Raw genomic sequence first — 455,576 nt, 5'->3', positions numbered from 1 at the left:
TCAACGGCGCCGGCAAGACCACCACCATCGGCAAGCTGGCCAAGCACATGCAGGCCAACGGCCAGTCGGTGCTGCTGGCCGCCGGCGACACCTTCCGCGCCGCCGCCCGCGAGCAGCTGATGGTCTGGGGCCAGCGCAACAACATCACCGTCATCTCGCAGGAGTCCGGCGACCCGGCCGCCGTCTCGTTCGACGCCGTGCAGTCCGGCAAGGCCAAGGGCCTGGACGTGGTCATGATCGACACCGCCGGCCGCCTGCCGACCCAGCTGCACCTGATGGAAGAGCTGAAAAAGATCAAGCGCGTCATCGGCAAGGGCCTTGAAGGCGCACCGCACGAAACGCTGCTGGTGATCGACGGCAATACCGGGCAAAATGCGCTGGCGCAAGTCAAAGCCTTCGACGACGCCCTGCGGCTGACCGGCCTGGTGATCACCAAGCTCGACGGCACGGCCAAGGGCGGCGTGCTGGCGGCGATCGCCCGCGTGCGTCCGGTGCCCGTGTATTTCATCGGCATCGGCGAAAAGATTGAAGACCTGCAGCCGTTCGTGGCTGCCGAATTTGTCGAAGCCCTGCTTGGATAACCCTTCGGATCCTTACATGATCGAATTCCGGAACGTCTCGAAACAATATTCCCCCGATGCGACGGCGCTGCGCGACGTCACGCTCACGGTAGAAAAAGGCGAACTGGTCTTTCTCGCCGGCCCGTCCGGCGCCGGCAAATCCACGCTGCTGAAGATGATCGCGGCCATGGAGCGTCCCAGCGCCGGCCAGGTCATCGTCAACGGCCAGGACATCGCCCGCATCAAGCCGGCCGCCGTGCCTTTCCTGCGGCGCAACCTGGGCCTGATTTTCCAGCAGCAGCGCCTGCTGACCGACCGCTCCATCCTGGCCAACGTCATGCTGCCGCTGCTGGTCACCGGCGCCTCGCGCGGCCAGGCCGAGCAGCGCGCCCGCGCCGCGCTCGACAAGGTCGGCCTGCTCGAACGCGCCCATGCCCAGCCGCTGGCCCTGTCCGGCGGCGAGCAGCAGCGGGTATCGATCGCGCGCGCCATCGTCAACCGGCCGCAAGTGATCCTGGCCGACGAGCCGACCGCCAACCTGGACCGCGCCAGCGCCAACAAGGTGCTCGATGCGCTCAAGGCCTTCCACTCGGTCGGCGTGACCTGCGTGATCTCCAGCCACGACGAGCAAATGCTCGACTCGGCCGCGCGCGTCATCCACCTCAATCAAGGTCAGCTGGAGGTGGCGGCATGACGCACTGGTTCCGCCAACACCGCTACGCGCTGGCCGCCGCGCTGGTCCACCTGCGCCGTTCGCCGGGCGGCTTCCTGTTCAATATATTAGTGGTGGCGATCGCGCTGGCGCTGCCGTTCACCGGCGTCACCCTGCTCGACAATGTGCGGCCGATGTCCGAGCAGCTGTCGGTCGATCCGGAAATCAGCGTGTTCCTCAAGCAGGACACGCCGCGCGAGCAGGCCGAGGCGCTGGCCGTGCCGCTGCGCCAGACGGTCAAGGACAAGCAGGCCAAGATCATCTTCACGCCGCGCGAAAAGGCGCTGGACAACCTGAAGGACAAGAGCGGCCTGGCCGACGTGCTGACCACGCTGGGCGAGAACCCGCTGCCCGACAGCTACGTGCTCAAGCTCGACGCCTTCCGCAACGCCCAGGCCGGCGGCGACGTCGACCAGCTGGCCGAACAGATCCGCGCGCTGCCCGGCGTCGACACGGTGCAGGTGGACTCGGCCTGGGTCAAGCGCCTGGCCGCGCTGCTCAACGTGCTGCGCCTGGCCCTGCTGCTGCTGGCCGCGACCCTGGGCACGGTGGTGGTGGCGGTGATCTTCAACACCATCCGCCTGCAGGTGATGACGCAACGCGAGGAAATCCTGGTGTCCAAGCTGATCGGCGCCACCGACAGCTTCATCCACCGCCCCTTCTATTACACCGGCGCCCTGCTGGGCCTGTGCGCCGGCGGCCTGGCGCTGGGCGCGGTGTCGCTGGCGCTGCGCCCGCTGAACATCGCGATTGCCGAATTTGCAAGATTGTACGCGTCTGAGTTCCAGCTGGCGCCGCTGCCGCCGCTGGCCATGGCCGCCCTGCTGGCGCTGTCCGCCGGCCTCGGCCTGATCGGCGCGCTGCTGTCCGTGCAGCGCCATTTGTCCAAGCTCAACTGACCCCTCAACCTTTCCGTGCGTCCGCGCACGGAAACGGCTCCCGCCCCGCCCTATCATTAAGCTTGGCCTAAGCTCCAACGCGCATGCTTGATTTATCAGAAGCCATGATGCTTAAAAACGTCATAGTATTTTTACTATCAGGGCGATAAATATCTGGTGATTGGCACTCAACGAAGGAGAGTGCTAATATATGTGAACTGAAGAGCAAATGAGTTCTCTGCAGCAACAGTCACACCATCGAGCAAAGGAATGAAAATGAATATGATGTCCGCACCGACTGCATTGGTCCCCGCCACCAATAGCGCACTGGGACTCGGGTTCACTGGCAACCTGGGGAACCTGGACGCCTATATTTCGGCCGTCAACCGCCTGCCGATGCTGACCCACGCTGATGAAATCTCGCTGGCCAAGCGGCTCAAGGAAAAGAACGACCTCGGCGCCGCCCAGGAACTGGTGCTGTCGCACCTGCGCCTGGTGGTGTCGATCGCGCGCGGCTATCTGGGTTACGGCCTGCCGCACGCCGACCTGATCCAGGAAGGCAATATCGGCCTGATGAAGGCCGTCAAGCGCTTCGACCCCGACCAGGGCGTGCGCCTGGTGTCGTACGCGATGCACTGGATCAAGGCCGAGATGCACGAGTACATCCTGAAAAACTGGCGCCTGGTCAAAGTGGCGACGACGAAGGCACAGCGCAAGCTGTTCTTCAACCTGCGCAGCCACAAGACCGGCCTGGACGCGATGACGCCGGCGCAGATCGACAGCCTGGCCAAGCTGCTGGACGTCAAGCGCGAAGAAGTGATCGAGATGGAAACCCGCTTGAGCGGCCGCGACATCGCGCTGGAATCGCCGAACGACGACGAGGACGACAAATTCGCCCCGATCGCCTACCTGTCGTCCGAGGCCAGCGAGCCGACCCGCGTGCTGGAAGCCGAACAGGTGACCCGTTTGCAGTCGGAAGGCCTGGAAGAAGCGCTGGGCAAGCTGGACGCCCGTTCGCGCCGCATCGTCGAAGCCCGCTGGCTGGCCAATGACGACGGCTCCGGCGCCACGCTGCACACGCTGGCCGACGAATTCGGCGTATCGGCCGAGCGCATCCGCCAGATCGAATCGGCCGCGCTGAAGAAAATGAAGGGCTCGCTGGCCGCTTTTGTTTAAGCCAGCCGGGTAAAAAATCCCCTCCGGCCCGAACGCATGCAAGATCGCGTTCGGTGCCGCAGGGGATTTTTTTGCTTTACGCTGCCAGGCCCTTGGCCAGCAGCTCGGCGACCAGCTGGTTCATCTCCAGCTCGCGCGCCTTGGCCTGGGCATGCAGCTGCTGCACCAGGTCGCCGTTGAGCTTGACCGCGAACGGCACCAGCCCCAGTTCCTGGTCGCGCTTGCGCTGCTCGCGCTTGTCGACGACGTCGGCCACCTTGCCGAAACCGGCCGCTCCTGGGGCCGCCATCTTGCCCATCAGTTTTTTGGCGTCACTTTTCGCCATGCCGGTTTTTTTCATGAGGGATATCCTGATTGATTCAAAGCAGACATTCTACGCAGCTTGTGCCGGCCGCGCCGACTTAGTTTGAGCCAGCGCTGTCGGCGTGCAGTTCGTGCGCCGCCGGTATGATCTTTTTGTTAAGCTTGCTTCCACTTGGATGGAGGTCCACAATGAAAACCACGAATTTGCGTGCCATATTGCGTCCGATGCTGCGCCAGCTGATCGTCCTGCCCGTGCTGGTCGCCGTCATGGGCATGCTGCACGCCTGCGGCTCCGCGTCCGGCATGGGCAAGGCGGCCGCTCCCGCGGCGCAACGCTTCACCGCCACCTACGTGCTGCAGCAAGGCGGCAGCGTGACCATCGCGCAGGCCGCCACGCCAGGCCTGGCCGGCGCCACCGCCAGCGCCCCCGTCGTCAAGCTGGAACGCGTCAACGACAGCCGCTGCCGTGTCGGCGCGGTCTGCGTCTGGGCCGGCTACATCAGCTACAGCTTCACGCTGACCGGCACCGACGGCAGCACCAGCAGCTTCGTGCTGTCCGACAGCATGCCGAACGGCAAGCCCAGCGTCACGCAAAACGGCCTGACGTTCACGCTGGCCGGCGTCGAGCCGCAAGCGGTCCCGGCCAAGAATGAAGCGACGCCGGATTATCGGGTAAGCTTGAGGGTAAGCAACGCTCCCTCATCCTAACCCGACCCAGCGACCACATGACAACGATACGCCGTCCCGCCCGCACCGTCCTCGTTTCTTCCATCATCCTCACGCTGGTCCTGCCGCCGGCCGCCTTCGCCAAGACGCCGGTGGCCACCGGCACCGGCGGCGCCGTCGCCACCATCAGCGAACCGGCGTCGAAAGCCGCGCTGGCCATTCTCAACAAGGGCGGCAACGCCATCGACGCGGCGGTTGCGGCGGCGGCCACGCTGGGCGTGACCGATCCGTTCAGCTGCGGCATCGGCGGCGGCGGCTTCATGGTCATCTACCTGGCCAAGGACAAGCGCGTCATCACCATCGACCACCGCGAAACGGCGCCGGCCAGCTTCACGCCGACGGTGTTCCAGGAAAACGGCAAGGAGATGAACTTCGAGCAGGTGGTCGCCAGCGGCATGTCGGTCGGCGTGCCCGGCGCGGTGCGCGGCTGGCACGAGGCGCTGGACCGCTACGGCTCGATGTCGTTCAAGCAGGTGCTGGCGCCGGCGATCGCCGTCGCCACCGACGGCTTCAAGGTCAACGAGAATTTCTCCCACCTGGTGGAGATGAGCCGCGACAAATTCAGCATGTTCCCCGATACCGCCGCGCTGTACCTGAAGGACGGCAAAGCCATCGCGCCCGGCGCCACGCTGCGCAATCCCGGCATGGCCAAGGCCTACCGCGAAATCGCGGCCGGCGGCGTCAAGGTCTTCTACGAAGGCAAGATCGGTCGCGCGGTGGTCGATACCGTCAACCAGCCGAAAGTGGCGGCCGGCGTGCGCGTACGCTCCGGCAGCATGACGATGGCCGACCTGGCCAACTACGAAGTGCGCCTGCGCCAGCCTGTGCACAGCACCTATCGCGGCTACGACTTGTACGGCATGCCGTTGCCGAGCAGCGGCGGCGTTGCCGTGGCCGAAGCGCTGAACATCCTCGAGGGCTACGACCTCAAGTCCATGCCGCGCGAAAAAGCCGAGCACCTGTACATGGAAGCGAGCCGACTGGCCTTCGCCGACCGCAACGCCTACCTGGCCGACCCGGAATACGTCGAGGCGCCGGTGGCCGGTCTGCTGAACAAGGATTACGCCGCGCGCCGCCGTGAACTGATCAATCCGGCCCAGGCCAGCGTGCAGGCCCCGGCCGGCGACCCGTATCCATTCCAGAACGACGTCAGCGTGCCGCTGCGTCCCAACGCCAACAAGCTGCTGGCCGAAGGCGCGCACACCACCCACCTGACGGTGTCGGACAAGGACGGCAATATCGTCTCCTATACCTACACCATCGAATCGTGGGGCGGCAGCGGCATCACCGTGCCGGGCTATGGCTTCCTGCTGAATAACGAGATGACGGACTTCGATTTCTCCGGCCCGCATCCGAACGTGCCGGAAGCGGGCAAGCGCCCGCGCAGCAGCATGTCGCCGACCTTGGCATTCAAGGACGGCAAGCCGGCGTTCTCGGTCGGCAGCCCTGGCGGCGCCACCATCATCACCACCGTGCTGCAGACGATCTTCAACTACGTCGACCTCGGCATGTCGATGCCGGACGCCGTCAACGCGCCGCGCCTGTCCGAACGCAACGGCATGGCGACCGATGTGGAACCGGGCTTCGCCGGCACCCCGCAAGCGCTGGCGCTGGAGAAGAGCGGCCAGCACTGGAGCAAGACGCCGGAGGAAATCGGCGCCGCCAACGCGCTGGTGTTCAACCCCGACGGCACCGTCACCGCCGTCAGCGAAGGCCACCGCCATGGCGTCGGCAGCGCGCTGGTGCAGAAGTCAGCGCACTAGGCTGAATAACGGTATGCGGGCGTTGGGCGAGCGGCGGTAAGTCCAGTTCAACGCCTTCAGCATCGCCGCCCCAGGGTCGACGGCGATCGCCGACATCAGCGACTCCATGGCGCCGGTGGCGATCGCACAGGCCAGCGCATTGCCAGGGCAGGCGTGGATGCCATGGCCGAAACCGAACTCGCGGCCCTTGCCCAGCGGATCGCGGCTGGCGGCGGCCAGCACCAGCAGGATTGTTTGGCCGGCCTTCAACTGCGCGCCGCCGATCTCGCAATCCCGCGCGACGAAGCGGCGCGTGTTCTGCACCGGCGGATCGAAACGGCTCACCACCCGCACCAGCGCTGCGGCGTCTTCCGGACCGCTGCGTTCTTCCTCCGGCTGGCGCGCCAGCGCCAGCACGCTGTTGCCGACCAGGCCAGCCGTGGCTTCATACGTCTGCGACAGCAGGCCGACCAGATTGGCCAGCAAGGCGTGCGATTCGTTCCACCCCACCGCCTCTGCCTCCGCAATCACCAGCGACAGCAAGCTGCCCTCCGAGGCAGCCGTTGCGCCGCGCATCAGCGTCTTGAAGCTCTCCAGCAGCGCCTGCGCCGCCATGTGGGCGCGCTCGATTTGCGAAGCGTCGCTGAACGGTGACAGGCAGGCCACAAACTCGCCCATCCATGCCGCCACCGCAGGCAGCTGGCTGTCCGCAAAGCCGATCAGGCTGGCCATGGCCAACACCGGCACCTCGAACATCCACGACGCCAGGCCATCATCACGCCACAGCTCAGCGCCTATCCGCGCCGCGCGCCGCCGGGCCTCATCGGTGCCGACACCGGCCAGCGCCCGCTGCAATGCCAGCTTGGGCTGCGTGTGCCGCTCGCCATCATTCATGCGCACCAGCGCGCCGAACACCTGGCCCGCCGCGCCGCCAGCAATCGCCGCCGGCACCGGCTCGGCCAGCGGCCGCACGCGGCAATCCGGGTGCTGCATCACCGCTGTCACGCCGGCGGCGCTGGCGGCGATCCACAAGCCGAGGCCGTCGTCGAAATGCAGCCCTTGCCGCGCGGCGAGGCTGTCGTAATATGGATAGGGATCGGGATGCGTGACCGCGTCCAGCGCGTTTCGGGGAGGAGTGTGAGAGGTCATCATGTGGATAGAATGCCAGCAATTTCACCGCGATAGTTAGGCCGGCGCCGAAGCAAGGCCGTTGCTAAGCTATGTTTAAGGATACAACGTCAACATGCCGCTACGGTATCGCTCACAAGGGAGATGAAATGAAAAACTGGATGCGCGCCAACAAGGGCTTCTTGCTGTTCCTGATGCTGTTCGGGATCTTCCGCACCGCTGTCGCCGACTGGAATCCTATCCCGTCCGCCTCGATGCACCCCAACCTGCTTGAAGGCGACGTGGTCTTCGTCAACCGCCTGGCCTACAACGTCAAGGTGCCGCTGACCGACATCGTCATCGGCACCACCGGCGAGCCGCAGCGCGGCGACATCGTCACCTTCTCGTCGCCCACCACCGGCATCCGCCTGATCAAGCGCGTGATCGCCTTGCCGGGCGACCGCGTCGAGATGCGCAACGAGCAGCTGATCATCAACGGCGAGCAGGCCGGCTACGCGGCGCTGGGCCACGGCACCGAAACCATCAAGGGCGTGGGCGACCTGGCCGCCGTGCGCGTGCGCGAATCGCTGGGCCAGGCCCAAGGCACCGGGCATCCTATCCAGCTGCTGCCGCAGTTGCAGGCGCGCCGCAATTTCGAGCCGGTCACCGTGCCGCCCGGCCAGTACATGATGTTGGGCGATAACCGCGACAACAGCGAAGACTCGCGCTACATCGGCCTGGTGCCGCGCGCGCTGCTGATCGGCCGCGCCGAGCGCGTGCTGGCCTCGGCCGACATCACCGGCAACTGGCATCCGCGCACCGAACGCTTCGGAATGAGCCTGTATCCCTCCCCGTGATGCAGCCCTTCGCGCCATGGCGATGTTATGATAGCTAGATAATTTCATAACATTGCCGAGGCCGTCATGGTGGCGGCGCGAGGGTTAACATGATCGAATTCCAGGGACTGTCCAAGATCTATGGCGGCTTCAGCGCCGTCAAACCGCTGACGCTGACCGTCAAACGCGGCGAAGTGTTCGGCTTCCTCGGCCCCAACGGCGCCGGCAAAACCACCACCATCCGCATGATGATGGGCATCCTGGTGCCCAGCGCCGGCCACGTGCTGATCGACGGCCTCGATTGCCACGCCGAGCCGGCGGAGGTCAAGCGCCGCGTGGGCTACCTGCCCGACACGCCGATCTTCTACGACTACCTGCGCGGCCGCGAGATCCTGCAATTCGTCGCCGAGATGCACGGCTTCGAGCGCGCCGAGGCGGCCCGCCGCGGCGCCAGCCTGCTGGCCGAGTTCGGCCTCGAGGAAGCGGCCGAGGACTACGCCGTCAACTACTCGCTGGGCATGAAGAAGCGCCTCGGCCTGGCCTGCGCGCTGATCCACGACCCGGCGGTGCTGATCCTCGATGAACCGATCAACGGCCTCGATCCGCGCGCCTCGCGCGACGTGCAGGAGCGCCTGCTGGCGGCGGCCGCGCGCGGGGTCACCATCTTCGTCTCCACCCACCTGCTGGACATGGCGGAAAAGCTGTGCGACCGCGTCGGCATCATCCACCACGGCCAGCTGGCGGCCACCGGCACGCTCGACGAAATCCGCGCAGAGGCTTCGGCCAGCGGCTCGCTGGAAGACGTGTTCCTGAAGATCACCGACGAAGCGGCGGCGGAGAGCGCCGAATGACGCAGCAAACAGCACAGCCGCCGACGCAGGCACGCGCCATCTGGCTGATGACAAAAATGCGCCTGACCCGCCAGCGCAATACGGTGGCCAATAACCTGTTCCGCAAATTCCGCAAGAAGAAGGCGCGCGACGGCATCGCCGGCAAAAAGAGTGGTCTGTGGGTGCTGACCTTGCTGATGGTGCTGTTCATGTCGTTCTCCTTCCTCAGCCTGTCGCGCAACGTGGTGCTCAACATGCAGTGCCACCTGGTGGCCGACAGCGCCTGCAACCAGGTCGACCAGCACGGCGCCCGCCAGGGCAATCTTGAAGCGTCCGCCGTCGAACTGCACAAGGCCCCGTTCGAGCCCGAGCTGGCCGGCGGCCTGACGATGGTGGTCACGCTGCTGTTCGGCATCGCCGTCCTGCTCCCGCTGGGCAGCAAGGAGCTGGCGCAACCCGACTGGGACATGGAATGGCTGGTGACCATGCCGGTCGAACGCTCGACGCTGTTGTGGGGACGGCTGCTGGAGCGCAGCGCCGCCAACTTCAGCGGCATGTTCGCGCTGTTGCCGCCACTGGCCATGATCGCCTGGTATTCGAACCTGGCCTGGTTCGCGCCGCTGGCGGCGCTGCTGGCGGCGCTCATGCTGCTGCCGCTGGCCGCCTTGCTGCATACGCTGGCCGACACCGGATTGCGTATGTGGCTGCCGGCCTCGCAGCTGCGCAACCTGCAGGCCGTCACCGGTTTGTTCAGCATGCCGCTGATCTACTTCGTCATGGCGCTCGGCATGCCCGGCGCCAGCGGCTTTGTGATGGACTGGGCGCGCGCCTTCCCGGCATGGGCCGGCTGGACGCCGCCGGGGCTGGTGCTGCAAGCGATGCAGGCGCCCGACTGGGGCCGGGCCGTGCACATCATCGCGATGCTGCTGGCGCAGACCGCGGTGCTGCTGTGGGCCGGGGTAGCGCTGATGCGCTACCAGCTGCGCAATGGCGTCGTCAATTCAGGTTCAAGGGAGAGCGTGCGGCGCAAGCTGCCGGCTGCCTCCAGCGGCAACCTGCGCAGCCGGCTGTCCAACGCGCTGTCGCCGATCAAGCGCCGCGAGCTGCGGCTGCTGAGCCGCGACCGCAACTTCCTGGTGCAAACGCTGCTGCTGCCGGTGGTGATCGTCGTCAGCCAGATGGTCTTCAACGGCAAGCTCAATAGCCTGGCGGAGCTGGGCCAGCACCACACCACCGCCGCCGCCATCGCCTTCGGCATCGGCGTCTACGTGCTGATGCTGTCGGCCTTCCAGACGCTGAACAACGAAGGCCAGGTACTGTGGCTGCTGTACACCGTGCCGCGCTCGATCGAGAGCGTGTTGAAGGAAAAAGCCCAGCTGTGGGGCGTGCTGACCATGGTCTATCCACTGGTCGTCATCGGCATCAGCGCCTGGTACACCACGCAGTTCGACTGGACCATGCTGGTGCTGCTGCTGATCGTCTTCGCCGGCATTCCGATCTACTCGATGATCGCCGTCTCGCTGGGCGTGTTCGCCTGCGATCCGCAGGCGGTCGACGTCCGTTCCCGCGTGCGGCCGACCTACATCTATCTCTACATGCTGCTGGCCAGCTTCTACACCTGGTCGATCTACAGCAGCGTGTGGTCGCAAAAGCTGGTGGTGATGGTGCTGATCGCATCGATGGCGCTGGCCTTGTGGCAGAAGGCGCGCGACGCCCTGCCCTATCTGCTCGATCCGGCCGCAGCTCCGCCGCCGCGCGTATCGACCTCCGACGGGCTGATCGCCGCCACCGCCTTCTTCATCCTGCAGGGCATCGTCGTGCTGGTGATCGCGCGGGACCCGAAGGCCATCGATCCGAAATCCATGACCATCGCCTTCGCCGCGGCCGGCGCGCTGGTATATGCGCTGATGCGCTTCAGCTACTGGCGCAGCAAGGCGGCCGGCGTGCCGGCCATCCTGCGCGGCGGCGATGTCGCGCAATCGCTGCGCCATGGCGCGCTGGCGGCCGGCGTGGCGTGTATCGCCGGCGTGGGCTACCTGGCCGCGCTGCACCACTCGGCGCTGTGGGCGGACGTCGCCCGGCAGACCGCGGCATCGACAGGCGGCCGTGGCTGGATCATGCTGCTGGCCGTGGTGGTCGCGCCGTTGTGCGAGGAATTCATCTTTCGTGGCCTGATCTACGGCGGCCTGCGGCGCTCGATATCCGCGCCGCGCGCCATGATGATGAGCGCAGCGGTCTTCGCCGTGGTCCATCCGCCGCTGTCGATGCTGCCGGTATTCGTTCTGGGCCTGTGCACCGCGTGGACCTACGAGCGCAGCAAAAGCCTGCTGGCGCCCATGCTGGTCCACGCCTCATACAACGCGGTCATTCTCGGTTCGCAGCTCTGGCTATTACCTTGATCTCGAAATCGAAACCGTACAACCAGGTGACGCCGACAGCGGTAACGGTAGGATGCGGCGCATCGCCCCAGAACTCGCCGACGACGGACCAGATGCGCTCGAACCTCGTCGCCGGATCGACCATGAACACGGTGACGTCGACGACATCCTCGAAACTGCCGCCCGCCGCAGCCAGGATCGCGTTCAGATTCTCGAATGCCTGGCGCACCTGGGCTTCCAGCTCTGGCTCCGGCGAGCCGTCGGGCAGGCTGCCGACCTGCCCCGACACGAACAGAAAGCCATTGGACCGGATCGCCGGCGAATAACGGTTGCGTTCATACAGCGCCTGGCGGCCGGCGGGAAAAACTACGTCGCGTACAGACATGACTAACTCCTACAGTGATGGGATACCGAGACTGTAGAAAAATCCCGCCGAACGATAAACAGGCAAGACGTACAATGACTGTTTGGCGATCCCAAACAATCGAACCCGAAAACCCATGGACAGATTCGACACGCTGCAGGCGTTTGCCCGTGTAGTGGAAGCAGGCAGCTTCACCAAGGCGGCGCAAACGCTCAATATGAGCAAGACCACGGTGTCGCAGCTGGTGCAGCAACTGGAGGCGCGCCTGCGCGTCAAACTGCTGAACCGCACCACGCGGCAGGTCAAGCTTACGCCGGAAGGCGCGGCCTACTACGAGCGCGTGGTGCGCCTGCTGGGCGACCTGGAAGATGCGGACCATGCGCTGGCCGGCGATCTCGCCGCACCGCGCGGACGCCTGCGCATCGATGTTCCCAGCCCGTTCGCGCGACTGATACTGATGCCGGCGCTGCCGGAGTTCCACCGGCGCTATCCGGAGATCCAGGTCATCATGGGCGTGAGCGACCGCAATGTCGATGTCATTGGCGAGAACGTCGACTGCGTGCTGCGCGGCGGGGAAATCACCGTGCCGTCGCTGGTGGCGCGCCGCGTCGCGAACTTGCGGCTAGGCGCATACGCCGCGCCGGCCTACCTGCGCGGCGCGGGAACGCCGGCGCATCCCCGCGACCTGGAGCAGGCGCCGCATCACATCGTCGGCTTCCTGCGTTCCAGCAGCGGCACCATCGCGACCGCACGCATCAGGCGCCACCGCAACGGCGCGGAAGAATCGCTGGAATTGAAAGGCCGCTATGTGGTCGCGGCCGACGACGGCAACGCCTGCCTGGCGGCGGGACTGGCCGGCATGGGCGTGCTCTGGCTGCCGCGCTACATGGCGGCGCCGCACGTGGCGGCAGGCGAACTGGCCACCCTGTTCGAGGACTGGCGGCTCGATCCCATGCCTTTATACCTCGCCTATCCGCAGAACCGCCACCTCAGCGCCAAGCTGCGCGTGTTCATCGGGTGGATAGACGAGCTGGTGGCCGCCACTCAGTCCTTGTAGCGCATTTCCGCCAGCGCGAAGCCGCCACCGTGATAGGTGACGGCGGCGTTCGGCCCGGGATAGGCGCCGGTGGCCGGGAATTTGGCCGCGAACTGCGCCGAGCTGTCCTTCGCGTTGAAGCCCAGATGCGAGGCCTTGCTGTTGTCCCACCACTTGGACTGGTTGTCCGAGACGCCGAACAGGATCGTAAAGCCCACGCGCGGGGCAAACAGCGAGCAGCGCAGCGCCTCGACCAGATCGTCGTAGCTGAGCCACGTCACCATCATGCGCGGATCGACCGGCTCCGGGAACGACGAGCCGATGCGCAGGCAAACCGTCTCCAGACCGGTGCGGTCGAAGTAGTAGCTCGCCAGCTGCTCGCCGAAGCATTTGCTGACGCCGTAGAAGCTGTCCGGGCGCGTGCGGGCGTCCGCGTCGATGTAGTCGGTGTTGCGGTAGAAGCCGACGGTGTGGTTCGAGCTGGCGAAGATGATGCGCTTGACGCCGTGCTTGTGCGCGGCCTCATACAGGTTGGCCGTGCCGACGATATTGGCCGAGACGATATTCTCGAACACGTTCTCGGTCGAGATGCCGCCGAAATGCAGCACCGCATCCACGTCTTCGAGCAACTTCATCACGGCCGGCTTGTCGGCCAGGTCGCACTGGATGATTTCCTCGCCTTCGCGGGCCTCGCCCATGTCGGCGATATCGGACAACACCACCACATCCGCCCAGGGCTTGATGCGGTCGCGCAGGATTTTACCCAGGCCGCCGGCGGCGCCGGTCAGCAGCAATCGTTTGAATGGTTTGGTCATTTTCAGGTCTCGTGTCTATTCTCGTGTTTTCAGGTCACCGGGGCCGGGTTGAACAGCACCAGTGCGTTATGCAGCTTCCATTTTTCCGCCCAGGTACGGCGTCCGCTGGCGACATCCAGCAACAGCTGGAACATCTCCCAGCCGACGTCCGCGATGGTGGCCTCGCCGCTGGCGATGCGGCCGGCGTTGATGTCCATCAGATCGTGCCAGCGGGCGGCCAGCTCGTTGCGGGTGGCGACTTTAATCACCGGCACTTCGGCCAGGCCGTACGGCGTGCCACGGCCGGTGGTAAAGACGTGCAGGTTCATGCCGGCAGCCACCTGCAGCGTGCCGCAAATGAAATCGCTGGCGGGCGTGGCGGCGTAGATCAAACCCTTTTGCGTCAGCTTCTCGCCCGGCGACAGCACGCCCGAGATCGCACTGCTGCCTGACTTGACGATGGAGCCCATCGCCTTCTCCACGATGTTGGACAGGCCGCCCTTCTTGTTGCCGGGCGTGGTGTTGGCGCTGCGGTCGACGCCGCCGCGCTTCAGGTAATTGTCGTACCACTCCATCTCGCGGATCATCGCTTCGGCCACTTCCGGTGTGGCGGCGCGCGAGGTCAGCTGGTCGATGCCGTCGCGGACTTCGGTCACCTCGGAAAACAACACGGTGGCCCCCGCGCGCACCAGCAGGTCGGTGGCAAAGCCCACGGCCGGGTTGGCGGTCACGCCGGAGAAGGCGTCGCTGCCGCCGCACTGCACGCCGACCACCAGCTCGGACGCCGGCACGGTCTCGCGCCGGCGCTTGTCCAGCGCGGCCAGGTTGATCTCGGCCTGCTTCACGATCGAATCGATCATCGACATGAAGCCGACATGCTGCGCATCCTGCAGGCAGACCAGCGCCGGATCGGCGCCGCCGCCGTTCTGGATCGGGATCGAACCCTTGGGGAACAAACGCGTCGGCTGCAGCTTTTCGCAACCGAGGCTGACCACCATGGCCTGGCCGCCGAAGTTCGGGTTCAGGCTGATATTGCGCAGCGTGCGGATCGGCACCATCGCGCCCGGCGCGTCGATCGCCACGCCGCAGCCGTAGGTGTGCTCCAGGCCGACGACGTCGTCGACGTTCGGATACTTCGGCAGCAGTTCGTCCTTGATGCGCTTGACCGCGACTTCCACCACGCCCGCCACGCACTGCACGGTGGTGGTGATGGCCAGGATGTTGCGCGTGCCGACGCTGCCGTCCGGATTGCGGAAGCCCTCGAAGGTGTAGCCCTCCAGCGGCTCGGCCGGCGGCGGCTTGACCGTGGCGATCGGCAGGTTGACCAGTTCGCGCGCGGCGGGCATGTCCACATTCTGTTCGTTGACCCAGCTGCCGGCGGCGATGTCGCGCGCCGCGTAGCCGATGGTGACGTTATAGCGCTTGATCGGGTCGCCCTTGGCCAGGCTGCTCAGCGCGACCTTGTGTCCCTGCGGGATCGCCTCCAGCAGCGCCAGGCCGCTGGCGAAGACGGCGCCGGCGGACAGGCCGCCGTCGTTGACGACAATCGCGACGTTATCGTTGTCGTGCATGAGGATGTAGCGCGGCGTACCTGCGCTCGTCGGTGTCGTCATCTGAATTCCTTTTCCGGGCCCAGGTCCCGGCGAACGTTGTTTTTGCGTTGTTTTTTAGTGCTGCAAAGTGGTCAGGCCAGTTGGTTCGTGGCCGGCCGGCCGCTGGTTGTGGCCTTGACGCCACAGCCTGAGAACCGCATTATTCCGGGGCTTCTCCCCTGAAAAAACCGGTCGTCATACGGCTGCTTGATGATTTTAGTATGACAGCTAAAAATTAATTTGGCTAGTCCACATTGCATATTTGGTCTGACCACCTTAGAATGGCCTGACCAGATGGCAAGACAATGCCACTAACGAGATGAGACAAATGTTGAAAAAATCTTCCGCTCCAGCCGACGGCAACACCCACGAACCGCGCTTGTACCGCGTGGTGGCCGACCGCATCCAGGAGCTGATCCAGAACGAAAACATCGCCGCCGGCGAACGCCTGCCGTCCGAGCGCGACCTGGCCGCCAAGCTCAGTGTCAGCCGCGCCTCGCTGCGCGAAGCGCTGATCGCGCTGGAACTGGGCGGCGTGATCGAAGTACGCGGCGGCTCCGGCGTCTATGTCAGCGACGTGCCCGAGCCGGTCGCCGCCGACCTGCCGGAAGCGGGTGCCGGGCCGTTTGAAGTGCTGTCCGCGCGCCGCCTGATCGAATCCGAAATCGCCGCCATCGCCGCGCGCGTCGCCACCGACAGCGCCATCGACGCCATCCTCAAGGCGGTGGTCGAGATGGAACAGAACCACGCCAACTATTCAAGCAACGAACAGGCCGACCGCAACTTCCACATCGCCATCGCGCGCGCCACCGGCAACAGCGCGCTGGTCGGGTCGCTGAACTACCTGTGGGACCAGCGCGGCCGCCTGTGGCACAAGCTCAAGGAGCACTTCCAGACCGAGGAGCTGCGCCAGGAGACACTGAAGGATCACCGCCGCATCCTGGAGGCCATTGCCGCCCACGATCCGGCCGCGGCGCGCAAAGCCATGCGCGCCCACCTCGAACGCGTGACCCGCACCTTCTCGCGCGGATGAAGCATCGGCAGTAGCCGCAGCAATAGCAGTAACAGCAGCAATACCGCAGGACCGGCCTCGATGCCGGTCCGCGAACAAAGTAATCAAGTTATCGACCGGTTTGCGACCTCGGCCTGCCATCGCGCAGCAGCCCTCGTCTCAACGGCACGGAGTACGCGAGGTGCTCCAATCACGTCCAGTGCACATTCAGCACGACGCATAACTTTATTCAAAAAACGAAGGAGACAAGCATGAACAAGTCCGATCACTCGGTCCAAAAACGTTCCGCCCAACCCCGGCTGCTGTTGTCGGCCATTACCGTGGCTGTGCTGACGCTGGCCAACCAGGCTGCCGCACAGCAGTCCGGCGAGGCGATGACCCGCGTCGAGGTGACCGGTTCGAGCATCAAGCGCCTGGCGACCGAGGCATCGCTGCCGGTCAGCACCGTCAAGGCCGAAGACTTCATCAAACAAGGTATCACCACGCTGGCCGACGTCATGATGTCGCTGCCGCAATCGGCATCGCTGGCGCCGTCGAACGCCGGCTCCGGCACCAACATCAACCTGCGCGGCCTGGGCGTCAACCGCACGCTGGTGCTGCTGAACGGCCGCCGCATGGCCAACGAGGCGATCGCCGACGGCTATGCCAACCTGGACGTGATTCCAATGAGCGCCCTGTCCCGCGTTGAGATCCTGCGCGACGGTGCTTCGTCGATCTACGGTTCCGACGCGATCGGCGGCGTGGTCAACTTCATCACCAAGACTTCGTACGAAGGCCTGTCGTTGACCGGCCAAGAAGTGCAGCCTGAAAAGAACGGCGGCGGCGACGAGCAGCGCGCCAGCATCACCTGGGGCAAGGGCAACCTGGAACGCGACGGCTGGAGCGTCTACGGCACCATCGACGCCCACCAGCGCACCCGCCTGGCCGCCAGGGACCGCGCCGACCTGAGCTCCGCCGCCCTGCTGACCAGCATCGGCCGTCCGCCTACGCTGGGCACCGGCGGCAACGCGACGCCTGCAAACTTCACCACCTCCACCAACAAGACCGCGCAGAACCCGTACGCCGCAAGCGGCTGCCTGGCTCCTTATTCGATCGTCGGCCAGAAGGGCACTTGCGTCCTTGATGCCAACGAATACGGCACCGCGCTGTACGCCAACCAGCAAGTGACGTTCTACGCCCGCGCCGCCAAGAAGCTGAGTGAAGACCACGTCGTCACCGTCGACTACTCGCGCGGCGAGGAATTCATCCTCGGCACCAAGAACCCGACCAATGCGCTGGCCGTCAGCGGCGTCAGCGCCACGCTGCCATCGACCAGCAAATGGTATCCGGGCAAAGCCGGCGGCGTGCCTGCCGTGGCTGGCCTGAACAACGCACCGCTGACCCTGACCTGGGCCGTGGCCGACCTCGGCCTGGCCACCACCAAGGACGTCCAGCTGAACCAGCGCTTCTCGGTCAGCGACGAGGGCACGCTGGCGGGCTGGGACTACAAGGCCGGCCTGGTGGTCGGCATCTCGAACCGCGACAACTACTACTACTCCGGCTACGTCAAGGGCCAGGGCCTGCTGGACGGCCTGAAGAGCGGCGCCCTGAATCCGTTCGGCCTGCAGGACGCAGACGGCAAGGCCTACCTGGACACCATCAAGGTGGACGGCGCCAAGAACCGCACCTCGAAGAGCACCTTCACCGGCGTCGACCTGACCGCCAGCCGCTCGCTGATGGAACTGGAAGGCGGCTCGCTGGCGCTGGCGCTGGGTGCAGACTTCCACCGCGACACCACCGAAGACACCAAGCTGCCGATCAGCGGCGAAGTCACCTACGCCAGCGCCGTGCCGTCGCACGGTGAAGGCAACCGCAACGTCGCCGCGCTGTTCGCCGAGCTGAATGTGCCGATCACCAAAACGCTGGAGCTGAACGCCGCCGTGCGCGACGACCATTTCAGCGACTTCGGCAACACCATCAATCCCAAGGTCAGCTTCCGCTACGAACCGACCAAGCAGCTGATGTTCCGCGGTTCGGCCAACACCGGCTTCCGCGCACCGACGCTGTTCGACCGCTACGGCTACCGCCTGCCGGGCGCCACCGGCCTGACCGCCGCCAAGTGGGACGATCCGGTCCTGTGCCCGGGCGGCACCCCAGGAGTGGCCGGCACCGGCAAGGCGCTGCCGGGCTATGTCGCTTCGACAGTCTGCAACACCACGCTGCCCAAGCAGACCGGCTCCAACCCCGACCTGGTGCCGGAAAAATCGAAGGGCTTCACGCTGGGTACCGTGTTCGAGCCGACCAAGTCGTCGATGGTGTCGATCGACTACTGGAACATCAAGATGACCGACATGCTGGCGAACTTGCCGGAGCAGGTCTACTTCCTCGATCCGGTGAAGTATGCGTCGTACTTCGTGCGCAACGCCGACGGGACGATCAACTACATCAAGAACACCACGATGAACCTGGGCGGCCAGAAAGCGGCCGGTGTCGACGTCTCGGCTTCGTACGCCTTCCCGCGCACCGACTACGGCGACTTCAAGGCATCGATCGACGGCACCTACCTGACCCAGTTCGACAATCAGCTGGACAAGGGCAGCCCGTACGTATCGAACGTCGGCCAGTTCGGCTTGGCCAGCAACGGCACCACCAGCAGCCTGCCTATCATCACCTTCCGCTGGAAGCACACGCTGAAGCTGAACTGGGCCAAGGGCAACTGGAACATGCAGATGACCCAGAACTACAACTCCAAGTACACCGACCAGAACCTGGTGGCGCAGCAGTACTGGCGCAACATCAACTCGTACAAGGTATGGAACTGGACCACGACTTACAACGGCTTCAAGAACATCCAGATCACCGGCGGCATCACCAATCTGTTCAACGTGAATCCTCCAGTGACCAACAGCAGCCTGTATAGCTTCGGTTACCTGAGCAGCGCCGCCAGCCCGATCGGCCGCGCCTACAACGTCCGTGCAACCTACACCTTCTATTGAGAGAGCAGATGCATAACGACGAACAGAAACGCGAAGGCCTCGGCCGCCGCCGCTTCCTGCAGGCCCTGTCGGCTGCGGGCCTGACCGGCGCCGCCGGCCCGGCGGCGATGGCGGCCACGGCGAAAGCATCCGATCCGTGGAAGGAGGCGCAGGCGATCATCGACCGCGTCAGCAAGCCGCTGAAGTTCCGCGACGAGGATTTCACCATCACCGCTTTCGGCGCGGCTCCCTGCCAGACCAAAGCGGTGACGGCATGGACTTCGTTCACCGAGTCGGACACGCTGCAAACCCCGGTCTCCGGCTCGCATGACTGCTACCCTGCCATCGCCGCGGCCATCGCCGCCTGCCACAAGGCCGGCGGCGGCCGCGTGGTGATCCCTGCCGGCAGCTGGTACTGCGCCGGCCCGGTGGTGCTGCTGTCGAACGTGAACGTGCACCTGAAGGCGGGTGCCCACGTCTACTTCAGCAACAACCCGGCCGACTACGCAAAGTACGGCGCCTACGACTGCGGTAAGAACGGCAAGCTGTCGATCACGCGCTGGGAGGGCAACGACTGCCTGAACTTCTCATCGATGATCTACGCCCACGGCCAGGACAACATCGCCCTGACCGGCGAGGACAACAGCGCCATCCTGGACGGCCAGGCCGGCGTCGCCTTCGACGGCGATCCGGATTGCTGGTGGTCGTACAAGGGCCGAGAGAAACCGAATTGGGCCGGCGACATCGCCGCCGGCGCCGGCAACTACGTCAAGCACACCAAGGGCAAGACCGAAGTGCACGTCAATCCGGCCAATCCGACCTCGCTGCGCGAAGTCGCGCCGCACCTGAGCGAAGCGGAAGCCCTGTTCATCCAGGGCCCGAACGACAAGTGGCGCACCGACTCCTACTATCTGCGTTCGCTGGCGGAAGCCCGGGTGCCGGTGGAGAAGCGCATCTTCGGCCTCGGTCACTACCTGCGTCCGCACATGGTGCAGTTCATCAGCTGCACCAACGTGCTGTTCGAAGGCTACCAGACCACCAACACGCCGTTCTGGCAGCACAACCCGGTCAACTGCCACAATATGCACGTGAAGAAGATCTATGCCAACAGCATGGGTCCGAACAGCGACGGCTTCGACCCGGAGTCGTGTACCAACGTGCTGATCGAGGACTGCCACTTCAACACCGGCGACGACTGCATCGCGATCGACTCGGGCAAGGGCCCGGACATCCAGTTCGGACCCGCCAAGAACATCGTGATCCAGAACTGCAAGATGCAGAGCGGCCACGGGGCTTTGACGCTGGGCAGCATCATGTCCGGCGGGATCGAGAACATCTACGCGCAGAACCTGGTGTTCGAGAACAGCAACTGGAAGACCGATCCGCTGAACATCGCGATCCGCCTGAAGACCAACATGAGCCGCGGCGGCTATCTGCGCAATATGCATGTGCGGAACGTGCACATCCCGAACGGTATCCGCACCACGCCGGCGTTCTACTCGTCGCTGCCAGGCTCGCTGATACCGAACAAGTCGGTGGCGACATCGGCGGGCGGCATCATCACCATCGATTGCGGCTACGATCCGATCAACGACAACGTGCGGATACGTCCGCCCAGTGTCAGCCATGTACGGATCTCGAACGTGACCTGTGCCAATGTCGAGACCAAGGATGGCAAGTTCTCCTGCTACCAGGCGATCGTGATCCTGGGGCCGGTGGCGTCGGACTACAACGGCCCGGGCAAGCCGGTGGTGCTGCCGGTGTCCGACATCGAAGTCAGCGACTGCGACCTGGGCACGCCGGTCAACGCCGACAAACCGCTGTATCTCTATAACGTCAAGGGTCTGAAGCTGAAGAACGTCAAGATAGCCGGCAAGGCTGTCAACAAGAGTTTCTCCGCCTGAGTCCAGGCGCCGGACCGCGACGCGGCCGGCGCCTTTTTTTTATCCCGGATATCATCATGAACTTCCAGAGCCTCACCATTGCCGCCGCCTTGACACTGGCCGGCGCGGCCGGTCGCGCCGCCGACATGCCTGCACCCGCGCCGGCCAAGCCGATCCGCGTGATCCTCGTCGGCGATTCGACGATGGCCAACACCAGCGGCTACGGCGACGCCTTCTGCGGCCGCATCAACCGCGCCAATACCTGCATCAACCTCGCCAAGGGCGGCCGCAGTTCCGGCAGCTTCCGCGCCGAAGGCCGCTGGGATGAAGTCGAGGGCCTGCTGCGCGGCGCCGCCGCCTATCGCGCCACCTACGTGCTGATCCAGTTCGGCCATAACGACCAGCCGGGAAAACCGGGCCGCTCGACCGACCTGAAAACAGAATTCCCCGTCAACATGACCCGCTACGTGCAGGAAGTGAAGGCTCTCGGCGGCGTACCGGTACTGGTCACGCCGCTGACCCGCCGCAGCTTCACCAACAAGGTCCTGGAAAACAATCTGTTGCCGTGGGTGGAAGTTATCCGCGCCACCGCCGCCGCGCAGCACGTCGCGCTGCTGGACCTGAACGCCGAAAGCTACGCCGCCGTGCAAGCCATGGGCGAGGATGAAGCCGATACGCTGGCCATGGCGCCGCGTCCCGACAAGGCCACCGAAGCGTCGCTGGTGGCAGGCAAGGTGGAAGTCGCCGGCGCCGCCAAATCCGCCTTCGACCGCACGCACCTGGGCACCAAAGGCGCCGCCTACTTCTCGCGCATGGTGATGGAAGAGATGAAGCGCACCTTGCCGGAAACGGCCGGCCAGTTCAAACCGGAAAGCGAGCAATAATGCGTGGCCTGCGCTTGGTAGCCACGGCCGCCACCATGCTCACAGCGGCGGCCATGGCACCTGTGCGCGCGCAGGACACGCGCACCGTCGCGGAACCAGTCGCCCCGCCATCATGCGCAGTGCTGACTGCCACTACCGACACTCCCGGCAAAGACGACACCGCCCGCATTCAATCTGCCATCGACAAATGTGCCATCGGTCAGGCCGTACGGCTATCGGCCAACAACGAGAAACAGAATTTCGTCGCCGGCCCGCTGACGCTGCGCAGCGGCGTCAGCCTGCTGGTCGACGCCGGTGTGACGCTGTACGCCAGCACCAATCCAAAGCTGTTCGATCGCGGCGCAGGCACCTGCGGCACCGTCGACAAGCTGGGCAAAGGCTGCAAGCCCTTCATCACCGCCGAGCAGACCAAGGGCAGCGGCATCTTTGGCGCGGGCGTGATCGATGGCCAGGGCGGCCATGTGGTCGACGGCGTCACGGAATCGTGGTGGCAGCTGGCTCGCCGCGCGCAGAAGGAAGACGCACGCCAGAACGTGCCGCGCCTGATCGAAGTCACCAGTTCGCAGGACTTCACGCTGCACAAGATCACGCTGCGCAATTCGCCCAACTTCCATGTCACGCTGAACAAGGTGGATGGCTTTACCGCCTGGGACATGCGCATCGACACGCCGGCCACCGCGCGCAACACCGACGGCATCGATCCTATCTCGTCGCGCAACATCACCATCGCCCACAGCCATATCCGGACAGGGGACGACAACGTCGCCATCAAGGCCGGCAACAACGGACCGACGGAGAACATCTCCATCCTGCACAACCACTTCTACAGCGGCCACGGCATGTCGATCGGCAGCGAGACGAATGGCGGCGTGCGCCGCGTGCTGGTGGATGACCTGAGCATGGACGGCACCACGTCCGGCCTGCGCATCAAGAGCGACGTCTCGCGCGGCGGCGTGGTCGACCAGACCATCTATCGCAATGTCTGCCTGCGGGATGTCAAGGCTCCGATCGACATCAGCACCCGCTACAACCCGCGCGCGGAAGGCAACCAGGTTCCGGTCTATGGCAACATCGAGTTCGACCGCGTGCACGCCATCACGCCGGGCCGCATCATCATGCAAGGTTACGACGAACAGCATCCGCTGCAGGCGACGCTGCGTGACGTCGGCATCGCCGGCAAAGCCGACCGCAAGATCGAATTCGCCCGGCTGACCGGCGACGCGACGGCGACTTCGCAAGCTTTCTGCGATGGCCGTTTCCCCGTCTACCCTGTGCAGGCCACCAATCGCCCACAGCTCAGCATCGAGCAAGCCAGGCAATTCTCTTACGCCGAAGTGCTGAAATACGTCGGCGCCGCCGGTAGTGAGACCACCGATCCGTGGGATCCGCTGTCCGATCCGCTGGCAAAAGGCGCGGCCTTCACGCCTGACTACATCGTCGACAAGTCTGCCGCCGCCGACGGCATCAAGCTGTTCAACACCGTACAGGAAGCCGTCAACCGCGCGCTCGCCGACAGCAAGGATCATCCTGCCAAACGCCTGTACATGCTGCTGAAGCCGGGAACTTATCAGGAGCTGGTCTACATCCCGGCATCGGCGCCGCCGATCACCATGTACGGAGAAGGCAAGGACTCTGCCGTCACCAGGATCACCGCGAAGCTGGACGCCTCCAACACCGGCGCCGCCTATGCCGCCCAATACGGCGCGCAGTTCGCCAAGGCGCCCGTTGACGTGCAGGCGATGTACGCAAGCATCAAGGACCGCGCGCAGATCGGCACCTTCGGCACCGCCACTGTCTGGGTGCGGAACGACGGCTTCCAGGCGCGCAACCTGACTTTCGAAAACGGCTACAACAAGGACAGCGGCAATGCCCGCGCCGAGGAACTCCCCAACATCAACAACGTGCACCATCAAGCGCTCGCCCTGCAAGTGGACGGCGCCGACAAGTCGCAGTTCGAAAATATCCGCCTGATCGGTTTCCAGGACACGCTGTACCTCAAATCGCCGCAGACCGGCAGCACCTCGCGCAGCTTCTTCAATAGGTCCTACATCGAAGGCGACGTCGATTTCATCTTCGGCGACAGCACCGCCTACTTCCACCAGACCGAAATCAAATCGCTGGGTGACCGCGGCCTGTCCTACGCCGCCGCGCCGGATACCCATGTCAGGACGCGCTACGGCTTCGTCTTCGACAACTGCCGCTTCACGCACGACGGTTCCGCCAACGCCAAGGCCGGAACCTTCTATCTGCTGCGCCAGTGGTTCCACAGTTCCCGGTGCACGCCATACAGCAAGGTGCCTGTGGACGGCTACTCCTGCACATACGGCCCGGCCAATGGCTATCAGGCACCGAAGGGGACGATCGCCAAGGTCTCGCTGGAAGCAGTCGGCAAAATGGTTGTGCTCAATTCCCGCATCGGCTCACACATCAATCGCACGCGCCCCTGGTCCGACTGGAACAAGGAAGGCACGCTGGCCTTTCGTCCGGCCCAATACAACTCCGACGACCACTGGAACAATCTGATCAAGGCCGGCATCGATCCCGTCAAGGATCTCGGCTACACAAGCAAACCCTCGCCAGCGGATATCTACCTCGGTGAATTCAACAATTCGGACGAATAAGGAAACCAGCATGACTATCAACACCCAGCGCCGCAACCTGATGAAGGCCTTGCCGGCCGCGGGCCTGTCGTTCGGCATCCCCGCCGTAGCCGCCACCGCGCCCGATCCATGGCTGCAGGCGCAAGCCATCATCGACCATGTCTCCCGGCCGACGAACTTCCGCAAGCAGGATTTCGTCATCACCGCATACGGCGCGCAGACCTGCAAGCTGTCCAAGGTCAAGGCCTGGATCTCGTTCGAAGAACAGGACACGGTGGATACGCCTGCCGCCGGTTCGCCGGATTGCTACCCGGCCTTCGCCGCCGCCATCAAGGCCTGCAGCGAAGCGGGCGGCGGCCGCGTGCTGGTCCCCTCCGGGAACTGGTACTGCGCCGGTCCCATCGTCATGCTGTCGAACGTGAACCTGCACCTGAGCGCGGGCGCGCAGATCTACTTCAGCAACAACCCGCTGGACTACGCCAAGTATGGCGACATCGATTGCGGGAAGAACGGCAAACTCTCGATCTCGCGCTGGCAGAGCAACGACTGCCTGAATTTCTCGTCGATGATCTACGCCTACGGCCAGGACAACATCGCGCTGACCGGCGACGACTGGACCAGCATCCTGAACGGCCAGGGCGGCGTGCCCTTCAACGAAGCCGGCGACTGCTGGTGGACCTGGAAAGGCAAGTTGAAGACCCTGAACGCCGTGGCGCAAGGCTCCACGCCGAACTACAAGGCCGGCAAAATGTCGGAGAACACCGAGAACCCGTTGAACGCCGCGTCGCTGTCCACCGTCGCGCCGCTGCTGACCGAGGCGGAACGCCTGCTGATACAAGGCGAAGGCCAGCGCTGGCGCGCGGACGGCCAGTATCTGCCGGCGCTGTCTGAAGCGGGCGTGCCGCTGTCCAGGCGTGTGTTCGGCATCGGCCACTACCTGCGTCCGCCGATGATCCAGCTGATCGGCTGCACCAACGTGCTGCTGCAGGGCTACCACGTCACGCACACGCCATTCTGGCAGCACCACCCTGTCCACTGCCGCAACATCGTCATCCGAAAGGTCCATTGCGAAAGCCTTGGACCGAACAGCGACGGCTTCGACCCGGAAGCCTGCGACCACGTGCTGATCGACGGCTGCACCTTTGACACCGGCGACGACTGCATCGCCATCAAGGCCGGCAAGGATCTGGACACGCAATACGGTCCTTCGCAAAACATCGTGATCCAGAACTGCACCATGCAGAGCGGCCATGGCGCCGTCACGCTGGGCAGCGAGATGGCCGGCGGCATCCAGAACGTGTTTGCGCAGAAGCTGGTTTTCCAGAACATCAACTGGGCCACCAACCCGCTGAACACCGCCATCCGCTTGAAGACCAACATGAATCGCGGCGGCTACCTGCGCAATTTCTACGTGCGCGACATCTCGATTCCCAACGGCGTGCAGACCAGCCCTTCGTTCTATGCGTCGCTGCCTGGATCGCCGATCCAGTCGAAGACCGTGGCCACGGCGGCCGGCGCCATCGTCACCTTCGATTGCGACTACACGCCGATCAGCGACAACGTCCGCACGCGGCCGCCGGTGGTGAGCAACGTGCATATCTCGAACGTCAAGGTGGGCAATGTGAAGACCAAGGATGGCAAGTCCGCGTCGTGCTATCAGGCGATAGTGATACTCGGCCCGGTGGCGTCCGACTACAACGGCCCGCAACCCACGCCCGCCGTTGTGCCGGTGACGGACGTGACCATCACCGATTGCGATTTCGGCACGCCTGTCAACACCGCGCAGCCCTGGTTCCTGTACAACGTCAAGGGACTGATGCTGAAGAACGTCACCATCGGTGGCAAAGTGCACAACGCCACGCTGTCGGTGTAAACTGCCCGAATTATTCCAAGAGGCCCGCCATGCGTCCATTGCTCATACTGTTGCTGTTGTCCGCCGCCGCCGTGCAGGCCGCGCCTGTCGAAGCTTTGAAGCCGATGGCTTTCCTGGCCGGGCATTGCTGGAAGGGTGATCTGATCGAAGGCAAGCAAAGCGATGAGCATTGCTTCCAGTGGATTTACGATAGCCAGGCGCTGCGCGACGTGCATACCGTGCGCACTCCGGGTAAGCCTGACTACGTGGGCGAGACGACCTACTATTACGACTCACAGGCGAAGGAAGTGGCGTTCCTCTACATCGAAAACCTCGGCGGCTACAGCCGGGGCACGGTGGTGCCAACCGCCACCGGCTTCGAATTCCCCGCCACGCAATACGTCGGCGGCGGGCAAGCCCTGACCTACCGCGTCCGCTGGACGCTTAAAGGTCCCGACGCTTACGAAGCCTTCAGCGAGATGATCATCAAGGATAAATGGATCACCCAGTTCAAAGTAGTCTTGAAGAAGCAGTGATCACTTTTTGGTGCCGTTAGAAAAGTAAAACGAGATCACCAGCGTCGCCATCGGCAGCGCGCCGATTTTGATGATTTCGGTCAGTGCGGCTAACGCCTTATTGTCCGGGTAGCAGTACCGTTCGTTTGACGCAGACCAAACGAACAGGCCTTCGCTCGGGCGTTACGCGGAAGTAGTCGCCGACGCGGATCACGTCGGGATCGGTAGCCAGCAAAGCCGCAAACAAAAAGGGCAGACACCGTTGCAGCATCTGCCCCCGCATTACGCAGCGAACGGCGTTTCCGCCACGCCTTTGACGCCAGGCCGCAGCAGCACGACCGAACCGCCCCACTCCGCATCCTCCGGCTTGCCGGAGACGATGGACGTGACCATCAGCGTGTCGAGATCCTTGCCGCCGAAGGCGCACATGGCGGGCTTCAGCATCGGTACCTCGACGCGGCGATCCAGCTTGCCGTCCGGCGTGAAGCGCAGCACGACGCCGCCGTCGTTACCGCAGATCCAATAGCAGCCGTCGCTGTCAATCGCGGCGCCGTCGGGACGGCCCACATAGGTCGACAGATCGGCAAACACCCGCTTGTGCGACGGCACGCCGTCGTCGATGTCGTAGTCGAACTCCCACACCATGCGGCGCGCCGGATGCGAATCCGACAGGTACATGGTGCGGCCGTCCGGCGAAAACGCCAAGCCGTTCTGGGTGATCAGCTCCGACACCACCGGCGCAGAAATGCCGCGCGCATCATAGCGATACAACTCGCCGACCGCGCGCGCGGCCGACATGTCCATGAACATGGTGCCGCTCCAGAAGCGGCCCTGGCGATCGCAGCGGCCGTCGTTGAAGCGCATGCCCGCGCCCAGGCCGGCCACCGGCGCCGCCAGCCTGGTCTGGACGGCGGCTTCCGCCTCGCCCAGCTCCAGGCTGAAGATGCCGGTCTCCATGCCCGCGATCAAACCGCCGTTCGACTTGGCAGCGACGCACGCGACCATCTCGGTGGTGGTCCAGAAGCGCGCCGCGCCGGTGGCGCCGTCCAGCCGCCACACGCGCTTGGCGGGAATATCGACCCAGTACCAGGCCGATTCCGCCGCGCTCCAGGTCGGGCTTTCTCCCACCGTGCAAGCAACGCCGCTTACGCGTTCCACGCCAGATCCCCGTTGACGACGCGCGGGATGTTTTGCGGGTTCTCGTCGGTCAGCGATTCAGGCAGCAGGTACGAAGGCACGTCCTGGTAGCAGACAGGGCGCAGGAAGCGGTCGATGGCCGAAGCGCCGACCGACGTCGAACGGCTGTCCGAGGTCGATGGGTACGGGCCGCCGTGCACCATCGCGTGCGACACTTCCACGCCGGTACCGAAACCGTTGAACAGGATGCGGCCGACTTTACGTTCCAGCACAGGCATCAGGCGCGCGGCCAGTTCGCGGTCGGCGGCGGTGGCGTGTACGGCTGCGGTCAGCTGGCCTTCGACGTGTTCGGCCACGGCCAGCATTTGCGCTTCATCGTCGCACACCACCAGCAGCGAGGTAGGTCCGAAGATCTCGCCTTCCAGCGCAGGATCGGTCAGGAAGGTGTGCGCGTCGACCTGGTACAGGAAGGCTTGCGCGCCGCATGGCAGCGCGTCGGAAGCCTGGCCGGCGGCGGCCTGCTTGACACCGCTGACGCCTGCCAGCGTTTGCACGCCGGTGACGTAGGCCTTGTGTATGCCCGGGGTCAGCATGGTGGCTGCGCCCTTTGCGCCCAAGGTGCCGGCGGCGGCGTCGACGAAGGCTTGCAGCTTGTCGCTTTTGAGGCCGATCAGCAGGCCCGGGTTGGTGCAGAACTGGCCGGCGCCCAGGGTCAGCGAATCGGCGAACGCCTGCGGCAGCCTGGCGTTGTCCAGCGCGCCCGGCAGCAGGAACACGGGATTGATCGAGCTCATTTCGGCGTACACAGGGATAGGCTCCTTGCGTGCGGCCGCGGTTTTCATCAGCGCCACGCCACCGTTGCGCGAACCGGTGAAGCCCACAGCCTTGATGGCCGGATGGCTGACCAGGTTCTGGCCGATGGTCTGGCCGGAGCCGATCAGCATCGAGAACACGCCTTCAGGCATATTGCACTCGGCGGCGGCCTTGGCCACGGCCTTGCCCACCAGTTCCGAGGTGCCCAGGTGAGCCGAGTGGGCTTTCACCACGACCGGGCAACCGGCGGCCAGCGCCGACGCGGTATCGCCGCCGGCCACCGAGAACGCCAGCGGGAAGTTCGATGCGCCGAACACGGCGACCGGACCCAGGCCGATCTTGCGCAGGCGCAGATCGCTGCGCGGTGGGGTGCGTTCCGGCAGCGCGCTGTCCAGCGTGGCCGACTGGAAGCGGCCGTCGCGCACGACTTTGGCGAACAAGCGCAGTTGATTGCAGGTGCGGCCGCGCTCACCTTCGAGGCGGGCTTGCGGCAGGCCGGTTTCCTGCATCGCGCGCTCGATCAGCGCCGGACCCAGGTCCATGATGCGGTCGGCGATGGTTTCCAGGAACTTGGCGCGCACTTCCAGGCTGGTGGCGCGGTAGGCGTCGAAGGCAGCGTCGGCCAGTTCGCAGGCGCGCTGCAGGTCGGCGGCGCCGGCCAGGCCGAAGGCCGGCTCGATTTCCACGTTGCGCGACGGGTCGATCGCCTTCATCGAACCCTCTTTGCCCAGAACCGCGCTGCGGCCAATAATCATTTCGCCAGTAATTTGCATAACCACTCCTTAGATGTGTGAAAAGCGCGGACGAGCCGCGCTTGTTTTAAAGCTGAAAAACCTTTGCTGATTACTGAGCGCCCTGCTTGAGCATCAGCTTATGCAGCATGTCGCATTCTTCCGCGGTCAGATCGGTCAGCGGTGCGCGCACCGGACCCGCATCGTGGCCCGCCAGGCGCGCGCCGGCCTTGACGATGCTGACTGCGTAACCTGCCTTGCGGTTGCGGATCTCCAGGTAAGGAAGGAAGAATTCATCCAGCATGCGGTTTTGTTCGGCGTGATTATCCGAGGCCACCGCGCGATAGAAGTCCATCGCCAGCTTAGGCATGAAGTTAAACACCGCCGACGAGTATACCGGGGTTCCCAAAGCCTTGTAAGCGGCCGCATAAACTTCCGCAGTGGGCAGGCCGCCCAGGTAGCTGAAGCGGTCGCCCATCTTGCGCCAGATCGAGACCATCAGCTCGATATCGCCGACGCCGTCCTTGAAACCGATCAGGTTAGGGCAACGGTCGGCCAGCTTGGCCAGCGAGTCAGGCGTCAGGCGGCAGTTGGCGCGATTGTAGACCACTACGCCCAGCTTGGTCGCCTTGCAGACCTCGGCCACGTGTTCGATCAGGCCGTCCTGGCTTGCTTCGGTCAGGTAGTGCGGCAGCAGCAGCAGGCCCTGGGCGCCAACGCGCTCGGCTTCCTTGGCGTAGGCGGCGGCCACGCGGGTCGGACCGCCGACGCCGGCCAGGATAGGCACCTGACCGGCGCAGGTGTCGACCGCGGTCTTGATGATGTCGGTGTATTCGTTGGCCGTCAGCGAGAAGAACTCACCCGTGCCGCCGGCGGCGAACAGCGCGCTGGCGCCGTACGGTGCCAGCCATTCCAGGCGCTCGATATAGGTCGACTTGCGGAAGTTGCCTTCTGCGTCGAAGTCGGTTACCGGGAACGACAGCAGGCCAGAGGACAGGATTTTTTTGAGTTCATTCGGTTGCATAAGGTCTCCAAGTATCGACGTCTGAGCTATGTGGATGGGAACTTCGGCGGCATACTCGCCACCTGTTGTATGACATCGTACAACCATATCCGTTTGTGAGCAAGCAATTTAGCAAAAACTGCCGAATCGCCCGCCAGTCGTTGCTTTTTTTACGCCGGCTCGCCGGCGGCGATGCCCTCTTGCGCGCGGCGCAGGCGCTCGCGGCTGTTGCTCAGATGGGTGCGCATGGCGGCACGGGCCGCCTCCGCATCCTTGCGCAGGATGGCGTTGTAGATATCGTCGTGCTCGCGGTTGACGCGCTCCAGGTACACGGCCGGGTCGTCATGCGCCAGCTGTGCCGAGTTGACGCGGGCGCGCGGGATGATGGCGTTGCCCAGGTCGCTGAGGATGTCGACGAAATAACGGTTGCCGGTGGCCTGCGCGATCAGCAGGTGGAAGGCCACGTCCGACTCGACCGATCCCGGACGGTTCTGCGAATTCTGGATGCGCCGCAATACCGCGCCCATTTCCTGCACCTGCTCTTCGCTGCGGCGGGTGGCCGCCAGCCAGGCCGCCTCGGTCTCCAGGCTGATGCGCAGTTCCAGGATCGCCAGCACGTCGCCGATGGTGCGGATGGTGTCGGACGAAATCCGCAGGTTGGCCGGCTGCGGCTCCAGCACGAAGGTGCCGATGCCGTGGCGGGTCTGCACCAGCCCGGCCGCCTGCAGGTGGGAGATCGCCTCGCGCACCACCGTGCGGCTGACGCCGTGCATCTCCATGATCACCGATTCGGTCGGCAGCTTTTCGCCCGGCTTCAGCGTGCCGGCCTGGATGCTGTTGGTGAAGGCCTCAACCACGCCCTGGGCGAGATTGCGGTGCTTCTTCTTCGGCACGAGGACGGTGGGAGCGGACATGGCGGCTGCGGTCTGGTTCATGGTTATTCACTGTTGTATGACGACTATAAGCATACACGCTTCCTGCGTGTCGCACGAAGCGCATATTGCCAGAGTTTTGACGAAAATTGTGCCTTAGACACTATTTTGACCACAATTAGTGGGTATGGACTAGTTCTACCGGCGCTCAGGCCAGCAGCGCGGCGCTCATCGATGCGGCCTCGTCGGCCGACTCGAGCACGATCTGCTGCAGCGCGGCGTTGTCGCTGAAGAAGCCGGCCAGGCTGGCGTGCTCCGTTGTCGGCGCCAACGGCGAGGCGACCGGCGCCAGCCGCTTGGCGATCAGCAGCGTGTCGCGCAGACCCAGCGGCGGCGGCGTCAGCGTGGCGCCGCGCAGCGACACGATGGCCTGGCTGACCGGATCGGGGATGGCCATCTTGCGCATCACCTCGCGACAGATGATTTCCTGCGCGGCGCCGGCCCAGTCGTCGGGATCGTCCAGCAAGCCCGGGATCTCGTCGGCGCGCGACAGCAGGTAAAAGCCCCCTGCCTCGTGCACGATGCCGGCGAACATCGCGGTATCGGGATCGGTGTTGGTCAGCCTGCGGGCGATCACATGGGCCAGCGCGGCCACATGGGCCGAATGGCGCCACAGCTGCTCGGCCTGGGCGCGCAGCGCGGCGTCGCGGATGGGGCTGCCGAACTGGCGCACCACCATCGCCGCCGCCATCGTGTACAGGTTGCGGAAGCCGACCCGCTGCACCGCCGAGCGCACGCTGGTCACCGGCGCGCCGCTGCGGTTGAACACCACGGCATTGGCCAGCGCCACGGTGCGCGCCGCCAGCAGCGGCTCGCCCAGCACCTTGCGGATCACGTCTTCGGTTTCGCAATCGGGATCGGACACCGCCATCTGCAGCCGCAATGCGGCATTGACGCTGGTTGGAAAGACCAGTTCCCCGCGCGAAGCTTGGGCAACGATATCGGCATAGTCTCTTAGTTTTTCCATAGCAACATTATAGCGCCATATACCGCTAACCAGCGCTTCCCTTCGCAACATGGGCGCCGGCGGCCGGCGCCAGCCGCAAAGCGTCGGCCAGACCCAACAGGCTGACCAGCGCCACCAGCAGGAAAGCGAGCCGGTAGTCGATGGCCGGCCAGTCGGCGATGCCGAACGCCTGCGCGCTCCAGTGGCCCAGCCGCACGCCGGTCGCCCCCAGCGCGATGCCCAGCCCCAGCGCGACCTGGAAGGCGGTGCTGAACAAGGTGTTGGCCGCCGCCATGCGCTGCTGCGGCACGTCGGCGAAGGCGATGGTGTTGAGGGCGCTGAACTGCATCGAGCGCGTCAGGCCGCCAGCGTACAGCACGGCGCCGATGATCCACACCGGCGTGGACGGCGTCAGCAAGGCGCACGCGGCCAGCGTGGCGACGTTGGCCAGGCCGTTCACCAGGATCACCGGCTTGAAGCCGAAGCGGCGCAGGATGGGCGTGGTGGCGGGCTTCATCATCAGGTTGCCGGCAAAGACGGCGATCACCAGCAGGCCGGAATGGAAGGCGTCCAGCCCGAAGCCCAGCTGGAACATCAGCGGCAGCAGGAACGGCACCGCGCCGATCGCCATACGGAACAGCGAGCCGCCGACGATGGTGATGGCGAACGTGGGAATCGCGAACGAACCGAGGTCGATCAGCGGATGCGCGGCCCGGCGCAAATGCCAGCCCAGCGCGGCCAGCAGCGCGGCGCCGGCGGCGATGCAGGCGCCCGCCTCCAGCCAGTCCGGCCGCAGGCTGCCCGCCACCTCCGCGCCCCAGGTCAGCAGCAGCAGCGCGCTGGCGCTGAGCAGGAAGCCGGGCCAGTCGAACGGCCGCCGCGCCGCCGCGCGCTGGTCGGGCACCAGCCACCAGGCCAGCGCCAGCGCGATCACGCCCAGCGGCAGGTTCAGGTAAAAAATCCAGCGCCACGAGGCATAGCTGGTGATGAAGCCGCCCACCGGCGGGCCGAGCACCGGCGCCACCAGCGCCGGCCAGGTCAGCGTGGCGATGACGGCGATCAGGCGTTCCTTGGGCGTGTTGTTGAGCACCACGAGGCGCCCGACCGGCACCATCATCGCGCCGCCCGCGCCTTGCAGCACGCGCAGCCAGACGAACTCGCTCAGGCCGTCGGCCATGCCGCACAAAACGGAGGCCAGCGTGAAGATCGCCAGCGCTGCGGCAAACACGCGCCGCGCGCCGAAGCGTTCGGCCACCCAGCCGCTGATCGGGATGAACACGCCCAGCGTCAGCAGGTAGGCGCTGACGCCGATGTTCAGCGCCAGAGGCGCCACGCCGAATGTCCTGGCGATGTCCGGCACGGCCGTGGTGATCACGGTGCCGTCCAGGTTCTCCATAAAGAAGGCGCCGGCCACCAGCAAGGCTATCCATTTGCTGGCGGTCGGCGCCGGGGTGTTGCTTGTCATGTCCGGCCCTGGCTGCGTTCGCGTCGATGCGCTATTGTAGCGCCGGAGCGAACGACGTTGGCGGACAGCGGTCGGCCGGACGGCGGTTACAGGTGCGCTGCGATCTGCGGCAGCAGCTCGTCGAAAGTGCGGCCCTTGCCGTTTTCGCCGAGGGCGTGCATCTTCCATTCGCCGTTGTGGCGATACAGCTTGGCCATGATCTGCGCCGAGTGCGGCCCCTGCACCGACAGGTTGAAGCGCGCCACTTCCTTGCCGTTGACCGCGTCGACCAGGCGGCAATAGGCGTTCTCCACTTGCGCGAAAGTCTGGCCGGTGAAGCTGTTCACCGTGAACACCAGGCTCTTGATCGACGACGGCACGGCGCCCAGGTCGACGTTGATCTGTTCATCGTCGCCGTCGCCGGCGCCGGTGCGGTTGTCGCCGGTGTGCTGGATGCTGCCATCCTTGCTCTTCAACTGGCGGAACCAGATCACGTCGACCGGCGCGCCGGACTCGTTGAACATCACGCACGAGGCGTCCAGGTCGACCGCCTCGGTCTTGGCGCCGAAGCCCAGGAAGCCCTTGCTCTTGATGGCGTCCCAACCGAGGCCCATCGTCACGCGGCCCAACGCGCCGCCGGCTTCCTTTTCCAGAGATATCTTCTGGCCCTTGCTTAAACTGACTGTCATGGTTGACTCCTATGTTGATTTACTGCGTGCCGCCGCGCTGCGCCCAGGCCTGGAACGCCGCGCCGTTGCGCGAACAGATCAGGATTTTTCCTTGTCCGGAAAAGCGCAGCACCATGCCTTCGCCGCTGGTCTGGCTATTGACCAGATTGCTCAGAAAGCCGCTGCTGCCGCCCGTGGTGACCGAGATTTCATAGCGCAGCGCGCTGTCCCATGCCACCACGTGCGAGTTATCGATGATCACGTCGCGCCCCGGCGTCACGTCCAGTTGCGACATCGAGCCGAAGCCCGACACCGCCACCTGGCCGACGCCGGCCGTCTCGGTGATGAAAAAGCCGCCGCTCTGCGCGAACAGCGCATTGCCCAGGCTTTGGGTACGCACCTTCAGCTCGACGCTGGAGGTGGCTGCGACGAAGGCGCCGTCGCTCAGCATGTACTGCTGCTGGCCGACGTCCAATATCTGCATCGCTCCGGGCAGGCGCGGCGCCAGCAGGCAATCGCCTTCGCCGCGCACCGCCTCGATATGCTGCTGGAAGAAGGACTCGCCGTTGGCGAAGCGGCGCATGATGGCCGCGCCGATGCCGCCGGTGACCTTGCCCTTCAAATCGAGCGCCGCTTCCATCATCACCATCGCATCGGACTCGCAGTAGATTTTTTCACCGTGAGCCAGCGAGACGTGCAGGAATGGGTCGATATCGCCGGTGATCGAAAACTTGGGCATGATTGAGTCCTTTCTTCTGACTTTAAATTAAACGCTTACGCCGAACGACGAAGCCAGTGGGCCCAGGCCGCCCTTGAAACCCTGGCCGACGGCCTTGAACTTCCAATCGCCGCCGTTGCGGTACACCTCGCCGAACACCATCGCCGATTCGGTCGAACCGTCTTCCGACAGGTCGTAGCGGGCGATCTCGCCGTTGCCGGCGGCGTTGACGCAGCGGATGAAAGCCTTCTGCACCATGCCGAAGTTCTGGCGGCGTTCGTCGCCTTCGTGGATCGTCGCGCAGATGGCGATGCGCTCCACGTTGGCCGGCACCTTGGTCAGGTCGATGGTGACGGTTTCGTCGTCGCCGTCGCCGGCGCCGGTGCGGTTGTCGCCGGAGTGCGTGACCGACTGGTCCGACGATTTCAGGTTGTTGTAGAAGATGAAGTCATTGTCGGCGCGAACCTTGCCGTCCACTTTCAGCAGGAAGGCCGAGCCGTCCAGGTCGAAGTCCTTGCCGTCGGTGCTGCGTACGTCCCAGCCCAGGCCGACCACGATTTTCGACAGGCCGGGAGCTTCCTTGCTCAGATTGACGTTGCCGCCTTTTTGCAGACTGATTGCCATGATGTGATACTCCTAAAAAGAGAACCGGACCTTATTTACACTTGGTACTGCAGGCGGCGGGCCGTGTCCGTAATTGACGGCCCGCCGGATTCTTGAAAACGTTATGCTGCGATGGCGACGGCGGCTTCCTGCTTGCGGCGGTGGCGTACCGAAGACCACAGCGAGGCGCCGATGAAGGCCACACCAATCAGGCCGGTGAACAGTTCCGGGATGTGGTACTTCATACTTGCCAGCATGATCGCGGCCAGGATACCGATCGCATAGTGCGCGCCGTGCTCCAGGAAGACGAATTCATCGAGCGTGCCCTTCTTCACCAGGTACACCGTCAGCGAGCGGACGAACATCGCGCCGATGGCCAGGCCCAGCATGATGATCACGACGTCGGTGGTGATGGCGAACGCGCCGATCACGCCGTCGAAGCTGAACGAAGCATCCAGCACTTCCAGGTACAGGAAGCCGCCGATACCGCCCTTCTTGACCAGGTCACCGACGTTGCTGCCCTCTTCTTCCTTCTCCAGCAGGTTGCTGATCGCATCGACGCCGACGTAGATCAGGATGCCCCACAGGCCGGACACCAGCACCACCAGCTTGTGCGCTTCGCCTACCAGGCCCATGGAGCCCAGCAGGACGCCCAGCGCAATCATTACCGAGATCGAGGACACCTTGCCCAGCGAGCCGAGTTTCTTCTCGACGTTGCCCAGCCAGTGCACTTCTTTCTCGTCATCGAGCAGGAAGTTCAGGAACACCAGCAGCAGGAACATGCCGCCGAATGCCGCCACTTCCGAATGGTGATTCGTCAGGTGCATCGAATACGTCTTGGGATCGTTCAGCGCCAGGTGCCACACGTCCATGATGCCGATGTCCGCGGCCACCGCCACGATCACCAGCGGGAACAGCAAGCGCATGCCGAACACCGCGATGATGATGCCGACGCCGAGGAACAGTTTCTGCCAGTAGTCGTCCCAGGTCTTCAGCACGGAAGCGTTGACCACCGCGTTGTCGAACGACAGCGATACCTCCATCGCGGCCAGGATCGCGGCGATGCCCACGGCGGACAAGGCGCCGCCCCATCCCGATAGTTCGTAGCCCCACCAGCCCGCTGCGGCCAGGCACAGGAACGTGACGAGGAATGACACTTTGAAGTGTTTCATTCTTTTCTCTCTTGGTTATGAATCGATGGGATGCAGTGTAGAGAACAAACGACTTTTTAAAAATAGAAGATAATTGAAGTATTCCTTCGTAAAAATAGAAGATCATGAAAACCAGCGGATTGAATTTCCGCCACCTGTATTTTTTCTGGATGGTGGCCAAGGAGGGCGGCGTGACGCGCGCGGCCGAGCGGCTGGGGCTGGCCGTGCAGACCATCAGCATGCAGCTGGCGTCGCTGGAGCAATCGATAGGCAAGCAGCTGCTGGAGCCGCAGGGACGGCGGTTGGTGCCGACCGAGGCCGGCAAGCTGGCGCTCATCTATTGCGACCAGATCTTCCTGCTGGGCGACCAGTTGCAGGATGCGCTGGACGAGGCGGAGGCGGGCAAGATGCGGCTGACGGTCGGCATTTCCGATTCGCTGCCCAAGCTGATCGCCTTCCGCCTGCTGCAAGCGACGCAGCAGATGGACCAGCAGGTGCGGCTGGTGTGCATGGAGGATGAATTTGAAAACCTGCTGGCCGACTTGGCGCTGGGCAAGCTCGACGTGGTGCTGACCGACCGCGCCGTGCGCGCCGGCGGCAGCCTGAAGGTGTTCAGCCACCTGCTGGGCGAGAGCGACATGAAGCTGTTCGGCGTTCCCAGGCTGGCGCGCAAATACCGGCGCAACTTCCCGGCCAGCCTGCATGGCGCGCCGCTGCTGCTGCCGACCCGCAACAACGCGCTGCGCGGCCGCATCGACGCCTGGTTCGTGCAGCACGAGGTGCGGCCGGACATCGTCGGCGAGTTTGAAGACAATGCGATGCTGAACACCTTCGGCCGCAACGGGCTGGGCCTGTTCTTCGCGCCGTCGGCGCTGGCGCAGGACATCGAGGATCAGTTCGGCGCGGTGTTGGTGGGCGACGCCCCGGAACTACGGGAACAGTTCTTCGCCATCTCCAGCGCCCGCAAGATCACCCACCCGGCGATCGAGGCCATCCTCAGCGCGGTGCACAGCGGCCCGTTCGCCATCGCCGAATAAGGCAGTCACAGGCTGGCCAGCAGCCGGGTCATGTCTTCCTTGCAGATTGCCAGCAGCTTCTTGGCGGCGGCGAGTTGGTCCAGGTGCGGTTGCATGGCATCGGCCTGCGCCGGGTCGAACGAGGGCAGGAACTGCTCTTCGATGGTGGCCAGCAGGGTGAATTTGTCGACCAGCGCGTTGAAGTTGGCCAGCACGGCGTCTTCCACCTGCAGCGCGGCCAGCCTGGCCTGGGCGGCGGCGGCCAGTTTGCGGTAGCTGTCCGGCGTTTCCGGCCAGCGCAAGGCCTGGCCGCCTATCTGCGCCAGCAACCACGAATATTCGGTCTGCGCCCGGCTGAATCCATAGATGAACTGCCCGACGCTCTCGTAATATCCCTCGCTCATTTGGTGGCCTTTTTTGTCTTTTTAACCATGCCGCCAACTATACTGGAATCCCAGGCCCCAATTTACGCACATTCTTGCGTCGGCGGCGTTTTTTGCGCTGCGCTGCCGCACAGTCGTTTAAGATGCATGTTTTAACTACCCGAATCGCCGCTCGGCCCCTATGCAAAACCTCATGCTTGTCGTGCTCGCCGTCTTCCTGGTCGCGCTCAATGGATTCTTCGTGGCGGCCGAATTCGGCATCGTCACGCTGCGCAAGACGCGCGTACGCGCCATTGCCAAGACGCAGGGACTCAAGGGCCGCATCCTGGGCAAGGTGCACGGCGAGCTGGACGCCTACCTGTCCGCCTGCCAGCTGGGCATCACGCTGGCCTCGCTGGGCCTGGGCTGGGTCGGCGAACCGGCCTTCGCCAGCCTGCTGGAACCGCTGCTGACGGCCATCGGCGTCACCGCGCCGGAAATCGTCCACGGCATCGCCTTCGTGTTCGCCTTCTGCGTGATCTCCTTCCTCCACATCGTGGTCGGCGAGCTGGCGCCGAAGTCGCTTGCAATCCGCATGCCGGAGGTGATCGGCCTGTGGAGCGCGCTGCCGCTGTACGGCTTTTACTGGACCATGTACCCCTTCATCTGGGTGCTGAACGAGAGCGCCAACATGGTGCTCAAGCTGGCCGGCCTGTCCGGCAAGGGCAGCCACGACAGCCACTATTCGGTCGACGAACTGAAGCTGATCCTGCGCACCAGCCAGCCGGGCGAAAAGTTCAACAAGGATGAGCGCAACATCCTGGCCCACTCGCTCGATTTCAGCGACCTGGCCGTATCCGACCTGATGCGTCCGATTAACGAGGTGATCGGCCTGTACGCCAACCGCCCGCTGAACGACAACCTGCAAACCATGCTGCGCAACCGCTTCAGCCGCTATCCCTACTACGACAAGGATGGCGAGACGGTGCTCGGCGTGGTGCACCTGAAGGACCTGTTCTTCGCCCAGCAGTCGGGCAAGCCGGTGACCGACCTGGTGCCCTTCCTGCGGCCGGTGGAGACGATCTCGGCCCGCACGCCGGCGCTGGAGCAGTTCCGCCGCTTCCGCGACGGCGCACCGCATTTCGCGCTGATCGGCGAGAAGGGCAAGCGTCCGCTGGGCTTCATCACGCTGGACAACCTGCTGGGCGCGATGGTCGGCGAGATCCACGACGAGTTCCGCCTCAACGAGAACGACTGGCTCAAGCAGCCCGACGGCACGCTGGTCGGCAAGGCCAGCCTGCCGATCTTCTCGCTCGAGCGCACACTGGGCATCGACATCGAAAACGAGGAGCTCGGGCTGGAAGAGGTAGAATCGGTGGGCGGCCTGATTATGCTGAAACTGGGCGATATCCCGAAACAGGGCCAGCGCATCAGTTTCCGCGGTTTCGACATCGTCGCCAAGAAAATGAACGGCCCGCGTATCCTGCTGGTCAAGGTCATCCCGAAGGATGACACCGAGGACAACGCCGACCTGGATTAACCCGGTAGGAGGCACTGTGCTGAGGCGTTCGATCCTGTGCTGTACCCTGCTCTGCCTTGCCGGCGCGCCAGGCGCGGCGCCGGCCGGCGAATGCGGGCATCTGCGTGTCTCCTTCTACGAGGACGGCGCATTGTTCTACCGGGCTCCCGACGGCAGCTGGACCGGCATCGACAAGGACGTGGTCGACGAACTGGCGCGCCGGCTGGGTTGCACGATCGAAGCCAGCGTCGATTCGCGCGTGCGCATCTGGGCCGGCTTTAACGCCGGCACCATCGATATGTCGGTGTCCGCCATCCCGCTGCCCGAGCGGGAAAAAATCGGCCCCATCATCCCCTACATGATCGGACGCAATTACGTCCTGCTGCACAAGGACCTGAGCGCGCGCGTCACCAGCATGGAAAGCTTCCTCGCCGATCCACATTACAAGATCGCGGTGGTCAAGAGCTACAAGCACGGCAAGGCTTACGAGGCGTGGCTGGCGCAGCTGCGCGCCCAGGGCCGCGTGTTCGAGACGGCCGATCATCTTTCCATGCTGCGCCTGTTCAAGCTGGGGCGCGTGCAGGCCGTCATGGCGACGCCGACCACCTGGTATCCGCTGGTGAAACAGGAGCAGCTGGCCGGCACCTACAGCGTCATGGACTGGCGGCCCAAGGACAACATCGTCTCCGGACTGATCCTGTCGCGTCGGCGCATCGACGAAGCCACGGCGGCCCGCTTCAGCCAGGCGGTGCGGGCAATGCGCGACGACGGCACGCTGAGACGCATCTTCACCCGCCACACCGACGCCGAGCGTGCCGCGCAGATGGTCAATTTCTAGGTGCCCTTGGTCCAGTTTTGCAGCAGGCCCAGGCCCACCGCCAGCAAGGTCGGGCCGATGAACAGACCGACAAAGCCGAACGCCAGCACGCCGCCCATCACGCCCAGCAAGACCAGGATGAACGGCAGACTGCTGCCGCGGCTGATCAGCATGGGCTTGACCACGTTGTCGACGCCGCTGATCAGGAACATGCCCCACACCAGCATGAAGATGCCCCAGCCGGTACGGCCTTCGTTGAACAGCCAGATCGCCGCGCCGCCCCAGATCAGCGGCGGTCCGACCGGCACCAGCGAGAACAGGAAGGTCGCCACCGACATCAGCGCGACGGCCGGCACGCCGGCGATCAGGAAGCCGATGGCGGCCACGCCGGCCTGCGCCAGCGCGGTGCCGAGCAGGCCGTACATCACGCCGCGCACGGTGCGGCTGACGGTATCGGCCACGGCCACGCTTTGCGCGCCGATCAGTTTATCCATGCCGGTGGCCAGCGCCGCCAGCATGGCGTGGCCGTCGCGGTACAGGAAGAAGCTGACGAACACCGCCAGGCTGACCTGCGCCACGCCGCTGCCCAGCACCATGCCGCCGCCCAGCAGGAAGCGGCGCGCCGGCTCCAGCAGGTTCTTGGCGACGTTCAGCAATTCCTCGCGGCTGCCCAGCAACTTGCGCAGATAGGTGTCGGCAGCTTCGCCGAGCACCGGAATATCCTTCAGCCACGACGGCGGCACCAAGGTGCCACTATCGATGCCGGCCTTGATCTGGTCGTAGAAATCGGAGGCGTTGTCGGCCACGTTCCAGGTCACCAGCGCCAGCGGCAGGATGATCAGCAGGGTCAGGCCCAGGCTCATGGTGGCGGCGGCCAGCGCGCGGCGCTGCTTGCATCTGGCCAGCAGGCGCTCGTACAAGGGCCAGCTGGAGATGGTGATGGCGGTGGCGAACAGGATCGCGGCCAGGAACGGCCGCAGCACGGTCAGGCAGCCGATCACCAGCAGGACGACGGCCGCGAGGCGGGTATAGGGTTGGAAGCGCTGTCGCATGCGCCCCGCCTCAGGAGGACAGGGACAACAACTGCTTCACGTCATGCACCAGCGGCGCCGGGCCCTGCCCGCTGCGCACCAGCAGGCGGATCTTGCCCTGCTTGTCGAACACATAGCTGGCGGCGGTGTGGTCCATCGAATAGCTGCCCGGCGTCTTGCCCTCCACCTTGGCGTAGAACACCTTGAAATCCTTGCCGACGGCGGCGGTCTGCTCGGGCGTGCCGTACAGGCCGAGGAAACGCTTGTCGAAGGCCGGCACGTATTGCGCCAGCAGTTCGCGCGTGTCGCGCTCCGGGTCGACGGTGACGAACAGCACCTGCACCTGTTCGGCCTGCGGGCCCAGCTCCTTCATCACGGCCGACATCTCGGCCATCGTGGTCGGGCAAACGTCCGGGCACTGGGTATAGCCGAAGAACATGATGACGACCTTGCCCCTGAAATCGGCCATGGTGCGCGGCTTGCCGTGATGGTCGGTCAGCGCGAAGTCCTTGGCGAAGGCGGCGCCGGTCAGGTCGGTGTTCTTGAATTCCAGCCGGGGCGCTGGCTTCTCGCCGCAGGCGGCCAGCAATACGGACAGGGCCACCAGGGCCAGGGCGAGGAGTTTTTTCATCAGATCTTGAAGTAGTGGTCCACCAGCAGCGCTGCGAACAGCAGCGACAGGTAGATGATCGACCAGGTGAAGGCCTTGCGGGCCACCAAGTCGGTGTAGTGGCGGTAGATTTTCCACGCGTGGCGCAGGAACACGGCGTTCAGCACGATGGCGCAGGCCAGGTAAATCAGGCCGCTCATGTGCACCACGTACGGCAGCAAGGTGGTGGCGGCCAGCGCGATCGAATACAGCCAGACGTGGAACTGCGTGAACTGCATGCCGTGCGTGACGGGCAGCATCGGCAGGCCGGATTTGGCGTAGTCGTCGCGGCGATACAGGGCCAGCGCCCAGAAGTGCGGCGGGGTCCAGACGAAGATGATCATCACCAGCAGCCAGGCCTGCATCGGCACGTCGTTGGCGACGGCGGCCCAGCCCAGTGCCGGCGGCATCGCGCCGGACAGGCCGCCGATGACGATGTTCTGCGGCGTGGCCGGCTTCAATATCATGGTGTAGATGATGGCGTAGCCGACGAAGGTGACGAAGGTCAGCCACATCGTCAACGGGTTCACCAGCGAGTACAGGATCCACATGCCGGCGCCGCCGATGACGGCGGCGAAGACCACGGTCTGCGTGACGGTGATGTCGCCCAGCGCCATCGGGCGGCGGGCGGTGCGCGCCATGCGGGCGTCGATTTCGCGCTCGGCCAGGCAGTTGACGGCAAACGCGGCGCCGGCCAGCAGCCAGATGCCCGCCGTGGCGGCGATCAGCACGTGCCAGTCCGGCATGCCGTCGGTGGCCAGGAACATGCCGATCACGGCACAGAATACGGCCAGCTGCGTCACGCGGGGCTTGGTCAGCGCCCAGTACTGTGAAGCGCGGCTGGCGGGTTTGGAGATGGTTTGAGTGGTCATTGGCGTTGCTTGGTGAACTGGGCTTGCCCGAAACCGGCGCCTGAGGCTGCCTTTTTGGCAAGGTCGTACTGGTACTTAGCCTTGTAGTTTAACATGGTAAGCAGCAGGACCAGCATCGCCGCCCCGGCGTTGTGCAGCACCGCGATGGCCAGCGGGAAGCTGAGGAAGATGGTGGCGATGCCGCTGGCGATCTGCACCGCCAGCGTGATGGCGATATTGCGCGCGGTGCGGTGCAGCGCCGCGTGCTCCCACGCGCGCCAGGCCGTGTAGCCGGCCACCAGCGCGACGATGAAGCCGAAATTGCGGTGCACCCAGTGGATCGCCGTCAGCGCGGCAAACGGCAGGTAGTGGCCGGCCGCGGTCTTGCCCAGCTCGCGCCACAGGGTGAAGCCGTGTTCGAAGTCCATGTCCGGCACCAGCTTGCCGCCGCACAGAGGGAAATCGGTGCAGGCCAGCGTGGCGTAGTTGGTGCTGGTCCAGCCACCCAGCGCCAGCTGCACCAGCAGCAGCGCGGCCGAGGCGCCGGCCAGCAGGCGGATGTTGCGCATCGCCGGCGGCGAGGCCGTCACCGTGCGCACCGGCGAGATCAGCTGGTTCTGGCGGCCGCCGTACCAGGCCAGCAGCGCCAGCAGGCCCATGCCCAGCAGCAGGTGGGTGGTGACGATCACCGGCTGCAGCTTCAGCGTGACGGTCCAGGCGCCGAACGCGCCCTGCAGGCAGACAAAGCCGAACAGCAGCGCCGGCAGCCACGGCGCATATTCCGGCCGTGTGCCTTTCGACTTGCGCCACTGATAAATGGATTGCGCCAGCATCGCCACGATCAGCACACCGATCGTCATCGCCAGGTAGCGGTGGATCATCTCGATCCAGGCCTTGACCACGGTCACCGGGCCGGTCGGCAGCAGCGCTTCGGCCGCCGTGATCTGCTCATGCGCGAGGAAGGGATTGGCGGCGCCGTAGCAGCCCGGCCAGTCCGGGCAGCCGAGGCCGGAATCGGTCAGCCGCGTGAAGGCGCCGAACACGATCAGGTCGAAGGTCAGGAACACGCTGACCCAGACCAGCTTGCGGTATTTGTTGGCGTCGGACGAGGTCCACACCAGCGACAGCGGCAGCAGCGCGACCAGCAGCGCGGTCACGGCCATTTGGGCGATGGTGGTCGAGTGCATAGCCGGTCAGCCTATCGCCGAAGCCTTCAGCAGCTTGCTGATGTCCTTGTGGACCTTCTTCACCTTCTCGGTGTCGCTGGAGACGGCCCCTTTCGGGAAGCGCATCATCAGGTTGCCCAGCGGGTCGATCAGGTAGACGTGGTCGGACGCGCGGTCGCCGGCGCCTGGCTCCAGCGGCAGCCACTTGTCGATCACGGCGGCCGGCGCGCGCAGCATGCGGGTGCCGTCGTTGACGCGCATCAGCAGCGTGTCGAGCGGCTGGTCGTCGGTGATCATCCACACCCGCTCGATGCGCTCCATCTCCTTGCCCTGCATGGTGCGCAGCTGGCGCATCGCGAACAGCTGGTCCTGGCAATCCTGCTGGCAGTCGGACGGGCCGACCTTCAGCATGATCCATTTGCCCTTGTAGTTCTCCAGCGTGGCGGGCTTGCCGTCCAGCGTGGTGCTGGCCATGGCCGGGATCGGATGCTCGCGCGGGTCGATCAGCGCGCCGAAGTTGGTCACCCCGCCCTTGGGCTTGATGACGTAATAAGTAAGGTAGGAGCCGACCAGCGGCGCGGCGCAGACGGCCAGCACCAGCAACAGCTTCCAACGCCCACGGCTTTGATTACTTTTGTTTTCCACGTCTGAATCCGTTCACTACAAAGAAGATAACCGCCATCGCCGACAGTGCGTACCACTGGAAGGCGTAGCCCTGATGTTTTTCCACGCCCAGCGACGGCGCCGGCCAGCCGCGCACCATCCGCACATCGTCGCCGGCCGGCTTGGCCGGGCTCGTCTGCAGGACCACGAAAGGCTGCATGGTCAGGCCACTGTCCTTGGCCACCTGCAGCGGATCGGCGTTCTGCACGATGGCTTTCGGCGTCAATACCGGTGTCTTGCCCAACTCCATCACGTGACCGGCATCCAGCCGCGCCGTGCCTTCCAGCGTGACGGTGCCGGCCGGCGTGGCGTAGACCGGTAGTTTGGCGCGGTCGGCCGCGTCGCGCGGCAGCCAGCCGCGCGCCACCAGCACGTGCATGTTCGATCCCGCAATTTTAAACGGCATCAGCAGATAAAAACCCGAGCGGCCGTCCGACGGACGGTTGTCCAGGTACAGCGGCCAGTCGGCGACAAATTCGCCGGTGACGGACACGCGGCGGAACTCCACCGCCTCGGCCGCCAGCGGCGCGCCGTCGAGCAACATCGGCGCGCTGGCGTTGCCCTGCGCCAGCTTGGCCTGCAGCACGATCTTTTGCGCCGCGCGGCGCTGCTGCCAGTTGCCCAGCTGTATGCCGAGCGTGACCACCAGCACGGTCGCCACGAAAGGGATCAGTTTAAAACGGAACGCAATACCCATTACAATGGAACCCCAATCAAACCATCTACCGGTCCTGCCATGAAAATTGCTGTCGCCATCGCGTTTATCCTGATCATCGGCAGCCTGGCTTCCGCCTTCTTCTTCCTGATGCGCGACAAGGGCAAAAGCAACAACACCGTGCGCGCGCTGGCGGTGCGGGTCGGATTGTCGATCGCCCTGTTCGCCGCGCTGCTGATCGCGCACAAGCTCGGTTACATCCAGCCGACCGGCATCCGCGGCTAACTCAGTTGCTAAAAAAAATAGCCGCATCCGGGACGGTCCCGCATGCGGCTTTTTCTTCAGCGCCGCAGCAACATCGCTGCGGCATTATATCGTTGTTACAGCCAGTAGACGACGACGTACAGGCCGAGCCAGACGACGTCGACAAAGTGCCAGTACCAGGCCGCGCCTTCGAAGGCGAAGTGATGGTCCGCCGTAAAGTGGCCGCGCAGCACGCGCACCAGCACCACCGACAACATGATCGCGCCCATCGTCACGTGGAAGCCGTGGAAACCGGTCAGCATGAAGAAGGTCGAGCCGTAGATGCCCGAGGTCAGCTTCAGGTTCAGTTCGGTGTAAGCGTGGTGATACTCAAAGGCCTGGAAGCCCATGAAGATCGCGCCCAGGGCGATGGTGGCGAATAGCCAGAACGCCGTCTGCGCACGGTGGCCGGCGCGCAGCGCGTGGTGCGAGATGGTCAGCGTCAGGCCCGAGGTCAGCAGCAACGCGGTGTTGATGGTCGGGATAGGGAACGGACCCATGGTCTTGAATTCCTGCACGGTGCCGGCAGGACCGACGTTACCCCAGTGCGCGGCGAAGTCAGGCCAGATGAACTTGTGGTCCAGGTCGCCCAGCCAAGGCATGGTGATCGTGCGGGCATAGAACAGCGCGCCGAAGAAGGCGCCGAAGAACATCACCTCCGAGAAGATGAACCAGGCCATCGACCAGCGGTAGGAGTGGTCGACGCGCTGGCCGTACTGGCCGCTCTCGGATTCCTTGATGGCCTCGCCGAACCAGAAATACAGCACGGCGATAATCGATGCCAGGCCAATATAGTTCACGACTGGGCCCCACGAAGCATCATTGACCCAGGCCGAAGCGCCGATCATGGTGGTCAGCAGGGACATGCCTGCCAGCAGCGGCCATTTGGATGGACCAGGCACGAAATAGTACGGTGCCGCGGCGTTATGTGAACTCATCTTCATCTCCCTAAATCAACTTTATTCGAGAATGCTACGTTTTACTTTAAAACTACAAACTTGACGATCGTGATCAGCAGTCCGATAAAGCAGGCCACGCCGATCAATGCCGCGATGATGATGTGCACCGGATTCAATTTCGCCGAATCGGTGTCGAAATCGCTCTTGCGGCGCAGGCCGAAAAACGACCAGAACACCGCCTTCATCGAATACATGAACGACGCCTGTTTCTTTTCCTCTTGCATGGCGCTCACCTTTACTTGGATGCGGTCTTGTCCAGACCGCCCACCTCAAAGAAGGTGTACGACAGCGTAATCGTCTTCACGTCCCTCGGCAGCGCCGGATCGATGAAGAACACCACCGGCATCTGCCGCGCCTCGTGGGGTTTCAAGCTCTGCTGCTTGAAGCAGAAGCACTCGACCTTCTTGAAGTGCGGCATCGCGCTTTGCGGTGCGTAGCTCGGTATCGCCTGCGCGCTGACTTCGCGGTTCTGGGTGTTGACCACCTCGTACATCACCGTCGCCAGCTCGCCCGGATGCACGGTCATGCTGTGCGTCACCGGACGGAAACGCCACGGACCTTGCGCATTGCCGTCAAACTCGATCGTCACGTCGCGCGTCTTGTCGACCTGCGTGTTCGTGTCGGCGCTGACCGTGCCGTCCTTCTGCGTCAGCACGTTGATGCCCAGCGCTTCGCAGATCTGGCGGTAGAACGGGTTCAGCGCGTACGCAAACCCGAACATCAGCACCGCCACCACGATCAGCTTGCCCAGCAGCGTGCGGTTCAGCCCGCCGGTTTCCTTGTCCGACTGTTGGTCATCTTTCACGTCGTCAGCTCAGCCACATCCGTTTTACGAACACGGACAGGAAAAAGAACAGTGCCACGCCGGCCAACAGCAGGCCGGTCCTTGCGTTATTCGGCTTCTTCTGTTCGCCCATGATTACTTGAACTGCGGTGGCGTTTCAAAGGTGTGGAACGGTGCTGGCGAAGGCACAGTCCATTCCAGGCCTTCGGCGCCGTCCCATGGCTTCGCCTCGGCTTTCTTGCCGCCGCGGATGGTCGGCAGGATCACGAAGAACAGGAAGAAGACTTGCGACAGGCCGAAACCGAAGGCGCCGATGGAGGCGATCATGTTGAAGTCCGTGAACTGCGCCGAGTAGTCGGCGTAGCGGCGCGGCATCCCTGCCAGACCCAGGAAGTGCATCGGGAAGAAGGTGACGTTGAACGTGATCAGCGACAGCCAGAAGTGGGTCTTGCCCATGGTTTCGTTGTACATGTGGCCGGTCCATTTCGGCGACCAGTAGTAGAAGCCTGCGAACAGCGCGAACAGCGAACCGGCCACCAGCACGTAGTGGAAGTGCGCCACCACGTAGTAGGTGTCCTGCAGCTGGATGTCGATCGGGGTCACGGCCAGGATCAGGCCGGTGAAGCCGCCGATGGTGAACACGAAGATGAAGCCCACGGCGAACAGCATCGGGGTTTCGAAGGTCATCGAACCCTTCCACATCGTGGCGATCCAGTTGAACACTTTAACGCCGGTCGGCACCGCGATCAGCATGGTCGCGTACATGAAGAACAGCTGCGAGGTCACCGGCATGCCGGTGGTGAACATGTGGTGGGCCCAGACGATGAACGACAGGATGGCGATCGACGCGGTGGCGTACACCATCGAAGCGTAGCCGAACAGCTGTTTGCGGGCGAAGGCCGGCAGGATCTGCGAGACGATGCCGAACGCCGGCAGAATCATGATGTAGACCTCCGGGTGGCCGAAGAACCAGAAGATGTGCTGGTACATGACCGGGTCGCCGCCGCCGGCGGCGTTAAAGAACGAGGTGCCGAAGTGGCGGTCGGTCAGCGTCATGGTGATCGCGCCTGCCAGGACCGGCATCACGGCGATCAGCAGGTAGGCGGTGATCAGCCAGGTCCAGCAGAACATCGGCATTTTCATCAGCGTCATGCCGGGAGCGCGCATGTTCAGGATGGTGACGATGATGTTGATCGAACCCATGATCGACGAGGCGCCCATCAGGTGCATCGCGAAAATCGCCATGTCCATGCCCGGGCCCATCTGGGTCGACAGCGGGGCGTACAGCGTCCAGCCGGCCGCGGTGGCGCCGCCAGGGACCAGGAACGAGGTCGCCAGCAGGATCGCCGCAGGTGGCAGCAGCCAGAACGAGAAGTTGTTCATGCGGGCGAAGGCCATGTCCGACGCGCCGATCTGCAGCGGGATCATCCAGTTGGCGAAGCCGACGAAGGCCGGCATGATCGCGCCGAACACCATCACCAGGCCGTGCATGGTGGTCAGCTGGTTGAAGAACTCAGGCTGGAAGAACTGCAGGCCCGGCTTGAACAGCTCGGTGCGGATCATCAGTGCCAGCACGCCGCCCGAGAGCAGCATGATGAACGAGAACCACAGGTACAGCGTACCGATGTCTTTGTGATTGGTGGCAAACAACCAGCGCGACAAACCATGGGGATGGTCGTGAGCGTGATCGTGATCGTGTGCGTGATCCAAGGTGCTAGTGCTCATTTGTAACGCTCCTGATTACTTACGTGCAGCCACAACTTCGGCTGGTTGAACGATGTTTTCGGCGGCCTTGTTCGACCAGCTATTACGGGTGTAGGTGATGACAGCCGCGATATCCGTATCCGACAGTTGCTTCCAAGCCGGCATTTCGGCGGAGAATTTGCCGCTCTTCTTGCCGTGCAGCAGAACGTTGATCTGTTCAGCCTTGGGACCGTTGACCACTTCCGAGCCGTCCAGCGGTGCGAACGCGCCAGGCACGCCCTTGCCGTTGGCCTGGTGGCAGACCACGCAGTTGGCGCCGTAGACTTTTTCGCCCTTGGTTTTCAGCTCGTCGATGGTCCAGGTCTTGTTTGGATCGTCGGCCAGCGCGGCCATTTCTTTTTTCTTGCCATCGACCCAGGTCTTGTACTCGGCGTCGGTGACGACCTTGACCACGATAGGCATGAAGGCGTGTTCCTTGCCGCACAGCTCGGAGCAGTAGCCGCGATAGGTGCCGGTGTGTTCCGCCTTGAACCAGGTGTCGCGCACGAAACCGGGAATCGCATCCTGCTTGACGCCGAAGGCCGGGATCGACCACGAGTGGATCACGTCGTTGGCGGTGGTGACCATGCGGATTTTCTTGTTGACCGGAACCACGACTTCGTTGTCGACTTCCATCAGGTAGTTGTCGCCGCGCTTCTCGGTCGGCTCGAAGCCGGGCGAGCCCACTTGCGCGCGCGGGGTCGACAGGTTGGACAGGAAGGAGATGCCTTCGCCGTCGCCTTTCAGGTAGTCGTAACCCCATTTCCACTGCATGCCGGTCACTTTGATGGTGATGTCGGCGTTGGAGGTGTCTTTCATGCCGACCACGGTGCGGGTCGCAGGCAATGCCATGCCGATAACGATCAGGAACGGCACCACGGTCCAGGCGATCTCGACCGCGGTGGATTCATGGAAGGTGGCTGGCTTGTGACCCAGCGACTTGCGGTGCTTGAAGATGGAGTAGAACATCACGCCGAACACGCCGACGAAGATGACCAGGCAGACCAGCATCATCCAGGTGTGCAGGCTGTAGATTTCGGACGCGATCTGGGTCGCTGGAGGCTGCAGGTTCAGTTCCCCTGCCACCGGGCCGCCGGTACCGCCGGTTGCCGCAGCGTAGGTACCCGTCGCGGTCGCCGCCGTGTCAGCCGCCCACGCTGGGATACTTGCCGCCATTACCGACAGCCCGAGCATCAACGATTGAAGTCGCTTCGCATGTTTCATGTTTTCCCCAACCACCCAAGAAATTAAAATATTTTTTTAACGACTCCGGATTTCGGTGAACTGAACCGGCGCCGCTCCTTAAACAACTTCAGGCCCCATGCCAGTCCCGTCTGAAAAAATCTTCATGACGCGACCCCGGCGGGACCTTGCGGCCTTTCACCTCGTCCCCAGATACTGCCCTGTGACAACGCAAAAGCCTGATTCTGCTTAATTCAAATGCTCGTTCGTGCTCGTTTCTGCCCGCATGCACCTCAGGTCGCTGGTTTATAGCTGGCGACGTGACATGCTGGCAAAATTAGTCAATGATTATATATAACAACAACGTCCCACATCAAGAAATAATCCAATCCGCAACTATGGCATAGCCCGGGGAACCACACTGTAACCGCAAACCCGCTACTGGCGCGGCTTTCGTGGTAAGTCAAAGCGGATGATCGCCTCGCCTTTGGACGTCATCCGGGGCGCCGGACGGAAGGCGTGGCCATAAATCACCTCGAAAGTCAGGCCCAGCTTGCCATCCGGCCGGCGGCCGCGCTCCAGCGCGTCCAGCATGCGGCGCCATGCCTGCCGGCCCATCAAGCCCCGCCGCAGCGTGCCCAGCGGATTGCCGCCCAGCGCGCGCACGTCGGCCAGCAGGGCTTGCGGCGTGTCGTAGGTGACGGTGATCACTTCCATGTCCAGCACCGGTGTCGAAAAGCCAACTTCCACCAACTGGTCGCCAAAATCGTGCATATCCACGAAAGGCAGCGTGTGCTGGGCCAGGTCGGCCTCGGCAAAGGCAGCCCTCAGCTCGCGGAAAGTGTCCGGCCCGAAGCAGGAAAACATCAGCAGGCTGTTCACCCGCAGCACGCGGCGCCACTCGGCGAACACGCGGTCCGGCTGCGGATGCCAGTGCAGGGCCAGGTTGGACCAGACCAGGTCGACCGAGTTCGGCCCCAGCGGCAGATCGGCGAAATCGCCGCAGACCAGGTCCACGCCTGTCTTGGCCGGCAACAATTTGCTCAACAACTGGTTCAGCGAGGATTGTTTCGCAACCGGCCCCTGCGCCGCAAGCACCATCGCCTCGGCGGCGTCGATACCGAGTATTTGCGCTGCGGGATAAGATTTCTGCAACAGTGGCAGATCGGCACCGGCGCCGCAGCCGGCGTCGAGCACGCGCTGCGGTGCAATTTTGATCAGTTCCAGGCGGTCGAACATGCGCGACGATATTTCCCGGCGCAGGAAATCGGAGGACTGGATGCGTTCGGGACGGCCGAACAGGGCGCGCACGCGCTCCTGGTCGATCGGCGCGCTTAATTTGGGGGGATTTGCGGGGACTTGCATGGTCGATAAGCGTGTAATGCGATAATGCGGCAGTGTACATGGTTGAAGGCAAAAGCGTGATCGAGCTCCCGACTCACCATACGATACGCCGGCTGCTGGGCCGCGCCAGCGGCGGCTTGCTGCGCGCGCTGCTGCCGCTGTCCTGTTCGCTGTGCGCCGCCGACAGCGACGACCTGCTCTGCCCCGGATGCGCTGCCCAATTTTTCGGCAGCGATGCCGCCGTCCCGCGCTGCCCGTGCTGTGCCAATCCGCTGCCGGCGGGCGCGGACAAGCAGCTGTGCGGCGCCTGCCGCAGCCACCGGCCGGCCTTCGACGTCACGCTGGTCGCGGCCGATTACGCGATGCCGATCGACCAGTTGGTGCTGCAGCTGAAATTCGGCCACCGCCTCGCGTTGGCGACGCTGTTCGCCCGCCTGCTGCGCGACGCCGTCCTGCAGCAACCCGGCTTTGCGCTGCCCGCGCTGCTGTGCCCGGTCCCACTCGGCCCCCGCCGGCTGGCCGAACGCGGCTACAATCAGGCCTTGGAAATCGCCAGGCCGCTGGCGCGCAGCCTGGGCGTCGTGCTGCACCCGCGCCTGGCCGTGCGCATGCGCGACACGACGGCCCAGAGCAGTGTCGCCCCCGACCAGCGCCAGCAGAATATCGCCGGCGCCTTCGCCATACCGGACGCGGCCCTGGTGGCGGGCCGCCACATCGGCCTCGTCGACGACGTCATGACCAGCGGCCGCACCTTGAACGAACTGGCGGCAACATTGAAGCGCCACGGCGCCGCGCGCGTGAGCAACCTGGTGTTTGCCCGCACGCCGCCCCATTGAACCGATAGAGGAGAATCACCTTGTTTCACGTCGTACTAGTCCAGCCGGAAATTCCGCCCAACACCGGCAACGTCATCCGCCTGTGCGCCAACACCGGCGCCCAGCTGCACCTGATCGAGCCGCTGGGCTTCCCGCTGGAGGACTCCAAGCTCAAGCGTGCTGGACTGGATTACCACGAGTACGCCCAGATGAAAGTGCACAAGGATTGGCCAGCCTTCCTGGCCGAGGTGCAGCCCGATCCGGCCCGCATGTACGCGATGACCACGCACGGGTCCTCGCCGTTCGCCAACGCCAGCTTCCAGCCCGGCGACGTGTTCGTGTTCGGCTCCGAAACGCGCGGCCTCGACCCGGCCTTCCGCGAAACCTTCCCGCCAGCCCAGCGCATCCGCCTGCCGATGCGCCCCGACAACCGCAGCCTGAACCTGTCGAACACGGTTGCCGTGGTGGTGTTCGAAGCCTGGCGCCAGAACGGCTACGCCGGCGGCGCCTGATACGCCGCAGCGGGCCGCCGCTCGGCGTGCAGCCATACCGACCATGCAACACCGGCCACCAGCAGCACGATCGCCAGCCATTCCAGCGGATGCGGCGCCCGGCGCTGGTAGAGATAACCGTACAGCAGCCCGAACAGCACCTCGAACAGCAGCAGCTGGCCGGACAAGGTCACCGGCACGCGGCGGCTGGCGATGTTCCACAACTGGTTGCCGATCACCGACGCCGCCGTCGCCACCAGGGTAATCACCAGCCAGAAATGCAGCCAGTCGCGCGGCGGGGCGTCGGCCTTGGACGTCATCAGCCAGAGCACCGGCGCCAGCAAAAGTGCGACGAGCCCGCTGCTGATGCCGTACAGCCCCGACCACTCGGCGCTGCTGAAGCGAGGGTTGCGCTTCAGGAAGCGTGCGTTGTCGACCGCATACCAGGTCCAGCAGACCAGCGCGCCGAACGCGCACAGCATGCCCGCGGCCAGCGTGGGCCATGCGGCGACGCCCTCGCCCCGCGAAAGCACTTCGACGTTGATGCACACCATGCCGGCCACCACCAGCAGCAGCGGCCACGCCAGCACGCGCAAAGACACCGCGCCATGATCGCGCCGCCCGAGCAAGGTGACGCTCAGCGGCAGCAAGCCGATCACCAGCGAAGCACCGGCGACGCCGGCCAGCTGTACGCCGCAAGAGAGCAGCAGGTAATAGACGATATTGCCGGCCAGCGCGTGGCGCAGCAGGACCAGATAGTCGGACGGCATCAGCCGCCGCAGCAGTCCCGCCAGGCGCGGCGCCAGCAGTACCAGCATGATCAGCCCGTAGGCCAGGTAGCGCCCCAGCGCCAGTTCCAGCGGCGAAAAGTCCGCCAGCCACTTCGGCAGCACGAAGATCGTGCCCCACATCGCCCCGGCCGCCAGGCCGCACAACACGCCATACCACATACCGCCTCCTGTCATCGAAGCGGTGATTGTCGGCGCGGACTGCCGGGAAGGATTGTGCAGGGCTAGCGGATTTTTGTCTGATCCTGCCGTTCGCGCTTGCGATAGGCCAGCGGCGTGACATCCAGTGCGCGGCGCATCGCATGGGTCAGCGCGCTCTGGTCGGCGTAGCCGGCCGCCATCGCCAACTGGGCGATAGGCAGATCGGTTTCCGCCAACTGGCGACACACCCAGCGCAGGCGCATGTCGGTCAGCCAGGCCAGCGGCGTGGTCTGCAGCTCATCGCGGAACACGCGGTGCAGGCTGCTGACGCTCATATGCGCGGCCCCGGCCATCGTCTCGGTGCTCCACGGCTGGCCGGGATGTGCCTCGATGCGGCTCAACGCGGCCAGCAGGCGTGAAGCCGGCCGGATCTCCTGTTGCGCCAGCGACTCCAGCAGCAGCGGTGTCCAGTTGGCCAGCAAGGCCGGGCTGGCGCCGGATTGCGCGCGCATCAGCGCGATGAAGTCGATCAGCTTGGCCGCCGGCGCGCTGATTGGCGCATACGGCCGCTCGGCCAGCCGTCCGGCGGTTTCCTCGGGCACGGCCGCCAGGTCGAAGTCCAGTATCAGCGATTGATTCGGTTCGCGGGAGAATTGCGTATGGACCAGGCCCGGCTCGATGAACGCCGCGCGCAGCGGATGCGCGATGCCGCCGGCGCCGTCGATGTCCAGGGTCAGCTTGCCCTTCAGCGGCAGCACCAGCTGGGCGAAGCTGTGCACGCCCGCCGACGGTACGGCATCGTAGCTGCGGAGATCGATTTCGGTAGGCATGGTGCCGTCAGTTTAGCACCTCCGCTGTCAACGGAAATACAGCATGCGGGTGAAGAAGGTGTAGCCGGACTCCAGCCACATCAGCCAGGCCAGCACCAGCAGGCAGGCGGGCGGCGCCAGGATGGCGTACATCAGCGCCGCGCGCTCCCAGCGCAGGTGCATGAACACCGCCACGATCAGCCCGGCCTTGGCTATCATCAGCAGCAGGATCAGCGTCCAGCGCAGATAGCTTTCGACGTGGAAGAAATCGACCAGGTAGGAAAACGTGCTGAGCACGAACAGCAGCAGCCACACCTTTAGGTACAGGCCGATCGGATGCGTGGTCGATTCCATGGCGCCCCCTACCAAAGATAAAACAGCGCAAAGATGAACACCCAGACCAGGTCGACGAAGTGCCAGTACAGGCCGGCGATTTCGACGATCTCGTATTTTTCATAATGGCCGCGCCGCACCCGCGCCGCGATGATGCTCAGGTAAATCACGCCGGCCGTCACGTGCAGGCCGTGGAAGCCGGTGATCATGAAGAAGCAGGCGCCGAACTGCGCCGCGCCGTCCGGATTGGCCCAGGGCCGCACGCCCTCGCCGATCAGCTTGCTCCACTCAAACGCCTGCATGCAGACAAAGGTCGCGCCCAGCGCGGCGGTCAGCAGCATCAGCCGGGAGCACATCGCCCGCTCGCCCCGGTAGGCGTAGTTGACCGCCATCGCCATCGTGCCGCTGCTGGTGATCAGCACGAACGTCATGATGGCGATCAGTATCAGCGGCAGCTGTGTGCCGCCTATCGTCAGCGAAAACACCTCGCTGGGATTGGGCCAGGCCGCCGTGGTCGAGATGCGCACCGACATATAGCCGGTCAGGAAACTGCCGAAGATGAAGGTGTCGCTGAGCAGGAAGATCCACATCATCGCCTTGCCCCACGGCACACGAAACGCCTCCCGATCACCCGACCAGTCCGCCACCATGCCTTGCCAGCCTGCCGTCTTGTCGCTCATGGCGCGCCTCCGCAAATCTGCTGCACCAGTTCCGGCGTCAGCCAGAACAACAGCGCGAACATGACCAGCCACAATCCCAGCAGGAAATGCCAGTAGCGCGCGCACAGCTGTATCGTCGCCACCCTGCCCGCCGCCCACGTGGCGGCAACCAGGCCGCCGATCACGTGCAGGCCGTGCAGTCCGGTGATCAGGTAAAAGAAACTGTTGGCCGGATTGCCGTCCAACGCGAAGTTGGCCGCCATCATGGCTTGCCACGCCCATAGCTGCGAGGCCAGGAAGGCCAGTGAACACAGACACGCCAAGCCATAGGCACGCCACGACACCGCCGTCTTGCCGCCGTCCGCCGCGCGCCACGCGCGCTGCCACGCGGCGCTGGCCAGCGCCAGCAATGCCGTGCTGAGCCACAGTTGCCACGGCACGAACGGCAGCGGCCGCCAATCCGGCAGCCCCATGCGCATCACATAGGCCGCGCTGAACAGGAAGAACAGCATGGCGATCACGCCCATCAGCAGCCACAGGCCGGTGCGCCGGGCGGCGGTGCCGGCATGCCCGGTCACCAGGTAAAGACTGGAATTCATGGCGTGCTTTCCTCCTCGGACAGCTTGGCCGCGGCGCCCGCCGGCCGCCGCCGTGCCTCTTCGTCAGGCCCCTGGTTTTGCGGCAGGTAGTCGCTGTCGCCGTCCTGCCGGCCGTAGTCGTACGCGCCGCGATACACGACCGGCAGCTGCTCGCCCCAGTTACCGTGCACCGGCGGCGTTTGCGGGGTTTGCCACTCGAGGCTGGCGGCGCGCCACGGATTGCCGCCGGCCGCACGCCCGTGCACCGCGCTCCAGCACAGGTTCAGCAGGAACAACAGCTGCGTCGCACCGACCACCAGCGCGACGATGGTGATGAACGCGTTCAGCGTCTGCGCAGATTCCGGAATGAACGAATAATTTTCATACGCGTAGTAGCGGCGCGGCATGCCGAGCAAGCCCAGGTAGTGCATCGGGAAGAAGATCAGGTAGGCGCCGATGAAGGTCACCCAGAAATGCACGCGGCCCAGCATGACGTCGTACATGCGCCCGCTGACCTTGGGAAACCAGTGATACAAACCGCCGAACACCGCCAGCACCGGCGACACACCCATCACCATGTGGAAGTGCGCGACCACGAAGTAGGTGTTGGACAGCGGGATATCCACGCTCACGTTGCCAAGGAACAGCCCGGTCAGCCCGCCGATGACAAAGGTGCTGATGAAGCCAACGGCAAACAGCATCGGCACCGTCAGGTGTATGTCGCCGCGCCACAAGGTCAACGTCCAGTTGTAGACCTTGAGCGCGGTCGGCACCGCGATGATCAGCGTGGTGGTGGCGAAGAAGAAGCCGAACAGCGGATGCATGCCGCTCACATACATGTGGTGCGCCCACACCACGAAGCTGAGTCCGCCGATGACGATGATCGCCCACACCATCATCTTGTAGCCGAAGATCTGCTTGCGCGCATGCACGCTGATCAGATCGGAAATAATGCCGAACACCGGCAGCGCCACGATGTACACCTCGGGATGGCCGAAGAACCAGAACAGGTGCTGGAACAGCAACGGACTGCCGCCCTGGTGCGGCAGGTGCTGGCCCATCGACACCACGGCCGGCATGAAGAAACTGGTGCCCAGCGCCTTGTCGAACAGCATCATCACGCCGCTGACGAACAGCGCGGGAAAGGCGAACAGCGCCAGGATGGTGGCGGTAAAGATGCCCCATACCGTCAGCGGCATGCGCATCAGGGTCATGCCCTGGGTGCGCGCCTGCAGCACCGTGGTGACGTAGTTCAGCCCGCCCATCGTGGCCGCCGCGATGAACACCAGCAGCGACACCAGCATGACGACGATGCCCCACTCCGTGCCCGGCGTGCCCGGCAGGATGGCTTGCGGCGGATACAGCGTCCAGCCGGCGCCGGTGGGACCGCCCGGCACAAAAAAGCTGCTCGCCAGTATCAGCACCGCCAGCAGGTAGAACCAGTAGCTCAGCATGTTCAGGAAGGGAAACACCATGTCGCGCGCGCCGACCATCAGCGGGATCAGGTAGTTGCCGAAGCCGCCCAGGAACAGCGCCGTCAGCAGGTACACCACCATGATCATGCCGTGCATGGTCATGAACTGGTAGTAGCGGCTGGCGTCGATGAAGGCGAACTTGCCGGGAAAGCCCAGCTGCAGCCGCATCAGGTCGGACAGCACCAGCCCCACCATGCCGATCGCCAGCGCCGTGATGGTGTACTGGATCGCGATCACCTTGTGGTCCTGGCTCCACACATAGCGCGTCCAGAAACTCTGGGGATGCCCGCCGCCGTAGCTCATCGTCGCCTCCTACTGCTTGATGGTCTTGATGTAGTCGACCAGTTGCCCAACCTCGGCCGGACTCAGCTGCTGAGCCGGCATGATGGGCTGATAGCCCTTGACGACGCGCGCGGCCGGATTGGTGATCGATTCCCGCAGATACGTCTCGTCCACGTGCACAGAGGCGCCGTCGTTCATGGTTTCGTTTTTGCCGAACAGGCCCTTCCACGTCGGCCCCACGCCGGGATTGCCGTCCACGCTGTGGCAGGCCGCGCAGCCGCGCGACTGCGCCAGCAGCCGGCCCTGTTTGCCGGGCTCGTCGCCGCCGGCCGACACCGCCGACATCCGCGCGGTAAACGTCGGCTGCGCCTCCAGCCAGGCCTGGTAGGCCGGGCCGTCGTCGACCACCACGTAGCTGCGCATGTTGAAATGGCCGATGCCGCACAGCTGCGCGCACATCACCTCGAACTTGCCGGTCCGCGAAGGCGTGAACCAGAACGACGTCACCATGCCCGGCACCATGTTCATGCGGGTGCGGAATTCCGGCACATAGAAATCGTGCAGCACATCCTGCGCGCGCAGCAGCACGCGCACCGGCCGGCCGACAGGAATATGCACTTCCTGTCCCTCGACCAGCAGGTCGTCCTGGCCGCTGGGATCGGCCGGATTCAGGCCATAGGGATTGCTGTTGTTGATGAAGCGCACGTCGGTACTGCCCAGCTTGCCGTCCTTGCCGGGCAGGCGGTAGTGCCACTGCCACTGCTGGCCCAGCACTTCAAACACCATCGCATGGGCCGGCGGATCGATCAGCTTGGCGTACACCGACAAGCCCGGCGCCAGCATCGCGATGATGCCCACCGTGGTGGCGCCGACCAGCCACCACTCCAGTTTTGTACTGCCATGCGCGGCGGCCGCGCGCACGCCGTCCTGATGCTTGAACGTCACCAGCGCATACGCCACGAACAGGTGGATGACGACGAACAGCAGGCCGGTGATGGCGAAGGTCAGCAGCAGCGCGTCATCCATCTGCTGCCAGTTCGACGCGATCGGCGTCAGCCACCACGGACTCATGTAATGAAATTCCAGGGCGCCAACTACGATCAGTATCAATACGAGAGCTAACGCCATGGCCTCTTCCTGAAGCTAGCGCGGCCGGCTCGGCCGTTCCAGCTTGAGATAAATGAAGGCTGCGGCCATGCCGAAAATGACATGGGCAATGGCCGTCGGCCACCCTCGCAGCGCTACGAACCATGTATAGACCGCGGCCATGCCATAAAAGTTCAGCGCGTAGAGCAGCAATCCGAACACGGCGCCGGCGGCCAGCGCCAGGCCCATGCTGGAATCAAGACGGAACGGCGCGATGATGGCGGCCAGCACGACGCCGAACGCCACGCCCAGCGAGTAGTGCACCAGCAGCGCGGCGACGGTGACGCCGAGACTGTAGCCGCTGCCTTGCAGCGCGTCCCAGCCCATCACCAGCGCGGCGATCATGTGGGTCGCCAGCCAGGGATCGTCGCGGCCGGTCGCGGCCAGCCAGATCGGCTCGAGCAGCATCAGCACGCCGCCGGCGCCGAAGCCCGCCACCGCAGCGGCGGCCCAGTCCGGCAGGCGCGCCTGCCAATGATGTGATTGCAGATGCAGTTCCATGATGTCTCCTCTCCGGATACCTGTGCGGCATTCAGTCTAGGAGTTTTTTCAGGACCTGTCAGCCCGCGCACGACTCGAAAACGACAGCCATAAAGCGAGCGCGCCGGCGCCAAGCAGACTCGTGCAGACGGTGCTGGCGGCCACCAGCGCGGCCGGGTTGCGCAAGCCCAGCAGGTCGGCCGCGAACGCCAGCGACACTGTCGCGATCAGCTGGGCCGGGCAGAGGAAGCGCAGCTGGCGAAAGGCGCGCGCGTCGCCGCGCCGCCAGAACTTGAGCGCGACGGCAAACGCGGGCCCCCACAGCACGCCGAGAAAAACCAGCGCGGCAAAGGCGGAGAGCAGGATGCGCATGAAGAACTTAAGGACGCTGGGCGCGCACCTTGGTCAGCAGCTTGGTGGTCGAGCGGTCATGCTCGAAATCGATGGCGATGGCCTGGCCGCCGTAGGCCAGCACGGCCTGGCCTTCCGGGATCGCGTCCATCTGGTAGTCGCCGCCCTTGGCGTAGATTTCCGGACGCGCCTGCTGCACCACTTCCAGCGCGGTGTCCTCGTCGAAATCGACCACCAGGCTGACCGACTCCAGCGCGGCCAGCACCGCCATGCGGTCGGCGCAGGTGTTGAGCGGACGATCGTCGCCCTTGCCCAGCCGCTTGACGGAGGCGTCGGTGTTGGCCGCCACCACCAGCGAGGCGCCCAGCGCGCGCGCCTGCGCCAGGTAGGTCACATGGCCGCGGTGCAGGATATCGAACACGCCGTTGGTCAGCACCACCGGCTTGGGCAGCGCGGCCACGCGGGCGGCCAGTTGTTCACGGGTGCAGAGCTTGGTTTCAAATTGAGGCATCAGGTTTCTTTTCTACTTGGATTCTTCTTCGTCCGGCTCTTCGTCGATCTGCATGCTGAGCGAGTCGGCGCCGGCGGACGGACTGTTGTCGCCGGGTTCCTTGCGGTCGCCGCGCAGCTTGATCTGCAGGCGCAGGCCGTTGGCCGAGTCGGCGTTGCGGATCGCCTCTTCGTAAGCGATGTAGCCCTTATTATAAAGTTCGTACAGCGCCTGGTCGAAGGTGCACATGCCCAGCTCGCGCGACTTGTGCATGATTTCCTTGATCGCCTGGAAGTTCCCCTTGAAGATCATCTCGGCGATGGTCGGCGTGTTGAGCAGGATTTCAATGGCGGCCTTGCGGCCCTTGCCGTCCTCGGTGCGCACCAGCCGCTGCGACACGATGGCGCGCAGGTTGGACGACAGGTCCATCAGCAGCTGGTTGCGCCGCTCTTCCGGGAAGAAGTTGATGATGCGGTCCATGGTCTGGTTGGAGTTGTTCGCATGCAGCGTGCCCAGGCACAGGTGGCCGGTCTCGGCAAACGCGATCGCGTGCTCCATGGTCTCGGTGTCGCGAATCTCGCCGATCAGGATCACGTCCGGCGCCTGGCGCAGCGTGTTCTTCAGCGCGTTGTGCCACGACAGCGTGTCGACGCCCACCTCGCGGTGCGTGATCAGGCAGCCCTTGTTCTTGTGCACGTACTCGACCGGATCCTCCACCGTGATGATGTGGCCGGCCGAATTGGCGTTGCGGTAGTCGATCATCGCCGCCAGCGTGGTGGACTTGCCGGAGCCGGTGCCGCCGACCACCAGCACCAGCCCGCGCTTGGTCATGATGACTTCCTTCAGCACCTCGGGCAGGTCCAGCTTTTCGAAATTCGGTATTTCCGATGCGATGGTCCGTATCACCATCGCCACGTTCTGCTGCTGCACGAAGACGTTGACGCGGAAGCGGCAGACGTCCGGCAGCGAAATGGCAAAGTTGCATTCCAGCTCAGCCTCGAACTCGCGCTTCTGCTTGTCGTTCATGATCGACAGGGCCAGCGCGCGGGTCACGGAGCCGGTCAGCTTCTGCTGGCTCAGCGGCTTCATCGCCCCCTGCGACTTCATGCTGGGAGGGAAATCCGCAGAAATGAACAAATCCGAACCGCCGGTGTGGTGCATCACCTTCAGCAGCTTGTGCAGGTAGGCCTGCGCCTCTTCAGGACCAAATGTGGAGGACATACTTGCCTTTCGATGGTTACGCCGCATTATATCGGCAGCATTCCGCTACAATAGCTTTTCTAATTATTGCATCCCAGCATCGCCTGTGTTCAAATACATTTCATGACACTGACCGAACTGAAATACATCGTTGCTGTTGCACGAGCGAAACACTTCGGACACGCGGCCGAAGCTTGCTATGTTGCACAGCCTACGCTTTCGGTCGCCATCAAGAAACTGGAAGATGAACTGGGCGTGGTCCTGTTTGAACGGGGCGGCGCCGAAATCTCCGTCACCCCGCTGGGCGCGCAAATCGTCGCCCAGGCCGAGCGCGTGCTGGAACAGACCGCCGCCATCAAGGAACTCGCCAAGCAGAACAAGGATCCGCTGGCCGGACCGCTGCGCCTGGGCGTGATCTACACCATCGGCCCCTACCTGCTGCCGCCGCTGGTCAAGGGCATGATAGACAAAGTGCCGCAGATGCCGCTGATCCTGCAGGAGAACTTCACCGTGCGCCTGCTGGAAATGCTGCGCCAGGGCGAACTGGACGCGGCCATCATGGCGCTGCCGCTGCCGGAGCACGGCATGGCGCTGCAGGCGCTGTACGACGAGCCGTTCGTGGTCGCGATGCCGGCCCAGCATCCGTGGACCAAGCGCAAGAGCATCCCCGCCGACGACCTCAAGACCGAAAACATGCTGCTGCTTGGTAACGGACACTGCTTCCGCGACCAGGTACTGGAAGTATGTCCCGAGATGGCCCGTTTCTCTGCGCCCGGCAACGGCATGCAGCGCACCTTCGAGGGCTCCTCGCTGGAAACCATCCGTCACATGGTCGCCAGCGGCATCGGCCTGACCGTGCTGCCGCGCGCCTCGGTGCCGGACATGGACAGCGACGACGGCATGCTGCGCTTCCGTCCCTTCGACCTGCCGGAGCCGTCGCGCCGGGTGGTCATCGTGTGGCGCAAAAGCTTCACCCGCAAGTCCGCCATCGACGCCGTGTGCGAAGTGGTCGCCGCCTGCAACCTGCCCGGCGTCACCCCGCTCAGCGCCGGATGACGGCGCCGCCGCACCGGCGGGCGCGGGATTTGCGATAATCCCATCTTTCCCTACGAACGACGTCATCCATGAACAAGCTGGAGCTGTATTTCCGCCTCGTGCGGCTGGACAAACCTATCGGCACGCTGCTGCTGCTGTGGCCGACGCTGTGCGCGCTGTGGCTGGCCTCCAACGGTAAGCCGGACTGGACCGTCGTCGGCATCTTCGCGCTCGGCACGCTGCTGATGCGCTCGGCCGGCTGCGCGATGAACGACTACGCCGACCAGGATATCGACAAGTTCGTCAAGCGCACCGCGCAGCGGCCGATCACCAGCGGTCGCGTCAGCGGCAAGGAAGCGCTGGCGATCGCCGCCACGCTGGCCCTGCTGTCGTTCTGCCTGATCCTGGCGCTGAACGCGCTGACCAAGCAGTTGTCGGTGGCCGCCGTCATCATCGCCGGCACCTATCCTTACTTCAAGCGTTTCTTCGCCATCCCGCAAGCCTACCTGGGCATCGCCTTCGGCTTCGGCATCCCGATGGCGTTTGCCGCGCTGCAGGGCACGGTGCCGGTGGTGGCCTGGGTGCTGTTGCTGGGCAACGTGTTCTGGGCCGTGGCCTACGACACCGAGTACGCGATGGTCGACCGCGACGACGACCTGAAGATCGGCATCAAGACCTCGGCCATCACCTTCGGCCGCTACGACGTGGCGGCGGTGATGCTGTGCTACGCCGTGCATCTGGGCTTGCTGCTGGCGTGCGGCTGGCAGTTGGGTATGGGCGTTTGGTTTGCCGGCGGCGTGGCGGTGGCGGCCGGCATCGCCTGCTATCACTACACGCTGATACGCGGCCGCGAACGAGATCGCTGCTTCTACGCCTTCCGCCACAACAACTGGCTGGGCGCGGCGGTGTTCGCCGGCGTGGCGCTCGACTACGCGCTGCGATAGCACGATGGCAGGCTTGCACGATTGAGCCACCGCAAGACGGCGCGGGCCCCGCTGTCTACACTGATTATCCCCAGCCACCAGCCACCTAGACGAGGTCATCATGGATCAGACTCAACAGAACGGTAAAGCCATCTCCGACAGCCAGGCCGCCAGCAACACAGCGCGCGACAAGCTGATGGACGAATTGAAAAGCACCATCGGCGAAGCGGAGAAATGGCTGCAGGACACCGCCGGCCAGGCAAGCGCCGTCGCCTCCGAAGCCCGCGCCCGTTTCGACGACTCGCTGCGCACCGCCAGGGCCGACCTGCGCAAGCTGGAGGACAGCGTCATCGCCCGCGGCCGCGGCGCGGCCGAATCGGCCAACGTCTACGTGCATGACAACCCATGGAAAGCCGTCACCCTCGGCGCCACGATAGGCGTCATCTTCGGGCTGCTGATCGCCAGGAAGTAAATCGCGCTAAATCATGATCCTGGTTGATTCCAGACAGTCAGCTGAAGCGGCGGGTTATTGGCACTCTCGCAATGGCCACTGCATACCAGCCTCCACACGGGCACCATGCAGCTTAAGCACCGACTTCGGCGCCGCCATCAGCCATGCTTTCGCCAGCAGCACCGCCACACCGTCGCGGTGCGCCTGCGGCAGGCGCAGCAGGACCCACGGATGTTCGCGGTAATGGTCTGTGCTGTAGTAGGTTTCCGGCGCTATCGTCAGCAGGCGTTCGCGCTCTTCCCACGTGGCGCGCACCGCGACCGACTCGCCATCCTCCTTCAGCCGCGCCATCAGCTTGCCTTTGACCTTCAGCGCCGGCGTGCCATACGAAGTCGACTCTTCCACCGCGGGAAGCGCCAGGCCGACAGCTTTGAAAGCAGCGTAATCCATGTCACCCGAACGAGCTGCACCAGCCGCCGGCCGCCACCAGCTTGCCGGCGAAGATGGGACAGCCGCCCATGCCGTTCGGGCCATCCTCGTAGATCTGGCATTTGCTGCATTGGTCGCCGGGTTTGAATTCCGGGAATTTGTGCCGGTCCACCTTGCCGGCGTCAATCAAGTAGTTGAACTCTTTCGCCTGCGGCTCGTCCTCCTTGAGCGCCACGCGGTCGTCGGCCCACGCCATGCAGCCCAGCGTCGCGGCGGCCAGGCCGGCGCAGGTGTTGAGAATAAATATTCGGCGATTCGTCATCTTTTTCCTTTCCGTCGCTGCCGCGCCACATGGCGCGACAAGGGCCATGATACGCCGTTGCGGCCGAAAACATGCTGCTATACTCAACGTTGCCAGGCACGCTACATTGACCAATAAAAAAATCAGGGGACAACATGTACAAGGCTATACGCGCAGTCGCACTTTGCGGTTCCATCGGCGTGTTGTTGGGCGCCTGCAGCAAGTCCGAAGCACCGGTGTCCGCCGAAACGGCCAGCGCTGACGCGGCCTTCCAGAAAAAACTGCAAGAGCAATTGCTGGACGCCAAGCCCGGCAGCGTGGTCGAGATCCCCGCCGGCACCTACCGACTGACCAGCGGCCTGACCCTGCGCGGCAACGGCGTGACGATACGCGGCGCCGGCATGGACAAGACCATCCTCTCGTTCAAGGGCCAGATCACCGGGCCGGAAGGCATGCTGGTCTACGCCAGCAACTTCACCATCGAAGGCCTGACCATCGAGGATTCCAAGGGCGACGGCCTGAAGATCAATGACGGCGACAACATCACCATCCGCAAGGTCAAGGTGCAATGGACCGGCGGCTCCAAGGTCAGCAACGGCGCCTACGGCATCTACCCGGTCAAGACCAGAAACGTGCTGATCGAGGACTGCGTGGCGATCGCCGCGTCCGACGCCGGCATCTACGTCGGCCAGTCCAACGGCGTGGTCGTGCGCCGTTCGCGCGCCGAGCAGAACGTGGCCGGCATCGAGATCGAGAACACCATCAACGCCGACGTCTACGACAACGTCGCCACCAACAACACCGGCGGCATCCTGGTGTTCAACATGCCCAACCTGTCGCAGCCGGGCCATAGCACCCGCGTGTACAAGAACAAGGTCGAGAAGAACAACCTGGGCAACTTCGCCGCGCGCGGCACGGCGGTGGCCAGCGTGCCGGCCGGTTCCGGCATCGTCATCAACTCCAATTCGAAAGTGGAAATCTTCGACAACGACGTCACCGACAACCAGACCGCCAACGTCATCATCTCCAGCTACCACTCGACCGGCTACTACACTGAAAAAGGCGTGGCCGCCGGCTACGACCCGTATCCCAAGGCGATCTACGTGTACGGCAACCGCTTCAAGGGCGGCGGCGACTCGCCCGACGGCCTCGACCTGAAGGCGCTGAAGATCGCCATGTACGGCTTGAGCGGCCACCTGCCCGACGTGCTGTGGGACGGCTACGTGGACACCAAGCTGATGGTCAAGGGCGTGCTGCCGGCCGACCAGCGCATCTGCATCCAGGACGGCGTGGACGTGCTCAACGCCGACGGCCCGAACAAGTACAAAAACCCGAGCAAGGACACCGCGCCGTACCGCTGCGAACTGGCCAAGCTGCCGCCGGTGACCATTACCCAGCTCGCCGCGCAATCATGATGGGAGCAAGCGTAGTGCGCCCGCTGCTGCTGGCGATGGCGGCGTGCGCACTGTCGGCATGCACGCAGAACCAGCAGCCGGTCAGCTTCATCGCCGAAGGCAATCCGGCCAAACTGAGCGACTGGCATCTGATGGCCGTCGCCGGCGGCCGCCTGAACCTGAACACCGGCGTCGTGCCCTACGACCTGAACACGCCGCTGTTCACCGACTATGCGCAAAAGCTGCGCACCGTGTGGATGCCGAAGGGACTGAGCGCCGTCTACAACGCCGACACCACGTTCGAGTTCCCGGTCGGCACCATCATCAGCAAGACCTTTTATTATCCGAAGGCGTCCGGCCCGGCCAAGGCGGTGCTGGCGACCTACGACACCAGCAAGAACGGCGGCGACAAGCTGGACCTGGCCAATGTGCGCCTGATCGAAACCCGGCTGCTGGTGCGCCGCGCCGACGGCTGGATCGCCCTGCCCTACGTGTGGAATCCCGAGCAGACCGAGGCCGTGCTGTCGCGCACCGGCGACCAGGTGCCGCTGGAAGTGGTGCACGAGGACCGGAGCCGCAAGCGGCTGACCTATGTGGTGCCGAACGTGAACCAGTGCGCGTCCTGCCACGTGGCGGACGTCAAGTCGCGCCAGTTCCAACCCATCGGACCGAAGGCGCGGCACATGAACCGCAGCTACAGTCACGACGGCGTGAGCGTCAACCAGCTCGACTACCTGGCGCGCATCGGCTACCTGAGCGGCGTGCCGGCCAACGCGGCGACGGCCGCGCCGCACAACGCCAACTGGCGCGATCCGGCGCAAACGCTGGACGCGCGCGCCCGCGCCTACCTGGACATCAACTGCGCCCACTGCCACAACGACAAGGGCGCGGCCAACACCACGGCGCTGCATCTGAACATCGGCGCACCGGCCGACCTGCACCTGGGATTGTGCAAGCCGCCGGTGGCGGCGGGCGCCGGCACCGGCGGCCACGGCTACGGCATCGCGCCCGGCAAGCCGGACGAGTCGATCATGGTCTACCGGCTCAGTTCCGCCGAAACCGGCATCATGATGCCGGAGCTGGGACGCGGCTCGGTCCACAAGGAAGGCGTGGCGCTGATACGCGCATGGATCGCGGCGATGAAGCAGGGCTGCGACAGCAAGAACTAGCTGGCCGCGCCCAGTTCGTCGCCCATCTCCTTGCCGCGGTGGGCCGCGGCCTTCATGGCCTTGATGATGGCGGCCTTGACGCCGCTCTCCTCCATGCTGGTCAGCGCCGCATAGGTGGTGCCGCCCTTCGAGGTGACCCGTTCGCGCAGCAGCGACACCGGCTCGCTCGAGCGGATCGCCAATTGCGAGGCGCCGCCGAAGGTGGCCAGCGCCAGCTGCTTGCCCTGCTCCTCGCTCAAGCCCATTTCCACCGCGGCCTGCTGCATCGCCTCGATAAAGTAGAACACATAGGCCGGGCCGCTGCCGGAAACCGCCGTCACCGCATCGATCTGCGCCTCGTCGTCCAGCCACACGGTGGGGCCGACGGCGCGCAGGATGTCGTCCGCCATCTTCTTCTGTTCCGCGCTGACCCCGGCCGTCGCCGCCATGCCGGTGATGCCCATGCCGATCAGCGCCGGCGTGTTCGGCATGCAGCGCACGATGGCGCCGTAGCCGCCCAGCCAGCGCGACAGGTCGGCGCCGCGGATGCCGGCCGCGATCGACACGATCAGCGGCTGCCTGGCCGGCGAGATCAGCGGCGCCAATTGCGCCGCCACTTCGCGCATGCTTTGCGGCTTCACCGCCAGCACGATCACGTCGGCCGCCGACACGGCGCCGTCCGCGCCGGCGGCGGTGGTCACGCCGAACTGCGCGTGCAGCCGCGCCAGCGCTTCCGCGTTCGGGTCGGCCACGTGGATGTTGGCGCCGGCCGTCAGTTTGTTCGCCAGTCCGGCGATCAGGGCGGAGGCCATGTTGCCGCCGCCGATAAATGCTATTTTCATCGTCATGCCTTGTTGTATTGTCGTGATCCAAAAATGGCGCTGCCGACGCGCACGATGGTGGCGCCCTCGACGATCGCCGCGCGCATGTCGGCCGACATGCCCATCGACAGCGTATCGAGCGCCAGGCCGTCGGCGCGCAACTGCTCGTACAGCGCCCGCAGCTGCGCGAACGCCGCGCGCTGCTGTTCAAAGTCCTCGGCCGGCTCGGGGATCGCCATCAGGCCGCGTAACGTCAGATTCGGCAGCGCCGCGACCTTGTGGGCCAGCGCCGCCAGTTCGTCCGGGGCGACGCCGCTCTTGCTGGCCTCGCCGCTGATATTCACCTGCAGGCAGATCTGCAGCGGCGCCATGCCGGCCGGCCGCTGCTCGGACAGCCTCTGCGCGATCTTCTCGCGTTCGACCGTGTGCACCCAGGCGAAGTTCTCGGCGATGGGGCGGGTCTTGTTGCTCTGGATCGGTCCGATGAAATGCCATTCCAGCGCCGGCGCGCCGGCCGCCTGCAGCGCCTTGATCTTGTCCAGTCCCTCCTGCAGGTAATTCTCGCCGAACGCGCGCTGGCCCGCGCCCACCGCCTCCAGCACCGCCTCCGGGCCGAAGGTCTTGGACACGGCCAGCAGGCGCACCGACTGAGGCGGCCGGCCAACATCTTGGGCTGTGGCAACAATAGTCGAGGTGATTGCTTGCAAGTTCTGGGGGATCAGGGACATAATCATCGGGTAAAAAATCGTTATTAAGCTGTACATCAGACTGCACATCACCAACGTCAGGCACAGGGATTATAAATGGACATCTCCGAACTTCTCGCATTCTCCGTCAAGAACAAGGCTTCGGACTTGCACCTGTCAGCCGGCCTGCCGCCGATGATACGGGTACACGGCGACGTGCGCCGCATCAACCTGCCGCCGCTGGAGCACAAGGACGTGCACGGCATGATTTATGACATCATGAACGACGGCCAGCGCAAGGCCTACGAAGAAATGCTGGAATGCGACTTTTCGTTCGCGATTCCGGGGCTGGCGCGCTTCCGCGTCAACGCCTACAACCAGGAACGGGGCGCGTCGGCGGTGCTGCGGACGATTCCGTCGAAGATCCTGAGCCTGGAGGAACTGAACGCGCCGAAGATCTTCGCCGATTTCGCCCTGAAACCGCGCGGCCTGGTGCTGGTGACGGGACCGACCGGCTCCGGCAAGTCGACCACCCTGGCGGCGATGGTCAACCACCTCAACGAAAACGAATACGGCCACATTCTGACGATCGAAGACCCGATCGAGTTCGTGCACGAATCGAAGAAATGCCTGATCAACCAGCGCGAGGTGGGGCCGCACACGCTGTCGTTCAACAACGCGCTGCGCTCGGCGCTGCGGGAAGACCCGGACGCGATCCTGGTGGGCGAGCTGCGCGACCTGGAAACCATCCGCCTGGCGCTATCGGCGGCGGAGACGGGCCACCTGGTGTTCGGCACCCTGCACACCTCGTCGGCCGCCAAGACCATCGACCGTATCGTCGACGTGTTCCCGGCCGATGAAAAGGAAATGGTGAGGGCGATGCTGTCCGAATCGCTGCAGGCGGTGATCTCGCAGACGCTGCTGAAGACCAAGGACGGCAGCGGCCGTGTGGCGGCGCACGAGATCATGGTGGCCACGCCGGCGATCCGCAACCTGATCCGCGAAGCGAAGATCGCGCAGATGTACTCGGCGATCCAGACCGGCAGCAACGTCGGCATGCAGACCCTGGACCAGAACCTGACGGACCTGGTGCGCCGCAACGTCATCAGCGCCGCCGCCGCCCGCAATGCCGCCAAGACGCCGGACAACTTCCCCGGCTAAAACCTGGGGTCAGATCCGACATTTGGACACGAGCTCTGCCGTAGCGGCCGCTACGGCAGAGCGCGTGTCCAAATGTCGGATCTGACCCCGACTTAAAGGACACATCATGGAACGCGACCAGGCATCCAAATTCATGTTCGACTTGCTGCGCTTGATGACCAGCAAGAAGGGCTCGGACCTCTTCATCACCGCCGGCTTCCCGCCGGCCATCAAGATCGACGGCAAGATGACGCCGGTGTCGTCGCAGGTCCTGACCTCCGCCCACACCATGGACCTGGCCCGCTCCATCATGAACGACAAGCAGACCGCCTCGTTCGAGCTGACCAAGGAGGCCAACTTCGCCATCAGCCCCGGCGACCTGGGCCGCTTCCGCGTGTCGGCGTTTGTGCAGATGAGCTCGGTCGGCATGGTGTTGCGGACCATCACCAGCGAAATCCCCAAGCTCGAGGACCTCGGCCTGCCCGACGTGCTCAAGGACGTCGTCATGTCCAAGCGCGGCCTGGTGGTCATGGTCGGCGCCACCGGCTCCGGCAAGTCGACCACCTTGGCGGCCATGGTCGGCTACCGCAACGAGAACAGCTACGGCCACATCATCACCATCGAGGATCCGGTCGAGTACGTCCACCCGCACAAGAACTGCATCATGACCCAGCGCGAGGTCGGCGTCGACACCGACGACTGGGAAATCGCGCTGAAGAACACGCTGCGCCAGGCGCCGGACGTGATCCAGATCGGCGAGATCCGCGACCGCCAGACCATGGACCACGCGATCGCCTTCGCCGAAACCGGCCACCTGTGCCTGGCCACCCTGCACGCCAACAGCGCCAACCAGGCGCTGGACCGCATCATCAACTTCTTCCCCGAGGAGCGCCGCCAGCAGCTGCTGATGGACCTGTCGCTGAACCTGAAGGGCATGATTTCCCAGCGCCTGATCCCGAAGAAGGAAGCCAAGGGCCGCGCCGTGGCGATCGAGATCCTGCTCAATTCGCCGCTGATCTCGGACCTGATCTTCAAGGGCGAAGTCCACGAAATCAAGGAGCTGATGAAGAAGTCGCGCGAACTGGGCATGCAGACCTTCGACCAGTCGCTGTTCGACCTGCACGAGGCGGACCTGATCACCTACGAGGACGCGCTGCGCAACGCCGACTCCGTCAACGACCTGCGACTGGCTATCAAGCTGGAAGGCAAGGCCGCCAAGAACCGCGACCTGTCGGCCGGCACCGAACATCTGGGACTCGTCTAAGGAAGCACCGTGAGCACACTCTACGACATCACCGCCGACAGCCTGGCCGGCACCCCGGTCGACCTGGGCCGGTACAAGGGCCAGGTCCTGCTGATCGTCAACACCGCCAGCAACTGCGGCTTCACGCCGCAATACAAGGGGCTGGAGGCGGTCTACCAGCAGTTCAAGGACAAGGGCGTGACGGTGCTGGGCTTCCCCTGCAACCAGTTCGGCGCCCAGGAGCCGGGCCAGGCCGACGAGATCGGCGCCTTCTGCGAAAAGAACTACGGCGTCACCTTCCCGCTGTTCGCCAAGATCGACGTCAACGGCGACCACGCCCACCCGCTGTTCCAGAAGCTCAAGAAGGACGCGCCCGGCATCCTCGGTACCGAGGCGATCAAATGGAACTTCACCAAGTTCCTGATCCGCAAGGACGGCACCGTCTACGACCGCTACGCTCCGTCCACCAAGCCGGAAGACCTGATTGCCGACATCGAAAAGCTGTTGGCCGAATAAGCTTGGTCAGGAAAGTTGTAAAATACTGAAAACGTTTTCCAAAAAACGTGCTTTGGGTTAACTTTTCGGTAATAATGGCTGTTGGTCATTTCCAATCGAATCAGTCGCCTATGTCGTTGTTTGGAAAAATACTTTCGCAATGGATGCGGATGGGGATGTATTCCCGTTTGTTCCTGCCCATCTTCGTCATCATTGCCGTGGTGGTGGGCCTGCGATACACCTTGCTGTTCCAGTCGGAAACGGAATACGCCAATGCCCGCTATCAAAAAGACGCGGGAGAACTGGGCGTTTACCTGCACAAGGCCCTGCTGCCGGCGCTGACCACGCCGGACCGCGCCGCCCTCGACAACATCCTGTCCGGCGCCCTGCTGCTGGAGGCCGACCTGGTCTCGGCGCGGCTGGACTACGCCGGCGGCCATCTCGAGGCGCTGCGCAGCGCGCGGCCGGCGCCGTCGTTCCCCAGCTGGTTCCACGACCTGCACGGGCTGGCGCCGATCGACCGCACCATCTACATCGGCAACGCCATGCTGGTGCTGGCCTTCGAACCGACGCTGCCGCTGGAACAGGTCTGGCGCACGCTGCGCCAGCAGGCCGTCATCTCCACGGTCAACATCGCCATCATCTACACGCTGCTGGGCATCATCTTGTTCGCCAACAAGCGCATGCTCAAGCGTGTGACCGACACCACCACCCGCTTCCAGCACGGCGACCACAGCGTGCGCCTGCCGGTCAGCGGCACGCTCGAGGCGCGCACGGTGGCCATCACCTTCAACAACATGGCGCAGCGCGTGCAGGCGCTGGTGTACAAGCTGCAGCAAAGCCAGTCCGAGCTGAGCCGGCAATTGGAACAGACGCTGCGGGCGCAGGCGCAGCTGCAGGCAGAGAAGGACCGCATCGAAGTGACGCTGGCGTCGATCGGCGACGCCGTCATCACCACCGACCTGATGGGCAAGGTCGCCACCATCAACGACGTGGCGCAGCAGCTGACCGGCTGGTCCGAGTCGCGCGCGCGCGGCATGGAGCTGCATCAGGTGTTCGTCTTGGAGAACAACTTCGGCCAGCACTCGCTGCTCAAATCGATGGCGGCGATCTACGCCGGCGGCGAAGTCGTCAAGGTCGGCAACCAGAGCCTGCGCAACCGCCTCGGCCAGAGTTTCACCGTCGAATACACGGCCAACGCGATCCGCGCCGCGCTTGGCGAGGTGCAGGGTTCGGTGCTGGTGTTCCGCGACGTGACGGAGCGCCGCCAGCTGATGCAGCAGATCTCCTGGCAAAGCAATCACGACATCCTGACCGGACTGCCGAACCGCGCCGCGCTGGCGGCCCGCTTCGAGCAGGAAGTGGCCCGCGCGCGCGACCAGGACTACCTGCTGGCCGTGTGCCTGTTCGACCTCGATCACTTCCAGCACGTGAACCAGACGCTGGGCCAAACCGTCGGCGACGAGATCCTCAAGCAGGCCGCCAGCCGCCTGCACGACTTTGCCGGCCAGCGTCATTACGTGGCGCGCCTGGGCGGCGATGAATTCGTGCTGCTGCTGCCCGAACTGGAAGACCGCGCCGGCGTCGAGCGGGCGATGGAGCGGCTGATGGCGGCGCTGTCGCGCGACTATGTGTGCGAAGGCCAGGCGGTCAGCATGTCGGCCAGCGCCGGCATCGCCGTCTACACCGGCAACGAGATCAGCGCAGACAGCCTGCTGCGCCATGCCGACCAGGCGCTGTACCAGGCCAAGATCACGGGCCGCAACCGCTATCATTTCTTCGACGCCGACCTGGACGAACAGGTCCGCACCCATCACAACCGCCGCACCGAGGTCCGCGCCGCGCTGCGCGCCGGCGAACTGCGGCTGTACTACCAACCCAAGCTGGACATGCGCAAGGGCCGCATCGTCGGCATGGAGGCGCTGCTGCGCTGGCAGCATCCGCAGCGCGGCATCGTCGGCCCGATGGACTTCCTGCCCATCGTCGAGCACAGCGACGTGATCGTCGACATCGGCGAATGGGTGCTGCGCGAAGCCCTGCGCCAGCTGCTGGTCTGGCGCGAGTCCAACCCCGACTGGGTCATCAGCGTCAACATCGCCGCGCGCCATTTCCAGCGTTCCGACTTCGTGGGGCAGCTGACGGCGATCCTGGCCGAGTTCCCGCAAGTGCCGCCGCACATGCTGGAGCTGGAGATACTTGAGTCGTCGGCGCTGAGCGACATCAGCCACGTGCGCCGCATCATGCTCGAGTGCCAGACGCTGGGCATCAGCTTCGCGCTGGACGATTTCGGCACCGGTTACTCGTCGATGTCCTACCTGAAGCGCCTGCCGGCGGACGTGCTGAAGATCGACCAGAGCTTCGTGCGCAACATGCTGGTGGACCGCGACGATCTGCACCTGGTCAGCGCCGTCATCGGCCTGGCCAGGTCCTTCGGCCTGGGCGTGATCGCCGAGGGGGTCGAGACCATCGAGCACGGCGCCATGCTGATGCGGCTGGGCTGCGACCTGGTGCAGGGCTACGGCATCGCCCGGCCGATGCCGGCGGACGATGTGCTGCCCTGGGTCGCCAGCTTCGACCAGGCCAAGGTGTGGCAGGCGGCAGCCCAGCTGCCGCCTATCCTCAACCTGCACAGCGAACCGGCCGCCAGCACGTCGCAGATGCCCTTGTTCGTGCAGGGTTAGGCTATAGGCTAGACGGCGGCGCGCCGTTCGCTCATGCGCCGCTCGCTGAGCGAGCTGGGGCCGATCGCCTCGCCTATCCCTTCGGCCGTCTGCACGCCGCGCACCGTCCGGCGCTTGGCATACCAGTCGCGGATGATCTGGCCGGCCGTCTCGCGCGCGCCCAGCCCGAACGCCAGGCCCGCCGCCAGCGCCACCGCGCCGACCAGCGCCACAAACAGCGCGTCGACAAACATGGTCGCGATGCCGAGCTGGCCGATCGCCACGATCACGCCGAAGCCGAGCACCAGGCCACTGGCCACCTTGCCCAGCAGGTCGGCGTTGCGCAAATCGCTTTCCGTGGCGGCGCCGCGCACCAGCTTGCCCAGCGAGTTGGCCGCCAGCCCGGCGATTACCAGGATCACCACCGCCACCACCACGTTCGGCAGCCACAGCAGCACCTGCCGCAGCACTTCCGACACCGCCGGCAGTCCCAGCGCATCGAAAGCGACCACCAGCGCGATCAGCCGCACGAACCACTTGACCACGGCACCCACCACGCCGGCCGAATCCATCGGCATGCCCATGTTGTGGAAGAAGCCGGCCAGGCCGGCACGCTGTGCCAGGTCATTGAATTTAACGGAGCGCAGCAGGACCATTATGGCTTTCGCCAGCGCGGCCGCGATCAGCCAGCCGACGATGAGTATGACCGCAAATCCGATCAGTTTCGGGATTGCCTGAAACAGCATGGCCATGGCGGCGGACAGCGATGTCATCAAGGCCGTTCCCCACTCGGTGATTTGATTTTGCATGATTCCTCCAGTTGGTTCGATTGATCGCATGGAGGCAGGCCGCACCGCCGCCGTTGCCTCCCCACCCCTGTGAGGCAATCGGCGACGGTCAAAGTTCCTGATTTACGCTGCGCCTTTGACGGGCGCCAAAAAACTAAGTCAGCGCGCGGTCGATCAGCTCGATCCAGTGCGTCACCGGCGTCTGCGTGCCCGACTGCAGGTGCGCGCTACAGCCGACGTTGGCCGAGACGATGGTGGCGGCGCCGGTATCGGCCAGGTTGGCCAGCTTGCGGTCGCGCAGCTGCAGCGACAGCTCCGGCTGCAGCAGCGAATAGGTGCCGGCCGAGCCGCAGCACAGATGGCTGTCGGCACACAATACGACGTCGACGCCGACCGCGCGCAGCACGCCCTCGACCTTGCCGCGTATCTGCTGGCCATGCTGCAGCGTGCACGGCGGATGGTAGGCGACGCGTCCGCCGGCGCCGTTGCCGTTACTGTTGCCGGTGCCTGCGCGGCGCTTCAATTCCTCTTCGAATTCGGGCATGACCTCGCTCAGGTCGCGCGTCAACGCGGCAATGCGCTGCGCCTTGTCGGCGTAGGCGCTGTCGTGCGCCAGCAGGTGGCCGTATTCCTTGACCGTGACGCCGCAGCCGGAGGCCGTCATCACAATCGCCTCGACCGCGCCGTCCCGCACATACGGCCACCAGGCATCGACGTTGCGTCGCATGTCGTCCAGCGCCGCTTGCTGGTCATTCAGGTGATGGCGCAGCGCGCCGCAGCAGCCGGCCTTGGGCGCCACCATCAGTTGCACGCCCAGCGCATCCAGTACACGCGCGGTGGCGGCGTTGATGTTGGGCGCCATCGCCGGCTGCGCGCAGCCTTCCAGCACCAGCATCTTGCGCGCGTGTTCGCGCGTCGGCCAGGCGCCGGCGCCCTGCATCGTCGGAATCTTGTCCTGCAGCGCAGGCGACAGCAGCGGACGGAAAATCTGTCCCGCGCGCAGGGCCGCCGTGAACACCGCCTTGCGCGGCAAGGCTTGCTTCAGCACCAGCCGCTTCATGCGCTCGATGAACGGGCGCTCGACGCGCTCCTCCACCACCTTGCGCCCGATGTCGATCAGGCGCCCGTACTTGACGCCGGACGGACAGGTGGTTTCGCAGTTGCGGCAGGTCAGGCAGCGGTCCAGGTGGGTTTGGGTCTTGACCGTGACCGGCGCGCCTTCCAGCACCTGCTTGATCAGGTAGATGCGTCCGCGCGGACCGTCCAGCTCATCGCCCAGCAGCTGGTAGGTCGGGCAGGTGGCGGTGCAGAAGCCGCAGTGGACGCAGGCGCGCAGGATGGCGTCGGCCTCTTCGCCTTCGCGGGTGTTCTTGATGAAATCGGCGAGATTGGTTTGCATAGGCGTGGTCAGTACATGCGGCCGGGGTTGAAGATCCCTGCAGGATCGAAGGATTGCTTCAGCCGTTCGTGGATTTTCGCCACGGCCGGCGCCAGCGGATGGAATACGCCGACGCTCTTGTCCGCGCCGTGGAACAGCGTGGCATGGCCGCCGGCGGCCGCCACGGCGCCGCGGATGCCGGCCGCCTGTGCGGCGTCGCATTCGTCCATCCTCAGCCAGCGCTGCGCCCCGCCCCACTCGATCAGCTGTTCGCCGCGCAGGATGATGGCGCTGGCCGCCGATGGCAGCGACAGGCGCCACAATGCGCCGTCGCTGGCGCCGCTGCTAAAATATGCATGCGATTGATCGCGCAGCGCGGCCCAGAACGCCGGGCCGTCGTCAAGCGCCTGGCCGCCAAGCTTGCGCAGCGCCGCGTCCACCGCCGCCTCCGCGCCGGACAGGCGCAGCGACAGCACGTCCCGGTGCCAGCAGCTCGCGGATATCGGCAGCGGCTGGCCGGCCCATTCGTTCAGCCGGCGCAGCGCGTCGATCTCGCTCATCTCGAAGCACAGGCTGGCCTCGCGCACCGGCACCGGCAGCACCTTGAGCGACACCTCCAGTATCAGGCCCAGCGTGCCCAGCGACCCTGCCAGCAAACGCGAGACATCGTAGCCGGCCACGTTCTTCATCACCTGGCCGCCGAAGCGCAGCGCCTCACCGTGGCCGTCCATCAGCACCGCGCCCAGCACGAAGTCGCGCACCGCTCCGGCGCTGGCGCGGCGCGGGCCTGACAGCGCGCTGGCCACCACGCCGCCGATGGTCGATTCCGCGCCGAGACGCGGCGGCTCGAAGGCCAGCATCTGGTTGTGCTGCGCCAGCAGCGCCTCGATTTCCGCCAGCGGCGTGCCGCAGCGCGCGGTGATCACCAGTTCCGTCGGCTCGTAGGCGACGATGCCGGCGTACGCGCGCGTATCGAATACTTCGCCTTGCAGCGACTGGCCGTACCAGTCCTTGGTGCCGCCGCCGCGCAGGCGCAATGGTTGGCCGGCCGCCGTCGCGGCGCGTATGCGCACGCTGAAGTCTTGGGCGATGGAGTGCATATCGGTGGTCAGGTTGTTCGTCATGCTGCTCCGTTCAGTAACGCGGCAAATGGGAGAACGGCAGCATGCCGCCGCTGACGCGCATCTTGCCGAATTCGGCACAGCGGTTCAGCGTGGGAATGGCCTTGTCGGGATTGAGCAGCCCCGCCGTATCGAAGGCGCGCTTCACCGAGAAGAACGCTTCCAGCTCGGCCGGCGCAAACTGCGCGCACATGGAATTGATCTTCTCGATGCCCACGCCATGCTCGCCGGTGATGGTGCCGCCCACTTCCACGCACAGCGCCAGGATCTCGGCGCCGAACGCCTCGGCGCGCTCGAACTCGTCGGGAATGTTCGCGTTGAACAGTATCAGCGGATGCAGGTTGCCGTCCCCCGCGTGGAACACGTTGGCGCAGCGCAGGCCGTATTTGGTCTCCATCTGCGCGATCCCCTCCAGCACCTGGCCCAGGCGCTTGCGCGGGATGGTGCCGTCCATGCAGTAGTAGTCGGGCGAGATGCGGCCGGCCGCCGGGAAGGCGTTCTTGCGGCCCGACCAGAACTTCAAGCGCTCCGCCTCCGATTGCGACACCGCGATCGCGCTGGCGCCGGCCGTGTTGAGCACCGCCGACATGCGGGCGATTTCCTCTTCCACCTCCTCGACGGTGCCATCGGCCTCGCACAGCAGGATGGCGGCGGCGTCGGTATCGTAGCCGGCCTTGACGAACGGTTCGACCATGCGCGACGAGGTCTGGTCCATCATCTCCAGCCCGGCCGGGATGATGCCGGCGGCGATCAGCGCGGCCACCGCGTGGCAGCCCGCCACCACTTCGTCGAACGACGCCATGATCACGCGCGCGGTGGCCGGCTTGGGCACCAGCTTGACCGTCACTTCGGTGACGATGCCCAGCATGCCCTCGGAGCCGATGAACACCGACAGCAGGTCCAGTCCCGGCGCGTCGAGCGCCTCGCTGCCCAGCTCCACCACGTCGCCGTCGATGGTGACCACGCGCACGCGCAGCACGTTGTGCACGGTCAGCCCGTATTTGAGGCAATGTACGCCGCCCGAGTTCTCCGCCACGTTGCCGCCGATGGTGCAGGCGATCTGCGACGACGGATCGGGCGCGTAGTACAGGCCGTGCTGTGCCGCCGCTTCCGAGATCGCCAGGTTGCGCACGCCGGGTTGCACCACGGCGCTGCGGGAGTAGGCGTCCATGCGCACGATGCGGTTCAGGCGCGCGGTCGACAGCACCACGCCGTCGGCGATCGGCATCGCGCCGCCGGACAGGCCGGTGCCGGCGCCGCGCGGCACGATGGGCACGTTCAGCTCGCGGCACACCTTCAGCACCGCGACGATCTGCGCCTCGGTATCGGGCAGCACCACGATCATCGGCAGCTGGCGGTAGGCGGCCAGGCCATCGCATTCGTAGGGGCGGGTATCCTCGGGATCGGACAGCACGCAGCGCTCCGGCAGCGCCTCGCGCAGGGCCTCGGCAACCTGTAGTCGGCGCGCGGTGACGGTGGCGGGAGCGGCGGGGGCAGTGTTCATGGAGGGCGTTTTTGGGCGGCGTATGGTCGAGAGTCGATTGTAAGCACAAAACCCGGCGCCGCCTAATACAGGCTGTTGTGCATAGCACCACAGCGCCTGCGGCGACGGCTCTTACGTTAAAATGTCGTTAATACAAGAATTTTTTGAGGCTGTACAATAATTTTTTACCGTAGAAAAATAAAACCCATGCTGTTCTCCACTCCCGGTCACAACCACATCCGCTACCTGTGCATCGTGCTGCAGATCGTGCTGCAGGTCTTCCTGGTGGTCCAGGTATCGTTCTTCATTCTCGCCTGGATGGTCCCCATGCCGTTCGAGCTGCTGTGGTGGGTGATGCAGGTTCTGCCAGACGGCATGAGCGTGGCCGACATGCAGCGGCTGTCTTCGCTGTATCGGCTGCTGGGCGTACTCATCGGCCTGCTGCCGCTGAGCTTTCTGGTGTTCGGCGTGATCCGGCTGCGGCAGACGCTGCGCGAATTGCAGCGCGGCGCCATCTTCGCCACCCGCACCATCGGCTACATGCGGGCGTTTGCCGGCGCAGTGTTCGCGTCGGTCACGCTGTCGAGTCTGGAACCGGCGCTGCGCGCCATCGTGTTCAACCTGGTTTCCAACACCCGCGCCTTCCGCATCGGCTTCGACGTCACCTCCAACGAGGTGCTGTTGCTGCTGGTGTGCGGGCTGTTCTACCTGATCGCCGCCATCATGCACGAAGGCCGCCGCCTGGGCGAAGAAAACGAAGGCTTCATCTGATGACCATCATCGTCAACCTGGATGTGATGCTGGCCAAGCGCAAGATCAAGTCGAAGGAGCTGGCGGCCTTCATCGGCATCACCGAACAGAACCTGTCGCTGCTCAAGTCCGGCAAGGTGCGCGGCATCCGTTTCACCACGCTCAACAAGATCTGCGAGCGGCTGGCCTGCCAGCCGTCCGACATCCTCGAATGGCGCCCGGACGAAGGCGCCCCAGCCGACGACGCCGGCGGCGACGACTTCTAAACTTCCCCTTCCACCTGGCCTGCACGCCGCCGATGCGCTCTTGCGCAGGCGGCGGCGCGCCCCTCGCATTCGATATAACAAAAAAACAACGCTTAAAAATATCGTAAAACAATAACAAATTACTGATTGACACAAAAATATGATCGATTTACTATTTATTCCAGCTGAACCGGGAACTATGCTGCAGTGTCGATCTCACAGCTACCTTGATAACCACCCACATGGAGTTTTAAATGGAAAACATCGAAATCACCCAAGTAGAATTCGTCGTCGAAGAACTGGAAGCCCGCTTCGAAATGGAAGCCGTGCCTAGCGTTCCAGCACCGGACTGGACCTACACCTGCTCGGTGTCCGACAAGTAATACCGAGCTGGAAACGGGAGTCGCACGCCTCGCTCCCGTTTCTCTTCCCGCATCGTCCATCCCTCCCCATTCCGCACTCCCCCATGGCCGCCATACCCACGCTCAAAGAAGGCATCCGGATCTCGCCGTACCGCGAAGCGGGCGCCGCACAACGCTTCCTGCTGGAGCTGGACAACCGCCATTTCCTGATTACCGCCAAGTCGCGCGCACTGATCGAAGCGCTGCTGACGGCGCCGGCCACGCCCGACCAGCTGGAGCGCCAATACCTGCAACGCAGCGGCGCCGCGCTGCCGGCCGACGAACTGATCGCGCTGGCCGCCGCCACGCTGCCCGCCGCGCTGTTCAGCGACGCCGCCCCGGCCGCGCGCGGCAATCCCTTCACCATCAGCATCGACTTGCTGTCGCCGTGGTACGCCGGCCTGCTGACCGGCCGCCTGGCGTGGCTGTTCAAGCCGTCGCTGGCATGGAGCCTGGTGGCCATCTTCGCCGTGCTGCACGGCTGCGTGCTGCCGGCCGCCATGCACGCCGCCCACGAGGGCTGGAGCGGCAGCGGCGGCACGCGCCTGGTGGCCCTGCTGCTGCTGAGCGGACTGATCCACGAGCTGGGCCACACGACGGCCTGCCGCTATTTCAATTGCCCGCACGGCGCCATCGGCTTCGGCCTGTACGTGATCTTTCCCGCCTGGTACGCCGACGTCAGCAAGGCCTGGCGCCTGCAGCGCCGGCAACGCGCGGTGGTCGATCTGGGCGGCGTGTATTTCCAGGCGCTGATGCTGATCGGCGTCGACCTGTATGCGCTGGCCAGCGGCAGCCCCGACGCGCTCAAGCTGATCTGGCTGGTCACCTTCACCATGCTGTTCACGCTCAACCCCGTGTTCAAGTTCGACGGCTATTGGCTGCTGTCCGACCTCAGCGGCCTGCACAACCTGCACCGCCAGGTGCGCCAGGCCAGCGCCGAAATGCTGATGCCGCTGTTCGGCCGCGCCAGGCCCGGCGCGCGTTCGCCGGTGCTGTACGCCTACGGCCTGCTGAGCGGCGCCTACATGCTGTATTTCGCCAGCTTCCTGGTGACCGAAGTGCGGCGGCTGGCCCGGACGCTGCCGGACGCGCTGGCCGACAGCCTGCAACAGCTGGGCGCGGCCGCCGGCGCGGCCCGGCTGGCGGACGCCGGCTGGTCCGCGTGGCGCCTGCTGGGCGATCTGCTGTGGCCACTGGTGATCGTCTCGGCCTGCGTCATGCTCGCCATGAAAACGCTGCGCGCGCTGGCGGGGCTGCGCAGCGCCGTCGTGCACGCCCGATTCGCCGCCTGACACCGCCACGGAGACGCCGCCATGTTCCTTCGCTTCCCCCACCTCGCCGCCCTGTTGCGCCGGCCGCCGGCAGCCTCCTATGCGGCGCGCCTGCAGCACCAGCGCGCCGAGGCCAACACCACCCGCCTCGCCGCCAAGGGCTTGCAACATGCGCTGGCCCTGGGCAACGACGAGGCGATGCGCGTCGCCGGCGCCGCGCAGGCGGCCTACCGCCAGCTGTGCGCGCAGAGCTCGCCCGGCAGCGCGCCGCAGGCGCTGCTGCGCACGCTGAGCGACCGCCTGGCACAACACTCCTGCCTGCTGGCCCTGCCGTACAGCCTGCCCGGACTGCGGCTGCTGCGCCAGCTGGCCGCGTCCGGCCTGCGCATCGTCGTCGTCACCACGCCGGTGGTGGAGCAGGTGCTGGCCGAGATCGGACTGCCCGCCGACAGGCTGGCCAGCGTCGGCACCAACCATGTGGTGCGGATGATCAAGGCCGGCACGCCGCAGCCGACGCTGTACATCTCCTTCCCGGAGCTGCACGCCGGCAGCGACGGCACCCGCACCTGGGTCAGCTTTAACGGCATGCGCCACGCCGTGTCGCTGCTGGAACCCTTGCTGTGTTGCCTGGGGCTGGAGGCGCTGTACACGCTGACTCCGGCCGAAGAGCCCGAACTGACGATATTGCGGCTGACGCCGCTGAAGCCGCGCGACGCCAGCCTGACCATCAGCTCCGTCACCAGCTGGCTGACGCTGCATCTGCAAGCGGCCGCCAGCGCGCTGCCGGCGCAGACGCTGTCCTGGTCCCAGTTGTACCGCGCCAGCGCGCCCTACCTGCAAGTCGAACGCGACGACCAGCTCAAGCAGCTGAACGCCTACATCGACGCCTGGCACCGCCACGGCAACGGCCTGGACGGCGGCGCCTGCGCGGCGGCGCGCGCACGCCTGGCCGCCTGGGCCGCCCAACCTGTCGCGCCCGCGCACCACGGCGCCGGCCTGCCGTCGCGAGGATAACCATGCCGTCAATGACCGAACTGCTGCTGCACCTGCGCCTGCGCCTGGCGCGCGCGCAATTGGAACTGTCCAGCCTGGTCGAGCGCGACGGCCGCCGCCAGTTCGCGCAGGCCGTCGGCATCGCGCTACCCGAACTGTCCGCAGCCGAGCTGGACCGCCTATACTTGCGCTACCGCCTGTCGATGCGCAATTTCCACCTGATCAAAACCCACCTGGCCGGGCTGGATGCGGCGCGGCTTGAATCGTTCGTCGCGCGCCATGTGCGCATCGAGGGTGGCGTCTGCCTCGATCAGCTCAAGCGGGACGACAAGCCGGTCATCTTCGTCACGCCGCACTACGGCACCTTCCAGCTCGGCTGCCTGAAGCTGATCCAGGAAATCGGCCGCCACAAGACCGTCAACGCGTTCTACAACCCGCCGTCGGTCAGCAGCAGTTCCAGCGGTTTCGAGGAACTGTTCCAGCGCCTGGGCTATGGCTTCAACGCGCTGTTCAACGACGACAGCGCCGTGCTCAAGGCCTTGCGCGTGCTGCGCCGGGGCGAAGCGCTGACCATGATGCCGGACGTGTTCGACATCAGCGGCCATTCGCTGTACGTGCCGTTCTTTAACAGGCTGGTACCGGCGATGGCCGGCACCAGCCTGTTCGCGCTGAAGAGCAACGCCACCGTCATCGTCGGCCACAGCTGCCCCGGCGATGGGCTGGACACGACGGTACGGCTGGGTACGCCGTTGGCGGTGCAGCGCAGCGGCGACCTCGATGCCGACATCGCCGCGTTGACCGCCGCCATTTTCCGCGAGATCGAGGCGCAGATACGGCGCGCGCCGCAGCACTGGGTGTATTTGCCGGGCAGCGGCGAACTGCTGCAGCGGCGGCTGCGCGTGGACAACGGCTCGCCGCAGCAATGGCTGGAGCAACTGCGGTCGGCCGCGCCGGCCTTCAGCAATGCGATCCCTGAATTCCCCCAACTGTTGCAGGACCTGGCGCCACCGGCCCTGGCCGCAATGCAATGATCAACCGGAGAAGCCTGATGATCCACCCGATCCCGGCCGCGCTGTTGGCCTGCCTGTGCCTGAGCGCGGGCGCCGCCGAACGCGAACTGGCCGACTACCAGACACTGCTGAAAATCACCCACCTGGACAAGGTGTACGAGTTTCCCGCCGAGCAGCGCGACAAGCTGGTCATCCGCGGCAACATGAAGCCGCGCAACGCCACCATCCGGCCCGAGGAAGTGCGCCTGTTCCTCGTCGACGGCGGCGAGACCACGCGCCTGCCCGTCAGCGCCGACGGCGGCTTCGACCTGAAGTCCGATCCGCGCTGGCTCAAGGCCAACCCGATGATCTACACCAGCCTGGCGGCCGACGAGAAGTCGGCGTTTTCCTTCAGCGCCCGGCCGACGCTGCCCGACGGACTGCGCTTCAGCTACGCCAGCCTGATGACCAGCGTGCGCCAGATGAACGCCATGATGCGCGCCGGCGCCGGACCGATGCGCTTCTTCATGCCGACCTTCAGCGGCGTCGAGCTGCAGTTCCCCGCCACCGCCGCGCCGACGCTGGAGCTGCAGACCCGCGACGGCGTGCGCCAGTTGCGCGCCGACGCGCAATCGCGCATCCGGCTCAAGCTGGACGAAGCGCTGCTGGCCGCCAATGCGCAAATCCTGCTGTCGGCACGTCCGCTGGCGGCCGACTTCCTGACCGACTGAGGCCGCGCACGCCATGCAACGGTCGACCGCCACGGCAGGGATCAGACACTGGCTCAAACACCGCGGCCTGCGGGCGCTGCGCTCGCCGCTGGCGCGCATCGCGCTGGCCTGGTGCGTCGTGAGCCTGCCCGCGTTCGGGCTGGCCTCCCTGCTGAGACAGGATGCGTCACCGTTGTCCCAGCTGCTGCGTCCGCTACTGGTGACGGCGCTGTCGCTGGCCGCCTACTGCGGCTATGTACGCCTAGTCGAACGGCGCCGTCCGGGCGAGCTGGCGGTGGCGGGCGCCTGGACCGAAAGCGGCGCCGGACTGCTGATCGGTGCGCTGGCGTTCGGCCTGGTGATGACGATACTGGCCGCCTCCGGCGCCTACCAGGTCGAAGGCCACAACCGCTGGGCCGAGCTGGCGCTGAACGTGCCGCGCTTCGTACAGGGCGCGGTGACCGAGGAGATTTTGTTTCGCGCCATCCTGTTCCGCATCCTGGAGCAGCGCTTCGGCAGCAGCGCCGCGCTGCTGGCGTCGGCGCTGCTGTTCGGCGCGCTCCATCTGAGCAATCCGGCCGCCACCCTGTTCAACGCTGCCGCGATTGCCATCGAAGCGGGTTTGATGCTGGCGGCCGCCTACATGCTGACCGGCCGGCTGTGGCTGTGCATCGCCATCCATTTCGCCTGGAATTTCGTGCAGGGACCGGTGTGCTCGGTGGCCGTGTCCGGCTATGCCCAGCAGGGCTTCCTGATCGGCAGGCTGGATGGGCCGGACTGGCTGACGGGCGGCAGCTTCGGCGCCGAAGCCTCGCTGGCCGCCGTGGCGGTGTGCACCGTGTCGGGACTGGTGTTGCTGACACTAGCGCGCGACGCCGGCCGCTTCGTGCCCGCCGGCAGGCGATAAGAAACACCGCAGCCGTCCGGGCTGCTCAGGGCCGCCGAAAACTGATCTAGAGTAGGCATAGCAACAATGAAGGAAATCGCATGGACCTCGCACTTTACGGCGTACCGACAATGACCGACCACATCGAGCAGAAACTGGCCCAGGTCAAGGAAGTCATTTTCGAGCAGATCGAAGCGCTGCCGGTGGCAATTGAATGGAGTTGCCCGACGCAGGAAGACTACTAAGCAGCACTTTTCGTTTAACTCCCGATGCTTTGCAAAGGCGCCCAAACGCCTTTGCTTTTTTTATGCAAAAATCCCGCACGATCATGGCATTGGCCAACATGCTGCGGCTGGGCATTCCGCGCCCCGCCGCCTATGCCCACATCCGCAAATGGCGCCGCTACCAGCAAAGCCTGCTGGCCAACGAACGCATGGACGCGCGCTACCGCCACCGAGGTCGAGTTCCGGACGCCAGCGTCTCGACGCTGTATATGTCCTGCCACTACGGCAGCTACCCGGTCCTGGTCAAGGCGCTGGCCGACGCATCGCCGGCGCGCAAGGTCTATTGCTGCATGAGCACGCAAAGCGACGAGCATGCGCAGATGTTGAACCGGCTGGCGCACCGGCACGGCTTCAGTATCCAGTTCATCCTCGGCGGCTTTCCACTGATTAAAGGCATACGCCGCGCGCAAGCCGAGCGGGCGCCGATTTTCGTGCTGATCGACCGTCCTTGGGGGAGCGGCTCGCCGGCAGACACCAGCCACGCCTTCCTCGATGGGAACATCCTGGCCAAACCCGCGCTGTTCACGCTGGCCGAGCGCATGCAACTGCCGCATCGCCTGCTGTTCGCCGATCCCGCGCCGGATGGCTGCGTGATCACCGATCTCGGCCCGTTGTCCCAGCGGGACTGCCTGCGCGCGCTGGAGCAGCGCGTGGCCGCACATCCCTACTACTTCGACCGCATGTTCGACCTGCACAAGTTTTTCTGGAACGAACGACGGCACGACGCCTATCTGTTGTTCAAGGTGGAGGCCGGCCGCTACATCCTCGACGTCGACCGCCAGCGCAGTTTCGAGTTACCGGAACCGCTATACCGGCAGCTGGCGCAGGCCCGGCGCCGGCACGGCAATTTCGACGGAGTCGACGAACTGGCGCTCACCGGCCAGAGCGCAATATTCGGCCTGCGCCACCCGCGGCACGCCTGGTAGCGCAAAAACTGCTGACACGGCGGGCCGCCTTGGCGTATGCTTCGAACCCATCAGACAATCAGCTTATTCGGAGCGGCAGATGGCATACAATTTTGAGCAGGCTTGGCTACTGGCGCTGGAAGAGCGTCTTGGCGTGACGGCGCAGATCGCCGAAGTGGCGCTGGCAAACCGTCCGCGCATGCTGGTCTATTATTTCCCGGATTTCCCGGCGCAGGGCATGCTGACGGCGGTGACGGCCGGGCTGTCCAACGCCAACCACCCGAGCTGGGTCAACGGCCGGCCGGAACTGAGCTTCACGCTGAAAACCACCGACAGCGGCTGGGGCAGCGCGGCCGCCTATATCGCGCAGTCATTCTACGGCGACAGCCCGTTCCACTACCAGGCTTCGTTCAAGCTCGACGCGCCGATGTCCAAGGACAGCGCGATGAACGCCTGCTTCGTCTACAAGCCGCAGTTCATGAGCGACGAGCAGATCACCTTCGAGCTGCCCGACCGCACCATCCACCTGGCCGGCCTGTTTCCGATGTACGATGAGGAAGTCAGCATGTACGAAACCGTCGGCCTGCTGGAGTTCTGGAACACCCCGGGCTTCGATTGCTACGACCCGCGCCGCGCCAGCCTGGCGGCCAAATAACTACTGAGGAATCAAACATGGGCAACCGACTCTCCAAAATCGCCACCCGCACCGGCGACGGCGGCACCACCGGTCTGGGCGACGGCAGCCGCACCGACAAGGACAGCGTGCGTATCCACTCGATCGGCGAGGTGGACGAACTCAATTCGCACATCGGCCTGCTGCTGTGCGACGACATGCCGGCCGACCTGCGCGAAGAGCTGGTGACGATCCAGCACGACCTGTTCGACCTGGGCGGCGAGTTGTGCATCCCCGGCTACCAGATGATCACCGAGGCGCACGTCGAGCGCCTGGACACGCTGCTGGCCAAGTACAACGCCACCTTGCCGGCGCTGACGGAGTTCATCCTGCCGGCCGGCTCGCGCGCGGCCTCGCAGGCGCACATATGCCGCACCGTGTGCCGCCGCGCCGAACGCGCCATCGTCACGCTGGGCAAGACCGAGACCATCCACGAGCATCCGCGCCAGTATGTGAATCGCCTGTCGGATCTGATGTTTGTGCTGTCGCGCGTGTTGAACCGCTACGCCGGCGGCAGCGACGTGCTGTGGCAGCACGAGCGCAAGCGCGGCTAAGACACTACGGTTTGAACAACTGCTCCATCCCCTTCGCCATGCTGAGGCGCGAGGCGCTGGCCGGATAAGCGCCGGCCACCAGCGCCGCCTGGTCGCCCATGGCCAGCTTGCGATAGAAGCTGACCATCTCGCCGGCCGGCCAGCCGGCGCGATGCGCCAGCACCATGCCCAGTTGATCGGCCTCGGATTCCTGCAGGCTTGAAAGTTTGGACAGCCGTATCTGCAGCGACAGGTCGCTGTCCAGGCGCTCCATCACCACCTCCAGCGGCGGCATCGGCTGACGGTTCAGGAATAGCGCTTCCGACAAGGTTTCTCGATGATGCTCGGCCACCGCGTGGGCGACTTCGTGTCCCAGTAACGTGGCCAGCTCGCCGTCGCTCAGCGCCAGCTGGCGCACGAAGGCGCTGCCGACCAGGATCTTGCCGCCCGCCATGCAGATGGCGTCGACTTCCGGATCGCTGGTGGTATGGAACTCCCACTGCCATGCCGCCGCTTCCGGCTTGAGCGCCACGGCGGCCCGTATCAAGCCGGCGCCTATGGTCTGCAAGCGCGCCAGCAAGGCGCGGTCGTCGTCCAGGCGCCCGGAAGCCGCCAGTTCGACCACGCGATCGATATAACGGTCCTCCACCTTGCTGGCCACCTCCTCGGCGCTGAAAATCAGCTCCTGCGCCCGGCCTGATTCCGGCACCTGCGCACCGGCGCCGGCGTGCGCCAAACATGCGGCCATCAAGCCGACGACGATCAGTTTCATCATGCCTCCCCGGCGCGATCTGATATAAACGGTTTATATCAATATACGCCATGCTCCGCCGGGGACAAGGACTTACGTCAATTGTGTTGCGTAACCGGGAAGGTGAGCGATCTCAGCCGCAAGATGGTCGAGCAGCAGGCGCGCGCGCAGCGGCTGGTAGCGGCGCGACGGCGACAGCAGATGCAGCGGCTGAGGCCGCCCTTGCCATTCCGGCAGCACGCGCACCAGCGTGCCGCTGCCGAGCAGGTCTTGCACCAGCCACAGCGGGCACAAGCCGATGCCGCCGCCGGCCACCAGGCTTTCGCGGATCGCCAGTGCGCTGTTGACGCGGTAACGGCCGTGCGTGTGGACGGTTTCCACTTGTTCGCCGCGCTGCAGCGTGAGCAGATCGCCGTCGGCCAGCCAGGCGAAACGGATGTAGTCGAAGCGCGCCAGATCCCGCGGCTGCAGCGGTTCGCCATGCGCGCGCAGGTACTCTGGCGCCGCCACCAGTTGCCGCGGCGACACCCCGGCCAGCCGCGCCACCGCGTCGGGCGGCAGCTCATGCCCTTGGCGCACGGCAATGTCGACGCCATCCTTGACCAGGTCGACCATCCGGTCGTCGAGTATCAGCTCGATCTCGACCTGCGGGTAGCGCGCCATGAACGGCGCCAGCAAGGCGTTCAGGCGGAACTGCCCGAACGCGGAGGGCGCGTTGACCCGCACCAGCCCTGCCGGCGTGTCGGTCTGGCCGCGCGCATCGGCCACCGCTTCCTGATACGCGGCCAGCACGCCCAGCGCGCGCTGGTAGAAGCGGCTGCCTTGCGGCGTCGGCTGCAGGCTGGTGGTGCTGCGTTCCAGCAGGCGCACGCCCAGTTCGCGTTCCAGCGCGGCCATCAGCTTGCTGACGGTGGGCTGGCTCGTGCCCTCCTCGCGCGCCACGGCGGACAAACTGCCCAGCTCGACGGCCCGCACAAAACAACGCAGTGAACGGATGGTATCCATGGCACCCTCATTCCATATTTGAATAAAGTATAGTCAGTTTTGCCGCCTTCCGCGCAATTCAGGAATAACCTATCGTGAGCTTCTCACTTTTCAGGAGCGCATCATGAACAAATTCCTCGCCGCTGCCGTGCTGGCGGCATCACTCACCGCGCCGCTGCATGCGGCGGAAAACTGGGTCGCCAGCTGGCAGGCCAGCCCGCACGCCGCCTGGCGCAGCGGTGATTTTGTGCTGCCGACCGGCATCCCCGACAGCCTGGCGCAGCAAACCGTGCGCGAAACGGCGCGCATCAGCGTGGGCGGCCGGCGCGTGCGCATCGTGCTGTCCAACCGCTACGGCAGCCAGCCGCTGGTGGTCGGCGAGGCGCATGTGGCGCGCGCCGCCGGGGCGGGCGGCGGCATCGCGCCGGGTACCGATCAGGTGCTGACCTTCGGCGGCCAGCGCGGCACCGTCATTCCCGCCGGCGCGCCCGCAGTCAGCGACGCGCTGGAGATGCCATTGGCGGCATTGGAAAAACTGGCCGTCAGCGTCTACCTGCCGCAGAAAACGCCGCTGGCCACCTTCCATTGGGGCGCGCAGCAGACCGGCCATATCGCCGCCGGCAACGTCGCCTCAGCCGCCGCACTGCCCGGTGCGACGCCGCTGCACGGCCGCGCCCTGCTGGCGGGGATCTGGGTCGATGCGGAGATGCCTGCGCGCGCGGTGGTCGCATTCGGCGACTCCATCACCGACGGCAATGGCTCGACGCCCGACAGCGACCGGCGCTGGCCCGACCAACTTGCGGGACGCCTCGGCGCCGGCGGCGTGGCGGTGGTCAATGCAGGCATCTCCGGCGCGCGCCTGCTGGGCGACCGCATGGGCGCCAATGCCGCCGCGCGCTTCGAGCAGGACGTGCTGGCGCAGCCGGGCGTGCATACGGCGGTGGTGCTAATGGGGATTAACGATATCGGCTGGCCGCAAAGCGCGTTCGCGCCGCAGGAGGCGCCGATGACGGCGGCGCGCATGATCGCCGCGTACCGGCAGCTGATCGCGCAGGCGCACGCGCGCGGCGTGCGCATCGTCGGCGGCACGCTGCTGCCGTTCGAAGGCGCGCTGCAAGACACGCCCTTCAACGCCTACTACACGCCCGCCAAGGACGCGGTGCGCGGCGAGGTCAATCGGTGGATCAGGGAAAGCGGGGAGTTTGACGAGGTGGCCGATTTCGACGCGCTGCTGCGCGACCCGGACCACCCGTCGCGCATGCAGCCGCGCTACGACAGCGGCGACCACCTGCATCCCGGCGATGCCGGATATGCGGCGATCGCCCGCAGCATCAGCCGTTATTGACGACCAGGCGCGGCTCGCCGCCTGCAAAGCGCTGTTTGATCGAGGCGGTGATGCCGGCTGCGTCCAGGCCCACGCTGCTCAGCAGCTTGGCCGGGTCGCCGTGGTCGATGAACTTGTCCGGCAGGCCCAGCATCAGCAGCGGCTTGACGATGCCTTCGGCGGCCATCGCCTCGGCAACCGCCGAACCGGCGCCGCCCATGATGGATCCCTCTTCCACCGTCACCAGGTAATCATGGTCGGCCGCCAGCTTCTTGACCAGCTCGACATCCAGCGGCTTGACGAAGCGCATGTTGGCGACCGTGGCGTCCAGCGCATCGCCGGCGGCGACCGACGGTGCGACCATCGAGCCGAACGCCAGGATCGCGATCTTCTGGCCCTTGCGCTTGATTTCGCCCTTGCCGATTTCCAGCGTGGTCAACTCCGGCTTGATCGCCGCGCCGATGCCGGCACCGCGCGGATAGCGGATCGCCGCCGGACCGTTGTACTGGTAGCCGGTGGTCAGCATCTGGCGGCATTCGTTTTCGTCCGACGCCGCCATCACCACCATGTTCGGGATGCAGCGCAGGTAGGCCATGTCGTAGTTGCCGGCGTGGGTGGCGCCGTCGGCGCCGACCAGGCCCGCGCGGTCCAGCGCGAACGTCACGTCCAGGTTTTGCAGCGCCACGTCGTGGATCAGCTGGTCGTAGCCGCGCTGCAGGAAGGTGGAGTAGATCGCCACCACCGGCTTCAGGTTCTCGCAGGCCAGGCCGGCGCCGAAGGTCACCGCGTGCTGCTCGGCGATGCCGACGTCGAAGTAGCGGTCCGGATATTCCTGCTCGAAGCGCACCATGCCCGAACCTTCGCGCATCGCCGGCGTGATGCCGACCAGCTTCTTGTCGGCGGCGGCCATGTCGCACAGCCAGTTGCCGAATACTTCGGTGTAGGTGATCTTGCCCGGCGCGGCGGCCGGCTTGATGCCCTCGGCCGGATTGAATTTCGGCGTGCCGTGGTACAGGATAGGCTCGGCCTCGGCCAGCTTGTAGCCCTGGCCCTTTTTGGTCACCACGTGCAGGAACTGCGGCCCCTTGAGCTGCTTGATGTTCTGCAGCGTGGGGATCAGCGATTCCAGGTCGTGGCCGTCGATGGGGCCGATGTAGTTGAAGCCGAACTCCTCGAACATCGTGGCCGGAACCACCATGCCCTTCGCGTGTTCTTCCAGCCGCTTGGCCAGTTCCAGCACGGGGCCGGGCAGCACCGACTTGCCGACGTTCTTGGCGGCGGCGTAGAACTGTCCCGACATCAGGCGCGCCAGATAGCGGTTCAAGGCGCCGACCGGCGGCGAGATCGACATGTCGTTGTCGTTCAGGATCACCAGCAGGTTCAGATCTTCCTGCACGCCGGCGTTGTTCAGCGCCTCAAACGCCATGCCGGCGGTCATCGAGCCGTCGCCGATGACGGCGATGGCGTGGCGGTGCTCGCCCTTGATCTTGGCCGCCTGCGCCATGCCCAGCGCAGCCGAGATCGAGGTCGACGAGTGGGCCGTGCCGAAGGTGTCGTATTCGCTTTCGTCGCGCTTGGGGAAGCCGGAGATGCCGTTCAGCTGGCGCAAGGTGTGCATGCGGTCGCGGCGGCCGGTCAGGATCTTGTGCGAATAGGTCTGGTGGCCGACGTCCCAGACGATGCGGTCGTGCGGCGTGTTGAACACGTAGTGCAGCGCCACCGTCAGCTCGACGGTGCCGAGGTTGGACGACAGGTGGCCGCCGGTCTTCGACACGGAATCGAGCAGGTAGCTGCGCAGTTCGTGCGCCAGCGGCGTCAGCTGGGTGCGCGTCAGCTTGCGCACGTCGGCTGGGGTATGTATGTTTTCGAGCAAGTTCATTTATGCCTTCCGCTGCACGATCAAATCCGCGAGTTCGCGTAACCGCAGAGCTTTTTCTCCAAACGGCGCGAGCGCTGCGTGCGCGTCGAGCCGCAATTTTTCCGCCAGCGCGCGCGACGGCTCCAGACCCAGGATCGAGACGTAGGTCGGCTTGTTGTCGGCGGCGTCCTTGCCGGCGGTCTTGCCCAATGTGGCCGAATCGGCCGTCGCGTCGAGCACGTCGTCCACCACCTGGAACGCCAGGCCGATGGCGCGCGCATACACGTTCAGCGCGGCGAGTTCATTGTCGTCCAAATCCTTGCCGGCCAGCGCGCCCAATACCACCGAGGCGCGCAGCAAGGCGCCCGTCTTCAGTTGGTGCATCTGCTCCAGCTGCTCCAATGTCAGGCTGAGGCCGACGCTGTCCAGGTCGATCGCCTGGCCGCCGCACATGCCGGCCGAGCCGGAGGCGTGCGCCAGCAGGCGCAGCATCGCCACCTGGCGCGCGGCGGGAATGCTGGCCGCTTCCGACAGCACCAGGAAGGCCTGCGACTGCAGCGCGTCGCCGACCAGCAGCGCGGCCGCCTCGTCGTAAGCCACGTGCACCGTCGGCTTGCCGCGGCGCAGTTCGTCGTCGTCCATGCAAGGCATGTCGTCGTGCACCAGCGAGTAGGCGTGGATCATTTCGACCGCCGCCGCCGCGCGGCTCAGCGTGGCCGCGTCGGCGCCGAACAGCGCGCCGGCCGCATACACCAGCAGCGGACGCACGCGCTTGCCGCCGCCCAACAGCGCATAGCGCATGGCCGCGTGCAGCTTGGTCGGCACCGCCGTGGCGGCGGGAAGAAAACCGGATAAATCGTTTTCGGATGCCGCCTGGACGGTCTTCATCCAATCGTCGAAGGCGCCGCTCATTGTTCGGCCTCGCCGGCTTCCGCGAACGGCTTGAGCATGTCGCCGTCCAGCACCTTGACCTGGGATTCCACTTTTTCCAGCTGGGCGGCGCAGAACTTCACCAGCTCGGAACCGCGCGCATAGGCGGCCACCGAGGCTTCCAGCGGCAGCTGTCCTGCCTCCATTTGCGCAACCAGCTGGGCCAGCTCCGCCATCGCTTCTTCGAACGAGACGGGGACGGCGGCGGTCGCGTCGGCAGTTAATTTCTTAGACATAGTCACTCAGGTTTCAAGGCAAAAACACGTGCCAGCGCAGTGTAGCCCGTTATTTTAGAACAAACCACCTCATCCGGTGGAACTATAGCCTCCCGCTGGCGGGGCAATCCATGGATTTTATCGCAATCGTCGCCATATGCCGTACCAGCATGCAATTTTCACAAGATTTTGCACGAAAAACGAGCACAGCAGTCCGCTGGAGAGGGGTAAAAGGCGGTATAATCTCCGGTTCTGTCCGAAATACCATTTTCAACAACTTTGAATTCAGGTCTTTACGGATTCTGTCTCTTCTTGGTTTGATGTATATATTAAGGGGGGTTGGGATGTCCGATCTGGGTACCCACGCCAAGCTGGCGCGTCCACACGCGCAACTTCCGGTTGACGTCTACTTTGACGAAGCGCTACTGCAGCGTGAAATGCAGCAATTATTCCAGTCCGGTCCGCGCTACGTCGGGCACGAACTGATGGTGCCGAACGTCGGCGACTTCGCGACCCTCGTTTCCGAAAACGAAGGGCGTATGCTGGTGCGCAACGCAAACGGGCTGGAGCTGCTATCCAACGTCTGCCGCCACCGCCAGGCGCTGATGTTCAACGGCCGTGGCAACGCCAACAACATCGTCTGCCCGCTGCACCGCTGGACCTACGACCTCAAGGGCGAACTGATCGGCGCACCGCACTTCCCGGAAACGCCCTGCCTGAACCTGCCGAAGACCAGGCTGCAAAGCTGGAACGGCCTGCTGTTCGAGCAGAACGGCTACAACGTCATGGAAAAGCTCAATGAGCTGTCGGTGACCAGGGACCTGGATTTCTCCGGCTATATGTTCGACCACGTCGAAGTGCAGACCTGCAATTACAACTGGAAGACCTTCATTGAAGTCTACCTGGAGGACTACCACGTCGAGCCCTTCCATCCGGGCCTCGGCGGCTTCGTCAGCTGCGACGACTTGCGCTGGGAATTCGGCCAGGACTACAGCGTGCAGACGGTGGGCGTCAACCGCGGCCTGCAGAAATCCGGCTCGGAGATCTACAAGCGCTGGCAGGAGCAGGTGCTCAAGTTCCGTGGCGGCGAACCGCCGCCGTACGGCGCGATCTGGCTGACCTTGTATCCGAACATCATGGTCGAATGGTATCCGCACGTGCTGATCGTCTCGACCCTGTGGCCGGACGGCCCGCAGCGCACCAAGAACGTGGTCGAGTTCTACTACCCCGAGGAGATCGTGCTGTTCGAGCGCGAGTTCATCGAGGCCGAGCGCGCGGCCTACATGGAAACCTGCGCCGAGGACGACGAGATCGCCCTGCGCATGGATGCCGGCCGCAAGATCCTGATGCAGCGCGGCACCAGCGACGCCGGCCCCTACCAGTCGCCGATGGAAGACGGCATGCAGCACTTCCACGAGTGGTATCGAGCCAATATCGACTTATAGGATTTTCGATGCAATCACTTTGGATGTTGTTTGCCAGTTTCATGTTCGCCGCGATGGGGGTGTGCGTGAAGCTGGCCTCGCAAGAGTTTTCAACCTCCGAACTGGTTGTGTATCGCGGAATAGTCGGCATCATCGTGCTGGCCGTCGCGATCCGCGCCCAAGGCGGATCGTTCCGCACCACCATGCCGTATGCCCACCTGTGGCGCGGCGTGGTCGGCGTGGTGTCGCTGTGGCTGTGGTTCTATTCGATCGGCAAGCTGCCGCTGGCCACCGCCATGACGCTCAACTACATGGCGCCGATCTGGATCGCCGTCTGGCTGTTCGCGATGGGTTGGTGGCATGCCAAGAACCAGGTCAGGTGGCCGCTGCTGGCGGCGGTGGCGATGAGCTTTGTCGGCGTCACCCTGCTGCTGCAGCCGGCCTTCCAGGCCAACTTGCTGGCTCCCGCCCTGCTCGCGCTGTCTTCCAGCGTGCTGTCGGCGATGGCCTATCTGCAGGTGCGCAAGTTGGGCCTGGCCGGCGAGCCGGAGAACCGCGTGGTGTTCTATTTCGCCATCATGAACCTGGTCGCCGGTGTCGCCGGCAATTACGTGTTCGCCGGCGCCGGCGGCGCCGTGTGGCACTCGATCGCCAGCGTGCACGGCGCCTTGCTGATGCTGGGCATCGGCATTTGCGCCACCAGCGCGCAGATCGCGATGACGCGCGCCTATCGCCTCGGCAACACGCTGGTGGTGGCCAACCTGCAATACACCGGCATCGTGTTTTCCAGCGTCTGGGGCGTGCTGGTGTTCGGCGACGTGTTCAGCTGGCACAGCTGGCTGGGCATCTCCATCATCCTGCTGTCCGGCGTGGCCGCAACGTTCTACAATACGCGCAACACCGAACGCGGTAAGGCGATAGCCAGTACCGACCCGATAGCCAGCGAAGTATAAGGAGCACGCATGCACACCACCCTGATCAGCGCCGCCGACCTGTCCCAGCATCTGACCGATGACAACTGGGTGATCCTCGATTGCCGCCACGACTTGATGAATCCGAACGCGGGCCGCGACGGCTTTGCCATCGGCCACATCCAGGGTGCGCAGTTCGCCAACCTCGATACCGACCTGGCGGGCGCCAAGACCGGCCCGGACGGCAAGTTCCGCGGCCGCCATCCGCTGCCGGCGCGCTCCGCGCTGATCGAGACGCTGCGCGGCTGGGGCATCAGCGACGATACGCAAGTGGTGGCCTACGACGCGCACGGCGGCATGTTCGCCGCGCGCCTGTGGTGGCTGTTGCGCTGGGTCGGCCATCCGGCGGTGGCGGTGCTGGACGGCGGCCTGGCCGCGTGGCAGTCGCAGGGGCTGGGCATGGTGACGCTGGCCCAGCGCCGCACGCCGGGCACCATCAGCGACAAGCCGTCGCTGGTGAAGACGGTGTCGGTGGACGAGGTGGTGGCCAATCTGGCCACGCAGGAACGTACGGTGGTCGACGCGCGCGCGGCCGACCGCTATCGCGGCGAGAACGAGACCATCGATCCGGTCGGCGGCCATATTCCGGGCGCCAAGAACCGCTTCTTCAAGGATAACCTGGGCGCCGACGGCCGCTTCAAGGACGCCGCGCAGCTGAAAGAGGAATTCGCCCCGCTGTTCGCCAGCGCGCCGCAAGCGATCATGCAATGCGGCTCGGGCGCGACGGCCTGCCACAACCTGCTGGCCCTGGAAGTAGCCGGCCTGCCCGGCGCCGCGCTGTATCCCGGCTCCTGGAGCGAATGGTGCGCCGATCCCGCCCGCCCGGTGGCGACCGGAGCCTAAAGTACTTTTACGCGGACCTGCCGAACCCACCGCGTCACGGTTATACCGCCCTTTCCCAAGCGGTATTCAATCGCGTGACCAGTCTTGGGAATAGGAAATCGGCGCCAACCGGCAGTCTACCCGGCGCGCCGCTTCCGCTTTGCATGACGGTCCAATAAACTTCTTATATGCGCCATTACTTCTTCGTTAGGAAGGGTCATGCCCGCTGCGATTTCGGCCTCCGCCTCCAGATCTGCCTGAATACCCTCTTCGACGTCATCGAAGCCGTAGAGCCAGACATCAGGCCACAGGTACTCGGCGGTCACTTCGGCCAACTCCGCCAAGCGTTCAAGACGGGCACGGTCGGCGGTGGAGAGGGCCGCTAGCGCTTCAGCTTGCTTTTTTTGTCTGGAGTTCATCCAGCTATGATACTCCCGGCCGCGCCCGCGGCAAGCGCGGGGGATTGAGCGGCCACAAGCCTTAGTGGCCGTGCGTCAGGAACAGGACGATGGCGACACCGGCGGCGATCAGCAGCACTTGCGGCACTGATTCGCGCATCGTCGCGCGGCGCTGCATTTGCGGCATCAGGTCGCTGACGGCGATGTAGATGAAACCCGACGACGCGAACACCAGCACGTACGGTATCAGGCTGCTGGCGCGGTCCAGCGTGTAGTAGCCGAGCAGCCCGCCGACGATCGCCATCAGGCTGCACAGCAGGTTGTAGACATAGGCGCGCGTGCGCGAAAAGCCGGCGTTCAGCAGCACGATGAAGTCGCCGATCTCCTGCGGAATCTCGTGGGCGATGATGGCCAGCCCCGTCACCAGGCCCAGCTCCGGATTGGCCAGGAAGGCCGCCGCGATCAGGATGCCGTCGGTGAAGTTGTGCATGCCGTCGCCGACCAGAATCATCCAGCCGGCCTTGCCCGCCTCGTGCTTGTCGTGGCCGTGATGGTGGTGGTGGCCGTCGCCCTCGTGATGGTGCGAATGGCGCAGGATCGCCAGCTTCTCCAGCAGGAAGAACGCCAGCAGCCCGCCCAGCAGCGTGGCGAACAGGCTGCGCGCGCTGGCCTGCGACTCGAACGCCTCCGGCAAGGCGTGCAGCAGCGACGTCGACAACATGATGCCCACCGACAGGCTGACCATACGCTCCACCACCTTCGACAGCAGCGTAAACGAGAACACGGCGGCAGCACTGATGCTGACGACGCCGGCGACCGTGGTGGCCAGTAATATGGAGATAAGGACAGGATCGATGTTATAGCCTCTGGTAGCAGGAGCCGTGCCGCTGCGAGCGGGCCGGGGGCGTTATTTTACCGCCCAGCCCGGTTTTATGCTTACTTTGGCTAAAATTTGATCAGGACACGCCGTTTTGCTTGAACCAGGCCAGCGTGCGGCCCCAGCCATCCTTGGCGTCCGCCTCGACGTAGCTCGGACGATAATCCGCATTGAACGCATGGCCGGAGTTCGGATAGATGACGAAGGTCGACTTGTTCGGTCCCTTGGCCAGCGCGGCCTTCATCACCGTGATCGATTCCTGCGTGATGCCGGTGTCCTTCAGGCCGTACAGGCCCAGCACCGGCACCGTCAGAGTGCCAGCGATATCGACCGGATGCCTGGGAAAGTTGGCGTTGGTCTCCCCGATCAGCCGGCCGTACCAGGCCACGCCGGCCTTCAGCGACGGATTGTGCGCGGCGTACAGCCAGGTGATGCGGCCGCCCCAGCAGAAGCCGGTGATGGCGATCTTGTCCGGATTGCCGCCGTTGGCCTTGGCCCAGGCCACCACCGCGTCGAGGTCGGTCATCACTTGCGCGTCCGGCGTCTTGGAGATGATGTCGCGCTGCAGGTCGGCGATCGAGGCCACCTTCTGCGGATCGCCCTGGCGCACGAACAGGTCCGGCGCCAGCGCCAGGTAGCCCAGCTTGGCAAAGCGGCGTGCGACGTCGGCGATGTGCTCGTGCACGCCGAAGATTTCCGAGACCACCAGCACCACCGGCAGATTGCTCTTGCCTTCCGGCTGGGCGCGGTACACCGGCACGGTCTGGCCGTTGACGGTGATGGTGATGGTGCCGGCGGTCAGGCCGACGGTATCGATGTGGATGACGTTCTGCGCCACCACCGGCATCGCGGCGGCGGCGAAGCCGGTGCCCAGCGCCACCTTCAGGAAGTCGCGGCGGTCGACGCCGTCCGACAGGCTGGTTTTGGCCAGCAAACTCTCTGCATCACGTTTCAAATCATCCATGCGATTCCTCCTTGATTAGTGTGCGGAAGCACAACTTAATGTGCTTCATCCCAGTTCTTACCAACGCCAACCTCTGCGATCAGCGGCACCTTCAATTCAGCCACGCCGGCCATCAGTTCCGGCAGCTTCTGCTTGACCAGTTCCAGCTCGGCATCCGGCACTTCAAGCACCAGTTCATCGTGCACCTGCATGATCATCTTGGTCTGCAGCTTGTCTTTTTCCAGCCAGTCCTGCACCGCCACCATGGCCAGCTTGATCAGGTCGGCCGCCGTGCCCTGCATCGGCGCGTTGATCGCCGCGCGTTCGGCGCCCTGGCGGCGCGGGCCGTTCGGCGAATTGATCTCCGGCAGCCACAGGCGGCGGCCGAACACCGTCTCCACGTAGCCGCGCGCCTTCGCCTGCAGGCGCGTGTCGTCCATGTACTGCTTGACGCCCGAGAAGCGCGCGAAATAGCGGTCGATATAGCTTTGCGCGGCGCCGCGCTCGATGCCCAGGTTGCCGGCCAGGCCGAACGCGCTCATGCCGTAGATCAGGCCGAAGTTGATCACCTTGGCGTAGCGGCGCTGCTCGCTGGTCACCTCTTCCGGCCCCACGCCGAAGATCTCGGCGGCGGTGGCGCGGTGGATGTCCACGCCTTCGGCGAAGGCGCGCAGCATGTTCTCGTCCTCCGAGATGTGCGCCATGATGCGCAGCTCGATCTGCGAATAGTCGGCCGACACGATATGGCTGCCCGGCGGCGCGATGAACGCCTCGCGGATGCGGCGGCCTTCCTTGGTGCGGATCGGGATGTTCTGCAGGTTCGGGTCGTTGGATGCCAGGCGTCCCGTCACCGCCACCGCCTGCGCGTAGTTGGTGTGCACGCGGCCGGTGTCCTGGTTGATGCCCTTCGGCAGCTTGTCGGTGTAGGTCGACTTCAGCTTGGACAGGCTGCGGTATTCCAGCAGCACTTTCGGCAGCGGGTAATCCTCGGCCAGCTTTTGCAGCACTTCCTCGTCGGTGGACGGCGCGCCGCTCGGGGTCTTCTTCACCACCGGCAGCTTCAGCTTCTCGAAGAAGATCTCGCCGATCTGCTTCGGCGAGCCGAGGTTGAACGGCTGCTCGGCCAGCTCATGCGCCTTGGCTTCCAGCTCGACGATGCGCGCACCCAGCTCGGCCGATTGAATGTTCAGCAGCTCGGCGTCGATGTGCACGCCGTTGCGTTCTATCTTCTGCAGCACCACGGCGGTCGGCAGTTCGATATTGCGGTAGATGAAGGCCAGCTTGGCGTCGTTTTCCACCTCGCCTATCATCGCCAGGTGCAGGCGCAGCGTGATGTCGGCGTCTTCCGCCGCGTAGTCGGTGGCGCGGCCGATTTCCACCTTGTCGAAGGTGATCATGCTGGCGCCCTTGCCGCACACGTCAGAGAACGGGATCGTCGTGTGGTTCAGGTGGCGCAGCGCCAGGCTGTCCATGTCGTGCGTGCGGTGCGATTCGAACACATAGGATTCGAGCAGCGTGTCGTGATGGATGCCCTGCAGCTTGACGCCGTGATTGGCGAAGATGTGGCTGTCGTATTTCAGGTTCTGGCCGACCTTGAGCTTGCTCTCGTCTTCCAGCCACGGCTTGAGTTTTTCCAGCACATGCTCGCGCGACAGCTGCTCCGGCACGCCCTGGTAGGTGTGCGCCACCGGAATGTAGCAGGCCACGCCCGGCTCCACCGACAGCGAAATGCCGACCATCTGCGCCGTCATCGGCTCCAGCGACGTGGTCTCGGTATCGACGGCGGTCAGCTTGGCCGCGCCGATCAGGGCGATCCACTTGTCGAGCTGCTCGTCGGTCAGCACGGTTTCGTAGTTGGTGGCGACTTTCGGCGCCTCGCCAAACATGTCCAGGTTGGCGGAAACGGCGCCGCCGGCCGCAGGTTCGGCACCGGCTGCGGCCTTGCCTACCGGCGCCTGCGGCGTCGTCGCGCCCAGCTCGCGCAGCAGCGTCTTGAAACCGTACTTGCTGAAGAAGGCCAGCAGCGTTTCCTGGTCCTCGCCGCGCGCCACCAGCGATTCGCTGATCGACATCATGTGGCCCGACAGGTCGCAGTCCAGCTTGACGGTGATCAGCTCGCGGCCCTTGGGCAGCCATTCCAGCGCGCTGCGCAAGTTCTCGCCGACCGCGCCGCTGATCTTTTCCGCGTTGGCGATCACGCCGTCCAGCGAGTCATAGGCGGTCAGCCACTTGAGCGCCGTCTTCGGCCCGCACTTGGACACGCCCGGCACGTTGTCGACGGTATCGCCGATCAGGGTCAGGTAATCGATGATGCGGTTGGGCGGCACGCCGAACTTGGCCAGCACGCCCGCCTCGTCCATCTTCTCGTTGGTCATGGTGTTGATCAGCATGACTTGCGGATTGACCAGCTGCGCCAGGTCCTTGTCGCCGGTCGACACCACCACGTTCATGCCGGCCTTGGCGGCCTGCACCGACAAGGTGCCGATGACGTCGTCCGCCTCCACGCCGTCGACCATCAGGACGGGCCAGCCCATGGCCTTGACCGCCTCGTGGATGGGCTCGATCTGCAGGCGCAGGTCGTCCGGCATCGAGGCGCGGGTGGCCTTGTATTCCGGATACATATCGTCGCGGAAGGTCTTGCCCTTGGCGTCGAACACGCAGGCGATGTAGGCGGCGGGATAGTCGGCGCGCAGGCGGCGCAGCATGTTGACCATGCCGTGCATGGCGCCGGTCGGATGGCCGTCGGGGCTGCGCAGGTCGGGCAGCGCATGGAAGGCACGGTACAGGTAGCTGGAACCGTCAACTAACAACAGGGTATTTTGCATAGGGACTAGATAAGGGTGAGGTGCGCCGTCAACAATGGCGGCTTTGCCACGAATGGCGCATTATCGCAGGTTTTCGGCGCCGTCCGGCAGGCGCCAGAGTTTCAATAATGACAATTTCGTGTTGCGCAAACCAGGAGCTTGCGCCTTTTAAAACAGCGAAGCGTGTCAGTTTGTTACAATGGATCATACATAAAAATTCCATGGCTATTCACACCCTCTAAGGCGATCCATCATGATGCGCACCTCCACCCTCCTGCCGGCCCTGCTGCTGACTCTGGTCACCCACGCGGCGTTGGCGCAGTCCACTCCCAGCCAGGCGCCGCCGAAACTGGAAAAGATAGAGGAAGTGGCGGACGACCCGATCACGGTCACGGCCAAGCAGACCCAGGAACACCAGATCTCCGAGAAGCGCGACAACAGCGGCAACGTCGTCGAAGCCACCGTCAAAAGCGGTCCGAGCACGTATAAACTGAAGCCGAACCACCCCGCCGGCACGGCCCTGCCCGGCGACGCCTTGGGCGGCGCCAACCGCGGCGCGCAATGGACGGTGATGGAGTTCGACATCGGCAAGAAGAAGAAAAAGACCACGGAAGAAGACGGTTCGGCGGACACCGCCGCGCCGCCAGCCGTGAAATAAAACAATAACGCAGGCGCCCGCCATGGCGGGCATCCTCAGCTAACCTCATCAGATTTTCACATGGCAGTGTTTACCCCGGTCTCCCTGGACGATATCGCCCAGTGGATCAAGCAATTCCCCCTCGGCTCGGCGTTGGCGCTCAAAGGCATCAGCTCCGGCATCGAAAACAGCAATTTCTTCCTGACGACGGAGCGCGGCGAGTTCGTGCTGACGATCTTCGAGAACCTGTCCTTCGAACAATTGCCGTTCTATCTCAAGCTGATGCACCACCTGGCCGACCGCGGCGTGCTGGTGCCGGCGCCGGTCGCCAACGACCAGGGCGAGCTGATCGTCGCCCTGCACGGCAAGCCGGCGTCCATCGTCAGCAAGCTCGAGGGCAGTTCGCAAATGGATCCGAAACCGGTGCATTGCGCCGCCGTCGGCGCCATGCTGGCGCGCATGCATATCGCCGGCCTGGACTACGAACTGCAGCAACCCAACCTGCGCGGCCTGGACTGGTGGAACGAAACCACGCCGCAAGTGCTGCCCTTCCTGTCGGACAGCAATGCCCACCTGCTGAAGGCTGAGATGCATTTCCAGGAAGCCTTTGCCGGCTGCCACACCTACCGCCAGTTGCAGGTGGGTCCGGTGCACGCCGACCTGTTCCGCAACAACGTCATGTTCGACGGCGAACGCCTGACCGGCTTCTTTGATTTCTATTTCGCCGGCTGCGACACCTGGCTGTTCGACGTCGCCGTCACCGTCAACGACTGGTGCATAGCCCTCGACACCGGCGTGCTCGACACGGCCCGCGTGCGCGCCCTGCTGGACGCCTACCACGCCGTGCGGCCGTTCACCGACGCCGAGCAAACCGCGTGGCAGCCGATGCTGCGCGCGGCGGCGCTGCGCTTCTGGCTGTCGCGCCTGTACGACTTCCACCTGCCGCGCGAGGCCGAGATGCTGACGCCGCACGATCCGACCCACTTCGAGCGCATCCTGCGCGAACGCATCGCCACGCCGGCGCCGGGGCTGCGCGGATGAGCAAGCTTCCCGCACGCGCAGGCTGGCACTGGGTCAAACAAGGCATGCAGGTATTCCGCAGGCAGCCGGGCGCGCTGATGGCGCTGTTCTTCTGCTGCATGTTCCTGTCGCTGTTTTCGCTGCTGATCCCGCTGATCGGCGGCATGGCGCCCATCCTGCTGGCGCCGATGTTCAGCGTGGCGCTGCTGCAGGCCTGCGCCGACATCGACGACGGCAAGCGCGCCATGCCCAACCTGGTGCTCAGCGGTTTCCGCAAGCCGGCGCGCCGGCCGCTGCTGGGCCTGGGGGTGCTGTACCTGCTGGTGATGCTGCTGTCGCTGACGGTGCTGAGCCTGATGGACGGCGGCGTGCTGGTGCAGATGGCCACCCGCCAGATCGAGATGGACCAGAAGCTGCTGGAGGATTCGCGCAGCGCGCTGTTCGTCTCGTCCGGCGTCTACATGGCCGGCTGGATGCTGACCTGCCTGGCCGCGCCGCTGATCTACTGGCAGAAAATGACGCTGGCCAAGGCGCTGTTCTTCAGCGTGGTCACCGTATGCCGCGACATCAAGGCCTTCCTCGCGGTGGCGATCGTGCTGTTCCTGATGTTCCAGGTCTGCACCGCGATCCCGGTGCTGCTGTTCGACTCGCCGCAGCTGGAAGTGGCCTCCATCTTCACCATCTTCCTGATGATGATCGTGCTGATGCACTGCACGCTGTATGCCAGCTACCGCCAGATCTTCGGTGCGCCGCCGCAGGCCGAAGCCGCGGCGGTCAAGCTGGACCAGCAAGATTAAGCTTTAACGCCCCATCCGTTCCAGCTTGGCGATGCTCAGGTCCAGCACCTTCATGCCGTGGCTGCCGAAGTTGATCTGGGCGCGCGCATTGCTGCCGCTGCCCTCGATGTTGACGATCACGCCTTCGCCAAACTTGCCGTGGGCGACCGATTCGCCGATGCGCCAGCCGGCGCCGGGCGCCTTCTGCGCGATCTTCTGCGCGATGGCATTGTCTGAACCGACCAGCGGCGTTTCGTCCCAGGCCGACTTCTTGTTGGCGAACCAGTGCGACTGCACTTTCGGCGACAGCCACTTCAACGACTCTTCCGGCAACTCGTCGAAGAAGCGCGACTTCATGTTGTAGCGGGTCTGTCCATGCAGCATGCGCGTCTGCGCAAAGCACATGTACAGGCGCTGGCGCGCGCGCGTGATCGCCACGTACATCAGGCGGCGCTCTTCCTCCACGCCGTCATGCTCGCGCGAGCTGCTCTCGTGCGGGAACAGGCCCTCTTCCAGTCCGGTGATGAAGACGTTGTTGAACTCCAGTCCCTTGGCCGAGTGCACCGTCATCATCTGCACGGCTTCCTGGCCGGCGGTGGCCTGGTTGTCGCCCGCCTCCAGCGACGCGTGCGACAGGAAGGCCGACAACGGCGACATCACGGTCGCCAGCGGCGCATCGGCGTCGAGGATCTCGAAGCCATCCTCGTTGACGATCGGCGCGCCGGACTGGGCTTGCGCCTGCGGGCCCAGGTGCGCGGGCGCGCCCTGGCCGAAGCCTTCTTCCGAGACGAACTGCGTGGCCGCGCTGACCATCTGCTCCAGGTTCTCTATGCGGTCGGCCCCTTCTTTTTCAGTCTGGTAGTGGGCCAGCAGGCCGGAAGCCTCCAGCACCACGCGCACCAGTTCCGGCAAGGCCATCTGCTGCGTCTCGAAGCGCGCGCCCTCGATCAGCTTGACGAAGCCGCCCAGCGACGAGCCGGCCTTGCCCGCCACATAAGGCACGGCGGCGTACAGCGAAATGCGGTGCTGGTCGGCGGCCGCCTGCAGCGCTTCGATCGAGCGCAGGCCGATGCCGCGCGTCGGGAAATTCACCACCCGCAGGAAGGCCGAATCGTTGTGCGGGTTGTCCATCAGCTGCAGGTAGGCGATCGCATGCTTGACCTCGGCGCGCTGGAAGTAGCGCAGGCCGCCATAGACGTGGTACGGAATGCCGGCCGAGAACAGCGCATGCTCGATCACGCGCGACTGCGCGTTGGAGCGGTACAGCACGGCGATCTCGCTGCGGGCGGCGCCGTCGGCGATCAGGTTCTTGGTTTCCTCGATGATCCACTGCGCCTCGGCCAGGTCCGAGCTGGCCTCGTAGACGCGCACCGGCTCGCCGTGGCCGGCGTCGGTGCGCAGGTTCTTGCCCAGGCGCTTGCTGTTGTTGGCGATCAGCACGTTGGCGGCATCGAGGATGTGGCCGTGCGAGCGGTAATTCTGCTCCAGCTTGATCAGGTTCTTGACGTGGAACTCGCGTTCGAACGCGCTCATGTTGCCCACGTTGGCGCCGCGGAAGGCGTAGATGCTCTGGTCGTCGTCGCCGACGGCAAACAGCGCGCCGCCGCCGTCGCGCTCGCCGTGGCCGGCCAGCAGCTTGAGCCACTTGTATTGCAGGTCGTTGGTGTCCTGGAACTCGTCGACCAGGATGTGCTTGAAGCGCTGCTGGTAGTGTTCGCGCAGCGGCTGGTTGCGGCTGAGCAGCTCGTAGGTGCGCAGCAGCAGCTCGGCGAAATCGACCACGCCTTCGCGCTGGCATTGATCGTCGTACATCTGGTACAGCTCGACCTTCTTGCGCTCGTCGGCGTTGTAGGGATCGATCTTGTCGGCGCGCAGGCCCTGGTCCTTGGCGTTGTTGATGAAGTACATCACCTCTTTCGGCGGAAACTTCTCATCGTCGACGTTGTTGGCCTTGATCAGGCGCTTGATGGCGGACAGCTGGTCTTGCGAATCGAGGATCTGGAAGGTCTGCGGCAGCGCGGCGTCGCGGTGGTGGGTGCGCAGCAGGCGGTTGCACAGGCCGTGAAAGGTGCCGATCCACATGCCGCGTGTATTAATCGGCAACATCGCCGACAAACGCGTCATCATCTCCTTCGCCGCCTTGTTGGTGAAGGTCACGGCGAGCAGGCCTGACGGCGACACCTGCCCGGTCTGGATCAGCCAGGCGATGCGGGTGGTCAGTACGCGGGTTTTGCCGGAGCCGGCGCCCGCCAGGATCAGGGCGCTTTGTGCCGGCAGGGTCACGGCGGCGAGTTGTTCGTCGTTGAGGTTGTGAAGAAGATTTTGCATCCCGTGATTATACCGGGACTCACCTCAACGACGCGCTTCAAGCCGACGGTACGGGCACCGCTTTGCCGTTTTTCTGGGCTTCACGTATCAGTTCCCTGGTCGTACGCTCGGCTTCGCGGCTGGCCTTGGCCTGCTCGCGGCCCAGTTCGCCCATCTGCCGGCCCAGTTCCACCATCGGCCGGTTTTGCTCGGCCATCTTGCGGCTCATTTCCTGCACCGGCACGTGCGCCTGGGCGATCTTTGCCGCCTGCGCGGAGATCTCGGCCTGGTATTGCGCTATCTGCTTGCCCAGCGGTTCCATTTCGGCGCGCAGCTGGTCCTGCCTGGCGCGGTAGGCGCGCATTTTCTCAGGAGTGGGATCGCCTTCTATTTCGCGCGCGGCCTGCTCCATCTTGCGGCCGACAGTTTCCTGCTGGCGCACCACGCGCTCCAGCTGGCGGTGCTGGCGTTCCAGCTCGCGCTCGGGTCCGCTGGCGGTCTCGCGGGAGACGGCTTCCATCTGCGCGCCTATCGCTTCCATCGCCTTGCCCTGCACTTCCATTTTCTTGCCCTGCTCTTCCATCTGTTTGCCGATGAGGTTGGCCGGCCCCCAGGCCTCGTTGACCTTGGCGAGCGTGACGGGATCCTGGATCACATAGGTTTTGTCGCCGTCGCGGAACCAGACGAAATCGCCCTTCATGGATTGGCGCATGCCGTCGACGCGGGCCAGGTCGCGCCTGTCGGCGGAGACGGTCATGCGGTCACGGTCGGCCTGCACCAGCGCGTAGGCGAAGTCGGCATCGTTGCGATTCATCGTCAGGCGGTCGAATTTGAAAGAGCGCACGCCGTTCGGACCGGTCTGGACCCGCAGGTCGGACGCAGCAATTGCAGGAACCGGTGGCAATGGGGGAATTTCCACGGCCCGCATCGCCGGCACTGCCGGCACTGCCGGGATGGCGGGAATGGCCGGAATGGCTGGAATAGCAGGAACCGGTGGCACTACATGGATCGCCATACGTGCTGCGGGTGCGGCAGGTGCGGCCGGCGCAGCTGGGGCTGCCGGAGCTGCCGGAGCTACTGGGGCTGCCTTGGCGGCGGGCGCGGCCTTGGCGACCGGCGCCGGCTTGGCGACCGGGTACGGCTCCGGCGCCGGCGCTGGCTCGGGAGCTGGCACCGGCTCGGGTGCGGGCGCAGGGGCAGGGGCAGGAGCCACCGCGCTTTGCGGCTCGGCCATGGCGGCAGCCGGCGGCGCGGCATGGGCGTAGAACACGGCGCCGGCGGCGAACAAACCCATCAAGGGCAAAGCCATCTTCCAGCTGACCGGTTCAACATCGGGACGCAGCAGGCGTTTGATACGAGACATGAGATTTCCTCCGTGAGCCGCGTGGGCAAGTTGTGTGGTATCGAACTGGAAACGATCCAGTTCCGACAGGGCTTGCGCCAGCCGTTGCGGCTGGCCGAGCATGCCTACCGCCAGGTCGTCGGCGATTTGTTCCCGCTCGATCCGTATCCTGCGTGACAAGGCCCAAACACTAGGGTGATAGAACAGCACGATTTCTATCGCGCTTTGAATCAGGTTGACCAGGTAGTCGTGCCGCTTGATGTGCGCCAGTTCATGCGCCAGCAGCGCTTCGAGCAAATCGGGCGGCATGCCGCTGACCAGCGCCGTCGGCACCAGCACGATCGGACGCCAGCAGCCGGCGGTGATCGGGCTGTCGAGCAGGTCGGCCACGCCCAGCCTGACGTGCTGCGGAATCTCGAAGCGGCGCGCCAGCTCGGACAAGCGGCGCTGCCAGTAATGATTGACGGTGTATTCGTCGGGACGGGTGCGCTCGGCCACCCATTTCAGGCCCACCGCCAGCCGCAGCGACATCAGCGCCGCGCCGGCCAGCCACAGGCCGACCACCCACGGCAGCTGGCGGCGCAACATGGTTTCCCACGCCGACAAGGTATCGTCGCTGAACAGGGTCGGCACGATGGCGGCGGCGCCAAGTCCGGCGCCGGCCGTGCCATCGGCATCGACCAGCACGCTCAGCATGTGGACCGCGCTGTCGCCGCGGTTGGCGTCGGCCAGGTGCATGAAGATGCTGGCCAGCGGCAGCGCCGCGCACAACAGCATGCCGGCGCAGGCCACCGCATACCGGGTCTGCGGACGGGCGCCGCGCAGCGCATACATCGCCAGCGCAACGCCCCAGCCGATCAGCAGGCCTTGCCAGATGAAATGCAGCAGTGCCCAGCCTACTGCGGGCACCAGGGCCGGCAGGACGCTATTCATAAGCGCCTGCCTGCCGTGAAATCGTCACCATGCGTATTGCTTCCATGCCGCACTCCCAGTTGATGGATGTAGAATAAATTATCTAGATGACGATGTCTAGAACTTTTTTTCTACATGCGGCCAACGGTGTTTAACGTGCGCGCTTGGCGCTGATGGTCACGACCGGCATCTTGACGCCGTCCACCACGGCCACCTTCACCGAGCCGGGATCGATTGCGGGTGCGGTGCGCACTTCGGCGCTGGCGTAGCCGGTGGCGCACAGGATGACTGCGCTGGCTACAAAGATGACTTCCATGTTTTTCAGTACGTTCATGATGTTTCTCCTTCAGTGGTGGGCCTTGCTTCCATGACTCCACTGTAGACAAACACCCCGCCGAGCGCCTGCGGATTGCGACGGAATGCAGCTTTGACGGAGCAAAGCGCATCCCGCCGCGACGGACGTCAGTAAATGACCACCGAACGGATCGATTCGCCGCTCTTCATCAGGTCGAAGCCTTCATTGATGCGCTCCAGCGGCAGACGGTGGGTGATCAGGTCGTCGATATTGAGCTTGCCTTCCATGTACCAGTCGACGATCTTCGGCACGTCGGTGCGGCCGCGCGCGCCGCCGAAGGCCGAACCCTTCCACACGCGCCCCGTCACCAGCTGGAACGGACGGGTGGAAATCTCCTGCCCCGCCGCCGCCACGCCGATGATGATCGACTGGCCCCAGCCCTTGTGGCAGCACTCCAGCGCCTGGCGCATGGTGGTGGTGTTGCCGATGCACTCGAAGCTGTAGTCGGCGCCGCCGTCGGTCAGCTGGATGATCGCGTCGACCACGTTGTCCACCTCCTTGGGATTGATGAAGTGGGTCATGCCGAACTTGCGCGCCATCTCCTGGCGGGCCGGGTTGATGTCGACGCCGATGATCTTGTCGGCGCCCACCATTTTGGCCGCCTGGATCACGTTCAGGCCGATACCGCCCAGGCCGAACACGACGACGTTGGCGCCCGCCTCCACCTTGGCCGTGAACAGCACGGCGCCGACGCCGGTGGTCACGCCGCAGCCGATGTAGCAGACTTTATCGAACGGCGCGTCCTCGCGGATCTTGGCCAGCGCGATTTCCGGCACCACGATGTAGTTGGAGAAGGTCGACGTGCCCATGTAGTGATAGATCGGCTTGCCGTCGATGGAGAAGCGGCTGGTCGCATCCGGCATCAGGCCGCGGCCCTGGGTCGAGCGGATCGACTGGCACAGGTTGGTCTTTTGCGACAGGCAGAACTTGCATTGGCGGCATTCCGGCGTGTACAGCGGAATGACGTGGTCGTCCTTCTTCAGCGACTTGACGCCGGGGCCGACGTCGACCACCACGCCCGCGCCCTCATGGCCCAGGATGGCCGGAAAGATGCCTTCCGGATCGGCGCCCGACAGCGTGTAGTAATCGGTGTGGCAGATGCCGGTGGCCTTGATTTCCACCAGCACCTCGCCCTCGCGCGGACCGCCCAGTTCCACTTCCTCGATCGTCAGCGGTTTGCCCGCCTGCCATGCAATGGCTGCTTTGGTTTTCATTGTTCGTCCTGTGGCTGCGTTGTTCGGGATGCCGGAACGGGCGTGCCGTTCCGGTGATCCGCCATGATAGCAAGCCGGGGACGATCTGTGGTGCGGGGACTATTGCGGCTCGACCGGCATCGCCTGGCCGATGCCGAGCAGGTCGGACACCGTGCGCCACAGCTGGCGCGGCGAAGTCCACGGCTTGGGCAGGAAGGCGCTGCCGACGGTGTGGCGTTCCGGGTGGCGCGCCGAATACAGCAGCACCCGGGCGTCGCCCTGGCGCATGCGCACCGTCGACAGCAGGTCGGCGCCGTCGCCGTCCGGCAGGTCGGGATCGATCACCACCAGCGCGAACTGCTCCAGCTCCAGCAGCCGCTGCGCGGCCGCGAAGGTCGCCGCGTGGGTGACGTGGGTTTCCGGCACAAGCAAGGTCGACAGCACCAGCGCGGCGTCGGCGTCGCCGTCCACATGCAGCACGCGCGGCGCCGTCGCAAAGATGGAAAAGCCGATGGCAGCACCGCCCTCCTGGTCGTTGAAGGGCCGGTAGGTGTCCTGGGAAATATCGTTGGTCATGGGTGTCTCCGCACACAAAGCTGATAGAAATGCGATGCCCGGCTACTGGGTAAGACTGGGAATCGCAGACGATCGGCGGAGTTGGGCCGAGGGAATCAAGACGGGCGCAGGGAACAGGCGGCCGGTGAGGCGGCAGGCGCAGGTTGGAGGCCCTGCCGCGTAGTACTACGTATAGTGTATCTGAAAAATTCCCGAAGGCAAGAAAATGCTTGCCTTCAGGCACAGATGTTTACTTTTTGAGACGCTGGTTGAAGGCGGCGTGCAGGCTGTTCAGTGTTTCCTCGGCCGACAGCAGCTGGTCGGCCACCTCGTTGACCTTGCGCCGGTTGGAGCGGGCGTGGTCGCGCAGCACCTCGAAGGCGGTGTTGCGGTCGGTCTGGAATTTGCACATCAGCAAGCCGACGGCCAGGCTGGTCTCGCGGCCGGCGGCCAGCGCCGCGTTCAGGTTCAGCTCGGTGCGCCGCAGCTGGCGGATTTCGTCGGCGCGGGCCAGGCCGGCGGCAAAGGCCGGCATCAGATGCTTCTCGTCGACCGGCTTGACCAGGAAGCCGACCGCGCCATAGGAGGCGGCCTGCTTGCCGGCGTCGGCGTCGCCGCGGCCGGACAGGAACATGAAAGGCACCGAACTGGTCGCGTGCAGCTGCTTGGCCAGCTCCAGGCCGTTCATGCCGGGCATGTGAATGTCCAGCAAGGCCAGGTCGGGCTCGCGCTGGGCGATCGCCTGCAGGGCCTGCTCGGCGGACGACGCTTTCAGGATGTCGTAGCCGGCGTGGCCGAGCACCTCGCCGAGGAAGTCGAGCAGCAGTTGATCGTCGTCGACGATGAGTATCAAACGCTTCGGGCTGGTAGGTACATTCATGTGGCGGCAACCTTGGGCTTAAGCTAACGCTCCAATTATACGGCCGAAAACCACCCGTGACGCGAACGTTTTATTGCATTTTGTACAGCGCCAGGAAGCGGCCGACGGCGGCGGCCACGCTGTCGGCCTGGTACACGCTGCTGATGGCGGCCACCATGTTGGCGCCCCTGTCCACCAGCGGCGCGGCGTTTTTCGGCGTCATGCCGCCGATGACGACGGTCGGCACGGCGATCGCCTCGCGCGCCTGGTCGAGGATCTCCAACTTGGTAGTCACCGCGTATTTCTTCACGCGCGACGGGTAGAAGCCGCCGAACGCCACATAGCTGGCGCCGGCCGCCTGCGCATCCAGCGCGCGCGGCATGTCGCCGTAGCAGGAGGCGCCGATGATCTTGCCGGAGCCGAGCCGGGCGCGGACCTGCGCGACTTCGGCGTCGGTGCCGCCGAGGTGGACGCCGTCGGCATCGATCTGCTCGCACAGCTCGACGAAATCGTTGACGATGAACGGCACGCCGTAACGCAGGCACAGCGCCAGCAGCGCCGTGGCCTGCGCCAGGCGCAGTTCGGGGCCGGCTTCCTTGTGGCGGTATTGCAGCATCGCAATGCCGTCGCGGCCGGCGGCCAGCGCCTGTTCGCTCAGGTCCAGCAGGCGGTCGGTGTCGTCCCAGTTGGGGGTGACCAGGTAAAGTCCTTGCATGATGCCCTCTCAGGTTAGGGGTGAGCGCAGCGGAATGCGCTGGCCGGCGGCCACCGCGTAGGCGTCGCGCAGCGCGCCGTGGGTGTATTGCTGGGCCAGCGACAGCGCGCCGGCGGTCGGCGCGCCCAGCGCCAGCTGGCCGGCGATGGCCGACGCCAGCGTGCAGCCGCTGCCGTGGAAGCCGCCGTCCAGGCGCGGCCAGCGCCATTCGCGTTCGGCATCGCCGGCGCGCACGGCGCCGTGGGACGGGCCGAACCAGCGGTTGACCACTTCGTCGCCGTCGGCATGGCCGCCGGTGATCAGCACATGGCGGCAGCCGCGCGCCAGCAGCGCCTGCGCCTGGGCGGCCGGCTGGGCTTCGCCCGTCAGCGCCTGCGCTTCCGGCCCGTTCGGCGTCAGCACCGTCGCCAGCGCCAGCAGCGGCGCCAGTGCCTTCACGGCGTCATCGCGCGACAGCAGGTCGCCATGGCCGCTGGCCAGCACCGGATCCAGCACCACCGGCAGGTCTGGCTGGCGGCCGCGCAAGTGCACGATCACCTCGGCGATCGCCAGCGCATTGGCCGCGCTACCGGGGATGCCGATCTTCACCGCGCCGATGGCCATCTTCTCGACCAGCGTCCACGCCTGGCGCAGCACCATGCCGCTGTCGACCGGCTGCACGCCGTGGACGCGGTCATTGTCCTGCACCGTCAGCGCGGTGACGACGGTGAGCGCATGCGCGCCCTGCCCGGCGACGGCCTGCAGGTCCGCCGCGATGCCGGCGCCGCCGGACGGATCCATCCCGGCGAACACCAGCACGCAAGGCCGCTTGTCCGCAGCCTGCAGCGTCGCGCTCACGACAGCCGGCCGGCCATCGGCGACGACGGCGAGGCCGCGAACTTGCGCGGAATGCGGCCGGCCAGGTAGGCCTCGCGGCCCGCCTGCACCGCCAGCTTCATGGCGCGCGCCATGCGCACCGGATCCCGCGCGCCGGCGATGGCGGTGTTCATCAGCACGCCGTCGCAGCCCAGCTCCATCGCGATGGCGGCGTCGGACGCGGTGCCGACGCCGGCGTCGACCAGCACCGGCACCTTGGACTGCTCGATGATCAGCGACAGGTTCCAAGGATTCAAAATGCCCATGCCGGAACCGATCAAAGAGGCCAACGGCATCACCGCCACGCAGCCGATGTCCTCGAGGATCTTGGCCTGGATCGGATCGTCGCTGCAGTAGACCATGACGTCGAAGCCATCCTTGACCAGCGCCTCGGCGGCGATCAGCGTTTCCGGCATGTGCGGGAACAGCGTCTTCTCGTCGCCCAGCACTTCGAGCTTGACCAGCTTGTGGCCGTTCAACAGCTCGCGCGCCATCTGCAGCGTGTAGATGGCGTCCTTGGCGGTGTAGCAGCCGGCCGTGTTGGGCAGGATGGTGTATTGCGACGGCGGCAGCACGTCCAGCAGGCTGGGCGCCTTCGGATCCTGGCCGATGTTGACGCGGCGGATCGCCACGGTGATGATTTCCGCTTCGGCGGCGTCGGTCGCCTCGCGGGTTTGCGGCAGGTCCTTGTACTTGCCGCTGCCGACCAGCAGCCGCGATGTGTAGCTCTTGCCTGCGATAGTCAATACGTCTTGATTGCTCATGTCCGTTCCTTATTCAAGTTCCTTGCCGATCAACCGCCGCCGATGGCGCGCACGATGTCGACCTTGTCCTGCGGCTGCAGCTCGCGCTGCGGCCACTGCTGGCGCGGCACCACCGAGCGGTTGACCGCCAGCGCCAGCGCCTGCCCCGTCAACGACAGCGCATCGACCAGTTGATCCAGCGTCTGCCTCGGCGGCACCGCGTGCGGCGCGCCGTTGAGTTCAATCTCGATCATGCCGGCCTCACAGCTTGCGATACAGCTCGGCGCCGCTCTTGATGAACTCCACCGCCTTGACCTGCATGCCCTGCTGCAGCGCCGCGCCGTCGGACATGCCGTTGGCCGCCGCGTACTCGCGCACTTCCTGCGTGATCTTCATCGAGCAGAAATGCGGACCGCACATCGAGCAGAAGTGCGCCACCTTGGCCGAATCCTTGGGCAGGGTCTCGTCGTGGAACTCGCGCGCCTTGTCCGGATCGAGGCCGATGTTGAACTGGTCGTCCCAGCGGAATTCGAAGCGCGCCTTGGACAGCGCGTTGTCGCGGATCTGCGCGCCCGGATGGCCCTTGGCCAGATCGGCCGCATGGGCGGCGATCTTGTAGGTGATGATGCCGTCCTTGACGTCGTTCTTGTCGGGCAGGCCCAGATGCTCCTTCGGCGTGACGTAGCACAGCATCGCCGTGCCGTACCAGCCGATCTGCGCGGCGCCGATGCCGGAGGTGATGTGGTCGTAGCCGGGCGCGATGTCGGTGGTCAAAGGCCCCAGCGTGTAGAACGGCGCTTCGTGGCACTGCTCCAGCTGCAGGTCCATGTTCTCTTTAATGAGCTGCATCGGCACGTGGCCGGGGCCTTCGATCATCACCTGCACGTCGTGCTTCCAGGCGATCTGGGTCAGCTCGCCCAGGGTTTTCAGTTCGCCCAGTTGCGCCTCGTCGTTGGCGTCGTAGATCGAGCCGGGACGCAGGCCATCGCCCAGCGAGAACGACACGTCGTAGGCCTTCATGATCTGGCAGATCTCTTCGAAGTGCGTGTACAGGAACGATTCCTTGTGATGCGCCAGGCACCACTTGGCCATGATCGAACCGCCGCGCGAGACGATGCCGGTCAGGCGCTTGGCCGTCATCGGCACGTAGCGCAGCAGCACGCCGGCATGGATGGTGAAGTAGTCGACGCCCTGCTCCGCCTGCTCGATCAGCGTGTCGCGGTAGATTTCCCAGGTCAGGTCCTCGGCCTTGCCGTTGACCTTTTCCAGCGCCTGGTAGATCGGCACGGTGCCGATAGGTACCGGGCTGTTGCGGATGATCCATTCGCGCGTTTCGTGGATATGCTTGCCGGTGGACAGGTCCATGACGTTGTCGCCGCCCCAGCGGATGGCCCAGGTCATCTTCTCCACTTCCTCGCCGATCGACGAGGTGACGGCCGAGTTGCCGATGTTGGCGTTGATCTTGACCAGGAAGTTGCGGCCGATGATCATCGGCTCGATTTCCGGGTGGTTGATGTTGGCCGGGATGATGGCGCGGCCGCGGGCGATTTCCTCGCGCACGAATTCCGGCGTGATCTCGGCCGGGATGCTGGCGCCGAACGACTGGCCCGGATGCTGGCGGCCCATCAGGTCGGCCAGGCGCTGGCCCATCGGGCCGGACGTCTTCAGGCTCTCCAGGTATTCCTTGCGGCGCAGGTTTTCGCGGATGGCGACGAACTCCATCTCCGGCGTGATGATGCCCTGGCGGGCGTAGTGCATCTGCGTGACGTTCTTGCCCTCGCGCGCGCGGCGCGGCTTGCGGTGCAGGTTGAAGCGCAGCTCAGCCAGCGCCGGATCGGCCAGGCGCGCCTGGCCATATTCGGAGGTCGGTCCGTCCAGCTCCTCGGTGTCGTTGCGCTCCAGTATCCACGGCAGGCGCGGCGTCGACGCCAGGCCGGAACGGATGTCGATCACCGCGTCGGGATCGGTGTACGGGCCGGAGGTATCGTAGACGTAGATCGGCGGATTGGCCTCGAAGCCGAACGATGCCGGCGTGTCGGACTGGGTGATTTCGCGCATCGGCACGCGGATGTCGGGACGGCTGCCTTGAACGTAGACCTTGCGGGAATTGGGTAAAGGCTTGATGGCTGCCTCGTCCACCGTGGCGGTGGCGGAGAGGAATTTGGCGTTGGCGTTCATTTGGCTCCTTTGTTAGCTACAGGAGCCAGCAAAGGAGGTTGGACTTGCCCATCACGGATACGGCGATGTGTGGCGGCGATGTCCTAAGCTTCCCTTCGCTGGCATTATCCAGATCAGGTTCGGAGGGTATTTCTCACCCGCGCCTCGCTGTGCGATTTGCAGGACCCCTAGCGTTTGCCACCTTGCGGCAGCGCGACGATTATAACCTTGCCTTGGGAATTACAACAACCGATTCTTCCTCGGTACAGAAAATACCCTGCGTGCGGACTCAAGCGAGCCGAGGTGTAACAAATGTAAGAGGCGCGCGCTATGTTCGGCATCGCACATAAAAGTTTCTAGAAAGAACTCACACTATCCGCACAGCGACACCGTCGTCGCCACAACAAGCGCCAGACGCGCGATTATCGGGAGACCCATCATGAAACCAGCACGCCCATCCATCTATCTTGCCGCCGCCGCGGCCGTGTCCCTGTCCGGCCTGAGTGCCTGCGGCGGCGGTGGCGGCAGCAGCGGCGATACCGCCCCCCCAGTCACCATGGGCACGCTGGCCGTGTCGATGACGGACGCGCCGTCTTGCGGCTTCGATGCCATCAACGTCACGGTCAACAAGGTACGCGTCAACCAGAGCAGCTCGGCCAGCGACACCGATGCCGGCTGGACCGACATCACACTGAACCCGGCCCGCAAGATCAACCTGCTGACCCTGACCAACGGCACGCTGGAGGCGCTGGGACAAACCGCGCTGACCGCCGGCCACTACACGCAGCTGCGGCTGGTGCTCGACCCGAACACGAGCAACGGACTGGCCAACTCAGTCGTCGTCAGCGGCAGCACCACCGAGCAATCGCTGGATACGCCGAGCGCGGTGCAAAGCGGCATCAAGCTGATCAACGCCTTCGATGTCGCCGCAGGCCAGCGCGTCGACCTGGTGCTGGACTTCGACGCCTGCAAATCCATCGTCACCAAGGGCAACGGCAAGTACGCGCTGAAACCGGTGGTGAAGGTGATCCCGACCACGCTGAACGGCATCGGCGGCTTCGTCTCGACCGCGCTGCTGGCCAGCCACGTGATGGTGTCGGCGCAGCAGAGCGGCGCCATCGTCAGCGCCACCACGCCCAATCCCACCACCGGCGAGTTCGCGCTCAGCCGCCTGCCGCTGGGCAATTACGACGTGGTGGTCACGGCCGACAGCCGCGCCGCCGCCGTGGTCGGCACAGTGCCGGTGACCAGCACCTCGGCCACGGTCGCCATCAGCACCGCCGCCGCGCCGATCACGCTGCCGGCCACCGCCACCGGCAGCATCGGCGGCACCGTCACGCTGACGCCGGCCAGCAGCACCGCCACCGCCTACGTCGCCGCCAAGCAGAGCTTCGTGGCCGGGCCGACGGTCACGATCAAATACCAGGGCGCCGACCTGGCCAGCGGCAGCTACACGCTGAGCGGCCTGCCGGTCGGCGCGCCGCAGTACGCGGTGTACAGCGCCACGCTGCCGCTGCAATTCGCCAGCGCCGCCACCGTACTGCCGGGCGCGGGCAAATACATGGTCGAGGCCTCCGCCGAGGGCTACACCACGGCCAGCCTGCCGCTGGTCGACATCTCGCTGCTCAATCAAAGCAACGTCAACTTCAGCCTGAAGCCATAAGCGCCGGGAGGCGAACCGGGCTTGCCCTTCTACCGGAAGGGCAAGCCCAGCAACCTGATCAATTGGCGGTCGCCGGGATATTGCTCGCGGTCCGCCACGCCCAGCCGCTCCGGCGCCGCGCCCGGCAAGCGGAAGGTGCCGAACAGCTGGTCCCAGATCGAGACGGTGGCGCCATAGTTCCCTGCCTCATCCAGGTTGGCGCCGTGATGAAAACGGTGCAGCTCGGTGCCGATCAACAAGCGGTTGAACCATCCCGCCCTGGCATCGACGTTGAAGTGCGACACCAGCCCCTGGAAGCCATTGAACGCCGAGGCGGCGAACACGGCCGCCGGCGAAAAGCCGAACAGGATGGCCGGTAGCATCAGCAGAACGCGGACGTAGGCGCTGTTGATGGGATGACCCACCACATGCATGAACACGTACACCTCGCCAGGCAGATGGTGGATCGCATGGGTCTTCCACAGCCAGCGGCCCAGCCAGCCCCGCCCTTCATGGCTGTAGCGATGCAGCCAGTACCAGAGAAAATCCGACATCAGCACCGCGCAGACCGCTTCCACCTGCCAGGGCAGCGCGCTGTGATGAAGCGGTAGCCCCGCGTGACGACCGGCCAGCCAGGTCACGGCCTGCGTGGTCGCGGCAATCGTCGCGCCGTTGACGACCAGCATCGGCAAATCGCGCCGCAGGAACGATGCCCGGGTCATGTTCCACTCGCTGCGCATCGGCGCGAGTCGCTCCAGGGCCACCATGGTGGCGATCAGGGTCAGCAGATAAACCGGATAGGCTTGGCCAAGCGGCCCGAGCCGGCCGCCGACCGCGGCGTGGATGAAAACCAGCGTGGCGGCCAGGGCGAGCGGATAAAACAGATAGCACCGCCAGTTCGGGCGGGACGCGGCGAAAGGCCGCACGGGCACAAGGGGATCGGACATGGACTACACTCCTGGAATGGACACGTGTTCATGATCGCCCACGGTTCTTCGCCGCGACAGCGCGAAGGCCGGGGCGGTGTCCGTTAGCAGACATCCACCCGCTTTATGTCCAGGAACGCCATGACCGACAGCACACCAGCACCGGACCGTCGCGTCCTCAAAACCAAGGCAGCACTGCGCGACGCGATGCTGGACTTGATGGCTCTGCGTGGCTGGGACGAGCTGACCATTCAGGAGATTTGCGACCATGCCAACGTGGGCCGCTCGACCTTCTACGTGCACTATCAGAGCAAGGAGGACCTGCTGTCCGAAGGCCTGAACGAGTTGCGCGACATGATCGCCGCGCAGGGGGCGGACACGGAACATGCCGGCTGCCACTTTCTGGCCGGCCTGCTGAGCCACATGGCACAACAGCGCGACGTGTTCAGGGCCGCCATCGGGCGCCGCAGCGGGCACGGCGTGGCGCGCCGCTTCCGGCACATGGTGTTCCAGCTGGTGGTGATCGAACTCAAACGGCGACGGCACCCGGCCGCCGCGCATCCATGGGTGGCCATGTTCGTGGCTGGCGGCATCGTCGAGGCGATGGCGTGGTGGGTGGACGCGCCCGAGCCGCCGTCGATCGACGACATGCGGCGCGAGCTCGACGAACTGGCCCTGGCCGCGCTGGGGGGCGCAGCCGCGGGTTCAATCCTTGAATGAAGGCGGGCGCTTGCTCATGCCGGACATCATGGCCTCCTGCAGGTCGGCCGACATCAGCATGGCCGCGTTCCAGGTGGCGTTGTAGTTCAGGCCATCGGCCACCGTGTGGTCGCGGGCGTAGGTGATCATTTCCTTCACGCCGCGGATGGCCAGCGGCGCCTTGGCGGCAATGTCGGCGGCGATGGCGCGCACGCCGTCGCGCAAGGCTTCCGGCGAGTCGAACACACGGTTGACCAGGCGGATGTCCTTCGCCTCGGCGGCATCGACCTTGCGCGCCGTGTAGGCCAGCTCGCGCGCCATGCCGTCGCCGATCAGCTTGGGCAGGCGCTGCAGCGTGCCGATGTCGGCCGTCATGCCGATGTCGATTTCCTTGATGGTGAACCAGGCATCGGCCGAGCAGTAGCGCATGTCGGCGCAGCAGATCAGGTCGATGCCGCCGCCGACGCAGGCGCCGTGCACGGCCGCCAGCACCGGCTTGCGGCAGCGCTCCAGGCTGGTCAGCGTATCCTGCAGGTCGAGGATCACGCGGCGCAGGTTCTCGCGCGTGCGGCCGTCGCAGTCGTCGCGGATCTGCGCGCCCAGGCCCATCATCATCTGCAGGTCGATGCCGGCGGTGAAGCCCTTGCCCTCTCCTTCCAGAATCGCCACTCGGATCTCCGGCGTCGCATCGATGTACTGGAAGGCGCTGCGGATATCGTTCCACATCGCCAGGTTCATCGCGTTCATCTTCTCCGGGCGGTTCAGGCGCACGGTGGCGATATGGTCTTCGACGCCGACGGTCACGGTTTCAAAACTGGGCATTGCTGTCTCCTTTGAATGATGGCGAAAGCATACTCCAGATGCGGCGGCCGGCACAGCATCGCCGGCCGCCGTCGCCCCTATTGCGGGAGGTAGGTCAAGGTCAGCGTGTAGCTCGACGCCGCATAGCCGTTCAGCAGCACATAGGCGTTGCCGTTGGCGGCGTACGACACGGTGCAGCTCTCGGTGCTGCTCGGACCGTCGGACTTGCAATCGTAGCTGCTGGTGGTCGCCGCGCCGGCCTTGCGCACGTACAGGTCGGTGTCGCCGGTGCCGCTGAGCGCCGCCTTGAAGCTGCCGCCGGCGGCCACCAGGTAAGGACCGTAGGCGCGGGTCTGGCCCTTGGCCAGGCTGCCGGTGAAGGTCTCGGTGCGCTCGGCCGGCGGCGTCACGCCGGCGCCGTCGCTGCCCAGCTCCACCGCGTAGGCCAGCGCCATGCGCGCGAACTTGAGCGCGTGGTCGGCCTGGTTGCCGCTGTTGGCGTAGGTGTCGTTGGCGGTATGGATGTAGGGATCGTCCTCGCCCATCGCCGCCTCGAACGGCATCGACGACCAGTAGCCGGCCGAGGTCCACGACGCATGGTCGGAACAGGCGTAGCCGCACTTGTCGTAGCCGATCTTCAGCGTCGGCAGGTAGGTCGTGATCAGGTTGGCGACGAAGGTGTTCTGCGCGTTGTCGGTGTAGTCGGTGTACAGGTAGATGTCGTTGACCGAGCCCTTGTAGTTGGTCATGTCGAGCTGCATCACGCCGACCACGTTGACGTTGTTGGCCTTGTGGTTCTGGGCGATGTCCTGCGAGCCGCGCAGGCCGACTTCCTCGGCGGCGTAGCCGATCATCTTGATGGTGCGGCGTGGCTTGTAGCCGCTGGCGATCATCACCCGCAGCATCTCGGTCATGCTGGCGATGCCGGAGGCGTCGTCGTCGGCGCCGGGCGCCTTCGTGGTCTCGCTGGTGCCGGCCTGGTTGATCGAATCGAGGTGGCCGCCCAGCACCACCACTTCGTTCGGGTTGTCGGTGCCGGTGATGGTCAGGATCACCGACTTTTGCGGGTAGGCCGAGTGGGTGTACTGGGTCACGGCGATGTCGCTGCGGCCGGCCGCCATCGTGGTCCAGCGCTGCTTGAGCCAGTTCGACGCGTTGACGCCGTTGTTGGTCGTGTAGTAGCGGTTGGCGTAGGACGACATGTCGATGATGGTCTGGCCGATGTTGCTTGCTTGCATCTGGGCCAGCATGGGATTGACCACGCTTTGCTGGTCGATCGCATACGACGGCCGCGCCGCGGCCAGGCCCGCCAGCGTGGTGCGGGTCTTGGACGGCGTCAGCGCGGCGATGCCGGCCGCCTCGCTGGCGTGGAACATGAAGCCGCCGCAGCGGTGCAGTTCGCGGTGCACGGCGGCCGACAGCGCCAGCATCTGCCGCTCGTCGACTTCGACCAGATGGATTTTCTCCTGTCCGGCCAGGGTGGCGCGGCTTTCGCGGGCCACCGCCTGCGGCGCCGCCTTCTGCAATTGCGCATACGCGGCGTCGCCGACGCTGATCCAGACCTTGTTGGACTGGGCCAGCGCGGAAGCCGATGCGCCGGCGAATAAGCCTGCGATCAGCACAGCAATGAGTCGTGTGGTCATTTCCGTCTCCGTGTTATCAAAAAATTATTGGGATCGGAAACGGTATGCTTTTGGCGGCCACGAGTCAAAAATCTTGCAAAATTCGACAATGTGACGGGAAATGTCCGGAGTTTAACAAACGCCGATGCGCGCATGGCTTGCCGCGTCATCTATAATGGCTGTTTTCGCAAACGCATTTCTAAAATAAATCAGCCAAATCATGGAATTAGCCAAGTCTTTCGAGCCTGCCGACATTGAACAATTCTGGCGTACCGAGTGGGAACAGCGCGGTTACTACACCGCCACCCTCGACGCCGGCAAACCTTCTTTCAGCATCCAGCTGCCGCCGCCGAACGTGACCGGCACCCTGCACATGGGCCATGCATTCAACCAGACCATCATGGACGGCCTGACCCGCTACCATCGCATGCTGGGGCATAACACCGCCTGGATCCCGGGCACCGACCACGCCGGCATCGCCACGCAGATCGTCGTCGAGCGCCAGCTGGACGCGCAGAAAATCTCGCGCCACGACCTGGGCCGCGAGAAGTTCGTGGAAAAAGTCTGGGAGTGGAAAGAGAAATCCGGCTCCACCATCACCGGCCAGATGCGCCGCCTGGGCGCCTCGCCGGACTGGAAGCGCGAATACTTCACGATGGACGAGCCGCGCTCGAAAGTCGTCACCGACGTCTTCGTCCGCCTGCACGAGCAGGGCCTGATCTACCGCGGCAAGCGCCTGGTCAACTGGGACCCGGTGCTGGGCACCGCCGTCTCCGACCTGGAAGTGGTGTCGGAAGAGGAAGACGGCTCGATGTGGTACATCAAGTACCCGCTGGCCGACGGCAGCGGTTCGCTGACCGTGGCCACCACCCGTCCCGAGACGATGCTGGGCGACGTCGCCGTGGCGGTCGATCCCACCGACGAGCGCTACCTGTCGCTGGTCGGCAAGATGCTGAAGCTGCCGCTGTCGGACCGCGAAATCCCGATCATCGCCGACTCGTATGTCGACAAGGAGTTCGGCACCGGCTGCGTCAAGATCACCCCTGCGCACGACTTCAACGACTACGCCGTCGGCCAGCGCCACAACCTGGCGATGCCGTCTATCCTGACCCTGGACGCCAAGATCGCCGACGACGCGCCGGCAGCCTACCGTGGCATGGACCGCTTCGTTGCGCGCAAGCAGATCGTCGCCGACCTGGAAGCGCAAGGCCTGCTGGAACAGGTCAAGCCGCACAAGCTGATGGTGCCGCGCGGCGACCGCACGGGCGTGGTCATCGAGCCGATGCTGACCGACCAGTGGTTCGTCGCCATGAGCAAGCCGGCGCCGGAAGGCACTTTCTTCCCGGGCAAGTCGATCGCCGAGACCGCGCTGGACAAGGTCGCCAGCGGCGAGATCAAGTTCGTGCCGGAAAACTGGAGCACCACCTACAACCAGTGGCTCAACAACATCCAGGACTGGTGCATCTCGCGCCAGCTGTGGTGGGGCCACCAGATCCCGGCATGGTACGACGACGCCGGCAACATCTTCGTCGCCAAGACCGAAGCCGAAGCGATCGCGCAAGCGGCCGCCAAGGGCAGCACCGGCCCGCTGCGCCGCGACAACGACGTGCTCGACACCTGGTTCTCGTCCGCGCTGGTGCCGTTCTCGACCCTGGGCTGGCCGGAAGAAACGCCCGACATCAAGGCCTTCCTGCCATCGTCGGTGCTGGTGACCGGCTTCGACATCATCTTCTTCTGGGTGGCGCGCATGGTCATGATGACCGCGCACTTCACCGGCCAGGTGCCGTTCAAGACCGTGTACGTGCACGGCCTGGTGCGCGACTCGCAGGGCCAGAAGATGTCCAAGTCCAAGGGCAACACGCTGGACCCGATCGACCTGATCGACGGCATCGGCATCGACGCGCTGGTGGAAAAACGCACCACCGGCCTGATGAATCCGAAAGCGGCCGAGAAGATCGCCAAGGCCACGCGCAAGGAATTCCCGGAAGGCATCGCCGCCTACGGTACCGACGCGGTGCGCTTCACGATGGCCTCGTACGCCTCGCTGGGCCGCAACATCAACTTCGACCTGGGCCGCGCCGAAGGCTATCGCAACTTCTGCAACAAGCTGTGGAACGCCACCCGCTTCGTGCTGATGAACACCGAAGGCAAGGATTGCTCCGCGAATGAGGCGGACCTGTCGAACGCCGACAAGTGGATCATCTCGCTGCTGCAGAAGGCCGAGCTGGACGTGGCCAAGGGCTTCGAGGACTACCGCTTCGACAACATCGCCTCGACCATCTACAAATTCGTCTGGGACGAGTACTGCGACTGGTACCTGGAAGTGGCCAAGGTGCAGGTACAGAGCGGCACCGAAGGCCAGCAACGCGCCACCCGCCACACCTTGCTGCGCGTGCTGGAAGTGGTGCTGCGCCTGGCGCATCCGGTCATTCCGTTCGTCACCGAGGCGCTGTGGCAAGCCGTCGCGCCGCTGGCCGGCAAGACGGGCGACTCGATCATGATGCAGCCGTACCCGATCGCCAACACCGCCAACATCAATGAATCGGCCGAAGCCTGGATGCAGCAGCTGAAGTCGCTGACCGACGCCACCCGCAACCTGCGTGGCGAAATGCAGCTGGCGCCGTCGCTGCGCGTGCCGCTGATCGTCGAGCCGGGCAATGCGGCCGACAAGGCGGCGATGGAATTGTTCGCGCCGTACATCCAGTCGCTGGGCAAGCTGGCCGAGGTGCAGATCGTCGACGCGCTGCCGGAATCGCCGGCCGCCGTGTCCATCGTCGGCACGACCAAGCTGATGCTGAAGGTGGAGATCGACGTCAAGGCCGAGCGCGAGCGCCTTGCCAAGGAGATCGCCCGCGTCGAAGGCGAGATCAACAAGGCCAACGGCAAGCTGTCGAACGAAAGCTTCGTCGCCCGCGCGCCAGCCGAAGTGGTGGCGCAAGAGAAGGAACGCGTTGCCAACTTCTCCGCCACGCTGGACAAGATGCGCGAGCAGTTCGCCAAGCTGCCAGCCGCCTGACAAGTTCCGCTGCAAAGCAAAAGCCGCCCGGCGCAAGCCGCGCGGCTTTTTTTTGGCTAGCGGTCGATACGGGTCGTCATCAGGATCGACGTCGTGGTCCGCTCCACCCCATCCAGCGCACCGATCCGGTCGACCACGCCATCCAGCTCCTCCACCGAACCGGCTTCAACGCCGGCGATGAAATCGTAGATCCCATTCACCGAATGCAGCGTGCGCACATGGGCAATCCGGCGCAGCGCGCTTTCTATGCCGGGCGTCAGTTTCGGCATGGCCGTGATCATCACCAGCGCGCGTACCAGTCCCGCGCGATAGTCCGCGCTGGTGCGCACCGTATAACCGATCACAACACCTGAACGCTGCAGGCGGTCGATGCGGCTTTGCACCGTCGTGCGCGACAGCCCCAGCTTGCGTGCCAGCTCGGTCGTCGCGGCGCGCGCGTTTTCGCGCAATAGGGCCAGCAGTTGCTGATCGATGTCGTCCATTTTTTCCTTTTGCCGATACCTTCGTCATTTTGCTCAGTATTTTCATGCAATTCGTCGGCCTGTGCAATGCAATTTGCCGACGCCGTCCGCACAATGGAATCCCTGTGTTTTTGGAGAGATTTGATGCGCGACGTGATCATTATCGGCGGCGGCCACAACGGCCTTGTATGTGCTCACTATCTGGCAAAAGCCGGCCTGAAGGTCACCGTGCTGGAGCGGCGCCCCGTGGTCGGCGGCGCGGCGGTGACCGAGGAATTCCACCCGGGATTTCGCAATTCGGTGGCCGCGTACACGGTGTCGCTGCTCAATCCCAAGGTGATCCACGACATGGAACTTGCCAGGCACGGATTGCAGGTCGTCGAGCGCCCGCTATCGAACTTCCTTCCGCTGGATGACGGCCGCTACCTGAAGATCGGCCCCGGCAAGACCGCCGCCGAAGTGGCGAAATTCTCCCGACGCGACGCCGACCGCCTGCAAGCGTATGGCGAACATCTGGAGGCCGCGGCCGAACTGCTGCGCGACACGGTGCTGCAGACGCCGCCCAACCTGGTCCAGGGCAACTGGCTCAGCGCCCTGCCCGAACTGATCAAGGCCGGCAGCCTGGGCAACCGCATGCGCAAGCTGCCGCTCGCCACCCAGCGCGAACTGCTCGACCTGTTCACCAAATCGGCCGGCGACTACCTGGACGGCTGGTTCGAAAGCGCGCCGATCAAGGCCGCCTACGGCTTCGACAGCATCGTCGGCAACTACGCCAGTCCGTACACGCCGGGCTCCGCCTATGTGCTGCTGCATCATGTGTTCGGCGAGGTGAACGGGAAAAAAGGCGCCTGGGGCCATGCCATCGGCGGCATGGGCGCCATCACGCAGGCGATGGCCAGGTCGACCGAGGCGCTCGGGGTCGAGATCCGCGCCGGCTGCGGCGTGCGGGAGGTGCTGCTGGATAAGGGCAGCGCGGTCGGCGTCGTCACCTCGAAAGGCGAGCGGCTCGATGCGCGGGTGGTGGTGTCCAACCTTAATCCGCGCCTGCTGTACACGACGCTGGTCGACGCGGCCGCCCTGCCCGGCGATTTCCTGCGCCGCATGGAGGGCTGGCGCTGCGGCTCGGGCACCTTCCGCATGAACGTCGCGCTGTCGGAGCTGCCGGACTTCAGCTGCCTGCCCGGCAAGACGATGGCCGAGCATCACGGCAGCGGCATCATCATCGCGCCCAGCCTCGGCTACATGGAGCGCGCCTACCATGACGCCCGCGCGCTCGGCTGGGCGCGCAAGCCGATCGTCGAAGTGCTGATTCCTTCCACGCTGGACCCCACGCTGGCGCCGTCCGGCCAACATGTCGCCAGCCTGTTCTGCCAGCACGTCGCGCCGCAGTTGCCCGACGGCGCCAGCTGGGACGAGCATCGCGACACCGTCGCCGACCTGATGATAGACACCGTCAACGCCTACGCCCCCAATTTCAAGGGCTCGGTGCTGGGCCGGCAGATCATGAGCCCGCTCGACCTGGAGCGCACCTTCGGGCTGGTCGGCGGCGACATCTTCCACGGCGCACTGGGACTGGACCAGCTGTTCTCTGCGCGACCGATGCTGGGCCATGCGGACTATCGCGGCCCGATCGCCGGACTGTACACCTGCGGCGCCGGCACCCATCCCGGCGGCGGCGTGACCGGAGCGCCGGGGCACAACGCCGCGCACGAAGTGCTGCGCGACTTCAAGTTGAAGAAGTATGCGTGATTATTCTGCCAGCAGCGCGGCGTAGCGTTCGATGTCGACGTTGCCGCCGCTGATGATCACGCCGATCCGCTTGCCTTGCAACTTGTCCTTCATCGCCCGCGCGGCGGCGAAGCCCAGGCAACCGGTCGGCTCCACCACCATCTTCATGCGCGCCGCGAAGAAGCGCATCTCGGCGCGCAACTGCTCGTCGCTCACCGTCAGGATATCGTCCACGTCGCGCTGGATGATCGGGAAGGTCAGGTTGCCCAGGTGCTGAGTCTGCGCGCCGTCCGCGATGGTCTTCGGCGTGTCGATATGCACGATGCGGCCGCTGCGGAACGACTGCTGGCCGTCGTTGCCCGCTTCCGGCTCCACGCCATAGATTTTGGTCGACGGCGAAATCGCCCGCGTCGCCAACGCCGAGCCGCTCAGCAGGCCGCCACCGCCCAGGCAAACGAACAGCGCATCCAGGTGCCCGACTTCCTCCAGCAATTCCTTGGCCGCCGTGCCCTGCCCCGCGATCACGTCCGGATGGTCGTACGGCGGGATCAGGGTCAGGCCATGCTTCTGCGCCAGGTCGCGGCCGATCTGTTCGCGGTCCTCGGTGTAGCGGTCGTAGGTCACCACTTGCGCGCCATAGCCGCGCGTGGCGGCGATCTTCGACGCCGGCGCATCGAGCGGCATGACGATGGTGGCCGGAATGCCCATCAGCCTGGCCGACAGCGCGATCGCCTGCGCGTGATTGCCCGACGAGAAGGCCACCACGCCGGCCTTGCGCTGCGCCGCGTCGAACTTCGCCAGCGCGTTGTAGCCGCCGCGGAATTTGAACGCGCCCATGCGCTGCAGGTTCTCGCACTTGAAGAACACTTCGGCGCCCAGTTCCTCGTTGGCGGTGCGCGAGGTGGCCACCGGCGTGCGGTGCGCGTGGCCGGCGATGCGTTCCGACGCGGCGACCACATCGGCGTAAGTTGGCAGTTTCAGTTCGCTCATGATGCTCCTATGGATGAATTAGCGCGCGTCGTTGTAGACGGTCGCGCGGGATACGTTGAGGTAGGCGGCCACGATCTCCATCGCGCGCCGCACGTCGCTCAGGCCGGCGTCTTTCAGTTCGCGCATCAGGGCCTTGCGCTCGTCGGCCTTCAGCGCGCGCGGCGTCGAGCCCAGGCGCGCCGCGAACTGGTCGATGCGGATGCGGATGGCATCGGCGCCGGTCGGCTCCATCGTCTCGCTGACGGCCGCTTCCGCGTTGACGCTGCTGAATTGCGTCAGCAAGGTGTTCAGGCTGCGGAACACGGTCAGGTCCACATTCATGCACAGCGCGGCGATGTAGCGGCCCTCGCTGTCCTTGATGCCGACCGACGTGCTTTTCGCCAGCCGGCCGTCGGGAAAGGTGTTCGGATAGTTGGCGATCACCTGTGCGAATTCGGGATCGGCGATGCGCGCCAGCCCCAGCTTGGTGGCCGGCGCGCCGATGCTGCGCCCGGACATATTGTTGTGGATCGCCAGTATCGTGTGCTTGGGATCGAGCAGGTCGTGCAGCACCACTTCGCAGAACGGCGCCAGCGTCTGGCCCAGTCCATCGGCGACCTGCTTCATCTGTTCCAGCAGATTTTTCTGTTCGGCTGTCTTTTTCATTTGCACATATTATCTTATTTTAGACAATAAGTGTAATTTCGGCGATGTAGGATGGCGGCGCCGCATGCTGTAGGAGCGCCGCTTTTGGCCGCGTGCCGCTGCGCCGCCAGGCGTTTGCTGACATATCATCCTCTCAGCACGACTCTATCCGAGGCAGATATGCATGTGGTCGACGTGACGATGTTCTATGGCGGTGGCGGCGGCGGCATCACCACCTACCTCGACGCCAAGGCGCGCTGGCTGGCGGGCCGGGCGGACATGCGCCATACCATTGCCAGCCCCAACCTGCCGCCACACGCCGGCGCGGTCGCCCAGGCCGGCCCGCCGCACACGGTGGCGCTTCCCGGCATCGCGCTGCCCGGCTTGCACGGCTACCGCATGCCGCGCTCGGCGGAAGCGGTCACGCGGGTGTTGCTGCGGCTGCAGCCGGACCTGATCGAAACCGGCGACGCAGGTCCCTGCGGCTGGGCCGCGGTGCAAGCGGCGCGGCGGCTCGGCGTGCCGCTGGTCGGCTTCTATCATTCGGACCTGCCGCAACTGGTGCGCAAGCGCTTCGGCAGCGCCGCCGGGCGGATGGCGCAGCAATACGTGCGCCGGCTGTACCGCCATTGCGACCTGCTGCTGGCACCCAGCGCGGCCATGGTGCGGCGCCTGGCCACGCTCGGCCTGCATGCGCACCAGCAGCCGCTGGGCATCGACACCGTGATCTTCCATCCGCAACGCGCGCACGGCAACCTGCGCGCCGACCTCGGGTTGCCGGCGTCGGCCCGGCTGCTGGTGTACGCCGGCCGCTTCAACAGTACCAAAAAGCTCGACCTGCTGGATGCCGCCGTCAGGCGACTCGGCGCGCCCTACCATTTGCTGATGGTCGGCGGACGCGCGCCGCGCCGCAGCGGGCCGGTGTCGGTGCTGCCGTTCCAGACCAACCCGCGGGCGCTGGCGCGGCTGCTGGCAGGCTGCGACGCGCTGGTGCACGCCGGCGACAGCGAGACCTTCGGCCTGATCGTGCTCGAGGCGATGGCCTGCGGCCTGCCGGCCGTGGTCACCAGCGCCGGCGGCATCGGGGAACTGGTCGCTCCCGGCACCGGCGTGGTGGTCAAGCCGAACAGCGCGAGCAGTCTGGCGGAAGGCATCGCCGCGCTGTACGCCGGGGACCTGGCCTGCATGGGCGAGCGCGCCCGCCGCACGGCGTGCACGCACTACGACTGGAACCGGGTGCTGCCGCATCTGCTGGACCACTACCATGCCCTGCGCGGGCCGGGCAGCGCCAGTGTCGGCCGCTGAGCAGCCCATCCGGCGCGCGTTGTGCGTGTCGATCCATGACGTGGCGCCAGCCACGTGGCCGGACTGCCTGCGCCTGTGGCAGGCGTTGCGCGCGGTGGCGGATATTCCATTGACCTGGCTGGTGGTGCCGTGCTATCACGGCCGGCGCAGCGACCCGCTGTGCGGCGCGCGGGAATACGAGACGGCCATCGAGCAGGTGCTGGCGCAGGGCCATGAACTGGCGCTGCATGGGTACACCCACCTGGACCGGGGCTCGCCGCCGCGCAACCTGTCCGAGGCGTATTGGCGGCGCCTGTTCACGCAAGGCGAAGGCGAGTTCGCGGCGCTGAGCACGCAGCAGGCACAGCGCCGGCTGGCGCTGGGCATGGCCTATTTTTCCCGGCGCCGCTGGCCGCTGCATGGCTTCGTGGCGCCGGCCTGGCTGCTGAGCGACGGCGCCTGGGCCGCGCTGCGCGACAGCGGCTTGCTCTACACCACCACGCTGCGGCATTTTCATCTGCTGCGCGCGCGGCCGCTGGCGCTGCCCGCGACCAGCCTGATGTACTCGACCCGCAACGCCGCCGGCCGGCTCCTGTCGCGCATCGCGGTGTCGGCAGCGACGCGTCAGGCGCCGGCGCAGCTGGTGCGGTTCAGCCTGCACCCGCGCGACGCCCACCATCCGGCGCTGCTGCGCCACATGCAGCGCACGATGGCCTCGCTGCTGGCAACTCACGAGCCGCTGACCAAGGCAGACTTCGCCAACCAGGCCATTTTCGACGGCGGACTCTAATCGATCAGGCGGCTGCGCTCACGCGTCCGCCAGTTCGTATAATGAAAGTCCAAACCAAAAACAAACCCGGAGACCCCTCATGAAATTCCTCGCACTGATCATCACTGCGGCACTATCCATCGCCCCGGCCTTTGCCGACGACAGCTCGCCTGTCGGCCTGTGGAAAAACATCGACGACGTCAGCGGCAAGCCGAAGGCGCTGATCCGCATCACCGAAGGCAACGGCGTTCTGCAAGGCAAGATCGAACAGCTGTTCCGCGCCCCCGGCGAAGACCAGAATCCCAAGTGCGAGAAGTGTGACGACGCGCGCAAGAACCAGCCCATCGTCGGCATGGTCATCATGAACGGCCTGAAGAAGGATGGCGACGAATACGCCGGCGGCGAAATCCTCGACCCCGACAACGGCAAGGTCTACCGCAGCAAGATGCACCTGACCGACGGCGGCAAGAAACTCAGCGTGCGCGGCTACATCGGCGTGCCGATGCTGGGCCGCTCGCAAGTGTGGCTGCGCCAGGAATAAGCCGCCCCCCACTCTCCTGCGCCGCGCGTTCTGCGCGGCGCCGAACTCCTCTGATGTTTATTTTCCACAAAGTTTCCTAGCCTTAAAGCGCTATGCGCGCAAGCGCACATACCGGCGCCGGCGGGCATGACATCGTGAACCACTTGCCTTTCGCCAACAGCGAAGGCGGCTAGTTGGTCCACTGATTTCAGTACAAAAGGAAACATCATGAATGTCCTGCAGAGATACACCAAGACACTGTTCTATTCCGTCGGCTTCCTCGCCGCCACCTTGCTGGCAGGCTGCGGCGGCGGCGACCAGGGGCGCGATCCTATCCTCGGCGTGCCCGGCGCGACGCTGGTTTCGCTGGCCGTCACGCCCTTGGCCCCTAGCATCGCCCTCGGCACCACCCAGCAGTTCAGCGCCAGCGCAACCTTGAGCGACGGCTCCACACAGCCGGTAACCGCCACCTGGACCTCGGCCACGCCGGCCGTCGCCACCATCGGCGGCGCTACCGGACTGGCCACCAGCGTCAGCCCCGGCACCGCCATCATCAGCGCAGCCTACGGCGGCAAGACCGCGTCGGCCACGCTGACCGTCACGCCGGCCGTGCTGGTGTCCGTCACCGTCGCGCCGCAAAACCCGACCGTGCAGATTGCCGCCAGCCGTCAACTGACCGTCCTCGGCACCTATTCCGACGCCACCACCAAGGACCTGACCGGCAGCTCGACCTTCGTGTCGGCAACGCCAACCAGCGCCACCGTCAGCAACGGCGGCCTGGTCACCGGCGCCGCCCTCGGCACCTCGGTGGTCACCGCCACCAGCGGCGGCAAGAGCGCGGCCACCACCATCACCGTGCCTGGCGTAGCGCTGACCAGCATCGCCGTGACACCGCAAAACCCTAGCGTGCAGATCGGCGCCACGCGCCAGTTGGCCGTCATCGGCACCTATTCGGATGCGTCCACGCAGGACCTGACCGCCAGCTCGAGCTTCGCATCGGCAACGCCTGGCAGCGCCACCGTCAGCACCGGCGGCCTGGTCACCGGCGCCGCATCGGGCAGCTCGGTCATCACCGCCACCATCAACGGCAAGAACGCGGCCACCACCGTCACCGTGCCTGCCGTGACGCTGTCCAGCATCGCCGTTACGCCACTGACCTCCACCGTCGTGGCCGGCGGCCAGCAGCAATTCGTCGCCACCGCGACCTATTCGGATAACACCACCGCGTTTGTCACCAGCGGCGCCGCATGGACTTCGAACAGCCCGCTGATCGGCACCGTGGCCTCCACCGGCGTCGCCACCGGCGTCGCTGTCGGCACCGCCACCATCACCGCCACTGTCGGCACCAAATCGGGCAGCGCCGCGCTGACCGTTGCCGCCGTCGCGCCTCCAACGCCGCCAGTCTCGCTGTCGGTACCGCTGGGTAGCGCCGCCAATTTCGCCGTACTGGCAGGCACCTCGCTGACCAACAACTCCGGCGGCACCACGCTGATTACCGGCAACGTCGGCGCGCCGTCGCAAACCACCGACCCGACGCTGGCCGCCGGCTACACCAACTACAAGTCCGGCGCCATCCTGTCCGGCGCCATGGCCGATCTGCAAACCGCCATCAGCAACGCAAACGGCCGTACCTGCGACGTCAGCTTTGCCGGCGACATCGACCTCGGCGGCCTGACCCTGGCACCTGGCGTCTACTGCTACGCCGGCGCCATCAACATCACCGGCACGCTGACGCTGAACGGTCCCGGCGTCTACATCTTCCGCACTGCGCTGACGCTCAACTCGACCGCCAACGCGATCGTCGCCCTGAGCAACGGCGCCACCGCAGGCGATGTGAGCTGGGTGCCGGTTGGTCCGACCACCCTGGGCGCCAATGGCGTCTTCAAAGGCACGATCCTCGGCCAGTCGGCTGCGATCACGGTGGGCGACAACACCACGCTGCTCAACGGCCGTGTGCTGACCGCCGCCGCCGTCACGCTGCGCAACAACCAGATCGCCAAATAAACGCTCATCTATCGGGACATCATCATGACCATCGCCAAAAAAATCGGAACCCTGAGCGCGCTCGCCTGCGCCATGCTCACCATCCAGCTCGCGCAAGCGGAAGAGCCCTTTATCAATCCGGAATGGGCCAACAGCGCCTGGTACCTGGGCGCGGGCGTCGGCCGCTCGCGCGCCACCATCGACGAGCAGCGCCTGACGGACAGCCTGAAAGCCAACGGCGCCACGGTCACGGCGTTCAGCAAGGATGAGCGCGACACAGGCTACAAGCTGTTCGTCGGCAAGCAGCTGAACCGCTACCTGGCGCTGGAACTGGGCTACTTCGACCTGGGCAAATTCAGCTTCAACTCGACCACGTCCGGCAACGGCGTGTTCAACGGCGAGGCCGGCTTCAAGGGCGCCAACCTGGACTTGCTGGGACAGTTTCCGTTCACCGAACGGCTGTCGCTGCTGGGCCGGGTCGGCATGAACTACGCCAAGACCAGCACCCACTTCACCGGCAACCGCCTGATGGCGGTGACCGGTCCCGATCATAGCGAGCGCAAGCTCAACGCCAAGGCCGGCCTGGGCCTGGAGTACAAGCTGAGCGAAGCCCTGGCCGTGCGCGGCGAGATGGAACGTTATCGCGTCAACGACGCCGTCGGCAATCGCGGCGACGTCGACCTGCTGTCGGTCAGCCTGGTCTACAAGCTGGGCCGACCTGCGCACAGCGCGCCGGCCTATGTGCCGCCGCCGGCTGCGGAACCAGCGCCGCCGCCGGTGGTAGCGCCGGCCCCGCCTCCGCCGCCGCCAAAAGCACCGGAGCCGACATCGGAAAAAGTCTCGTTCGCCGCCGAAGCGTTGTTTGATTTCGACAAGTCGGTCGTCAAGCAGGACGGCAAGGCCGCGCTGGACGATCTGCTGCTCAAGCTGCAAGGCATGAACACCGAAGTGATGGTCACCGTCGGCCATACCGACTCGGTGGGCTCGGACGACTACAACCAGAAACTGTCGCTGCGCCGCGCCGAAGCGGTCAAGGCTTATCTGGTGTCCAAAGGCATGGACGCCGCGCGCATCTACACCGAAGGCAAGGGCGAGACCCAGCCGATGGCCGACAACAAGACGGCTGAAGGCCGCGCCAAAAACCGCCGCGTGACGGTCGAGGTGGTCGGCACGCGCACGGTCAAAAAATAAGCCGGAAGGCGGCTACTGCTGGATGCCCTTGCCTGTGGCGGTCCAGTAGATGCCGCCCATCAGGTGTCCCAGGTATTGCGGGTCGCGGTACATCTCTCCGTTGTGTCCCAACGAAGTGATGAACACGCGGCCCTTTTCGTATGTGTGGTACCACGCCACAGGGTGATCCTTGCCCATGCCGTGCGTCACCTGGCCCGGCCAGATCTTGGTCGGATCGTAGGTGCTTTCGTCGACATTCAGCACGGGATGGATCTTGATGTCACACGGATTGTCGAACACATACCATTCATCGCTCCAGACCCAGCGCGACGGCAAGCCGTAGGTCGCCGGGAATTTCCTGTCTACCACCTCGGCCACGCCGGTCTGCAGCATCGGGTGGTTGCCGACGCGGCGGCCGATCAGTTTTTCAAACCATGGCCAGGTATTGGGCGGAATGATCAGCGCGCGGTGCACCAGCATGGCGTTGCCGCCGTTGCGCATGTAGTCCTCGAATTTCTTGCGGCGCGGCTCGCTCAGTTCCTCGCCCGGCGTATTGAGGAACATGATGGCGGCGTACTGACTCAAGTCGCCGTCGAACACTTCCGGCTTGTTGGTGTAGGTCAGCTCGAAGGCATGCAGCTTGGCCAGCGTCTCCAGGCTGTCGCGCGCGATCGGGATGTACTCGTAGTGATACTTGCCCGGCATCGCCAGCACCAGCAGCTTGTACTGGTTGTCCGCATGAACCGAAGGGGCAAGCAGCAGCCCGGCGCACAGCGCCATCACTATTTTCCTCATGGCAGTCCTCATAAAAAAAGATAGCGCTAACATCTCATGGCGCATGGCAGTTGTAAAGCACTATCCACGACTTCCCGGTCCGCCACATCGGCGCCGGTCGGCAGCTGCATTACGTTTAGCTCACACAATATGATAAGGTGATTATCATATGAGTTACATGCGAGAGTGATAAAATGCACGCTCAAATAGGAGAAATATGGCAAAGTCAGCCAATAAGGCAACATCGGCACGCATGCGAAAAAAGGTCAGCAGGAACGTCAGCTCCGCGATCGCGCACGTCCACGCATCGTTCAACAATACGATCATCACGATTACGGATCTGCAAGGGAATGCGCTTTCCTGGGCAACCTCCGGCAGCGCCGGATTCAAGGGGTCGCGTAAATCGACCGCGTTCGCAGCACAGGTTGCTGCCGACGCCGCCGGAAAACTTGCTGTGGAGTTTGGCGTTCACAGTCTGCAAGTGCGCATCCAAGGTCCGGGACCTGGTCGTGAGTCGGCGGTACGCGCTTTGAACAGCCTCGGCATAAGGATCCTCGAGGTCCAGGATGTAACCCCCATGCCGCATAATGGCTGCCGCCCGCCAAAACGCCGTCGCATCTAGATATCGTTAAAGCGTTTGCCGTCAAAGCAGCACGTGACGTACTTCCCTGAAATACGTAAATATTTCTTGCTCGATTGCAGGGGAAATCATTTCCGTCGGCCGCCTGTGGTTGGGACACATGAGTTGCGGCGTGGTACCGAACAAACGGCAAATCAAGGGACGCTCGGCATACACCTCACATCCTCCACTGCCGAGATAGGGGCAACTCCAAGCGGCGAGCGCGGCTTCATGCTCCGCCGCGCTCTTTACCGGCAGCCTGGCGATCTCCACGGTGGAAATGCGTACAGGCCCGCAGCAATCATGGCAGCCCGGAACGCACTCGAACTCCGGTATCCTGCTGCGGAAGAATTTGATTTTCTGACTATGTCCACCCATACCCTAGACCGTTTCAACGAAGATCGACGCCTGGCTCGGCAAGGCAATCCGCCTGCGCCGATCGCGGAGTCCGGGGTGAATCCCGGTCCGGCAGCGCCGGCATCAAGGATTTATTTTTTTTGCGGTGGCAATCCGAGTGTATTTTTCGTACTGTAATGAACGTCATGCTGTTCAAGGTACTCGCGCATCAGTCGACGCAGGACCTGGGACGGCGTCAGATCCTGGGCCGCGCACAACTCCTCAAATGCCTTCTTCTTGGCAGGGTCGAGCAAAATAGTCATGCGGGCAGATTTGGTTTCCATTGGTCTAGATGAGAATGAGTAGTCAATTATAATTTGATTATAATTGAATTCCCTGAAAACGCTGAAAAACTATGATGCTTCTTCTTCGACTTGCTTCTTGCCAATTCGACTTTTGGTACTATAGTCGATACCAAAACTCTCCATATAGTCCCGCATAAGCTGGCGCAATACTTGTGAAGGTGTCAAATCCTGACTCGCGCACAGCCGTTCAAACGCTTGTTTCTTCACCGGGTCGACCAGCACGGTCATCCGCGCCGTTTTGCTTTCCATGATCATGTCCTAAGCTGCTGAAAATGCCGACATTATAATTGAATTAGCATTGCATTCCCCCAAATGCCCATTCGAATGATGGCGGCAAGGGCCTTGCCCGGGCAACACCGGCAGCCTGAAATCCAGGCCCTGAACAATCCTTGAACATCGAATGCCCAGTCGATCAATAGGGCATAAAGGCCGCGCCAACATCATAGTCGGCGATCGCATCAAATTCCGCGTCACTCTTGTCGTGAGCGGTTTTCAGCCTGTCGACAAAGTCTCCTAACGCGAGGCCATGCCGGAGGTCAAGTTGTTCAGCACGCTTTACCAGCGTCGGGCGATGCGTCATCTGGCCCACATCTTTCGTTGCAAGGATGATGCGATTGATGCACCCGGACGGATCGCCCCACCACAACCTCGGCCCAAAGACTTTCCGCAAGCGCGTCATCACAGGCATTAAATCATCAGTCGTACCAAATACATTCGACACAAGGACGCCATCCAGGTCCAGCACCTCGCTGCAGCGTCGATAGAAAATTTCGGTGCTGAGTTTGGGCGCCAGGCCATCCGCCACGAAACCATCATGCAAAATGACATCGACAGTATGTTGCATGCCGAACAGATAGTCCTCGGCATCGGCATGAATGATTTGGAAGCGTTCATCATCCTCAGGCAGCATGAATTGCCGCCTGAGCGCAATGACGTGCTGATCCAATTCCAGCACGGTTATGCGCGTCGCATATAAGTGGCGATAGCAGAACTTGGCCAACGAGCCGCCGCCCAAACCTATCATTAAAATATGGCGGGGTGCCGGTTTCGTCAGCAAAAAAGCCATCATGGCCCGCGTATAGCTCAACAACAATTCATCAGGTGCGGCAATGCACATGGCGCTTTGAATATAGCGCCCGTCGAAATGCAGCGTACGCATGCCGCCATGATCGAACGCGAAGGGCTTGCCTTGACTGTAGGCCAGCCGGTCCGCAAAACGATGGGAATGCATCGCGTAATCATCGTCCAAGTTCAACATTTGCTTCCAGCCACCACGAGAAATCCTCTGCAGTCCACCTGCGACGCCTTACCGGACGGAAATGTCTGCCATCCAAACCCTGACGTGCCCGCCACCTGCCAGGCCGGGGAGCATACGCAGAAAAGCATCATTTTACACCACTTTAATGATACATACATTATCATGCTATGGTAATGTATACCAACGAGCCGTCTCTCTCCCGCGCCGCGCAGACAACCGGTCAGAAAGCTGGGTCGTCAGGACCGGTAGCCCAGTTTTGACATCAATGCAGCATAAAAAACGTTTAGATAAAAATGAAAATAACTGAAAACTGCCCCACAGCTCCCAGCAGTGCCCAATGCCTCAGGTACCGGGAGACGGAGAGCGTTTGGCAAGTCAGGCCCCTTACCGTCAGGGAGTACGGCAAGCGAATGCTAAAGACGAGTTGTGAATATCTCTGCGAAGAACGCCGATGCAAAATCGTCGGTTCAATCAGCTGATTCCAGACACATGCATTCATTGACCGCAGTGCCAGTTTATGAATGCCAAGCTTGGCGCATTGACTGGAAAATCGAAACACGCACAGTATCAATTCCCATTGACAGCGACCGTAAAAATTAACCACGTCTTGAAAAATGTTATACCGACAAACGCGACAATCCTGTTCATCGCCTTTTTTTGAGTTACAGGTCAACGCCATTCTCAAGAGATTTGTGGTTCGGTCTCTTTTAGTTTCCCCCTCGCCACGTTTAATACGAAGTTTGGGATTTTATATTACCTCCACTTTGCTCACCGAAAAACTTCCGCCCCGCCATGACTGCGTGATGATGCTTTTGGGGAAACTATCGGATTTACTTCTTCTCTCGCTCTCCGATAAACCAATTCTTCACAAGAAACAAAGTTCACTGGCGCTGATGTTCGACGCTTTTTCAATTCAGAGCGAAATGAATCTGGACGAACCGGATGATCTGGTTTTGGCTTACACACAATCCATGATGGGCTTTCTTTTATTTAAACGAAATCCAAATAAAATCGGCATGATAGGCTTGGGCGGAGGTTCTTTGGCAAAATTTTGCTATCGCCATCTCCCCGAGTCCGCCATTGCGGTCGCGGAGATTGACCGACAGGTGATTGATTTGCGCGACCAATTCTTCGTCCCGGAAGATGATGAGCGATTTAATGTGGCTTGCATGGATGGCGCAGAATTCGTCCGACACGCGGACGCAGAATTTGATGTATTGCTAGTTGATGGCTTTGATAACAACGGCCAACCGCCCCAACTATGTAGCCAACAATTTTATCAGGACTGCTATAAGGCTTTGACCCCAAATGGCGTGATGGTGGTCAATCTGCTTGGCGGCGATTTGTGGCAGACAAATATTTATATAAATCGCATGCGGAATAGTTTTGGTGGTTCGGTCATTATGATCAATGCGCTGGACTCCTTAAATATGATCGCCTTCGCGGCCAAAGGCGACGCGATGAATCTGGACAGGGAAATACTGCAAAGACGAATGATGCGGTTGACGATGTTGCACCCGGTAATACTACGTGCGACGGCTCAACGCATCCTGGCTGCACAGAAGGCAATCAATGTCCGCCGAAAAAATATTTTGGTTGGGTAGCTTGGATTGAAAATTACGCGCCTCTACATCTTGCGGCCATCGAGATCGTGCGCAGTCAACTGCGGCTGGCGGCCTCGCGCTGGATCTTGCTGATGTGACGGTCCAGGCTGTTGGCGAAGGCCTGGCGGTCGCCCTGGCTGAAGGCGGCCGGGCCGCCGGTGTCGACGCCGCTGCCACGCAGTTCGTCCATGAAGGCGCGCATCGTCAGCATCTGCGCGATGTTGTCGTTGGTGTAGAACTCGCCGCGCGGGTTGAGCGCGTAGCCGCCCTTCTTCAGCACGTCCGACGCCAGCGGGATGTCGCCGGTGACGACCAGGTCGCCCGGCGCCAGCAGGCGCACGATTTCCTGGTCCGCCACATCGGCACCGGACGGCACCTGCACCGAGCGGATAAAGCGCGACGGCGGCACCCGCAGCAGCTGGTTGGCCACCAGCGTGACCTGCATCTGCGTGCGGTCGGCCACGCGGTAGAGGATGTCCTTGATGACCGCCGGGCAGGCGTCGGCGTCGACCCAGATCTGCATCACAGGTCCCACAGTTCGCCATTGGGATTGGTGCGCGGCGCGGCGACGCCGAAGTGCGTGTAGGCGGCCGGGGTGGCGACGCGGCCGCGCGGCGTGCGCTGCAAAAAGCCTTGCTGGATCAAATAGGGTTCCAGCACGTCCTCGATGGTGTCGGCCGCTTCGCCGATGGCGGCCGCCAGGTTGCCGATGCCGACCGGGCCGCCGCCAAACTTGAACAGCACCGCTTCGAGCAGCTTGCGGTCCATGACGTCGAAGCCGACGGTGTCGACGTCGAGCATGACCAGCGCGGCGTCGGCGGTGGCCTTGGTGATGTCGCCGTTGCTCTTGACTTCGGCGTAGTCGCGCACGCGGCGCAGCAGGCGGTTGGCGATACGCGGCGTGCCGCGCGCGCGGCGGGCGATTTCCACCGCGCCGTCCGGGGCGATGTTGGCCTTCAGCAGCGCGGCGCTGCGGGTGACGATCTTGGTCAGTTCCTCGGTATTGTAGAACTCCAGCCGGGCCACAATGCCGAAGCGGTCGCGCAACGGGTTGGTCAGCATGCCGGCGCGCGTGGTGGCGCCCACCAGCGTGAACGGCTGCAGGTCCAGCTTGACGGAACGGGCCGCCGGGCCTTCGCCGATCATGATGTCGATCTGGTAGTCTTCCAGCGCCGGGTACAGGATTTCCTCGACCACCGGCGACAGGCGGTGGATTTCGTCGATGAACAGGACGTCGTTCGCTTCCAGGTTGGTCAGGATGGCGGCCAGGTCGCCCGGACGCTCCAGCACCGGGCCGGAAGTCTGGCGCAGGTTGACGCCCATCTCGCGCGCGATGATGTTGGCCAGCGTGGTCTTGCCCAGGCCCGGCGGGCCGAACAGCAGCGTGTGATCAAGCGCTTCCTTGCGGTTGCGGGCGGCGGCGATGAAGATTTCCAGCTGGTCGCGGATCTTGGACTGCCCGACATATTCATCGAGATGCTTGGGGCGCAAGGCGCGCTCGATCGCCTCCTCGTTCGGCGACGAAGGCGCCGCGTCGATGATGCGCTGTTCGGTGAAGCTGTCGGTCTGGATGCTCATGTTGTATCAATTAACCCTTGGATAGCGCTTTCAGCGCTTGCTTGATGCCGTCCGACACGCCGCTGCCGGCGGGCACGGTCTTCAGCGCCAGCAGGGCTTCCTTGTCGGAGTAGCCCAGCGCCAGCAGCGCGTTCAGGATATCAGATTGCGAGTCCGGCACGGCATGGCCGCCGCCGGCGCCGATGTCCGCGCCCAGCTTGCCCTTCAGTTCCAGCAGCAGGCGCTCGGCGGTCTTCTTGCCGATGCCGGGCACCTTGATCAGGCGGCCCGACTCCTGCAACGTCACCGCCTGCGCCAGGTCGGAGATCGACATGCCCGACAGGATCGACAGCGCGGTGCGCGCGCCGACGCCGGTGATCTTGATCAGTTGGCGGAACACGGCGCGCTCCTCGGCGTTGCCGAAGCCGAACAGCAGATGCGCGTCCTCGCGGATTGCCTGGTGCGTGAACAGCACCACTTTTTCGCCCACGCCGGGCAGGTTGTAGAAAGTGCTCATCGGCACATCGACTTCATAGCCGACGCCACCGCAGTCCACCAGCAGTTGCGGCGGATTTTTTTCAAGCAAAGTACCGGAGAGACGACCGATCATCGTGTTGTAGCCTATAAAAAAGAGGGATTAACCGACCAGGCGGCCGTTTTTCATGCGCAAGCCAGCCAGCGGACCGCGGGCGGCCGTCGTCGTGCCCCTGCCGGCGCCGGCGATCAGGGTCAGCGTTTCGCGGCTGTGGGCGTGGCAGATGGCGATGCCCAGCGCGTCGGCGGCGTCGGTGCCGGGCAGGCCGGGCAGCGACAGCAGCCGCGCCACCATGTCCTGCACCTGCGCCTTGACCGCGCGGCCGGTGCCCACCACCGCCTGCTTGACCTGGGTCGGCGAATATTCGGCCACGCTCAGCTGCGCCGACACCAGCGCGCAGATGGCCGCGCCACGCGCCTGGCCCAGCAGCAGGGTCGACTGCGGATTGACGTTGACGAACACCTGCTCGATGGCCGAGCAGTCGGGGTTGTAGAGCCGGGCCACTTCGGCCACGCCGTCCAGGATCACCTTCAGCCGCGCCGGCAGGTCGCCCTCGCCGCTCTTGATGGTGCCGGAGGCGATGTAGCGCAGCTTCGCACCCTGCTTGTGGATGACGCCAAAGCCGGTCGTGCGCAAGCCTGGGTCGATGCCGAGAATAATCATTGATGGATTGTATGCAGTAAAGAAAAAGCCCGCAAGCTTGCGGGCTTCTGAATAGTGAGGTTGCTGCAAAATGGGCGCAGCGAGGCGCGACGTCGAAGACAGTGCGAATGCACGGCGAGACGGCGCAACGAAGCTGCGGCCGTTTTGCAGCGACCGATTAGTGGCGGAAGTGACGGGTGCCGGTGTAGAGCATCACCACGCCGCGCTCGTCGGCCGCGTCGATCACTTCCTGGTCGCGCATCGAGCCGCCCGGATGGATCACGCAGGTCGCGCCGGCGTCCACCACCACGTCCAGGCCGTCGCGGAACGGGAAGAAGGCGTCCGACGCCACCACCGAACCGGCCAGCGACAGGCCGGCGTTCTGCGCCTTGATCGAGGCGATGCGGGCCGAGTCGATGCGGCTCATCTGGCCGGCGCCCACGCCCAGGGTCATGTTGTTGCCGCAGAAGACGATCGCGTTGGACTTGACGTACTTGGCCACGCGCCAGGCGAACATCAGATCCTGCAGCTGCTGCGGCGTAGGCTGCAGCTTGGACACCACTTTCAAATCGGCGATCAGCACGTTCTTGGAATCGGCCGACTGCACCAGCAAACCGCCGCCGACGCGCTTGAAGTCCATCGCATTGACGCCGTTGCCCAGCGGGATTTCCAGCAAACGCACGTTCTGCTTGGCCGACAGGATCTGCTTGGCTTCAGCCGAGAACGTCGGGGCGATCAGCACTTCGACGAACAGCTTGGCCAGTTCGGTCGCGGCAGCCGCGTCCACTTCCACGTTGAAGGCGATGATGCCGCCAAAAGCCGAGGTCGGATCGGTCTGCAGCGCGCGCTTGTAGGCCTCGACGGCATTGGCGCCCAGCGCCACGCCGCAAGGATTGGCGTGCTTGACGATCACGCAGGCGGCGCTGCGGTCGAAGCCGCCCATGCTCTTCACGCATTCCCACGCGGCATCGGCGTCGGCGATGTTGTTGAACGACAGTTCCTTACCCTGCAGCTGTTTGTAGTTGGCCAGCGCGCCTTCGGTCTTGACGATGTCGCGGTAGAACGCGGCCGACTGGTGCGGGTTCTCGCCGTAGCGCATGTCCTGCACTTTTTCAAACGCCACGTTCAGCGTTTTCGGATAGGCGTTGCGGCTGGCGTGGGCGCGGGTGGCGTCCAGGCTGGTCAGGTAGTTGGCGATGGCGCCGTCGTACTGCGCGGTGTGCGCGTAGACCTTGGTGGCCAGCGTGAAGCGGGTGTCGTAGCTGACGTAGCCGGGGGCGTTGTCGGTGGTCTTCATTTCCGCCAGCACCACGCCGTAGTCCGACGGGTCGCAGATGACAACCACGTCCTTGTGGTTCTTGGCGGCGGAACGCAGCATGGCCGGGCCGCCGATGTCGATGTTCTCGATCGCGTCTTCCAGCGTGCAGGTGTCCTTGGCGACGGTGGCCTGGAACGGGTACAGGTTGACCACGACCATGTCGATGGTCGGAATGTTGTGCTCTTCCAGCTTGGCCACGTGCTCGGGGAAGTCGCGGCGGGCCAGGATGCCGCCATGAACCTTCGGATGCAGCGTCTTGACGCGGCCATCCAGCATCTCCGGGAAACCGGTGTAGTCGGCAACTTCGGTCACTGCCACGCCGTTGTCGGCCAGCAGTTTGGCGGTGCCGCCGGTCGACAGGATGTTGACGCCCATGGCGGACAGCGCGCGGGCGAAGTCCAGCACACCGGTTTTGTCGGATACGGAGATGAGAGCTTGTTTAATCATGGCTATGAGAGGCTAGGTGGTTGAATATTCTGTATGTCGAGGCCGGCCAACAGCGGCCGTCCCCAGCCGCTCATGCCGGAAAAACGCGCGCTGTTTACAGCAGGCCGTGTTCTTGCAGTTTTTTGCGCAGCGTGTTGCGGTTGATGCCCAGCATCTGCGCGGCGTGCGACTGGTTGCCGTCGGCACGCGTCATGACTACTTCCAGTATCGGCTTTTCGACGGTCAGCACGACCATGTCGTAGATGTTCGATGCCTGCTGCTCGCCCAGGTCGTTGAAGTAATCTTCAAGGCTCTTCTGGACTACTTCCTGGATACTTTCTTTGCTCATTTTATGTCGTTCGCTCATTAAATCTGTTGACGCTGGTAAATCAACCCGGGGCTTGTGACCCTGGCGCTTACCCTTTTGATCTGACTTTTTTAGTGCTCTCTACACCGTCTCAGGCGGCTTGCAGTTCTTCCGCGAGGCGGTATTGTAACCGCTCGCCGTGACTCCACTGGGATTCGAAAAATTGATCAACGGCAATCAGCTGTTCTTCAGTGGATTCCAGCAGGTTCATTTTCTGACGGAATTCCTCGCCGCCGGCAAGGTCGCGCACGTACCAGCCGATGTGCTTGCGTGCGGTGCGCACGCCCAGGTAGTCGCCGTAAAAGGCGTAGTGGGCGCGCAGGTGTTCGTCCATCAACGCGCGCACCTCGTCGACGTACGGCGCCGGCAGATGGGTGCCGGTGCGCAGGTAATGGTCGATCTCGCGGAAGATCCACGGCCGGCCTTGCGCGGCGCGGCCGACCATGACGGCGTCGGCGCCCGTGTAGTCCAGGACAAACTTGGCTTTTTCCGGCGACGTGATGTCGCCGTTGGCCACCACCGGAATGGCCACCGAGCGCTTGACCGCCGCGATGGTGTCATACTCGGCGTCGCCGGTGTAGCCGTCGGCGCGGGTGCGGCCGTGCAGCGTCAGCATGGCGATGCCGGCGTCTTCCGCGATGCGCGCGATGTTCAGCGCGTTTTTATGGGATCGATTCCAGCCGGTGCGGAATTTCAACGTGACGGGAACGTCGACAGCGCCCACCACCGCATCGAGGATTTGCCTGACCAGCGCTTCGTCCTGCAGCAGCGCCGAGCCGCACCAGGCGTTGCACACTTTCTTGACCGGGCAGCCCATGTTGATATCGATGATCTGGGCGCCGCGCTCGACGTTGAAACGGGCGCAATCGGCCAGGTCCTGCGGGTCGGCGCCGGCGATCTGCACCGCTTTCGGCTCCATCTCGCCGGTGTGGTCGGTACGGCGCGAGCTTTTCTCGGTCGCCCACAAGCGCGGGTTCGAGGCCGCCATTTCCGACACCGCATAGCCCGCTCCCAGCTGTTTGCACAGCTGGCGGAATGGACGATCCGTGACGCCAGCCATGGGGGCGACGAAAACGTTGTTGCGCAGTAAATGAGGGCCGATTTGCACTGGCGATACCTGAACGGGAAGAAGGAACCCTCTATTTTAACCGAAGGGCTGCTCAAATAATAAGCACTATTTTTTATGAATCCGGCAAATGTGCAGCCTTGCCGTTATGAGTGACTATTTCCGTGCATAAATTTTCAGCGCGGTCGTCAGACTATATCGTCCAGGGCAGCCAGGCTCAGATGTTCGACTTCGCCCCAGCTGTCGAGCGACAATTTGCCGTCCGCCCAGCTGAAGCGGTTGATGCTGGCGTTCTTGACCTGGAAGTCGCGCGGGCTGTCCAGCGACATGCCGACGGCTTCGCGGTAGGCGCACTCCAGCACGCCGCCGTGGGCGACGATGGCGATGGTGCGGCCCGGATGGCGCGCCGCCCAGCCGGCGATGCCGGCGGTAGAGCGCTGGTAGAACTGGCGAAAGCTTTCCGCCTCGCGCGCGCCCGGCGGCATCACGGCATCGATATCGCGGGCTTGCCACAATGCGTACTCGGCCGGGTATTCGCGTTCGATGTCGGCATACAGCATGCCTTCGAACACGCCGTAGCAGCGCTCGCGCAACTGGGGATCGGTTTGCAGGCTCAGGCCATCGTAGTGGCCGGCCGCGGCCTGCGCGGTTTGCATCGCCCGCTGCAGGTCGCTGGACACCAGCACGTCGAGCTGCTCGCCGGCCAATGCCTGCGCCAGCGCCTCGGCCTGGCGTTCGCCTTCTTCATTGAGCGGGATGTCGGTGTGGCCCTGCAGGCGGCGCACGGCGTTCCAGGCCGTCTCGCCATGGCGGATCAGCAAAATGGTGGTGTTCTTCATGCAGTCTTTTTTCTCGACCGCCGCGCCAGCGCGGACAGTACCGGATTCAGGGTGTAGCTGCCGATCAGCTGGGCTTCGTCGATGATATGGCCGTGTATGGCGTTGAGCACGTCGACGCAGGTGAAGCGCCCTTCCAGCTCCAGCCGAGGAACGTCCAGCGCATAGATGCGGAAAACATAGTGGTGCACACGCTCATCGTTAAACGGCGGACAGGGGCCATCATACCCGTAATAGTCGCCGGCCATCGCCGGGTCGGCCGAAAACCATCCGCTGTAGTCGTTGATGCCCTGGCGCAGCCGCATGCCGTCCAATACGAATTCCGGCCCCGGCTTGCCGCGCGCGGTCACGCCGTCCGCCATGGCGCCCTCGGCAATGGACAACAGGCCGGCCGGGATATCGATCACGCTCCAGTGGAAGAAGTCGCCGCGCGGCAAGCCGGCGGCCAGCGTGCAATCGGCGCGGTTGACGTTGCTGGCATCCTGCGGCGCGTCGCCGTCTATGCACAGCAGGACCAGCGATTCCGTGCCGGCCGGCACATCGCGCCAGGCCAGGTGGGGATTGCGGTTGGCGGACAAACCGACCTGCCCGCCCGCATCCAGCGCGGCGAAGGCGTAGTCCGCGGGAATGGCGTCGCCATTGCGAAAACTGTCGCTCGAAAGTTTCATGTCCGTCTCCCCGCTATTTAGCGTTAGTTTGCAGCCAAAACGTCACCGGGCCGTCGTTGGTCAGCGAGACTTTCATGTCCGCGCCAAATTGGCCGGTTTGCACCACCGCATGCTTGAGGCGCGCCTGTTCGACAAAATAATTGAACAGGCGCAGGCCGTCGGCCGGCGCGGCGGCCGGCGTGAACGACGGACGCGTACCCGAGTTGGTATCGGCCGCCAGCGTGAACTGCGGCACCAGCAGCAAGCCGCCGGCCACGTCGGTGACGCTGCGGTTCATCTTGCCGGCCTCGTCCGCAAACACCCGGTAGCCCAGCAGCTTGGTCAGCAAGGCATCGGCCTCCCTCTCGGTGTCGTTGCGCTCGGCGCATACCAGCACCATCAAACCGGCGTCGATGGCGCCGACGGTAGCGCCGTCGACCACCACGCTGGCGCTGCTGACGCGCTGCAACAGCCCTATCATGCGGTCAGCGTCACGCGCGCGAACTTGCGCTTGCCCACTTGCAGCACAAAGGTGCCGGCATCGATCTTGACCGCCTTGTCGCTGATCACGGTGCCGTCGATGCGCACGCCGCCCTGGTCTATCATGCGGCCGGCCTCGGACACCGACGCGCACAGGCCCGCCGACTTCAGCAGTTGCTGGATGCCGGCCGGCGCGCCCGGCAGCGTGATTTCCGCCACATCGTCCGGGATGCCGCCCTTGGAGCGGTTGACGAAATCGTTCAGCGCCTCTTCGGCGGCGGCCTGCGAGTGGAAGCGGGCGACGATTTCCTGCGCCAGCGCCACCTTGGCGTCGCGCGGATTGGCGCCGCCGTCCACGGTCGCCTTCAGCGCGGCCAGGTCGGCGATCGAGCGGAACGACAGCAGCTCGTAATACTTCCACATCATCACGTCGGAAATGCTCATGATCTTGGCGAACATGGTGTTGGCCGGTTCGGTGATGCCGATGTAATTGTTCTTCGACTTGGACATCTTGTCGACGCCGTCCAGGCCTTCCAGCAGCGGCATCGTCAAAATGCACTGCGGCTCCTGGTCATAATCCTTCTGCAGCTCGCGGCCAACAAGCAAGTTAAATTTCTGGTCTGTTCCACCTAGCTCAAGGTCTGCCTTCAAAGCGACCGAATCGTAGCCTTGCATCAACGGATAGAGGAACTCATGGACGGCAATCGGTGTCCCATTCTTGAAGCGTTTGCTGAAATCGTCGCGTTCCATCATGCGCGCAACGGTGTAGTGCGAGGCCAGCTTGATCAGGCCGCGCGCGCCCAGCGGGTCGCACCACTCGGAGTTGTAGCGGATTTCGGTCCTGGCCGGATCCAGCACCAGCGAGGCTTGCTTGAAATAGGTCATGGCGTTTTGCTCGACCTGCTCGCGCGTCAGCGGCGGACGGGTGGCGTTGCGGCCGGACGGATCGCCGATCATGGAGGTGAAATCGCCGATCAGGAAAATCACCTGGTGGCCCAGGTCTTGCAGCTGGCGCATCTTGTTCAATACAACGGTGTGGCCAAGGTGCAGGTCGGGTGCGGTAGGATCCAGGCCCAGCTTGATGCGCAGCGGTACGCCGCTTTGCTCCGAGCGCGCCAGTTTCTGGGCGAACTCGCTTTCAATCAGCAACTCGTCGACACCGCGTTTGGTGATGGCGAGAGCCTCCAGGACGCTGTCGGTCAGCGGCAATGCTTTAGAGGGGGCCGGCGGTGTCGAAACAGTGGTAGTCATAATTTTTTGCGGTATTTTTCAGAAAAAGGTAGGCAGCCTCAGGAGTTTGATATAATCCTCGATCCATCAATCTTGCCGTACGAAAACGAACTTAAACAATAATTAGAAGAAATAAAACGTTCCTGAATAGTTCAAGCGGCAAATTTTAACTGATTGCATGAACCAAATACATAAATTCACGAGCTCACGCTTGTTCAATCTGCTAGGTTCTACGCGCAAGGCGCGCATCGTCAGCGCGTCTGCATTGTTTCTTGCAGTATGTGCGTTTGGTGCGGCCGGCGTAGCTCCGCTCGCCCCGGATGCTTCCGATTTGCCAGTCAAGTCGGTGCAGGAATCGGTGGCGCTGCCAGACCTCAGCTCGCAAATCAGCGCGCTGGAACAGCAATCCTCCAACGAACATTTCGTCCACGAAGAAAAGATCCGCGCCGGCGATACGCTGGCCGCATTGCTGAATCGTTTGGGTGTGGACGATGAGGCGGCCGAGAACTTTATCAAAAAAGATAAAGTCGCGAAAGGCGTCATGCAGCTGAAGACGGGCAAGCGCGTCCAGGCGCAGACCGACGACGAGGGCAACCTGCAATGGCTGCGCGCGGTGGTCGTCGACGGCAAGGACAATCCGGTCAAGAACATCAAGATCAGCCGCAAGGGCGACAACTTTGTCGCCGAGGAAGAAGCGGCCAAGCTGGAACGCCGCGTGGAAATGCACGCGCGCACCATCAGCTCGACCTTGTATGCGGCAACCGATTCGAGCGAAGACGGCACCAAGCTGCCGGACTCTATCGTCAAGCAGATCGTCGAGATGTTCTCGACCAGCATCGACTTTCGCGGCGACCTGAAACGGGGCGACCATTTTAATGTGGTGTACGAAACGTTCTGGCAGGATGGCGAGTTTGTGCGAGCGGGCCGCATCCTGGCCGGCGAGTTCACCAACAAGGGCACGACGTATCAGTCGGTCTGGTTCGAAGATCCACAAAGCAAGCAGGGCGGCGGCTACTACAGCTTCGACGGCAAAGCCCTCAAGAAAGCCTTCCTCAAATCCCCGGTTGAATTCTCCCGTATCTCTTCTGGCTTCGCGATGCGCGTGCATCCGATTTCGGGCCAGTGGAAAGCCCACAAAGGCATCGATTTCCCTGCACCGACCGGCACGCCGATCCGCGCTTCGGGCGACGGCGTCATCGATTTCGCCGGCACCCAGAACGGCTACGGCAATTTCGTCATGATCAAGCACTGGGCCAATTACACCACCGCCTACGCACACATGAGCCGCTTCGCGCCTGGCATCAAAAAAGGCAGCAAGGTCAGCCAGGGTGACGTGATCGGCTACGTCGGCACCACCGGCTGGTCGACCGGCGCGCACCTGCACTACGAGTTCCGCGTCGGCGGCGAAGCCAGGGACCCAAGCACCATGAACGTGCAAGCCCAGGCTCCGTTGACAGCGGCGGAAATGTCGCGCTTCAAAGCCTACGCTTCGGACATGTCGCACCGCTTCGCGCTGCTGCAACCGGGCGGCTCCGGCGGCACACGCGTCGCGGCGAAATAAACGCAACGTAAGACTTATCAAGACAGGTCGCTTCGGCGGCCTGTTTTTTTATGATGATGCGCCGCCGGGTTCGCTTCTTCCGTGCGACAACGCACGCAAGCTCAGGCAAAATACGTTTTTGAGCAATGGGGGGCTGCGATGGCGTTGTATATCGGTTTAATGTCCGGCACCAGCCTGGACGGCGTGGACGGCGCACTGGCGCAATTTGACGGCAACGCCATCAGCACGCTGGGCGCGGCCTACATCCCCTTCCCTCCCGCGTTGCGCGCCGAGCTGATGGCGCTGCAGGCGGCCGGACCCAACGAGATCGAACGCGAGGCATTGGCCGCCAACCAGTTGGCGCGGTTCTACGCCGATTGTGTGCAGGCATTGCTGGCCGAAGCCAGGCTGCAACCCAAGGATGTGCGCGCGGTGGCGGTCCATGGCCAGACCATCCGCCATCGCCCCGAGCTGGGCTTCACGCGCCAGACCAACAACCCCGCCCTGCTGGCCGAGCTGTGCGGCATCGACGTGATTGCCGACTTCCGCAGCCGCGACATCGCCGCCGGCGGCCAGGGCGCGCCGCTGGTGCCTGCCTTTCACCAAGCCTTGTTCGGCAAGGCCGGGCAGACGCGGGTGGTCGCCAACATCGGCGGCATCTCGAATATCAGCGTGCTGGCCGACGGCCACGTGACCGGTTTCGACACCGGCCCCGGCAACGTGCTGATGGATGCCTGGATAGGCCGCCACCAAGGCAAGGAATACGATCAGGACGGCGCCTGGGCGGCCAGCGGCAAGGAAATCCCGGGATTGCTGGCGAGCATGCTGGCGGAGCCGTATTTCGCGCTGCCGGCCCCCAAGAGCACCGGGCGCGACCTGTTCCATGCCGACTGGCTGGACAGGCAGCTGGCGGCGTTCCCGACCGCAGCGCCGGAAGACGTGCAGTGCACGCTGACCAGGCTGACCGCGCTGACGCTGGCGCAGGCGATACGGGCCTATGGCGGCGGCGCGGACGCGGTATATGTCTGCGGTGGCGGCGCCTACAACGGCGTGCTGATGAGCGAATTGGGCGCCGCGCTGGGCAAGCAGGTGCTGGTGGCGTCGACCCAGGCGCTGGGCGTGGCGCCCAACCGCGTGGAGGCGCTGGCGTTCGCCTGGCTGGGATACCGCTTCAGCGAGCGGCTGGCGGGCAACCTGCCGAGCGTAACGGGCGCCAGCGGCGACCGCGTGCTGGGCGCGCTATACCCCCGCTGAAAAAACAACGGCGGAGCAACCGAAGTTGTCCGCCGTGGTGTCCGCGTTGTGCGGAGTGAAACTTATACCGAGAACGACGATCCGCAGCCGCAGGTCGAGGTCGCGGTTGGATTCTTGATCACGAATTGCGCGCCTTCCAGGTCGTCCTTGTAGTCGATTTCCGCGCCGACCAGGTACTGGTAGCTCATCGAATCGATCAACAGCTGAACGCCGTTCTTGACCATGGTGGTGTCGTCTTCGTTGACGATTTCGTCAAACGTGAAGCCGTACTGGAAGCCGGAGCAGCCGCCACCCTGCACGAATACGCGCAGTTTCAGGTCTGGATTACCCTCTTCCTCGATCAGTTGGGCGACCTTTTCGGCCGCGCTATCGGTGAAGATGATAGGCGACGGGATTACATCTAGCGATTCGGCGACAGCATTCATTTCAGACTCCTACGTGAAAACATTTGGCCCATTATAGACCCTTGGCGTAAATTATGCTCCGGAGACCACCAAAAGGGGTTCCACGCCGGAACTGTCGCGATGGGTCAATTGCCCCAGCACCTGTGCGCCGCCGTGCATTTCCAAAACTTTGTAGCATACATCCCCAATGATGCGGGCTTTGGGCTGGATTTCAAGCAAGGCGGTGCTGATTACGCTGCCCTTGATCTCGCCATTGACCACCAGATGGTCGCAGCGCACCTCGCCCTCGATCCGGGCGTTCTCGCCAATCACCAGGTAGCTGGCATGGCCGGCCTCGGCAACCACATTGCCGAATACCTTGCCATCGATGCGCATGCCGCCGCGAAACAACAGATTACCGTCTACGCGGGTGGTGGCGCCGATCAGGCTGTCCATATCGGTCATGTGTGGCTTTCTGATTACAAAGTTGGGCGGAAATCCTTAATCTACTATCCCCTTCCGGCCACACTTTGATTTACGGCAGCAGCGCGATCTGCATCAGGCCGGTTGTCTCTTCCAGGCCAAACATCAAATTCATGCACTGCACAGCCTGGCCGGACGCGCCCTTGACCAGGTTGTCCTGCACCACCAGCACGATCACGGTGTTGCCGTTGTCCGGACGATGCAGCGCCAGGCGCAGCACGTTGGAACCGCGGGTGGAACGGGTTTCCGGATGCGAACCGAACGGCATCACATCGACGAACGGCGAATCTTTGTATTGCTCTTCGAACAAGGTTTGCAGCTGTTCATTGCTCACGTCCCGGGTCAGGCGGCCGTACAGGGTCGAGTGCATGCCGCGTATCATCGGCACCAGGTGCGGCGTGAAGACCAGGCCGACCTTGTCGGACGTGAACTTCTGCAGCTGGGCCGAGGTTTCCGGCGTGTGGCGGTGGCCGGCCACGCCGTAAGCCTTGAAGTTGTCGCTGGATTCGGAAAACAGTGTGCCGATCTCGGCCTTGCGGCCGGCGCCGGACACGCCGGATTTGCAGTCGGCGATCAGTCCGCCGGCGTCGATCAGGCCGGCCTTCAGCAGCGGATAGTAGCCCAGCTGCATGGTGGTCGGGTAGCAACCCGGATTGGCGACCAGGCGCGCGCCCTTGATGGCGTCGCGGTTCAGTTCGGCCAGGCCGTAGGCGGCCTCTTCCAGCAGATCCGGGCAGGTGTGCTCGATCTTGTACCATTTTTCAAAGACGGCCTTGTCCTTGATGCGGAAATCCGCCGCCAGGTCGATCACCTTGACGCCGGCCTTCAGCAACTCGGGCGCCTGCGCCATGGCCACGCCGTGCGGGGTGGCGAAGAACACCACGTCGCACAGGCTCAGGTCGGCCTTGTCCGGCGACGAAAAGGCGATGTCCACGCGGCCGCGCAGCGAAGGGAACATATCGGCAACCGGCAAGCCATCTTCCTTGCGCGACGTAATTGCCGTCAGCTGCACATCAGGGTGGACTGCCAACAGTCGCAGCAATTCCACTCCGGTGTATCCGGTGCCGCCGACGATGCCAACTTTGATCATGTTCTTTCCTTGAATGAGGTAATGCGTGGAGAAATGGCTGCCATTTTATCAGTCATAGGCTACAGGCGTATTACGTCTGAAAAACCCTTGACCAAATAGCAAAAAAGCCGCCCGGCACAAGGCCGGCGGCTTTTTTGAGGATGCGCCGCAAGCAGCGCACCACAGCGTAAAAATTAACGCTTCGAGAATTGCTTTGCGCGACGTGCTTTGCGCAGACCAACTTTTTTACGTTCAACTTCACGTGCATCGCGGGTAACGAAGCCGGCGCGTGCCAGATCGCCCTTCAGCGCTGCATCGTAGTCGATCAGGGCGCGGGTGATGCCGTGACGCACAGCACCTGCCTGGCCGGACTCGCCGCCGCCGTGAACGTTGACTTTGATGTCAAAACGCTCAACGTTGCCGGTCAGTTCCAGTGGTTGACGAATAACCATCAGGCCGGTTTCGCGGGAGAAGTACTCAGCCGCTGGCTTGCCGTTAACGATGATTTGGCCAGTGCCAACTTTGATAAACACACGAGCTACTGCACTCTTGCGACGGCCGGTGCCGTAATTGTAGTTACCGATCATGTCAGTTCCTTAGATTTCGAGTGCTTTAGGTTGCTGAGCAGCGTGCGGGTGCGAACCTTCAGCGTACACTTTCAGCTTCTTGATCATTGCGTAGCCCAGTGGGCCCTTCGGCAGCATGCCCTTGACGGCTTTTTCCAGAGCACGGCCTGGGAAACGCTGTTGCATTTTCAGGAAGTTGGTCTCATAGATGCCACCTGGGTAGCCCGAGTGACGGTAGTAGGTCTTCTCGGTTGCTTTGGTGCCGGTCACGCGCAGTTTGCCTGCGTTGATGATGACGATGAAATCGCCGGTATCGACGTGAGGAGTAAATTCTGGCTTGTGTTTGCCGCGCAGTCGGAGTGCCACTTCGCTGGCAACACGTCCGAGGACTTTGTCCGTCGCGTCAATCACGAACCAATCGCGCTGGACTTCGTGGCCCTTAGCGGAAAAAGTTTTCATGTTGACTTCCTAAATAATAAAACACGCTCAAATGGTGGTTCCGCCATTGCTTCAGCGGACTCGGCCTTCTTATTTACTTTCCTGAGCGAACGGAAAGCCGACAAGTATAAGCGGGAACCACCACCCGAGTCAAGCCGCAATTGGCTCGGAAGCCGCCTCCGCCGCGCCATAGCGGAAAACATTGACCACATTGAAAGTCGTGTCCGGCACGTACAGCCGCCCCTTGTCGGCGTAGATGAAGTACGGCATCCACACGCCGCCGGCGTCCGGATATTTCTTGAACACGGAGATGCCGGTCTCGTAGGTCAGCGTTTTTTCGCCGATGCGGAACACTTTCAGCGCCCGGTTGACCAGGTCGTTGACGATGAGGCGGTCGCCGTCGATGCAGACGCTGGCCGGCAGCATGAACTTTTCGTAGTCGACATCGACATCATCGCAATAGCCGAGAGTGCCGTAGCTCCACAGGCTGTTGCCTTCCCGGTCGAACACGCGCACGCAGTTGTTGAACTGGTCGCAGACGAACAGCCGGTCCTGGTCGTCGATGGCGATGTCGCACGGCGTGAAGTCGTTGTCTGACTCCCAGCGGAAGTTCTTGCGGAAGGCGACATAGCCGGTCGGCTGGATCTGCCACATCGAGATGCGATTGTTCAGCGAATCGGCGATATAGATCTCGCCCCGGCTGTTGACGGCGATGCCCTGCGGCGCCTTCAGCGTGCCCTCGCCGCCTATGCCCTCGCGGCCGAACGGCACGCCGTAGTTGATCAGGTAGCCGGCCGGGTTGAACTGGTACATGGCCACCGTGCACATATTGAAGTTGGTGACGAAGACGATCGGCGTGCCGGGGCATATCTGCCCCAGCGGCGGGGTGTGCGGGTAATACACATCCATCGCCAGGTCGCCCGGCACGAAGAAGCCGCGCATCATGTCCTGCAGCTGGTGGTAGGGATCGCTCTCCGTATTAAATGTTTTCATGCACCAGTTGCCGGAATCGATGTTCAGCGAGGTGCCGACCATGCGCGCCAGCGGATCGATGCCGGTGGCGGTCAGGAACTGGTCGTACCAGTACTTGTAGACGCTGGTGGTGACGCTGGCCCACTGGTCGAACCAGCTGCCGGCCACCGCTTCGCGCGGCACGGTGCGGCGCTCGCGCTTGAAGCCGATCACCGACGTCATGCAGTTGAACTGCGACGTCTCGCGCAGGCGGTTCTGGTCGTCGCGCCGGTGGCCGACCGATTCGATCAGCAGCGCATCCTCCTCGCCCTTGATGCGCGGGATGCGCACCTTGATGACGCTGGACGCGAACGGCTCGCTGATGAAATACACGTCCGGCTCGCCGTCCGCCGCGCAGATCTGGTACGGCCCGACGAACACCACGTCCTCCAGCGCGCCGTAGACGAAGTCGGAGACCGAATGCACCGGTTCTATCGAGTGGTTCCACAACGGCAGCAGGCCGCTGACCACGGTGACCTGCTCGCCTTCCAGGTTGTAGATGGCGATGGCGTTCTCGATATGGCCCGGCACGAACACGCGGTCGCCGATCACGCACACCGAGCGCATCACGTTGAACTTGCCGATACCGGTGGGCTTGCCGTGCTGGTGCAGCATCACCGTGTCGTGCGGCGCCTGCACCACCTCGTCGACGATGGGCCAGTCGGTGCTGATCTTCAGGATTTCGTAATGGCCGGTGTTGGCGATGTACAGGTTGCCGTTGCTGTCGCTGGCGATCCCTTGCGGCCACAACAGCTCGTGCGTGACCCCCGGACCGCCGACGTGGCGGAACTGGCTGACGTACTCGCCCTTCAGCGTGAACTTGACCACGCGGCTGGCCAGGTCGTCGGCCGTGTGGAAGAACTCGTCGCAGACATAGATGTAGTCGAAGCCGTCGCGCTCGCGCACCACGGTGACGCCGTTGGGGTCGGACAGCGGCAGGTAATCCTTGTCGCCCTCGCCGAAGGCGAAATCGAACCAAACCTCGTGCTCGTCGTAAGCGAAGGCGACCACGCGGCCATGCCCCATGTCGGTGCAAAACATGATTTGATAGGTGGGATGCGGACACACATGGAAGGGCATCAGCAGGCGCGGCGCGTCCGGCGTTGCCTCGCCTGGGCCTTCGATCACGTGCAGCAAGGTCGACAGGTCGGCGGAAAACACCAGCAGGCGGCTGTTGCCGGTATCGCACACCCAGAGCCGGCCGTAACTATCGGCATGCACGCCAACCGGGGAGTTCAGCGTGAAATCGTCGGCCAGCGGACCGGTGGGCGTAGTGCCCGGCACAGTCAGTTCACCGTAAGAGCAAAGGTATTTGAGGTCCTGAGTCATCGAAACGCTCCTTGATGTATGTCAAGAAATTATCAGGTCTATGCGGCGGCGCAGCAAGAGAAAAATCCTCATGCAAGCCACTCCCGTCGGAGTCCTTTACAATATGCGCAACGATATCCAATGGAGAATACGATGGAATGCAAAGTCAGCTGGAATGGCCCGTCGGGCATGAGTTTCTTGGCCCAGACCGGTTCCGGCCACATGGTCAACATGGATGGCGCGCCGGAAGGCGGCGGCCACAACCTGGCGCCGCGCCCGATGGAAATGGTCCTGCTCGGCACCGGCGGCTGCACGGCCTATGACGTGGTGCTGATTTTGAAGAAGGGCCGCGCCGACATCCGCGGCTGCGAGTGCACCTTGAAAGCCGACCGCGCCGACACCGACCCGAAGGTGTTCACCAAGATCAACTTCCACTTCACCGTGACCGGCAAGGACTTGAAGCCGGAGGCCGTCGAGCGCGCGATCACGCTGTCGCACGACAAATACTGCTCGGCATCCATCATGCTGGCCAAGACCGCCGAGATCACCCACTCGTTTGAAATTATTGATGTAGCTTAAATGTAGTAGGCGGTGCTGGTCATCACCTTGCCCATCACCGCCATCACCGCCTGCACCGGGGCCGGCGTCTGCGCGGCGCCCAGTTGCTGCGCCGCGGCGCCGTGCGCAATCTCATCTATCCGCATCTGATCGACAATCGCGCGCGACTTGGCGTCCTGCGGCGGCAGCTTGTCCAGATGGCGTTCCAAATGCGCCTCGACCTGGCGTTCCGTCTCCACCACAAAGCCGAGGCTGCGCGCATCGCCCAGCACGGCCGCTGCCGTGCCCAGCGCGTACGCGCCCGCATAGAACAGCGGATTCAGCACGCTGGTATGCGAATTCAGCTCGGCCAGGCGCTGCGCGGTCCACGCCAGGTGGTCCTCCTCTTCGCGGCTCGAATGCTCGAACTGCTGGCGGATCGCATCGGTGCGGGCAAAGCGCGCCTGCGCGTTGTACAAGGCTTGCGCGCACACTTCGCCCACGTGGTTGACCCGCATCAGGCCGGCGCTATGGCGTTGTTCGGCCTCGCTCAGCTCGCCATCGGCCGCGTGCAGCGCCGGCGTCGGCCTCGACGCCGAGGCAACGCCTGCAACCACGCGCAGCGCCTTGTCGACGCCGGTGATGAAACGGTCAAGCGGAGTGTGATGATGTGCGGCCATGAGCAAACCTGGATAGTTCAAAACACTCATTATAAAGGCGGCCGCCCTAGTTTGCGTCGGCCTCTTCGCGCAGCTGCCGCTGCCGCTCGATGTAGTCGGCCACCGGGCCGCGCACGTCGATTTTGGAAATATCCTTGGCCACGCTCAGGTTCAGGCCCAGCAGGAAGGGGATGTTCTCGACCGGCACTTCGGTGCAATGCTCGGCAAACGCCTTCAGGAAGCGTTTGGACTCGACCACCTTCACCACCTTCTCGCCGCTCATGTATTGCAGGATGCTGGTGATGCTGTGGCCCTTGCCGATGGTGTGATAAATGAATTGGTTGAACTTCCGGTCCAGCTTGGGAAAGTCCAGCGTTTCCTTGGTCATCAGGCCGGACAGGTAATATAAGCCCAGCGCCACGCGGAAGAAGCCGGTGGACTCGCTGCGGTCCACGCCGCAATGGGTGACCGCCAGAATTTTTTCCTGCAATTGAGGGTTCATTTTTTGCTGTTCTCCCGAATACGACTATAGCAAGACATTGAATCAGCTGGTTGCTTGCGTATGAGAATTTTTACATGCTACTCTTGAAATCTTTTTAATGAGGGCAGCGGAATGATCGAGGTAAGTGGCCTGGCCAAACGCTTTCGCCTGCCGTCCCGTGGCGGCAAGCCCGCGCAGGCGCGCGATCCGCGCGACCACGACGGCTGGTTCCATGCGGTGCGCGACGTCAGCTTCCGCTGCGCGCCGGGAGAGGTGCTGGGCCTGCTCGGCCCCAACGGCGCCGGCAAGACCACGACCCTGCGCCTGCTGTCCACGGCGCTGAAACCCGATGCCGGCAGCATACACGCCAACGGCGTCGACCTGCTGCACGATCCGCTGGTGGCGCGCCAGCACATCGGCTTCCTGTCCGGCAGCACCGGCCTGTACGGCCGCCTGACCGCGCGCGAAAACGTCGAATACTTCGGCCGCCTGCACGGCATGGGCCCGCAGCACCTGAAGCGCCGCTGCGACGAACTGTTCGACCTGCTGCAGATGCACGAGTTCGGCAACAAGCGCGCCGACCAGCTGTCGACCGGCATGAAACAGAAGTGCTCGATCGCCCGCACCGTGGTGCATGAACCACAGATCGTCATCCTCGACGAGCCGACCACCGGCCTGGACGTGATGGCGGCCAAGATCCTGCTCGACTTTATCGCCAGCTACAAGGCGCTGCGCGTGCCGCTGATCTTCTCCACCCACCACCTGCATGAAGTGGAAAAGCTGTGCGACCGCGTCTGCATCATCAACCACGGCAAGACCGCCTTCCACGGCACGGTCGACGAGCTGCGCCACCTCGGCGGCAGCGCCGACCTGTACGACGCGTTTGTCGACGTCATCACCCGGGAAGCCTGAGCCATGTGGACCATCTACCTGAAGGAACTGCTGGAACTGGCGCGCGACCGCAAGACCTTCTTCTTCACCGTGTTCATCCCGGTGTTCGCGATGCCGCTGATCTTCACCGGCTTCGGTTTCCTGTCGTCAAGCATGTTCAAGCACGCCAGCCAGGCCGAGATGACGTACTCGATCTTCGGCAAGGAAAACGCGCCGCGGCTGGTCGAGCGCTTCGCCAAGGAAAAAGGCTTCCGCGAAGTGCCGCTGGCCGGCCCGGACGACATCAAGGCCGCGATCGGCGACGACCGCATCAAGTTCGCGCTGGTCATTCCTGCCGGCTTCGAGCAGACGCTGTCCAACCACCAGCAGGGCGTGATCGCGCTGCACTACAACAGCGCCGTCACCGTCGACCTGACGCGCAAGCGCGTGATGTCGGTGATCGGCGGCCAGAACCGCATGCTGCGCGAGCAGGCGCTGTCCGCGCTCAACCTCAACAAGGAGCAGCTGCGCTTCGCGCTCGACCCGATCACGCTGGAAGACCATTCCACCGCCGACAAGCGCGAGCAGATGGGCGCGATGATAGGCGGCATGCTGCCCTACATCCTGCTGATGGTGTGCCTGATGTCGGCCATGTATCCGGCGATCGACACCGGCGCCGGCGAGAAGGAGCGCGGCACGCTGGAAACCCTGCTGCTGGCGCCGGTCTCGCGCAGCGCCATCGTGCTGGCCAAGTTTCTGATGCTGTTCACCATCGGTCTGACCTCGGCGCTGCTGATGATAGGCAGCATGGGCGTGCTGCTGTTCTTCTTCGGCCCGATGATAGGCGGCGACCTGGTGCAGATGGTGCGCGCCATCGGCGTGCTCGACCTGGCCATGGTGGCGCTGATGCTGGTGCCGACCGCCGCCATCTTCGCCGCCATCCTGCTGTCGATCTCGGTCTACGCCAAAAGCTACAAGGAAGCGGCCGGGCTGATCTCGCCGCTGATCATCGTCACCATCCTGCCGACCTTGGTGGCGCTGCTGCCCGGCGTGGAACTGGACTGGAAATGGGCTATGGTGCCGCTGACCAATGTCTCGCTGGCGATGAAGGAACTTGTCAAAGGCACCATGGACTACAGCATGTTCTGGGTGATCCTCCTGTCCACCACGGTAACCGCCGGCGCGCTGCTGGCCCTGTGCCGCTGGTGGTTCAACCGCGAGCAGGTTTTATTTAGGAATTGAACAAGTTGTCTATTCAACTACTAAAAAGCGGCCGCCGCCCATTCCCCCGATTTCGCACTCTGGCGCGCGGTTTTTGCCGCCCATCGCAATGGCGCCCCATCTGCAAGGCAATTTCAATACAATGCCATCATATGAAAAGTGACTGGCCGTGGGGAAATACCGGCCGGGCACTGGCGATCCTTCAGGAGTAAGTATGGAATTACGCATCAGCAACTTGTCTAAAACCTACGGCAATGGCGTCGTGGCGCTGGACAATATCTCGCTCACCATCCCCGCCGGGATGTTCGGACTGCTGGGCCCCAACGGCGCCGGCAAGTCCACGCTGATGCGCACGCTGGCCACCCTGCAGGAATGCGATTCCGGCTCGGTGTTCCTGGACGACATCGACGTGCTCGACGAAAAAGACGAAGTGCGCCGCCTGCTGGGCTACCTGCCGCAGGACTTCGGTGTCTATCCGAAAGTGACCGCCTACGAACTGCTGGACCATTTCGCCGTCCTCAAGGGCCTGTCCAACCGCAACCGCCGGCGCGAAGTGGTCGACGGCCTGCTGCAGCAAACCAATCTGTTCGACGTGCGCAACCAGCGCCTGGGCGGCTTTTCCGGCGGCATGCGCCAGCGCTTCGGCATCGCCCAGGCGCTGCTGGGCGATCCCAAGCTGATCATCGTCGACGAGCCGACCGCCGGCCTCGACCCGCAGGAACGGGTGCGCTTCCACAACCTGCTGTCCGACATCGGCGAAGACAAGACCGTGATCCTGTCGACCCACATCGTCAGCGACGTGGCCGACCTGTGCGCCAACATGGCCATCATCAACAAGGGCCACCTGCTGCTGTGCGGCCCGACCCAGGAACTGATCCACGAGGTCAGCGACAAGATCTGGGCCCGCTTCATCGACAAGCGCGACCTGCCGTCGTTCCAGTTGCGCCATCCGGTCATCTCGTCGCGCCTGCTGTCGGGCCGCACGCTGATCCATGTCTACAGCGAGAACGATCCGGGCGACGGCTTCGAAGAAGCCATCGGCGACCTTGAGGATGTCTACTTCGCCACCATCGCCGGCCGCCACAGCGCCGCGGCCACCTGCGACTGAGGCGGCGACCATGTTTGCCATCGCTCTCTTTGAAGCGCGACAGCGCCTCAAGCTGCTGTCCACCTGGGTGTATTTCGCCGGCTTCCTGGCGCTGTCGCTGCTGTGGATGATGGCCGCCGGCGGCTTCTTCAAGGGCGCCTCGGTCACCTTCGGCAGCCAGCTGATCGACTCGCCGCGCTCGCTGATGTTCACCACCAGCTTCCTCGGCTCGCTGGGCGTGGTGGTCATCGCCGCCATGATGGGCCGCTCGGTGCAGCAGGATTTCGAGTACGACATGCAGCACTTCTTCTTCAGCGCGCCGATCAAGAAACACCAGTACATGTTCGGCCGCTTCCTCGGCGCCTACCTGACGCTGGCCGTCATCTTCACCAGCATCCTGCTGGGCGCCTGGCTGGGCAGCTACATCCCCGGCATCGATCCCGAGCGGCTGGGACAGCCCGGCGCGGCCGGCTACCTGATTCCCTACCTGATCGTCATCCTGCCCAACATCTTCATCTTCGGCGCCGTGTTCTTCATCCTGGCCGCGCTGACACGGCGCATGCTGCCGGTCTACATCTCCAGCGTGGTCATGCTGATCGGCTACATCGTCGCCCCCGGCCTGGCGCGCGACCTCGACTACAAGACGCTGGCCGCGCTGATCGACCCGTTCGGCACCACCGCCGTGATCCGCGTGACCGAGTACTGGCCCATCATCGAGCGCAACACCCGCATGTTCTATCCGGAAGGCGTGTACCTGCTGAACCGCGTGCTGTGGTGCTCGTTCGCGCTGGCCGGCCTGCTGGTCGGCTACTGGCGCTTCCACTTCATCGCCACCATCGACAGCGGCCACGGCAGCACCAGCCGCGGCGAAGGCGAAACGCCGCTGCACCTGTCGGCGGCCTCGACCAACACGCAGGAAAAGCCGGACTTCAAGTCGCGCAGCCTGGCCGCGCTGCTGTTGCAGATGAGCTGGCTGAACCTGCGCGAAACCACCAAGAACATCTATTTCGTCGTCATCGTGCTGGCCGGCGTGCTGATGATGTTCGCCAGTTCGCTGGACATGGGCTCGATGTTCGGCACCACCACCTACCCAGTCACCTACCTGGTGCTGGAATCGGTGAGCGAAACCTTCGCGCTGTTCATGCTGGTCATCACCACCTTCTACGCCGGCGAGCTGGTGTGGCGCGAGCGCGAGGCGCGCATGGGGCAGATGCTGGACGCGCTGCCGGTGCCGAGCTGGCTGCCGATGCTGTCCAAGCTGTTCGCGCTGATCGGCCTGCAGGTGCTGCTGATGGCGATCGTCATGCTGAGCGGCATGGCGATCCAGATCGTCAAGGGCTATTTCATCCTCGAACCCGGCCTGTACCTGTACCACCTGTTCCTGCTGCAGCTGCCGCAGTACGCGCTGGTGGCGGTGCTGGCGATCGCCATGCAGGTGCTGATCAACCAGAAATACCTCGCCTACTTCGCGATGATCGTCTACTACCTGGCCACGATCACGCTGGGCACGATGGGCGTCGACGATCCTATGCTCATCTACGGCAACAGCCCCAGCTTCATCTATTCCGCGATGAACGGCTATGGCCACTTTCTGGCGCGCGAGCGCTGGTTCGAGGCCTACTGGGGCGGCACGGCGCTGCTGCTGGTGGTGTTGTCGCTGCTGTTCTGGTCGCGCGGCACCGACGACGGCTGGCGCCAGCGCCTGCAACTGGCGCGCCATGCGCTGACGCTGCCGGTGCTGGCCACGATCGCGGCCGGGCTGCTGATCTTTGCCGGCGCAGGCGGAGTGCTTTACTACAACATGCACATCGTCAACTGCTACAAATCGCCCTATCAAAAAGATGCCGAGCGCGCCGACTACGAACGCAAGTACAAGAAGTTCGCCGTCGTGCCGCAACCGCGCATCACCGATGTCAAGCTGGACGTGGCGATCGTGCCGGACAAACGCAGCCTGGTCGTCAAGGGACGCTACCTGCTCGAGAACAAGACCGCGCAGCCGGTCAGCGACGTGATGATCCACCAGGACAGCACCACCACCCACTACAAGGTGCGCTTCAGCCAGGACGTGCGGCCGGGCATCAACGATGAACAGCTGGGCTTCTACAGCTACAAGCTGGCCAAGCCGCTGGCGCCGGGCGAGAAACTGACGCTGGACTTCGACATCGCCTACACGCCGAACGGCATCCTCGGCATCGGCCAGGACACGCCGGTGGTCGCCAACGGCACCTTCTTCAACAACAGCGTGCTGCCGCACATCGGCTACATGCAGGCGGCGGAACTGAGCGACGCGCGCGACCGCAAGAAACACAAGCTGCCGGCGCGCGAGCGCATGCTGCCGCGCGACGATCCGGCCGGCCTGGTCAACAACATCGTCAGCAGCGACGCCGACTGGATCAACTTCGACGCCACCATCAGCACCAGCGCCGACCAGGTGGCGATCGCACCGGGCACGCTGGTCAAGGAATGGAGCAGGCAGGGGCGGCACTACTATCACTACAAGATGGACCAGCCCATCCTGAACTTCTATGCGTTCCAGTCGGCACGCTACCTGGTCAAGCGCGACTGGTGGCAGGATGTAGGCATCGAGCTGTACTATCATCCGGGCCACGAATACAACCTGGACCGCATGGACAAGGGCATCAAGGAATCGCTGGACTACTACACCAGGAACTTCGGACCCTACCAGCACAAGCTGGTGCGCATCGTCGAGTTCCCGCGCTACGCCGCGTTTGCGCAATCGTTCCCGAGCACGATCCCGTATTCGGAATCGATAGGATTCATCGCCAAGGTCAACGACAAGAATCCGAAGGACATCGACTATCCGTTCTACGTCACCGCGCACGAAGTGGCGCACCAGTGGTGGGGGCATCAACTGGTCGGCGGCAACACGCGCGGCGGCAGCGTGCTGAGCGAAACCCTGGCCGAATACTCGGCGCTGATGGTGATGAAAAAGAGCTTCGGCGCCGACAAGATGCGCCGCTTCCTGCACTACGACCTGGACCAGTACCTGATGGGCCGCGCCATGGAACGCAAGAAGGAATTGCCGCTGGCGGAGAATGAAAACCAGAACTACATCCAGTACCGCAAGGGCAGCCTGGCGATGTACCAGTTGCAGGACATCGTCGGCGAAGCCAAGGTCAACAGCGCGCTGAAGGACATGCTGGCGCAATCCGGCCGCAAGAGCGGGCCGTACCCGAGCGTGACGGTGCTGGTGGACGCGCTGCGCAAGATCGTGCCGCCGGACCAGGCCTACCTGATCGACGACCTGTTCAACCAGATCGTGCTGTATGAAAACCACGCGGTATCGGCCAGCGCGCGCAAGCTGGCGGACGGCCGCTACGAAGTGACGTTCGCGGTGAGCGCCGCCAAGGTGCACGCCACCGACCAGGGCGTGGAAAAGGATACGGCGCTGAAGGACTGGATCGACATCGGCATCGACGACAAGGACGGCAACAGCCTGTACCGCGAACGCAAGCTCATCGAGCGCAAAGACAATCTGTACACGGTGATCGTCAGCGGCCGTCCGGCCAAGGCCGGCATCGACCCCGACAACAAGCTGATCGACCGCAAGCCCGACGACAACCTGATCAACGTCGAACTGCAAGCCCAATAACCCCCGGGGTCGGCACTGACCCCGGTTTTATTTTTAGACGCTGAGTTGCAGGCGGGCGGTGGCTGGGCGGCGGCCGGTGTCGGCTGCCGTGCGGCGCGCGCTTGGGGCGGCGCTCAGTTTGAACACGGCCACCACCTGCGCCAGCGCGTCGGCCTGGTCGTGCAGCGAGGCTGCCGCGGCGGCGGCTTCTTCCACCAGCGCGGCGTTCTGCTGCGTGACCTGGTCCATCTGGCCGATCGCCTGGTTGACCTGTTCGATGCCGGAACTCTGCTCCAGGCTGGCCGTCGTGATCTCGCCCATGATGTCGGTCACGCGCTGGATGCTGTCCACCACTTCGCTCATCGTCATGCCCGCCTGCGTCACCAGCATGCTGCCGGCGTCGACTTTTTCCAGCGAATCGTCGATCAGCGTCTTGATCTCTTTGGCCGCCGTCGCGCTGCGTTGCGCCAGGCTGCGCACTTCGGTCGCCACCACCGCGAAACCGCGGCCCTGCTCGCCGGCGCGGGCCGCTTCCACCGCCGCGTTCAGCGCAAGGATGTTGGTCTGGAAGGCGATGCCGTCGATGACGCCGATGATGTCGACGATCTTGCGCGCCGAGACGTTGATCGCGTCCATGGTTTCGACCACGTCCGCCACCACGCCGCCGCCGCGCTGCGCCACTTCCGTTGCCTTGACCGCCAGCTGATTGGCCTGGCGCGCGTTGTCGGCGTTCTGCTTGACGGTCGACGTCAGTTCCTCCATCGACGACGCGGTCTCTTCCAGGCTCGACGCCTGCTCTTCGGTACGGCCCGACAGGTCCAGGTTGCCGGCGGCGATCTGGCTCGATGCGCTGGAAATGCCTTCGGTGCCGCTGCGTACTTCCGCGACGATGCCGATCAAGCCGTCGTTCATCATGCGCAGCGCTTCCAGCAGGCGGCCGGTCTCATCCTTGCTGGTCGCGGCGATATGGCTGGTCAGGTCCTTGTTGGCCACGGCGACGGCGATTTCCACCGCCTGGTTCAGCGGCACCGTGATGCCGCGCGTCAAACGCCAGGCGCAGACGACGCCCAGCGCCAGCACCACCAGGCCGAACGCGATCATGAACTGGCGGCTGCGCTGGTACAGCGTTTCAATCGCCACCGCGTTGTCGTCGATGCTCTTGCGCTGCAGTTCCAGCAGGCCGCGCAGCGATTCCAGGTAAGCCTTGCCGTCGGGAGTGAAGCGCTGGTCCAGCAGCTCGGCGGCCTCCTCCAGCTTGCCGTCCTTCTTCAGCGCGACGATGCCGTCGCGCGAAGCCAGATAGCGCTTGCGGTTGGCCTTCATTTCCTCGAACAGCGATTTCTCCTTCTCGCTCTCGAGCAATGGCTCGACTTTCTTTTGCAGGCCGTTGACCTCGGCGGTGGAGGCGGCCGTCTCTTCGGCAAAGAACGGTCCCAGCGACGGGTCGCTGCTCTTGGAGATCGCCGACGTGCGGCGCACGCTGGTGTGGATCAGGCGATACCAGTCGCTGATCATGCGTTCCTTGGCCAGCGGCTGCTGCATCATGTCGCGGGTGGCTTCCGCCACGGTCTGCATGTGGCCGATGCCGATCACGGTCATCAGCGTCATCAACGCCAATACCAAGCCAAAGCCCGCGGCAAGGCGCGTGCCGATTTTCAAATTTTTCATGATAGAGATTGCCGGCTAAGGCAATGTTGGAAATACGACTACAACGATGGAAACTGCGATCGGGCGAGAGGATATAGTTGCCCTGAAGAACCGCTAGTGTACCACGGCAATTATTTTATTGCTGAAGTATGACTAGGCTGTGACGTCCAGCGAGCTGACCAGCCCGGCGTTGAAGGAGTCGGCGATGACGGTGCCGGCCAGATTGGGATTGGCCTTCAGCAGGTCGGCCCAGTTAGCCGATGCCTGTGCGGAAAGTCCGCTGACGGTGCCGGCGCCGGTATAAACGCCGGACGCCGATGGCGACGATGCCAAAGAGGAAAGAATCCCCTGGTCCAACGCCTGCTGGGCAGTGGCCGAAGTGTCGACGTTGCTGCCCTGCTCAGGCACGCTGATCGGTTCGGTGGTTTGTCCCGCCTGCTGCAGCGCATCCAGCAAGCCCGACGGCGTGTACACCGAGGCACCGGTGCTCCCGCCCAGCGAGGCCACCACCGCCGACTGCGCCGACAGGCTGACCGCCTCGGACGACAAGGCCCCCGCCGCCACACCGGACACGGTGGGAACGTAAGGCTGGTACGCCGGGCTGGCGCTGACGGAGTTGAGGGCGACGGTCATGGTGCTTTCACTATAGTGGTTGGGTCCGCATGGCGCAAGCGCAAAAAAACCGGGCGGTTTGGAGGCGCCCGGCTTTCTTAAAACTTCGGCAATCAGATTTTGGCGGCGTCGTGGTCGCGCTGGACCTTGTCGGCATGGCGCTCCACCTTCTCCTCATGGCGCGCCAGCTGCTCGTGATGCTTGTCGGCACTGCGGCGGGCGATCACTTTTTCGTCGTGCTTGATGACCTGCTTCTGCACCTTGATATCGTGCTGCTCGGCCCGGCGCGCCTGATCCAGCTGCTGCGCGCCGGCGATGTCGCCCTTCTTGATGTCGGCGTGCTCGGCACGGGCCAGCGCGTTGCGTTCGCCGCGCTCCGCCTGCAGTTGCTGCTTGCCGGCGGCGACCTGGCCTTGCTTGGCGGCGATCACCGCGTTGTCACGCTTGATCTGGCGGGTGTCCTGGTGTACTTCCTTGCTGTCCTGGCGAATCTGAGCGTTGTCCTGGCGGACTTGCGCCACTGGATTGGTTTGCGCGAAGGCTGCTGCACTGATCATGGAAAGCATGCCGGCGATCATCAGGGATTTGGTTTTCATGATGGAGTTCCTTTTCTAGTGGTTTGCAGATCGCTGCTCATCAGCGTCTTGAGCAATTAACGCGGCCGCCATGCAAGGCGGTGACCACATTCCAGTAAGAAAAGTTACCAGGTGTATCCGGCCAAGGCGGCAGCCAGCTCGCGCTGCCAGGCGCCGGCCTTGACGTGATTCCACACCAGCGCCACCTGCTCCACGCATTCGAACGCGCAATCGGTGACGTGGATGCGGCGCAGTTCCGGATCGGCCAGCGCGAAGTCCGGCAGATAGGCCAGCGCCTGGCCGGATTTGACCAGCGTCAGCAGCAATTGCAGGTCGTCGGTCCAGTAGCGGATCTTGCGCGGCAGCTGATCGTCGCGCCAGCCGTCGGAGCGGGCGCCGCGTTGCACGCCACAAAACAGCGATCGCGAAGGACAAGCAAAATCATGCTCCAGCACCTGCGCCGAGGTGGCCTCGTCCACCGCCAGCGGATGCCGCCGCCCCGCCACCAGATGCAGGGTCACGCTGCCCAGCGGCGTGACCTGCCATTCGTCCGACCAATGCTCGCCACGGCCTTCGATCACGTCGCCGGTGACGATGGCGGCGTTGATGTCGCCGCGCGCCAGCGCCGCCAGCGCTTCATCCTCGAACATCGCCTGCATGCGCAGGCTGCCCTCCGGATAGGCCTGCAAGGCCTGCGACAACATCTGCCCGTGACGCCACAGCAAAATCGCCGGCCCGCCGATGCGGCTGTCGACCGTGGCCTGCTCGCCCATCAAATCGGCCCTGGCCTGGTCGGCCAGCGCCAGCAGCGTCTGCGCGCGCGACAGCAGCAACTGGCCGCTGTCGTTCAGCACCAGCTGCTTGCCGCTGCGGTCGAACAAGGGCTTGCCCAGGCTGTCCTCCAGCCGCTTCAAGGCCTTGGACACGGCCGACGGCGTCAAATGCATCTCCAACGCAGCCGCGCCCAGCGACGGCCGGCGGGCGGCGCTGACAAACACACGCAGGTCAGAAAGATTCATGATGTCCAAACAGGATACAAAAAGTGAATTTAAGTTGCTTTACGCGATACGAATAGCATCTTACCATCAGCAGCATGACGACCCTCACCCAAAAACAATGGATCTACCGCCGGCAGCCTGTCGGCCAGATCACCGCCGAGCACTACGAGCTCGTTGAACAACCACTGTCCACCACGCTCGGCGACGGAGAAGTGCTGATTGAAGCGCGCTGGTTCAGCGTCGATCCGTACATGCGCATCGGCCAGTCGACCAAGCCGACCTACGACACCGATCCGCATCCGCTCGACACCGCGCAACAGGGCGGCGTGGTGGCGCAGGTGCTGGCCTCGAACGCGCCCGGCTTTGCCGCCGGTGACTGGGTGCAGAGCTATACCGGCTGGCAAACCCATGCGCGTGTGCACGCAAGCGGACTGAAACGCATCGATCCCGACCTGGCACCGGTCACCACTGCGCTGGGCGTGCTTGGCATGCCGGGCCGCACCGCCTGGTTCGGACTGACCGAATCGGGCAAGCCGCATGCGGGCGAAGTAGTGGTGGTCTCCGGCGCGGCCGGCGCGGTCGGATCGCTGGTGGTGCAGTTCGCCAAGCGCCACGGCGCCCGCGTGCTGGGCATCGCCGGCGGCCAAGCCAAGTGCGACTGGCTGCGCGACACACTGGGTGCGGACTGGACCATCGACTACAAGGCCTGGAACGATGCCGACGCGCTGGGCGCGGAAATCAAGCGCCTGACCGGTGGCGTCGACGTGTATTTCGATAACGTCGGCGGCATGGTAACCGATGCCATCATCCCCATCATCAACCGCCGCGCGCGCATCGTCGTCTGCGGCCAGATCAGCCAGTACAGCGGCGGGCTGGAGACGCCGGAACTGGGGCCGCGCCTGCTGCATCACATGCTGTACCAGCGCGCCACGATCCAGGGCATGCTGGCGCGCGACTACCTGCACCGCATGGACGAGATGGTCCGCATCGTCGCGCCGTGGGTGAAGGCGGGCGAGATCGTGTTCGAGGAAACGGTGATCGACGGCTTCGAGCAATTGCCGTCGGCGCTGAATTCGCTGTTCACCGGCGAGCACCGCGGCAAGCTGCTGGTGAAGGCATGAGGGCCGTCGCCGTAACGCTGGCGCTGGCCCTGGCGTCCGGCAGCGCTGCCGCCGCCGACGCCACCTACGGCGAGCACGGCATGGCGCTGTTTGGCGGCAAGCAAGGGCTGTATGCATCGCACCTGCCGATGTTCCATGCGCCGCACGACTACCAGGTGATCCTGCAGGTGCACGTCGCCGATGCAGCCACCGACGCCGCGCTGCGCAAGCGTCTCGACGGCAAGACCGCGCTGTGGACCATCGCGCCGGAGAAGTTCGAGCTGTCGCGGCTGGCGCCGTCGGCAGCTGTGCCGCTGCGGCAGTTCAAGGCGGATCTGGTGAAGGGACACTTTGAGCAAGGCGGCGCAACGCAGTTCGCCGCCGCCACCGTCGTGGTCGACAAGGTGCTGATGTTCCGCCAGTTGTCGCCGGCGCAGAAGACCAGCGCCGACGCCAGCTACGTGCAGATCGGCAGCGGCAATCAGCGCTACCTGGTCAAGCGGATCGACAGCCGGCCGGACTTCGACCACATCGTTGCCTACACCGCGGCAAGCGGCGCATCGACGGCGGCCATCACGCTGCGCAAGCAAGCGCTGCAGCAGCCGGACGCTCAAGCATTGGCCGCAGCACTGCATGTGCCCGCCGGCGCGATTCGTGGTACGGTGTATTTTTATACCGAGGACTTGAAGTGACATGGTTCCAGCAGAATACGAAGGCTTGTGGCGCCGCAAGGGCATCTGGCGCAGCAACGGCAGCAGCGACCTGACCACGCAGGTGTGGTGGTTCCAGGCCGCGCGCTATCACATCGACCTGCGCATTCCCGTCGGCCGCGCCGGCATCAGCGGCTTTGCCGGCGAAACGGTGGTGGACGGCGACCGCTGCGAATGGCGCCCCGCCATCGCCTGCCCCGCGATCAGCGCCGACCTCGACGCCGGCTGGATGCGTTTCGACGACGCCGACCACATCCACGAGGCGGGCCTCGACCACAGCTACGAAGAGGACTGGTACCGGGAACCCACCGGTGCCATGCATGGCGTGCGCCTCGAAGACCCCGACAGCGATGAGCTGGCCTACCTGCTCATCGGCGAGCGCTGGATGGCATGGGCCCGCGGCAGCCCGAGCGGCGCCTGCGAGATCACCATCTACCACCATGACCAGCAATGGCAGGCAGTCGCGTCAACTCTTGATGCGGCGCCGTCCCTGACGACGCCGACCTTGCAACAAGCGCTACAATGGAACTCCGGCGACATGGTGATGCCGGCGCTGGCGCCTGGCCGAGCATGGCGAGTCAGCTCAAGATAAATCATGACCCTACGCTGCGCTATCCTGGCTTTCGGCTTTCTCTTCAGCACTGCGGCGGCGAGCGCCGATTCCGCATCGTCCAAACTGATCGACCAGATGCAGGGCGTGTACAAACACCGCTTTGCCAATGCTGTGTACGTGGGAGAGGGCAAACCCGACGAGCCCTATCAATCCGAGGACATCGTCGAAATCGTCCGTTACGACGATCAGCGCATCTATTTCCGCGCCGAGCTGCAGTTCTATAACGGGCACACGTGCAGCATCAGCGGCATCGCCAAATACGACCAGGGGCATTTCGTTTATCGCGACCCGCAAGCGCCACTGCCGGGCGAAGCGCCCTGCACGATGTCGATCAGCACCAACGCCGGCCAGCTCAGCCTCACAGACCGGATCAACGGCAGCGCCAGCTGTCATCCCGGCCACTGCGGCGCGCGCGGCAGTTTGTCCGATTACACGATCCCCACCAGCGCCAAACGCAATATCCGCTACATGGACCGCCTCAAGGCATCGACCGAATACAAGCAGGCCGTTGACGAGTTAAGCACCAAATAGCCGAGAGCCATTCATGCAGATTTCAGACATCCCCTTCGGCACCACCGACTGGCGCTCCATCGAGCCCACCGAGCATCCGGGCGCAACCGGCACCGCCTACTGGCGCACGCAAAAGTTCGGCGCGATCCGCGTTCGCATGGTCGAGTACACGCCAGGCTACCTGGCAGATCACTGGTGCGTCAAAGGCCACATCCTGTTCTGCCTGGAAGGCGAACTGCACACCGAACTGGAAGACGGCCGCAGCTACACACTGACGCCCGGCACCAGCTACCAGGTAGCCGACAACGCCGAGCCGCACCGATCCTCAACAACGATCGGCGCCAAGTTGTTTATCGTTGATTGAGCTGGTGGAGTGATGAGTTGCATCAGCTCAGGGTTTAATCCAGTAACCAGGTTTTTTGCGGTCATGCGCGATAGCAAAAATAACAAACTCGGCGGCTTCTTCACGATACACCACCGTAAATGGAAAGCCCTTTACTTTAACCTTTCGCGTGCCTGCGGGTCCTGGTGCGCCCCCTGAGGGAAACTTTCGGAGGACGTTGAAGGCGGCTTGAACAGCCAGTCGAAAATTGCGGCCGGCCCCAGGTCGCTGCATTTCGTAATACTCAGTCTCGTGCAGCAATTCAGCACGGGCCTCTGCTCGAAGGCGGAGACGTTTCTGACTCAAGGTGCGATGCGTGCAGCATCTCTCATTACGTCATCCACCTCAAAGAGCTCGCCATCGCCTTGTTCATGGGAAGCAACTCGACGTTCAATTTCTGCTACCCAAGCGGCGTCCACATCAACCAAAGCATCCTCACGTAAAGACTCGAGCAGCAAAGTAAGCAGGCGCAGCCGTTCATGAGCGGGAAGCGCACGACCTTGCGCGGCAAGTTCTGCAACACGATCGACCATGGTCGCTCCTGAGATGGATAAGAGAGTAACTGCAGTATATCTGGAAATGAAAACGAGACCGTCGACAACGCCGAGCAGCACCGCTCGTCAACCAAAACTGGGGCCAAGCTGTTTATCGTCGATTGCGCTGGCGGAGCGGTCGAGTTGCATCAACTCCGGCCGGGCCGGCAAATCTGATGGAAGTTTGAAGCTCCATGCCAAGCCGACGCAGCGCATCATGCATAGTACCCACCAGCCGGGATCCCATTCTCCGGCGTGCAAGCCCAATTTGGCCGAACCCGGAAATGCGTGATGATTGTTATGCCAGCACTCGCCCATCGTCAACAGAGAAGTCAGGCGAATATTGTGCCCTTGCACTGCGGCGCCGCGTACTTCGTAATGCATTTCGCCGTGATTGTGAGCGAAGTAGCCGATCAACCAATGGCCAAACACGCCGGCCGTCACTCGCGCACATGTGCCGAAGAACACGAATGACCAGCCACCCCAACAAAACAGCAACATAGCGACCGGCAACTGCTGCAGCATCCAGGTGCGTTCCAGGAATCGATAGAAGCGGTCTTCCGCGATGCGCGGCTCAATGTGGACTTGCGGCTCGTCGGTCAGGTGCAATTCGCAATTCAGCTGCCACCAGGCGTCTAACCATGCCGTTCGTCCGTGGCGCAGATAGTCATGGCATTCCGGCAGACGCTGTGCGTAGTCGCGCAATTCATGCTGTCGCAGCAGGCCCAGAGGCCCGGCCAATCCAACCTGCACGCCAAGATAGACCAGCAAATATTCCAGCCACTTCGGACACTGGTAGCTATCGTGTATCAACTTGCGATGGCTGCCCAGCGAGTGGCCAAACAATAGTACGACTGCGGTGGATATCAGGAATAGCACCAGGCTGGCTAGCGTAAATGTCGTGTACCCACCGATGATCGCGGCAGCGGCCATGCCGAGAAACCATAGCGACTTCAGCGGCGCATAGCGCACTTCACCGATCACGACACTGTCTGCGGCGGCAGCCCGGACACGATGTTGCTCGATACTGGAAAACGCGTGCGACATACTGCTACTCCTTTCACGAGAGTACCGATCAAGTAGCTTTCTTTTTCTTGCTCAATGTCCTGGACTCACGCTTCAGCGGTCCACCGACGGGACAAACCTCCAATGCATATCCAGTCAACGTGTTCACCAGGCTGTCAGCGTTCAATTTGTACAGCACGAATTGTCCCTTGCGCTCGCTAGTGACGAGACCAGCGTTTTCCAGTATCGAAAGATGACGCGAGATCGCCGGGGCACTCATTTCGAAGCGGGTCGCCAATTCGGAAGTCGATAGTTCAAGTTCCGACAAGTAGGCCAGGATTTGCCTGCGAGGTCTGGAGGCCAACGCCTCGAATACACGGTCAAGCTCCATTGATTCACCTATTAACGAATAAGTTAATATTTAAATCCTATTTCGGCGCAATGTCCACTTCTTTCGACAAGATCAATATCATCTCTACGTTTTATCCAAGATTGAGAGCAGCGAGGAGCGCGTAAAGGCGGAGGGAACACTTACACAGGACGAGGTCAAGCGGCGCCTTGGCAAACGGCTAGTAGCTGCTGAAGGGGCACGATAAAAAACGGGACCATCAAGGTCCCGTTTTCATTGGTGCAGCTGAGGATTACTCGGCGGTTGCGGCGGCTTTTTTCGGCGCCGCTTTTTTGGCTGGCGCTTTCTTGGCTGCCGGCTTTTTCACCGCCGCGGCCTTGACCGGCGCGGCTTTCTTGGCCGGGGCTTTCTTGGCGCTCGACTTTTCAGCCGAGCCAGCTCCCGCCGCATCGTCTGCGCCGTCGTCCGCTACCGCCGCCTTGCCCTTGGCGGGCGCTTTGGCCTTGCGTTCCTCGAACTCGAAGCTGATCTTGCCGTCCTTGCCCTTCACCAGGAAGGCCTTGAACGGACGGCGCGTGCGTTGCGAAACAAAGCCCGGCAGCAGATCGGTCTTGCCGTCGTTGAGCAGCTTGGCCATCTGCTCGGGCAGGATCTCCTGCTGCAGGATGATGCGGCCGCTGCGGAAGTCGCACGTCTTCGGCTTGGCGACGCTATTCTCGCACACATACGCCAGGCCCATCTCGTACACGCCGCCGGCGCATTTCGGGCACGGCCCCAGCGCGGTCTGGCCGGTGAAGTCGACCGGTTCCGCATCCTCCGAATCGTCGTTCTGGCCGAAGTCGAACTCCAGCTTGAAGTTCTTGATCTCTTCGTCGCGCACGATGCGCAGGATGGCCGCGAACGGACGTCCCATCTTCGAGCGGAAACCTTGCAGCGGGCCGATGGTGCGGTCCTTCAGCAACTGCTCGACTTCCTCGATCTCGAACTGGCGGCTGCCCGGCGTCTTGCTCATCGAGAAGTCGCACTTGGTGCAGGCGAAGCGGCGATAGTTTTCCTTGACCACGCTGTTGCAGTTCGGGCAAGGCGTGCGCAGCGTGTGGTAGTCGCCGGGAATCGTATCGTTGTCGTATTCCTTGGCGCGCTTGACGATGATCTGCGTCATCTGGGCGATTTCACGCATGAACTCGTCACGCGAGATCTTGCCCTTCTCCATCTGCGACAGCTTGTATTCCCACTCGCCGGTCAGTTCCGGTGCGGTCAGTTCGTTGACGCCCAGGCCGCGCAGCAAGGTCATCAGCTGGAACGCCTTCGCGGTCGGCATCAGTTCGCGGCCTTCGCGCAGCAGGTAGCGCTCGGTCAGCAGACCCTCGATGGTGGCGGCGCGCGTGGCCGGCGTGCCCAGGCCCTTGCCGGCCATCGCATCGCGCAGCTCGTCGTCCTCGACCAGCTTGCCGGCGCCTTCCATGGCCGACAGCAGCGTCGCCTCGGTGTAGCGTGCGGGCGGCTTGGTGACCAGGCCGTTGGCGTTGACCTGGTCGGTCAGCACCTTCTCGCCCTTGGCGACCGGCACCAGATTGCCGTTGGCGTTGCCTTCCTTGTCGTCGTCGGTCGACGCTTCCTTGCCGTAGATCGCCAGCCAGCCCGGATTGGTCATGACCTTGCCTTCAGTCTTGAACTGATGGCCCATCACTTCGGTGTAGCGGGTGGTGACCTGGAACTCGGCAGGCGGGAAGAACACGGCCATGAAGCGGCGCGTGACCAGGTCGTACAGCTTCTGTTCCGGCTCGGACAGGTTCTTCGGCGCGATCGTGGTCGGGATGATCGCGAAGTGATCCGAGATCTTGGTGTTGTCGAAGATGCGCTTGTTCGGCTTGACCCACTTCTTGTCCAGGATCTGCTTGGCGAACTGGTGGTAGTTCGGGTTTTCCTTGACCACGTCCAGCGCCTGCAGCACGGTCGGAATGTAGTCTTCCGGCAGGTGGCGCGAATCGGTACGCGGGTAGGTCAGCACCTTGTGCTTTTCGTACAGCGCCTGGGCCAGGCCCAGCGTGTTCTTGGCCGAGAAGCCGAAGCGCGAGTTGGCTTCGCGCTGCAGGCTGGTCAGGTCGAACAGCGCCGGCGCCATCGACGTGGTCGGCTTGGCTTCCTCGGTGACCACGCCCTGCTTGCCGCGGCAAGCCATGGCGATGGTGTCGGCCGCGGCCTTGCTCCACAGGCGCTCGGCGCGCTTCTCCGGATCGGTCTCGTCCTTCTTGAACTTGGTGTCCAGCCAGCGGCCTTCGTAGATGCCGGCCGCGCAGACGAATTCGGCGCGCACTTCCCAGAAGTCGCGGGGGACGAATTTCTTGATCTTCTCTTCGCGCTCGACCACGATCGACAAGGTCGGCGTCTGCACGCGGCCCACGGTGGTCAGGTAGAAGCCGCCCTCTTTCGAGTTGAACGCGGTCATCGCGCGGGTGCCGTTGATGCCGATCAGCCAGTCCGCTTCCGAGCGGCAGCGGGCAGCGTCGGCCAGCGGCATCATGTCTTCGTCGCTGCGCAGGTGGGTGAAGCCTTCGCGGATCGCGCCGGGCGTCATCGATTGCAGCCACAGGCGCTTGACCGGCTGCTTGGCCTTGGCGTTCTGCGCGATCAGGCGGAAAATCAGTTCCCCTTCGCGCCCCGCGTCACATGCGTTGATCAGGGTGGTGACGTCTTTGCGTTTGATCAGCTTGTTGAGCACCTTGAGCCGCGACTCGGTCTTGGCGATCGGATTGAGCGCGAAGTACGGCGGGATCATCGGCAGGTGGGCGAAGCTCCATTTGCCGCGCTTGACGTCGTGTTCTTCCGGTACGGCAATTTCCAGCAGGTGACCGACGGCGGAGGACAGCACGTACTCGTCGGATTCAAAGTACTCATCGTGCTTGGTAAAGCCGCCAAGCGTCTTCGCGATGTCGTTCGCGACAGAAGGCTTCTCGGCGATGATGAGGGTTTTGGTCATATTTTGTATCTCGTTTTTTAACACTTTGGATGGGTGCAGCATGCGCATCATACATGGATCGCGTCGCAGTCTGCACTTTTGCGTCGCCGATGGCAAGCCCGGCGCGTGACAGTCTTGTCAAAGCGCCAATGATAAGCGGGTTGCCGGCCAGACTGCAAGCAAACAGCGCCATACTGGGTAGCGGCGCCGGTGAATGTTGTTTAATTTATTGCCCGGAAGGAAATCCAAGGCAGGCTGCACGTATATATTAGTGCAGCAGGCGTGGCGCCTGGTCCTCGTCGGAGCCGAACAGGTCGTCGAACATCAGCGCGTCCGGCTCCTTGCCTTGGCTCCAGAGCAACATCAGGACGATGACCTTGAGCTTGCCCAGCGAAACCGGCGCCTCTTCCAGCGCCAGCGCCCGTTCGATGACGATTTCGCGTTGCAATGGCGACAACACCTTGGCCGATTCCAGGAACTGGATGAAGCCGATCGCGGCAGAACCGAGCACGTCCTGCTCTTCGTCCACGTAGAAACGGGTGCCGGTGGAGGCCGCCGTCAGCGTTTGCTCGACCCCGGCCATCGCGGTCAGGTCGGTCAGCCAGACCAATGCCTCGGAAATCTCTACATCGTCAAAACCGACAGCCGACAGTTTCTTGGCCAATGCCGCCGGTTCAGGGCAGGCATCGGGACGGTAATACGTCTCGTAGAGGTAAACAAGGATGTCGAACATGGCTCTACTCTATCAGCTAAAACAGATGCCGCACAAGTGCTGCACAGAACGCCTTATCTTTCAGCAACTTGGACGCTGTCATGCGCGCAAGCGCTGGAACATACCGCCGGGCAAACGCTCGATCAGGCCCGCCAGTTCCAGCGCCAGCAACTGGCCCTGCAGGTCGGCGGCGGCCTGTCCCAGGCGCAGCGCCAGCAGGTCGGCCGGGGCCGGATCGTCGCCCATCGCCTCCAGCACGCGGTCGACAAAGCTGTCGTCCAGCGGCGGCCGCGCGCCGCCGGCGCCGGGCGCCAGCAATTGCAGGTCGGTCAGGATGTCGGCCGCCGTTTCCACCAGCTTGGCGCCGTCCTCGCGTATCAGGATGTGGCAGCCCTTGGACAAGGTGGCGTGGATGGAGCCGGGAATCGCATACAACGCCTTGCCCTGGTCCACCGCCAGCCGCGCCGTGATCAGCGAGCCGGACTTCGCGGCCGCCTCCACCACCAGCACGCCGCGCGCCAGCCCGCTGATGACGCGGTTGCGGCGGGGGAAGTTGTCGCGCAGCGGCGGCGTGCCCAGCGCGTACTCGCTAACGATGCAACCCTGCTCGGCGATGCGGCGCGCCAGCTCGTCGTGACGGGCCGGGTAAATGCGGTCGGGGCCGGTGCCGATGACGGCGATGGTGCTGCCCGGACCGTTCAAGCCGCCCGCGTGGGCCGCCGCGTCGATGCCCAGCGCCAAACCGGAAACGATGGTCAGGCCGGCGTCGGACAGCGCCTCGGCCATGCGCGCGGCGTTCAGCATGCCCTGCACGCTGGCATTGCGCGCGCCGACCACGGCCAGCGACGGCCGCGCCAGCAGCCCGGCATTGCCCTTGACGTAAAGCATCAGCGGCGCGGCGGCGACATGGCGCAGCGATTCGGGATAGCCTGGATGGTCCAAGGTCAGCAGCAGGTTGCCGGGTTGTTGCTGCCAAGCCAGCGTGGCCTCGACCAGCGCAGCCAGTTCGGCGGGCGGCTGCAGCAGCGCGTCGGCCTGGTCGCGCTTGACCTCCTCCAGCAGCGTGTCGCGCTCGGCGCCAAAGATCGCCTCCGGCGTGGCGAAGCGCTCCAGCAGCCGGTGCGCCGTCAGCAGGCCGACGCCGGCCGTCATCTGCAGGCGCAGCCAGCCGGTCAGCGCCGGCGCGCTGACTGGTTGGAACTCGGCGGTGGGGGTATCCGTGGCTTGCACGGCGCGGGTCACTCCGGCGACTTGGCGACGTCGCCCACTTCCACCGGCGCCGACACCTGCATGATCAAGCCGTAGGAAATATGCTTAAACACGCGGAAGATAAACAAGCTGCCCACTTCCTCATCCGGCAGCTTGACCTGCTGTTCGCGCATGCCCAGCCAGCTCTTCTTGGCGGTGCCGTCGCTCACAGTCTTCCCCGCATGGTACAGCTGCAGCACGGAGCCGATGTCGAGTCCGTCAAGCTTTCCGCGATTAATGCTGACTACCTGGTTCTGGCCGGCGTGCGTCACGCCGCCGTAGATCGCCACCACCCGCGAATTGACCTTCAGCTCAGGCGGATGCGGCACATAGTTCTGCATCGGCATCGGCGGAATCGCGCGCAGCTGGTCGCCCTTGCCCATTTCCTCCTTGGCGCTGGCGACGATGAAGGTGTGCACGTCGCTGCCGCTGCCCGGCTTGGCTTCGGTCTGCAGCTTCAGCGTGCCCAGGTAAAACGCCTCGTAGCCGATGACCTGCTTGGTGACCGGATCCTTCAACGGGGTGCCGGGACGGAACACCTGGAACGAGGTGTTGCCCTTCAGGTCGCCGCGCACATAGGCTTTGTCGTCCTTGCCCAGGAACACATGGCTTTCCTGCGTGGCCACCACGCGCGGTGCGCCGGCCAGTTCGTCGTTTTCGATGATCAGCGGCTGCGTCAGGAACGGCTCGATGACGCCGGCCGGAATCGACGTCACCGCGTCCTTGCCCAGGCCCTCGGTGCGCAGTTGCGGCTTGAGCCGCAGGTTGGACGCGCCGCCGGCGCCGTCGATGGTCGCCTCGATCTTGTTGCCCAGCCGCAGGCGGCCGGCGGTGCGGTCGAACCAGATGATCTGGCCCGGATAGATCCAGTGCGGGTTGGCGATCTCGTCGCGGTTCATGCCCCAGACGGTCGGCCAGCACCATGGACGCTCGAGGAATTTACCGGAAATGTCCCACAGCGTATCGCCCTTGACCACCAGGTGCTGGTCCGGCGCGTCGGCGCGGAATTCACATTTCAGTGGTTCCGCCGAGGCCGCCGTCAGACCGGAAAAAAGCGCCGCCAATACTAAGCGGGTGCCGACTGTGCTAAAATTTTTCATTAGTAGATCCGGTAAATGCGCCATACATTGCGCAGGCACACGATAGCAAGAAGGTGAAAAGGCTTGCTAAATTGAATCAAATTCTGCCCATAAAACCCTGAACTAGCAAGAGAAACCGCGCAATGGTACCCGGCGCGGATGTTGCATTTTTGATGGGGAAAACCGCCGCGGCGACCTCCGGTCCACCGCGCGCGTTATCAAGGCAATCACTTAGTTATCAACACAGTTACAGCACATGGCTATCTTAAATATTTTGCGTTACCCCGACCCACGCCTGCACAAGGTCGCCAAGCCGGTCACCGTCTTCGACGAGCGGCTGGAAAAGCTGGTCGCCGACATGGCCGAAACCATGTACGAAGCGCCCGGCATCGGCCTGGCCGCGTCGCAGGTCGACGTGCATGAGCAGCTGGTCGTCATCGACATCTCCGAAACCAAGGACGCGCTGGTCGCCTACATCAATCCGGAAATCATCTGGGCCAGCGAAGAGAAGCAGATCTACGACGAAGGCTGCCTGTCGGTGCCCGGTATCTACGACGGCGTCGAACGCCACGCCCAGGTCAAGGTCCGCGCGCTGGACGTCAAGGGCCAGCCTTTCGAAGTGGAAGCCGACGGCCTGCTGGCGGTCTGCATCCAGCACGAGATGGATCACCTGCTGGGCAAGGTGTTTGTCGAATACCTGTCGCCGCTGAAGCGCAACCGCATCAAGAGCAAGCTGGTCAAGGAAGAGCGCGGCATGGCGCGCGAAGCCCAGTTGCGCGCGCAAGGCCGCCGCTTCTGATTTCCATCATTCAGCATCACCGGGGAACCGCATGAAAGTCATCTTTGCCGGCACGCCGGAATTTGCCGCCGTGGCCCTGCAGTCCCTGCATGAGGCCGGCTTTGAAATTCCGCTGGTGCTGACCCAGCCCGACCGTCCGGCGGGACGCGGCATGCATCTGCAGCCGTCCGCCGTCAAGCAATACGCGGTCGTGCACGGCATCGAAGTGCTGCAGCCGCTGTCGCTGCGCACCGACAGCAAGGACCCGGTGCGCGCCGAGCAGGCGCTGGCCGCGCACGCGCGCCTGCTGTCGACGCCGTACGACGTCATGGTGGTGGCCGCCTACGGCCTGATCCTGCCGCGCAGCACGCTCGACATCAAGCCCTGCCTCAACATCCACGGTTCGCTGCTGCCGCGCTGGCGCGGCGCCGCGCCCATCCACCGCGCGATCGAGGCGGGCGACCGCGAGACCGGCATCACCATCATGGAAATGGAAGAAGGCCTGGACACCGGCCCGATGCTGCTGATCGAGCGCATCGCCATCGGCGACCAGGACACCACCGGCATGGTGCACGACAAGCTGGCCGCGCTCGGCGGCAAGATGATCGTCGAGGCGCTCAACAAGATGAGGCACGGCCAGCTGGAAGCCGTGCCGCAGCCCGAGGCCGGTGTCAGCTACGCCGCCAAGATCAGCAAGGAAGAAGCGGCGCTGGACTTCACCCTACCGGCCGTCGAGATCGGTCGCAAGATCCGCGCCTTCAATCCCTTCCCCGGCGCGCACGCGTCGGTCAACGGCGTCAACGTCAAGCTGTGGGGCGCCGAACTGCTGGAAGCCGACAGCAAGGCGCCGGCCGGCCAGGTGTTGGCAGCCGACGCGCAGCACGGCATCGTCGTGTCCTGCGGCAGCGGCTCGCTGCGCCTGACGGAACTGCAAAAGCCGGGCGGCAAGCGCTTGCCGGCGGCCGAGTTCATCAAAGGCTTCCCGCTTGAAGGCTTGACCTTCGCCTGACAACTCAGCCCGCAGCCTTGCGTGCTTCGGCGCGTATCCAGTCGGCGACGATGACGGCGTCCGCGCCGGCGTCGCGCCGCGTCAGCAGCCAGTAGGCGTAATCGCTGGCGGCCGGCGGCAAGCCGCTGGCCAGCGCCAGCTTGCCCTGCTCCAGCAAAGGCCGCACCAGTTCCAGCCGTCCCAGCGCGACACCCTGCCCGGCCAGCGCAGCCTGCACCACCTGATCGTACTGATTGAAACGCAGCATGCCTTGGGGCTTGACCTTCCCTGCACCGGCGCCGCGCAGCCAGGCAGCCCATTGCAGCCAAGGACGCGATACGTCGTCAAACTCAAGCAACACCTGCCTGCGCAACTGCGCCGGATCTTCAATCGCGGCCACGGCCAACGCGGGATGCGCCACCGGCACCAGCGCTTCGCCGAACAGCCGCAGCGCGCCTTGCGGCGCCTCCTCCGGCCGGCAATAACGCAGCGATAAATCGACCTGCTCGCGTTCCAGATCGACGAAGCGGTTGTTGGCGGCCACCCGCACGTCGATGTCCGGCGCCGCCTGCTGGAACGCGTTCAGGCGCGGCAATATCCACAAGGCCGTCACGCCGATGCTGGCGCTGATGGTGACCGGCTGCCGCGTATCGGCGGGGCGCAGGCTGGCTACCACGTCGCCCAATTGCTCCAGCATCGCATCCGCGCTGCGGAACAGCCGCCGGCCCTCGCCGGTGAACTCGATGGAGCGGTGCCCGCGCACCAGCAGCCGGTAGCCCAGCGACGATTCCAGCGCCTGTATCTGGCGGCTGAGCGCCGACTGCGTCAGGCACATGTCTTGTGCCGCGAGCGTGATACTCATGCGGCGGCCGACTGCGACAAAGCTGCGCAGCAGGTCCAGCGGCGGAAGATCCAAAAGGCGGTTAGGCATAGTATGACTGTATCACGCATGCACAACAGGAATGTGAATGCGGCGAATATACCGTTTGAGCGGCGAGGCGGAATCGGATTCAATGAGGCTTTCAGGGAGACCGACATGACTCATCACACCACCGCCGCGCTGGAGTTCCTGCAGCCGACATCCGAGCGCCCATACACCTATATGTACCCGCCGCCCGACGGCCGGTCGTGGCAGAACGCCGCCTACGAATCCGTGGCGGTGGCGATACGCGACGCGCGCGCGGACGGCGGCTTGTCCATCGACCGCGAAGGCTACGAGCTGCGCGAGGCGCCCACCGCGGTGCGCGACTTCCTCGACAAGGACCAGGTGGTACGCCTCTACTATCCCGAAGTGGCGGAGCTTGCGCTCGCAGTCTCCGGCGCCAGCCTGGCCTTTGTGTTCGACCATCTGGTGCGCAAGCGCACGCCTGGTTCGCCGCAGGCGTTCGGCCGCGTCGAAGGCCAGCGCCCCGGCGCGGCGGGACGCGTGCACTGCGATTTCACGCCGGCGTCGGCGCACCGCAGGCTGCTGCAGGAGTTGGGCGACAAGGCGGCAGGCGTTCGGCGCTACGCCATCGTGAACCTGTGGCGTTCGATCCGCCATCCGGTGTTCGATGCGCCGCTGGCCGTGTGCGACGCGCGCAGCGTGTCGTCCGACGATCTGGTCGCCAGCGATATCTTCTACCCCGAGCGCACCGGAGAAATTTACCAGGCCATGCACAATCCCGCGCAATCATGGGCATACTTCCATGCGATGACGCGCGAGGAGGTGCTGATCTTCAAGCAGTACGATACCGAAATGGCGGGCCATACGCCCCATGCCGCTTTTGAGCACCCGGAAACACCGACGGGCGCGCCGCTACGTGAAAGCATTGAAATCCGCTGTCTGCTGATCTATCAAGGAGATGCAAAATGAAAATTGAATTCTGGTTCGACTTCGCCAGCAACTACAGCTACCTGAGCGTGATGCGCATCCGCAGCCTGGCGCCGGACGGCGTGGCCTGGCGCCCCTTCCTGCTTGGCCCGATCTTCAAGGAAGCGGGCTGGAACAACTCGCCCTTCGTTCTGCAGAAGGACAAAGGCGCCTACGTCTGGCAGGACATGCCACGCCAGTGCGCCAAGTACGGCTTGCCTTGGCGGCAGCCGACCGAGTTCCCGCGCAACTCGCTGCTGGCGGCGCGCGTGGCCATCCTGTGCGAAGAACAGCCATGGATGCAGGATTTCTGCGAGCGTGTAATGCTCGCCAATTTTTCCGAAGACCGCGACATCGGCAGCGCGGAAGTCATGACGGACATCCTGACCTCGCTGGGCCAGGACGCCGCAGCCATCCTGCAGGAAGCGCAGAGCGACGCCAACAAGGCCAGGCTGCGCACGCGCACCGAGCAGGCCAAGGCGCTGCATATCTTCGGCGCGCCGACCTTCATGGTGGACGGCGCCATGTTCTGGGGGAACGACCGGCTGGACGACGCGGTGGCGATGGCGATGCGCTAGTCCACTAGTCGCGCAGCGAGATCACACGATCGCCGTCGCCCGGCTTGCAGCCTGCGGCGATCGGCGTCCAGCCTCGGTGGATGACGATCTGCCGCTCGTCGTGGCACAGCTCGACACGCTCGCTGCCTGGGAAGCGCTGGTGCACAAAGGCCTCGACAGTCGAGGGCAGACTGATCTTCAGTTTCATCGCCCAGCGGTCGTCATCGGGATGGTCGTCCAGATGCAGCAGCGGCACGAAGTGCGAGACCAGCATCAGGAAGCGGGAATCGACGTCGACCGGTTCCGGCGCATAGCGCTCGTCGCGCAGCCAGCGCTGGGCGCGTTCGCGCAGGTCGTCGCCATCCGCCAGGTCGCCCCAGCCGGCGGCCAGCATTTCCATGACCCACTGGTTGCAGTTCTGGTAGCGGGTGCTGAAGGCATAGGCACTGGCGCTGTACTGCGCGGCCAGCAGGTGCAGCACGCGCGGGGTGTCGAGCAAGGCCGGACGCAGCTGCGCGATGGCCTGCGGCGGCAGCCGCACGATGGAGATGTAGCCCAGCGCGGGATCGTCGGTGCCGAGCGCGAAGCCGGCCAGTCCCTGGTCGAATATCCGTGGACGATGCTCGTCGCAGGCATAGTAAAGCTGTCGCGCGGACCAGGCGCCGGCTTCCGAACGCCAGGCCAGCGCGGCGTGCGAGTAGCGGATGCCGAAGCGCGACAGGTCGAGTCCCGAGCGGCTGACCAGCGCCAGCCCATCGTCGACGCCGGCCAGTTCCTCGCGCAGCACGGCGGCAAAGCGCAGCAAGCGGTCTTGTTCGGACGCGGTCAGCGCCTGGCTGCGGTCGCAAAAACGTGAAGCACCGGAGGAACCGCCGGCCTGCGCGGCGCCGGCCGTGCACAGCGCGGCGCAGGCCAGCGTGGCCAGCGCCAGCGCGCGGGCCAGCTTCAAATGCCGAGTGGGCGCGAGGCCAGCTCGCCGTACCACTCATCGGCCAGCACGAGGTAGAACGGCTGATGCGTGTCGCCGCGGCCGAACTCGATGCCGTAGACGCGGTTCTGCGCATACATCGCATCGCCGACGGCAAGTTGCTGCTTGTCGAAGGTGGTCTGCGGCAGATCCAGCACGACGCGCTGCTGCGGATCGCCGGTCTCCATGGTCACACGGGTACGGCCGGCGCGGTCGGGCGTGGCGGCGATCTGGATGATGCGGTACTCGCCGTCGGCGACGCGGCGGTTGTCGCCTTTCGAGCTGTTGCTCGAACCGTTGAGCGAATCGGAAATACTGCCGCTGGACGCGGAACCCGCGCTGGAGGCCGACGAAACGAAACTGTCGGCGTTGGCATTCAAAGCCAAACCCAGCGCGCCGACCGCGCAGATCAGGCGTATGGATTGAGAAATCTTCATCGATACTTCCTTAATTTTGCAAATAAGGAAGTATAAGTTAAATCACGGAGCTGGCAGGCGAACGATGCGGCCGGCATGTCAGACGATTTGGACAAACCCGGCACATATCTGCGATTCGCGCGGCAGCACCAGCTTGCTGCTGCGCACCTGCCGGTTCCAGTCGTGGTTGGCGCGCTCCTTGTCGGCGCAGTAGTAGTTGCGGCCGTGATCCAGATGCAGGCTCACCAGCGTATGCCGCGCCCGCACGCCGCGTACGCCGATATGGTTCAGCCGCAAGCCCATGTTCAGGTCGCCGCCGCCATACGCCATCTGCTCGTCGAAACCGCCGACGGCCAGCACGTCCTTGCGCCAGGCGCAGCTGTTGGAGCCGCTGAAGGCGTCGCGCTGGGTCAGCACGTCCAGCGTCCGCGCCAGCAGCCGGTTGCGCGTCAGCCGCGACGCGCTCTTGCGAAAGCCGGGTATCGCACGCAGATAGCCATAGCTGAACAGGCTTTGGTCGCGCACCGCCGCCAGCAGGTTGTTGCGCAGGTGGTAGGCCTCGGGAATGCTGATGTGGCTGCCGCCGGATAAAAAGATCCCGCGCCGCATCAGCCGCACGTAGTTCTCGACATAGTCGTCGCGCGGAATGCAGTCGCCGTCGGTGAACAGCAACAGGTCGCCGCAGGCCGCCAGGATGGCGCGGTTGAGCGCGCGGTACTTGCCAAAGCCGCGCTGCTCCTGCGTCTGGTGCAGCAGCGGTAATTGCCAGCCCTCGGCCTGCACGGCGGCGATGGCGGCGCCGATCGCCGGGTCCACGCCGTCCTGGGCGACGATGATCTGGTCCGGCCTGTGCGTTTGCCTGGCATAGCCGGTGAGCACGCATTCCAGCTCGCGCCCCTTGCAGTGCGCGGAAATAATGACGGTGATTTTCATCGTAGCGCAATCGACATGAAGGAGGCTTCATTCTGTCGACGCGACGTTGCTGGCGAATTGCGCAATGTTGCACTTGGTATCGCTCTGTTTCCCCGGTAAATCCATGCAAAACCAAGTAAGGACAAGTAGCAAACAAGTAACAAAACGGCAGATTGTTGCTGCGACGCAGCGGTTGGCTGAAGCTTATTCCGCGATGCCGTATAATTTTAGACCGCCGACCATCGTTGGCGCCGCTCGCCCACGACCACAGAAAGTATTAGATGAATAACAACGTGTCCCGCCCCGTGATGTCCAAGACCGATGCCCAGCTGCGCGAGATCCTCGCCCGCCGCATCATGATTCTCGACGGCGCGATGGGCACCATCATCCAGCAGTACAAGCTGGATGAAACCGCGTACCGCGGCGGCCCGGCGGGCCGGTTCATCGACTTCGCCGCCCCCGCTGGTTCCGGCGCGCGCGAGCTGTTCGTCAAGGGTAACAACGAGCTGCTGACGCTGACCCAGCCGCAAGTGATCCAGGAAATCCACGAGCGCTACCTGGCCGCCGGCGCCGATCTGATCGAAACCAACACCTTCGGCGCCACCACCATCGCGCAGGACGACTATCACATGGCCCACCTGGCCTATGAGATGAACGTGCAAGCGGCCAAGCTGGCGCGCGCCGCCTGCGACAAGTACAGCAGCGCCGACAAGCCGCGCTTCGTCGCCGGCGCCCTCGGCCCGACGCCGAAGACCGCCTCGATCTCGCCCGACGTCAACGACCCGGCCGCGCGCAACATCACCTTCGACCAGCTGGTCGATGCCTACCACCAGCAAACCAAGGGGCTGGTCGAAGGCGGCGTCGACGTGCTGCTGGTCGAAACCATCTTCGACACGCTCAACTGCAAGGCCGCGCTGTTCGCGATCGACAAATTCTACGAAGAGAACCCGGGCCTGCCGCGCCTGCCGCTGATGATCTCCGGCACCGTCACCGACGCCTCGGGCCGCATCCTGTCCGGCCAGACCGTTCCAGCCTTCTGGAATTCCGTGCGCCACGCCAAGCCGCTGACCATCGGCCTCAATTGCGCGCTGGGCGCGGCGCTGATGCGTCCCTATGCCGAAGAGCTGTCGCAGATCGCCGACACCTACGTCTGCATCTACCCGAACGCCGGCCTGCCCAACCCGATGAGCGACACCGGCTTCGACGAGCTGCCGGCCGACACCTCGGCGCTGCTGCGCGAATTCGCCGACGCCGGCTTCATCAACGTGGCCGGCGGCTGCTGCGGCACCACGCCGGACCACATCAAGGCCATAGCCTCGATGCTGGCCAAGACCGCGCCGCGCACCGTGCCGGTCGTGCCGGTGGCGCAGCGCCTGTCGGGCCTGGAACCGTTCACCATCGACGACAGCTCGCTGTTCGTCAACGTCGGCGAGCGCACCAACGTCACCGGCTCGAAAGCGTTCGCGCGCATGATCCTCAACGAGCAGTACGACGAGGCGCTGAGCGTGGCGCGCCAGCAGGTGGAAAACGGCGCCCAGGTCATCGACATCAACATGGACGAGGCGATGCTCGATTCGCTGGCGGCGATGACCCGCTTCCTCAACCTGATCGCCTCCGAACCGGACATCTCGCGCGTGCCGATCATGATCGACTCGTCCAAATGGTCGGTGATCGAAGCGGGCCTGAAGTGCGTGCAGGGCAAGTCCATCGTCAATTCGATCTCGATGAAGGAAGGCGAGGAGGAATTCATCCGCCAGGCCAAGCTGTGCCGCAGCTACGGCGCCGCCGTCATCGTCATGGCCTTCGATGAAAAAGGCCAGGCCGACACCTTCGAGCGCAAGATCGAAATCTGCGAGCGGGCCTACAAGCTGCTGGTCAACACCGTCGGCTTCCCGCCGGAAGACATCATCTTCGACCCGAACATCTTCGCCATCGCCACCGGCATCGAAGAGCACAACAACTACGCGGTGGACTTCATCAACGCCACCCGCTGGATCAAGGAAAACCTGCCGCACGCGAAAATCTCGGGCGGCGTCTCCAACGTGTCGTTCTCCTTCCGCGGCAACGACCCGGCGCGCGAGGCGATCCACACCGTGTTCCTGTACCACGCGATCAAGGCCGGCATGACCATGGGTATCGTCAACGCCGGCATGGTCGGCGTCTACGACGACTTGCCGGCCGAGCTGCGCGAGCGCGTCGAGGACGTGGTGCTGAACCGCCGCGACGACGCCACCGAACGCATGATCGACATCGCCGGCACCTTGAAGGCCGGCGCCGGCAAGCAGGATGCGCAGAACCTGGAATGGCGCAACGGCCCGGTCGAGAAGCGCCTGGCGCACGCGCTGGTGCACGGCATCACCCAGTTCATCACCGACGACACCGAAGAGATGCGCCAGCAGGTGCTGGCCGCCAACGGCCGTCCCATCCACGTGATCGAAGGCCCGCTGATGGACGGCATGAACATCGTCGGCGACCTGTTCGGCCAGGGCAAGATGTTCCTGCCGCAGGTGGTCAAGTCGGCGCGCGTGATGAAGCAGGCCGTGGCCCACCTGATTCCCTACATCGAGGAAGAAAAGCTGGCCGAGGAAAAGCGCACCGGCATCGTCGCCAAGCCCAAGGGCAAGATCGTCATCGCCACCGTCAAGGGCGACGTGCACGACATCGGCAAGAACATCGTCTCGGTGGTCCTGCAATGTAATAACTTCGAAGTGGTCAACATGGGCGTGATGGTGCCCTGCTCCGAGATCCTGGCCCGCGCCAAGCTGGAAAACGCCGACATCATCGGCCTGTCCGGCCTGATCACGCCGTCGCTGGAAGAGATGGCCCACGTGGCCAAGGAAATGCAGCGCGACGAGCACTTCCGCATGCTGAAGATCCCGCTGCTGATCGGCGGCGCCACCACCAGCCGCGCCCACACCGCCGTCAAGATCGCCCACAACTACGAAGGCCCGGTGGTCTACGTGCCGGACGCGTCGCGCTCGGTGTCGGTGGCGCAGTCGCTGCTGACGCCGGAGAGCCGCGAGCAGTACATCGAGGAGATTTCGCAGGACTACATCCGCATCCGCGAGCAGCACGCCAACAAGAAGGCGCTGCCGATGCTGTCGCTGAAGGACGCGCGCGCCAACAAGATGGTGGTGCCGTTCGACGGCGCCGGCGCGCCGGTCAAGCCGAAGTTCATCGGCCGCCGCGAGTTCAAGAACGTCGACCTGGCGACCATCGCGCGCTACATCGACTGGGGCCCGTTCTTCCAGACCTGGGACCTGGCCGGCCCGTTCCCCGCCATCCTGACCGATGAAGTGGTCGGCGAGGCTGCCACCAAGGTGTTCGAGGAAGGCCAGGCGCTGCTGAAGAAGCTGATCGACGGCCGCTGGCTGAGCGCCAACGGCGTCATCGCCCTGCTGCCGGCCAACACGGTCAACGACGACGACATCGAGATCTACACCGACGACACCCGCGCCACCGTGGACTTCACCTACTACGGCCTGCGCCAGCAGGGCGTCAAGCCGGTGGTGGACGGCGTGCAGCGTCCTAACCAGTGCCTGGCCGATTTCATCGCGCCCAAGGCGTCGGGCGTCAAGGACTACATCGGCATGTTCGCCGTCACCGCCGGCTTGGGCATCGAGAAGTACGAGAAGCGCTTCGAGGACGCGCACGACGACTACTCGTCCATCATGCTCAAGTCGCTGGCCGACCGCCTGGCCGAGGCGTTCGCCGAATACATGCACGAGCGCGTGCGCACCGACCTGTGGGGCTATGCCACCGGCGAGACGCTGAGCAACGACGACATGATCGCGGAGAAGTACGTCGGCATCCGTCCGGCGCCGGGCTACCCCGCCTGCCCCGAGCACACCGTCAAGCGCGACATGTTCAAGACCCTGCAGGCCGGCGAGATCGGCATGGAGCTGACGGAATCGTTTGCCATGTATCCGGGCGCCGCCGTGTCGGGCTTCTACTTCGCGCACCCGGAATCGAAGTACTTCGTGGTCGGCAAGATCGGCGAAGACCAGCTGGCCGACATGGCAGAACGCCGCAAGGTGGACAAGGCTGAACTGGAGCGCTGGCTGGCGCCGAATCTGTCTTAACTAAGTTGTCTTGATCTAGAGCGCGGCCATCACCACGGTGGCCGGCGTGTTCACCTGCGGCGCCGCCGGCGCCAGCAGCGTGGACCCGGGCGGCAGGCTTTGCTTCAACAGCTTCAAGGCCTCCGCCGTCAGCGCCACGAAGGCGTTCTGGTGCTCCATCAGCTGGCGCGTCATCCACTGCCAGCCCTCTTCCGTTTCGCACAGCCATACCATGCCGTCGGGGAAGCCGTCGGGGATCGCCGCCAGCGGCGCCTTGACCACGATGCGGCTTTGCGGCCCCCACAAATAGTCGGGCGGCGGCTCGCGGTGCCAGCCGTAGCCATTCTTTTCAGCGTAGGTGTGGTTGTGGCGGAAGGTCAGGTCGACCACTTCCCGCTCGCCGACCAGGTCGTCGGCCGATTCGATCCAGCAGTGATAGGCGCCGCCGGCAGGATTGGAAAAGGCGTCGTTGTCCATCATGCGCATCAGCCGGCCGGCGCCGCAATCGACCGCGGCCAGGCCCGCCACCGGCCGGTAGACCCGGTCCAGCACGATGCTGATCAGATTCGAACCAACGATGGCGTACACGTGGCACAGCGAACAATATTGTTCAGGATAGTGCTGGCGGATGACCTGATTGACGCACTGCGCGATCAGGGACCTGACGGATAACGCCATCGAAAAAGCTCACGAAACGGTTTGTATCCTTATGTAACGGATTGTTTTGCGGAAACTTTAACGGCGGAAGCGCCACAGCGCCAGCGAACCGAACACCGCCGCAAAGCCCAGCTGCACGGCGATCGGCTTGAGCGCGCCTTCCAGGCCGAGGCCGCGCCAGGTGACGGCGTCGAAGCCGTCGATGGCCCAGCGCGTCGGCACCACCAGCGTGACCTGCTGCACCCACTCCGGGAAGATGAACGACGGCACCCAGGCGCCGCCCAGCATCACCATGATCAGTGTGGCGAACACGGCGATGCCGCGCGCCGCTTCCGGCGTCTTGCCGAAGGCGGCGATCAGCAGGCCGAAGGCCGCCGTCATCAGCGAGAAGCTCAGGGCGATGCCGAGGAAGCCGCCGATGCTGCTGATCTCGACCTTGAAGATCAGCACGGCGCAGGCAAACATCGCGCACATCAACCCCAACGCGATCATGGCGCCGGAGATGGCGCGCCCGGCCAGCACCGTCGTCATCGAGATCGGCGCCGCCAGCAGGCGGTTCCAGATGCCCATGCGGCGCGCCAGCAAAATGCCGATGCCCATGTCGATGCCCATGAACAGGATGAACTGCACGCCCATGCCGGCGAACGAGTGCGCATAGCCGTTGTACTTGGGGCCGCTGCTGAGCGGCTGGTCCTGCGTGGTGTAGGGCATGCTCATGCCGACCGGAGCGGTTTCCGGCGCCGGCTTGCCGCCAGCCTTGGCGGCGGCTTCCTTCTCGGCCTCGGTGGCGGCGCGCTGGTCCTGGAATTTTTTCAGGCTGACGAGGAACTCGCTGATCTGGGCCTTGTCCGGATCGCTGGCGCCGCTGGCCTGCAGTTCGGCCAGCTGCCGTTCCGTGGTCTTGTTGCCCTTCGGGCTCATGACGGCGGCGCTGGTCACCTGCATCACCTGCTGCGTCAGCAAGCCCTTCACCATCGCCAGCATCGTCGATTGCGAAGGATCGTAGTAGACCGGGATTTCCGGCTTGTCGCGGCCGCTGAACAGGGCGTCGCCGGCGCGCTCGCCAAAGCCGTCGGGGATCACCACCGCCACCGCCAGCTTGCCCTCGCGCACCCGGGCCCTGGCCTCGGCGTCGCTCAGCTCGACGACCTTCAGCGAGCTGTCTCCTTTCAGGCCGGCGGCGATTTTCTTGCCGCTGTCGGACTGGTCCAGCTGCACCAGGCCGACCTCGATCTTGCTGGTCTTGGCCTCCGAGCCGCCACCGAACAGCGAGCCGAAGAAGGCCGCCAGGATCACGGGCATCAGCAGGTGCAGCATCAGCGCGCGCTTGTCGTTGATATACAGGATCAGGTCTTTGCGGACCAGTGCGATCAAAGCAGTCATGGTGTTCCTATCAGTCGCGCAGGCTGCGGCCGGTCAGGTTGAGGAAGATGTTTTCCAGCGAAGTCTTGGCGGTGGCGAAGTGCAGCAGCGGCCCCTGTCCGGCGAGCCAGGCCAGCACCGCCGGCGCGCGCGCGGCGTCGGCCAGGCCGATGTCCAGCGCATGGCCTTCGCACTGCACGCCGGTCACGCCCGGTTGCGCCTTGACGCCGTCCAGCAGCGCGGCCGACGGTTCGGCGGCCAGCTCGGCGCGCAGCGCGGCCTGTGCCGGCAGGCGCTGGTACAGGGCGGCCGGGGTTTCGTCGGCCAGCACCTTGCCGTGGTCGATGATGACGATGTGGTCGGCCAGCCGCTCGACTTCCTCCATGTAGTGGCTGGTGTAGATCAGCGAGCGGCCCTGCGCCTTCAGCGCTTCCAGCGTGTCGAAGATGGCGTTGCGGCTTTGCGGGTCGACGCCGACGGTCGGCTCGTCGAGGATCAGCAGCTGCGGATCGTGCAGCAGCGCGGCGGCGATGTTGAGGCGGCGCTTCATGCCGCCGGAAAAGGTGGCCGGCTTGTCGTTGGCGCGGTCGGCCAGGTTGACCAGCGCCAGCGCCTGCTCACAGCGCTGCTTCAGCAACGCGCCCTTCAGGCCGTACAGCGCGCCGAACAGCTTGAGGTTTTCCAGCGACGTCAGGTCGTCGTACAGCGCCAGGTCCTGCGGCACGAAACCGATCTTGCGCTTGGCGCCGCTGACGCCCAGCGTAATGGTCTCGCCATCCATCGTGATGCCGCCGCTGTCGGCCTGCAGCAGGCCGCAGATCATGCCCACCGTGGTGGACTTGCCGGCGCCGTTGGGGCCGATCAGGCCGACGGTCTGGCCCTGATGCACCTTGAACGAGACGCCGTCGACCGCCTTGCGCGCGCCATACGATTTGGATACCTGATCCACGCTGAGTAAAACAGAGGCCATAGAGCTGTCCCGTCGAGTGTTATCACAAGGGCACGAGCATAACGTTGCAATAATTAAATGGCAAGCCGCGATGAACTTTTCACCACACCCGCGGCCTAAGAATGAACGCCGCCATCCGGCGGCCTGTCTTTGGGAGGCGCATATGGCAACTAATCCATCCGTCAAACGCTGGCAAGACCAGCTGATCCTGTTGCTGGGGCTGTGGTTCTTCATCACGCCCTGGGTATTCGGCTATCCGATTCCGTCCACGCAGGCCTGGACCGCCTTCATTTCCGGCGCGGTGATGGCGATACTGGCGGCATTCGACCTGTACAAGACCTACTTCTGGGCCGTGGTGCTCAACCTGCTGGTGGGGATCTGGGTGGCGGTATCGCCGTGGGTGCTGCGCATCGCCGACAACCGCGAGCTGATGTGGAACTCGGTGGTGGTCGGCATCGCGGTGGTGGTGCTGGCGCTGTGGGAAATGCGCACCGATCCCGAACTGGTCAAGCACTGGCCAGGCGCCGGCCACGCGACTTGAACGGCGCGTGACCTGCAGTTCGTGGTGCGTTACAAGGCGTAGCGCACCACGTTGTCGCTCCATTCGAAGGCGGCCATTTCCAGCTCCACCAGTTCGTCGGTGGACATGGCGAGATCGCGCAGCGTTGGAATGATGTGGTCGTCCATCTCTTCGATGCGTTCGATGCACTCGGCCAGCTTGAGCAGGTCGCCAAAGAAACCACCGCGGTACAGCAGCGCTTCCGACACTTCCTCGTTGACCGGTATCTGGGCCAGGATCTCCGACATCGGTATGCCGAACAACGTATCCATCAGCGACATGATGCCGACCGTGAAAGCGATATCGGCCACGCCCCGATGGCTGGGCCGCAGCTTGCCGGCCAACAGTTCCAGCAGGCGGCCGCGGGTGGTGGCCAGCATCAGCAGCGGCGTCATGCTGTGGCCGCGCTTGCTCGGTTCGGCGTACAGCATGATCTGCAGCCAGCGCTGCAGCTGGCGGCGGCCCAGTATCGTCACCGCCTGGCTCAGCGAATCGATGCGCTGGCGGGCGCCGACGGCCGGCGTGTTCACCAGCCGCAGCAGGTTCAGCGCCAGCGACACGTCACGCTTGATGGCGCGCTCGATGTCCTGGTTGTCCGCTTCCGAGGTGACCAGGGTCATCAGCTCCATCACCGCCAGCTGCGACGGCGACAGCTTCTTGCCGCTCATGATGACCGGCTTGGCGAAGTAATAGCCCTGGAAGTAATCGAAGCCCAGGTCCAGGCAATTCTTGAATTCCTCGCGCGTCTCGACCTTCTCGGCCACCAGCTTTTTCTTATCCTGGCGGAAGCGCGGCGCCAGCTTCATCAGCGTCGACAGCGGGATGTTGCGCATGTCCATCTTGACGTAGTCGACCAGCGGCAGCAGCTCGGCGACCTTGCCGGTATCGCCGGTCACGTCGTCCAGCGCGAAGCTGAAACCATGGCCCACCAGCTCCTGCATGCGGGTCAGGATTTGCGGCGTCGCCTGCATCGTATTGACGATCTCCAGCACCACTTTCTCGCGCGGCAGGAAGGAAAAGATGTCGGTCATCAGCACGCTGGCATCGACATTGACGAAACCCAGCGCGTCGCCGATGGTTTTTTCCATCCCCAGCTGCGAGGCATGGGCGATCACTGCCGCGGTCGCGGTCAGTTCGTTGGTGACGTTGGCCGGGCCGACCGGAGCGTTGCGGAAAAGCAACTCATAACCAAACAGCGCCTGGTTGCGATCCAGGATGGGTTGGCGGCCCAGATAGAATTCGCGCACGCGCAGGCTGCGGGAACCGGCATCTTGTTGGGAGAGATCGATCATTGCTAGTCAGTCCAAGGCATGGGGCTGATATTTCGCCATACTAATATTTTGACAGTATTGCGGCTGGCTGTCTGGATAATTTATATCAATCTGCCGCTTGAGGAATACCGTCGATAAACACTTTCAGTTCACCGGCGGTAAAAGCCGTCCATTGTTCGTTGGTCGTCAGCGGCTGGGTGACGATGATGGCGACCCGGTCGTTGGGCGTCGTCACTTGCGAGAAATCGACGCTGACATCCTCGTCGGACAGCTTGGCGGTATCGAAGGGATACTGGCGCACCAGGTAAAACAGGTGGGTCGAGCAATGGGCGAACAACTCGCCGCCGGACGACAGCAGCATGTTGAAGGTGCCGTAGGCGGCGATTTCACCGGCCAGCCCGGCCAGCGCGGCGCGCAAGGTGGCCAGCGGCGGGCGCCGCTCGCCGAAGCGGGCGCGCAACTGCTGCAAAATATAGCAGAACGCCTGTTCGCTGTCGGTGGTGCCGACCGGGCGGTAGGCGCCGTTCAGCAGCGGCGCGAACGCCTTCAGGTCGCCGTTGTGGGCGAACACCCAGTACTGCCCCCACAGCTCGCGCACGAAGGGATGGCAATTCTCCAGCGCCACCTGGCCTTGCGTGGCCTTGCGGATGTGGGCGATGACGTTCTTGGATTTGATCGGATAGCGCTTGATCAGCTCGGCGATCGGCGAGGCGATGGCGGCCTGGTGGTCGACGAAATGGCGTACGCCGGCGCCCTCGAAAAAGGCGATGCCCCAGCCGTCGTGGTGGGTGTCGGTCTGGCCGCCGCGCATGGCGAAGCCGGTAAAGCTGAACACAATGTCGGTGGGGACATTGCAATTCATTCCTAGAAGTTGGCACATGGCGTGATTATAACGCCATGTGCCGCCTGCGATCTCAGTGCAGGGCCACCGGATGGCTCATCAACTCATCGTAACTGCCTAAAAATTCATCAATCTCCGCCATCGTCGGCTCGCCGGCGATCAGCTCGTTGACGTCGCGGCGGAAGTTCTGTGCCAGGATGCCGTTGATGAAAATCTCCCGTTTGCCGCCCTTGTCGACGATTTCATAGCCGCCGAAACGCAAGGCATCCAGATTCCGGTCAGCGCCGAATTCGACCACGCTGTACTGTTCGCTGTTGTAGATGAGGTTCATTTTGCTTCCTTTCTCCAGGGGGCGAGACACTCTTCGGTTCCGCCTTCAGCACAGAAATGGGGCCGAAAGCAGACGATTCAAGTCCTACAAGGCCCGATCGGCAGGCTGGGTCTAGGCCGCGATATCGGATTGCAAATCCAGCAACTCGCCGTAGGGCGCCTCGGACAGCCAGGAACGCAGCAGTTCCAGGTGCTCGGCCGTTGCCAGACTGATATACAGCCGCGCGGGAGGTTGGCGCAGCACGCGATTCAATGTTACTCGCAAAACGAGATTGCCGCTGCAATGAAGACAGCCGGGGGCAATACGCAACACTTGCGGAACAGGATCGAGCCGGACGGGACCGTCGGCAGGGTCGAAGGCCAGTGCCGAACCGCCGTCCGACAAGCCCTCCAGGATGATGACGCTGGCCACTCCCGTCGTCAGGAGGGCGGCAATGGCGTTTTCGCGCTCGCCGGCGCGAGAGCCCGTAACCAGCCAGGTCGGCACCGGCGCCCGCTTGGGGGCAGCGCCGGGGACCATGGGTCCGGTCACGGACTCAGGCGCCCTTTTTTGCCAGCTTGCCCGGCTCCACGCCCAATTGCTTGAGCTTGCGGTACAAGTGGGTGCGTTCCAGGCCGGTTTTCTCGGCCACGCGCGTCATGCTGCCGCCTTCGCGGCCCAGGTGGTGCTCGAAGTACATGCGCTCGAAGGCGTCGCGCGCCTCGCGCAGCGGCAGGTCGAACGACAGGTTGAACATGTGGTTGTCGCTGCCGGCGACGGTGGCGCCGCCGCGCACGGTGATCGACGCGGCCGGAGCCTGCGTGAAGCTGACATTGGCCACCTCCTCCGGCTGGGCCACCGCCGGACGCGGCGCCAGCGCCGGCGCGCGCACCGTTTCCTGGGCCCGCGTCAAGCCTTGCTGGACCGCCTTCAGCAGTTTTTGCAGCGCGATCGGCTTTTCCAGGAAATTGAGCGCGCCGATGCGGGTCGCCTCGACCGCCGTATCGATCGTCGCGTGGCCGGACATCATGATCACCGGCATGGTCAGCAAACCGTCGCGCTGCCATTCCTTGAGCAAGGTGACGCCGTCCGTATCCGGCATCCAGATATCGAGCAGCACCAGGTCCGGCGCGCCGCCGGCACGCGCCTCGCGCGCCTGCTGGGCGTTTTCCGCCAGTTGTATTGCGTGTCCCTCGTCGCTCAAGATTTCCGAGAGCAACTCGCGGATACCCATTTCATCGTCCACTACCAGAATGTTTGCCATCTTCCCTTGCCTTCCTCATTTCGCCGTCATATGTGCGGCAATGATTTTTTTAGTCATTGAAACTAGGTATTTTGCGTCGCCGGTGCTAACTTTAACAGCAAAATCAATACCGACGCGCCACTTCTATCGACATGGTTCTGGATATCGATCCGTCCCCCATGTTCATCGATAATTTTTTTCACCATCGCCAGGCCCAGGCCGGTGCCGCGCGCCTTCGACGTGACATACGGTTCGAACGCCCGCGCCAGGATCTTCGGTGCGAATCCGGGGCCGTTGTCGGAGATCGCCAGGCGCACCGCCGTGCGCGTGCTGCCGTCCGCGCCCTGATAATGAATGGCTTCGCTGATCACGTCAATGTGCGGTTGCGGCGCGCCGGCCGGCAGCTCGGCCATCGCGTCCTGAGAATTCTGCAGCAGGTTGTGGATCACCTGGCGCAGCTGGGTGGCGTCGCCCATCACCAGCGGCAGGCCGGGCGCCAGCTGCGGGTGGATGATGTCGTCGCCCTCGCCGCTCAGGTACAGGTGCAGGATTTCCTCGACCAGCGCGTTCAGGTCCAGCGGTTGCAGCACGGCCGGCGGCGTCTTGGCGTAGTCGCGGAAGTCGTCGACCATGCGCTTCATCGCCGCCACCTGGTTGACGATGGTGGCTGTGCCGCGGTTGAGCAGCTCCTCGTCGGCCGGCGCCAGCTTGCCTTCGAGCTTCATCTGCAGGCGTTCGGCCGACAGCTGGATCGGCGTCAGCGGGTTCTTGATCTCGTGCGCCAGCCGCCGCGCGACTTCGCCCCAGGCGATCGAGCGCTGGGCCGAGATGACGTCGGAAATATCGTCGAACACCACCAGGTAGCCGCTGCCGCCGCCCTCGACCGGCAGGCGCGAGCCGCGCGTCAGCAAGGTCAGGTCGTTGTCGTCCAGGCTGGCGCTGCGGCGCGGCACCTCGATCTGGCGCTGCCAGTGCAGCCGCTGCAGGTTGCGCCCGGCCGCCGATTGCGCGCTCTGCGCGGCGAACGCGGCCACGATGGCGCCGCCGAACTCCTGCAAGCCTTCGATCTCGTCGAGCTTCTGCCCTATCATCGTCACGCCGGCCTGCTGCAGGATGCGCTCGACCGAGTCGTTGCAGCTGATCAGGTGGAATTCGTGGTCCAGCACCATCACGCCGGCCGACATATTGGCCAGCACCGATTCCAGGTGGGCTTTCGCGTTTTGCAGCGCCGCCCGGTTGCGCTCGACGGCGCTGCGCGCGTCCGACAGCTGGCGCGTCATGGTGTTGAACGACTGCGTCAGCGTGCCCAGCTCGTCCGAGGTGGCGACGATGGGCCGCGGCGACAGGTCGCCCTCGGCCACCGCGCGCGTGCCCTCGGCCAGCAGCAGCAGCGGCTGGGCCAGGTCGCTGGCGATCAGGAAGGCGCTGGCGATGGCGCCGAACACGGCCAGCAGCAGGGTCAGGGTCAGGGTGACGATGTACATCTTGCGCAGGCCGACGCGGGCCACGAAGCGCTCCTTGTAGTCGGAATAGGCGCTGCGGATGGTTTCGCCGTCGGCGGCCAGCTGGGCCGGCGCCAGCTGGATCAGCTGCAGGTAGCGCGGCGCCAGGTGGGTGCCGTTGTCCTGCACCCGGTCCGGGATCGCCATCACCACCCGCAGGCGCAGCTGGTTGGCGTTGTCCTGCTGGTTGACCGGTGCATCGATCAGATTGCTGCGCAGCTCGTTGCCGCCCTCGGGCGCGCCGTAGCTGTCGCCGCTCTTGGCCTTGTCCATCATTTCGCGGGTCGGCAGGTCGGCCGACAGGTTGCCGCTGCGGCTGGCGCGGGCGCTGACGACCAGGCCGCCCTCGGCATCGACGATGATGGCGTTCTGCATGCCCGCCTGTTCCTTGACCAGGCCGGCCAGGGTGGCGCGCTCGGTGCCGTAGGGTTGCTCGGCCAGTTGCTGGACGGTCTTTTGGGCGATCACGGTCAGGTCGCCCAACGCCGCGTCCAGGCCGGCGCGGCTCAGGTTGATGCCCGATTCCAGCGCCTGCTCGACCGGCACGTTGAACCAGGATTCGATCGACCGGGAAACAAACATCACCGACACCAGGAAGATCACCAGGCCCGGCAGCACGCCGATGGCGGCAAACAGCAGTACCAGCCGGGCCATCAGCTTGGAGCCGAACTTGCCGCTCTTGTAGCGGGCATACAGGCGGAACAGCGACACCGCCACCAGCAGCAGCAAGGCGCCGGCCACAGCCGCGTTCAGGCCCAGCAGCCAGGCGTAGTAGCGGTCGAAAAAGCCGGAATTGGCCGACGCGGACGCCAGCAGGAACAGCAGGATACTGACAATGGCGCCGCCGACGACGGAAAAATACCGCAGGGCCGTGCTCACTACTCCGCCTTATACGGGAAGTTTTTCTTGTCCGACGCCAGACGCCATTCGCTGCTGTTGAGGGCGTTGACCTTGAGCGGCTTGGACACGTAGTTGGGGTCCAGCCCCATGCTGAGCTTGACGTTATAGGTTTCGCCGACCTTGAGCGCGCCGCGCGGCGCCACCACCCAGCGGTTCGGGTTGCGTATCGTCTCCAGCGCCTCTTCCAGCGACGACCAGTAGTTGAGCTTGACGCCGCCGCTGACGCTGACGCTGTACCTGCGGGTCAGCACGTTGTAGCCCAGTATCAGGGTCTGGCGCTTGACGATGGCCTTCTCGTCGAACCAGTACCAGCGCGGACGGGTGAATTCGATCTCGGTGGTGAAGTACAGCGACACGCCGTAGCCCAGCGCGTCCTCCATGTCCTTGGTCAGTTCGAAGCCGTACTTGGCGTTGAGCCGGTAGCCCTCGTCGCTGGCCTCGACCAGCGCCCGGCGGATCTCGACGCCATCGGCGGCGCTTGCCGCCTGCGGCAGCAGGCATGCCAGTATCAGCAGCAGTTGTCCGATCAGGAGGCGAAAAAATCGTCGTGTCACGTGTGGGCCGGTGCTCAATGGTTGCGTCGGTTGCGTCGTACTCGGGAATATACAGGCAAAACGGTTACGCATTTTTCTGGAACAGCGCGTAGAACAAACCATCGTGATCCTGCCCGGAGCCGCCGGCGGGGAGCAACTGACCGGGCGCATCGAGCCGCACAGCCTGATTACGTACAGCAAAAGCGGCCGCCTGCGCCTCGGATTCCTGCGGCCACACGGAACATGTCACGAATAGCAATTTACCACCCGGGGCAAGCATCTGCCAAAGATTGTCGAGGATTTTGGACGAAAGTGTTGCAAGTTGGAGCGTGTCGCCCTTGCGCCGCAGCCAGCGGATATCCGGGTGGCGGCGCACGATGCCGGAAGCCGTGCACGGCACGTCGGCCAGGATGCGGTCGAACGGTTTGCCGTCCCACCAGCCGGCGCTTTGGGCGTCGGCGGCGCGCAGCGTGGCCTGCAGTTGCAGCCGCTCGAGGTTTTCGCCCACGCGCGCCAGGCGCTTGGCGTCGGCGTCCAGCGCGGTGACGCTGGCGTCGGCCAGCTCCAATATATGGCAGGTCTTGCCGCCCGGCGCGGCGCAGGCGTCGAGCACGCGCATGCCGTCCCGGACATCGAGCAGCGGCGCGGCCAGCTGGGCGCCGGCGTCCTGCACCGAGACCGCGCCGTCGGCAAAGCCCGGTATCAAGGTCACGCCGACCGGCTTGGCCAGCCGCACGGCGAACGGGCCGATCTGTTCGGCGGCCATGCCGGCCGCGTCCAGGGTGGCCAGGTATTGTTCCATCGTGGTCTTGCGCACGTTGATGCGCAAGGTCAGCGGCGGCGCGGTGTTGCCGGTCGCCAGCAGGCCCTGCCAGTCCTGCGGCCAGGCGGCCTTGGCCGCGTCGATCCACCATTGCGGGTAGTTCCACTTGGCCAGCGGCTGCAGCAGCGCGGTCTCCAGCAGCGCCTTGCGCTCGCGCAGCAGGCGGCGCAGCACGGCGTTGACCATGCCCTTGGCGCGGGCGGTGTCCGGATGGGCGTCGGCCGCCGTCACGGTCTGGTCCACCACGGTGAATTCCTCGTACGGCGGCACCTCGTCCAGCGCGGTGATCAGCGCCAGCGCGCAGGCCAGCAGCGCCGCCACCAGCGGTTCCGGGGCCTTCGGCGCCATCAGGCCGATCAGGGTTTCGCTCTGGCCCAGCTGGCGCATGCAGCGGTAGGCGATGTCCTGCATCGCGCCGCGCGCCTGCGGCGTGGCGTCGCCCTTGGCCCAGACCTGGGCCAGCGCCTGCGGCAGATTGGTGCCGGTACGGACCTGGGCCACCGTCTGGGCGGCGCCGATCAGGCTATAGGCCAGCGAATCGGGCTTGAGGCCGGTCTGGAAGCTGGTCTGCAGCGACGGTTTCAGGTCGCGCGCATGGCTGGCGCGCAGCTTGGGCGCTGCAGCCTTTGCGGGGGACTTTAAGGAGAGCGTCGGGCGCTGCTTGTTCATATGCTAATTCCAGGTATTGCCGGCGGGCGTGATCGCGCAGTATACAGCAGTGCATATGACAAGGGCATGAAGCGAAGTGTAACGGTACATATATGCCGGCCGGGCCGGCCCCGGCGTCAGTCCGTCGTCACCAGCTCATGGAGGACGCCGTCACGGAAATAGATGATCTCGCAGCTGGCTTCGCCGAAGCACAGGCCGATCGCCTCGTTGGCGATGGCCTGCGGCGGGCAATCGCCACCGTCGTGGCACACGGGCCGGTAGCTGCCCGGCCGGACCAGGGACAAGTTGGGCGGATTGGCCCGGGCATCGCTGAAGGTCTTGACCACGCCCGCCGCCTTGCCTCCCGCCGCCGAAACCACGGCCAGGCCGTATGCCTCCCCGCCGCCGTGCCGCACCAGCACGGCGACATCGGTGCTGCCCGGCTGCCGGAACGCCCCCGACAGCGTCGCCCCGCCCTGCAACGGCGTCCACCCCGGGGGCAGCGGGCCGGAGACGGCGTCGCCGGCATGCGCCTGGGCCGAGGCCAGCAGGGCGGCCGCCAGTACCACGTGCTTGAATCCAGACATGAGGTGCTCCGTTTGGTGGTGGATGTGCGCAAATCATATTTTCAAATCCGCGCCATGGCAACGAATGCGGCGTTACACTTTTGTAATGCGACGGAAGAAAGGCGCCGTTGACTTCAGCCAGCTTTCTTGCTTCACGCGTCCGGCGTGCCCACGCACCATCTTGGCAAACCAGTATAATTACCGCTGTTTGGCCGGCGCCCGCCGCCGGCCATTTTCGCTTTCGGATACATTTTTAGCGCGGCCCGGCCGCCAGACTGCTCATGCTCGCCCAACAAAAACAAGATATCACCGCCCTGTTCCAGGCCGCCCTCGCACCCATCCTGGCCGGTACCGACGTCACTGCCAACGTGGTTCTGGAGCGGCCGCGCGATCCTTCGCATGGCGACGTGGCCTGCAACATCGCCATGCAACTGGCCAAGCAGCTGAAAATGAACCCGCGCGAACTGGCCACCAAGGTGGTCGACGCGCTGCTGGCCAACCCGGCCGGCAAGGGCCTGGTGGAATCGGCCGACATCGCCGGCCCGGGCTTCATCAACCTGCGCGTCACCGCCGCCTCCAAGCAGGCCGTGGTCAAGGCCGTGCTGGCGCAAGGCGCGTCCTACGGCGCCTCGGCGGCCGGCGCCGGCAAGAGGGTCATCATCGAATTCGTCTCGGCCAACCCGACCGGCCCGCTGCACGTGGGCCACGGCCGCCAGGCCGCGCTGGGCGACGCGCTGTCGTCGCTGTTCGGCTCCCAGGGCTACGATGTGACCCGCGAGTTCTACTACAACGACGCCGGCGTGCAGATCCAGACGCTGGCCAACTCGGTGCAGGCGCGCCTGCGCGGCTACAAGCCGGGCGACGCCCAGTGGCCCGAATCGGCCTACAACGGCGACTACATCGCCGACATCGCCGCCGACTTCATGGCGAAGAAAACCGTGTCGGCCTCGGACGGCTCGCCGGCCACCGCCTCGGGCGACGTCGAGGACATCGAATCGATCCGCCACTTCGCCGTGACCTACCTGCGCAACGAGCAGGACATCGACCTGCAGGCCTTCGGCGTCAAGTTCGACAACTACTACCTCGAATCGTCGCTGTACGCCGACGGCAAGGTCGATGCGGCCGTGGACATGCTCAACAAGTCCGGCAAGACCTACGAGGAAGAAGGCGCGCTGTGGCTCAAGACCGAAGACTACGGCGACGACAAGAACCGCGTGATGCGCAAGAAGGACGGCACCTACACCTACTTCGTGCCGGACGTCGCCTACCACATCGTCAAGTTCCAGCGCGGCTACACCCAGGCCATCAACGTCCAGGGTTCGGACCACCACGGCACCATCGCCCGCGTGCGCGCCGGCCTGCAGGCGGTCAACGTCGGCATCCCGCAAGGCTATCCGGACTACGTGCTGCACAAGATGGTCACCGTGATGAAGGGTGGCGAGGAAGTCAAGATCTCCAAGCGCGCCGGCTCCTACGTGACCGTGCGCGACCTGATTGAATGGTCGGGCGGCGGCGACATCGAAAAAGGCCGCGACGCGGTGCGCTTCTTCCTCATCTCGCGCAAGGCCGACACCGAGTTCGTGTTCGACGTCGACGTCGCGCTGAAGACCTCGGACGAGAATCCGGTGTATTACGTGCAGTACGCCCATGCGCGCATCTGCCGCATGCTGGAGCAGTGGACCGGCGCCGAGGCCGACCTGGCCAACGTCGACCTGTCGCCGCTGACCGCGCCGACCGAGGCGACGCTGCTGGCCACGCTGGCCGCCTACCCGGAAACGCTGGCGCGCGCGCAGGCCGAACTGGGCCCGCACCAGATCGCGTTCTACCTGCGCGACCTGGCCGCCAACCTGCACAGCTTCTACTTCGCCGAACGCGTGCTGGTCGACGACGAGGCGCTCAAGGCGGCCCGTATCGCGCTGATGGTCGCCACCCGCCAGGTGCTGCGCAACGGCCTGGCGCTGATCGGCGTCTCCGCGCCCAATAAAATGTAATTGCGAAGGACATCCCGCACAATGAATTTCCGCTCCAGCTTTAACCCGCGTTCGCGTCAGCAAGGCAACACCATCATCGGCATCGTGATCGGCCTGGTCATCGGCCTGACGATCGCCGTCGTCGTGGCTTTGGTGATCAACAAGGGCTCGACGCCGTTCACCGACAAGGGACGCAGCAGCAAGGCGACGGAACCGACTGCGGGACAGGCCGCCGATCCGAACAAGCCGATGTACGGCAACAAGGACGCGGCGCGCGAAGCGGCAAAGGATTTTGCCAAGGACACGCCGAAGGCGCCGGCGGGCGATCCGCTGCAGGCGGTGGTGGACAAGATCCAGGGCACGACGGCCGCAGCTCCTGCGCCGGCAGAAAAGCCTAAAGCGGCACCGCCTGCGACGGCAGCCGTGCCGGCAGCCGCCAACGTCGCGCCGGTGCCCGCCAAGGCGGCTCCGGCCGCCGCTGCGGACAGCGGCGACGACAAATTCATCTACTACCTGCAGGCCGGCGCCTTCCGTGAAATCGCCGATGCCGAAAGCGCCCGCGCCAAGCTGGCCCTGCTGGGCTTCGAGGCCAACGTCTCGGACCGCGCCACCGACACCGGTGTACTGCACCGCGTGCGTCTGGGCCCGTTCAACCAGGTCGAGGCGATGAACAAGGTACGCAGCAAGTTGTCCGAAAACGGCGTCGACGTCGCAGTCGTGCGCAATCAAAAATAAGCCAGGAGTCTCAAGATGCGATTGATGAAATTCGTAGTTGGCGCGCTGATGATGAGCGCTGTGGCACTGTCGTCCGCCTCCCCCGCCGATCCAAAAAACGGCGTCGAGTACAAGACGCTGGCGGCGCCGCAGCCGGTCGACACCGGCAAGAAAGTGGAAGTGCTGGAGTTCTTCGACTACGCCTGCCCGCACTGCTTCGCCTTCGATCCGTCGCTGACCGCATGGGTCAAGAAACAGGGCGACGCCATCGTCTTCAAGCGCATGCACATCTCGCGCAGCGGCACAGACCTGCCGCAGGAAAAGATGTTCTTCACGCTGAGCGCCATGGGCCTGCTGAACGACGCCATGCACAGCAAGATCTTCAACGAGATGCACGTCAACCGCAACCGCATGAACCGTGACGAGCTGGTATTCGATTTCATCGCCAAGCAGGGCATCGACAAGCAGAAGTTCATCGACACCTATCGCGGATTCGGCGTGGCCGGCAGCGTGCGCAAGTCGATCTCGATGATGGACGCCTACGGCGTCGACTCGTGGCCGATGATCGCCATCGACGGCAAGTACGTCACCTCGCCGACCATGGCCAACGAGGGCTCCAAGTCCGCCAACACCGAAGCGGAACTGCACGCCGAAGGCCTGCAGGTGATGGACATCCTGGTCGCGAAAGCGAAAGCGGAAAAGAAATAAGCATGCCTGACCACGGCGCCGGCCCACAGCGGGTCTTCATCACCGGCGCCTCGAGCGGCTTGGGCGCGGCCCTCGCCGCCGAATACGCGGCGCAGGGCGCCACGCTCGGCCTGCTGGCCCGCCGCGGCGAAATGCTGGACCAGCTGATCGCCACCCTCCCCAATTCCGAACGCCACCGCGCCTACGCTGTCGACGTGCGCGACCACGCCGCCATCGCGGCCGCCGCGCAAGCCTTCCTCGCCTACGCGGGCGGCGTCGACGTGGTGATCGCCAACGCCGGCATCTCGGTCGGCACGCTGACCGAGTTCGCCGAGGACATCGCCGTGTTCGAAGCGGTGATCGCAACCAACGTGGTCGCCACCGCCGCCACCTTCGCGCCCTTCATCGCCGCGATGCGGACGCAGCGCGCGCCGACGCGCCTGGTCGGCATCGGCAGCGTGGCGGGCATACGCGGCCTGCCCGGCGCCGAAGCGTACAGCGCCTCCAAGGCGGCGGTGATCAGCTACTGCGAATCGCTGCGGCTGGAGATGAAACCCTACGGCATCAAGGTGGTGACGCTCTGCCCCGGCTACATCGACACGCCGATGACCAGGGTGAATCCCTACCCGATGCCGTTCCTGATGGCGCCGGAAAAATTCGCCGCCCGGGCCGTGCGCGCCATTGCCGCCGGCAGCAGCTACAAGGTGATCCCGTGGCAGATGGGGGTCGTCGCCAAGGTGCTGAGGGCGCTGCCGAATGCGGTCTACGATTTCGCCTTCGGCAAGGCGCCGCACAAGCCGCGCACATCCGCCGCTGTTGAAACTGCCGCCCCGCCCGGACCGGCCACGCCGCCATGACCATGACCATGTCCGCCGCCGCCATCAACGCCGCCTGTGCGACGAGCGCGTCGCACGTGGCGATTGAACTCGTCGAGGAAACCGGCTCCACCAACGCCGACCTGCTGGTCCGCCTCGACGGCTTGCGCGGTCCGACCTTGCGCATCGCCGGCAACCAGACCGCGGGCCGCGGCCGCGCCGGCCGCAGCTGGCTGTCCGCGCCGGGCGCCGCGCTGATGTTCTCGCTGGCCTGGCGCTTCAAGGGCCCGCTGCAAAGGATGTCCGGCCTGCCGATGGCGGTCGGCGTGGCGCTGGCGGAAACCATCGCCTCGCTCGGCGTGCCGGTGCAGATCAAATGGCCGAACGACCTGCTGCGCGATGGTAAAAAACTGGCCGGGATCCTGGTCGAAACCCAGCCGTCCCGCCACGACAGCGGCATCTGGGCGGTGATCGGCGTCGGCATCAACCTGGTCATGCCGGACGAACTGGAAGCCGCCATCGGCCGCGAGGTCGCCGCCGCGCCGTGGCTGGCCAAGATGGACCGCAACCAGCTGATGGCCGCCCTGCTCAGCCGCCTGGCCGCCGTGCTGGACGAATTCGACGACACCGGCTTCGCGCCCTTTGCCGAGCGCTGGAACCAACTACATGCATGGCAAGGCCGGGAAGTCGTCATCCTCGACAACGGCAAGGTGCTGCAACAGGGCCGCGCCGCCGGCGTCGACGCCATCGGCCGCCTGATGCTCGATACGCAACAGGGCCGCGCCGAGGTGCTGTCCGGCGATGTATCGCTACGCTTATCTTCTACTATCGGACTATCATGATTTTACTGATCGACGCCGGCAATACCCGCGTCAAATGGGCGCTGGCCGAACCGGGCACGGAGCTGGGCGCATGGGTCGCCCACGGCGCCGTCATGCACGCCGACCTGCTGCACCTTGAACTGCACCTGAGCGAAGCGGTCGGCGATCGCGGCGTGGACCGCATCATCATCGCCAACGTGGCCGGCGGCGCGCTGCGCGTACAGCTGGAATACGTGCTGCAGCGGACCTTCCCCGCCATGCTGCTGCCCGAATACGCGATCGACTGGTTTGCCTCGCTGCCGTCGCTGGCCGGCGTGACCAACGGCTACCGCAATCCAGGACAGCTGGGCTGCGACCGTTTCGCCGCCGCCATCGCCGGCCACGCGCTGGCGCCGGGGCACGATATCGTCGTCGCCAACTGCGGCACAGCCACCACCATCGATGCCGTCACCGGCGACGGCATGTTCCTCGGCGGGATGATCCTGCCGGGCCTGGGCCTGATGGCCAGTTCGCTGGCGCGCAACACCGCGCAGTTGCCGCAAATCGCGCAAGACGGTAAGCTGGCCGACGGATTCGCCGACAATACCGACGACGCCATCCTGAGCGGCTGCCTGGCCGCGCAGAGCGGCGCCATCGAGCACGCGTTCGCGCTGCACGGGGCCAGCGAGTGCATCATCTCCGGTGGCGCCGCGCCGTATATTGCGCCGATGCTGAAAGTGCCGTACCGTGTGGTCGAGAATATCGTGTTGATCGGATTGCATGCTGCCGCCGGCAGCGCCGGGTAAGACACCGAAGGAAGCTTGTGCTGAAATTTATTTTCTGGTCGCTGGTTGCCATCAATGCCGCGCTGTTCGCGTACGGCAGGGGCTATCTCGGCCATTTCAGCGGCAACGAGCGCGAGCCGCAACGCCTGCTCAACCAGCTCAACGCCGGCAAGCTGGCCATCGTCTCGGCGGAAAAGGCCAACAGCGCATCCGCCGCGACTGCCGCAGCGGCCAGCGCCGCCGCCAGCGCCGCCGCCAAGGACGCGCCGGAAGCGCAGGCCTGCCTGGAGATCGGCAGCTTCCTGATCGCCGACGCGCGCCGTTTTGAAACCCAGCTGGCGCCGCTGAACCTGGGCGACCGCCAGTCGCGCCACAACCTGCCGGGCACGGAAGTATCGAGCTATATCGTGCATATGCCGCCGCAGGGCAGCAAGGAAGGCGCCGACAAGAAGGCCGCCGAACTGCGCGCGCTGGGCGTCACCAATTACTTCATCATGTCCGACAATTCGCCGCTGCGCTGGGCGATCTCGCTGGGCGTGTTCAAGACGGAAAGCGCCGCGCAGAACCAGCTGGCGGCGTTGATGAAACAGGGCGTGCGCACCGCGCGCATCACGCCGCGCATGAGCGGCAGCAAGCTGCTGGCCTTCCAGTTCCGCGACGTCGACGGTGCGCTGAAGGCCAAACTGGAACAGATCCGCGGCGGATTCCCGAACACGGAAACCCACGCCTGCAAATAGACTCTAGCGCTGGACCACGATCGGTTTCAGGCTCAGTGACGACGGCAGTCCTTGCGCCGCCTGCAGCGCTTCCTGGCGCGTGCTGAACGGCCCGGTGAACAGGCGGTGCACCGAGCCGCTCTGCACTACCTCCAATCCATTCAAGCCGCTGCCGGCCAGCTTGTTGCGTATCGCATCGGCGTTCTCGGCGCGCGAATAGGCGCCCAGCTGCAGGTAGAAGCCGCCCTTGGCGCTGCCGCCGCTGCTGGCGGCCAGCACATTTTCGTCCACCGGCGCGCGGTCGGCCAGCATCAATGCTTCGATTGCCGGCGCGGCGGCCGGCTGCCCGCTGGTCGTTGCGGTTGCCGGCACGGCCTTCGGCGTCAACACCAGCGGCTGGGTCAACGACATCGACGGCGTCAGCATCAACGGCGAGCCGGAGCCGTTGTTGCCCAAGCCGCCGCCGGATGCCTGCCGCGACGGCGATTGCGATTGCAGGCGTGGCGACACCGTGCCCGATACGCCGGCGCGCGTGGCAAGCATGCGGTCCACCTCATCCGGCAGGATGCGTTCGATCTGCAGTTCGTGGCTGCCCTTGCCCAGCAAGCCCAGTTTCAACGCCGCCGTGTACGACACGTCGATCGCGCGGTTGGCGTGGAACGGGCCGCGATCGTTGATGCGCACGACGACCACGGCGCCGCTCACCAGGTTGGTCAGGCGCGCATAGGATGGAATCGGCAGCGTCGGATGTGCGGCCGTCATCTTGTACATGTCGTAGATTTCTCCGGACGAAGTGCGCTGGCCATGGAATTTCTTACCGTACCAGCTGCCCACGCCGATCTGCGTGAACGGCTGGTTGTCGGTGATCGGCGTGTAGGTCTTGCCGAAGACTACGTACGGACGATTGGAGCGCGGCAGCAGCGGATCGTTGCGCACGTCGGCGTCCGGCACGTCGGCCAGGTTGGGCGGCGGCGCGTCGCCCGGACCATCGTCCTGGTAATAGCCGCCGCGCCCCGAGTTGGCGGGCGGCAGCTCGGGCAGGCCGGAGGAAGGCTTGGTGGTGGACGGCGACTTGATCACCGGCCCGCCGGTGCGCGGCGTCTTGGAAACCGGTTCGTTGACGGTCGGCGCGGTGCCGCAGCCGGCCAGCGCCAGCATCGCCAGCGCGGCGAAGCAAAACAGGATACGGCTTCGGTTTATACGCATGATGTTACGCACGATGTTATGCATAATGTCGTCCTCATGGTTTTTTCCGCACTGGCGCGGCCGGAGCGGCCGGCACCGGTGCGGCGGGAGTCGCGGGCGCCGGCGTAGGCGTAGGCGTAGGCGCAGCAGGCTGCGTCGGCGCCTGCCGCTCGAACTCGGCGGCCGCCGCCTGCTCTTCCAGCGTCAGCCCTTCGACCGGCAGCACCGTCTCCGCGTCTTCCTTGGGCACCTTGGTGGTGTCCTTCTCCGCCGGGCGCTTGCCCAGCAGGTAGTAGTCCAGCGCCTTGCGCGCGATCGGCGCCGCTTCCGCGCCGCCCTTGCCGGCGTTTTCCACCACCAGCGCGATCGCGATCCGCGGCTTGTCGGCCGGCGCGAACGCTGTGAACAGGGCATTGTCGCGCAGGCGCTCGGCCAGCTTCGCGGCGTTGTACTTCTCGCCGGATTTGATGGTGATCACTTGCGCGGTGCCGGTCTTGCCACCCACGGTGTAGCCCGCGCCGCTGAAGGCGCGGAATCCGGTGCCGCCGGCCTCGGTGGTCACGCCGACCATTGCGTTCTTGATAAAATCGATATTCTCCTGCTTCAGCGGAATGCGATAGCTTTCCCTCGGCACCGTCAGCTGTCGCGCGCGCGTGGCGCTGTCTTCGACGATCTTGACCAGGTGCGGTTTCATCACCACGCCGTCGTTGGCCAGGTTGGCCACCGCGTGCGCGATCTGCAGCGGCGTGTAGGCGTTGTAGCCCGAGCCGTTGCTGACCGAAATGGTATCACCACCCACCCACTTTCCTGCCGCACCCTTGAAACGCTTGCGCTTCCAGTCCTGCGACGGCAGCACGCCGGTCTTCTCGTTTTCCAGGTCGATGCCGGTCTGCTGGCCGAAACCGAAAGGCTTCATGAAATCGTGGATGGCGTCGATGCCCATGTCGTGGCCCAGCGCGTAGTAATAGGTATTGCAGGACACGATGATGGACTTGCGCATGTCGACCGAACCATGGCCGCCGACCACGTCGTCGTTGAACTTGTGGCCGCCGAGGTAGTAGTAGCCGGGATCGGAGGTGACGTCGCCGGGCCGGCGCTTGCCCAGCTCCAGCGCGGCCAGCGCCATGAAGGGCTTGAAGGTGGAACCCGGCGCATAGGTGCCGGACAGCGGACGGTTGACCATCGGCCGGTCCAGCGAGGTATTGAGCTCGTTCCAGCTTTGCGCGTCGATGCCGTCGACGAACAGGTTGGGATCGTAGCCGGGACGCGAAACATAGGCCAGGATATCGCCGGTCGAAGGCTCGATCGCCACCAGCGCGCCGCGCCGCTCGCCGAACGCCTCCTCGACCACCTTCTGCAGTTCGATGTCGATCGACAGGATCAGGTTACTGCCCGCCACCGCCGGCGTGCGCGACAGCGTGCGGATCGCCGCGCCGCCCGCCGTTTTCTCCACTTCCTCGTAGCCGGTTACGCCGTGCAGCTGCTTCTCGTAGCTTTTCTCCAGCCCTTCCTTGCCGATATGATCGGTGCCCCGGTAGTTGGCCGCATCGTCGGTATCCTCGATGGCCTTGGCCTCGGAGCGGCTGACGCGGCCGATGAAGCCGATCACGTGCGACGCGGTTTCGCCCAGCGGATACTGGCGGAACAGGCGCGCCTGCACCTCGACACCGGGGAAGCGGAAGCGCTGCGCAGAGAAGCGCGCCACCTCCTCGTCGGTCAGGCGGGTGCGCAGCGGCACGCTCTCGAAGCCCTTGGAATCTTCCAGCAGCTTCTTGAAGCGCTTGCGGTCCTTGGTCTCTACCGTCACCAGCTCGGACAGGGCGTCGATGGTTTCGTCCAGCGTGTTGGTCAGCTTGGCCGGGGTGATCTCCAGCGTGAAGGCCGAGTAATTGCGCGCCAGGACCACGCCGTTGCGGTCCAAAATCAGGCCGCGGTTCGGCACCACAGGCACGATGGCGATGCGGTTCTCCTCCGCCTTGACGGCGAAGTCGCTGTGCTTGATCACCTGCAGCCAGATGAAGCGCGCCAGCAGCAGGCCGAAACAGACAAACACCAACGCCCCCAGCACGTTGACGCGGGTGCGGAATTCGCTCAGTTCGCGTTCGGTATCCTTAATCTCCATCATGCCGTCGCGCCCCATGCCGGCATGGCGGCGCCACTGCGGATGCCGCGGCTGTGGCGTTGTATGCTCATCAGGATGCCGCCGCCCAGCCCCAGCGTCATCAGCGCGGTGCCGCCGTAGCTCATGAACGGCAGCGGCACGCCGACCACCGGCACGATGCCGCTGACCATGCCCATGTTGACGAAGGCGTAGGTGAAGTAAATCATCGTGATGGCGCCGGCCAGCAGGCGGGTGAAGAAGGTCGGCGCGTTCACCGCGATCTTCAGGCCGCGCGCGATCAGCAGCAGGTACAACACCAGCAGCACCAGGTTGCCGGTCAGGCCGAATTCCTCCGAGAAGACGGCGAAGATGAAGTCGGTGGTGCGCTCGGGGATGAACTCCAAATGCGCCTGCGTGCCATGGGTCCAGCCCTTGCCGCCGACGCCGCCCGAGCCGATGGCGATCATCGACTGGATGATGTGGAAGCCCTTGCCCAGCGGGTCGTGATAGGGATCGATCAGCGTCAGCACGCGGTCGCGCTGGTAGTCATGCATCACGGCCCACAGCAGCGGCAGTCCGGCGCAGACTGCGGCGCCCAGCGCCGCCATCGCCTTCCACGACAGGCCGCCGAGGAAGATCACGCAGGCGCCGGCGGCCACCACCAGCATCGCCGTGCCGAGGTCCGGCTGGCGCGCGATCAGCCCGACGGGGATCGCCAGCAGCAGCGCGGCGACGGCATACGACTGCCAGCGCAATTGCCCCTGCTGGCCCTGGAAGTACCACGCCAGCATCAGCGGCATGGCGATCTTCATGAATTCGGAAGGCTGGATCTGGAACCCCACGTTCAGCCAGCGCCGCGAACCGCCCTTGACGACACCGAACAGCGCCACCCCGAGCAGCAGGATCACGCCCAGCGTGTAGGCCGGCACGGCGAGCCGCATCATCGCCTGCGGCGACATGTTCGCCACCGCCCACATCACCAGGAAGGCCATGCAGATATTGCGCAGCTGGTCCGTCACCTTGCCCGGAATGGCGATGCCGGCCGAGTACAGCGTGACCAGCCCGACCGACAGCAGCATCAGCATGATGACGGCCAACTGGGCATCGAACACCATCACATGGAGCCGCGCGCGCTGCCACAGCGAGCGGCCGTCCTGGATGCGCATCAGGTCTGCACCAGCTTGCGGTGGCGCTGAATGCTCATCAGGATGCCGGCGCCCAGGCCCAGCGTCAGCAGCGCGGTGCCGCCGTAGCTCATGAACGGCAACGGCACGCCAACCACCGGCAGGATGCCGCTGACCATGCCCATGTTGACGAAGGCGTAGGTGAAGTAAATCATCGTGATGGCGCCCGCCAGCAGGCGGGTGAAGAAGGTCGGCGCGTTGCCGGCGATGACCAGGCCGCGGCCGATCAGCAGCAGGTACAGCACCATCAGCACCAGGTTGCCGGTCAGGCCGAATTCTTCAGAGAACACGGCGAAGATGAAGTCGGTGGTGCGCTCGGGGATGAACTCCAGGTGCGCCTGCGTGCCGTGGGTCCAGCCCTTGCCGGTGATGCCGCCCGAACCGACCGCGATGGTCGACTGGATGATGTGGAAGCCTTTGCCCAGCGGGTCCGAGGTGGGGTCGATCAGCGTCATCACGCGTTCGCGCTGGTAATCGTGCATCACCGACCAGATCACCGGCAGGCTGGCGGCGCCGGCGACGAACAGCACCATCAGCGCCTTCCAGGCCAGGCCGGCCAGGAAGATCACGCAGAAGCCGGCGGCCACCACCAGCAGCGCGGTGCCGAGGTCCGGCTGCTTGACGATCAGGCCGACGGGAATCGCCAGCAGCACGGCGGCGATCACATAGTGCTGCCAGCGCAGCTGGCCGGCGCGCTGCTGGAAGAACCACGCCAGCATCAGCGGCATGGCGATCTTCATGAATTCGGACGGCTGGATATCGACGCCGACGTGCAGCCAGCGCCGCGCACCGAGTTTGATGGTGCCGAACAGCGCCACGCCCACCAGCAACGCCACCGCCACCACATAGGCCGGCACCGCGATCCGCATCATCATCTGCGGCGTGACGTTGGCCACGACCCACATCACGATGAAGGCCAGTACGATATTGCGCAGCTGGTCTTCCACCTTGCCGGGTATGCCGATACCGGCCGAGTACAAGGTGACCAGGCCGACCGACAACAGCGCCATGATGATCAGCGCGAGCGGTATGTCGAAGACGGCAAAGTACGGTCGAAGGCGGCGCCACAGGGAACGCCTTTCGTTGATGCGCATGCTGATCCTTTATTCCTTGTTGCCCGGCGTTTCGGCGCCCGGCTTCTTGTCGTCAGGGACGCCCTGCTCGGCCTGGATGTCCTGCACCGAACGCAGTTCCGCGTCCTCTTTCGGCACGCGCGTGGTTTCTTTTTCGTTCGGGCGCTTGCCCAGCAGGTAGTAGTCGAGCGCCTTGCGCACGATGGGCGCGGCCACGCCGGCGCCGAAGCCGCCGTTTTCCACCACCACCGCGATCGCGATGCGCGGCTTGTCGGCCGGCGCGAAGGCGGTGTAGAGCGCGTTGTCGCGCAGGCGCTCGGCGATCAGGTTGGCGTTGTACTTCTCGTTCTTCTTGATCGCCACCAGCTGCGCGGTGCCGGTCTTGCCGCCCGAGGTGTAGCCGGCGCCGGCGAACGCGCGCGCCGCCGTACCGCCGGTGGTCACGCCGACCATGGCGTTCTTGATGACGTCGATGTTTTCCTGCTTGAGCGCGATGCGATAGCTTTCCTTGGGCACCGTCAGCTTGCGCGCGCGGGAGACGCTGTCCTCGATGATCTTGACCAGGTGCGGCTTCATCACGATGCCGTTGTTGGCCAGGTTCGACACCGCGTGCGCCATCTGCAGCGGCGTGTAGTTGTTGTAGCCGTTGCCGATGGCGATGGAAATGGTGTCGCCGCCTACCCACTTCTGCGCGGCGGGATTTTTCTTGAAGCGGTTGCGCTTCCATTCCTTCGACGGCAGCACGCCCTGCTTCTCGTGTTCCAGGTCGATGCCGGTGATCTGGCCGAAGCCGAACGGCTTCATGAAATCGCTGATGGCGTCGATGCCCAGCTCGTTGCCGAGGATGTAGTAGTAGGTGTCGCAGGATTCGACGATGGACTTGTACATGTCCACCGTGCCGTGGCCGCCCGGCTTATCGTCGCGGAACTTGTGGCCGCCCAGCGTGAACGAACCCGGATCGAAAATCGTCTGGCCCGGCGTACGCTTGCCCGACTCCAGCGCGGCTAGCGCCATGAAGGGCTTGAAGGTAGAGCCGGGCGGATAGGTGCCGGACAACGGCCGGTTCACCATCGGCTTGTCCAGCGAGGTATTGAGCTCGTTCCAGCTTTGCGCGTCGATGCCGTCGACGAACAGGTTGGGGTCGTAGCCGGGACGCGAGACGTAGGCCAGGATGTCGCCCGTCTCCGGCTCGATCGCCACCAGTGCGCCGCGCCATTCGCCGAAGGCTTCCTCGATGACCTTCTGCAGCTCGATGTCGATCGACAGTATCAGGTTGTTGCCCGGCGTGGCGGCGGTGCGCGACAGCGTGCGGATGGCGCGCCCGCCGGCCGACTTCTCCACTTCCTCGTAGCCGGTGATGCCGTGCAGCTGTTTCTCGTAGCTCTTTTCCAGGCCTTCCTTGCCGATATGATCGGTGCCGTTGTAGTTGGCGGCGTCCTCGGTGTCGGCGATGGCCTTGGCCTCGCTCTGGTTGATGCGGCCGATGAAGCCGATCACATGCGATGCGATCTCGCCCAGTGGATACTGGCGGAACAGGCGCGCCTGCACCTCCACGCCGGGAAAGCGGAAGCGTTGCGCGGAAAAGCGCGCCACTTCCTCGTCGGTCAGGCGGGTGCGCAGCGGCACGCTCTCGAAGCCCTTGGATTCCTCCAGCAGCTTCTTGAAGCGCTTGCGGTCCTTGAGCTCGACGGTGATGAGCTTGGACAGCTCGTCGATGGTTTCGTCCAGCGTGGCGCTCAGTTTGGACGGCGTGATCTCCAGCGTGAAGGCCGAGTAGTTGCGCGCCAGGACCACGCCGTTGCGGTCCAGGATCAGGCCCCGATTCGGCTCGATCGGCACGATGGCGATGCGGTTTTCCTCGGCCTGGGCGACGTAATCGCTATGCTTGTAGACCTGCAGCCAGATGAAGCGCGCCAGCAGCGCGCCGAAACACGCGAACACCACCACGCCCAGCACCGTCAGGCGCAGGCGGAACTGCTGCAGTTCGCGCTGGTTGTCCTTGAGCTCAGTCATACCCCTGCCCCGGCGTCAGATCGGCCGCGTGTGGTCGCGGTCGACCGCGCGCCGCTGCGGGGCAAGCAGCAGCCAGGTGGCCAGCGGCCACAGGGCCACGGCGATGGCGCTTTCGATGAAGTAGAACCAGCCAGGGAATTTGCCGGAGACGAAGAAGCGCACCAGCAGCTGCACCGACTGCGCCATCACCAGCAGCGGGAATACATGCATCGCCTGCGTCAGCAGCGGGAACCACAGCACGCGACGGTGCAGCATGATCGCGAAGTAGGACAGCAGCGTGTAGGCCAGCGCGTTCTCGCCCAGCAGCGTGGAATCGTGGACGTCCATCAGCAGGCCGAGGAAGAAGGCGGTGCCGATGCCGACCTTGCGCGGCTGGTGCACCCCCCAGAACACCAGCACCAGCGCCACGAAATCCGGCACGCCGATGAAGTTCCCCCAGGGGAGCAGGTTCAGTAAGAATGCGCAGAACAGGCTGAACGCGATGAACAGCGGACTGACCGGCAGCAGGATATAGTGCGGACGATTCATCGTGCCGGCTCCTTCGGTTTGGCGGCTGCGGGCGCGGGCTGGACGTTGGTCGCGGCCGGCGCGGCGGCAGGTGTCGTTGTTGGCGCCGCCGCGGGCGCCGTTGCAGGTGCGGTCGCGTCGGCGGCCGGCGCCGGCTTGGGCGCGGGCGGCGGCATCACCGGCATCAGGCCGGGCGCCGCGTTGTTCGCGGGCGCGGCGGCGGGAGCCGGTGCCGGATCGACGCCCTCTTTCGGCGCCTCCTTGATCGGCGCCATCTTGTTGTTGTGCTTCTTGAGCGCGCGCTGCTCCTCCTCAGGCGGACGCGGAGGCATGTCCGGCGCCGACATCAGTATCAGCAGCTGCGTGTTGTTCGAGATGCCGCCCAGCGGCTGGCAGACCACACCGCCGAACGAGCCGGCCGCGCTGTTCTCCACCTGCGTCACGCGCGCCACCGCCAGGCCGGCGGGATAGACGCCGTCCAGGCCCGAGGTGACGACGATGTCGCCGACCTGGATGTCCGCGTTCGGCGCCGTGAAGCGCAGCTCCAGCGCGCCGGACTTGCCGCGGCCGAAGGCCACGCTGCGCAAGCCGTTGCGCAGCAACTGCACCGGCACCGCCTGCTCCTTGTCGGTCAGCAGCGTCACTTCGGAGGTGAACGGGAATACCCGCGTGACCTGTCCGACCACGCCCTGGTTGTCGATCACCGGCAGGCCGAGCGAGACGCCCTGCTGGGTGCCGCGGTCGAGGATGATCTTGCGGCTGTTGGCGTCGCGCGCGTCGTACAGGATTTCAGCCAGCATCGACTTGACGGGCAAATGCTCGCGCGCGTCCATCAGCTTGCGCAGCTGGCCGTTTTCCGCGGACTGGAGCTGCGCCTGCTGCAACACCAGCGCGCCGGCGATCTGCTGGCGTTTGAGCTCGCGCACCTGCTTTTCCAGCGAGGACAGCGTGGAGAAATAATCGCCGACGCCGTAGATGGCGTCGCGCGGCAGCAAGGCTGCCATTTGCAGCGGATACAGCACGGTACCCGCGACCTGGCGCACGGTATTCAAGGTGCGCATGCGTGAATCGACCAGCAGCAGTGCAATCGATATGCACGCGAACACCGTCATCTTGACCCGGGCGGAGGCGCCTTGCTTGAAAAGTGGCGGAGGACTGTATTCCATGACTTCCAATAATCCGGCGCTCGCGCGCCAACGAGTGTCAGCTCAGCACTAAGCATCGGGGCCGCTGATTCGCGGCCCCGTCTTTGTCAGATCATTCGTAGGAGAAGATCGAGCCCAGTTGGTCCATCCGCTCCAGCGCCATGCCGGAGCCGCGCACCACGCATGTGAGCGGATCTTCCGCCACCAGCACCGGCAAGCCGGTTTCCTCCATCAGCAGACGATCCAGGTCGCGCAACAGCGCGCCGCCGCCCGTCAGCATCATGCCTTTTTCCGCAATGTCGGCGCCCAGTTCCGGCGGCGTCTGTTCCAGCGCGTTCTTCACGGCCGAAACGATGTTGTTGAGCGGGTCGGTCAGCGCTTCGAGGATCTCGTTGGACGAAATCGTGAACGAGCGCGGGATGCCTTCGGACAGGTTGCGGCCCTTGACTTCCATTTCCTTCACTTCCGAACCCGGGAAGGCCGAACCGATGGCCTTCTTGATCGCCTCGGCGGTCTGCTCGCCGATCAGCATGCCGTAGTTGCGGCGGATGTAGTTGACGATCGCCTCGTCGAACTTGTCGCCGCCGACGCGCACCGAGCCTTTATAGACCATGCCGCCCAGCGAGATGATGCCCACCTCGGTGGTGCCGCCGCCGATGTCGACCACCATCGAGCCGGTGGCATCGGAGACCGGCAGGCCGGCGCCGATCGCCGCCGCCATCGGCTCTTCGATCAGGTAGACCTGCGAGGCGCCGGCGCCGAGCGCCGATTCGCGGATCGCGCGGCGCTCGACCTGGGTCGAGCCGCACGGCACGCAGATGATGATGCGCGGCGAAGGACGGAAGAATTTGGAGTCGTGCACCATGCGGATGAACTGCTTGAGCATCTGCTCGGTGACGGTGAAGTCGGCGATCACGCCGTCTTTCATCGGGCGGATCGCCTCGATGTTGCCTGGGACCTTGCCCAGCATCTGTTTCGCTTCTTTACCGACTGCCTGGATCGTCTTCTTGCCGTTAGGGCCGCCTTCCTGGCGGATCGCGACAACCGAAGGTTCGTCAAGAACGATGCCCTGGCCGCGTACGTAAATCAGAGTGTTGGCCGTGCCCAAGTCGATGGCCAGATCGGTGGAAATATACCTGCGTAAAAAACCAAACATGTGTGTCCTGTGGCGCTACTGGTGTGCGCGTAAGCCGTTAGAAAGAAATCCTGTCGTGACGCGGCGGCAGCAATGATTCAGCGCCGTCAACGCATCAACCCGCCATTCTACCTTATAATTTGAATGCGATTTGCCGAAAATCCAGCCAAAAGTGTATCGGTTGAGGTCGCAAGTTAGCCGGAAATCATCAACTTTTGCCAGCGAATAGGCAGAATATCCAGTTTTTTATCATTACAACAACTAAACCTAGCGCGGCCCGTCCGCGCCATCCGCCATGTCCCTGACCCTATCCGACGTAACCCGCATCGCCAAACTGGCCCAACTTGAGATGAGCGAGCAGCAAAGCGCCACGGCGCTGGACCAGCTGAATGGCATTTTTGCGCTGGCCGAACAGATGCAGGCGGTCGACACCGACGGCGTCGCCCCGCTGAGCCATCCGCTGGCGGCGCACATGAACAACATCGCCCTGCGCCTGCGCGAAGACGCGGCCACCGAAGCGAACCGCCGCGAAGACTACCAGGCCGTCGCGCCCAAGACCCAGGACGGCTTGTACCTGGTGCCGAAAGTGATCGAATAAGGACCGCCTGTCCTGAATCCTTCCCGATCACCGAATCTGAATTGAAACGCCATGCACACCAAAACCATTAAAGAGCTGTCCGCGCTACTGCAAAGCAAAGCCATCACCGCCACCGAGCTGGCGACGCACTTCCTCGACCGTATCGAAAAGAGCGACCTGAACGCCTTCCTGCACGTGGACCGCGCGCTGACCCTGGCGCAGGCCGCCGAGGCGGACGCCCGCATCGCCGCCGGCACCGCCACGCCGCTGACCGGCGTGCCGATCGCCCACAAGGACATCTTCGTCACCCGCGACTGGCGCTCGACCGCCGGCTCGAAAATGCTGGCCAACTACGTCAGCCCGTTCGACGCCACCGTGGTGGAGAAATTCCGCGCGGCCGGCATGGTCACCTTGGGCAAACTCAATTGCGACGAATTCGCGATGGGCTCGGCCAATGAAAACTCGGCCTTCGGCCCGGTCAGGAATCCATGGGATAAAAGCGCCGTGCCCGGCGGCTCGTCGGGCGGTTCCGCCGCCGCCATCGCCGCGCGCCTGTCGCCGGCCGTCACCGGCACCGACACCGGCGGCTCGATCCGCCAGCCGGCCGCGTTCTGCGGCATCACCGGCATCAAGCCGACCTACGGCCGCGTGTCGCGCTTCGGCATGATCGCCTTCGCCTCGTCGCTGGACCAGGGCGGCCCGATGGCGCAAACCGCCGAAGACTGCGCGCTGCTGCTGAACGCGATGGCCGGCTTCGACGAGCGCGATTCGACTTCGCTGACGCCTGAAATGGGCGGCATCGACGAAGACTACACGCGCGAACTGGGCCAGCCGCTGACGGGCCTGCGCATCGGCGTGCCGAAGGAGTACTTCGGCGAAGGCCTGTCCGCCGATGTCGAGCAAGCCGTGCGCGCCGCGCTGGCCAAGTACGTCGAGATGGGCGCGACCTTGGTGGACATTTCGCTGCCGAACACCGCGCTGTCGATCCCGGCCTACTACATGATCGCGCCGGCCGAAGCCTCGTCCAACCTGTCGCGCTTCGACGGCGTGCGCTACGGCCACCGCGCCGCGGAATACAAGGACCTGTCGGACATGTACCGCAAGACCCGCGCCGAAGGCTTCGGCGCCGAGGTCAAGCGCCGCATCATGGTTGGCACCTATGTGCTGTGCCACGGCTACTACGACGCCTACTACCTGAAGGCGCAAAAGATCCGCCGCCTGATCGCGCAGGATTTCGAAGCGGTGCTGAACGGCCCGAACGCCGTCTGCGACGTCATCATGGGACCGGTCGCGCCGACCGTGGCCTGGGACCTGGGCGACAAGTCCGACGACCCGGTCGCCGCCTACCTGGCCGACATCTACACGCTGTCGACCAGCCTGGCCGGCCTGCCCGGCATGTCGATCCCGGTCGGCTTCGGCAACAAGAATCGTCCGGTGGGCCTGCAGATCATCGGCAAGCACTTTGGTGAAGCCAAGCTGCTCAACGTCGCCCACCAGTACCAGCTGGCGACCGACTGGCACACCCGCGCTCCGGCCGGCATCTAACCCACAGAACAAATAGCGAGAATCATATGGAATGGGAAGTCGTCATCGGTCTTGAGAACCACGTGCAGCTCACGACCGAATCTAAAATTTTCAGCGGATCGCCGATCAAGTTCGGCGCCGAACCGAACACCCAGGCCAGCCCCGTGGACCTGGCGCTGCCCGGCGTGCTGCCGGTGATGAACAAGCAGGCGGTGGACCGCGCGATCCGCTTTGGCCTGGCCGTGGGCGCGAAGATCGCGCCGGCGTCCATCTTCGCCCGCAAGAACTACTTCTATCCGGACCTGCCCAAGGGCTACCAGATCAGCCAGTTCGAAGACCCGGTGGTCATCGGCGGCTCGCTGACGTTCGGCTTCGAGAAGGATGGCGAATTCGTCACCAAGACCGTCAACCTGACGCGCGCCCATCTGGAAGAAGACGCTGGCAAATCGCTGCACGAAGACTATGCCGGCATGAGCGGCATCGACTTGAACCGCGCCGGCACGCCGCTGCTGGAGATCGTCTCCGAGCCGGAAATCCGCAGCGCCGCCGAAGCGGTGGCCTATGCCAAGGCGCTGCACTCGCTGGTGATGTGGCTGGGCGTCTGCGACGGCAACATGCAGGAAGGCTCGTTCCGCTGCGACGTCAATGTCTCCGTGCGACCGAAGGGCCAGAAGGAATTCGGCACCCGCTGCGAGATCAAGAACCTGAACTCGTTCCGCTTCATCGAGGAAGCCGTGCACGTCGAAGTGCGCCGCCAGATCGAACTGATCGAAGACGGCGGCAAGGTGGTGCAGGCGACCCGCCTGTACGATCCGGACCGCAAGGAAACGCGCGAAATGCGCAGCAAGGAAGACGCGCAGGACTACCGCTACTTCCCCGACCCGGACCTGCCACCGCTGGTCATTTCCGACGAGTGGATCGCGAAGGTCAAAGCCTCGATGCCGGAACTGCCGGCCGCGATGCGCGCACGCTTCGTCAGCGAATACGCGCTGCCGGAATATGACTCGCTGGTGCTGACCGCGTCGAAGGCGATGGCGACCTACTTCGTCGCCGTGGTGGAAAAGGCCGGCAAGGAAAACGCCAAGGCCGCCGCCAACTGGCTGATGGGCGACGTCTCGTCGACCCTGAACCGCGAAGGCGTCGATCTGGATCAGTCGCCGGTATCGGCGGCCCAGCTGGCGGCGCTGCTGAAGCGCATCGCCGACGGCACGATTTCCAACAAGGCGGCGAAAGAAGTCTTCGCCGGCATGTGGGAAGCCAAGTCGAGCGACGAGAACCTGGTGGACACCATCATCGAAGCCAAGGGCCTGAAGCAGATCTCCGACACCGGCGCGCTGGAAGCGATCGTCAACGACGTCATCGCCGCCAACGAAAAATCGGTGGAGCAGTACCGCGCGGGCAAAGAGGCGGCGCTCAACTCGCTGATCGGCCAGGCGATGAAGGCCTCGCGCGGCAAGGCCAACCCGGCGCAGCTGACCGAGCTGCTGAAGGCCAAGCTGGCCGGCTAAGAAAAAAAGGACGCTACGGCGTCCTTTTTTTTCGACGAACCAAACATCTCCCTGACGCCAATGAACCGATATCTCTATGCAACAGCTTCTTGATGTATTGGCCCCTGAATACGGTTCCAGATAGGGGTATGGGCATCACCGAAAACGATGCTCTTGATGCCGCCAGAAAGCGGGATATCGATATCGAATGCGCCGCTCAAGCCGGGCCGGGTCAGCGCCATCACGACCCGTACCTGCATTACGCTTTCGGCTCTATGCAGGTCCACCCGTTCGACTACCATGGCACTATGAAATAGCAGTCCCTTGATGCTGCAGAATGCACTGCCGTCCTTTTCAATTTGCCCCAAAGAAAGGAATCTGACATCCTGCACTTCAGCAATTTTTTCCTCTTTCATACGACCTCCTTCCACAATCATTGTAGGCCCGAAATCCTAGCTTTGCTGCGGCTTTTTTCTCGTGCTTGACCCGTCCTGGAATAGGTTGACACTTTTGAGGAGTGTCACATGGACCATAGGGAAAGCCGGACGCAGTCCGATTACACGTTGGCTTTTAAACTGTCGGTAGCGAGGCAAGTCGAAAAGGGCGAACTGACCTACAAGCAAGCTCAGAGGTGCTACGGTATCCAAGGCCGCTCCACGGTTTTAACTTGGTTGCGTAAGCATGGAAGCCAGGATTGGAGTAGGCTGGGAGCATTTCCCCAAGCCCCATATGTGACAGGCATGCCGTCAACTGGACAATACTCTATCCAGCTATGTCCAAGAAATTGGTCAACGCCTGTATTCGAAAAAATTTTCAGTATCCCAGCCATACTAACAATTTACGTGGCCTGGTCTGCCGGACTTTAAGCGCCATCAATGGGAGTTTTGAGGCCGTGACAAAGCGCGTGTTTTTGTCGCCGGCAAAACTGCTATGCTGCTGGTCCGGCCACCACATGAGACAACACCGCAATGACCGACACGAGAATACGCCTGGCAGTTCCCGAGGATGCAGCCGCCATCGCCGCGATGGCGGTGGCGCTGACGGAGGAAATATCCGGGCGCCTGGGCGTGAAGACCTTTAACCTGGAACCGCAGAAGACCGCCAGCTTGTGCCATATGCTGCTGCGCGAGGAAAAATACCTCGCGCTGGTGGCGATCGCGGAAGACCAGGCGATCGGCTTTGTCGGCATCTCCGAAGGCCGCGCCTTGTACGCCGAGGGCGCGCTGGCGACGATGCAGGAATTCTATGTCGCCCCGCCGTTCCGTGCCAACGGCGTCGGCACCCTGCTGCTCAACGCGGCCGCCGAGCTGGCGCGCAAGCGCCGCTGGAACCGGCTGGAAGTCTGCACGCCGCCGCTGCCGGAGTTCGACCGCAGCTTGACTTTCTACGAACGCCACGGCTTCGAGATCACCGGCGGCCGCAAACTCAAACGCCTGTTCACATCCACCGAGTAGATCATGCGGATTCTTGCCTGCATTCTGCCCCTCTTCATGCTTGGCGCCTGCGGTGAGGAGGCACTGCTGCAAAAATTCTCATCGCCGGAGATACAGGCAACAGCAATCGCCTACCTCGACCAGTTGCGCGCGCATGACTTCACCTCCATCGAAAAAGCCGCAGACCCGTCCATCAGCAACGCGGAACTCCATGGCGAACTGGAAAAGATGGCGGCGCTGCTGCCGGCCAAGATGCCGACATCTGTCAAACTGGTGGGGTCGCAGACAATGCGCGCAGATGGCGCAACGACGGTCAACTCAACCTTTGAATACAACTTCGATGGCACATGGATGATCGCCAGCGTCGCGGTTCGCGAGAAGAACGGGGTCAGCACGATCGCGGGAATGAGTGTGTATCCGCTGCGGCAATCGCTGGAATCGTTGAACCGATTTACGCTGTCAGGCAAGAGCGCGATTCAATACACGGTTCTCGCGGCATCGCTCATCGCGGTGCTCGTAACGTTGTACGCGCTGGTGGCCTGTATCCGCACCAGACTCTCGGGCCGGAAATGGCCATGGATCCTGTTCATCCTGGCGGGATTTGGAAAAATCGCGGTCAATTGGACCACCGGCGCCTGGGAGATGGCGCCGCTCACCGTTCAGCTTTTCAGCGCGTCGGCGGCGGCGCAAATCTACGGTCCCTGGATAGTGTCTGCCTCGATTCCCGTCGGCGCCATTTGCTTCCTGCTGCGTCGGGAAAAACTGCGCGTCCCGGCTGGCTGAGTACTTGCAGGCGCCTTGCCATCAGCTCGCTGGAAGGCATCGTGGCGGACCTCAACGACGCAGTCCAATCGCCGTAGTAGTACTCTCTACTCCAGCAGCGCCGCGATGGCCAGCGGCGTGCTGCTGGTGACGACCTGCCCACCATCCGGCTGCATGCTGAATCGGTAGGCGAAGATACGGAAGCCGATCACGACGTCGCCGCTGAACGCCGGCCCCTCTTTGGCCGCCAGCGCCACCGCCGCCCCATCTGCGCCCTGGTATCGAACCGTCGCCGCATCGTTCCTCGGATACGAAAACTGCACCCCGGCGCAGCTCTTGCCTGCCGCCTCGCCCGAGTAGCGCAGATACGCCAGCAACTGGTCGCAGGCGGTGTGCAAATCCGCCACGGCATAGACGCCGTCCGGCCGCGTCACGATCGACACCCAAGCGCCGGACTTCAATTGGCCCGCCTTGCGGTTCAGCGTCAGCTCCGCGTTGTCGTCATAGGCGGCCTTGGAGAACGGGAACACGGCACGGCCCAAGGCATCCAGCGTCAAGGCCGTTTGCGTGCTCCTGCCCTTGAGCGTCAGCCGCAATCCCTCCATGGGCACGCTCTTGTCGCGCGGACGAATGCGGAAGTGGTTCTGCAGGAACTGCTTGGGCTTGCCGTACTTCTCAAACCAGATCATCTGCCGGTACGCCGTGCGGTAGTCGATCCAGTCCGACTCCTCCTGCGCGCAGGCGAGCGATGGCAGCAAGGCAAGGCTGAGCAGGAGGAGCCTGAGCATATGGCGCTTAAAACCGGTACGCCAGTCCGCTGGACCAGGTGATGAAGTTGCGGCGCTCGACGATGGGACTTCCGGCAGGCGTCGTGCCCAGGCGCGTGCCCGTCACGGAGCTGTTGATCAGCCACTTGCTGCTCAACTCCCAGTTCCAGTTGACGCCCGCGCTCATCGCCATCACTCCTCCGGAGGGCCGATAATCGCGCACGCCGCCGCTGGCGGTGCTCACTTCATACAGTTCGCGCGCCACCGGGTCGCTGGCCAACGACACCCCGGCCGACAGCGACACCGTATGATGTGGCGCCAGCGACGACCAGCTCTTCTGCATACCAAGCTGCCCCTTGAAGCCGTGCGCACTGGTGTCGTAGACCGCACTGGAAAGGATGCGCGCGTTATCGCCCAGGTAGTAGTTATAAAAGCCGCCCACGTCCGGCGATCCCTTGACCGGATGCGTGCCGCGCAGGCGGCGGCTTTCGCCCGGATCGCGCGAATTACTGTCGACCAGCAGAGGACCATATTCGACGCCGGCGGTTTCCGACAGATGCATGCCCGCCACGCCGGTGGCCGACACGAAGATGCCATTGCTCCACTGGACCTGCAGCAGCGGCCGCAGCGACACCGGCCGGTCCTCGCCTGCAGCCACCGCGGTCCGCGTGGCGACGCCTATCCCCACATACATGTCCCGGCTCCCGTCGGGCATCATCAGCCCGGCGGTGTTCTCGGCCAGCGCCGGTCCGCATGCGGCCAGCAGGAAAAATAACGGGGATAGCTTGTTCATGTATTCCTTAAAAGCCGAAGCGCAGGCCCAGCGCGAATCGATCCATCGTCGAGGTCAAGCCTTCGTGTTTCAGTTTGTCCGTATGTTCCAGTTCCAGCTGCACCGCAACGTCCTTGCCCACCAGGTAGGATGCCCCCACGCTCAGGTACGCGCCGGTCTGGCGCGTCGTGGCGCCGGCCGGCGCATCCTTGCCGCTGATGTCCAGCACCATGCACCCCTGCGCCACGCCGACCTTGGCGAACAGCGACCAGTCCTCGTTCAGCTGCCAGGCTCCCCTGGCAGCCAGGTAGGCGGCGCTGTTGCGGGCCTTCAGCTGGTAGCCGGGAGCGAGATCGAAGCTGGTCGAACCGATGCTGCCGCGATAGCCGCCCTCCAGCGCCCAATTCTGCGACAACACATAGCCTGCAAACAACCCGGCCGGCGTGGCCTTGCTGCCTGCGTCGCGTTCCGTGGTGGCGCCGTTGTCGGTGAACTTGATATGGCCGTTCGCCGACGGACTCAGATTGGCGCCGATGTAAAAGTCTTCGGCCTGCGCCAGCGGGCTTGCGAAGAGAATGGCGATAGCAGTACACAAAAATTTGTTCATGTTCAGATTCCGGGTTGAAGTAGGAGCCTCCAATGTAAAGAGCCCCGCCTTCGAAATCCGCCTCGATCTGTCGCTGAATTGTCCTCAATTTGTAGGCGTCATTTGTATAAAAAGTGTACGAATCTGTACCGGATTGTCGAAATTGCCACTTCCACTCCGCACTCCACTACAATACCGCTCAAATTGGAGGCCCGATGCAGCGTGTGATGCTGGTGGAAGACGATGCGCGGCTCGCCGCGCTGGTCAAGGAATACCTGGACGAATTCGACTACGAGGTCGACGTGGTGACTCGCGGCGACCTCGCGCTGGAGCGCTTCCGCGCCACCCGGCCGGACATGGTGATCCTCGACCTGACGCTGCCCGGCGTCGACGGCCTGGTGGTGTGCCGCCAGCTACGCCAGCTCAGCGCCGTGCCCATCCTGATCCTGACGGCGCGCGAAGACAGCTTCGACGAAGTCTCCGGCCTCGAACAGGGCGCGGACGACTACGTCAACAAACCGATCCAGCCACGCGTGCTGCTGGCCCGCCTGCGCGCGCTGCAACGGCGCGGCGCGGCTGCGACAGGCAGCGACATCGTCATCGGCCAGTTGCGCATCTCGCGCGAGAACCGCGCCGTCTTCTGGCGCGGGCAGGAGGTGGCGATGAACAGCACGGAATTCAAACTGTTCCTGATCCTGGCCGACGCCTCGGGCAAGGTCATGTCGCGCAACGACATCCTGGTGCGGATGCGCGGCATCGAATTCGACGGCCTCGATCGCAGCATCGACAACTGCATCTCGCGCCTGCGCCGCAAATTCAACGACGGCGGCCCGGAGCGCATCAAGACCGTATGGGGCGAAGGCTACCTGTTCAGTCCTTCGGCCTGGGAATGAACCGGCTTTTCCGGCATTTCGCAGTACTGGTGCTGCTGGCCATCACGCTGGCCAGCGGCGTCATTTACTTCACCTTCAGCCGCTTGTTCGGCGACCCGCTGGAGCAGATCGCGCGCCGCCAGTCCGCCGGCCAGATCTTCCTGTTGGAGCAGTACATCGACAAGGCGCCCGCCGACGAATGGCTGCCGCGCCTGAACAAGGTGCGTGAAGTGTCCGAGGCCACGCTGGAGCTGCAGCCCTTGCAGGCCACGCTGTCCGCGCTGCCTGCCGACAAACGCGCCCCGCTGCTGCAGGGCGCGGTGGTGATGGACGTCGGCGGCAAGGCGTTCTACCGCCGGGTCGACACCAACGGCGCGCGCTACATCGGCAGCGACGGCGATGTGATCCACGCGCAGAATCTGCCCATCGATATCGGCCAGGCGCTGGGCATGGAGGCGATACGCTTCGGCGTGATCGCGCTGTTCCTGCTGGTGCCGATAGGATGGTGGACGCGCGCGCATGGACGCGGCCTGGCGGCGCTGTCGCGCGTGGCCGATGATTTCGGCCAGGGCAACCTGACGGCGCGGGCGCAGGTCAGGCCGGCATCGAGCATCGCACCGCTGGCGGGCCGCATCAACGAAATGGCCGAGCGCATAGGCTTGCTGCTGGAGGCGCGCAAGCATCTGCTGCATTCGGTATCGCACGAGCTACGCACGCCGATAGCGCGACTGGAGTTCGGCATGGAGCTGCTGCGCGATCGGCATGCGATCGACAACCCGGATATGCGGCGCCGCATCGACGCGATGGACGTGGATATCGACGAGCTCAAGTCGCTGGTCAACGAGCTGCTCGACCTGACGCAGCTCGATCATGCGCAGGCGATGCCACGTCAGCCGTTCGCGCTGGCGCCGCTGCTGCAAGCCTGCATGCCGGCGCCGGAATCCGCTGCGCAATTCAGCGCCAGCATCGCCGGCGACCTGGGCGAACTGCATGGCGACGCCCGGCTGCTGGCGCGCGCCATCAACAACCTGCTTGGCAACGCCGCCAAGTACGCCGTTTGCAGTATCGTCCTATCCGCCGCCCGCGATGAAGACCGTATCCACATCATCATCGAAGACGACGGCCCCGGCGTCCCTGCCGCTGAGCGCGAGCGCGTGTTCGAGCCCTTCTACCGCCTGGCCCGCGAACAGGATCATGCCGCCGCCGGCCATGGCCTGGGCCTGGCGATCGCCGCCAGGGCCATCGCGCTGCACGGCGGCTCCATCGCCATCGACGACTCGCCACTGGGCGGCGCCCGCTTCACCATCACAATCTAGACATAGATGTCTACATTGCACAACGCCTTACAGCAGGCCTGCAAATTAAAGTATACATTTTTGTCTAGACAGACTAATCTACAAATACTTTAGCAAGCCGACAAGAGAACGCCATGACCATTCCGAAACCGACCGCCGCCGAACTCGATCTGCTGCAAGCCCTGTGGCCGCTCGGCTCGGCCACCGCCAAGCAGGTGCACGAAGCCATGCTGGAAGAGAAGCCGGACCTGGCCTACGGCACCGTGCTGCGGCTGATGCAGATCATGCACACCAAGGGCATCCTGATCCGCGACGAGAGCCAGCGCTCGCACATCTATGCGCCGGCGCAGGCGCAGGACGCGCTGCAGACCAACCTGCTGAAGGATCTGATGCAGAAGGCCTTCGCCGGATCGGCCAAGGCGCTGGTGCTGGCGGCGCTGCGCTCGGGCATCTCCAAAAAGGAGCGCGAGGAGATCGAGAAGATACTCAAGGAAGAAAAGAAATGAGCGCCTTCATCTTCGCCCTCGGGCTGACGCTGGTGCACTTCCTGTGGCAAGGCTTGCTGCTGGGCTGCGCCACCGCCGTCGCGCTGACGCTGCTGCGTAACAGCCGCGCCGAATACCGCTACCTGGCCGCCTGCTCGGCGCTGCTGGCCTGCCTGTGCTGGCCGGCCATCGAACTGTATCGTCGCCTGAACGGCGACGCCGCCGGCGGCATCATCGATATCAACGTGATCCATCTCGCCGCGCAAACCATCGTCGGCGACGGCACGCCGTTCGACCTGCGCGACTCGGTGCGTGACATCGTCAGCCTGTGGGCGCTGTGCGCCGCCGTGCTGGCGCTGCGCATGATCCTCGGCCTGCTGTGGATAAACCACGCCGCGGAGCAATGCGACTGCCGGCACCGCGACCAGCAACTGCGCTGGGAAGCCAGCCTGCGGCGCCTGGCCGCGCGCTTCGGCGTGACACGCGCCATACGGCTGCGCATCGTCGACGGCATCGCCAGCCCGATCACCGCCGGCTGGTGGCGCCCGGTGGTGCTGCTGCCGGCGGCTCTGGTGGCCGGCATGCCGCCCGATTTGCTGGAGGCGCTGCTGGCGCACGAAATGGCGCACATCCAGCGCCACGATTACCTGGTCAACCTGCTGCAGAACGTGATCGAAACGCTGCTGTTCTACCACCCGGCCGTCTGGTGGATCTCGAACCGCATCCGCATCGAACGCGAACTGATTGCAGACGATTTCGCAGCAAGGCAGCTCGGCGAACCGCGGCGTCTGGCGCTTGCACTCTCAGAACTGGAGCGACTCCAGTTCTCCACTCACCACCTGGCCCAAGCGGCCAATGGAGGAAATTTGATGGACCGTATTCAACGACTGTGCCGCCCTGCCCCGCAGGCCCTGAACTGGAAGGCCGCGATTCCGATGCTGGGATTGGCGCTGGCCTGCATGTCGATCTACGCCGAGGCCACGGCCGCCGACAAGGCCTCGGCGAAGAGGGTGCAAGCCATGGCCGACTTCGAGCACTGCGCCAAGCCGGCCTGGCCTGAAGGCGCGATCGCCAGGCAGGAAAGCGGTGCCGTGACGCTGGGCTTCCTGGTCGGCGCCGACGGCACGCTGAAAGATTCGAAGGTCAAGAAATCCAGCGGCCACGCCGATCTGGACGAGGCGGCGCGCAGCGGCATCTTCAAATGCAAGTTCAAGCCGGCCACTCAGGCCGGCAAGCCGGTCCAGTCATGGATGCAGATGCAGTACGTCTGGGTGCTGGAGTAAACAGGAAAGGCGCCCGGCCGGCGGCGAAGGTCAGGCCGGGCGCAGCGCCATCCAGTCCAGGATGTCGGCAAAGATCTGCTCGCGATTGAGCTCGTTGAAATTCTCGTGATAGTTTTGCGGATGCCGCTGATACGTCAGCAGCGCCGCCGGCACCGACTTCAGCATCGCCTGCGCCGCGTCGGCATCTGCCAGCTTGTCGTCGCCTGCCACCACGGCGAAAAGCGGATGCTTCCATGCCGGCATGCGCGCCGCCAGTCCCTGCTGGGCCGCCGTCAGCGCATTGCCGAAGCGGACCGTGATTTCGGTGGCACGGATGCCGTCGCGTTCATCGTCATGATGGCGGGCGGTGATGACGCTGTCGTGCGTCAGCATATCGGTCAGCGGCGCCAGCGGCACCTTCATGCGCGGCGCCAGAGCGCCCAGCACGCCGGCCAGCGCCAGCAGCACCGGCGACACCTTGATCGCGTTGACGTAGTACGGCGACGACAGGACGAAGCCCTTGATGGCGGCGTCGCCGGCAAAGTGCCCCAGGCCCAGGTGGGTGGCGATCAGCGCGCCCATCGAATGGCCCATGACATAGATCGGCACGCCGGGATACTGCTGCTTGACCCAAGCCAGGAAGGCCACGCTGTCGTCGAGGAAGACGTGGAAGCCGGGGACGTCGACCCGGCGCGCGTCCTGGTGGCCGCACAGGTCGTAGGCCACGGTGGCGATGCCGTGGCTGCGGAAATACAGCGCCGGCGTGACGTAGTCGCCCGCATGCGCCATGCCGCCGTGGATCGCCAGGATCACCGCGCGCGGGGCTGCGCCCTGCGGTTCCCAGATGTGGACGCGGCGCTCGGCCTGTGGGCCGGCGCGGAAGCTGGCCAGACGGTCTTCGGAAAAGCGCATCAGGCGGTGATGCTGAGCGTGATGCCCATGCCGGTCAGCAGCGTCAGGTCGGCCAGCGTGAAGTCCAGACTGGGCGTGGCCTCGCCGCGCTCGGTGGTGAACGAGATGCGCAGCTCGGCGGCCACGTCGGAACGCTCGAAATGGATGCCGCGCGCCTGGCATTCGGCCAGGTAGTGACGGATCTGCTTGAGCAGCGCATCCGGATCCATGTCGGTGCCGACGGCCACGTAAAAGCCGGAATCGATGCGAACGCGCCCGTCCGGCTTCACGTCGCCCTTTTTCCAATCGCTGTCCGGCTCGGTCGGCAGACCGTCGCGTATATCGTCCAGTCCCTCGTCGTCGCCGTGCACCTTCAGTGTTGCGATGTTCATGGATTAGCCTTTTTTGTCTCCGGGTACCTCAAAGAAGGTTACACCATAGAAATATCAAAGTCTAGCAATATAGCTTTTTATGCAATTCCGTAGCGGGTGCGATACGCGGCCACCGCGTCCTTGTACTGTAGCAGTTGCGGATCGGCGCCGGCGCCGTTCAGATAGCTGAACAGGTCGTCCAGGTTGCCGATCGAAATCACCGGGATGTTGTAGGTCTTGGCCACTTCCTGCACCGCCGAATTGGGCGACAGCGCGCCGTCCTTGCCGGAGCGTTCCATGCGGTCCAGCGCGATCAGCACGGCGCACGGTTCGGCGCCGGCGGCGCGTATCATGTCCACCGATTCGCGCACCGAGGTGCCGGCCGAGATCACGTCGTCGATGATGACCACCTTGCCCTGCAGCTTGGCGCCGACGATGGTGCCGCCTTCGCCGTGGTCCTTGGCTTCCTTGCGGTTGAAGGCGAACGAGGTGTTGCGGCCCTTGCCCGCCAGCGCCACTGCCGTGGCCGACGCCAGGGTGATGCCCTTGTAGGCCGGGCCGAACAGCATGTCGAACTCGACGCCGGAATCGAGCAGCGTTTGCGCGTAGAACTGCGCCAGCTGCGCCAGCGTGGCGCCGTCATGGAACAGGCCGGCGTTGAAGAAGTACGGCGACTGGCGGCCGGCCTTGGTGGTGAACTCGCCGAAGCGCAAGACACCGGTCTGGACCGAAAACGCGATAAATTCCTGGCGCAGGTTATTCACTGAATTAGTCATGTTGGCTCATTTCTTTAAAGTGCCGGTATTTTAACGCTACACTAACGCATTCCAAAATTTACGCCGCTCCCTTATGCCAAAAATCATCTCCGCCAACCTGAACGGCATCCGCTCCGCCTCGACCAAGGGCTTTTTCAAATGGATGGCCACGCAGGACGCCGATTTCGTCTGCGTCCAGGAATTGAAGGCGCAAGCGCCGGACATGACGCCGGAATTCCTCAACCCGGGCGGCTATCACGGCCACTTCCACTATGCCGAGAAAAAAGGCTATTCCGGCACCGGCGTCTACAGCAAGATCGAACCGGACCGCGTGGTCATCGGCTTCGGCGCGCCGGAGTTCGACGCCGAGGGCCGCTATGTGCGTTGCGATTTCGGCAACCTGACGGTGATCTCGGTGTACTGCCCGTCCGGTTCGTCCGGCCCGGAGCGCCAGGAAGCCAAGTTCCGCTTCATGGACCTGTTCATGCCGCACCTGCAGCAGTTGCACGCCGAGGGCCGCGAAGTGGTCATCTGCGGCGACTGGAACATCGCCCACAAGGAAATCGACCTGAAGAACTGGAAGGGCAACAAGAAGAATTCCGGCTTCCTGCCCGAGGAACGCGAGTGGATGACCCGCGTCTTCGACGAAGTCGGCTTTGTCGACGTGCACCGCGGCCTCGACCCGCGCGAAGAGCAGTACACCTGGTGGAGCAACCGCGGCCAGGCCTATGCCAAGAACGTGGGCTGGCGCATCGATTACCACGTCGCCACCCCGGGCATCGCCGCCAAGGCCACCAGCGTGGCCATCTACAAGGATGAAAAATTCTCCGATCACGCGCCGCTGACCATCATCTACGGATGATTTGTTGTAGGCAAACAAAAAAACTGCGGCGATAGGAATTTCCTAAAGGTAAATAGGCATGTTTCCTTGTTATCATACAGGTTGCGCCTATTTACCAAAGAAATGCCATGCCCTCTTCCCCTACGCCGACCCTGCTTTCCGTCACCGCCACCGGTAACAACACGATCACCTTGCATTTCAGCGAGGCGATGGCGGCCGGCGAAGGCAATCTCATTATCAGCGGCGGCCACAGCCAGACGTACATGACCAAGGATGGGCTGGCCACCCGCATCGTCGGCGCCAGCGATACGCGGCCGGTATCGGCCAGCGACAGCCAGGTCAGCTACAGCGGCACCGATGTGGTCATCACCTTGAGCACGGCGCTCAAGGAGGGCCTGACCTACAGCGTCACGATGGGCAATAACGTGCTGCGCACGGTAGCCAGCGACATCGGCTTCCACAGCATCAGTTCCACCAGCCAGTTCTTCTTCACCACCACCGCCACGGCGCACAGCGCGCCGAGCGCGACGGTGGATGCGGCGATCCATTTCACCGACAGCGGCGCCAGCAGCACCGATTTCGTCACCAGCTGGGACGCGCAGGTCGTCACCGGCACCTATACCGGCACGCTGGGCACCAACGATTTCGTCCAGGTTTCGCTGGACAACGGCGCCAGCTGGCACAAGGCCAGCGCCAGCGGCAACACCTGGAGCTACAGCGGCAGCATCGACACCGCCAACCTGGGCAGCGGCCAGGATTCGACCTTCACCAGCAAGATTCTGGCGCGCGTCGGCAATACCTACACGCTCAATAGCGGCACCGTCAGCCAGGCCTATACCTACGACCACCAGGTGCCGAGCGCGCCGTCGAGCAGCAATTTCACGCTGTCGAGCGACAGCGGCACCAGCAGCAGCGACCACATCACCAATGTGGCCAGCCAGACCATTGCCGGCACCATTGCCGGCCTGTCGGGCAGCGGACAGACCGTGCAGATTTCGATGAGCAATGGCGATACCTGGGACAACGCCACCGTCAGCGGCAATAACTGGAGCGCCGCCGTGACGCTGAACCAGATCGGCAAGGTGCTGGTGCGCGTGGTCGATTTGGCCGGCAACACGTCGGCGTCGTCCACCCACTTCTACGATTACGATACCGGCGTGTCGCTAAGCGGTCACGCGCTGACGCTGCTCAGCGACTTCGACACCGGCACCTCCCATACCGACCTGATCACCAAGACCTTGTCCCATGTCACGCTGGCGGTGACCGGCGTGACCGGCCTGAACATCGGCGACCGGATCGAACTCGTCGACACCAACCACGGCTCGACCGTGGTCGGCTACTACACGATCCAGAGCACCGACCTGGATGGGTACGGGGTATTGGGCACCTCCATCGGCAAGATGCATAACGGCGGCGGCGACATCCAGTTCCAGAACATCACGCCGGACAACCTGGCCGACGGCGTTCACGTGCTGGCCGCGCGCGTCACGGATGTAGCCGGCAACGTGAGCACTGCACTTAGCGACACGCTGAGCGTGACCATCGACACCAGCGTGGCCTCGATGGCCAGCGTAACGCCGGAGCTGGCCCACACCTCCACCGACGACACCGGCATCTCCAGCACCGACAACCTGACCAATAACGCCTCGCCGGCCGTCAGCGCCCATCTGAGCACGATCGACGGCCTGGTGGCGGGCGACGTCATCAAGCTACTGGACGGCAACACGGTGGTGGGCAGCCACACCATCCTGGCCGGTGAGCTCGACGGCAGCGGCCACATTTCCGCCGCGTCCACCGACATCGAATTGACGAACTCTCTCGAAGGCGACGGCGCCCACTCGCTGACGCTGCGGGTCGATGACATCGCCGGCAACACCGGCATCGTCAGCGCCACGCCGCTGGTCGTCACGCTGGACCGGATCGCGCCCGAGATCGACATTGCCCATACCACGCCCGATACGTCGGCGGACGCGTCCCTCACCGACCTGGTCATGGTGTTCGGCGAACAGGTGTACATCAGCAGTGGCGCCACCGTCACGCTGCACAGTGCCGCGCAAACCCCGGATGTCGAGATCCCCATTTCAGCCGCCGACCTCACTGAAAACGGCACCAAGCTGACCATCCACCTGCCGGTAACACTGGACGCGTCAACCCACTATACGGTCGAGATGAACGGCACCATCGGCGATGCGGCCGGCAACTATAGCGTGACCGGCGACAACTTGCTGTTCGAGTTCACCACCAACGACCCGCCACCGCCGGTGGTGCCGGTGGCGCCGTACATCGTCCCCGCCACGGTCTTCACCAGCAGCAGCACCTCTTTCAGCGGCAGCTTCTATAGCGAGGACAGCAGCAACAAGATGCAAGTCTCGTTCGACGGCACGTCGTGGCACGACGCCGTCCAGACTCCGATCGGCGGCAACTTCTACACCTGGGGCTACGAAGGCGCCCTGACCACCCATAATCTGCAGGCGCGTATCGTCGACAACGGCGGCACTGCGCTGCCTTATCTCAACTACGGCAACTCGGTGCTGCACTTCGGTTCCAGCGACAACGACACCATCACCGACACCGCAAGCAACGCCATCGTCTACAGCGGCCTGGGCAGCGATACTGTGACGGTCGGCAACTCCGCCCACGTCACCACCGGCGGCGACCACACCACCATTGTGGCCGGCGACAATGCCACGGTGGTCGCCGGCGGCACCTTCACCGGCGTCACGGTCGGCAGCAACGCAACCGTCGCGCTGGCAGGCAGCGGCAGCACGGTACAAGCCACCGGCGACGGCATGCTGCTGGCGATTGCCGACGGCGGCAGCCACTCGATCATCCTGTCCAGCCTGAATGTGCAGGGCATCGCCGCGGGCAACGGCAGCGAAACGCTCAACCTCACCTTCAACAACACCACGTTTACGCTGGACTCGCTGCACACGACGCATGCGATGACCGGCATCGACATCATCAACATGATGGGCACGTCCGACACCATCACCGTCGACGGTATCACCGACGTTACCGGCCAGGGCGTCAACGCGCTGTACATCGCCGGCGACGCCTCCACCACGGTGACGGTCAACCTCGCGCACTGGACCAAGGATGCCTCGCCGACCGGCGGCTACGACGTCTACCATGCGGTCGACAACAGCGCCGTGACGCTGCTGGTCGGCATCAACATCGGTCAGACCGCCTGACCTGTCATCAGCGCTACAGACTGCGGCGGCTGCTGAATTCGCGGCGCTCGCCGCTGAGGGGGTCGGTGAAGGCGATGCGGCGCGCCAGCAGCTTGAGCGGCTGCGACACGTCGTCCTGCTTGCACGGCAGCGCCACCGGATAGAATGCATCGTTGACGATGGGGATGCCCAGCGACGCCAGGTGCAGCCGCAGCTGGTGCTTGCGGCCGGTGTGCGGCTGCAGCCGGTACAAGGTGCAGTCGGCGCGGTGCTCGATGACGTCGATCAGGGTTTCGGAATTGGGCTCGCCCGGCTCTTCCTTCATGATGAAGAACTTGTCGCCGTCGATCATGCGGCTGCGGTAGGTGAACGGAAAGTCGCGGCCGTGCAGGCGCGGCGCCAGCGCTTCGTACTCTTTCTCGATCACGCGTTTCTGGAACATCGACTGATAGGCGCCGCGGCTGTCCTGGCGGCGTGAAAAGATCACCACGCCGGCCGTCTCGCGGTCCAGCCGGTGGATGGGCGTCAGCTCTTCCTCGCCCAGCTTTTTCTTCAGCCGCACCAGCAGGGTCTCGTGCAGGAAGCGGCCGGTAGGTATCATCGGCAGGAAGTGCGGCTTGTCGACCACCACCAGATGCTCGTCCATGAACAGCACCTCCTCCTCGAACGGGATCGGCGTCTCCGCATCGAGCTCGCGGTAGTAGAAGATGCGCATGCCGCGCTTGTAGGCGCTGTGCGGCGCCAGCGGGTTGCCGTCGCCATCCACCACGTCGCTGCGGGCCATGCGTTCGCGCCACGACGCTTCCGTCACATCGGGATAGTAAGCGACCAGGAAGGTCAGCAGGTCCGGCCACTGCCCTTCCGGCAGCCACAGGTAGCTGGGCGCGACACCGTCGCGCATGGGCAGCGGCGCCTTGGCCATTATGAGCGTGGCAGCGCCAGCGAGTGGTACGGCGGCAGATTATTCGGATCCAGTCCCTTGACACGGGCAAACACCGGCAGCACCAGATGCATGTTCGCGTTCATGTCGTCGATGCGCTTGCTGCCGCTGGGGTGGGTCGACAGGAAGGGCAGCGGCTGGCTCTTGTTCACCGCGCTCATCTTCTGCCACAGCGCCACGCCGGCGCGCGGATCGAAGCCGGCCCGCGCCGCCAGGTCCAGGCCGACCAGGTCGGCCTCGCTTTCGTCGCCGCGCGAGTAGCTCAGCGCGGCGGTCTTGGCGACGCCGCCGGCCACCGCGTCACCCAGGCGCGGGTCGACGCCGAAATAGGCCGAGCCCAGCGCGCCGGCGATGCGCGCGCCGATCGATGTGATGGCGTTCTTGCCGGCCTGCTCGCGCGCATGCTCGCGCAAGGCGTGGGCGATCTCGTGGCCCATGACCATCGCCACTTCGTCGTCGGTCAGATTGAGCTTGGTCAGGATGCCGTTGAAAAAGGCGATGCGGCCGCCCGGCATGCAGAAGGCGTTCACCGTCGGCGAGTTGAGCAGGTTGACTTCCCACTTCCAGTTGGCCGCGTCCGGATTCCAGCGCGCGGTGAACGGGATCAGCCGCTTGGCGATGGCGCGCAGGCGTATCAGTTGCGGATTGCGCTCGGTGGCGACGGCGTCTTTCTGGTGGGCCTGGGCCAGCATCTGGTCGTACTGCAGCTTGGACTGCTGGTCGAACTGGCGGGCGTCGCCGCCGATGCCGCGCAGGCGCGACATGCTGGTGACCGGGATGCCGTCGTTCTGCGCATGGACAGACAACCCGGGCACCGCGCCGGCCAGGCACACCAGCGCCAGCAAGGCGCTCTTCAATTTAAGCTTTTTCATTTCCACTGTTCCATGGTGCGATTTTCGGCAGCATCATCATCGCAGGAAAAGCGAGGATGAAGCACACGATAAAGAACCAGAACCACCCGGTTTCGGCCACAATATAACCCACCGAGGAGTTGATGAATGTGCGCGGGACCGCCGCCAGGCTGGAAAACAATGCATATTGCGTGGCCGTGTAGCGCGGGTCGGTGGCGCGCGACATGAAGGCCACCAGCGCCGCCGCGCCCAGCCCCAGGCTGGCAAAGGCTTCGAAGCCGAACACGGCGCTCAGCAGCAGCGGATCCGGCCCGGTCCTGGCCAGCCACGCGAAACCGAGGATGGCGATCGCCTGCAGCACGCCGAACACCCACAGCGCGCGGTTGATGCCCAGCTTGATCATCCAGATGCCGCCGACGGCGCCCCCCGCCAGCGCCGCCCACCAGCCGGTGGCGTTGGCGGCCAGGCCGATCTGCTTGGTGGTGAAGCCGATATCGAGGAAGAACTTGGTCGACAGCGCTGTGGCCATGCTGTCGCCGATTTTGTAGAGCAGCACGAAGCCGATGATCAGCAAGGCCTGGTTCCAGCCGTCGCGCAGCACGAACTCGCGGAACGGCAGCACCACGGCCTCCTGCAGGTTCTTGGGCGGCGCGCCATACACGGCGGGTTCCTTCGACAGCAAGGTGCAGATGAAACCCGGCAGCATGAAGGCGGCGACGATCCAGAACACCGCCTGCCACGGCATGCTGTCCGCCAGTACCAGCCCCAGCGCGCTGGGGATCAGGCTGGCGGCCTTGTAGGCGTTGACGACGATGGCCGCGCCCAGGCCCTGCTCGTTCTCGACCAGGATCTCGCGGCGGTAGGCGTCGATCACCACGTCCTGGCTGGCCGACAGGAAGGCGATCAGGAACACGAAGCCGGCGATCAGGCTCAGTTCGAGTTTCGGGTCCAGCATGCCGAGGCCGCCGATGACGAGGAACAGCGCCAGCTGCGTCAGCGCCATCCAGCCGCGCCGCCGGCCCAGCGGGCCGATGCTGTAGCGGTCCATGAACGGCGCCCACAGGAACTTGAAGGTGTAGGGGAAGGTCACCAGCGCGAACAGGCCCAGCGCCTTGACGTCCAGTCCGGACTTGGCCAGCCATGCCTGCATCAGGTAGATCAGCGTGTACAGCGGCAGCCCGGAGCTGAAGCCCAGGAACAGGATCGATATCGTGCGGCCGTTGACATAGGTGCGCCAGCCGCGCGCCGTGGCCTCCACGCCGGCCATCAGTGGTCCGCCTTTTTGCGCAGGCGGAACACGGCCAGGTCGCCGCGCAGGTTGGGCAGGAACGATACGCGGTGGCCTTCGGCCAGCGCCACGCATTCGATCACGTCCAGCCCGCATTCGACGGCCAGGTCGCGGAAGTCGGTGATGGTGGCGCAGCGCACGTTGGGTGTGTCGTACCATTCGTACGGCAGCGATTCCGACACCGGCATGCGGCCCTTCAGCAGGGCCACGCGGTGCGGCCAGTAGGCGAAGTTGGGGAAGGAGACGATGGCTTCCTTGCCGACGCGGACGATGTCGCGCAACAGCGGCTCGACGTGCTTCATCATCTGCAGCGACGACAGGCACAGCACCGTGTCGAAGCTGTTGTCGCCGAAGATGGCCAGGCCTTTTTCCATGTCCTGCTGGATCACGCGCACGCCGCGCCTGGTGGAGTCCAGCACCTTGTCGTCGGCGATTTCGATGCCGTAGCCGCTGCACCGCTTGTCGCTCTGCAGGTAGTCCATCATCACGCCGTCGCCGCAGCCGACGTCCAGCACATGGGCATTCTCCGGCACCCAGTGGGCGATGAAGGCCAGGTCCGGCCGGGCGGTGCTTAATTCATTGAAGTTCATGCCACATCCTTTATTTCATTCCACACCTGGCCGTAGTAGGCGCGCACCATGTTCATGTAGCGTTCGTCCTCCAGCAGGAAAGCGTCGTGGCCGTGCGGCGCGTCGATTTCGGCATAGGTCACCTGGCGGCGGTTGCTGATCAGCGCCTGCACGATCTCCTGGCTGCGCTCCGGCGAGAAGCGCCAGTCCGTCGTGAAGGAGGCCAGGAAGAACTTGGCCCTGGTGCCGGCCAGCGTCTTGGCCAGGTCGCCGCCGTGCTTGCGCGCCGGGTCGAAATAGTCGAGCGCCTTGGTGATCAGCAGGTAGGTGTTGGCGTCGAAGTATTCGCTGAACTTGTCGCCCTGGTAGCGCAGGTAGGATTCGATCTCGAAGTCCACGCCGAAGCCGAACTTGTAGTCGCCCGCCTCGGCCGCATCGCGCAACTTGCGGCCGAATTTCTCGGCCATGTCGTCGTCGGACAGATAGGTGATGTGGCCGACCATGCGCGCCACGCGCAGGCCGTTTTTCGGCACCACGCCGTGTTCGTAGAAGTCGCCGCCGTGGTAATCCGGATCGGACAGGATGGCCTGGCGCGCGACGTCGTTGAAGGCGATGTTCTGCGCCGACAGCTTGGGCGTCGAGGCGATCACCACGCAGTGGCGCAAACGGTCGGGGTACATGATGGACCAGGCCAGCGCCTGCATGCCGCCCAGCGAACCGCCCATGACGGCGGCGAACTGGCTGATGCCCAGTTGATCAGCCAGGCGCGCCTGCGCCGCCACCCAGTCTTCCACCGTGACGACCGGGAAGGCCGCGCCGTAAGGCTTGCCGGTGGCCGGATTGACGTGCATCGGGCCGGTCGAGCCGAAGCACGAGCCGAGGTTGTTGACGCCGATGACGAAGAACTTGTCGGTGTCCAGCGGCTTGCCGGGACCGACCATATTGTCCCACCAGCCCAGGCTTTTCGGCTTGCCCTCATATTCGCCGGCCACGTGGTGCGAGGCGTTGAGCGCGTGGCACACCAGCACCGCGTTCGATTTGTCGGCGTTGAGCGTGCCGTAGGTCTCGTACATCAACATGTAGTTGTGCAGCGAAGCGCCGCTCTGCAGCGGCAGCGGCTGCGCAAAATGCATGGTTTGCGGGGTAACGTATCCTAAGGATGACATGTGGTTTATTGGTTTTTTAGGTCGGCCCCACGGGCCATCTATCAAGGCGGAGCCGCGAGGATGGGCTCCGCCGGCTTACATCAATTGCAATTGTTCGACCGCGTCTGCAATCACATTGGGTTCCATCGAGCGCATGATCTTGCGGGTTTGCGGCATGATGCGCGCAAGGTCGCTGTTCAGGATTTCCTGCTTGACCGACAGCAGCTGCGCCGGGTGCATCGAAAATTCGCGCAACCCCATGCCGAGCAGCAGGCGGGTGAGCTTGACATCGCCCGCCATTTCGCCGCACACAGCCACGTCGATGCCGGCTTTATGCCCGGCCGCAATCGTCATCGAGATCAATTGCAGCACAGCCGGATGCAGCGGATTGTAAAGGTGTGCGACCTCATAATCAACCCGGTCGATCGCCAGCGTGTACTGGATCAGATCGTTGGTGCCGATGGACAGGAAGTCCATCCGCTTGACGAACATCGGCAGCGCCAGCGCGGCGGCCGGAATCTCGATCATGGCGCCGACGTCGACGTTCTCGTCGAACTTGACGTTCTGCTCGCGCAGCTCGGCCTTGGCCTGGGCGATCATCGCCAGCGACTGGTCGATCTCGAAGGCGTGCGCCAGCATCGGGATCAGGATGCGCACCTTGCCGAACGCCGACGCGCGCAGGATGGCGCGCAGCTGCGTCAGGAAGATCTGCGGCTCGGCCAGGCAGTAGCGGATCGCCCGCAAGCCCAGCGCCGGATTGAGCGCCGTGTGCTCGCTCTGGTCGAGCGGCTTGTCGGCACCGATGTCGAGCGTGCGTATCGTCACCGGGCGGCCCTTCATCGCCACCACGGCCTTCTTGTACTGTTCGAACTGCTCGTCCTCGGACGGGATCTTGCTGTTGCGGCCCATGAACAGGAACTCGGAGCGGAACAGGCCGACGCCGTTGGCGCCCGCCTCCATCGCGGCCGGGCAATCGTCCGGCAGTTCGATGTTGGCCAGCAGCGTGATCTCGGTGCCGTCCTTGGTGATGGCCGGCGTCTTCTTCAGCTTCTGCAGCTTCTTGCGCGCGCGGGCGGCGGCGCCCTGGCGTTCGCGGTACTGCTCCAGCACCAGCGCGCTCGGATTGGCGATGACCACGCCGGCGTCGCCGTCGATGATCAGCCAGTCGTCCTGCTCAATCAGGGTCGAGGCGCCGGACATGCCGACGGCCGCCGGGATATCCAGGCTGCGCGCGACGATGGCCGTGTGCGAGTTCTGCCCGCCGACGTCGGTGACGAAACCGATGAAGGAGCGGTCGCGGAACTGCAGCATGTCGGCCGGCGAGATGTCGTGGGCGACGATGATCATCTGCGCCTGGAATTCGTCCTCGCCACCGGCGGCCGGCAGGATCTGCTCGGTGCCCATCAACACCTTCAGCACGCGCTCGGCGACCTGCTGGATGTCGGCCTTGCGCTCGCGCAGGTAGGGGTCCTCGATCTCGTCGAATTGCGCGGACAGCTCGTCGATCTGCGTCAGCAGCGCCCATTCGGCGTTGTAGTGGCGGGTGCGGATGATGTCGAGCGGCGCCTCCGAGATCATCGGGTCCGACAGGATCAGCGCGTGGACGTCGATGAAGGCGCCCAGTTCGGTCGGCGCATCCTTCGGCAGCTCGTTCCACAGCGTCTGCAGTTCCTTGTGCACCTGGGCCAGCGCCTGCTGCAGGCGCGCGACTTCGCCCTCGACCTGCTCTTCGGCCACCAGGTAGTGCTTGACGTCCAGCGCCGCCGGCGCCAGCTTGTGCGCGCGACCGATGGCGATCCCCCGCGAAACGGGAATGCCATGCAAGGTGAAGGAGGCCATAGGCGGACCTGTCGGGGTACGGGGGCGGCTGCGTTCCGCGGGCATTACTCGCCTTCGCCGAACTTGTCGTTGACCAGCGCCGTCAGCGCGGCGATGCAATCGCCTTCATCGGCGCCGTCCGCTTCCAGCGTGACCTTGGCGCCCTTGCCGGCGGCCAGCATCATCACGCCCATGATGGATTTGGCGTTGATGCGGCGCGCGTTGCGGGTCAGCCAGACGTCGCTCTGAAATTTTGCTGCCAGTTGGGTGAATTTTGCGGAGGCACGCGCATGCAAACCAAGCTTGTTGATAATCTCAAGTTCTTGTTGAATCATTTTTCTTTTGTCTCAATCAGAAATGCGCACTGCAAGAAATAATTCCAAAGTCAGGATTGCCCGACCCGGATTCGGTTATCGACGCGCACCGCCCCACTTTGCGCGCCGGCCAGGGCCATCTCCACCACCACGTCCAGCGTGTCGCGGCGGTAGGTGATGGCACGCAGCAGCATCGGCAAACTGATGCCGGCGATCACCTCCACCCGCCCGGCATCCGCCAGACGGTCACAGCAATTGGCGGGCGTACCGCCTTTGACGTCGGTAATCACCAACACGCCATCGCCGGCGTCGAGACGTTTGATCGCCGCCGCCGCCAGCGCCTGGACTTCGCCGAGGTCCTGGTCGGCGACCACGTCGATCGCCTCCAGCCGCTCGGTCGGACCACGGAACACATGGGCGCAGGCGGCAATGAAGGCCTGTCCCAGTGGTGCGTGCGTCATAAGCAGTATGCCAACCATATTCTTAAACCGCCAGTGAGCGCGGACGTTTTTTCACGGCGTCCGGCGCTATTGTTAATTTTTTAGTCTTGCGCCACAGCCGCTTCGACCGCGTCGATGAACATCGCGGCCACCGGGAAGCCCGTTTGCTGGGTGATTTCCTGGAAACAGGTTGGGCTGGTGACGTTCACTTCCGTTAGGAAATCACCAATAACATCTAATCCTACCAGCAACAAGCCACGGGCCGCCAGTACCGGGCCCAGGGCATTGGCAATTTCATAGTCGCGCTCGGTCAGCGGTTGTGCCACGCCGATGCCGCCGGCCGCCAGGTTGCCGCGCACCTCGCCGTTTTGCGGGATGCGCGCCAGCGAGAATGGTACCGGCTTGCCGCCGATGACCAGAATGCGCTTGTCGCCCTTGGCAATCTCCGGGATAAACCGCTGCACCATGATGGTGCGGGCGCCATTGTCGGTCAGCGTTTCAATGATGGCGCCCAGGTTCATGCCGTCGATCGTCACGCGGAAGATGCCGGTGCCGCCCATGCCGTCGAGCGGCTTGAGGATGACGTCGCCGTGATGCTGCTGGAAGGCGCGGATGCGCGCCTCGTCGGAGGTCACCAAGGTCGGCGAGGTGAATTGGCTGAACTGGCCGATGGTCAGCTTTTCATTGTGGTCGCGGATCGCGGACGGCTTGTTGAACACTTTCGCGCCCTGCTTCTCGGCCATCTCCAGCAGGTAGGTGCCGTAGATGTACTCCATGTCGAACGGCGGATCCTTGCGCTGGATGATGGCGTCGAACTCGCCCAGGTTGGTTTCGTGCGCCGGCGCGGCGCGGTACCAGTCGTGGGAATCGCCGGTCAGCGTGATCTGGGCGGCATTGGCGGTGACCACGCCGTTTTCCAGCGCCATGTCCTTTTGCTCGAAGGCATACACGGTGTGGCCGCGCTTGGCCGCCTCCACCATCATGGCGTAGGTCGAATCCTTGTAGGTCTTGAAACTGGCCAAGGGGTCGGCGAGGAAAGCTATTTTCATGGGCGCATCCATTCTGGGTAATGCCTGATTTTAGCCGAGTTTCGCCTGCGGCACCGGCGGGCGGACCAGTCGGCCTGCCCGGCGCGGAGGCTTAGTAGACTTCCGGATTCGGATCGGTGCGTTCCATTTCCAGCGACGCCGCCAGCAGCGCCAGCCGCGCCACCACGCCGTACACATAGAAACGGTTGGGCGCCGCCGTGCCCGGCTTGGCCTTCAGGTCCGGCACCGCGTGCTGCTGGGCGAACGCCAGCGGCACGTACTGCGAACCGGGCGCGTTCAGGTTCTGGTCGATGCCCTTTTCCGCGTGCACGCGGTAGAAGCCGCCGACCACGTAGCGATCTATCATGTAGACCACCGGTTCGGCCACCGCGTCCTTGATGCTCTCGAACGTGGGCACGCCCTCCTGGATGATGAAGTCGGTCACTTCCCTGCCATCCTTGATGACGATCATCTTGTCGCGCTGGGCCTGGCTCAAGTCCTTGATTTCACTGGAATCCTTGATGGTCAGGATGCTGGTGCCGTAGGTCCCTGCGTCCGGCTTGACGATGACGAACGGCTTCTGGTCCTTGATGCCGTATTCCTTGTACTTTTTCTTGATCTTCGACAGCAGCGCGTCGACGTTGGCGGCCAGGCAGTCGTAGCCCTCGCCGGTGCGGAAGTTGACGGCGTCGCACTTGGCGTGGAACGGGTTGAGCATCCACGGATCGACGCCGATCAGCTTGCCGAACTTCTTGACCACCTCGTCGTAGGCGTTCATGTGGTTGCTCTTGCGGCGGATCGCCCAGCCGGCATGCAGCGGCGGCAGCAGGCTCTGCTCATGGATGTTCTGCAGAATGTCGGGGATGCCGGCCGACAGGTCGTTGTTCAGCAGGATTGTGCACGGATCGAAATCCTTCAGCCCCACGCGGCGGCCGTTGGCCGACCGCACCAGCGGCTCGACCACCAGCATGTTGCCATCAGGCAAAGCCAGCGGCGTCGGCTGGGTGACTTCCGGCGACAGCGAACCGAGGCGTACGTGCAGCCCGGTCTGGCGGAAGATCTGCATCAGCCGCGCGACGTTTTGCAGGTAGGACGGATGGCGCTCGTGGATTTCCGGGATCAGCAACAGGTTGCGCGCGTCCGGGCAATACTTGTCGATGGCAGCCATGGCCGCCTGTACCGACAATGGCAGCATTTCCGTCGCCAGGTGGTTGAAACCGCCCGGGAACAGGTTGGTGTCGACCGGCGCCAGCTTGTAGCCGGCGTTGCGCATATCGACCGAGCAATAGAATGGCGGCGTGTGCTCCTGCCACTCCAGCCTGAACCAGCGCTCGATGGCCGGCGTGGCGGCCAGGATTTTCTCTTCAAGATCGAGCAGCGGTCCGGTCAGGGCCGTGACGAGATGGGGAACCATGTTTACTTCCTTAGCTATTACCGTGCAGATAGCCCAAATCGGGGCGAAAACCGTATTTTAAAGGCAGGAAATGAAAAAAGCGCCTCTTTTGGAGGCGCTTTTCGTTGACCCGCCGAAACGGGTCGATGCAACATTATTAATTAAGCACAGGATTAAGCGTGATACGCGGACTCGCCATGGCTGGTGATGTCCAGGCCTTCGCGCTCTTCTTCTTCCGGAACGCGCAGGCCGATGACGATGTCAACCAGCTTGTAGGCGATCAGCGACACGATGCCCGACCACAGGATCGTGGTGCCGATCGCGGTGGCTTGCGTGGTCACCTGGCTGGCGATCGAGTAAGGATCGGCCGACATTTTGTTGGTGACGTAGTCGAAGATGCCTTGACCGCCCAGCGATGGCGAAGCGAACACGCCGGTCAGCAATGCACCCAGGATACCGCCCACGCCGTGCACGCCGAACACGTCCAGCGAGTCGTCGGCGCCCAGCAGGCGTTTCAGGCCGTTCACACCCCACAGGCAGATCACGCCAGCCAGCAGGCCGATGATCAGCGCGCCCATCGGACCGACGAAACCGCAAGCCGGGGTAATCGCGACCAGGCCGGCAACGGCGCCCGAAGCGGCACCCAGCATCGATGGCTTGCCTTTGAAGATCCACTCGCCCAGCAGCCAGGACATGGTGGCGGCGGCGGTGGCCAGCAGCGTGTTGACGAAGGCCAGGGCAGCGATGTCGCCAGCTTCCAGTGCCGAACCGGCGTTGAAACCGAACCAGCCGACCCACAGCAGCGAAGCGCCGATCATGGTCATGGTCAGCGAGTGCGGAGCCATCGATTCACGGCCGTAGCCGACGCGTTTGCCCATCATGTAGGCGCCAACCAGGCCGGCGACTGCGGCGTTGATGTGAACCACGGTACCGCCGGCGAAGTCCAGCGCACCTTTTTGGAACAGGAAGCCGGCTTTCGCGCCTTCGGTGGCGGCGGTGGCGGCATCCTTGATCGCGTCAGGACCGGTCCAGAACCAGACCATGTGGGCGACTGGCAGGTAAGCGAAGGTGAACCACAGTACGACGAAGGCCAGTACGGCGGTGAACTTGGCGCGTTCGGCGAAGGAACCGACGATCAGGCCGCAGGTGATGGCGGCGAACGTGGCCTGGAACACGACGTAGACGAATTCAGGAATCACGACGCCTTTGCTGAAGGTGGCGGCGGTCGAGAACGTGGCCTTGGCCGGATCCCAGATGCCGTTCAGGAAGGCACGGTCGAATTTACCGATGAAGGCATTGCCTTCGGTGAACGCCAGCGAGTAGCCGTAGACGCACCACAGCACGATGATCAGCGCGAAGATGGTGAACACTTGCAGCAGGATCGACAGCATGTTCTTGGAACGGACGAGGCCGCCGTAGAACAGCGCCAGGCCGGGAATCGACATCATGATGACGAGGATGGTCGACACCATCATCCACGAGGTGTCGCCCTTGTTCGGGACAGGTGCGGGTGCGGCGGCGGCTTCGGCCGGAGCGGCCGGAGCGGCGGCGGCCGGCGCCGGAGCGGCGGCAGCTGGCGCGGCGGCCGGTGCCGAAGCTTCAGGCGCCGACGCGGCAGCGGCGGCTGGTGCGGACGCGGCCGGTGCCGACGCTGCCGGCTTGGCATCCTCGGCATGGACCGGAGCAGCCAGCGCAAACAGGATGGAAACCCCAGCTAGCAACGTTGTTATAGTTTTCTTCATCAATCTTCCCCTTAAAGAGCTTCGTTGCCGGTTTCACCGGTACGAATGCGGATCACTTGTTCCAGGTTGTACACGAAGATCTTGCCGTCACCGATTTTGCCGGTGCGGGCAGCGCCTTCGATCGCTTCGATAGCCTGTTCGACGATGGAATCGTCCACCGCCGCTTCGATCTTGGTCTTCGGCAGGAAGTCCACCACATACTCCGCACCGCGATACAGCTCGGTGTGGCCTTTTTGGCGACCGAAGCCTTTTACCTCGGTGACCGTAATGCCTTGCACGTTGATCGCCGACAGGGCCTCGCGGACCTCGTCGAGCTTGAACGGCTTGATAATGGCGGTAATCATTTTCATGCTGGCCTCGCTTAGAAGGTTTTGGAAATGGACAGGACAGCACCCGTTTTTGCCAGGTTCTTCCCATCCGGTCCGACGTAGGCTTTCGTGTCGGCATAGACCGCCGCCAATGCCACCGTCACTACGCCGAAATCTTTGGTCACGCCCAGCTTGTAGTCGGTATAGCTGGAGGCGCCGTTGTGTTTTACGTTCTGGTGACCCGCGTGCACGTTCAGGATGTAGCCGTCGGTCAACTCGAAGTTGCCGGAAGCGTCGACGTAGCCACTGTTCTTGCTGTCGGCAAAGCCGAACAGGTTGGTCGTCGATTGCGAGTATTTGAGCGAGACCGGACCATAGGAGATCTGGCCGTACAATTCGAAAGTATTGGCGCTAGGGTGCAGGCCGTTCGATGGGTAGTAGTAGTACAGGCCACCGACGTCGTACGAGACGTCCTTGACGATCTCGCCGCGCTTGCCGGCGTACAGATCCCATTCGACATCGCCGTCGCCGCCTGCGTCCTTGGTCCACTTGATGGTGGACAACCAGGTACCGGCATACAGGCCGGTCGGATTATTGGTATAGTCCGCGCCGCCCTGCAGAGCAGGTTTCAGACGGGTTTGCGATACGCCGCGATAGCGGTAGTCGCTGACAATGGCCGCGTTAAAGCTGACTTCATTGTCGGGTTTCGCTTCCGGCGCGGGTGTCGCGTCTTCGGCGTGCGCCATGCCGGCGCTCAGGGATGCGAATGCTAACGTCAACGCTGCAAGGGTTACGTTCAGGGTAAAGTTCTTAGTCAAGCTTTTCATTGTATTTTTCCTTGTGTAGTGTGAACTTAGTTAGCAGTTGCGGTTTAAAATCCTTGTAAAGCGAAGCGGTGAACAGCATCATTAGCTTCTTTAGCAGAATGCGTGCCAGCTAATGTTGCCGAGGTGATAGCGGCTGCATCAGCAACTACAACGGGGCGTTTCCGACAAAAGTGGGAGTTGGGCGGCCTGCGGCGGCAAAAATCACGAATTTCGCACCACTTTAAGGCCGACATGCACCGCAATGGTGCGACGCATGGGCGACTAGATCAAGGAATATTATGGATATGAACACTTTTTTTAACGACTTGCAGACCAAGATCAGTCAAGCCATCGAAAACTCACCAGCAAAGGACATCGAGAAAAACGTGAAGTCCATGATGACGCAGGGTTTTTCCAAGCTGGATCTGGTCACGCGCGAGGAATTCGACGTCCAGACGCAAGTGCTGGCCAAGACCCGCGCCAAGCTGGAAGCGCTGGAAACCCGTTTGGCCGAGCTGGAAGCCAAGGCGGCAGGTCAATAAAATAGCGGAATAAGTAAGCGAAATGCGGCCGGCGCCCGCCCGTTTGGGCTAGCGCAAGGCGGGACGGCGGGCTTGGGCTACGCTGGCGGCTGGTTATCACTGGTCGGTCTGCCATCCCATGAGCCTAGCCGTACTCAAGAGCCGCGCCCTGGCGGGCATGGAGGCGCAGGAAGTCAGCGTCGAAGTGCACCTGGCCAACGGGCTGCCAGCCTTCACCATCGTCGGGCTCGCCGACACCGAGGTCAAGGAAGCCAAGGACCGCGTCCGCGCCGCCATCCAGAACGGCGGCTTTGAGTTTCCCGCACAACGCATCACCGTCAACCTGGCCCCGGCCGATTTGCCGAAGGAATCGGGGCGCTTCGATTTGCCGATCGCGCTGGGCATCCTGGCCGCGTCAAGGCAGATTCCGTCCGCCCGCTTGCACCAATATGAATTCGCCGGAGAGCTGTCGCTGTCCGGCGAGCTGCGGCCGATACGCGGTGCGCTGGCGATGTCGCTGGCGACCCGGCGCAACGGCGGCCGGCTGGCCTTCATCCTGCCGATGGCCAACGCCGACGAAGCCGCGCTGGTGGCCGACGCCTCCATCTACCCGGCGCAATCGCTGCTGCAAGTGTGCGGCCACTTCGGCGCCAAGTCCGCCGACGCCATGCTGTCGCGGCATGAGCCGGTGCAACTGGTGACGCAGCCGGACTATCCGGACTTTGCCGACGTCAAGGGTCAGCTGATGGTCAAGCGGGCGCTGGAGGTGGCGGCGGCCGGCAATCACAGCATCTTGCTGGTCGGGCCGCCGGGCGCCGGCAAGACCATGCTGGCCGCCCGCTTCGTCGGCCTGTTGCCGGCCATGACCGACGAGGAAGCGCTGGAGGCGGCAGCCGTGCAATCGCTGACGGGCAGCTTCCGCATCGAGCACTGGAAGCGCCGGCCGTTCAGGTCGCCTCATCACACCAGTTCCGGCGTCGCCCTGGTTGGCGGCGGCAGCGTGCCGCGCCCCGGCGAGATTTCGCTGGCGCACCGCGGCGTGCTGTTCCTCGACGAACTGCCGGAATTTGACCGTCGGGTGCTGGACGTGCTGCGCCAGCCGATGGAATCCGGCCGCATCACGATTTCGCGCGCCGCCCGGCAGGCCGAGTTCCCCGCGCACTTCCAGCTGATCGCCGCCATGAATCCCTGCCCTTGCGGCTATTCGGGCCATATCAGCGGCGTCTGCAACTGCTCGCCGGACCTGATCCGGCGCTATCAAAGCCGCGTGTCCGGCCCGCTGCTGGACCGCATCGACATGCAGATGGAAGTGGCCGCCGTCAATCCAGAGGTGCTCAGCGCCGACGCCGATGGCGAACCGACCACCGTCATCGCCGCGCGCGTGCAGGCAGCCGCCGATATCCAACTCGAACGCCAAGGCAAGCGCAACCAGTACCTGACCACGCGCGAGATCGATCATTTCTGCAAGCCCGACAAGCCCGGCAAGGCACACCTGAAACAGGCGATGGAACACTTCCAATGGTCGGGCCGCGCCTACCACCGCATCCTGCGCGTGGCGCGCACGATCGCCGACCTCAAGCAGGCCGAACGCATCTCCCAACCGCATGTCGCCGAAGCGATCCAGTACCGCCGGGCGCTGCGCGACCGCTGAAGTATCCCCGTGCTGGCTGCCCGTGCTTAATTCTGCCGATGAGGCCGCTTATCGTCACCTCTTCGTTAGCCTTGCTGATATATTGCTCGCTGCTCATTTAATCAGCCGGGAATTCAATGACACGCCTGCCCCTCTACCTCGCCGCCAGCGCCCTGCTGGCCGGCTGCGCCACCAGCCAGGTGCCGCTGACCGATTTCACCGCCAACTCCGGCAGCCCGCGCGCGCCCGAGCAACTGGCGGTCACCTTCGACAAGGCCGACCTGGCGCTGCGCGTCGATCCCGCCACCCAAAGCATCAGCGGCGACGCCGCGCTGACCTTCACCGCCACCGCGCCGCTGACCCGCATCGCCGTCGAACTGGACCGCAACCTGCCGGTCGATTTCGCCAGCGTGGATGGCGTCGCGCTGGCACCGTCGGCGATCAGCAATCCGGACGGCCGCCTGTACCTGACCCTGCCCACAACGCTGGCGGCCGGCGCCGTCACCACGGTGCGCATCCGCTATCACGGCATCCCCCATGTGGCCAGCCACGCGCCGTGGGACGGCGCCTTCATGTGGAGCAAGACCGAAGACGGCCAGCCATGGATCACGACCACCGTCGAAGGCGAAGGCTGCGACCTGTTCTGGCCCTGCATCGACCATCCGCAAGGCAAGCCCAAGCTGATCGACCTGCACATCAGCGTGCCGGCGCCGCTGGTGGTGGCCGGCAACGGCGTCGCGCTCGGCATGGATGAAAAAGACGGCTGGCGCACCTACAACTGGCGCGCGAAAAATCCCAGCACCTACGGCGTCGCGCTGAACATCGGCCCGTACGAAATGCTGTCCGGCGAGTACGACAGCCGCTACGGCAACAAGATTCCGCTGCGCATGTGGTACCTGAAAGGCCACGATAAAAAAGCCCAGGGCCTGTTCGCCGAGTTCGCGCCGATGCTGACCTTCTTCGAAAGCCGCATCGGTCCCTACCCGTTCGGCGACGAAAAGATGGGCGTGGTCGAGACCCCGCACCTGGGCATGGAACACCAGACCATCAACGCCTACGGCAACGGCTACGTCAAATCGCCCTACGGCTACGACTGGCTGCTGCATCACGAGCTGTCGCACGAGTGGTTCGGCAACCAGATGACCAACGCCGACTGGGACGACATGTGGCTGCACGAAGGCTTCGGCAGCTACATGCAGCCGCTGTACCTGGAATACCTGCGCGGCGAGATGGACTTCCAGGCAGAGCTGTTCAACCAGCGCAAGTCCCTGCGCAACAAAGTGCCTGTGGTCAGCGGCAAATCGATGCGCATCGAGGACGTCTACGAGGACGAGCGCGGCGGCCCGGGCAACGACATCTATACTAAAGGTTCGCTGATCCTGCACACGCTGCGCAACCTGATCGGCGACGACGCCTTCTTCCGCGCCACGCGCCGCATGGTGTACGGCACCGACACGCCGGCGCCGGGCAACTTCCAGCCGCGCTACAGCAGCACCAGGGAATTCATCGCCATCGCCAACGAGGTCAGCGGCCGCGACCTGGGCTGGTTTTTCGACGCCTACCTGTACCACGCGGCCTTGCCGGAACTGGTGGAGGAACGCAGCGGCAACCAGCTCAAGCTGAGCTGGAAACTGAAGGATGGCGGCGCCTTCCCGATGCCGCTCGAAGTGCGCGTCAACAACCGCATCGAGAAGCTGGCGATGACCGACGGCAAAGGCGAACTGACGCTGCCGCCGCAGGCACTGGTCACCATCGACCCGAATTCGCGCGTGCTGCGCCAGCTGGCCCATATCGACGAATGGAAACTGCAGGAAGAAGCCCGCAAGAAAAAAGAAAAGGCCGGGAAATGAAGAAAATATCCCTATCGCTGATGCTGGCGGCCGCGCTGTGCGCCTGCAGCCCGCAATACGACTGGCGCGACTACCGCAGCAACGACGCGCCCTACGCGGTGCTGTTCCCCGGCAAGCCGGCCAGCCAGACCCGCGCCATCCAACTGGACGGCATGGACGTCAGCATGACGATGACGGCCGCCGAAGTGAACGGCGTCGTGTTCGCGGTCGGCAGCGCGCAGCTGGCGGATGCGGCCAAGGGACCGGCCGCCATCGAGGCCATGAAAACCGCGCTGGTCAACAATATCGGCGCCACCGTCACCAGCAACAAGTCCTCTGTTGACGGCAAGCAATCCACGCTCGAAGTTGAGGCAAAGGGCAGCCAGAATGGTGAAGCGATGCGCCTGATTGGACGTTTTATTGCCAAGGACAAAAGGATTTACCAGGTCATCGTCATGGGCCGCGATAAAAACATCGTGCAGGACGAGGTGGAAACTTACCTGAGTTCATTCAAATTGAACTGAAACGGTGGCGCTGGCTTAAAAGATGCTTAATCTGACGTGCGCTAGCGCTCATACAGATGAGCGGCTCTATTGTAAAGTTGTACCCATGGCCTAATGTCTAAGCTAACGGCCTGCCGCTCAGGCAAGAAGCGGTGCACCGTGGTATCGTTCAACTACAAGACTAAGAAAGCACTCTATGTTAATTGCGTTCAAATCCCCATCCAGTCCGGAAGTCCTGATGTACCAGGAACATGCGCAACGCATCCTGGACCTGCTCCACAAAAATCCGACGCGCGGTGTGATCACGGCGGCGGAAGCGGCCCAGGCTTTGTCGGTGCTCGAACACGAGGTTGCCGAGAGCAAGCTGCATCCGGAAAATGACGTCGAACACGACGCGCATGCCCACGAAAAGGAAGAAGGCGAAACGGTGGAGCACGCCGTATTGCAACGCGTCGGCTTTGCCGCCCGTGCCTATCCGCTGCTGGAGATGTTGCGCGCCGCGAAACAGGAAAACGAAAGCATCATCTGGGGCGTTTGACCCCGCCTTCCCGTCAATCTCCCGCCAGCGACGCCTTGAGCGGGAGATCTATCGTAAAGCGCGTGCCCACGCCCACCGCGCTGTCCACGCGAATGCTGCCATCGAGCAGCGAGGTCACGATGTTGTACGTGATGCTCAGCCCCAGTCCGTTGCCCCCCTGTCCCAGCTTGGTCGTGAAGAAGGGATCGAAAATGCGCGCCTGGTGTTCGATCTCGATGCCCTTGCCGTCGTCCTGGAACACAATCCGCACCTGATCCGTGCCCAGCCGCACCGCCCACATCTTGATCGTGCCGCCGCTGCGGCCGTCAAACGCATGCAGCAGCGCATTGTTGATCAGGTTGATGATGACCTGGCCGTATGGCCCTGGGAAACTGTCCATCTGTATATCGTCCGGCATTTCCAGCTCGACCTGATGCCCGGCCTTGCGGATCTGGTTCTTCATCGTCGTGACGATTTCCTGGCTGGCCTGGTGCAGGTCGAAATGGCGCCGCTTGGCGCTGGCCTGATCCACCGCCACCTGCTTGAAACTGTTGACCAGTTCGGCCGCGTTGCGCAGGCTGCGCATCAGCAGCGTCGACGCCTCGCGCGCCGCGTCGATGAAAGCCTGCAGGTCCGAGCGCCGCATCTGGTTCCGGTTGTTGCGGTTGTCGATCTCTATCGTCTTGTCCTCCAGCGTGCTGGCGATCACCAGGCTGTTGCCGATCGGCGTGTTCAGCTCATGCGCCACGCCGGCCACCAGCGAGCCGAGCGCGGCCAGCTTTTCGCGCTCCACCAGTTGCTGCTGGGCGTCCCGCAGTTGCCGGTACGAATCGGCATTGGCAAACGCCACCGCCACGTACGAGGCCAGCGTGGTCAGCATGTCCAGATCGATGCGCTGATAGGCATGCGCGCGATAGCTGTGCACGGTGATCACGCCGCGCACCTGGCCGGTGACCGAGATCGGCACATAGATCAGCGAGCGCGGTTCGGTCGGCAGCGAACCGTCCTCCAGCGTGCCCATGTCGTCGGCGCCGGATACCAGGTCCAGGCTCTCGATGTAGCGCCCATACTCTTGCTCCAGATCGTTGATGAACACTTCCTGCGCATTGGTGATGCACCACACGGCCAGCTGGTTGGGTTCGCGCATGCTGCGCGTGTACGGCGTATAGCGCTTGCCCTGCTCCATCGCGAACGGATATTCGATCAGCTCCTGCTCGGGCCGGTAAATGCCGATGCCGAACACGCTGGCGTCCATCAGCGCATGCACCTGCTGGTACAGCATCGACATGATGGCTTCGCTGTCGAGGTTGGCGGTGATGCGCCGGCCGATGTCGGACAGCAGCGAAATGTTGCGGTGCGCCAGCTCCACGCTTTCCTTCTGCCGCTCGACCTCCTGCTTTTGCCGCTCTATCGATTCCTTTTGCTGCACCAGCTCGCGCGTGCGGCTGCCGACCTCCGCTTCCAGCACGTGCTTTTGCCGCACCAGCATGTTGATGCGGAAGCGTATCAGCAGATAGGCGCCGCCCATCGCCAGGCTCAGCCCGAGCATACGGAACCACCAGGATTTCCAGAACGGCGGCGCGATGATGACCTCCATCGCCACCGCATCGGAACTCCAGACGCCGTCCTTGTTGGCGGCGCGCACGCGGAACACGTAGCGGCCCGGGTCGAGATTGGTGTAAGTGGCGAAACGCTTGCCGGCGTCGGCCGTCACCCATTGCGGATCGAAGCCTTCGAGCTGATAGGCAAAACGGTTACGTTGCGGGTCGGCGTAATGCAGGCCGGCGAACTCAAACGAAAACACCGCGTCGAGATAACTCAGGTGCAGCGACTTGGCCTCGTAAATCGGTCCCTTGGCCAGCACGTCGGTACGCAGCGCATCGCTGAGGATGGACTGGTTGAAGATGGAAAAATCGGTGATCGATACCGGCGGCGCGTGGGGGTTGTCGTGGATGTGCGACGGCTGGAACGCGGTCACGCCGGCCAGTCCGCCGAAGTACAGCGTGCCGTCCGCCGCCTTGTAGCCGGAGCCGATGAAATAGGAACCGTCGATCAGGCCGTCGCGCGAGGTGTATTCCTTGAACACGCCGGTATCCGGATTGAACATGGACAAGCCCGCCGTGCTGCTGATCCACAAACGTCCCTGCCGGTCGGGGAGGATGGCGCCGACCGGATCGGGCGCGCGGCCGTTGCGGCTGGGATAAAAGCGGAAGCGCAATTCGTCGTCGGCGCCGCGCTCGCCCATGCACAAGCCGGCCGCCGTGCCTATCCACAGGCGGCCCTTGTCGTCTTCGTACAGGTAGTGCACGCGCTTGTGGCTCAGGCTGTCCGCCCGGCGTGGATCGTGGCGGTAATGGCGGAACTTGCCGGTGGTGGCGTCGAAGCGGTCCAGGCCGTTCTCGGTGCCCAGCCACAGCACACCGGCGTGGTCTTCCAGCAAGGCGTAGATACGGCCGTCCAGGCTGTCGGCATTGTTCGTCTCGTGGCGCCAGGTGGTGATCGCGCCGGAATGTTGATCGATGTGGTGCAGGCCGGCGCGCGACGCCACCCAGATCTCGCCGGCATGATCGACCAGCACGCGCTGAATCGACAGCGACGCCGGATCGGCATCGAGCGCGGTCCGCGTGAACTTGCCGCTGGACGGATCGCGCCATCCCAGTCCGGTGGTGCTGCCGACCCACAGCCGGCCCTGCCGGTCTGTGTCGAGCGCCAATATCTGGTCGCCGGGCAGGCTGGCCGGATCGCCCTCGTCATGATGCCAGGTCTTGCTTTCAGCTCTGTCCAAGTCCAGCAGCGTCAGGCCGTCGCCGGTACCCAGCCACAGCTTGTTGCCGCCGGCGCCGCCGATGATGCGCACCTTGTTATTGCTGATGCTGGGCAGCACACCTGGATATTCGGTGTAGCGTTCGAAGCCGCCGCTGGCCAGGTCCACCCAATCGACGCCGCTGTACCAGTTGCCGACCCATAGGGTGCCGGTACGGTCCTGGTACAGGGCGCTGATCTGGTTGTCGCCGATGCCGTGGCGGTCCTGGCTGTTGCGGCGGTAGTGGTAAAAATGCCTGGAGACGGGATCGCGCCGCGTCAAGCCGTCGGCAAAGGTGCCAGCCCACAGCACGCCGTCGCTGTCATGCAGCAGTACCACGATGCGCTGGCCGGACAAGTCTTCGTCCGGCGCCAGCGCGATGCGCTCCGCCTCTGCGCCGTTCAGGCGCCATGCCTGCAAACCGCTCTGGGTACCGGCCCACAACACGCCGTCCGCGCCTATCGACAGCGACAGGATGCTGTTGGACAGTGCGGCGCCGGCCTGCGGCGACAGATGCCTGAATTTCGAACTACCGGCCGCCAGCACTTCCAGGCCGCTGGCGGTACCGATCCACAGATTGCCGGGTTTGTCGCGCACCAGCGCAGTCACGCGATCGTCGCCTATGCTGTCGGCGTCGGCCTCCGCATGTCGCAACGTTTGCACTTGCCCGGTAGGGATGTCGAAGCGCTGCAGGCCCTCGCTGGTCACCAGCCACAAGCCCCGCTTGCCGTCGCCGACGATGCCGGTCACCGTCAGGCCTCCGTTCTTGTTGATCTGGTGCACGAAGGATTGGGTGGCGGGATCGTAGCGGTCCAGGCCGCCTTTACTGCCGACCCACAGCGTGCCGCCGGCGTCCTCGTACAGCGCGTGCACGTAATTGTCGAGCAGGCTGCGGGGATTGGACGGATCGTTCTTGAACACCGTCATCCGGTAACCGTCGTAACGGTTCAAGCCGGCCTGGGTGGCCAGCCACATGTAGCCGTGGCGGTCCTGCAGAACAAAGGTGACGGATTCCTGCGTCAGTCCCTGTTCGACGCCGAGATGTTCAAATCGCAGGCTGAGCGGCGCGGCCTGTACAACGGAAAAAAGCCCCAACAGGAGCAGGAAAAAGAGGCGAACGGAGCGTGTTGCAATACCTGGCATAAGGTTGCTTCCGGGATATCGCCCCATTCTCGCACAACTTCAAAAATCTAAACAAAAAAAACCCCCACCTGCACTGAACGCGATCTTGAGCGCGTTCAGGCTGGTGAGGGTTTTCTCATAATAACTAGCCTGACGATAACCTACTTTCACACTGGTTGCAGCACTATCATCGGCGCAGAGTTGTTTCACGGTCCTGTTCGGGATGGGAAGGGGTGGGACCAACTTGCTATGGTCATCAGGCATTGACTTGTACGAGCCGCGTTCTTGTGAACGTTGCCCAGAATCTGGAATCGGTAAGTAATTAGGTAATGAAGTTGTATCAACGAACGTTCCAACGTACTTCTCATTCACCATAACCTGCTAAGGTTATAGGGACAAGCCGTACGGGCAATTAGTATCAGTTAGCTTAATGCATTACTGCACTTCCACACCTGACCTATCAACGTCCTGGTCTCGAACGACCCTTCAAAGAGCTCAAGGCTCTGGGAAATCTCATCTTAAGGCAAGTTTCCCGCTTAGATGCTTTCAGCGGTTATCTCTTCCAGACTTAGCTACCCGGCAATGCCACTGGCGTGACAACCGGTACACCAGAGGTCTGTCCACTCCGGTCCTCTCGTACTAGGAGCAGCCCCCTTCAAATTTCCAACGCCCACGGCAGATAGGGACCAAACTGTCTCACGACGTTTTAAACCCAGCTCACGTACCACTTTAAATGGCGAACAGCCATACCCTTGGGACCGGCTACAGCCCCAGGATGTGATGAGCCGACATCGAGGTGCCAAACTCCCCCGTCGATATGAACTCTTGGGAGGAATCAGCCTGTTATCCCCAGAGTACCTTTTATCCGTTGAGCGATGGCCCTTCCATACAGAACCACCGGATCACTATGTCCTACTTTCGTACCTGCTCGACTTGTCAGTCTCGCAGTTAAGCACGCTTATGCCATTGCACTATTAGCACGATGTCCGACCGTACCTAGCGTACCTTCGAACTCCTCCGTTACACTTTAGGAGGAGACCGCCCCAGTCAAACTGCCTACCATGCACTGTCCCCGATCCGGATAACGGACCAAGGTTAGAACCTCAAACAAACCAGGGTGGTATTTCAAGGTTGGCTCCACGAGAACTGGCGTCCCCGCTTCAAAGCCTCCCACCTATCCTACACAGATTGGTTCAAAGTCCAATGCAAAGCTACAGTAAAGGTTCATGGGGTCTTTCCGTCTAGCCGCGGGTAGATTGCATCATCACAAACACTTCAACTTCGCTGAGTCTCGGGAGGAGACAGTGTGGCCATCGTTACGCCATTCGTGCAGGTCGGAACTTACCCGACAAGGAATTTCGCTACCTTAGGACCGTTATAGTTACGGCCGCCGTTTACTGGGACTTCAATCAAGAGCTTGCACCCCATCATTTAATCTTCCAGCACCGGGCAGGCGTCACACCCTATACGTCCACTTTCGTGTTTGCAGAGTGCTGTGTTTTTATTAAACAGTCGCAGCCACCAGTTTATTGCAACCCGTTCACCCTTCTGGCGCAAGCCAGTCAAGCTACAAGGGCGTACCTTTTCCCGAAGTTACGGTACCAATTTGCCGAGTTCCTTCTCCCGAGTTCTCTCAAGCGCCTTAGAATACTCATCTCGCCCACCTGTGTCGGTTTGCGGTACGGTCTCGTATGACTGAAGCTTAGAGGCTTTTCTTGGAACCACTTCCGATTGCTTCAGTGCCTAAGCACCTCGTCCCAGTCCCTTGAATCCCGCGCCCGGATTTGCCTAAGCGCCTTCTATGAACCAGAAACTGCCTATTCCAACAGGCAGACAACCTTCCGCGATCCGTCCCCCCATCGCATCATACGACGGTGCAGGAATATTAACCTGCTTCCCATCAGCTACGCATCTCTGCCTCGCCTTAGGGGCCGACTCACCCTGCTCCGATGAACGTTGAACAGGAAACCTTGGGCTTACGGCGTGGGGGCTTTTCACCCCCATTATCGCTACTCATGTCAGCATTCGCACTTCTGATACCTCCAGCATCCTTTACAAGACACCTTCGCAGGCTTACAGAACGCTCTCCTACCATATCTATTGCTAGATATCCGCAGCTTCGGTGACTGGCTTAGCCCCGTTACATCTTCCGCGCAGGACGACTCGATCAGTGAGCTATTACGCTTTCTTTAAATGATGGCTGCTTCTAAGCCAACATCCTGACTGTTTTAGCCTTCCCACTTCGTTTTCCACTTAGCCAATCTTTGGGACCTTAGCTGGCGGTCTGGGTTGTTTCCCTCTTGACGCCGGACGTTAGCACCCGACGTCTGTCTCCCAAGCTCGCACTCATCGGTATTCGGAGTTTGCAATGGTTTGGTAAGTCGCGATGACCCCCTAGCCATAACAGTGCTCTACCCCCGATGGTGATACTTGAGGCACTACCTAAATAGTTTTCGGAGAGAACCAGCTATTTCCAAGTTTGTTTAGCCTTTCACCCCTACCCACAGCTCATCCCCTAATTTTTCAACATTAGTGGGTTCGGACCTCCAGTGCGTGTTACCGCACCTTCATCCTGGCCATGAGTAGATCACTTGGTTTCGGGTCTACACCCAGCGACTATCGCCCTGTTCGGACTCGATTTCTCTACGGCTTCCCTATATGGTTAACCTTGCCACTGAATGTAAGTCGCTGACCCATTATACAAAAGGTACGCAGTCACGGAACAAGTCCGCTCCTACTGTTTGTATGCACACGGTTTCAGGATCTATTTCACTCCCCTCCCGGGGTTCTTTTCGCCTTTCCCTCACGGTACTGGTTCACTATCGGTCGATTACGAGTATTTAGCCTTGGAGGATGGTCCCCCCATATTCAGACAGGATTTCTCGTGTCCCGCCCTACTTGTCGCACGCTTAGTTCCACACATCGCATTTCGAATACGGGGCTATCACCCGCTATGGCTCCTATTTCCAGAGGATTCTTCTATGCGTCATGCTAAAACGTGCAGGCTCTTCCCATTTCGCTCGCCACTACTTTGGGAATCTCGGTTGATTTATTTTCCTGCAGCTACTTAGATGTTTCAGTTCGCCGCGTTCGCCTTGCATGCCTATGTATTCAGTATGCAATACCCATAAAGGGTGGGTTTCCCCATTCGGAAATCTGCGGATCAAAGCTTGTTTGCTAGCTCCCCGCAGCTTATCGCAAGCTACTACGTCCTTCATCGCCTGTAATCGCCAAGGCATCCACCATGTGCACTTATTCACTTGTCCCTATAACGTTAGCCCCTTGCGACTAAACAAAGGAGCGGTTATAGAAATAAGAAGTACTACGTTGTTGCGTTTGTTGATACATACAATCATTACCCATCGTATCCGCCTGTCGGCGAACACGATCAATAAAAATTTACTTACTTCTTCCAGATTGTTAAAGAACGTACAGCACTTGATCTCTAAAAGATCAAATCTAAAGGCTTACCCTTACATTTGAACTCTTGGTGGAGGATGACGGGATCGAACCGACGACCCCCTGCTTGCAAAGCAGGTGCTCTCCCAGCTGAGCTAATCCCCCTGAGATTTACTACAAGGCAGAAACTGGTAGGGCTGGTTGGACTCGAACCAACGACCCCCGCGTTATCAACACGGTGCTCTAACCAGCTGAGCTACAGCCCCAAATGCTGTTCTTTAATATTGACAGTCGATAAGTGTGAACGCTTGATGAGTAGTCATTGCTGACCAGTGCTACTCTAGAAAGGAGGTGATCCAGCCGCACCTTCCGATACGGCTACCTTGTTACGACTTCACCCCAGTCACGAATCCTACCGTGGTAAGCGCCCTCCTTGCGGTTAAGCTACCTACTTCTGGTAAAACCCGCTCCCATGGTGTGACGGGCGGTGTGTACAAGACCCGGGAACGTATTCACCGCGACATGCTGATCCGCGATTACTAGCGATTCCAACTTCATGCAGTCGAGTTGCAGACTACAATCCGGACTACGATACACTTTCTGGGATTAGCTCCCCCTCGCGGGTTGGCGGCCCTCTGTATGTACCATTGTATGACGTGTGAAGCCCTACCCATAAGGGCCATGAGGACTTGACGTCATCCCCACCTTCCTCCGGTTTGTCACCGGCAGTCTCATTAGAGTGCCCTTTCGTAGCAACTAATGACAAGGGTTGCGCTCGTTGCGGGACTTAACCCAACATCTCACGACACGAGCTGACGACAGCCATGCAGCACCTGTGTACTGGTTCTCTTTCGAGCACTCCTCAATCTCTCAAGGATTCCAGCCATGTCAAGGGTAGGTAAGGTTTTTCGCGTTGCATCGAATTAATCCACATCATCCACCGCTTGTGCGGGTCCCCGTCAATTCCTTTGAGTTTTAATCTTGCGACCGTACTCCCCAGGCGGTCTACTTCACGCGTTAGCTGCGTTACCAAGTCAATTAAGACCCGACAACTAGTAGACATCGTTTAGGGCGTGGACTACCAGGGTATCTAATCCTGTTTGCTCCCCACGCTTTCGTGCATGAGCGTCAGTTTTGACCCAGGGGGCTGCCTTCGCCATCGGTGTTCCTCCACATATCTACGCATTTCACTGCTACACGTGGAATTCTACCCCCCTCTGCCAAACTCTAGCCTTGCAGTCTCCATCGCCATTCCCAGGTTGAGCCCGGGGATTTCACGACAGACTTACAAAACCGCCTGCGCACGCTTTACGCCCAGTAATTCCGATTAACGCTTGCACCCTACGTATTACCGCGGCTGCTGGCACGTAGTTAGCCGGTGCTTATTCTTCAGGTACCGTCATTAGCCACCTGTATTAGAGGCAGCCGTTTCTTCCCTGACAAAAGAGCTTTACAACCCGAAGGCCTTCTTCACTCACGCGGCATTGCTGGATCAGGCTTGCGCCCATTGTCCAAAATTCCCCACTGCTGCCTCCCGTAGGAGTCTGGACCGTGTCTCAGTTCCAGTGTGGCTGGTCGTCCTCTCAGACCAGCTACTGATCGATGCCTTGGTGGGCCTTTACCCCACCAACTAGCTAATCAGATATCGGCCGCTCCAGGAGCATGAGGTCTTGCGATCCCCCACTTTCATCCTTAGATCGTATGCGGTATTAGCGTAACTTTCGCTACGTTATCCCCCACTCCAGGGTACGTTCCGATATATTACTCACCCGTTCGCCACTCGCCGCCAGGTTGCCCCGCGCTGCCGTTCGACTTGCATGTGTAAGGCATGCCGCCAGCGTTCAATCTGAGCCAGGATCAAACTCTTCAGTTTAATCTCTGTTACTTTGCCATTTTCATGGCACCGTCATTGCTGACGGGTCGCTCACTCAAAATACTGACAGGCCACTATTTTCATAGCGCCTACTTCATTACTTCTTGTGAACATTTGATATTTTTTAAGTTTCACGAAACCCGAAGGCTTCGTGTGCACTTCCATCAAACGTCCACACTTATCGACTGTTAATTTTTAAAGAACTTGTTCGGTACTGCCTGCTGAAGAAGCGTTGTGTCCGTCAGCGAAGAAGAAAGAGTATGAAGCGTTTAGATCGTTTCGTCAACCCCTTCTACATTCTCGTTTTACTCGGCATTTACATGCCCTGCTCTGCGAGGGGGCGAACTATAGCAAAGTCCTGATCGAACTGCCAAGATTTATTTTCGCTGGCACCGCGTTTGCTTATAAACCGTACAGCAACGGTATAGCATCAAGCTTTTGCTCACATTCTGCACAGGTGCTACATTATGGAACACCCTTGCAGGGAAAACAGAGCCGATAACGGCCGCCGGAGACATAGAGACCATTATGGAACGCCAGACTGCTCCAAATCTGAACAGCCCGCCTGCAAGCGAGTCGTGGGCCGACAACATGCCCATTATTATAGAAACGTCACATCAGCGATCGCAGGAATATGGATTGCGCCCCGAGTCGCCGCCGGAATATGCCCCGTTGGCGCGCAACGACCTGTCGCTACTGATAGAACAGAACCGCCTGCTGCATGCGCACGCCATTCCGGCGATGGAGACGCTATACCAGCAAATCGTCAACACGCACAATATGGTGATCCTGACCGACGCCCAGGGCGTGATCGTCCACTCGCTGGGCGACGACGATTTCCTGGAAAAGGCCAGCCGCGTTGCCCTGCAACCCGGCGTCGCCTGGTCTGAGCAGAGCCGCGGCACCAATGCCATCGGCACCGCCATCGCCGAACGTACGCCGGCGATAGTCCACGCGGACCAGCATTACCTCGCAGCCAACCATTTCCTCACCTGCTCGGCCGCGCCCATCGCCGACCACCTGGGTAACGTGATCGGCGTGCTTGATGTCTCCGGCGACAAGCGCAGCTATCACAAGCACACCATGGCGCTGGTACGCATGTCCGCGCTGATGATCGAAAACCAGCTGTTCTCAGCCACCTTTGAAGACGCCATCACGCTGCACTTCCACACGCGGCCGGAGTTTATCGGCACGCTGATGGAGGGCATTGCCTCCTTCAGTCCGGGCGGACGCTTCCTGGCTGCCAACCGCAACGGCCTGTTCCAGCTTGGACTGCCGTTCGCCGCGCTGCAATCGCACACGTTCAGTTCCTTGTTCGGCTTGCCGGTATCCGCGCTGTACGATCACTACCGCACTGCGGCGCCCGGCCTGCTAAACCTGTGCATGCATAACGGCGTACGCGTGTACGGCCGCGCGCAACTGCGCCTGACCAACAACGTCTTCCAGCAATCGCTGTCGACGGAGCGCACGGCACAGCCGGTGCTGGCTGCCGTCGCCGCCAATCAGGCTGCCGCCCAGGCGCGTCGCCTGTCCGGCCTGCGCTACCTGCGCACCGGTGATCAGCAACTGGAACTGGTGATTGAAAAAGTCACCCGCGTGCTGGGACGCGACATCCCCATCATGATCATGGGCGAGACGGGAACCGGCAAGGAACTGCTGGCGCAGGCGATCCACAACGACTCGCCGCGCGCGATGAGCCCTTTCGTGGCGGTGAACTGTGCCTCGATTCCGGAGACGCTGATCGAATCCGAATTGTTCGGCTACGAGGACGGCGCCTTCACCGGCGCACGCAAGAAAGGCGCCGTCGGCAAGATCCTGCAAGCCAACGGCGGCACACTGTTCCTCGACGAAATCGGCGACATGCCTTTCAGCCTGCAGGCGCGCCTTCTGCGCGTGCTGCAGGAACGCATGGTCACGCCGCTGGGCAGCGACAAATCCATACCGGTCAACGTCGAACTGATTTGCGCCACCAACCACAATCTGCGCGACCGCATCGCCAAGGGGCTGTTCCGCGAGGACCTTTACTATCGCCTCAACGGCCTGGTGGTCAAGCTGCCGCCGCTGCGCGAACGCACCGACCTTGAGCCGGTGGTCAAGAAAATCCTGGCGACGGAATCCAACAACGGCCGTTATCACGTCTCCGACGAAATCCTGAGCCTGTTCCGCCGACACCGCTGGCCCGGCAACTTCCGCCAGCTGACCAACCTGCTGCGTACCGCCATCGTGATGGCCGGCGACGAACACGAGATCGGCCTGCGGCACATGCCCGACGACTTCCTCGACGATATCGAACAAACGCAGACAAGCGACTGCGGGCCGGGCGACAGCGCCAGCACCGCGCGCATGGTCGCCAGCGGCGCCAACCTGGAAGAGATGGAACAATCGGTCATCCTCAAGTCGCTGGAGGCGCATGGCGGCAACGTCTCGGCGACCGCACGCGCGCTCGGCGTTTCGCGCAATACGATCTATCGCAAGGTGCCCAGTCTGAAGTAGCGGAGCGCGCATCGCCGCCTCAGGCTTCGGAAGGGAATCCGGCCGAGCGCCGTTCCCGCCCCTGCTTATCGATCACCATCAGATCCACCGCTGGCAGCCGCGCAGCCAAAGCGTGCGCCCGCTCCCACCCCATCACCATGAAAGCGGTCGATAAACCGTCCGCCAACAGGGAGGTTGGCGCCAGCACAGTCACACTGGCCAGTTCGTCCGGCGAGTCGCCCAGCGACGGATCGAAGATATGGTGGTGCCGGTAATCCGGCGTAAACGTGGACTCGTAGTCCCCGGACGTAGCGACGCTGCAGCCCTGTGCATATAGCGTGGCGGCCAGCGCATCGGCGTCGCGCGGGTCGCGTATGCCCAGTATCCACGGCCGGCGCCTCGGCTTCCGCCCGCGCGCGACGAATTCTCCGGTGTCGAGCAGCGCATCGCGCACGCCGTGCGCCTGCACCGCCGCCAGCGCCTGGTCGGCGGCATAGCCTTGCGCCAGGCCGTTCAAGGTCAACGCCATGTCCGGCTTGCGGAACCTGACGATATCCTTGTCGAACTCGAGCTGCCGCCAGTCGACCAGCGCCTGCGCGCGCCGGCGCTCCGCATCACGCGGCAGTCCACCGCGTGCCGCCGCGTGCGAATAAAGCCGCCACAAGGGCTGCACCGTCACATCGAAGGCGCCGCCGCTCATCCCGGACAGCGCGGCCGCCTGTGCCAGCACCTCCAGCAAGCGCGGATCGGGATGCGCCAGCGCGCCATCGCGATTGAGCTGGTACACCTGGCTGTCGGAGCGATAGATGCTCATCAGCCGGTCGATCTGCTGGGCCGCGCGCAAGCCATCCTCAATCGCGCGTGCCGCGAGCCCGGCGTCGGCATGCACCACTGAAATCGAAATGGTGGTGCCGAAGGCCAGCCCCGCGCCGTGGTGCAGTGTCTCCCCGCCCGGCCATATGCAACCGGTCACGCCAGCAATCGATCCGACGGCGCTGGCGATAAAGGTACGTCGTTTCATGGACTGCTCCTTGCGGCGGCTTGAATTGAAATGGTGCGATGGCGCTTGAGCTCCAGTATGCGCAGAGCGCACTGCTCATCGCTTGCATAAATCACGACGCAGTCCATGCACTGGAAGCACTCTTCATAATCCACCTTTCCCGATGGCGCGATCGCCTGGTAGTCGCAGCGGTGGCGGCAGGTTTGGCAAGGCGCGCCGCATTCGGCATGGCGCGGTATCCAATCCAGCACGCGGAATCTGCCCATCAGTGCCAGTGACGCGCCAAAGGGACACAGATAACGGCAAAAGAATTTGTAGACGCAGCAGCCAGCCAGCAGCAGACCAATCGCATATGCGACATAAGGCCAGCTTCGCACGAAGTTGAGCGTAATGACGGTCTTGAACGGCTCCAGCTCCACCAGCTTGTCCGTGAGTTCGCTGGAAAAGAAAGCGCTGGCGACGATGCCCGTCAGCGCCACATATTTGATGCGTTTGAGCCGTGCATCCAATCTTGACCTGATGCGCAACTGAGGTATGCGCATCCACCGTGCCAGCTTGCCCGTCAGCTCCTGCAGCGCGCCGAAGGGACACAGCCAGCCGCAAAAAGTGCCGCGCCCCCACAGCAGCAACGACACAGCCACAAAGGCCCACAGGCCAACCGTCATCGGATCGAACAGCAGGAACTCCAGGCTGCGCTGCGCCATCAATGCCTGGATCACGCCGGTGACGTTGACGATGGAAAGCTGCCCCTGCGCGTAGTAGCCTATGAAGCAGGCCGTGAATATCAGGTAAGCGCGACGGAACCAGTCGAAGCGCGCGGCGTGGGCAGTCAAGCGTTTCTGCATCGCCAGCGCGGCGCCTAGTACCAGCAGGCCAGCCGCCAGCGCGGCCAGTTCCCAGCGCCGGCCACGCCAGATGCTGGTCCAGGACGTGCCGCTGCCCTCGGACGCGATCAGCAGTTCGGCCGGCAGTTGATAGCGCATCGTCAGCTCGCGAGTGATGCGTTCCGGGTAGACGATGCCCTTGTTGCGAGTGATGGGCAGTGCCAGCTCTAACGGCGAACCGGGGTCCAGGCCGGCCTGGCTGATCACACGGAAGATGGTCACACTGTCGGCCGCCAGCGGCGCGGCCAGCTTCACGTCCAGATCCAGGTCGCGCATATCGATGGGCAGCTTGTCCTGCCGCAGCAGGAGACGGTCCGGCACGCTGCCGCGCACGAAATCGTCGCCGGTCACGCTGTAGCGACCGGACGACATGATGATCAGCGCATGGTCGCCCTCCTCCAGGCGCCCTTGCAGCTTACCCCAGCCGGATGGCGTCAGCAGGTTGCGCCCTATCGACGGTACCGATACGCAGGCCACGTACACATCGATAAAGCTATCTTCCGGATGCGCCAACGCCTCCCTATCGAGGCCGCTGCCGGCGCTGCCGGCAAACAGCTGCTCGACCTCGCGATTGCTGACACGCAAGCGTTGAACCAGTCCTTCGCGCAGCATCCGCGCCAGGTCCATCGGCTCGTACACATCCTGGCGCACGCGCGCGATCTGGTCCGGATCGCGACCGCCGCCAAAGCCCAGCTTCTTGCGCGCGACCTTGAGCGCCGCCGCCAGCACGCTCTGATTAATGATGCGCACCGAGGCCGTGGCTTTGGACACGCCGTCGATGTAGGCATGCGCGGCATCCGGATGACGGGCACGCCGACCGCCGGTCTCGATGCTGATATTCTGCTTCAGCGACAAATCCTTGTATTGTTTGACAAACTGGTACAGCGGCGCCTCGCCCAGGCCATCGAGAAACACCGGCTCGTGGTGCGACAGCACCTCGACCCCGATAAAACCTCCCTTGGGATCGATGGCCACCAGCAAATTGAGCGGCACGCCCGAGAAGCCAGGGATGGGCGCCAGATCGATCGACTCGAAAGCATATCCCGCCAGCTCGGTGGCCGTGGCGTTCTGCCGGAACAGCGGCCACGCAGGCAGCTCGACGTCGCGCTCGCCCACCATCATCGGCGCCGGAAAGCGTCGCGTGATCTCGGCTCGCGTCAGCACGCCGGCCTGCGCCGGCGTGGCGCCGAGCACCAGCGCCAGCAGGCCGGCGAGCAGGCAAAGGATGCCGGCAAGCGCGCGCCAACGGGCCGCGCGCCTATGGTTCAACGTCTCATTCATCAGAAGAAGATGATGCCGCCCAACGAGCCGCCGTTCATCTTGCCTTCGCCACCGGCGAAGCCTTTGGAACGGGTCTGGCCGATCTCACCGACCAGCGTGATCGCGTTCGTCAGCGAGTAGTACAGGCCACAGGTCAGGTTGGCATTGGACTTCAAGCCACCCGTGCCGGCGGTGTTGTCGTCGTTGCGGCTGATGCCGTAGCTCAGGCCCACCTTGACTTTGTCGGCTGGTTTGTAGGTGGCCTGCACAAAATAGGCCTTGGACTTGGTATCGCCCTGGTCGGCATCGGACAAGATGCCCAGTCCTTTTCCTCCCTGGAAGTTGGCCAGCACGCCGACCGGTCCGGCCTGATATGACGCCCCCACTTCCACGCCCGACATCGTGAAGTCCTTCACGCCCGGCGCGGTGGCGCTGAATTTCTGCGACTTGGCGCCCAGCCAACCCTTGAAGCCGTCGGCGGCGTAACTGATCTGCGCCTGGAACTGCGGGCTGGTTTTTGACGAGTACACCGGAGCGGCCACGATAGGTGTGTCCGCGACCGGGCTGACCAGCGCCGCATCAAAGCCTATGCCCGACGCCGACTTCGGTGCGCTGTAGGCGATCTGGCCATAGTAGCCCACATAGCTGTAGCCGGCGCCGATATGGCCCAGCGTGACGCGGCCGCGCTGCGTGGCCTGTACCGGCGCACCAGCGCCGATCAGGGTCATGTCGGAGAAGATCGGGCCGGCACCGAAGATGCCGTTGTCGCGCCCCAGCTTGATGGTGCCCATCTGCGCATTCCCGAACGTGAAGTAGGCCTGGCGCACATCCACACCGCTGTTGGCGGCGATGGCGCTGTCGGTGGCGGTGGCGTTGTAGATGCCGATCAGCGCCTTGACGTCGTAGTCCCCTTGCTTCGACGAGGCCGATGTCACCAGCCCGTTGGGCAGCAGGCCATTGCCGATGGTCGTACGGTTGTTCTCGCCGCCGCAACCCAGGCCTTTGCCGCCCAGCGCCAGCCCGCCGACCGCGTCCCCGCCGCAAGAGACCTGCGTGTAGTAGGCGTTGACGATGCCGCCCAGCGATACGTTCCAGTCGCCGGCCTTGAAATCGACCGCTTGCGCACCTTGCGCACCCACCACGGCCAGTGCACCCAGCATGAATATTTTCTTCATTTTTATCTCCCATTATTGTTTGTGTACATCGAGTGATGTACTGCTCCTATGGCAATTTGCGTGCCCAGGTATCGCCAGAGGAGAAGCGCGCCTTGCGGGAAAAGGCCTTGTGCTGAATCGGATCAATCGCAGCGTTGCACTGTTCAGAATTTGATCGAAAAAAAAGGCGGCCGAAGCCGCCCAAAGGTTACAGGAGACAGTTCTATTTGGAAGACAGCTTGAACACCCACACCGAGCCGCCCTGCTCCAGGAAGTTGACCTTCTTCGCCACTTCGCCCCCCCACAGAGGCACCGCGCCGCCCCAGCCGGAAACGACTGCGACGTACTGCGTATCGCCATCCTGCCAGGTGACCGGCGGAGCCACCACGCCGGAGCCGGTCTGGAACTTCCACAGCTCCTTGCCCGACTTGGCGTCCAGCGCTTTCAGATAGCCTTCCGGCGTACCGTAGAACACCAGGCCACCGGCGGTGGTCATCACGCCACCCCACAGCGGCGCATTGTTCTTGACCTCCCAGACGATCTTGCCGGACTTCGGATCGACGGCGCGCAACGCGCCGATATAGTCGTCAAACAGCGGCCGGATGGTGAAGCCCGCGCCCAGATAAGCACCGCCCTTTTTGTAGCTGATCGGCTCATTCCAGATATCCATGCCCCACTCGTTGGCCGGCACATAGAACAAACCAGTCTGCTGGCTGTACGCCATCGGCATCTGATTCTTCGCGCCGAGGAAGGCCGGTGCCGCGAACACGGTGCTGCCCTTCTTGCCCTCTTCGCCCTTGGTCGGATCGCTCGGGCGGTTGGCGGCAACGAAGTTCGGACGCCCGGTCTTGAGATCGATGCCCGATGCCCAGGTGATCTTCTTCACGAACGGGAAGGCGTTCTGCAGCTTGCCGCTGTTCGCGTCGATCACGTAGAAGAAGCCGTTGCGGTCGGCCTTGCCGCCATAGCGCTTGCCGTCCATGTCGAAGGTGACGAATTCGTTGGCGCCGTCGAAGTCCCACGAATCGTTGGGCGTGTTCTGATAGGCCCATTTGATCTGGCCGGTCTTCACGTCCAGCGCGACGGTCGAAGAAGAATAGAGATTGTCGCCCGGCCGCAGGTGGCTGTTCCATGGCGCCGGATTGCCGGTGCCGAAGTAAGCCAGGCCGGTCTTGGCGTCGTAGGTGCCGCCCATCCAGGTCGACGCGCCGCCGGTCTTCCACAGATCGCCCGGCCAGCTCTTGTTGAGCGTACCGGAGATGCCGTTCTCGGTGGCCTTGCCGTCCTTGTCGTAGCGGTAGCCCATGTGGCCTTCGACGGTCGGCCGGGTCCACAGCAATTCGCCGGTCAGCGGATTGCGCGCTTCCACCCGGCCGACGATGCCGAACTCGCCACCGGACACGCCGGTCAGCAGCACGCCGTCGGCGATCAGCGGCGCCGCCGTCATCGAATAGCCGGCCGCGTAGTCGTCGACCTTTTCCTTCCAGACGATCTTGCCGGTATCCTGGTCCAGCGCCACCAGCTGCGCATCGAGCGTGCCGAAGATGACCAGGTTGCCGTACAGCGCCGCGCCGCGGTTGACCACGTCGCAGCAAGGCATGATGCCGTCCGGCAGACGATGTTCATACTTCCACAGCTTGGCGCCGGTTTTCAGATCGACCGCAAAGATGCGCGAATACGACGCGGTGACGAACATCTTGCCCTTGTAGATCAGCGGTTGCGACTCCTGGCCGCGCTGCTTCTCGCCGCCGAATGAGAACGACCACGCCGGCACCAGCTTGCCGACGGTCTTGGTGTTCACCTGGGTCAGCGGCGAATAGCGCTGGCCTTCCGAGCCTATGCCGAAGGACAGCACGCTGTCGGTGCTGCTGGCTGCGTTCTTGAGCATGGCCGTGGTGACGTCGGCCGCCTGTGCCAGCGACAGGATCGAAATCCCCGCCAGCGATGCGATGACTTTTTTATGCACAATCTTCTCCAATTATTATGGTTTTGGTTTTTGCTTCGGTGTGTTGCTATGCCGGCGGATGTAACAGCGCCAGCTCCTCGTCGCTGAACAGGCGCGAGCGGGTCAGGAAGCGCCTGCCCGTGCCGTTATCGAGCGAGAACATGCCGCCGTTCCCCACGACGACGTCGATGATCAGCTGGGTGTGCTCCCAGTACTCGAACTGCTCGCGCCCCATGTAGAACGGCGTCCCGTCCAGATTGCCGAGGTAGACGTCGGTGTCGCTGACGTCGAACTCCCCCGCCGGGTAGCACATCGGCGCGCTGCCGTCGCAGCAGCCGCCGGACTGGAAGAACATCAACGGCCCATGCCGGCGGCGCAGGGCGGCGATCATGTCGAGCGCCGCCGGAGTTGCCGTGACGCGGGCGATGACGTGGTTCATGATCAGAAGAAGCCCAGCGCGTTCGGGCTGTAGCTGACCAGCAGGTTCTTGGTCTGCTGGTAGTGGTCCAGCATCATCTTGTGGTTCTCGCGCCCGATGCCCGACTGCTTGTAGCCGCCGAACGCGGCGTGGGCCGGATACAGGTGGTAGCAATTGGTCCAGACGCGGCCGGCCTGGATGGCGCGACCGACACGGAAGGCACGCGAGCCGTCGCGCGTCCACAGGCCGGCGCCCAGGCCGTACAAGGTGTCGTTGGCGATGCGCAGCGCATCCGCTTCGTCCTTGAAGGTGGTCACCGACACCACCGGTCCGAAGATCTCCTCCTGGAAGATGCGCATCGAGTTATCGCCCTTGAACACCGTCGGACGCACGTAGTAGCCGTCCTTCATGTCGCCACCCTGGACGTTGCGCCCGCCGCCCGCCAGCAGCTGTGCGCCTTCCTGCTTGCCGATGTCGATGTACGACAGGATCTTTTCCAGCTGCTCCTGCGAGGCCTGCGCGCCCAGCATGGTGCTGGCGTCCAGCGGATTGCCCTGCTTGATCGCCGCCACGCGGGCCAGCGCACGCTCGATGAATTTTTCGTAGATCGATTCCTGGATCAGCACGCGCGAGGGGCAGGTGCACACCTCGCCCTGGTTCAGCGCGAACATGGCGAAGCCTTCGAGGCATTTGTCGAAGAAGGCGTCGTCGGCGTCCATCACATCCTCGAAGAAGATGTTCGGCGATTTTCCGCCCAGTTCCAGCGTGACGGGAATCAGGTTCTGTGCGGCGTACTGCATGATCAGGCGCCCGGTTCCGGTCTCGCCGGTGAAGGCGATCTTGGCGATGCGCTTGTTGGACGCCAGCGGCTTGCCGGCCTCCAGGCCGTAGCCATTCACCACATTCAGCACGCCCGGCGGCAGCAGGTCGCCGATCACTTCCAGCAGTACCATGATCGAGGCGGGCGTCTGCTCGGCGGGCTTGAGCACCACGCAGTTACCGGCAGCCAGCGCGGGCGCCAGCTTCCACACCGCCATCAGGATGGGGAAGTTCCACGGAATGATCTGGCCGACCACGCCGAGCGGCTCGTGGAAATGGTAGGCATAGGTTTCGGCGTCGATCTGTGCCACCGAGCCTTCCTGGGCCCGGATGCAGCCGGCGAAGTAGCGGAAATGGTCGATCGCCAGCGGAATGTCGGCAGCGGTGGTTTCGCGGATAGGCTTGCCGTTGTCGATGGTTTCGGCGGTGGCGATCAGCGCCAGGTTGGCTTCCATGCGGTCGGCGATCTTGTTGAGGATGTTGGCGCGCTCGGTCTGCGAGGTCTTGCCCCAGGCGTCCTTGGCGGCGTGGGCGGCATCCAGCGCCAGCTCGACATCCTCGGCGGTGGAACGCGCCACTTCGCAGAATACCTGGCCGGTGATCGGCGTGACGTTGCCGAAGTATTCGCCCTTGACCGGCGCGACGAACTTGCCGCCGATGTAGTTGTCATAGCGTTGTTTGAATGGATTGGCAACGCCCAGTTTGCTGATGTCTGCGAGATTCATGTCGTCCTCTTTCTGCTGTGGTTATGAGGCCGCTGTAAAGCGTAGCGGCGGTGGGTACTGCGCCCTCTCCTTTTCGCAAGCACCGTGCCAGCACCGCTCATACAGGGGAATACCGTGCGGCGAGGGTGCTACGGCCTGTCGCGGCCGCGTGACAACTGTTCATCTTTGGAACAGTTGTGTGCCGATGGAGCAGCGGGATCAGCGGATCACCACACCCCAAGGCAGCTCGCCGACGGCAATGTCCGGCTGCTTGACGGCGCCGGCCGTATCGATGACGGAAACACTGTTCGAGCGGCCGTTGGCCACGTACAACCTGGCGCCGTCCGGCGTCAACGCCATGTTCCAGGGCCGCTTGCCGACGGCGACGGTGGCCACTACGGCATTGGTGGCGGTGTCGATCGCCATCACGCTGCCGTCGATACCGTTCGAGACGTAGACCAGGCGGCCGTTCGGATGCACCGCTATGCCGTTGGCGTTCCTGCCGGCGGGGATGCGCGCCACCGCCGTCAAGGTCGCCATATCGACCACATACACGGCGTTGGCCAGCTCGCAAGCCACATAGGCGCGGGCGCCGTCCGGACTGAAACCCATGCCGCGCGGGCGCATGCCGACGGCGGCGGAGCCGCTCTGGCGCCGTGCAGCGACATCGATCACGTCGACCTGCTCCGCCTCCTCGGCGCTGACCAGCAGCCAGCGTCCGTCCGGGCTGAACACGGCGTGCTCGGGATTCTTGCCCCGCACAGGAATATCGGCCAGCACCTCGCCGCTGCGGGCGTCGATCAGCGTGACGCTATTGCTTTCCTCGACCGCCACGGCGACATAGCGGCCGTCCGCCGACGCGCCCACGCCCTCCGGCGACTTGCCCAGTGCAATGCTGCGCACGACGGCGCCGCTGGCGGTGTCGATCACCAGCAGCGCGTTGCTGACGGCATCGGTCACGAACAAGCGCGTGCCCGCCGGATCGGCGGCGATACCGCGCGGCCGCCTGCCGGCGGCAATCTGGCGCAGCACTTTATCGGTGGACGTATCGATCACGCTGACGGTTCCTGATTTTTCATTCGGCACGTAGGCTAGAGGCGCGGCCCATGCCGGGCCGGCCAGCAGGAGGAGCAAAGATAGAAGGATGCGGGAGCTGTTCATGGAGTCGCCTTTCAGAAAATACCCATACCATTGCAATCGCCATGCCACGCATAAAAACCGGATGGCAGGTATATTGCTTACTGGTCCGATATAACACTGACCAAAACGGAGACAACATGAAGCAATCCCTTTTCCCCTTGAATGCGGTGGCGGCGCTGTTCGCCCTTGGCAGCGGCGCCGTGGCCGCCGAGGAAGCCGGCGTTCCGCCTGACGTGGTGGTGGTCAGCGCCACCCGCGTAGGCCACACCGTGTTCGACATGCCCGCCGCGATCGACGTGATCGACGCCGCGCGGATCCGCGACGGCCAGGCGCGCGTCAACGCCAGCGAGGCGTTGGCGGCGGTGCCCGGCCTGGTGGCACAAAACCGCCAGAACTATGCCCAGGACCTACAGATATCCTCACGCGGCTTCGGTGCCCGCTCGGCGTTCGGGGTGCGCGGCGTGCGGCTGATCGCCGACGGCATCCCGGCCAGCATGCCGGATGGCCAAGGCCAGGCCGCCACCTTCAATCTCGACATGGCCGAACGCATCGAGGTATTGCGCGGGCCGTTTTCCGCCATCTACGGCAACCACTCCGGCGGTGTGATCCAGCTGTTCACACGCGAGGGCGAAGGCGCGCCATCGGTTGAAACCACGCTCACGGCAGGCAGCTATGGCAGCCGCAAGGCCGACCTGAACGCCCAAGGCAAGCAGGCCGGCGTCGGCTATGTGCTGGACGCCTCGCGCTTCGAGACCGACGGCTACCGCGCACACAGCGCCGCCACCCGCGACCAAGCCTACGCCAAACTGACGCTGGCGCCGGTGGAAGGCGCCACCTTGGCCATCGTCGCCAATGCGCTGCGCCAGGATGACACCCAGGACGCGCTGGGCGTCACTTGGGCCACCTACCAGCGTGATCCGCGCGCCGGCGAGATCGACACCACCGACACGCAAACGCCGAAACGCACGCTGGCAGACCGCTACAACACCCGCAAGAGCATCGACCATCAGCAGATCGGCGCCAGCTGGGAGCAGCGATTCGGCGAAGACCGTATGCGCGTCACCGCTTACGGCGGCAATCGCGGCGTGATCCAGTACCAGGCGTTCTCCAAGGCCTTCCAGGCGCCCGCCACACACTCCGGCGGCGTAGTCGATTTTGACCGCGATTTCTACGGCACGGACCTGAACTGGCTGCACGTCGGCCAACTGGCGGGCGGCAAGCTCAGTACCACCGTCGGTGTTGAGTACGGCCGCTCCAGCGACGCGCGCAAAGGCTATGAAAACTTCATCGGCACACAGTTCGGTGTCAAGGGCGCGCTGCGGCGCGACGAGAACGATAAAGTGACCAACCTCGATCCTTACGTACAAGCCGAGTGGGAAGCCGGCGCGTGGATGCTGAGTGCGGGCCTGCGCCACAGCAGCGTGAAGATTTCCGTTGACGACCACTTCCTCGGCAATGGCAACGACAGCGGCAGCCTCGATTACAGCCACACCACACCGGTACTGGGATTGCTGTACAAGCTGACGCCAGGGCTGAACGTGTACGCCAGCGCCGCACGCGGCTTCGAGACGCCGACGCTCAATGAGTTGTTCTACTCAGGCACCGGCGGCGGCTTCAACTTCCGTCTGCAACCGGCGCAAAGCACCCACCTGGAAGCCGGCATCAAGGCTCGCCTGGGCGAGCAGACACGCGTCAACGCTGCGGTGTTCCAGGTCCGTACCCGCGACGAACTGGTGGTCGACAGCAGCAGCGGCGGCCGCACCAGCTACCGCAACGCCGGCCGCACGCTGCGTCAGGGGATGGAGTTGTCGCTCGACAGCTCCTGGCACTATGGCCTGAGCACGCGCATGGCGCTGACGAGCCTGCGCGCCGTCTACGACCGGGGCTTCGGCACGGTGCTGGAAGGCAGCCGCCTGCCGGGCGTGCCGAATGCGAACGCCTACGGCGAACTGGCTTGGAAAGACGGCGCGGATCGTTTCGGCGCGGCGCTGGAGGCGGTCGCCAGCAGCAGGATCTATGCGGAAGACGCCAACGCCGACAAACCGGCGCCTGGCTATGGCGTGCTCAATGCGCGCGTCAACGCCGGCCAGCAATGGCAGGGCTGGCGCTTCAAGCAATTCGTGCGTTGGAACAATCTGCTGGACAAGCAGTACGTCGGTTCGCTGATCGTCGGCGACACCAACAAGCGCTATTACGAAGCAGCGCCTGGGCGCAATTGGCTGCTGGGCGCGAGCGCCCAGTATCAATTCTAAACGGTTCTAGAAGCGATAACGCAGTCCGGCCGCCACCGAACGTGGCGCGCCGGGTGCGACAAAGCGAGCTTGATCCGCCTCGCCGCCAGGCTGCAGCAGCGCGCCGCTTGGGAACATGTCGGTCGCGACCGCGCCAAAGCTTTCGTAGCGCCGGTTGGCCAGGTTGGTCACGCGCGCGTACCATTCCCATTTCGGCGCGGGCTGGTAGCTGGCGTGCACGCCAAGTAACGCATGTCCGCGTATGCGCCAGTCTGTCCCTTGCGGCGCGGCCTTGCCGTCCTCATTGCCCTGGGTGCTCATGTCCGACACCGCCATGATGTCCGCGCCCAGCGTCAACGCCGGCGCCGGACTCCACTCCACACCCAGCTTGAAGGTATGGCGAGGCAGTCCCGCCAAACGGGTGCCGGGCGTGACGTGGACATTGCGAACGCCGGTAAACAGGTCGCCTTCCGCATCGTAGGCCGCATCCAGATAGCTGTAGCTCAGACGCGCGTACCATGGACCGAAACGACGGCTGGCGCTCACGTCGGCGCCCTGATGGCGCGTACGCTCGAAGTTGGAAAAATAGCCCTGCTGCGCCAACGCAGCGCTGCGGAACAGGATATCGTCATGATTCACGGTGCGGTAAACCGACACCGCCGCCGTGTCGCCGCGCGCGCCCTGCCAGCGACCGCCGGCTTCCGCGGTGCGCGACACCACCTGTTTCAAATAGGGATCCGATTGCAGGCCGACAGGCAGGCGACATGGCTGCGCAGGATCGGCGCAACCGAGTTCGATCACCGTCGGTACCCGGTTGCTCTGCGACAGATTGGCGAACAGCGTCCAACCGGCACCCATGCCACGCGCAACACCGATGGCGGGATTGAGCTTGCGGTAGCTGAAGGTCTCGCGCGGCTGCGGCGCCTCGTCACGGCGCAACTGGTTGCTGACGCTGGCATGGTTGTAGCGCGCCGACGCGGTCAACCAGGTGCTGCTCGCCACGATCCAGGTATCGGCCGCGTACAGGCCGGCCGCGCGTGAACGGCCGTCGACAGATGATCCAGCCTGGCGCTCCTGGCCGGCATCCATGATGACCGAACGGTCGGCGGCAAAGCCGGCTTCCTGATCATACTGCGCAAAATCCACGCTGCTGCGGTCGAAGCTCAGGCCCATCACCAACTGGTGGGCGCCCGCGTTCCTGCTGAAGTGGGTGCTGAAGCCCTGGCTGTTCTGCCGGGTCTCGGTGATATTGTAGGAAGCGGGATACCGGCTTTCGCCTTCAACGTAGTTGTCGCTGATGTCGCCGTTGACGGTACTGCGGCGGCTGTTGCGCGCGTACAGGGACATTGCCAGCTCGGTGTCTTCGTCAAAGCGGTGCGTCATGCCGAGAACAATCTGGTGCAGGCGGTTGCGTGTCTCGTCGGGCGAGGTATAGACGGCGCGGCGGTTCTCCTGATACAGGCCATCAGGCAGCAGGCCGTTTCCTATCAGCCGGCTGCGGGCTGCCAGCAGGGCTATGCTCCAGTCGTTGTCGCCCGCGACGCCCGCCAACTTACCGTAGATATTCCCCAGCCGGCCATCGGATTGGTCGCGCCAGCCCTTGTCATTGAAGGCCGTGCCGGCGATGAAAACGTTCCAGCGTTCGCCGCTGTCGTATCCGTAGGCCAGGTCCGCGCGGCGCTGGCCATTGCTGGTGGCCGATATGCCGGCATCCAGGCCAGGATGGCTCCTGCCGGATTTACTGGTCAGTACCAGCGCACCGCCCAATGTATTGAGTCCATACAGCGGGTTCGACCCCGGCGCCAGCATCACGCTGCCGACCGCCGCCTCCGGCAGCATGTCCCAGTTGACGACATCGCCGAACGGTTCGTTGACGCGTACGCCGTCAAGATAAACCGAGATGCCTTGCGATGCGCCCAGCACCGGCGACGCGCGGAAGCCGCGATAGGTGATGTCGTTCTGGAACGGGCTGCCGGAGATCTCGTTGACGTTCACGCCGGTCAGACTGCGCGCCATGAATTCGCCGATATTCTGGCCGGCGGATGCGCCCACCTGGTGTGCATTCGCCGTCTGCACCTGATAGGGCAATTGGTTCCGGTCCACACCCAGCCCAGGCAACGGCGCGACACCGACGATATCCACCGACAGCATGGAGCTTGCCGGGTAGGCCGGCGACGCCCCCTCGGCCGCCATCGCCCCGCCCCACGCAAGCAGTATCCCGCTCGCGACAGCGCAGCGGCGCGTCATGGTGTCTGCTCATGCACGCCATATTTGGCAAATATGGCTTTCAACTCGCCGCTTGCCTTCATTTCGTTGACGGCGGCCTGCAGGAGTTTCGCCACGTCCTGGTCATCCTTGCGTACCGCCATGCCGACTGCCCAACCGGCGCGAGGCAGACGCTGGAAAGCGACTTCATTCAAGGGGAAGGCCGCATCGTCGCGAAACACCGCATCGATTTCCGAGCGGTTGGCCAGCACGGCGTCGAGCTGTCCGGCCTTCAGCTGCTCCAGCGCTTCGGCCGCTGTGTCGAAGATACGCACCTTGTCGCGAAAGCGCCCGTTCCCCTCGCCCAGCAGCACCATCGCCGCGATGGAGACCTTTTCAACGCCTATCGTCTTGCCGGCCAGCGCGTCGATGCCGTCGAAGGTCGGCATGCTGCTCGCGCTGCGCACCAGCCGCACGGTCTCGACGTGGTAGGGCGCGAAGATGGTGACCTTGGCGTTCTCGTTCATCAGTTGCGGCTCGACCGGCACATGCAACATCACGTCGGCCGGGCCGTAACCCAGATAGTGGCCTTTCCATACCATGTTGCGCAGATCATCACCGAGGTTTTCGCCGGCGGGAAAAGGCAGCAGGCTCAGTTTGAGCCCCAGTTTGGCGGCCAGCGCCTGCGCCACATCCACATCGATGCCGGCGCTGCGATCTGAAAACGGCGCGAACTGGTCGTAGACCGCCACCTTGAGCGATCCCGATTGCCTTATCTTGTCCCAGTCCGCATGTGCGGGAGCGGCGGCGCCCATCAGCGCGACGACGAGCGGAATCAGCGCGGCGGCGCGCAGTCGAATACTCGGCATGATCTGCTCCTCGCTTATTTGGCGTCGTCGCGGCGGGCTTCCAGGTAGGTCTTGATGGCCCACATGGCCTCCTGGTTGAACACGCCCTCAAACGGTGGCATGTAGACGGCGCCATTACGCACTTTGCCGTGCCGGATCGAGGTCAGATAGTAGTTGTCGGTCTCCTTGTAGCAGGCCTTCTTCTTGTTCTCGTTCTTGACGTCGGTGCAATCGCGGTCCAGCTGGCGCAGATCGGGTGCGATGCCGCCGGTGACCGCTTCCAGGCCATGGCAGCGCGCGCAGTTCTGGTTGTAGGCCGACGAACCGATCTTCAACGCCAGCTTGTTGCCGCGATAGGGATTCTGTTCCAGCCACTTGTCGCCGAGCGGCGTCAGGCCGGTGGTGTCCACCGCTTGCGGCACCACGTTGCCGTGAGCGGTGGCATACAGGGAAGTCGTGGCCGCCGCGGCGATGACGGTCACGATGGCGAGAATGCGGAATGGATGTTGCATGATGTCTCCTTGCTGTTTTAATGAATGCGTTTTACCGAGGTACACACTCATTGAGCAAATGCCATGCCACGCGTCCGCCGCCTTGATCCATTACATAATTGCTCCAATTTGGCACAGGTGTCACAGCCGGATGTTCAACGCATGCTGACGGTCTGGCGTTTCCAGGCCGGGTCCTGCCAGCGATAGAACAGACTCAGTGATGATGGTTTATCCGCAGACTTGAGCGTGGCCAGCGTGTTGACCTCCACCAGCTCGAAGCTGCGTTTGAACTTGCCGTCAACACGGGCTTCGCGCGCCGCCAGCATGTTCTGCGTACCTGGCACCCAACCGGCGAATTCGGCGTAACCCAGATCGGGGTCGGCGGCGGCGGGCGGCAGCACATCGACCAGCCAGCCCGCGCTGGTCTGGTGGAACAGCCACATCTCACGCCAGCCATCCATCGGCTGTACCGCCAACGCCAGCGCCGTACCCTGCGCATTGGCGCGTGCCGATGCCGCCCACACAACGCCATAGCTGCAGCGGCGCGCCAGCGGATGCTGCTGATCGTGCTTGCCGTCCACCAGAGCGACGCAGGTTTCTCCTGGCTGGCCAGCAGAGGTGATCACGCGCAGGCCGGTCGGAGCCGAGGCAGACACCAGCGCCGGGGCGGTTTCCGCCGCCCAGCGTATGCTGCCGACCCGCGCGCCGGCGTCGGCATAGGCGCCGGCATCGTCTTCCGTCAGCTCGGCTGGTTCAACCAGCCCCAGTTCGTCCAGCGCACGCTGCGCTGGCTGCGCCGACGGTTCGCCCTTGCGCGCCCGCGCAAACGCCACTGACGACCACACAGCGGCGCGTCTCATATGCAGGCGGTTTTTCACGTGCGCCGGCAACTCCTTCAAGTCCACGCGATCCAGCACGTCGGCACGCCAGTCGTCGAGCGCCGCCCGCGCACCGGGTCCCAACGCCGGATCGACGCATTCCTGGCGAGTCAATCCCAGCGCCGCCGTTGCGCGTTGCCGCGGTTCCGATTGCATCGCCAGCACGCGGCGGAATGCCTCGCCGTCGTAGCACAGCTGCATGCGTCCTTCGCGCTCGAAGCTGCGGATGCCGATGCCGTCGTTGGCCACAACTTCCAGGTGTGCGGCGATCGTGACGTCGCCTTGCTTGCCCTGTTTGGACGAGGCGCGCCGCGCCAGCCGGTCGGCCATACTGCCCAGCGCATCGAACGGTTCGGCAGTGATGGCCGCCGCCGGCGCGGCCTTCAAGTACGCCGCCGCGTAACCGATACCCAGGGATTCCGCGCCCGGCGTGTCGCGCAGAAAGCGCACCACCGACAGCAGTTCCGGCGCATCGGCCGGCGCCAGCGACACCTTGCGCACTTGCGAGGCACGGATGTAACCAGCCCGTTCGCGGCGATGGTCGTAGACCTGCAGGAAGTCCTGCTTCTCGCCGCGAATCTCCAGGCTGTCCCCCTGCCACAGGACGGCCTGCTGTTGCGCCGTGTCCTTGGGCGAGGCGCGCAGCGCGGCCTGATCCTGCGTAACGATAGCCAGTACAACGGCAGCTGCAATGATCGTCATGATTATTGAACCTCCTTCTTGCCCAGCAACGCCGAACCGATAAAGCTGCCATCCGTTGGCGACGGAGCGATGATGACCGATACCTTGTCCGACAATTTGTCAGCCATGGTTTTCTGGATCAGCAACGGATTGCGGGTAATCAGCTCACCTTCGCGCGCCATCTGCTCGGCCGCCACCTTGCCGATGGTCTCCTGGCGATACGCCTCCGCATCGGCCAGCTTGCGGCGCGAGTTGGCCTCGCCGGTCGCCTCGATCACGCGTGCCTCGGCATTGCCCTCGGATGTCTTGATGCGCGCGGTCTTCTCGGCCTCCGCCTCCAGCTTGCGCTGCTCGATCTGCTTCTGCTTGAACGGCAGAACATGCGCCATCGCCTGCTCCTGCGCCCTCGCCGCGATGATCTGCTCATTGCCCGCCGCTTCGGCCGCCTTCTCGCGGCGGATCTTGTCGGCGTCCGCCTCCAGCGCCGTCTGTTTCACCTGCTTCTCCTTCAGCTCCAGCGTATAGCGCATCTTCTCGGTTTCCAGTTCTTCCGCCAGCAGTTTCTCCATTCCCGCCTGGTACTCCTCCGGCAGCGTGATCTTGCCGATGGTGATGCCGCGCAGCGTGATGCCGTCGGCCGCCAGCTTGGGTTTGAGCTCCGCCTCGATCGCCTGCTGGATCTCCGCCCGTTTGGACGAAAAAATCTCGCGCACCGTGTAGCGGGTGAACACCTTGTAGATCACACCCTGCACCGCAGGTTCGACGATGGCGCCGTTGATATCGGGCGGCAGCGACTGCGCCATGCCGGCCACGCGGCCGGGATCAAGCGCATAACGCACCGACAAGTCCACACCCAGCGCCAAACCCTCGACCGACTGGAACGGCGCCTTGTCGCTGCGGTTCGGGCGGTAGACCTGGTCCAGCAGCGACACCTGGCGCAGCGCATGCACGCCGGGGAACATGAAGACCGCGCCATCGCGCACGGTGGTGGTGGAACCCGTCAGCTGGTTGATACGGATGCCCACATTGCCGGGTTCCAGCCTGGCCAGCGGCGGATGTGTCGCCAGCCCGTAGGCGACGCCGCCGGCCGCGCACACGGCCAGCAACAGCGCGCCGCTACGGCGGAATCCGTTGGCCGCGGCGCCGGCGATTCCGCCGGCGCCACTCAAGGTATTCCGTACCGCCTGCACCAACCGTTTGATCCGCTCTGCCATCGTATTCACCTTTTCATCGTCGTTGAGTTCAGGGCCTATCCCTGAGACGCATGGTGCGCCGGATGATGCGGAAGTATCAACGCCGCCGCCGTCCAGGTATCCTCCGCCGCTGTGAAGAAATCCTCACAGCGGATTTGTGACTTTTCCGATAAAACCATGGATACTCACTCCATACACAGCAAGCGGAGCACAGCATGGCCAAAGTCGCCGTCATCGAGGACGATCTGCCTACCAGTAATCAACTAAGGGCCTGGATCGAGTCTGCACGTCCGGGCATCGTCGTCGACCAATGGTTCAGCCGCGACGACGCGGAAGCGGCCATCGCCCGCGAGCGCTACGACCTGGTGGTACTCGATATCGAACTCGGTCGCGAACGCCATGCGGGCGTGGCCATCATCAACGCCATCAACAAGCGCCATACCACCCCGGTGCTGGTGGTGTCGGCGATGCCGGCCACTATTTACCGCAGCATCATGAAGGCGCTGGATGCCTGGGACTACCTGCAGAAAGCCACCTTCGAGGAGGCCGATTTCGTCGAAACCTTCCTCGAGATCCTGCGCAGCAGCAAACAGGCGGAGGCTCCGGCAGCCAGCGCCGATGAACTGAGCATGGACCCGCTGCGCCAGCGCACGCCCACCTGGCGCGGCCACCGCATCAACCTGCCGCTGACCGCGCAACGCATTCTGGCGGCGCTGTTCGCGCGGCGCGGCCAGGTGGTGTCTTACGACGAACTGTTCGATGTGGTGAAAAGCGGGCGTAATCGCGACAACATCCGCAAGCACGTCAGTACCATCCGCGACGCCTTCCGCGAGATCGATCCTGACTTCGCCTGCATCGAGAACATCCCCATGCGCGGCTTCCGCTGGGCCGACGCGGAAAGCCGCTGACCATGAACTGGCGCCGGCTCAGCCTCGTCCCGTATCGCCTGCGGCTGCTGCTGCGCGCCGCATTCGTGTTCCTGATGGCGGCCACAGTGGGCCTGGCGCTGTCCGTTGTACAGCAGGAGAAGCAGCTCAGTTACAAGAACTATCAAAGCAGCTTCCAGAAGACCCGCGTGCAGGTGGCTGCGACGCTGCGCCACCCGACCGGCCAGCTGGCGCTGCTCAATCCCCAGCCTGTGGGCAAAGGCGGCACCCTCCATCCACTGCTACTGCCCTTCGCCGCGCTCGACTTCGACGATCTGCAAAAAGTGCAGCAGGCGGTGGCGATGTCCGGCTGCCTTGCGCAGTACGGCAACAACAGCTCGCTCTGCGTCGGCATCGGCAACAATCCCTGGGCCGGCGGCTTTATCTATGTTGCCGGCACTTTCGACGGCGCCAGGCTGGTGCCGCATGTGCGCGGCGACCAGGTGGTGGACCAGGCGCACCGCGTCAGAGTCAAGGTCGCCCTGCGCGGCCAGAGCTACGAATGGATCGCTCCGTTCGAGGAAAGCGCCGAACCACAAACGCCGGCACATCGGTTCGGCGGCATGCGCGGACGCCTGACCGGCTTTGCTGCGGCCGACGTGGCGCGGGCCAAGGCACCGGCGGTCAAGGACTTCCGCGGCTGGATCTGGCAGAACCCGCGCTGCACCGACCAAGCCGCCGCCGATGACGACGCAGCCTGTACACGCAGCGCCTTCTTCTCACTGCGCCTTCCCGTAGGCGTGCTGCAGGACGCGCTGTTCGAAAAACGCCGCCCCGTCTGGCCGCCGGAAGATCTGGGCCGCATCGACGTGAGCATCGCAGTGCTGCCTCCTGGAGACGGCGCGCCGCTGCTGGACAGCGGCTCCGGACCTGGCACGCCGGCTTTTTCGCTGGCGGACCTGAAGCCGATGCTGCTGCCGGGTGAGAGCCTGCAGATTCGCCGCCTCACCGACGATGGCGCGCCCGGGACAACGCTGCCGCTGCTGGTCGGCGCCGTCGATCCCGAGGACCAGTCCTGGCATTTCGTAACGACGCTGATCCGCCACCTGCCGGTGGACGCCTACGATGTCCCGCTTGAGGCAAAGGAGGTGATCGCCACGCCGGCCGGCAGCTATGAAGTGCTGCTCAAGGGCGACGTCCGCAGCGTCAGCAAGAGCCTGAGCGTGGTGGCCAGCCGGCTGGTGTGGTTTGTCGGCGCGATGCTGGCGGCGCTGATGCTGGCTTGGCTGGTGATCGAGATCGGCATCATCCGCCGCATCAAGGTGCTGATCAAACGGGCGGACGATGTGGGCGAGCGGGTGAAGGCGGCGCGCGGTTTTTCCGAAACCGATCTGGCCGACCTGCGCGGCGAGGATGAGCTGGGCGTGCTGGCCACCGGCCTGCACGATCTGCTGCGCCGCGTTCGCGAAGACGTCGAACGCGAGAACATCCGCGCGGAGCAGGAGCGCGACATGTGGCACGCGGTCGGCCACGAGATCATGTCGCCGCTGCAGTCGTTGATGGTCCTGCACGGCAGCCCGGACGATCAGAGCCACCGCTACATCAACCGCATGCAGCAGGCGATCCGCGTGCTGTACGGGCGCGCTTCGCCCAGCGAAGCGTTCCAGTCATCGGAACTGCAGGTGACCGAGATCGACCTGACTGCCTTCCTGCAAAACGTCGCCGCCAATGCTTCGTGCGTGGGGATAGACAACGTGGTCTTCCTGGGCGAGGCCGAGCCGTTGACCGCGCGCGCGGATGAATATTCACTGGAGGATGTGGTGACCCATGTATTGCGGAACGCCGAGCGCTATCGCCTGGCAGGCAGCGCGATCACGATCACGCTGGAGGGCAGCGCCACCGGCGCGACGATCACGATCCGCAACCTGGGTCCGCAAATCGCGCAGGACATGATCGGCAAGATCTTCGAATACGGCGTGTCGGATCAGGCGGAATCGGGCGCCGACGGCAATCGCGGCCAGGGCTTGTTTGTCGCGCGGACCTATATGGCCAAGATGGGTGGTACCATCGTCGCACAGAACCTGGCCGACGGTGTCAGCTTCATCCTCAGCCTGCAACGCGGCGCCTAACGATAGCCTCAACGCCATGCCATCATCCTCGACCGAACAATTTGACACCGTCGTCGTCGGCAGCGGGCCGGGCGGAGCGAGTGTCGCGCTTGAACTGGCGCGTCGCGGCCTGCGTGTACTGATACTTGAACAAGGCAGTGCCGCCCCGCTCCGGGGAACGTTGTCGCAGATGGCCGGCATTGCAGCGGTGCCGGGAAAAGGCGCGTTTCTACATCGCGACGCCTCGCTGCTGGTCAGCGGCATCGCGGCGGGTGGCACCTCAACCATTAACTTCGCCACGGCGGCACCGCCACCTCTTGAGACGTTCGCGGCCCACGGCATCGATCTGGCTCCGGCGCTGGCATCGTTACGCGCGGAGCTGCCGATGGGCCCCTTGCCGGACACCCTGATCGGCCCCATGGCGCAACGCATCCAGCAGGGTGCGCTGGCGCAGCAGCTGGGCTGGCGCAAACTCGATAAATTGATACGGCCGCAGTCCTGCCGCACCGGGTGCTGGCGGTGCGTCTATGGCTGCCCGTTCGGCGCCAAGTGGACGGCGCGCGATTTTCTCGACGAGGCAATACAGCTCGGCGCGACGCTGATCGATCAAGCCACAGTAGACAGCGTCATTGTGGAGAACCGCCGTGCGGTCGGCGTGCGTTATCGCCGCGATGGCGCATTACATCAGGCACTGGGAAAAAACATCGTACTGGCCGCCGGCGGCATCGGCAGTCCACGCCTGCTGCACCGCTCCGGTTTGCACGCCGCAATCAGCCCCTTCTTCAGCGATCCCGTGATCGCCGTGATGGGGCAAGTGGACGACATCGACGGCGGCGCCGAGGTGCCAATGGCGGCCGGCCTATATCTGCAGGAGGAAGGCATCGCGCTGGCCGATATGACGCTGCCGAAGCCGATGTACCAGGCCTTTGCCACCCAGGTCGGACGTGTGGATCGCTTGATGGCGCATGCGAAAACGCTGACCGTCATGGTCAAGATTCGCGACGACATCGGCGGCGGCGTCGGCCCGCACTGGGTCGATAAAACGCTGACGGCAGCCGACAGGCGCAAACTGGCGACCGGCGTGGATATGGCGCGCGGCATCTTGCGCGCGGCCGGTGCGAAGAAGATATTCAAGAGCTGGCACTTCGCCGCCCACCCAGGCGGCAGCGTGCGGATCGGCGAAGGCGTGGATCATACGCTGCGGACCAGCACCGCGAACCTCTACGTCTGCGACGCATCGGTGATCCCGCAACCGTGGGGACTGCCGCCAACATTGACGTTGCTGTGCCTGGGCAGACGGCTGGGACAATATCTCTGAACGAGAAATAGCCCACGGCCACACCAGTTGAGGAATCAGAAAAATTGCCTTAAAAATAATTGTGCGCTAGTATGCAAGCGGCGTGGCATTGACAATTAATCAAGTGCCGTGCTCTTCGATCCCTTTTTATCAGGAACACTATGCGACATATTCTCACCACCCTGGCCTTGCTGGCCGCAGCCCCGTCGTTCGCCGCTCCCGGCTTTGAGCCGGGCGTGTACGTGGACGTGAACGGCGGCCGTGCGTCGGTCTCGTCGAAATACGCCGACAGCAACAACGACATCTCGCTGGGCGCCGCGACCGGCTACCAGTTCACGCCCAACCTGGGATTCGAAGTCTATACCCGCAGCCTGAGCGTCAATCCCTTCCGCGGCTTCCTGGCGGAACCCGGGTATTACCCGGACTCGCACTATGGCATCGCGCTGATGGGCACTATGCCGCTCGACGACCATTTCAGCTTCACCGGCCGCGCCGGTGTGGGCCGCACCACGATGAAGCCGACCCGCACGACCATGGAAGACCGCACGGACACCGATCCCATTGTCGGTTTCGGCGTGCGCTACGCATTCAACCGCCACTGGTCAATCAATCTCGAAGGCAGCTACCTGACCAAGAGCGAGGTATCATTGCTGACCTTTGGTGGCCGCTACCAGTTCTGACACCACCGCCCTCCAGCGGCGCATCGACAATTATCGCTGGCGGCGATACCGGATTTTTCACGCCCATTCGTCTTAACCAGTATCGCCAATCATTTACCCAGACAATGTCCGCTGATCTCGACGACTGGTTTGTGCGCGAAGTGCTGCCGCTGGAGGCAGCACTGACGCGCTTCCTGCGCCGCCATCGCCAGGCGGGGGACGATGTCGCCGACCTGCTGCAGGAAGTCTACGTCCGGCTCTACGAATCGGCCGCGCGGCGCCGGCCGGACCTGGTGCAGCCTTTCGTCTTCGCCACAGCGCGTCATTTGCTGATCGACCTGGCGCGGCGCGCGCAGATCGTTTCCATCGAAGCCTATGCGGATCTGGAGACGCTGGACCTGTCGAGCGACGATCTGACGCCCGAACGCCACGCCAGCGGCCATCAGGAACTGCGGCTGCTGCAGGCGGCGCTGGACCAGCTGCCGCTGCGCTGCGGTGAAGTGGTCCGGCTCAGGAAGATAGACGGCATGTCGCAGCGCGAAGTGGCGCAGCACATGGGCATCGCTGAAGATACCGTGGAAAAGCAGATTGCAAAAGGCATGCGCGCGCTGGCCGATGCGCTGCTGCTGAAGGGAGTAGTTGTCAATATGTCGAAACTGGCTACAAAAATACTTGGCAAGAACGGACCGCAAGGCGGCTCCACATGATGGGCGCCGCCGACATCGAGGCCCAGGCCGCGGACTGGCTGGCGCGTCGCGATGGCGAGCACTGGTCGGCGCAGCAGCAGCAGGCGCTGGACGCGTGGATCAATGAAGCCACCGCGCACCGCATCGCCTACTTGCGGCTGGAGAGCGTATGGCGCCGCGCCGACCGCCTGGGCAGCCTGCGCGCACCGGACCAGGCCGCCGTGCCTGCGCCGCTGTTCCGCGCGGTGCGCCCGCGCGCGTGGCGCCTCGCGGCCGGCGTGGCGCTGCTGGCCGGCGCCGCATGGCTCATGACCGCTTCCGGCTTGCTGGACCGGCCGGCCCGCTACGACACCGCGCTGGGCCAAAGCACATCCCTGGCGCTGGCGGACGGCACCCGCATCACGCTTAACACCAATACGCGGCTGCGCGCGCAACTGGCGACGGCGCGCCGCACCGTCTGGCTCGACAAGGGCGAGGCCTATTTTGAAGTGGCGCACGACGCCAGCCGCCCCTTCGTGGTGGAAGCGGGCACGCGCCGCATCACTGTGCTGGGTACCAAATTCTCTGTGCGTCGCGACGTCGGCGGTCAGGTGCAGGTCGTCGTGGCGGATGGCCGCGTGCAGGTCAGCCCGGCCGAAGGCGCCGCCGCACCGGCCGTCATCACCCGCAACGATAGCCTGGTTGCCGCCGGCGATGCGGTCGCCGTCAGCCACAACACGGAGCAGCAGATCGCCAGCCGGCTAGGCTGGCGCCAGGGCCGGCTGGTCCTGGACCAGATGACGCTTGCCCAGGCAACACAGGAATTCAACCGTTATAACCACAGGCAGCTGATCGTCAGCGATCCTTCCGTGGCGCAGATCCGCATCGGCGGCAGCTTCAACGTCGACAACATCGACGGTTTCGCGCGACTGCTACAGCAAGGCATGGGACTGAAGATCGATACCGACGGCGATAACATCAAAATACATCGCTGAGGCATGCCGGATTGACGAGCGCCGTTCGTCTCAGTAAGTGAGCAGCATTCAATCACTTCCAAGGGGAACAAAAATGGTTCGTCATAAACTGGCAAGCGCTGTAAGCGTGCTGGCGTTCTGCCTGGCGGCGCAGGCGCAAACGCGCGACATTCATATCGCCGCCGGCGATCTGAAGACGGCGCTCGACGCATGGAGCGCGCAGTCCGGCGTACAGGTACTGTACAGCGTCAACGATATCCAGGGCATCTCGACCAAGGGTGCGGCCGGCACATTGTCGCCGGACGAAGCGCTTGCCATCCTGCTGGCCAACAGCGGCCTGCAGGTCCGGCACGATGGCGCCAGCGCCGTCGTTATTTTTCGCGGCGCGTCCGCAGTCTCCTCCGAGCAGCCCGCCGACGCCCTGGCCACCGTCACTGTCACCGCGCAAAAGCGCAGCCAGACCGCCCAGAGCGTCCCCATCTCCATGACCACGCTGTCGGCCCGGATGCTGGATGCGAACCGCGTGCAAAGCCTGCAGGACGTCGCGCGCCTGACGCCAGGGCTGCTGGTGTCGGCCTTCAGCCAGAACAGCCCAACCATCGCCATCCGCGGCATCAACAACACGTTTTCGCAGATTGGCGTCAGCAAGCCGGTGGCGGTGGTCGTGGACGATGTTTTCATTCCGCGCAACAGCGCGGCCAGTTTCGAGCTGTTCGATCTGGACAGCATCACTGTGCTGAAAGGCCCTCAAGGCACGCTGTTCGGCCGCAACGTCACCGGCGGCGCCATCGTCATCGCCACCCGGCCGCCGCCGCTGGACGACCGCGTGATCGAAACGCAGCTCACGTTTGGCAAGCTAGGCGAGCGCCAGTTCAATGGCCTGGTCAGCACGCCGCTGAGCGATACCGCCGCCATCAAATTCTCCACTGCGCTACGCGATCGCGATGGCTATGGAAGCGATCGTCTCACGGGGCGGCAGCAGGACGACATCCACAGCCGCAACTACCGCACTCAACTGCTGCTGAAACCGGACAGCCGTATCGAGGCCTCCTTCAGCGCCGACTACAGCGAGGACTGGAACGGCGGCCGCACGCTGTCCTCGGACGCACAGGGCAGTGACGGCAATGTGCGCACTTCGGAGCTGGGTGTGCCACAAGGCTTTGGCCGCACGATCTCCGGCACGTCGGCCAAGATCAACTGGAAGCTCGATGCCGGCGACATCACCGCCATCAGCGCCTATCGCAAATCGCGCTCCAGCGAAGACTATTCCGGTGTCGGCGCCAATTTCATTTTCCTCGGCAGCGGCAGCCAGAGCGTGGTGCGCGACGCCGACGACATCGCCACCTTCTCGCAGGAGGTCCGCTACGCCAGTCCGAAGTGGAGCTTCGGCGACTTCGTCACCGGCATCTACTACATGAATGAAGACGGAACCCGTCAATTAAACACACGCGGCCTGGCAGCCAAGACCGGCACATTGGCCGGCTCCACATTGGCGGACCAGAAAGTCGATACCACCAGCTATGCGGCCTTCGCCGACGGCGTGGTGCATTTGCCTGCGACGGTGGACCTGACCGCAGGCCTGCGATACACGCGTGACGCCAAGACCGCCAGTCTTACCCGCACTGACTTCCTGCGCCCCACCGCCACTTTCAGCACCGGCGACGTCGACGCCAGTTGGAGCGAATTGACGCCGCGCGTGGTGTTGAGCTGGCAGCCGCGAGCGAACCTGATGACCTATGCCAGCGCCACGCGCGGCTTTACCGCCGGCGGCTTTAACGGCGACGCGGCGACGGCGCCCATCTTCAGAACCCCTTTCAGTCCCGAGAAAGTCACCAGCTATGAAGGCGGTGTGAAATCGCAATGGCTGAACAACCGCCTGCGCGTGAACCTGTCCGTCTACAAGATGGAATACAAGGACAAGCAGGAATTGGTCAACAACTCGCTGACCGGCATCCTCACCATCGTCAATGCCGCAAAGGCCAGCGTCAAAGGGGGCGAGCTGGAGCTGGCCTACAAGCCGGTGAGCTGGCTGGATCTGTCGAGCGGCTACAGCCGGCTCAATGGCGTGTACGACAGCTTTGTCGTCGGCACCGTCAACAACACCGGCAATCCGCTCTCTTCGGCTCCGCGCAAGCAGTTCTCGGCGGCCGCCAGCATCAATGTGCCGCTCGATGCGATGGGCTATCTGACCGGCGCTGCCAACTACGCCTGGCGCGACACCTACAACACTGGCGCAGCCAACGATCCCAACCTGCAAATACCCGGCTATGGCCTGGCCAACATAAGCGTGGGATTTGAATCGCCGGACCGCAGCTGGAAGGTGACCGCGTGGGTCAAGAACGTCAACGACACCCGCTACATCCTGACCCGCTCGACGCAAGTGGTGCGCGCCGAATACGACGGCGAACCGCGCACCTTCGGCTTGACGCTCGGTGCGAAATTCTGAGATGGGGTCACGATGAGCCAACAAATCGACAGACGCCATTTCATGCTGGGCATGCTGGCCGCGCCGCTGGCGCTGACGGCGGCCGCGGCGCCAGAGGGCATCGCGGTGCCGCAGGCCGCCATGCGCCTGCCGCCTTGGGCGCCGGGCTGTCTCGACATCCATCACATCGCCACCGGACGAGGCAATGCGACCTTTGTACTGATGCCGGACGGTACCAGCTTGCTGATCGATGCCGGCTCCACCAACGACACACTGGACGTGTCCGCGGCGCCGAAGCCGAATGCTGACCGTCGTCCAGGCGAATGGATAGGCCGCTATGTGCGGCGCCATCTGCGTGCGGCTGACCGTGACGCGCTGGACTATCTACTGGTCACGCATATGCATCCGGACCATCTGGGCGATGTGGACGATGCGTCTCCGCCTTCAACGCAAGGACCGTATCAACTATCCGGCGTGACCGACGTCGCGGAGATGCTGCCGATCGGCGTGCTGGTGGATCGCGGCTTCCCATCCTATGATTTTCCGTCGGCGCCCAGTGGCCGATACGCGTCCAACTATCTGGCCTTCGTGCGGTCGCGAATGCAGCATGGCCAAGCGGTGGAACGGATACGCGCCGGCAGCGACAAGCAGCTGGTATTGCGCGGACATCACGCCCCGGGATCGCCGACGCCCTTCAGCATTCGCAATATCGCCGCCAATGGCGAGGTGTGGGACGGCCATGGCGATCGAACAAGGTCGATGTTCCCGCCACTGGAGAAGCTGGCGGGATCGGACTATCCAAATGAAAACGTCTGCTCGATCGCGCTGCGGCTTAGCTTGGGAAAGTTTTCATATTTCACCGCCGGCGACCTGACCAGCTATACCTACGACGGCGATATGCCGTGGCGCGATGTACTGACAGCAGCCGCGCGCGCAGCCGGTCCGGCCAGCGTGGCCACCGCAGATCATCACGGAATGTTCGATGGATTGAGCGGCGACGTGGTGCGCGCATTGCGGCCGCAGGCATGGGTGATACCGAGCTGGCATATCGCGCATCCCGACATGCTGCAATTGGAACGCATGTTCAGCGAACGCTTGTACCCGGGGCCGCGAGAAGTGTATGCGACGTCATTGATGCGCGAGAACTATCTGGCGAACAAACGCCTGGCCAGCAAGATGCGCAGCAGCGATGGTCATGTGGTGATACGCGTGGCCCCCGATGGCGCGGCGTTTTCGATCTTCGTCACCGACAACAGCGATGAAAATGATACGATCAAGCTGATCAGCAAACACATCGCATAGACGAAAAAAAGCCCCAACCAGATCTTCTGGAAGGGGCTTTTTAGTATAACTAGCCTGACGATAACCTACTTTCACACTGGTTGCAGCACTATCATCGGCGCAGAGTTGTTTCACGGTCCTGTTCGGGATGGGAAGGGGTGGGACCAACTTGCTATGGTCATCAGGCATTGACTTGTACGAGCCGCGTTCTTGTGAACGTTGCCCAGAATCTGGAATCGGTAAGTAATTAGGTAATGAAGTTGTATCAACGAACGTTCCAACGTACTTCTCATTCACCATAACCTGCCAAGGTTATAGGGACAAGCCGTACGGGCAATTAGTATCAGTTAGCTTAATGCATTACTGCACTTCCACACCTGACCTATCAACGTCCTGGTCTCGAACGACCCTTCAAAGAGCTCAAGGCTCTGGGAAATCTCATCTTAAGGCAAGTTTCCCGCTTAGATGCTTTCAGCGGTTATCTCTTCCAGACTTAGCTACCCGGCAATGCCACTGGCGTGACAACCGGTACACCAGAGGTCTGTCCACTCCGGTCCTCTCGTACTAGGAGCAGCCCCCTTCAAATTTCCAACGCCCACGGCAGATAGGGACCAAACTGTCTCACGACGTTTTAAACCCAGCTCACGTACCACTTTAAATGGCGAACAGCCATACCCTTGGGACCGGCTACAGCCCCAGGATGTGATGAGCCGACATCGAGGTGCCAAACTCCCCCGTCGATATGAACTCTTGGGAGGAATCAGCCTGTTATCCCCAGAGTACCTTTTATCCGTTGAGCGATGGCCCTTCCATACAGAACCACCGGATCACTATGTCCTACTTTCGTACCTGCTCGACTTGTCAGTCTCGCAGTTAAGCACGCTTATGCCATTGCACTATTAGCACGATGTCCGACCGTACCTAGCGTACCTTCGAACTCCTCCGTTACACTTTAGGAGGAGACCGCCCCAGTCAAACTGCCTACCATGCACTGTCCCCGATCCGGATAACGGACCAAGGTTAGAACCTCAAACAAACCAGGGTGGTATTTCAAGGTTGGCTCCACGGGAACTGGCGTCCCCGCTTCAAAGCCTCCCACCTATCCTACACAGATTGGTTCAAAGTCCAATGCAAAGCTACAGTAAAGGTTCATGGGGTCTTTCCGTCTAGCCGCGGGTAGATTGCATCATCACAAACACTTCAACTTCGCTGAGTCTCGGGAGGAGACAGTGTGGCCATCGTTACGCCATTCGTGCAGGTCGGAACTTACCCGACAAGGAATTTCGCTACCTTAGGACCGTTATAGTTACGGCCGCCGTTTACTGGGACTTCAATCAAGAGCTTGCACCCCATCATTTAATCTTCCAGCACCGGGCAGGCGTCACACCCTATACGTCCACTTTCGTGTTTGCAGAGTGCTGTGTTTTTATTAAACAGTCGCAGCCACCAGTTTATTGCAACCCGTTCACCCTTCTGGCGCAAGCCAGTCAAGCTACAAGGGCGTACCTTTTCCCGAAGTTACGGTACCAATTTGCCGAGTTCCTTCTCCCGAGTTCTCTCAAGCGCCTTAGAATACTCATCTCGCCCACCTGTGTCGGTTTGCGGTACGGTCTCGTATGACTGAAGCTTAGAGGCTTTTCTTGGAACCACTTCCGATTGCTTCAGTGCCTAAGCACCTCGTCCCAGTCCCTTGAATCCTGCGCCCGGATTTGCCTAAGCGCCTTCTATGAACCAGAAACTGCCTATTCCAACAGGCAGACAACCTTCCGCGATCCGTCCCCCCATCGCATCATACGACGGTGCAGGAATATTAACCTGCTTCCCATCAGCTACGCATCTCTGCCTCGCCTTAGGGGCCGACTCACCCTGCTCCGATGAACGTTGAACAGGAAACCTTGGGCTTACGGCGTGGGGGCTTTTCACCCCCATTATCGCTACTCATGTCAGCATTCGCACTTCTGATACCTCCAGCATCCTTTACAAGACACCTTCGCAGGCTTACAGAACGCTCTCCTACCATATCCATTACTGGATATCCGCAGCTTCGGTGACTGGCTTAGCCCCGTTACATCTTCCGCGCAGGACGACTCGATCAGTGAGCTATTACGCTTTCTTTAAATGATGGCTGCTTCTAAGCCAACATCCTGACTGTTTTAGCCTTCCCACTTCGTTTTCCACTTAGCCAATCTTTGGGACCTTAGCTGGCGGTCTGGGTTGTTTCCCTCTTGACGCCGGACGTTAGCACCCGACGTCTGTCTCCCAAGCTCGCACTCATCGGTATTCGGAGTTTGCAATGGTTTGGTAAGTCGCGATGACCCCCTAGCCATAACAGTGCTCTACCCCCGATGGTGATACTTGAGGCACTACCTAAATAGTTTTCGGAGAGAACCAGCTATTTCCAAGTTTGTTTAGCCTTTCACCCCTACCCACAGCTCATCCCCTAATTTTTCAACATTAGTGGGTTCGGACCTCCAGTGCGTGTTACCGCACCTTCATCCTGGCCATGAGTAGATCACTTGGTTTCGGGTCTACACCCAGCGACTATCGCCCTGTTCGGACTCGATTTCTCTACGGCTTCCCTATATGGTTAACCTTGCCACTGAATGTAAGTCGCTGACCCATTATACAAAAGGTACGCAGTCACGGAACAAGTCCGCTCCTACTGTTTGTATGCACACGGTTTCAGGATCTATTTCACTCCCCTCCCGGGGTTCTTTTCGCCTTTCCCTCACGGTACTGGTTCACTATCGGTCGATTACGAGTATTTAGCCTTGGAGGATGGTCCCCCCATATTCAGACAGGATTTCTCGTGTCCCGCCCTACTTGTCGCACGCTTAGTTCCACACATCGCATTTCGAATACGGGGCTATCACCCGCTATGGCTCCTATTTCCAGAGGATTCTTCTATGCGTCATGCTAAAACGTGCAGGCTCTTCCCATTTCGCTCGCCACTACTTTGGGAATCTCGGTTGATTTATTTTCCTGCAGCTACTTAGATGTTTCAGTTCGCCGCGTTCGCCTTGCATACCTATGTATTCAGTATGCAATACCCATAAAGGGTGGGTTTCCCCATTCGGAAATCTGCGGATCAAAGCTTGTTTGCTAGCTCCCCGCAGCTTATCGCAAGCTACTACGTCCTTCATCGCCTGTAATCGCCAAGGCATCCACCATGTGCACTTATTCACTTGTCCCTATAACGTTAGCCCCTTGCGACTAAACAAAGGAGCGGTTATAGAAATAAGAAGTACTACGTTGTTGCGTTTGTTGATACATACAATCATTACCCATCGTATCCGCCTGTCGGCGAACACGATCAATAAAAATTTACTTACTTCTTCCAGATTGTTAAAGAACGTACAGCACTTGATCTCTAAAAGATCAAATCTAAAGGCTTACCCTTACATTTGAACTCTTGGTGGAGGATGACGGGATCGAACCGACGACCCCCTGCTTGCAAAGCAGGTGCTCTCCCAGCTGAGCTAATCCCCCTGAGATTTACTACAAGGCAGAAACTGGTAGGGCTGGTTGGACTCGAACCAACGACCCCCGCGTTATCAACACGGTGCTCTAACCAGCTGAGCTACAGCCCCAAATGCTGTTCTTTAATATTGACAGTCGATAAGTGTGAACGCTTGATGAGTAGTCATTGCTGACCAGTGCTACTCTAGAAAGGAGGTGATCCAGCCGCACCTTCCGATACGGCTACCTTGTTACGACTTCACCCCAGTCACGAATCCTACCGTGGTAAGCGCCCTCCTTACGGTTAAGCTACCTACTTCTGGTAAAACCCGCTCCCATGGTGTGACGGGCGGTGTGTACAAGACCCGGGAACGTATTCACCGCGACATGCTGATCCGCGATTACTAGCGATTCCAACTTCATGCAGTCGAGTTGCAGACTACAATCCGGACTACGATACACTTTCTGGGATTAGCTCCCCCTCGCGGGTTGGCGGCCCTCTGTATGTACCATTGTATGACGTGTGAAGCCCTACCCATAAGGGCCATGAGGACTTGACGTCATCCCCACCTTCCTCCGGTTTGTCACCGGCAGTCTCATTAGAGTGCCCTTTCGTAGCAACTAATGACAAGGGTTGCGCTCGTTGCGGGACTTAACCCAACATCTCACGACACGAGCTGACGACAGCCATGCAGCACCTGTGTACTGGTTCTCTTTCGAGCACTCCTCAATCTCTCAAGGATTCCAGCCATGTCAAGGGTAGGTAAGGTTTTTCGCGTTGCATCGAATTAATCCACATCATCCACCGCTTGTGCGGGTCCCCGTCAATTCCTTTGAGTTTTAATCTTGCGACCGTACTCCCCAGGCGGTCTACTTCACGCGTTAGCTGCGTTACCAAGTCAATTAAGACCCGACAACTAGTAGACATCGTTTAGGGCGTGGACTACCAGGGTATCTAATCCTGTTTGCTCCCCACGCTTTCGTGCATGAGCGTCAGTTTTGACCCAGGGGGCTGCCTTCGCCATCGGTGTTCCTCCACATATCTACGCATTTCACTGCTACACGTGGAATTCTACCCCCCTCTGCCAAACTCTAGCCTTGCAGTCTCCATCGCCATTCCCAGGTTGAGCCCGGGGATTTCACGACAGACTTACAAAACCGCCTGCGCACGCTTTACGCCCAGTAATTCCGATTAACGCTTGCACCCTACGTATTACCGCGGCTGCTGGCACGTAGTTAGCCGGTGCTTATTCTTCAGGTACCGTCATTAGCCACCTGTATTAGAGGTAGCCGTTTCTTCCCTGACAAAAGAGCTTTACAACCCGAAGGCCTTCTTCACTCACGCGGCATTGCTGGATCAGGCTTGCGCCCATTGTCCAAAATTCCCCACTGCTGCCTCCCGTAGGAGTCTGGACCGTGTCTCAGTTCCAGTGTGGCTGGTCGTCCTCTCAGACCAGCTACTGATCGATGCCTTGGTGGGCCTTTACCCCACCAACTAGCTAATCAGATATCGGCCGCTCCAGGAGCATGAGGTCTTGCGATCCCCCACTTTCATCCTTAGATCGTATGCGGTATTAGCGTAACTTTCGCTACGTTATCCCCCACTCCAGGGTACGTTCCGATATATTACTCACCCGTTCGCCACTCGCCGCCAGGTTGCCCCGCGCTGCCGTTCGACTTGCATGTGTAAGGCATGCCGCCAGCGTTCAATCTGAGCCAGGATCAAACTCTTCAGTTTAATCTCTGTTACTTTGACACTTTCGTGTCACCAGCATTTCTGCTGGGTCGCTCACTCAAAATACTGACAGGCCACTATTTTCATAGCGCCTATTTCATTACTTCTTGTGAACATTTGATATTTTTTAAGTTTCACGAAACCCGAAGGTCTCGTGTGCACTTCCATCAAACGTCCACACTTATCGACTGTTAATTTTTAAAGAACTTTGTTTGGTACTGCTTGCTGAAGAAGCGTTGTGTTCATCAGCGAAGAGGCAAGATTATGAAGCGTTTCGAATGTTTCGTCAAGCACTACATTTTCTTCTCTTTTCCCGCAACACTCAGCATTTGCATGCACCGTTTCGCGGGGAGGCGAACTATAGCAAGAGCCGCCGCCGCTGGCAAGGGTAAAATAGCGATTCTACCGATTTATAAGTCGCCCCATGTTCATTCCAACCATCCCTACTATCAATAACGAGGCGCTGGCGGCCCTGCTGGACAAGGCCATCAACAATAAAACCAAACCGCTGGGCAGCCTGGGCGTACTGGAGTCGCTGGCCAAACAAATCGGGCTTATACAGAACACACGCGAACTCGCGATCACGCGGCCAGCCATTCTGGTATTCGCCGCCGATCACGGCGTGGTGGCGGAAGGCATATCCGCCTATCCGCAAGACGTGACCTGGCAAATGGTGGAGAACTTCCTAGCGCGCGGCGCCGCCATCAACGTCTTCGCGACGCAGAACAACTGCGAACTGCACGTCATCGACGCCGGCGTCAATCATGACTTCGGCCCGCGCGACGGCCTGACCGACCGCAAGCTCGCCCCCGGCACCAGGAACTTCGCCCACCAGCCGGCGATGAGCCGCGACACCTGCGACGCCGCACTGGCCGCCGGCATGGCATTGGTCGCGGAACTCGATGGCAATGTCGTCGGCTTCGGCGAAATGGGCATTGGTAACACCACCGCCGCCGCCGCGCTGATGCACAAGCTGACCGGCGTCCCGGTAGCGCAATGCGTGGGCGCCGGCACAGGCCTGTCCGCCGACGGCGTACTGCGCAAGCAGCACGTCATTGAGGCGGCAGTCGCCAGACACGCCGCAGCGGTGGAACCGCTGGATGTCCTGTCCACCTTCGGCGGACTGGAAATCGCGATGATGGCCGGCGCCATGCTGAAGGCTGCGGAAATGCGCAAGGTGCTGCTGATCGACGGCTTCATCGTCACCAGTGCGCTGCTGGTCGCCGCGCGCCTGCAGCCAGCGATCCTGGACTACTGTGTGTTCTCGCACTGTTCGGACGAAAGCGGACATCAACAGATGCTGGCCGCGTTGGGCGCCAAGCCGCTGTTGAACCTGGGCCTGCGCCTGGGCGAAGGCACCGGCTGTGCGCTGGCGCTGCCGCTGCTGCATGCATCGGTCAACTTCGTGAACCAGATGGCCACGTTCGAGTCGGCCCACGTCAGCGAAAAGTCCGAGTAAGCACCGTGCATCAACTACGCCTGTTCTTCACCGCGCTACAGTTCTTTACCCGCCTGCCGATTCCCGGCTGGGTGGGCTTCGATCCGGCGTGGTTGAACCAGGCATCGCGCTACTTTCCCGCTGTCGGCGCGGTCGTCGCCGCCATCACTGCCGGCGTGTACGCGCTGGCGGCCTTGGTCTTTCCCTCGCCGGTCGCGGTGCTGCTGTCCACCGCCGCAGGCATCTATGCCACCGGCGCCTTTCACGAGGACGGCTTCGCCGATACGTGCGACGGCTTCGGCGGCGGCATGACGCCGGAGCGTGTGCTGGAGATCATGAGAGACTCGCGCATCGGTGCCTATGGTGCCATCGGCGCCATCTGCCTGCTCGGCCTGAAGTGCGTCACGCTGGCCAGCCTGCCGCCTCTGACCGCCATCGCCGCGTTATTTGTCGCCCATCCTCTGTCCCGGCTGATGGCCACGTCGCTGATCTGGCGCCTGGACTACGCGCGCGCCGAAGGCAAGGCGAAGCCGTTGGCGCAAAAGATGAACAACGGCGAATTCACCATCGCCGCCACTACTGCCGTCATCCCCGCGCTGGCGATGATCGCCCTGGGTTGGCTGACCTGGCATGCGCTAGCCGTCGGCATCATCGCCGCCACCATCGCCACCATCTGGCTGGCCCGCAAATTTATCCGCCGCATCGCCGGCTACACCGGCGACTCTCTCGGCGCCGTGCAGCAGGTCACCGAGGTGACGTTCTACCTGTGCGCGCTGGCCAGCATGCACCACGGCGCACTGCCTTGGTAACGCGATGCGGCTGATACTGGTCCGCCACCCTCAGCCGCTGGTTGCCGCTGGCATCTGTTATGGCCGCACCGATCTCGCCGTGGCCGACGACCAGATGGCGCAAACCCTGGAGGCACTGTCGGCCGCCCTGCCGCGCGGCCTGACGCTGTATTCCAGTTCCTTGCGGCGCTGCGCCAGCCTTGCCGCGCAACTGGCGCCGCAACTGCACTCCCCTGCGGCGATTATCGATGCGCGCATCGTGGAGATCGACTTCGGCAGCTGGGAAATGCAACCATGGGACAACATCCCCCGTGCCGATATCGATGCATGGGCCAGGGATCTGGTTCACTACCGCCCAGGCGGCGGTGAAAGCGTGCTGCAGATGGCCGAGCGCATCGCCACCTTCCATGCGGACCTCCAGCGCCGGCAGCGCGACGCCATCATCATCTGCCACGCCGGTGCGATGCGCCTGCTGGCAGCCTGCCACGCCGGCCTGTCGCCGGCGGAAATGGCGCTGCAGGCCGCCCAACGCCCGCATCAAATCGGCTACGGCGCCACGCTCGTCCTCGATCGCTAAACCGTCGCCCCATGACCGGTGCAGCACAAACCCGTATAATGGCCGGGTTTTGGTGCTCGCGCGTCCGTCCGGATGCGCAGTTAAACGGGAAACACGAAGCCGATAGTCCAGTCGATAACGGCCCACGTGTGCTGCCCCCGCAACGGTAAGCAAGTGTCGCAAGTCACGCGCGACAAACCTCCTCTGACAACCACTGTGCTCCGCATGGGAAGGTGAGGCGGTCTAACTTGCCAGCCCGGATACCGGCCAAATCAGGTGGAAGTGAGCGAACGGGATGTGCGCAAACGGATCGGGCCGGCCTTCGTGGCACGGCTCCGTGCGGCGCATTGCCCAGTTTTCCGCTTCTGTTCAATCTGGCCTACGGGGACGTCGGCCGGTTGCTCTTAACAGAAATTACATCATGACCCTTCGTATCTCCCGTCCTGCCGCCCTGACGTCGCTGGCGTTCGCCCTGGCGACCGCCTATGCCCACGCCGAACCCGTGGCTGGCACCGTGCTGGTCACCGCCACACGCAGCCCGCAGGCACTGGCCGACGTCATCAGCGACAGCGTGACCATCGGCGCCGGGCAAATCGCCCAATCCGGCGCAGGTTCCATTCTCGACCTGCTGCAGCGCCAGCGCGGCATCGAAGTCGCCCGTAACGGTGGCTCCGGCACCAACTCCACCGTGTTCATTCGCGGCGCCAACAGCAACCAGAACATCGTACTGGTCGACGGCGTGCGTATCGGCTCGTCCACCACGGGCGCCGCCAACTGGAGCGCCGTTCCGCTGACCGCCATCGACCACATCGAAATCGTTTATGGTCCACTGAGTTCCCTGTATGGCGCCGACGCCATCGGCGGCGTGATCCAGATCTTCACCAAGAAGGGCAAGGGCGCGCCGGCGCTGACGGCCTTCGCCGGCTACGGCACCGACAACACCCGCGAGGGCGACGCTACCATCTCCGGCGCGACCGGCGGCGACCATAGCGTCGGCTACGCCGTCAGCGTCGGCAAGGAAAAGTCGGACGGTTTCTCGGCCACCCGCCCGGGCAGCAGCTCGTACAACGCCGACAAGGATGGCTACGACCGCGAAAACGCCTCTGGCCAATTCAGCATGCGCCTGGCCGAAGGCCACCAAGCCGGCGTGCTCTTCATGCACAGCAAACTCGATTCGCAATACGACAACGGTTCCTCGGCCTACGATGTCCGCTCGAACGCAAAGCTCGAGAATGCTGCCGTCTACAGCAAGAACCAGATACTGCCAGCCTGGCAAAGCCTGTTGCAGTATTCGCAGACCAAGGACGAAGGCGCCACCTACAGCAGCGCCGCAGCCTCGGGCTATTCGCAGATCAACACCAAGCAGACCGACTTCTCGTGGCAGAACGACGTGCAGATCGGCGCCGACGTGCTGCAACTGCTGTACGACCACCGCAAGGAAGAGGTACAGAGCAACGGTTCCGCGCTGCTGAACCGCGACCGCGTCACCAACTCCTACGCCGTCTCGTACAACGCGCGCCGCAGCGCCAATCTGCTGAACGCCGGCATCCGCCGCGACAACTCGGTCTACGGTTCGAAAAACACCGGCTCGCTGGGCTACGGTTACGCCTTCACCCAGCAGCTGCGTGCTACCGCCAGCTACGGCACCAGCTTCCGCGCACCGACCTACAACGAGTTGTACTACCCGCAGTTCGGCAATCCGAATAACAAGCCGGAACAGGGCAAGAACGCGGAAGTCGGCCTGCACTACGATAGCGGCATGACCGCACTTGGCGCCAGCTACTATCACAACCGCCTGACCGACCTGCTGGTCAACACCAACCCATGCCCGTTCGGCTCCAAGGATTACCCGTTCGGCTGCGCCTACAACGTCAACCACGCGCTGCTGGAAGGCCTGACGCTGTCCGCCAGCCAGAAGCTGGGCAGTTTCAACTTCAGCGCCAACGCCGACTTGCAGGATCCGAAGGACGAGACCACCAACAAGCGCCTGCAGCGCCGCGCCAAAAAGCATGGCAACCTGGCGGCCGAGTACAGCACAGGCACCGTCAACGCCGGCGTGGAGGTCGAGCTGTCCGGCGATCGTTACGACGATGCGGCCAACAAGAACCGCCTGGGCGGCTATGGCCTGGTCAACCTGTACGCAAGCTATCGCTTCAACAGCGACTGGTCAGCGCTGGTCCGCTGGAATAACGTAGGCGACAAACGCTACGACCTGGCGCGCAACTACGCCACGCCTATGGGCAAGGTATTTGCCGGCATCCGCTACGGTTACAAGTAAGCGTATTGGTGTAATCTGCCGGACGTGGATCCCTTCCCCGTCCGGCAGCTTTTTTCGAAAGCAGTGCATGCATTCTTTCTCCCGTAATCTGAGACAGCGCGCCACCATCACCCTGACCGGGCTGGTGCTGTTCGCCTTCGCCAGTCTGATCTTCTCCGGCATGACCGGTTCGGTCTCGATTCCGCTTTCCGATATTCCCGCAGCAGTCGGTGAACTGCTGCATGGCCAGGCCCAAACGCTGGCCGCCACCCTGCTCGATCTACGCCTGAGCCGGGCAATAACCGCTTTCGTCACCGGCGCCGCCCTGTCGCTGGCCGGCGTGATGATGCAGGCGCTGTTGCGCAATCCGTTAGCCGATCCCTATGTGCTAGGCATTTCGGCCGGTGCCTCCGTCGGCGCGCTGGCCGCGCTGCTGTTCGGCTGCGCCATCTGGATGGTCGACGCCTCGGCCTTCGGCGGCGCGGTCGCCATCTCGATGATGCTGTACCTGCTGGCCCGGCGCGACCTGCGCGGCGGCGCGGCGGCCGAAGGCGGCACCGCCCTGTTGCTGCTGACCGGCGTGATCCTGTCTTCCGCCTGCATGGCGATGGTGACGCTGATGTTGTCGATCGCGCCGGAAAGCCGCCTGCGCAGCATGGTGTTCTGGATGATCGGCGACCTGGCCGGCGCACCGATGCGCGCGCTGCCCTGGATCGTGCTGGCCGGCGGCCTGGTATTCGCATTGCGCAGCGCCCGCTCGATGAACGTGATGGCACTGCATGCGGAAGCCGCCGCCACGCTGGGCATCCGCGTCGGCGCCTTGCGCAAGGGGCTGTTCTTCGTTTCCGGCCTGCTGACCGCCAGCGCGGTCACCAGCGCCGGCAGCGTAGGTTTCGTCGGCCTGATCGTGCCGCATGCCTGCCGTTTCGCCGTCGGCCCCGACCATCGCGCACTGATTCCGGCTGCGGCACTGGCCGGCGGCACCTTCCTGCTGCTGGCGGACACACTGGCACGCACCATCATCGCGCCGCAGCAGCTGCCGGTGGGAGTGCTCACGGCGCTGATCGGGGCGCCGGTTTTCCTGTATCAATTGCACCGGCTGCGTAAATAAGATGATCAGCACCCACAACCTCTCCCTCAAAATCGGCCAGCGCCAGCTGGTCGCAGATCTGAACTGGCGCGTGCAGGAAGGCGAATGCTGGAGCGTCATCGGCCGCAACGGCGCCGGCAAGAGCACTTTGCTGCGTACGCTGGCGGGCTTGCGCGATCCCGATGGCGGTCATGTGGCGATCGGTGGACGTCCATTGAACGAATGGCCGCTGGCCGAACTGGCGCGCCAGCGCGCCTTTCTGGCGCAAAGCCGCAGCGACGCCTTCGCATACAGCGTCATCGAAACCGTGCTGTCGGCGCGTCACCCCTATCACGACAACCGCTACTGGGAAGGCAGCGACGACCACGCCATCGCATTGAAGTCGCTGGAAGCGATGGAAGTGGCCGACCTGGCCGAGCGCGACGTGCGCACGCTGTCCGGCGGCGAGCGCCAACGGGTTGCCATCGCGGCGATGCTGGCGCAGGACACGCCGCTGCTGCTGCTCGACGAACCGGCCAACGCGCTGGACCTGGCACACCAGGTCAGCGTCATGAGCCTGTTGGCGCGCCTGTGCCGCGAACAAGGCAAGACCGCCGTCATGATCGGCCACGATTTGACGCTGGCTCACAGCGTCTCCACCCACGCGCTGCTGCTGATGGGTGACGGCCGCTGGCTGGCCGGCACTACCGCCGAGGTGATGAAGGCCGATATCCTCGGCGACTACCTGGGCCATCCAATCGACATCATCCAGCACGGCAAGCGCAGCATCTTCATCCCTATCGAGGAATCCGCATGAGCGAACAGAATACCGACGAGATCAATGCATTGAACGAGCGCCACCGCGTGCGCATGGAACGCAAGAAGGCCATCATCGACGCCAAGATCGCTGCCGCCGACAAACAGATCGGCATCATCATCGTCAACACCGGCAACGGCAAGGGCAAGAGCTCCAGCGGTTTCGGCATGGTGATCCGCGCCATGGGCCACGGCATGAAGGTCGGCGTCGTGCAGTTCATCAAAGGCGCGATGCAGACCGGCGAAGAACTGTTCCTGCGCCGCTTCCCCGAGGAGGTCAGCTTCCACTCGATGGGAGAAGGCTATACCTGGGAAACCCAAAACCGCGAACGCGACATCGAGAAAGCGCAGCTGGCATGGGAACAGGCCAGGCGCTTCCTGGCCGATCCTGAAATCGGCCTGGTGGTGTTCGATGAACTGAACATCGCCCTGAAGTACCGCTATCTGGATGTGGAAACCATCATCAACGATTTGCTGGCCCGCCCGGCGATGCAGCACGTCGTCATCACCGGACGCGGTGCACCGCCGGAGCTGATCGCCATCGCCGACACGGTGACCGAGATGGAAGTCGTCAAGCACGCCTTCAAGGCGGGCATAGGCGCTCAGGCCGGGACCGAGTGGTAATGACTGCGCACCTTGAAGTGAAAGCGCTGCTGGTGGCTGCCGTGGCTTCCGGTCAAGGCAAGACCACCGTGACGGCGGCGCTGGCGCGCAAGCTGGTGAAACAGGGTAAGCGGGTGCGCGTGTTCAAGTGCGGTCCGGATTTCATCGATCCGATGCTGCTCGAACGCGCCAGCGGTGCGCCGGTGCGTTCGCTGGATTTGTGGATGGTGGGCCGTGAGCTGTGCCGCAGCCAGCTGGCGCAAGCGGCCGTCGAAGCGGACGTGATCCTGATCGAAGGCGTAATGGGCCTGTACGACGGCACGCCGTCGTCCGCCGACCTGTCGCGCGAGTTCGGCGTGCCGGTGATGGTGGTGATCGATGCTTCCGCGATGGCGCAGACCGCCGGCGCGCTGGTACACGGCCTGCGCGACTACGGTCCGGTCGAAATGGCCGGCGTCATCGCCAACCGCGTCGCCAGCGAAGGCCACGCCAGGATGGTGGCGGCCTCGCTGCGCGACATTCCCTTGTTTGCCACCCTGCCCCGGCAGGCAAAATCGCTGCCGGAGCGGCATCTCGGCCTCGTGCTGCCGGGTGAGGTGAGCGACATCGACGATCTGCTCGACAGCCTGGCCGACCAGCTGGTGTTCGACGAAGCGGCCTGGAACAGCCTGCGCCCGGTGCGCATCGAGATCCCCGACGCGGCAGCCATGGTACAGGCGCCGCTGCTCGCCAGCCTCACCATTGCCGTCGCGCGCGATCCCGCTTTCATGTTCCTGTACCCGGCCAACCTGGACACGTTGCGCCAGCTCGGCGCAACGCTGGCATTCTTCTCGCCGTTGGCCGACGAAGCGATACCAGTCGAAGCAGGCGCGGTCTATCTTCCCGGAGGCTACCCGGAGCTGCATGCCCAGGCTTTGTCGCAGGCGGCCGCATGGCAGGCTTCGATCCGAACCGCCCATGCGGCAGGCGTGCCTATCGTCGCCGAATGTGGCGGCATGATGGCGCTGGCCGATACACTCGCTGATCAATCCGGCGCGGTATGGCCGATGGCCGGGCTGCTACAGGGCGCGGTGGCGATGGAGCCGCGTCTCGCCGGCCTCGGTTCACAAGGACTGCCTACCGCACAAGGCGTACTGCGTGGCCACACCTTCCATTACTCGAAACTGGAAACGGTGCTGGAGCCAGCCGCGCACACGATCAAGCATCCGTCCGCCGTACCGGGTGAAGCCTGGTATCGCGTAGGCTCGCTGGCGGCTTCGTATTTTCACGCCTACTTCCCATCCAACCCCGCGGCGGTAGCCGCTTTGTTTTCAAGGAGTGAACCATGACACGTACTTTGATACTAGGCGGCGCACGTTCCGGCAAAAGCGCGTACGCCGAGCGGCTGGCCATCGATTCGGGCAAGGAAGTGGTCTATGTTGCCACCGCCACCGCCGGCGACGCTGAAATGGCAGCTCGCATTGCGCATCACCGCAATACCCGCCCGGCGGAATGGACCACGGTCGAAGAACCGCTGGCACTGGGCAACCAGCTGCTGCGCTGGTCCTCGCCCGATCGCCTGATACTGGTGGACTGCCTGACGCTGTGGCTCAGCAATCTGCTGTTCAGCAGCGGCGAGGAATATCCGGAAGTCGGCGAGATCGTCTTGCCGGCGCTGTTCCACGAACAGCAGGACATGTTGGCCAGCGCGCTGACCAAGTGCGCCAGCGACGTGGTACTGGTGTCGAATGAAGTCGGTCTGGGCATCATGCCGATGGGCGCGGTGTCGCGCTGCTTCATGGACGAACAAGGGCGCCTGAACCAGGCCATGGCTGCGATCTGCGACCGCGCGGTGTTCGTCGCCGCCGGCCTGCCGCTGTCGTTAAAAGGCGCGCCGTGCTGACAGGCTTGAGCTTTGCCGCCATCGCCTTGCTGATGGTGGCGGGCGTGGCGCTGGACCTGCTGCTGGGCGAAGCCCGGCGCTGGCATCCGCTGGTCGGCTTCGGCAACCTGGCGATCGCGCTGGAACGTCGCCTCAACCGAGGCACGCTGAGATTCTGGCGTGGCGCGCTGGCATGGACACTGGCCGTGCTGCCGCTGACCGCCATCGCCGCGTTGCCGCTCTGGCTGCCGGCATGGCTGCCATGGGCCGCGCACGCCATCATGCTGTATTTCTGCCTCGGCCTGCGCAGCCTGCGTGACCACAACCTGCCTATCGCCGACGCGCTGTCGCGCAACGATCTTCCAAACGCCCGTCTGCTGACGGCCCGCATCGTCAGCCGCGACACCACCGGCGCCAGCGAAATCGAACTGACCAAGGCCAGTGCCGAATCCCTGCTCGAAAACGGCAACGACGCCGTCTTCGGCACACTGTTCTGGTTTATCGTCGCCGGCGGTCCCGGTGCCGTCCTGTTCCGCATGGCGAACACGCTGGACGCGATGTGGGGCTACCGCACCGCGCGCCTGCTGCAGTTCGGCTGTACCGCCGCCCGCGTCGACGACGCACTCAATTACATTCCGGCGCGACTGACCGCGTTTTCCTACGTAATGCTGGCTCCCGGCCTGCAAGCCAAGCTGCGTGCGTGGCGGTGCTGGCGCGCGCAAGCCCCGGCATGGAGCAGCCCGAACGCGGGTCCCGTGATGTCCAGCGGTGCCGGTGCCCTTGGCGTGCAGCTGGGCGGTCCCGCCATCTATCATGGTGAGGTCGAACACCGTCCACCGCTGGGCGTGGGCGAACCGGCCACCGGCGCCGACATCAGCCGCGCATGGCAGCTGGTCGTGCGCACAACGGCACTATGGCTGGCCCTCGCCTGCGCCGTCGCAGCAGTCGTCGAGGTTTTCCATGCTTGAACACGGCGGCAACCTGCGCGACGCCATGCTGCGCTTCGGCCGCGACGATTGGCTCGACCTTTCCACCGGCATCAATCCGCACTGGTATCCAGCGCCCGCCTTGCCAGGCAATGCGTGGCATCGCCTGCCGGAAGCCGATCCCGAGCTGGCGCTGGCTGCGGCGGACTACTACGGCGCGCCGCAAATGCTGCCGGTAGCCGGTACGCAAGCGGCCATCCAGGCGCTGCCGCGCCTGCGCAAGCCGTCGCGCGTGACTGTCGCCGCGCCGTCGTACGCCGAGCACGCGCATCACTGGAGCGAGCATGGACACACGCTGACGCAAACGCCGTACGATGAACTCGATGCGGCGGTGGCGCACAGCGACGTCATGGTGGTCTGCAATCCCAACAATCCGACCGGCGCCAGCGTGCCCGCCGCGCAGCTGCTGGAATGGGCCGGGCAACTGGCGGCCCGGGGCGGCTGGCTGGTGGTCGACGAGGCTTTTGGCGACACTGCGCAAGAGAACAGCGTCGCGGCGCATAGCGGACGTCCGGGACTGATCGTCTTGCGTTCGGTCGGAAAATTTTTTGGCCTGGCAGGCATCCGGCTGGGCTTCGTCGCCGCGCATCCAGATCTGCTGCACGCGCTGGCTGACCTGCTGGGTCCCTGGACCATCAGCGGCCCGGCCCAGCACATCGCCCTCGCCGCCTTGCGCGACCAACAGTGGCAAGCCGACACGCGCGATCAACTACTGGCCGGAGGCAAACGGCTGCGTCGACTGCTGGCGGCGCACGGCATTCAATCCAATGGCACCGCGCTGTTCCAGTGGTGGAGCGAGCCGCGCGCCGAAACATTCTGGCAGCACATGGCCGAACGCGGCATCTGGGTGCGGCTGTTCAAGCGGGCGGCACGCGGCATCCGGCTAGGCCTGCCGCCGGACGACAATGGATGGCGGCGGCTGGAGACGGCGCTACAAGAATGGACCAACAAGGAACCCACATGAACAAACCGACGACCAAACTGCTGGCAACCCTGGCAGTCCTGGCAACGGCCGCCACGGCCAGCGCCGCCATCACAGTGCGCGACGACGACGGCAACGTCGTCACGTTGCAAAAACCCGCGCAGCGCGTCCTGGCCCTGGCGCCACACGTGACGGAACTGCTGTTCGCGGCCGGCGGCGGCGACAAGATCGTCGCCACCGTCACCTATAGCGACTTCCCCGAAGCGGCCAAGAAGCTGCCGCGCGTCGGCGACAACCGCCAGGTCGACATGGAGCGCGTGATCGCATTGAAGCCGGACCTGATCGTCGTCTGGCTGCACGGCAGCTCCGAGCGTCAGATCGAAACCATGCGCACATTGGGTATCCCGATGTTCCACAGCGAGCCGCAAAAACTCGACGGCATCGCCGACAGCCTGCTGCGCCTCGGCCAGTTGATGGGCACCGAAAGTGTCGCGCAGCCGGCCGCCGCGGAGATCCGCCAGCAGTTCGCGGCGCTGGCCAAACAGTACGGCAACCGCCCGCCGGTGCGCTTGTTTTACCAGGTCTGGGACAAGCCGCTGTACACGCTGAACGGTAAATCCATCGTCAGCGATGCGATGCGCCTGTGCGGCGGCGTCAACATCTTCTCCGACCTGAAAGTGACGGCGCCCGTGGTCAGCAACGAAGCCGTGCTGCAGGCCGACCCGGAAGCGATCTTCGGCACCAGCGAAAAGAATTACGGCGGCGTCAATCTGTGGCGTAGCTACACCACCATGACGGCGGTCCGCAACGACAACCTGTTCACGCTGAACGGCGAACTGCTGAACCGCGCCGGCCCGCGCATGGTCGCAGGTACCGTCGCCCTGTGCGAAAAACTCGAGCTGGCGCGCCAGCACCGCAAGAACTGATATGAGCTTCCCTTACTCGACCCTGATGGTACAGGGCACCACCTCCGACGCCGGCAAGAGTACCATCGTTGCAGCCCTGTGCCGGCTGGTCAGGCGCCAGGGCGTGCGCGTCGCACCGTTCAAGCCGCAGAATATGGCGCTAAACAGCGCCGTCACGGCCGACGGCGGCGAGATCGGCCGCGCACAGGCGCTGCAAGCCATCGCCGCCGGCATCGCTCCGCACACCGACATGAATCCGGTCTTGCTCAAGCCATCCAGCGACATCGGCGCCCAGGTCATCATCCACGGCAAGGTGCGCGCCGAAATGAACGCGCGCGACTACCACCAATACAAGACCATCGCCATGCAGGCGGTGCTGGAATCGCACGAACGCCTGCTGAAGCAATACGACTGCGTCATCGTCGAAGGCGCGGGCAGTCCGGCCGAGATCAACCTGCGCGACCGCGACATCGCCAACATGGGCTTCGCCGAAAAAGTCGACTGCCCGGTGATACTGGTGGCGGACATAGACCGCGGCGGCGTGTTCGCCCATATCGTCGGCACCTTATCCTGCCTGTCCGAGAGCGAACGTGCCCGCACCATCGGCTTCGTCATCAACCGCTTCCGCGGCGACATCAAGCTGCTGGAGCCGGGACTCGAATGGCTGGAACAGCAAACCGGTAAGCCGGTGCTGGCGGTGCTGCCCTACCTGCACGGCCTGTTCCTCGATGCGGAGGATGCCGTGCAACCGGTGCAAGCCACGCGTGGCGCCTTCCGCGTCGTGGTGCCCAGCCTGCCGCGCATGAGCAACCACACCGACTTCGACGCATTGCGCGCCCACCCTGACGTCGATCTGCGTTTTGTGCGCCAGGGCGAAGCAATCCCCGCCGCCGACCTGATCATCCTCCCCGGCAGCAAGAATACGCGCGGTGACCTTGATTGGCTGCGTGCGCAAGGTTGGCCGGAACAGATAGCGCGCCACCTGCGCTATGGCGGCAAAGTGATCGGCGTCTGCGGCGGCTTCCAGATGCTGGGCCGCAGCGTCACCGACCCGATGGGCATCGAAGGCAAGGCAGGCGACTCTACCGCCCTCGGCCTGCTCGACATGAGCACCGAGATGACGGCCGAAAAACGCCTGGTGCAAGTACGAGGCGTGTGCGCCTTCGACGACAGCAGGGCCGGCGTCAGCGGCTACGAAATCCATATGGGCACCTCGACCGGCAGCGCGCTCGACACCCCGGCCTTTATCATCGACGGCCGTCCCGAGGGCGCCCGCTCGGCGGACGGCCAGATCCTCGGCACCTATCTGCACGGCCTGTTCGACACACCGGAGGCCAGCAGCGCACTGCTGCGCTGGGCCGGCCTGCATTCGGAGCACACAGTGGACACCAGCGCGCTGCGCGAAGCCAGCCTGGATCGCATCGCCGACGCCGCCCAACCGTTGCTGGATGCGTTGATCACACTACGAAAACCAGGAGCCACCCCATGAGCACCGCAACCAATCCGTACGCCTTTTCACAGCCGGAAATCGACGGCGTCTACCGCGCCATCCGCGAGCGCCGCGACGTACGCCATTTCAAACCGGGACCGCTGGAGGTGGGCCAGCTTAAGCGCTTCATCGCCGCAGCGCATAACGGCCCCAGCGTGGGCTTGATGCAGCCGTGGCGCTTCATCCGCATCACGCAGCCGGAATTGCGTGCGCAGATCCACCGGCACGTCAATGAAGAACGCATCAAGACCGCCGAGGCGCTGGGCAAGCGCGCGGAGGAATTCATGCAGCTCAAGGTGGAAGGCATACTGGCCTGTGCGGAAGTGCTGGTGGTCGGACTGGTCGACAAACGCGACGGATACATCTTCGGCCGCCGCACCATGCCGGAAATGGATCTGGCCTCCGCCTCGTGCGCGCTGCAGAACTTCTGGTTGGCCGCACGGGCGGAAGGCATAGGCGTAGGTTGGGTTTCCATGTTCGATCCGCAGCGGCTGCGCGATATCTGCGGCATGCCGGAGGGAAGCCAGCCGATCGCAGTACTGTGCGTCGGGCACGTGGACGAGTTCTACACCGCGCCGATGCTGGAGCTGGAAAAATGGGACCAGCGCCGTCCGCTCAGCGATATCCTGTTTGAGGACCTCTGGGACAATCCTGCCGGCGAAGGTTAGACCGCATCAGGCGCCGGCGCATTCCTCGATCCTGCGGTTGCCCGGGCCCGGCAGCACGCGCAGGCTGCGCTCCGTGGCCGCCGTGAATTCGTGCTTGAACACCGTGTCTACAAAGCGCCAGTCGCAGCGCACCTGCTCATGGCTGGCGGTGACGATCATGTATCCACGCTTGCTGGTCTGCGCGTAATACAGCGGTTCGATCAAGTCGACCATCATATTGGCTACATCCTCGGGATCACGGTCCGGGTACGCGCCCTCCATTCCCGGCGACGATACCGACGCGGTCGCGAACTCCACGCCCACCTGGCGGCCTTGCGCATCGTGCAGGTCGCTGGCCCAGGCGTTGTGGGTGTCGCCGGCCAGCACCACCATGTTCTTGCGGTGGCGCTGCATCATCGAGAACACCAGTTCGCGGTCGTTCTGGTAACCGTCCCAGGAATCCATATAGCAGGGCAAGGTCGGCGCGGACAGCCATTTCGTCTCCTTGCCGCTGACGCAGGAAGGATCGGCGGCGGCGCGCTTCTTCAGCGCCGAGTAGTCGGTGCAACTGCATTCGCCCATCGCCACGGCGGTCGGATATTCCATGCGCGCCATCAGCACCTGCTGGCCCAGCATCTGCCAGCGCGCGCTGGAGTTCTTCACCTGCTGTTCCAGCCATTCCATTTGCGTGGCGCCCATCATCTGCCGGCGCGGCGAACAGACGTCATGCTTGTACTTCTCCACGTCGAAGCGTTTGTGCTCATCGTAATAGGACGACATCATCAGCTGCTGGTCGCGGCCGATCAAGCGCGTATCGAGCATGTGCAGCGATACCACGCCACCGAAATCGAACGAGCGGTAGATCTTTTCCGGCGACGACGCATCGGGCGCGCGGATCGGCATCCACTCGTGGTAGGCCGTCATCGCCGCCAGCTTGCGCAGCGTGAACGGTCCGTATTCGCTGGCCTTGTGCTCGGCCGAACCGTCGCGCCAGGTATCGTCGGCAAATTCGTGATCGTCCCACACCGCGATGAACGGCATCGCCGCGTGCACCGCCTGCAGATCCGGATCCGTGCGGTATTGGGCGTAGCGGCGACGGTAGTCGTCCAGCCGCAGCAACAGTTCGCGCGGCTCCGACACCCGGCCCAGCGCCTCGGCGTTGCCGCAAGCGTAGCCGGTGCTTTCGTATTCGTAGATGTAGTCGCCGATGTGCAGCGCAGCGTCGATATCGTCCTGGCGCGCGGCGTCGGCATAGACGTTGAAGTAGCCGGATGGGTAGTTCGAGCAGGAGAACACCGCCAGCCGGACCTGGCGCGCATCGGCGCGCGGCAGCGTCTTGGTACGGCCGACGTCCGACTTCACCGTATCGACCGCAAACTGGTAGTAGTACACATGGCCGGGCAGCAGGCCGGCGGCATCCACCTTGACCGTGTAGTCCTTCTGCATCGATGTGGTCGAACTGCCGTGGGCCACCACCATCTGCATGGCCGGATCGGTCGCAATCTGCCAGCGCACGGCGATGTCGCCTTCCTGTTCGTTGCGGCGCGGCGTGACGCGGGTCCAGAGAATGACGCGGTCGGTTAGCGGGTCGCCGCTGGCCACGCCATGATCGAAGCCGACGGCGGCGCCATCGCCGATGCCGGCGGCGGTGCTGCTGCAGCCGCCCAAACCAGCGCCGGCGCCCACGCCCAGCAAGGCGGTGGATGCCATCTGGCGGATAAACCCGCGACGACCAGGGAACAGCGGTTTGGCGTCCATATCATCTCCATCGACCGTTTCGATGAGCGCAACTTACGCCCGATTCATGACGACGATATGACCGTCCGGTTTCTTTTGTGTGACAATCGAGGCCATGAACACTAACGCCGCCAAGAGCTACCTGCCCTGGGTAGTCGCCACAGCCCTGTTTATGGAGCAGCTAGACTCCACCATCGTCAATACGGCGATCCCCAGCATGGCGGCCAGCCTGCAGGTCACGCCGCTGAGCCTGAAGGCCGTGGTCACCAGCTACATCCTCAGCCTGGCCGTGTCGATACCGATCAGCGGCTGGATGGCGGACCGCTTCGGTACCCGCCGTGTCTTCATGAGCGCCGTCGCGATATTCACTGTGGCGTCCGTGCTGTGTGGCCTGTCGGTCAACTCGCCGATGCTGGTGGCGGCGCGGCTGCTGCAGGGCCTTGGCGCGGCGATGATGATGCCGGTCGGGCGCTTGACCATCGTGCGCACCTTCCCCAAATCGGAACTGCTGGCGGCGATGAACTTCGTGATCATCCCGGCGCTGATCGGCCCCTTGCTCGGCCCTACGGTCGGCGGCTTGATCGTGCACTGGCTGACGTGGCGGGATATTTTTTTCGTCAACGTACCGGTCGGCCTGGTGGCGATCTTCCTGGCAAACCGCTACATGCCCGACTATCGCAGCGAAAGCCAGCGGCCGCTGGACCTGATCGGTCTTGTCTTGTTCGGCACCGGCATAGCGTTGCTGTCATGGCTGCTGGAGATATTCGGCGAGCACCGGCTGGATATCACCTCGGCCTCGGTACTGCTGCTGATCGCCTGCAGCCTGCTGGCGGCCTATGGATGGCACGCCAGGACGGAGCCGTTCCCCTTGCTGCGGCTGGCGTTGTTCAAGATCCGTACTTTCCGCGTATCGGTGGTTGGCGGGTTCATCACCCGGCTCGGCGTCGGCGGTTTGCCGTTCCTGCTGCCGCTGCTGTACCAGTTGGGGCTCGGTTTGCCGGCATGGCAATCGGGCTTGTTGATGATGCCTTCCGCCGCCGCAGCGATGGGCATGAAATTCATTTCGGTGCGGGTGCTGGCAAAGTTCGGCTACCGCCAGGTCCTCACCGTCAACACGGTGCTGATCGGCCTGACCATCAGCATGTACACATTCGTCCAGCAAGGCACGCCGCTGTATGTGATCGTGATGATCAGCCTGTGCCTGGGCTTCTTTAACTCGCTGCAGTTCTCCAGCATGAACAGCATTGCCTATGCCGACGTCGATGGAGCCGATTCCAGCATGGCCAGTACCATGGCCAGCTCGATGCAACAACTGTCGATGAGCTTTGGCCTGGCCGCTGGTTCGCTGGTGACCGGCTGGTTCCTGGGCGACCTGCCTCAATCCAACCGCATCGCGCTGACCGGCGCCCTGCATCACGCCTTTATTGCGCTGGCCGTGCTCACCATCCTGTCATCGCTGACCTTCTGGTCGCTGCGCAAGGAGGATGGCGAGAGTATCAGCAGGGGCAGTCCGGCTTAGCGGCCGCCCTGCTTGCGGCGACGCGCGATGGCGGCCACCATGGCCAGGCCGGCGAACAGCATTGCGTACGTCGCTGGTTCCGGCACGGCGGCCACGCCGGTGTAGGCGCCGTCGAAGCTATAGCGCGCCGCCAGTCCGTCAATACGCGTGGCGCCGACCAGCATCAGGAAGTTGGCGTCATGAGTCACATCGCCCAGCAGGCGGAAGGCATAGGCACCCGATGCCGCTTCGGTGAACGACAAGGTCTTGCCGTTGACGACCGCGCCGAGGCCATTGAAGGTCAGCGAAGAGGAACCGAGCATCACCGACGAGTCGTCCGTCAGCGACAGGCTGGCGAAAGTCTGGCCATTCGCGCCGCCGGCATTGGTCAACTGCAGCACACCACCATTCAATATCAGCGCACTATTGGCGGAGAGCCGGTTCGCGCCATCCAGCGTCAGCACGCCGCCGCTGATCTGCGTGGCGCCGATGTAGGTACTCACGCCCGACAATGCGACATTGCCGCTCTTGATCTCCACGTTGCTGAAGTTCGAGATCGAACCTGCATACGAGAAGCTGTTGCCGGCGCCTGGATTGACCACCATGGTATTGCCGCCACTACTTCCGCCACTGATGCTGCCGACGACGCTGCCGCCGGTGATGGTCAGGCTGTTTTGGCCGCTGCCCATCTCAATCGCCTTGCCGCTGCTGGCGCCGTTGATGATGCCGCCGTTGACGATGACAGTGTTGTCGGCGCCGGTCTTGATGGCCGCGTTGACGGTACCGCCGCCAACGATGCTGGCGCCGGCGTTGTTATTAATGGTGACGACGAAACCGCTCCTGGCGCCCACCGCCACAATGCCCGAATCGCTCTGGCCGCGTATCACGCCGCCGCTCTGGTTGGTGATGGTCGCGTGGCCATACAAGCCTTCGCGCAGGCCGCCCGAACCGGCGATGTCGTTGCCGGCCAGCGTGATGCCGCGCCCGACGGCATTGCCGTTCCCGGCCGAGACCAGACCTTCGATGGTGCCGGAGTTGATGATAGTGCCGCCGCCAACGCTGATGCCTTCGCTGTACGCCAGACCATCGGCAGGCGCGCTGAAGGCGTTGATCGAGCGGATGATGCCGGTGTTGGTGACGTTGGCGATGCCGTCGATATCCAGGCCGTCGCCGTCGCCTGTTACGCCGTTGCCGCTGACAAGGCCATGATTGACGACGGTGGCGATCTGCTTGTTATTGAAGCCATCGAGATTGACGCCCGAGCCGTTCATGCCGCGGATAATGCCGCCGGCGCTGTTTGTGATGCTCATGGTGAAGTTGGCCGAGGCGTCGCTCTGGCCGCCGGTGATGCCGTGGCGCGCACCTTCGACCAGCCCGGTGATGCCGTTGACGATGGTGGCGCCGCTGTTTGTTTGCGCGTCGATGCCGTCGCTGCTGCTGCCGGTGCTGGTCAGCGACAAGATGGTGCCGCTGTTGTTCACGACGCCGCCAACACCGGTACGCACCGCGTCAGCCTCGCCGGCCTTCAGCAAGCCGCCGGCATAGTTGTTGACGATGTTCGTACCGGAGGTCATGGCGCTGAAGTCTACGGCCTGCGCGCCGCCGGCACTGGCGTTCAGTGAGATCATCGAGCCATAATTATTCAGCGTGACGCCGGCGTTTGCCTTGTTCATCTGGATCACGTCCGCGTCGGCTGCCTGCATCAGCGCGGTGGCGTTGGTGGAGCTGCCGTTGTTGATGGTCAGGCCGGTGACGCCGGTGTTATCGCGGATCACGCGGCCGGTGCCGGTCTGCTTGATCGTGCCCTGGTTGTCCAGCGTCGCATTGCTGCCGGTGATGGTGACGGCGACCTTGTCGGTGGCGACCGTCAGCGTGCCTGCCGCAGTGATCGTGCCGGACTGGCCGGCCGCCAGCGTTTGCGCCTTGGTATTGGCGTTGCTGATGGTGCCGGGGAAATCGACGGCCGATGCGGCACCCACGCTGAGCGGCAATGCTGCCGCCATCAGCAGGAATTGAACGGCGGATGAAGATTTCGGCAGCGTGATCGGCATGATTTGTCCCGTTTATTGTGTAAGCAAACTTTCAATATCCCATAAAATTATGACAAGGCCATGACGGTGTGGCATCGATGCACATACGCCGTTCATGACCTGTGCGGCGGTGAAGCAAGCTGCTATGCTGCCGCGCTGCCGTCTTTCATACCAAGGGATTCTTCATGCAAAAATTAGCCGCATATGCAACGGCGACAACAACACTGGCCACGGCCGTCATCGCCGTTGCAGTGTGCTTCATCGCGTTTGGCGGCCGCAAGGCGCCGGTATTCAGCACGCCGTATCAGGCGGTCGCGCTGATGAACGGGCAGCTGTTCTATGGGCGCGCGGAGGAAGGCAGCGGCGAGTATCTGTCGCTGCGCGATGTGTTTTACATTCAGGGCCGGCAGGATCCGGAAACCAAGGCGGTAACCAGTGTGCTGATCAAGCGCGGCGGCGAAGCCCATGGGCCGGACCACATGCTGATCAACCGCCAGCAGGTGCTGTTGATCGAACCCGTGAAGGCCGATTCGCAGATCGGCAAACTGATCGCGGAGCAGAACGCCGCAGCGAAATAAAAAAGGCGGGCCGCCTGGCCCGCCTCACTCATCAAAATGCTGTCAGCGCCTTGGTGAACTTGATCAGCCACAAGCGGCTTGGACGCTCGCGATCCTCGCCGCGTGCAACGCGGATCGTGTTCGCGGCATTGCAACCGGCGGCGGCGCTGGTGATGATGGAACCGGCCGCATCGACATTGCACTTGGTGACATCGGCGTCGTCCACCACCACGCCAGCCGGCGTAAAGATCCTGGTTTTCATGCCGAAGTCGTTGTCATTGGCCAGTGCCAGCGTATTGCCATCGACGATGGTCAGGCCTTCGGCTTTCTCTGCCAGCCAGCCGATCGCGTTCAGATCGAGCAGCAGCGTTTTCTTCAGCGTCACCACCGATTTCCAATCCGCGCCATTCACGGCAGCGCCGCTCATGCTGCTCTTTTCCAGGTCGGAGGTCTTGACGTTGTAGGCCGCCGCTGCGATATCCGTCGCCGCGCCGATCTCCACCAGCATCAGCTTGTTGAAAACTTTGCCGGCGGGGTTGGCGCCCTGTTCGATCACGATGAATTTGCCGTTGCCCAGTGCGACCAGATCGCCCAGCTTGGCGTTGCCGGTGCGGCCGTCCTGGTAGTCGGCGGCGTCGAGTGGATACGCGTACATCTTGCCCGAGGCGCCAGTGGTCGGATCGAATTCAATCCAGCGCGTGAAGCGTGCAAAGCGCTCGATCGCTTCACTCTTGCCGGTCACCGAATAGGTCGCGTTGCCGTCGGTCAGAGGGCTTTGCAGGAAGCCGTGCAGCTTGTCGGTACTGGTATCCAGCGTCAGGCCTTCCATGCCGCGATTGGCGCGGCGCTTCAGGAAGATGTCCGGCAGGCCGCTGCCTGGTGCGTACTTATTGAGGATGATGCCGGTGGACGGATCGAGCTTGATGATAAACGGACCGTATTCGTCGGAGATCCACAGCACGTTGCGCTTCTTGTCGACCACGATGGCTTCGGTATCGAGGCCGTTGGCATCAAAGGTGGCCTTGCTGTTGGCGTCGTACTTCATCGCATCCAGCACCGGCAGTTCGGCCGAGTTGCCGATGGCGCCAGGCGGGATGGCCAGGCCGGAAGTCTTCACTGTGGCCGATGCCTTGATCGGCGTCGACGTAGTGAGCACCGCGCCGGATTTGCCGACGGTGATCACGCCGAACGACGGCGTGAAGCTCGGCGACGGGAATATCTTGGCGCCAGTGACGCCGCTGCCGCTCAACGACGGCAGGTTCGGGCCGTCGCCGTTCGGACCGCGGTCAGTCAGGCCATAGAACTCCAGGTCGCCGTTAGCGTTGGTGCCTTTGAAGGCGATGGAGGAACCGTAGGACGGCAGGAAGCCCAGCGGGAAATCTTCCTTGACCTTGGCGTTGCTGCCTTCGTACGGCACGTAGTAGCTGGCGGCAGCCTGCATCTGATAGCGCGTCACGCTGACGGCGACGGCACCCAGTGGCGTGGTCTGCGTGAAGGATTCGCTGACCGGCGTGCCGACCTTGGAGGCCAAGGTATCTTCGAAGTGTTCGCGGACCAGCGCGCGGCGGCTGTCATCGACGGTGCGGCTGGCGTACCTGGCGCCGGCGGCGGTCAGGTTGGCGCTCATGGCGGTGTTGAAGGCGGCGGCATCCAGAGTGAAGTCGGCGCTCTTCGACGCCAGTGCAGTTTTCACATCGGCGGCCAGCTTGATGCCGTTCGACGGATCACTGTCTTCATCCAGCAGCTGCAAGGCCAACAGGCGGTTGACGACTTTCGTGTCCTTGACGTCGGTAACGCCGGCCAGCTGCAACGGCGTGATGGTGGCGGCGCAAGCGGCGCTGCCCAGCGCAACGCCGCCGATGCTGAAGGCGACGGTATCGCCGGCGTAGCAAGTAAACTCTCCCTTTGCGGAAGTCGTGGCTTTCGCGGCGGTGCCGGCGACATAGTCCAGGTTTTCCACCGCGCCATCCAGGAACACACCGGTCATCGGTGTCTTGGCGGGCGCCGCAGTATCACTGCCGCCACATCCTGCCAGGACGGAGAACACCGCGAGCGATAACAAGGAGAAGTTTTTCATGTAGCTGGCCTCAGTTGAAAAAGAGACAAGCTTAGCTACACTACGTTACATGGATGTGACAGACGAAAAAAACCCCCAACCAGATCTTCTGGAAGGGGCTTTTTAGTATAACTAGCCTGACGATAACCTACTTTCACACTGGTTGCAGCACTATCATCGGCGCAGAGTTGTTTCACGGTCCTGTTCGGGATGGGAAGGGGTGGGACCAACTTGCTATGGTCATCAGGCATTGACTTGTACGAGCCGCGTTCTTGTGAACGTTGCCCAGAATCTGGAATCGGTAAGTAATTAGGTAATGAAGTTGTATCAACGAACGTTCCAACGTACTTCTCATTCACCATAACCTGCTAAGGTTATAGGGACAAGCCGTACGGGCAATTAGTATCAGTTAGCTTAATGCATTACTGCACTTCCACACCTGACCTATCAACGTCCTGGTCTCGAACGACCCTTCAAAGAGCTCAAGGCTCTGGGAAATCTCATCTTAAGGCAAGTTTCCCGCTTAGATGCTTTCAGCGGTTATCTCTTCCAGACTTAGCTACCCGGCAATGCCACTGGCGTGACAACCGGTACACCAGAGGTCTGTCCACTCCGGTCCTCTCGTACTAGGAGCAGCCCCCTTCAAATTTCCAACGCCCACGGCAGATAGGGACCAAACTGTCTCACGACGTTTTAAACCCAGCTCACGTACCACTTTAAATGGCGAACAGCCATACCCTTGGGACCGGCTACAGCCCCAGGATGTGATGAGCCGACATCGAGGTGCCAAACTCCCCCGTCGATATGAACTCTTGGGAGGAATCAGCCTGTTATCCCCAGAGTACCTTTTATCCGTTGAGCGATGGCCCTTCCATACAGAACCACCGGATCACTATGTCCTACTTTCGTACCTGCTCGACTTGTCAGTCTCGCAGTTAAGCACGCTTATGCCATTGCACTATTAGCACGATGTCCGACCGTACCTAGCGTACCTTCGAACTCCTCCGTTACACTTTAGGAGGAGACCGCCCCAGTCAAACTGCCTACCATGCACTGTCCCCGATCCGGATAACGGACCAAGGTTAGAACCTCAAACAAACCAGGGTGGTATTTCAAGGTTGGCTCCACGAGAACTGGCGTCCCCGCTTCAAAGCCTCCCACCTATCCTACACAGATTGGTTCAAAGTCCAATGCAAAGCTACAGTAAAGGTTCATGGGGTCTTTCCGTCTAGCCGCGGGTAGATTGCATCATCACAAACACTTCAACTTCGCTGAGTCTCGGGAGGAGACAGTGTGGCCATCGTTACGCCATTCGTGCAGGTCGGAACTTACCCGACAAGGAATTTCGCTACCTTAGGACCGTTATAGTTACGGCCGCCGTTTACTGGGACTTCAATCAAGAGCTTGCACCCCATCATTTAATCTTCCAGCACCGGGCAGGCGTCACACCCTATACGTCCACTTTCGTGTTTGCAGAGTGCTGTGTTTTTATTAAACAGTCGCAGCCACCAGTTTATTGCAACCCGTTCACCCTTCTGGCGCAAGCCAGTCAAGCTACAAGGGCGTACCTTTTCCCGAAGTTACGGTACCAATTTGCCGAGTTCCTTCTCCCGAGTTCTCTCAAGCGCCTTAGAATACTCATCTCGCCCACCTGTGTCGGTTTGCGGTACGGTCTCGTATGACTGAAGCTTAGAGGCTTTTCTTGGAACCACTTCCGATTGCTTCAGCACCTAAGTGCCTCGTCCCAGTCCCTTGAATTCCGCGCCCGGATTTGCCTAAGCGCCTTCTATGAACCAGAAACTGCCTATTCCAACAGGCAGACAACCTTCCGCGATCCGTCCCCCCATCGCATCATACGACGGTGCAGGAATATTAACCTGCTTCCCATCAGCTACGCATCTCTGCCTCGCCTTAGGGGCCGACTCACCCTGCTCCGATGAACGTTGAACAGGAAACCTTGGGCTTACGGCGTGGGGGCTTTTCACCCCCATTATCGCTACTCATGTCAGCATTCGCACTTCTGATACCTCCAGCATCCTTTACAAGACACCTTCGCAGGCTTACAGAACGCTCTCCTACCATATCTATTGCTAGATATCCGCAGCTTCGGTGACTGGCTTAGCCCCGTTACATCTTCCGCGCAGGACGACTCGATCAGTGAGCTATTACGCTTTCTTTAAATGATGGCTGCTTCTAAGCCAACATCCTGACTGTTTTAGCCTTCCCACTTCGTTTTCCACTTAGCCAATCTTTGGGACCTTAGCTGGCGGTCTGGGTTGTTTCCCTCTTGACGCCGGACGTTAGCACCCGACGTCTGTCTCCCAAGCTCGCACTCATCGGTATTCGGAGTTTGCAATGGTTTGGTAAGTCGCGATGACCCCCTAGCCATAACAGTGCTCTACCCCCGATGGTGATACTTGAGGCACTACCTAAATAGTTTTCGGAGAGAACCAGCTATTTCCAAGTTTGTTTAGCCTTTCACCCCTACCCACAGCTCATCCCCTAATTTTTCAACATTAGTGGGTTCGGACCTCCAGTGCGTGTTACCGCACCTTCATCCTGGCCATGAGTAGATCACTTGGTTTCGGGTCTACACCCAGCGACTATCGCCCTGTTCGGACTCGATTTCTCTACGGCTTCCCTATATGGTTAACCTTGCCACTGAATGTAAGTCGCTGACCCATTATACAAAAGGTACGCAGTCACGGAACAAGTCCGCTCCTACTGTTTGTATGCACACGGTTTCAGGATCTATTTCACTCCCCTCCCGGGGTTCTTTTCGCCTTTCCCTCACGGTACTGGTTCACTATCGGTCGATTACGAGTATTTAGCCTTGGAGGATGGTCCCCCCATATTCAGACAGGATTTCTCGTGTCCCGCCCTACTTGTCGCACGCTTAGTTCCACACATCGCATTTCGAATACGGGGCTATCACCCGCTATGGCTCCTATTTCCAGAGGATTCTTCTATGCGTCATGCTAAAACGTGCAGGCTCTTCCCATTTCGCTCGCCACTACTTTGGGAATCTCGGTTGATTTATTTTCCTGCAGCTACTTAGATGTTTCAGTTCGCCGCGTTCGCCTTGCATACCTATGTATTCAGTATGCAATACCCATAAAGGGTGGGTTTCCCCATTCGGAAATCTGCGGATCAAAGCTTGTTTGCTAGCTCCCCGCAGCTTATCGCAAGCTACTACGTCCTTCATCGCCTGTAATCGCCAAGGCATCCACCATGTGCACTTATTCACTTGTCCCTATAACGTTAGCCCCTTGCGACTAAACAAAGGAGCGGTTATAGAAATAAGAAGTACTACGTTGTTGCGTTTGTTGATACATACAATCATTACCCATCGTATCCGCCTGTCGGCGAACACGATCAATAAAAATTTACTTACTTCTTCCAGATTGTTAAAGAACGTACAGCACTTGATCTCTAAAAGATCAAATCTAAAGGCTTACCCTTACATTTGAACTCTTGGTGGAGGATGACGGGATCGAACCGACGACCCCCTGCTTGCAAAGCAGGTGCTCTCCCAGCTGAGCTAATCCCCCTGAGATTTACTACAAGGCAGAAACTGGTAGGGCTGGTTGGACTCGAACCAACGACCCCCGCGTTATCAACACGGTGCTCTAACCAGCTGAGCTACAGCCCCAAATGCTGTTCTTTAATATTGACAGTCGATAAGTGTGAACGCTTGTTGGAGAGTGCTACTCTAGAAAGGAGGTGATCCAGCCGCACCTTCCGATACGGCTACCTTGTTACGACTTCACCCCAGTCACGAATCCTACCGTGGTAAGCGCCCTCCTTACGGTTAAGCTACCTACTTCTGGTAAAACCCGCTCCCATGGTGTGACGGGCGGTGTGTACAAGACCCGGGAACGTATTCACCGCGACATGCTGATCCGCGATTACTAGCGATTCCAACTTCATGCAGTCGAGTTGCAGACTACAATCCGGACTACGATACACTTTCTGGGATTAGCTCCCCCTCGCGGGTTGGCGGCCCTCTGTATGTACCATTGTATGACGTGTGAAGCCCTACCCATAAGGGCCATGAGGACTTGACGTCATCCCCACCTTCCTCCGGTTTGTCACCGGCAGTCTCATTAGAGTGCCCTTTCGTAGCAACTAATGACAAGGGTTGCGCTCGTTGCGGGACTTAACCCAACATCTCACGACACGAGCTGACGACAGCCATGCAGCACCTGTGTACTGGTTCTCTTTCGAGCACTCCTCAATCTCTCAAGGATTCCAGCCATGTCAAGGGTAGGTAAGGTTTTTCGCGTTGCATCGAATTAATCCACATCATCCACCGCTTGTGCGGGTCCCCGTCAATTCCTTTGAGTTTTAATCTTGCGACCGTACTCCCCAGGCGGTCTACTTCACGCGTTAGCTGCGTTACCAAGTCAATTAAGACCCGACAACTAGTAGACATCGTTTAGGGCGTGGACTACCAGGGTATCTAATCCTGTTTGCTCCCCACGCTTTCGTGCATGAGCGTCAGTTTTGACCCAGGGGGCTGCCTTCGCCATCGGTGTTCCTCCACATATCTACGCATTTCACTGCTACACGTGGAATTCTACCCCCCTCTGCCAAACTCTAGCCTTGCAGTCTCCATCGCCATTCCCAGGTTGAGCCCGGGGATTTCACGACAGACTTACAAAACCGCCTGCGCACGCTTTACGCCCAGTAATTCCGATTAACGCTTGCACCCTACGTATTACCGCGGCTGCTGGCACGTAGTTAGCCGGTGCTTATTCTTCAGGTACCGTCATTAGCCACCTGTATTAGAGGCAGCCGTTTCTTCCCTGACAAAAGAGCTTTACAACCCGAAGGCCTTCTTCACTCACGCGGCATTGCTGGATCAGGCTTGCGCCCATTGTCCAAAATTCCCCACTGCTGCCTCCCGTAGGAGTCTGGACCGTGTCTCAGTTCCAGTGTGGCTGGTCGTCCTCTCAGACCAGCTACTGATCGATGCCTTGGTGGGCCTTTACCCCACCAACTAGCTAATCAGATATCGGCCGCTCCAGGAGCATGAGGTCTTGCGATCCCCCACTTTCATCCTTAGATCGTATGCGGTATTAGCGTAACTTTCGCTACGTTATCCCCCACTCCAGGGTACGTTCCGATATATTACTCACCCGTTCGCCACTCGCCGCCAGGTTGCCCCGCGCTGCCGTTCGACTTGCATGTGTAAGGCATGCCGCCAGCGTTCAATCTGAGCCAGGATCAAACTCTTCAGTTTAATCTCTGTTACTTTGACACTTTCGTGTCACCAGCATTTCTGCTGGGTCGCTCACTCAAAATACTGACAGGCCACTACTTTCGTAGCGCCTATTTCATTACTTCTTGTGAACATTTGATATTTTTTAAGTTTCACAAAACCCGAAGGCTTCGTGTGCACTTCCATCAAACGTCCACACTTATCGACTGTTAATTTTTAAAGAACTTGTTCGGTACTGCTTGCTGCTTATCGACAAAGCGTTGTGTTTGTCAGCAACAGAGAAGCGAGATTATGAAGTGTTTCTTTTCTCTCGTCAACCCCTCGTTTTACGTCACATTCTTATGTGTTGTTCTGCGAGGGGCCGAATCATATCAAAGACCTTCGAAGTTTGGCAAGCGCTTTTCAAGGAAGGCATGCATGCCCTCTTTTTGAGCTGGCGTGCCGAACGCTGCCTGGAACAAACGGCGCTCGTAGGTGACGCCTTCCGTCAGCGTGGTTTCAAACGCGCGGTTGACGGCATCCTTGATCATCATCGCGACCGAGGTCGGCATCGAGGCGATCTGTTTGGCCGCGGTCAGCACTTCTTCGATCAGCTTGTCCGCAGGGACTACGCGCGAAACCAGGCCGATGCGCTCGGCTTCGGCCGCGTCGATGGTGCGCGCCGTCAGCAGCAGATCCATGGCCTTGGCCTTGCCGATGGTGCGCGGCAGGCGCTGCGTGCCGCCGGCGCCAGGCGTGACGCCAACCTTGATTTCCGGCTGGCCGAACTTGGCGTTGTCAGCCGCGATCAGGAAGTCGCACATCATCGCCAATTCGCAGCCGCCGCCCAGCGCATAGCCGGCCACGGCGCCGACCACCGGCTTGCGGATGCGCAGGATGTGCTCCCAGTTGCGCGTAATGTAGTTGTCGCGGTAAGTGTCCTGGTAGGTGTAGTCCGCCATGGCCGCGATGTCGGCGCCGGCGGCGAAGGCTTTCTCGCTGCCGGTCAGCACGATGCAGCCGATGGCTGGATCGGCGTCGAACTTATATAAAGCATCGCCCAGCTCGTTCATCATACGGTCGTTCAGCGCGTTCAGCGCCTTCGGCCGGTTCAAACGGATCAGGGCGACTTTGTCGTGCACTTCGACGATCAGATCTTCATATTGCATAGGTGTCTCCTTCACGGTGAAATATTCCTCGAGGATTGTAGCGCCTAACTCCCGCGCTGGTATGATTGAAGCTCGGCAACCTGCTTTAAAGAGCTTCCTATTTTTACCGCCTTTCGCCACTACCTGAAGGACAAGCTGAGCGGCGACGACCTGCTGCGCAACAGCGACTTCATGCGCTACTGGTTCAGCGCCACCCTCAACGGCTTCGGCAGCTACATCAGCGCGCTGGCTCTACCGCTGTGCTCGGTTTTGCTGCTGCACGCCACGCCGGCGCAGATGGGCGTGCTCGGCGCGTGCCAGGCGATTCCGTTCGCGCTGCTGGCCTTGCCGGCCGGCGTCCTTCTCGACCGCAACCGCAAACTGCCGGTGCTGTTGGCCAGCAAGGCCGTCCTGGCTGTCACCTTGGCCAGCATACCGGCCGCCTGGTGGCTGGGCGTGCTGTCGATCCACTGGATGTATGCGGTGTCGTTCGTCATCGGCGCTTGTTCGGTGCTGGGCGGCGGCGCCGAACAGATCTTCCTGACCAACCTGATCGGGCGCGACCGCCTGACCGATGCGCAGTCCAAGTTCGCCGCCACCGATTCGGCCTCGCGCCTGCTGGCGCCTGGCGTCGCCGGCGTGCTGATCCAGTGGCTGACCGCGCCGTTCGCGGTGCTGCTGAATGCCTTCGGCTTCGTAATCTCCATCCTGTTGCTGCGCAATCTGAAGGCCAACGATCCGAAGCCGCCGCCGTCGAACAAGCATCCGCTGCGCGACATCCACGACGGCCTGCTGTTCATCTGGGGCCAGCCGCTACTGCGCACGCTGGCCTGGGGCGCCGGCGTCTGGCACATGCTGTTCTACGGATTCACGGCGCTCAACGTGCTGTTCTGCACGCGCGAACTGGGTATGACGGCAGGCATGCTGGGCGCGGCGCAGATGGTGGGCGGTATAGGCGTGCTGCTGAGCTCCCTGATGCTGAAGCCATTGAATGCCCGCTTCGGTCCCGGTGTGACCATGCTGATCGGCATAGGCTTGACCGCGTTTGCGTTTGCCGCGATGCCGGTGGTGCCGGCAAATCTGTTCGGCAGTCCGAACGCCAGCGCGGTCGCCGCCGGCGGTTTGTCGCTGTTCATGGATTGCGGCGTGATGCTGTTCTTCATGCCCTACATGACACTGCGCCAGAAGGTCACGCCGGATGAGTATCTGGGCCGCATGGTGTCGACGATGCGCTTCCTGACGGTGGCGACGGCGCCGCTCGGCGCGCTGGCCGCCGGCTACATCGGCGAGCATTTCAGCATCCGCACCGGCATGGCCTGCGTGGCGGCCGGCGGCATCCTGCTGACGATCAGCATGGCGATGTCGTCGTCCATGCGCGGCAGCCAGCCGGCGGTGGCGCCGGCAGCCACCTAACGTGCGCCGGGCATCCGCCTAAAACATTAGGCTGGTTGCCATATCCATTCTTGGGAGCGCGCCATGTTCAAGTCCATTTTGCTGCCGACGGACGGTTCGGACCTGTCGGACAAGGCAACCGCCACGGCGGTGCGGTTCGCCAGGCTCAATCAGGCGAAGATCGTCGCTATCACGGTGATACAGCCGTTGCCGTTTTCGTCGATGGGCGACAGCGGCGCGGTGATCGATTCCGGCCAGTTCGCCACCCAGATGCAGGACGCCGCGCGCCGGCATATCGAAAAGGTGGCCGCAGCCGCGCTGGCAGCTGATATTCCGTTCGAAGGAGTGATAACGATGTCGCCCAGCCCCTACGAGGAAATCGTCGAGGCGGCGAAGAAGCATGGCTGCGACATCATCATGATGGCGTCGCACGGACGCACGGGCCTGAACCGGCTGTTCCTGGGCAGCGAGACGCAGAAGGTGCTCGCACATACCACGCTGCCCGTGATGGTGCTTCGCTAGTTGACCTGCTTGGGCAGCAGCACCCAGACGCTGCCCCGCTGCTTCATGCGGCCGGCGTTTTCCGATGCTTCCGTGCCGAAGCCGAAGAAGTAATCGACCCGGATCGCGCCGCGGATCGCGCCGCCGGTATCCTGCGCCATGACCAGCCGCTGCAGCGGAATGTCGCTGTTCGGCATGGTGGTCGCCAGGAACACCGGGGCGCCCAGCGGCAACTGCGACGCATCGATGGCCACCGAGCGCGCAGGCGTCAGCGGCACGCCCAGCGAACCTTTCGGACCGACCTTCGGATCCGGCAGGCGCTCTTCGCGGAAGAACACATAGCTCGGATTTGCATTGAACAGCTCCTGCATGCGCGTCGGGTGGCCGGCGATCCAGGCCTTGATGCCCTGCGCCGACGCCTGCTCCACGGTCAACTCGCCCTTCTCCACCAGGTACTTGCCGATTGATTTATACGGATGGCCGTTCTGGTCCGCGTACGCCACGCGCACGGTTTCCTGGGTATCGGTCAGCTGCACCCGTCCCGAGCCCTGCACCTGCAGGAAGAACGACTCGACCGGATCGTCGACCCACAGCAGCTCCTTGCCGGGGAAGTCGGCCTTCTCGATGTCGGCGCGGGTCGCATAAGGCACCACCTTCTTGCCCACCAGCTTGCCCCGCAGGCGCATGCCCTTCAGTTCCGGATACACGCTGGCCAGATCGATGGTGACCATATCGTCCGGCACCTTGAACAGCGGCGTCTGATACGGACCGCCCTTCTTGCGGGCGCCGCGCAGCAGCGGCTCGTAATAGCCGGTGATCAGGCCGTCGGTCGCGCCGTCCGGCGCCACCACTTGGTTGGGCACCATGAAGGCTTCGAAGAAGGTGCGGATCGCCTGCTCGTCGCCCGCGTTGACGGTGCGGGCGATGGTGCAGGACTCCTTCCAGTTCGGTTGCTTGACCAGCACCGAGCACGAGGACATGAAGGCCGGCCACGCGGCGCGCACATCATCCTTGTCCCAGCCGGGCAGCGCGGCGAAGGTGGTCGGCACCAGTTGCAGCGCGGTCGGCTTGACCGGTTCGGGCGTCGGCTGGGCTGGGGGCACGACGGGCGGCACCGGTACGGCGGGCGGCACGGGCGGCACCGGCTTCTCCGGCGGCAGCGGCGTGGTGGTACAGGCGGCCAGCGAAAGCGCCACGACGGCCAGCGGAACGAGTAGACTACGGCGTGTTAATGACATAAGGATAGCTATGTGGGTATTGATGATAGAAGCATGCGTGGCGTTTTTCCTGCTGGTGTTTATCGTCTGGTGGACTATGTACCAGGGCAAGGGCAAGACCAAAAAGCTGCCCCCGCCGGAGAACGAACAGGAATAATCAGTGCAGCGTGCGCGGCAGCGACAGCACGAACTCCGGGATCTTCGCTTCGAACTGATGGCCGTCCTCGGCCACGCAGAAGTATTCACCGACCATCGAGCCCTGCTGGGTTTGCAGCGCCGTGCCGCTGGTGTATTCGAAATGCTCGCCGGGTTGCAGCAGCGGCTGGTGGCCGACCACGCCCAGGCCGCGCACTTCTTCCACATGGTTGTTGGCGTCGGTGATGACCCAGTGGCGTGAGATCAGCTGTGCAGCCACCGTGCCGGTGTTCTTGATCGTGATCGAGTAGGTGAAAACGAAGTTGGTGCGCTCCGGGTCCGACTGATCTGGCAGGTACTGGGTTCTGACCGACACAGTAAATTCGTAAGTGGCCATCAAAATTCCTTAGTAAAATCGCAATCGCATCTTGCAAGCTTGGCGATTGTATATCGTCAGACGCTCATTGCACCGCAAATCCGCACTCTATGCAAGGACGGCGCGGCTGAAAACGGGGGTAAAACGGTCGCGGTCGCGCCGGGCAGCGTAAAATAGCGCATCTTTTTTATTGCAGCCCACCGCCATGACCACATTCCGCATCGCTCCCAGCATCCTGTCCGCCGATTTCGCCCGCCTGGGTGAAGAGGTCCGCAACGTCGTCGCCTCCGGCGCGGACATCATTCACTTTGACGTGATGGACAACCATTATGTTCCGAACCTGACCATCGGGCCGCTGGTCTGCGAAGCGATCCGCCCGCACGTGCAAGTGCCGATCGACGTCCACCTGATGGTCAAGCCGGTCGACCGCATCATTCCGGACTTCGCCAAGGCCGGCGCCAACATCATCACCTTCCACCCGGAAGCGTCGGACCATATCGACCGCTCGCTGCAGCTGATCCGCGACCACGGCTGCAAGGCCGGCCTGGTGTTCAATCCGGCCACGCCGCTGAGCTACCTGGAGCACGTGATGGACAAGATCGACATGATCCTGATCATGTCCGTCAACCCGGGCTTCGGCGGCCAGTCCTTCATTCCGCAGGCGCTGAAGAAAATCGCCGAGGCACGCCGCCTGATCAACGAATCCGGCCGCGACATCCTGCTGGAAGTGGACGGCGGCATCAAGATCGACAACATCGCCGCCGCCGCGGCCGCGGGCGCGGACACCTTCGTGGCCGGCTCCGCCATCTTCGGCAAGCCGGACTACAAGGCCGTCATCGACGCCATGCGCGCCCAGCTGGCGACGGTAGCGTAATGAGCGTGCTGGCAGGCGTGCGCGCCGCAATCATCGACCTCGACGGCACCATGCTGGACACGATGCCCGACTTTTACGTCGCGATCAACGGCATGCTGGCGGAACTCGGCCTGAAACCGGTCGCGCAAGAGCAGATCGCGCTGATGGTCGGCAAGGGCTCCGAAAACCTGATCCGCTCCGTGCTGGCGCTGGATCTGGACGGCGCCGGCGTCGCAGCCCGCTTCGAGGCGGCGATGGACGCCTACCAGCGCCACTACCTGAGCATCAACGGCAACCACAGCGCCCTGTATCCCGGCGTGATCGAAGGCCTGACGGCGATGAAGGCACAGGGCCTGCGCCTGGCCTGTGTAACCAACAAGCCGATATCCTTCACCACGCCGCTGCTCAAGCTGAAGGGGCTGGACGGCTTTTTCGAGGTGGTTTACGGCGGCGATTCGCTGCCGCGCAAGAAGCCCGATCCCCTGCCGCTGCAGACGGTGTGTGCCGATTTCGGCCTCAAGCCGGCGCAAGTGGTGGCCATCGGCGACTCTTCGAACGACGCGCAGGCCGCACGGGCGGCGGGTTGCCCGGTGCTGACGGTGCCTTACGGTTACAATCACGGAGAGGCTATACACAAAACCGATTCCGATGGTATAGTAGCCACGCTGCTCGATGCCGCTATTTTGATCCGTTCACATAATTAACCGTTAGCTGAACTACTCTGACCGAAATGTCTTTCACCAAAAAACACAATGTCAACCAAACCGGCTCGATTGAGGCCTGGCTTTGGCGACGCTGGCAATCCTGGCAAAACTGAGCCGAACTGATTGCTGTCGTCCGTGCGCACGCACCCGACAGGTTTTTTGACAAACCACCGCCAAATCCACAACCACATCCCTGGCGGCATGGAGAGAAGACATGACCGAATTCGAATTCAAATCGTTGGCCAACGATGGCTACAACCGCATCCCGCTGATCGCGGAAGCCTTTGCCGACCTCGAAACCCCGCTCACGCTGTACCTGAAACTGGCCCAGAGCCAGAACGCCGGCAAGAACACCTTCCTGCTTGAGTCGGTGGTCGGCGGCGAGCGTTTCGGCCGCTTCTCCTTCATCGGCCTGCCGGCGACGACCGTGCTGCGCAACTTCGGCACGCGCACCGAGATCGTCAAGAACGGCGCCGTGATCGAGACGCACGAAGGCAATCCGCTGGAATTCATCGAGGCTTACCAGAAGCGCTTCAAGGTCGCGCTGCGTCCGGGCATGCCGCGCTTCTGCGGCGGCCTGGCCGGCTACTTCGGCTACGACTCGGTGCGCCACATCGAAAAAACGCTGGCCAACACCCAGCCCAAGGACGACCTGGGCCTGCCCGACATCCAGCTGATGGTGACCGAGGAACTGGCCGTCATCGACAACCTCTCCGGCAAGCTGTACCTGATCGTCTACGCCGACACCACGCAGCCGGAATCGTATTCCAAAGCGCGCCAGCGCCTGAAAGACCTGCGTGTGATGCTGCGCCGCGGCGTCGACGCGCCAGTGACGAGCAGCTCGGTGCGCACCGAAACCATCCGCGACTTCCCCAAGGACGAATACCTGAAGGCCGTCGCCAAGGCCCACGAATACGTGATGGCCGGCGACTTGATGCAGGTGCAGATCGGCCAGCGCATCCGCAAGCCGTACGTCGATTCGCCGCTGACCTTGTACCGCGCGCTGCGTTCGTTGAACCCGTCGCCATATATGTACTTCTACAATTTCGGCGACATGCAGATCGTCGGCGCGTCGCCGGAGATTTTGGTGCGCAACGAGACGCTGCCGGACGGCGAGAAGAAAGTCACGCTGCGCCCTATCGCCGGCACCCGTCCGCGCGGCGCCACGCCGGAACGCGACGCCGAACTGGCCAAGGAACTGCTGGCCGATCCGAAGGAGATCGCCGAACACGTGATGCTGATCGACCTGGCGCGCAATGACCTGGGCCGCATCTCCGAGATCGGCAGCGTCAGCGTCACCGACCGCCTGGTCATCGAAAAATACTCGCATGTGCAGCACATCGTCTCCAACGTCGAGGGCAAGCTGAAAGACGGCCTGTCCAACCTGGACGTGCTGCGCGCGACCTTCCCCGCCGGCACGCTGACCGGCGCGCCGAAAGTGCGGGCGATGGAAGTGATCGACGAACTGGAAATCAGCAAGCGCGGCATCTACGGCGGCGCCTGCGGCTACCTCTCCTTCGGCGGCGAAATGGACGTGGCGATCGCCATCCGCACCGGTGTAATCAAGGACGGCATGCTGTACGTGCAGGCCGCCGCCGGCATCGTCGCCGATTCGATACCGGAGATGGAATGGCAGGAAACTGAAAACAAGGCGCGCGCTGTACTGCGCGCCGCCGAACAAGTGCAAGATGGCCTGGATGGGGAGTTCTGAGATGCTGCTGATGATCGACAATTACGACTCCTTCACCTACAACATCGTGCAGTACTTCGGCGAGCTGGGTGAGGATGTACGCGTGTACCGCAACGATGAAATCACGATTGCGGAAATCGAAGCGCTGAACCCGGACCACATCTGCATTTCGCCGGGTCCGAAAGATCCGTCGCAGGCGGGCATTTCCATCGAGGTGCTCAAGCACTTCGCCGGCAAGAAGCCGATCCTGGGCGTGTGCCTCGGCCACCAGGCCATCGGCGAAGCGTTCGGCGGCAAAGTGATCCGCGCCAAGCAGGTCATGCACGGCAAAACTTCTTTAATCGCGCATACGGGCGTGGGCGTCTTCAAGGACCTGCCCTCCCCCTTCACGGTGATCCGTTATCACTCTCTGGCTATCGAGCGCAGCTCGCTGCCATCCTGCCTCGAAGTGACGGCATGGACCGACGACGGTGAAATCATGGGCGTGCGCCACAAGGATTACGACATCGAGGGCGTGCAGTTCCACCCCGAGTCGATCCTGTCGGAACACGGTCACGCACTGTTGAAGAACTTCCTGGTCCGCTAAAGACGCCGGCGTGCTTGCCGCGCGCCTCCTTTAGCTGCGATCCGCGTCCAAATTGAAGAAGGAATTGCCATGCCTATCACCCATCAAGAAGCACTGCTGCGCTGCATCGAGCACCGCGAGATTTTCCACGACGAGATGCTGCACCTGTTCCGCCAGATTATGTCCGGCGAAATGTCGCCGACCATGATCGCGGCCCTGACCATGGGCCTGCGCGTGAAAAAGGAAACCATCGGCGAGATCGCCGCCGCCGCGCAGGTGATGCGCGAGTTCTCCACCAAGGTGCCGATGGCCGACACCACCGGCCTGCTCGACATCGTCGGCACCGGCGGCGACGGCGCGCATACGTTCAACATCTCCACCGCGTCGATGTTTGTCGCCGCCGCCGCTGGCGCGCGCGTGGCCAAGCACGGCGGGCGCAGCGTGTCGTCCTCGTCCGGCTCGGCCGACGTGATCGAATCGCTGGGCGCCAACATCAACCTGAAACCCGAGCAGATCGCGCAATCGATCGCGCAGACCGGCATCGGCTTCATGTTCGCGCCCAACCACCACGCTGCGATGAAGCATGCGGCGCCGGTGCGCCGCGAACTGGGCGTGCGCACCATCTTCAACATCCTGGGACCGCTGACCAATCCGGCCGGCGCGCCGAATATCCTGATGGGCGTATTCCACGCCGACTTGGTGGGCATCCAGGTGCGCGTGCTGCAGCGACTCGGCGCGCAGCATGCCATCGTGGTCTATGGCCGCGACAATATGGACGAAGTCTCGCTGGGCGCGGGCACCATGGTCGGCGAACTGATTAACGGCGAAATCCGCGAATACGAAATCCATCCGGAAGACTTCGGCCTGCAGATGATCGCCAGCCGCAACCTGAAGGTGGCCGATTCGACCGAATCGAAAGCCAAGATGATGGAAGCGCTGCGCGGCGAACCCGGCGCGGCTTTCGATATCGTCGCGCTCAACGCCGGCACCGCGCTGTATGCGGCAGGCGTGGCAAGTTCGATCGAGGACGGCCTGGCGCGTGCGCGCAAGGCCATCGCATCCGGCGACGCGCTGCGCAAGGTCGAGCAGTTCGTGCAGGTCACGCAAAGCCTCGGCGGCGCGAACTAAGGGGCCATCATGTTCGGCATCCACGACCTGACGCTGTTCATTATCTCCGGGCTGCTGCTGAATATCATGCCGGGTCCGGATTCGCTGCTGATCATGACGCGCAGCGCCACGCAGGGCTGGCGCGCCGGCTCGGCGGCGGCGCTGGGCATAGGCGCCGGCACCATGATCCATATCTTCGCCGCGGCGCTGGGTTTGTCGGCGCTGCTGGCGACGTCGGCTGCCGCATTCACCGCCGTCAAATGGATAGGCGCGGCGTATATCGTGTACGTCGGCATCGGCATGCTGCGCGCCAGACTACGCAGCGATGCGGACGATATGGATGATGCGGCGGCTCAGGCCGTGGCGGCGCGCGCCGCGCAGCCGCTGGCTTATCGTAAAATCTTCTTCCAGGGCTTTCTCACCAACGTGCTGAACCCGAAAGTGGCTTTGTTCTTCCTGGCGTTCGTGCCGCAGTTTATTTCGGCTGAATCCACCAGCAAGCCGCTGGCGTTCATCGTCCTGGGCTGCATTTTCAATTTCAACGGTATGTTGTGGTGTAATGGCCTGGCCGTTTTCACCGCCTTTGCCAGCGCGCGCCTGAAGGTCAAGCCGCTGGTGGCGCTATGGCTAAACCGCGTGACGGGCGGCCTGTTCCTGGCACTCGGCCTGCGTTTGGCGCTGGCGGAACAACATTAATCTTAGGTTTATCATGTCCGACATCCTGAACAAAATCCTCGCAGTCAAAGCCGACGAAGTCGCCGCCGCTAAAAAATACCGCGGCTTCGCCAGCCTGCGCGCCGACGTCGAAGGCAACGCCGAGCTGCGCGCCGGCCTGCGCGGCTTCGAGGCCAGCCTCCGGGCCAAGATCGCCGCCGGCCATGCCGGCGTGATCACCGAAGTGAAAAAGGCCTCGCCGTCGAAAGGCGTGCTGCGTGCCGACTTCCGCCCGGCCGACATCGCCGCCAGCTATCAGGCCAACGGCGCCGCATGCCTGTCGGTACTGACGGACGAGCAGTTCTTCCAGGGCTCGACCGCCTACCTGCAGCAGGCGCGCGCCGCCTGCGCGATTCCGGTGCTGCGCAAGGACTTCATGATCGACGTCTACCAGATCTACGAAGCCCGCGCGATGGGCGCGGACGCGATCCTGCTGATCGTCTCGGCGCTGGACCACGGATTGATGGCGGAAATGGAAGCCTGCGCCCACGAACTGGGCATGGGCGTGCTGGTGGAAACCCACGACGGCGACGAGCTGACCGCCGCGCTGCGCCTGAAAACCGACTTGCTCGGCATCAACAACCGCAATTTGCGTACATTCGAGGTGTCGCTGGAGAATACTCTGGGCCTGCTGGACCGGATTCCGGCCGACAAACTGGTCATTACCGAGTCCGGCATCATGGTGCAGGAAGACGTCAAACGCATGCGCGAGGCAAATGTGCATGCCTTCCTGGTCGGCGAAGCGTTCATGCGGGCGCCGGATCCGGGCGCCGAGCTGGCTCGTTTGTTTAACTAAGCCCTTACTGCCTGCTTGGGCGGCGGGCCCTCGGCCGCGATCTCGATACGGTCGCGGCCCAACTCCTTGGCGCTATACAGCGCCTTGTCCGCCCGCATCAAAATCCCATCCAGGTTCTCGTCGGCACTTGCCTGGCAAGCAATACCTATGCTGACTGTGTAGGCAGGCAGCCCCTGCCCGTGCGGCTCGCGCAAGGCCGTCTGGATCCGTTCCGCGATATGGCGCGCCCGGTCCAAGCCTGTATTCGGCAACAACACGATAAACTCCTCGCCGCCAAAACGGGCCACATGGTCCGACACGCGCAAGGCTTTGCCGATAACCTCGGCGACGTCGATCAGTACGCGGTCGCCGGTCGCGTGGCCATAACGGTCGTTAATCTTCTTAAAATAATCCAGATCGATGCTCAGCATCGTCATCGCAGTGGATTCGCGCAGCATCAGCGCATGCTCCTTGGCGTAAATATCGGCGAAACCGCGACGATTTAATACCTGCGTCAATGGATCCAAAGTCGAGCGGCGTTCCAGGATGGTTTGCAAACGGCGGGTAGCGACCGCCATAAAGCCTACGGCCAGCAGCAATATCATGAAATGCGCGGTGGCGAGATAAATACTCTGGAACGGACCGACTGTCAGCAAAGTGGCATGCTCACTACCCATATAGAGCGCCAATATACCGCGCGTCAGCACGACCACCGATTGCAGAAACATCAATGCGCCAAAGAATTTACTGGAAAAATGTGGCTCGCCAAAGCGGTATATCAATACAACCTGACAGGCATAGAATATAAAGCAGAGGAAAGAAAAGACCGCAACCCGGGCGGCAAAGTTCGGTTCAACAATCAACCAATAGCCGACACCCAGCATCGCCAGCGCCCAGATCAGATGAAACAACCACCACGACGGACGCTGCCCATATAGTTTCTGCGTACCGATCAGCGTTAAACCCAGTGCCCACATCAACACTGAATTCGCACAAATCAAAGGCAATGTATTTCCTAATATACCGCCACGCAGGCTAAAGCATACCGAGCCGACCGCCAATAACAGCAATCCACCAGCCCATTGTTTCAGGCCTTTAATCTCTTTAGGAAAACTTAAATGGGCGGAATAAAGCACAACGCTCATTGCACCGGCCATCAGCGTCGCCATCAGGATAATAGTAGTGGGATCAAGCAGTATCACGTGCGGAACTATCCTCTTAGGCTAAAGCGTCAGGCCAAATTCTAAACCAGAACTACGCCCAGGCGGAAAATTATCCCCGCGACAACGCAAAAACCAGCCAGACATGCCAGAACCCGGCATTTACACGCCAAAATTTGGCATGCATAGTGCAAAAAAATCCGGGGTCAGATCTGACATTCGGACAGGAGCTCAACCGTACAGCTATCTACGGTTCAGCTTGTGTCCGAATGTCAGATCTGACCCCGGATTGGAATTGCTTATCAGGCGGCGCTGGGGCGTATTGGGCCGGTGGATTTTTTGCCGGCGGGGTCTAATGACAGCGTAATGCCAGGCACACGCTCGCCTTGCAAGGTCATATTGAACGTCATTAATTCGTCACGGCGGAATGCGTGTACTTCAACGGTCGATCCAATGCCGTAACGGGAAAGCAGCGTTTCCAGATTGGTGGCATTGACGCGCAAGCCGTCTATGGCGACTAATATATCGCCAGCTGATAAGCCGGCTTGATGGGCGGCGCCATTTTCGTGCACGGCCGATAATTTGCAATCATTGCCATCTTTACCGAGATTTGCATCCAGGCTGGGTTTTGAAGATTTTCGCTCATCGCTGTATTTAATGCCGAATGGAGCCAGCATTTTAGCCAGGGGCAGATCCTCGGTTCCACGGATATATTTATCGAAGAATGGCTTGAAACGGCCACCGCTTATTTCATCAAATATAACTTCAACTTCTGCTGGAGTAACTCCCCGGCCTGCGCCGTTATAAAAATCGCGGCCGTAACGCTGCCACAAAGTACGCATCACATCATCCAGCGATTTCTTGCCACCGGTTTTGGCGCGTATGCTCAAATCCAGCGCCAAACCGATCAGCGAACCCTTGGTGTAATAACTGATGATGGCATTCGGCGCATTTTCATCCTGGCGATAATATTTGCCCCAGGCGTCGAAACTCGAATCCGCCACGCTTTGCTTGGTCCTCCCGCTGCCGCGCAACACGCTGCCTATGGTTTTACCCAGAAGTTTGAAATACGCCGGCTCCGCGATCACGCCGGCACGGACCAGCATCAAATCGTCGTAATAACTGGTGAAGCCTTCAAACAACCACAGCAGCGGCGAGTAATTCTCGACTTGCAGATTGTAGGGTGCGAACGCCGCCGGCTTGATGCGCTTAACATTCCACGTGTGGAAGTATTCGTGGCTGCATAAGCCCAGGTATTGCAGGTAGCCGTCTGTTATCTCTTTACTATTGGATGCCGTGCTCGGCAAGTCGGCGCGGGCGCAGATCAGCGCGGTCGAGGCGCGATGCTCGAGGCCGCCATATCCATCGCCGACGGCCAGCGTCATGAACACATAGCGGTCCATCGGCGCTTTCCTGGCCTTCGGTTCGAAGAAGGCGATCTGGGTTTCGCAGATCTTTTTCAGGTCGGCGCTCAGGCGCGCCAGGTCCAGATTCGGCACCCGGCCGCTGATAACGATGTCGTGCGGCACGCCATGCGCCTTGAACGTGGCCAGCGCGAAATCGCCCTGCTCCACCGGGTGGTCGATCAATTCGTCGTAGTTGGCGGCGATATAGGTGCCAAAACCATAACGTTTCGCCTTCAGTTCCGGCAGCGAGGTCGCCACGCGCCAGGTCTTGGCCGCCTCGCCGTCCGGACGCTGGATGTCCACCACGTGCGGCTGGTCTTCCTGCCCCAGCACGCGCAGGAACACGCTGGTGCCATTGTAAAACGCATGGTTCTGGTCCAGGTGTGCGGCGCGCACCGACAAATCCCAGGCGTAGACTTCATAGTGCAACGTCAGCGATGCCGCGTGATCCTTCAGCGGCGCTGCCTGCCAGGAATGCTTGTCCAGCTTGGCCAGCGCCACCGGCTCGCCGTTGGATTCGGCGCGGATGCGCACGATGTTGCGCGAAAATTCGCGAATCATGTAGCTGCCCGGGATCCAGGCCGGCAGCGCGAAAACCTGGCCGCCTGCGGCCGGCGCGTCCACCGTCAGCGTGACGTGGAACAGGTGGGCAGCCAGATCGTGGCCGACGATGCTGTACGCGATCGCCGGAGTGCTCTTGTTCGATTTCTTCATCAAATGTCCTGTTTACAGATCGCCCGGCGTATCGATATCGCGCACCACGCCGATATCGTCGACGTCCAGTTCGCTCACCGCGTGGGTCTTAAGTATAGCGCGTGCGCCCTGGTCGCCTTCCAGCGCCAGCAGCAACGGCAGGTGATAACTACTGAAGGCGACCGGATTGCCGCGCCGCCCTTGATACACGGGCGCCGCGATGCGCGCGCCCCGTTCGATCGTCGCGGCCAGTGCGCGGATGGTCTCCGGCTGCACATGGGGCATGTCACCCAGGGCGATCACCCAGCCTTCCGCGCCCTTGGTGCAGTCGACCGCCGTCACCAGCGATTCGGCCATGCCCAGGTCGGCGTCGGCGCAGACGCGCACTTCGCATCCCAACGCGCCCAATAGCGCGGCCACCTTGTCGTCGCCGGGGCGGACCACGGCCAGCACGCGCGGCAGCGCGGCCAGCATATTCCTCGCGCTGGCGGCGACGACGGCGTCGCCGCTCTCCAACGCTTGCAGCAATTTGTTTTGTACGCCGGACGGGTCGAACCGCTTACCCCGCCCGGCTGCCAGCAATATACCTACTAATGCCATCCGGCTCAGGCGCTGGCCAGATCGAACGGCAGCTTGCGCAAACGCTTGCCGGTCAATTTGAACAACGCGTTGGCGAAGGCCGGCGCCAGCGGCGGCAAGCCGGGTTCGCCCATGCCGGTCGGCGCGTCGTTCGACGGCACGATGTGCACATCGATGACCGGCATGTCGGTCATGCGCGCCACCGTGTAGTCGCTGAAGTTCTGCTGCTCGACCACGCCGTTCTTCAGCGTGATGGCGGCGCCCGGCAGGGTCATGCCCAGGCCCATCAGCGCCGCGCCCTGGATCTGCGCCTCGATCGTCAGCGGATTGACCGGCTGGTTGCAATGCACGCCCGCCGTCACCTTGTGCAGCTTTGGAACGCCCTTGTCCACCGACGCCACCACCACATAGGCGATCACCGTGTTGAACGCTTCGTGCACCGCCACGCCGTAAGCCTGGCCTTTAGGCAAAGCCTTCTTGCCGTAACCGGACTTGGCGACCGCCAGATCCAGCGCGGCGGCGTGACGTTTGCCCTTCTCGCCCATCAGCTTCTTGCGGTAGGCCACCGGATCCATCTTGGCCACATGGGCGGCTTCGTCGATCAGCGTCTCCATCACGAACGCGGTGTGGGTGGAGCCCACGGAACGCCACCACAGCACCGGCACGTTGGCCTTGACGCTATGCGCCGTCAGGTTCATCGGCACTGCGTAAGGCTCGCCCATGCCTTCGACCATCGTCGAGTCAATGCCGTCCTTGATCATCATCGGCTCGAACGGCGTGCCGGTGATGATGGACTGGCCGACGATGACGTGATCCCACGCCACCATCTCGCCCTTGGCGTCAAAGCCGATCTCGGCGCGGTGCACGTGCGACGGACGGTAGTAGCCGCCCTTGATGTCGTCCTCGCGGCTCCAGATCACCTTGATCGGATCCTTCTTGCCGGTGGCCTGCCACACCTTGGCGATGTTGACCGCTTCGACCAGATAGTCGGAAGTCGGCACGGCGCGGCGGCCGAAGCCACCGCCGGCCATCATCGTATTCAGCACCACCTGTTCCGGTTTCAGGCCGGCGGTGGCGGCGATGGCGCCCTGGTCCATCGTCTGGAACTGCGAACCGGCCCATACGGTGCAACCGTCGGAGCGCAGATCGACCACGCAGTTCAGCGGTTCCATCGGCGCGTGCGCCAGGTACGGGAATTCATACACGGCGGAGATTTTCTTCGCCGCGCCGGCCAGCTTCGAGGTATCGGCCTTGCGCACAGGCAGGCCCGGTTTGGCAGCCAGCGCCTTGTACTCGGCCAGCTGCTTGTCGCTGCTGACCTTTTCCAGGCCGCTGGTATCCCAGTCGATGAGCAACGCTTCGCGGCCCATCTTGGCCGGCCAGTAGCCGTCGGCCACCACCACCACGCCGCTGCCGCCGCGATCGGTTTTCACCTCCAGCACTTCGATCACGCCCTTGATGGCCTTGGCCTTCGACGCATCGAACTTGGCGACCTTGGCGCCGAACACGGGCGGCCGCGCCACCACGGCGACCTTGCTGTTTGGCGCCTTGAAGTCCATGCCGAACTGCTGCCTGCCGGTCGATTTCAGTTTCGCGTCGAGGCGCTTCATCGGTTTGCCGATGAAGTTGAAATCCTTCGGATCCTTCAGCTTCACGGTGGCCGGAACCTGCTGCTTCATGGCCGCATCGGCCATCGCGCCATACGTGGCCTTCTGGCCGGCGGGGCCGATCAGCGTGCCCTTGGACGTCTTGACCTGGTCCGGCGCCACCTTCCACTGCTCGGCCGCCGCCGCGATCAGCATCGCGCGCGCCTTGGCGCCGATCTCGCGGTACTGGATATACGAGTGGGCGATGCTGCCCGAACCGCCGGTGATCTGAATGCCGAACGCCGGGTCTTTATATTGATCGCCAGCCGGCGCCAAAGCACCGTTCACCTTCGACCAGTCTGCGTCCAGCTCCTCGGCGATCAGCATCGGCAACGAGGTTTGCACGCCCTGGCCGAATTCCAGCCGGTTGACCTGCACGGTGACGGTGTTGTCCGGCGCGATATGCAGGAAGGCGTTCGGCTCGTAGACCTTGGCCGGAGGCTGCTGCGCATTGGCGAAGCGGCCGGCGCCCGGCATGAAGAAGCCCAGCACCAGACCGCCGCCGGCAACCGCGCCGGCCTTCATGAAGCCGCGGCGCGACATGCCGCCTGCGGCTGCGGCGCCCAGCGTCGCCATCGATTCCTGGTTGATCCATTCGATACGCATGGCGGTCTCCCTTAAGCGATGGTTTTGGCGGCGTCTTTGATGGCGGCGCGTATGCGCTGGTACGTGCCACATCGACAGATGTTCCCGCTCATGGCGTTGTCGATGTCGGCATCGGACGGCGCCTTGTTCGTGCGCAGCAGCGCGGTCGCGCTCATGATCTGGCCGCTCTGGCAGTAGCCGCACTGCGGCACGTCCATCTTGACCCATGCGGCCTGCACCGCCTGGCCGACCTTGTCGGTTTCCATTGCTTCGATGGTGGTGATCTTCTGCCCAACGGCCGCCGAAATCGGCGTGATGCACGAACGGATAGGCTGGCCGCCAAGGTGCACGGTGCAGGCGCCGCACAGCGCCGCGCCGCAACCGAACTTGGTGCCGGTCATGTTCAGGTTATCGCGCAAGGCCCACAGGATGGGCGTCGATGGATCGGCGTCAACCTGCGTGTCTTTACCGTTGATGTTCAAAGTGATCATTCAATCCTCCTGTAGTCCCTGCGTTTTTGACGTTGCTGCTTGATTTACTGCTTGATCTTGGTCAGCTTCTCTTCCAGCGACTTGGTGTCGATCGCGCCGGGAACGCGGCTGCCATCGGCGAAGAAGATAGCCGGCGTGCCGGACACGCCCAGCTTGTGGCCCAGTTCCAGCACCACGTCGTTCGGCGCGTCGCAGGAGGCCTTGGCCACCGGCGCGGCCTTGCCGCTGACCATCCAGTCTTCCCACGCCTTGCTGCGGTCCGGTGCGCACCAGATGTTTTTCGATTTGGTGAACGAGTCTTCGGCCAGGATGTTGTACATGAAGGTGTAGACCGTGATGTTGTCGGTTTCCTTCAGCGTGGTCTGGCGGAAGCGCTTGCAGTAGCCGCAGTTCGGATCCTCGAACACCGCGATCACGCGCTTGCCGTCGCCCTTGACGGTCTTGATGGCCTTGTCCAGCGGCAGGTCGGAGAACTTGATCTTGCTGATCTCGTCGACGCGTTCCTTGGTCAGGTCGGTGCTGGTGGTCAGGTTGAAGATGTGGCCGGAGAACAGATAGGTCGCGGTCTTGTCGGTGTACAGGATCTCATTGCCGATACGGACTTCATACAAGCCGCTGTATGGCGTCTCCCGCACCGATTCGACCTTGACGTTCGATCCCAGTCGCGGCTCGACCAGCTTCTTGATCGACTCCGTGGTCGGCGGCGTTTCGGCGCCCACGCAGGACGCCATCAGCGCCGACAACAACAACAAAACGATCTTACTCTTTCTCATGACATCTCCGGTGACGACTGACAGTGCTCTCATTTGCCCATGGCGTGGGAAATCAAACGGCGCTTCAGCACAGGTAATTTATCCAGCAAGTTTAATCCGAAATTACGAACCACGCGCAGCGGCTCCATGTCCGCCCCGAACAGGCGCGCCAGGCCGTCGGTGGTCAGTTGCATCAGCAGCACGTCTTCCTTGCGCGCGCGCTCGTAGCGTGCCAGCACGCGGCTGTCGCCGATGCCGCGCTGGGGTTCGCGTTCGCTCAATGTCTTGACCAGTTGCGCCACGTCGGCGAAGCCCAGGTTCATGCCGTGGCCGGCCAGCGGATGGACCACATGGGCGGCGTCGCCGACCAGCGCCACGCGCGGCGCGCTCATCGCGTGCGGGCGTATCAGCCGCAGGGGGAAGTCGCGTACCAGCTCCGGCTGCAGCGGCGTCAGCGCGCCCAGTTTGGCCGATGCGTAGACGGCCAGCCGGTGGGCGATCTGCTGCGCCGACTCGGCGCGCAGCGTGTCGGCCAGCGCTTCCGGCGCCGACCACACCAGCGATACCTGGTTGCCCGGCAGCGGCAGCAGCGCGACGATGCCCTGGGCGCCGGTGAACCATTGATAGGCGGCGCCATGGTGCGGCAGTTCGCAGGCGAAGTTGGAGACCACGGCGCGCTGGTTGTAGCTGCGGTAATCGAGGCCGATGTCGCACTGGCCGCGCACCCAGGACTGGGCGCCGTCGGCGCCGACCACCAGCGCGGCCTTGATGCTGGAGCCGTCGTCCAGGTGCACGGCGGCGCTGTCGTCGCTCCGCAGCAGGCCGGTGGCGCGGCCCTCGACCACGCGCACGTTCTGCGCGAACTTGAGGGCGGCGTCGAGCGCCTGCCCCAGGTTGCGGTCTTCCATGATCCAGGCCAGCGTGCCGGTGTGGGCGCCGTAGGCGTCGAAGGCCAGGCCGCCGGCATGCTCGCCGTCGCCGTGGACGATCATCGCGTCGACCGGCGCCACGCGCGCTTGATCCAGCGCATTCCACACCTTCAGCGACGACAGCAGATGATGGGCGGTATGGTTCAGCGCGTAGACCCGCGCATCCCAGCCGGGATCGGCCGCCGGCGCCGCCGGACGGGACGGCGGCCCCAGCAAAGTCACGCTCAGGCCGGCCTGGGCCAGGCCCAGCGCGGCGGTCTTGGCAATCGCGCCATTGCCGACAATACAAATATCACTCTCTATGACGCGCAGCGCAGCGGGGGAGGATGGCTTATTCATCCGGCCATTATAACGGTTGTGAGAAATAGAAATCGGCCCTTGCAATTTCGCTCGGGCCTGCTATAATTCTGCTCCTTGGCCTGGTAGCTCAGTTGGTAGAGCAGAGGATTGAAAATCCTTGTGTCGGTGGTTCGATTCCGCCCCGGGCCACCAAGAACACTAAATTAGCCACCTTCGGGTGGCTTTTTTGTTTTCCTTGTCCGACGCGTTCCCCCTCCTACCGCAGCACTACCAGCTTGATTTTTTTGCCGGCCCGGTAGGTCGAAACGGTCAGGGCACCGTCACGGATATCGCCGTTGGCGTCGAAGCGGATGGTCCCGGTCAGGCCGGGATACTGGATTTGGCGCAGCACCGGCAGGTATTTGGCCGGATCCGTGGAGCCGGCTTGTCGCATGGCTGCCGCCACCGTCATCGTGGCGTCGTAGGCGTACGGGGCGTAGGTCTGGATGTCGCTGTGGAAGCGCGCGTGGAAGCGGGCCACGAAATCGCTGACGTCTTTTTTGTGAGCAGCGTCGATGCCGCCGGCTTCGGCGCAATAGACCGCATCGTCACGCATGCCGCCGCCCGCCAGCGCGGGCAGCGCTTCGGTGCAGATGCCGTCGCCGCCCATGAAACGCGGCTCCATGCCCAACGCCTTCATCTGACGCAGAATGCCGCCGGCGGTGGCATCCATACCGCCAAAGAACACCAGATCCGGCTTCTTCGCGCGGATGGCGGTCAGGATGGCGGTGAAGTCGCTGGCCTTGGCCGTGGTGAATTCGCGGCCGACGATTTTCAGGCCGGGTATGCGCGCCTGGGCGCTCTTGATGAATTCATCGGCCACGCCCTGCCCATAGGCCGAGCGGTCGTCGATTACGGCGATCCTGCGCGCGCCCAGTTGCTCCACCGCGTAGCGGCCCAGCGAGCTGCCCAGCATATTGTCGTTGGCCACCACGCGCAACGCGCCGGCGAATTTCTGCCGGGTGTACGCAGGGGCGGTGGCGGAAGGCGTAATCTGCGGAATGCCTGCGGCGTCGTAGATACGCGAAGCGGGCACCGTGGTGCCGGAATTGGCGTGGCCGATGACCGCCTTCACACCCGAATCGACCAATTTCTGCGCCACGGCGGTGCCCTGTTTCGGATCAGCCGCATCATCCTCGCTCTGCATTCTGAAGACCACTTTTGCGCCGCCGATGGTGGCGCCGCGCGCATTCAAGTCCTCCAGCGCCAGCGTCACGCCATTCTCCATCGCCTTGCCCAGATGCGCGATCTCGCCTGACAGCGGCCCCGCCACGCCGATCTTCACCACTTCCTGCGCCATCACGGCGCAGTTCCATAGTCCACAAGCCAGAAGAGGAAGAATGCGCGTCATTGCTGCTCCAGATGATGGGTAATCCACGCATTCTAGCAACGAATGCGCTATGTCAGTAAGCCGGCAACGGCGCCGCTATCCGCAGACGAACGGCGAAGGTTGGCGGTTTGTTTTGACGGATAATATGCCCTTATTTTAAGCGTGAGGATAGGATGACCCAGAGTCCCCTGCTACTGCGGCGGTTGTTGCGCGCGAAAGATAGAATGGACGGCGCGCCCCACGAGGAGTGGCCCGTCCACCGGCTGGCGCAGGTGAGCGCGGTCTCGCCGGCGTACTTCGCGCGCGAGTTCAAGAAGGCGTTCGGCCTGCCCCCACATCGCTACCTGCTTACCCGCCGCATCGAGCGCGCCGCGGCGCTGCTGCGCGACACCGACCTGCCTGTTACACAAATCGCGCTCCAAACCGGCTGGACCAGTCTCGGCACCTTCGGCCGCATTTTCCGCGACATCACCGGCTGCAGTCCGGGTGAGCTCCGCGAGCGCGATCGGTCGGCTCCGCATCCGGGACAGCAGATTCCCGAGTGCGTCATGCGCGACGCCCAACGGCCCGATCTCAAGATCGCAGTTTTGGAGAAGCGGCGCATCCAGGCTGCTGGCACACTGGAACTCCAATCTAAGGAGGATATATGACTCAAGGTATCAATATGGTCGGTCTGTACGTGCGTGATCAGGACGAGGCGCTTGCGTTTTACGTCGACAAACTGGGGTTCGTCGTCCACACCGACGTTCGCAACGGCGACTATCGCTGGCTGACGGTGCAGCACGCGGACCAGCCCTCGTTCCAGCTCGGCCTGTTCCGCCCCGGCCCGCCAGTACATGACGCGGCAACCGCCCAGACCCTGAACGAGCTCGTAGCGAAAGGCGCCATGCCGCCACTGGTGCTGGTCGTGGACAACTGCCGTGCCGCCCACGAGCGCCTGAGCAAGCGCGGGGTTGAGTTCACGCAGGAACCCACGGATCGCTACGGCACTGTGGATGCCGGTTTTCGGGATCCTTCCGGCAACGGATGGAAGATGATCGAGGCCGCGGCCAAGCCGCAATAGGCATCGGCGCCCATCCGCCATTTTTCGAAGTGCCTGTGCTTGCGTGAGTGCGCGTCGCCTCCCTATCATGGAGGGGTATGCACCCACGTGGAGATGCGCGATGAATACTTTGACGGATGGGAAATTCAACGAACTGCAAGCCTCGCTCAGAGGCAAACTATTCCAGCCCAACGATGCGGGCTATGACCAAGCCCGCGCGGTCTGGAACGCGATGATCGACCGGCGCCCGGCCATCATCGTGCGCTGCGCCGGCACGGCGGACGTACGCGCCTCAGTGGCCTTCGCGCGCGACCATGGACTAACCCTTGCCGTGCGCGGCGGTGGACACAATATCGCCGGCAGCGCCCTGTGCGACGACGGCCTGGTGATCGACCTGTCGGACATGAAATCGGTCCAGGTCGATCCGGACCAGCGCCGCGCCTATGTCGAAGGCGGGGCCACGCTGCACGACTTCGACCACGAGGCGCAGGCATACGGCCTGGCCACGCCGCTGGGCATCAACTCCACCACCGGCGTCGCGGGGCTGACGCTCGGCGGCGGCTTCGGCTGGCTCAGCCGGACGCTGGGCCTGGCGGCCGACAACCTGCTGTCGGCCGACCTGATCGCAGCCGACGGCCGCCGCCTGCATGCCAGCGCAACGGAAAATCCCGACCTGTTCTGGGCCATACGCGGCGGCGGCAACTTCGGCGTGGTCACGCGCTTCGAATTCCAGCTGCACCCGGTGGGGCCGGAAATCACCGCCGGGCTGATCGTCTTCCCGTTCGCCGAAGCCAAACAGGTGCTGACGCAGTACCGCGATTTCGTCAACGTCATGCCTGACGACCTGACAGTGTGGGCGGTGTTGCGCAAGGCGCCGCCGCTGCCCTTCCTGCCGCCGGAAGTGCACGGACAGGACGTGCTGGCACTGCCCGTCTTCTCGCCGCTGAAGCTCGACGCCGTGCAGCAATCAATCGACCGAGTCCGCAGCTTCGGCCTGCCACTGGGCATGCATGTCGGCGCCGCGCCCTACGCCGCCTGGCAACAGACCTTCGATCCGATGCTGACGCCGGGCGCGCGCAACTACTGGAAATCGCATAATTTCACGCAGCTCAGCGACGAAGCCATCGACACCGTCATCCGCTACGCCGGCAACTTGCCGACGCCGCAGTGCGAGATCTTCCTCGGGCTGCTGGGCGCGCGGGCGGCGGCGCCGTCGCCGCAGGACACGGCATATCCGCACCGGGACGCGCTCTACGTGATGAACGTGCACACGCGCTGGGACAGCCCGGCGGAAGATGCCCGCTGCATTGCCTGGGCACGCGAATTCTTCAGCGCCTCGGCGCCGCACGCGACCGGCAGCGTGTACGTCAATTTCCTGACCCAGGACGAGAGCGATCGCACCGCCGACGCCTATGGCGCGAACTATCAGCGGCTGGCGCAGATCAAGATGAAATACGACCCGGACAATGTGTTCCGCAATAACCAGAACATCCATCCTGCCGCATAGGCCAGCAATGGTGGTGCCGGGCAGGCAAGCAGCCCGGCTCCGCCTCAATGCGCCCCCCCCCCGCCCTCGCGCGGTTATTACGCCGCCACCTCAGAAACTGAAACTCCGTTTCACATCGCGCAATCGGGCCTGAAAAACTCCCGGCCCGGCCATCTCATTTTTTGAAAATTCGTTTCATATTGCAATATTTAATAACTAAGCCTTTGAAAATTAAAGAATAAATTTAAGTTATATGTCTTATATAAGACCTTGATGCAGTGCACCAGAATGGCCTACTATTTAGTCATGCGGTTGCGGCCGGACGGGGCCGCGCACTCGACGATTTTTCCAAACTTGTTTTATTCTTTAGGAGATACACATGTCCCAATATCAAGACGACATCAAGGCAGTTGCCGGTTTGAAAGAGCAACAAGCCGCCGCCTGGAACGCCATCAATCCCGAGTCTGCCGCCCGCATGCGCGCCCAGAACAAGTTCAAGACCGGTCTGGACATCGCCAAGTACACCGCCAAGATCATGCGCGCCGACATGGCCGCCTACGACGCCGACCCGTCCAAGTACACCCAGTCGCTGGGTTGCTGGCACGGTTTCATCGGCCAGCAGAAGATGATCTCGATTAAGAAGCACTTCAACAGCACCGACCGCCGCTACCTCTACCTGTCGGGCTGGATGGTTGCCGCGCTGCGTTCCGAGTTCGGCCCGCTGCCTGACCAGTCGATGCATGAAAAAACCGCCGTCTCGGCGCTGATCAAGGAGCTCTACACCTTCCTGCGCCAGGCCGACGCGCGCGAGCTGGGCGGCCTGTTCCGCCAGCTGGACGCCGCCGAAGGTCCGGCCAAGGCAGCCATCCAGGCGCAGATCGACAACCACGTGACCCACGTCGTGCCCATCATCGCCGACATCGACGCCGGCTTCGGCAACGCCGAAGCGACCTACCTGCTGGCCAAGCAGTTCATCGAAGCGGGCGCCTGCTGCATCCAGGTCGAAAACCAGGTGTCCGACGAGAAGCAATGCGGTCACCAGGACGGCAAGGTCACCGTGCCGCATGAAGACTTCCTGGCCAAGATCCGCGCCATCCGCTACGCCTTCCTGGAACTGGGCGTGGACGACGGCATCATCGTCGCCCGCACCGACTCGCTGGGCGCCGGCCTGACCAAGCAGATCGCCGTGACCAACGAGCCGGGCGACCTGGGCGACCAGTACAACTCCTTCCTCGATTGCGAAGAAGTGTCGGCCGACGCGCTGGGCAACGGCGACGTCGTCATCAAGCGCGAAGGCAAGCTGCTGCGTCCCAAGCGCCTGCCGAGCAACCTGTTCCAGTTCCGCGCCGGCACCGGCGAAGCGCGCTGCGTGCTCGACTCCATCACCTCGCTGCAGAACGGCGCCGACCTGTTGTGGATCGAAACCGAAAAACCGCATATCGCCCAGATCGGCGGCATGGTCAGCGAAATCCGCAAGGTGATCCCGAACGCCAAGCTGGTGTACAACAACAGCCCGTCGTTCAACTGGACGCTGAACTTCCGTCAGCAGGTGTACGACGCGATGAAGGCCGAGGGCAAGGATGTGTCGTCCTACGAGCGCAGCCAGCTGATGAGCGTGGAATACGACCAGAGCGAACTGGCGATCACCGCCGACGAGAAGATCCGCACCTTCCAGGCCGACGCGGCCCGCGAAGCCGGCATCTTCCATCACCTGATCACGCTGCCGACCTACCACACCGCCGCGCTGTCGACCGACAACCTGGCCAAGGAATACTTCGGCGACCAGGGCATGCTGGGCTACGTGGCCGGCGTGCAGCGCAAGGAAATCCGCCAGGGCATCGCCTGCGTCAAGCACCAGAACATGTCCGGCTCGGACATCGGCGACGACCACAAGGACTACTTCAGCGGCGAAGCGGCACTGAAGGCGGCCGGCAAAGACAACACCATGAACCAGTTCTGATCGCTGGTGCCTCGGTAAAAAGCTCGCTGCGGCGAGCTTTTTTTATGAGGGCGATTTTCTCCAATACAGCGCCCGCCACGCCGCGTATCGTCAGCTCCGGTCCATACTTATCGGAGACGCGCACTTATGAGCATCCTGTTTTCCATGGCGGCCTTCGCCTTGGCTTCATCGATTTCCCCCGGTCCTGTCAACATCGTCGCCCTCGGCAGCGGCGCGCAGCACGGCTTTCGCGCCAGCATGCGCCATGTCACCGGCGCCACCGTCGGCTTCACGCTGCTGTTGCTGTTGACCGGCCTCGGCCTGCACGAATTGCTGGCGCGGCTGCCGGTCCTGACGCGGACCATACAGCTGGCCGGCGTGGCCTTCCTGCTGTTCATGGCGTGGAAGCTGGCGCGCGACGACGGCAGGCTCGACCTTGCCGCCGGCGGCAGGGGGCCGTCCCTGATGGCCGGGGCCGCCATGCAATGGCTCAATCCCAAGGCCTGGGTGGCGTCCGTGGCCGGCATGGGCGCGTTTGCCGCCGACGGCGACGCCGTGCTGGTCTGGCAGTTCGCCGCGCTGTATTTCGTGGTCTGCTATGTGTCGATCGCCAGCTGGGCCTATGCCGGCACGTTCCTGCGCAGCCGCTTGAGCGATGCTTCGGGGATGCGGCTGTTTAACCGCTCGATGGCGTTCCTGCTGGCCGTCAGCGCCGTCTACCTCTTGCTCAGCGGCGATACTGGCCAGGCGTCGCCGCCAGCAACTGCTTGAAGATGCGCTGGAAATGCGCCTGGTCGGAAAACCCGGTTTCCAGCGCGACATCGGCGATGGCGGCGCCGTTCCTGAGCAAGCCGCGCGCCAACTGGATGCGCCGGTTCAACAGATAGGCGTGCGGCGTCATGCCGTAGCGCTGCTTGAAGGCGCGGATCAGATAGGACGGCGACAAATCGGCGGCGGCGCAGATGTCCTCCAGCCTCAGCGCGCCGCCGCAGTTGTCGCTGATGTAGTCGGCCGCGCGCTCGAGCTTGCGGTTCGCTTCGCGCTCGACGACGGCGGCCGGATCAAGGCAGGACTGCACCTGCCCGAAGAACTCCACCGCCGCGCACTGCCGCGGCAGCGGCTCCGGCCCGCCGCTGGTCAGCACGTCATAGAGCCGGTTGAGTCCCATATACAGCGCCGGCGACGTGCTCAGGGTGGCGGCAAAGGGATGGAAATCGCGGCTGGCGCTGAATCCCCACTCGTGCTGCAGACGGCCGAACCAGGCGCGATCGACGTGCAGCATGCGGTACGACCATGGCTCGTCGGCAAGCGGATTGCAGGCGTGGACGTCGCCCGGATTCATCAGGACCAGGGTGCGGGCGCCGACCCGCTGGCGCGAGGCCCGGTTGATGTAGTCGGTGCGTCCGCCGCTGATCGCGCCGATCGAAAACGTCTCGTGCGCATGCCGGGCGTAGCAAACCTTCCGCCCATCGGCTATGGCCCGCGCCTCGATGAAGGGCAGGCTGGCGTCCCGCCAGAAGCGGGGGCCGGAAGGGTGGTTGGGATCGCGCATCGCCCAAGGATACCCCATCTCCGAAAAAACATAGGCAAGCGCATCGATCTGCGCTATCGTGGATATTTTCAAAAAGACAACCATGGTGCACATGAAAGCCCTCTTGCGAACCCTGGCGCTGATCGCGTGCGCCGCCCTGCCGCTGGCCGCCGCCGCAGCCGAGGCTCCGACGCCGATCCCGATCGCCACCTTCTTCAAGAAGTCCGCCACCACCGGCGCGGCACTCTCGCCCAACGGCCGCTTTGTCGCCGTGCGCAAGCTGTCGCCGCAAGGCCGCACGATGCTGACGGTGGTCGACGTGGCGGCCAGCAAATCCAAGGCGATCGCCAACTTCACCAACGCCGACATCGACATATTTTACTGGCTCAGCGACCAGCGCCTGGCGTTCTCGCTGGTCAACGTCGACCACGGCGGCGACGACGGCAAGCCCGGCCTGTATTCGGTCGACCGCGACGGCAAGAACCGCAGCTTCCTGTCGCAGACCATCGTGCGCAAGCGCTCGTTCTCCGAAAGCGACCTGGTCGACCACCGCTACCAATCGGAAATCACCGTCCACGGCTTCCCGCCAACGAAAGGCGATGAAATGGTGGTGGTCGAAGTCCGGGACGGCGAGCATACGCTGAAGCGCCTCAGCACCGTCAACGGCCGCACCTTCCCGATGCGGGCCCCGCGCGGCACCTACGGCTGGCTGCTCGATGTCGACGGCAACACCCGCATCGCCACCGCCCTGCGCGGCGACCGCGTCAACACCTACTACCTGGACCGGGACGACTGGCGCCAGATCGACAGCCGGGAACAGAAGGCCGAGTCCAGCTTCAATCCGCTGCTGTACCTCGATGGCGCCGTCTACGTCCGCTCCCGCAACGGCCTGGACGAGGCCGCCGTCTACCGTTACGATCTGGCCACGAATGCCATCGTGCCCCAGCCGCTGATCAGCGCGCCAGGCTTCGACACCGACGGCTACTTCATCGTCAGCGACAAGAAAATGCTGGGCTTTCGCTTCACCACCGATGCCGATGCCACCGTCTGGTTCGACCCGTGGATGAAGGCGGTCCAGCAGGAGGTCGACCAGCTGCTGCCCGGCATGGTCAACAACATCTCGCACGGCCGCAGCAGCGAAACGCCGTATGTGGTGATCGACACCTATTCGGACATCCAGAACCACGCCTACATCCTCTACAACACCGAAACCAAACACCAAACCTTGCTCGGCGAAACCACGCCCGACATCGACACCGACAAGATGGCCCACATGTCGATGGTGCGTTACAAGGCGCGCGACGGCCTGCGGATTCCGGTTTTCCTGACCTTGCCGAACGCCGGTGCGCAGAAAAACCTGCCGACCGTGGTGCTGGTCGGCGCCCGGCCGGGCCACCGTAGCGGCATCTGGCAGTGGAACGCCGAGGTGCAGTTCCTGGCCTCGCGCGGCTACGCGGTGCTGCAGCCGGAACCGCGCGGCGTCGACGGCTTCGGCCGCGCGCACATCCTGGCGGGCGTCAAGCAGGCCGGGCGCGCGGTGCAGGACGACATCGCCGACGCCGTCAAATGGGCGGTGGCCGAGGGCCACACCGATCCGGCACGGGTGTGCATCGCCGGCACCGGCTACGGCGGCTATGCCGCCATGATGGGCTTGTTGAGGGATCCGGACATCTTCCGGTGCGGCATCAGCTGGTCCGGCCTGACCACCTATCAGGACAATCCGGACGACGCCAGGCTGAAGGACATCAAGCGGCCGTTGCTGCTGGCCTACGGCACCGACGACGAGGCGGTCAAGTACGATACCGGTCTGGCCTTCTACAAGGCGCTCAAGGCCGGCAACCCGCAGGCCGAATGGCTGGAATACACGTCCACCGTAGACGACTGGAAGACGCAGAAAAACCGCATCGACCTGTGGCGGCGGATTGAAGACTTCCTGGGCAGGCAGATCGGCGCCAAATAGCCAGGCGACCTGCGCCGACCTGCCGGAGCGCCTTATTCGCTGACTTCGACGGTTCTGCCGTTCAACGGCTGCACCGGACGCGCGTTCATCTTGTAGAGCTTGTGGAAAGCGGCGATCTGCTGCGGCGACAGCTCGACCGGCTGCTTCAGTACTTGCCAGCGCACGCCGTCGCTGCACGGCGGCGTCGTCAGCGAACCCATGAACTTGAAGTAGGCATGGTTGGCGGGCAACACGTCGGCCGGGTTGAAGCTGGCCAGCCGGGTCGGATGTCCCTCTGCCGGCAAGGCGGCAAACACCGGCGCCAGGGTATTGTTCTCGTGGCCCTCCTTGAACAGTACGGCAACCACCGACAGCTTGCCATCGGCGCTCTTGTGGACGAAATGGGCCACCATCGGATAATTGACGCCGTTGATCTTCTCTTCGCTCGGCGTGTGGAAGTGGAACTGCAGCAGCTGCGCGACGTCGTCGCCGGCCTTCAGCGCATTGCCGGCTGGCAGATTCACCTGCACCGTGTGGCCGTTGTTGATCACCTCGGCGCCGGCGGCGGCGTAGTTGAACTCCAGCGCGCTCAACGACGCCTTCCTGGCGTTGCGCTCCTCGATATCGATCGGCGACTGCTCCTTGCTCAGCTTGCACGCGGAGTTGGCTTGATCGAGATCGGCCCAGTGCGCCGGATCGCCGTGGCCTTCGTACGCCCAATGCGGCGCCGCGGCGTGGTCCTGCGCGCGGGCGATGCCCATGGCCGATATCAGCATGGCCAGCATAATCGTTGCTTTCATTATCTCTCCTGATTTTTTTGAAGTTCAATATCGATGGTCGCTGGTTGTGGGCGACGAGTGCTGGCAGCATTGCCGGGCGGAGCCATGCGGGACTCTCGGGGGATGGGAGAGGGTTTGGCCAAGCCTGAGTATTGCCCAGGTATTGTAGATTATGTGGCCTGTCGGCAACAGTAGGGAAATTCTTATTTTGGGGTGATCAAGGCGGCGCCGATCCGGCATCCGACGTAAAAACCACATTTGCGTTCAACCCCACCGTCCCTCCCCCGGCCATGCGGTTGCTCAAGGTCAGGGCGGCGCCGAACACCTCGGCGATCTCGGCGCAGATCGCCAGGCCCAGGCCGAAACCGCTGCTGGCCTGCGACGAGCCGAACGGCTCGAAGCGGTGGACGTCGGCGCCTTCCGCCAGGCCGGGACCGCTGTCCCACACGCAGACCATGGTGCGGCCGGCGTCGGTGCCGATGCGGATGCCCAGCGCCCCGCCGCTCGGGGTGTGGCGGATGGCGTTGTCGAGCAGGTTGGACAGCAGCTCGCCCAGCATCCAGCGGTTGGCGTCGACGCGCAGCTCCTCGGCGGCGTCCAGTTCGAAGTTCAGTCCCTTGTCGGAGATCAGCGGCGACAGCGCCACCGTCACCTCGCGCGCAACGGCCGCCAGGTTGCAGGACTCGTGTCCGCCCCGGCCGCGCATCTGCCCCACCTTGGCCAGCGACAGCAACTGGTTGGCCAGGTTGGTGGCGCGCTCGACGGTGCCCACCATTTCACGGATGATGACTTCGGCCGGCGCATCGCCGCGCAGTCCGGACTGCAGCTGCACCTTGAGCACCGCCAGCGGCGTGCGCAGCTGATGCGAGGCGTTGGCGACGAACTTCTGCTGCACCTCGAGCAGGTTGCGCAGCCGGCCCATCAGCTGGTTCAGCGCGGCCACCACCGACTGCAGCTCGAACGGCGCGCGCGGGGCGCTCAGCGGCGACAAGTCCTCTTCCCGGCGCTGCTCGAGCTGCAGCCGCAGCGACTCGAGCGGACGCAGCGCGCGCATCACCACCAGCATCGTCAAGCCCGCCACGAACGCCAGCAGCAGCAGCTGGCGCCAGACGGTGCCCCACAGGATGGCCTGCACCGCCGATTCGCGGAACGACAGCGGCTCGGCGATCTGGATCACGGCGCCGTCGTTGGGCAGGCCGGAATTGACGGGCTGGAAAATCGCCGCGATGCGCACCGGCGCCGTGCCGTACATGCCCTCGTACACCTTCAGCAGCGTCGGCGCCGGATGCGGCCCCGGCCGTCCCTGCGCGCCCGGCGCGTACGACGGCAGGTCGAGATCGCCGGCGATGACGCGGCCGCGCAGGTCGCTGACCTTGTACATCATGCGGGTCGAAAAGCCGGCCTCGTACACTTCCAGCGTGGCGAAGGACACGCTCACATGCATCTGCTGCTGCTCCACCCGGATCTGGTCGCCGACCGAGTACGCGGTGGTCACCAGCATGCGGTCATAAGCGGAATTGACGGCGTTGAGCGCGTTGTAGTACAGGCTGATCGAGCCGAACACGATGTACAGCGCCAGCGGGCCGAGGATGCCCAGCAGCAGATAGCGGCGCAGCGAATGGGCCGGCAGCAGGCGCCGCAGCGCCTGCCTCATGGCTTGGCCGCGCCGCCCTGCGGGCGCAGCAGATAACCGAGGCCGCGCAAGGTCATGATCTCGGTATTGGTGGCGGTGAGCTTCTTGCGCAGCCGGTGGATGATCACCTCGATCACCTCCAGCTTGGCGTCCTCCTGGCCGGGGAACACCAGCTGCCCCAGCCGTTCCTTGGTCACCGCGTGACCCGGCCGCGCCATCAGCGCGCGCAGCAGCAGCTGCTCGCGCGGCGACAGTTCCAGCGCCTCGTCGTGGACATAGAACGCGCCGGTGCTGCGCTCGTAGCGCAGGTGGCCGCATTTCTGCAGGCTTTCGTCGGCGCCGCTTTTGCGCCGCAGCAGCGCGCGGATGCGGGCGTCCAGCTCCTCCAGGTCGAACGGCTTGGCCAGGTAATCGTCGGCGCCGGCGTTCAGCCCGGCGACCCGGTCGCCCACCGCGCCGCGCGCCGTCAGCACGATGACCGGGGTGGCGATGCCCTGGTCGCGGATGCGCTGCAGGATGTGCAGGCCGTCGAGGCCGGGCAGGCTCAGGTCGAGGATCACCAGGTCGTTGTTGCCGTCGCGGATCAGGCGCAGCGCGGTGGTGCCGTCATAGCAGGGCGTGACGGCGAAGCCGCGCCGCTCCAGCGCGCGCAGCAGCGCGGCGGACATGTCGGCGTCGTCTTCTACGAGAAGTAAATGCATGGTCGGTAGCGCTGAGTTTCGGGGATATCCCTTTATACAGGCGAATGCCCGGGTGCGCCACAAAATGGCGCGGCGGCCGCCCGCTTGAAAGCAAACTGAAAGGGACGTGAAAGGCGGGTGCAAGAAAGCGGGGATTTTCGGGGTCCGGCGATTAGGATTTCCGAAAAAAGCGAACTAGACTGCGCCACATCGGGATCCCAAACCGGTCCCCCGATGTTCATCCGGCAGCCGCATTCCAGCCCTGGCGAGCGACCGGCACATAAAAAAACGCGGCGCTGCAAGCGTCGCACGAAGGAGACACCATGCACCAGAACACCAAGGCCGCCGTGTGCGCGGCCATCGCCGCACTGGCCGTCAGCGCCGGCGCCCAGGCCCAGTCCACCACCACCGTGTACGGCATCGCCGACGCCCAGTTCGAGCGGGTCGAAACCAGCGGCAGCACCACTCCGACCCAGGACAAGCCGGCCAGGTACCGCCTCAGCAACGTCAGCTCGGAGCTGGGCGTCAAGGCCTCGATGCCGCTGGGCGACGGCATGACCGGCCTGGCCCAGTACACCACCGGCATCAACGTCGACAACGCCAGCGGCAACACCAGCGCCGGCATGTTCGGCAACGCCAAGGACAGTTTTGTCGGCCTGGCGATCGACAACGTCGGCACCTTCAAGCTGGGCCGCATGACGGCGGCCGCGCGCTGGAACAGCGGCACCGCCGACTTCTCGCCGATGGGCGCCGGCCTGCAGGACGACCAGGGCATGCTGTCGGGCGCCAGCGGCCAGACCGGCCTGGCCACGCCGTTCAACATCCGCCTGGACAATGTGCTGGCGTTTGAATCGGCGCGCTTTGCCGGCCTGTCGGCGCGCGCCTACTTCAGCGCCAACGAGAACAAGAGCGCGGCCAGCACCGCCAACGGCGTCGCCCTCGACGACAAGAGCTACAGCCTGGGCCTGCAGTACGTCAACGGCCCGTTCGACCTGCGCCTGTCGCAGGAGCAGCGCAACGACAAGGGCACGCTGAACGCCTCGACCGACCACAGCACCCGCGACCGCGACTTCCGCTTCGGCCTGCGCTACGCGCTGAGCGCCGACACCACCCTCGCGCTCGGCTACGACCGCATGGAATTCACCGACGCCAACGCCACCGGCGCCGCCAAGACCAGCCTGAAGAAAACCGGCTGGGTGCTGGGCGCCAAGCACAACTTCGGCAAGCACGCCGTGTACGGCGGCTACGGCCAGGGCAGCGACATCCGCTGCAGCCTGGCCAGCGGCGCGGCCTGCAACGGCGCCGACACCGGCGCCAGCAACTGGGCGCTGACCTACAACTACAACTTCAACAAGCAGATGATGCTCGAGGCCTTCGTCACCCAGGTGCGCAACAAGGCGCGCGGCAAGTACGACTTCGACTCGGGCGGCGTCGGCCCGGCCGCCGGCGCCAAGGCCACCGGCTCGGGCATCGGCCTGCGCTACGCCTTCTAACCCCGCCACAGGAGACAACATGACTATCCATCGATGGCCGGCCGCCTGCGCGCTGGCCTTCCTGGCCGCGCCCGCCATGGCGGCCGACCAGGGCACGATCAACGTGATTTGCGGCGTCCAGGCCGAATGGTGCAACCTGGTGCAGACCACCTTTTCCCGTACCACCGGCATCAAGGTCAACATGGTGCAAAAAGGCGCCGGCGAGGCGCTGGCCCAGCTGACCGCCGAGGCGGCCAACCCGAAGACCGACCTCTGGTTCGGCGGCACCGGCGACCCGCACCTGCAGGCGGCCGAGAAGGACCTGACGCTGGGCTACCAGTCGCCCAACATCAACCTGCTGCGCGAGTGGGCGGCGGCGCAGGCCAAGCAGGCCGGCTACAAGACGGTCGGCATCTATTCCGGTCCGCTCGGCTTCGCCTACAACACCGAGCTGCTGGCCAAGAAGAAACTCAAGGCGCCGCTGTGCTGGGCCGACCTGGTCGATCCGCGCTACAAGGGCGAGATCCAGATGGCCAACCCGAACTCGTCCGGGACCGCCTACCTGGTCATCGCCACGCTGGTGCAGCTGACCGGCGAGGAAAAGGCGTTTGAATACCTGAAGGGCCTGCACAAGAACATCAGCCAGTATCCGCGCTCGGGCACCGGGCCGCTGAAGAATGTGTCGCACGGCGAAAACACCATCTCGATCAGCTTTGTGCACGACGTGCCGGGCGAGGTGTTGCAGGGCTTCCCGGTCAAGTCGGTCACGCCGTGCGAGGGCACCGGCTACGAGATCGGTTCGATGTCGATCGTCAAGGGCGCGCGCAACCTGGCCAACGCCAAGAAGTTCTACGACTGGGCGCTGACCGCCCCGGCGCAGGAGCTGGGCGCGGCGGCCAAGCAGTTCCAGCTGCCGTCCAACAAGGACGCCAAGGTCGATCCACGCGTGCCGGACATCAAGCGCATCAAGCTGATCAACTACGACTTCGAGAAATACGGCAAGGCTTCCGAGCGCAAGCGTCTGCTTGAGCGCTGGGAAAAGGAAGTCAACGCCAACTAGCGAGCGGCCGCCGCCGGCGGCCCGCCTGGTTCCACCCTTTGCGTGTCCCGCGCCGGCCTCGACAGCCGGCGCGCGCTGCGACACGCCCGGAAGATAGACATGAACAAGAAAACACTCTTACGCGCCGGCGCCGGCGCCTGGATCTGGCTGGCGCTGTGCGCGGCGCTGCTGCTGCCGTGGTACGCGCTGCCCGACGGCTTCGACTGGCTGCGCGACGCCGGCCACATGGCCGGGCAGGCCGACACCGCCAGCGCCTGGTACCAGGCCGCGCGCTACCAGCGCGCCTGGCTGTGGGCGCCGCTGGCGGCGCTGGCGTTGTGCGCGCTGGCCCTGCGCGGCAACAACCGCCGGCGCCAGGGCATGGGCCTGGCCGCCGCCGCCACGCTCGGCCTGCTGGTGCTGCTGGCCGGCGGCTTCCTGGTCGGCGCCGGCGGCTGGACCCTGCCGGCCGCCGTCAGCGCCGCGCTGCCGCCGGCGGCCGGACAGGCCGGTTTCGGCTGGGGCGCGCTGGTGCTGCTGGTGGCGCTGGTCATGCTGCTGGCCAACGGCGTGGCGCGGCTGGGCTACTTCCGCGGCGACGTCTTCGTCGCCTGCGCCGTGCTGTTCTGCGCCGCGCTGCTGATGCTGTTCATCGCGCTGCCGGTGCTGACCATGCTGGCGGGCGCGCTGTTCGGCGAGGACGGCGCGCTGAACCTGCCGATGGCGGCCGAGCGCATCTTCAACACCCGCATCTGGGGCCTGGGCTGCCTGGGCGCCGGCCGCGCCTGCGGCGTGGCGTGGAACACGCTGTTCCTGGCGCTGGCCACCGCGGCAGGCACCACCGTGCTGGGCGCGCTGCTGGCCTTGCTGACCGAGCGCGCGCTGGTGCGCGCCCGGCCGCTGGCGCAGATGCTGGCCACGCTGCCCATCGTCACGCCGCCGTTCGTGGTCGGCCTGGGCCTGATCCTGCTGTTCGGCCGCGCCGGCCTGGTCAACGAGGCCTTGCAGCAGCTGTTCGGCATCGAGCCGTCGCGCTGGTTCTACAGCGCCAAAGGGGTGTGGCTGGCGCAGATGGTGGCCTTCACCCCGATCGCCTATCTGATGATGCGCAGCGTGGTGCAGGCGGTCGCGCCGACGCTGGAAGAGGCGGCGCAGACCCTGCGCGCGGCGCCAATGAAGGCCTTCCTCAGCATCACGCTGCCGCTGCTGCTGCCGGGCCTGACCAACGCCTTCCTGGTCGGCTTCATCGAATCGATGGCCGACTTCGGCAACCCGATCGTCGTCGGCGGCAACTTCGCCGTGCTGTCGACCGAGATCTTCTTCGCCATCGTCGGCGCCCAGCTGGACCAGGGCAAGGCGGCCGCGCTGGCGCTGATCCTGACCGGCTTCGCGCTGGGCGTGTTCGCGCTGCAGCGCCGCGTGCTGGGCAAGGGCAGCTACACCAGCATGTCGGGCAAGGGCGACAACGGCATCCCGCCGCGGCTGCCCGCCCCCGTGCGCAGGCTGGCCATGGGCCTGGCGCTGCCGTGGCTGGCGCTGACCATCGTGATCTACCTGTTTGCCTTCGCCGGCGGCTTCATCCGCACCTGGGGCCGCGACTACAGCCTGACGCTGCAGCATTTCGGCACCGCCTTCGGCCTGGCCTGGGAACATGGCCCGGTGCTGACCGGCGCCGCCTGGGACTCGCTGTGGACCACGCTGCGGCTGGCCGGCGGCGCCGCGCCGCTGACCGCGATGGTCGGCCTGCTGATCGCCTACCTGATCGCCCGCGTCAAGTTCCGCGGCCGCGACACGTTCGAATTCTCGGCCATGCTGGCCTTCGCCATCCCCGGCACGGTGCTGGGCGTGGCCTACGTGATGCGCTTCAACGTGCCGCCGTTCGAGCTGACCGGCAGCGGCCTGATCATCATGCTGTGCTTCATCTTCCGCAACCTGCCGGTCAGCATACGCGCCGGCGCGGCCGCCTTCAAGCAGATCGACGCCAGCCTCGACGAAGCCTCCTCGATGCTGGGCGCCTCGACGCTGACGTCGCTGCGGCGGGTGATCCTGCCGCTGCTGCGGCCGGCGCTGGTGGCCTCGCTGGTGTATTCCTTCGTGCGCGCCATGACCACCGTGTCGTCGGTGATCTTCCTGGTCAGCGCGGAACACGAGCTGGCCACCACCTTCATCATCGGCCGCGTCGGCAACGGCGACTACGGCGTCGCGCTGGCCTACTGCACCGTGCTGACGCTGCTGATGCTGGCCGCCATCGGCCTGATCCAGCTGCTGGTGGGCGAGCGCAAGCTGGGCCGCCGCGCCATCGCCCCGCAGGCGGCGCGCGCCTGAGCGCCGCCCCCGCCCCACCCTTACGGAGTACACCATGAAAAACGGCATCGAATTCAAAGGCATCACCAAGCGCTACACCGACCAGGGCCAGTTGGCCGTCAAGGGCATCGACTTCTGCGTGCCGCAGGGCACGCTGACCACGCTGCTGGGCCCTTCCGGCTGCGGCAAGACCACCACGCTGCGCATGATCGCCGGGCTGGAAAGCCCCAGCAGCGGCGCCATCCTCATCGACGGCGTCGACGTCACCACGCTGTCGGCGGCGCAGCGCAACGTCAGCCTGGTGTTCCAGAGCTATGCGCTGTTTCCGCACATGACCATCCTCGACAACGTGCGCTACGGCCTGACGGTGGCCGGCGTCGGCCGCGACGAGGCGGCGCGGCGCGCCGAGGCCGCGCTGGCCACGGTCGGCCTGGGCGGCTTCGGCGCGCGCTGGCCGGGCGAGCTGTCCGGCGGCCAGCAGCAGCGCGTGGCGCTGGCGCGGGCGCTGGTGCTCGAGCCGGCCGTGCTGCTGTTCGACGAACCGCTGTCCAACCTCGACGCCCGCCTGCGGCGCCAGATGCGCGACGAGATCCGCGCGCTGCAGCAACGCCTCAAGCTGACGGTGGCGTACGTGACCCACGACCAGAGCGAGGCGCTGGCGGTGTCGGACCAGATCATCGTCATGCGCGACGGCATGATCGCCCAGGCCGGCACGCCGGCCGACCTGTACGAGCGGCCCAACAGCGAATTCGTGGCCGGCTTCATGGGCGAGGCGCTGCTGCTGCCGGCGCAGGCGCGCAGCGACAGCAGCGTCTGGCTCGGTCCGCTGGCGCTGCCGGCGCGGCGGCAGCCTGCGCCCGGCGCGCCGGGCCCGGTGAAGGTGGCGGTGCGGCCGGAGGCCTGGCAGGTCGGCGACCGCGGCGAGCACCCGCTGGCCGGCACCGTCGTCAAGTCGACCTACCTGGGCGGCATCTACGAATACACCATCGATACCGAGATCGGCGAACTGTTCGTGGTCTGTCCGCGCATGGCGCGGCCGCGCGCCCCGGCCGAGACCATCAGCCTGTCGTTGCACGAGACCGGTGTGTCGGTTCTGATCGCATAACGCCGCGCGGCGGCTGAGGAGCATTCCATGGTCTCTCTTTCCCTGTCCAAAGGCAGCATCGGCGCCCGGCTGGCGCTCGGCTTCGGCCTGGTGCTGCTGCTGGCCAGCGCGCTGCTGGCGCTCGGCCTGTGGCGCATCAGCGCGCTCAACGCCGACGCCGAGCACATCGTCACCGAGCGCGTCGGCGGCCTGCGCCAGGCGCTGGAGATGCGCGAGGCCGGCGCCGCCATCGCGCTGGCGCTGCGCCAGGTGGCCGCCCCCACCGACGCCTCCGAGGGCGAGCGCGCCGCCGTCCAGCTCGACGCCGCCCTGGCCCGCTATGCCAGCTCCGAAACCGCGCTGCGCCACGGCGGCGGCGACGCCACCGTCATCCGCGCCGTCACCGCCAGCCGCGCCGCCGTGACGCCGGCCATCGCCGAGATCCGCCGGCTGGTCGCCGACGGCAACTACTTCGACGCCGCGGCCCGCCTCAAGGGCGGCTACGCGCCGCTGCATCTGCGCTGGATGGCCGCGCTGGAAAGCCTGACCACCGCCGAGCAGGACGCCATGCACGACACCCATACCGCGTTCCGCGACAGCTACCGGCTCACGCGCGCCGCCATGCTGGTGACCGGCCTGCTGACCATCGCCGCCGGCGCCTGCCTGGCGCTCCACATCACGCGCACCATCACCGTGCCGCTGCGCCACGCCAACCGCATCGCCGACACCATCGCCAGCGGCGACCTGACCGCCGTCATCGCCGCCGGCGGCAACGACGAGGCCGGCAAACTGATCGCCGCGCTCAAGATCATGCAGGCCAACCTGGCCGACGCGCTCGGACAGATCAAGCGCGGCAGCGCGGCCATCTCGCTGGCGGTCGACGACATCGCCGACGGCAACGCCGAGCTGTCGACGCGCACCGAATCGCAGGCCGGTTCGCTGCGGCAGACGGCGGCGTCGATGCAGGTGCTGACCGAGACCGTGCGCCAGAACGCCCACAACGCCGCGCTGGCCAACACCCTGGGCGCGGCCGCCGCCGACGCCGCGCAGCGCGGCGGCCAGGTGGTCGGCCAGGTGGTGGCGACGATGGGGGCGATCCGCAGCGGCTCGAACAAAATCGTCGACATCATCGGCGTGATCAACAGCATCGCGTTCCAGACCAACATCCTGGCGCTGAACGCGGCGGTCGAGGCGGCCCGCGCCGGCGAGGGCGGGCGCGGTTTCGCGGTGGTCGCGGCCGAGGTGCGCAACCTGGCCCAGCGCTCGGCCGGCGCCGCCACGGAAATCCGCGCGCTGATCACCGCGTCGGTGGCGCAGATCGACGCCGGCGGCACCCTGGTCGACGCCGCCGGCGCCACCATCGCCGACATGGTGGCGTCGGTGCGCAAGGTGGCGCTGCTGGTGGGCGAGATCACGGCGGCCGGCCGCGAACAGAGCGCCGGCATCGAGGAGCTCAACCAGGCGATCGCGGCGATGGACGCGATGACGCGCAAAAACGCCGCGATGGTCGAACAGGCCAGCGACGCCGCCGCCACCCTGCGCCTGCAGTCGGCCGGACTGGCGCGGGTGGTGGCGCGCTTCGAGGCCGGCGACGCCGGACAGCGGCAGCTGGTCGCCGCCCCGGGCCGTACCGCGAAGTCCCTGTAGGCGGTTGGAGAAAAGTCATGCGTAGCAACCTGCCCGTCACCGGCGCCCAATACCTGCTGCGGGAGACGGAAAACCTGGGGTCGAGAACCGACCTGCGGGGATATATCACCTTTGTCAACAGCGACTTCGTCCGCGTCAGCGGTTTTTCCGAGGAAGAACTGCTGGGCGCGCCGCACAACATCGTGCGCCATCCGGACATGCCGGCCGTCGCGTTTGCGGATCTGTGGCGCGCCATCAGGCACGACCGCACCTGGACCGGCATGCTCAAGAACCGCCGCAAGAACGGTGACTACTACTGGGTCGAAGCGAGCGCCGCGCCGTTGTTAAAGGACGGCAAAGTCGTCGGTTACACCGCGATGCTGGCCATGCCCGCGCCGGAACGGGTGGCCCGGGCCGAACAAGCCTACCGTGCCATCCTGGACGGCAATTCCCGGCTCAGCATCCGCGACGGCGTGGTGGTCAAACAAGGCGTCTTCAGCCGTTTCATCACCGCCCTGTAGGCCAGGGCGGTGACAGGCGCTGCGATCCGCGCTTACGGCACCGGATTGCCGTCGGCGTCGATCTTGCGCACTTCGCCGAGGTTGAGTTCGCGCACGCCGGCTTCCACCTTGCTCAGGTCGCCCACCACCATCCAGGTCAGCTTGCCCGGCACGATGGTGCGCGCGGCCAGCGCGTTGGCCTGCTCTGGCGTCATCGACAACACCGTCTGGGTGAAGGTGTTGTAGTAGTTTTCCGGCAGCTTGTACTGCACGATCGCGCTGTAGGCGCCGGCCAGCTGGCCCGCGGTTTCAAACGAACCCGGCAGGTTCAGCGTTTCGTTGGTCTGCGCGTTGACCACCTCGTCGGCCGTGATCGGCCGGGCGCCGGCGATGCCGCCATATTCCTTCACCAGCTCCTGCAGCGCTTCGCGCGTCTTGTCGGTCTGCACCGGCGAGCTGCTGAGGTACAGGCGCTGGCCCACCGCCGCCGGCAGGCTGCTGCGCACGCCGTACGACCAGTGCTTGTCTTCGCGCAGGTTCATATTGATGCGCGAGCTGAACACGCCGCCGAAGATGTTGTTGACCACCTGCAGCTGCACCGCGTCCGGCGCGTTGCGCGGCGGCGCCAGCTGGACGCCGTAGATCACGCTTTGCAGCGCGCCCGGCTTGTCCATCAGGTAGACCACCGGCTTGTCCGGCGGCGCCACCTGCGCCACGTTTTTCTTCGGCACGTCGCCGGCCTTCCAGCCGCCGAAAGCCTTCTCCAGCAAAGGTGTGATCTCCGCCAGCGTGGTGTCGCCCACCACCAGCAGCGTGGCGTTGTTCGGCTTGAACCAGGTCTGGTGATACTTGACCAGGTCGCCGCGGCCGATGCGGGCCACGGCCGCCTCGGTGCCGGAGCCGGTCAGCGGCAGCGCGTAGGCGTGGCCCTTGCCGTAGATCAGCGCCGGCATCACGCGCAGCGCCATCGATTGCGGGTTGGATTTCTCGCGCTGGATCGCCGCCAGCTGGTCCTTCTTCAGACGGTCCAGCTCGTTCTGCGCGTAAGCCGGATGCAGCAGCACGTCGGCATACACGTCCAGCGCCTTCGGCAGCGTGGCCTTCAGCGCGTTGAGCTGGACAAAGGCGCCGTCCAGGTTGCTGTAGCTGCTGAAGTTGGCGCCCAGCGATTCGAACTCCTCGCTAATCTTCAGCGCGCCGCGGGTCGGCGTGCCCTCCTCCAGCATGCGCAGCGATAGGCCGGCCAGACCGGGCAGGTCCTGCGAATCGGAGGCATAGCCGGCATCGACCATCATCGACAGGTTGACGATGGGCGCGGCATGGCGCTCGGCCAGCACCACTTTCAGGCCGTTCGACAGCGTGGCCTTTTGCATCGGCGGCAGGTTCAGCGATTCCGGCTTGCCCAGCGCCGGTTCCTTGCTGCGGTCCAGCTTGCCGTTGGCGGCCAGGTTGGCCGGGAACGGCTGCACTTCCAGCACATAGTCGCCGTCGGCCAGCCACTCGTTCATGGCCTGCTTGATCTGCGCCGGCGTGGCCGCCTTGATCGCCTTCAGGTAATCCTTGTAGCAATCGGGATTGCCGGTGTAGGTGGTGCAGGACGCCAGCAGGTCGCTCTTGCCGCCGAAGCCGCCCACGCGCTCGACGATGCGGGTGAAGCGCGCCAGGATCGCGGTCTTGGCGATTTCCAGCTCGGCCGCGCTGGGGCCGGACTTCATCAGCGCGCGCAATTCCTCGTCGGCGCCGCGTTCCATCTTCGCCACGTCGGCGCCTGGGCGCGCGGTCAAGGTCAGGTCGAACTGGCCGGCGATCTCCGATGAATCGTTGCTGGCGGTCGCGGTGGTGGCCAGCTGGTCCTTGTAGACCAGGCGCTTGTACAGGCGCGAAGTCTTGCCGCCGCCCAGCACGTAGGCGCCCAGGTCCAGCAGCGGTTCGGTGGCGGTGCTCGAACCGGGCACGTTCCACACGCGGTAGATGCGCGCCTGCGGTACGCGGTCCTGCACGGTGCCGCGATGGGTGCCGGTGCGCTTGGCGATCCACGCCTCATGCTTCGCCAGCGGCGGGCCGGGCGGAATCTCGCCGTAGTATTTCTCGACCTTCTCGCGTGCCTGCTCGGGCGTGATGTCGCCGGCGATCACCAGCGTCGTGTTGTTCGGGCCGTAGTTGGTCTTGAACCATTCCTGCACGTCGCTCATCGAGGCCGCGTCCAGGTCCTTCATCGAACCGATCACCGTCCACGAATATGGGTGGCCGGCCGGCCAGGTGTTTTCCGTCAGCAGCTGATACGCCACGCCGTACGGCTGGTTCTCGCCCTGGCGTTTTTCGTTCTGCACCACGCCGCGCTGCAGGTCCAGCTTCTTCTGGTCCAGCACGCCGAGCAGGTGGCCCATGCGGTCGCTCTCGGCGAACAGCGCATAGTCCAGCATCGAGGTCGGCACGTTCTCGAAATAGTTGGTGCGGTCCTGGTTGGTGGTGCCGTTCAGGTTGTTGGCGCCGATGCGCTCCATCGCCGGCAGGTAGACCTTGTCGAAGTTTTCGCTGCCGCTGAACATCAGGTGTTCGAACAGGTGGGCGAAGCCGGTCTTGCCGGCCTTCTCGTTCTTGGAACCGACGTGGTACCAGGTGTTGATCGCGACCACCGGCGTCTTGTGGTCCTCGTGCACCAGCACCGTCAGGCCGTTCTTCAGCACGAACTTGGTGTACGGGATGTCGGGGATGGCGATGTCGGCGGCATGCGGGGCGCCGGCTGATAACAGTGCAATGGATGCCGCCAGGATGGTGCGGCGAAGAGACATAGTCATGCGCGTAGCTCCTTGATAGTGAACCTGCAAAAAAAAGACGCGCCGGCTTTACAGCGGGCGCGTCTCATTCTATTGCTTTTTAAGCAAATAGCAAAAGCTTTTACCTGGTGCGGCGCGACGAGCTTGCGTCACGCACGGCGCGGAACTCGGCGTCCGCCGCCCAGTTCGGCCAGTCCTTCGATTCAGCCAGGTCGCGGCCCAGCGAGTACAGCATGCCGAGGTCGTGCGCCATGCCGGTGAACGGCCATTGCGCGCTCCACTCGTCGGACGGCTGGTGGTAGTTGTTGCTGTTGTAGTCCTCTTCCGCCTTGCGGCCGGCCGCCAGGCCGCCGTCGACCCAGTCGTCGCCGGAGCCGAAGGAGATCGCCGGCACGCCGCGCTTGGCCAGCGGGAAGTGGTCGGAACGGAAGAAGTGGCCCGCTTCCGGTTTCGGATCGGGCGCGTAGGCCAGGTCGAACTGCTTGGCCTTGGCCACCAGCTGGTCCAGCAGATCGAGCTTGGCGCTGCCGGAGATGGTGAAGTTGCGCGCCGGGCCGTACGGGCTCAGCGCATCCATATTGATCATGCCGGCCGTTTCGGCCAGCGGATACAGTGGATTGGCGGCGTAGTACTCGGAGCCGAGCAAGCCCTTCTCTTCTGCGGTGACCGCCAGGAACAGCACGCTGCGTGCCGGTGCCGGCGCCTTGCCGTAGGCGCGCGCCAGTTCCAGCAGCGCGGCGATGCCGGTGGCGTTGTCGACCGCGCCGTTGTAGATCTTGTCGCCCTTGGCGTCCGGCTGGCCGATGCCCAGGTGGTCCCAGTGCGCGCTGTACATCACGGTCTGGCCGGGCTGGCTGGCGCCGACGATGCGGCCGGCGACGTTCTTCGACACGATGGTCTGCGCGTCGACCGCATAGCTGGCCGACAGGGTCACGGCCTTCAGCTGCACCGGCTTGAAGTTGCGGGTTTGCGCCAGCTTCTTCAGCGCCTCGAAATCCTGGCCGCCGCGCTTGAACAGGTCGACCGCGAGGTCGCGCTGTATCCACGCCTCCATCGGCGCGTGCGCCATGCCCGGCTGCTTGCGGACGATGTCGTACATGACGTTGGTGTTGGAGTTCTTGACCGTCGGCCAGCCGTAGGAAGCCGGCGCGGTTTCGTGGACGATGATGGTGCCCAGCGCGCCGCGGCGCGCCATCTCCTCGTACTTGTAGGTCCAGCGGCCGTAGTAGGTCATGGCCTTGCCGCCGAAGTCGCCGACGCCGGTCTCGAAGTCGGGATCGTTGATCAGCACCACCGCCAGCTTGCCCTTCAGGTCGAAGCCCTTGAAGTCGTCCCACTTGCGCTCGGGCGCGTTGACGCCGTAGCCGACGAACACCAGCGGCGCGTTGCGGAAGTCGACGTGCCTGCTGCCGTTCATCGCGGCGCGCACGGCCATGTCATCGCCCTGCTTCAGTTCCTGGCTGGTGTTGCCGTCGCTGACGGTCAGCTTGACCGGGCCCTTGATCTCGAAGCGGCCCAGCGGTACGTCCTGGGTCCAGCTGCGCTGGGTCTTCTGGCCTTTGAGCAAATCGCCGCCCGGTTGCAGGCCGGCGGCCTTGAACTGCTCGATGAGGTAGTTGACGGTTTTGGTTTCGCCGGCCGTATTCGGGCCGCGGCCCTCGTATTCATCCGACGACAGCACTTTGACATCTTGCGACAAACGCTTGGCATCGAACTCCGGCCCGCTGGCTGCCTGCGCGGTGGCGGCTGCTATCAGCGAACAAATGAGCATGGTGTTTTTCAAATCAAGTCTCCATAATTATTTTTAAACTGCCCGGCAATACTGACATGAAATCAACTAACCGGCAATCAACATAAAGCGACAACCGTACTCGCCCCATGGTGGTGCAGCGCACGGTAGACACCGCTGCCGCAGCGCACAATGAAATCCACACAATACGCCGGAGGCCGTCATGCCAGAAGGTCCATCGATAGTGATACTGCGCGAACAGGCCGCCGGCTTCGAAGGCCGCACCATCGTGCGCGCCAGCGGCAACAGCAAGGCGGTCGACTACGCCGCGCTGGAAGGCCAGCCGATCGTGGCGCTGCGTACCTGGGGCAAGCATTTCCTGATCCAGTTGCCTGATCTGGCGCTGCGCATCCATCTGATGATGTTCGGCAGCTACCGCATCAACGAGCGCAAGGAGACGGCGCCGCGCCTGAGCCTGGGCTTCGACGACGGCGAGGAGTTGAATTTCTACGCCTGCTCGGTCAAGCCGGTGGCGCAGGACCTGGACAGCGAGTACGACTGGCGCGGCGACGTGATGAACGATGCCTGGGATCCGAAGCTGGCGCTGGCCAAGCTGCGCGCGGCGCCGGACACGCTGGTGTGCGATGCGCTGCTGGACCAGGCCATCTTCGCCGGCGTCGGCAACATCATCAAGAACGAGGTGCTGTTCCGCATCCGCGTGCATCCGCTGTCGACGGTGGGCGCGCTGCCCGCCGCCAAGCTGCGCGAACTGGTGGCGCAGGCGCGCGTATACAGTTTCGATTTCCTCGCATGGAAGAAAGCCTATGTGCTGAAGCAGCACTGGCTGGCGCACACGAAAAAAATCTGTCCGCGCTGCGACCTCCCCTTTCACAAGGGACACCTGGGCAAGACCCACCGCCGCAGCTTTTTCTGCGCCAGCTGCCAGCGGCAATATCCGCAGCCGCTTACACCAGCCCGGTCAGATAGTAGACCGCGATCACAAAGAACACCGCCGTTGTTTTGATCAGCGTGATGGCGAAAATCTCCTTGTAGGATTCGCGGTGCGTCAGGCCGGTGACGGCCAGCAGCGTGATCACGGCGCCGTTGTGCGGCAAGGTGTCCATGCCGCCGCTGGCCATCGCCACCACCCGGTGCAGCACGTCCAGCGGGATGTTGGCCGCCTGCGCCCCCTTGATGAAGGCGTCCGACATCGCCGCCAGCGCGATGCTCATGCCGCCCGAGGCCGAGCCGGTGATGCCGGCCAGCGAGCTGACCGACACCGCCGCGTTGACCAGCGGATTGGGCACGCTGCGCAGCGCGTCGCTGACCATCAGGAAGCCCGGCAGCGAAGCGATGACGCCGCCGAAGCCGTATTCCGAAGCGGTGTTCATCGCCGCCAGCAGGGCGCCGCCGACGGCGGCCTTGGTGCCCTCGGCGAACCTGCTGCGGACGCGGCCAAACGCGGTCGCCACCACCAGCAGGATGCCCAGCAGCAGCGCGCCCTCCACCGCCCAGATGCCGACCACCGCCTTGATCGGCAAGGTGACCGGAGCGTGCAGGCCGGGCAAGGCGTCCGCCGTCAGCGCGTACGATTCGCCGTACCAGCCGGGGATCAGCTTGGTCAGCGTGAAGTTGGCCACGCCGACCAGCACCAGCGGCGCCAGCGACAGCAGCGGATGCGGCAGGCCGGCGGTGTCGGCGCGCGGCTGGTCCTTGTCCACGCTGGCGCCGTAGCCTTCGCCGGTGGCCATCGCCGCACGGCGGCGCCATTCCAGGAACGACAGGCCGACCACGATGATGAACAGCGAGCCGATGGTGCCCAGCCACGGCGCGGCCCAGCCGGTGGTCTTGAAGAAGGTGGTCGGGATGATGTTCTGGATCTGCGGCGTGCCCGGCAGCGAATCCATGGTGAACGAAAACGCCCCCAGCGCGATCGCGCCCGGCATCAGGCGCTTGGGGATATTGCTCTGGCGGTAAAGCTCGGCCGCGAACGGATACACGGCAAACACCACCACGAACAGCGACACGCCGCCGTAGGTCAGCAAGGCGCAGACAGTGACGATCACCGCGTTGGCGCGCGAGCGGCCGATGTACTTGATCGCCGCGACCACGATGGATTCCGAGAAGCCGGACAATTCGATCAGCTTGCCGAACACCGCGCCCAGCAGGAACACCGGGAAATACAGCTTGATGAAGCCGACCATCTTGTCCATGAAGATGCCGCTGAACACCGGCGCCACGGCGCCCGGATCGGTCAGCAGCACGGCGCCCAGCGCGGCCACGGGAGCAAACAGGATCACGCTGTAGCCGCGATACGCGGCCAGCATCAGGAATATCAGTGCGGCAAGCACGATCAGGAAGGACATGCGGACTCCGGGCGGCGTTGTTTTGGTTGGCGCATATTGTAGAGTCAAACGCCGGCGCTCGCTGCACGGCTGCGATATGCCATTAGAATGGTTGCAACCTATCACTTTTGAGAAGGACCACGCATGCGCCTGACCACTCCGCTGTTGATCCTGCTGCCCGTCAGTCTGGCCTGCCTCGGCGCGCAAGCGCAGGAGGTCGTCCGCATCGGCAGCGCCTCGCCGGTCTCCGGTCCCAGCGCTCACCTCGGCAAGGATACCGAGAACGGCGCCCGCATGGCGGTGGAAGACCTGAACGCCGCCGGCTTCACCATCGCCGGCAAGAAGGTGCAGCTGGTGCTGGTGGCGGAGGACGACGGCGGCGATCCCAAGCAGGGCACGGCGGTGGCGCAACAGCTGGTCGACGCCGGCGTGGCCGGCGTGGTCGGCCACCTCAATTCCGGCACCACCGTGCCCGCCTCGCGCATCTACAACGCCGCCGGCATTCCACAGATTACGCCATCGGCCACCACGCCGCAGTACACGCACCAGGGTTTCAAGGGCGCGTTCCGGCTGGTGGCCAGCGACAGCAAGGTCGGCGCCGCGCTGGGCCGCTACGCGGTCACCACGCTCAAGGCCCAGCGCATCGCCGTCATCGACGACCGCACCGCCTTCGGCCAAGGCCTGGCGGACGAGTTCATCCGCGGCGTCAAGGCGGCGGGCGGCGCCGACGTGGTCAGCCGCCAGTACACCAACGACCGCGCCACCGACTTCAACGCCATCCTCACCCAGATCAAGGGCCGCCAGCCGGACGTGGTGTTCTACGGCGGCATGGACGCGGTGGCCGGGCCGCTGCTCAAGCAGATGAAGTCGCTCGGCATCAACGCCCGCTTCATGGGCGGCGACGGCATTTGCTCCGAGCGGCTGGGCGAGCTGTCGGCCGGCGCCTCGGGCGACAACCTCGTCACCTGCGCCGTGGCCGGCGGCGTCACGGGGGCGCAGGAAAAAGGCTATGCCGACTTCGTCGCCCGCTATCAGCAGCGCTACAAGCTGACCTTGCAAACCTACGCGCCCTACGCCTACGACGCCGTGATGGTGCTGGCCACGGCGATGCGCAACGCCGGTTCGGCCGACCCGCGGCGCTACCTGCCGGAACTGGCCAAGGTACGCTACCGGGGCGTGACCGGCGACATCGCCTTCGACGCCAACGGCGACCTGGCCGACGCGGCCATGACCATCTACACCTATCGCGGCGGCCGCAAGACCAAGCTCGACGTGGTGCGCTGACGCCGCCGGCCGGTGTTGCGCCTGCGGCGGTGCAGCATTGACCTGGCCTGACGAGGCTGCGATACTGAATTATCGCAGCCTCCGCCTGATGCCATGTCCGAACTCAAAGCCTCGCTCAAATGCGGCGGCAAGTTCTCGCTGAACTGGAACTATCTCAACGCAATCGCCAACGGCGTGTCGGCGATCGACCTGGGGGCGCTGGCCTTGCGCAATCTGCACGACGCCCGCCAGTTCGTGCGCGAATACGGCTTCGACCTCGACCAGCCGGCCGCGCCGGTGCTGATACGACGCGCCCATCGCGAGGCGGTCGATTTCATCTTGTGCACCTTCCTCACGCCCGAGCAGGCGGAGCTGATCCCGGCCGAGGTCAGCCATCCGGACGACCCGCTGCACTTGCTGGTGTACGCCTCGCTGCGCGTGCAGCACGTCGACGCGCGGCGCATGTGGTCGTGCGCGGTGCTGAAGGTCATGCACGGCATCTTCTACATCGACAACAACCTCAAGCTGCGCCACTTCCACGCCATCCGCGCCCAGGTGTTCGGCACGCTCGACGAAGTGATAAGGCACGACGGCGAGCGCCACTACCTGACCGACGGCGAAATGTGCCTGCCGATGCTGCACTACGACCGCAAGGACAACAAGGGCCGCAACAGCATCCTGCTCAAGCTGCTGCAAAAAGCCGCCTACCTGGCCGCCGACATCTTCGACCATCTCGGCGTGCGGCTGGTGTTCGCCACCCGCTTCGAATGCCTGCTGGCCTTGCGCACGCTGCAGCGCGCCCACCTGCTGTCGGTCACCAACGTCGATGCCGAGCGCACCCGCAACACGCTGCTGGACCTGGAGGCGGCCAAGCAGGTGTTCAACAAATACCGCGCCCAGCTCGAGCACAGCGGCGAAGACTATCCGGTGGAGCTGCTGCGCACCATGGACGCCGAACTGGCCGAGCTGGCGCAGCCGCAGACCCGGTGCGACAACCCGCACAGCGGCAGCGGCTTCAACAGCATTCAGGTCACGGTGCGCAAGATGATCCACGTGCAGCAGCTCGATGCCGGCCCGGAGCAGGACTACGACGTCGGCTTCTTCTTCGAGTATGAGATCCAACTGATGGACGAGGCCAGCTACCAGCGCAGCCTGACCGGCCCGGCCAGCCACGACGCCTACAAGAAACGCCAGGTCGACACCGCGCGCACCCGCGTGCTCGGCCGCGACCTGATACGCTGGATCGACGGCCAGGTTGCAAACTAGACAACTTGCCGCAATCCCTATACTATGGCGCCCTCTTGAAAAAGGACGCCATGCTACTCATCCGCACTCCCCTACTGATCGCCGGCATTGCCGGCTTGCTTTCCGCTTGCGGCGGCGGCTCCGCCGGAACCGCCGGTCCGTCCATGCCAGCGCCGGACGCCACGCCCAAGGTCGATCTTCAGCCCGCCATGGGCGACTTCTATTCCTACAAGGAAGTCTATGTGAACACTTCGCCGGGCAACACCGCGCCGCCGGCGCCGCTGCTGTGGTATGTCGACATCCCGACGTCCGTCAACGGCGACGGCACATGGTCGGAGACCAGCACCAACGACGATGCCTATATACGGCGCGCCACGAGCATACTCAGGGCCGACGGCAGCACAAGCAGCCTCATCAACGGCGCCTGCACCACGACGTACGCATCCCCCACCGCCACCAGCCTGAAAGACCTCGCCGTCGGCGTCAGCTGGACCACGGCGCTGGCGCCCGCTCCGACCTACTCGGCGGGATGCACGCCCAGCACCTATCCCACCGCAGGCACGCGACACGGCGAAGTCGTCGCCGAGGAAACGCTGACGGTTGCCGCAGGCACCTTCAAGACGCTCAAGGTTGTCTCCAGCGCGAGCACCAGCTATGCGAGCGGAAACAAGACGGCGACTGAGTCCACCATTTGGCGGGACAGCGTCACACGCCGCGTCGTCAAGGAAAATTACAGCAGCACGTCGACGACGGCGCAGGGCAAAGTCAGCTCCTACACCGCCGCGATAGAACTGCAAGGCTATGCGGACGCCAAGCGCGGACGCCAGAGCCTGAATGTCGAGCGCTTCGCCGGTCCGTGGTCCGGTTCGTACTCCGGCTCGTACAGCGGCAGCTGCTCCGGGCAGATCTCCACTGCCGGCGTGCTGGATGCGGCCTGCGGCGGCGGCCAGTTCAGCATCCACGGCAGCGTCGACGCGCGCGGCCAGGTAACATTCTCGCTGAGCTCTGGCGGCGTGTCCGGCCCCGTATTCAGCGGCAGTTTCGAATCGCCGCTGACCATCAACGGCACGTGGAGCGCCGGCGCCGGCGTTTCCGGCAACTGGACCTTGAACCACCTGTAAAACAGTGCGCCATTAAAACGGCGCCGGCTCTACCATGTGTTTTTCGGACAGGGAGAGCAACGATGCGCGCGTTGTTGTGCACCGGGCTGCTGGCCGCCGCGCTGTGCGGCGGCGCGGCGTTCGGCCAGGAGCCGCCGCCCCAGCGGGTGACGGTGACGGCCACCCGCGATCCGGTCGACAAGTCCTACCGCAAGATGATCGCCGGCATGGACCGCTACCAGCGCGAGCGCGCGCTGGCGCCGCAGTCCACGCTGCGCTTCGAGCTGCTGCCGCGCCTGCCCACCACGCGGCTCGACGGCATCACCCTGCGCGTGGTCGGCGACACGCTGTCGCTGCCGGTGGCGGTGGCGCCCGATCACACCTTCACGCTGGAGCGCAACGCCCAGGCGCTGGAGCAGGACGCCGCACTGGTGGCCAGCAGCAAGACCAGCACGCTGACCTGGCGTGCGCAGGTGCGCAGCCCGAACGTACCGGCCGGCATGCGGCGGCTGGGCGACCTGCGGCTCGAATGCCGCGTCGGCGTCGAAGCCGGCCTGCTGTCGAACAACGCCAAACTGTTTGCCTGGCTGGGCGAACTGTTCACCGACGCCGACCGCGTCTGCAACGCGCCAGACGGCAACTACCTGTTCTTCAGCGAACGGCCGCTGTTCGGCGTCACGCTGCATGACGGCGCGCGCAGCGAGATGCTGCCGTTCGACCGGCTGTATGCGGGCGGCACGCAAACGCCGGACACCCTGCCCTACTGCGACTGCCAGGTACTGCTGGACCGCAGCTACTATGCGCCGGTGTGGGACCGCGGCTGGTCCGACGATACGCTGCTCGAATTCGACTACATGGACGATCCGCCCGGCGCCGCCGACACCGCCGTCGCCCCCGGGCTGCGCGGCATGGAACAGATGCGCGCGGCGCTGGGTCCGGCCACCGTGCAGCGCTTCGACAGCGGCTATCAGGTGTGGCGCTACCGCTACCCGTCGGCCGTCCGGCGCGATCCGCCGGGGTACGCCGACTTCGTCATCCTGTTCGGAGCGGACGGCGTCGCCCGCAAGGCCCGCTTGAGCGAACGCTTGTAAAGCCGGCCGCATAGGATCATCATGGCTTGATGAAAACCTATCCCCACTTTCTCCGTCTGGCGGGCGCCGGCCTGATGCTGCTGGTTGCAGCCGCCTGCAACAGCGCGCCGCCGGCCGTCCAAGGCAGCGAAGGCAGTGCCGCGCTATGGCAGCGCATCCAGTCCGCCAATGCCGTCAACAGCTGCGAGCGCGATAGTCAATGCCACAGCATGGGTGTCGGCGCCAAGGCCTGCGGCGGGCCGGAAAGCTACCTGGCCTGGTCGGACAACAACGCCGACGCCGCCAAGCTGAAACAGCTGATCGAACAGCACGCGGCAGCACGCCGCGACGAAGACGCGCGCGCCGGCCTGATGTCCACCTGCCAAGTGACGCCGGATCCCGGCGCCACCTGCCGCGCCGGCCGCTGTGAACTCAGGACGCCGCAGCCCGTCCAGCCTGGCGGCGGCACCAGCCAGCAATAGAAAAAGCCCCGCAGCAAACAGCCTGCGGGGCCTTCTTCCTACAGCCGGAACAATCAGTCAGCCAGCACTGGCTTGCTGCGTGCGCTCTGGAACAGCGGCAACGGATCGGTGGTGTCGACATCGATCACCGTCGTGCCCTGCTTGACGCCGCCGATCAGGTAGTTCACCACGCCGACGTGACGCTTGCCCACCGGCAGGCCGGACCAGCTCATGCCCACCGAAGCGGTACCGCCGATGGTGGCCGCGCCTGGCATCAGCACCTTGAAGTTGCCGCCGGTCGAAGTAGGCTGCACCACCCAGCTCGACAGTGCATAAGTTGCCTGGCCGCCCACCGGCGCATAACCGATCACGCACACCTTGTAGTCGCCCGCCGCCGGCGCCAGCAGCTGCACCGCCTCGTTGGCGGTCGATCCGCCGCTGCTGCCGACCGCGGTCGTACCCTTGACCACGACCAGGTCGAGGTCGGAGTGGCCGTTGCCGGTCGTGTCGGCGTCGAACAGCGCGAAGCGCGCCATCAGCGTGCCGGCCGGGATGGTCACCGTATGCACGTTGACGCCGGTTGCGCCGCCCGCCGCGCACTGGCTGGTGGTGTTGGCCGCCGTGTTGGCCTGGCCGACGACACGCGATTCCTGGACCGCTGGAATCAGGCCGCCCTTGACGCTGCTCATGCTGCCGGCGAAACCGGTGCCCACGGTCAGGATCTTGCTGCCGGTGGTCGCTTCGCTATACACCGACGCTGCCGCCGCCAGCGCGCTGCCGCGCACGGTCAGCGGGCTGCGCACCGTGTGCACGCCGTCGGTCCATACCAGCTTGCCGTAGACCCAGGTGTCGATCGGCGCGTTGGTGCGCGTGATCTTGACCGTGAAGGTGCCCTTGGCGCCCGCGCCCAGCACCAGCGTTGCCGGCTGCACGTCGACCGTGTAGCCCGGCACCGAAGCGGCGGCGTTGTAGGTCGCGCTGGTGGCGCCGACGTTGGTGACGGTGCGGGTCAGCGTCATCGAGCCGAGGACGTTGCCGGCCGTCAGCGAAGCCAGGTTCAGGTTCTGCGCGGTGATCGGTCCGCCGGCCGCCGAGCATTGCGCCGCCGTGTAGACCAGGTTCTGGCCGCACAGGAAGCGCACGTAGTCGACCGGCGCGATGTCGTACACCAGGCCGGGATCGGCCGCCGAGGTCGGCGCGATATGGCCGGCGCCCTGGCCCCATGGCAGGGTGCCGGTGGTCCTGGCGGTGGCGTCCCAGGCCATGGCGCCGTTCTGGCCATCGGCGAAGGTGTCGGTCGCGGTGGTCATCAGCGCCGACTTGATGGCGGCCGGGGTCCAGTCCGGATGACGCTGCTTCAGCAACGCGGCGATGCCCGCCACGTGGGGCGACGCCATCGAGGTGCCGGTGTAGAACGCCCAGTTGACCGATGGCGCCACGCCGCCGGCGGCTACGGCATTGCGCTGGTCGCGGGTCAGGTCGGCGGACACGGCGGCCAGGATGTCGGTGCCGGGCGCGGTCAGGTCGGGCTTGAGGATGTTGGCGTTGGCCACGTTCGGGCCGCGCGACGACGAGCCGTTCATGATCGGCGCCTTGACGGTGGCGTCCAGCGCGGCGTGCAGGTTGCCCAGCGAGCCGGTGGCGCCGGCCGGATTGGCGGCGATGTAGTTCTTGACCACCGCGCCGTCTTCCTTGGTGATGTGGATCGTCGAGATCGAGTGCGCCTGGTTCAGGATGGTGGTGGCGCCGCCCTCCACGTTGGCGATGATCACGCCGACCGCGCCGGCGGTCTTGCCGTTCGCGCTCTTGTTGACCAGCACGTTGTTGCCGCGGTCGCAGACCAGGATCTTGCCCGACACCTTGGCCGGATCGAGCAGGGCGGGCTGGCCGTCGGCCGCGCCGAAGCAGCGGCTCAGATTGATGTCGGCCGGATCGACGCCGGCCAGGCCGGCGTCCTTGGCCAGGATCAGCGGCGCCGACGGCGTGTTGGCGTTGCCCGAAGCGCCGCTGACGGTGGCGCCGCTGCCCAGCACGGCGTCGGCCAGGTAGATGCGGTTATGGGTCGAGTTGCCGACCGTGGTCAGCCACGGGCTGATGTGGGAGGCCGGCGCCGGCGCGGTCGAGGTCGGGCCGGAGTTGCCGGCCGAAGCGGCGACGAACACGCCGGCCGCCGCCGCGCCCAGGAAGGCTTGCTCGGTCGCTTCGTTGAAGGTGCCGCCGCCGGAGCTCGGGCCGATCGAGAAGTTGATGACGTTGACGCCGTCCTTGACCGCCTGGTTGATCGCCGAGACGCTGTTGGACGTGGCGCAGCCGTTCTTGGCGGTGGCGCCGTCGGTCCAGCACACCTTGTAGGCGGCGATGCGCGCGCGCGGCGCCATGCCGGTGATCTTGCCCAGGTTGACGCCGCCGGTGGTCACCGTCACGCCGTTGTTGCCGCCGGCGGTGCTGGCGGTATGGTCGCCGTGGCCGCCCGACCCTTCGGTGCCGGCCACCGAGTCGCGCGCCGACAGGAACTCGGTCCAGTGCAGCGTCTGCGACGGCGCCTTGTAGTAGCGCGCGCCGATCAGCTTGTTGTTGCAGTTGTTGGCGCCGAAGCCTTCGCCGATGTCGCAGCTGCCCTTCCAGCTGGCCGGCGGCGCATCGTAGACGCGGGTCGCGCCGCTGTGGCTGGGGTTGCCGTTGTCGTCGACGCGGTCGGCAAAGCTCGGCTGCTCAGGCCAGATGCCGCCGTCGACGATGCCGATGATCATGTTCTCGCCGGACGCGCCCTTGCCGCCCAGCTGTTCCCACAGGCCGCCGGCCTTGTCGAGGCCGAGGAAGCTCGGGGTGTAGCTGGTGTCGAGCTCCATCATCGAGTCGGCGGTGATGGCGGCCACGCCGCTGTTCTTTTTCAGCGCGCGCACTTCATCGTCGGTCAGCATCGCGGCAAAGCCGTTGAACACCACGTCGTACTTGTGGGTGATCTCGGCGGCGCTGATGGTGTTGATGACGTCGTTCTGCTTGGCATCCAGGTAGGTGAGGTAGGCCTGCACGTCGGCGGCGTCGACATCGAGGCGCTGGCCTTGCGGCGGCATGGTGGCGGCCAGGCCGGCCACCTGGCCGGTGTAGGTGGCGACCGGCTTGTCGGTCAGCTGCACGATGTACGAATGGCGCTCGGCGTCGGCGAAGGCCGAACTGGCAACCGTCGCCAGCAGCATCAGGACTGCGGAGGAAATAGGACGAAGTTTCATGTATGGTCTCGTGCTCAGGCGTTGATCGAAGCGGCTTTTTTTGCGCGGCGGCGCGACAGCAGGCTGATGACGGCCAGACCCAGGCCCATCATGGCGTAGGTTTCCGGTTCCGGCACGGCGGCCAGGTTCAGATTGTCGATGCTGAACTGCGCCTGGTTGCCGGCCGGGTTGACGCAGCTGGCGCCATCGAACAGGCAGGCGCCGATGGTCACGCTGCTGAAGACGGTGTTGCCGAAGTCATGGCTCAGTGCGGCGCCGAGGAAGGGCGACTGGCCGCCGCTCAGCGCGGGGAAATCGTAGTTGAAGGAAACGCTGCCGCCGCCCACTTTTTGCCCGACCACCGTCATCTGGCCGTAGGAATAGCCGGCCAGGCCGCCGACCGGCGCCAGGAAGGCGTAGTCCACGCTGTTCAGGCGAAACGCCTGGTTGTCGGCGCGGGTCACCTTCAGGCTGCCGTCGTTGACGCCCAGGTAAAAATAGCTGCCGTTGCCACTTGGGCAGGCCGCAATCGCACACAGATAGGGATCGCTGCCGTTGCCGATGGCGCCGGCGAAGCCGGGGTTGAGCGGATCGCCTGCCGGGGTATCGATCACCGTCATGTTGTAGCCGGCTTCGCTGAAGGTCTCGGTGCCGTTGTAGATGGCCGAGCCTATCGTTTCAAAGTTGATGGTGTCCGCCATGGCCGGTGCGGCGCCCATCAGCGCCAACGCGCCGAACGTAGCGGCGCCGATCGTTTTCAGTTGCGTGAAATGGTTCATTCTCTTGCCTTGTGGTTTGGTTAAGCCATGGCCCGCCCGGTCTGTGCGCCAGCTGGTACCCGTTTCTACTTTTAAAAAGTAACAATTAATATATCAAACGAGCACCGCAGCAATGCTGAAATGCTAAGCTTAATTGTTTTCTTATGTTTCAATAAAACCAAACAAAATACGGATTGCGCTATGTAAGCGAGGTCATCCATCAGTCACAAAATCATGTTAATTTGGGCATATTTGTGTTGTTATTTCACAAAAAACAGCAAAGATACTGAAAATTTGCATCACATTGATATAGCCGATAAAAATTAGCCATCTTCCGCTAAATACCTGCTTAAGTCCGACTTCATGCGGCTATCGAGCGACAACCGGAGGGGGTAAAAAAAAAGCCAGCCGGCCGGCTGGCTTTCGAGGTCTAACGACCGGCAATTAAAATACTGTCATCGCTTTCTTAATGGCAACACAGCGTTCATCTTCCTGATGAGTTACCAAAAGGGAACGTTTTGTACCAGCAGACAAATCTTTCAATTTAACAATTGTCGCTTGCAAACGCTGGACGCTGGCCGGCGTGCACGCGGCCGGTATCATCGAGGTGGCGTAGCTGCGCATAAAGACCGGGCCGGCATCCTTGTCGACCTGGCCCAGCGTGGCCAGGCGCTGATTGGCGCTCAGCTCGTTCAAGGCGCCCTGCTCGGCAGGATACATGCTGCTCATGGCCGTGCGGATCTTGGAGAACGGCAGCTTGGTCTTCAGGTCGGCGATCGTCGCCAGCCATTCGGCCTTGACCTTGGCGTCCGGCTGGGCCACGGTGGCGGCCAGCGCGGCCGACTGGCCGCTGTCGGACTTGTCGCGCTCCTGCTCTGCCGCCAGCAAGGCCGCCGCGCCCGGATAGGCGTAGCGGTTCAGGTGGCCGACGATTTCCCAGCGCACGTCCTGGCTGACGTTCAGTCCCTCCACCACCAGCTTGCCGCTGAGGATGTCGGCCATCTGCTGCAACGCGGCCGGGCTGCTGGCCACGCCCATGAACAGCGAGAACCAGCGGCGCTGGAAGTTCTTGTCGCCGCTGGACGCCTGCATGGCGGCAAACGCCATCTGCTCCAGCTGCGCGCCGACCTGCGCGTTGTAGGCCGCGGCGGACGGTCCCATCAGGTCCAGGTAATGCTTGGACGCGCGGATCTTGCCGACGATGTCGCCCAACAAGGTGTAGTCCTTCTCGGCCGGCGCATTGGCCAGCGCGGTCTTGAGGAAGTCGTTGAGCGGCAGTTTGGCGTCGCGCACGCTGTCCCACAGGCTTTGCCAGAGCATCGATCGCAGCAGCGGATCGTCCACCTTGCTCAGGCTGGCCTGCGCGGTGGCGAACGACTTCTTGTCCAGCTGCACCTGGGCATAGCCCCAGTCCTGATAGTTCGGATACACCAGGTCCGGACAGGCGGCGCCCTTCAGTTCCGGCACGGCGGTGCTGGCGCCCTGGTAGGTGACGGCCACGTTCTTGCTCAACGCAAGACCCTGCGCGCCCAGGTTGAACAGGCCGATCTGCACGCGCTGCTCGCGCAAGGTCGGCATGGCCTTGGTCGGCGCCGCCTGGCGCAGCTTGAAGGCGCTGATCTTGCCGCCGGCGCAGCTGAACTCGGCCGCGATGGTGTTGACGCCAGGCTCGTACAGCCACTGCTTGGTCCAGCCGCTCAGGTCGCGGTGCGCGGCCTCCCCCAGGCTGCCGATGAAGTCGTCCAGCCTGGCGTTCTGGTACGAGTACTTGACCAGGTAGTTGTGCACGCCCTGGCGGAACACTTCCTCGCCCAGCAGATGGCGCAGCTGCTTCAGGGTCGACGCGCCCTTGGAATAGGTGATGGCGTCGATATTGTCGAAGGCGTTGGCGGTCGACGGCACCGGCGTCTCGATCGCGTGCGTGGTCACGCGCTGGTCCTGCACGTAGGCGCCCTGCTTGGCGCCCGAATAGAAGCCCTGCCAGGCGTTGCTGAACTCGGTCGATTCGGCGGTCGCCAGGGTGCCCATGAAGGAGGCGAAGGATTCGTTGAGCCACAGGCCGTTCCACCATTTCATCGTCACCAGGTCGCCGAACCACTGGTGGGCCATCTCGTGCATGATGACGCCGGCCAGGCTCTGCTTCTGCGCCGCCGTCATTTCTTCCTTGTACAGGAAGCCGCGCTCGGCGAAGGTGATGGCGCCGGCGTTTTCCATCGCGCCGTACAGGAAGTCCGGCACCAGCAGCTGGTCGTATTTTTCGAACTGGTAAGGCACGCCGAAGTAGTTGTCGAAGAAGGCCAGGCCCTGCTTGGTGTACTTGAACCAGTCCTGCGGCGACACCTGCGCCGCCACCGACTGGCGCGCAAACAGGCGCATCGGGTACTTGCCGCTGCTGTCTTCCCACACCTTGTACGGACCGGCGTGCATCGAGAAGTTATAGGTGCTCAGCTTCTTGGTGCGCGGGAAGGTCCAGCGACGGGTAGCGCCGATCTCCTGGATGCCGGTCTCGCGCTTGGTCGACGACACCACCCAGTCGCCCGGCGTGGTGACGGTGACTTCGTACGTGCCCTTCAGGTCCGGCTGGTCGAACAGCGGGAACATCTGGTGCGCGGCGGCCGGCTCGAAGTGCGAATAGGTGTAGACGCGGCCGTCGACCGGGTCGACCATGCGGTGCAAGCCTTCGCCGTTGGTGCTGTGCGGGCGCTGGTAGGCGATGGTGACGCGGTTGCGGCCGGCCTTCAGGTCGGCCGGGGCGATGGTGATGAACCACTGGTTGTATTGCGGCGCGACGACCTTGCCGTTGACCGTCATGCTGGCGATGGTCGCCTTGTCGAGGTCGATGGTCAGCGGCTGGCTGGCGTCGCTCAGGTCGAAGTCCAGTGTGGTGGTGCCGGAGAAGGTCTCCTTGCCGGTCAGTACAAACTCCAGCGTGTAGTCGACATTGGCCACGCGCGCCGAGCGGGCGGCGGCGTCGGCTTGCGACAGGAAGGCGTTTTCGGCGCGCGTGGAGGTGCCAGCGGCGGCTGTAGCGGCGGCCGGCGCGGCCTGGGCGGTGCTGCAGGCCAGCGCGACGGCGGCAACGATCAATGTTTTTTTCATGTTCTGTCCTTGAATGCGGCAACGCCCGCGTCGTCGCGGGCGTTGTATCGTTAAACTGGTTTTATTTTTTCAGGTAGGTATCGAGCCAGTCGATCACCGTGTGGTGCCACAGCACCGAGTTGGCCGGCTTCAGCACCCAGTGGTTCTCGTCCGGGAACACCATCAGCTTGCTCGGCACGCCACGGCGCTGCAGCGCGGTGAAGGTGCCCAGGCCTTGCGCGGTCGGGATGCGGAAGTCCATGTCGCCCTGCACCACCAGCATCGGCGTTTTCCAGTTCTTCACCTTCAGCGCCGGATTGAACTTCTCGTGCAGTTCCGGCACGTCGTAGTAGGCGCCGCCGTTTTCCCATTCGGTGAACCAGATTTCCTCGGTGGCGTAGGCCATGCCGCGCGTGTCGAACACGCCGTCGTGGTTGACGATGCACTTGAAGCCGTCGGACCAGTTGCCCTCGATCCAGTTCATCATGAAGCCGCCGTACGACGCACCCAGCGCGCAGCTGCGCTCGCGGTCCAGCCACGGGAATTTCTGCACCGCGGCCGCCAGGCCTTTTTGCAAGTCTTCCAGCGGCTTGCCGCCCCAGTCGCCGCTGATCGAGTCGGTGAACTTCTGGCCGTAGCCGGTCGAACCGTGGAAGTCGATGAACACGGTGGCATAGCCGGCGCCGGCATACACCTGCGGATTCCAGCGGTAACTCCACGAGTTGCCGAAGCTGCCCTGCGGGCCGCCGTGCACCAGGAAGGCGATCGGATACTTGACGCCGGGCTGCGCGTTCCACGGCTTCATCACGTGGCCGTAGACGGTCTCGCCGTTGGCGCCGGTGAAGGAGAACTGCTCGTACTCGCCGAACTTGACGTCGGCCAGCGCGGCCGCGTTCAGCGTGGTCAGCTGCGCCGCCTTGTCAGCCGTGCCGCCGAGCTTGAACTTGTACAGCTGCGCGCCGGACGACAGGTTGGCCTGCGCCATGACAACCGTGTCGCGCGCGACGTCGAAGGCGCTGACATAGCCGTTGCCGGTCAGCGGCGCCACTTTGCCGCTGGCGGCGTCGATGGCGAACAGGCGGTGCTGGCCGACGTCGTCGGCCGTGGCCAGCAAGGTCTTGCTGTCGGGCGTCCAGCGGTAGTCGGCGATCGAGCGGTCCCAGCCGTCTGCCACGGTGCGCTTCTTGCCGCTGGCGACGTCGACCAGCACCAGGTGGAAGCGGTCGGCCTCGAAGGTCGGCTTGTCCATGGCCAGGTAGGCCAGCGTCTTGCCATCCGGCGAGTAGATCGCTTTCGTGTCCCAGGCCTGGTTGTCGGCGGTCAGGTTCTTGGGCGCGCCGCCGTCGGCCGGCACGGTGTAGACGTCGAAGTTGGTCGACCACGCCTCGGTCTTGCCGGCGATGCGGGCCGAGAACGCGACGGTCTTGCCGTCCGGGCTGAAGTGGTATTCGTCGTGGTCGCCGAACGGCTTGGACGGCACGTCGCCGTCAAGCATGCCGGACAGGCTGACCGGCTGCGCGCTGACCTTGCCGGTGGCGTCGATCGGCGCCGAGTACAGCACGTTGGTGCGGCCATCGGCCCAGGTGTCCCAGTGGCGCACGAACAGCTTGTCGTAGATCTTGCCGCTGGCCTTGTTCTTGCCCTGCGCATCGAGGCGGGCCTTGCTGCAAGCCAGGTCGGCGCAGTCGCGGAACACGGCCACGCTCAGCGCCAGCCGGTCGCCCTGCGGCGACAGGCGGAAGTTCTCGACATCCAGCGCCAGGTCGGTGACCTTGGCCGCTTCGCCGCCGGCCAGCGGCAGGCGCCACACCTGCTGCGAGCCCGAGCGGGCCGACAGGAAGTAGACGGCATCGCCGGCCGGCGACCATTCCGGATCGCTGCTGCTGGCGTCGGCCTGGGTCAGGCGCACCGGCGCCGCCTTGGGCGCGCGCAAGTCCAGCATCCACAGCTGGGTGTTGCCCCGGTTCTTGTCCATATTGGTCGAGCGCACGGTGTACACCACGCGGGCGGCGTCCGGCGACAGCACCGGGCTGCCGACGCGCTCCATCCTGACCATGTCTTCTACAGTGAAGCCGCGCGGCGCGGCAATTGCGCTGGACGCCGCGACGGCGGTGCCGAGCAGCAGCAGAGGTAATCTCATTCGGTGATCTCCGACGTTTATAAGAAATGGCCGGCTCGTGGCCGGCTGTCGGACATCATACCAAGAGTGCAGTGCAGCAAGCAAAACTGTTACTTTATGCTACTTGGGCTACTTGCCGCCGCGTGCCTGCCTGATCGCATCCCAGTACGCCTCGACCTGCGCCTGGTTCTTTTGATAAAACGCCTTGTTGACGATCAGATACATCGGCGTGACGATGAAGGGGCGCGGCAGCATCTCGATCTGGCCCCGGTACTTGTCGGCGATCAGCGTCTCGCCCTCGCCCTGCTGGGTCACGACGGCCGCCACGCGGTTTTGCGCCAGCATGGCAAACACCTGTTCCGGACTGCCGCCGCTGTCGTCGATGACGACGTTAAGCTGGCGCAGCAGCGCCACGTGCAGCAAGCCCGGCTGGGTGCCGACCGGCTGCCGTCCCAGGCCGTGGAAGCGGCGGCCGTCCCACTCCACCGTGCCGCCCTGGCGGCGCGACACCGAGAAGTTCAGCTCGCCGACGGCGCGGCTGGTGTCCGGCTGCGAGCCGGCCATCGGGAAGGCACTGTACGAGGTCCGGTCTTCGATGAAGGCGGCCAGCATGGCGTCCACCTGGCCGGTGCGCAGCTGCTCCATGCAGTCGAAGCGCGGCTTGACCACGTTTTGTATCAGCACCGGCTGCAGCCTGGAGGCGCGGCGCAACAGCTCCTGCGCCTGGCCGCTGCCGTCCGGCAAGGTCATCGGCGGGAATGGATGATCGAAGATGCACATCTTCAGCGTCAGCGGCGCGCCGAGAGCGGGCGCGGACAACGACAACCCCAGCAACAATGACAGCAGCAGGCGGCGCATGGATTCCCTCACTTGGTGACCGGTTCATGGTGGCGGATCGCGAAGGCCGCGATATGCGCCGGGTAGTAATGCTGAAACCATTTCCACAACGTGCCCTGCGCCGCCTGCCTCAGCAGCTGGTGCAGCTGCGCCTGGTCGGCCTTGCTCAGCGAGCGGCGCGACACATAAATGCCGCTGTCGGTCGGCGGCAAGCCGTCCAGCGCCGAGAACCGCACCTGGCCGGCAAAGCCCGCCATCTCCGGATCCTCGTTCAGCGAGGTCAGAAATATCGTCGGCGCGACAACGGTAAAGTCGGCCCGCCCCGCCTTCATCATGCGCGCCACCATCAGCGGCGCCGCCGCATACGACACGCGGCGCTGCGCCTCCAGCTGCTCCATCAGCGCGTTGTACTCGTTGCCGAACACATAGCTGCGCACCGCCACGCCGCGCCAGTCCGGGTGCGCCAGCAGTTCGGCCACGCTGGCCGCGCGTACCGGGCCGTTCTTGTTGCTGATCAGCGCCATCTTCAGCTTCATCATCGGCACGAAGTCGGCCTGGCTGTCGCGCTCGTCGCTGCGCGAGGCCGGCAACAGCAGGTCGGCCTCGCCGGACTGCAAAAACATATACGAAATGCGCGCCCGCGGAATCACCGGGAAGGCAAACTCGCAGCCGGCTTTCTTGCCCAGTTCCCGCAACGCGTCCGGAAACACGCCAGACACCTTGCCGCCGTCGATGATGACGCTGAAGCCGGTCGGCGCCACCGGCACCACTATGGTCCGGGAACAGCCCGCCCACGCCGGCGCAGCGGACAGCAGCATAGCTAAACCGGCAAGAATGAACAAACGGGGAAACAAGCGGACTCCGGATCGACTGCGGAGTTTCTATTCTAGCCCAACTGCAACTGTAACTAGCGCCGGCTGCCTGGATCGGTCGGCATCGTGAAACGCTTCTGGTCCAGCAACTCCTTGGCATCGACCGTCTGCACGTCCGGATTGGCCGAACAATCGCGGCGCGTGATCGAGCTGCCGGTCGGCGCGTCGGCGTTGCGATTGCACTTGGCCGTTTTCGCCGTCGCCGGAGCCTCCGGCGCCGCCTCAGGGGTCGACGCGCAGCCCGCCAGCAGCGCCAGGGAAATCCAGATACCGGTTGATGCCATTGCCTTCATTACACAATCCTCTTAACCATAAGTAAAAAACTATCGGTATGCTATCACTTCCATAGGAAAAAAGCCTTTGACTTTTTTAAGACGACCAGTCATATTACGCACATGCCTAAACCTAACGTCAAAGAGCAAATCGTTACCACCAGCCTGAACCTGCTGCACAGCAAAGGATTCAATGCGACCAGTGTGCAAGACATCACGGAAGCGGCCGGTGTACCGAAGGGCTCGTTCTACAACCACTTCGCCAGCAAGGAAGCGCTGGGGATCGAAGTGTTGCAGCGTTATGCCAGCGTGGCCGGGGAGCACCTCGCGGTGCTGGACGATACGGCGCTGGAACCCAAGGCCAGGCTGGCACGGTATTTCGGCTTGCTGATCGAAGCCAACGCCGTCAACGACTATAACTGCGGCTGCCTGCTGGGCAACTTCAGTTCGGAATTGTCGAACCAGATCCCGGCGATCCGCACGGCGCTCAGGGATTCCTACGACGAATGGAGCGCCAGGCTGGCGGTGCTGATCGCCGAGGCGCAGCGCGGCGGCAGCGTCAGCACGGCACAGCCGGCGCTGGAACTGGCCAACTTCATCATCGACGCATGGCAGGGCGCCGTGCTGCATGCGAAGGCGGCCAAGAGCCGGGCGCCGCTGGAGCGTTTCCTGGTCATGACGCTGGACCGGATTTTGATGTAGTTTGAGGTAACTCAGGCAGTACCGTTTTTTTTCGCTGTTTTTTAAGATGACCGGTCATATTTATATTTTTAACCACACCAAAGGAACTATCATGAACTTCAAAGATGCCGTCGTACTCGTCACCGGTGCCAACCGCGGCCTGGGCAAAGCCCTGGCGCAAGCCGCCCTCAACGCCGGCGCGCGCAAGGTCTATGCCGGCGCCCGCAATCCCGCCGCCGTCACCCTGCCGGGCGTGACGCCGATCAAGCTGGACGTCACCAGCGAGGCCGACATCAAGGCCGCCGTGCAAGCCATCCCCGACCTGACCATCCTGATCAACAACGCCGGCATCTCCTCCGGCGGCGGCGTGACGTCGCCTGAGGCCATCGCCACCGCCCGCCTGGAGCTGGAAGCCAACTTCTTCGGCCCGCTGGCCCTGAGCAACGCCTTCGCCCCGACGCTGAAGCGCAACGGCGGCGGCGCCATCGTCAACATCCTGTCCGCGCTGAGCTGGATCAGCCTGCCGAGCACCGGCACCTACAGCGTGTCGAAAGCGGCCGCCTGGGCGCTGACCAACGGCCTGCGCGGCGAGCTGTTCGCGCAAAACACGCAAGTGCTGGGCGCGCACATGGGCTATATGGACACCGACATGACCGCCGGCATCGATGCGCCGAAAGCGGCGCCGGCCGACGTCGCGCAGGCCATCGTCACCGCGCTGGAGGCGGGCGAGTCCGAAGTGCTGGCCGATGACACGGCGCGTCAAGTCAAGGCAGGCTTCGGCTTGCCCCGCAGCGCCTATCTGGGCGCGCCGCTGGGCGCCTGATTTCGCCGCAACGCAGCATAGAGCCGCGGCGAAAAATCGCCGCGGCTGATACAAATTATTTTTGATCGCCGTAATAAATCACGTATTTTCGCGCGCAAAAAAGGTGCATAATTTCCTACTCAGACAGGAAGAGTACGCACGATCACGACCGGCTTGACGTGCATACAACTCGTTTTCCCCGCCGGTAATCTTCGCTATGTTATTGACACACCAGCAGATGTGAACAATTGTAAATCGACGTGGAATGAGCCCGCCTCGGGGCTAAGGTAACACTCCTCACCTCGGGCGTGTCCACCATCCGACGTTGCCGCGCAGCCGAAGTCAGACGAAATACGGGAAACGTTATGCTTACTGCCACCTATGTCTTGTTGACACTATCTATCGAACAGAAGAAGGAACGCCACTTCATCTCGCGGCTGCTGCAGTACGTGCAGTCGATCGCCCGCCGTCCGCAGGAAATCGATCCTGTGTTCATCGAATCCCAGCTCAAGGAATTGACCAGCTTTGCCGAGGCGCGCCACCAGCGCAAGGTCGAGGCCTGCCTGATGCCGGCCGTGCGCGCGGCCGACAGCAATTGCGCCGCGCTGATGAACGATATGGAATCGCTGAGCAAGCTGGGCGGCGCGATGCTCAACGCGGTGCACAAATGCCTGCGCCGCGCGATGCGCCGCAGCGCCTCGCAGGGCAAGTTCCTGTGCCGCACCGTCGATCTGTATTGCCAGAACCTGCTCAAGCGGCTGGACAAGGAAGAGCAGGAACTGCTGCCGCTGGCGCAGAAGGTCATCTCCAGCGAGGAGTGGTTCGAGATCGGCAGCATGTTCCTGGCGCAGGAAGAAGACGATGCCGCCAGCCAGCCGGAACTGCGTCCGCGTCGCACCCGCATCTATTCCAGCGGCGCCGCCGCCTGAAGTCCCCTGTTGTATTGAGCGGCGCCAAGCGCCGGGAGCTTGCCTAAGCTTTTAGGTGCGGCTAATATCGGCAACATGCAGACCGATTCCGCCATCGCATCCACCGCGCCGGCAGCCGCACCATGAGCGCGGGCGCCAAGCTGCTGCATCTGCGCGGCGCCGCCGGCATGGACGCCATCTATCGCAAGATCAGCTGGCACCTGCTGCCCTTGCTGATGCTGGGCTATGCGCTGGCATGGCTGGACCGCGTCAACATCGGCTACGCGCAATCGCAGATGCGGCACAGCCTCGGCTTCGGCGACCAGGCCGCCGCCTGGGGCGCCGGCCTGTTCTTCCTCGGCTACTGCCTGTTCCAGCTGCCCTGCAATCTGCTGCTGCAAAAAATCGGCGCACGCAAAATGCTGCCGCGCCTGTTGCTGTGCTGGGGCCTGGCTTCGGCCGCCGCCGCCTTCGTCCGCACGCCCTTCCAGTTCTACGCGCTGCGCTTTGTGGTCGGCGTGTTCGAAGCCGGCTTCTTCCCCGGCGTGATCTACTATCTGAGCTGCTGGTACCCGGCCGCGCGGCGCGCCCGCGTGTACGCCATCTTCGCCACCGCCGCGTTGATCGCCGCGGCCGCCGCCGCGCCGCTGTCCGGCTACACGCTGCAGGCGCTGCACGGCCAGGGCGGCCTGCAGGGCTGGCAATGGCTGCTGCTGACGCAAGGCTTGCCCGCCGCGCTGTTGGGCGTGGCGGTCTGGCTGTGTCTCGACGAGCAGCCGGACGACGCGGACTGGCTGTCGCCGTTCGAACAGCAGATGGTGGAACAGGACCTTGAACGCGACGAGGCGCAGCATGGCGCCGCGGCGCGGGATGCCGATGCCGGCCCCGCCGCGATCAGCTGGACATTGGCGCGCGATCCGGCCATCGCCCTGCTGGCCGTATCCAATCTATTGCTGATCGGCGCAGGCTACGCGCTGGCCGCGCTGGCGCCGGACCTGCTGCGGCGCTGGGGTGCCGACGGCGCCGACATCCAGCCGGCCTGGCTGGCCGTGCTGCCGTATGCGGCCGGCGTGGTCGGCATGGTCGCCATCGGCCACGACTCGGACCACCGCCACGAACGGCGCGGCCACTTCGTCGCCTGCATGGTGCTGGCCGCCGGCGGGCTGGGACTGGCGATCGCCGCCAACGACGGCCTGGCATGGTCGCTGGCCGGGCTGTCGCTGGCGGTGCTGGGCGTCGCCTCGGCCGCGCCGCTGCTGTTGGCGATACTGGCCGGCCTGCTGCCGCGCCGCCACGCGGCGATCGGCGTCGCGCTGATCGGCACCGCCGGCGGCGCCGGTGGCGCCTTCGGTCCCGCGCTCGGCGCGCGCCTGCTGAACTGGGGCGGCAGCGCCGTCATGCTGGCGGCGCTGATCGGCGTCTGCCTGACGGCCGGCGTGATGCTGCTGCTGGCGCTGCGCCTGTCGCCGCACCGCAGCGGCCCGGACGCCAAGCATGGCACTTCCGACAAGATGGCCCGCAACTGAGGCTTGGGCTAGAATCTTGGACGCGCCGCGATCCGGCGCTCCCGTTCACCCAACCTCAAAGCGAACCTACCAATGCGTTTTGTCCTGCCCCTGTTAGCCGCCACACTGGCCGGCTCCCTTGCCGCCAGCGCCGGCGCCACTCCCTCCCCGATCACGCTGGACCAGGCCATGGCCAATCCCGACTGGATCGGCAACCCGGTCGAAGCGGCATGGTGGGGCTGGGACAGCCGCCAGGTCTACTTCAAGCAAAAGCGCGCCGGCTCGCCACTGCGCGACACCTTCCAGATCGCCACACCGTACGCAGCGAAGAAGGTGGACGACAAGCGGCTGGCCAACCTGGACAGCGCCGATCCGGTCTACAACCGCGACCGCACGCGCGCCATCCTGCTGCGCAACGGCGACCTGTTCGAGCGCGACCTGAAGACCGGCGCGCTGACGCAGATCCTGCGCGGCACCACGCCGGCGGCCGATCCGCAATATGCCGCCGACGGCGCCCACGTGCAGTTCCGCGTCGCCAGCGACTGGTTCAGCTGGAGCCGCGGCGAGCGCCTGGTGTCGCCGGTCGCGCTGCTGCGCACCGCCAAGGATCCCGACGCCGCACCGGACGCCGACACCCGCCGCGACCTGCAACTGCGCCTGATGTCCACGCTGGCGCGGTTGAAGGAAGAGAAGGACGCCACGCGCGACCGCCGCAACGAAGAGCGCGGCGCCGACGCCACCCGCGCGCCGCTGCCGGTCTACCTGGGCGACAAAGTCACCATCGACGCCAGCTCGCTGTCGCCGGACGGCCGCTACCTGCTGGTGGTCACCAGCGCCAAGGACGGCGACAAGCGCCGCATCGGCAAGCTGGCCAAGTACGTCACCGAATCGGGCTACGAGGAAACCGACGACCAGCGCAAGCGCGTCAGCGATACCGGCCCGCAGGCGCAGCAACTGAAACTGGTTGAACTGGCGACCCGCAAGGTGACCGAGCTGTCGTTCGACACCCTGCCCGGCATCAACGTCGATCCGCTGGCCGAGCTGCGCGCCGCGCACAAGCTCGATCCGCTCAAAGGCAACCGCGGCATCCGCTTCGAGTCCCGCGAGGAGTCGATCCACTGGACCGCCAACGGCGCCCAAGTGGCGGTGATGGCGCAGGCGATCGACAACAAGGACCGCTGGATCGCCACCGTCGACCTGGCGGCAGCCAGGCTGAAACCGGTGCACCGCCTGAGCGATGCCGCATGGGTCAACAATCGCGGCAACGATTTCGGCTGGCAGCCGGACAACAGCACGCTGTGGTACCAGTCGGAAGAAAGCGGCTACGCCCATTTGTACACGATGACGGCCGACGGCAAGTCGCGCGCGCTGACCTCCGGCAAATGGGAAACCAGCGCCATCGAATGGAACGCCGACGGCAGCACCGCCTACTTCCTGTGCAATCCCAAGCTGCCGGGCACCTATGAAGTCTGCTCGGCCTCGGCCAAGGACGGCGCGCTGCGCGAGCTGACGTCGCTGGGCGGCGTAGAAAGCTTCGCGCTGTCGCCGGATGGCCGCAAGCTGCTGGTGCGCTACTCGGCCGCCTACATGCCGACGCAGATCGCCACCGTCGCCAGCAGCGGCGGCGCCGCCACCCAGCTAACCGACACCCGTACCGCCGACTACAAGGCGCGCGAATGGGTCGCGCCGCAAATCGTCGCCGTACCGTCGACGCACGGCGCCGATCCGGTCTGGGCCAAGCTGTACCGCCCGGCCACCTTGGAAGCGGGCAAGAAATATCCGGTGGTGATGTTCGTGCACGGCGCAGGCTACCTGCAGAACACCACCAAGCGCTATCCGGTCTACTTCCGCGAGCAGATGTTCCACAACCTGCTGGTGGAAAAAGGCTACATCGTGCTGGACATGGACTACCGCGCCTCGCTTGGCTATGGCCGCGACTGGCGCACGGCGATCTACCGCCAGATGGGCCATCCGGAACTGGAAGACTACATCGACGGCTTGAACTGGCTGATCGCCAACCACCAGGGCGACGCCAAAAACGTCGGCATCTACGGCGGCAGCTACGGCGGCTTCATGACCTTCATGGCGATGCTGCGCGCACCGGAACAGTTCAAGTCCGGCGCCGCGCTGCGTCCCGTCACCGACTGGACCACCTACAACCACGAGTACACCGCCAACATCCTGAACACGCCGGACCTGGACCCGGACGCGTACAAGGTGTCGTCGCCGATCGAATACGCCGACAAGCTGCAGGGTAACCTGCTGATCGCCCATGGCATGATCGACGACAACGTGTTCTTCCAGGATTCCGTGCGCATGGCCCAGCGCTTCATCGAACTGAAGAAGGACAACTGGGAACTGGCGCCGTATCCGATGGAGCGTCACGGCTTCGTCCACCCGGAGAGCTGGTACGATGAATACCGCCGCATCTACCAACTGTTCGAACGCACGTTGAAACAATAAAAGGAGACGCATGAAAAAGCTTGCCGCCTTGCTGCCGTTGGCAGCCCTGTTGTACGGGCCGCTCGCGGTCCACGCCGAGAACAGCACCGTGAAGCACCCGGCCTGGAGCCGCAGCTCCAACATCTACGAAGTCAATCTTCGCCAGTACAGCAAGGAAGGCACGCTGAACGCCTTCAGCGCCGCGCTGCCGCGCCTGAAGGCGATGGGCGTGGACATCATCTGGCTGATGCCGATCCACCCGATCGGCCAGCAGAACCACAAGGGCACGCTGGGCAGCTACTACGCGGTCAAGGACTACACCGCCGTCAACCCGGACTACGGCACCATGGACGACCTGCGCAAGATGGTCAAGCAGGCGCACGCGCTGGGCATGCACGTGATACTGGACTGGATCGGCAACCACACCGCCTGGGACAACCCGTGGGCCACCCAGCATCCGGACTGGTACAAGAAAAACGACAAGGGCGAAATCTATTCCGTCACCTTCAAGAACGAAGCGGGTGGAACCGAGGAATGGACCGACGTCATCGGCCTCGACTACGGCAACAAGGCGCTGTGGAAGGGCATGACCGACGCCATGGCCTACTGGGTGCGCGAAGCGGGCATCGACGGCTTCCGCTGCGACGCCGCCGGCCTGGTGCCGACCGAGTTCTGGAACCAGGCGCGCGCGCAGCTGGACAAGATCAAGCCGGTGTTCATGCTGGCCGAATGGAACGAACCGGCGCTGCACGAGAAGGCCTTCGATGCCAGCTACGACTGGCCGCTCAACGAGATCATGAAAAAAATCGGCAAGGGCCAGGCCGGCGCGGCCGAACTGAAAGCCTTCGTGGCCAATCCGCCGAAGCCCTACCCGCGCGACGCCTACCGTCTGCAGTTCACCAACAACCACGACATCAATTCGTGGCAGGGTTCCGACAAGGACCTGTACGGCCCGGCCTACGGCGCGATGGCGGTGCTGAGCTACACGCTGCCCGGCATGCCGCTGATCTACAGCGGCCAGGAATCGCGGCTGGAGAAAAAGCTGGAGTTCTTCGAAAAAGATCCCATCGACTGGAAGACCTATGAGCTGGAAGGCTTCTACGCCGGCCTGAATCAGCTGAAGAAGGAGAACGCCGCGCTGTGGAACGGCGCCAGCGGCGCGCCGGTGCAGGTGCTCGACGTCGGCAACGACCAGCTGTTCGCCTTCAAGCGCCAGCAGGGCAACAACAACGTGCGCGTGATCGTCAACCCGACCGGCACGCTGCAGAAATACAAGCTGGCCGGCGACGAAGGCCAGGGCGTGCTGAAACCCTGGCGCTGGCGCATCATCGTGTCTGAATAACCCCGGGGTTATTCCGTGGCCAGGCGCTTGCCGAGGCGGTACAGGTACTCCTGGCCGTCGTACAGCGACTTGACGCGGATGTGTTCATTCAGGCCGTGCGCGCCGCTGCCTTCCGGGCCGTGGAACATGCCGCTGATGCCGTAGGTCCAGATGCCGGCGCTGTTCAGGAAGCGGCCGTCGGTGCCACCGGTCGACATCGTCGGAATCACCGGCACGCCCGGCCACATGTCGTTGCTGATTTCCTCGACCGCCTTCATCAGCGCCGGCGTCAGCGGCGGCATCGGGCTGGCCACGCCTTCGCCGATGCGGGTGATCTTGATCTGGTCGTCGGCCACCACGCGCTGCAAGGTCGCCTGCACCTCCTCGATCGGCTCGCCCGGCAGGATGCGGCAGTTGACGGTGGCGCGCGCCCGCTGCGGCAAGGCGTTGTCGGCATGGCCGGCGTTGACCTGGGTCGCCACGCAGGTGGTGCGCACGGTGGAGTTGTGCGAAGGACTCAGCGTGTACAGGCGCTCCAGCGCCGCCTCGTCCGGCGGATTGTTGAGGATGGCCTTCATGTCGGCCGCCACCTGGCCTTTTTCGATGGTCGACATCTTCTCGTAGAAGGCGCGCGTGACGTCCGACAGCTTGAACGGGAATGCGAACTTGCCCAGGCGCGACAGGCCGTCCGCCAGGTGGTAGATGGCGTTGTCGCGGTACGGCGCCGAGCTGTGGCCGCCCGGATTGGTGACTTCCAGCTGGAAGCTCTGGTAGACCTTCTCGCCGGCCTGGATGCCGTGGCGTACCGGCTTGCCTTCCTTGTCCAGCAGGCCGCCGCCGCCTTCGTTCAGCGTGATCTCGGCGTCAATCAGGGCGCGGTGGTGGTTGAACAGGTATTCGACGCCGTCGAACTTGGTCGGCACCATCTCTTCGTCGCAGGTCAGCGCCATGACGACGTCGCGCTTGGGCGCCAGCTTTTCCTTTTTATAGCGGATCATGTTGGCGACGAACGAGGCGGCCATGGCCTTGTCGTCCGACGAGCCGCGCGCGTAGAACATGCCGTCTTCCTCGACCAGCTTGAACGGATCGCGCAGCCAGTCCTCGCGGTTGGCCTCCACCACGTCGATGTGGGCCAGCAGCAGCAAGGGCTTCTTGCTGCCGTCGCCCTTGATGCGGGCGACCAGGTTACCCTTTTTCGGCCCGCCGGGCGGCACGATCAGGTGCAGGTCGGCGTCCTTGAAGCCGGCGTCCTTGAGGCGCTTGGCCATCTTGTTGGCGGCCACGGTGCACGAGCCGATCGAATTGGTGGTGTTGGTTTCCACCAGCTCCTGATAAATCTCGCGCATCTGTTTTTGCACCGGCGTCAGCTCGGCGCCATGTACCACGCCAGTGAACGCCAGCCCCGCCAACAACCAAGTCGCCTGTTTCATGTTGTCCCTGTCGAATGAGATAGCCGAAACGACCAAATTTATACCTCGACATTATTGCTGTCAATAAAAGTCGCAACTGGCCCTTGTCAAACCCCAGGGGCCGTCTGCTATAATTGCGGCCCTTGGCCTGGTAGCTCAGTTGGTAGAGCAGAGGATTGAAAATCCTTGTGTCGGTGGTTCGATTCCGCCCCGGGCCACCAAGAACATACCTCACGCAACGCCCACTCATGCAAGTGGGCGTTGTCGTTTGTGGGTTCCGTAGTCCTGACTCCGAGTCAGCGGACGCTCGTTTGCCGATTCCGATCGCACTTGACTAACGCAAAACCATCGCTAATATGTCAATATGGCTTTATTTGCAATATCAACTGGAGAGCATTGATGCGATTCCGACTTGTGCTTGCGTTGTTTACGACCTTGGCGGTGACGGATCTGTCGTCCGCTCGTGCGGCCCCTTCGGATGACGATTTGGCGATACAGCAAGTCGAAAGTCGTTGGCAGGACGCCTGGAACCGCCACGATATGACGGCGCTTTCCAGCCTCTTCACCGATGACGCCGATTTTGTTCAGGTCAATGGCCGGAGATGGATCGGACCTGCCGAGATCAAGAAAAACCATGCGCTAGTCCACGAAATGATGTTCAAGGATAGCGTGTGGACTAACCTGAAATTGGATATACGCTTTCTAAAGCCGGACGTCGCCGTTGCCCACCAGACGTGGGGGCTGCGCGGTGATAAAAATCCGGACGGCACGCCGCGCACGCCTCGCGAAGGTTTGTTTACCCAGGTATTTGTCAAGCGCGACGGTCATTGGCTTATCTCCGCTGCCCATAACACGAATATCGCTGTTGTTCCTGGGAGTCCCGTAGCAGGCGCCCCGCCACCAAAATAAAAATCCATGCGTCGCATAGGTCCGCTCCGTCTGAACCTTCTGCATGACAAACTTTTCGGTCAACGCCCCAAGCCCGCCCTCGCTTGACTTCCTTTTGCGGAGTATTAGGCTATCTGAATCGACTACCGCGACATGACCATCCGCGACCGTCGTCGGCTAGCCGACAACATCGGGAGGCTTACATGAGCACGCAGGAAAACAAGCAAGTGGTGATGGAGGGCTATCAACACTACAAAAACGGCGATATCCAGCAACTGCTGGACCGCTATCACGAGGACGCCGAGTGGGTCACTCCGGAATCCGAGTTGATACCATTCTCCGGCAACTTCCATGGCAGGTCGGGCATTGCGCAGTTCTTCGCCAAACTCGGCGCCGCCTTGCAAACCATCAGGTTTGAACCCACACAATTCATTGCCGACGGCGACAAGGTCGTGGTCATCGGCGAGGGTAGTTGGCAGGCCAAGCCAACCGGCCGCGAATATGACAGTCCCTGGGTTCACGTATTCTCTTTGCGAGACGGCAAAGTGGCCCGGTTCGAGGCGTTCTACGACACGGCGGCAAGCGAAAGAGCGTTCCAGCCCGGCCAAGCGGGCCAGCAATCAACCGCTGCCGAAATGCATCATTAATGGCCCCAAAACGCCAACCCACGCAACGCAGGTTGGCGTTTTCGTTTGCGGATCTCCCCACCATCCACTATGTACGGAAACGAACGGTTCGCCTCGGCATTAGAGCGCATGCTGCAAACCTACCACCAACGCCTGCCCCGCCGTATCGTCCATGACGTGGCGGCCACGGCCACTTGGCCATAGTCTCATTCCCTCACACCGCCCTGCGAAACTCGCGCCCGACGCCGTCGAGCCGTTCCGCACACGGCGGCGCAGTCTCTCCCAAAGGATTCATCATGAAACACGCCCTGATCTTGCTCGCGCTTACCTCCACCTTCGCCCTGACCGCCTGCCAGCGCGAAACGCCGCCACCAGTGGTGCAAGTGGTCGCTGGTCCCGCCGGCGCGCCTGGCGCTACCGGTGCGACTGGCGCCACGGGTGCCGAGGCTCGTCCCGGCGCTACCGGCGCCACGGGTGCCACCGGCGATAGCGGCGCACCAGGCTTCGACGGCGCCAAAGGTGCCACCGGCACCACAGGAGCCGATGGCGCCAAGGGCGAAGCTGGTGCCACCGGCTACGACGGCGCCAAGGGCGACACCGGGGCCAAAGGTAAAGCCGGCGAAACCGTGATCGTTGTTCCACAGCGCTAATCCGCAGGGCCGGGCGGCTCACCAGAAAATCACGCGCTCCTCTGGAGCCAGATACATCTTGTCGCCCGGTTTGACGTCGAAGGCCTCGTAAAAGCCCGGATGGTTTTTCAGGCTGCCGTTGACGCGGAACTCGGCCGGCGAATGCGGGTCCGATTTGACCTGCGCGATCAGGGCCGCGTCGCGCGCCTTGCCGCGCCGTGCCTGGGCCAGTCCCATGAACAGCCGCTGCTCGGCGCTGAAACCGTCGATCACCGGACCGGGCTTGCCGTTCAACGAGATCTTGTAGGCGCGGGTGGCCATGATGGCGCCGGCGTTGTCGGCGATGTTTTCGCCCAAGGTCAGCTCGCCGTTCAGCGTGTAGCCGGGTACCGGGCTGTAAGCGCCGTATTGGGCCACCAGCACCTTGCCGCGCGCGGCAAATTTTTCCCCGTCTTCCTTGGTCCACCAATTGCGCAAGTTGCCGTCGCCGTCGAACTGCGCGCCCTGGTCGTCAAACGCGTGGCTGATCTCGTGGCCGATCGAAATACCGACCGCGCCGTAGTTGATCGCCGGCTCCGCATCCGGATCGTACAGCGGATATTGCAGGCGCGCGGCCGGGAACACCACCTCGTTCATCTCCGGATTGTAATAAGCGTTCACGGTCTGCGGCGTCATGCCCCACTCCTTGCGGTCGACCGGCTTGCCCAACTTGTTCACTTCGAATTCATGACTGAATTCGCGCGCCCGCAGCACATTGCCGACCAGGTCGTCGCGCGCGATGGCGAGCCTGGAATAGTCGCGCCACTGGTCCGGATAGCCGACCTTCACGCTGATCTTGGCCAGCTTGATCTGCGCCTGGCGCTTGGTTTCCTTGCTCATCCAGTCGAGCGTCTCGATGCCCTCCTTGAACGCGGCCAGGAAATTGCCGACCATGGCTTCCACCTGCTGCTTGCGCTCGGCCGGGAAGTACTGCTTCACATAGGCCTTGCCGACCACTTCGCCCAGCGAGCGGTTGACCTCGGCGATGGCGCGCTTTTGCAGTGGGCGGTTGACCTTGGCGCCGGACAGCACGCCGCCGCGGAAGGCGAAGCTCTCGTCGACAAACGCCTGCGACAGATACGGCGCATAGGCGCTGACGAGGCGGAATTCAAAATAAGTCTTCCACACCGGCAGCGGCGTCTGCGCGATCAGCTTGTCCAGGCCGGCCAGGTAGCTGGGCTGGCTGACGATCAGCTTATCGACCTTGCCGGCCACGCCGGCGTCCTTCAGCAAAGGCGTCCAGTCGAAGCCGGGCATCAGCGCTTTCAACTGGGCCAGCGACAGCTTGTTGTAGGCCTTGACGGGATCGCGGTTTTCCACCGCCGTCCACTGGATCCGCGCGATGTCGGTTTCCAGCGCGACGACCTGTGCAGCTTCGGCCGCCGCCTGAGCGTGGCCGGCCAGCGCCAGCATCTTCTCCACGTGCACCTGGTACTTGGCGCGGATGTCGGCCAGGCGCGCGTCCTTGTCGGACAGGTAGTAGTCGCGGTTGGGCATGCCCAGGCCGGATTGCGCGATGTCGGCCACGTACCGGGTCGAGTCCTTGTTGTCCTGATGGATGCTCATGTCGATCGGCGCGCCGGCGCCGATGCGCAGCATATGCGCCATCTGCACGGCGATGCCCTGCTTGTCGCCGATGGCGGCGATGCGCGCCAGTTCGCCCTTCAGCGGCGCCAGGCCCTGGGCGTTGCGGCGCGCCTCATCCATGAAGCTGGCATAGAAGTCACCGATTTTCTGCGCATCCGAACCCGGCGCGCGCTTCTTGTCCTGCTCCGACTGTTCGATGATGGTGCGCACCTGGTTTTCCACGGTTTCCTGGGCGATGTTGAAGGCACCCCAGCTGGCGCGATCGGCCGGAATGTCCACGTCCTTGAGCCATTTTCCTTGCGAATAACGGAAAAAATCATCCTGCGCGCGTACCGTCTGGTCGACGTTGGCGACATCGACGCCGGACTGCGGTCCTGCCGCGCCCACCGCCGTGCAAAACAGACCCATGATAAGGGCGCTGTATATCGTGCGTTTCATTGTTGTGCTCCAGGGAATTAGTTACAGGCAGCAGTGTGCCGCAGGACCCGGCAGAAACCCGGCCCGCCGCCGCAAGGCCTGATTACCACATCAGGTCGTCGGGGATCTGGAACGCAGCGTAGGGATCGTCTTCCTCCACCACGCTGCTGCTCTTGTTGACCCGCACCACCAGCGCCGGATCGCGCTCGGCGATCTTATCGGCGATCACGCGCGGCACCAGCTCGGCCACGCCGTTCAGCACCACGATCACCAGCCGGCCCGCCACCAGGTGCTCGCGCACGGCGGCCGACACGAACATGCGCTCGATCTTGCTGCCGTGCGTGTAGTTGTAGGCGATGTCGCCATTGTTGCCCTTGCTCTGGCGGTTCTGCTGCACCATCTGCGCGATCTGCGCGACGATGGCTTTCTGCTGCGCCGCCGCGTCGCGCTGGGCGTTCAGTTCCCGGTTGCGTTCGGCCAGCTTGCGCTGTGCCTCCTGGGCGGCAAGCTTGGCCTCGTCGACGCTTTGCGTGCCGGTGCGGCGCTCTTCCTTCTTCTGCTTGCTCTTTTCCTGGTTGGCCACCTTGACCTTGTTCTTGGCGACCAGGCCGGCTTTCAATAATTGTTCTTGTAACGAGACCATACGAGCTGCTCCATGATTAATCGGTGATGCTATTTCGGTTGGCGTACCCAGCCGCCTTGCTGCGCCGCCCGTTCGCCCTCGGCGTCCAGTGCCGGACCGCTGATGCGGGCGTCGATGGCGTCAAGCACGGCGGCCGGCGTGGCGCTGCCGGCTTGCCGGTATTCGCCGGCCGCGCCCTGGGGCGCCTCGGCCATCACCGGCAGTGTCCATTGCCCGCCCTGGCGGCACGCGAGACCCGCCGCAGCCCCTATTGTAAAGCTACGGCACAGCGTACCGTCTTTCGCCGCAAAACTGACGCCGATTTTGACGCCGGCGCCGCCCGCCGCGCCGGAGGCCAGCTGGCTGGACAAGGCGTCCGCCAGCGCGCCCCTGGCGACCAGCGCGCCGTCGACGGCCGCGATGGCGGACTGCGGCTGCCCTGCGGATCCGCCACCGCCCAGCAGCAGGCTGCCGGCCAGCACGCCGATCGCCAGCGACGCGGCCATGCCACCCCACTGCGCCCACGACCAGCCACGGGCCGGTGCAACGGCGGCCGGTACAACAGCGGCCGGTACCTGACGCGCGGCGCGCGCCGCGTCCAGGTCCGCCACCTTGGCCGGCATGGCGGCGGCCGACAGCCGGGCCGGCACCGGCTCATCCAGCACCGGGGCAAACGCGGCAAACACGTCCGTCCGCAACGCCTGATGCCGGGCCACCCGGGCCGCCACCTCCGGATCGCCGCGCATGGCGCTCTCCACCTCGGCGCGCGCCGCGGGTTCCAGCTCGCCGTCGGCATACGCCATCAGGGTTTCATCGGAAAAGCTCATTTCACTGTCCTCGCTTGATCGGATAATAGTTCCTGCAACGCCGCGCGGGCGCGCACCAGCCGGCTGGTCAGCGTTCCCATCGGGATCTCCAGCACCTCGGCCGCTTCCTTGTACGGCAGGCCGTCCACCAGCACCAGCGCGATCACCATCCGGTGCTCGTCCGACAGCATGCTGACGGCCTTCTCTATCGCCATGCGCTGCTGCTGCGCTTCGGCAAAGCCGTCGCCGACATGCTCGCCCGCCTCTTCCGGCGCGAACAGCGCGTCGCGCCGTATGCGCGAACGCACCTCGTCGATCCAGGCGTTCTTCATGATGCGGAACATCCAGCTGTCGAGCCGGGTGCCGGGCTCCCATTGCGCACTGCGGCCCAGCCCGCGCTCGACCGCGATCTGCACCAGGTCGTCGGCATCGTCGCGGTTGTAAACAATGCTGCGGGCGAACCGGCGCAGGCGCGGCAGCAGTGCGGCAATCTCGTTGTTGATGGCGTTAGCGGTCATGGATACCAGGTAAACGACGGGGAGATGGATTTTAATCCCTGTCCCGTACGTTTACGTTTCAGAAACTCCGATTCCTTATACTATCTCATCATGCCGATCAGACCCATAACCACTGCCGTAGCCCTGGCTTGCGCACTGGCTGCTTCCAGCGCCAGCGCTCAGCTGCGCTTGCCTCAATTGCAAGTGCCGCAACTGCAGCTGCCGCAGTTGCAGGATCCCTTGGGCAGCGGCCTGGTGCGCGACAGCCGGCGCCTGCTGGACCGCACCGATGCCGGCGACTTGCGCAGCCTGCGCCTGAAGCAGGTCGATGAGCTGCTAAAGCGGCACCGCGATGTGCTGGAACCCGATCCGCGCGGCGAGCCCGTGGTGCGCCGCGAAATCCTGGCATGGTCGCCCAGCCCCCAAGGACTGGCGGCCATGCGCGCGGCCGGACCGGTGGCGGACGGCGGCGCCGAAGGCATGCTGGTATTGCGCCTGCCGGCCGATGCGGACATGGCCGCCACGCTGGAGCGCCTGCGCAAGGCCGATCCCGACGGCGCCTACGACTACAACCATATCTACACCGGCAGCGGCGCGGCCCAGCCAGGACCGGGGCAGCAGGCGCCCGCTCCTGCCAAGGCCGACTCGAAGGAAGGCGCGCCGCGCATCGGGCTGGTCGACAGCGGCATCGAGCGCGGACACGAGGTCTTCAACGACGCCGCCATCGTGCCGTGGGGCTGCGACGACGGCCCCCATCCAAGCGCGCACGGCACGGCGGTGGCGGCGCTGATGGTCGGCCGCTCGCCGCGCTTCCACGGCGCCGCGCCGCAGGCGACGCTGTACGCGGCCGACATCTACTGCGGCAGCGACAACGGCACCGGCGGCTCGGCGGCGCGCATCGCGGCGGCGCTGGGCTGGCTGGCGCGCGAACAGGTCGCCGTGATCAATCTCAGCCTGGTCGGGCCGCCCAACCAGATCCTCGAACGGGTGGTGCGCGGCATGGTGGAGCGCGGGCACCTGCTGGTGGCCGCCGTCGGCAACGACGGGCCGGCGGCGCCGCCGCTGTACCCAGCCAGTTATCCGGGCGTGGTCGGCGTCAGCGCAGTCGACAAGCAGGGACGGCCGCTGCCGGAGGCGGCGCGCGGTCCGCAGGTGATGTTCGCGGCGCCCGGCAGCCAGATGGTCAGCGCCGCCATCGGCACGCCGCCCTACCGCATGGTGCGCGGCACCTCGTTTGCCGCGCCGCTGGTGGCGGCCTTGCTGGCCGATGCGCTGGGCCGGCCTTCGCCGCAGGCGGCCAGGCAGGCGATCGCCAGGCTGGCCAGGACCGCCACCGGCGCGCCGGCGGGCGCCATCAGCAATGAGATCGGCTACGGCGTGCTGGGGACGGCGTTGCGCACCGATCCTTCGGCCTTCCGATAATTTTTAAAAATATTTTCATCGCGATGGATTAAACCGTCGAGCCCGCACGTTTTCCTTGTAACAGCCGCAGATTGTCTGCGGCGCTTACAAGGAGAATCATCATGAAGAACGTCACCATCGCCAAACAGTTGATCATCGCAATGTCCATCGGCATGGCCTGCTCGGCCCACGCCCAATTGCTGGGCCGGGGCGGCGCCGTCGGCGGCATGATAGGCGGCTCCGGCGGCATCGGCGGCCAGTTGAACGGCGTGACTTCCTTCGCCGGCCGCGGCGACGTGCTGGACCGTACGCGTTCGGCCACCGGCGCCATCCACACCGACGAGCTGCGCAAGCCTGCCAGCGACAAGCCGGCTGCCAGCAACGTGACGCCGACGGCGGCACCGTCCGCCAGCAACAGCGCCGCGCCGGCCAGCCCGGGCCCACTGCAGGCGCTGACCGCCGGCGGCAACGGTAGCGGCAATGGCAATGCGCAGGGCGCCGTCGGCATCGACAGCGGCAACAGCGCCGGCCTGGCCAGCAGCCTGACGCAAGGCGCACGCGGCACCGCGCAACCGCTGCGCGACGGCGCGACGGCGCAGGCCGACAGCACCCGCAACTATGCAAAAACCAGCACGGCGACGGCAAAGACCGCCGCCAAGGGCAGCAAGCACGGGGTGGTCGATAGCCTGCGCGGCGCCGGCGACGCGGCGGCCGGCGCGCAACCGTCGGCCAACGCCAGCGGCACCGCCAATGGTTCGGCGAACGGCACGGCAAACGGCTCGACCGGCAGCGCGGCCAAGCCTTCCACCAACGGCGGCAACGCGATGTAAGCACGCAAAAAAAATCGGCTGGCACAAGGCCAGCCGATTTTTCTGCTGCAACTACCCGATGAAGCTTAGAAGCGATAGTTCAGCGATGCGGCGAAGGTGCGGCCCAGCTGGCTGAACTGCGAACCGTCGTAGGTCACCATCGAGTAGCGGCCGTTGAAGGTCACCAGGTTGCTCTGGATTTGCGCCGGAGTCAGCTGATAGGTTGGATCGATCGCCTTGCTGTCCAGGATGGCCTGGCCTTTCGAGTTCAGCGCATTGAAGTGCCAGCTCGGCGTGACGTTGAACATGTTGTTGACGTTGAACGACAGCGTCATGCTCGGGGTCAGGTTGTAGTTGACAGCGAAGTCGGTGACCGTCTTGGTCTTGAACGCCACTTCCAGGTTCTCATCCATGCCGGCGTTGCGGAAATGGGTAGGACCGAAGACGGTGTTGTTCAGCGACAGGTTCAGCTGCTTGTAATCCCAGTCCGCGCCGATGATGGTCTTGAACTTGGGACGCGAGGTGAACATCAGCGCCTCGGTGGTCGGATTCAGCACCGACTGGCCGGCGGCGGCGATCAGGGCCGGGTTGTTGACGGCGCCGTCACGCTCGTTTTTCAGCGAGTAGTTGCCGGACAGGTTCAAGGTCAGCTTGCCGTCGGCCAGCGGAATGTTCTTGCGCGAGGCGACGTAGTCGATACCTTCGGTACGGCTGGTCAGCGCGTTGACGAAGAAGCTGGCCGAGACGATGCCGTATTTGTTCAGCTGCACATCCAGCGGATTGGTGGCGACGCCGGTCGGCTTGATCTCGGTGCTCAGGACGATACGGTCCTTGACCTTGATGTTGTAGTAGTCGAGCGTGATGCTGGTGTTGTTGTCCGGCTTGAAGCCCAGGCCCAGCGTGATGTTGTTCGACTTTTCAGCCTTCAGCTTGGGCACTTGCAGCGCCGCGGCGGCATCGGACACGTTGTTGACCAGGCCGGACACCTGGATCGCGCCGCCCGCCACGAAGGAGTACTGCGCCTTCTGCGTGTAGATCTGCGCCAGCGATGGCGCGCGGAAGCCGGTCGATGCCGAGCCGCGCAGCGTGAACTGCTCGTTGATCTTGTAGCGGGTCGAGGTTTTCCAGACGAAGGCGCTGCCGAAGTCGGTGTACTTCTCGTAGCGGCCGGTGGCGTCCACCAGGAAGGCCGGGGAGATGTCCCAGGTCGCGCCGGCATAGGCGCCGTAGTTCGAACGCGACGACGGGAACGAGTTCTGCGGCGAATTGCCGGCGTACGAATCGGCGCCGCTGCCGTAGTAGGACGCGAAGTCGCCGGCGATGGTTTCATAGTTCTCGTGGCGCAGCTCGGTACCGGCGTAGAAGTTGACGTCCTTGGTCAGCTGCTTGGAGATGTCGCCGTTCAGCACCCAGTGGTAGAACTCGACGCCGCCCGCATCGAAGCGGGTAGGCGACGGCGTCTTGATCTTGCCGGCCAGGTAGTCGTCCTGCATGCCGCGGTTGACCGAGTTGCTCACTTCGTAGTTTTGCTTGTTGCCGCCGTAGGTCAGGCTGACGTCGGCGTTCCAGTCGCCCAGCATGAACTTGGTGCCGCCGGTGGCGTTGTAGTCGTCCAGCGTGCCGACGAAGGTCGGCACATAGCCGACGTACGGCGAACCGGCCGGGTGCAGCAGGCCGTAGTCGGTCGGACGCCAGTATGGGGTACGGTAGTTGGCGAAGCTGTTGACCTTCTTGTTGATGTAGGCGGCGTTGCCGTACAGGCTGGTGGTGTCGCTGAGGTCATAGCGGGTGTTGACTTCGGCCTTGACCGCGCGGGTGGCCGGCGAGCCGTTGATGTTGCCGGCGTCCGGATGGGCGGTCAGGAAGGGCTGCACCTGGGTGGCCAGGTCGGCGCCGAAGTCGCCGGCCTCGCCCTTGGCGTCCACTTTGCCCGGACGGTTGGACAGGTTGATCTTGGACACGTCCACCGTGTAGTTGACGAAGCCGCGGTCGCCCAGCGCCAGGCCCTGGTTCAGGCTCAGGCCGCCCATCTTGCCGTCGCTCTCGTGGGTGATGCCGCCGCGCGCGGTGATCGAGCCGCCTTCGGCGTTGTCCTTCAGGATGATGTTGACCACGCCGGCGATCGCGTCGGAGCCGTACTGGGCCGATGCGCCGTCGCGCAGCACTTCGATGCGCTTGATCGCGTCGGGCGGAATCGCGGAAATGTCGGCGCCGCTTTCGCCGCGGCCTGGGGAAGTCTGGGTGTAGATCAGCGCGCTGGAGTTCTTGCGCTTGCCGTTAATCAGGATCAGCACGCGGCTCGGACCCATGTTGCGGATCTCGTAAGGATCGAGCAGCGAGGTGGCGTCGTTGACCGGGGTCTGCACGGTGTTGAACGACGGCACGCGGAACTGCAGCGCCTTGTCGAGCGTGGCCTGGCCGGTCTTGCTCAACTCGCGCGCGCCGATGATATCGATAGGTACCGGGGTGTCGACCAGCGTGCGCTGGGCGCCGCGGCTACCGGTGGAAACAATCACGACTTTCTGGATGTCGTCAGGCGTGGCGTCCGCCGCGGCAGTGGTGGCAGCAGGCTGCGCAGCTGCGGTTTGGGCGGCGTCCTGTGCCTGGGCCAGCAGGTAAGGACTTGCAGACAACAACAAGGCTGCAAAGGGAAAGTTCTTCTTCATCATCATCTCGCTCTATCTCTTTTGTTTTATCGATGGTTTTGTGTGTCTGTGTGGCTTGGTATTGCAAGGAATGAATGTATAGACATCATTGTTGGGCGTCTATTGTTTCCAGCAAAGTCGCGAGTGAAACCAGATTCATGCTGCAAATTAACAACTACCTGTCGTGTTTAGATGTCAATCTTGCATTATTTCTGCGAATATCCTCCTGCGCTCCGCACATCACATCACGCCGAGGACCTCATGATTCGCTATGTTTTACCCGCCATCCTCCTGGCCGCCGCCCTGCCGGCACAGGCCCAGTCTCCCGACACCACGCCGCTGATCGAGCGCGCGAAAATCTTCGGCAACCCCAGCAAGTCCGGCGGCAGGCTCAGCCCGGACGGCAAGTGGCTGTCCTGGATCGCGCCGCGCGACGGCGTGCTCAACGTCTGGGTGGCGCCGGCCAGCGATCCGTCGCAAGCCAAGCCGCTGACCGAGGAAAAATCCCGGCCGATCCGCACCAGCTTCTGGTCGCCCGATTCCAAGGTGCTGATGTTCATCCAGGACAAGGGCGGCGACGAGAATTTCCTGCTGTACGGCGTCGACGTCGCCAGCGGCAAGCAGACCAACTACACGCCGTTTGAAAAAACCCGCGTGAAGATGGTCAAGATCAGCACCAAGATCAAGGACCGCATCCTCATCGGCATCAACAACCGCGATCCGAAATGGCACGACGTCCACAGCCTGGACCTGGCCACGGGCAAGCTGACGCTGGTGCAGCAGAACGACGGCTACGGCGGTTTCCTGGCCGACGACATGCTCAACCTGCGTCTGGCCGAGAAGCCGCGCGGCGACGGCGGCAGCTCGTTTTACCGCGTGGCCGACGGCAAGGTCGAGGCCAAGCCCGTCGTCGAGGTCGGCCTGGACGATTCGCAGACCACCGGTCCGCGCGGCTTCACCACCGACGGCAAGACGCTGTACTGGATCGATTCGCGCGGGCGCGACACGGCGGCGCTGATGGCGCAGGATGTGGCCAGCGGCAAGTTCACCATGGTGGCGCAGGACAAGCGCGCCGACATCACCGACGGCCTGTTCGACACCCGCACCGGCAAGGTGCAGGCCTACGAGGCCGAGTATCTGCAGCACGAATACCTGCCGCTGTCGGCCGACCTGAAAGCCGACCTGGCCTTCCTGAAGAAAAACATCAAGGGCCAGTTCTACATCGGCTCGCGCACCGACGCCGACGACAAGTGGCTGGTGTCGGTCGACCAGGTCAGCGCGCCGGCCTCGACCTGGCTGTACGAGCGCAAGTCCAAGCGCCTGACCCGGCTGTACGTCGTCCGTCCGGAGCTGGAAGGCGCGCCGCTGGCGCAGATGTATCCGCAGGAAATCAAGAGCCGCGACGGCCTGACGCTGGTGTCCTACCTGACCCTGCCGAAATCGGTCAACGCGGCCGGCACCGGCAAGCCCTCGCAGCCGGTGCCGATGGTGCTGCTGGTGCACGGCGGCCCGTGGGCGCGCGACAGCTACGGCTACAACGGCTACCACCAGTGGCTGGCCAACCGCGGCTACGCGGTGCTGTCGGTGAACTACCGCGGCTCGACCGGCTTCGGCAAGGGCTTCATCTCGGCCGGCGACCTGCAATGGGGCCGCAAGATGCATGACGATTTGCTGGACGCGGTGCAATGGGCGGTCAAGAACGGCATCACCACCAGCGACAAGGTCGCCATCATGGGCGGCTCCTACGGCGGCTACGCGACGCTGGCCGGCATGGCGTTCACGCCGACCACCTTTGCCTGCGGCGTCGACATCGTCGGCCCGTCCAACCTGTTCACCCTGCTGCAGACCATCCCACCGTACTGGGAAGCGGGCAAGCAGCAGTTCTACAAGCGCATGGGCGACCCGACCACCGACGAGGGCAAGGCGCTGCTGAAGGAACGCTCGCCGCTGAACTTCGCCGAAAACATCCAGCGTCCGCTGCTGATCGGCCAGGGCGCCAACGATCCGCGCGTCAACGTCAAGGAGTCGGACCAGATCGTCGCGGCGATGGCGGCCAAGAACATCCCGGTCACCTACGTGCTGTTCCCGGACGAAGGCCACGGCTTCGCGCGCCCGGTCAACAACATCGCCTTCAACGCGGTGACGGAAAACTTCCTGGGCAAATGCCTGGGCGGCCGCGCCGAGCCGATCGGCGGCGCGGTCAAGGCGTCGACCGCGCAGATCAAGCATGGCGCCGAGTTCGCGCCGGGCCTGCAGGAAGCGATACAGTAAGGCTCAGGCCTTGCGGCTGCGGCGCGCCGGTTTGGCGCCGGCAGCCGTGGCTGAGGCTGGAGCTGGGATGGCCGCCAGCGACGCGCGCAGCGTCATCGTCACCGGGTAGCCGCGCGTGACGGGGCGCTGCAGGTCGTAGCAGCGGTTCAGCAGCGCATTGATGCCGTTCTGCGTCATCTCGCGCCACGGCATGTGCACCGTGGTCAGGCGCGGCGCCGAGAACTCGGCGCTGGGCGTGTCGTCGTAGCCGATCACCGACAATTCATGCGGCACACGGATGCCGGCCTCCTGCAGATAGGACAGCGCGCCGGCCGCCATCTCGTCGTTGGCGCAGAAGATCGCCGTCACCGGCGTCTTCGATTCGATCAATTCCTTGGCCGCCGACCAGCCGCCCGCCGGCGAGAAATCGCGCTCGGTCACCCACAGTTTTTCCACCTCGACGCCGGCGCCGCGCAACTCTTCCATGAAGGCATCCACCCGCACCACGTTGTCGGGCAAGCTGGCCGGGCCGGAGACCACGGCGATCTGGCGGTGGCCGTGGTCGAGCAAGGCGCGCGCGGCCATCTTGCCGCCCAAGGTGTGATCAACCGTGAAGCAGCGGTCGGCGATGCTGTCGAAGCTGTGGTTCAGCACCACCATGCTGGTCTGCTTGGGGTTGAGCGCGGCGATGTCCTCTTCCTGCAGCACGTTGGTCATCAGGATCAGGCCGTCGCAGCCGCGCTCGATCAGGAAGTCGATGCCCTCGATCGCCTGCTGGCGCGCGCCGCCGAGCCCGGCGCCGAAGGCCACCACCATGTGCAGGCCGGCCATGCGCAACTCGTTGTCGATGATCTGCAGGATGGGCGTGTAGAAGGTGCCGCTGAGCACCGGGATGTAGACACCTATCATCTGGCTGGAGCCGGACAGCAGGCTGCGCGCCGCGTGCGACGGGCGGAAGCCCAGCTGCTCGATGGCCGCCTTGACCCGCGCCAGCGTGGCCGGCGACACCGATCCCCTGCCGCTGACAACGCGCGAGGCGGTGCCCAGTCCTACGCCCGCGAGGCGGGCTACGTCTTTGATGGTGGCCACGATAGCGTCACTTTTTCTTTTTAACGTAGGTCATGATATTGAGGAAGGTGTCGGTCCAGTATAGCTTGCGGTTGTCCGCCAGGTACTTGACCAGCTCCTCGTGCGCGGCCGCCGACGTGGTCAGGTAGTCGCCGCCGACGCCGTGGAAGGTGAAGTTGATCATCGTGCCGCGCTCGGCCGCCTGCTTGACCAGCGCGATCAGCTCCTGCCCGCTGAGGCCGACCGGCGCCATCACCGCCACCGCGTACGGATCGAGCGCCGCCATCGACGGCACCACCGCGTCGCCGCCGCCGGCCTTGACCGCCACGAAGGCCGGCGCCACCAGCGGCAGGTAGTTGACGCCGTTCGCCATCAGTTCGCCGCACGGCGCCGTGTAGGTCCGTTCGCGCCTGCCGTCGATGGCGAACAGCATGGTGTTGGCGGTCAGGATCTGGTCCTTCATCTGCTCGGCGCTGGTGGTGTCCAGGTCGCGGTGTTTCTGCACCCACTCGTGGCCGGGCGCCGACAGCGAGCACTGGTGGAACATGCTGTGGTTGCCCAACTCATGCCCGTGCCTGGCCGCCGCGCGCCAGGCCGCCATGCGCTGGCCGACGGCGGGATTGGACAGCTGCAGATAGAACGTCGCCTTCAGGCCGTACTTGTCCAGCGTCGGTATCGCGTGGTCCAGCTGGGAATCGAGGGCGTCGTCATAGGCCAGGCTGACGGCCGCCCTGGCGCCGTGCGGCCACGGATAGGCATCGGCGTGGGCGTCGGCGGCCGGCGCCGCGTTTTGCGCCAGCAAAAAAGCCGCGGCCAGTGCGATCGAGCGTGTGATGTGCATGAAAAGTGTCTCTTTTTGGAAACGTTCCCACATGGTGCACGGGTTGATTTCCCCTGTCAACGAAAAACCGCTGCGCTTGCGCTGTGGTTTATGTGGCATTGCAAATTGACTTTGAAATTCGTTCGGTGCTATATTTGCCACACCAAATGGAAACCTTTCCAAAAACCAGGGGCACAGAGAATGATGAGACAGGCGGCGTTGATGACGGCGGTGGTATTGCTCTGCGCATGCGGCGGCGGCGGCTCGTCCGCGACCGCGCAGGTCGCCGTCGCACCGGCCACGCCCACCGCGCCCTCGTCCGCCCTGCCCGCCGGCGGCAAGCCGGCCGGCTGGAACCTGGCCTGGTCCGACGAGTTCGACGTCGACGGCCTGCCCGACGCCGCCAAATGGGACTACGACACCGCCAACAACAAGGCCGGCTGGTTCAACCACGAACTGCAGTACTACGCGCGCGGCCGGCTGGAAAACAGCCGCGTCAGCGGCGGCAAGCTGATCATCGCCGCGCGCAAGGAAGCGCTGGCCACGATGGCCGACTACGGCGGCCAGCAATACACGTCGGCGCGCCTGGTCACGCGCGGCAAGGCCAGCTGGACCTACGCCTTCATCGAGGTGCGCGCCAAGCTGCCGTGCGGCCTGGGCACCTGGCCGGCCATCTGGATGCTGGGCACCAAGGGCGGCTGGCCGGTCGACGGCGAGATCGACATCATGGAGCACGTCGGCCACAAGCCGGCCGAGATCCTCGGCAGCATCTACACCGGCGCGCAAAACTGGCCGAAGGGCACGCCCAACACCGCCGCCACCACGGTGGCCGACGCCTGCGGCGCCTTCCACAACTACCAGCTGACGTGGAGCGCCGAGCGCGTGGTGGTCGGCGTGGACGACAGGAACTACATTCAGTTGCTCAATCCAAAAGATGGCGACTATCAGAAATGGCCGTTCAGCAGCCCGCAGTATCTGCTGCTGAACCTGGCCATCGGCGGCGACCTGGGGGGCGTGGTCGACGACGCCGGTTTGCCGCAGCAAATGGAAGTGGAGTACGTCAGGGTTTACCAGCCTTGAGCGATTTTTTTACAACACCAGCAGCACGGTTTTACCCGATGGCATGGCCGTATCACACCAGACCAGCGGACTTCGATTGACAATTTTGGGGCTCAATCTTAATATTCGACAAATCATCATGGAAACGTTTCCATAGCGATCTCGGTAGTGGCAAGCGAGCTGTTCATAAAAACACAGGAGATAACATGCATTATCCAAAGACACGACAGAAATTAATGAGCCTGGCCGTCGCCAGCGCCTGCGCCGCGGCCGCCCCGGCCATGGCGCAGGAAGCGCCGGTCAAGGCGGCCGACGCGGCGCCGGAAGTCCAGAGCGTGGTGGTGACCGGCCTGCGCGCCAGTCTGTTCTCGTCGATGAACCTGAAGCGCAATTCCGACGGTATCGTCGACGGGATCGTGGCCGAGGACATCGGCAAGTTCCCCGACACCAACCTGGCCGAATCGCTGCAGCGCATCTCCGGCGTGTCGATCGACCGCTCCATCGGCGAAGGCTCGAAGATCACCGTGCGCGGCGTCGGTCCCGACTTCAACCTGGTGCTGCTGAACGGCCGCCAGATGCCGACCTCCAACCTGGGCGACCTGAACGGCCGCGCCTTCGACTTCGCCAACCTGGCGTCGGAAGCGATCTCGCAGCTGCAGGTCTACAAGACCAGCCGCGCCGAAGCGCCGACCGGCGGCATCGGCGCCACCGTCAACGTGATGACGGCGCGTCCGTTCGACCGTCCCGGCATGCACGCGAGCATAGGCGCCAAGGGCGTGTACGACACCTCGAACGACAACCTGCCGCACGACGTCCAGGCCAGCAGCTCGGCCTCGCCGGAACTGTCGGGCATCTACTCGAACACCTTCGCCGACAACAAGTTCGGCGTGTCGATCTCGGGCAGCTACCAGGAACGCAACCTGGGCTACAACACCGCGTCCGTGGGCAACGGCTGGCGCGGCCCGTTCCGCGGCGATGAAAACAACTGGGGCACGATTCCCCAGCCGGGCAGCGCGGGCGCGGCCAACATCACCAACCGCCCCGGCCCGACCGACATCTACTCGGTGCCGCAAAACCTGAACTACAACTTCAACGGCGTCAAGCGCCAGCGCACCAACGCCCAGCTGACCTTGCAGTACAAGCCGGTCGACACGCTGGTCACCACGCTGGACTACACCTATTCCGAGAACAAGATCCAGACCAAGCGCAACGACGTGTCGGCCTGGTTCAACTTCGGCGATTCGAAGAGCTCGTGGACCAAGGGTCCCGTGTCCAGCCCGCTGGTGTACACCGAGCTTATCCCTGGCGGCAACAGCGACATCGCCATGGGCGCAGCCGACTTCGCCACCAAGACGCAGAACAAGTCGCTCGGCTTCAACGCCGTGTGGAAGCCGACCAAGGACCTGCGCTTCGAGCTCGACACCCACCACTCGACTGCCGAATCGATGGCCGACAGCCCCTTCGGCTCGAGCAACACCCTCGGCACCGCCAGCTTCAGCCGCGGCGACACGACGGCCGACTTCACCCACGACTTCCCGGTGCTGAGCATCGTCGGCGCCGACTTCACCAAGGCCGGCCAGCAGGTGACCGGTTCGGTGTTTACCAACGGCTACATGAAGGGCCAGGTCGACCAGACCCAGGTCAAGGGCGCGTGGAAGGTGCTGGAGGACTCCGAACTGAAGTTCGGCGCCACCGCGACCAAGGTCGACAACCGCTCGGCGTTCTCGAACCAGCAGCGCGACACCTGGGGCGGCGCCACCAAGCCGTCGGACTACCCAAGCAGCGTCTGGCATCCGGAGACCGTGCGCCAGTACTTCGACAAGATCGACGGCAGCAACAGCCCTAACCTGTTCAACCAGTTCTACACCTTCAACTTCGCCCAGGTGCGCCAGCTGGCGGCCACCGCGTCCGGCCTGCCGGCGCTGTACCTGCCGAAGACCACCTTCGACAACGATGCCCGCACCGAAGAGAAATCCAAGGCCGCGTTCATCCAGTTCAACACCGACTGGGACACCAAGTTCCCGATCCGCACCGCGATCGGCGGCCGCTACGAAACCACCGACGTGGTCTCGACCGCGCTGGTGCCGGCCGCCGTCGACATCCGCTGGGTGTCGCAGAACGAGTTGCCGATCACCTTCGGCGATCCGACCTTCACCACGCTGACCGGCAAGTACCACCACTTCCTGCCGAGCTTTGACTCCGACATCGAGCTGAGCCAGGAGCAAAAGCTGCGCTTCAGCTACGGCGAAACCATCGGCCGTCCGCGCTACGACCAGATCCAGGGCGGCACCACGCTCAACTCGCTGGTGCGCACCAACGGCGGCACCGGCAACCAGGGCAACCCGGCGCTGAAACCGGTCAAGTCGAAGAACATCGACCTGTCCTACGAGTGGTACTACGGCAAGCAGAACTTCTTCTCGGTCGGCTACTTCAAGAAGAACCTGGAGAATTACGCCGGCCAGTCGATGATCAACGCGACGCCGTTCAACCTGCACACGCCGGTCGGCGGCACGTTCTGGAACGAGGCGCTGGCCAAAGGCTGCGGCAACGCGGACACCACCTGCATCCGCAACTACATCTTCCGCAACCACAACGGCGCGCCGGGTGTGACGCGCGGCGCGGACGATCCGTCGGGCAACGCCACCGGCACCATCGTCGGCCAGCCAGGCGATCCGGTGGCCAACTTCCAGATCACCTCCTTCTCCAACCAGAAGAAGGCCAGCCTGAACGGCGTCGAGCTGAACCTGCAGCACATGTTCGGCAACAGCGGCTTCGGCGTGTCGACCAACTACACCTACGTGCACTCGGGCCTGAAGTATGACAACGCCAAGATCGGCGAGCAGTTCGCGCTGGTCGGCCTGTCGAACTCGTCCAACGTGGTCGGCATCTACGAAGACAAGAAGTGGACCGCGCGCCTGGCCTACAACTGGCGCGGCGAGTTCCTGTCGTCGACCTTCGACGGCGCCGGCCCCAACCCGCAGTATGTCGAGGCGTACGGGCAGGTCGACGTCAGCGTGGGCTACAACTACAACGACAAGCTGAGCTTCCAGCTCGAGGGCATCAACGTGGGCAACTCGATCACCCGCGTCCATGGCCGTACCCAGCAGTCGGTGGACTCGGTCACGCAAGCCGGTCCGCGCTACATGATCGGCGCCCGCTACAAGTTCTGATCGACCTCCGTAGCCATGAAAAGACCGCTGCCCGTCAGCGGTCTTTTCAGTTAGACTTCAGGCAATCTCATCACCAACTCAGATAACAATATGGTCCGACGCATCGTGATTGTGGGGGGCGGGTCGGCCGGCTGGCTGACGGCCGGCCTGATCGCGGCCGAGCACCAGGGTTCCGCGCTGCAGGTCACCCTGATCGAATCGCCCGACATACCGCCCATCGGCGTGGGCGAAGGCACCTGGCCCAGCATGCGCGACACGCTGCGCCGCATCGGCGTGTCCGAATCGGACTTCTTCCGCGAGTGCGACGCCTCGTTCAAGCAGGGCTCGCGCTTCAACCGCTGGGTGGACGGAGCGGACCACGACTACTATTTCCACCCCTTCGTGTTGCCGCAGGGCTATGGCGAAGTCAACCTGCCCGAACAGTGGCAGGCGCAGCATCCGCAGGTCCCGTTTGCCGACCTGGTCAGCTTCCAGCCGCACCTGTGCGTCAACGGCCGCGCGCCCAAGCAGGTGGTGACGCCGGAATTCTCGTCGGTGGCCAACTACGGCTACCACCTCGACGCCGGCAAGTTCGGCCTGTTCCTGCGCAAGCACTGCCTGGAAAAGCTGGGCGTGGTGTTCGTGGCGGACAACGTCACCGGCGTCAATGCGCACGACAACGGCGACATCGCCTCGCTGCGGACGGCGGCCCACGGCGCGCTCGAAGGCGACCTGTTCATCGACTGCACCGGCATGCAGTCGCTGCTGCTGGGCCAGCACTACCAGGTGCCGCTGATTTCGCAGCGGCATGTGCTGTACAACGACTCGGCGCTGGCGGTGCAAATCCCCTACCCCGGCGACGACACCCCGATCGCGTCGCAGACCTCGTCGACCGCGCAGAGCGCCGGCTGGATCTGGGACATCGGCCTGCCGACCCGGCGCGGCACCGGCCACGTGTATTCGAGCGCCCACATCAGCGACGACCAGGCCGAGGCCGAGCTGCGCCGCTACATCGTCGACACCGGCGGCCCGGCCGACATCCCGCAGCCGCGCAAGCTCAGCTTCAATCCCGGCTACCGCGCCGAGTTCTGGCACCGCAACTGCGTAGCCATCGGCCTGTCGGCCGGCTTCATCGAGCCGCTGGAGGCGTCGGCGCTGGCACTGGTGGAAATGTCGGCCGCCATGGTCAGCGACGACCTGCCGGCCACGCGCGAGGCGATGGCCATCGTGGCCAGGCGCTTCAACGAAGCCTTCACCTACCGCTGGGAGCGGGTGATCGACTTCCTCAAGCTGCATTACGTGCTGAGCCGGCGCCGCGACAGCGCCTACTGGCGCGACAACACGGAGACGGTGCCCGAGCGCCTGGCCGAGCTGCTGACCCTGTGGCGTCACCGCGCGCCGTCGCGCAGCGACTTCTACCGCATCGAGGAAGTGTTCCCGTCGGCCAGCTACCAGTACGTGTTGTACGGCATGGGCTTCCGCAGCGAATTCGGCGCCGCGAAACCGGGCCAGGCGGCGATGGCGGACAGCTATTTCCGGGAAGCTGCTACATTAACGCATAAAATGATGGGTGCGCTACCATCGAACCGCGCGCTGATCGACCATATCAAGCGTCACGGCTTGCAAAAAATATAACCAGAGACATAGAGAGACAGTATGACCAACACCGTTTTGCTGAACAATATCGACCACCAGAATCTGCGCGTCATCACCAAGCGCGGCGCCGAGTACGGCGACAGCCTGATGTCGTCCGTCACCTTCCCGTCGGAATTCCGCGACGTGCAGGCCTGCTACCCCATCGTCTTTCGCAAGACCGCCGACGGCCTCGGCTTCGAGCCGATCGCGCTGTTCGGCTTCCAGGAGGGGGAAAACCTGTTCCTCCACGGCGACCGCTGGGATGCGCCCTACCTGCCGATGCTGGTCGAGCGCCAGCCCTTCCTGATCGGCGTCGGCGGCGAGGAGCTGATGGTGCACATCGACCTCGACAACCCGCGCGTCAGCCAGGACGAGGGCCGCGAAGTGTTCAAGCCGCACGGCGGCAACACCGATTTCCTGGAAAACATCAACTCGATGCTGTTCGCCATCCACCAGGGCCTGCAGGGCACGCCGCTGCTGCTGGCCGCGCTGCTCGAGCACGAGCTGCTGGAAAGCTTCGTCCTCGACATCGAGCTCAACGACGGCTCGCAGAACCGCCTGGTCGGCTTCTACACCATCAACGAGGACAAGCTGGCGGCGCTGGGCGGCGACGCCATCGCCAGCCTGCACCAGGCCGGCCTGCTGCAGGCGATCTACCTGGTGATCGCCTCGCTGTCGAATTTCCGCGCCCTCATCGACCGCAAGAACGCCGCCCATGCCTGATGTTATGCCCATCCGCGAGGTCCACGGCCTGGGCGCCAACGACCTGAGCGACGAGATCCTGACCGCGACCCAGCCGCTGGTGCTACGCGGCCTGGCCGCCGGCTGGCCGATGGTGCGCGCCGCGCTGGCCTCCGACCGCGAGGGCGACGCCTACCTGCGCAGCCACTACCGCGACGCCACCGTGGGCGCCATGCTGGGCGCGCCGGAAGCGGGCGGCCGCTTCTTCTACAACGACGACCTGAGCGGCTTCAACTTCCAGCCCGTGTACGCCAAGCTGAACGGCGTGCTGGACGAGATCGAGGCCAAGGCGGCGATGGCCACGCCGCCCACCGTGTATGTCGGCTCGACCTCGATCGACACCTGCCTGCCGGGCTTTCGCGAGCACAACGACCTCAACCTCGGCGGGCGCGACGCGCTGGCCAGCATCTGGATCGGCAACCGCACCCGCATCGCCGCCCACTACGACCTGCCGGACAATATCGCCGTGGTGGCGGCCGGCCACCGCCGCTTCACGCTGTTCCCACCCGAACAGCTGAAGAACCTGTACATCGGCCCGCTGGACTTCACCCCGGCCGGCCAGGCCATCAGCCTGGTGGACATGGTCGCCCCCGACTTCGGCAAACATCCCCGCTACGCGGAGGCGCTGCGCCACGCGCAGAGCGCCGAGCTCGGGCCGGGCGACGCCATCTTCATCCCCAGCATGTGGTGGCACCACATCGAGGCGCTCGATGCGTTCAACGTGCTGATCAACTACTGGTGGCGCCAGTCGCCCGACTACATGGACACGCCGACCAACGCGCTGATGATGGCCTTCCTGACCATGCGCGACCTGCCGGCCGCGCAGCGCAAGGCGTGGCAGGAGATTTTCCGCCATTACATCTTCGAAGCCGACGACGACACGGCGGCCCATATCCCGCCGGCCGCGCGCAGCGTGCTGTCGCCGCTGAGCGCGGACGGCGCGCGCGGCCTGCGCGCCCAGCTGCTGAAAAAAATGAACCGCTAATCAAGGAACCAATCCATGCGTGACCCGAACAATCGCCAACCCGTGCGCCGCGTCGTCATCTGCGGCGGCGGCACCGCCGGCTGGATGGCCGCCGCCGGCATCTCCAAGGTGCTGGGCAAGCTGCTCGACATCAAACTGATCGAATCCGACGAGATCGGCACGGTCGGCGTCGGCGAGGCCACCATCCCGACCTTGATGAACTTCCACAACCTGCTTGAACTCAACGAGCAGGAATTCATGGCCGAGACCCAGGCCACCTTCAAGCTGGGCATCGGCTTCGAAAGCTGGCGCGACGTCAAGCAGGACTATATCCACTCCTTCGGCACCACCGGCACCGACCACTGGACGGCCGGCTTCCAGCATTTCTGGCACAAGGGCGTCGAGCGCGGCCTGGCCGGCGACTACGGCGACTACTGCCTGGAGCTGAAGGCCTCGCTGGAAAGCCGCTTTGCCCACCTGCCCAACCAGGGCATGAACTACGCCTACCACCTCGATGCCGGCCGCTACGCCAAATACCTGCGCCGCTTCAGCGAACCGAAGGGCGTGCAGCGCATCGAAGGCAAGATCGTGCGCTACACCAGGCACGCGGACAGCGGCGACGTGCGCTCGGTGGTGCTGGAATCGGGCCAGGAAATCGAAGGCGACCTGTTCATCGACTGCACCGGCTTCCGCGGCATGCTGATCGGCGAGGCCATGGAAGAGCCGCTGGAGGACTGGTCGCACTGGCTGTTCTGCGACCGCGCCATCGCCGTGCAGACCGAGTCGGTGGGCGACGCCATACCGCTGACGCGCTCGATGGCGCACCAGGCCGGCTGGCAGTGGCGCATTCCGCTACAACACCGCGTGGGCAACGGCATCGTGTATTCCAGCCGCTACCTCGACGACGAGACGGCCATGAAGCAGTTGCTGGGCAACGTGGCCGGCAAGACCCTGATCACGCCGCGCGTGATCAAGTTCAAGCCTTGCCAGCGCCGCCAGACGTGGAAGGGCAACGTGGTGGCCGTCGGCCTGGCCAGCGGCTTCCTGGAGCCGATCGAGTCGACCAGCATCCACCTGATCCAGCGCGCCGTGATCCGGCTGATGCAGACCTTCCCGGCCGACGGCATCAGCCAGCACGACATCGACGAGTTCAACAACCAGTGCAACAGCGAGATCGACCACATCCGCGACTTCATCATCCTGCACTACCACGTCAACAACCGCACCGACTCGCAGTTCTGGATCGACGCGCGCGAGATGAGCATCCCGGCCTCGCTGCAGCACCGCATCGACCTGTTCCGCGAGACGGGCCGCGTGTTCCGCATCTCGAACGAGCTGTTCGCGGAGAACTCGTGGATCCAGGTGATGCTGGGCCAGGGCATCATGCCGCGCACCCACCACCAGACCGCCGACCTGATGAGCGACCAGGAGCTCAAGGGCTTCCTCGGCAGCATCAAGTCCGCCGTCGACCGCACGGTGGTGCAGCTGCCGACCCACGAAGCCTACGTGCAGCGCTATTGCGGGCGCTCAGAAGGCAAGGCCGCCTGACCGCTCGCAACACCAGCGGCAAGAGCAAAACGCCACCTCCGGGTGGCGTTTTTTTTGCCTGTGCACGCCACGCAACACCCGATTGAAATATTTGTCTTTGCGCTATTTTTTAAGTAGTAATATTACAAACCCATCCATCCCGCAGAGGATAGGAGGTTAATACCTATAAAACACAGGAGACGAGCATGGAATTACGCTGTAGTTTAGTTTCACACCTGAAAGTCATGGCTGCCGCCGGCATGCTGGCGGCCCTCGCCGCCTGCGGCGGCGGCGACACCCAGGGCGGCGCCGCGGCACCGGCCGCCAAACTGCTCGGCGGCCGCGTCGTCATGGCCGCGGCCACCCCGGTCGCCGCCGGCAACATCCGCATGCACTACCACCGCGCCCAGAACGACGCCAGCCAGTGGGGCGTGTATTCGTGGGACGGGCCGGTCAATCCGAGCCCGGCCTGGATCAGCGGCCGCTTCATGATGACCCAGAGCGACGACTTCGGCGGCTACGTCGACATCCCCGTCGACACGGCCAAGTCGGCGATCTGGTTCCTGGTCACCGACGGCAGCGGCAACAAGAATTGCGGCAACGACCAGTCGGCCGGCTTCAACGCCAACATCGGCAGCGCCGGCCAGGAAGTGTGGATGCTGGAAGCGGACTGCACCGTCTACAGCACGCAGCCGGCCCTCACCTTCGGCAACCTGAACAACGCCAGCGCGCACTGGCTGGCCGCCGACACGCTGGCCTGGCCGGGCGTGCCCGCCGGCGGCGCCAGCTACACGCTGTACTACGCCGCCAACGGCGGCCTCGGCTCCGGTGTGGCCGGCGTCAGCGGCGCCGACGGCAGCATCGCGCTGACCGCCGCCGCCCTGCCGGCCGCGCTGCGGCAAAAGTATCCGCACCTGGCCGGCGCCACCGCGCTGACCATGTCCGCCGCGGACGCGGCCGGCATCGCGGCCAAGGCCAGCGGCCAGTTCGCCGTGGCCCAGTTCGACGCGGCCGGCAAGCTGCTGCAGGTGACGTCGCTGCAGATGAGCGGCATGCTCGACAGCGTGTTTGCCGGCGCCGCCGCCAGCACCACGCTGGGCGTCAGCTTCGAGCGCAACGGCGCGCCGACCTTCCGCGTGTGGGCGCCCACCGCCAAGTCCGTCAGCCTCAACCTGTATCCGGACGCCACCAGCGCCAGCACCGTCACCCGCGCGATGACCCGCAACGCCGCCAGCGGCGTGTGGAGCTACACCGCGCCGGACGCGAGCTGGGTCAACCGCTACTACTACACCTACAACGTGCAGGTGCTGTCGCGCTGGGCCGGCAACACGCTGGTGAGCAACACGGTGACCGATCCCTATTCGCTGAGCCTGAACGCTAACAGCCAGCGCAGCTTCGTCGCCAACCTCGACAGCCGCGCGCTGAAGCCGGACGGCTGGGACCACCATTCGGTGCCGCGCCTCGACAGCCCGACCGACATCGCCCTGTACGAACTGCACATCCGCGATTTCAGCGTCGGCGACGCCACCGTGCCGGCCGCGCACCGCGGCAAATACCTGGCCTTCACCGACGGGCGCTCGAACGGCATGCGCCATCTGCGCGCCATGCAGCAGTCCGGCCTGACCCACGTCCACCTGCTGCCGACCTTCGACATCGCCAGCGTCAACGAGGCCGGCTGCGCCACGCCGGTGATCCCCAACGCCGCCGCCAACGCGCCCGACCAGCAGGCGGCGGTGGAAGCGGCGCGCGGCACCGACTGCTTCAACTGGGGCTACGATCCGGTGCACTACACGGCGCCGGAGGGCAGCTACTCGTCCAACGCCAACGACGGCGCGGTGCGCGTGCGCGAGTTTCGCGCCATGGTGCAGGGCCTGCATGAACAAGGCCTGCGCGTGACGATGGACGTGGTCTACAACCACACCAGCGCCTCGCAGCAGGGACCGCTGTCGGTGCTGGACAAGATCGTGCCGACCTACTACTACCGCCTCAACGCGGGCGGCGGCATCACCAACGACAGCTGCTGCGCCGACACTGCGGCGGAGAACGCCATGATGGCCAAGCTGATGATCGATTCCGTCAGCACCTGGGCGCGCGACTACCAGGTCGACAGCTTCCGCTTCGACATCATGGGCTTCACGCCGCTGGCGGTGATGAAGCAGCTGCAGGCTGCCGTCAACAAGGCGGCCGGCCGCGACATCTACCTGTACGGCGAAGCGTGGAACTTCGGCGCCGTCGGCAACGACGCCCGCTTCGTGCAGGCGCGCCAGGCCAATATGTACGGCAGCGGCATCGGCTCCTTCAACGACCGCCTGCGCGACACCATACGCGGCGGCGGCTGCTGCGACAGCGGCGCGGCCTTGATCAGCCAGCAGGGCTTCATCAACGGCGCGTTCTACGATCCGAACGCGCAATCGACGCAGACGAAGGACGACCTGCTGCGCCTGGGCGACCTGGTCAAGGTGGGGCTGTCCGGCACCCTGCGCGACTACAGCTTCACCGACCGCACCGGCACCTTGCGCAAGAACTCGGAGATCGATTACTTTGGCCAGCAGGCCGGCTTCACCGCCCAGCCTTCGGAGACCATCAACTACATCGAGGCGCACGACAACCAGACCTTGTTCGACCTGAACGCCTACAAGCTGCCGCAGGCGACCAGCCTGGCCGACCGCGTGCGCGTGCAGAACCTGGGCGCGGCGATCAACGTGCTGGCGCAGGGGATACCGTTCATCCACGCCGGCCAGGAAATCCTGCGCTCGAAGTCGATGGACCGCGACAGCTACGACGCCGGCGACTGGTTCAACAAGCTCGATTACAGCTACCAGTCGAACAATTTCGGCGTCGGCCTGCCGCTGGCGGCGGTCAACCAGGACAACTGGCCGCTGATGTCGCCGATTTTGGCCAACGCGCTGATCAAGCCGGACAGCGCCGCCATCGTCAGCGCGCGCGACACCATGAACGACCTGCTGGCGATCCGCCAGGACAGCTCGCTGTTCCGCCTGCGCACGGCGAAGGACGTGTCGGATCGGCTGCGCTTCCACAACACCGGGCCGCAGCAGGTGCCTGGCCTGATCGTCATGAGCATCGACGGCCAGCATCCGCAGCACTACGCCGGCGCGAAATACAAGTCGGTGGTCGCGCTGTTCAACGTCGACAAGGTGGCCAAGACGATCGCCGTGCCTGAACTGGCGGGCCGCAAGCTGAAGGTGCACAAAATCCAGCGCAAGTCCGGCAGCGACACGCTGGCCCGCACCGCCACCTACGCCAGCGCCACCGGCAGCTTCACGATCCCGCCGCGCACGACGGTCGTATTCGTCGAGAAAGGCTCGCACGAGGACGACGACTAAAGCAAAAAAACGCCAGCCCGAGGGCTGGCGTTTTTCACTGGGCAGTCACTCTCAGGTTCCGATGGCACCACGTATGCTATCGCTGGTCAATGCAGCACCGAGCAAGGCCTTGCTGGATATCGAACCGCTCGCCCCTATTGTCGTTATGCCCGGCACCGTGTAGCTGGAAGTGGCGAGCGCCTCCAGATCCAGCAGTTGCGTGTCGGATGGTTGAGTGATCGAGCTGGGCAAGGCAAACGGTACGTTGGAGACCGTGTTGCCATGCAAATCCAGCACGGGCAACGCACTTCCGTCATAGGTTCCAATGAGGAAGACCGCCTGACGGCCAGAGAAGCCGCCTGCCCGGATCACATTGCCTCGAGCCTTTAATGCATAGCGTGGATCGGCTACGTCGATACGCCACGCAATGACGCCGTCGGAAGAGCTGGCCGCACCGGGCGATGCATAGGTATTGCGGCCCGTTTGCGAATAAATGGTATTGCCATCGAAAACGAGATTGGTCGTCTTCGCATTGCCCTGGTCAGTCACCATCAAGGCGCGGTCGCAATGCAGCAGATTGCCGACAAAGCTGTTGGACTTTCCACTGTTATCCTGCAGCGCGGTACGGCAGTTGATGACGATGTTATTCTGAATCAGACATTTGTCGCTGTTGATCTCGCAGTAAATGCCGGCGCCGTCATAAGGGTGATCGCCGATGCCGTTTGCATAGGTGTCGACAAAATTGCGCCGCACGACGGTACCGTTGATGGCCGCCGAGGTAGTAGGCCGCTCCTGGAGATAGACCGCGCCGGCGGACGTGCAGCACTTGCCGCCATCGACGAACCAATTATCTTCAATCACGCAATCGCGGGAATTGTTCCCGAGTTGTACGCCAGCCGTTGCATAGTGCTGCAACGAGCAATCATGGACATTCACCTGCACGGTATAAGCGTGGTTGTCGGCGTAGGTTCCCATCAGGCCGGTCACGTTCACGCCGTGGCAGTTGCGCAGTTCGAAGCCGGTGATGTTCGAGCCGATGACGTCATACGAACCGATCGACACCAGATGGGGAGTCTCCTCGAAATCGATGTTCTCAATCGTGACGTAGGAGCCGCAACGCAGCATGAGCAAGCAGCCGAAATCGTCGCCGGCGATCGTGACGCCGTTGTAGTAGGTGGTAGGATTCACGCCCTCTGGCGCGTAGATGTAAATACGGTGATTGACCTGGTCGGAGACATAGCGGTAAGGCGCGGTCAGCGCCGCGTAGTCCTGGTTATAGGTATAGGAGACGCCCCAGCTGTCGTCATTGAAACGCACATAGGCGTAGTTGAACTTGCGGCCATGTGGGTGAGCAAAGTACCAGGCGGCGCGGCTGGCATCCCATACCCAGTCGGTGGCGGCCGGCTTGAACCGGTAGCGGATCTTGGGCAAGGTGTCGGGAACCCCGCCAGGATCGTAGTTGGTCAAATAAATGCGCGAAGACGCCGTGCCATTCACGTTTCGGAAGACTACGGCATCCGTCAATTCAAACACGGACCCGTTCGCCAGTGCGATGACGGCGCCGGGATTCAAGGTCTTGGAAGCCGCCATGGACAGGGTCTTTAGGGCGGACGCCATCGTGGTGCCGGCCCACTTGTCGTCGCCATGAATCGCATCGACATAGATCGTCGGTGCGGGTGCCACCGGTCGGGTTGTCGGCCGCAATGGCGCCTGCAGTTGCCAGTATTGTGCGGGAGTGAGGCCGCCGGAACTCTGTGCGTAAACCTGCGGAAAACGCGCCATCAGTGCGGATAAAACGGAGAATTTGAGTACGTCCCTGCGGGAAGTCATATGTGCTCCAGAATAAAGGGGGAGCCTCATTCTACACACTTGCCAAATAATAATTTTATTTTAGTAACGAAAAGACTCTTCATCTTTGACAAAGAATGGCCGGCCGTTGCCAAGTCAGCGGCATTCGGGTCAGCGCCGCCATCGTCAGCGCCCGCGGCACCATGAACGACCTGCTGGCGATCCGCCAGGACAGTTCGCCGTGCCTGAACTGGCGGGGGGGATACGCATGGGGATAGTCGCTACAAGTGCGTGTGGTAAACGGCCTCCATCCGCCCTTTTTTCTTCCCATTTCCCTTCTTTCTCCTCTCTTTTTGAACTTCCTCCGAAATTGGAGGGCTAAAGAGAGGACGAGAGAAGAAAAGAGAGGAGAAACGCGTATGTTTACCACAGTGAGTGTGCAGCTTCCTACCGATACCCTGCTCCGCCTCGTCGAGCGCCGGAAGAAGATTCCGCTACCGCGCGAAGACATCGCATTCTGATTTTCGATACCTCGCCGTAACTTGCCGGCCCTTGATAAAGAATGGCCGGCCGTTGCCAAGTCAGTTATAGTAATCATGTGGCAAGCAGCCATGCCGCGCCTACCGTCATTCGACTTCCGAGGAATTGAAAATGAAAAAACTGTTCGTTGCCAGTCTGATCCTGTCCCTGAGTGGCGCCGTGTTTGCCGCCGAGCCGACCGCCCAGCAGAGCAAGATGAAAACCTGTAATGCCGACGCCACCGGCAAGAAAGGCGATGAGCGCAAAGCCTTCATGAAGGAATGCCTGAGCGCCAAGGCCGAAGCACCGGCGCCGAAGGTGACCCAGCAGGAGAAGATGAAAAAATGTAATGCCGACGCCACCGGCAAAAAAGGCGATGAGCGCAAGGCCTTCATGAAGGAATGCCTGAGCAACAAATAAGTACCAGCCGCCGCCGCCAACGCCATCCCTGTGATGGCGTTTTTTATTGGCGTCGAGTATTTCCCATGGCACATTAATTGCTTTAAATATATTCTTTGTGATTAACTCAAGGTGATGATTCCTAACCAAGAAGCCAGCTCGGACGTCTTCCTACCCCATATGTCCGATGTTGCCCGTTGCGAGCTGTCGCTGCGGGAATTGAATCAGATGTGGAGACTTATCGAGTCCTCCGCGAAGATGAACTGCCCCGCCGAAGCCCGCCTGCTGCTGCCGGCCATGGTGGCCACCCGCACCGGATTCGCGCACCTGGAACGTGCACTGGTGGCCAATCTGGTGCAGGAAAAGGTGCGCCACGTGCTGGCCAACCTGGGCACCCAGGCGCGCTACGCGATCGACATCCTGGTGCGCAACCTGTACGAGCGCACCGCCGATGTCGGCTTTCTCGCCACCGACGTCGACCTGTGCCGCTTTGTCGCCGGCCTCGATGGCGACCAGGCCCAGGCCAGCCAACGCCTGTCCAGCTATCGCGACAAGTACACCGTCTACGACCAGATCCTGCTGCTGGACCTGGAAGGCCGCGTGCTGGTGCAGGCCGATCCCGCGATTCCGGTCGCTCGCAGCCACGACCCGCTGCTGGCGCAGACGCTGGAGGCGCCCGGCTACGTCGAAACCTTCCGCGCCACCGATCTGCGTCCCGGCAAGCCGCGCGCGCTGGTGTATTCGCACCGCATGCTGCACCCGGAAACCGGCGAGCCTGCCGGCGTGCTGTGCCTGTGCTTCAATTTCGAGCAGGAGATGGAGGCCATCTTCGACGCCTACCGCGATCCCTCGCAGCGCGCCAACATGCTGCTGCTCGACGCGCAGGACCGCGTCATCGCCAGCGCCGATCCCCTGTGGATACCGGCCGGCGTCAAGGTCCCGACCAATGAGCAAGGCGCGCCGCGGCCGCTGATGTTCGGCGGCCGCGAATACCTGGTGCGCACCTTCGGCTCCGCCGGCTACCAGGGCTATCCCGGCCCGGCCGGCTGGAAAGGCCAGCTGATGATACCGCTGGAGCTGGCGTTCCACAGCCACGGCGGCAACGCGCTGGCCGACGTGCCGCCGCAGCTGATCCAGGGCCTGCTGTCGCATGCCGAGAGTTTCAGCCCCACGCTGCACGAGCTGATGAGCGCCGTCACGCGTACCACCCGCACCATCGAGCGCATCGTCTGGAACGGCAAGGTCACCAGCGCCGCCAGCGGCGGCGATGGCGGCGGCGCCGGCAAACTCAATACGGTGCTGGACCAGATCACCGAAACCGGCGAACGCAGCGACGAACTGTTCTCGCATTCGATCCAGGACCTGTACCAGACCGTGCTCTCCGCCAGCCTGAGCGAGGCGGAACTGACCTCGCAGCTGCTGGTCGACATGCTGGACCGTAACTTGTACGAGCGCGCCAATGACTGCCGCTGGTGGGCCTTGACGGCGCAGCTGCGGCGCGGCCTGGCGCAGCCGTCGGCGGCGCAGACCGCCGCCATGGGCCAGGTGCTGGCCTACATCAACAGCCTGTACACCGTGTATGCGCGGCTGTTCGTCTACGACCGCAACGGCCGCATCGTCGCCAGCACCGGCAGCCAGGACGCCATTGGCACCGTCATCGACGGCGCCACGCTGGGCCGCGTGTGCGCGCTGCGCGGCGAACTGGATCACTATCCGCAGCCGTTCGCGCCGTCGGCGCTGTATGGCGGCGAACCGGCCTTCGTCTACCACGCGGCGATCCGCCATCCGGACCAGCCGGCGACAGTGGTCGGCGGCATCGGCATCGTGTTCGACACCGGGCCGGAGCTGCACAATATGTTGCTCAGCGGCGTGGCGGCGCGCGCCAACATGCAAGCCTTCTTCGTCACGCCCGGCGGCCGCGTGCTGGCCGGCAGCGACCCGGCCTGCGCGCCGGGCAGCCAGCTCGATCTCGATCCGTCGCTGTTGGCGGCGGCCGACGCCAACGCCGGCGCCAGCGTCTCGCGCATCATGGCACACAACGGCCAGTACGTGATCGCCGCCTGCACCCGGGCGGCGGGCTACCGCGAATTCCGCGCCGCCGACGGCGTCGAGGAACCGGTGCTGGCGGTGCTGCTGGAATCGTTCGGCCCGGTGCGCGACGGCCAGCAGGCCGCGCCCGCGGCGCGCATCGAGCGCCGCGGCGACACCGGCCCGGACTTCGCCATCTTCTATGCCGGCGGCACGCTGATGGCGCTGGCGGCCGCGCGGATACAGGAGGCGGTGCCGTTCGCCAGGGTGCAGCGGACCAGCAGCGGCGGCCATCCGGCCCGCATCGGCATGCTCGATGTGCCGCTGGCCGGCGGCGAAAAGCACTTTGTCTGGGTGTTCGACCTGGCGCTGCTGGTCAGCGGCCGGCCCGGCGCCGTCACCGGCAACAGCCAGGTGATGCTGGCGCGCCTGGGCGGCAGCACCATCGGCCTGATGGTCGACGATCTGCATTCGGTGCAGCGCTTCGACGAAGCAGACATGACCGGATCGCCGCTGGGCTCGGGCGACGCCTCGCTGGCGCCGCGCCTGATCAAGGCCAACCAGGGCGACCTGCTGATACAGGAGATCGATATCGAGCGCCTGTTCGCGCGCCTGCGGACAGGCGCGCAGGCCGGCTAGCTAGGCGGTGGCGCCGGCGGCATGCCGCTGCTGGCGCTGCTGCCGGCGGTACAGCAGCAGCGTGGCGCACAGGCCGCAGACGGCGGCAAATGTCAGCCACCAGCCGGGCGCGCTCTTGTCGCCGGTATATTCGATCAGGCCGGTGGCGATGGCCGGCGTGAAGCCGCCGAATACCGCCGTCGCCAGGCTGTAGGCCAGCGAGAAGCCGACCGTGCGCACCTCCACCGGCATCACCTCGGTCAGCGCCACCACCATCGCGCCGTTGTAGCTGGCGTACAGGAAGGACAGCCACAGTTCCACGCCCAGCATGCGGCCGAAGCTGGGCGACTGCACCAGCCAGTGCAGCGCCGGATAGGCGGTGAAGATGGCCAGCACGGTAAAGCAGATCAGCAGCGGACGGCGGCCGACGCGGTCCGACAGCGAGCCCATCACTGGCAGCCAGAAGAAGTTGGAGAGGCCGACGAACAAGGTCACCATCAGCGCGTCGCTGGTGCTCAGGTGCAGCACGTTCTTGCCGAAGGTCGGCGTGTAGACGGTGATCAGGTAGAACGACACGGTGGTCATCGCCACCAGCATCATGCCGGAGATGACCAGCGCCCAGTTGTTGAGCATGGACTGGAAGATCTCCTTCAGTTCCGGCCGGTGCTTGCGCGCCTTGAATTCCTCGGTCTCCTGCAGCGAGCGGCGGATCACGAACAGCACCGGCACGATCAGGCAGCCGACGAAGAACGGGATGCGCCAGCCCCAGGCGCCCACCTCGGCCGGCGACAGCCACTGGTTCAGCGCGTAGCCCAGCGCGGCGGCGGCGACGATGGCCACCTGCTGGCTGGCCGACTGCCAGCTGACGTAGAAGCCCTTGCGTCCCGGCGTGGCCATCTCGGCCAGGTACACCGACACGCCGCCCAGCTCGACGCCCGCCGAAAAGCCCTGCAGCAGGCGGCCGGTCAGCACCAGCGCCGGCGCCAGGTAGCCGATGCTGGCGAAGCCGGGCACGCAGGCGATCAGCAGGGTGCCCAGCGCCATCAGCGCCAGGGTGACGATCAGCCCCTGGCGGCGGCCGACGCGGTCGACGTAGGCGCCGAGGATGATCGCGCCCAGCGGCCGCATCAAGAAGCCGGCGCCGAAGGTCATGAAGGTCATCATCAGCGAGGCCACTTCGTCGCCGCTGGGGAAGAAGGCCTTGGCGATGGCGTTGGCGTAAAAGCCGAACAGGAAGAAGTCGAACATCTCCATGAAGTTGCCGCTGACGACGCGGAACACGGTGCTGAAGCGGGACTGGCGGGGCTGGCTGGCGGTGGTCATGATCAACTCTGCGGAGAAAACAGTGCGTCGATGATACGCCGCTTTCCTTTCATTTGCCCTTCAGCGAGAACGTAGCCCCCGCGCAACACAACCCCGGATTTTTGCAGTTCGTCGCAAACTTGTCGGCAGCCGCGGCCAAGTTCAGTAAAATCAATCTTGTCAAATTTGATAACTCAACAAGGAATCGCCATGCGCCGTACCGTTGCCGCCACACTGACCGCCACCCTGTTTGCGCTGAGCGCTCCAGCGCTGGCCGCCGAATCGACCCGCGCCGTGCCGTCGTTCATCGCCGTCAACGCCAAGGGCGCCTTCGCCATGACGGTGGAAGTGGGCAAGACGCAGTCGGTGCTCGTCAGCGGCGACGACAAGTTCGTCGGCTCGCTGAAGACCGAGGTGGTCGACAACGAACTGCTGATCACCATGCCGGAGAAGATCAACCACTCCAGCAAGAGCGATCCGCGCATCACCATCACGGTGCCGTCGCTGAGCCGGGTCAAGGTCGAGGGCGCCGGCGAGACCATCATCAACAACGTCAAGACCGACCGCCTCGACATCGGCTACCTGGGCGCCGGCCATCTGGTCGCCAACGGCAAGGTCAAGTACCTGCGCATCAACGCCAAGGGCGTCGGCGAGGTCGATACCAAGTCGCTAGTTGCCGAGCGGGTCGACGTCAACTTCGAGGGCGTGGGCCACGTCAGCGTGCACGCCACCGACCTGCTGAACGCGGTGGCCAAGGGCATGGGCGAGCTCGACTACTACGGCCATCCGAAGACCGTCAACAAGTCCGTGGCCGGCATCGGCAGCGTCAACGCCAAGGACTAAACTGCCCTGCTGACACAGCCTGCGATTGCGGTTACTATCAGATAAACAACAGATAGCAACCAACCGCAACGCACTCCGGAGGCTGCAACGGTGGCTGTGCCGAACGACATCGCGCACTGGCGCGCGCAAATCTTTGCGAAGCTGCTGCTGGTGGTGTTCCTGCTCGGATCAGCCACCGCCATTCCCAGCGTGCTGCTGGCCGCCAGCGAGGGCCTGTGGTCGATCGTCGTCATCGACATCGTCGCGCTGGCCTGGCTGGCCGCCATCTGGCGCCTGCGGCGCATCGCCTACACCGTCCGCGTCGTCAACTTCCTGGCCGTCGCCTTCATCGTCGGCATCGCCCTGCTGCTCAAGGTCGGGCCGGTCAGCCAGATCTACCTGATGGCCATCCCGGTGCTGGCCGCGCTGCTGCTGGGCCTGCGCCCCGCGCTGTGGACGCTGGCGCTCACCGGGCTGGCGGTGCTGGTGCTGGGCTTCGAGGAAAACTCCACGCTGCACATCGCCGGCATGCCCGACCACGGCTTCCTCAAGGCCGCCATCATCACGCTCAACTTCCTGTTCATGACCTCGGTGCTGACCCTGTCCTGCGCCGTGCTGCTGCAGCACCTGGCGCGCTCGCTCGATGAATTGAGCAACACCGCCGGCGCGCTGGAACGGCGACAGGCGCAGTTGTCGGCGCTGAACGCCGAGCTGCGCCTGACCTCGGCCGCCGTCTCGCGCCTGAACGACATGGTGATGATCGCCGAGGTGGGCCGCGACGACGACACCGCCGCCGGCGAGCAGCACATCATCTTCGTCAACGAAGCCTTCGAGCGCCGCACCGGCTACCGCCGCGACGAGGTGCTCGGCTGCAGCCTGCGCATGCTGCGCGGGCCGGACACCGAAGCGGAGGCGGTCGCGCGCATCGAGCGGGCCATGGCGCGCAGCGAGACGGTGCGCGCCGAGCTGCTGAACTACACCAAGGGCGGCGAGCCGTACTGGGTGGAGACGGAGCTGGTGCCGTTCGCCGGCGAGGGCGGCGTCAACACGCACTGGGTGGCGGTCGAGCGCGACATCACCGAGCGCAAGAAATCGCAGGACGACATCCACCGCCTGGCCTTCTTCGACGTGCTGACCGGCCTGCCCAACCGCCGCCTGCTGATGGACCGCATCGACAAGCTGCTGGCCAGCTCCGAGCGCGGCGCCACCTTCAGCGCCGTGATGTTCATCGACCTGGACCGCTTCAAGACCATCAACGACGCGCGCGGCCATGCCACCGGCGACGCCCTGCTGCGCAACGCGGCGGTGCGCCTGGACCAGCTGATGCGCAAGGCCGACACCGTGGCCCGCATCGGCGGCGACGAATTCGTCGTGCTGCTGGCCCACCTGTCGGACGACCTGCCCGGCGCCACCCGCGCGGCGCGGGCCGTGGCTGAAAAAATCCGCGCCGCCATCGGCCGCGAATTCGAGATCGAAGGCCAGTGCTACAACTCCACCGCCAGCATCGGCGTGACCATGCTGCCGAAAAGCGGCCCGCAGTTTCCAGCCCAAACCGCGCACGACCTGCTGCGCGAGGCCGACACCGCGATGTACCGCGCCAAGTCGGAAGGCCGCAACGGCATCGCCTTCTTCGAGACCGCGATGCAGGCCGAAGTCGAACGGCGGCTGACCATGGAGCGCGACCTGGCGGCGGCGCTGGCGGCCGGCGGGCTGCAGATGCACGTGCAGGCCCAGGTCGACCGCGACGGCCGCGCCGTCGGCGGCGAGCTGCTGATGCGCTGGCAGCGGGCCGGCGGCGTCATGGTGCCGCCCAGTGTGTTCATCCCGGTGGCCGAGGAGTCGGGGCTGATCGTCGAACTGGGCGCGTGGGCGCTGCGCCAGGCCTGCGAGGCGGTGCTGGCGCTGCAGCGGGCCGGCCTGGCGATGCCGCTGTCGGTCAACGTCAGCCCGACGCAGTTCCGCCAAGCCGATTTCGTCGAGCTGGTGCAGCGCACGCTGGCCGAGACGGGCGTGCCGGCGGAGCTGCTGGTGCTGGAGGTGACCGAGGGCCTGCTGATCGACAAGATGGACGACACCGTCGCCCGCATGCACCGGCTGGCGGCGCTCGGCCTGCGCTTTTCCATCGACGATTTCGGCACCGGCTATTCCAGCCTGGCCTACCTGAAAAAAATGCCGCTGTATGAGCTGAAGATAGACCGCAGCTTCATCATGGACACGCCCGAAGACGCCAACAGCCGCGCGCTGGTGCAGTCCATCCTGGCGATGGCCGGCCACCTGGGCCTGCGGGTGGTGGCCGAGGGCGTGGAGACGCAGGCCCAGGCCGACTTCCTGATCGCCCACGCCTGCAACTGCATGCAGGGCTATCTGTACGCGCGGCCGATGCCGCTGGCGGCGCTGATCGAACGATTGCAAGGCAACACGGCCGTGGCTGCCGCATAAGCCACTCACCACCACCACTCACTCATGGGGGAGTCAGCAAATGAAACTGAGCGTAGTACAAAAAATGACCGCACTGGGCGGCGCAGCGCTGGCCGGCATCGCGCTGCTGGCGGGCCTGAGCCAGTACCAGATGAACGAAGTCTACGAGGCCGCCAATTTCTCGACCGTCAATACGGTGCCCAGCCTGGTGGTGCTCGACAAGCTGCGCGACAGCTTCCTGCGCATGCGCGTCCGCGTCAGCCAGCACGTGCTCAACACCGACGAAAAGAAACTGGCGGAAATCGACGGCCAGGTCGCCGACATGCGCAAGGGCGTCGACGAGAACCTGAAAAAATACGAGGCGCTGCTGGCCGACGACAAGGACAAGGCGATCCTGGCGCGCGAGAGGGAATCCTGGGCCAAGGTGCAGCCGCAGATCGAGGCGGTGCTGGTGGAGTCGCGCCTCAACCACAACGACAAGGCGCGCGTGCTGCTCGAGCAGGCGCGCCCGGAAATCCAGCTGATGCAGGCGGCCATCGACAGCCACTTCGACTACAACGTCGACCTGGGCAAACAGGGCGCCGACGCGGCGGTGGCGCTGAAGCAGAAGGCGATGCGCAGCTCCATCATCATCTCGGTCTGCACGCTGGTGGTGGTGGCGCTGATCGCCGTGTTCATCACGCGCGTGCTACTGCGCCAGCTGGGCGGCGAACCGGATTACGCTGCCGATATCGTCAACCGCGTGGCCTCCGGCGACCTGACGGTGCAGGTGCGCATCAAGCAGGGCGACACCAGCAGCCTGCTGGCGGCGATGAACACCATGGTCGGCAACCTGTCGCGCGTGGTCAGCGAGGTCAATGACGGCGCCGAGGCGCTGGCCAGCGCCTCGGAGGAAGTCAGCGCCACCGCGCAGTCGCTGTCGCAGGGCGCCAGCGAGCAGGCGGCGGCGGCCGAGGAATCGAGCGCCGCCATCGAGCAGATGTCGGCCTCGATCGCGCAGAACACGGAGAACGCCAAGGTCACCGACGGCATGGCCGGCAAGGCCGCGCAGGAAGCGGGCGAAGGCGGCGAGGCGGTGCGCTCGACGGTGGTGGCGATGCGCGAGATCGCCAAGAAGATCGGCATCATCGACGACATCGCCTACCAGACCAACCTGCTGGCGCTGAACGCGGCGATCGAGGCGGCGCGCGCCGGCGAGCATGGCAAGGGCTTCGCGGTGGTGGCGGCCGAGGTGCGCAAGCTGGCCGAGCGCAGCCAGGTGGCGGCGCAGGAGATCGAGCAGGTGGCCAGCGGCAGCGTCAACCTGGCCGAGAAGGCCGGCGCGCTGCTCGACACCATGCTGCCGAACATCAAGCGCACGTCGGACCTGGTGCAGGAGATCACGGCCGCGTCGGAGGAGCAGTCCACCGGCGCGGGCCAGATCAATTCCGCCATGAGCCAGTTGAGCCAGACCACCCAGATGAACGCCTCCAGCTCCGAACAGCTGGCCGCCACCGCCGAGGAGATGAGCGGCCAGGCCGAACAGCTACAGAGCTCGATGTCCTTCTTCAAGGTGCGCTGACGTGGCCACGTAGGCCGGCGCGTCGAAGCGGCGCGTGATGCGCCGGTACTCGAAGGTGAAGCCCGGCCACAGCGCGCTGTTCCTGCCGCCGCTGGCGAGATACCAGCTGCGGCAGCCGGAGGCCCACGCCGTGCCCTTGAAGCGCGCCTGCAGCCGCTGGTTGTATTGGCGGCACACGTCGTCGCGCACCTCCAGCGCGCGCCAGCCCGCGCGCCGCCGCGCCAGCACCGCCTCGACGGCGTAGCGCGCGCCCGATTCGATCATGTAGATCATCGAGTTGTGGCCCAGCCCCGTATTGGGGCCGGCGATCATGTACATATTGGGGAAGCCTGGCACGGTGGCGCCCCTGTAGGCGGCCAGCCCGCCGCGCGCGGCGTCGGCCAGCAGCGCGCCGCCGCGCCCGCGCACCGCCACCGCGCCCAGCGCATGCTCGACATCGAAACCGGTGGCGAAGATGATGGCGTCCACGGCGCGCTCGACGCCGTCGGCGCCGACGATGCCGCGCGGCCGCACCGCGGCGATGCCGCAGGTGTGCAGGCCGACGTTGGCCCGCGCCAGCGCCGGATAGTAGTCGTTCGACAGCAGCATGCGCTTGCAGCCCGGCCTGTAGGACGGCGCCAGCCTGGCGCGCAGCGCCGCGTCGTGCGGCAATTGCCTGCGCAGGTGGCGGCGTCCCAGCCGCGCCGCCACGCCGGCCAGCCACGACGGTCCGGCAAAGACCAGGTAGCGCGACTCGTACCGCACATAGGTCAGCAGGCGATACAGCTTGCGCAGCGGCGGCAGGCGCCGCAGCAGCCAGCGCTCGGCGGCCGTGATGGCGCGGTCGGGGCGCGGCAACACCCATGGCGCGGTGCGCTGGTACAGGTCCAGCTGCGCCACCAGCGGCGCGATCTCCGGCACGAACTGGATCGCGCTGGCGCCGGTGCCGATCACCGCCACCCGCTTGCCGCGCAGGTCGTAGCCATGGTCCCACCGCGCCGAGTGAAACACCTTGCCGGCAAAGCTGTCCAGGCCCGGCAGGGCCGGCAGCGCGGCGCGCGACAGGCCGCCGGTGGCCAGCACCAGGTTGCGCGCGCTCAGTTCTCCGTGCGCGGTGCGCAGGCGCCAGCGGCCGCGCGCCTCGTCGTAGTCGGCCGCCAGCAGGCCGTGGCCCAGCCGCAAATGCGGCGCCAGACGGTAGCGGCGGACGATGTCTTCCGCATAGGCCAGCAGCTCCGGCTGGCGCGGAAACTTGCGCGACCAGTCGGCGTTCTGCGCGAACGAGAAGGAATACAGATGGCTGGGGATGTCGCAGGCGGCGCCCGGGTAGCTGTTGACGCGCCAGGTGCCGCCGAACTCGGCGTTCTGCTCGAGGATGACGAAGTCGGCGATGCCCCGCTCCCTGAGCTTGATGCCCATGCAGAGGCCGGCGTAGCCGCTGCCGACTATCGCCACTTCGACGTCGGCGCCGTGGTCCGATTGATCGCTGTCCATCGGCCCACTTTACAAGCCGGGCCCTCCAGCGTCAACCGGCCGGGTTTATTGCATCACGCTGACCCGCTTGCCGCTGACGCTGCGCTGCGACGGGTTGCCGTACACGGTGACGTGGCCGGAGCCGGTGCTGTCGGCCACCAGCGACTGGCTGACCGTGGCCGACACGCTGCCCGAGCCGTGGGTGCTCAGTTCCGCGCTCTGGCTGGTCAGGCCGGCCAGGTCGGCGCTGCCCGAGCCGTACAGGCGCACGTTCATGGTCCGCACGTTGCCGCTGGCGTTGACGCCGCCGGAGCCGTGCAGGTCCAGGCTCAGCGAGTCGCCGCGCAGCCGGCCCAGGTCCAGCCGGCCGGAGCCGTTCAGGCTGGCGACGGCCGAACCGATTTCCAGGCCGGCCGCGTTGACGCTGCCGGAACCGTTCAGGCGCGCCTCCAGCTGGCTGACCGCGCCGGCCAGCTGCACCTGGCGCGAGCCGTTCTGGCTCAGGTTCAGCGCGCCGCCATTCAGGCCGCTGACCGCCAGCCGCCCGGAACCGTTGGAGCTGATCTGGCGCAGCTGCGGCGTGGTGTAGATCACCCGCAGCGGATTGCTGGAGCGGATGTTGCCCTCGACCCACACCCGCAGCGTGCCGCCGCTGGCGTCGGTCTTCAGCATCGGCAGCAGGTTGCTGTCGCCCTCGACCTGCAGCGACGGGGCGGAACCGACGCGCACTTCGACCTGCATCGGGCCGTTGATGTCGAGGCCGTCCGTGTTGCCGGCCTCGCGGCGCTCCACGGCGGCGACGCCGTTGCCCTCGACGGCGTTGCCGCCCCACGAGGTGTAGCGCGCGTTGCCGTTGCCATCGTCCGGGACGACGATGACGGCGCAGCCGGCGAGCGTGGCGATGGCGAAGGCGGAGGTGACGGCGATGGCGATAGCGGTGCGCATGATGGGAGGTCCCCGAAGTTATAGTGGGGCCACTGTAGCCGCCGGCGCCGGCGTACGCCGGGCCGATGCGACAAACGGCAGAAAAAGGGGGATGAAACGTCGAATCAGCGGTGCTACCATAGCGTCCATGACGACCTCTGCCCGCCCCGACAGCCTGACCGAATTGCGCGAACTGACCCGCCAGTTCTCCCGCGACCGCGACTGGGAGCAATTCCATACACCGAAGAACCTGGCGATGGCGCTGTCGGTGGAGGTGGCCGAGCTGGCCGAGCACTTCCAGTGGCTGCAGACCGGCGCCGACGCCGAACTGGACGACGCCAAACGCACAGGCATCCGCCACGAGCTGGCGGACGTGCTGCTGTACCTGGTGCAGCTGGCCGACAAGACCGGCGTCGACCTGCGCGCCGCCGCGCTGGAAAAGATGGCGCTCAACGCGGCCAAGTACCCGGCCGCGCAGGTGCGCGGCGACGCCCGCAAATACACCGAATACTAAGTTCCAGCCAGGTTCTGGCGCGGCGCCATCCCCAGCGCCTTGCGGATCTCCGCCGACACGATGGCCCACGACGGCGACGTCGCCGCCACCTCGTCGTAGTGGCTGCCGCCCGGCAGCAGTACCACTTCCGCCGCGTCGCCGGCCGCCCGCGCGCGGCGCGCGTAGTCGTGGCCCGCCCGCGGCGGCGAGACGGTATCGAACTCGCCGTGGATCAGCACCGTGCGCACGCCCGACGGCAGCATCTCCATCGGCGAGGTGTCGGCAAAGACGTCGGGCCGCGCGGCGCTCGGCGTGCCGGCCAGCTGCACCATGTCGCGGTCGCAGCTGGTCTTGATCAGCCGTTCCTCGTTGCGCAGGTCGGCCAGGCCGCCCAGGCTGATCACCACCGGCACCGGCAGCGGATCGGCCACGTACAGCGGGCTGGCGCGCGGCAGGCGCGCGCGCGACGCCGCCCATTGCGCCAGGTGGCCGCCGGCCGAATGGCCGACCAGCGCCACCCGCCGCAGGTCAAGCCGGTGCGCCGGCGCCACCGCGCGCAGGCGGTCCATCGCCGTGGCGACGTCGTGATACATGCCCGGATAGCCGCCGCCCGCTTCGTCGAAGCGGCGGTATTCGACGTTCCATACCGCGATGCCCTGCCTGATCAAATCGCCGGCCATGTTGCGCATCTGCGTGATGCCGCCGAACTCCCTGGTCCAGCAGCCGCCGTGGATGATCACCGCGACCGGGAACGGGCCGTCGCCGGCCGGCTGGAACAGCTCCGCAAACTGCGACGGCGCCGCGCCGTAGGCCACGTGCAGGCTGGGTGCGGGGCCGGTCAGCGCCAGGTAGTCCTGCAGGGTCATCGGCGCCGCCGAGGCCGCGCCCACGCCGCCGGCGACGGCCGCCGCCATCAGGCTCCCGCCCATTTTTTTCAGCATATTTTGTGCTCTCCCATGAAGCTGGTCGAACCAGACCGGCCAGAGACGAATGCTACACGCAAAGACCGGATCAAGACAAACGCCGAAAAAAAAGGCCATCCCGCAGGATGGCCTTGGCGCCGGGCCGCTACAGGCTTAGAACTTGTAGTTGGCGCGGGCGTAGTAGTAGCCGCCGTTGATGCCGAACGGCGAGAACGAAGGCAGTATCGTCACCGCCGCGTTGTCGCCGGCCGCGCGCTGGTCGGCCAGCAGCGCCGGGTTCACGCCGTTCGGATACTGGTTGAACAGGTTGTTGGCGCCGACCGCCAGCGACCATGCGGGACTGATCTTGTAACCCACTTCCAGGTCGGTGATGGCCCTGGCCGAGATCTCGGTCTTGTGATAGACCGAGCCGTCCTCGCTGCCGTACTCCGACGACTTGCCGTAGATCGCCTCGCGCAGGTTGACGGTCCAGTTGCCGATCTTCCACAGCGCGCCCAGGTTGACGCGCACTTTGGGCGACGCGGTTTCCAGGTCCGAGATCGCGGTCTTGTCGAGCAGCGTCTGCGGCAGCAGCTGGGTCGGCGCCTGGTTGATCTTGGTCACCTCAACCTTGTTGTAGTTGGCCGCGATGCTCCAGTCCACCTTGCCGGCGGTGCCGTAGTTCTCGTTCAGCGTGGTGACGAATTCGAAGCCGCGGCTGCGGGTGTCGACCGCGTTGGAGAAGATGTTGATGCCGGTCTGGCTGACGGCGCTGTCGAGCACATTGCCGTTGGCCTTGATCGCCGCCACCACGGCCGGCGAATTGGTGCCGCCGCCCGAGCCGTACAGCGCGCCGGAGCCGACGATGCGGTCGCGGATCTTGATCTGGTAGGCGTCGAAGGTGATGGCCAGGTTGCTGGCCGGGTTCAGCACCAGGCCCAGGCTGAAGTTGGTCGAACGCTCGGGCTTCAGGCCGTCCACGCCGACCAGCTTGGCGCCGGCCGAATTCGGCGCCAGCTGCACGAAGGCGGTGGTCGGACCGACGTTGGTGGCCGAGTAGTATTCCTCGGCCAGGGTCGGCGCGCGGAAGCCGTTGGAGAAGGTGCCGCGCACCGCCGCCGCCGGCGTGATGTCGTAGCGGGTGGTCAGCTTGCCGACCTTGGCGTTGCCGAAGTCGCTGAAGTGCTCGTAGCGCGCGGCGAAGTCCAGCGTCAGGTCGGTGATCGGGTTGCCGGCCAGGTCGATGTAGGCCGCCTCGTTGGTGCGGCGGTGGCTGCCGGCGTCGGTCAGCGAGAAGCCCGGATACGACTGCGAGCCTTCCTTGTAGCGCGAGGCAGGGTCGCCCGCTTCGATCTCGTACTTGTCGATGCGGTGCTCGATACCGCCGGCCACGTTCAGCGGCTTGGCCCAGCCGACGTTGAACTCGCGGCTGGCTTCGAGGGTCGTGGTCAGCTGGCTGGCGATGAAGGCGCCGGCGCTGAACACGGTCGGCGAGGCGCCGGTGTCGTTGAACAGCGAGACGTTGCCCGAGTCGGCCACGCCGATCTTGCTGGTGTCCTTGCCGTAGGTAGTGCTCAGGTCCATATTCCAGCCGCCGACCAGGCCCTTGATGCCGGCCGTCAGCGCGTAGTCGTCCTGCTTCATGGTTTCCTTCGGCGAGAAGCCGGTCGGATAGATCTTGGGCAGGCGGTTCGGCAGGCGGTAGTTCTCGTAGGCGCGCGCTTCCTTGCGGCCGTAGGTGGCGATCGCGTACAGCTGGCTGTCAGGCGTGAGGTCGTAGCCGAAGTTCGCCGCCAGCACGTTCAGGTGGTATTGCGCGTCGCCCGAGATGTGGTTGACGTGCGGGTAGCCCGGCTCCTGGAACATGCCCGGGTAGGCCGCCATGTTGGCCGGATTGACGACGCGCGGGTCGATGCCGCCACGGTCGCTGTAGCCGTGGTATTTCGATTCGGCGGTCAGGCTCAGGAAGGCGTCCTTGAACGGCTCGACGCCGACGTTGGCCGAGGCGTCGCCGGTACGGCCGCCGCCGTCGACGTAGCCGCCGCCGGTGGCGCTGGCGGTGCCGCCGTGGTTGTTCGACTTCAGGATGATGTTGATCACGCCGGCGATGGCGTCGGAGCCGTACTGGGCGGCCGCGCCGTCCTGCAGCACCTCGATGTGGTCGATCGCCGATACCGGAATGTAGTTCAGGTCGGCCGCTGCGCCGCCCTGGTATGGTCCGCCCAGCACGGCCAGGTTGGCGGTGCCGTGGCGGCGTTTGCCGTTGATCAGCACCAGCGTGTTGTTCGGGCTCAGGCCGCGCAGGCGGGCCGACAAGGTCAGGTTGGCGGTGTCGCCGCCGAAGGCTTGCGCCGTGAACGACGGCAGGTTCTGCGCCAGCGCCTGGATCAGGTCCGGCTGGCCGGTGCGCTGCAGCGAGGCGGCATCGAGTACCTGGATCGGCGAGGCGCTGTTCTCCACCTTGATGCCGCTGGAACGGGTGCCGGTGACGATCACCGCGCCGGCCGAGGTGGCGTTGGCGGCATCGGCCGGGACGGCAGCATCATCGGCGGCGGCGTTGGCGGCGAACGCGGCGCCGAACGACAGGGTGGACAGCACGGCTGCGACGCCGATCTTGAGTGTGGCCTTATGCATATTTAATCCCCATTGAATAAAAAAGAAAGTAAGACCTGTATCCCCGGATGACCTGGATATCCGGTTATTTTTTGGCGGCGACCACTTCGATCTCGACCAGCCAGCCCGGGTTGCTCAGCGCCGCCACCTGCACCACGGCGCGCGCCGGCAGGTTGGGCTGGTTGGCCTGGGCGCCGAAATACTGCGTGTACGCTTCCATGAAGCCCTTGGTGTCGGCCTTGCCGCCCTTGGCCGGATCGCCGACCAGGAACACGCTCATCTTCACCACGTCGGACATCTCCAGCTTCATGCCCTCGAGGACTTCCTTGATCTTCTTGAGCACCGACTCCGACTGGGTCTTGGTGTCGCCGAAGGCGGCCAGCGAATCCGGGGCGGCGCTCTTGTCGACGATGGCCGGCACCTGGCCGCTGACGAAGTGGATGGTGGCGGTCGACGGCACGCTGACGGCCAGCGCGATCGGGAAATCGGAGCCGGGGATCTTGTGGCGCACGATGTCGGCGGCGGCTTTGGGCGCGGCCTTCGGCGCGGCGCCGGCGCCGGTGGACAACAGGCCCAACGCGGCCGGGATCAACAGGGTTGCGAGTGCTTTTTTCATGTGGTGTGCTCTTTCAGTGTTTGTTGGATACCTGACCGTTGCTGAACGGCTCGACCTGCAGCGTGGCGCGCAGCGCCGCCACTTCCGCCTCGGTCAGCGGGCCCGCCTTGTTGCCCCAGCCGCTGCGCACGAAGCTCAGGACGGTGGCGATGTCGGCGTCGCTCAGGCTGTCGCTGAAATCGGGCATGCCGCCCCGCCCTTTCAGCAGCACGGTGGCGACGTCGGTGCTTTTCCCCTGCACGAACTTGTTCCCCGCCAGCGCCGGGAAGGCGCCGGGTATGCCCTTGCCGGTGGCCTGGTGGCAGGCCGCGCAGTTTTTCAGGAACAGCGCCTTGCCGTCCGCAGCGCCCGCGTCCTGCGCGCGCGACGGCGCCGTGGCGGCCGCCGCCAGCAGCGCCACGACGGCCATCGCGGCCTTGATCAGCACTTCCTTCATGCGCTGGCCCTTTCATGGATCTTGGCGATCTGCTGCCACGCCGATTCGATGGCGCCGGCCTGCCAGCCGGTCAGATAGCTCAGGTGTTCGCCGGCCAGCAGCACGCGGCCCTCGCCTTCGAGCAGCGTCGGATAGGCGGCGGCGCGGGTCTTCTCGGTCCATTCGGCCCAGCCACCCAGGTTGTACTGCACGCGGTGCCAGGCCACCGAGAACGAAGTCTCGAAGCTGTCGGTGTACTGCGGGAAGATCTTCTGTCCGGCCGCCAGCGCGAACGCGGCGCGCTCCTTCGGTGACAGCGCGCTGATCTCGATCGCCTGCGTCTGGTACTGGTAGTAACCGAGCAGCACGCCCTTCTTCTTCTGGAAGCCGTAGGACGGCATCGAGATCGTGTTGATGCCTTTCAGGTCGGTCAGCACGTGGCCGCCGTAGATATGCTCGTCCTCCTCCCAGAAGCGGCGCTTCATCTGCAGGCCGATCTTGCCGACCGGCGCGTAGGCCACCGTGGCCACGGCCTTCTTGAACTTGTCCGAGAAGTCGGTGTCGATCTGGCGCAGCACCGACAGCGGCATCGCGCACAGGCAGTAATCGGCGCTGATGCTGGCGACCTTGCCGGTGCCGGTGTCCTTGAAGGTGACGGTGACGCCCTTGTCGTTCTGGCGGATGGTCTGCACTTCCGACTTGTAGCGGATGTTCTTGCCGACGCGCTTTTCAAACGCCTTGGCGATGGAGTCCATGCCGCCGACCGGCTGGAACATGGTGTTCTGCATCGGGAAGTCCTGCACCGCGCTGTAGACGTTGCCCAGCTTGGACGCCAGCAGGTCCTTGAAGCCCAGCGGATCGGACAGCGTGCCCGGGCCGGGCGAAGTGCCGGCGCCCGGATTGACGGCGAAGCCGCGGCCGGTGCGGCCCTTGTACTGCAGGTCGGCGCCGGCCAGCTGGCCTTCGTGCGCCAGGTAGTCCAGCAGCAGGCGCTTGTCGTCGGCCGTCAGTTCCTGGTCCAGCTGGTTGTTCTTGACCGACTTGGCCAGCAGCTCGGAGACGTGGCCGCGCATGTCGGCCTTGATCTCCTTGATGCGCATGCGCTTGCCGGCGAAGGGGCCGGCGTTTTCCGAGTAGACGAAGGAATGGTCGTTATCGTTGACCATCACCTCCAGCGGCACCTCGAACAGGCGCGTGTAGTGCAGCGTGGACTGGTGGTGCAGCGGGATGCGCCATGGGCCGTGGTTGATGTAGTGGCCGTCGTCGAATTCGCAGGTTTGTTTTTCGCCACCGAGCTCGGTCAGGCTGAAGCCCTTGCGCGCGGTCTGGCAACGGCCGCCGGCGAAGGCGCGCGCCTCGAGGATCTGGCACTGGTAGCCCAGCTTGCCCAGCTCGAAGGCGGCGGTCATGCCGGCCAGGCCGGCGCCCAGTATCAGCACCTTCTTGCCTTTGCCGCTGCCGCTCAGCTCCGGCGGCGCGGACGCCGTCGAGCCTATGCCCATGCCCCATGCGTTCATGGTATTGAGCAGCAATCCCGTGCCGCCGACCGCCGCGGCGCGATATAGGAAATCCCTTCGCGTGAATGAACTAAACGATTTAAACGGTTTTACTGTTTTACTGTCCATCTGCTTCCTCACCAGTCTGCTGAAAGATCCTTGGGCGACTTGCGTCCCCATAGTTCCTGTCTAGCAAGTGGCGTGCCACGAAGTCACAACAAAATAAACAGTGTTCGTAACCACGGGAAGCCTTATGGCATAAGGCTCGGCGACATCAAACAATGTTTGTTCGGCGATGGCGAAAACATTGTTCTTTGCTCCAACGGGGCGCTTCCGGCGACAAACTTTATTTGTGCCGCATGGACTTTATTTTCGGTGTGGCGGTCGCGCGCGCCAAGCGCGGCGCGGGCCGGTTGGAAACGGCTCCACCCTGCCGCACCAGCAAGTGGCACGCACCGGCATGTCGCAAAGTGGTCTGCACGGCGCTGGATCGCGCCGTTGGCTATCAAGCTATGGAATCAGTTAGCGAAGCTGGCGAAAGCCTGCGTAGTGGTACGTAGCGGCGTGTTGGCCGAGGTGGCGGGATTGGCGACGGTGCGTGGCAGGCGGGCGATTTCCGCCGCCGACAGCTGCTGGTGCGCGGCGCTGCCGTCGGCCAGGTGGCAGGCGTGGAACTGCATCGGCGCGTTCGGGTCCAGCAAATAAACCATGTCCATGTTGGACGGATCGTAGGCGACGCGCACGCTCCACTGCCCGCGCAGGCGCGCGCGCTCGAACCAGCGTTCGTTGATGGCGCGGGCGCAGGTGTAAATACTATCGAACAGATGGATGCCGTCGCCGGCGACGTCGGCTTGCGCCACCGGCATCAGGCTGCAGCGTATCAGGTGCTCGGGATAGGTCCGCAGGCTGCCGCCGCGATGGGCCACGCCCCAGTCCCACAGCTGGCGCGGCGTGGCGCCGCCGGCATGCGCCAGTTGCTGCCGGTTGTTGTAGTACAGGATGCAGTCGACCACGATGCGGGTGAACTGCTGCAGGTCGAGCACGCCGTCCAGGCGGCACGGCAGTCCGTCGGCGTGCGGCGCCACCAGGCGGAAGCGCTTTTCCAGCACGGCCTTCCAGTCGTCCGGGCCGTGGTCGACGGTCACGCAGCGCAGGTTGAAGTTGTTCAGCAGCGCATCGCGCTCGGCGTCGCCGGTCAGCGCGCTGTTGGCGAACAGCGTCTCGGGCAGGTGGCGGCATGGCCACTGCGCCGCCTCGATGCGGCGGCCCAGCTGCTGGCTGTAGCGCTGCTTGTCGGCGCCGCAGTTGGCCAGCGCCAGCATCGCGTGCTGCCAGTTGGCCTGGCCCATGCCGATGTAGACGCCGGTGACCATGCGGCTGTATGAGTCGAGCGCCAGGTAGACCAGCGGCCGGCCGATGGCCTGGTGGCGGTCGGCGCGCGAGACCAGTTGCACCTCGGCGCGCACCGCATCGAGGTAGAAGCCGGCACCGGGACGGCCGCCGGCCGGCAGCGAGGCGAAGCGCGCGGACGCGGCATCGGGAACATTTGCGGCGGCGACGGCGGTTGCGGTGGCGGCGGTGTTGGCGGTTGCGGCGGCGTTGCGGCGCACCACTTCGGGCGGGCGGTCGTCGTCGTGATCGAGCCAGTAGTTGAACTGGCCGAAGGTCGGCAGCACGGCGTCCTGGCTGCCCGCCACCGTCAGCACGCGGCCGCTGTCGGCGTCGATATGGCGCTCGATGAAGAAGTCGGCCAGCATCTGCTGGTAGGCGCCCAGCCGCGAGAACTTGTCGTGGCCGGCCGCGTAATGCGCGGTGGCGACGCGGAAGGTGCGGCGGATTTCCTCGTCGGCGTTCAGGCCCGGGCCCGCGTCGGCGCCGCTCTTGCGCGGGCGCCCCCGCTTGACGCCGGCCGAAGCCTGGCGCACCTTGCCGCGCCCGCCGGAGTTGCCGTAGTCGGGCAGCAGCGCGTTGGGCGTCTGCCCGCGCTGCCAGTAGCGGCGCAGGTAGCGGTAGATGGTCGGGTGCGACACGCCGTGCGCCTCGGTGGCCTGGGCGATCAGCTGGCCGCGCTGGCGTGCCTCGTAGATGCCCGGCTCCAGCGCCACCAGCGGTTCGACGATCGCCCACGCGCGGGCGCGCAGTTGCAGGTGTTTGGCCGGCAGCAGCTCCTGGCTGACGACCATCAGGTAAGGGTCGGCCGGCAACACGCTGGCGTGGCCGGCACGAATGTCGGCATGCAGCACCGACAGCTGGATCAACTCGACGTCGGCCGAGCGGGCCGCCACGTCAAATACATAGGCGTGGCTTTGCTCGGGAGCGATCCACAGGATGCGGACGGTGCGCGGAGACGGATGCGTGTACTGCAGCAGGTCGTTCCGCAACAGCATCAGCGGTCCTTGTCAGAGAAGGAGGCAACGTTAAACGGCCGCGTATCGATGAAGATCGAATGCAGGCCGACCTGGTCTTGCTCGCGCAAGACTTGCGGCTTGATGGCGTCGACAAAAGTAGTCCACAATTTCCTGAATTGAGTCATTTCAATACTCCCATGCTAAACGACGTGTCTCAGGTGGAGGCATCTCAAGGGATGCCTTTTATAACGATTGGGCTATCAGCCATGCAATAAGCGGGCCAGGCATGCCGGCGCGGCGGCGGCGCTATGGGAGCGCGGTGGACAGGCCGTGAGCGGATTGGTGTACGAGCAATATTTAAGGCTCGCCAAGCTTTGTTTTGGTGCAACGCAGCACCGTGCTCGTGCACTGCGCGGACGTGAAAACGGGGCCTTGCGGCCCCGTCGTGTTTAGTATTTCTTGCCGGCTGGCTTGGACTTGAACTTGTCCTTCTGCCCCGGCGCCGGCTTCTTCGGCGGCGTGGACTTGCCCGACTCGGGCGGCATGCGCTCGGCATGGCTGATCTTCAGCTGCGCGCCGCCGACCCACACCTTGCCCAGGTGCTTGAACAGCTCGGGCGGCATGCCGTCCGGCAGTTCCAGCATGCTGTAGGTGTCGAAGATCTCGATGCGGCCGATGTGCTTGGCTTCCAGGCCCGCCTCGTTGGCGATGGCGCCGACGATGTTGGACGGCGTGGCCGCATGGTTGCTGCCCACTTCGATGCGGAAGGCGCTCATCGGCAAGGCGATCTTGCCCGGCTTTTCCTTTTTCTTCTTTGGCGCGGCCTCGTCCAGCTCGGCGCTGTCGACGCGGGCGGCCTTGGCCAGCGGCGAAGGGGCCGGCGCCGCCGGGGCGGCGGATGCGGCGGGCGCGGCCGACGGGGCGCTCCGGACCGGGGCCGGACGGGCCGCCGGAGCCGGGGCCGGCGCCGCGGCGCCATCACCGCTGTCGCGGCTGATGCGCAGCTGCTGGCCGGCCACCTTGATGCCTGCCAGGTGCTCCAGCACGTCGCCGCTCAGGTCGTCCGGCATGTCGAGCACGCTGTAGTCGTCGTAGATCTCGATGCGGCCGATGTTCTTGGAGTCGATGCCGCCCTCGTTGGCGATGGCGCCGACGATGTTGCCCGGCTTGACGCCGTGCTGGTAGCCCACTTCGATGCGGAAGGTCTGCATGCCGGCGTCCGGCGCGCGCACGATGCGTTCCTTTTTCGGGAAACGCTCGCTGCGGTCGGCACGCTCCGGACGCTCGCCGCGCTCGAATCGGTCGCCCCGGTCGCCACGGTCCTGGCTGCCATGGCGTTCGAAGCCGACCTGGTGGCCCGGACGCTCGTCCCAGGTGGCGGCGGCGGTCTGCTGCTTCTTGTCGAGCAGCAGCGGCACGTCGCCGCGCGCCATCTTGGCCAGCGCGGCGGCGATCTCGATCGCCGGGATGTTCTGTTCGCGCTCGAAGTCCTCGATCAGCGACTGGAACTGTTCCAGCTCGCCCTGGGCCAGCGTTTCGCTGATCTGCGACTTGAACTTGGCGATGCGCACGTCGTTGACGGCCTGGATGGTCGGCAGCTCCAGCATGCCGATCGGCTGGCGGGTGGCGCGTTCGATCGACTTGAGCAGGTTCTTCTCGCGCGGCGTGATGAACAGGATCGCCTCGCCGCTGCGGCCGGCGCGGCCGGTGCGGCCGATGCGGTGGGTGTAGCTTTCCGGATCGTGCGGCACGTCGTAGTTGACCACGTGGCTGATGCGCTCCACGTCCAGGCCGCGCGCGGCGACGTCGGTCGCCACCAGGATGTCGATCTTGCCGTCCTTGAGCTGCTGGATGGTGCGTTCGCGCTGCGCCTGCTGGATGTCGCCGTTGATGGCGGCGGCCGAGAAGCCGCGCGCCTGCAGCTTGCTCGCCAGTTCCTCGGTACCGAGCTTGGTGCGCGAGAAGATGATCATGCCGTCGAAGTTCTCCGCCTCCAGGATGCGGGTCAGCGCGTCGAGCTTGTGCATGCCCGACACCAGCCAGTAGCGCTGGCGGATGTTCTCGGCGGTGCCGGTCTTGGCGGCGACGGTGATTTCCTTCGGATTGCGCAGATAGGTGTTGGCGATGCGGCGGATCGCCGACGGCATCGTCGCCGAGAACAGCGCGGTCTGGCGCGACTCCGGCGTCTCCTGCAGGATGCGCTCGACGTCGTCGATGAAGCCCATGCGCAGCATCTCGTCGGCTTCGTCCAGCACCAGCGTCTTCAGCTTGGACAGGTCGAGCGAACCCTTGTCCAGGTGGTCGATGACGCGGCCCGGGGTGCCGACCACGACGTGCACGCCGCGGCGCAGCGCCGACAGCTGCGGGCCGTAGCTCTGGCCACCGTAGATCGGCAGCACGTGGAAGCCGGGGATGTGGGCGGCATAGGTCTGGAACGCCTCGGCGACCTGGATCGCCAGTTCACGGGTGGGCGCCAGCACCAGCGCCTGCGGCGTGGTCTGTTTGATATCGATGCGCGACAGGATGGGCAGCGCGAAGGCGGCGGTCTTGCCGGTGCCGGTCTGGGCCTGGCCCAGCACGTCCTGGTTGTCCAGCAGCGAAGGGATGGTCGCGGCCTGGATCGGCGACGGCGACTCGTAGCCGACCTCTTTCAGGGCCTTGATCAACGGCGCACTGAGGTTCAGGTCGGAAAAAAGGGCGATGGGGGATACGGGATTTGCAGACATGGCGTCACTCACAAGTATGTTCGAATCGCCTAATTGCGAAAGAAATTTGTGCGTAGTTTACTCTCTCTGGCCGGTTCGGGACCTTTTTTGCTTAAAACCGCCTGTTTAGACGCCAAAGCGCGACGTTCGCAAATGGCCTATATTGGCGGCTTCCCCTGTTCCGGAGCGATTCCACCATGCGCAATCTGTTCATCCTCGCCGCCGCCCTCGCCGGCCCGGCGTCGGCCGCAACCTACGGTCCCGAACTGCAGGGCTTCGACTATCCCTATCCGCTGCGGCACTACAGCTTCAGCTCACAGGGGCAGCAGCTGCAGATGGCCTACATGGACGTGGCGCCGTCCGGCGCGGCCAACGGCAAGACCGCCGTTCTCCTGCACGGCAAGAATTTTTGCGGCGCCACCTGGGAGCAAAGCATCGCCGCCCTGAGCGCGGCCGGCTACCGCGTGGTGGCGCCCGACCAGATCGGCTTTTGCGCGTCCACCAAGCCGGAACGCTATCAATACAGCTTCCAGCAGCTGGCCGCCAATACCGAGGCGCTGCTGCGTCACCTCGGCGTGTCACGCGCGGCGCTGGTGGCCCACTCCACCGGCGGCATGATCGCCACCCGCTATGCGCTGATGTACCCGGACAGCGTGTCGCGGCTGGTGCTGGTCAATCCCATCGGGCTGGAAGACTGGAAGGCGCTCGGCGTGCCGTCGCGCGGCGTCGATCAGTGGTATGAGCGGGAGTTGAAGCTGTCGGCCGACAGCGTGCGCGCCTATGAGAAGTCGACCTACTACGTCAACCGCTGGAAGCCGGAGTACGAACGCTGGGTCGACATGCTGGCCGGCCTGAACGCGGGACCGGGCCACAAGCAGGTGGCGTGGAATTCGGCGCTGATCTACGACATGATCTTCACCCAGCCGGTGGTCTACGAATTCCCGCTGCTCAAGGTGCCGACCACGTTGATGATAGGCGATGCCGACACCACCGCCATCGGCAGCGACATCGCACCGCCGGCGGTCAAGGCGCGGATCGGCCGTTACGACGTGCTGGGAAAGCAGGTCGTCAAGCAGATCCCGCAAGCCACGCTGGTGGAATTCCACGGCCTGGGCCACGCCCCGCAGATGGAAGACCCGGCCGCCTTCCACCGCGCCCTGCTCGAAGAGCTGGCCAAATAAAAAAAGAGACAGGTTGGACCCTGTCTCTTTTCTTGCGCCGCCCAGGCCCTGAGGGTCCGGGGCGGCACGTCATGCACTGGCGGGGGCCAGAACTAACGTCCAAATTACTTGCTGGCTGCAGGCGTCGAAGCTGCTGGTGCTGCCGGTGCCGAAGCTGCCGGTGCGCTGGCGGCTTTTGCAGCCTTGGCCTTCTTGTGATGCACTTTCTTGGCTGGTGCGCTCGCTGCCGGTGCCGATGCGGCTGGAGCCGGGGTCGATGCGGCGACGCTGGCGGAAGCCGAAGCGGCTGGAGCTTGAGCGAATGCGGCGCCTGCGAACAGGGTGGCGATCAGGGTGGCGATGACTTTTTTCATGATTCAGTTCCTTGGTATTGGTTTATATGGTTTAGCTAATTAATGCTTCGACTTACTTTGCTGCGACGGTGACTTTGCTGTCCGCCTTGGCGACCGGTGCCGGCACCGCGGCTTTGTGTTCTTTTGCCTTGTGATGGACTTTGGTTTTTTCAGTCTTGACTTCCGCTTTGGCCTCGGCCTTCACTTCGGGCTTGACTTCGGTTTTCGCTTCGACTTTGGCCACGGCTGGCTTGACTTCAGGAGCGGCGGCGGTGGCGGCGACTGGCGCTTGTGCGAATGCTGCGGTAGCGAACAGGCCGGCGATCAGGGAAGCGATAATTTTGGTCATGATGTATTTCCTTTTTCTAGTTTCGGCATCGGGACAATCCCGTGTCGCATGAGCAAAAAACGCGGCCCGCCTGCGCTGAGTTGACCGGCATTACAACCTCTTACCGACTCTTACACTCGCTTACAACTGACCTCAATGCGGACCTCAGCGCGGCTTGACGTCGTCCTTGAGCGCCGCCAGCGCCATCCTCTCCACCAGGCCCGGCGCGATCAGCTTCATCCAGCGTCCCAGTTTGCCCTTGGCCGACATCACCACTTCGCGCTTGCGGCCCTCCATGCCGGCCAAGATCAGCGCCGCGCACTGCTCCACCGGCATCGCCTTGTCCTCTTTCAGGCTGCTGCTGCCCAGCGCCCCGCCGGCGGCGTTGAAGCCGC

401 protein-coding genes, 8 tRNA genes, 9 rRNA genes, 1 pseudogene and 2 riboswitches (2 of these 421 only partly in view) are annotated in these 455,576 nt (G+C 63.9%); of the genes and pseudogenes, 186 read left to right on the top strand and 233 right to left on the bottom strand.

Annotated elements, in window-relative coordinates; genetic code table 11:
* The 4 genes from ftsY to rpoH form a co-directional block, all read left to right on the top strand.
* Window positions 1-581, top strand: partial view of a signal recognition particle-docking protein FtsY gene (gene ftsY, locus ACSQ3S_RS06820; RefSeq protein WP_436141932.1) — the 3' portion only. 457 nt of this gene lie to the left of the window's left edge; 581 of the gene's 1,038 nt are visible here — the last part of the coding sequence; its start codon lies off the left edge, out of view; its stop codon occupies window positions 579-581.
* A 16-nt stretch (window positions 582-597) separates the two neighbouring features.
* The gene (locus tag ACSQ3S_RS06815; protein ID WP_176654652.1) at window positions 598-1,254 is read left to right on the top strand and encodes a cell division ATP-binding protein FtsE; all 657 of its coding nucleotides are present in this window, start codon (window positions 598-600) and stop codon (window positions 1,252-1,254) included.
* Window positions 1,251-2,171, top strand: a complete 921-nt coding sequence (ftsX, locus tag ACSQ3S_RS06810; protein WP_436141931.1) for a permease-like cell division protein FtsX — start codon at window positions 1,251-1,253, stop codon at window positions 2,169-2,171. Before ACSQ3S_RS06815 ends, ftsX begins: the two co-directional genes overlap by 4 nt.
* A 255-nt stretch (window positions 2,172-2,426) precedes the next feature.
* Window positions 2,427-3,326, top strand: coding sequence for an RNA polymerase sigma factor RpoH (gene rpoH, locus ACSQ3S_RS06805; protein ID WP_176654654.1), 900 nt, complete (start codon window positions 2,427-2,429; stop codon window positions 3,324-3,326).
* Between the two features lie 76 nt (window positions 3,327-3,402).
* Here the strand turns inward: rpoH and ACSQ3S_RS06800 are convergent, their stop codons facing one another.
* A complete protein-coding gene (locus ACSQ3S_RS06800) occupies window positions 3,403-3,666 on the bottom strand; it encodes a hypothetical protein (RefSeq protein WP_176654655.1) in 264 nt (87 codons plus the stop codon).
* Between the two features lie 152 nt (window positions 3,667-3,818).
* On the opposite strand from ACSQ3S_RS06800, the gene ACSQ3S_RS06795 reads away from it, so the two are divergent.
* Both ACSQ3S_RS06795 and ggt read left to right on the top strand, forming a co-directional pair.
* Entirely contained in the window at window positions 3,819-4,337 is a 519-nt protein-coding gene (locus tag ACSQ3S_RS06795; protein WP_436141930.1) for a hypothetical protein, read from the top strand.
* Between the two features lie 17 nt (window positions 4,338-4,354).
* Complete coding sequence (ggt, locus tag ACSQ3S_RS06790) at window positions 4,355-6,118, top strand: gamma-glutamyltransferase (RefSeq protein ID WP_436141929.1); 1,764 nt, start codon at window positions 4,355-4,357, stop codon at window positions 6,116-6,118.
* On the opposite strand, the gene ACSQ3S_RS06785 is transcribed toward ggt, so the two are convergent.
* Window positions 6,107-7,249, bottom strand: a complete 1,143-nt coding sequence (locus ACSQ3S_RS06785; protein WP_436141928.1) for a cytochrome P450 — start codon at window positions 7,247-7,249, stop codon at window positions 6,107-6,109. The two genes, ggt and ACSQ3S_RS06785, sit on opposite strands and share 12 nt — an antisense overlap.
* 125 nt (window positions 7,250-7,374) lie before the next feature.
* Between ACSQ3S_RS06785 and lepB the strand changes: the two genes are divergently transcribed.
* From lepB to ACSQ3S_RS06770, 3 genes are all read left to right on the top strand, one after another.
* The gene (gene lepB, locus ACSQ3S_RS06780) at window positions 7,375-8,061 is read left to right on the top strand and encodes a signal peptidase I (protein WP_353399745.1); all 687 of its coding nucleotides are present in this window, start codon (window positions 7,375-7,377) and stop codon (window positions 8,059-8,061) included.
* Between the two features lie 89 nt (window positions 8,062-8,150).
* On the top strand, window positions 8,151-8,891 hold the full coding sequence (locus ACSQ3S_RS06775; RefSeq protein WP_176654659.1) for an ABC transporter ATP-binding protein: 741 nt from the start codon (window positions 8,151-8,153) through the stop codon (window positions 8,889-8,891).
* Window positions 8,888-11,269, top strand: coding sequence for a CPBP family intramembrane glutamic endopeptidase (locus ACSQ3S_RS06770; RefSeq protein ID WP_436141927.1), 2,382 nt, complete (start codon window positions 8,888-8,890; stop codon window positions 11,267-11,269). Before ACSQ3S_RS06775 ends, ACSQ3S_RS06770 begins: the two co-directional genes overlap by 4 nt.
* Here ACSQ3S_RS06770 and ACSQ3S_RS06765 read toward each other — a convergent pair.
* On the bottom strand, window positions 11,235-11,633 hold the full coding sequence (locus ACSQ3S_RS06765; protein WP_176654661.1) for a RidA family protein: 399 nt from the start codon (window positions 11,631-11,633) through the stop codon (window positions 11,235-11,237). The two genes, ACSQ3S_RS06770 and ACSQ3S_RS06765, sit on opposite strands and share 35 nt — an antisense overlap.
* A 115-nt stretch (window positions 11,634-11,748) precedes the next feature.
* Here ACSQ3S_RS06765 and ACSQ3S_RS06760 point away from each other — a divergent pair, with 115 nt between their 5' ends.
* Entirely contained in the window at window positions 11,749-12,669 is a 921-nt protein-coding gene (locus ACSQ3S_RS06760) for a LysR substrate-binding domain-containing protein (RefSeq protein WP_436141926.1), read from the top strand.
* Here ACSQ3S_RS06760 and ACSQ3S_RS06755 read toward each other — a convergent pair.
* Together ACSQ3S_RS06755 and garD are read right to left on the bottom strand one after the other, a co-directional pair.
* On the bottom strand, window positions 12,657-13,463 hold the full coding sequence (locus tag ACSQ3S_RS06755) for an NAD-dependent epimerase/dehydratase family protein (protein ID WP_353399736.1): 807 nt from the start codon (window positions 13,461-13,463) through the stop codon (window positions 12,657-12,659). The two genes, ACSQ3S_RS06760 and ACSQ3S_RS06755, sit on opposite strands and share 13 nt — an antisense overlap.
* 29 nt (window positions 13,464-13,492) lie before the next feature.
* Entirely contained in the window at window positions 13,493-15,055 is a 1,563-nt protein-coding gene (gene garD / locus ACSQ3S_RS06750; RefSeq protein ID WP_176654664.1) for a galactarate dehydratase, read from the bottom strand.
* Window positions 15,056-15,362: 307 nt separating this feature from the next.
* Here garD and ACSQ3S_RS06745 point away from each other — a divergent pair, with 307 nt between their 5' ends.
* The 7 genes from ACSQ3S_RS06745 to ACSQ3S_RS06715 all read left to right on the top strand — a co-directional run bounded on the left by ACSQ3S_RS06745 (window position 15,363) and on the right by ACSQ3S_RS06715 (window position 26,755).
* Window positions 15,363-16,067 (top strand): FadR/GntR family transcriptional regulator, encoded by a 705-nt coding sequence (locus tag ACSQ3S_RS06745; RefSeq protein WP_176654665.1) that lies wholly within the window; start codon window positions 15,363-15,365, stop codon window positions 16,065-16,067.
* A gap of 230 nt (window positions 16,068-16,297) precedes the next feature.
* On the top strand, window positions 16,298-19,021 hold the full coding sequence (locus ACSQ3S_RS06740) for a TonB-dependent receptor plug domain-containing protein (protein ID WP_436141925.1): 2,724 nt from the start codon (window positions 16,298-16,300) through the stop codon (window positions 19,019-19,021).
* An 8-nt stretch (window positions 19,022-19,029) separates the two neighbouring features.
* Window positions 19,030-20,904 (top strand): glycoside hydrolase family 28 protein, encoded by a 1,875-nt coding sequence (locus ACSQ3S_RS06735; protein WP_436141924.1) that lies wholly within the window; start codon window positions 19,030-19,032, stop codon window positions 20,902-20,904.
* A gap of 56 nt (window positions 20,905-20,960) precedes the next feature.
* Entirely contained in the window at window positions 20,961-21,767 is an 807-nt protein-coding gene (locus ACSQ3S_RS06730) for a rhamnogalacturonan acetylesterase (protein WP_436141923.1), read from the top strand.
* A 119-nt stretch (window positions 21,768-21,886) separates the two neighbouring features.
* Window positions 21,887-24,388 carry a pectinesterase family protein gene (locus tag ACSQ3S_RS06725; RefSeq protein ID WP_436141922.1) on the top strand — a complete coding sequence of 834 codons (2,502 nt, stop codon included), beginning with the start codon at window positions 21,887-21,889 and terminating at the stop codon, window positions 24,386-24,388.
* 10 nt (window positions 24,389-24,398) lie between these two features.
* Window positions 24,399-26,240, top strand: coding sequence for a glycoside hydrolase family 28 protein (locus ACSQ3S_RS06720; RefSeq protein WP_436141921.1), 1,842 nt, complete (start codon window positions 24,399-24,401; stop codon window positions 26,238-26,240).
* A gap of 29 nt (window positions 26,241-26,269) precedes the next feature.
* Window positions 26,270-26,755: a hypothetical protein gene (locus ACSQ3S_RS06715; protein WP_436141920.1), complete on the top strand. Its 486-nt coding sequence runs from the start codon at window positions 26,270-26,272 to the stop codon at window positions 26,753-26,755.
* 261 nt (window positions 26,756-27,016) lie between these two features.
* On the opposite strand, the gene ACSQ3S_RS06710 is transcribed toward ACSQ3S_RS06715, so the two are convergent.
* The 10 genes from ACSQ3S_RS06710 to ACSQ3S_RS06665 form a co-directional block, all read right to left on the bottom strand.
* A complete protein-coding gene (locus ACSQ3S_RS06710) occupies window positions 27,017-27,892 on the bottom strand; it encodes an SMP-30/gluconolactonase/LRE family protein (protein WP_176654673.1) in 876 nt (291 codons plus the stop codon).
* Window positions 27,880-29,457: an aldehyde dehydrogenase (NADP(+)) gene (locus tag ACSQ3S_RS06705; RefSeq protein ID WP_436141919.1), complete on the bottom strand. Its 1,578-nt coding sequence runs from the start codon at window positions 29,455-29,457 to the stop codon at window positions 27,880-27,882. The genes ACSQ3S_RS06710 and ACSQ3S_RS06705 overlap by 13 nt, the downstream gene beginning before the upstream one ends.
* A gap of 70 nt (window positions 29,458-29,527) precedes the next feature.
* A complete protein-coding gene (kdgD, locus tag ACSQ3S_RS06700; RefSeq protein ID WP_436141918.1) occupies window positions 29,528-30,439 on the bottom strand; it encodes a 5-dehydro-4-deoxyglucarate dehydratase in 912 nt (303 codons plus the stop codon).
* A 149-nt stretch (window positions 30,440-30,588) separates the two neighbouring features.
* Complete coding sequence (locus ACSQ3S_RS06695) at window positions 30,589-31,353, bottom strand: FadR/GntR family transcriptional regulator (protein WP_176654676.1); 765 nt, start codon at window positions 31,351-31,353, stop codon at window positions 30,589-30,591.
* A gap of 145 nt (window positions 31,354-31,498) precedes the next feature.
* The gene (locus ACSQ3S_RS06690) at window positions 31,499-32,317 is read right to left on the bottom strand and encodes an HDOD domain-containing protein (RefSeq protein ID WP_176654677.1); all 819 of its coding nucleotides are present in this window, start codon (window positions 32,315-32,317) and stop codon (window positions 31,499-31,501) included.
* Between the two features lie 25 nt (window positions 32,318-32,342).
* The gene (locus ACSQ3S_RS06685) at window positions 32,343-33,761 is read right to left on the bottom strand and encodes an MFS transporter (RefSeq protein ID WP_436141917.1); all 1,419 of its coding nucleotides are present in this window, start codon (window positions 33,759-33,761) and stop codon (window positions 32,343-32,345) included.
* Between the two features lie 86 nt (window positions 33,762-33,847).
* Entirely contained in the window at window positions 33,848-34,429 is a 582-nt protein-coding gene (locus tag ACSQ3S_RS06680) for a TerD family protein (RefSeq protein WP_436141916.1), read from the bottom strand.
* 19 nt (window positions 34,430-34,448) lie between these two features.
* Window positions 34,449-35,147: a TIGR00266 family protein gene (locus ACSQ3S_RS06675; protein ID WP_176654680.1), complete on the bottom strand. Its 699-nt coding sequence runs from the start codon at window positions 35,145-35,147 to the stop codon at window positions 34,449-34,451.
* 27 nt (window positions 35,148-35,174) lie between these two features.
* Window positions 35,175-35,750 (bottom strand): TerD family protein, encoded by a 576-nt coding sequence (locus ACSQ3S_RS06670; protein ID WP_176654681.1) that lies wholly within the window; start codon window positions 35,748-35,750, stop codon window positions 35,175-35,177.
* Window positions 35,751-35,851: 101 nt separating this feature from the next.
* A complete protein-coding gene (locus ACSQ3S_RS06665) occupies window positions 35,852-36,901 on the bottom strand; it encodes a DUF475 domain-containing protein (protein ID WP_176654682.1) in 1,050 nt (349 codons plus the stop codon).
* Window positions 36,902-37,005: 104 nt separating this feature from the next.
* Between ACSQ3S_RS06665 and nhaR the strand changes: the two genes are divergently transcribed.
* Window positions 37,006-37,917, top strand: a complete 912-nt coding sequence (nhaR, locus tag ACSQ3S_RS06660) for a transcriptional activator NhaR (protein WP_176654683.1) — start codon at window positions 37,006-37,008, stop codon at window positions 37,915-37,917.
* A gap of 5 nt (window positions 37,918-37,922) precedes the next feature.
* On the opposite strand, the gene ACSQ3S_RS06655 is transcribed toward nhaR, so the two are convergent.
* Window positions 37,923-38,300, bottom strand: a complete 378-nt coding sequence (locus ACSQ3S_RS06655; RefSeq protein ID WP_176654684.1) for a hypothetical protein — start codon at window positions 38,298-38,300, stop codon at window positions 37,923-37,925.
* Window positions 38,301-38,460: 160 nt separating this feature from the next.
* On the opposite strand from ACSQ3S_RS06655, the gene ACSQ3S_RS06650 reads away from it, so the two are divergent.
* Together ACSQ3S_RS06650 and ACSQ3S_RS06645 are read left to right on the top strand one after the other, a co-directional pair.
* Window positions 38,461-39,798: a hemolysin family protein gene (locus ACSQ3S_RS06650; protein ID WP_176654685.1), complete on the top strand. Its 1,338-nt coding sequence runs from the start codon at window positions 38,461-38,463 to the stop codon at window positions 39,796-39,798.
* A 16-nt stretch (window positions 39,799-39,814) separates the two neighbouring features.
* The gene (locus ACSQ3S_RS06645; RefSeq protein WP_436141915.1) at window positions 39,815-40,615 is read left to right on the top strand and encodes a substrate-binding periplasmic protein; all 801 of its coding nucleotides are present in this window, start codon (window positions 39,815-39,817) and stop codon (window positions 40,613-40,615) included.
* Here ACSQ3S_RS06645 and ACSQ3S_RS06640 read toward each other — a convergent pair.
* Genes ACSQ3S_RS06640 through ACSQ3S_RS06615 form a run of 6 tightly spaced genes read right to left on the bottom strand, consistent with a single transcriptional unit; the run spans window position 40,612 to window position 45,651 of the window.
* Window positions 40,612-41,646 (bottom strand): AI-2E family transporter, encoded by a 1,035-nt coding sequence (locus ACSQ3S_RS06640; protein WP_353399686.1) that lies wholly within the window; start codon window positions 41,644-41,646, stop codon window positions 40,612-40,614. The two genes, ACSQ3S_RS06645 and ACSQ3S_RS06640, sit on opposite strands and share 4 nt — an antisense overlap.
* A gap of 10 nt (window positions 41,647-41,656) precedes the next feature.
* Window positions 41,657-42,256, bottom strand: coding sequence for an SCO family protein (locus ACSQ3S_RS06635; RefSeq protein ID WP_436141914.1), 600 nt, complete (start codon window positions 42,254-42,256; stop codon window positions 41,657-41,659).
* The gene (cyoE, locus tag ACSQ3S_RS06630) at window positions 42,256-43,146 is read right to left on the bottom strand and encodes a heme o synthase (protein WP_176654689.1); all 891 of its coding nucleotides are present in this window, start codon (window positions 43,144-43,146) and stop codon (window positions 42,256-42,258) included. Before cyoE ends, ACSQ3S_RS06635 begins: the two co-directional genes overlap by 1 nt.
* Window positions 43,143-44,312: a COX15/CtaA family protein gene (locus ACSQ3S_RS06625; RefSeq protein ID WP_353399680.1), complete on the bottom strand. Its 1,170-nt coding sequence runs from the start codon at window positions 44,310-44,312 to the stop codon at window positions 43,143-43,145. Before ACSQ3S_RS06625 ends, cyoE begins: the two co-directional genes overlap by 4 nt.
* Before the next feature lie 6 nt (window positions 44,313-44,318).
* A complete protein-coding gene (locus ACSQ3S_RS06620) occupies window positions 44,319-44,936 on the bottom strand; it encodes an SCO family protein (RefSeq protein ID WP_436141913.1) in 618 nt (205 codons plus the stop codon).
* Complete coding sequence (locus ACSQ3S_RS06615; RefSeq protein WP_176654691.1) at window positions 44,920-45,651, bottom strand: SURF1 family protein; 732 nt, start codon at window positions 45,649-45,651, stop codon at window positions 44,920-44,922. The genes ACSQ3S_RS06620 and ACSQ3S_RS06615 overlap by 17 nt, the downstream gene beginning before the upstream one ends.
* Window positions 45,652-45,690: 39 nt before the next feature.
* On the opposite strand from ACSQ3S_RS06615, the gene ACSQ3S_RS06610 reads away from it, so the two are divergent.
* Window positions 45,691-45,894, top strand: coding sequence for a twin transmembrane helix small protein (locus ACSQ3S_RS06610; protein ID WP_176654692.1), 204 nt, complete (start codon window positions 45,691-45,693; stop codon window positions 45,892-45,894).
* Between the two features lie 95 nt (window positions 45,895-45,989).
* Here the strand turns inward: ACSQ3S_RS06610 and ACSQ3S_RS06605 are convergent, their stop codons facing one another.
* The 7 genes from ACSQ3S_RS06605 to ACSQ3S_RS06575 form a co-directional block, all read right to left on the bottom strand.
* A complete protein-coding gene (locus ACSQ3S_RS06605; protein ID WP_176654693.1) occupies window positions 45,990-46,850 on the bottom strand; it encodes a cytochrome c oxidase subunit 3 in 861 nt (286 codons plus the stop codon).
* Between the two features lie 41 nt (window positions 46,851-46,891).
* Window positions 46,892-47,095, bottom strand: coding sequence for a DUF2970 domain-containing protein (locus tag ACSQ3S_RS06600; protein ID WP_176654694.1), 204 nt, complete (start codon window positions 47,093-47,095; stop codon window positions 46,892-46,894).
* An 11-nt stretch (window positions 47,096-47,106) separates the two neighbouring features.
* Window positions 47,107-47,676 carry a cytochrome c oxidase assembly protein gene (locus ACSQ3S_RS06595; RefSeq protein ID WP_436141912.1) on the bottom strand — a complete coding sequence of 190 codons (570 nt, stop codon included), beginning with the start codon at window positions 47,674-47,676 and terminating at the stop codon, window positions 47,107-47,109.
* 4 nt (window positions 47,677-47,680) lie between these two features.
* Complete coding sequence (locus ACSQ3S_RS06590) at window positions 47,681-47,788, bottom strand: cytochrome oxidase small assembly protein (RefSeq protein ID WP_217430623.1); 108 nt, start codon at window positions 47,786-47,788, stop codon at window positions 47,681-47,683.
* A gap of 2 nt (window positions 47,789-47,790) precedes the next feature.
* On the bottom strand, window positions 47,791-49,380 hold the full coding sequence (gene ctaD / locus ACSQ3S_RS06585; protein WP_176654696.1) for a cytochrome c oxidase subunit I: 1,590 nt from the start codon (window positions 49,378-49,380) through the stop codon (window positions 47,791-47,793).
* A gap of 15 nt (window positions 49,381-49,395) precedes the next feature.
* Window positions 49,396-50,622 carry a cytochrome c oxidase subunit II gene (gene coxB, locus ACSQ3S_RS06580; RefSeq protein ID WP_176654697.1) on the bottom strand — a complete coding sequence of 409 codons (1,227 nt, stop codon included), beginning with the start codon at window positions 50,620-50,622 and terminating at the stop codon, window positions 49,396-49,398.
* 396 nt (window positions 50,623-51,018) lie between these two features.
* Complete coding sequence (locus ACSQ3S_RS06575) at window positions 51,019-51,945, bottom strand: methyltransferase domain-containing protein (RefSeq protein ID WP_436141911.1); 927 nt, start codon at window positions 51,943-51,945, stop codon at window positions 51,019-51,021.
* Between the two features lie 59 nt (window positions 51,946-52,004).
* On the opposite strand from ACSQ3S_RS06575, the gene ACSQ3S_RS06570 reads away from it, so the two are divergent.
* Complete coding sequence (locus ACSQ3S_RS06570; protein ID WP_436144997.1) at window positions 52,005-52,760, top strand: ComF family protein; 756 nt, start codon at window positions 52,005-52,007, stop codon at window positions 52,758-52,760.
* Between the two features lie 20 nt (window positions 52,761-52,780).
* Window positions 52,781-53,251 (top strand): tRNA (uridine(34)/cytosine(34)/5-carboxymethylaminomethyluridine(34)-2'-O)-methyltransferase TrmL, encoded by a 471-nt coding sequence (gene trmL / locus ACSQ3S_RS06565; protein WP_176654700.1) that lies wholly within the window; start codon window positions 52,781-52,783, stop codon window positions 53,249-53,251.
* On the opposite strand, the gene ACSQ3S_RS06560 is transcribed toward trmL, so the two are convergent.
* The 11 genes from ACSQ3S_RS06560 to ACSQ3S_RS06510 form a co-directional block, all read right to left on the bottom strand.
* Window positions 53,233-54,180: a DMT family transporter gene (locus ACSQ3S_RS06560; RefSeq protein WP_436141910.1), complete on the bottom strand. Its 948-nt coding sequence runs from the start codon at window positions 54,178-54,180 to the stop codon at window positions 53,233-53,235. The genes trmL and ACSQ3S_RS06560 overlap by 19 nt on opposite strands.
* Before the next feature lie 62 nt (window positions 54,181-54,242).
* The gene (locus tag ACSQ3S_RS06555) at window positions 54,243-54,989 is read right to left on the bottom strand and encodes a helix-turn-helix domain-containing protein (RefSeq protein ID WP_436141909.1); all 747 of its coding nucleotides are present in this window, start codon (window positions 54,987-54,989) and stop codon (window positions 54,243-54,245) included.
* A gap of 27 nt (window positions 54,990-55,016) precedes the next feature.
* Complete coding sequence (locus tag ACSQ3S_RS06550; protein ID WP_436141908.1) at window positions 55,017-55,322, bottom strand: cytochrome C oxidase subunit IV family protein; 306 nt, start codon at window positions 55,320-55,322, stop codon at window positions 55,017-55,019.
* An 8-nt stretch (window positions 55,323-55,330) separates the two neighbouring features.
* Window positions 55,331-55,981: a heme-copper oxidase subunit III family protein gene (locus ACSQ3S_RS06545; protein ID WP_436141907.1), complete on the bottom strand. Its 651-nt coding sequence runs from the start codon at window positions 55,979-55,981 to the stop codon at window positions 55,331-55,333.
* The gene (locus ACSQ3S_RS06540; protein ID WP_436141906.1) at window positions 55,978-56,559 is read right to left on the bottom strand and encodes a bb3-type cytochrome oxidase subunit III; all 582 of its coding nucleotides are present in this window, start codon (window positions 56,557-56,559) and stop codon (window positions 55,978-55,980) included. Before ACSQ3S_RS06540 ends, ACSQ3S_RS06545 begins: the two co-directional genes overlap by 4 nt.
* Window positions 56,556-58,316, bottom strand: coding sequence for a cytochrome c oxidase subunit I (gene ctaD / locus ACSQ3S_RS06535; protein WP_436141905.1), 1,761 nt, complete (start codon window positions 58,314-58,316; stop codon window positions 56,556-56,558). Before ctaD (ACSQ3S_RS06535) ends, ACSQ3S_RS06540 begins: the two co-directional genes overlap by 4 nt.
* Window positions 58,317-58,325: 9 nt before the next feature.
* Entirely contained in the window at window positions 58,326-59,423 is a 1,098-nt protein-coding gene (locus tag ACSQ3S_RS06530; protein WP_413447057.1) for a c-type cytochrome, read from the bottom strand.
* A gap of 15 nt (window positions 59,424-59,438) precedes the next feature.
* A complete protein-coding gene (locus tag ACSQ3S_RS06525; RefSeq protein WP_436141904.1) occupies window positions 59,439-59,942 on the bottom strand; it encodes a hypothetical protein in 504 nt (167 codons plus the stop codon).
* A gap of 48 nt (window positions 59,943-59,990) precedes the next feature.
* Complete coding sequence (locus ACSQ3S_RS06520; protein WP_176654709.1) at window positions 59,991-60,293, bottom strand: hypothetical protein; 303 nt, start codon at window positions 60,291-60,293, stop codon at window positions 59,991-59,993.
* A 7-nt stretch (window positions 60,294-60,300) separates the two neighbouring features.
* Complete coding sequence (gene rfaE2, locus ACSQ3S_RS06515; RefSeq protein ID WP_176654710.1) at window positions 60,301-60,783, bottom strand: D-glycero-beta-D-manno-heptose 1-phosphate adenylyltransferase; 483 nt, start codon at window positions 60,781-60,783, stop codon at window positions 60,301-60,303.
* A 12-nt stretch (window positions 60,784-60,795) separates the two neighbouring features.
* The gene (locus tag ACSQ3S_RS06510; RefSeq protein WP_176654711.1) at window positions 60,796-61,983 is read right to left on the bottom strand and encodes a PilT/PilU family type 4a pilus ATPase; all 1,188 of its coding nucleotides are present in this window, start codon (window positions 61,981-61,983) and stop codon (window positions 60,796-60,798) included.
* Between the two features lie 102 nt (window positions 61,984-62,085).
* Here ACSQ3S_RS06510 and ACSQ3S_RS06505 point away from each other — a divergent pair, with 102 nt between their 5' ends.
* From ACSQ3S_RS06505 to ACSQ3S_RS06495, 3 genes are all read left to right on the top strand, one after another.
* Window positions 62,086-63,018 (top strand): hydrogen peroxide-inducible genes activator, encoded by a 933-nt coding sequence (locus tag ACSQ3S_RS06505; RefSeq protein WP_353399642.1) that lies wholly within the window; start codon window positions 62,086-62,088, stop codon window positions 63,016-63,018.
* A 68-nt stretch (window positions 63,019-63,086) separates the two neighbouring features.
* Window positions 63,087-63,941 (top strand): 4-hydroxybenzoate octaprenyltransferase, encoded by an 855-nt coding sequence (gene ubiA, locus ACSQ3S_RS06500; protein ID WP_436141903.1) that lies wholly within the window; start codon window positions 63,087-63,089, stop codon window positions 63,939-63,941.
* Between the two features lie 100 nt (window positions 63,942-64,041).
* Window positions 64,042-64,392, top strand: coding sequence for a DUF883 family protein (locus ACSQ3S_RS06495; RefSeq protein ID WP_176654714.1), 351 nt, complete (start codon window positions 64,042-64,044; stop codon window positions 64,390-64,392).
* A gap of 54 nt (window positions 64,393-64,446) precedes the next feature.
* Here ACSQ3S_RS06495 and ACSQ3S_RS06490 read toward each other — a convergent pair whose 3' ends face one another.
* Together ACSQ3S_RS06490 and ACSQ3S_RS06485 are read right to left on the bottom strand one after the other, a co-directional pair.
* Window positions 64,447-64,821, bottom strand: a complete 375-nt coding sequence (locus ACSQ3S_RS06490) for an MmcQ/YjbR family DNA-binding protein (RefSeq protein WP_436141902.1) — start codon at window positions 64,819-64,821, stop codon at window positions 64,447-64,449.
* A 1-nt stretch (window position 64,822) separates the two neighbouring features.
* Window positions 64,823-65,122 (bottom strand): high-potential iron-sulfur protein, encoded by a 300-nt coding sequence (locus ACSQ3S_RS06485; protein WP_176654718.1) that lies wholly within the window; start codon window positions 65,120-65,122, stop codon window positions 64,823-64,825.
* A 134-nt stretch (window positions 65,123-65,256) separates the two neighbouring features.
* Between ACSQ3S_RS06485 and ACSQ3S_RS06480 the strand changes: the two genes are divergently transcribed.
* Window positions 65,257-66,516 (top strand): parallel beta-helix domain-containing protein, encoded by a 1,260-nt coding sequence (locus tag ACSQ3S_RS06480; RefSeq protein ID WP_436141901.1) that lies wholly within the window; start codon window positions 65,257-65,259, stop codon window positions 66,514-66,516.
* Entirely contained in the window at window positions 66,513-67,664 is a 1,152-nt protein-coding gene (locus ACSQ3S_RS06475; RefSeq protein WP_436141900.1) for an SO2930 family diheme c-type cytochrome, read from the top strand. The genes ACSQ3S_RS06480 and ACSQ3S_RS06475 overlap by 4 nt, the downstream gene beginning before the upstream one ends.
* Here ACSQ3S_RS06475 and proC read toward each other — a convergent pair.
* Both proC and ACSQ3S_RS06465 read right to left on the bottom strand, forming a co-directional pair.
* Window positions 67,661-68,485, bottom strand: a complete 825-nt coding sequence (gene proC / locus ACSQ3S_RS06470) for a pyrroline-5-carboxylate reductase (protein ID WP_436141899.1) — start codon at window positions 68,483-68,485, stop codon at window positions 67,661-67,663. The genes ACSQ3S_RS06475 and proC overlap by 4 nt on opposite strands.
* Before the next feature lie 2 nt (window positions 68,486-68,487).
* The gene (locus ACSQ3S_RS06465) at window positions 68,488-69,192 is read right to left on the bottom strand and encodes a YggS family pyridoxal phosphate-dependent enzyme (RefSeq protein WP_176654722.1); all 705 of its coding nucleotides are present in this window, start codon (window positions 69,190-69,192) and stop codon (window positions 68,488-68,490) included.
* Window positions 69,193-69,267: 75 nt separating this feature from the next.
* Between ACSQ3S_RS06465 and ACSQ3S_RS06460 the strand changes: the two genes are divergently transcribed.
* The 4 genes from ACSQ3S_RS06460 (at window position 69,268) to ACSQ3S_RS06445 (ending at window position 74,709) form a co-directional block, all read left to right on the top strand.
* On the top strand, window positions 69,268-70,311 hold the full coding sequence (locus tag ACSQ3S_RS06460; protein WP_176654723.1) for a type IV pilus twitching motility protein PilT: 1,044 nt from the start codon (window positions 69,268-69,270) through the stop codon (window positions 70,309-70,311).
* A gap of 106 nt (window positions 70,312-70,417) precedes the next feature.
* Window positions 70,418-71,554: a PilT/PilU family type 4a pilus ATPase gene (locus ACSQ3S_RS06455; RefSeq protein ID WP_176654724.1), complete on the top strand. Its 1,137-nt coding sequence runs from the start codon at window positions 70,418-70,420 to the stop codon at window positions 71,552-71,554.
* 9 nt (window positions 71,555-71,563) lie between these two features.
* A complete protein-coding gene (locus tag ACSQ3S_RS06450; RefSeq protein ID WP_353399602.1) occupies window positions 71,564-72,049 on the top strand; it encodes a glutathione peroxidase in 486 nt (161 codons plus the stop codon).
* 155 nt (window positions 72,050-72,204) lie between these two features.
* Complete coding sequence (locus tag ACSQ3S_RS06445; RefSeq protein WP_436141898.1) at window positions 72,205-74,709, top strand: putative bifunctional diguanylate cyclase/phosphodiesterase; 2,505 nt, start codon at window positions 72,205-72,207, stop codon at window positions 74,707-74,709.
* Window positions 74,710-74,717: 8 nt separating this feature from the next.
* Here the strand turns inward: ACSQ3S_RS06445 and ACSQ3S_RS06440 are convergent, their stop codons facing one another.
* The 4 genes from ACSQ3S_RS06440 to ACSQ3S_RS06425 all read right to left on the bottom strand — a co-directional run bounded on the left by ACSQ3S_RS06440 (window position 74,718) and on the right by ACSQ3S_RS06425 (window position 79,479).
* Window positions 74,718-75,497 carry a mechanosensitive ion channel family protein gene (locus ACSQ3S_RS06440; RefSeq protein ID WP_176654727.1) on the bottom strand — a complete coding sequence of 260 codons (780 nt, stop codon included), beginning with the start codon at window positions 75,495-75,497 and terminating at the stop codon, window positions 74,718-74,720.
* 133 nt (window positions 75,498-75,630) lie between these two features.
* Entirely contained in the window at window positions 75,631-76,875 is a 1,245-nt protein-coding gene (gene glcF, locus ACSQ3S_RS06435; protein WP_436141897.1) for a glycolate oxidase subunit GlcF, read from the bottom strand.
* A gap of 8 nt (window positions 76,876-76,883) precedes the next feature.
* Window positions 76,884-77,978 (bottom strand): glycolate oxidase subunit GlcE, encoded by a 1,095-nt coding sequence (gene glcE, locus ACSQ3S_RS06430; protein ID WP_436141896.1) that lies wholly within the window; start codon window positions 77,976-77,978, stop codon window positions 76,884-76,886.
* A gap of 10 nt (window positions 77,979-77,988) precedes the next feature.
* Window positions 77,989-79,479, bottom strand: coding sequence for an FAD-linked oxidase C-terminal domain-containing protein (locus ACSQ3S_RS06425; RefSeq protein ID WP_436141895.1), 1,491 nt, complete (start codon window positions 79,477-79,479; stop codon window positions 77,989-77,991).
* A 186-nt stretch (window positions 79,480-79,665) separates the two neighbouring features.
* On the opposite strand from ACSQ3S_RS06425, the gene ACSQ3S_RS06420 reads away from it, so the two are divergent.
* The 12 genes from ACSQ3S_RS06420 (at window position 79,666) to ACSQ3S_RS06365 (ending at window position 88,119) form a co-directional block, all read left to right on the top strand.
* Window positions 79,666-80,229, top strand: a complete 564-nt coding sequence (locus ACSQ3S_RS06420; protein ID WP_176654730.1) for a hypothetical protein — start codon at window positions 79,666-79,668, stop codon at window positions 80,227-80,229.
* Entirely contained in the window at window positions 80,229-80,474 is a 246-nt protein-coding gene (locus ACSQ3S_RS06415; protein ID WP_436141894.1) for a helix-turn-helix domain-containing protein, read from the top strand. The genes ACSQ3S_RS06420 and ACSQ3S_RS06415 overlap by 1 nt, the downstream gene beginning before the upstream one ends.
* Before the next feature lie 233 nt (window positions 80,475-80,707).
* Window positions 80,708-80,836 (top strand): hypothetical protein, encoded by a 129-nt coding sequence (locus ACSQ3S_RS06410; protein WP_353399589.1) that lies wholly within the window; start codon window positions 80,708-80,710, stop codon window positions 80,834-80,836.
* 83 nt (window positions 80,837-80,919) lie between these two features.
* Entirely contained in the window at window positions 80,920-82,146 is a 1,227-nt protein-coding gene (locus tag ACSQ3S_RS06405) for a hypothetical protein (RefSeq protein ID WP_436141893.1), read from the top strand.
* 21 nt (window positions 82,147-82,167) lie between these two features.
* Window positions 82,168-83,139: a hypothetical protein gene (locus ACSQ3S_RS06400; RefSeq protein ID WP_436141892.1), complete on the top strand. Its 972-nt coding sequence runs from the start codon at window positions 82,168-82,170 to the stop codon at window positions 83,137-83,139.
* A gap of 2 nt (window positions 83,140-83,141) precedes the next feature.
* Window positions 83,142-84,149 (top strand): lysophospholipid acyltransferase family protein, encoded by a 1,008-nt coding sequence (locus ACSQ3S_RS06395; protein WP_436141891.1) that lies wholly within the window; start codon window positions 83,142-83,144, stop codon window positions 84,147-84,149.
* Between the two features lie 17 nt (window positions 84,150-84,166).
* Window positions 84,167-84,838 (top strand): DUF2987 domain-containing protein, encoded by a 672-nt coding sequence (locus tag ACSQ3S_RS06390; protein ID WP_176654735.1) that lies wholly within the window; start codon window positions 84,167-84,169, stop codon window positions 84,836-84,838.
* Between the two features lie 13 nt (window positions 84,839-84,851).
* Complete coding sequence (locus ACSQ3S_RS06385; protein ID WP_436141890.1) at window positions 84,852-85,724, top strand: CPBP family intramembrane glutamic endopeptidase; 873 nt, start codon at window positions 84,852-84,854, stop codon at window positions 85,722-85,724.
* 80 nt (window positions 85,725-85,804) lie between these two features.
* Window positions 85,805-85,948: a hypothetical protein gene (locus ACSQ3S_RS06380; RefSeq protein ID WP_353399578.1), complete on the top strand. Its 144-nt coding sequence runs from the start codon at window positions 85,805-85,807 to the stop codon at window positions 85,946-85,948.
* A gap of 62 nt (window positions 85,949-86,010) precedes the next feature.
* On the top strand, window positions 86,011-86,913 hold the full coding sequence (locus ACSQ3S_RS06375; RefSeq protein ID WP_413447070.1) for a hypothetical protein: 903 nt from the start codon (window positions 86,011-86,013) through the stop codon (window positions 86,911-86,913).
* Window positions 86,914-86,992: 79 nt separating this feature from the next.
* On the top strand, window positions 86,993-87,547 hold the full coding sequence (locus tag ACSQ3S_RS06370) for a hypothetical protein (RefSeq protein ID WP_413447071.1): 555 nt from the start codon (window positions 86,993-86,995) through the stop codon (window positions 87,545-87,547).
* Window positions 87,548-87,564: 17 nt separating this feature from the next.
* Window positions 87,565-88,119 (top strand): cob(I)yrinic acid a,c-diamide adenosyltransferase, encoded by a 555-nt coding sequence (locus ACSQ3S_RS06365; protein WP_413447072.1) that lies wholly within the window; start codon window positions 87,565-87,567, stop codon window positions 88,117-88,119.
* A gap of 4 nt (window positions 88,120-88,123) precedes the next feature.
* Here ACSQ3S_RS06365 and ACSQ3S_RS06360 read toward each other — a convergent pair whose 3' ends face one another.
* Both ACSQ3S_RS06360 and ACSQ3S_RS06355 read right to left on the bottom strand, forming a co-directional pair.
* Entirely contained in the window at window positions 88,124-88,873 is a 750-nt protein-coding gene (locus tag ACSQ3S_RS06360) for a M48 family metalloprotease (protein ID WP_353399570.1), read from the bottom strand.
* Window positions 88,874-88,942: 69 nt separating this feature from the next.
* A complete protein-coding gene (locus tag ACSQ3S_RS06355; RefSeq protein ID WP_436141889.1) occupies window positions 88,943-89,854 on the bottom strand; it encodes a LysR substrate-binding domain-containing protein in 912 nt (303 codons plus the stop codon).
* Between the two features lie 103 nt (window positions 89,855-89,957).
* Between ACSQ3S_RS06355 and ACSQ3S_RS06350 the strand changes: the two genes are divergently transcribed.
* Window positions 89,958-91,178 carry an SGNH/GDSL hydrolase family protein gene (locus ACSQ3S_RS06350; protein ID WP_436141888.1) on the top strand — a complete coding sequence of 407 codons (1,221 nt, stop codon included), beginning with the start codon at window positions 89,958-89,960 and terminating at the stop codon, window positions 91,176-91,178.
* Here ACSQ3S_RS06350 and dxs read toward each other — a convergent pair.
* From dxs to ACSQ3S_RS06335, 3 genes are read right to left on the bottom strand one after another with little or no spacing between them, the layout of a single operon-like run.
* Window positions 91,165-93,036, bottom strand: coding sequence for a 1-deoxy-D-xylulose-5-phosphate synthase (gene dxs / locus ACSQ3S_RS06345; RefSeq protein WP_436141887.1), 1,872 nt, complete (start codon window positions 93,034-93,036; stop codon window positions 91,165-91,167). The genes ACSQ3S_RS06350 and dxs overlap by 14 nt on opposite strands.
* Window positions 93,037-93,927: a polyprenyl synthetase family protein gene (locus ACSQ3S_RS06340; RefSeq protein ID WP_436141886.1), complete on the bottom strand. Its 891-nt coding sequence runs from the start codon at window positions 93,925-93,927 to the stop codon at window positions 93,037-93,039.
* Complete coding sequence (locus ACSQ3S_RS06335) at window positions 93,924-94,181, bottom strand: exodeoxyribonuclease VII small subunit (RefSeq protein WP_176654745.1); 258 nt, start codon at window positions 94,179-94,181, stop codon at window positions 93,924-93,926. Before ACSQ3S_RS06335 ends, ACSQ3S_RS06340 begins: the two co-directional genes overlap by 4 nt.
* Before the next feature lie 323 nt (window positions 94,182-94,504).
* Here ACSQ3S_RS06335 and ACSQ3S_RS06330 point away from each other — a divergent pair, with 323 nt between their 5' ends.
* From ACSQ3S_RS06330 to ACSQ3S_RS06320, 3 genes are read left to right on the top strand one after another with little or no spacing between them, the layout of a single operon-like run.
* Window positions 94,505-95,605 (top strand): aromatic ring-hydroxylating oxygenase subunit alpha, encoded by a 1,101-nt coding sequence (locus tag ACSQ3S_RS06330; RefSeq protein WP_176654746.1) that lies wholly within the window; start codon window positions 94,505-94,507, stop codon window positions 95,603-95,605.
* A gap of 8 nt (window positions 95,606-95,613) precedes the next feature.
* On the top strand, window positions 95,614-96,537 hold the full coding sequence (locus ACSQ3S_RS06325; protein ID WP_176654747.1) for a DMT family transporter: 924 nt from the start codon (window positions 95,614-95,616) through the stop codon (window positions 96,535-96,537).
* 9 nt (window positions 96,538-96,546) lie between these two features.
* Window positions 96,547-97,398, top strand: a complete 852-nt coding sequence (locus ACSQ3S_RS06320) for a sulfurtransferase (protein WP_353399558.1) — start codon at window positions 96,547-96,549, stop codon at window positions 97,396-97,398.
* A gap of 116 nt (window positions 97,399-97,514) precedes the next feature.
* Here the strand turns inward: ACSQ3S_RS06320 and ACSQ3S_RS06315 are convergent, their stop codons facing one another.
* The 4 genes from ACSQ3S_RS06315 to polA form a co-directional block, all read right to left on the bottom strand.
* Window positions 97,515-97,796, bottom strand: a complete 282-nt coding sequence (locus ACSQ3S_RS06315) for a hypothetical protein (RefSeq protein WP_436141885.1) — start codon at window positions 97,794-97,796, stop codon at window positions 97,515-97,517.
* 61 nt (window positions 97,797-97,857) lie between these two features.
* Entirely contained in the window at window positions 97,858-98,559 is a 702-nt protein-coding gene (locus ACSQ3S_RS06310; protein WP_176654749.1) for a ZIP family metal transporter, read from the bottom strand.
* Window positions 98,560-98,731: 172 nt separating this feature from the next.
* On the bottom strand, window positions 98,732-99,616 hold the full coding sequence (locus ACSQ3S_RS06305; protein WP_436141884.1) for a dienelactone hydrolase family protein: 885 nt from the start codon (window positions 99,614-99,616) through the stop codon (window positions 98,732-98,734).
* A gap of 35 nt (window positions 99,617-99,651) precedes the next feature.
* On the bottom strand, window positions 99,652-102,420 hold the full coding sequence (polA, locus tag ACSQ3S_RS06300) for a DNA polymerase I (protein WP_436141883.1): 2,769 nt from the start codon (window positions 102,418-102,420) through the stop codon (window positions 99,652-99,654).
* Between the two features lie 232 nt (window positions 102,421-102,652).
* Between polA and ACSQ3S_RS06295 the strand changes: the two genes are divergently transcribed.
* From ACSQ3S_RS06295 to ACSQ3S_RS06285, 3 genes are read left to right on the top strand one after another with little or no spacing between them, the layout of a single operon-like run.
* A complete protein-coding gene (locus ACSQ3S_RS06295; protein WP_176654752.1) occupies window positions 102,653-103,057 on the top strand; it encodes a hypothetical protein in 405 nt (134 codons plus the stop codon).
* A 60-nt stretch (window positions 103,058-103,117) separates the two neighbouring features.
* Entirely contained in the window at window positions 103,118-104,077 is a 960-nt protein-coding gene (locus ACSQ3S_RS06290; protein WP_436141882.1) for a homoserine kinase, read from the top strand.
* On the top strand, window positions 104,074-104,853 hold the full coding sequence (locus ACSQ3S_RS06285; RefSeq protein WP_353399546.1) for a BPSS1780 family membrane protein: 780 nt from the start codon (window positions 104,074-104,076) through the stop codon (window positions 104,851-104,853). The genes ACSQ3S_RS06290 and ACSQ3S_RS06285 overlap by 4 nt, the downstream gene beginning before the upstream one ends.
* A 3-nt stretch (window positions 104,854-104,856) precedes the next feature.
* Here ACSQ3S_RS06285 and ACSQ3S_RS06280 read toward each other — a convergent pair whose 3' ends face one another.
* The 11 genes from ACSQ3S_RS06280 to thiC all read right to left on the bottom strand — a co-directional run bounded on the left by ACSQ3S_RS06280 (window position 104,857) and on the right by thiC (window position 116,846).
* A complete protein-coding gene (locus ACSQ3S_RS06280; protein WP_176654756.1) occupies window positions 104,857-107,160 on the bottom strand; it encodes a UvrD-helicase domain-containing protein in 2,304 nt (767 codons plus the stop codon).
* A gap of 37 nt (window positions 107,161-107,197) precedes the next feature.
* Window positions 107,198-109,414: a M56 family metallopeptidase gene (locus ACSQ3S_RS06275; RefSeq protein ID WP_436141881.1), complete on the bottom strand. Its 2,217-nt coding sequence runs from the start codon at window positions 109,412-109,414 to the stop codon at window positions 107,198-107,200.
* Between the two features lie 130 nt (window positions 109,415-109,544).
* Window positions 109,545-109,727: a hypothetical protein gene (locus ACSQ3S_RS06270; protein WP_176654758.1), complete on the bottom strand. Its 183-nt coding sequence runs from the start codon at window positions 109,725-109,727 to the stop codon at window positions 109,545-109,547.
* A 128-nt stretch (window positions 109,728-109,855) separates the two neighbouring features.
* On the bottom strand, window positions 109,856-110,962 hold the full coding sequence (locus ACSQ3S_RS06265; RefSeq protein WP_413447083.1) for an S-(hydroxymethyl)glutathione dehydrogenase/class III alcohol dehydrogenase: 1,107 nt from the start codon (window positions 110,960-110,962) through the stop codon (window positions 109,856-109,858).
* A 99-nt stretch (window positions 110,963-111,061) separates the two neighbouring features.
* Window positions 111,062-111,517 (bottom strand): response regulator, encoded by a 456-nt coding sequence (locus tag ACSQ3S_RS06260; protein ID WP_176654760.1) that lies wholly within the window; start codon window positions 111,515-111,517, stop codon window positions 111,062-111,064.
* A gap of 229 nt (window positions 111,518-111,746) precedes the next feature.
* Window positions 111,747-112,376 carry an ANTAR domain-containing response regulator gene (locus ACSQ3S_RS06255; RefSeq protein ID WP_176654761.1) on the bottom strand — a complete coding sequence of 210 codons (630 nt, stop codon included), beginning with the start codon at window positions 112,374-112,376 and terminating at the stop codon, window positions 111,747-111,749.
* A gap of 70 nt (window positions 112,377-112,446) precedes the next feature.
* Window positions 112,447-113,070: a thiamine phosphate synthase gene (gene thiE / locus ACSQ3S_RS06250; RefSeq protein WP_436141880.1), complete on the bottom strand. Its 624-nt coding sequence runs from the start codon at window positions 113,068-113,070 to the stop codon at window positions 112,447-112,449.
* Between the two features lie 9 nt (window positions 113,071-113,079).
* Window positions 113,080-113,850 carry a bifunctional hydroxymethylpyrimidine kinase/phosphomethylpyrimidine kinase gene (gene thiD / locus ACSQ3S_RS06245; RefSeq protein ID WP_436144996.1) on the bottom strand — a complete coding sequence of 257 codons (771 nt, stop codon included), beginning with the start codon at window positions 113,848-113,850 and terminating at the stop codon, window positions 113,080-113,082.
* A gap of 53 nt (window positions 113,851-113,903) precedes the next feature.
* Window positions 113,904-114,689, bottom strand: a complete 786-nt coding sequence (locus ACSQ3S_RS06240) for a thiazole synthase (RefSeq protein WP_353399531.1) — start codon at window positions 114,687-114,689, stop codon at window positions 113,904-113,906.
* A gap of 29 nt (window positions 114,690-114,718) precedes the next feature.
* On the bottom strand, window positions 114,719-114,922 hold the full coding sequence (thiS, locus tag ACSQ3S_RS06235; RefSeq protein WP_176654764.1) for a sulfur carrier protein ThiS: 204 nt from the start codon (window positions 114,920-114,922) through the stop codon (window positions 114,719-114,721).
* Between the two features lie 7 nt (window positions 114,923-114,929).
* Window positions 114,930-116,846 carry a phosphomethylpyrimidine synthase ThiC gene (gene thiC, locus ACSQ3S_RS06230; protein ID WP_176654765.1) on the bottom strand — a complete coding sequence of 639 codons (1,917 nt, stop codon included), beginning with the start codon at window positions 116,844-116,846 and terminating at the stop codon, window positions 114,930-114,932.
* Window positions 116,847-116,919: 73 nt separating this feature from the next.
* Window positions 116,920-117,025: riboswitch (TPP riboswitch) on the bottom strand.
* Between the two features lie 239 nt (window positions 117,026-117,264).
* On the opposite strand from thiC, the gene ACSQ3S_RS06225 reads away from it, so the two are divergent.
* Window positions 117,265-118,488, top strand: coding sequence for a DUF4382 domain-containing protein (locus ACSQ3S_RS06225; RefSeq protein ID WP_436141879.1), 1,224 nt, complete (start codon window positions 117,265-117,267; stop codon window positions 118,486-118,488).
* Between the two features lie 29 nt (window positions 118,489-118,517).
* Here the strand turns inward: ACSQ3S_RS06225 and ACSQ3S_RS06220 are convergent, their stop codons facing one another.
* Window positions 118,518-119,414, bottom strand: a complete 897-nt coding sequence (locus ACSQ3S_RS06220) for a sterol desaturase family protein (protein ID WP_436141878.1) — start codon at window positions 119,412-119,414, stop codon at window positions 118,518-118,520.
* Window positions 119,415-119,519: 105 nt separating this feature from the next.
* Between ACSQ3S_RS06220 and ACSQ3S_RS06215 the strand changes: the two genes are divergently transcribed.
* A complete protein-coding gene (locus tag ACSQ3S_RS06215) occupies window positions 119,520-120,113 on the top strand; it encodes a TetR/AcrR family transcriptional regulator (RefSeq protein WP_436141877.1) in 594 nt (197 codons plus the stop codon).
* On the opposite strand, the gene ACSQ3S_RS06210 is transcribed toward ACSQ3S_RS06215, so the two are convergent.
* Complete coding sequence (locus ACSQ3S_RS06210; RefSeq protein ID WP_436141876.1) at window positions 120,099-120,914, bottom strand: crotonase/enoyl-CoA hydratase family protein; 816 nt, start codon at window positions 120,912-120,914, stop codon at window positions 120,099-120,101. The genes ACSQ3S_RS06215 and ACSQ3S_RS06210 overlap by 15 nt on opposite strands.
* 77 nt (window positions 120,915-120,991) lie before the next feature.
* Window positions 120,992-122,536, bottom strand: a complete 1,545-nt coding sequence (locus ACSQ3S_RS06205; RefSeq protein WP_436141875.1) for a M20/M25/M40 family metallo-hydrolase — start codon at window positions 122,534-122,536, stop codon at window positions 120,992-120,994.
* A gap of 199 nt (window positions 122,537-122,735) precedes the next feature.
* On the opposite strand from ACSQ3S_RS06205, the gene ACSQ3S_RS06200 reads away from it, so the two are divergent.
* A complete protein-coding gene (locus tag ACSQ3S_RS06200; RefSeq protein WP_436141874.1) occupies window positions 122,736-125,531 on the top strand; it encodes a valine--tRNA ligase in 2,796 nt (931 codons plus the stop codon).
* Between the two features lie 56 nt (window positions 125,532-125,587).
* Here the strand turns inward: ACSQ3S_RS06200 and ACSQ3S_RS06195 are convergent, their stop codons facing one another.
* On the bottom strand, window positions 125,588-126,013 hold the full coding sequence (locus ACSQ3S_RS06195; protein WP_176654772.1) for an Lrp/AsnC family transcriptional regulator: 426 nt from the start codon (window positions 126,011-126,013) through the stop codon (window positions 125,588-125,590).
* A 123-nt stretch (window positions 126,014-126,136) separates the two neighbouring features.
* Between ACSQ3S_RS06195 and ACSQ3S_RS06190 the strand changes: the two genes are divergently transcribed.
* The gene (locus tag ACSQ3S_RS06190) at window positions 126,137-127,741 is read left to right on the top strand and encodes a phytoene desaturase family protein (RefSeq protein ID WP_436141873.1); all 1,605 of its coding nucleotides are present in this window, start codon (window positions 126,137-126,139) and stop codon (window positions 127,739-127,741) included.
* Here ACSQ3S_RS06190 and ACSQ3S_RS06185 read toward each other — a convergent pair whose 3' ends face one another.
* Both ACSQ3S_RS06185 and ACSQ3S_RS06180 read right to left on the bottom strand, forming a co-directional pair.
* Window positions 127,742-128,710: a threo-3-hydroxy-L-aspartate ammonia-lyase gene (locus ACSQ3S_RS06185; protein ID WP_436141872.1), complete on the bottom strand. Its 969-nt coding sequence runs from the start codon at window positions 128,708-128,710 to the stop codon at window positions 127,742-127,744.
* Between the two features lie 18 nt (window positions 128,711-128,728).
* Window positions 128,729-129,355 (bottom strand): helix-turn-helix transcriptional regulator, encoded by a 627-nt coding sequence (locus ACSQ3S_RS06180; protein ID WP_176654775.1) that lies wholly within the window; start codon window positions 129,353-129,355, stop codon window positions 128,729-128,731.
* 159 nt (window positions 129,356-129,514) lie between these two features.
* Here ACSQ3S_RS06180 and ACSQ3S_RS06175 point away from each other — a divergent pair, with 159 nt between their 5' ends.
* The 5 genes from ACSQ3S_RS06175 to ACSQ3S_RS06155 all read left to right on the top strand — a co-directional run bounded on the left by ACSQ3S_RS06175 (window position 129,515) and on the right by ACSQ3S_RS06155 (window position 135,081).
* Complete coding sequence (locus tag ACSQ3S_RS06175) at window positions 129,515-130,639, top strand: glycosyltransferase (protein WP_436141871.1); 1,125 nt, start codon at window positions 129,515-129,517, stop codon at window positions 130,637-130,639.
* The gene (locus tag ACSQ3S_RS06170) at window positions 130,626-131,408 is read left to right on the top strand and encodes a DUF2334 domain-containing protein (RefSeq protein ID WP_436141870.1); all 783 of its coding nucleotides are present in this window, start codon (window positions 130,626-130,628) and stop codon (window positions 131,406-131,408) included. Before ACSQ3S_RS06175 ends, ACSQ3S_RS06170 begins: the two co-directional genes overlap by 14 nt.
* A gap of 79 nt (window positions 131,409-131,487) precedes the next feature.
* Window positions 131,488-131,928: a DUF2147 domain-containing protein gene (locus tag ACSQ3S_RS06165; protein ID WP_176654777.1), complete on the top strand. Its 441-nt coding sequence runs from the start codon at window positions 131,488-131,490 to the stop codon at window positions 131,926-131,928.
* A gap of 207 nt (window positions 131,929-132,135) precedes the next feature.
* Window positions 132,136-133,911 carry an Ig-like domain-containing protein gene (locus ACSQ3S_RS06160; protein WP_436141869.1) on the top strand — a complete coding sequence of 592 codons (1,776 nt, stop codon included), beginning with the start codon at window positions 132,136-132,138 and terminating at the stop codon, window positions 133,909-133,911.
* A 24-nt stretch (window positions 133,912-133,935) separates the two neighbouring features.
* Window positions 133,936-135,081: an OmpA family protein gene (locus tag ACSQ3S_RS06155; RefSeq protein ID WP_436141868.1), complete on the top strand. Its 1,146-nt coding sequence runs from the start codon at window positions 133,936-133,938 to the stop codon at window positions 135,079-135,081.
* A 12-nt stretch (window positions 135,082-135,093) separates the two neighbouring features.
* On the opposite strand, the gene ACSQ3S_RS06150 is transcribed toward ACSQ3S_RS06155, so the two are convergent.
* Complete coding sequence (locus tag ACSQ3S_RS06150; protein WP_436141867.1) at window positions 135,094-135,855, bottom strand: ThuA domain-containing protein; 762 nt, start codon at window positions 135,853-135,855, stop codon at window positions 135,094-135,096.
* Between the two features lie 196 nt (window positions 135,856-136,051).
* Here ACSQ3S_RS06150 and rpsK point away from each other — a divergent pair, with 196 nt between their 5' ends.
* A complete protein-coding gene (gene rpsK / locus ACSQ3S_RS06145; protein WP_353399487.1) occupies window positions 136,052-136,456 on the top strand; it encodes a 30S ribosomal protein S11 in 405 nt (134 codons plus the stop codon).
* 21 nt (window positions 136,457-136,477) lie between these two features.
* On the opposite strand, the gene ACSQ3S_RS06140 is transcribed toward rpsK, so the two are convergent.
* From ACSQ3S_RS06140 to ACSQ3S_RS06125, 4 genes are all read right to left on the bottom strand, one after another.
* Window positions 136,478-136,831: a YkgJ family cysteine cluster protein gene (locus ACSQ3S_RS06140; protein WP_436141866.1), complete on the bottom strand. Its 354-nt coding sequence runs from the start codon at window positions 136,829-136,831 to the stop codon at window positions 136,478-136,480.
* Window positions 136,832-136,941: 110 nt separating this feature from the next.
* Window positions 136,942-137,133, bottom strand: a complete 192-nt coding sequence (locus ACSQ3S_RS06135; RefSeq protein WP_353399481.1) for a ribbon-helix-helix protein, CopG family — start codon at window positions 137,131-137,133, stop codon at window positions 136,942-136,944.
* 69 nt (window positions 137,134-137,202) lie between these two features.
* A complete protein-coding gene (locus ACSQ3S_RS06130) occupies window positions 137,203-137,403 on the bottom strand; it encodes a CopG family transcriptional regulator (protein WP_353399478.1) in 201 nt (66 codons plus the stop codon).
* Window positions 137,404-137,566: 163 nt separating this feature from the next.
* Window positions 137,567-138,412, bottom strand: a complete 846-nt coding sequence (locus ACSQ3S_RS06125; protein WP_353399475.1) for a transferase spermidine synthase — start codon at window positions 138,410-138,412, stop codon at window positions 137,567-137,569.
* A gap of 803 nt (window positions 138,413-139,215) precedes the next feature.
* On the opposite strand from ACSQ3S_RS06125, the gene ACSQ3S_RS06120 reads away from it, so the two are divergent.
* Window positions 139,216-140,016: a fused MFS/spermidine synthase gene (locus tag ACSQ3S_RS06120; protein ID WP_436141865.1), complete on the top strand. Its 801-nt coding sequence runs from the start codon at window positions 139,216-139,218 to the stop codon at window positions 140,014-140,016.
* Between the two features lie 55 nt (window positions 140,017-140,071).
* On the opposite strand, the gene ACSQ3S_RS06115 is transcribed toward ACSQ3S_RS06120, so the two are convergent.
* The 11 genes from ACSQ3S_RS06115 to tyrS all read right to left on the bottom strand — a co-directional run bounded on the left by ACSQ3S_RS06115 (window position 140,072) and on the right by tyrS (window position 149,141).
* On the bottom strand, window positions 140,072-140,539 hold the full coding sequence (locus ACSQ3S_RS06115) for a YaiI/YqxD family protein (RefSeq protein WP_353399469.1): 468 nt from the start codon (window positions 140,537-140,539) through the stop codon (window positions 140,072-140,074).
* Window positions 140,539-141,594 carry a Holliday junction branch migration DNA helicase RuvB gene (gene ruvB, locus ACSQ3S_RS06110; protein WP_436141864.1) on the bottom strand — a complete coding sequence of 352 codons (1,056 nt, stop codon included), beginning with the start codon at window positions 141,592-141,594 and terminating at the stop codon, window positions 140,539-140,541. The genes ACSQ3S_RS06115 and ruvB overlap by 1 nt, the downstream gene beginning before the upstream one ends.
* 10 nt (window positions 141,595-141,604) lie before the next feature.
* Window positions 141,605-142,183, bottom strand: coding sequence for a Holliday junction branch migration protein RuvA (gene ruvA / locus ACSQ3S_RS06105; RefSeq protein ID WP_176654786.1), 579 nt, complete (start codon window positions 142,181-142,183; stop codon window positions 141,605-141,607).
* Between the two features lie 27 nt (window positions 142,184-142,210).
* The gene (ruvC, locus tag ACSQ3S_RS06100) at window positions 142,211-142,771 is read right to left on the bottom strand and encodes a crossover junction endodeoxyribonuclease RuvC (RefSeq protein ID WP_353399466.1); all 561 of its coding nucleotides are present in this window, start codon (window positions 142,769-142,771) and stop codon (window positions 142,211-142,213) included.
* A 157-nt stretch (window positions 142,772-142,928) separates the two neighbouring features.
* Entirely contained in the window at window positions 142,929-144,515 is a 1,587-nt protein-coding gene (gene purH, locus ACSQ3S_RS06095; RefSeq protein ID WP_436141863.1) for a bifunctional phosphoribosylaminoimidazolecarboxamide formyltransferase/IMP cyclohydrolase, read from the bottom strand.
* Window positions 144,516-144,609: 94 nt separating this feature from the next.
* On the bottom strand, window positions 144,610-144,843 hold the full coding sequence (locus tag ACSQ3S_RS06090) for a helix-turn-helix domain-containing protein (protein WP_008445162.1): 234 nt from the start codon (window positions 144,841-144,843) through the stop codon (window positions 144,610-144,612).
* 109 nt (window positions 144,844-144,952) lie between these two features.
* Entirely contained in the window at window positions 144,953-145,969 is a 1,017-nt protein-coding gene (gene dusB / locus ACSQ3S_RS06085) for a tRNA dihydrouridine synthase DusB (RefSeq protein WP_176654789.1), read from the bottom strand.
* 146 nt (window positions 145,970-146,115) lie between these two features.
* Entirely contained in the window at window positions 146,116-146,766 is a 651-nt protein-coding gene (locus tag ACSQ3S_RS06080; protein ID WP_176654790.1) for a histidine phosphatase family protein, read from the bottom strand.
* The gene (locus ACSQ3S_RS06075) at window positions 146,763-147,431 is read right to left on the bottom strand and encodes a YbhB/YbcL family Raf kinase inhibitor-like protein (RefSeq protein ID WP_436141862.1); all 669 of its coding nucleotides are present in this window, start codon (window positions 147,429-147,431) and stop codon (window positions 146,763-146,765) included. Before ACSQ3S_RS06075 ends, ACSQ3S_RS06080 begins: the two co-directional genes overlap by 4 nt.
* A 13-nt stretch (window positions 147,432-147,444) precedes the next feature.
* Window positions 147,445-147,891, bottom strand: a complete 447-nt coding sequence (dtd, locus tag ACSQ3S_RS06070) for a D-aminoacyl-tRNA deacylase (protein WP_436141861.1) — start codon at window positions 147,889-147,891, stop codon at window positions 147,445-147,447.
* Complete coding sequence (gene tyrS, locus ACSQ3S_RS06065; RefSeq protein ID WP_436141860.1) at window positions 147,888-149,141, bottom strand: tyrosine--tRNA ligase; 1,254 nt, start codon at window positions 149,139-149,141, stop codon at window positions 147,888-147,890. Before tyrS ends, dtd begins: the two co-directional genes overlap by 4 nt.
* A 157-nt stretch (window positions 149,142-149,298) precedes the next feature.
* Here tyrS and ACSQ3S_RS06060 point away from each other — a divergent pair, with 157 nt between their 5' ends.
* Complete coding sequence (locus ACSQ3S_RS06060; protein ID WP_176654794.1) at window positions 149,299-150,681, top strand: M23 family metallopeptidase; 1,383 nt, start codon at window positions 149,299-149,301, stop codon at window positions 150,679-150,681.
* Window positions 150,682-150,819: 138 nt separating this feature from the next.
* Window positions 150,820-151,914, top strand: a complete 1,095-nt coding sequence (locus ACSQ3S_RS06055) for an anhydro-N-acetylmuramic acid kinase (protein ID WP_436141859.1) — start codon at window positions 150,820-150,822, stop codon at window positions 151,912-151,914.
* Window positions 151,915-151,976: 62 nt separating this feature from the next.
* On the opposite strand, the gene erpA is transcribed toward ACSQ3S_RS06055, so the two are convergent.
* The 6 genes from erpA to ACSQ3S_RS06025 all read right to left on the bottom strand — a co-directional run bounded on the left by erpA (window position 151,977) and on the right by ACSQ3S_RS06025 (window position 157,193).
* Complete coding sequence (gene erpA / locus ACSQ3S_RS06050; RefSeq protein WP_008445143.1) at window positions 151,977-152,339, bottom strand: iron-sulfur cluster insertion protein ErpA; 363 nt, start codon at window positions 152,337-152,339, stop codon at window positions 151,977-151,979.
* Window positions 152,340-152,390: 51 nt separating this feature from the next.
* Entirely contained in the window at window positions 152,391-152,762 is a 372-nt protein-coding gene (locus ACSQ3S_RS06045; RefSeq protein ID WP_176654796.1) for a bactofilin family protein, read from the bottom strand.
* A gap of 70 nt (window positions 152,763-152,832) precedes the next feature.
* Entirely contained in the window at window positions 152,833-153,870 is a 1,038-nt protein-coding gene (gene argC, locus ACSQ3S_RS06040; protein WP_436141858.1) for an N-acetyl-gamma-glutamyl-phosphate reductase, read from the bottom strand.
* A 173-nt stretch (window positions 153,871-154,043) separates the two neighbouring features.
* Entirely contained in the window at window positions 154,044-154,436 is a 393-nt protein-coding gene (gene rpsI / locus ACSQ3S_RS06035) for a 30S ribosomal protein S9 (RefSeq protein WP_008445137.1), read from the bottom strand.
* 9 nt (window positions 154,437-154,445) lie between these two features.
* Window positions 154,446-154,874 (bottom strand): 50S ribosomal protein L13, encoded by a 429-nt coding sequence (gene rplM / locus ACSQ3S_RS06030; protein ID WP_056157909.1) that lies wholly within the window; start codon window positions 154,872-154,874, stop codon window positions 154,446-154,448.
* 129 nt (window positions 154,875-155,003) lie between these two features.
* Window positions 155,004-157,193: an NHL repeat-containing protein gene (locus ACSQ3S_RS06025; RefSeq protein WP_436141857.1), complete on the bottom strand. Its 2,190-nt coding sequence runs from the start codon at window positions 157,191-157,193 to the stop codon at window positions 155,004-155,006.
* A 132-nt stretch (window positions 157,194-157,325) separates the two neighbouring features.
* Between ACSQ3S_RS06025 and ACSQ3S_RS06020 the strand changes: the two genes are divergently transcribed.
* Window positions 157,326-157,751 (top strand): OsmC family protein, encoded by a 426-nt coding sequence (locus ACSQ3S_RS06020; protein ID WP_176654799.1) that lies wholly within the window; start codon window positions 157,326-157,328, stop codon window positions 157,749-157,751.
* On the opposite strand, the gene coq7 is transcribed toward ACSQ3S_RS06020, so the two are convergent.
* Together coq7 and ACSQ3S_RS06010 are read right to left on the bottom strand one after the other, a co-directional pair.
* Window positions 157,748-158,389, bottom strand: coding sequence for a 2-polyprenyl-3-methyl-6-methoxy-1,4-benzoquinone monooxygenase (coq7, locus tag ACSQ3S_RS06015; RefSeq protein WP_436141856.1), 642 nt, complete (start codon window positions 158,387-158,389; stop codon window positions 157,748-157,750). The two genes, ACSQ3S_RS06020 and coq7, sit on opposite strands and share 4 nt — an antisense overlap.
* Before the next feature lie 46 nt (window positions 158,390-158,435).
* Entirely contained in the window at window positions 158,436-158,870 is a 435-nt protein-coding gene (locus ACSQ3S_RS06010) for a hypothetical protein (protein WP_176654801.1), read from the bottom strand.
* 111 nt (window positions 158,871-158,981) lie between these two features.
* On the opposite strand from ACSQ3S_RS06010, the gene ACSQ3S_RS06005 reads away from it, so the two are divergent.
* The 4 genes from ACSQ3S_RS06005 (at window position 158,982) to ACSQ3S_RS05990 (ending at window position 165,640) form a co-directional block, all read left to right on the top strand.
* The gene (locus ACSQ3S_RS06005; protein WP_436141855.1) at window positions 158,982-159,761 is read left to right on the top strand and encodes an ABC transporter ATP-binding protein; all 780 of its coding nucleotides are present in this window, start codon (window positions 158,982-158,984) and stop codon (window positions 159,759-159,761) included.
* A 3-nt stretch (window positions 159,762-159,764) separates the two neighbouring features.
* Entirely contained in the window at window positions 159,765-160,961 is a 1,197-nt protein-coding gene (locus ACSQ3S_RS06000; RefSeq protein ID WP_436141854.1) for an ABC transporter permease, read from the top strand.
* A 193-nt stretch (window positions 160,962-161,154) separates the two neighbouring features.
* Window positions 161,155-162,048 carry an ABC transporter ATP-binding protein gene (locus ACSQ3S_RS05995; RefSeq protein WP_176654804.1) on the top strand — a complete coding sequence of 298 codons (894 nt, stop codon included), beginning with the start codon at window positions 161,155-161,157 and terminating at the stop codon, window positions 162,046-162,048.
* Between the two features lie 10 nt (window positions 162,049-162,058).
* Complete coding sequence (locus ACSQ3S_RS05990; RefSeq protein WP_436141853.1) at window positions 162,059-165,640, top strand: ABC transporter permease/M1 family aminopeptidase; 3,582 nt, start codon at window positions 162,059-162,061, stop codon at window positions 165,638-165,640.
* A gap of 33 nt (window positions 165,641-165,673) precedes the next feature.
* On the opposite strand, the gene ACSQ3S_RS05985 is transcribed toward ACSQ3S_RS05990, so the two are convergent.
* The 4 genes from ACSQ3S_RS05985 to ACSQ3S_RS05970 all read right to left on the bottom strand — a co-directional run bounded on the left by ACSQ3S_RS05985 (window position 165,674) and on the right by ACSQ3S_RS05970 (window position 169,472).
* Window positions 165,674-167,287 carry a methyl-accepting chemotaxis protein gene (locus ACSQ3S_RS05985; RefSeq protein ID WP_436141852.1) on the bottom strand — a complete coding sequence of 538 codons (1,614 nt, stop codon included), beginning with the start codon at window positions 167,285-167,287 and terminating at the stop codon, window positions 165,674-165,676.
* Between the two features lie 132 nt (window positions 167,288-167,419).
* Window positions 167,420-167,899, bottom strand: a complete 480-nt coding sequence (locus ACSQ3S_RS05980; RefSeq protein WP_353399430.1) for a hypothetical protein — start codon at window positions 167,897-167,899, stop codon at window positions 167,420-167,422.
* Window positions 167,900-167,991: 92 nt separating this feature from the next.
* The gene (locus ACSQ3S_RS05975; protein ID WP_436141851.1) at window positions 167,992-168,474 is read right to left on the bottom strand and encodes a hypothetical protein; all 483 of its coding nucleotides are present in this window, start codon (window positions 168,472-168,474) and stop codon (window positions 167,992-167,994) included.
* A gap of 104 nt (window positions 168,475-168,578) precedes the next feature.
* Window positions 168,579-169,472 carry a LysR family transcriptional regulator gene (locus tag ACSQ3S_RS05970; protein ID WP_436141850.1) on the bottom strand — a complete coding sequence of 298 codons (894 nt, stop codon included), beginning with the start codon at window positions 169,470-169,472 and terminating at the stop codon, window positions 168,579-168,581.
* A 74-nt stretch (window positions 169,473-169,546) separates the two neighbouring features.
* On the opposite strand from ACSQ3S_RS05970, the gene ACSQ3S_RS05965 reads away from it, so the two are divergent.
* From ACSQ3S_RS05965 to ACSQ3S_RS05945, 5 genes are read left to right on the top strand one after another with little or no spacing between them, the layout of a single operon-like run.
* On the top strand, window positions 169,547-170,572 hold the full coding sequence (locus tag ACSQ3S_RS05965; protein WP_436141849.1) for an NADP-dependent oxidoreductase: 1,026 nt from the start codon (window positions 169,547-169,549) through the stop codon (window positions 170,570-170,572).
* Complete coding sequence (locus ACSQ3S_RS05960; RefSeq protein WP_436141848.1) at window positions 170,569-171,243, top strand: hypothetical protein; 675 nt, start codon at window positions 170,569-170,571, stop codon at window positions 171,241-171,243. Before ACSQ3S_RS05965 ends, ACSQ3S_RS05960 begins: the two co-directional genes overlap by 4 nt.
* A 1-nt stretch (window position 171,244) precedes the next feature.
* On the top strand, window positions 171,245-171,853 hold the full coding sequence (locus tag ACSQ3S_RS05955) for a hypothetical protein (protein ID WP_436141847.1): 609 nt from the start codon (window positions 171,245-171,247) through the stop codon (window positions 171,851-171,853).
* A gap of 3 nt (window positions 171,854-171,856) precedes the next feature.
* Entirely contained in the window at window positions 171,857-172,405 is a 549-nt protein-coding gene (locus ACSQ3S_RS05950; protein ID WP_176654813.1) for a hypothetical protein, read from the top strand.
* Between the two features lie 13 nt (window positions 172,406-172,418).
* Window positions 172,419-172,748 (top strand): DHCW motif cupin fold protein, encoded by a 330-nt coding sequence (locus tag ACSQ3S_RS05945; protein ID WP_436141846.1) that lies wholly within the window; start codon window positions 172,419-172,421, stop codon window positions 172,746-172,748.
* Window positions 172,749-172,775: 27 nt separating this feature from the next.
* Here the strand turns inward: ACSQ3S_RS05945 and ACSQ3S_RS05940 are convergent, their stop codons facing one another.
* The 8 genes from ACSQ3S_RS05940 to ACSQ3S_RS05905 all read right to left on the bottom strand — a co-directional run bounded on the left by ACSQ3S_RS05940 (window position 172,776) and on the right by ACSQ3S_RS05905 (window position 180,672).
* A complete protein-coding gene (locus tag ACSQ3S_RS05940; protein WP_436141845.1) occupies window positions 172,776-173,072 on the bottom strand; it encodes a type II toxin-antitoxin system RelE/ParE family toxin in 297 nt (98 codons plus the stop codon).
* Window positions 173,069-173,299 (bottom strand): addiction module protein, encoded by a 231-nt coding sequence (locus ACSQ3S_RS05935; RefSeq protein WP_436141844.1) that lies wholly within the window; start codon window positions 173,297-173,299, stop codon window positions 173,069-173,071. Before ACSQ3S_RS05935 ends, ACSQ3S_RS05940 begins: the two co-directional genes overlap by 4 nt.
* 87 nt (window positions 173,300-173,386) lie before the next feature.
* Window positions 173,387-174,346 carry an acyl-CoA desaturase gene (locus tag ACSQ3S_RS05930; protein ID WP_436141843.1) on the bottom strand — a complete coding sequence of 320 codons (960 nt, stop codon included), beginning with the start codon at window positions 174,344-174,346 and terminating at the stop codon, window positions 173,387-173,389.
* Window positions 174,347-174,374: 28 nt separating this feature from the next.
* On the bottom strand, window positions 174,375-174,695 hold the full coding sequence (locus ACSQ3S_RS05925) for a metalloregulator ArsR/SmtB family transcription factor (RefSeq protein ID WP_436141842.1): 321 nt from the start codon (window positions 174,693-174,695) through the stop codon (window positions 174,375-174,377).
* A gap of 250 nt (window positions 174,696-174,945) precedes the next feature.
* Window positions 174,946-177,633 carry a DNA topoisomerase III gene (locus ACSQ3S_RS05920; protein ID WP_436141841.1) on the bottom strand — a complete coding sequence of 896 codons (2,688 nt, stop codon included), beginning with the start codon at window positions 177,631-177,633 and terminating at the stop codon, window positions 174,946-174,948.
* Window positions 177,634-177,880: 247 nt separating this feature from the next.
* Window positions 177,881-178,345 carry a DUF494 family protein gene (locus ACSQ3S_RS05915; RefSeq protein WP_176654818.1) on the bottom strand — a complete coding sequence of 155 codons (465 nt, stop codon included), beginning with the start codon at window positions 178,343-178,345 and terminating at the stop codon, window positions 177,881-177,883.
* 78 nt (window positions 178,346-178,423) lie between these two features.
* Entirely contained in the window at window positions 178,424-179,566 is a 1,143-nt protein-coding gene (gene dprA / locus ACSQ3S_RS05910) for a DNA-processing protein DprA (protein WP_436141840.1), read from the bottom strand.
* Window positions 179,563-180,672 carry a LysM peptidoglycan-binding domain-containing protein gene (locus ACSQ3S_RS05905; RefSeq protein WP_176654820.1) on the bottom strand — a complete coding sequence of 370 codons (1,110 nt, stop codon included), beginning with the start codon at window positions 180,670-180,672 and terminating at the stop codon, window positions 179,563-179,565. Before ACSQ3S_RS05905 ends, dprA begins: the two co-directional genes overlap by 4 nt.
* A gap of 235 nt (window positions 180,673-180,907) precedes the next feature.
* Here ACSQ3S_RS05905 and def point away from each other — a divergent pair, with 235 nt between their 5' ends.
* Together def and fmt are read left to right on the top strand one after the other, a co-directional pair.
* A complete protein-coding gene (gene def, locus ACSQ3S_RS05900) occupies window positions 180,908-181,450 on the top strand; it encodes a peptide deformylase (protein ID WP_436141839.1) in 543 nt (180 codons plus the stop codon).
* Between the two features lie 31 nt (window positions 181,451-181,481).
* Entirely contained in the window at window positions 181,482-182,438 is a 957-nt protein-coding gene (gene fmt / locus ACSQ3S_RS05895; protein ID WP_436141838.1) for a methionyl-tRNA formyltransferase, read from the top strand.
* A gap of 4 nt (window positions 182,439-182,442) precedes the next feature.
* Here the strand turns inward: fmt and ACSQ3S_RS05890 are convergent, their stop codons facing one another.
* On the bottom strand, window positions 182,443-183,348 hold the full coding sequence (locus tag ACSQ3S_RS05890) for a LysR substrate-binding domain-containing protein (protein ID WP_436141837.1): 906 nt from the start codon (window positions 183,346-183,348) through the stop codon (window positions 182,443-182,445).
* A 105-nt stretch (window positions 183,349-183,453) separates the two neighbouring features.
* Between ACSQ3S_RS05890 and ACSQ3S_RS05885 the strand changes: the two genes are divergently transcribed.
* On the top strand, window positions 183,454-184,272 hold the full coding sequence (locus tag ACSQ3S_RS05885) for a CmcJ/NvfI family oxidoreductase (RefSeq protein WP_436141836.1): 819 nt from the start codon (window positions 183,454-183,456) through the stop codon (window positions 184,270-184,272).
* The gene (locus ACSQ3S_RS05880; RefSeq protein ID WP_436141835.1) at window positions 184,269-184,847 is read left to right on the top strand and encodes a 2-hydroxychromene-2-carboxylate isomerase; all 579 of its coding nucleotides are present in this window, start codon (window positions 184,269-184,271) and stop codon (window positions 184,845-184,847) included. The genes ACSQ3S_RS05885 and ACSQ3S_RS05880 overlap by 4 nt, the downstream gene beginning before the upstream one ends.
* 4 nt (window positions 184,848-184,851) lie before the next feature.
* On the opposite strand, the gene ACSQ3S_RS05875 is transcribed toward ACSQ3S_RS05880, so the two are convergent.
* The 3 genes from ACSQ3S_RS05875 to ACSQ3S_RS05865 all read right to left on the bottom strand — a co-directional run bounded on the left by ACSQ3S_RS05875 (window position 184,852) and on the right by ACSQ3S_RS05865 (window position 187,142).
* Window positions 184,852-185,775: a DUF2145 domain-containing protein gene (locus ACSQ3S_RS05875; protein ID WP_436141834.1), complete on the bottom strand. Its 924-nt coding sequence runs from the start codon at window positions 185,773-185,775 to the stop codon at window positions 184,852-184,854.
* Window positions 185,772-186,230, bottom strand: a complete 459-nt coding sequence (locus ACSQ3S_RS05870; RefSeq protein ID WP_436141833.1) for a hypothetical protein — start codon at window positions 186,228-186,230, stop codon at window positions 185,772-185,774. Before ACSQ3S_RS05870 ends, ACSQ3S_RS05875 begins: the two co-directional genes overlap by 4 nt.
* Before the next feature lie 78 nt (window positions 186,231-186,308).
* Entirely contained in the window at window positions 186,309-187,142 is an 834-nt protein-coding gene (locus tag ACSQ3S_RS05865) for a glycosyltransferase (protein WP_436141832.1), read from the bottom strand.
* A 287-nt stretch (window positions 187,143-187,429) separates the two neighbouring features.
* Here ACSQ3S_RS05865 and metH point away from each other — a divergent pair, with 287 nt between their 5' ends.
* On the top strand, window positions 187,430-191,203 hold the full coding sequence (metH, locus tag ACSQ3S_RS05860) for a methionine synthase (RefSeq protein WP_436144995.1): 3,774 nt from the start codon (window positions 187,430-187,432) through the stop codon (window positions 191,201-191,203).
* Window positions 191,204-191,218: 15 nt separating this feature from the next.
* On the opposite strand, the gene ACSQ3S_RS05855 is transcribed toward metH, so the two are convergent.
* The 3 genes from ACSQ3S_RS05855 to ACSQ3S_RS05845 are packed head-to-tail and all read right to left on the bottom strand — an operon-like array spanning window position 191,219 to window position 194,171.
* Window positions 191,219-191,860: a hypothetical protein gene (locus ACSQ3S_RS05855; protein ID WP_353399379.1), complete on the bottom strand. Its 642-nt coding sequence runs from the start codon at window positions 191,858-191,860 to the stop codon at window positions 191,219-191,221.
* A gap of 57 nt (window positions 191,861-191,917) precedes the next feature.
* Complete coding sequence (locus tag ACSQ3S_RS05850) at window positions 191,918-193,222, bottom strand: ABC transporter permease (protein WP_436141831.1); 1,305 nt, start codon at window positions 193,220-193,222, stop codon at window positions 191,918-191,920.
* 10 nt (window positions 193,223-193,232) lie between these two features.
* A complete protein-coding gene (locus ACSQ3S_RS05845) occupies window positions 193,233-194,171 on the bottom strand; it encodes an ABC transporter ATP-binding protein (protein WP_176654834.1) in 939 nt (312 codons plus the stop codon).
* Window positions 194,172-194,313: 142 nt separating this feature from the next.
* Here ACSQ3S_RS05845 and ACSQ3S_RS05840 point away from each other — a divergent pair, with 142 nt between their 5' ends.
* On the top strand, window positions 194,314-194,691 hold the full coding sequence (locus tag ACSQ3S_RS05840; protein WP_436141830.1) for an SPW repeat protein: 378 nt from the start codon (window positions 194,314-194,316) through the stop codon (window positions 194,689-194,691).
* Window positions 194,692-194,720: 29 nt separating this feature from the next.
* Here ACSQ3S_RS05840 and ACSQ3S_RS05835 read toward each other — a convergent pair whose 3' ends face one another.
* The 9 genes from ACSQ3S_RS05835 to ACSQ3S_RS05795 form a co-directional block, all read right to left on the bottom strand.
* Entirely contained in the window at window positions 194,721-196,001 is a 1,281-nt protein-coding gene (locus tag ACSQ3S_RS05835) for an EAL and HDOD domain-containing protein (RefSeq protein WP_176654836.1), read from the bottom strand.
* A gap of 85 nt (window positions 196,002-196,086) precedes the next feature.
* Window positions 196,087-196,860: a class II glutamine amidotransferase gene (locus ACSQ3S_RS05830; RefSeq protein ID WP_436141829.1), complete on the bottom strand. Its 774-nt coding sequence runs from the start codon at window positions 196,858-196,860 to the stop codon at window positions 196,087-196,089.
* Between the two features lie 34 nt (window positions 196,861-196,894).
* Window positions 196,895-197,152 carry a BTH_I0359 family protein gene (locus ACSQ3S_RS05825; protein WP_176654838.1) on the bottom strand — a complete coding sequence of 86 codons (258 nt, stop codon included), beginning with the start codon at window positions 197,150-197,152 and terminating at the stop codon, window positions 196,895-196,897.
* Window positions 197,153-197,263: 111 nt separating this feature from the next.
* Window positions 197,264-197,683, bottom strand: a complete 420-nt coding sequence (locus tag ACSQ3S_RS05820; protein ID WP_353399363.1) for a GTPase — start codon at window positions 197,681-197,683, stop codon at window positions 197,264-197,266.
* 4 nt (window positions 197,684-197,687) lie between these two features.
* Entirely contained in the window at window positions 197,688-198,395 is a 708-nt protein-coding gene (locus ACSQ3S_RS05815; protein ID WP_176654839.1) for a response regulator, read from the bottom strand.
* A 62-nt stretch (window positions 198,396-198,457) separates the two neighbouring features.
* Complete coding sequence (locus tag ACSQ3S_RS05810) at window positions 198,458-200,755, bottom strand: sensor histidine kinase (protein ID WP_176654840.1); 2,298 nt, start codon at window positions 200,753-200,755, stop codon at window positions 198,458-198,460.
* Window positions 200,755-201,402: a DUF4390 domain-containing protein gene (locus ACSQ3S_RS05805; protein ID WP_353399357.1), complete on the bottom strand. Its 648-nt coding sequence runs from the start codon at window positions 201,400-201,402 to the stop codon at window positions 200,755-200,757. The genes ACSQ3S_RS05810 and ACSQ3S_RS05805 overlap by 1 nt, the downstream gene beginning before the upstream one ends.
* A complete protein-coding gene (gene rsmB / locus ACSQ3S_RS05800) occupies window positions 201,395-202,801 on the bottom strand; it encodes a 16S rRNA (cytosine(967)-C(5))-methyltransferase RsmB (RefSeq protein WP_436141828.1) in 1,407 nt (468 codons plus the stop codon). Before rsmB ends, ACSQ3S_RS05805 begins: the two co-directional genes overlap by 8 nt.
* A gap of 116 nt (window positions 202,802-202,917) precedes the next feature.
* On the bottom strand, window positions 202,918-203,367 hold the full coding sequence (locus ACSQ3S_RS05795) for a hypothetical protein (RefSeq protein WP_436141827.1): 450 nt from the start codon (window positions 203,365-203,367) through the stop codon (window positions 202,918-202,920).
* Window positions 203,368-203,627: 260 nt separating this feature from the next.
* Here ACSQ3S_RS05795 and argS point away from each other — a divergent pair, with 260 nt between their 5' ends.
* Genes argS through ACSQ3S_RS05760 form a run of 7 tightly spaced genes read left to right on the top strand, consistent with a single transcriptional unit; the run spans window position 203,628 to window position 209,854 of the window.
* The gene (gene argS, locus ACSQ3S_RS05790) at window positions 203,628-205,337 is read left to right on the top strand and encodes an arginine--tRNA ligase (protein WP_176654844.1); all 1,710 of its coding nucleotides are present in this window, start codon (window positions 203,628-203,630) and stop codon (window positions 205,335-205,337) included.
* A gap of 21 nt (window positions 205,338-205,358) precedes the next feature.
* A complete protein-coding gene (locus ACSQ3S_RS05785; protein WP_436141826.1) occupies window positions 205,359-206,051 on the top strand; it encodes an SPOR domain-containing protein in 693 nt (230 codons plus the stop codon).
* Between the two features lie 15 nt (window positions 206,052-206,066).
* Window positions 206,067-206,738 (top strand): thiol:disulfide interchange protein DsbA/DsbL, encoded by a 672-nt coding sequence (locus ACSQ3S_RS05780; RefSeq protein ID WP_176654846.1) that lies wholly within the window; start codon window positions 206,067-206,069, stop codon window positions 206,736-206,738.
* Between the two features lie 2 nt (window positions 206,739-206,740).
* Window positions 206,741-207,574, top strand: a complete 834-nt coding sequence (locus ACSQ3S_RS05775) for an SDR family oxidoreductase (protein WP_436141825.1) — start codon at window positions 206,741-206,743, stop codon at window positions 207,572-207,574.
* Window positions 207,571-208,374 carry a biotin--[acetyl-CoA-carboxylase] ligase gene (locus ACSQ3S_RS05770; RefSeq protein ID WP_436141824.1) on the top strand — a complete coding sequence of 268 codons (804 nt, stop codon included), beginning with the start codon at window positions 207,571-207,573 and terminating at the stop codon, window positions 208,372-208,374. Before ACSQ3S_RS05775 ends, ACSQ3S_RS05770 begins: the two co-directional genes overlap by 4 nt.
* Entirely contained in the window at window positions 208,371-209,138 is a 768-nt protein-coding gene (locus ACSQ3S_RS05765) for a type III pantothenate kinase (RefSeq protein ID WP_176654849.1), read from the top strand. The genes ACSQ3S_RS05770 and ACSQ3S_RS05765 overlap by 4 nt, the downstream gene beginning before the upstream one ends.
* A gap of 17 nt (window positions 209,139-209,155) precedes the next feature.
* Complete coding sequence (locus tag ACSQ3S_RS05760) at window positions 209,156-209,854, top strand: SPOR domain-containing protein (RefSeq protein WP_436141823.1); 699 nt, start codon at window positions 209,156-209,158, stop codon at window positions 209,852-209,854.
* A gap of 3 nt (window positions 209,855-209,857) precedes the next feature.
* Here ACSQ3S_RS05760 and ACSQ3S_RS05755 read toward each other — a convergent pair whose 3' ends face one another.
* The 8 genes from ACSQ3S_RS05755 to ACSQ3S_RS05720 form a co-directional block, all read right to left on the bottom strand.
* On the bottom strand, window positions 209,858-211,039 hold the full coding sequence (locus ACSQ3S_RS05755) for a septal ring lytic transglycosylase RlpA family protein (RefSeq protein ID WP_436141822.1): 1,182 nt from the start codon (window positions 211,037-211,039) through the stop codon (window positions 209,858-209,860).
* 34 nt (window positions 211,040-211,073) lie between these two features.
* Complete coding sequence (gene mrdA / locus ACSQ3S_RS05750; protein ID WP_436141821.1) at window positions 211,074-213,143, bottom strand: penicillin-binding protein 2; 2,070 nt, start codon at window positions 213,141-213,143, stop codon at window positions 211,074-211,076.
* Window positions 213,140-214,285: a rod shape-determining protein RodA gene (gene rodA / locus ACSQ3S_RS05745; protein ID WP_436141820.1), complete on the bottom strand. Its 1,146-nt coding sequence runs from the start codon at window positions 214,283-214,285 to the stop codon at window positions 213,140-213,142. Before rodA (ACSQ3S_RS05745) ends, mrdA (ACSQ3S_RS05750) begins: the two co-directional genes overlap by 4 nt.
* Window positions 214,285-215,397, bottom strand: coding sequence for a rod shape-determining protein RodA (gene rodA / locus ACSQ3S_RS05740; RefSeq protein WP_436141819.1), 1,113 nt, complete (start codon window positions 215,395-215,397; stop codon window positions 214,285-214,287). The genes rodA (ACSQ3S_RS05745) and rodA (ACSQ3S_RS05740) overlap by 1 nt, the downstream gene beginning before the upstream one ends.
* Before the next feature lie 9 nt (window positions 215,398-215,406).
* Window positions 215,407-217,389, bottom strand: coding sequence for a penicillin-binding protein 2 (gene mrdA / locus ACSQ3S_RS05735; protein ID WP_176654855.1), 1,983 nt, complete (start codon window positions 217,387-217,389; stop codon window positions 215,407-215,409).
* Between the two features lie 15 nt (window positions 217,390-217,404).
* Window positions 217,405-217,917 (bottom strand): rod shape-determining protein MreD, encoded by a 513-nt coding sequence (gene mreD, locus ACSQ3S_RS05730; RefSeq protein ID WP_176654856.1) that lies wholly within the window; start codon window positions 217,915-217,917, stop codon window positions 217,405-217,407.
* Window positions 217,914-219,062: a rod shape-determining protein MreC gene (mreC, locus tag ACSQ3S_RS05725; RefSeq protein WP_436141818.1), complete on the bottom strand. Its 1,149-nt coding sequence runs from the start codon at window positions 219,060-219,062 to the stop codon at window positions 217,914-217,916. Before mreC ends, mreD begins: the two co-directional genes overlap by 4 nt.
* A gap of 91 nt (window positions 219,063-219,153) precedes the next feature.
* Complete coding sequence (locus ACSQ3S_RS05720; RefSeq protein ID WP_008445008.1) at window positions 219,154-220,197, bottom strand: rod shape-determining protein; 1,044 nt, start codon at window positions 220,195-220,197, stop codon at window positions 219,154-219,156.
* A gap of 274 nt (window positions 220,198-220,471) precedes the next feature.
* Here ACSQ3S_RS05720 and gatC point away from each other — a divergent pair, with 274 nt between their 5' ends.
* The 3 genes from gatC to gatB are packed head-to-tail and all read left to right on the top strand — an operon-like array spanning window position 220,472 to window position 223,785.
* Entirely contained in the window at window positions 220,472-220,774 is a 303-nt protein-coding gene (gene gatC, locus ACSQ3S_RS05715) for an Asp-tRNA(Asn)/Glu-tRNA(Gln) amidotransferase subunit GatC (protein WP_176654858.1), read from the top strand.
* Between the two features lie 51 nt (window positions 220,775-220,825).
* On the top strand, window positions 220,826-222,298 hold the full coding sequence (gatA, locus tag ACSQ3S_RS05710) for an Asp-tRNA(Asn)/Glu-tRNA(Gln) amidotransferase subunit GatA (protein ID WP_353399324.1): 1,473 nt from the start codon (window positions 220,826-220,828) through the stop codon (window positions 222,296-222,298).
* Between the two features lie 26 nt (window positions 222,299-222,324).
* The gene (gene gatB / locus ACSQ3S_RS05705) at window positions 222,325-223,785 is read left to right on the top strand and encodes an Asp-tRNA(Asn)/Glu-tRNA(Gln) amidotransferase subunit GatB (protein ID WP_353399321.1); all 1,461 of its coding nucleotides are present in this window, start codon (window positions 222,325-222,327) and stop codon (window positions 223,783-223,785) included.
* Between the two features lie 74 nt (window positions 223,786-223,859).
* On the opposite strand, the gene ACSQ3S_RS05700 is transcribed toward gatB, so the two are convergent.
* Window positions 223,860-224,180, bottom strand: a complete 321-nt coding sequence (locus ACSQ3S_RS05700; RefSeq protein ID WP_436141817.1) for a hypothetical protein — start codon at window positions 224,178-224,180, stop codon at window positions 223,860-223,862.
* A gap of 108 nt (window positions 224,181-224,288) precedes the next feature.
* On the opposite strand from ACSQ3S_RS05700, the pseudogene ACSQ3S_RS05695 reads away from it, so the two are divergent.
* From ACSQ3S_RS05695 to ACSQ3S_RS05685, 3 genes and pseudogenes are all read left to right on the top strand, one after another.
* Window positions 224,289-224,468: pseudogene (locus ACSQ3S_RS05695) on the top strand (IS3 family transposase); the annotation flags it as partial.
* 264 nt (window positions 224,469-224,732) lie between these two features.
* Entirely contained in the window at window positions 224,733-225,218 is a 486-nt protein-coding gene (locus ACSQ3S_RS05690) for a GNAT family N-acetyltransferase (protein ID WP_176654862.1), read from the top strand.
* 3 nt (window positions 225,219-225,221) lie between these two features.
* On the top strand, window positions 225,222-225,980 hold the full coding sequence (locus tag ACSQ3S_RS05685; protein ID WP_176654863.1) for a hypothetical protein: 759 nt from the start codon (window positions 225,222-225,224) through the stop codon (window positions 225,978-225,980).
* Window positions 225,981-226,066: 86 nt separating this feature from the next.
* Here the strand turns inward: ACSQ3S_RS05685 and ACSQ3S_RS05680 are convergent, their stop codons facing one another.
* From ACSQ3S_RS05680 to ACSQ3S_RS05670, 3 genes are read right to left on the bottom strand one after another with little or no spacing between them, the layout of a single operon-like run.
* Window positions 226,067-226,747 (bottom strand): hypothetical protein, encoded by a 681-nt coding sequence (locus tag ACSQ3S_RS05680; RefSeq protein ID WP_436141816.1) that lies wholly within the window; start codon window positions 226,745-226,747, stop codon window positions 226,067-226,069.
* Between the two features lie 7 nt (window positions 226,748-226,754).
* Window positions 226,755-227,519, bottom strand: a complete 765-nt coding sequence (locus ACSQ3S_RS05675; RefSeq protein ID WP_436141815.1) for a MipA/OmpV family protein — start codon at window positions 227,517-227,519, stop codon at window positions 226,755-226,757.
* A 7-nt stretch (window positions 227,520-227,526) separates the two neighbouring features.
* Complete coding sequence (locus tag ACSQ3S_RS05670) at window positions 227,527-228,105, bottom strand: outer membrane beta-barrel protein (protein WP_436141814.1); 579 nt, start codon at window positions 228,103-228,105, stop codon at window positions 227,527-227,529.
* A gap of 194 nt (window positions 228,106-228,299) precedes the next feature.
* Here ACSQ3S_RS05670 and ACSQ3S_RS05665 point away from each other — a divergent pair, with 194 nt between their 5' ends.
* The 4 genes from ACSQ3S_RS05665 to ACSQ3S_RS05650 all read left to right on the top strand — a co-directional run bounded on the left by ACSQ3S_RS05665 (window position 228,300) and on the right by ACSQ3S_RS05650 (window position 232,019).
* Window positions 228,300-228,977: a response regulator gene (locus tag ACSQ3S_RS05665; protein ID WP_436141813.1), complete on the top strand. Its 678-nt coding sequence runs from the start codon at window positions 228,300-228,302 to the stop codon at window positions 228,975-228,977.
* Entirely contained in the window at window positions 228,974-230,272 is a 1,299-nt protein-coding gene (locus tag ACSQ3S_RS05660; protein WP_436141812.1) for an ATP-binding protein, read from the top strand. Before ACSQ3S_RS05665 ends, ACSQ3S_RS05660 begins: the two co-directional genes overlap by 4 nt.
* A gap of 113 nt (window positions 230,273-230,385) precedes the next feature.
* Window positions 230,386-230,757 carry a BlaI/MecI/CopY family transcriptional regulator gene (locus tag ACSQ3S_RS05655; protein WP_176654869.1) on the top strand — a complete coding sequence of 124 codons (372 nt, stop codon included), beginning with the start codon at window positions 230,386-230,388 and terminating at the stop codon, window positions 230,755-230,757.
* Window positions 230,754-232,019 carry a TonB family protein gene (locus ACSQ3S_RS05650; protein ID WP_436141811.1) on the top strand — a complete coding sequence of 422 codons (1,266 nt, stop codon included), beginning with the start codon at window positions 230,754-230,756 and terminating at the stop codon, window positions 232,017-232,019. The genes ACSQ3S_RS05655 and ACSQ3S_RS05650 overlap by 4 nt, the downstream gene beginning before the upstream one ends.
* A gap of 30 nt (window positions 232,020-232,049) precedes the next feature.
* On the opposite strand, the gene ACSQ3S_RS05645 is transcribed toward ACSQ3S_RS05650, so the two are convergent.
* From ACSQ3S_RS05645 to pyrE, 3 genes are all read right to left on the bottom strand, one after another.
* Complete coding sequence (locus tag ACSQ3S_RS05645; RefSeq protein WP_436141810.1) at window positions 232,050-232,910, bottom strand: alpha/beta fold hydrolase; 861 nt, start codon at window positions 232,908-232,910, stop codon at window positions 232,050-232,052.
* On the bottom strand, window positions 232,910-233,281 hold the full coding sequence (locus tag ACSQ3S_RS05640) for a hypothetical protein (RefSeq protein ID WP_176654872.1): 372 nt from the start codon (window positions 233,279-233,281) through the stop codon (window positions 232,910-232,912). Before ACSQ3S_RS05640 ends, ACSQ3S_RS05645 begins: the two co-directional genes overlap by 1 nt.
* A gap of 77 nt (window positions 233,282-233,358) precedes the next feature.
* Window positions 233,359-234,036 (bottom strand): orotate phosphoribosyltransferase, encoded by a 678-nt coding sequence (gene pyrE / locus ACSQ3S_RS05635; protein ID WP_436141809.1) that lies wholly within the window; start codon window positions 234,034-234,036, stop codon window positions 233,359-233,361.
* Window positions 234,037-234,109: 73 nt separating this feature from the next.
* Here pyrE and ACSQ3S_RS05630 point away from each other — a divergent pair, with 73 nt between their 5' ends.
* Complete coding sequence (locus ACSQ3S_RS05630; RefSeq protein WP_436141808.1) at window positions 234,110-234,877, top strand: exodeoxyribonuclease III; 768 nt, start codon at window positions 234,110-234,112, stop codon at window positions 234,875-234,877.
* Between the two features lie 107 nt (window positions 234,878-234,984).
* Window positions 234,985-238,047 carry a beta strand repeat-containing protein gene (locus tag ACSQ3S_RS05625; protein WP_436141807.1) on the top strand — a complete coding sequence of 1,021 codons (3,063 nt, stop codon included), beginning with the start codon at window positions 234,985-234,987 and terminating at the stop codon, window positions 238,045-238,047.
* Window positions 238,048-238,060: 13 nt separating this feature from the next.
* On the opposite strand, the gene ACSQ3S_RS05620 is transcribed toward ACSQ3S_RS05625, so the two are convergent.
* From ACSQ3S_RS05620 to ACSQ3S_RS05560, 13 genes are all read right to left on the bottom strand, one after another.
* Entirely contained in the window at window positions 238,061-238,948 is an 888-nt protein-coding gene (locus ACSQ3S_RS05620) for a pseudouridine synthase (protein WP_436141806.1), read from the bottom strand.
* The gene (locus ACSQ3S_RS05615; RefSeq protein WP_436141805.1) at window positions 238,948-239,838 is read right to left on the bottom strand and encodes a M48 family metallopeptidase; all 891 of its coding nucleotides are present in this window, start codon (window positions 239,836-239,838) and stop codon (window positions 238,948-238,950) included. Before ACSQ3S_RS05615 ends, ACSQ3S_RS05620 begins: the two co-directional genes overlap by 1 nt.
* Window positions 239,825-241,084: an AmpG family muropeptide MFS transporter gene (locus ACSQ3S_RS05610; protein ID WP_436141804.1), complete on the bottom strand. Its 1,260-nt coding sequence runs from the start codon at window positions 241,082-241,084 to the stop codon at window positions 239,825-239,827. The genes ACSQ3S_RS05615 and ACSQ3S_RS05610 overlap by 14 nt, the downstream gene beginning before the upstream one ends.
* Entirely contained in the window at window positions 241,084-241,695 is a 612-nt protein-coding gene (gene metW, locus ACSQ3S_RS05605; protein ID WP_436141803.1) for a methionine biosynthesis protein MetW, read from the bottom strand. The genes ACSQ3S_RS05610 and metW overlap by 1 nt, the downstream gene beginning before the upstream one ends.
* Window positions 241,692-242,840, bottom strand: coding sequence for a homoserine O-succinyltransferase MetX (gene metX, locus ACSQ3S_RS05600; RefSeq protein ID WP_176654880.1), 1,149 nt, complete (start codon window positions 242,838-242,840; stop codon window positions 241,692-241,694). Before metX ends, metW begins: the two co-directional genes overlap by 4 nt.
* A 75-nt stretch (window positions 242,841-242,915) precedes the next feature.
* A complete protein-coding gene (gene ptsP / locus ACSQ3S_RS05595; protein ID WP_353399288.1) occupies window positions 242,916-244,658 on the bottom strand; it encodes a phosphoenolpyruvate--protein phosphotransferase in 1,743 nt (580 codons plus the stop codon).
* Window positions 244,659-244,702: 44 nt separating this feature from the next.
* Window positions 244,703-244,972, bottom strand: a complete 270-nt coding sequence (locus ACSQ3S_RS05590; RefSeq protein WP_008444930.1) for an HPr family phosphocarrier protein — start codon at window positions 244,970-244,972, stop codon at window positions 244,703-244,705.
* 50 nt (window positions 244,973-245,022) lie between these two features.
* Window positions 245,023-245,430: a PTS sugar transporter subunit IIA gene (locus ACSQ3S_RS05585; RefSeq protein ID WP_176654882.1), complete on the bottom strand. Its 408-nt coding sequence runs from the start codon at window positions 245,428-245,430 to the stop codon at window positions 245,023-245,025.
* 62 nt (window positions 245,431-245,492) lie between these two features.
* The gene (gene gshB, locus ACSQ3S_RS05580; RefSeq protein ID WP_436141802.1) at window positions 245,493-246,440 is read right to left on the bottom strand and encodes a glutathione synthase; all 948 of its coding nucleotides are present in this window, start codon (window positions 246,438-246,440) and stop codon (window positions 245,493-245,495) included.
* A 91-nt stretch (window positions 246,441-246,531) separates the two neighbouring features.
* Window positions 246,532-247,833 carry a glutamate--cysteine ligase gene (gene gshA / locus ACSQ3S_RS05575; protein ID WP_176654884.1) on the bottom strand — a complete coding sequence of 434 codons (1,302 nt, stop codon included), beginning with the start codon at window positions 247,831-247,833 and terminating at the stop codon, window positions 246,532-246,534.
* 152 nt (window positions 247,834-247,985) lie between these two features.
* Window positions 247,986-249,554 carry an ammonium transporter gene (locus tag ACSQ3S_RS05570; protein ID WP_353399281.1) on the bottom strand — a complete coding sequence of 523 codons (1,569 nt, stop codon included), beginning with the start codon at window positions 249,552-249,554 and terminating at the stop codon, window positions 247,986-247,988.
* Window positions 249,555-249,565: 11 nt separating this feature from the next.
* Window positions 249,566-249,904 (bottom strand): P-II family nitrogen regulator, encoded by a 339-nt coding sequence (locus ACSQ3S_RS05565; protein ID WP_008444920.1) that lies wholly within the window; start codon window positions 249,902-249,904, stop codon window positions 249,566-249,568.
* 11 nt (window positions 249,905-249,915) lie between these two features.
* Complete coding sequence (locus tag ACSQ3S_RS05560) at window positions 249,916-250,689, bottom strand: TorF family putative porin (RefSeq protein ID WP_176654886.1); 774 nt, start codon at window positions 250,687-250,689, stop codon at window positions 249,916-249,918.
* 278 nt (window positions 250,690-250,967) lie between these two features.
* Here ACSQ3S_RS05560 and ACSQ3S_RS05555 point away from each other — a divergent pair, with 278 nt between their 5' ends.
* The 5 genes from ACSQ3S_RS05555 to ACSQ3S_RS05535 all read left to right on the top strand — a co-directional run bounded on the left by ACSQ3S_RS05555 (window position 250,968) and on the right by ACSQ3S_RS05535 (window position 255,689).
* The gene (locus tag ACSQ3S_RS05555) at window positions 250,968-251,210 is read left to right on the top strand and encodes an accessory factor UbiK family protein (protein ID WP_176654887.1); all 243 of its coding nucleotides are present in this window, start codon (window positions 250,968-250,970) and stop codon (window positions 251,208-251,210) included.
* A gap of 118 nt (window positions 251,211-251,328) precedes the next feature.
* The gene (locus ACSQ3S_RS05550) at window positions 251,329-252,840 is read left to right on the top strand and encodes a YifB family Mg chelatase-like AAA ATPase (protein WP_436141801.1); all 1,512 of its coding nucleotides are present in this window, start codon (window positions 251,329-251,331) and stop codon (window positions 252,838-252,840) included.
* 116 nt (window positions 252,841-252,956) lie between these two features.
* Window positions 252,957-254,669 (top strand): M1 family metallopeptidase, encoded by a 1,713-nt coding sequence (locus tag ACSQ3S_RS05545; protein WP_436141800.1) that lies wholly within the window; start codon window positions 252,957-252,959, stop codon window positions 254,667-254,669.
* A complete protein-coding gene (locus ACSQ3S_RS05540) occupies window positions 254,666-255,172 on the top strand; it encodes a hypothetical protein (protein ID WP_436141799.1) in 507 nt (168 codons plus the stop codon). The genes ACSQ3S_RS05545 and ACSQ3S_RS05540 overlap by 4 nt, the downstream gene beginning before the upstream one ends.
* A 175-nt stretch (window positions 255,173-255,347) precedes the next feature.
* Entirely contained in the window at window positions 255,348-255,689 is a 342-nt protein-coding gene (locus ACSQ3S_RS05535) for a DUF1840 domain-containing protein (protein ID WP_176654891.1), read from the top strand.
* A 13-nt stretch (window positions 255,690-255,702) separates the two neighbouring features.
* Here the strand turns inward: ACSQ3S_RS05535 and ACSQ3S_RS05530 are convergent, their stop codons facing one another.
* From ACSQ3S_RS05530 to ACSQ3S_RS05505, 6 genes are all read right to left on the bottom strand, one after another.
* Window positions 255,703-259,566, bottom strand: coding sequence for a sensor histidine kinase (locus ACSQ3S_RS05530; protein ID WP_436141798.1), 3,864 nt, complete (start codon window positions 259,564-259,566; stop codon window positions 255,703-255,705).
* Window positions 259,567-259,741: 175 nt separating this feature from the next.
* Window positions 259,742-259,854: ribosomal RNA gene (gene rrf, locus ACSQ3S_RS05525) — 5S ribosomal RNA — on the bottom strand.
* 130 nt (window positions 259,855-259,984) lie between these two features.
* Window positions 259,985-262,859: ribosomal RNA gene (locus ACSQ3S_RS05520) — 23S ribosomal RNA — on the bottom strand.
* Window positions 262,860-263,081: 222 nt separating this feature from the next.
* Window positions 263,082-263,157 (bottom strand) — tRNA-Ala (locus ACSQ3S_RS05515).
* Between the two features lie 24 nt (window positions 263,158-263,181).
* Window positions 263,182-263,258: transfer RNA gene (locus tag ACSQ3S_RS05510), tRNA-Ile, on the bottom strand.
* Window positions 263,259-263,336: 78 nt separating this feature from the next.
* Window positions 263,337-264,865 (bottom strand): 16S ribosomal RNA (locus ACSQ3S_RS05505).
* Together the 16S, 23S and 5S rRNA genes with 2 tRNA genes alongside form the textbook arrangement of a ribosomal RNA operon.
* 528 nt (window positions 264,866-265,393) lie before the next feature.
* Between ACSQ3S_RS05505 and ACSQ3S_RS05500 the strand changes: the two genes are divergently transcribed.
* Window positions 265,394-267,358 carry a sigma-54-dependent Fis family transcriptional regulator gene (locus ACSQ3S_RS05500; RefSeq protein ID WP_436141797.1) on the top strand — a complete coding sequence of 655 codons (1,965 nt, stop codon included), beginning with the start codon at window positions 265,394-265,396 and terminating at the stop codon, window positions 267,356-267,358.
* 19 nt (window positions 267,359-267,377) lie between these two features.
* Here the strand turns inward: ACSQ3S_RS05500 and ACSQ3S_RS05495 are convergent, their stop codons facing one another.
* The 7 genes from ACSQ3S_RS05495 to ACSQ3S_RS05465 form a co-directional block, all read right to left on the bottom strand.
* Complete coding sequence (locus tag ACSQ3S_RS05495) at window positions 267,378-268,358, bottom strand: FAD:protein FMN transferase (protein WP_436141796.1); 981 nt, start codon at window positions 268,356-268,358, stop codon at window positions 267,378-267,380.
* Complete coding sequence (locus ACSQ3S_RS05490) at window positions 268,355-270,490, bottom strand: 4Fe-4S binding protein (RefSeq protein WP_436141795.1); 2,136 nt, start codon at window positions 270,488-270,490, stop codon at window positions 268,355-268,357. Before ACSQ3S_RS05490 ends, ACSQ3S_RS05495 begins: the two co-directional genes overlap by 4 nt.
* Before the next feature lie 11 nt (window positions 270,491-270,501).
* On the bottom strand, window positions 270,502-271,656 hold the full coding sequence (locus ACSQ3S_RS05485) for a porin (protein WP_436141794.1): 1,155 nt from the start codon (window positions 271,654-271,656) through the stop codon (window positions 270,502-270,504).
* A gap of 202 nt (window positions 271,657-271,858) precedes the next feature.
* Window positions 271,859-273,601, bottom strand: a complete 1,743-nt coding sequence (locus ACSQ3S_RS05480; protein ID WP_436141793.1) for a PQQ-dependent methanol/ethanol family dehydrogenase — start codon at window positions 273,599-273,601, stop codon at window positions 271,859-271,861.
* Window positions 273,602-273,647: 46 nt separating this feature from the next.
* Entirely contained in the window at window positions 273,648-274,019 is a 372-nt protein-coding gene (locus ACSQ3S_RS05475; RefSeq protein WP_353405527.1) for a DUF779 domain-containing protein, read from the bottom strand.
* A 2-nt stretch (window positions 274,020-274,021) separates the two neighbouring features.
* Entirely contained in the window at window positions 274,022-275,542 is a 1,521-nt protein-coding gene (adh, locus tag ACSQ3S_RS05470) for an aldehyde dehydrogenase (RefSeq protein ID WP_176656026.1), read from the bottom strand.
* Between the two features lie 198 nt (window positions 275,543-275,740).
* Entirely contained in the window at window positions 275,741-276,682 is a 942-nt protein-coding gene (locus ACSQ3S_RS05465) for a beta-propeller fold lactonase family protein (RefSeq protein ID WP_436141792.1), read from the bottom strand.
* Window positions 276,683-276,798: 116 nt separating this feature from the next.
* On the opposite strand from ACSQ3S_RS05465, the gene ACSQ3S_RS05460 reads away from it, so the two are divergent.
* Window positions 276,799-278,913: a TonB-dependent receptor family protein gene (locus ACSQ3S_RS05460; RefSeq protein ID WP_436141791.1), complete on the top strand. Its 2,115-nt coding sequence runs from the start codon at window positions 276,799-276,801 to the stop codon at window positions 278,911-278,913.
* 6 nt (window positions 278,914-278,919) lie between these two features.
* Here the strand turns inward: ACSQ3S_RS05460 and ACSQ3S_RS05455 are convergent, their stop codons facing one another.
* The 5 genes from ACSQ3S_RS05455 to ACSQ3S_RS05435 all read right to left on the bottom strand — a co-directional run bounded on the left by ACSQ3S_RS05455 (window position 278,920) and on the right by ACSQ3S_RS05435 (window position 285,209).
* A complete protein-coding gene (locus ACSQ3S_RS05455; RefSeq protein ID WP_436141790.1) occupies window positions 278,920-281,139 on the bottom strand; it encodes a TonB-dependent receptor in 2,220 nt (739 codons plus the stop codon).
* Complete coding sequence (locus tag ACSQ3S_RS05450) at window positions 281,136-281,966, bottom strand: substrate-binding periplasmic protein (RefSeq protein WP_353405531.1); 831 nt, start codon at window positions 281,964-281,966, stop codon at window positions 281,136-281,138. Before ACSQ3S_RS05450 ends, ACSQ3S_RS05455 begins: the two co-directional genes overlap by 4 nt.
* Window positions 281,967-281,980: 14 nt before the next feature.
* Complete coding sequence (pedF, locus tag ACSQ3S_RS05445; protein ID WP_176656023.1) at window positions 281,981-282,457, bottom strand: cytochrome c-550 PedF; 477 nt, start codon at window positions 282,455-282,457, stop codon at window positions 281,981-281,983.
* A 134-nt stretch (window positions 282,458-282,591) separates the two neighbouring features.
* Complete coding sequence (locus ACSQ3S_RS05440) at window positions 282,592-284,016, bottom strand: hypothetical protein (RefSeq protein WP_436141789.1); 1,425 nt, start codon at window positions 284,014-284,016, stop codon at window positions 282,592-282,594.
* A 2-nt stretch (window positions 284,017-284,018) separates the two neighbouring features.
* Window positions 284,019-285,209, bottom strand: a complete 1,191-nt coding sequence (locus ACSQ3S_RS05435) for an SPFH domain-containing protein (protein ID WP_436141788.1) — start codon at window positions 285,207-285,209, stop codon at window positions 284,019-284,021.
* A gap of 194 nt (window positions 285,210-285,403) precedes the next feature.
* Between ACSQ3S_RS05435 and ACSQ3S_RS05430 the strand changes: the two genes are divergently transcribed.
* From ACSQ3S_RS05430 to ACSQ3S_RS05395, 8 genes are all read left to right on the top strand, one after another.
* Window positions 285,404-286,096 carry a response regulator transcription factor gene (locus ACSQ3S_RS05430; RefSeq protein WP_436141787.1) on the top strand — a complete coding sequence of 231 codons (693 nt, stop codon included), beginning with the start codon at window positions 285,404-285,406 and terminating at the stop codon, window positions 286,094-286,096.
* Window positions 286,097-286,098: 2 nt separating this feature from the next.
* Window positions 286,099-288,183 (top strand): sensor histidine kinase, encoded by a 2,085-nt coding sequence (locus ACSQ3S_RS05425; protein ID WP_436141786.1) that lies wholly within the window; start codon window positions 286,099-286,101, stop codon window positions 288,181-288,183.
* 16 nt (window positions 288,184-288,199) lie between these two features.
* Entirely contained in the window at window positions 288,200-289,480 is a 1,281-nt protein-coding gene (locus ACSQ3S_RS05420) for a GMC family oxidoreductase N-terminal domain-containing protein (protein ID WP_436141785.1), read from the top strand.
* Window positions 289,481-289,620: 140 nt separating this feature from the next.
* Window positions 289,621-290,139 carry an outer membrane beta-barrel protein gene (locus tag ACSQ3S_RS05415; RefSeq protein WP_436141784.1) on the top strand — a complete coding sequence of 173 codons (519 nt, stop codon included), beginning with the start codon at window positions 289,621-289,623 and terminating at the stop codon, window positions 290,137-290,139.
* A gap of 104 nt (window positions 290,140-290,243) precedes the next feature.
* Window positions 290,244-290,825 carry an RNA polymerase sigma factor gene (locus ACSQ3S_RS05410; RefSeq protein ID WP_436141783.1) on the top strand — a complete coding sequence of 194 codons (582 nt, stop codon included), beginning with the start codon at window positions 290,244-290,246 and terminating at the stop codon, window positions 290,823-290,825.
* Window positions 290,822-291,778 (top strand): FecR family protein, encoded by a 957-nt coding sequence (locus tag ACSQ3S_RS05405; protein ID WP_353405539.1) that lies wholly within the window; start codon window positions 290,822-290,824, stop codon window positions 291,776-291,778. The genes ACSQ3S_RS05410 and ACSQ3S_RS05405 overlap by 4 nt, the downstream gene beginning before the upstream one ends.
* Window positions 291,779-291,851: 73 nt before the next feature.
* Window positions 291,852-294,203: a TonB-dependent receptor domain-containing protein gene (locus ACSQ3S_RS05400; RefSeq protein ID WP_436141782.1), complete on the top strand. Its 2,352-nt coding sequence runs from the start codon at window positions 291,852-291,854 to the stop codon at window positions 294,201-294,203.
* A 42-nt stretch (window positions 294,204-294,245) separates the two neighbouring features.
* Window positions 294,246-295,484 carry an MBL fold metallo-hydrolase gene (locus tag ACSQ3S_RS05395; protein ID WP_436141781.1) on the top strand — a complete coding sequence of 413 codons (1,239 nt, stop codon included), beginning with the start codon at window positions 294,246-294,248 and terminating at the stop codon, window positions 295,482-295,484.
* A 52-nt stretch (window positions 295,485-295,536) separates the two neighbouring features.
* Here ACSQ3S_RS05395 and rrf (ACSQ3S_RS05390) read toward each other — a convergent pair.
* From rrf (ACSQ3S_RS05390) to ACSQ3S_RS05370, 5 genes are all read right to left on the bottom strand, one after another.
* Window positions 295,537-295,649: ribosomal RNA gene (gene rrf / locus ACSQ3S_RS05390) — 5S ribosomal RNA — on the bottom strand.
* A gap of 130 nt (window positions 295,650-295,779) precedes the next feature.
* A 23S ribosomal RNA gene (locus tag ACSQ3S_RS05385) occupies window positions 295,780-298,654 on the bottom strand.
* 222 nt (window positions 298,655-298,876) lie between these two features.
* A tRNA-Ala gene (locus ACSQ3S_RS05380) sits at window positions 298,877-298,952 on the bottom strand.
* A gap of 24 nt (window positions 298,953-298,976) precedes the next feature.
* Window positions 298,977-299,053, bottom strand: a tRNA-Ile gene (locus ACSQ3S_RS05375).
* 78 nt (window positions 299,054-299,131) lie between these two features.
* Window positions 299,132-300,660 (bottom strand): 16S ribosomal RNA (locus ACSQ3S_RS05370).
* A gap of 421 nt (window positions 300,661-301,081) precedes the next feature.
* Between ACSQ3S_RS05370 and cobT the strand changes: the two genes are divergently transcribed.
* From cobT to bluB, 14 genes are all read left to right on the top strand, one after another.
* A complete protein-coding gene (gene cobT / locus ACSQ3S_RS05365) occupies window positions 301,082-302,116 on the top strand; it encodes a nicotinate-nucleotide--dimethylbenzimidazole phosphoribosyltransferase (protein ID WP_176656035.1) in 1,035 nt (344 codons plus the stop codon).
* Window positions 302,117-302,121: 5 nt separating this feature from the next.
* Window positions 302,122-302,904 carry an adenosylcobinamide-GDP ribazoletransferase gene (locus tag ACSQ3S_RS05360; protein WP_436141780.1) on the top strand — a complete coding sequence of 261 codons (783 nt, stop codon included), beginning with the start codon at window positions 302,122-302,124 and terminating at the stop codon, window positions 302,902-302,904.
* A gap of 4 nt (window positions 302,905-302,908) precedes the next feature.
* On the top strand, window positions 302,909-303,460 hold the full coding sequence (locus tag ACSQ3S_RS05355; RefSeq protein WP_353405561.1) for a histidine phosphatase family protein: 552 nt from the start codon (window positions 302,909-302,911) through the stop codon (window positions 303,458-303,460).
* A gap of 33 nt (window positions 303,461-303,493) precedes the next feature.
* A riboswitch (cobalamin riboswitch) is annotated at window positions 303,494-303,725 on the top strand.
* A gap of 135 nt (window positions 303,726-303,860) precedes the next feature.
* Entirely contained in the window at window positions 303,861-305,717 is a 1,857-nt protein-coding gene (locus tag ACSQ3S_RS05350; RefSeq protein WP_436141779.1) for a TonB-dependent receptor domain-containing protein, read from the top strand.
* 67 nt (window positions 305,718-305,784) lie between these two features.
* Window positions 305,785-306,807, top strand: coding sequence for a FecCD family ABC transporter permease (locus tag ACSQ3S_RS05345; RefSeq protein ID WP_436141778.1), 1,023 nt, complete (start codon window positions 305,785-305,787; stop codon window positions 306,805-306,807).
* Between the two features lies 1 nt (window position 306,808).
* Complete coding sequence (locus ACSQ3S_RS05340) at window positions 306,809-307,582, top strand: ABC transporter ATP-binding protein (protein WP_436141777.1); 774 nt, start codon at window positions 306,809-306,811, stop codon at window positions 307,580-307,582.
* Window positions 307,579-308,205: a cob(I)yrinic acid a,c-diamide adenosyltransferase gene (cobO, locus tag ACSQ3S_RS05335; protein ID WP_176656041.1), complete on the top strand. Its 627-nt coding sequence runs from the start codon at window positions 307,579-307,581 to the stop codon at window positions 308,203-308,205. Before ACSQ3S_RS05340 ends, cobO begins: the two co-directional genes overlap by 4 nt.
* Entirely contained in the window at window positions 308,205-309,512 is a 1,308-nt protein-coding gene (locus tag ACSQ3S_RS05330) for a cobyrinate a,c-diamide synthase (protein WP_436141776.1), read from the top strand. Before cobO ends, ACSQ3S_RS05330 begins: the two co-directional genes overlap by 1 nt.
* Complete coding sequence (gene cobU / locus ACSQ3S_RS05325) at window positions 309,509-310,066, top strand: bifunctional adenosylcobinamide kinase/adenosylcobinamide-phosphate guanylyltransferase (protein ID WP_176656043.1); 558 nt, start codon at window positions 309,509-309,511, stop codon at window positions 310,064-310,066. The genes ACSQ3S_RS05330 and cobU overlap by 4 nt, the downstream gene beginning before the upstream one ends.
* Window positions 310,060-311,013 (top strand): CobD/CbiB family cobalamin biosynthesis protein, encoded by a 954-nt coding sequence (locus ACSQ3S_RS05320; protein WP_353405565.1) that lies wholly within the window; start codon window positions 310,060-310,062, stop codon window positions 311,011-311,013. The genes cobU and ACSQ3S_RS05320 overlap by 7 nt, the downstream gene beginning before the upstream one ends.
* Window positions 311,006-311,995, top strand: coding sequence for a threonine-phosphate decarboxylase CobD (gene cobD, locus ACSQ3S_RS05315; protein WP_436141775.1), 990 nt, complete (start codon window positions 311,006-311,008; stop codon window positions 311,993-311,995). The genes ACSQ3S_RS05320 and cobD overlap by 8 nt, the downstream gene beginning before the upstream one ends.
* Window positions 311,992-312,879, top strand: a complete 888-nt coding sequence (locus ACSQ3S_RS05310) for a cobalamin-binding protein (RefSeq protein ID WP_353405567.1) — start codon at window positions 311,992-311,994, stop codon at window positions 312,877-312,879. The genes cobD and ACSQ3S_RS05310 overlap by 4 nt, the downstream gene beginning before the upstream one ends.
* A gap of 1 nt (window position 312,880) precedes the next feature.
* The gene (locus ACSQ3S_RS05305) at window positions 312,881-314,347 is read left to right on the top strand and encodes a cobyric acid synthase (protein ID WP_436141774.1); all 1,467 of its coding nucleotides are present in this window, start codon (window positions 312,881-312,883) and stop codon (window positions 314,345-314,347) included.
* Window positions 314,344-315,015 (top strand): 5,6-dimethylbenzimidazole synthase, encoded by a 672-nt coding sequence (gene bluB, locus ACSQ3S_RS05300; RefSeq protein WP_436141773.1) that lies wholly within the window; start codon window positions 314,344-314,346, stop codon window positions 315,013-315,015. The genes ACSQ3S_RS05305 and bluB overlap by 4 nt, the downstream gene beginning before the upstream one ends.
* A gap of 6 nt (window positions 315,016-315,021) precedes the next feature.
* On the opposite strand, the gene ACSQ3S_RS05295 is transcribed toward bluB, so the two are convergent.
* Complete coding sequence (locus ACSQ3S_RS05295; RefSeq protein ID WP_413449521.1) at window positions 315,022-316,752, bottom strand: alkaline phosphatase D family protein; 1,731 nt, start codon at window positions 316,750-316,752, stop codon at window positions 315,022-315,024.
* Window positions 316,753-316,846: 94 nt separating this feature from the next.
* Here ACSQ3S_RS05295 and ACSQ3S_RS05290 point away from each other — a divergent pair, with 94 nt between their 5' ends.
* The gene (locus ACSQ3S_RS05290) at window positions 316,847-318,250 is read left to right on the top strand and encodes a DHA2 family efflux MFS transporter permease subunit (protein WP_176656050.1); all 1,404 of its coding nucleotides are present in this window, start codon (window positions 316,847-316,849) and stop codon (window positions 318,248-318,250) included.
* Here the strand turns inward: ACSQ3S_RS05290 and ACSQ3S_RS05285 are convergent.
* Window positions 318,247-320,280, bottom strand: a complete 2,034-nt coding sequence (locus tag ACSQ3S_RS05285; protein ID WP_436141772.1) for an FxDxF family PEP-CTERM protein — start codon at window positions 320,278-320,280, stop codon at window positions 318,247-318,249. The genes ACSQ3S_RS05290 and ACSQ3S_RS05285 overlap by 4 nt on opposite strands.
* Window positions 320,281-320,444: 164 nt before the next feature.
* On the opposite strand from ACSQ3S_RS05285, the gene ACSQ3S_RS05280 reads away from it, so the two are divergent.
* Window positions 320,445-320,837, top strand: a complete 393-nt coding sequence (locus tag ACSQ3S_RS05280) for a hypothetical protein (protein ID WP_176656052.1) — start codon at window positions 320,445-320,447, stop codon at window positions 320,835-320,837.
* Between the two features lie 31 nt (window positions 320,838-320,868).
* On the opposite strand, the gene ACSQ3S_RS05275 is transcribed toward ACSQ3S_RS05280, so the two are convergent.
* The 7 genes from ACSQ3S_RS05275 to ACSQ3S_RS05245 all read right to left on the bottom strand — a co-directional run bounded on the left by ACSQ3S_RS05275 (window position 320,869) and on the right by ACSQ3S_RS05245 (window position 329,244).
* Window positions 320,869-322,893 carry an esterase-like activity of phytase family protein gene (locus ACSQ3S_RS05275; protein ID WP_436141771.1) on the bottom strand — a complete coding sequence of 675 codons (2,025 nt, stop codon included), beginning with the start codon at window positions 322,891-322,893 and terminating at the stop codon, window positions 320,869-320,871.
* A gap of 114 nt (window positions 322,894-323,007) precedes the next feature.
* Window positions 323,008-323,120: ribosomal RNA gene (gene rrf, locus ACSQ3S_RS05270) — 5S ribosomal RNA — on the bottom strand.
* Between the two features lie 130 nt (window positions 323,121-323,250).
* Window positions 323,251-326,125: ribosomal RNA gene (locus tag ACSQ3S_RS05265) — 23S ribosomal RNA — on the bottom strand.
* Window positions 326,126-326,347: 222 nt separating this feature from the next.
* A tRNA-Ala gene (locus ACSQ3S_RS05260) sits at window positions 326,348-326,423 on the bottom strand.
* Window positions 326,424-326,447: 24 nt separating this feature from the next.
* Window positions 326,448-326,524: transfer RNA gene (locus tag ACSQ3S_RS05255), tRNA-Ile, on the bottom strand.
* A 64-nt stretch (window positions 326,525-326,588) separates the two neighbouring features.
* Window positions 326,589-328,117, bottom strand: a 16S ribosomal RNA gene (locus ACSQ3S_RS05250).
* A 350-nt stretch (window positions 328,118-328,467) separates the two neighbouring features.
* Window positions 328,468-329,244: an enoyl-CoA hydratase gene (locus ACSQ3S_RS05245; protein WP_436141770.1), complete on the bottom strand. Its 777-nt coding sequence runs from the start codon at window positions 329,242-329,244 to the stop codon at window positions 328,468-328,470.
* 99 nt (window positions 329,245-329,343) lie between these two features.
* On the opposite strand from ACSQ3S_RS05245, the gene ACSQ3S_RS05240 reads away from it, so the two are divergent.
* The gene (locus ACSQ3S_RS05240) at window positions 329,344-330,636 is read left to right on the top strand and encodes an MFS transporter (protein WP_436144994.1); all 1,293 of its coding nucleotides are present in this window, start codon (window positions 329,344-329,346) and stop codon (window positions 330,634-330,636) included.
* Window positions 330,637-330,699: 63 nt separating this feature from the next.
* Window positions 330,700-331,137, top strand: coding sequence for a universal stress protein (locus ACSQ3S_RS05235; RefSeq protein ID WP_176655506.1), 438 nt, complete (start codon window positions 330,700-330,702; stop codon window positions 331,135-331,137).
* Here the strand turns inward: ACSQ3S_RS05235 and mltA are convergent.
* Window positions 331,134-332,354, bottom strand: a complete 1,221-nt coding sequence (gene mltA / locus ACSQ3S_RS05230; RefSeq protein ID WP_436141769.1) for a murein transglycosylase A — start codon at window positions 332,352-332,354, stop codon at window positions 331,134-331,136. The genes ACSQ3S_RS05235 and mltA overlap by 4 nt on opposite strands.
* Before the next feature lie 136 nt (window positions 332,355-332,490).
* Window positions 332,491-332,865 (bottom strand): Co2+/Mg2+ efflux protein ApaG, encoded by a 375-nt coding sequence (apaG, locus tag ACSQ3S_RS05225; protein WP_008444834.1) that lies wholly within the window; start codon window positions 332,863-332,865, stop codon window positions 332,491-332,493.
* Window positions 332,866-333,049: 184 nt separating this feature from the next.
* Here apaG and rpe point away from each other — a divergent pair, with 184 nt between their 5' ends.
* The 7 genes from rpe (at window position 333,050) to trpC (ending at window position 339,273) form a co-directional block, all read left to right on the top strand.
* The gene (gene rpe / locus ACSQ3S_RS05220) at window positions 333,050-333,718 is read left to right on the top strand and encodes a ribulose-phosphate 3-epimerase (protein ID WP_413447625.1); all 669 of its coding nucleotides are present in this window, start codon (window positions 333,050-333,052) and stop codon (window positions 333,716-333,718) included.
* Window positions 333,718-334,401: a phosphoglycolate phosphatase gene (locus ACSQ3S_RS05215; RefSeq protein WP_436141768.1), complete on the top strand. Its 684-nt coding sequence runs from the start codon at window positions 333,718-333,720 to the stop codon at window positions 334,399-334,401. The genes rpe and ACSQ3S_RS05215 overlap by 1 nt, the downstream gene beginning before the upstream one ends.
* Before the next feature lie 214 nt (window positions 334,402-334,615).
* A complete protein-coding gene (gene trpE / locus ACSQ3S_RS05210) occupies window positions 334,616-336,112 on the top strand; it encodes an anthranilate synthase component I (protein WP_353404202.1) in 1,497 nt (498 codons plus the stop codon).
* A 1-nt stretch (window position 336,113) separates the two neighbouring features.
* The gene (locus ACSQ3S_RS05205) at window positions 336,114-336,677 is read left to right on the top strand and encodes an anthranilate synthase component II (protein WP_090326971.1); all 564 of its coding nucleotides are present in this window, start codon (window positions 336,114-336,116) and stop codon (window positions 336,675-336,677) included.
* A 69-nt stretch (window positions 336,678-336,746) separates the two neighbouring features.
* The gene (trpD, locus tag ACSQ3S_RS05200; protein WP_436141767.1) at window positions 336,747-337,784 is read left to right on the top strand and encodes an anthranilate phosphoribosyltransferase; all 1,038 of its coding nucleotides are present in this window, start codon (window positions 336,747-336,749) and stop codon (window positions 337,782-337,784) included.
* 9 nt (window positions 337,785-337,793) lie between these two features.
* A complete protein-coding gene (locus tag ACSQ3S_RS05195) occupies window positions 337,794-338,459 on the top strand; it encodes a LysE family translocator (protein ID WP_436141766.1) in 666 nt (221 codons plus the stop codon).
* Between the two features lie 13 nt (window positions 338,460-338,472).
* The gene (gene trpC, locus ACSQ3S_RS05190) at window positions 338,473-339,273 is read left to right on the top strand and encodes an indole-3-glycerol phosphate synthase TrpC (RefSeq protein ID WP_436141765.1); all 801 of its coding nucleotides are present in this window, start codon (window positions 338,473-338,475) and stop codon (window positions 339,271-339,273) included.
* Here the strand turns inward: trpC and ACSQ3S_RS05185 are convergent.
* From ACSQ3S_RS05185 to ACSQ3S_RS05155, 7 genes are all read right to left on the bottom strand, one after another.
* Complete coding sequence (locus ACSQ3S_RS05185) at window positions 339,270-340,454, bottom strand: GGDEF domain-containing protein (RefSeq protein WP_436141764.1); 1,185 nt, start codon at window positions 340,452-340,454, stop codon at window positions 339,270-339,272. The two genes, trpC and ACSQ3S_RS05185, sit on opposite strands and share 4 nt — an antisense overlap.
* A gap of 260 nt (window positions 340,455-340,714) precedes the next feature.
* The gene (locus ACSQ3S_RS05180) at window positions 340,715-342,532 is read right to left on the bottom strand and encodes a M61 family metallopeptidase (RefSeq protein WP_436141763.1); all 1,818 of its coding nucleotides are present in this window, start codon (window positions 342,530-342,532) and stop codon (window positions 340,715-340,717) included.
* Between the two features lie 12 nt (window positions 342,533-342,544).
* The gene (locus tag ACSQ3S_RS05175) at window positions 342,545-343,111 is read right to left on the bottom strand and encodes a nucleotidyltransferase family protein (RefSeq protein WP_436141762.1); all 567 of its coding nucleotides are present in this window, start codon (window positions 343,109-343,111) and stop codon (window positions 342,545-342,547) included.
* A gap of 5 nt (window positions 343,112-343,116) precedes the next feature.
* Window positions 343,117-345,342 (bottom strand): molybdopterin cofactor-binding domain-containing protein, encoded by a 2,226-nt coding sequence (locus ACSQ3S_RS05170; RefSeq protein WP_436141761.1) that lies wholly within the window; start codon window positions 345,340-345,342, stop codon window positions 343,117-343,119.
* 11 nt (window positions 345,343-345,353) lie between these two features.
* Complete coding sequence (locus ACSQ3S_RS05165) at window positions 345,354-345,812, bottom strand: (2Fe-2S)-binding protein (protein WP_176655496.1); 459 nt, start codon at window positions 345,810-345,812, stop codon at window positions 345,354-345,356.
* A 44-nt stretch (window positions 345,813-345,856) separates the two neighbouring features.
* The gene (locus ACSQ3S_RS05160) at window positions 345,857-346,585 is read right to left on the bottom strand and encodes a DsbC family protein (RefSeq protein ID WP_353404195.1); all 729 of its coding nucleotides are present in this window, start codon (window positions 346,583-346,585) and stop codon (window positions 345,857-345,859) included.
* Between the two features lie 29 nt (window positions 346,586-346,614).
* Window positions 346,615-347,832, bottom strand: a complete 1,218-nt coding sequence (locus ACSQ3S_RS05155) for an FAD-dependent monooxygenase (RefSeq protein WP_436141760.1) — start codon at window positions 347,830-347,832, stop codon at window positions 346,615-346,617.
* 77 nt (window positions 347,833-347,909) lie between these two features.
* Between ACSQ3S_RS05155 and ACSQ3S_RS05150 the strand changes: the two genes are divergently transcribed.
* Window positions 347,910-347,985, top strand: a tRNA-Phe gene (locus ACSQ3S_RS05150).
* A 64-nt stretch (window positions 347,986-348,049) separates the two neighbouring features.
* On the opposite strand, the gene ACSQ3S_RS05145 is transcribed toward ACSQ3S_RS05150, so the two are convergent.
* Window positions 348,050-349,183, bottom strand: a complete 1,134-nt coding sequence (locus ACSQ3S_RS05145) for a branched-chain amino acid ABC transporter substrate-binding protein (protein WP_436141759.1) — start codon at window positions 349,181-349,183, stop codon at window positions 348,050-348,052.
* Between the two features lie 203 nt (window positions 349,184-349,386).
* Between ACSQ3S_RS05145 and ACSQ3S_RS05140 the strand changes: the two genes are divergently transcribed.
* The 5 genes from ACSQ3S_RS05140 to ACSQ3S_RS05120 all read left to right on the top strand — a co-directional run bounded on the left by ACSQ3S_RS05140 (window position 349,387) and on the right by ACSQ3S_RS05120 (window position 354,400).
* Window positions 349,387-349,812, top strand: coding sequence for a helix-turn-helix transcriptional regulator (locus ACSQ3S_RS05140; RefSeq protein WP_436141758.1), 426 nt, complete (start codon window positions 349,387-349,389; stop codon window positions 349,810-349,812).
* Window positions 349,809-350,225, top strand: coding sequence for a VOC family protein (locus ACSQ3S_RS05135; RefSeq protein WP_176655479.1), 417 nt, complete (start codon window positions 349,809-349,811; stop codon window positions 350,223-350,225). The genes ACSQ3S_RS05140 and ACSQ3S_RS05135 overlap by 4 nt, the downstream gene beginning before the upstream one ends.
* A 100-nt stretch (window positions 350,226-350,325) precedes the next feature.
* The gene (locus tag ACSQ3S_RS05130; RefSeq protein ID WP_436141757.1) at window positions 350,326-351,711 is read left to right on the top strand and encodes an FAD-binding oxidoreductase; all 1,386 of its coding nucleotides are present in this window, start codon (window positions 350,326-350,328) and stop codon (window positions 351,709-351,711) included.
* A gap of 358 nt (window positions 351,712-352,069) precedes the next feature.
* The gene (locus ACSQ3S_RS05125) at window positions 352,070-353,650 is read left to right on the top strand and encodes an isocitrate lyase (RefSeq protein ID WP_436141756.1); all 1,581 of its coding nucleotides are present in this window, start codon (window positions 352,070-352,072) and stop codon (window positions 353,648-353,650) included.
* 126 nt (window positions 353,651-353,776) lie between these two features.
* Window positions 353,777-354,400, top strand: a complete 624-nt coding sequence (locus tag ACSQ3S_RS05120) for a LysE family translocator (RefSeq protein WP_353404186.1) — start codon at window positions 353,777-353,779, stop codon at window positions 354,398-354,400.
* Here ACSQ3S_RS05120 and ACSQ3S_RS05115 read toward each other — a convergent pair.
* Window positions 354,357-355,181, bottom strand: a complete 825-nt coding sequence (locus ACSQ3S_RS05115) for an AraC family transcriptional regulator (protein WP_436141755.1) — start codon at window positions 355,179-355,181, stop codon at window positions 354,357-354,359. The genes ACSQ3S_RS05120 and ACSQ3S_RS05115 overlap by 44 nt on opposite strands.
* An 82-nt stretch (window positions 355,182-355,263) precedes the next feature.
* On the opposite strand from ACSQ3S_RS05115, the gene ACSQ3S_RS05110 reads away from it, so the two are divergent.
* Window positions 355,264-357,120: an alpha/beta hydrolase family protein gene (locus ACSQ3S_RS05110; RefSeq protein ID WP_436141754.1), complete on the top strand. Its 1,857-nt coding sequence runs from the start codon at window positions 355,264-355,266 to the stop codon at window positions 357,118-357,120.
* A 32-nt stretch (window positions 357,121-357,152) separates the two neighbouring features.
* Here ACSQ3S_RS05110 and ACSQ3S_RS05105 read toward each other — a convergent pair whose 3' ends face one another.
* The 3 genes from ACSQ3S_RS05105 to ACSQ3S_RS05095 form a co-directional block, all read right to left on the bottom strand.
* Window positions 357,153-357,899: a carbonic anhydrase gene (locus tag ACSQ3S_RS05105; protein ID WP_436141753.1), complete on the bottom strand. Its 747-nt coding sequence runs from the start codon at window positions 357,897-357,899 to the stop codon at window positions 357,153-357,155.
* 196 nt (window positions 357,900-358,095) lie between these two features.
* Window positions 358,096-359,532 (bottom strand): sensor histidine kinase, encoded by a 1,437-nt coding sequence (locus ACSQ3S_RS05100; protein WP_436141752.1) that lies wholly within the window; start codon window positions 359,530-359,532, stop codon window positions 358,096-358,098.
* The gene (locus ACSQ3S_RS05095) at window positions 359,529-360,212 is read right to left on the bottom strand and encodes a response regulator (RefSeq protein WP_353404183.1); all 684 of its coding nucleotides are present in this window, start codon (window positions 360,210-360,212) and stop codon (window positions 359,529-359,531) included. The genes ACSQ3S_RS05100 and ACSQ3S_RS05095 overlap by 4 nt, the downstream gene beginning before the upstream one ends.
* A gap of 302 nt (window positions 360,213-360,514) precedes the next feature.
* Between ACSQ3S_RS05095 and ACSQ3S_RS05090 the strand changes: the two genes are divergently transcribed.
* The 6 genes from ACSQ3S_RS05090 (at window position 360,515) to ACSQ3S_RS05065 (ending at window position 368,237) form a co-directional block, all read left to right on the top strand.
* Window positions 360,515-361,684: a porin gene (locus ACSQ3S_RS05090; RefSeq protein WP_436141751.1), complete on the top strand. Its 1,170-nt coding sequence runs from the start codon at window positions 360,515-360,517 to the stop codon at window positions 361,682-361,684.
* A 19-nt stretch (window positions 361,685-361,703) separates the two neighbouring features.
* Entirely contained in the window at window positions 361,704-362,723 is a 1,020-nt protein-coding gene (locus ACSQ3S_RS05085) for an ABC transporter substrate-binding protein (RefSeq protein WP_176655469.1), read from the top strand.
* Between the two features lie 99 nt (window positions 362,724-362,822).
* Entirely contained in the window at window positions 362,823-365,027 is a 2,205-nt protein-coding gene (locus ACSQ3S_RS05080) for an ABC transporter permease (RefSeq protein ID WP_436141750.1), read from the top strand.
* Window positions 365,028-365,061: 34 nt separating this feature from the next.
* The gene (locus ACSQ3S_RS05075) at window positions 365,062-366,111 is read left to right on the top strand and encodes an ABC transporter ATP-binding protein (protein WP_436141749.1); all 1,050 of its coding nucleotides are present in this window, start codon (window positions 365,062-365,064) and stop codon (window positions 366,109-366,111) included.
* A 27-nt stretch (window positions 366,112-366,138) separates the two neighbouring features.
* The gene (locus ACSQ3S_RS05070) at window positions 366,139-367,737 is read left to right on the top strand and encodes a methyl-accepting chemotaxis protein (protein ID WP_436141748.1); all 1,599 of its coding nucleotides are present in this window, start codon (window positions 366,139-366,141) and stop codon (window positions 367,735-367,737) included.
* A 17-nt stretch (window positions 367,738-367,754) separates the two neighbouring features.
* The gene (locus ACSQ3S_RS05065; protein WP_436141747.1) at window positions 367,755-368,237 is read left to right on the top strand and encodes a PAS domain-containing protein; all 483 of its coding nucleotides are present in this window, start codon (window positions 367,755-367,757) and stop codon (window positions 368,235-368,237) included.
* A 32-nt stretch (window positions 368,238-368,269) separates the two neighbouring features.
* Here the strand turns inward: ACSQ3S_RS05065 and ACSQ3S_RS05060 are convergent, their stop codons facing one another.
* Complete coding sequence (locus ACSQ3S_RS05060; RefSeq protein ID WP_436141746.1) at window positions 368,270-371,014, bottom strand: M16 family metallopeptidase; 2,745 nt, start codon at window positions 371,012-371,014, stop codon at window positions 368,270-368,272.
* 100 nt (window positions 371,015-371,114) lie between these two features.
* Complete coding sequence (locus ACSQ3S_RS05055) at window positions 371,115-372,764, bottom strand: M28 family metallopeptidase (protein WP_176655524.1); 1,650 nt, start codon at window positions 372,762-372,764, stop codon at window positions 371,115-371,117.
* A gap of 181 nt (window positions 372,765-372,945) precedes the next feature.
* Here ACSQ3S_RS05055 and ACSQ3S_RS05050 point away from each other — a divergent pair, with 181 nt between their 5' ends.
* Window positions 372,946-373,746, top strand: coding sequence for a DNA-formamidopyrimidine glycosylase family protein (locus ACSQ3S_RS05050; RefSeq protein WP_436141745.1), 801 nt, complete (start codon window positions 372,946-372,948; stop codon window positions 373,744-373,746).
* Here the strand turns inward: ACSQ3S_RS05050 and ACSQ3S_RS05045 are convergent.
* Window positions 373,688-375,088, bottom strand: coding sequence for a GntP family permease (locus ACSQ3S_RS05045; RefSeq protein WP_353404174.1), 1,401 nt, complete (start codon window positions 375,086-375,088; stop codon window positions 373,688-373,690). The genes ACSQ3S_RS05050 and ACSQ3S_RS05045 overlap by 59 nt on opposite strands.
* A gap of 123 nt (window positions 375,089-375,211) precedes the next feature.
* Here ACSQ3S_RS05045 and ACSQ3S_RS05040 point away from each other — a divergent pair, with 123 nt between their 5' ends.
* The 5 genes from ACSQ3S_RS05040 to ACSQ3S_RS05020 all read left to right on the top strand — a co-directional run bounded on the left by ACSQ3S_RS05040 (window position 375,212) and on the right by ACSQ3S_RS05020 (window position 380,227).
* Window positions 375,212-376,351 carry a branched-chain amino acid ABC transporter substrate-binding protein gene (locus tag ACSQ3S_RS05040; protein ID WP_436141744.1) on the top strand — a complete coding sequence of 380 codons (1,140 nt, stop codon included), beginning with the start codon at window positions 375,212-375,214 and terminating at the stop codon, window positions 376,349-376,351.
* Window positions 376,352-376,444: 93 nt separating this feature from the next.
* Complete coding sequence (locus ACSQ3S_RS05035) at window positions 376,445-377,596, top strand: TIGR04552 family protein (protein WP_176655460.1); 1,152 nt, start codon at window positions 376,445-376,447, stop codon at window positions 377,594-377,596.
* A gap of 50 nt (window positions 377,597-377,646) precedes the next feature.
* Window positions 377,647-378,696: a hypothetical protein gene (locus ACSQ3S_RS05030; protein ID WP_436141743.1), complete on the top strand. Its 1,050-nt coding sequence runs from the start codon at window positions 377,647-377,649 to the stop codon at window positions 378,694-378,696.
* 62 nt (window positions 378,697-378,758) lie between these two features.
* On the top strand, window positions 378,759-379,766 hold the full coding sequence (locus ACSQ3S_RS05025) for a hypothetical protein (RefSeq protein WP_436141742.1): 1,008 nt from the start codon (window positions 378,759-378,761) through the stop codon (window positions 379,764-379,766).
* Between the two features lie 29 nt (window positions 379,767-379,795).
* Entirely contained in the window at window positions 379,796-380,227 is a 432-nt protein-coding gene (locus ACSQ3S_RS05020; protein ID WP_436141741.1) for a hypothetical protein, read from the top strand.
* A 53-nt stretch (window positions 380,228-380,280) separates the two neighbouring features.
* Here the strand turns inward: ACSQ3S_RS05020 and ACSQ3S_RS05015 are convergent, their stop codons facing one another.
* From ACSQ3S_RS05015 to ACSQ3S_RS04985, 7 genes are all read right to left on the bottom strand, one after another.
* The gene (locus ACSQ3S_RS05015) at window positions 380,281-383,436 is read right to left on the bottom strand and encodes a S8 family serine peptidase (protein ID WP_436141740.1); all 3,156 of its coding nucleotides are present in this window, start codon (window positions 383,434-383,436) and stop codon (window positions 380,281-380,283) included.
* A gap of 14 nt (window positions 383,437-383,450) precedes the next feature.
* Window positions 383,451-384,194, bottom strand: a complete 744-nt coding sequence (locus tag ACSQ3S_RS05010; protein ID WP_436141739.1) for an NF038120 family PEP-CTERM protein — start codon at window positions 384,192-384,194, stop codon at window positions 383,451-383,453.
* 423 nt (window positions 384,195-384,617) lie between these two features.
* Complete coding sequence (pepN, locus tag ACSQ3S_RS05005) at window positions 384,618-387,272, bottom strand: aminopeptidase N (protein ID WP_436141738.1); 2,655 nt, start codon at window positions 387,270-387,272, stop codon at window positions 384,618-384,620.
* A 61-nt stretch (window positions 387,273-387,333) separates the two neighbouring features.
* Window positions 387,334-389,391 (bottom strand): prolyl oligopeptidase family serine peptidase, encoded by a 2,058-nt coding sequence (locus tag ACSQ3S_RS05000; RefSeq protein ID WP_436141737.1) that lies wholly within the window; start codon window positions 389,389-389,391, stop codon window positions 387,334-387,336.
* Window positions 389,392-389,499: 108 nt separating this feature from the next.
* Window positions 389,500-390,228: a hypothetical protein gene (locus ACSQ3S_RS04995; RefSeq protein ID WP_436141736.1), complete on the bottom strand. Its 729-nt coding sequence runs from the start codon at window positions 390,226-390,228 to the stop codon at window positions 389,500-389,502.
* An 8-nt stretch (window positions 390,229-390,236) separates the two neighbouring features.
* Entirely contained in the window at window positions 390,237-391,025 is a 789-nt protein-coding gene (locus ACSQ3S_RS04990; protein WP_436141735.1) for a substrate-binding periplasmic protein, read from the bottom strand.
* A gap of 89 nt (window positions 391,026-391,114) precedes the next feature.
* A complete protein-coding gene (locus ACSQ3S_RS04985) occupies window positions 391,115-391,363 on the bottom strand; it encodes a hypothetical protein (protein ID WP_436141734.1) in 249 nt (82 codons plus the stop codon).
* A gap of 111 nt (window positions 391,364-391,474) precedes the next feature.
* Here ACSQ3S_RS04985 and ACSQ3S_RS04980 point away from each other — a divergent pair, with 111 nt between their 5' ends.
* From ACSQ3S_RS04980 to ACSQ3S_RS04955, 6 genes are all read left to right on the top strand, one after another.
* Window positions 391,475-392,053 (top strand): TetR/AcrR family transcriptional regulator, encoded by a 579-nt coding sequence (locus ACSQ3S_RS04980; protein ID WP_413447651.1) that lies wholly within the window; start codon window positions 391,475-391,477, stop codon window positions 392,051-392,053.
* 91 nt (window positions 392,054-392,144) lie between these two features.
* Window positions 392,145-392,855, top strand: coding sequence for an SDR family oxidoreductase (locus tag ACSQ3S_RS04975; protein ID WP_176655448.1), 711 nt, complete (start codon window positions 392,145-392,147; stop codon window positions 392,853-392,855).
* A 344-nt stretch (window positions 392,856-393,199) separates the two neighbouring features.
* On the top strand, window positions 393,200-393,763 hold the full coding sequence (locus tag ACSQ3S_RS04970; RefSeq protein ID WP_176655447.1) for a hypothetical protein: 564 nt from the start codon (window positions 393,200-393,202) through the stop codon (window positions 393,761-393,763).
* A gap of 122 nt (window positions 393,764-393,885) precedes the next feature.
* The gene (locus ACSQ3S_RS04965; protein ID WP_176655446.1) at window positions 393,886-395,268 is read left to right on the top strand and encodes an MFS transporter; all 1,383 of its coding nucleotides are present in this window, start codon (window positions 393,886-393,888) and stop codon (window positions 395,266-395,268) included.
* A 72-nt stretch (window positions 395,269-395,340) separates the two neighbouring features.
* A complete protein-coding gene (locus tag ACSQ3S_RS04960) occupies window positions 395,341-397,710 on the top strand; it encodes a prolyl oligopeptidase family serine peptidase (protein ID WP_436141733.1) in 2,370 nt (789 codons plus the stop codon).
* A gap of 10 nt (window positions 397,711-397,720) precedes the next feature.
* On the top strand, window positions 397,721-399,031 hold the full coding sequence (locus tag ACSQ3S_RS04955; RefSeq protein ID WP_436141732.1) for an alpha-amylase family glycosyl hydrolase: 1,311 nt from the start codon (window positions 397,721-397,723) through the stop codon (window positions 399,029-399,031).
* A gap of 8 nt (window positions 399,032-399,039) precedes the next feature.
* On the opposite strand, the gene ACSQ3S_RS04950 is transcribed toward ACSQ3S_RS04955, so the two are convergent.
* Window positions 399,040-400,440, bottom strand: a complete 1,401-nt coding sequence (locus ACSQ3S_RS04950) for a M20/M25/M40 family metallo-hydrolase (RefSeq protein WP_436141731.1) — start codon at window positions 400,438-400,440, stop codon at window positions 399,040-399,042.
* 124 nt (window positions 400,441-400,564) lie between these two features.
* Between ACSQ3S_RS04950 and ACSQ3S_RS04945 the strand changes: the two genes are divergently transcribed.
* The 4 genes from ACSQ3S_RS04945 to ACSQ3S_RS04930 all read left to right on the top strand — a co-directional run bounded on the left by ACSQ3S_RS04945 (window position 400,565) and on the right by ACSQ3S_RS04930 (window position 402,583).
* A tRNA-Phe gene (locus ACSQ3S_RS04945) sits at window positions 400,565-400,640 on the top strand.
* Between the two features lie 178 nt (window positions 400,641-400,818).
* Window positions 400,819-401,328: a YybH family protein gene (locus ACSQ3S_RS04940; RefSeq protein WP_436141730.1), complete on the top strand. Its 510-nt coding sequence runs from the start codon at window positions 400,819-400,821 to the stop codon at window positions 401,326-401,328.
* Window positions 401,329-401,510: 182 nt separating this feature from the next.
* A complete protein-coding gene (locus ACSQ3S_RS04935; protein WP_436141729.1) occupies window positions 401,511-401,954 on the top strand; it encodes a nuclear transport factor 2 family protein in 444 nt (147 codons plus the stop codon).
* Between the two features lie 275 nt (window positions 401,955-402,229).
* Window positions 402,230-402,583, top strand: a complete 354-nt coding sequence (locus tag ACSQ3S_RS04930) for a collagen-like triple helix repeat-containing protein (protein WP_436141728.1) — start codon at window positions 402,230-402,232, stop codon at window positions 402,581-402,583.
* A gap of 18 nt (window positions 402,584-402,601) precedes the next feature.
* Here the strand turns inward: ACSQ3S_RS04930 and ACSQ3S_RS04925 are convergent, their stop codons facing one another.
* From ACSQ3S_RS04925 to ACSQ3S_RS04910, 4 genes are all read right to left on the bottom strand, one after another.
* Window positions 402,602-404,626, bottom strand: a complete 2,025-nt coding sequence (locus tag ACSQ3S_RS04925) for a M13 family metallopeptidase (protein WP_436141727.1) — start codon at window positions 404,624-404,626, stop codon at window positions 402,602-402,604.
* Window positions 404,627-404,708: 82 nt separating this feature from the next.
* Window positions 404,709-405,248, bottom strand: a complete 540-nt coding sequence (locus tag ACSQ3S_RS04920; RefSeq protein ID WP_176655436.1) for a DUF2058 domain-containing protein — start codon at window positions 405,246-405,248, stop codon at window positions 404,709-404,711.
* 29 nt (window positions 405,249-405,277) lie between these two features.
* Entirely contained in the window at window positions 405,278-406,054 is a 777-nt protein-coding gene (locus ACSQ3S_RS04915) for an anti-sigma factor family protein (RefSeq protein WP_436141726.1), read from the bottom strand.
* A complete protein-coding gene (locus ACSQ3S_RS04910; protein WP_176655434.1) occupies window positions 406,051-406,551 on the bottom strand; it encodes an RNA polymerase sigma factor in 501 nt (166 codons plus the stop codon). The genes ACSQ3S_RS04915 and ACSQ3S_RS04910 overlap by 4 nt, the downstream gene beginning before the upstream one ends.
* A 168-nt stretch (window positions 406,552-406,719) precedes the next feature.
* On the opposite strand from ACSQ3S_RS04910, the gene ACSQ3S_RS04905 reads away from it, so the two are divergent.
* On the top strand, window positions 406,720-407,952 hold the full coding sequence (locus tag ACSQ3S_RS04905; RefSeq protein WP_436141725.1) for a S8 family serine peptidase: 1,233 nt from the start codon (window positions 406,720-406,722) through the stop codon (window positions 407,950-407,952).
* A gap of 101 nt (window positions 407,953-408,053) precedes the next feature.
* Complete coding sequence (locus ACSQ3S_RS04900; RefSeq protein WP_436141724.1) at window positions 408,054-408,761, top strand: hypothetical protein; 708 nt, start codon at window positions 408,054-408,056, stop codon at window positions 408,759-408,761.
* 65 nt (window positions 408,762-408,826) lie between these two features.
* On the opposite strand, the gene ACSQ3S_RS04895 is transcribed toward ACSQ3S_RS04900, so the two are convergent.
* Window positions 408,827-411,412, bottom strand: coding sequence for a TonB-dependent receptor plug domain-containing protein (locus ACSQ3S_RS04895; protein ID WP_436141723.1), 2,586 nt, complete (start codon window positions 411,410-411,412; stop codon window positions 408,827-408,829).
* 234 nt (window positions 411,413-411,646) lie between these two features.
* On the opposite strand from ACSQ3S_RS04895, the gene ACSQ3S_RS04890 reads away from it, so the two are divergent.
* Window positions 411,647-413,656 carry an alpha/beta fold hydrolase gene (locus ACSQ3S_RS04890; RefSeq protein WP_436141722.1) on the top strand — a complete coding sequence of 670 codons (2,010 nt, stop codon included), beginning with the start codon at window positions 411,647-411,649 and terminating at the stop codon, window positions 413,654-413,656.
* 3 nt (window positions 413,657-413,659) lie between these two features.
* Here the strand turns inward: ACSQ3S_RS04890 and ACSQ3S_RS04885 are convergent, their stop codons facing one another.
* The gene (locus tag ACSQ3S_RS04885; protein ID WP_176655430.1) at window positions 413,660-414,724 is read right to left on the bottom strand and encodes a LacI family DNA-binding transcriptional regulator; all 1,065 of its coding nucleotides are present in this window, start codon (window positions 414,722-414,724) and stop codon (window positions 413,660-413,662) included.
* 7 nt (window positions 414,725-414,731) lie between these two features.
* Window positions 414,732-415,544 (bottom strand): polysaccharide deacetylase family protein, encoded by an 813-nt coding sequence (locus ACSQ3S_RS04880; protein ID WP_176655429.1) that lies wholly within the window; start codon window positions 415,542-415,544, stop codon window positions 414,732-414,734.
* Window positions 415,545-415,724: 180 nt separating this feature from the next.
* On the opposite strand from ACSQ3S_RS04880, the gene ACSQ3S_RS04875 reads away from it, so the two are divergent.
* The 7 genes from ACSQ3S_RS04875 to pulA all read left to right on the top strand — a co-directional run bounded on the left by ACSQ3S_RS04875 (window position 415,725) and on the right by pulA (window position 427,942).
* Entirely contained in the window at window positions 415,725-416,603 is an 879-nt protein-coding gene (locus ACSQ3S_RS04875; protein WP_436141721.1) for a glycoside hydrolase family 16 protein, read from the top strand.
* Between the two features lie 185 nt (window positions 416,604-416,788).
* Window positions 416,789-419,752 carry a TonB-dependent receptor gene (locus tag ACSQ3S_RS04870; RefSeq protein ID WP_176655428.1) on the top strand — a complete coding sequence of 988 codons (2,964 nt, stop codon included), beginning with the start codon at window positions 416,789-416,791 and terminating at the stop codon, window positions 419,750-419,752.
* A 90-nt stretch (window positions 419,753-419,842) separates the two neighbouring features.
* The gene (locus ACSQ3S_RS04865) at window positions 419,843-421,366 is read left to right on the top strand and encodes a tryptophan halogenase family protein (RefSeq protein WP_353404135.1); all 1,524 of its coding nucleotides are present in this window, start codon (window positions 419,843-419,845) and stop codon (window positions 421,364-421,366) included.
* Window positions 421,367-421,387: 21 nt separating this feature from the next.
* The gene (locus ACSQ3S_RS04860; RefSeq protein ID WP_353404134.1) at window positions 421,388-422,089 is read left to right on the top strand and encodes a SapC family protein; all 702 of its coding nucleotides are present in this window, start codon (window positions 421,388-421,390) and stop codon (window positions 422,087-422,089) included.
* A complete protein-coding gene (locus ACSQ3S_RS04855) occupies window positions 422,082-423,092 on the top strand; it encodes a cupin-like domain-containing protein (RefSeq protein ID WP_436141720.1) in 1,011 nt (336 codons plus the stop codon). The genes ACSQ3S_RS04860 and ACSQ3S_RS04855 overlap by 8 nt, the downstream gene beginning before the upstream one ends.
* Before the next feature lie 15 nt (window positions 423,093-423,107).
* Window positions 423,108-424,619, top strand: coding sequence for a tryptophan halogenase family protein (locus ACSQ3S_RS04850; RefSeq protein ID WP_436141719.1), 1,512 nt, complete (start codon window positions 423,108-423,110; stop codon window positions 424,617-424,619).
* Between the two features lie 185 nt (window positions 424,620-424,804).
* On the top strand, window positions 424,805-427,942 hold the full coding sequence (gene pulA / locus ACSQ3S_RS04845) for a pullulanase-type alpha-1,6-glucosidase (RefSeq protein ID WP_436141718.1): 3,138 nt from the start codon (window positions 424,805-424,807) through the stop codon (window positions 427,940-427,942).
* A 51-nt stretch (window positions 427,943-427,993) separates the two neighbouring features.
* Here pulA and ACSQ3S_RS04840 read toward each other — a convergent pair whose 3' ends face one another.
* Window positions 427,994-429,751: a hypothetical protein gene (locus ACSQ3S_RS04840; RefSeq protein ID WP_436141717.1), complete on the bottom strand. Its 1,758-nt coding sequence runs from the start codon at window positions 429,749-429,751 to the stop codon at window positions 427,994-427,996.
* Between the two features lie 95 nt (window positions 429,752-429,846).
* Here ACSQ3S_RS04840 and ACSQ3S_RS04835 point away from each other — a divergent pair, with 95 nt between their 5' ends.
* The 3 genes from ACSQ3S_RS04835 (at window position 429,847) to ACSQ3S_RS04825 (ending at window position 433,294) form a co-directional block, all read left to right on the top strand.
* The gene (locus ACSQ3S_RS04835; protein WP_436141716.1) at window positions 429,847-429,987 is read left to right on the top strand and encodes a hypothetical protein; all 141 of its coding nucleotides are present in this window, start codon (window positions 429,847-429,849) and stop codon (window positions 429,985-429,987) included.
* Window positions 429,988-430,360: 373 nt separating this feature from the next.
* Complete coding sequence (locus tag ACSQ3S_RS04830; RefSeq protein WP_176655422.1) at window positions 430,361-430,648, top strand: PsiF family protein; 288 nt, start codon at window positions 430,361-430,363, stop codon at window positions 430,646-430,648.
* A gap of 207 nt (window positions 430,649-430,855) precedes the next feature.
* Window positions 430,856-433,294 (top strand): chemotaxis protein CheW, encoded by a 2,439-nt coding sequence (locus ACSQ3S_RS04825; RefSeq protein WP_436141715.1) that lies wholly within the window; start codon window positions 430,856-430,858, stop codon window positions 433,292-433,294.
* On the opposite strand, the gene ACSQ3S_RS04820 is transcribed toward ACSQ3S_RS04825, so the two are convergent.
* On the bottom strand, window positions 433,295-434,596 hold the full coding sequence (locus ACSQ3S_RS04820) for an MFS transporter (protein ID WP_176655420.1): 1,302 nt from the start codon (window positions 434,594-434,596) through the stop codon (window positions 433,295-433,297).
* 189 nt (window positions 434,597-434,785) lie between these two features.
* Between ACSQ3S_RS04820 and ACSQ3S_RS04815 the strand changes: the two genes are divergently transcribed.
* From ACSQ3S_RS04815 to ACSQ3S_RS04805, 3 genes are all read left to right on the top strand, one after another.
* Complete coding sequence (locus ACSQ3S_RS04815) at window positions 434,786-435,418, top strand: GIN domain-containing protein (RefSeq protein ID WP_436141714.1); 633 nt, start codon at window positions 434,786-434,788, stop codon at window positions 435,416-435,418.
* Between the two features lie 90 nt (window positions 435,419-435,508).
* Window positions 435,509-437,836 (top strand): putative bifunctional diguanylate cyclase/phosphodiesterase, encoded by a 2,328-nt coding sequence (locus tag ACSQ3S_RS04810; RefSeq protein ID WP_436141713.1) that lies wholly within the window; start codon window positions 435,509-435,511, stop codon window positions 437,834-437,836.
* Window positions 437,837-437,876: 40 nt separating this feature from the next.
* Window positions 437,877-439,376 (top strand): methyl-accepting chemotaxis protein, encoded by a 1,500-nt coding sequence (locus ACSQ3S_RS04805; protein WP_176655417.1) that lies wholly within the window; start codon window positions 437,877-437,879, stop codon window positions 439,374-439,376.
* On the opposite strand, the gene ACSQ3S_RS04800 is transcribed toward ACSQ3S_RS04805, so the two are convergent.
* Both ACSQ3S_RS04800 and ACSQ3S_RS04795 read right to left on the bottom strand, forming a co-directional pair.
* Window positions 439,341-440,849 (bottom strand): flavin-containing monooxygenase, encoded by a 1,509-nt coding sequence (locus ACSQ3S_RS04800; protein ID WP_436141712.1) that lies wholly within the window; start codon window positions 440,847-440,849, stop codon window positions 439,341-439,343. The two genes, ACSQ3S_RS04805 and ACSQ3S_RS04800, sit on opposite strands and share 36 nt — an antisense overlap.
* A 45-nt stretch (window positions 440,850-440,894) precedes the next feature.
* Window positions 440,895-441,773, bottom strand: a complete 879-nt coding sequence (locus tag ACSQ3S_RS04795; protein WP_436141711.1) for a head GIN domain-containing protein — start codon at window positions 441,771-441,773, stop codon at window positions 440,895-440,897.
* Window positions 441,774-441,900: 127 nt separating this feature from the next.
* Between ACSQ3S_RS04795 and ACSQ3S_RS04790 the strand changes: the two genes are divergently transcribed.
* Window positions 441,901-442,266, top strand: a complete 366-nt coding sequence (locus ACSQ3S_RS04790) for a nucleotide pyrophosphohydrolase (RefSeq protein ID WP_436141710.1) — start codon at window positions 441,901-441,903, stop codon at window positions 442,264-442,266.
* Here the strand turns inward: ACSQ3S_RS04790 and ACSQ3S_RS04785 are convergent.
* The 8 genes from ACSQ3S_RS04785 to ACSQ3S_RS04750 form a co-directional block, all read right to left on the bottom strand.
* On the bottom strand, window positions 442,263-443,186 hold the full coding sequence (locus ACSQ3S_RS04785) for an alpha/beta hydrolase family protein (protein ID WP_436141709.1): 924 nt from the start codon (window positions 443,184-443,186) through the stop codon (window positions 442,263-442,265). The two genes, ACSQ3S_RS04790 and ACSQ3S_RS04785, sit on opposite strands and share 4 nt — an antisense overlap.
* 135 nt (window positions 443,187-443,321) lie before the next feature.
* Complete coding sequence (locus ACSQ3S_RS04780; protein WP_353404121.1) at window positions 443,322-445,781, bottom strand: TonB-dependent receptor plug domain-containing protein; 2,460 nt, start codon at window positions 445,779-445,781, stop codon at window positions 443,322-443,324.
* 64 nt (window positions 445,782-445,845) lie between these two features.
* Window positions 445,846-446,376 carry a RidA family protein gene (locus tag ACSQ3S_RS04775; protein ID WP_436141708.1) on the bottom strand — a complete coding sequence of 177 codons (531 nt, stop codon included), beginning with the start codon at window positions 446,374-446,376 and terminating at the stop codon, window positions 445,846-445,848.
* A 13-nt stretch (window positions 446,377-446,389) separates the two neighbouring features.
* Window positions 446,390-446,812 carry a c-type cytochrome gene (locus tag ACSQ3S_RS04770; RefSeq protein ID WP_436141707.1) on the bottom strand — a complete coding sequence of 141 codons (423 nt, stop codon included), beginning with the start codon at window positions 446,810-446,812 and terminating at the stop codon, window positions 446,390-446,392.
* On the bottom strand, window positions 446,809-448,416 hold the full coding sequence (locus tag ACSQ3S_RS04765) for a flavin monoamine oxidase family protein (protein WP_436141706.1): 1,608 nt from the start codon (window positions 448,414-448,416) through the stop codon (window positions 446,809-446,811). Before ACSQ3S_RS04765 ends, ACSQ3S_RS04770 begins: the two co-directional genes overlap by 4 nt.
* A gap of 389 nt (window positions 448,417-448,805) precedes the next feature.
* Window positions 448,806-450,674 (bottom strand): Mu transposase C-terminal domain-containing protein, encoded by a 1,869-nt coding sequence (locus ACSQ3S_RS04760; RefSeq protein ID WP_436141705.1) that lies wholly within the window; start codon window positions 450,672-450,674, stop codon window positions 448,806-448,808.
* On the bottom strand, window positions 450,674-450,820 hold the full coding sequence (locus ACSQ3S_RS04755) for a hypothetical protein (protein ID WP_176655406.1): 147 nt from the start codon (window positions 450,818-450,820) through the stop codon (window positions 450,674-450,676). Before ACSQ3S_RS04755 ends, ACSQ3S_RS04760 begins: the two co-directional genes overlap by 1 nt.
* Window positions 450,821-451,084: 264 nt before the next feature.
* On the bottom strand, window positions 451,085-453,361 hold the full coding sequence (locus ACSQ3S_RS04750; protein WP_436141704.1) for a DEAD/DEAH box helicase: 2,277 nt from the start codon (window positions 453,359-453,361) through the stop codon (window positions 451,085-451,087).
* Window positions 453,362-453,537: 176 nt separating this feature from the next.
* Between ACSQ3S_RS04750 and ACSQ3S_RS04745 the strand changes: the two genes are divergently transcribed.
* Window positions 453,538-454,521, top strand: a complete 984-nt coding sequence (locus ACSQ3S_RS04745) for an alpha/beta fold hydrolase (protein WP_353404116.1) — start codon at window positions 453,538-453,540, stop codon at window positions 454,519-454,521.
* A 104-nt stretch (window positions 454,522-454,625) separates the two neighbouring features.
* Here the strand turns inward: ACSQ3S_RS04745 and ACSQ3S_RS04740 are convergent, their stop codons facing one another.
* From ACSQ3S_RS04740 to ACSQ3S_RS04730, 3 genes are all read right to left on the bottom strand, one after another.
* A complete protein-coding gene (locus ACSQ3S_RS04740; RefSeq protein ID WP_436141703.1) occupies window positions 454,626-454,874 on the bottom strand; it encodes a hypothetical protein in 249 nt (82 codons plus the stop codon).
* Window positions 454,875-454,926: 52 nt separating this feature from the next.
* A complete protein-coding gene (locus ACSQ3S_RS04735) occupies window positions 454,927-455,202 on the bottom strand; it encodes a hypothetical protein (protein ID WP_353404114.1) in 276 nt (91 codons plus the stop codon).
* Window positions 455,203-455,346: 144 nt separating this feature from the next.
* On the bottom strand, window positions 455,347-455,576 hold the final stretch of the coding sequence (locus ACSQ3S_RS04730) for an SDR family oxidoreductase (protein ID WP_436141702.1). 577 nt of this gene lie beyond the right edge of the window; only the last 230 of its 807 coding nucleotides appear in the window; its start codon lies beyond the right edge, outside the window; the stop codon is at window positions 455,347-455,349.

This window comes from Duganella sp. LjRoot269 (assembly GCF_964254095.1).
Lineage (GTDB): Bacteria > Pseudomonadota > Gammaproteobacteria > Burkholderiales > Burkholderiaceae_D > Rugamonas > Rugamonas hordei.
The sequence above is the reverse complement of the archived record's forward strand: the minus strand, read 5'-3'. Positions and strand labels throughout refer to the sequence as shown.

Bases quoted from the DNA above. Each gene is read 5' to 3' on its own strand.
- ACSQ3S_RS05775 (WP_436141825.1), top strand. From the start codon at position 206,741: ATGCCTGACCACGGCGCCGGCCCACAGCGGGTCTTCATCACCGGCGCC.
- ACSQ3S_RS04895 (WP_436141723.1), bottom strand. From the start codon at position 411,412: ATGATGATGAAGAAGAACTTTCCCTTTGCAGCCTTGTTGTTGTCTGCA.
- ACSQ3S_RS06365 (WP_413447072.1), top strand. From the start codon at position 87,565: ATGGGCAACCGACTCTCCAAAATCGCCACCCGCACCGGCGACGGCGGC.
- ACSQ3S_RS04995 (WP_436141736.1), bottom strand. From the start codon at position 390,228: ATGCGCCGCCTGCTGCTGTCATTGTTGCTGGGGTTGTCGTTGTCCGCG.
- ACSQ3S_RS06240 (WP_353399531.1), bottom strand. From the start codon at position 114,689: ATGAGCAATCAAGACGTATTGACTATCGCAGGCAAGAGCTACACATCG.
- ACSQ3S_RS06495 (WP_176654714.1), top strand. From the start codon at position 64,042: ATGGATCAGACTCAACAGAACGGTAAAGCCATCTCCGACAGCCAGGCC.
- ACSQ3S_RS05545 (WP_436141800.1), top strand. From the start codon at position 252,957: ATGACACGCCTGCCCCTCTACCTCGCCGCCAGCGCCCTGCTGGCCGGC.
- ACSQ3S_RS05870 (WP_436141833.1), bottom strand. From the start codon at position 186,230: ATGAAGATTTCTCAATCCATACGCCTGATCTGCGCGGTCGGCGCGCTG.
- ACSQ3S_RS05040 (WP_436141744.1), top strand. From the start codon at position 375,212: ATGCGCCTGACCACTCCGCTGTTGATCCTGCTGCCCGTCAGTCTGGCC.
- ACSQ3S_RS05555 (WP_176654887.1), top strand. From the start codon at position 250,968: ATGGATATGAACACTTTTTTTAACGACTTGCAGACCAAGATCAGTCAA.
- ACSQ3S_RS06150 (WP_436141867.1), bottom strand. From the start codon at position 135,855: ATGAGGAAAATAGTGATGGCGCTGTGCGCCGGGCTGCTGCTTGCCCCT.
- ftsX (WP_436141931.1), top strand. From the start codon at position 1,251: ATGACGCACTGGTTCCGCCAACACCGCTACGCGCTGGCCGCCGCGCTG.
- glcE (WP_436141896.1), bottom strand. From the start codon at position 77,978: ATGACGAACAACCTGACCACCGATATGCACTCCATCGCCCAAGACTTC.
- ACSQ3S_RS04765 (WP_436141706.1), bottom strand. From the start codon at position 448,416: ATGGACAGTAAAACAGTAAAACCGTTTAAATCGTTTAGTTCATTCACG.
- ACSQ3S_RS06185 (WP_436141872.1), bottom strand. From the start codon at position 128,710: ATGAGCGAACTGAAACTGCCAACTTACGCCGATGTGGTCGCCGCGTCG.
- mrdA (WP_176654855.1), bottom strand. From the start codon at position 217,389: ATGACTGAGCTCAAGGACAACCAGCGCGAACTGCAGCAGTTCCGCCTG.
- ACSQ3S_RS04745 (WP_353404116.1), top strand. From the start codon at position 453,538: ATGCGCAATCTGTTCATCCTCGCCGCCGCCCTCGCCGGCCCGGCGTCG.
- ACSQ3S_RS05310 (WP_353405567.1), top strand. From the start codon at position 311,992: ATGAACAAACCGACGACCAAACTGCTGGCAACCCTGGCAGTCCTGGCA.
- ACSQ3S_RS04820 (WP_176655420.1), bottom strand. From the start codon at position 434,596: ATGACCACCGCCAGCCAGCCCCGCCAGTCCCGCTTCAGCACCGTGTTC.
- ACSQ3S_RS06530 (WP_413447057.1), bottom strand. From the start codon at position 59,423: ATGGCGTTAGCTCTCGTATTGATACTGATCGTAGTTGGCGCCCTGGAA.
- ACSQ3S_RS04985 (WP_436141734.1), bottom strand. From the start codon at position 391,363: ATGGCATCAACCGGTATCTGGATTTCCCTGGCGCTGCTGGCGGGCTGC.
- ACSQ3S_RS05140 (WP_436141758.1), top strand. From the start codon at position 349,387: ATGGACGGCGCGCCCCACGAGGAGTGGCCCGTCCACCGGCTGGCGCAG.
- purH (WP_436141863.1), bottom strand. From the start codon at position 144,515: ATGATTAAACAAGCTCTCATCTCCGTATCCGACAAAACCGGTGTGCTG.
- ACSQ3S_RS05795 (WP_436141827.1), bottom strand. From the start codon at position 203,367: ATGTCTGGATTCAAGCACGTGGTACTGGCGGCCGCCCTGCTGGCCTCG.
- ACSQ3S_RS04960 (WP_436141733.1), top strand. From the start codon at position 395,341: ATGCGTTTTGTCCTGCCCCTGTTAGCCGCCACACTGGCCGGCTCCCTT.
- ptsP (WP_353399288.1), bottom strand. From the start codon at position 244,658: ATGGCCTCCTTCACCTTGCATGGCATTCCCGTTTCGCGGGGGATCGCC.
- glcF (WP_436141897.1), bottom strand. From the start codon at position 76,875: ATGCAAACCAATCTCGCCGATTTCATCAAGAACACCCGCGAAGGCGAA.
- lepB (WP_353399745.1), top strand. From the start codon at position 7,375: ATGAAAAACTGGATGCGCGCCAACAAGGGCTTCTTGCTGTTCCTGATG.
- ACSQ3S_RS06605 (WP_176654693.1), bottom strand. From the start codon at position 46,850: ATGAGTTCACATAACGCCGCGGCACCGTACTATTTCGTGCCTGGTCCA.
- ACSQ3S_RS04825 (WP_436141715.1), top strand. From the start codon at position 430,856: ATGTGGAGACTTATCGAGTCCTCCGCGAAGATGAACTGCCCCGCCGAA.
- ACSQ3S_RS06625 (WP_353399680.1), bottom strand. From the start codon at position 44,312: ATGCACTCGACCACCATCGCCCAAATGGCCGTGACCGCGCTGCTGGTC.
- mltA (WP_436141769.1), bottom strand. From the start codon at position 332,354: ATGTCATTAACACGCCGTAGTCTACTCGTTCCGCTGGCCGTCGTGGCG.
- ACSQ3S_RS06155 (WP_436141868.1), top strand. From the start codon at position 133,936: ATGACCATCGCCAAAAAAATCGGAACCCTGAGCGCGCTCGCCTGCGCC.
- ACSQ3S_RS05655 (WP_176654869.1), top strand. From the start codon at position 230,386: ATGACCATTCCGAAACCGACCGCCGCCGAACTCGATCTGCTGCAAGCC.
- ACSQ3S_RS05355 (WP_353405561.1), top strand. From the start codon at position 302,909: ATGCGGCTGATACTGGTCCGCCACCCTCAGCCGCTGGTTGCCGCTGGC.
- kdgD (WP_436141918.1), bottom strand. From the start codon at position 30,439: ATGCAACCGAATGAACTCAAAAAAATCCTGTCCTCTGGCCTGCTGTCG.
- ACSQ3S_RS06010 (WP_176654801.1), bottom strand. From the start codon at position 158,870: ATGAACCCTCAATTGCAGGAAAAAATTCTGGCGGTCACCCATTGCGGC.
- ruvB (WP_436141864.1), bottom strand. From the start codon at position 141,594: ATGAGCATCCAGACCGACAGCTTCACCGAACAGCGCATCATCGACGCG.
- ACSQ3S_RS04865 (WP_353404135.1), top strand. From the start codon at position 419,843: ATGGTCCGACGCATCGTGATTGTGGGGGGCGGGTCGGCCGGCTGGCTG.
- ACSQ3S_RS05195 (WP_436141766.1), top strand. From the start codon at position 337,794: ATGTTCGGCATCCACGACCTGACGCTGTTCATTATCTCCGGGCTGCTG.
- ACSQ3S_RS06815 (WP_176654652.1), top strand. From the start codon at position 598: ATGATCGAATTCCGGAACGTCTCGAAACAATATTCCCCCGATGCGACG.
- ACSQ3S_RS05420 (WP_436141785.1), top strand. From the start codon at position 288,200: ATGCCATCATCCTCGACCGAACAATTTGACACCGTCGTCGTCGGCAGC.
- ACSQ3S_RS06140 (WP_436141866.1), bottom strand. From the start codon at position 136,831: ATGGGTGGACATAGTCAGAAAATCAAATTCTTCCGCAGCAGGATACCG.
- cyoE (WP_176654689.1), bottom strand. From the start codon at position 43,146: ATGACCACTCAAACCATCTCCAAACCCGCCAGCCGCGCTTCACAGTAC.
- ACSQ3S_RS05000 (WP_436141737.1), bottom strand. From the start codon at position 389,391: ATGAGATTACCTCTGCTGCTGCTCGGCACCGCCGTCGCGGCGTCCAGC.
- ACSQ3S_RS06220 (WP_436141878.1), bottom strand. From the start codon at position 119,414: ATGTCCGATCCCCTTGTGCCCGTGCGGCCTTTCGCCGCGTCCCGCCCG.
- tyrS (WP_436141860.1), bottom strand. From the start codon at position 149,141: ATGACTACCACTGTTTCGACACCGCCGGCCCCCTCTAAAGCATTGCCG.
- ACSQ3S_RS06315 (WP_436141885.1), bottom strand. From the start codon at position 97,796: ATGAACTCCAGACAAAAAAAGCAAGCTGAAGCGCTAGCGGCCCTCTCC.
- gshA (WP_176654884.1), bottom strand. From the start codon at position 247,833: ATGGTTCCCCATCTCGTCACGGCCCTGACCGGACCGCTGCTCGATCTT.
- cobU (WP_176656043.1), top strand. From the start codon at position 309,509: ATGACACGTACTTTGATACTAGGCGGCGCACGTTCCGGCAAAAGCGCG.
- ACSQ3S_RS06370 (WP_413447071.1), top strand. From the start codon at position 86,993: ATGGCATACAATTTTGAGCAGGCTTGGCTACTGGCGCTGGAAGAGCGT.
- ACSQ3S_RS05405 (WP_353405539.1), top strand. From the start codon at position 290,822: ATGATGGGCGCCGCCGACATCGAGGCCCAGGCCGCGGACTGGCTGGCG.
- metW (WP_436141803.1), bottom strand. From the start codon at position 241,695: ATGAACTTCAATGAATTAAGCACCGCCCGGCCGGACCTGGCCTTCATC.
- ACSQ3S_RS06120 (WP_436141865.1), top strand. From the start codon at position 139,216: ATGATGCTTTTGGGGAAACTATCGGATTTACTTCTTCTCTCGCTCTCC.
- ACSQ3S_RS06775 (WP_176654659.1), top strand. From the start codon at position 8,151: ATGATCGAATTCCAGGGACTGTCCAAGATCTATGGCGGCTTCAGCGCC.
- thiE (WP_436141880.1), bottom strand. From the start codon at position 113,070: ATGCAAGGACTTTACCTGGTCACCCCCAACTGGGACGACACCGACCGC.
- ACSQ3S_RS04990 (WP_436141735.1), bottom strand. From the start codon at position 391,025: ATGCTGCTGTCCGCTGCGCCGGCGTGGGCGGGCTGTTCCCGGACCATA.
- ACSQ3S_RS06425 (WP_436141895.1), bottom strand. From the start codon at position 79,479: ATGAACACTGCCCCCGCCGCTCCCGCCACCGTCACCGCGCGCCGACTA.
- ACSQ3S_RS04815 (WP_436141714.1), top strand. From the start codon at position 434,786: ATGCGCCGTACCGTTGCCGCCACACTGACCGCCACCCTGTTTGCGCTG.
- ACSQ3S_RS05160 (WP_353404195.1), bottom strand. From the start codon at position 346,585: ATGAGAAAGAGTAAGATCGTTTTGTTGTTGTTGTCGGCGCTGATGGCG.
- ACSQ3S_RS04930 (WP_436141728.1), top strand. From the start codon at position 402,230: ATGAAACACGCCCTGATCTTGCTCGCGCTTACCTCCACCTTCGCCCTG.
- ACSQ3S_RS05205 (WP_090326971.1), top strand. From the start codon at position 336,114: ATGCTGCTGATGATCGACAATTACGACTCCTTCACCTACAACATCGTG.
- ACSQ3S_RS05475 (WP_353405527.1), bottom strand. From the start codon at position 274,019: ATGAACCACGTCATCGCCCGCGTCACGGCAACTCCGGCGGCGCTCGAC.
- ACSQ3S_RS06190 (WP_436141873.1), top strand. From the start codon at position 126,137: ATGCGCGACGTGATCATTATCGGCGGCGGCCACAACGGCCTTGTATGT.
- ACSQ3S_RS04835 (WP_436141716.1), top strand. From the start codon at position 429,847: ATGGCCGGCCGTTGCCAAGTCAGCGGCATTCGGGTCAGCGCCGCCATC.
- ACSQ3S_RS05840 (WP_436141830.1), top strand. From the start codon at position 194,314: ATGGCAACTAATCCATCCGTCAAACGCTGGCAAGACCAGCTGATCCTG.
- ACSQ3S_RS06735 (WP_436141924.1), top strand. From the start codon at position 19,030: ATGCATAACGACGAACAGAAACGCGAAGGCCTCGGCCGCCGCCGCTTC.
- trpC (WP_436141765.1), top strand. From the start codon at position 338,473: ATGTCCGACATCCTGAACAAAATCCTCGCAGTCAAAGCCGACGAAGTC.
- ACSQ3S_RS06320 (WP_353399558.1), top strand. From the start codon at position 96,547: ATGCACACCACCCTGATCAGCGCCGCCGACCTGTCCCAGCATCTGACC.
- ACSQ3S_RS05850 (WP_436141831.1), bottom strand. From the start codon at position 193,222: ATGACTGCTTTGATCGCACTGGTCCGCAAAGACCTGATCCTGTATATC.
- ACSQ3S_RS05855 (WP_353399379.1), bottom strand. From the start codon at position 191,860: ATGGCGTTATCCGTCAGGTCCCTGATCGCGCAGTGCGTCAATCAGGTC.
- trpD (WP_436141767.1), top strand. From the start codon at position 336,747: ATGCCTATCACCCATCAAGAAGCACTGCTGCGCTGCATCGAGCACCGC.
- ACSQ3S_RS05585 (WP_176654882.1), bottom strand. From the start codon at position 245,430: ATGGTTGGCATACTGCTTATGACGCACGCACCACTGGGACAGGCCTTC.
- ACSQ3S_RS05945 (WP_436141846.1), top strand. From the start codon at position 172,419: ATGCAGATTTCAGACATCCCCTTCGGCACCACCGACTGGCGCTCCATC.
- ACSQ3S_RS06765 (WP_176654661.1), bottom strand. From the start codon at position 11,633: ATGTCTGTACGCGACGTAGTTTTTCCCGCCGGCCGCCAGGCGCTGTAT.
- ACSQ3S_RS05430 (WP_436141787.1), top strand. From the start codon at position 285,404: ATGGCCAAAGTCGCCGTCATCGAGGACGATCTGCCTACCAGTAATCAA.
- ACSQ3S_RS05345 (WP_436141778.1), top strand. From the start codon at position 305,785: ATGCATTCTTTCTCCCGTAATCTGAGACAGCGCGCCACCATCACCCTG.
- ACSQ3S_RS05550 (WP_436141801.1), top strand. From the start codon at position 251,329: ATGAGCCTAGCCGTACTCAAGAGCCGCGCCCTGGCGGGCATGGAGGCG.
- ACSQ3S_RS05055 (WP_176655524.1), bottom strand. From the start codon at position 372,764: ATGCTCATTTGTTCGCTGATAGCAGCCGCCACCGCGCAGGCAGCCAGC.
- rpe (WP_413447625.1), top strand. From the start codon at position 333,050: ATGACCACATTCCGCATCGCTCCCAGCATCCTGTCCGCCGATTTCGCC.
- ACSQ3S_RS05560 (WP_176654886.1), bottom strand. From the start codon at position 250,689: ATGAAAAGCTTGACTAAGAACTTTACCCTGAACGTAACCCTTGCAGCG.
- ACSQ3S_RS05985 (WP_436141852.1), bottom strand. From the start codon at position 167,287: ATGAAAAATTTGAAAATCGGCACGCGCCTTGCCGCGGGCTTTGGCTTG.
- ACSQ3S_RS06445 (WP_436141898.1), top strand. From the start codon at position 72,205: ATGTATTCCCGTTTGTTCCTGCCCATCTTCGTCATCATTGCCGTGGTG.
- gshB (WP_436141802.1), bottom strand. From the start codon at position 246,440: ATGAAAATAGCTTTCCTCGCCGACCCCTTGGCCAGTTTCAAGACCTAC.
- pedF (WP_176656023.1), bottom strand. From the start codon at position 282,457: ATGCAACATCCATTCCGCATTCTCGCCATCGTGACCGTCATCGCCGCG.
- ACSQ3S_RS05425 (WP_436141786.1), top strand. From the start codon at position 286,099: ATGAACTGGCGCCGGCTCAGCCTCGTCCCGTATCGCCTGCGGCTGCTG.
- ACSQ3S_RS05920 (WP_436141841.1), bottom strand. From the start codon at position 177,633: ATGACCAAAACCCTCATCATCGCCGAGAAGCCTTCTGTCGCGAACGAC.
- rpoH (WP_176654654.1), top strand. From the start codon at position 2,427: ATGAATATGATGTCCGCACCGACTGCATTGGTCCCCGCCACCAATAGC.
- ACSQ3S_RS05770 (WP_436141824.1), top strand. From the start codon at position 207,571: ATGACCATGACCATGTCCGCCGCCGCCATCAACGCCGCCTGTGCGACG.
- ACSQ3S_RS05215 (WP_436141768.1), top strand. From the start codon at position 333,718: ATGAGCGTGCTGGCAGGCGTGCGCGCCGCAATCATCGACCTCGACGGC.
- ACSQ3S_RS05690 (WP_176654862.1), top strand. From the start codon at position 224,733: ATGACCGACACGAGAATACGCCTGGCAGTTCCCGAGGATGCAGCCGCC.
- ACSQ3S_RS05095 (WP_353404183.1), bottom strand. From the start codon at position 360,212: ATGCATTTACTTCTCGTAGAAGACGACGCCGACATGTCCGCCGCGCTG.
- ACSQ3S_RS06785 (WP_436141928.1), bottom strand. From the start codon at position 7,249: ATGATGACCTCTCACACTCCTCCCCGAAACGCGCTGGACGCGGTCACG.
- ACSQ3S_RS05830 (WP_436141829.1), bottom strand. From the start codon at position 196,860: ATGTGCCAACTTCTAGGAATGAATTGCAATGTCCCCACCGACATTGTG.
- ACSQ3S_RS06705 (WP_436141919.1), bottom strand. From the start codon at position 29,457: ATGCAAATTACTGGCGAAATGATTATTGGCCGCAGCGCGGTTCTGGGC.
- ACSQ3S_RS04890 (WP_436141722.1), top strand. From the start codon at position 411,647: ATGATTCGCTATGTTTTACCCGCCATCCTCCTGGCCGCCGCCCTGCCG.
- ACSQ3S_RS05570 (WP_353399281.1), bottom strand. From the start codon at position 249,554: ATGAAGAAAACTATAACAACGTTGCTAGCTGGGGTTTCCATCCTGTTT.
- def (WP_436141839.1), top strand. From the start codon at position 180,908: ATGGCTATCTTAAATATTTTGCGTTACCCCGACCCACGCCTGCACAAG.
- ACSQ3S_RS04735 (WP_353404114.1), bottom strand. From the start codon at position 455,202: ATGACCAAAATTATCGCTTCCCTGATCGCCGGCCTGTTCGCTACCGCA.
- ACSQ3S_RS06715 (WP_436141920.1), top strand. From the start codon at position 26,270: ATGCGTCCATTGCTCATACTGTTGCTGTTGTCCGCCGCCGCCGTGCAG.
- ACSQ3S_RS04850 (WP_436141719.1), top strand. From the start codon at position 423,108: ATGCGTGACCCGAACAATCGCCAACCCGTGCGCCGCGTCGTCATCTGC.
- ACSQ3S_RS05495 (WP_436141796.1), bottom strand. From the start codon at position 268,358: ATGAAACGACGTACCTTTATCGCCAGCGCCGTCGGATCGATTGCTGGC.
- ACSQ3S_RS05350 (WP_436141779.1), top strand. From the start codon at position 303,861: ATGACCCTTCGTATCTCCCGTCCTGCCGCCCTGACGTCGCTGGCGTTC.
- ACSQ3S_RS05400 (WP_436141782.1), top strand. From the start codon at position 291,852: ATGGTTCGTCATAAACTGGCAAGCGCTGTAAGCGTGCTGGCGTTCTGC.
- ACSQ3S_RS05890 (WP_436141837.1), bottom strand. From the start codon at position 183,348: ATGCCTAACCGCCTTTTGGATCTTCCGCCGCTGGACCTGCTGCGCAGC.
- ACSQ3S_RS06800 (WP_176654655.1), bottom strand. From the start codon at position 3,666: ATGAAAAAAACCGGCATGGCGAAAAGTGACGCCAAAAAACTGATGGGC.
- ACSQ3S_RS04855 (WP_436141720.1), top strand. From the start codon at position 422,082: ATGCCTGATGTTATGCCCATCCGCGAGGTCCACGGCCTGGGCGCCAAC.
- ACSQ3S_RS06275 (WP_436141881.1), bottom strand. From the start codon at position 109,414: ATGAATAGCGTCCTGCCGGCCCTGGTGCCCGCAGTAGGCTGGGCACTG.
- ACSQ3S_RS05485 (WP_436141794.1), bottom strand. From the start codon at position 271,656: ATGAAGAAAATATTCATGCTGGGTGCACTGGCCGTGGTGGGTGCGCAA.
- ACSQ3S_RS05815 (WP_176654839.1), bottom strand. From the start codon at position 198,395: ATGGCAAACATTCTGGTAGTGGACGATGAAATGGGTATCCGCGAGTTG.
- ACSQ3S_RS06265 (WP_413447083.1), bottom strand. From the start codon at position 110,962: ATGAAAACCAAAGCAGCCATTGCATGGCAGGCGGGCAAACCGCTGACG.
- thiS (WP_176654764.1), bottom strand. From the start codon at position 114,922: ATGATCGAGATTGAACTCAACGGCGCGCCGCACGCGGTGCCGCCGAGG.
- ACSQ3S_RS06795 (WP_436141930.1), top strand. From the start codon at position 3,819: ATGAAAACCACGAATTTGCGTGCCATATTGCGTCCGATGCTGCGCCAG.
- ACSQ3S_RS06270 (WP_176654758.1), bottom strand. From the start codon at position 109,727: ATGAACGTACTGAAAAACATGGAAGTCATCTTTGTAGCCAGCGCAGTC.
- ACSQ3S_RS04780 (WP_353404121.1), bottom strand. From the start codon at position 445,781: ATGCATAAGGCCACACTCAAGATCGGCGTCGCAGCCGTGCTGTCCACC.
- ACSQ3S_RS05080 (WP_436141750.1), top strand. From the start codon at position 362,823: ATGAACAAGAAAACACTCTTACGCGCCGGCGCCGGCGCCTGGATCTGG.
- dxs (WP_436141887.1), bottom strand. From the start codon at position 93,036: ATGAACTTGCTCGAAAACATACATACCCCAGCCGACGTGCGCAAGCTG.
- ACSQ3S_RS05415 (WP_436141784.1), top strand. From the start codon at position 289,621: ATGCGACATATTCTCACCACCCTGGCCTTGCTGGCCGCAGCCCCGTCG.
- ruvC (WP_353399466.1), bottom strand. From the start codon at position 142,771: ATGATTATTCTCGGCATCGACCCAGGCTTGCGCACGACCGGCTTTGGC.
- ACSQ3S_RS05535 (WP_176654891.1), top strand. From the start codon at position 255,348: ATGTTAATTGCGTTCAAATCCCCATCCAGTCCGGAAGTCCTGATGTAC.
- ACSQ3S_RS04760 (WP_436141705.1), bottom strand. From the start codon at position 450,674: ATGCTGTTGCGGAACGACCTGCTGCAGTACACGCATCCGTCTCCGCGC.
- coq7 (WP_436141856.1), bottom strand. From the start codon at position 158,389: ATGGCCGCACATCATCACACTCCGCTTGACCGTTTCATCACCGGCGTC.
- fmt (WP_436141838.1), top strand. From the start codon at position 181,482: ATGAAAGTCATCTTTGCCGGCACGCCGGAATTTGCCGCCGTGGCCCTG.
- ACSQ3S_RS06295 (WP_176654752.1), top strand. From the start codon at position 102,653: ATGATGCGCACCTCCACCCTCCTGCCGGCCCTGCTGCTGACTCTGGTC.
- ACSQ3S_RS05925 (WP_436141842.1), bottom strand. From the start codon at position 174,695: ATGGAGCTTGACCGTGTATTCGAGGCGTTGGCCTCCAGACCTCGCAGG.
- ACSQ3S_RS05610 (WP_436141804.1), bottom strand. From the start codon at position 241,084: ATGGCCGGCGTGGAGGCCACGGCGCGCGGCTGGCGCACCTATGTCAAC.
- ACSQ3S_RS05465 (WP_436141792.1), bottom strand. From the start codon at position 276,682: ATGAACAGCTCCCGCATCCTTCTATCTTTGCTCCTCCTGCTGGCCGGC.
- ACSQ3S_RS05085 (WP_176655469.1), top strand. From the start codon at position 361,704: ATGACTATCCATCGATGGCCGGCCGCCTGCGCGCTGGCCTTCCTGGCC.
- cobD (WP_436141775.1), top strand. From the start codon at position 311,006: ATGCTTGAACACGGCGGCAACCTGCGCGACGCCATGCTGCGCTTCGGC.
- thiC (WP_176654765.1), bottom strand. From the start codon at position 116,846: ATGAACGCCAACGCCAAATTCCTCTCCGCCACCGCCACGGTGGACGAG.
- ACSQ3S_RS05930 (WP_436141843.1), bottom strand. From the start codon at position 174,346: ATGTCGCACGCGTTTTCCAGTATCGAGCAACATCGTGTCCGGGCTGCC.
- ACSQ3S_RS04955 (WP_436141732.1), top strand. From the start codon at position 397,721: ATGAAAAAGCTTGCCGCCTTGCTGCCGTTGGCAGCCCTGTTGTACGGG.
- ACSQ3S_RS06005 (WP_436141855.1), top strand. From the start codon at position 158,982: ATGATCGAGGTAAGTGGCCTGGCCAAACGCTTTCGCCTGCCGTCCCGT.
- ACSQ3S_RS06465 (WP_176654722.1), bottom strand. From the start codon at position 69,192: ATGTCCCTGATCCCCCAGAACTTGCAAGCAATCACCTCGACTATTGTT.
- polA (WP_436141883.1), bottom strand. From the start codon at position 102,420: ATGCAAAATACCCTGTTGTTAGTTGACGGTTCCAGCTACCTGTACCGT.
- ACSQ3S_RS06135 (WP_353399481.1), bottom strand. From the start codon at position 137,133: ATGGAAACCAAATCTGCCCGCATGACTATTTTGCTCGACCCTGCCAAG.
- ACSQ3S_RS05100 (WP_436141752.1), bottom strand. From the start codon at position 359,532: ATGAGGCAGGCGCTGCGGCGCCTGCTGCCGGCCCATTCGCTGCGCCGC.
- mrdA (WP_436141821.1), bottom strand. From the start codon at position 213,143: ATGATGGAGATTAAGGATACCGAACGCGAACTGAGCGAATTCCGCACC.
- ACSQ3S_RS05995 (WP_176654804.1), top strand. From the start codon at position 161,155: ATGGAATTACGCATCAGCAACTTGTCTAAAACCTACGGCAATGGCGTC.
- ACSQ3S_RS04870 (WP_176655428.1), top strand. From the start codon at position 416,789: ATGCATTATCCAAAGACACGACAGAAATTAATGAGCCTGGCCGTCGCC.
- ACSQ3S_RS06115 (WP_353399469.1), bottom strand. From the start codon at position 140,539: ATGCAGATCTGGGTCGACGCCGACGCCTGCCCGGCGGTCATCAAGGAC.
- ACSQ3S_RS05025 (WP_436141742.1), top strand. From the start codon at position 378,759: ATGCGCGCGTTGTTGTGCACCGGGCTGCTGGCCGCCGCGCTGTGCGGC.
- ACSQ3S_RS06655 (WP_176654684.1), bottom strand. From the start codon at position 38,300: ATGAGCGAGGGATATTACGAGAGCGTCGGGCAGTTCATCTATGGATTC.
- pulA (WP_436141718.1), top strand. From the start codon at position 424,805: ATGGAATTACGCTGTAGTTTAGTTTCACACCTGAAAGTCATGGCTGCC.
- ACSQ3S_RS06600 (WP_176654694.1), bottom strand. From the start codon at position 47,095: ATGCAAGAGGAAAAGAAACAGGCGTCGTTCATGTATTCGATGAAGGCG.
- metH (WP_436144995.1), top strand. From the start codon at position 187,430: ATGTCCAAGACCGATGCCCAGCTGCGCGAGATCCTCGCCCGCCGCATC.
- cobT (WP_176656035.1), top strand. From the start codon at position 301,082: ATGTTCATTCCAACCATCCCTACTATCAATAACGAGGCGCTGGCGGCC.
- ACSQ3S_RS05500 (WP_436141797.1), top strand. From the start codon at position 265,394: ATGGAACGCCAGACTGCTCCAAATCTGAACAGCCCGCCTGCAAGCGAG.
- ACSQ3S_RS06575 (WP_436141911.1), bottom strand. From the start codon at position 51,945: ATGCAAGTCCCCGCAAATCCCCCCAAATTAAGCGCGCCGATCGACCAG.
- ACSQ3S_RS05540 (WP_436141799.1), top strand. From the start codon at position 254,666: ATGAAGAAAATATCCCTATCGCTGATGCTGGCGGCCGCGCTGTGCGCC.
- ACSQ3S_RS05020 (WP_436141741.1), top strand. From the start codon at position 379,796: ATGAAAACCTATCCCCACTTTCTCCGTCTGGCGGGCGCCGGCCTGATG.
- ACSQ3S_RS05125 (WP_436141756.1), top strand. From the start codon at position 352,070: ATGTCCCAATATCAAGACGACATCAAGGCAGTTGCCGGTTTGAAAGAG.
- ACSQ3S_RS06020 (WP_176654799.1), top strand. From the start codon at position 157,326: ATGGAATGCAAAGTCAGCTGGAATGGCCCGTCGGGCATGAGTTTCTTG.
- ACSQ3S_RS05340 (WP_436141777.1), top strand. From the start codon at position 306,809: ATGATCAGCACCCACAACCTCTCCCTCAAAATCGGCCAGCGCCAGCTG.
- ACSQ3S_RS06560 (WP_436141910.1), bottom strand. From the start codon at position 54,180: ATGTGGTATGGCGTGTTGTGCGGCCTGGCGGCCGGGGCGATGTGGGGC.
- ACSQ3S_RS05650 (WP_436141811.1), top strand. From the start codon at position 230,754: ATGAGCGCCTTCATCTTCGCCCTCGGGCTGACGCTGGTGCACTTCCTG.
- ACSQ3S_RS06520 (WP_176654709.1), bottom strand. From the start codon at position 60,293: ATGCGCATCCTGCTCTCCGCCTTTGCCGCGCTGGTTTTTCTCGGCGTG.
- coxB (WP_176654697.1), bottom strand. From the start codon at position 50,622: ATGAAACATGCGAAGCGACTTCAATCGTTGATGCTCGGGCTGTCGGTA.
- ACSQ3S_RS06480 (WP_436141901.1), top strand. From the start codon at position 65,257: ATGTACAAGGCTATACGCGCAGTCGCACTTTGCGGTTCCATCGGCGTG.
- ACSQ3S_RS05090 (WP_436141751.1), top strand. From the start codon at position 360,515: ATGCACCAGAACACCAAGGCCGCCGTGTGCGCGGCCATCGCCGCACTG.
- ACSQ3S_RS05915 (WP_176654818.1), bottom strand. From the start codon at position 178,345: ATGTTCGACATCCTTGTTTACCTCTACGAGACGTATTACCGTCCCGAT.
- ACSQ3S_RS04860 (WP_353404134.1), top strand. From the start codon at position 421,388: ATGACCAACACCGTTTTGCTGAACAATATCGACCACCAGAATCTGCGC.
- ACSQ3S_RS06510 (WP_176654711.1), bottom strand. From the start codon at position 61,983: ATGTCCTCCACATTTGGTCCTGAAGAGGCGCAGGCCTACCTGCACAAG.
- ACSQ3S_RS04910 (WP_176655434.1), bottom strand. From the start codon at position 406,551: ATGACCGCTAACGCCATCAACAACGAGATTGCCGCACTGCTGCCGCGC.
- ACSQ3S_RS06410 (WP_353399589.1), top strand. From the start codon at position 80,708: ATGGAAAACATCGAAATCACCCAAGTAGAATTCGTCGTCGAAGAACTG.
- ACSQ3S_RS05145 (WP_436141759.1), bottom strand. From the start codon at position 349,183: ATGACGCGCATTCTTCCTCTTCTGGCTTGTGGACTATGGAACTGCGCC.
- ACSQ3S_RS06665 (WP_176654682.1), bottom strand. From the start codon at position 36,901: ATGAAACACTTCAAAGTGTCATTCCTCGTCACGTTCCTGTGCCTGGCC.
- ACSQ3S_RS06400 (WP_436141892.1), top strand. From the start codon at position 82,168: ATGTTCCTTCGCTTCCCCCACCTCGCCGCCCTGTTGCGCCGGCCGCCG.
- ACSQ3S_RS05060 (WP_436141746.1), bottom strand. From the start codon at position 371,014: ATGACTATGTCTCTTCGCCGCACCATCCTGGCGGCATCCATTGCACTG.
- ACSQ3S_RS06610 (WP_176654692.1), top strand. From the start codon at position 45,691: ATGAAAATTGCTGTCGCCATCGCGTTTATCCTGATCATCGGCAGCCTG.
- ACSQ3S_RS06165 (WP_176654777.1), top strand. From the start codon at position 131,488: ATGAAATTCCTCGCACTGATCATCACTGCGGCACTATCCATCGCCCCG.
- ACSQ3S_RS06200 (WP_436141874.1), top strand. From the start codon at position 122,736: ATGGAATTAGCCAAGTCTTTCGAGCCTGCCGACATTGAACAATTCTGG.
- ACSQ3S_RS06280 (WP_176654756.1), bottom strand. From the start codon at position 107,160: ATGCAAAATCTTCTTCACAACCTCAACGACGAACAACTCGCCGCCGTG.
- ACSQ3S_RS06650 (WP_176654685.1), top strand. From the start codon at position 38,461: ATGCAAAACCTCATGCTTGTCGTGCTCGCCGTCTTCCTGGTCGCGCTC.
- ACSQ3S_RS04775 (WP_436141708.1), bottom strand. From the start codon at position 446,376: ATGAAAAAAGCACTCGCAACCCTGTTGATCCCGGCCGCGTTGGGCCTG.
- ACSQ3S_RS05625 (WP_436141807.1), top strand. From the start codon at position 234,985: ATGCCCTCTTCCCCTACGCCGACCCTGCTTTCCGTCACCGCCACCGGT.
- ACSQ3S_RS05990 (WP_436141853.1), top strand. From the start codon at position 162,059: ATGTTTGCCATCGCTCTCTTTGAAGCGCGACAGCGCCTCAAGCTGCTG.
- ACSQ3S_RS06745 (WP_176654665.1), top strand. From the start codon at position 15,363: ATGTTGAAAAAATCTTCCGCTCCAGCCGACGGCAACACCCACGAACCG.
- ACSQ3S_RS06635 (WP_436141914.1), bottom strand. From the start codon at position 42,256: ATGAAAAAACTCCTCGCCCTGGCCCTGGTGGCCCTGTCCGTATTGCTG.
- ACSQ3S_RS06540 (WP_436141906.1), bottom strand. From the start codon at position 56,559: ATGAATTCCAGTCTTTACCTGGTGACCGGGCATGCCGGCACCGCCGCC.
- ACSQ3S_RS06000 (WP_436141854.1), top strand. From the start codon at position 159,765: ATGTGGACCATCTACCTGAAGGAACTGCTGGAACTGGCGCGCGACCGC.
- ACSQ3S_RS06350 (WP_436141888.1), top strand. From the start codon at position 89,958: ATGAACAAATTCCTCGCCGCTGCCGTGCTGGCGGCATCACTCACCGCG.
- ACSQ3S_RS06290 (WP_436141882.1), top strand. From the start codon at position 103,118: ATGGCAGTGTTTACCCCGGTCTCCCTGGACGATATCGCCCAGTGGATC.
- pepN (WP_436141738.1), bottom strand. From the start codon at position 387,272: ATGAAAAAAACATTGATCGTTGCCGCCGTCGCGCTGGCCTGCAGCACC.
- ACSQ3S_RS06525 (WP_436141904.1), bottom strand. From the start codon at position 59,942: ATGGAACTGCATCTGCAATCACATCATTGGCAGGCGCGCCTGCCGGAC.
- ACSQ3S_RS06285 (WP_353399546.1), top strand. From the start codon at position 104,074: ATGAGCAAGCTTCCCGCACGCGCAGGCTGGCACTGGGTCAAACAAGGC.
- ACSQ3S_RS05665 (WP_436141813.1), top strand. From the start codon at position 228,300: ATGCAGCGTGTGATGCTGGTGGAAGACGATGCGCGGCTCGCCGCGCTG.
- ACSQ3S_RS06670 (WP_176654681.1), bottom strand. From the start codon at position 35,750: ATGGCAATCAGTCTGCAAAAAGGCGGCAACGTCAATCTGAGCAAGGAA.
- ACSQ3S_RS05825 (WP_176654838.1), bottom strand. From the start codon at position 197,152: ATGAACCTCATCTACAACAGCGAACAGTACAGCGTGGTCGAATTCGGC.
- gatB (WP_353399321.1), top strand. From the start codon at position 222,325: ATGGAATGGGAAGTCGTCATCGGTCTTGAGAACCACGTGCAGCTCACG.
- ACSQ3S_RS06415 (WP_436141894.1), top strand. From the start codon at position 80,229: ATGACCATCATCGTCAACCTGGATGTGATGCTGGCCAAGCGCAAGATC.
- ACSQ3S_RS05070 (WP_436141748.1), top strand. From the start codon at position 366,139: ATGGTCTCTCTTTCCCTGTCCAAAGGCAGCATCGGCGCCCGGCTGGCG.
- ACSQ3S_RS04795 (WP_436141711.1), bottom strand. From the start codon at position 441,773: ATGCGCACCGCTATCGCCATCGCCGTCACCTCCGCCTTCGCCATCGCC.
- ACSQ3S_RS05045 (WP_353404174.1), bottom strand. From the start codon at position 375,088: ATGTCCTTCCTGATCGTGCTTGCCGCACTGATATTCCTGATGCTGGCC.
- ACSQ3S_RS06255 (WP_176654761.1), bottom strand. From the start codon at position 112,376: ATGAATGTACCTACCAGCCCGAAGCGTTTGATACTCATCGTCGACGAC.
- ACSQ3S_RS05680 (WP_436141816.1), bottom strand. From the start codon at position 226,747: ATGCTCAGGCTCCTCCTGCTCAGCCTTGCCTTGCTGCCATCGCTCGCC.
- ACSQ3S_RS05975 (WP_436141851.1), bottom strand. From the start codon at position 168,474: ATGAAAACCAAATCCCTGATGATCGCCGGCATGCTTTCCATGATCAGT.
- ACSQ3S_RS06355 (WP_436141889.1), bottom strand. From the start codon at position 89,854: ATGGATACCATCCGTTCACTGCGTTGTTTTGTGCGGGCCGTCGAGCTG.
- ACSQ3S_RS05865 (WP_436141832.1), bottom strand. From the start codon at position 187,142: ATGAAAATCACCGTCATTATTTCCGCGCACTGCAAGGGGCGCGAGCTG.
- gatC (WP_176654858.1), top strand. From the start codon at position 220,472: ATGTCCCTGACCCTATCCGACGTAACCCGCATCGCCAAACTGGCCCAA.
- ACSQ3S_RS06225 (WP_436141879.1), top strand. From the start codon at position 117,265: ATGAAACCAGCACGCCCATCCATCTATCTTGCCGCCGCCGCGGCCGTG.
- ACSQ3S_RS06640 (WP_353399686.1), bottom strand. From the start codon at position 41,646: ATGCGACAGCGCTTCCAACCCTATACCCGCCTCGCGGCCGTCGTCCTG.
- ACSQ3S_RS06485 (WP_176654718.1), bottom strand. From the start codon at position 65,122: ATGACGAATCGCCGAATATTTATTCTCAACACCTGCGCCGGCCTGGCC.
- ACSQ3S_RS04980 (WP_413447651.1), top strand. From the start codon at position 391,475: ATGCCTAAACCTAACGTCAAAGAGCAAATCGTTACCACCAGCCTGAAC.
- ggt (WP_436141929.1), top strand. From the start codon at position 4,355: ATGACAACGATACGCCGTCCCGCCCGCACCGTCCTCGTTTCTTCCATC.
- ACSQ3S_RS05765 (WP_176654849.1), top strand. From the start codon at position 208,371: ATGATTTTACTGATCGACGCCGGCAATACCCGCGTCAAATGGGCGCTG.
- ACSQ3S_RS05590 (WP_008444930.1), bottom strand. From the start codon at position 244,972: ATGATTCAACAAGAACTTGAGATTATCAACAAGCTTGGTTTGCATGCG.
- ACSQ3S_RS06045 (WP_176654796.1), bottom strand. From the start codon at position 152,762: ATGACCGATATGGACAGCCTGATCGGCGCCACCACCCGCGTAGACGGT.
- ACSQ3S_RS04925 (WP_436141727.1), bottom strand. From the start codon at position 404,626: ATGAAACGCACGATATACAGCGCCCTTATCATGGGTCTGTTTTGCACG.
- ACSQ3S_RS05455 (WP_436141790.1), bottom strand. From the start codon at position 281,139: ATGACGCGCCGCTGCGCTGTCGCGAGCGGGATACTGCTTGCGTGGGGC.
- ACSQ3S_RS05180 (WP_436141763.1), bottom strand. From the start codon at position 342,532: ATGAAGAAATCGAACAAGAGCACTCCGGCGATCGCGTACAGCATCGTC.
- apaG (WP_008444834.1), bottom strand. From the start codon at position 332,865: ATGGCCACTTACGAATTTACTGTGTCGGTCAGAACCCAGTACCTGCCA.
- mreC (WP_436141818.1), bottom strand. From the start codon at position 219,062: ATGGAATACAGTCCTCCGCCACTTTTCAAGCAAGGCGCCTCCGCCCGG.
- ruvA (WP_176654786.1), bottom strand. From the start codon at position 142,183: ATGATCGGTCGTCTCTCCGGTACTTTGCTTGAAAAAAATCCGCCGCAA.
- ACSQ3S_RS05435 (WP_436141788.1), bottom strand. From the start codon at position 285,209: ATGGCAGAGCGGATCAAACGGTTGGTGCAGGCGGTACGGAATACCTTG.
- ACSQ3S_RS05885 (WP_436141836.1), top strand. From the start codon at position 183,454: ATGACTCATCACACCACCGCCGCGCTGGAGTTCCTGCAGCCGACATCC.
- ACSQ3S_RS04975 (WP_176655448.1), top strand. From the start codon at position 392,145: ATGAACTTCAAAGATGCCGTCGTACTCGTCACCGGTGCCAACCGCGGC.
- gatA (WP_353399324.1), top strand. From the start codon at position 220,826: ATGCACACCAAAACCATTAAAGAGCTGTCCGCGCTACTGCAAAGCAAA.
- ACSQ3S_RS06385 (WP_436141890.1), top strand. From the start codon at position 84,852: ATGCAACGGTCGACCGCCACGGCAGGGATCAGACACTGGCTCAAACAC.
- ACSQ3S_RS06505 (WP_353399642.1), top strand. From the start codon at position 62,086: ATGACACTGACCGAACTGAAATACATCGTTGCTGTTGCACGAGCGAAA.
- rsmB (WP_436141828.1), bottom strand. From the start codon at position 202,801: ATGAACAAGCAGCGCCCGACGCTCTCCTTAAAGTCCCCCGCAAAGGCT.
- thiD (WP_436144996.1), bottom strand. From the start codon at position 113,850: ATGGATCCGTCCGGCGGCGCCGGCATCGCGGCGGACCTGCAGGCCGTC.
- ACSQ3S_RS05980 (WP_353399430.1), bottom strand. From the start codon at position 167,899: ATGACCGTCGCCCTCAACTCCGTCAGCGCCAGCCCGGCGTACCAGCCT.
- ACSQ3S_RS05960 (WP_436141848.1), top strand. From the start codon at position 170,569: ATGAGGGCCGTCGCCGTAACGCTGGCGCTGGCCCTGGCGTCCGGCAGC.
- ACSQ3S_RS05120 (WP_353404186.1), top strand. From the start codon at position 353,777: ATGAGCATCCTGTTTTCCATGGCGGCCTTCGCCTTGGCTTCATCGATT.
- ACSQ3S_RS04920 (WP_176655436.1), bottom strand. From the start codon at position 405,248: ATGGTCTCGTTACAAGAACAATTATTGAAAGCCGGCCTGGTCGCCAAG.
- ACSQ3S_RS06395 (WP_436141891.1), top strand. From the start codon at position 83,142: ATGCCGTCAATGACCGAACTGCTGCTGCACCTGCGCCTGCGCCTGGCG.
- ACSQ3S_RS06125 (WP_353399475.1), bottom strand. From the start codon at position 138,412: ATGTTGAACTTGGACGATGATTACGCGATGCATTCCCATCGTTTTGCG.
- mreD (WP_176654856.1), bottom strand. From the start codon at position 217,917: ATGAATCGTCCGCACTATATCCTGCTGCCGGTCAGTCCGCTGTTCATC.
- ACSQ3S_RS05660 (WP_436141812.1), top strand. From the start codon at position 228,974: ATGAACCGGCTTTTCCGGCATTTCGCAGTACTGGTGCTGCTGGCCATC.
- metX (WP_176654880.1), bottom strand. From the start codon at position 242,840: ATGTCATCCTTAGGATACGTTACCCCGCAAACCATGCATTTTGCGCAG.
- ACSQ3S_RS05785 (WP_436141826.1), top strand. From the start codon at position 205,359: ATGAATTTCCGCTCCAGCTTTAACCCGCGTTCGCGTCAGCAAGGCAAC.
- ACSQ3S_RS06545 (WP_436141907.1), bottom strand. From the start codon at position 55,981: ATGAGCGACAAGACGGCAGGCTGGCAAGGCATGGTGGCGGACTGGTCG.
- pyrE (WP_436141809.1), bottom strand. From the start codon at position 234,036: ATGACTAATTCAGTGAATAACCTGCGCCAGGAATTTATCGCGTTTTCG.
- ACSQ3S_RS06130 (WP_353399478.1), bottom strand. From the start codon at position 137,403: ATGGAAAGCAAAACGGCGCGGATGACCGTGCTGGTCGACCCGGTGAAG.
- ACSQ3S_RS05295 (WP_413449521.1), bottom strand. From the start codon at position 316,752: ATGGACGCCAAACCGCTGTTCCCTGGTCGTCGCGGGTTTATCCGCCAG.
- ACSQ3S_RS04830 (WP_176655422.1), top strand. From the start codon at position 430,361: ATGAAAAAACTGTTCGTTGCCAGTCTGATCCTGTCCCTGAGTGGCGCC.
- ubiA (WP_436141903.1), top strand. From the start codon at position 63,087: ATGAACAAGCTGGAGCTGTATTTCCGCCTCGTGCGGCTGGACAAACCT.
- ACSQ3S_RS04940 (WP_436141730.1), top strand. From the start codon at position 400,819: ATGCGATTCCGACTTGTGCTTGCGTTGTTTACGACCTTGGCGGTGACG.
- ACSQ3S_RS05935 (WP_436141844.1), bottom strand. From the start codon at position 173,299: ATGGTCGATCGTGTTGCAGAACTTGCCGCGCAAGGTCGTGCGCTTCCC.
- ACSQ3S_RS04935 (WP_436141729.1), top strand. From the start codon at position 401,511: ATGAGCACGCAGGAAAACAAGCAAGTGGTGATGGAGGGCTATCAACAC.
- trpE (WP_353404202.1), top strand. From the start codon at position 334,616: ATGACCGAATTCGAATTCAAATCGTTGGCCAACGATGGCTACAACCGC.
- ACSQ3S_RS05410 (WP_436141783.1), top strand. From the start codon at position 290,244: ATGTCCGCTGATCTCGACGACTGGTTTGTGCGCGAAGTGCTGCCGCTG.
- ACSQ3S_RS05615 (WP_436141805.1), bottom strand. From the start codon at position 239,838: ATGAAAAAGCTTAAATTGAAGAGCGCCTTGCTGGCGCTGGTGTGCCTG.
- ACSQ3S_RS05130 (WP_436141757.1), top strand. From the start codon at position 350,326: ATGAATACTTTGACGGATGGGAAATTCAACGAACTGCAAGCCTCGCTC.
- ACSQ3S_RS05330 (WP_436141776.1), top strand. From the start codon at position 308,205: ATGACTGCGCACCTTGAAGTGAAAGCGCTGCTGGTGGCTGCCGTGGCT.
- ctaD (WP_436141905.1), bottom strand. From the start codon at position 58,316: ATGAGCTACGGCGGCGGGCATCCCCAGAGTTTCTGGACGCGCTATGTG.
- ACSQ3S_RS04875 (WP_436141721.1), top strand. From the start codon at position 415,725: ATGATGAGACAGGCGGCGTTGATGACGGCGGTGGTATTGCTCTGCGCA.
- ACSQ3S_RS06770 (WP_436141927.1), top strand. From the start codon at position 8,888: ATGACGCAGCAAACAGCACAGCCGCCGACGCAGGCACGCGCCATCTGG.
- ACSQ3S_RS05440 (WP_436141789.1), bottom strand. From the start codon at position 284,016: ATGACGATCATTGCAGCTGCCGTTGTACTGGCTATCGTTACGCAGGAT.
- ACSQ3S_RS06375 (WP_413447070.1), top strand. From the start codon at position 86,011: ATGCAAAAATCCCGCACGATCATGGCATTGGCCAACATGCTGCGGCTG.
- ACSQ3S_RS06210 (WP_436141876.1), bottom strand. From the start codon at position 120,914: ATGCCCAGTTTTGAAACCGTGACCGTCGGCGTCGAAGACCATATCGCC.
- ACSQ3S_RS06550 (WP_436141908.1), bottom strand. From the start codon at position 55,322: ATGGAATCGACCACGCATCCGATCGGCCTGTACCTAAAGGTGTGGCTG.
- ACSQ3S_RS06730 (WP_436141923.1), top strand. From the start codon at position 20,961: ATGAACTTCCAGAGCCTCACCATTGCCGCCGCCTTGACACTGGCCGGC.
- ACSQ3S_RS05170 (WP_436141761.1), bottom strand. From the start codon at position 345,342: ATGCGTATCGAATGGATCAACCAGGAATCGATGGCGACGCTGGGCGCC.
- ACSQ3S_RS06460 (WP_176654723.1), top strand. From the start codon at position 69,268: ATGGACATCTCCGAACTTCTCGCATTCTCCGTCAAGAACAAGGCTTCG.
- ACSQ3S_RS05880 (WP_436141835.1), top strand. From the start codon at position 184,269: ATGAAAATTGAATTCTGGTTCGACTTCGCCAGCAACTACAGCTACCTG.
- ACSQ3S_RS05065 (WP_436141747.1), top strand. From the start codon at position 367,755: ATGCGTAGCAACCTGCCCGTCACCGGCGCCCAATACCTGCTGCGGGAG.
- ACSQ3S_RS06175 (WP_436141871.1), top strand. From the start codon at position 129,515: ATGCATGTGGTCGACGTGACGATGTTCTATGGCGGTGGCGGCGGCGGC.
- ACSQ3S_RS05620 (WP_436141806.1), bottom strand. From the start codon at position 238,948: ATGGCCAAGGCGCCGCTGCCCATGCGCGACGGTGTCGCGCCCAGCTAC.
- nhaR (WP_176654683.1), top strand. From the start codon at position 37,006: ATGAAAACCAGCGGATTGAATTTCCGCCACCTGTATTTTTTCTGGATG.
- ACSQ3S_RS06555 (WP_436141909.1), bottom strand. From the start codon at position 54,989: ATGCCTACCGAAATCGATCTCCGCAGCTACGATGCCGTACCGTCGGCG.
- ACSQ3S_RS06080 (WP_176654790.1), bottom strand. From the start codon at position 146,766: ATGAAGAACACCACCATTTTGCTGATCCGCCATGGCGAGACGGCCTGG.
- ACSQ3S_RS05030 (WP_436141743.1), top strand. From the start codon at position 377,647: ATGCTACTCATCCGCACTCCCCTACTGATCGCCGGCATTGCCGGCTTG.
- ACSQ3S_RS05565 (WP_008444920.1), bottom strand. From the start codon at position 249,904: ATGAAAATGATTACCGCCATTATCAAGCCGTTCAAGCTCGACGAGGTC.
- ACSQ3S_RS06160 (WP_436141869.1), top strand. From the start codon at position 132,136: ATGAATGTCCTGCAGAGATACACCAAGACACTGTTCTATTCCGTCGGC.
- ACSQ3S_RS06055 (WP_436141859.1), top strand. From the start codon at position 150,820: ATGGCGTTGTATATCGGTTTAATGTCCGGCACCAGCCTGGACGGCGTG.
- dtd (WP_436141861.1), bottom strand. From the start codon at position 147,891: ATGATAGGGCTGTTGCAGCGCGTCAGCAGCGCCAGCGTGGTGGTCGAC.
- ACSQ3S_RS06755 (WP_353399736.1), bottom strand. From the start codon at position 13,463: ATGACCAAACCATTCAAACGATTGCTGCTGACCGGCGCCGCCGGCGGC.
- rpsK (WP_353399487.1), top strand. From the start codon at position 136,052: ATGGCAAAGTCAGCCAATAAGGCAACATCGGCACGCATGCGAAAAAAG.
- argC (WP_436141858.1), bottom strand. From the start codon at position 153,870: ATGATCAAAGTTGGCATCGTCGGCGGCACCGGATACACCGGAGTGGAA.
- ACSQ3S_RS05670 (WP_436141814.1), bottom strand. From the start codon at position 228,105: ATGAACAAATTTTTGTGTACTGCTATCGCCATTCTCTTCGCAAGCCCG.
- ACSQ3S_RS06340 (WP_436141886.1), bottom strand. From the start codon at position 93,927: ATGAGCGGCGCCTTCGACGATTGGATGAAGACCGTCCAGGCGGCATCC.
- ACSQ3S_RS05640 (WP_176654872.1), bottom strand. From the start codon at position 233,281: ATGAACATCGCAACACTGAAGGTGCACGGCGACGACGAGGGACTGGAC.
- ACSQ3S_RS05050 (WP_436141745.1), top strand. From the start codon at position 372,946: ATGCCAGAAGGTCCATCGATAGTGATACTGCGCGAACAGGCCGCCGGC.
- ACSQ3S_RS05955 (WP_436141847.1), top strand. From the start codon at position 171,245: ATGGTTCCAGCAGAATACGAAGGCTTGTGGCGCCGCAAGGGCATCTGG.
- ACSQ3S_RS05280 (WP_176656052.1), top strand. From the start codon at position 320,445: ATGCAAAAATTAGCCGCATATGCAACGGCGACAACAACACTGGCCACG.
- rodA (WP_436141820.1), bottom strand. From the start codon at position 214,285: ATGCGCATCCAGGACGGCCGCTCGCTGTGGCAGCGCGCGCGGCTCCAT.
- ACSQ3S_RS06675 (WP_176654680.1), bottom strand. From the start codon at position 35,147: ATGCCCAAGTTTTCGATCACCGGCGATATCGACCCATTCCTGCACGTC.
- ACSQ3S_RS06440 (WP_176654727.1), bottom strand. From the start codon at position 75,497: ATGCAAAATCAAATCACCGAGTGGGGAACGGCCTTGATGACATCGCTG.
- ACSQ3S_RS05675 (WP_436141815.1), bottom strand. From the start codon at position 227,519: ATGAACAAGCTATCCCCGTTATTTTTCCTGCTGGCCGCATGCGGACCG.
- ACSQ3S_RS04785 (WP_436141709.1), bottom strand. From the start codon at position 443,186: ATGCTGAAAAAAATGGGCGGGAGCCTGATGGCGGCGGCCGTCGCCGGC.
- rpsI (WP_008445137.1), bottom strand. From the start codon at position 154,436: ATGATCGGTAACTACAATTACGGCACCGGCCGTCGCAAGAGTGCAGTA.
- ACSQ3S_RS06455 (WP_176654724.1), top strand. From the start codon at position 70,418: ATGGAACGCGACCAGGCATCCAAATTCATGTTCGACTTGCTGCGCTTG.
- cobO (WP_176656041.1), top strand. From the start codon at position 307,579: ATGAGCGAACAGAATACCGACGAGATCAATGCATTGAACGAGCGCCAC.
- ACSQ3S_RS06060 (WP_176654794.1), top strand. From the start codon at position 149,299: ATGAACCAAATACATAAATTCACGAGCTCACGCTTGTTCAATCTGCTA.
- ACSQ3S_RS05275 (WP_436141771.1), bottom strand. From the start codon at position 322,893: ATGAAAAACTTCTCCTTGTTATCGCTCGCGGTGTTCTCCGTCCTGGCA.
- ACSQ3S_RS06305 (WP_436141884.1), bottom strand. From the start codon at position 99,616: ATGGATGATTTGAAACGTGATGCAGAGAGTTTGCTGGCCAAAACCAGC.
- ACSQ3S_RS04740 (WP_436141703.1), bottom strand. From the start codon at position 454,874: ATGAAAAAAGTCATCGCCACCCTGATCGCCACCCTGTTCGCAGGCGCC.
- ACSQ3S_RS05685 (WP_176654863.1), top strand. From the start codon at position 225,222: ATGCGGATTCTTGCCTGCATTCTGCCCCTCTTCATGCTTGGCGCCTGC.
- ACSQ3S_RS04750 (WP_436141704.1), bottom strand. From the start codon at position 453,361: ATGTCTGCAAATCCCGTATCCCCCATCGCCCTTTTTTCCGACCTGAAC.
- ACSQ3S_RS04915 (WP_436141726.1), bottom strand. From the start codon at position 406,054: ATGAGCTTTTCCGATGAAACCCTGATGGCGTATGCCGACGGCGAGCTG.
- bluB (WP_436141773.1), top strand. From the start codon at position 314,344: ATGAGCACCGCAACCAATCCGTACGCCTTTTCACAGCCGGAAATCGAC.
- ACSQ3S_RS06475 (WP_436141900.1), top strand. From the start codon at position 66,513: ATGATGGGAGCAAGCGTAGTGCGCCCGCTGCTGCTGGCGATGGCGGCG.
- ACSQ3S_RS04950 (WP_436141731.1), bottom strand. From the start codon at position 400,440: ATGAAACAGGCGACTTGGTTGTTGGCGGGGCTGGCGTTCACTGGCGTG.
- ACSQ3S_RS05290 (WP_176656050.1), top strand. From the start codon at position 316,847: ATGAACACTAACGCCGCCAAGAGCTACCTGCCCTGGGTAGTCGCCACA.
- ACSQ3S_RS06075 (WP_436141862.1), bottom strand. From the start codon at position 147,431: ATGAAACTTTCGAGCGACAGTTTTCGCAATGGCGACGCCATTCCCGCG.
- ACSQ3S_RS04900 (WP_436141724.1), top strand. From the start codon at position 408,054: ATGAAGAACGTCACCATCGCCAAACAGTTGATCATCGCAATGTCCATC.
- ACSQ3S_RS05905 (WP_176654820.1), bottom strand. From the start codon at position 180,672: ATGAAAAATTTTAGCACAGTCGGCACCCGCTTAGTATTGGCGGCGCTT.
- ACSQ3S_RS06025 (WP_436141857.1), bottom strand. From the start codon at position 157,193: ATGACTCAGGACCTCAAATACCTTTGCTCTTACGGTGAACTGACTGTG.
- ACSQ3S_RS06590 (WP_217430623.1), bottom strand. From the start codon at position 47,788: ATGGGCGAACAGAAGAAGCCGAATAACGCAAGGACCGGCCTGCTGTTG.
- ACSQ3S_RS06215 (WP_436141877.1), top strand. From the start codon at position 119,520: ATGTCCAGGAACGCCATGACCGACAGCACACCAGCACCGGACCGTCGC.
- ACSQ3S_RS05950 (WP_176654813.1), top strand. From the start codon at position 171,857: ATGACCCTACGCTGCGCTATCCTGGCTTTCGGCTTTCTCTTCAGCACT.
- ACSQ3S_RS04805 (WP_176655417.1), top strand. From the start codon at position 437,877: ATGAAACTGAGCGTAGTACAAAAAATGACCGCACTGGGCGGCGCAGCG.
- ACSQ3S_RS05165 (WP_176655496.1), bottom strand. From the start codon at position 345,812: ATGATCACTTTGAACATCAACGGTAAAGACACGCAGGTTGACGCCGAT.
- erpA (WP_008445143.1), bottom strand. From the start codon at position 152,339: ATGAATGCTGTCGCCGAATCGCTAGATGTAATCCCGTCGCCTATCATC.
- ACSQ3S_RS06720 (WP_436141921.1), top strand. From the start codon at position 24,399: ATGACTATCAACACCCAGCGCCGCAACCTGATGAAGGCCTTGCCGGCC.
- ctaD (WP_176654696.1), bottom strand. From the start codon at position 49,380: ATGAGCACTAGCACCTTGGATCACGCACACGATCACGATCACGCTCAC.
- ACSQ3S_RS06685 (WP_436141917.1), bottom strand. From the start codon at position 33,761: ATGACAAGCAACACCCCGGCGCCGACCGCCAGCAAATGGATAGCCTTG.
- ACSQ3S_RS04770 (WP_436141707.1), bottom strand. From the start codon at position 446,812: ATGAAGGAAGTGCTGATCAAGGCCGCGATGGCCGTCGTGGCGCTGCTG.
- ACSQ3S_RS05015 (WP_436141740.1), bottom strand. From the start codon at position 383,436: ATGAAACTTCGTCCTATTTCCTCCGCAGTCCTGATGCTGCTGGCGACG.
- ACSQ3S_RS05285 (WP_436141772.1), bottom strand. From the start codon at position 320,280: ATGCCGATCACGCTGCCGAAATCTTCATCCGCCGTTCAATTCCTGCTG.
- ACSQ3S_RS05395 (WP_436141781.1), top strand. From the start codon at position 294,246: ATGCTGGGCATGCTGGCCGCGCCGCTGGCGCTGACGGCGGCCGCGGCG.
- ACSQ3S_RS06090 (WP_008445162.1), bottom strand. From the start codon at position 144,843: ATGAGCAAAGAAAGTATCCAGGAAGTAGTCCAGAAGAGCCTTGAAGAT.
- argS (WP_176654844.1), top strand. From the start codon at position 203,628: ATGCTCGCCCAACAAAAACAAGATATCACCGCCCTGTTCCAGGCCGCC.
- ACSQ3S_RS06615 (WP_176654691.1), bottom strand. From the start codon at position 45,651: ATGGGTATTGCGTTCCGTTTTAAACTGATCCCTTTCGTGGCGACCGTG.
- ACSQ3S_RS05305 (WP_436141774.1), top strand. From the start codon at position 312,881: ATGAGCTTCCCTTACTCGACCCTGATGGTACAGGGCACCACCTCCGAC.
- ACSQ3S_RS06420 (WP_176654730.1), top strand. From the start codon at position 79,666: ATGCTGTTCTCCACTCCCGGTCACAACCACATCCGCTACCTGTGCATC.
- garD (WP_176654664.1), bottom strand. From the start codon at position 15,055: ATGACGACACCGACGAGCGCAGGTACGCCGCGCTACATCCTCATGCAC.
- ACSQ3S_RS04800 (WP_436141712.1), bottom strand. From the start codon at position 440,849: ATGGACAGCGATCAATCGGACCACGGCGCCGACGTCGAAGTGGCGATA.
- ACSQ3S_RS06405 (WP_436141893.1), top strand. From the start codon at position 80,920: ATGGCCGCCATACCCACGCTCAAAGAAGGCATCCGGATCTCGCCGTAC.
- ACSQ3S_RS05155 (WP_436141760.1), bottom strand. From the start codon at position 347,832: ATGAATAAGCCATCCTCCCCCGCTGCGCTGCGCGTCATAGAGAGTGAT.
- ACSQ3S_RS05965 (WP_436141849.1), top strand. From the start codon at position 169,547: ATGACGACCCTCACCCAAAAACAATGGATCTACCGCCGGCAGCCTGTC.
- ACSQ3S_RS04790 (WP_436141710.1), top strand. From the start codon at position 441,901: ATGACGACCTCTGCCCGCCCCGACAGCCTGACCGAATTGCGCGAACTG.
- ACSQ3S_RS05105 (WP_436141753.1), bottom strand. From the start codon at position 357,899: ATGAAAGCAACGATTATGCTGGCCATGCTGATATCGGCCATGGGCATC.
- ACSQ3S_RS05755 (WP_436141822.1), bottom strand. From the start codon at position 211,039: ATGCGTATAAACCGAAGCCGTATCCTGTTTTGCTTCGCCGCGCTGGCG.
- ACSQ3S_RS04880 (WP_176655429.1), bottom strand. From the start codon at position 415,544: ATGCACATCACACGCTCGATCGCACTGGCCGCGGCTTTTTTGCTGGCG.
- ACSQ3S_RS05845 (WP_176654834.1), bottom strand. From the start codon at position 194,171: ATGGCCTCTGTTTTACTCAGCGTGGATCAGGTATCCAAATCGTATGGC.
- ACSQ3S_RS04755 (WP_176655406.1), bottom strand. From the start codon at position 450,820: ATGACTCAATTCAGGAAATTGTGGACTACTTTTGTCGACGCCATCAAG.
- ACSQ3S_RS06380 (WP_353399578.1), top strand. From the start codon at position 85,805: ATGGACCTCGCACTTTACGGCGTACCGACAATGACCGACCACATCGAG.
- ACSQ3S_RS05805 (WP_353399357.1), bottom strand. From the start codon at position 201,402: ATGCGTAACCGTTTTGCCTGTATATTCCCGAGTACGACGCAACCGACG.
- ACSQ3S_RS04965 (WP_176655446.1), top strand. From the start codon at position 393,886: ATGAGCGCGGGCGCCAAGCTGCTGCATCTGCGCGGCGCCGCCGGCATG.
- ACSQ3S_RS05780 (WP_176654846.1), top strand. From the start codon at position 206,067: ATGCGATTGATGAAATTCGTAGTTGGCGCGCTGATGATGAGCGCTGTG.
- ACSQ3S_RS04970 (WP_176655447.1), top strand. From the start codon at position 393,200: ATGCTTACTGCCACCTATGTCTTGTTGACACTATCTATCGAACAGAAG.
- ACSQ3S_RS05010 (WP_436141739.1), bottom strand. From the start codon at position 384,194: ATGAACCATTTCACGCAACTGAAAACGATCGGCGCCGCTACGTTCGGC.
- rplM (WP_056157909.1), bottom strand. From the start codon at position 154,874: ATGAAAACTTTTTCCGCTAAGGGCCACGAAGTCCAGCGCGATTGGTTC.
- ACSQ3S_RS05115 (WP_436141755.1), bottom strand. From the start codon at position 355,181: ATGCGCGATCCCAACCACCCTTCCGGCCCCCGCTTCTGGCGGGACGCC.
- ACSQ3S_RS06260 (WP_176654760.1), bottom strand. From the start codon at position 111,517: ATGACCAACGATATTTCCCAGGACACCTACCGGCCCTTCAACGACCAG.
- ACSQ3S_RS06740 (WP_436141925.1), top strand. From the start codon at position 16,298: ATGAACAAGTCCGATCACTCGGTCCAAAAACGTTCCGCCCAACCCCGG.
- ACSQ3S_RS05245 (WP_436141770.1), bottom strand. From the start codon at position 329,244: ATGCAATATGAAGATCTGATCGTCGAAGTGCACGACAAAGTCGCCCTG.
- proC (WP_436141899.1), bottom strand. From the start codon at position 68,485: ATGAAAATAGCATTTATCGGCGGCGGCAACATGGCCTCCGCCCTGATC.
- ACSQ3S_RS05035 (WP_176655460.1), top strand. From the start codon at position 376,445: ATGTCCGAACTCAAAGCCTCGCTCAAATGCGGCGGCAAGTTCTCGCTG.
- ACSQ3S_RS06335 (WP_176654745.1), bottom strand. From the start codon at position 94,181: ATGTCTAAGAAATTAACTGCCGACGCGACCGCCGCCGTCCCCGTCTCG.
- ACSQ3S_RS05075 (WP_436141749.1), top strand. From the start codon at position 365,062: ATGAAAAACGGCATCGAATTCAAAGGCATCACCAAGCGCTACACCGAC.
- ACSQ3S_RS05700 (WP_436141817.1), bottom strand. From the start codon at position 224,180: ATGAAAGAGGAAAAAATTGCTGAAGTGCAGGATGTCAGATTCCTTTCT.
- ACSQ3S_RS04840 (WP_436141717.1), bottom strand. From the start codon at position 429,751: ATGACTTCCCGCAGGGACGTACTCAAATTCTCCGTTTTATCCGCACTG.
- ACSQ3S_RS06390 (WP_176654735.1), top strand. From the start codon at position 84,167: ATGATCCACCCGATCCCGGCCGCGCTGTTGGCCTGCCTGTGCCTGAGC.
- ACSQ3S_RS05630 (WP_436141808.1), top strand. From the start codon at position 234,110: ATGCCAAAAATCATCTCCGCCAACCTGAACGGCATCCGCTCCGCCTCG.
- ACSQ3S_RS05460 (WP_436141791.1), top strand. From the start codon at position 276,799: ATGAAGCAATCCCTTTTCCCCTTGAATGCGGTGGCGGCGCTGTTCGCC.
- ACSQ3S_RS05645 (WP_436141810.1), bottom strand. From the start codon at position 232,910: ATGCGCTTTTCCGAAGACCGTCTGGCCAGCTTCCGCGCCGGCCCACAG.
- ACSQ3S_RS05720 (WP_008445008.1), bottom strand. From the start codon at position 220,197: ATGTTTGGTTTTTTACGCAGGTATATTTCCACCGATCTGGCCATCGAC.
- ACSQ3S_RS06330 (WP_176654746.1), top strand. From the start codon at position 94,505: ATGTCCGATCTGGGTACCCACGCCAAGCTGGCGCGTCCACACGCGCAA.
- ACSQ3S_RS05235 (WP_176655506.1), top strand. From the start codon at position 330,700: ATGTTCAAGTCCATTTTGCTGCCGACGGACGGTTCGGACCTGTCGGAC.
- ACSQ3S_RS06180 (WP_176654775.1), bottom strand. From the start codon at position 129,355: ATGAAAAAGACAGCCGAACAGAAAAATCTGCTGGAACAGATGAAGCAG.
- ACSQ3S_RS06325 (WP_176654747.1), top strand. From the start codon at position 95,614: ATGCAATCACTTTGGATGTTGTTTGCCAGTTTCATGTTCGCCGCGATG.
- ACSQ3S_RS06360 (WP_353399570.1), bottom strand. From the start codon at position 88,873: ATGATGAAACTGATCGTCGTCGGCTTGATGGCCGCATGTTTGGCGCAC.
- adh (WP_176656026.1), bottom strand. From the start codon at position 275,542: ATGAATCTCGCAGACATCAGCAAACTGGGCGTTGCCAATCCATTCAAA.
- ACSQ3S_RS06205 (WP_436141875.1), bottom strand. From the start codon at position 122,536: ATGACCACACGACTCATTGCTGTGCTGATCGCAGGCTTATTCGCCGGC.
- ACSQ3S_RS06490 (WP_436141902.1), bottom strand. From the start codon at position 64,821: ATGGATTACGCTGCTTTCAAAGCTGTCGGCCTGGCGCTTCCCGCGGTG.
- ACSQ3S_RS06195 (WP_176654772.1), bottom strand. From the start codon at position 126,013: ATGGACGACATCGATCAGCAACTGCTGGCCCTATTGCGCGAAAACGCG.
- rodA (WP_436141819.1), bottom strand. From the start codon at position 215,397: ATGCGCATCAACGAAAGGCGTTCCCTGTGGCGCCGCCTTCGACCGTAC.
- ACSQ3S_RS05110 (WP_436141754.1), top strand. From the start codon at position 355,264: ATGGTGCACATGAAAGCCCTCTTGCGAACCCTGGCGCTGATCGCGTGC.
- ACSQ3S_RS06760 (WP_436141926.1), top strand. From the start codon at position 11,749: ATGGACAGATTCGACACGCTGCAGGCGTTTGCCCGTGTAGTGGAAGCA.
- ACSQ3S_RS06695 (WP_176654676.1), bottom strand. From the start codon at position 31,353: ATGAACCAGACCGCAGCCGCCATGTCCGCTCCCACCGTCCTCGTGCCG.
- ACSQ3S_RS05135 (WP_176655479.1), top strand. From the start codon at position 349,809: ATGACTCAAGGTATCAATATGGTCGGTCTGTACGTGCGTGATCAGGAC.
- rfaE2 (WP_176654710.1), bottom strand. From the start codon at position 60,783: ATGCCTCAATTTGAAACCAAGCTCTGCACCCGTGAACAACTGGCCGCC.
- ACSQ3S_RS05450 (WP_353405531.1), bottom strand. From the start codon at position 281,966: ATGCCGAGTATTCGACTGCGCGCCGCCGCGCTGATTCCGCTCGTCGTC.
- ACSQ3S_RS06690 (WP_176654677.1), bottom strand. From the start codon at position 32,317: ATGGAAAAACTAAGAGACTATGCCGATATCGTTGCCCAAGCTTCGCGC.
- ACSQ3S_RS05835 (WP_176654836.1), bottom strand. From the start codon at position 196,001: ATGATCGATCTCTCCCAACAAGATGCCGGTTCCCGCAGCCTGCGCGTG.
- ACSQ3S_RS05175 (WP_436141762.1), bottom strand. From the start codon at position 343,111: ATGGCATTAGTAGGTATATTGCTGGCAGCCGGGCGGGGTAAGCGGTTC.
- ACSQ3S_RS05970 (WP_436141850.1), bottom strand. From the start codon at position 169,472: ATGAATCTTTCTGACCTGCGTGTGTTTGTCAGCGCCGCCCGCCGGCCG.
- ACSQ3S_RS06680 (WP_436141916.1), bottom strand. From the start codon at position 34,429: ATGACAGTCAGTTTAAGCAAGGGCCAGAAGATATCTCTGGAAAAGGAA.